We start from the raw sequence: 451,274 nt of genomic DNA, 5'->3' as shown, positions 1-451,274 counted from the left end.
GGTAACTGACGAACCTGGGGAACCAGCATACGGTTCGGTGCTGAAGCGCCAGGGTCGTGCTGCGGCACGGTGGCTTGGGCGCATTCCGCAATCCGAGTTCTCGTCGAGCACGTAGTCGTTCTCTGAATGGAACACCGTGCGTTGCGCAGCCGAGCCGTTGGCCGGTGCGACCGCGACCTGCCCGCCAGGTTGCGCCGAGAGCCGGAATCCGCTGCCATACGCGTCGCCAGCCGCCGTTTTCCCATGCATACGCGGTTAGCAGGTTGTCGTCGCCGCATGCGATGTCGAAGCCGGCGCGCACGAACAGCATCGGGCGGGACGTGCCACCGCGTTCGACGTCGACGTCCGGATTGCGGCCGAACGCCGATTCGCCGTTTTTCGGCTGGACGGGCCGGCACGCCGAACGCCGCCGCGAGCGTGCGCTTCAGTGCGGCCGGATCGACCTGCTCGTCGCTGCACGCGAGCCACGCATCGATCGTGCCGACGAGCGCCTGCTTGTACGCACGCAGCGCAGCGATTTCTGCATCGAACGGAGTCCCCAGGCGTAGCGAGGGGATTCAGTCTTTTGAGGCGGGGGTATTTCTCACCGGAAACGACAGCTTCTTCAGTCTTTTGTCGAGCAGCGAATAGAGCGTGTTCGAATCCGGGTCGAAGTACCGACCTTGATAGGCGATTCTGTCGTCATGCTGTTTCCAGGTCATGCCTGCGTCGGTGCTGCTGAACATCAGTGGGACCGGCGGATCATCGATTGCCTGCTGGGGATCGGTCGCATATACGAGCAACAGGCCGTCGCGTCCCACATCGAGATCACGCTGGATGAGCTTCTTGTCAAATGTCGTCAATTGCCGGACGTGCTCAGGTCGCGTGTTCGTCCACGTTGAAAGCACGCCGGTCCGGTGTGTGTGATCCGGTGTAGCGTCGTTGCCGCTCTCGCTGTCGAGCAGAGACAGCGCGTAAAGCGCATAGCCGCCTGCCGTGGCCGGCGTCGACGCGAGTCGGGTGACGGTCTGGATCGGCAGGACAGCATCCGGGACGAACGTCTGCTGATCCGGCGCGAGCCGGTAGACCACGCTGCGGGCGGGGGCCGTCGCAGACCGGTCGACATGGTAAGCCACGCGCAGAATGCCGTCGGGGCCAAGACTCACCGCGTTGAACTTGCGCTGAGGGGCACCGGGGACGACTGCATCCGGCGGTAGTGCAATCCGCTGCCAGGACTCGCCGCCGTCGGACGTCCGCCGGACGGCAGGGCCCCAGCCGATCGCGTAGCCTTGCTGCGCATCGATGAAGAGGAGCTGATGGATATCTTCGGGTTCGGGCCATGGGAGTGGCGACCAATGGCGGCCGCCGTCGAGCGATTTCCAGACACGGGTTTGCTGCGAGACGAGGTCGTCTGCGGAGCCCGGCGACGTGTAGCTCATCTGGCCGACACTGATCAAGTGCACATGACCGTCTCGCGAATGCCACCATGCGGTGTGCTGACCGGGTACTTGCAAGAAGCGCTGCAGTCCCCGATCGAGCGTGCCCCGGAAGAAATTCGCGGTGCGCCGATTCAGGGTTTCTCTCGCACTGTTCATCCATGCTTCGGTGGGTTCGGCGACCATCGGGTCTTTCCACTCGCTGACGGGCTTCAGCGTCACCACGGGATCGGCGATCGTGAACGACATGATCTCGTTGCCGGTGACGTAGAAATCCCCGACGCCTGACGACCCGTCGGGCCCCGTAATCCGCGACGAAACGGTTTCCCATCGAGGGCCGGTGCTTTCGTACAGCAGAATCAATGCGACGCTGCCGATCGCGATCGCGGCCAGTCGCTCCAGTCGAGATCGATTTCGCATAGGGCTGGCTGACGTCGGCGGAGGGATCATGAGGCGCGTCATGCGCGGGCGTCGTCCGATTCTGCGGACGCGGCCCGCGGCGAGCGTGTCAGGCGGCAATCAGAATTGCCGTTTGCGCAGCGTATAGGCGAAAACCGAATAGAGCGTATTCGTTTCCGGGTCGAAGTAGCCGCCCTGTGAAGCCTTGTCGGCGGCATGCCGCCAGGTCTTGCCGCCGTCGGTGCTGCTGATCGTCTGGTCAATCGGCGAGCCGCCGCCGTTTGCGGTGTTCGGATCGGTCGCGTGGACCAGCACGACACCGTTGCGACCCACGCTCAGTCCATTGAGCGTCAGCGGGTTGTCGAACGCGTGCAGTTCCTGGATGTGGTCGGGGTGCTCGCTGGTCCAGGTCGAAATGACGCCCGCGCCACGGCCGCTGCCAGATGCGCTGCTGGTGCGTGACAACGCATACAGCGCGTAATCCCGGACGGGTGCCGGTGGCGATTCGAGACCGACGACTTGTCCGGGCAGTACCGCTTCCTGGGCGAAGTCATGCTGGCTCCACCCGAGCCGCCAGACGATGGTTGCCGGTTGCGGATGCTCGGCGTCCTCGACCTGATAGGCAATGCGCAAAACACCGTCGGGGCCGAGATTGATGCTGTCGAAAGTCCGCCTCGGCTTGCCTTGCACGGCGGCACCGGGCGGCTCCTTGATTTCCTGCCACGATTGCCCGCCGTCTGCCGTGCGCCACACGCGTGGTCCCCAGCCGATGGCGTAGCCCCGTTGCGTATCGATGAACAGCAGCCGGTTGACGTTGCGGTTCGCCGGCCATTCGAGTTGGGACCAGTGCTGGCCGCCGTCGCTCGATTTCCAGAGTCTGGTTGTCTGAGGGGCCGCTCCGTCGTCGGGGCGCGGCGCCTTGTAATCCATCCAGCCGGTGCTGACGTACAGGACCTGCCAGTCAGGCGAATACCACCAAGACGCGGTCTGGCCCGGTTGTTGGAAGTGGCGTGCGACGCCGCCGCCCAGCGTGCCGCGCAGAAAGCTGACGGTCGACCGGTTCAGCCGCTCGTTCGAATCGTCCATCCAGGGCTCGGCGAACTCCGCGACGTCAGGGTTCTTCTGCTCGCTTTCCGGCTTGAACCTGAGTTCCGGTCTGGCAATCTTCAATGAGATGAAGTCGTTGCGATGCACTCGAAATGCGCCCGCACCGTACGGCTTGTCGTTGCGCATGAATTCCGTTGATACCGTGTCCCACCCTGAAGTCATTTCCGTGTATCCGTAAATAGCGATCGGCAGAACAAGAACGCATCCCGCGACCCAAAGCCATCGTGTGCCTTTTCGCATGTCACTTCACCAGCAGTCTTCCGAGCGCCTTGCCGACCGGATCGTCGACGTCCCAGTCCTCGGCCTTTTTCCGTGCAACGGGGATGGCCGAATCTCGAGCCTGTCCCCATGTCTTTCCGTCGCCCCATTCCTGGATGTTCGGACGCATCCCGATCTTGACGAGATCCATGATCGGCAGGTCCGCCAATCCCCCGTCGAGGTAGGCCATCGGGTGCGTCTTGAACGCGAACTCCTTGAATTTCTCGTTGTTCATTTCCAGTTCGAACTGTGGCCAGGTCATATCGACACCGCCGTTTCCCGGTGTCGGGCTGGCCATCTGGATCGTGTCGCCCATCATGTTCTGGTTCAGGCCGTCTTCCATGTTGGCCTGCAGCAGCTTCCGTGCCTTGTTCAACCACGCTTTCCCTTGCGCGGACAGTCGCGGGAGGAGGTTGGCGCCGTAGTCAGAGCAATAGTAGTAGCCGTAGCTGATGTAGTAGTCGGGTGGCTTATGTCCGCATCCGATATGACGCATCATGAAGTTGCCATGACGCGACCAGTCGGAATTCGAGCTTTCTGGCTTGATCAGTTCCTCGCGCCGGTGGAGGAGTTTGTGCGCCGCGTCCGAGTCTGTCCACGGATCCCACGAAAGCGCGAAACCCTTGATGGTCGACCAGATGCTCGACATGCTGACCTTTTCGACAGTCTCCAGATAAGCGCCATGCAGCGGCCGATAGTAGAACGGACAGGTGCCGACAATCCATTTCGGCGCCGGCGTCACATGCTTGTCGCAGATGTTGATCTGCACCTTGGGCCGATCCTTGTAATCCGTCGGGGTCAGCATTGCCGCGCCGGTGCCGAGCACCTTGTCCTGTTGTCCGTCAGCCATTCGATTTCCCTAAAAACTTGACGACGACGTCATGCGGCACGTGGCTCTGCGTGAGCCCCGTCTCGCCTGCCGCGTTGGTGACGCCTTCCGAGATCAGCGTGCCGTTCGAGAACATCTGGTATCGCGTGTTCGCGACCGGAATGTCGGTGCCGGCCCAGTGTGCGATGAACGCCTGGTCGTAGTTGCCGCTCGAGTTCGGCAGTGTCGGCATGGTTTGCGACAGGTGAGTGGGGCCGCTGAACGCATGCTGCGCGCCCTTGATGTCGATCTTGCCGGGCGCGTGCACTTCGATGTTGCCGTTCGCGATGCGGATATAGGCGCCGCCGGACGTCAGCAGGATTTCCTTCGCCGCGGCACCTTCGATCGATTGCGTGACGGCGATCAGCTTCAGCGCCTTCTGCGCGGTCAGCTCGATATTGTCTGCCTGCGCCTGCACTTCGACCTTGCCCTTGCCGGCGAACAGCTTGATCCCCGCGTTCTGCGCGAACAGGCTGATCCGGTCGAGGACACTCGCGATCAGCGATTTCCCGGCCGCGACGTGCGTGCTCTGTCCGCTGACGAGGTTGACGTGCTGGTCCGCGGCGAACTGCACCGATTGCTGTGTCGACAGTGCGATGCCGGCCGGGCTGCCGAACAGCATCACGGGTTCCTTGAATGCATTGGCGCTGCCGGCTCCGCCGCCGCCGGTTCGCCCGCCCGACGCGCTGCCGCTCACGCTGTTCTGCGTCGCATCGGTGAACTGCTTCAGCGCCGCGTGGCCGGGGTCGAGCGACTCGCCCTGATGCTGCGCGCTGACCCCCGACATCGCTTCCATCAGGCCTTCCGCCGTGACGAGCTGCTGTTGCGTCTCCTTGACGTCGAGCGGCTGGCTCGCCGGTTGTTTCGGATGCGTGGTGACGTACAGGCCGCGGTTCGCGCGAACCGCGCCGAAGGCGTCGGAGCGCAGGTCGAACCCGCTGCCGAGGTAGCGGCCGCGGTTGTTGCCCGTGTGGTCGATCAGGTAGCCGAGGTGCAGGTGCGTGTTGGCCTGGCTGCTGTACAGGTGCACACGGTTCTGCGCGGTCGCGTCGTCGAGCACCAGCTGGTTGTAACCGGCGCCCGCGTATTCCTTCGATCGGTACCCGGACAGGATGCCGTTGCTGTGCCATTGCGGGCTCGTCGCCCCGTTGTACAGCTTCCCGACGACGATCGGGCGGTCGCAGTCGCCGCCGAGGAAATCGACGAGCACTTCCTCGCCGCTGCGATGGGGGTGCACGGCGCCATAGCCGTTGCCCGAATCCGATGCGGCGGCGCGCAACCAGCACGAGGCCTTCTCGTCGCCGTCGTTGAGGCGATCCCAGTGGAAGCGGACCTTGATTCGATTGAGTTCGTCGGTGTGGACTTCCTCGCCTTGCGGCGCGACGACGATCGCCGACTGCAGATGCATCGGCGGCTTGGGGTGGTCGAACGGGCTGCGGAACGGCACCGTGGTGCGCTGCGCTTCGATGCTGACCTGGAAAATGCCCGCGCTGCCGTCCGGATGCAGGACATGCGGCAGGTCGGTGCCGCCGGCCTGCACGAGGTCGTCGATTTCGGCCTGCAGGCTGTGCGGGAACCCGGCCTGTCGATCGGCGACGGGCAGGTTGTTGGCGATCAGCCACGTCGTTTCGATCACGGCGAAGCGGCGCTGGCCGGCATCGTCCTTGTCGTGTTCGGGGTGATCCGCCAGCTCGAACGTGCGTCCCGCGTCCATGCGCCGGACGCCGCCGATACCGTGAAAGCGCTTCGCGAGCGACTCCTGTTCCTCCATCCAGATCTTCGACAGATGGTCGCCGCGAGACTGTTCGGGGTACGTGTAGGCCCCGGTGTATTCGTAGACTTCGAGTTGCTGCGGCAGGTCGCCCTGGTTCGCGATCGTCGGCAGGTGAGTCGCCTTCGGATTCGATGCGGTGGGCGGCTGCTTGTAGTCGAACGTGCGCGTCGTGCGCGCGACGCTGCGCAGTGTGCGCGTGCCGGAGAACTGGACGAGCGTGTCGGCCTCGTCGTGTGCGCCGGCGTGATGAAAGCGCAGGGTCTGTGGCGCTAGGGCGGGCAGTGCGTCGATCCGGTCGACGATGACGAGCTTGTGCGACTTGCCGTCCTGCGCCTGCTCCCAGAAGCCGTACAGGCCTTCCGATTCCATCAGGCGGTGCACGAAGTTCCAGTCGTCCTCGTATTGCATGCAGAACGAACGGGACGGCAGCGGCTGGTAGAGCCTGAAGTCGAAACAGCCCTTGGCCTGCGGATGCTGGTTCAGGACGTCGGTGATGATCTCGTCGGCGGACTTGTCCTGCCAGATGCGCTGGTCGCGGCGGAACCTCAGGAAGTGCAGGAACGAGGCGAAGACGATCTGGTAGTGCGTGAGGCCGCTGTCCGACCCGAGCCGGCGGGCAGCGTGCACGTACCCGTGGTGCGGCGCGTACGACTTGTCGGCCTGCTGGATCCGCAGTGTCACCGGCTGCGCGATCAGCTTCTTGAGTTCGATGTCATCGGACACCGACACGGCGTCGACCGCAAACTCGAAATGCCGTCCGAGCCGGGATCGCCCCTTGACGCGATGGGGCAGCAGGACGTCAGGGCCGAGCGGCGTCTCCAGTTTGACGAGTCGCTCGTCCTGGATCGGCCCGGCCAGCAGTGCGCTTCTCAATGCTTGCGAATTCATTACCCGTGCTCGCTTTTTTTGTGCTGGGTCGCACGCTCTCTCGTGCGGAATCCCGTAATTGTATGAGATAAGCGACGGATATCTCGAATTTGCCCTTCAACGGCATTTCAAATCTGGTCGGATCGTCGGCCTGGCGGGCAACGCGCGCACGTCATCCGGCCGGGCAAGGGCTGGCCGTCAGCGGTTCCGGCCGGATCGACCGCCGCAGGGCCACTCAACCCGCCGGTTCCTCCGCCTTCCAGTCCCCCGACTTCCCGCCGCGCTTCTCGCGCACGCTCACATCGGTGATCACCATCCCGCGGTCGACGGCCTTGCACATGTCGTAGACGGTCAGCAGCCCGACCTGCACGGCGGTCAGCGCTTCCATCTCGACGCCGGTGCGCCCGAACGTCTCGACCTGCACGACGCAGTGGACGCCCGGCAGCGCGTCGTCGAGGTCGAACTCGACGGCCACGCGCGTCAGCGCGAGCGGATGGCACAGCGGGATCAGGTCGGCCGTGCGCTTGGCGCCCTGGATGGCCGCGATGCGCGCGACGCCGAGCACGTCGCCTTTCTTGGCCTTGCCGTCGCGGATCAGCGCGAACGTGGCCGGCAGCATCCGGATCGTGCCGCGCGCGATCGCGATGCGTTGGGTTTCCTGCTTGCCGCCGACGTCGACCATGTGCGCATGGCCGGCGGCGTCGAAATGGGTGAGTCCTGACATGTCTTCCTCTAGTGGAACGGCGTGCGCGAGCGCGTCCCGCGATCGCGCATCGCGATTGGCCGGGGCATCGCATCCTGTCTCTGCGCCCCGCTCCGATCCAGCGGTTCAACGGGCGCCTATCATAGCAGTGGCATGCGCGGCGCCGGGGACGCAGATGGCGTCCATGCCGAACGGGACAGTCACGCTGCCGCCGGTACAATGACCCGAATATTCAGACCAAACGCCGCGATGCGCGCCGGGCGCGCGGGACGGCGTCGCTTTCATCCTGCCATGCGTGTCAAACAGTTGCTTGCCGTGTCGCTGTCGGTGGCGCTCGCATGGCCGCCGAGCGGCCGTGCGCAGAGCGCGTCCGCGCCGCCGCTCGAATCGGCGGCCGACGGCGCGCGGTCGATTTCCACCGTGCCGTCCGGCATCGCGGCCGGCGTGTTCGGCACGTACGGCGGCGCGGAGAGCCGGTTTTCGGACGCGGGCGGCGCGTCGGCGCCGGCCGCGAGCCTGCGCGCGCCGCTTCGCGCGCTGGAGCTGCCCGACCTGGGCGACGGCTCCGGCGGTTCGCTGACGCCGCAGGCCGAGCGCCGGCTCGGCGAGCGCGTGATGCGCGAAGTGCGGCGCGACCCCGACTATCTCGACGACTGGCTCGCGCGCGACTACCTGAACGCGATGGCGGCACGGCTCGCGGCCGCGGCTGCCGCGCGCTTCATCGGCGGCTATATGCCGGACTTCGACCTGTTCCCGGTGCGCGATCCGCAGATCAACGCGTTCTCGATGCCGGGCGGCTTCATCGGGATCAACAGCGGGCTCGTCGTCACGACACAGACGGAGTCGGAACTCGCATCGGTGGTCGGCCACGAGATGGGGCACGTGCTGCAGCGGCACATCGCGCGGATGATCGGTGCGAACGAGAAGACCGGCTATACGGCGCTCGCGACGATGCTGCTCGGCGTGCTGGCCGGCGTGCTCGCGAGAAGCGGCGACCTCGGCAGTGCGATCGCGGTGGGCGGGCAGGCGTATGCGGTGGACAACCAGCTGCGCTTCTCGCGGTCGGCCGAGCGCGAGGCCGATCGCGTCGGTTTCCAGCTGCTCGCGGGCGCGGGCTATGACCCGTACGGGATGCCGGGCTTCTTCGAGCGGCTCGACCGCGCGTCGATGGGCGATGCGGGCGTGCCGGCCTACGCGCGTACGCACCCGCTGACCGGCGAGCGGATCGCCGACATGGAGGATCGCGCGCGCCGCGCGCCGTACCGGCAGCCGCGCCAGTCGCCCGAATACGGGTTCGTGCGTGCGCGGCTGCGCGTCCTGCAGAACCGTGCGCCGACCGACATCGCGGCCGAGGCGCGGCGGATGCAGTTCGAGATCGACGATCGCACCGCGCCGAACGTCGCGGCGAACTGGTACGGCATCGCACTCGCGGATGCGCTGCTCGGCGAGTACGACGCAGCCGGCAAGGCGCTCGCGTCGGCACGCAGTGCGTTCGACGCCCGCGAGCGGCGCGAGGACGATCCGGCGACGAGCTCGCCGAGCCTCGACGTCCTGGCCGCCGACATCGCGCGCCGCGCGGGGCGGGCCGACGACGCGGTGCGGCTCGCGGCGCTCGCGCAGCGCCGCTGGCCGGCGTCGCACGCGGCGATCGTCGCGCATCTTCAGGCGCTGATCGCGGCGCGCCGTTTCGCGGACGCGCAGGCGCAGGCACGCGCGCAGGCGAAGGCCGACCCCGAGCAGCCGGACTGGTGGGACTATCTCGCGAAGGCGAGCGACGGCAAGGGTGACCTGCTGGCGCGGCGCCGTGCGCTCGCGGAGAAGCTCGCGCTCGACGGCGCGTGGCCGTCGGCGATTCGCCAGCTGAAGGAGGCGCGCGACGCGAAGGACGTGTCGTTCTACGAGCAGTCGATGATCGGCGCTCGGCTGCTGGAATTCGAAGCGCGCTACAAGGAAGAGCGCGAAGACGAGAAGAACGGCCGCGGGTAGCGGCCGGCGCGCGGCAAGCGCGGGCGAGACCGCTGTGGGTCAGTTGCCGCTGTCAGCCGTGTCGCGTGCCTGTTGCGCCGGGCTTGCGACATAGCCGAATCGCGCAGGCACGTCCGCGCAGACGATGCTGCCGAGCGGCAGCGTGTGGCCGTCGCGCCAGCGCAGCACCGGTGGCGCGGCATCGAAATCCACGTGATCGGCGAACAGCCCGAGGTCATGGTCATGCAGCGCCGCGATGCGCGGCGCTGCGCCCGCCGCGCGAAACAGCACGCCCCCCGCGTCGTCGAGCCAGGCTTCGTCCGGTTCGAACGGCGTGCCGGTCTGGTCGGTGAGCGTGAGCTGTCCGTCGCGCTCGGCGAGCCGGACGACCCACGGCGTATAGGCGAGCTCGACGTACACGCGCTGCGGCCCGTTCTGGAAGAACCACTGGCCCTGCGCGTCGCATTCGTAGTTGCGGCCGATGAACGCGTTCAGCGCCGCATGCCGGATCGGCGAGCCGAGTTCGCCGGCCGCCTGCGCCGCGTCGTCGCGCAGCCGCCATTCGCCGCGCCGGTCGAGCAGCAGCCAGCCGGTACAGTGCGGCACGTTCGGCCACTTGGCGAGGGCCTGCCTGACGATGTCATCCATGGTCGACGAATTTGGAGCAATAGCCGAACACCCGCGCCGACAGCCAGTCGAGACGGCCGGGGAACGGCCCGGTCATGAATCCCGCGTGCCCGCCGGCCGCGGGCTGGTCGAGCTCGACGGCCGGCGATACGTCGGCCGGACCCGGCAGCGCCGATTCAGGCAGGAACGGGTCGTTGCGGGCGTTGAGGATCAGCGTCGGCACGTCGATTGCGGGGAGCAGCGGCCGTGTCGTTGCTTTGGTCCAGTAATCGTCCGCGTTCGCGAAACCGTGCAGCGGCGCGGTCACGATCTCGTCGAAGTCGCGCATCGTCACGGCCTGCAGCATGGCTTCACGGTCGAACAGCCCCGGGTACTGGTCGAGTTTCGCGAGCGCCTTGCGCTTGAGCGTTTTCAGGAAGCTGCGCGTGTAGACCATCGCAAAGCCTTGCGACAGCGCGCGCCCGCCGGCGTGCACGTCGATCGGCGTCGAGATCGCGGCGGCCGCCCGCAGGATCGACGTGTCGCTGCGATGCTCGCCGAGCCAGCGCAGCAGCACGTTGCCGCCGAGCGACACACCGGCCGCGACGAGCGGCCCGCGATGCTGCGCGGCGAGCCGGCGCAGGATCCAGTCGACTTCGGCGCTGTCGGCGAGATGGTAGAAGCGCGGCTGGCGGTTGATCTCGCCGCTGCAACTGCGGAAGTGCGGCACGACGGCGTGCCAGCCCTTCGCGCGCGCGGCGGCCATCATCGCGAGCGCGTAGTGTGACCCGGAGCTGCCTTCGAGGCCGTGGAACAGCACGAACAGCGGCGCATCGGGCCGCGGCGCCGCGCTGTCGAGATGCGCGACCCAGTCGAGATCGATGAAGTCGTGGTCGGGGGTTTCCCATCGCTCTCGTCGGTAAGCGACGACGGGACGCCGCGCGAACAGCGCGGGCACGATGGTTTGCGCATGGCTGTTGGGCAGCCAGCGTGGTGCGCGATAGCGCAGTATGTCGTCGTCGGGGGCCGGAGCCCCGGTCAGCGGCGAGGTGGGCGGAGAAGCCGTACTCATGATCGCCCCGCGTATGCGTTGCTTCGTCTTTTCGTCAGTGCAGCGGACCCTGCCCGTGACGGATCTTCGCGGCGAATTGTCCGGCCGCTTGTTCGGGAATCGGGCTCGCGTGAATGTGCGCGATGCGCCACTCGCCACGTTCGTGAATCATCACGTACGTCGCGAAAACCATGTCGGGTTCGGCCGTCAGGTCGGCCTGCTGATGCGCTTCGGCGATCGTATAGACGACCGTGCCGAGGCTGTCGTACACGCGGATGTCGAGCGGCTCGATCGTCACGGGGCGCGTGGCGAGCCGGTTGGCGAGCCCGCTGCGGATCTGGTCGAGGCCGTGCAGATGCTCGCCGTCCGCCCATACGCAGCTGGCGAAATCCTCGTCGATCCACAGTCCCAGCAGCGCGTCGAGATTGGCATCGGCGACGGCCTGGTAGTAGGCGTTCAGCGTATCGGCGGCGGCTTCGAAGAGGCGGGCAAAACGTGGCATCGGGGTTATCTCTCGCGCGCGTCGCGCGCCGTATTCAGCACGGCGGCCCGGATGGAGCCGCCGTACACCGGTGAATCGGATTGCCCGGCGCGCCGTGCGACGCTGCCGGCCAGGGTCAGCGCTGCCCGACGAGCATGCCGCGCAAATCGCCGAATACCTGCTCGGGACCGAGTTCGCGCAGGCACTTCAGGTGGCCGAGCGGGCACTCGCGTTCGAAGCAGGGACTGCATTCGAGATGAAGCCATTGTACCTTCGCCAGGTCCGACAGCGGAGGGGTGTGGCGCGGATCGGTCGATCCGTACAGCGCGACGAGCGGCCGGCGTAGCGCGGCGGCAACGTGCATCAGCCCCGAATCGTTGGTGACCACCGCGTTCGCGCGCGCGATCAGCGCGCACGCCTCCGACAGCGACGTCTGTCCGCACAGGTTGCGCACGTTCGGCGCGTGGTCGGCGATTGCCTGCGCGGCCGCGGCGTCCTTCTGCGAGCCGAGCGCGACGATCTGCGTGTACGGGAACGACTGGTGGACGATGGTGGCGAGCGACGCGAAGTGCTCGGGCGGCCAGCGCTTGGCCGGGCCGTATTCCGCGCCCGGGCAGAACACGACGAGCGGCTTGCGCGTATCGAGATTGAAACGGGCGGACACGCGCGCCGTCTCGTTGAGATCGGCGTCGAGGCGCGGCGCGGGCAGCGTCTTCATCGACTCGGGCAGCTTCGCGCCCGGTGCGTACGCGAGCGCCGCGTAGTGGGTTGTCATCGGCGGCCGCTCGCCCGATTTGTCCGGGTTCGCGTGCCGCACGTTCAGCAGCCCGTAGCGGTGCTCGCCCGTGTAGCCGACCCGCAGCGGGATGTTCGCGAGCCACGGGATCACCGCGGATTTCAGCGAATTCGGCAGCACGTACGCCGCGTCGTAGCCGACGTCGCGCAGGTCGCTCGCGAGCTGCCAGCGGCGCAGCAACTGCAGCTTGCCGTGCGCGAGATCGGTCGCGTAGACATCGTGGATCTCGGGCATCCGCTCGAGCACGGGCGCGACCCACGAGGGCGCGACGGCATCGATCGCGATGCGGGGATGGTTTTTCTTCAGCAGCGCAAAAAGCGGCTGCGCCATCAATGCGTCACCGATCCAGTTCGGTGCGATAACCAGCGCTCGACGCATCAGGTCGACTTCCGATGTCGTAATGAAGCACGGCGCCCAGGCGCCGCGTTCGGGTTGCCAGAATGGAGAACGGCGGCGCGCCGGCAATCCGGCTGCGCCGCCTGGGCGATCGGCGGGCCTGCATCAGCCTGCAGGCCCGGCCGCCGGGGCTCAGTGGCCCTTGACGACCTCGCCGTCACGCAGCTTGTAGCGCGTGCCGCAGTACGGGCAGCGTGCCTCGCCGTGCGAGACGTCGATGAAGACGCGCGGGTGGGCGCTCCAGCGCGCCATGGCCGGGTTCGGGCAGTACGCGGGAAGATCCTTGGCCGTCAGCTCGACCAGCGGCATTTCCTTGATTTCACTCATGAGACTTTCTCTTATCACTCTTTTGTGGGGCGGTCGGTGGCGCAGCGCGCTCAGACCTTCGTCAGCCAGTTCGCGTACTTCGCGTTCTTGCCCGACACGATATCGAAAAACGCCGACTGGAGCTTTTCCGTGACGGGGCCGCGCGCGCCGCTGCCGATCGTGCGGTTGTCGAGCTCGCGGATCGGCGTGACTTCAGCGGCCGTGCCGGTGAAGAACGCCTCGTCGGCCGTGTAGACCTCGTCGCGCGTGATGCGCTTCTCGATCACCTCGATGCCGGCGTCCTTCGCGAGCGTGATGACGGTATCGCGCGTGATGCCGTCGAGGCACGACGACAGGTCGGGCGTGTACAGCTTGCCGTTGTTCACCAGGAAGAAGTTCTCGCCGGAGCCTTCCGACACGTAGCCGTCGACGTCGAGCAGCAGCGCTTCGTCGTAGCCGTCGGCGGTGGCTTCCTGGTTCGCGAGGATCGAGTTCACGTACCAGCCCGACGCCTTCGCGCGCACCATCGACACGTTCACGTGGTGGCGCGTGAACGACGACGTCTTCACGCGGATGCCCTTCGCGAGGCCTTCCTCGCCGAGGTACGCGCCCCACGGCCATGCGGCGATCGCGACGTGGATCGTGTTGCCCTTCGCGGCCACGCCGAGCTTTTCCGAGCCGACCCAGATGATCGGGCGCAGGTAGCACGACTCGAGCTGGTTCTCGCGCACGACTTCGAGCTGCGCGGCTTCGAGCGTTTCCCGGTCGAACGGCACGTCCATCTGGAAGATCTTCGCCGAATTCAGCAGACGTTTCGTGTGCTCGTACAGGCGGAAGATCGCGGTGCTGCCGTCGGCCGACTTGTACGCGCGCACGCCCTCGAAGACGCCCATGCCGTAGTGCAGCGTGTGGGTCAGGACGTGGATCTTGGCGTCGCGCCAGTCGATCAGCTTGCCGTCCATCCAGATCTTGCCGTCGCGGTCGGCCATTGACATAGATTTCTCCTGGGATGCGGTTGTATGCAGCGTTGAGCCGGAAAGACGCATATTTTAGCGTCATTTGAAGGCGATCCGGTCGGTCGGCGCGGGGCCGGCGCTATAATCGCCCGGTACCGATTCCAATAACGACGGGTCGACCCGGCAGGAGGCGCCGGCGCCCCGACGAACCGCCCGCTGCGGCCCGCTTCCCATGCTCGCTCGATTGTCCGCCACCGACCGCTTCGCGCTGATCCAGGGCGCGCGCGACTATTCCCCGACGCTGATGGCGATTTTCTCGTGGGGGCTCGTCACCGGCATCGCGATGAGCAAGTCGGTCATGACACTCTGGCAGGCGAGCGCGATGTCGCTGCTGGTCTACGCGGGCTCGTCGCAGCTCGCGGTGCTGCCGCTCCTCGCGGCGAAGCTGCCGATCTGGACCATCCTGCTCACGGCCGCGATGGTCAACACGCGCTTCGTGATCTTCAGCGCCGGGCTTGCTCCCCATTTTTCCTACCTGCCGCTGTGGCGGCGCCTCGCGATCGGCTATTTCAACGGCGACGTGATCTACCTGCTGTTCCAGAAACAGGGCTTCGCGTACGGCCACGTGCCCGGCAAGGAAGCGTACTTCTGGGGGATGGCGCTCGCGAGCTGGCTGTCGTGGCAGGTGTCGTCGCTCGCCGGCATCCTGCTCGCGAGCTTCTTTCCCGCGAGCTGGGGGCTGGAACTGGCCGGCACGCTCGCGCTGATCCCCATCATGGTGTCGGCGGTCGCGAACCGCTCGACGCTCGCGGCCGTCGCGGTCGCCGGTATCGTGTCGCTCATCGCGTTCGACCTGCCGTACCGGCTCGCGCTGCCGCTCGCGGTGCTCGCCGCGCTCGCGGCCGGCTGCACGGCCGATTTCTTCGTCGAGCGGGCCGACTGGCGGCGCATCCGCACCGAAACCGTGCCCGAAAAGGAAATCGAATGAGCGCGACGGAAATCTGGATCGTCATCATCGGGATGACGATCGTCACGGCCGTCACGCGCGCGCTGTTCCTGATCGGCGGCGAACGCACCGTGCTGCCCGAGCGCGCGCAGCGCGCGATGCGCTACGCGCCGGCGGCGGCCCTGGTCGCCGTCGTGCTGCCCGACGTGCTCGAAACGCCGGCCGGGCTGTCGTTCGCGCTGTCCAACCATCCGTTCTACGCGGCGCTCGCCGGCCTCGGCTGGTTCCTGTGGCGGCGCAGCATGCTCGGCACGATCGTCGTCGGGATGCTCGTCTTCACCGCGCTGCGCCTGGTCTTCTGATGGGCCGCCGCTCAGGCCCGCCGGGCGCCGGCCGCCTGCGCGCGTGCATTACTGCGTTGCAGCAATGGGTCCGTTTCCGCGCGCGATCCCAAATAGGCGGAATTCGCCGCCCGCGGGTCAGTCTGCCGGATGGATCGGCTAGAATGCCCGTTCGAGATTTTTTACCCGTGCGCGTCATGCGAACCGCCAGCCACGGCCGCATCCGGCGCCCTTTCGCGGCAGCCCGCGCACGTCCAGCGTGAACCCCCTTTCCCCATCCACTACTTCAATTTGTTCAACATGAGCCAAGTCAAGCGTCTTACCGACCTGATCGCCGCCGGCCAGCTCGCCGGCAAGCGGGTATTCATCCGTGCCGACCTGAACGTTCCGCAGGACGACCAGGGCAACATCACCGAAGACACGCGCGTGCGCGCGTCCGTGCCGGCCATCCAGGCCGCGCTCGACGCCGGCGCGGCCGTAATGGTCACGTCGCACCTCGGCCGTCCGACCGAGGGCGAATTCAAGCCGGAAGATTCGCTCGCGCCGGTCGCGAAGCGCCTCGCCGAGCTGCTCGGCCGTGACGTGCCGCTCGTGTCGAACTGGGTCGAGAACGGCGTGAACGTCGCGCCGGGCCAGGTCGTGCTGCTCGAGAACTGCCGCGTGAACAAGGGCGAGAAGAAGAATTCGGACGAGCTCGCGCAGAAGATGGCGAAGCTCTGCGACGTGTACGTGAACGACGCGTTCGGTACCGCGCACCGCGCGGAAGCGACCACCCACGGGATCGCGAAGTACGCGCCGGTCGCGTGCGCTGGCCCGCTGCTGGCCGCCGAACTCGACGCGCTCGGCAAGGCGCTCGGCAACCCGGCCCGCCCGCTGGTGGCGATCGTCGCCGGCTCGAAGGTGTCGACCAAGCTCACGATCCTGAAGTCGCTCGCCGGCAAGGTCGACCAGCTGATCGTCGGCGGCGGCATCGCGAACACGTTCATGCTCGCGGCCGGCCTGTCGATCGGCAAGTCGCTCGCGGAAGCCGACCTCGTCAACGAGGCGAAGGCGATCATCGACGAAGCGCGCGAGCGCGGCGCGTCGGTGCCGATCCCGACCGACGTCGTGACGGCCAAGGAATTCTCGCCGACGGCCGCGGCCACGGTGAAGCAGGTCGCCGACATCGAAGCGGACGACATGATCCTCGACATCGGCCCGGATACCGCCAAGGCGCTCGCGAGCCAGCTCGAGAAGGCCGGCACGATCGTGTGGAACGGCCCGGTCGGCGTGTTCGAGTTCGACCAGTTCGGCAACGGCACCAAGACGCTCGCGGAAGCGATCGCCAAATCGTCCGCGTTCTCGATCGCGGGCGGCGGCGACACGCTCGCGGCCATCGCGAAGTACGGCATCCATGACCAGGTCAGCTACATCTCGACGGGCGGCGGCGCTTTCCTCGAGTTCCTCGAGGGGAAGAAGCTGCCGGCGGTGGAAGTGCTGGAAACGCGGGCGGCCTGAGCGTGGCGGCGCGCGCAGGGGTGACGAAGGCCGTGCGCTCCGCGAAAGCGGAGCAGCCGGCCGGCGCGGGCAAGCGCAAACGCGCGCCCGCGCGGGCGAACACCGCCCCGCGCGCACCGGCGGCCGCCGGCGACGCGGCCGAGCAGCACCACGAGATTCAGAACAAAGCGATGCCGGGCGCAAGCACCGGCACGCCCCCCGGAGCGGCGGCCGCTGGGCCTGCCGCTTCCGGCTCTCGCAGCGTTTCACCCAGCGCATCCACCTTGATCCAGATGAGGAGTTTCATGCAGCGCGCCACCAAGATAGTCGCCACGATCGGCCCGGCTTCCAGTTCGCCGGAGATTCTGCTGCAGATGATGCAGGCGGGCCTCGACGTCGTGCGGCTCAATTTTTCGCACGGCACGGCCGACGATCACCGCCAGCGCGCCGAGATGGTGCGCGAGGCCGCCCGCAAGGTCGGCCGCGAGATCGCGATCATGGCCGACCTCCAGGGCCCGAAGATCCGCGTCGGCAAGTTCGAGAACGGCAAGACGACGCTCGAGCCGGGCCAGGCCTTCATCCTCGACGCGGGCTGCGAGCTGGGCAACGACGAGCGCGTCGGGCTCGACTACAAGGAACTGCCGCGTGACCTGCGCACGGGCGACCTGCTGCTGCTGAACGACGGCCTGATCGTGCTGACCGTCGAGCGCGTGCTCGGCGACGAGATCCACACGATCGTCAAGGTGGGCGGCGAGCTGTCGAACAACAAGGGCATCAACCGCCAGGGCGGCGGCCTGTCGGCGCCCGCGCTGACCGCGAAGGACATGGAAGACATCCGCACCGCGATGTCGCTCGGCGCGGACCTGGTGGCGGTGTCGTTCCCGAAGAACGCGACCGACATGGAAATGGCGCGCCAGCTCGCGAACATCGCGGGCGCGCCGTACGGCATCAAGCCGAAGATGATCGCGAAGATCGAGCGCGCGGAAGCGATTCCGGCGCTGCAAAGCATTCTCGACGCGTCCGACGGCATCATGGTCGCGCGCGGCGACCTCGCGGTGGAAGTGGGCAACGCGGCCGTGCCGGCGCTGCAGAAGCGGATGATCCGGATGGCGCGCGAGTCGAACAAGCTCGTGATCACCGCGACGCAGATGATGGAATCGATGATCCACGCGCCGGTGCCGACGCGCGCGGAAGTGTCGGACGTCGCGAACGCGGTGCTCGACGGCACCGACGCGGTGATGCTGTCCGCCGAGACGGCTGCCGGCAAGTACCCGGTCGTCACGATCGAAACGATGGCGGCCGTGTGCGTCGAGGCGGAAAAGTCGGAAGAAGTCGAGCTGGACAAGGATTTCCTCGACCGCACGTTCACGCGGATCGACCAGTCGATCGCGATGGGCGCGCTGTTCACCGCGTACCACCTGGGTGCGAAGGCGATCATCGCGCTGACCGAATCGGGCGCGACCGCGCTGTGGATGTCGCGTCACTACACGCACGTGCCGATCTTCGCGCTGACGCCGCGTGTCGGCAGCGAGCGCACGATGGCGCTGTACCGCAACGTGACGCCGCTGCACGTCGACTTCAACAGCGACCGCGACTCGGCGCTGCAGGCGGCGCTCGAGATCGTCGTCAAGCAGGGCTACGTGCAGCATGGCGACATGGTCGTGCTGACCGTCGGCGAGCCGATGGGGCAGGCGGGCGGCACCAACACGCTGAAGATCGTGCGGGTCGGCGAGCACTATTGAGCGCCCGCTGAAGCTCGGGTCGGCTGAAAAATCGATCCGGCACCGTTTTTCGCGCGAAAGCCGCGTGGGGTCGAAGCCCCGCGCGGCTTTTTTTCTCATTTTTGCCCGCATTGTGCCGTGCGAACGTAACAAATTGCGAGTCGGCGCCACCGGGCGGTCGGAATCGGAGGCGCTTCGCGATAAAATGCGGCTATTCGACGCTCAGCCGCGCCGCGCCACCCCGGGTTCGACCGGGAGCGAGCGCCGCGCCGGCGTCAGGGCGCACCGGTTTTCATTCCATGGAGTTCCACAATGCCTCTCGTATCAATGCGTCAATTGCTGGACCACGCGGCAGAGCACGGTTACGGCCTGCCGGCCTTCAACGTGAACAACCTGGAACAGGTCCAGGCGATCATGGCGGCGGCGGACCAGGTCGGCGCGCCCGTGATCATGCAGGCATCGGCCGGCGCGCGTAAGTACGCGGGCGAGCCGTTCCTGCGCCACCTGATCGAAGCAGCAGTCGAGTCGTACCCGCACATCCCGGTCGTGATGCACCAGGATCACGGCCAGTCGCCGGCAGTCTGCATGGCCGCGATCCGCAGCGGCTTCACCAGCGTGATGATGGACGGTTCGCTGGAAGCCGACGGCAAGACGGTCGCATCGTACGAGTACAACGTCGACGTGTCGCGCAAGGTCGTCGAGATGGCGCACTCGATCGGCGTGACGGTCGAAGCCGAACTCGGCGTGCTCGGCTCGCTCGAGACGATGAAGGGCGACAAGGAAGACGGCCACGGCGCGGAAGGCACGATGACCCGCGAGCAGCTGCTGACCGATCCGGAGCAGGCCGCCGACTTCGTGAAGCTCACGCAGTGCGATGCGCTCGCGATCGCGATCGGCACGTCGCACGGCGCGTACAAGTTCTCGAAGAAGCCGACGGGTGACATCCTGTCGATCCAGCGCATCAAGGAAATCCACGCGCGCATCCCGAACACCCACCTGGTGATGCACGGTTCGTCGTCGGTGCCGCAGGAACTGCTGGCCGAGATCCGCGAATTCGGCGGCGACATGAAGGAAACCTACGGCGTGCCGGTCGAGGAAATCCAGGAAGGCATCAAGCACGGCGTGCGCAAGATCAACATCGACACCGACCTGCGTCTGGCGATCACCGGTGCGATCCGCCGCTACCTGTTCGAGAACCCGGGCAAGTTCGATCCGCGCGACTACCTGAAGCCGGCGCGCGAAGCGGCGAAGCAGGTCTGCGTCGACCGTTACCTCGCGTTCGGCTGCGAAGGCCAGGCCGGCAAGATCAAGCGGGTAGCGCTCGACAAGATCGCCGAGCAGTACAAGTCCGGCGCGCTCGCACAGGTCGTGCGCTGAGACTGTAGTACGATTGCCGCGCCCGATGTGGGCAACGGCAAGGCTGTCCGGCCGGATCTGATCCGGCCCCGCAGCCGCTCCGTCCGGCCGAACGAGGGCCGGCCGGCAACCGCCCGGGCGCCGTCGCCCGGCGGTTCGCCGACGTATTGCAAGACCGCCGTTCCCGCCTGCCGCGGGGAACGGCGTTTCCCTTTTTGTTTGGCTCCTTATCTGCGAAAAGACGATGTCTACCCTCTACGAATCCACGCTCCGCTCGCTGCCGCTCCTCGGTCGCGGCAAGGTCCGCGATAACTACGCGGTCGGCAACGACAAGCTCCTGATCGTCACGACCGATCGCCTGTCGGCATTCGACGTGGTGATGGGCGAGCCGATTCCGAACAAGGGCCGCGTGCTGAACCAGATGGCGAACTTCTGGTTCGACAAGCTCGCGCACATCGTGCCGAACCACCTGACGGGCGACGCGCCGGAAGCGGTTGTCGCGGCCGACGAGGTCGAGCAGGTGAAGGGCCGCGGCGTGGTCGTCAAGCGCCTCGAGCCGATCATGATCGAAGCGGTCGTGCGCGGCTACCTGGCCGGCAGCGGCTGGAAGGAATACCAGGCGTCGGGCGCCGTGTGCGGCGTGCAACTGCCGGAAGGCCTGCAGAACGCGCAGAAGCTGCCCGAGCCGATCTTCACGCCGGCCGCGAAGGCCGAGATGGGCGAGCACGACGAGAACATCACGTTCGAGGAAACCGAGCGCCGCATCGGCACCGAGCTGGCCGCGACGATCCGCGACATCTCGATCAAGCTGTACAAGGAAGCGGCCGACTACGCGGCCACGCGCGGCATCATCATCGCCGACACGAAGTTCGAATTCGGCCTCGACAACCACGGCCAGCTGTACCTGATGGACGAAGTGCTGACCGCCGATTCGTCGCGCTTCTGGCCGGCCGACCAGTACGAAGTCGGCACGAACCCGCCGTCGTTCGACAAGCAGTTCGTGCGCGACTGGCTCGAGGCGCAGCCGTGGGGCAAGACGGCGCCGGCACCGGCACTGCCGGCCGACGTCGTCGAGAAGACGGCCGCGAAGTACCAGGAAGCGCTCGAGCGCATCACGGGCCAGTCGCTGGCCTGACAAGAAGGAACGCACGAAATGAGTGAAGTCCAGACCGCCCACACGCACAGCGCGCCGCTCGTCGGCGTGCTGATGGGTTCGAGTTCCGACTGGGACGTGATGAAGCATGCGGTCGCCATCCTGCAGGAATTCGGCGTGCCGTACGAAGCGAAGGTCGTGTCCGCGCACCGGATGCCCGACGAGATGTTCGACTATGCGGAGAAGGCGCGCGAGCGCGGGCTGCGCGCGATCATCGCGGGCGCCGGCGGCGCCGCGCACCTGCCCGGCATGCTGGCCGCGAAAACGACGGTGCCGGTGCTCGGGGTGCCGGTCGCGAGCAAGTACCTGAAGGGTGTCGATTCGCTGCACTCGATCGTGCAGATGCCGAAGGGCGTGCCCGTCGCGACGTTCGCGATCGGCGAGGCCGGCGCTGCGAACGCCGCGCTGTTCGCGGTGTCGATCCTGTCCGGCAACTCGGTCGACTATGCGAACCGGCTCGCCGCGTTCCGCGTGCGCCAGAACGAAGCCGCGCACGCGATGGTGCTGCCGCCGCTGGAATGACGGCGCACCGGCGGCCGCCCTGCCATTCGAGCGGCTGCCTGACCTTCCCACTGCGGCGGGCAGCGCCCGCCGCGACCGACCACTGACATGACCGCAACTCCTGATTCCGTTTCCCCGATCCTGCCCGGCGCGTGGCTTGGCATGGTCGGCGGTGGCCAGCTCGGCCGCATGTTCTGCTTTGCCGCCCAGTCGATGGGCTATCGCGTCGCCGTGCTCGATCCCGATCCGACGAGCCCCGCCGGCGCGGTCGCCGACCGCCACCTGCGCGCAGCCTACGACGACGAAGCCGCGCTCGCCGAACTGGCCGACCTGTGCGACGCGGTGTCGACGGAGTTCGAGAACGTGCCGGCCGCGAGCCTCGATTTCCTCGCGCGCACGACGTTCGTCGCGCCCGCCGGCCGCTGCGTCGCGGTCGCGCAGGACCGGATCGCGGAGAAGCGCTTCATCGAAGCGTCGGGCGTGCCCGTCGCGCCGCACGTCGTGATCGAATCGTCGGCGGCGCTCGCCGCGCTCGACGATGCCGCGCTCGACGCGGTGCTGCCGGGCATCCTGAAGACGGCGCGCCTCGGCTACGACGGCAAGGGCCAGGTGCGGGTGAGCACCGCGCAGGAAGTGCGCGACGCGCATGCGGCGCTGAACGGCGTGCCGTGCGTGCTCGAAAAGCGCCTGCCGCTGAAATACGAGGTGTCGGCGCTGATCGCGCGTGGCGCGGACGGCCGCTCGGCTGCGTTCCCGCTCGCGCAGAACGTGCACCACAACGGCATCCTCGCGCTGACCGTTGTGCCCGCGCCGGCCGCCGATGCCGCGCGTGTCGAAGCGGCGCAGCAGGCCGCCGTGCGGATCGCCGATACGCTCGGCTACGTCGGCGTGCTGTGCGTCGAATTCTTCGTGCTGGAAGACGGTTCGTTCGTCGCGAACGAGATGGCGCCGCGCCCGCACAATTCAGGCCACTACACGGTCGATGCGTGCGCAACGAGCCAGTTCGAGCAGCAGGTGCGTGCCATGACGCGGATGCCGCTCGGCAACCCGCGCCAGCATTCGCCGGCCGCGATGCTGAACATCCTCGGCGACGTGTGGTTCCCGAACGGTGCGGCCGGCGTAGGTGCGGCGGCCGATGCCGTCACGCCGCCGTGGGACACGGTCGCGGCGATGCCGACCGCGCACCTGCACCTGTACGGCAAGGAGGACGCGCGCATCGGCCGCAAGATGGGCCACGTGAACTTCACGGCCGAAACGCGCGACGAAGCCGTTGCCGCGGCCACCGCGTGCGCGCAGCTGCTGCGCGTGCCGCTCGACTGAGACGCCAGCCGATGTCCATCGACCTCCCGAACGCCGTGACGGCCGCGCAGATCGACGCGGCCGCCGCGTTGCTCGACGCGGGCCAGCTCGTCGCCTTTCCGACCGAAACCGTCTACGGGCTCGGCGGCGACGCGGCGAATCCCGAGGCCGTCGCGCGCATCTACGCGGCGAAGGGGCGGCCCGCGAACCATCCGGTGATCGTGCACCTGCCGCCGGGCGGCGATCCCGGCTACTGGGCCGACGATCTGCCGGCCGACGCGCAGGCGTTGATCGATGCGTTCTGGCCGGGCCCGCTGACGCTGATCCTGAAGCGCCACGCGCGCATCCCGGACGCCGTGAGCGGCGGCCAGGATTCGGTCGGGCTGCGCTGCCCGTCGCATCCGGTCGCACAGGCGCTGCTGGCCGCATTCAGCGCGCGGCGCGGCGGGCATGGCGGCGTGGCTGCGCCGTCCGCGAACCGGTTCGGCCATGTAAGCCCGACCACCGCGCAGCATGTGCGCGACGAATTTGGCGACACCGTGCACGTGCTCGACGGCGGCGCATCGGAAGTCGGTATCGAATCGACGATTCTGGACCTGTCGCGCGGTTTCCCGGCGCTGCTGCGCCCGGGGCACGTGACGCCGCAGCAGATCGCCGCCGTGCTCGGTCGCGCACCGCAACTGCCGGACGGCAGCGACGCGACCGCGCCGCGCGCGTCGGGCACGCTGAAGGCGCACTACGCGCCGCGCACGCCGCTCGCGCTGCTGCCGTTCGACGCGCTCGAGCCACTGCTCGCGGCCGCGCAGACCGACGGCGAGCGTGTCGCGCTCGTCGCACGCGCATCGCGCGCGGGACGCTGGGCGCAGGCTGACGGCGTGCATTTCGTCGCGGCGCCGGAGGATCCGCAGGCGTATGCGCGCGACCTGTACGGGATGCTGCGTGCGCTCGACCGCGCGCAGGTGGCGCGGATTCTCGTCGAGAAGCTGCCCGAGACCGTCGAATGGATCGCGGTCAACGATCGCCTCGGCCGCGCGGCCGCCGCGTTCGAAGCGCGCGACTGATACCCGTCGCGGTTCACGAATGAAAAACGCCCGACCGGTAAACCGGTCGGGCGTTTTCGTTTGGGCGCGTGGCCGGCGGCTTACTTGCCGACGCCCGAGGCCGCGATCTTCGACTGCGCGAACTGCGCGAACAGCGCATGCAGGCGCGTCGTCGGGTGGACCGTGTCGGCGAACATGTAGGTTTGATCCGCGTTCGCGACCGTGTAGGTCTGCGGCGAGCAGAACAGCGACGAGCCGAATGCGGTTGCGTTCGCGACGCCATACTGCGTGGCGGCCTGGACCATCGCCTTCAGGTTACAGGCGGTGTCGGTGTTCGACACGGCGAAGCCGTTCGCCTTGTAGTTCGCGAGGATGCCGTCCTGCCACGTGAACGTGTCGAGCAGCACGTACTTGGTCGTGTCGACCTTGAGTGCCTGCAGCGTCGCGGCGAGCGTGCCGTTGAACAGCATCGACAGTTGCGTGAGGGTCGTCTGCGAGCCGCTCTGGAGCGCGAGCGGCGTGCCGCCGATATCCGGCACGTTCGACACGAACACGTGCGTCGCGCCGGCGGCGACGATCTGCTGCACGATGCCCGCGAGCTGTTGCGCGGCGGCGCCGATGTTCTGCTGCAGCTGCGTCGGCGTGATCGCGCCGGCCTGCAGCGCCGCGACCTGGTAGAAGATGTCGTTCGCGCCGCCGTTCAGCAGCACGATCTGGCCGGCGTTGAAGCTGCCGTGCTGCGACACGTATTGCTTGACCTGGTCGGCGATCGGCGTCGTGGTCGCTTGTGCGTAATCGGGGTTCGGCACGCTGGCGTCCGCGTGGCCGATGCCCGGCTGCTGCGTCACGCGCGAGCCGCCCTGAGCGTAGCCGAGGCCGCCGGTGGCCTGCAGCGGAATGCCGAAACCGCCCTGGTTCGCGGGCTGCAGCGTGTCGCCGTAGTACTGCGCGACGTTCTGCGTCCACACCTGGCCCGGGTTGGTCGTGAAGCGGCCGCCGCCGAAGCCGAGCTTGATCTGCGAGTAGGTGCCCGCGTCGGACAGGCTGTCGCCGAACGACACGACCTGCATTTTCACGCCCGACGGCGGCGTGTTCGATGCGCTGTTGTTGTCGTCACCGCCGCCGCCGCACGCGGCGAGCAGCGCGAGCGCGGCGCCGGCGATCGCGAGTTGCGCGGTGCGCAGCATGCGCTGACGGGTGCGGGCGGGTGCGTGTTGTTGTGTCTGCATCGTTCGATCTCCTCGTAGATATGGCCTGATGTGTTTCTCATCTGCCGCGTGCCTGCTCGGTTCCGGGCTGCGCGGCGGCCGTTGGCTGAAACGGTTTATTGGTCTCGCGCGGCCGCGAGCGGCACGGTGCGCGGATCGGGGTTCGCGGCCTCGGCAATCTGCGCATGATAAGCGCTCGCCCATTCGGGCGGGCCGAAAATCGCGCGCAGCTTGTTGCGCCAGCCGCCGACGCGCAACGCGTCGCCGGCCATCGACATCCACTCGTGGAACGTCGCGACGAGCGGGTTGTTCGAGCCTAGCCGCTCGACGATTCCGTACTGCGGCGGATCGTCGGGCGTTTCCTCGACATAGCTGCCGAACAGGCGATCCCAGATCACCAGGACGCCTGCGTAATTGCGGTCGATGTAGCGCGGGTTGCGCGCATGGTGCGCGCGGTGGATCGACGGCGTGTTCAGCACGTATTCGAGCCAGCCGAGCTTGCCGATCGCCTGCGTATGCACGAAGAACTGGAACGCGAGGTTGATCAGCACGATGCCGACGACCTGTTGCGGCGGAAAACCGGCGAACGCGAGCGGCAGCCAGAACACCCACATCCCCGCGACCGGGTACATCAGGCTCTGGCGGAACGCTGTCGAGAAATTCATCCGCTCGGACGAGTGGTGCACGACGTGCGCGGCCCACAGCCAGCGCACGCGATGGCTCGCGCGATGAAAGACGTAGTAGAGGAAATCCTGCGCGACGAACAGCACCGCGAACGACAGCCAGCCGTCATGCCATGTGAACAGGCGATAGTGCTGATAGCAGTACGCATAGACGGGGATCACGAACAGCCATGCGACCTTGTCGGCGCCCTGGTGCATCAGCGCGAGCGCCGCGTTGCACAGCGTGTCGCGCCACGCATAGACAGCGTCCTGCGCACGGGTGCGGGCGAGGTGCCAGGCCTCCCACGCGATGCAGAGCAGGAAGACGGGCGCCAGCGCGAGCAGAAGCAATTCGACGTCGAATCGCATGGGCGTGTCTCCTTCTTTCCCCTGCAAGCCTTGAGGCCGGGCGTATGGCCCGTTGTAGATATCGGTCAGGCCAACAGCCTACGCAATCGCCAAGCGCTAGGCGAGGGGGCAGCGTAGAGGGTTCCCTCTGAGGACAGGGTTTTTACGGAAGCCGCGCGGCACGGGGGCGGGCGGTGTGGCCCTGTTTTGCGGTCGTGGGTGGCGCGCGGTGTGTCGCGCGCCGGTGGCGGCCGGCGTTTCAAACCGGAGAGGGCGGGATTCGGTGTGCGCAGGCGCCGGCAGGCGGCCCCGGCGGCGCGTCAGGGCGACCCGCTGCGCGGTGCCGCCCGATGCCGAGGCGGGCCGACGCGCGCCGGCAGCAGGCCGCCGGCGTGCCTTATGTCGCGGCGCGCGGCGACGTCAGTGCGCGCCGGCGTAGATCCACTCGAGCAGCGAGTCGTGCGCGGCGCGCGCGGCTTCCGCGTGGTCGTTGTTGATGAAGCTCACGACGATGTAGCTCTGGCCGTCCGCACCGGCGACGTAGCCGGCGATCGCGCGCACGTCGCGCAGCGTGCCGGTCTTGATGTGCGCGTTGCCGAGCACGCTTGCGTTGGTGAGGCGGTTCTTCATCGTGCCGTCGATGCCGGCGATCGGCAGCGAATCGACGAACGCCTGCGCGACCGGGCTCGCGTTCGCGGCCTGCAGCAGCGCGGCGAGCGACAGCGCGCTCACATGTTCTTCGCGCGACAGGCCCGAGCCGTTCTCGAGCACGAGGTCGGGCATCGCGATGCCGTTCTTCTGCAGGAACGCCTGGATCACGCGGCTCGACTGCTCGGGCGTCGCGGGCGGCTTGCCGCTGACCGCGCCGATCGTCAGGAACAGGTTGCGCGCCATCACGTTGTTGCTGAACTTGTTGATGTCGTAGACGATGCTGCCGAGCACCGGGCTGTGATGCACGGCGAGGGGCCGCGCGGCGGTCGGCACCTTGCCCTCGCTCACGGGCCCGGCGATCGTGCCGCCGTCCTGCTGCCACAGCGCGAGGAAGCCGCGCGCGAAGAACGTCGTGTGATCGAGGATCGCGAGGTTGGTCGTGTGCGCGCCGCAGCGCAGCGGGTAGTCGCCCGCGAACGAGGCGGTCATGATCCCGCCGCCGGCCGTCAGCGTCGGGCGCGCGGCCGCGGCGGCCGCGCTGCACGAGCCCGTGCCTTCGACCAGCTGGTTGTCGATCGACAGGTCCGCGAGCGGCGGCAGCACGTCGACGGCCACCTTGCCGTCGTCGCCCGGCGTGACCGTGAACGACACGGCCTTGAATGCGTACAGCAGCGGATCGGGGCCGACGTTGTACGGCGCGCTCGCGTCGTCGTCGAACGAAGGGAGGTCGCGCGTCGAGGTCGCGAAGTAGCTCTTGTCGAGTACGAGTCCGCCTGCCACGCGCTTGACGCCGGCCTTGCGGAGCTTGTCGACGAGATCGATCAGCTCTTCGGGCACGAGCTTCGGATCGCCGGTGCCCTTGATGTACAGGTTGCCCTGCAGCGTGCCGTCCGGGTCGACGGTGCCGTCCGTGTAGGCGGTGGTGCGCCAGCGGTAGTCGGGGCCGAGGATCGACAGGCCCGAGAAGGTCGTCACGAGCTTCATCGTCGAGGCCGGCATCATCGGCCGGCTCGCATTCCACGCGATCAGCGGCTCCGGATCGCCGACGCGCTCGACGACGACGCTCATCGCCGACGCCGGCACCTTCGCGCGCTGCAGCGCGACGAGCACCGACGCCGGCAGGCCGGCCGCGCGCGCGGCCGGCGACACGACGGCCGTCTTGCGTGCTTCCTTGTGGGATTTCTTGCGGGCCTGCGCGGGCGGCGCGAAGGCGAGGGCCGTGCAGGTGGCGACGATGGCGGCCGCCTTCAGGCAGACGCGGGCGCGGGGGGCGAACCGGGTGGAAAGATCGGAAATCGGCATGAGCGAATACGGGGGAAGCACGACGTTCGGGCAGGGCGCGCGCGGCGCCAAAGCGCACATTGTAGAGACAAGTCCGGACAGCCCCCTTGCAATCCGCCTTTCTGTTGCATTGCACGGTGCCGCGCGCCCGGTTCGCGGCGCTACAATGGTCGGCGTGTTTGACTCGCCCCATGGATGCCTGTCCCGATGCGGATTCTGCTTGTCGAAGATGATCGAATGATTGCCGAAGGCGTGCGCAAGGCGCTGCGCTCGGACGGCTTCGCGGTCGACTGGGTGCAGGACGGCGACGCCGCGCTGACGGCGCTCGGCGGCGAGACGTACGACCTGCTGCTGCTTGATCTCGGCCTGCCGAAGCGCGACGGCATCGACGTGCTGCGCACGCTGCGCGCACGCGGGCTGGCGCTGCCGGTGCTGATCGTCACCGCGCGCGACGCGGTGGCCGACCGCGTGAAGGGGCTCGACGCGGGCGCCGACGACTACCTCGTCAAGCCGTTCGACCTCGACGAACTGGGCGCGCGGATGCGCGCGCTGATCCGTCGCCAGGCCGGGCGCAGCGAATCGCTGATCCGCCACGGCGCGCTGACGCTCGATCCCGCTTCGCACCAGGTGACGCTCGACGGCGCGCCCGTCGCGCTGTCCGCGCGCGAGTTCGCGCTGCTCGAGGCGCTGCTCGCGCGGCCCGGCGCGGTGCTGTCGAAGAGCCAGCTCGAGGAGAAGATGTACGGCTGGGGCGAGGAGATCGGCAGCAACACGGTCGAGGTCTACATCCACGCGCTGCGCAAGAAGCTCGGCTCGGACCTGATCCGCAACGTGCGCGGGCTCGGCTACATGGTCGTCAAGGAAAGCTGACGCGTGAGGTCGATTCGTCATCAATTGCTGATCTGGCTGCTCGCGATCGTCGTCGCGGGCGTGGGCCTCGCGGGCTGGCTCATCTACCGGCAGGCGCTCGCCGAAGCGAACGAACTGTTCGACTACCAGTTGCAGGAAATCGCCGCGGCCTTGCCGTCCGAGCCGTTCTCGCAGGTGTTCGGTTCGCGCACCAACGGCGACGAAGGTATCGTGATCCAGATCTGGAACCGCAACGGCGTGCTGATGTACTTCTCGCATCCGCGTGCGCCGATCGCGCCGCGCGCGGAGCTCGGCTTCTCGACCGAACGCACCGATCGCGGCGAATGGCGCGTGTACGGCGCGATCGTCGGCGACAACGTCGTGCAGCTCGCGCAGCCGTTGTCGGTGCGCAACCGGCTCGCGGCGAACGTCGCGCTGCGCACGCTGTGGCCGCTGATCGTGCTGTTGCCGTTCCTCGGCGCGGCCGTGTGGGTGATCGTCGGACGCGGGCTCGCGCCGCTCGGCCGCGTGACGCGCGCGGTCGAGGCGCGCCGGCCGGAAGCGCTCGATCCGCTGCCCGATGGGCGCCTGCCGCTCGAGGTGCAGCCGCTCGTCCGCGCGCTGAACGGGCTGCTCGCCCGGCTGGCGGCCGCGCTTGACACGCAGAAGGCCTTCGTGGCCGATGCCGCGCACGAACTGCGCACGCCGCTCGCGGCCGTGCAGATCCAGGCACAGCTCGTCGCCCGTGCGAAGGACGACGCGTCGCGCCGCGAGGCGATCGCCGATCTCCAGGATGGCGTGTCGCGTGCGACGCGCCTCACCGAGCAACTGCTCGCGCTCGCCCGCGCCGAACCAGATGGCGCGACGATGCGCGAGCCGGTCGACCTGCAGGCGCTGCTCGCCGAATGCGTGGCCGCGCTTGCGCCGCTCGCGCAACGGCGCGACATCGATCTCGGCTTCGAGGAGACGCGCGCGGCGAGCGTCGTCGCGGACGTCGGCGCGCTGCGCGTGATGTTCGGCAACCTGCTCGACAACGCAGTGAAGTACACGCCGGACGGCGGCCGCATCGACGTATCGCTGACCCGCGACGCGGCCGGCCGCGCGTGCGTGCAGATCGGCGACAGCGGGCCCGGCATTCCGGCCGACGAGCGCGAACGCGTGTTCGACCGCTTCTACCGCGACAGCTCCGCGCGGGCGCGCACCGACGTGTCGGGCAGCGGGCTCGGGCTCGCGATCGTCAAGCGCGTGGCCGCGCAGCAGGGCGCGACGGTGTCGCTCGGCGACGCGGCCGCGGGCGGCCTGCTCGTCAGCGTCGTGTTTCGCGATGCCGAGATGCCGGCCGAGGCGCCGCAGCCGTCCGAATCCGTGTGAAGCACGACCCCGCGCAGGCGCCGGCGGCCGCTTAAGCCCCGCTTAAGGCTGATTAAGCCTCCTTTAAGTCAGGGTCGTTACGCTGCGTCCTAACAAAGAGGAGGTCCTACGATGAATACCCGATTCCTTGCGCGCGGCGCCGTCGCGGTCGCCGTGGCGGCCGCCCTGTCCGCCGGTTATGTCGCCGGCACCCACCGCGCCGATCCGCAGATCATCACGCCCGCGCAGGCCGCCGCACTGATGCCGGCCGAAGCGGCCGCGAAGACCGGCATCCCCGATTTCTCCGGGCTCGTCGAGACCTACGGCCCGGCGGTCGTGAACATCAGCGCGAAGCACGTCGTGAAGCAGGTGTCGCGGCGCGTGCCGCAGCCGCAGCTGCCGATCGATCCGAGCGACCCGTTCTACCAGTTCTTCAAGCACTTCTACGGCCAGGTGCCGGGCATGGGCGGCGACGCGCAGCCGGACGACCAGCCGAGCGCGAGCCTCGGTTCGGGGTTCGTCATCAGCTCCGACGGGTACATCCTCACCAATGCGCACGTGATCGACGGCGCGAACGTCGTCACGGTCAAGCTGACCGACAAGCGCGAATACAAGGCGAAGGTCGTCGGCTCCGACAAGCAGTCGGACGTCGCGGTGCTGAAGATCGACGCGAGCGGCCTGCCGACCGTGAAGATCGGCGACCCGGCGCAGAGCAAGGTCGGCCAGTGGGTCGTCGCGATCGGTTCGCCGTACGGCTTCGACAACACGGTCACGTCGGGCATCATCAGCGCGAAGTCGCGCGCGCTGCCGGACGAGAACTACACGCCGTTCATCCAGACCGACGTGCCGGTGAACCCCGGCAACTCGGGCGGCCCGCTGTTCAACCTGCAGGGCGAGGTGATCGGCATCAACTCGATGATCTACTCGCAGACGGGCGGCTTCCAGGGCCTGTCGTTCGCGATCCCGATCAACGAGGCGATCAAGGTGAAGGATGAGCTCGTGAAGACCGGCCACGTGAGCCGCGGCCGCCTCGGCGTCGCCGTGCAGGGGCTGAACCAGACGCTCGCGAGCTCGTTCGGACTGCAGAAGCCGGACGGCGCGCTCGTCAGCTCGGTCGACGCCAACGGTCCGGCCGCGAAGGCCGGCCTGCAGCCGGGCGACGTGATCCTGTCGGTCAACGGCTCGCCGGTCGCCGATTCGACGTCGCTGCCCGCGCAGATCGCGAACCTGAAGCCGGGTTCGAAGGCCGACCTGCAGATCTGGCGCGACAAGTCGAAGAAGTCGATCAGCGTGACGCTCGGCGCGATGGCCGACGCGAAGCTCGCGTCGAACGACGGCGGTCCGGTCGAGCAGGGACGCCTGGGCGTTGCGGTGCGTCCGCTGTCGCCGCAGGAGCGCAGTGCTGCCAACCTGTCGCATGGCCTGATCGTGCAGCAGGCCGGCGGGCCGGCCGCCAACGCGGGCATCCAGCCCGGCGACGTGATCCTCGCGGTCAACGGCCGCCCGGTCACGAGCCCCGAGCAGTTGCGCGACGCGGTCAAGGGGGCGGGCAACAGTCTTGCTCTACTGATCCAGCGCGATAATGCACAGATCTTCGTGCCGGTCGACCTGAGCTGACCGGCGACGGCCGATGGCCGGCCAGGCCGGCCGCGGCGGGCGCCGCCGCCGTACTGAAGGTGTGATGCGGCGCCCTGTATGTGTTCCGACCCCAAGGAGAGAGCCATGCAATATCTACGCAACGTGTCCCGATTTGCCGTCGCCGCGGCGCTGGCCGCCGGCCTCGCAGCCGGAGCGACCGGCGCGTACGCGCAGTCGGACGGCTTGCCCGCCGCGCGCCAGCAGGGCGACGTCACCTTCGTGTCCGGCGGCGTCGGGCTGGACGAATCGACGGCGTTCCAGCGCAACGAGCCGAGTTGGCCGCTGGCGCTGCGGTTCACCGGCAAGGGCGGTGAGTTCCTGGCCGACGTCCATGTGCGGATCGTCGACGGCAAGGGTACCGAAGTGCTGAAGACCGACGCGCGCGGGCCGTACATGCTCGTGAAGGTGCCTCCGGGCCGCTATACGGTGCAGGCGTCGTACCAGGGCAACGAGGAATCCCACGCCGTCACGGTCGGCGCGAAGGGTGGCGCGAAAACCGCCTTCCAGTGGAGCGCACAGTAGCCCGCCGCGCGCGGCCCCGGCCGGGGTTGCGCATTCGGCTGCGGTTTCGCCCATAATGAAAGCCACGGCACTCGTGCCGTGGCTTTTTCGTTTCCTGAGTCCGGCCTGGCCGGGCCGCCCCAAGGAGAAACGATGTCCGACGCAGCCGACCCTCGTCTCGAAATCGTGCCGAACCGCCATCGCGTGCGCGTGATCCATCGCGGCATTACGTACGCCGATTCGCACGGCGCGTTGACCGTGCGCGAAACGGGCCTGCCGGACATCCACTACCTGCCGCGCAGCGACGTCAACATGCGCCGGCTCGTGAAGTCGGGGGTTACGTCGGCCTGCCCGTTCAGGGGCGAGGCCGTGCACTTCGACTTGCAGACCGAAGACGGCGTGATCGAGAACGCCGCGTGGAGTTACGAGGCACCGAAGGCGGCTGCGTTGGCGCTCGCGCACTACGTTGCCTTCGACGCCGCACGGATCGACAGTCTCGTCGAGACGTCCTGATGCGGCGCGTGTTCATCGGGGAGGCGTCATGGAACTGAACGACACGTTACGCATACCGCTCGCCCCGCCCGTCGTGCGGGAGGCATTCGAGGATCTCGCGTTGCTGCGCGCGAGCTTCGACCATTGCGAATCCTTCGTGAAGCTTGCGCATGGCGAGTTTGCGCTGACGATCACGGTGCCGCTCGGCCCGCTGCGCGCCCGCTACGACGTGCGCGCGCATGCGGCCGCGGAGCAGGGCGACGCGGAAGGGCAGCCGCGCCGCGTGCTCAACTTCAAGGCGCGGGCCGACGGGCTTGGCGCGCTGCGCGGCCAGGTCGAACTCGTGCTGATGCCGGATGACGATGCGAACGCCACGCGCATCGAGTACGTCGTCTGGGCGACGGCAAGCGGCCCGCTCACCGAGTTGCCGGGGCGGCAGATCGAAAACACGCTGCGCGAATGGACCGACGATTTCTTCCGTGAATTCTGCACGGTCGTGCAGGCGAAGCACGGTCTTGCACCGAATCGCGCGCGCTCGGCCGTGCCACGGCGCCAGCACGTGTTCCTGCGGCCGGCGTCGCTGGTGGCCGCGACGAAGCGTGCGCTGCCGCCGCACCTTGGCGGTGCGCTGAGCGGGCGTGCCGCCAGCGCGCTCCCGCATCGCGGCGCCGGCACCGTGCCCGTGTGGGCGTGGGCCGCGATGATCGTCTTCGTCGCGCTGCTGCTGTACGCGGCGCGCTGGATCAACGGCGGCTGAGCGGCCGGACGGTTCCGCTGCGAGGCTGCTCGCCGCGCGCGTTACCGCACGACCTCGGCGCCGGCTCCGGCGCCGCGAAATTCCCTTCGATATGCCGACGGCGACGTGCCGAGCGCGCCCGCGAAATGCTGGCGCAGCGACACGCTCGACCCGTAGCCGGCCGCCTGCGCGATCGCATCGATCGATTGCCCGGTGGTTTCCAGCAGATGCTGCGCGCGCGCGAGCCGCTCGGCCTGCAGCCACGCGGTGACGGTCGTGCCGGTCGCCTGGCGGAAGTGGCGCGTGAACGTGCGCCGGCTCATCAGCACGCGTTCGGCGAGCGAATCGACGCTGTGTGCGGCGTCGAGGTGGGCGCGCACCCAGTCGAGCAGGCCCGCGAGCCGCGCATCGCGCGGGTGCGCGGCCACCGGCTGCGGCACGTACTGCGCCTGCCCGCCCTGCCGGTGCGGCGGGATCACGAGGCGGCGCGCGATCTGGTTCGCGGCGTCCGAGCCGAAGCGCAGCCGGACGACGTGCAGGCAGCAGTCGAGCCCGGCGGCCGTGCCGGCCGACGTCATCAGGTTGCCGTCGTCCACGTACAGCACGTCCGGATCGAGCTTCACGCGCGGAAAGCGTTGTGCGAAGTCGTCGGCCCACGCCCAGTGCGTGGTGGCCGGGCGGCCGTCGAGCAGGCCGGCCGCAGCGAGCACGTACGCGCCGAGGCACAGCCCGACGAGCTGCGCGCCACGCGCGGCGGCCGCGCGGACAGCGTCGAGCAGCACGTCGGGCGGCGCTTCGTCCGGGTCGCGCCATGCCGGCACGATGACGATGTCCGCCTCGTCGAGCCCGTCGAGCCCGTACGGCGCGGTGATCGTGAAGCCGCCCGTCGTCGACAGCGGGCCACGTTCGGCCGAGCAGACGCGGAACTCGAACGCGGGCGAGGCGGCCGCGTCGCGTTCCTTGCCGAATACGACCGACGGCACCGACAGGTGGAACGGGCTGATGCCGTCGTACGCGATCACGGCGACGACGGTCGGAGCAGGCTGGGCGGTCCGGGTGGACGAGGCGGCGGCGGTCATGGCGGGATCCGGAATGGCGATGGCCCGATTCTATCGAAGAATGGCTATCGGGCCACTGTCCCGGTGAGCGATGCGCGCCGACAATGCATCGCATCGCGCCGCTGGCCGTCCCGTTCCGGGGCGGGGCCGCGCCACCGCACCAGGAGCCCGTCATGTCGAACGCCGTCCCGCATTCCGCTTCCCAAACCGTTCCCCGTCGTGCACTGATCGTGATCGACGTCCAGAACGAATACGTGACGGGCAACCTGCCGATCGACTATCCGCCGCTCGACGTGTCGCTCGCGAACATCGGCCGCGCGATCGACGCCGCGCATGCGGCCGGCGTGCCGGTGATCGTCGTCCAGCACGTCGCACCGGCCGGCGCGCCGATCTTCGCGCCCGGCTCCGACGGCGTCGCGCTGCACGCGGTCGTTGCCGGCCGGCCGTATGCGCACCTGATCGAGAAGCAGCAGGCAAGCTCGTTCGCCGGGACCGACCTCGCTGCGTGGCTCGACGCGCACGGGATCGACACGCTCACGGTGGCCGGCTACATGACGCACAACTGCAATGCGTCGACGGTCTATCACGCGGCGCACGCGGGGCTGAATGTCGAGTACCTGAACGACGCGACGGGTGCGCTGCCGTACGAGAACGAAGCTGGCGCGGTGAGCGCCGAGGAGATTCACCGCACGTACGCGGTCGTGTTCCAGTCGAACTTCGCGGCCGTGATGTCGACCGACGCGTGGATCGCGGGGCTGGCCGGTGCGCCGATGCCGAAGCGCGATTCGGTCGCCGCGTCGAACCGGCGGGCCCGCGCGCAGCGCGCGACGGTGGCCTGAAACGGGAGGGAGAGGGGGGAGGGCGCGGGCGGCGCGCCGCCCGATGAAACAAACAACCCCGCAAGCGCGCGCTCGACGCGCGGTCAGTCGCCGTCCTTCAGCATCGCCGGGCTGAAGCGCAGCATGTCGAAACAGCCGTCGACGAGCTTTTCCGCATGCTGCTCGGCGTCGACCTCGTCGGGCAGCATCAGCATGTCGCGCACGAAACCGCTGACGAGCGTGTGCAGCATCAGCGTCGCGCGCCACGTATCGAGCCGCTCGGGCAGCAGCTTGAGCCGCACGGCCCCCGCGAGATCGGCATCGATCGCGTGCAGCGCCTCGCTCATGCCCGCACGGTTGCGCTGGAGCAGCGGCTCCAGATCCGCGACGTACTCGCACTTCATGAACAGGATGCTGAACACGCGGCGCAACTGCGCGTCGCGCTGCACGCCGAGCAGGCACCAGATCAGGATCTGCCGGATCTTATCGAGCGGATTGCCGCCCGGCGCGTCGAGCGGCATCCGCTTCAGCTCGTCGATCGGCAGAAACACGCGGTCGAACATCGCGTCGAACAGTTCGCTCTTGTTCGCGAAATGCCAGTAGATCGCACCGCGCGTCACGCCGGCGTGCTGGGCGATGTCCGCGAGCGACGTGTGCGACACGCCCTTCTCGAAGAACACGTGTTCGGCGGCGTCGAGAATGCGGTTACGCGTCTCGAGCGCCTCCTCCTTGGTACGTCTGACCATGTGCAGGCCTGATTGGAATGAGCGTAGGTGAATTTAGGGTCTGCAACCCTCTGCGCAGTCATATAGACTGGCTATGCTTGCGATTGGTAACAATCCGTAAGACTGGACGGCAGGCGGGGCATAAACGGGCTTTTTACATACATTCATGAATGTATATACAATACCACCCTACGATCGAATGACCCAAGTGGCAATCAGTTAATATCCCACTCTGCTGATTCCCGCCAAAGTTCCAGTCCGCAGTGCGGGGCAACCTGTCGGCACGGAGGTTTCGTGCCGCTTGCTGTATCTAGCAGTCCAGTATTTCAGGTGTTCGATCTGCGCCGTGAGGCGCATCCGTGTCGCGCTCCCTCCGGTGGGGTGCGGCACTTATTCCATTGGTTATACACAGAGGTCGCTCCATGCGCGTCGAACGGGTTCCATACCGCTTAATCACTGTCGCGACGGCCGCCGTTTTCCTGGCCGCGTGCGGGAAAAAAGAATCGGCACCGCCGCCGCAAACGCCGGAAGTCGGCGTCGTCACCGTCCAACCGCAAGCCGTACCGGTCTTCAGCGAACTGCCGGGCCGCACCAGCGCATTCCTCGTCGCGCAGGTGCGCGCACGAGTCGACGGCATCGTGCTGCGTCGTGAATTCACCGAAGGCACCGACGTCAAGGCCGGCCAGCGTCTGTACAAGATCGATCCGGCGCCGTACGTCGCCGCACTGAACAGCGCGAAGGCAACGCTCGCGAAGGCTCAGGCGAACCTCGTCACGCAGAACGCACTGGTCGCGCGCTACAAGGTGCTGGTGGCCGCGAACGCGGTCAGCAAGCAGGACTACGACAACGCAGTGGCCACGCAAGGCCAGGCCGCGGCGGACGTCGCGGCCGGCAAGGCAGCGGTCGATACCGCGCAGATCAACCTCGGCTACACCGACGTCGTGTCGCCGATCACCGGCCGTGTCGGCATCTCGCAGGTGACGCCGGGCGCGTACGTGCAGGCGAGCCAGGCGACGCTGATGTCGACGGTGCAGCAGCTCGATCCGGTGTATGTCGACCTCACGCAGTCGAGCCTCGAAGGCCTGAAGCTGCGCCAGGACGTGCAGAGCGGCCGCCTGAAGACGAGCGGCCCGGGCGCCGCGAAGGTGTCGCTGATCCTGGAAGACGGCAAGACCTACTCGGAAGCCGGCAAGCTGCAGTTCTCGGACGTGACGGTCGACCAGGCCACCGGCTCGGTGACGATCCGCGCGGTGTTCCCGAACCCGGGCCGCGTGCTGCTGCCGGGCATGTTCGTGCGCGCACGGATCGAGGAAGGCGTGAACGAGAACGCGTTCCTGGTGCCGCAGATCGGCGTCACGCACGACCAGAAGGGCCAGGCGATCGCGATGGTGGTGAACGCCAGCAACAAGGTCGAGCCGCGTCCGCTGAAGACCACCGGCATGCAGGGCCCGAACTGGATCGTCGAAGGCGGTCTGCAAGCGGGCGACCACGTGATCGTGCAGGGCGGCGAGAAGGTGCGCCCGGGTGCGACCGTGAAGTCGGTACCGGCACAGCTCGCACCGGCGGCTGCCGCCGCATCGGGCGTCGCCGCCACCGCCGCGCCGGCTGCCGCCGGTTCCGGCGCCGCTGCCGCTTCCGGTGCTGCCGCATCGGGCGCCGCGCCGGCGAGTGCTGCCGCTGCTTCGAGCGCGCAATAACAGGGAGCCTGTTTCATGGCAAAGTTTTTTATCGATCGCCCGATCTTCGCGTGGGTGATCGCCATCATCCTGATGCTGGCCGGGGTTGCGGCGATCTTCACGCTGCCGATCTCGCAGTATCCGACGATCGCGCCGCCCTCGATCCAGATCACCGCGAACTACCCGGGCGCTTCCGCGAAGACGGTGGAAGACACGGTGACGCAGGTGATCGAGCAGCAGATGAGCGGTCTCGACAACTTCCTGTACATGTCGTCGACCAGTGACGACTCGGGCAACGCGACGATCACGCTGACCTTCGCGCCGGGTACCAACGCCGACATCGCACAGGTTCAGGTGCAGAACAAGCTGTCGCTCGCGACGCCGATTCTGCCGCAGGTCGTGCAGCAGCTCGGCCTCTCGGTGACGAAGTCGAGCAGCAGCTTCCTGCTGGTGCTCGCCTTCAACTCCGAAGACGGCAGCATGAACAAGTACGACCTCGCGAACTTCGTGGCGTCGCACGTGAAGGACCCGATCAGCCGGTTGAACGGCGTCGGTACCGTCACGCTGTTCGGCTCGCAGTACGCGATGCGGGTCTGGCTCGATGCGACCCGGCTGACGAACTACGGCCTCACGCCGGTCGACGTGTCGACCGCGATCTCCGCACAGAACGTGCAGATCGCAGGCGGCCAGATCGGTGGCACGCCGTCCACGCCGGGCACGATGCTGCAGGCGACGATCACCGAGTCGACGCTGCTGCAGACGCCCGAGCAGTTCGGCAACATCTTGCTGAAGGTCAACCAGGACGGCTCGCAGGTTCGCCTGAAGGATGTCGCGAAGCTCGAGCTCGGCGGTGAAAACTACAACTTCGACACGAAGTACAACGGTCAGCCGACCGCGGCACTCGGTATCCAGCTCGCGACCAACGCGAACGCCCTCGCCACCGCGAAGGCCGTGCGCGCGAAGATCGACGAACTGGCGCCGTTCTTCCCGCACGGCCTCGTCGTGAAGTACCCGTACGACACGACGCCGTTCGTGAAGCTGTCGATCGAGGAAGTGGTCAAGACGCTGCTCGAAGGTATCGTGCTGGTGTTCCTCGTGATGTATCTGTTCCTGCAGAACCTGCGGGCGACGATCATCCCGACGATCGCGGTGCCGGTCGTGCTGCTCGGCACGTTCGCGATCATGTCGATGGTGGGCTTCTCGATCAACACGCTGTCGATGTTCGGCCTCGTACTCGCGATCGGCCTGCTGGTGGACGATGCGATCGTGGTGGTGGAGAACGTCGAGCGGGTGATGGCGGAAGAGGGCTTGTCACCGAAGGAGGCGACCCGCAAGGCGATGGGCCAGATCACCGGCGCACTCGTCGGCGTGGCGCTCGTGCTGTCGGCGGTGTTCGTGCCGGTGGCGTTCTCTGGCGGCTCGGTCGGCGCGATCTATCGTCAGTTCTCGCTGACGATCGTGTCGGCGATGGTGCTGTCGGTGCTGGTCGCGTTGATTCTGACGCCGGCCCTGTGCGCGACGATCCTCAAGCCGATCCCGCAAGGGCATCACGAAGAGAAGAAGGGCTTCTTCGGCTGGTTCAACCGCACGTTCAACAACAGCCGCGACAAGTACCACGTCGGCGTGCACCACGTGATCAAGCGCTCGGGCCGCTGGCTCATCATCTATCTGGTCGTGATCGTCGCGGTCGGCCTGCTGTTCGTGCGCCTGCCGAAGTCGTTCCTGCCGGATGAAGACCAGGGCCTGATGTTCGTGATCGTGCAGACGCCGTCGGGCTCGACGCAGGAAACGACCGCGAAGACGCTCGCGAACATTTCCGACTACCTGCTGAAGGACGAGAAGGAAATCGTCGAATCGGCGTTCACGGTCAACGGCTTCAGCTTCGCCGGCCGCGGCCAGAACTCCGGTCTCGTGTTCGTTCGCCTGAAGGACTACTCGCAGCGTCAGCATGCGAACCAGAAGGTGCAGGCGCTGATCGGCCGGATGTTCGGGCGCTACGCGGGCTACAAGGACGCGATCGTGATCCCGTTCAACCCGCCGTCGATTCCAGAACTCGGCACCGCTGCCGGCTTCGACTTCGAGCTGACGGACAACGCAGGTCTCGGCCACGATGCGCTGATGGCCGCGCGTAACCAGCTGCTCGGGATGGCCTCGAAGGATCCGACGCTGCAGGGTGTGCGTCCGAACGGCCTGAACGATACGCCGCAGTACAAGGTCGACATCGATCGCGAGAAGGCGAACGCGCTCGGCGTGACGGCGGATGCGATCGACCAGACGTTCTCGATCGCCTGGGCGTCGAAGTACGTGAACAACTTCCTCGATACCGACGGCCGGATCAAGAAGGTCTACGTGCAGGCGGACGCACCGTTCCGGATGACGCCGGAAGACCTGAACATCTGGTACGTGCGCAACGGGTCGGGCGGGATGGTGCCGTTCAGTTCGTTCGCGACCGGTCACTGGACGTACGGTTCGCCGAAGCTCGAGCGCTACAACGGTGTGTCGGCCATGGAAATCCAGGGTCAGGCCGCACCGGGCAAGTCGACGGGTCAGGCGATGGCTGCGATGGAACAGATCGCGAAGAAGCTGCCGGTCGGTATCGGCTATTCGTGGACGGGCCTGTCGTTCCAGGAAATCCAGTCCGGTTCGCAGGCGCCGATCCTGTACGCGATCTCGATCCTCGTCGTGTTCCTGTGTCTCGCGGCGCTGTATGAAAGCTGGTCGATCCCGTTCTCGGTGATCATGGTGGTGCCGCTCGGCGTGATCGGTGCACTGCTCGCGGCAACGATGCGCGGCCTCGAGAACGACGTGTTCTTCCAGGTCGGCCTGCTGACGACCGTGGGCTTGTCCGCGAAGAACGCGATTCTGATCGTGGAGTTCGCGCGCGAACTGCAGATGACGGAGAAGATGGGGCCGATCGAGGCCGCGCTGGAAGCGGCGCGCCTGCGGCTGCGTCCGATCCTGATGACGTCGCTCGCGTTCATTCTCGGTGTGATGCCGCTCGCGATCAGCAACGGCGCGGGTTCGGCGAGCCAGCACGCAATCGGTACGGGCGTGATCGGCGGGATGATCACGGCGACGTTCCTCGCGATCTTCATGATCCCGATGTTCTTCGTGAAGATCCGCGCGATCTTCAGCGGCGAGAAGGAAGACGTCGACGAGGCGCTGCGCCTGGCTCAGGAGCACTCGCACCACGAAGAGAAGCCGGGCAACGGCGACGAAGGCAACAAGGGACAGTGATGATGCAAAAACACGCTTTGACTGCAATCGCGGTCGCGCTCTTCGCCACGGGCTGCACGATGGCGCCGCATTACAAGCGGCCCGATGCACCCGTCGCGCAGGCGTACCCGGCCGGCGGCGTCTATGCGACGCAGCCGGGTGCGGCCGGCGCGCGCAGCGCGAACGGGCAAGCTGCAACCGCCATCGGCTGGCGCGAGTTCTTCGTGGATCCGCGCCTGCAGCGGCTGATCGAGATCGCGCTGAAGAACAACCGCGACCTGCGCGTATCGGTGCTGAACATCGAGGCGGCGCGCGCGCAGTACCAGATCACGCGCGCGGGCCTGTTCCCGACGATCGATGCGACGGGTACCGGTAATCGTCAGCGCCTGCCGAATGCGCTGTCGGTGGCGCCGGGCCGGAACATCACGACGACCTACAACGTCGGGCTGTCGGCGTCGTGGGAACTCGACCTGTTCGGCCGCGTGCAGAGCCTGAAGGACCAGGCGCTCGCGCAGTACCTGTCGACCGCGTATGCGCGGCAGGCGTCGGAGATCTCGCTGGTGTCGCAGGTGGCGGATCAATACCTGACGCTGCTGTCGACCGACGATCTGCTGAAGGTCACGGAGAACACGCTGAAGACGGCGCAGGACTCGTACAACCTGACGAAGCTGCAGTTCGACAACGGCACGGGCTCCGAGCTCGAGCTGCGTCAGGCGCAGACGGTGGTCGAGCAGGCGCTGTCGAACCAGCAGGCGCAAGCACGGGCACGCGCGCAGGCGTTGAACGCGCTGGTGCTGCTGATCGGCGAGCCGCTGCCGGACGATTTGCCGGCGGGCATGCCGCTCGACGCGCAGAACCTGCTGACGGACGTGCCGGCCGGCCTGCCGTCCGACCTGCTGACGCGTCGCCCCGACGTGATGCAGGCCGAGCAGTCGCTGCTGGCGGCGAACGCGAACATCGGTGCGGCACGTGCGGCGTTCTTCCCGAAGATCTCGCTGACGGCCGCGTTCGGCACCGCGAGCCCGACGCTCGGCGGCCTGTTCAAGGCCGGCACGGCGGCATGGTCGTTCGCGCCGAGCATCGCGTTGCCGATCTTCGAAGGCGGCTCGAACATCGCGAACCTCGATCTTGCGCACGTGCAGAAGCGCATCGAGATCGCGAACTACGAGAAGGCGATCCAGTCGGCGTTCCGCGACGTGGCGGACGGGTTGGCCGCACGCGGCACGTACGACCAGCAGATCGCGGCGCTGGAGCGCAACGAGCACGCGCAGCAGCGTCGCTTCGACCTGTCGGACCTGCGTTACAAGAACGGTGTCGACAGCTACCTGTCGGTGCTGACCGCGCAGACGGACCTGTATTCGGCGCAGCAGTCGCTGATCAATGCGCGTCTGGCACGCTGGACCAACCTGGTCAACCTGTACCGTTCGCTGGGCGGCGGGTGGATCGAGCGGGCCGGCGAAACGCCGCGCGCGCCGGATGCACCGGTCGACTACGACAAGGCGGCCGCTCCGGCGCCTGCGTCGGCAACGGTGACGAACGGGTAAGCGCAAGGAGGGGCAGGCGCGGTTTCGATCGTGCTTGTCCTTCGAACCGGCTGGTTGCGGAATCGAAAACGCCACGGACGAAAGTCCGTGGCGTTTTCTTTTGCGTAGTCGATTCGTGCGGCGCGAAAACGGTTGGGGTGACGATGCGCGTGTCGGATTCTGGTGCCGCTTATAGCGTCGGACCAGCCATCCTGCTTGGCGACTCGGCATCATCGCGCCGCGCCCGCGGGCGACCCGCTTTCACGCGCCACCGCCTGTTCCGCCGTTCGACCGTCCAGCTGTCCGCCTGTCCGAACGCCCAGCTGTCCGACCGATCACCGCGCAGCTTCCCGCACCCGCAGAAACAAAACGCCACGGCATGCCGTGGCGTTTTTCGTTACCGCTTCTCCGCGCCGTCGTCCGGCGCGAGGCGATCAGTGGTGCACGTCGGCGGGACGCCCATCGAAGTCGTGTCCGGCGCGACGGATGTCGCAGCGTGCGTCCTTCTCGCCTTTCACGCCGTTGAACACGATGTTCAGGATCACGGCCGTCGCCGAGGCGAGCAGGATGCCGCTGTGCAGGATCGGCGCGAGCGCGGGCGGCAGCTTCGAGAAGAAGTGCGGCGACACGACCGGCACGAGACCCATGCCGACGCTCACGGCGACGATGAACAGGTTGTGCGAGTTGTTCACGAAGTCGACCTTCGACAGCACCTTGATGCCGTTCGCCGCCACCATCCCGAACATCACGATGCCCGCACCGCCGAGCACGAACGGCGGCACCGAGGCGACGACCTGCGCCATCTTCGGGAACAGGCCGAGCAGCACGAGGATCACGCCGCCGGTGGCGCACACGAAACGGCTCTTCACGCCCGTCACGCCGATCAGGCCGACGTTCTGCGAGAACGACGTATGCGGGAACGAGTTGAAGATGCCGCCGATCAGCGTGCCGAGACCGTCGACACGCAAGCCGCGCACGAGGCGCTCCTGGTTGACCGGGCGATCGACCATGTCGCCGACCGCGAGGAACATGCCGGTCGATTCGATGAACGTGACGAACATCACCGTGACCATCGTCACGATCGACAGCGGGTCGAAGTGCGGCAGGCCGAAGTGGAACGGCATCACGAAGCCGACCCACGGTGCGTGCGCGACGCCATCGGTATTCACGCGGCCGATCGCGAAGGCGATCGCGAAGCCGGCGACGATGCCGAGCAGCACCGAGATGTTCGCGACGAAGCCGCGGCCGTACTTGTTGATCAGCAGGATCAGCGTGAGCACGAGCAGCGACAGGCCGAGATAGACGGGGCTGCCGTATTCGGGGTTGCCGACGCCGCCGGCCGCCCAGTTGATGCCCACTTCCATCAGCGACAGCCCGATCACCGCGATCACGGTGCCGACGACGACGGGCGGGAAGAACCGCAACAGCTTGCCGATCATCGGCGCGAGCACGATGCCGATGATGCCGGCCGCGATGGTCGAGCCGAAGATGTCGAGGATGCCGAGGCCGGGGTTGGTGCCGATCGCGATCATCGGGCCGACTGCCGCGAACGTGCAGCCCATGATGACGGGCAGGCGGATCCCGAAGATCCACAGGCCGAGCGTCTGGATCAGCGTCGCGATGCCGCACGAAAACAGATCGGCGCTGATCAGGAACGCGATCTGGTCTTTCGGCAGCTTGAGCGCGGCGCCGACGATAAGCGGCACGGCGACAGCGCCGGCGTACATGACGAGGACGTGCTGCAGGCCAAGCGTTACCAGCTTGCCGGTCGGCAGCACCTCATCGCACGGATGGACCGTGTTCGATTGCATCTGTCTCACTCCATGATCTTGTTTTCGGGGTGATACGAAATTATTCGGAATGAATCCATGCAACAAGAGTGCTGGGTTCTATTCCGTTCTTTGCTGGTTCGATATGCCATTTCGGCATGGAACAGGGTGTCGATCATCGGGAAACGGCCGTAGGAGTGAGGTTCCCTGGTTTTATAGCCCTTCAAAATAGCGCTGGCCCCCGTGCCAAATATCGGCCGCTTTATGGTGTGTATCGGGCGGGCGGCATAGTGGCAAAAAGTGCCTGGGAAAAATCGTGCCGGGTTAACCCGCGAACGGCCGCTTTTGCCCGCAAGGTGCAGCCGGGTGGAACCCGGCCGGCGACCGCGTTTTTCGGCCCTCCGCGGTAGCGGCAAAAAACGGGGCGCGCATCACGATCCCGTTATCATCGACATCCGTTCATTCGAATTCGCCCTCACGTCATGCGCCTGCTCGGAATTGACCTCGGCACCGGCTCCGTCAAACTCGTCACGCTCGATGCCGACGGCGTCGAGCGGGCGGTCGCGAGCGAACCTTATGCGCTGTCGTCGCCGCAGCCCGGCTGGGCCGAGATCGCGCCCGATACGTGGTGGCAGGCGCTCGTGCGCGCGGCCGTGCGGCTGCCGGCCGACGAGCGTGCGCAGGTGGCCGCGATCGGATTCTCGGGGCAGATGCATGGTGTCGTGCTGATCGATGCGGCAGGGCAGCCGGTGCGTCCCGCGCTGCTGTGGCCCGACACGCGCGCGGTGCGCGAAGCGGAGGCGGCCGATCGGCGCACCGCCGGCCTGCCCGTCGCACCGAACCCCGTCGCGCCGGGCATGGCCGGCCCGCTGTTGCGCTGGCTGGCCACACATGAACCCGAAGCGCTGCGCGCCGCGCGCTGGGCCGTGCAGCCGAAGGACTGGCTGCGCATCGCGCTGGGCGGCGCCGTCGCGGCCGATCCGAGCGACGCGTGCGCGACCGCGCTCGCGACACCCGACGGTGCATGGGATCTCGCGTTGATCGACGCGCTCGGCCTGCCTGCCGACCGGTTCGCACCGGTCCTTCCGTCGAGCGCGCGCTGCGGCACGCTCGGCGCGCAGGCTGCCGCAGCGCTTGGCCTGCCGGCCGGTGTGCCGCTGGCGACGGGTGCGGCCGACACCGCATGCGCGGCGCTCGGCAGCGGGCTTGCCGCCGCCGGCGACGCGCTGCTGACGACCGGCAGCGGCGGCCAGATCGTCGTGCTCGCGGATGCGCTGCCGCCCGCGCGACGCGGGCTGCATCGCTATCGTGCGGCGGCCGGCGGCTATTACACGATGGCCGCGATGCAGAACGTCGGGCTCGCGCTCGAAGCCGTGCGCGGCTGGCTCGGCTACGCGCAGTGGGCCGATGCGTATGACGACGCGTTCGCCCACGCGGCGTCGGAACGCCTGTGCTTCCTGCCGTACCTGACGGGCGAGCGTTCGCCGTGGATGAACCCCGATGCGCGCGGCGGCTGGCTCGGCCTCGGGCTCGGCGACACGCGCGGCGCGATGATGCGCGCCGCGTTCGAAGGCGTCGCGTTCGCGTTGCGCGCCGGGCTCGATGCGATCCGCGACGCCGAGCGCGGCGATCCGGTCGCGATGCTGCGTCTCGCGGGCGGCGGCTCGGTCGATCCGCGCTGGCGCCAGTTGCTGGCCGATGCGCTCGGCGCGTCGCTCCACGCGATCGACTGCCCGAACGCCGCGACGCGCGGCGCCGCGCTGCTCGCGGGCGTCGCGATCGGGCACTGGCGGGAGGACGCGCTGCACGCGCTGGCGCCGTCCGCGTCGCCGGTTGCCGCGCCGCGCGGCGATCGCGCGCTGGCCGCGCGCCACGCACGCTTCGTCGATCTGTATGCGCGAACGGATGCATGGTTCACGACGGGCGTTTAAACTCGAACACTTGTTCTTTTGCGCCAGCGATGACGCATCGTGGCAAGCCGGCGACCGTTTCCCGCACGCGATGCGCGGCCGGACCCGCCATCATGGCGAGCACGAGATTCTTTTGCCGTGCCGTGCGCGATGCCGCGCGGCACGGCTTCGACCGCTTTGCCTGGAACCCGGTGAAGCATGGAACCGGCGCCGGTGCTCATGCACCCACGCCGGCCGACATGAGCGCTGATGCGCCGACCCGGGCCGACCTCACACACAGACAGGAGTCACACGATGAAGACGAAAGCAGCGATTGCATGGAAGGCGGGCGCGCCGCTGACGATCGAGGAAGTCGATCTGGAAGGGCCGCGCGCCGGCGAAGTGCTGATCGAGGTGAAGGCGACGGGCATCTGTCACACCGACTACTACACGCTGTCGGGCGCCGATCCGGAAGGGATCTTCCCGGCGATCCTCGGCCATGAAGGCGCGGGTGTCGTGGTCGACGTCGGCCCCGGCGTCGGCACCCTGCGCAAGGGCGACCACGTGATCCCGCTCTACACGCCGGAATGCCGCGAGTGCAAGTTCTGCCTGTCGCGCAAGACCAACCTGTGCCAGAAGATCCGCGCGACGCAGGGCAAGGGGCTGATGCCCGACGCGACGTCGCGCTTCTCGCTCGACGGCAAGCCGCTGTTCCACTACATGGGCACGTCCACGTTCTCGAACTACATCGTCGTGCCGGAGATCGCGGTGGCGAAGGTGCGCGAGGACGCGCCGTTCGACAAGATCTGCTACATCGGCTGCGGCGTGACGACGGGCGTCGGCGCGGTCGTGTACTCGGCGAAGGTCGAGGCGGGTGCGAACGTCGTCGTGTTCGGCCTCGGCGGCATCGGCCTGAACGTGATCCAGGGCGCGAAGATGGTCGGCGCGGACAAGATCATCGGCGTCGACATCAACCCGAAGCGCGTCGAGCTCGCGAAGAAGTTCGGGATGACGCACTTCATCAACCCGAACGAAGTCGAGAACGTGGTCGACCACATCGTGCAGCTGACCGACGGCGGCGCGGACTACTCGTTCGAATGCGTGGGCAACGTGAAGCTGATGCGCCAGGCGCTCGAGTGCACGCACAAGGGCTGGGGCCAGTCGTTCATCATCGGCGTGGCGGCAGCCGGCGAGGAAATCAGCACGCGTCCGTTCCAGCTCGTGACCGGCCGCGAGTGGAAGGGTTCGGCGTTCGGCGGCGCGCGCGGCCGCACCGATGTGCCGAAGATCGTCGACTGGTACATGGAAGGCAAGATCAACATCGACGACCTGATCACCCACACGCTGCCGCTCGAGCGGATCAACGAAGGCTTCGACCTGATGAAGGCCGGCGAGTCGATCCGCTCGGTCGTGCTGTACTGACCGGGAGCGCACCGCGATGCTCGAACTCGTTTCCTCGCACGCATGCCACGGCGGCGAGCAGCGTTTCTACCGTCACGATTCGGCGGCCATCGGCCTGCCGATGAAGTTCTCGGTGTACCTGCCGCCGCAGGCCGCGCACGGCCGCGTGCCGGCGCTGTTCTATCTCGCGGGGCTCACGTGCACCGACGAGACGTTCGCGATCAAGGCCGGCGCGCAGCAATACGCGGCGCAGCACGGCCTCGCGCTCGTGATGCCCGACACGAGCCCGCGCGGCGCGGGCGTGCCGGGCGAGACCGATGCGTGGGACTTCGGCGTCGGCGCGGGCTTCTACGTCGATGCGACCGAGGCGCCGTGGTCCGCGCATTACCGGATGGAGTCGTACGTGACCGGCGAGCTGCGCGAGCTCGTCGCGGCCGAGCTGCCGATCGACGGCGCGCGGTTGGGGATCTTCGGCCACTCGATGGGCGGGCACGGTGCGCTGACGCTCGCGTTGCGCCATCCGGGCCTGTACCGGTCGGTGTCGGCGTTCGCGCCGATCGCCGCGCCGACGCGCTGCCCGTGGGGCGAGAAGGCGTTCTCGGGTTATCTGGGCGCCGATCGTGAAGCATGGAAGGCACACGACGCGAGCGAACTCGTCGCGCGCGCCGACGCGCCGAAGTTCGCGGACGGCATCCTCGTCGATCAGGGCCTCGCCGACCAGTTCCTCGCGAACCAGCTGAACCCCGACGTGTTCGAAGCCGCGTGCGCGAAGGCCGGCCAGCCGCTGACGCTGCGCCGCCATCCGGGCTACGACCACGGCTACTACTTCATCTCGACGTTCATCGCCGACCACCTCGCGCATCACGCGCGCGTGCTCGCACGATGAGCGGGAAGGGGAGCCGCTAACGCACACCGCGGCACACGCCGCACCGCGCGATCGCGGGCGCATGAAAAAAACGCCGGCGCTGCCCTCGGGCACGCCGGCGTTTTTTATTTCCTTCGGGCGGCGATCCGCCAGGCGGTGCTCAGTGGCGCCGCAACAGGCTCGCGCCGTACACGAGCGCCGACAGCGCGGTGATCCAGAAGCTCGTCGGCCAGTCGGTGTGATACGCGAGCACGATGCCGAGCCACGCTTCGAACAGCGCGAACAGCGCGGCGAGCAGCACGCCGGTCGACAGCCGCGTCGTCACGTTCTGCGCGGCGGCAGCCGGCCCGACCAGCAGCGTGAACACCAGCAGCACGCCGACGATCTGCGTCGCCGCGGCCACCGCGAGCGCGCACACCGCGAGGAACAGCATCGACACCGTGCGCAGCGACACGCCCTTGGCTTCGGCCAGTTCGGGCTGCAGCGACGCGAACAGCAGCGGCCGTGCGATCAGCGCGAGCGCGAGCAGGCTCACCGCGCCGATGCCGGCGAGCACCGCGAGCGTGTCGTGGCTCACCGCGAGCACGTTGCCGAACAGCAGCGCGGTGACCTGCGTCGCGAACGACGTATAGAAATGCAGGAACAGCAGGCCGAAGCCGAGTGCGCCGGACAGGATCACGCCGATCGCGACGTCGCGGCCCGCGAGCTTCTCGCCGAGCGCGCCCATCCCGATCCCGGCTGCAAGCGTGAAGCCGACCATCCCCCAGATCGGCGAGATGCCGAGCAGCACCGCGCCCGTCGCGCCGGTGAAGCCGACGTGCGACAGCGCATGGCCGGCGAAGGTCTGCCCGCGCAGCACCAGGAAATAGCCGACGATGCCCGCGAGCACCGCGACGATTCCCGACGCCGCGAAGGCGTTGATCATGAAGTCGTATTCAAACATCGTGCGAATGCCCGGGATGAGCGTGTCCGTGGTGGTGATGGCCGTGGCCGCCGCCACCGCCGTGCGAGTGACCGTCGTCGTCCTCGTGTTCGTGATCGTGCTTCTCGATCTCGACGTCGCCCGACATCACGAAGATCTTGCCGTTCACGCGCATCACGTCGATCGGCGAACCGTAGAGCCGTGACAGCACAGGCTTCGTGATCACCTCGTCGACGGTGCCGAGCGCGGCCACGCCGTTGCCGAGATACAGCACGCGGTCGAGTGCGTTCAGCAGCGGATTCAGTTCGTGCGCGGAGAACAGCACGGTGATGCCGAGCTCGCGCTGCACGTTGCGCACGAGTTCGACGACGCCGCGCTGGTGGTTCGGGTCGAGGCTGATCAGCGGCTCGTCGAGCAGCAGCAGCTTCGGGTTGCCGAGCAGGCATTGCGCGAGCAGCAGGCGCTGCCGCTCGCCGCCGGACAGTTCCGACAGCGGCCGGCGCGCGAGCGTCGGGCCGCCGACGAGGTCGAGCACGCGGTCGACGTCGCGGCGCGTCGCCGCGTTCGTGTGCGGCAGCCCCCAGCGGTGGCCGTCGGCGGCCATCGCGACGAAGTCGTAGCCGCGCATCCGGCGGTTCGCGAGGCCGCTTCGGATCTGCGGCATGTAGCCGATCGACGCGTTGCCGCGCACGACCGGCACGCCGCCGACGGACAGCGTGCCGGCCGACACGGGCACGAGGCCGAGCACCGCGCGCATCAGCGTCGTCTTGCCCGCGCCGTTCGGCCCGAGCACGCCGACGAATTCGCCGGGTTCGATCGAGAAGCTGACGTCGCGCAGGATCGTGCGTCCGCCCAGCTCGAGCGTGACGCGATCGACGGCGAGTGCGTGAGGAGTGACGGTCATGTCGTTACGGAGTGTTTATTTCTTGCCGGCGGCCAGCGCGGTCGAGAGCGCATCGAGCTGGCCGGCCATCCATTGCTGGAAGGTCTTGCCGGCCGGCTGCGTCTCGGTGACGCTGACGGTCGGCACGCCGCCGTCGCGCGCGATCTTCAGCATGCGCTTGGTCATCGGTTCTTCGGCCTGGCTGTTGTAGATCAGCACGCGCACCTGCTTCTTGCGCAGGTCGTTCTCGAACGCGGCGACGTCCTGTGCGCTCGCCTCGGTGTCGTTCATCGTCGCGAGCTGGAAGCGCTGGTTGCGCATGTCGAGGCCGATCGCGTCGGACATATAGCCGAACACGGGCTCGGTGGCCGTCACCGGCACGCCCTTGTACTGCGCGCGCAGCGCGGCGACCTTGTCGTCGACGGGCTTCAGCGACGCGACGAACTTCTGCAGGTTCGCGTCGTATTCGGCCTTGTTCGCCGGGTCGGCACGGCCGAGCTCGGCCGCGATCGCGCGCGCGGCGGCCGGCATCGTCGCCGGGTCGTACCACAGGTGCGGGTTGTCGCCGGCCTTCTTGCCGACCAGATCGGCGACGACGATCGTCGCGCGCTTCGCCTGCTTCGACGCGCCGAGCAGCTTGCTCATCCACGGATCGTAGTTGGCGCCGTTGTAGATCACCACCTGCGCGTGCTGGAGCGCGCGGGCGGTCTTCGGGCTCGCTTCGAACAGGTGCGGATCCTGGTCCGGATTGCTGAGGATGCTCGTCACCGCGACGTGGCTGCCGCCGATTTGCGACGCGACGTCGCCGTAGAAATTCTCGGCGGCCACGACGTTGACGGTCGCGGCCTGCGCGAACACGGGCGCCGCGAGCGACAGCGCGGCGACGGCGAGCCAGCGGACAGGCGACAGGGCGCGCCGCGGCGCGCGCTTCAGGGCAATGGACATGGAACTCCTCGTTGGAAGGGGCGGCGCGTGCGCCGCGCGAGATGCGTCAGCGTTGCACGGGCTTGTGCTTGCAGTGTCCGCACAGGCCGCTCAGCTCGACGACCTGGTGGTGGACTTCGAAACCGTGCGCGGGCTCGCTCGCGGACAATTGCTTCGCGAGGTCGCCGCCGGGAATCTCGACGGTGTCGCCGCACGAGTCGCAGATCAGGAACTGGCCTTCGTGCGGGACGCCGATCTCGCAGCACGCGAAGAACGCGTTCTTCGATTCGATCCGGTGGATGAAGCCGTGCTCGACGAGGAAATCCAGTGCGCGGTAGACGGTCGTGGGCGGCACGCGGCCGCGCTGCGGCTCGAGCTCGGCGAGCAGGTCGTACGCGCCGATCGGGCGCTGCGCGGCCAGCACGCGTTCGTAGACCTGGCGGCGCAGCGGCGTCCACGCGAGCCCGTGCTCGGCGGCGAATGCGTCGGCCCGGGACAGCCGGGCGTCAATGGACGATGAGGTAGCCATGGCGTGAAGCAGCGCGATGAAACAAAGTACGGCGATGATATAACGTATCGCCGCGCCGTGCAGCGCGAAATCCCGTTTCCGTCCTCGCTCCGTCCCCTTCATCGCCGATCCGGCTGCGCCGCACCGTGCGCGCTAGCCCTTGCCGGGCGTGCGCGGCGGGTCCCCGCGGTGCGCCGTTGTGCCGCAGCGCGTCATAGAAAGCCGTCACGTCGCCTTGACAGCGCGAATCGCGTATCCGATCATTCGATCACTAACAGAGCAATTGATCGGTTCGCGAGCGTTCGCTCACCTCGCAGCCGTCGACACGCAGAACGAACCGGAGACAGCCAGTGAGACTGGAAGACAAGGTCGCGATCCTGACGGGCGCCGCAAGCGGCATCGGCGAGGCGGTCGCGCAACGCTATCTGGACGAGGGCGCACGCTGCGTGCTCGTCGACCTGAAGCCGGCAGGCGGCTCGCTCGCGCGGCTCATCGAGGCGAACCCCGGCCGCGCGGTGGCCGTCACCGCGGACGTCACGCGCCGCGACGACATCGAGCGGATCGTCACCACGGCGGTCGAGCGCTTCGGCGGCGTCGACATCCTGTTCAACAACGCGGCGCTGTTCGACATGCGGCCGATCCTCGACGAATCGTGGGACGTGTTCGACCGGCTGTTCTCGGTCAACGTGAAAGGGCTGTTCTTCCTGATGCAGGCCGTCGCGCAGCGGATGGTCGAGCAGGGCCGTGGCGGCAAGATCGTCAACATGTCGTCGCAGGCCGGGCGTCGTGGCGAGGCGCTCGTTTCGCACTACTGCGCGACCAAGGCCGCGGTGATCAGCTACACGCAGTCGGCCGCGCTTGCGCTCGCGCCGCACCGGATCAACGTGAACGGCATCGCGCCGGGCGTCGTCGACACGCCGATGTGGGAGCAGGTCGATGCGCTGTTCGCGCGCTACGAGAACCGGCCGCTCGGCGAGAAGAAGCGGCTGGTCGGCGAAGCCGTGCCGCTCGGCCGCATGGGCGTGCCGGGCGACCTGACGGGCGCCGCGCTGTTTCTCGCGTCGTCCGACGCCGATTACATCACCGCCCAGACGCTGAACGTCGACGGCGGCAACTGGATGAGCTGAAGTGATGTCGCTCGCACGCGCCACCCGCCGGCCGGCCTGCGATGAGGCGGCCGCCCCGAACGTCGCGGCCGCCGTCGAACGAGGAGGGTTAGCCTGATGGCCGAGATCGTCGTCGCCGGCGAACTGCTCGCCGAATTCGTCGCCGCCGAGCGCGGCCAGGGTTTCGATACGCCGGGCCTGTTCGAAGGGCCGTTCCCGAGCGGCGCGCCGGCGATCTTCGCCGACCAGGCCGCGCGGCTCGGTGCACGTGTTGCGTACGCGGGCTGCGTCGGCCGCGATGCATTCGGCGACGCGATCGTCGCGCGGCTCGAACGCGATGGTGTCGACGTCGCGCGCATCCGCCGCGTCGCGCGCCCGACCGGCACCGCGTTCGTCGCGTATCGCGACGACGGCTCGCGCAGCTTCGTGTTCACGTTGTCCACCAGTGCGGCTGCGTGTGTCGACGATTCCGATGTCGATACCGCGATGTTCGACGGCTGCCGCTATTTCCACGTGATGGGCTCGTCGCTGACGAGCGAATCGGCGATCGCGGCGGTGCAGCGCGGCGTGATCGAGGCGGCGCGCGCCGGCGCGAAGGTGTCGTTCGATCCGAACGTGCGGCCGGAAATGCTGAGTTTTCGCCCGATGCGCGCGGCGCTCGACGCGATGCTCGCCGCGTGCCACCTGTTCCTGCCGAGCGAAGCCGACCTGCCGTTCTTCTGCGGGCCGCAGCCGGCCGAGCGCGCGATCGCGGGCCTGCTCGCGACGCATCCGCTGCTCGAGCGGGTCGTGCTCAAACGCGGTGCGCAAGGCAGCGTCGCGTTCGATCGCGCGCACCGGGCGGAAGCGCCGGCGTTCCAGGTCGACGAAGTCGATCCGACCGGCGCCGGCGACTGCTTCGGCGGCACGCTGGTCGCGAGCCTCGTCGCCGGCGTGCCGATCGAGGTTGCGCTGCGTCGCGCGAACGCGGCCGGGGCGATCGCGGTCACGCGGCGCGGCCCGATGGAGGGCAACAGCAGCGCGGCCGAAATCGACCGTTTCCTGACCGAACGAGGTATCGCATGTCCGGCCTGACGACCTTCGCCGAGCGTTTGCGCACCGCGCACGCGGACGCCGTGCTGCGGATGATCTTCGACGCAAACCGCGCTAACGCGCAGCGCGGCATCTATTCGATCTGCAGCGCGCACCGGCTCGTGCTGGAGGCCGCGTGCGAAGCGGCGCGCGCGGACGGCTCGCCGTTGCTGATCGAGGCGACCTGCAACCAGGTGAACCATCTCGGCGGCTATACGGGCATGACGCCTGCCGATTTCCGCCGCGACGTGGACGCGATCGCGCAGCGTTGCGGGCTGCCGCCGTCGGCGCTCGTGCTCGGCGGCGACCATCTCGGCCCGAACCCGTGGCGGCATCGCCGCGCGGCCGATGCGATGCGCGAAGCGGGCGCGATGGTCGCCGCGTACGTCGAAGCCGGCTTCGAAAAGATCCACCTCGATGCGAGCATGGCGTGCGCGGACGATCCGGCGCGGCTCGACGATCGCACGATCGCCGCGCGCGCGGCCGAACTGTGCCGCGCGGCGGAAGACGCGGCAGCGCGCGCCGGCCTCGCGCCTGTCTACGTGATCGGCACCGAGGTGCCGACGCCGGGCGGCGAAGTCAGCGGCAGCGGTGACGACGGTGACAACGGCGACGCCGCGATCGCGCAGATCGCGGTCACGCGCAGCGACAGCATCGCGGCGACGCTCGACGCGCACCGCCACGCGTTCGCGGCAGCCGGGCTCGACGATGCGTGGACGCGCGTCGTCGCGATCGTCGCGCAGCCGGGGGTCGACTTCGACGATCGCCACGTGCTCGACTACGACAGTGCCAAGGCCGCGTCGCTCGGCGCGAGTATCCTGCAGACGCCGGGCCTCGTGTTCGAGGCGCATTCGACCGACTACCAGACCGAGGGGGCGCTCGCCGCGCTCGTGCGCGACCACTTCGCGGTGCTGAAGGTCGGCCCCGCGCTGACGTTCGCGCTGCGCGAGGCGCTGTTCGCGCTGACCTTCATCGAGGACGCATTGATCGACGACGTCGCGCAGCGCTCGCGGTTGCGCGACGTCGTCGACGCCGCGATGCGCGCGCAGCCCGAGCACTGGGCACCGTACTACCGTGGCGACGAAACCGCGCAGCGGCTCGCGCGCCAGTTCAGCTACAGCGACCGGATCCGCTACTACTGGCTGCAGCCGGCCGTCGCGGCCGCGGTCGAGCAACTGTTCGACAACCTCGCGCGGCAGCCGGTGCCGGAAACGCTCGTCGCGCAGTGGTTGCCGGACGTGTACGCGGCCTGCCGCGCGGGCGGCCTCGCGAAAGAGCCGCGCGCGTGGGTGCGCCACCGGATACGCGACGTGATCGCGCACTATGCGCGCGCGTGCGGAATGCAGCGGCCGGCGTGACGGGCCGAGAAGGAAACGCAGTACCGACGACACTTCGAACAAACACAGGAGACATGCCATGCAACGAAAGATGCTCGACGCCGCCGCACGCTGCTTCGCCGGAGCCGCGCTCGCGACGGCGGCCTGCGCCGCGTCCGCCGGCACGCTGACGATCGCGACGCTGAACAATCCCGACATGATCGAGCTGAAGAAGCTGTCGCCGGCCTTCGAGAAGGCGAACCCGGACATCAAGCTGAACTGGGTGATCCTCGAGGAGAACGTGCTGCGCCAGCGCGCGACGACCGACATCACGACCGGCAGCGGCCAGTTCGACGTGATGGCGATCGGCACCTACGAGACGCCGCAGTGGGGCAAGCGCGGCTGGCTCGCGCCGATGACGGGCCTGCCCGCCGACTACGACCTGAACGACATCGTGAAGACCGCGCGCGACAGCCTGTCGTACAACGGCCAGCTGTACGCGCTGCCGTTCTACGTCGAGAGCTCGATGACGTTCTACCGCAAGGACCTGTTCGCGGCGAAGGGGCTGAAGATGCCCGACCAGCCGACCTACGACCAGATCGCGGAATTCGCGGACAAGCTCGCCGACAAGGCGAAGGGCACCTACGGGATCTGCCTGCGCGGCAAGGCGGGCTGGGGCGAGAACATGGCGTACGTGTCGACGGTCGTGAACACGTACGGCGGCCGCTGGTTCGACGAGAACTGGAACGCGCAGCTGACGTCGCCCGAGTGGAAGAAGGCGATCAATTTCTACGTGAACCTGCTGAAGAAGAACGGCCCGCCGGGCGCGAGCTCGAACGGCTTCAACGAGAACCTGACCCTCACCGCATCGGGCAAGTGCGCGATGTGGATCGATGCGACGGTCGCGGCCGGCATGCTCTATAACAAACAGCAGTCGCAGGTGGCCGACAAGATCGGCTTCGCGGCCGCGCCGGTCGCCGCTACGCCGAAGGGTTCGCACTGGCTGTGGGCGTGGGCGCTGGCCGTGCCGAAGACGTCGAAGCAGCAGGACGCCGCGCGCAAGTTCATCGCGTGGGCGACGTCGAAGCAGTACATCGAGATGGTCGGCAAGGACGAAGGCTGGGCGTCGGTGCCGCCGGGCACGCGCACGTCGACCTATCAGCGCCCCGAGTACAAGGCCGCCGCGCCGTTCTCGGACTTCGTGCTGAAGGCGATCGAGACGGCCGACCCGAACGATCCGTCGCTGAAGAAGGTGCCGTACACGGGCGTGCAGTACGTCGGGATTCCTGAATTCCAGTCGTTCGGCACGGTGGTCGGCCAGTCGATCGCGGGTGCGGTCGCGGGCCAGATGTCGGTCGACCAGGCGCTCGCCGCCGGGCAGGCCGCCGCCGACCGCGCGGTGCGGCAGGCCGGCTACAAGAAGTAACGCGGCCCGCACCGTGCGCGGTGGCGCACGGTGCGCGTCGTCGAAGCTGACAGGCGGGCAGGCCTTCGCGCCCGCGCATCAACCGGAGGGACTCCGATCATGCGTCACCTGCGTCTTCCCCTGAGCCACGCTCACGCGCCGTCGGTCGGCGACGCGTCGTCGCCGCCCGGCGCGCCGCGCCGCGCGCGCGGCGGCGCGAGCTGGCTCGTCTCGCCGTCCGTCGCGGTGCTGCTGCTGTGGATGTCGATTCCGCTCGCGATGACGATCTGGTATTCGTTCTCGCGCTACAACCTGCTGAACCCGGACGTGAAGGGCTTCGCCGGGCTCGACAACTACCGCTTCCTCGCGACCGATCCGTCGTTCCTGCCCGCGATCTGGCACACGCTCGTGCTGATCGGCGCGGTGCTCGCGATCACGGTGATCGGCGGCGTGCTGATGTCGGTGCTGTTCGACCGCAAGTTCTACGGGCAGGGCGTCGCGCGCCTGCTCGCGATCGCGCCGTTCTTCGTGATGCCGACGGTGTCCGCGCTGATCTGGAAGAACATGATCCTGCACCCGGTGTACGGGCTCGTTGCGAACGCGATGCGCGCGCTCGGCATGACGCCGATCGACTGGTTCGCCGATTACCCGCTCACCGCCGTGATCATCATCGTCGCGTGGCAGTGGCTGCCGTTCGCGTTCCTGATCCTGTTCACCGCGATCCAGTCGCTCGACCAGGAGCAGAAGGAAGCGGCGCGCATCGACGGCGCGGGCCCGATCGCGATGTTCTTCTACATCACGCTGCCGCACCTGAAGCGGGCGATCGCCGTGGTCGTGATGATGGAGACGATCTTCCTGCTGTCGATCTTCGCGGAGATCTACACGACGACCGGCGGCGGCCCCGGCAATGCGACGACCAACCTGTCCTACCTGATCTACGCGCTCGGCCTGCAGCAGTTCGACGTCGGCCTCGCGTCCGCGGGCGGCATCATCGCCGTGGTGGTTGCGAACGTCGTGTCGTTCTTCCTCGTGCGGATGCTCGCGCGCAACCTGAAGGGGGAATACGAGAAATGAGCGACCTGACTTTGGAAAGCCGGCGCGTGCCGGCCGTGTTCGACCTCGTGCGGCGCGCGCTGCCCGGCACGCTCGCGTGGCTGATCGCGCTGCTGCTGTTCTTCCCGATCTTCTGGATGGCGATCACCGCGTTCAAGACCGAGCAGCAGGCGTATGCGTCGTCGCTGTTCTTCATCCCGACGCTCGACAGCTTCCGCGAGGTGTTCGCGCGCAGCAACTACTTCGCGTTCGCGTGGAACTCGGTGCTGATCTCGGCGGGCGTCACGGTGATCTCGCTGCTGTTCGCGGTGCCGGCCGCGTACGCGATGGCGTTCTTCCCGAACCACCGCACGCAGAAGGTGCTGCTGTGGATGCTGTCGACCAAGATGATGCCGTCGGTCGGCGTGCTCGTGCCGATCTACCTGCTGTGGAAGAACGCGGGGCTGCTCGATACCGTGTCGGGCCTCGTGATCGTCTACACGCTGATCAACCTGCCGATCGCGGTGTGGATGACCTTCACGTACTTCAACGAGATCCCGAAGGACATCCTCGAGGCCGGGCGCATCGACGGCGCGTCGACGTGGCAGGAGATCGTCTACCTGCTGATGCCGATGGCGCTGCCGGGGCTCGCGTCCACCGCGCTGCTGCTCGTGATCCTGTCGTGGAACGAGGCATTCTGGAGCATCAACCTGTCGAGCTCGAATGCGGCGCCGCTGACCGTGTTCATCGCGTCGTACTCGAGCCCCGAGGGGCTGTTCTGGGCGAAGCTGTCCGCGGCGTCGCTGCTCGCGGTCGCGCCGATCCTGATCGTCGGCTGGCTGTCGCAGAAGCAGCTCGTGCGCGGGCTCACGTTCGGAGCCGTCAAATGACCGCGATGAACGTCCTGATCTGCGATTGCGACGGTGTGCTGATCGACAGCGAGGCGGTGGCGGCCGACGTGCTCGTGCGCGAACTCGATGCCCGCTGGCCGGGCGCGGATGCGCGGCCGGCCGTGATGCCGCTGCTCGGGCTGCGCATCGAGCGCGTGCTGGCCGGCGCATGCGACGCGCTCGGCCGCACGCTGTCGAACGACGACGTCGTCGAAATCCGCGCCGCGGTCGAGGCGGCGGCCGTCAACGCGCCGATGGTCGACGGCATCGATGCGGCGCTGGCCGCGATCGAACTGACGACGGCCTGCGCGAGCAACAGCTACCGTGCGTACGTCGAGGCGGCGCTGACCCGCACGGGCCTCGCACGCTTCTTCGGCGACCGGCTGTTCTGCGCGGACGCCGTCGCGCGGCCGAAGCCGGCGCCCGACGTGTATCTCGCGGCGGCGCGCACGCTCGGCGTCGCGCCGGCCCGGTGCCTCGTGGTCGAGGACAGCGTGACCGGCATCACCGCGGCCGCCGCGGCCGGCATGACCGTGCTCGGCTTCGTCGGCGGCGGGCATGCGTCGGCCGCGCAGATCGACGCGCTGCGCGGCATCGGCGCGCGTCACGTCTTCGACGACATGCACGAGCTGCCCGGCTACGTCGCGCGCTGGCAGGCGACCGGCGCGGTGCTGCCGAACTAGCCACCCCGAATGATTGCGCGCCGCGTTCGACGCGGCGCATCACGAACGAACGGAGACAGATCATGGCAAGCGTGCTCCTGCGCAACATCGCGAAGCGCTACGACGACACCGAAGTGCTGCGCAACGTGAACCTCGACATCGCCGACGGCGAATTCGTCGTGTTCGTCGGCCCGAGCGGCTGCGGCAAATCCACGCTGATGCGGATGATCGCCGGCCTCGAGGATATTTCGAGCGGCGACCTGCTGATCGACGGCGCGAAGGTCAACGACGTGCCGAGCGCGAAGCGCGGCATCGCGATGGTGTTCCAGTCGTATGCGCTGTACCCGCACATGACGCTGTACGACAACATGGCGTTCGGCCTGAAGCTCGCGGGCGCGAAGAAGCCGGAGATCGACCAGGCGGTGAAGCAGGCCGCGAAGATCCTGCACATCGACCATCTGCTCGACCGCAAGCCGAAGCAGCTGTCGGGCGGCCAGCGGCAGCGCGTCGCGATCGGCCGCGCGATCACGCGCAAGCCGAAGGTGTTCCTGTTCGACGAGCCGCTGTCGAACCTCGACGCGGCGCTGCGCGTGAAGATGCGGCTGGAGTTCGCGCGGCTGCACGACGAGCTGAAGACGACGATGATCTACGTGACGCACGACCAGGTCGAGGCGATGACGCTCGCCGACAAGATCGTCGTGCTGTCGGGCGGCGCGGTGCAGCAGGTCGGCACACCGAACGAGCTGTACCACGCGCCGGCGAACCAGTTCGTCGCGGGCTTCATCGGCTCGCCGAAGATGAACTTCCTGAAGGGCACCGTCGAAGCGGTCGATGCGGGCGGCGTGCTCGTGCGTTTCGACAGCGGCGAGACGCAGCGCGTCGCGGTCGAAGCAGCGGGCTTGCAGCGCGGCGCGGCGGTGACGGTCGGCGTGCGGCCCGAGCATCTGAAAGTCGAAGCTTCGGCGACCGGCGTTGCTGCCAGGGTGATGGCCGTCGAGTCGCTCGGCGATGCCGCGTATCTGTACGCGGAGTCGGCCGTCGCGCCGGACGGGCTGATCGCGCGGATTCCGCCGCTCGACACGTACCGCACCGGCGAGGCGCTGCATGTGCAAGCGGAAGCCGAGCACTGCCACCTGTTCGACGAGCACGGGCGGGCGTTCCGGCGGTTGAGCGTGCACGCGAAGGCCGCATGACGGCCGGCGCCTGCGCCGGTCAGACGCGCAGGGGTTCGGCCATCTAGTCTATGAACGCGCGCGGCCTGGGGGGCGGATGCCGGCCCCACGATCACGGTGTGGGGGGCGGCGCGTGGCGTGCGCGCCGGCATGCGTTTCCGGCGCCGCACGCGGCTTGAGCGTTCGACACAGCCGCGCGCGGTGCGCGGCTTCTGCGTCAGGTCGCTTTCGCGGCGAGCGCGGCGCGCGCGCACGCTTCGTCGGTGACGAGCCCCGACAGCCAGCCGCCGCGCAGCGCGGCAATCACCGCGTCGTGTTTCTTCGGGCCGCCGGCGAACGCGATCGTCGGCAGCTTCGGCGGCGTGGCGAGCGCGACGCTCGTTACGCGCGCGCTCGTCGATACGGCGATCTGCGTGCCCTGCGCGTCGATCGGCACGCCGAGCAGTTCGGCCACCGCGCCGAGCGCGGTCATCTCGTCGCGCTCCTGTTCGGTGATGAAGCCGTCTTCATAGAGCGGGCAGTGTGGGCCGATGTTGCCGATCCCGACGAACGCAACGTCGGCCTTGCCCGACAGCGCCTCGACGATCCGGTACAGCCGGTGATTGCACCACTGCGCGCGCTCGGCGTCGCTGTCGGCGAACAGCGGCGCGGGCAGCAGGAAGTGCTTGCTGCCGGTTTTCTCGGAGATGTACTGCGCGACGTCGTAGCGGTTCGACGAGCCGTCGGCGGCGATCGCGCCGACCATCGACACGAGCCGGTGCTGCGGGCGGTCGATCTGCGCGATCTGCGCGACCGCGGCCTTCAGCGTCCGGCCGCTGCTGACCGCGATCACCATCGGCCGGGTTTCGTTCAGGTAGCGCTCCATCACCTGCGCGCCGGCGACCGCGAGCTTGCGGTCGATCGCGTCGGGCGCATCGGCATCGACGGGCACGACTTCGCACATCGCGAGGCCGTAGCGCTTCGACAGCTGCGCGCCGAGGTCGAGACAGTCGGCGAGCTGGTGGTCGACGCGCACGCGGATCAGGTTCTTCTCGACTGCGAACGCGACGAGGCGCTGCGCGACCGGGCGCGATACCTGCAGCTTTTCCGCGATTTCGTTCTGCGTGTCGCCCGCGACGTAGTAGAGCCACGCGGCACGCGTGGCGAGATCGAGTTTTTCTGAGGACTTGGACACGATAGCGATTCGGTTCGGATCGGGGGGGCGCCCCGCGGGCCGGCCGGCGGGCCGCATGGCGGCATCCACTGTACCGCATGTCGCGCGTACGGCCGACGGCCGGCACGCGCGGCGTGCGGCGCTTACGCGAGCCGTGCGCGCGACGGTTCGTACAGCGGCTGCACGTGACGGTACAGCGCGCGGAATGCATCGAGGCGTTCGCGCAGCAGCGCATGGCGGGCCGCATCCGGCGCGTATTCGGCGCGCACCGGCGGCTTGGTCAGCACCGCATGCGGATCGCCGCCGACGGCCAGCCAGCCGAGCCGTGCCGCGCCGAGTGCCGCGCCGGTTTCGCCGCCGCCGTGCTGGCGCGTGCGCACGTTCAGCGCATCGGCGATCAGCCGTGCCCAGAACGCGCTGCGCGCGCCGCCGCCGATCAGCGACAGCTGGTCGGTTTCGACGCCGGCCGCATGCAGCGCGTCGAGACCGTCGGCGAGGCCGAGCGTCACGCCTTCGAGTACCGCATAGCCGAGGTGCGCGCGTTCGGTCGCATGCGTCATCCCGAAGAACACGCCTTGCGCGTACGGGTCGTTGTGCGGGGTGCGCTCGCCGGACAGGTAGGGCAGGAAAAGCGGGGCCGTTGCGAGCGCGTCGGCGTCGAGCGTTTCGATTTCCGCGAGCAGCGCGGGCTCGTCGGTGCCGGTCAGCTTGCAGACCCAGCGCAGGCAGCTCGCGGCCGACAGCACCACGCTCATCAATTGCCAGCGATCGGGAATCGCATGGCAGAACGCATGCACGGCCGATGCGGGGTTCGGCATGAAGCGATCGCCGACCACGCTCAGCACGCCGGACGTGCCGAGCGAGACGAAGCCGTCGCCCGCATGGATCGCGCCGATGCCGAGCGCACTCGTCGCGTTGTCGCCGCCGCCGCCGGCCACCACGACGGCCTCCGACAGCCCGAGTTCGCGTGCGATGTCGGCGCGCAGCGTGCCGGACGGCGCGTTGCCTTCGACGATGCGCGGCATCTGCTCACGCGTCATCCCGCACGCGGCGAGCAGCGCGTCCGACCAGTCGCGGCGCGCGACGTCGAGCCACAGTGTGCCGGCGGCGTCCGATGGATCGGACACCTTCGCGCCGGTCAGCCGGAACCGCAGGTAGTCCTTCGGCATCAGTACGCAGGCGGTCGCCGCGAACACGTCGGGTTCGTGCTTCGCGACCCACAGCAGTTTCGGCGCGGTGAAGCCCGGCATCGCGAGGTTGCCGGCCAGTGCGTGGAGATCGGGCGCGCGTTCGGTGAGCAGCGCGCATTCGTCGGCGCTGCGCATGTCGTTCCACAGGATCGCGGGGCGCAGCACGCGATCGTCGCGGCCGAGCAGCACGGCGCCGTGCATCTGGCCCGACAGGCCGATGCCGCGCACGGCCGCGAACGCGTCGCGGTGCCGTTCGCGCAGCGCCGCGAGCGCGGCGAGCGTGCCTTGCCACCAGTCGTCCGGATGCTGTTCGGCCCAGCGCGGATGCGGCCGCGACACGGTGAACGGCGAGCCGGCGGTGCCGACGACCGTGCCGTCCGGGGCGAGCAGCAGCACCTTCACTTCCGAGGTGCCGAGGTCGATGCCGAGATACATGAGCGATCCGTTCCGTCAGTGGGGAGTCGCTACTTTAGCCGCGCGGCCGCGCCCGTGCCAAGGCAGGTTCGCCCGGATGCACGTCAGCGTGCCGCGAGCCATGCGTCGACACGCCGGAGTCCGCCGCGCAGGGCCTCGAACAGCGCGGCGTTGCCGGCGAGCGAGCCCCACAGCTGCCGGTTCGCGCCCAGCGCGACGACGGGGTCGTCGGCCTGGACGATCGCGCGCGCGGCGCTTTCGTCCATCACGCCGTCCTGGTACGCGTACGGCAGCGCGCCGCGCGCCCAGCGTTCGAGAAAGCGCAGGAACAGCGCGGGCAGCACGGCGGTGGCGACCGGCGCCGCGCCGCGTGCGAACGATTCGGCGAGCGTCGGCGCGATGAAGCCGGGAATCTTCGAGAAACCGTCGGCCGCGACGCGCTGGTTCGTGTCGAGCACGTACGGGTTGCCGAAGCGTTCGAGCACGACGTCGCGGTAGCGCGCGAGATCGAGCGGGCTCGGCGTGAGGCACGGGATCACGTCCTGCGTCACGTAGTCGTGCGCGAAGCGGCGGATCGCCGCGTCGTGCGTGCCTTCGTGGATATACGTATGGCCCGCGAGCGTGCCGGCCCACGCGATGCAGCTGTGCGTCGCGTTGAGGATGCGGATCTTCGCTTCCTCGTACGGGTGCACGTCGTCGACGAGTTCGGCGCCGGCCACTTCCCACTTCGGCCGGCCGGCCGCGAAGCGATCCTCGATCACCCATTGGATGAACGATTCGCCCATCACCGGGCAGGCGTCGTCGAAGCTGGTGGCCGCCAGCACGCGCTCGCGCACGTCGGCGGTCGGGCGCGGCGTGATGCGGTCGACCATCGCGCTCGGTGTCGCGACGTTCGTATCGAACCATGCGAGCAGGTCGGCCTGGCCGCGCCGCTCGAGGAATTCGCGCATCCCCGCGCGAAAGCGCGCGCCGTTGTTGCGCAGGTTGTCGCAGCTCTGCAGCGTGAGCGGGCCCGCGCCGCGCTTCACGCGTTCGGCGAGCAGCGCCGCGAGCGCGCCGTACAGCGTCGTGCGCGCGCCCTGCAGGTCGGCTGCGAGATCGGGGTTCGCGAGGTCGAGGCGGTTGTGTTCGTCGAGGTAGTAGCCGCCTTCGGTGACGGTGAACGACACGATCCGGCAGGCCGGATCGGCGCCGGCGTCGATCAGTGCGGCGAGGTCGATCGACCACGGCAGCACGCGCGTGATCGCGCGGATCGTCTCGTACGCGCGCTCGCCTTGCGGCGTGACGGTTTCGAGCGTGTAGGCGCCGTGCTGCGCGGCGAGCGCGTCCATCGTCGCGCGCATGTCGTCGCGGATGTTGCCGACGGTCAGCGACCAGCACTCGTCGGCCGGGACGGCCGCGTTCACGCGATGCAGATACCACGCCTGGTGCGCGCGGTGAAACGAGCCCGCGCCGATGTGCAGCAGCACGGGCGTGCGGGCGGAGGGCGATGCGCTCATCCGGTGTGTCTCCTGTTCGTGCCTGACAGTCCTGTCGAATACGATCATTTGCTCTTTGTGTGAGCGAATGATCGTATTCGGGCGAGCGAAAGTCAAGGCGGGGAAACGGCATTTCGATGGTGCGCTGCGGCGGTGGCGTGCGGGTGGGGCGGGAGGGCGCGAACGGGTGGCCGGTGCGGAAAGCGCCGTCAGCGACCTTCGCGCGTCAACGCGACGAGTTCCTCGAGCAGCTTGCCCGCTGGCCCCGGCAGGATGCCGTGGCGGCGCCGGAACGCGGTGAGCGTGCGCACCGCGACGACTTCGCGCACGGGCAACGTGTCGATCGTGCCGGCGCGCTGCTCGGCGCCGTACATCGGCTCGGCCATCCAGCTCAGGAAGCCCGCATGCGCGACGAGGCTCTTCAATGTAGTAACCGAGCGCGTCTCGACCGCGATGTCGGGCAGCGCGAGCCCGTGTGCGTCGAAGGTCGCGCGCATGTGGTCGAACGGCGCGGTGCCGCGCGGCGGAATCGCCCAGCGCGCGTGCAGCGTGTCGACGAGCGTCGGCGCGCGGCCGAGCGTGCGCAGCGGATGGTGCGGCGCCGCAACGATGTGGCTGCGATCCTCCCAGCGGCACTCGGGAATCGCGACGATCTCGTCGGTATCGGGCCCGTGCGCGGACAGCGCGAGATCGATCTCGTGCTTGTTCAGCCCTTCCGCGAGCCGGTCCCACACGCCTTCGATGATCTCGACGCGCAGGTTCGGCCAGCGGTCGAGCACACGGCCGACCGCAACCGGTAGCACGAGGCTCGCGATGCTGCCCACCGTGCCGACCTTGATCGTGCCCTTCGCAAACCCGCGCATCGCGTCGAGCTCCTCGCGTGCGTGCTCGGCCTCGTGCTGCAGCAGCGTCGCGTGCGGCAGCAGCGCCTCGCCGAACGCGGTGAGCTGCACGCCCTTCGAATGGCGCTCGAACAGGGGCGCGCCGACCTGGTCCTCGAGCCGCTTCAGGATCCGGCTCAGCGCCGGCTGCGTCACGTGCAGTGCGTCGGCCGCGCGGCCAAGGCTCCCGCACGCGACGATCGTCGTGAAGGCGCGCAATTGTCGGAGATCGAAACTCATGTCGAAACGGTATGGCTTATCGCAAAAAATACAGTATCCGAGAATGACTCGCGCTTCGATACTGTGGAAACCGCCAAGCCATCGAGGAGACGCCCGAGCATGTCCGGCCCTACGCCCCCTTCCGCCGCACCGATCACCGTTCGCGATGCGGTGATCGACCTGCTTCGCCAGTTCGGGATCGACCGCGTGTTCGGCAATCCCGGCTCGACCGAGCTGCCGATGTTCCGCGACTTCCCCGACGATTTCCGCTACGTGCTCGGCTTGCATGAAGCCGTCGTGGTCGGGATGGCCGACGGCCACGCGCAGGCCACCGGCAATGCGGCGGTCGTCAACCTGCATTCGGCGGCGGGCGTCGGCAACGCGATGGGCAATCTCTTCACCGCCTTCAAGAACCGCACGCCGCTGATCGTCACCGCGGGCCAGCAGGCACGCGCGATCCTGCCGTTCGACCCGTTCCTCGGCGCGACGCAGGCCGCCGAGCTGCCGAAGCCGTACGTGAAGTGGAGCATCGAGCCCGCGCGCGCGCAGGACGTGCCGGCCGCGATCGCGCGTGCGTACCGTATCGCGATGCAGGAACCGCGCGGCCCCGTGTTCGTGTCGATCCCGGTCGACGACTGGGATCAGCCGGCCGAGCTGCTGCCGCGCCGCGACGTCAGCAACGTCGTGCGGCCCGACCCGGACGCGCTCGCGCGGCTCGGCGATGCGCTCGACGCGGCGCGGCGTCCCGCGTTCGTGGTCGGGGCGGCCGTCGATCGCGCCGGCGCGTGGGACGACGTCGTGCGGCTCGCCGAGCGGCACCGTGCGCGCGTGTACGTCGCGCCGATGTCGGGGCGCTGCAGTTTCCCCGAGGACCATCCGCTGTTCGCCGGCTTCCTGCCCGCGATTCGCGAGAAGATCGTCGCGCGGCTCGACGGGCACGACCTCGTGTTCGCGTTCGGCGCGCCCGCGTTCACCTATCACATCGAGGGCTTCGGCCCGCACGTGCCGCCGGGCGCGACGCTCGTGCAGCTCGTCGACGATCCGGGCATTGCCGCATGGACGCCGTCGGGCGATGCGGTCGTCGGCAACCTGCGGCTCGCCGCGCGCGACCTGCTCGCGCGCCCGGCGCCGCCCGAGCGGCCGATGCCCGCGCCGCGGCCGCCGCGTGCGCGCGTCGAACCGCCGGCCGCCGGCGAGCGCATGTCGGTCGCGTTCGCGCTGCAGACGCTCGCGGACGTGCGCGACACGCACGACATCGTCGTCGAGGAAGCGCCGAGCGCGCGGCCCGTGATGCAGGAACACCTGCCGTTCACGCACAGCGGCACGTTCTACACGATGGACAGCGGCGGGCTCGGCTACGGGATGCCGGCCGCCGTCGGCGTCGCGCTCGCGCAGCCGGGCCGGCGCGTGATCGGGCTGATCGGCGACGGGTCGAGCCTGTATTCGATCCAGGCCCTGTGGAGCGCCGCGCAGCTGAAGCTGCCGGTCACGTTCGTGATCCTCAATAACCGGCGCTACGCGGCGCTGCAGGATTTCGCGCCGGTGTTCGGCTTCGGCCCGGACGATCCCGTGCAGGGCACCGATCTGCCGAACCTGGATTTCGTCGCGCTCGCGCAAGGAATGGGCTGCCGGGGCGTGCGCGTGTCCGATGCGGCGCACCTGCGTGACGCGCTGACCGACGCGCTGCGTGCGGCGACGCCGGTCGTCGTCGAAGTCGAGATTGTCTGAATGACGTGATGCGCAGTGCGCGTCCTGCCGGAGATTCCATGCAAACCGTATCGATGCTGATCGGCGGCGAACGCCGTCACTCATCCAGCGGCGCGACCTTCGCGCGCCGCAACCCGCTTGATGGCGAAGTCGCGTCCGAAGCGCCCGCGTGCACCGTCGACGATGCGCGCGCGGCGGCCGACGCGGCCGCCCGCGCGTTTCCCGCATGGGCCGCGCTCGGCCCCGGCGCCCGCCGCGCATTGCTGCTGAAGGCGGCCGCCGCGCTCGAAGCGAAGCACGAGCAGTTCGTCGCCGCGATGGCGGCGGAGACGGGCGCGTCCGCGCTGTGGGCCGGCTTCAATGTGCATCTTGCCGCGAGCGGGCTCGTCGAGGCCGCGTCGCTGACCACGCAGGTCGGCGGCGAGCTGATCCCGTCCGACGTGCCCGGTTCGCTCGCGATGGGCGTGCGGCAGCCGGCCGGCGTCGTGCTCGGCATCGCACCGTGGAATGCGCCGGTGATCCTCGCGACGCGCGCGCTCGCGCTGCCGCTCGCGTGCGGCAACACCGTCGTGCTGAAGGGCTCGGAGCTGTGCCCCGTCACGCACGGGCTGATCGTCGAGGCGCTGCAGGAAGCCGGGCTGCCGCCGGGCGTCGTCAATTTCGTGACGAACGCGCCCGAGGATGCGGGCACCATCGTCGATGCATTGATCGCGCATCCAGCGGTGCGCCGCGTGAATTTCACGGGCTCGACGCGCGTCGGCAGGATCGTCGCCGAAGCCTGTGCGCGCCACCTGAAGCCGTCGGTGCTGGAGCTCGGCGGCAAGGCGCCGTTCGTCGTGCTCGACGATGCCGATCTGGATGCGGCGGTCGCCGCGGCCGCGTTCGGCGCGTTCGCGAATTCCGGGCAGATCTGCATGTCGACCGAACGCATCGTCGTCGACGCGTCGATCGCCGATGCGTTCGTCGCGAAGCTCGCCGACAAGGCCGCGTCGCTGCCGCTCGGCGACCCGCGCCAGGGGCCCGTCGTGCTCGGTTCGCTGATCGACATGAAGGCCGTCGAGCGCTGCAACGCGCTGATCGACGATGCGCTCGCGCACGGCGCGACGCTCGTGTGCGGCGGCAAGGCCGACAGCACGCTGTTCCCGGCCACGCTGCTCGACCATGTGACGCCGGCGATGCGCATCTATGCCGAGGAGTCGTTCGGGCCGGTGAAGGGCATCGTGCGCGTCGACGGCGAGGACGCCGCGATCCGCTGCGCGAACGACAACGCGTTCGGGCTGTCGTCGGCCGTGTTCAGCCGCGATATCGCGCGTGCGATGCGCGTCGCGGCCCGCATCGAATCGGGCATCTGCCACGTGAACGGTCCGACCGTGCACGACGAGGCGCAGATGCCGTTCGGCGGCGTGAAGGACAGCGGCTTCGGCCACTTCGGCGGCAAGGCCGGCATCGCGGCGTTCACGGACCTGCGCTGGATCACGGTGCAGACCGCACCGCGCCACTATCCGTTCTGACGAGGCCGACGACGATGAGGATTGCGATTCTGGGCGCCGGCGCGATGGGCTCGCTGTTCGGCGGGCGGCTGGCCGAAAGCGGCGAGGCCGTCACGCTGATCGACGTGAACGATGCGCATCTCGATGCGATTCGCCGCGACGGATTGCGTATCGACGACGATCGGGGAGACCGACGCATCCGTACGTTGCAGGCCGTACGGCCGGAAGTGGCGAATGCGGCTGCGGCCGCATCGCCCGATGCATCGTTCGACATGCTGATCGTTTTCACGAAGTCGCTGCATACGCGCGCCGCGCTCGACGGCGTTCGCGCGCTGCTCGAGCAGGACACGCACGTGCTGACGCTGCAGAACGGGCTCGGCAACGTCGAGACGCTGAATGCGTTCGTCCCGCTCGAACGCATCCTGGTCGGCGTGACGACGTGGCCGGCCGACGCGGCGGGGCCGGCGCACGTGCGCTCGCACGGCGCGGGCGCGATCCACATGATGACGGCCGATGGCGCGGCACGCCCGTTCGCGGCGACGGTGGCCGATGCGCTGTCGCGCGCCGGGCTCGCTTGCACGCTCGACGCCGACGTATGGGCCGCGATCTGGGAAAAGGTCGCGTTCAACGCGGCGCTCAACACGCTGTGTGCGGCGACCAACTGCACGGTCGACCAGCTCGGCAACCATCACGACGGGCCGCGGCTCGCGCTCGCGATTGCAGCCGAGGTGGCCGCCGTCGCCCGCGCGAAGGGCATCGCGGTCGACGGCGAGCGCATCGCGCACAACGTCGAGCATGCGATCCACGCGCATCGCGGCCATCGCCCGTCGATGCTGCAGGACGTGCTCGCGGGCCGCCGCACGGAAATCGACGCGATCAGCGGCAAGGTCGTCGCGGCCGCGCGCGAAGCGGGCGTCGCGGTGCCGCATGCGGAAACGCTGCTCACGCTGGTCCGGCTGATCGACGCGCGGGTGAACTGAGCATCAGGCGGGCGGCGCGGCTTGCGCCGCACGACGAGACGAGCGCGTCGCGCGCAGGCGACGGCGCCGGATCGGGACAGGTTGGACGAGACACCGGAGGCGGCGCCGATGCGTCGACGCCGGCCGCCTGCGCAGCACGAGATCCGGGCACGCGCCACCGCGCCAGCCCGGGCAACCGGAGACGCCATGAACGCCATCGAATGCCGTTGTCTTGCCGCGCGCCGCTTGCGCATGTTGCCGCCAGCGCGCGGCGCACGGGAGGTCGCATGAGCACGCGCGACGGATTGCAACCGCCGTCCGTCGACATCGGCGCGACGCTCGACGACGGGCCGTTCACGACGATGCAGCGCTGCGTGGTGCTGCTCGCCGCGCTCGCGATCGTGCTCGACGGCTTCGACGGCCAGTTGATCGGCTTCGCGATCCCGGTGCTGATCCGCGAATGGGGCATCACGCGTGGCGCGTTCGCGCCGGCGGTGGCGGCCGGGCTGGTCGGGATGGGCATCGGCAGTGCGTGCGCGGGGATCGTCGCGGACCGCTTCGGCCGCCGCCAGGCCGTGATCGGCAGCGTGTTCCTGTTCGGCATCGCGACCTGCGCGATCGGCTTCGCGCCGGACGTCACGGCGATCGCGGTGCTGCGCTTCGTCGCAGGCCTCGGGATCGGCGGCGCCTTGCCGACGGCCACGACGATGACGGCCGAATACACGCCCGCGCGGCGTCGCACGATGATGGTGACCGCGACGATCGTCTGCGTGCCGCTCGGCGGGATGCTGGCCGGCCTGTTCGCGCACGAGGTGCTGCCGCGCTACGGCTGGCGCGGGCTGTTCCTCGCGGGCGGCGCGTTGCCGCTCGTGCTCGGCTTCGTGCTCGTGCGTGCGTTGCCCGAATCGCCGCGCTACCTCGCGCGGCGCCCCGCGCGCTGGCCGGAACTCGGCGCGCTGCTCGCGCGGATGGCGCGGCCCGTCGCGCCGGGCACCGCCTTCACCGACCTGCGGGACGCACGCGCGGCGGGCGGCCGCGGCGGCTTCGGCGCGCTGTTCGCGAGCGGCCAGGCGCGCGACACGATCGCGCTGTGGTGTGCGTTCTTCATGTGCCTGCTCGCCGTGTATGCGGCGTTCAGCTGGCTGCCGACGATGCTGGCGGCGAGCGGGCTGAGCGTGTCGGTGGCGGGGACGGGGCTCACCGCGTACAACCTCGGCGGCGTGATCGGTGCGCTGTTGTGCGCGTGGACGATCGCGCATGCCGGGTCGCGCTGGCCGCTCGTGCTGTGCAGTATCGGCGGCGCGGCGAGCGCGGTGTGGCTGATGGGCGTCGATGCGAGCCGCCACACGGGCTGGCTGATCGTCGGGCTCGGCCTGCACGGGTTGTTCGTCAACGCGGTGCAGTCGACGATGTATGCGCTCTGCGCGTACATCTACCCGACGGCCGTGCGCGCGACCGGCACCGCCAGCGCGCTCGCGTTCGGCCGGCTCGGTGCGATCCTCAGCGCGTTCGCGGGCGCGGTCGTGATCACCACGGGCGGCGCCACGGCCTATCTGACGATGCTGGCGATTGCGATGGGCGTGGTCTGCGTCGCGCTGCTCGTCGTGCGACGGCATATTCCGCGACTGTCGCGCGCGGGCGTGCAGCCGCGCGAAGGGGAGGCGCTGGCCCGCACGTCGTCGTGACGGCGGGCGGGCCTGGGGGCGCGTCGCGCGTTACAGCGTGGTGCGCACGTGCCAGAGCTCGGGGAACAGCACGACGTCGAGCATCTTGCGCAGGTACGGCGCGCCGCTGGTGCCGCCCGTGCCCTGCTTGAAGCCGATGATGCGCTCGACGGTCGTCACGTGACGGAAGCGCCACTGGCGGAACGCATCCTCGAGATCGACGAGTTCCTCGGCCATCTCGTAGAGCTCCCAGTGCTGCTGCGGATGACGGTACACCTCGAGCCACGCGGCTTCGACCGTCTCGTCGTGCCGGGTCGGCTGCGTCCAGTCGCGCTCGAGCCGCTCCGCCGCGATCGGGAAGCCGCGCCGCGCGAGCAGGCGCACGACTTCGTCGTAGAACGACGGCGCCTCGAGCGTCGCACGCACCTGTTCGAGGATGTCTGGCCGGTGCGCATGCGGCTGCAGCATCTGCACGTTCTTGTTGCCGAGCAGGAATTCGAGCTGCCGATACTGATAAGACTGGAAACCCGACGACTGCCCGAGATACGGCCGCATCGCCGAATACTCGGACGGCGTCATCGTCGACAGCACGTTCCACGCCTGCACCAGTTGCTCGAGAATCCGCGACACGCGCGCGAGCATCTTGAACGCGGGCGGCAGCGCGTCGGTGCGCACCGCGTCGAGGGCGCCGCGCAGCTCGAACAGCGCGAGCTTCATCCACAGCTCGCTCGTCTGATGCTGGATGATGAACAGCATCTCGTTGTGATCGGGCGACAGCGGATGCTGCGCGTCGAGGATCGAATTCAGCGACAGGTAGTCGCCGTAGCTCATCGACTTCGAGAAATCGAGCTGCGCGTTGTGCCAGCCGGCATCGCCGGGCACGTGCGACGCTTCGTGCGCGGCCGGGGCTGCTTGGGCCGAATGCGCGGCGCGCGCGCCCGAGAACGGGCAGCCCGCCGGCGCGTCGCCGCCGGGTGGCTGCATATGACCAGAATTCACGACTTTCTCCAGATTTGAATGACGGGGCGCGGCGCGCGGCTCGCGCGCGCCGGGCAAGGCCGATCAGGTCACCGCGCCGCGTTCGGCGAACTCGGGCGCCTTCCACGCGTCGGTGGCGAGGATGTCGCGCAGCGTCTCGACGGCATCCCACACGTCGGCGAAGCGCGTATAGAGCGGCGTGAAGCCGAAGCGCAGCACGTACGGCTCGCGATAGTCGCCGATCACGCCGCGCGCGATCAGCGCCTGCATCACTTCGTAGCCGTGCGGATGCTCGAAGCTCGCCTGCGAGCCGCGCTGGTGATGCGCGCGCGGCGTGACGAGCTTCAGCGACAGGCCCGCGCAGCGTGCCTCGACGAGCGCGATGAACGCATCGGTCAGTGCGAGCGACTTGCGGCGGATCGCGTGCATGTCGGTCTGCAGGAACACGTCGAGCCCGCATTCGACCATCGACATCGACACGATCGGCTGCGTGCCGCACAGGAAGCGCGCGATGCCCGGATCGGGCGCGAAGCCCGGCTGCATCGCGAACGGTGCGCGGTGGCCCCACCAGCCGGACAGCGGCTGCGAGAAGTGCGCGTGATGACGCTGCGGCACCCATACGAAGGCGGGCGAACCGGGGCCGCCGTTCAGGTACTTGTACGTGCAGCCGACCGCGCCGTCCGCGCGCGCGCCGTTCAGGTCGACCGGCACCGCGCCGGCCGAGTGCGCGAGATCCCACAGCATCAGCCCGCCGGCGTCGTGCACGAGCTGCGTGACGGCCGGCATGTCGTGCATGTAGCCGGTGCGGTAGTTCACGTGCGTGATCATCGCGACGGCCGTGTCCGCGCCGAGCGCGCCGGGCAGGTCGGCCGGGTCGTCGATCAGGCGCAGTTCGTAGTCGCCGCCGAGCTGCTCGATCAGCCCCTGCGCGATATACAGGTCGGTCGGGAAGTTCGAGCGTTCCGACACGATCACGCGGCGCTCGGGCGCGCGCTCGGCCTGATGGCGCACCATCGCCGACAGCAGCTTGAACAGGTTGATCGAGATCGTGTCGGTCACGACCGTCTCGCCGGGCGCGCCGCCGATCAGCGTCGCGAGCTTGTCGCCGAGACGGCGCGGCAGCGCGAACCAGCCGGCCGTGTTCCAGCTGCGGATCAGGCCTTCGCCCCATTCGGCGCCGATCACCTGCTGCGCACGGGCGGCCGATGCGCGCGGCTGCGCGCCGAGCGAGTTGCCGTCGAGGTAGATCACGCCGTCGGGCAGGGAGAACTGGTCGCGCAGCGGGGCGAGCGGATCGTCGCGGTCGAGCGCGAGCGCGTCTTCACGGGTCTTGATCATGATGTGGGGTCGTCAGTCGGGGTAATCAGGAAGCACGCGCGGGCAGCGCGCGCAGCACCGCGCGCACGGGGCTCGCGTCGAGCGTCGCGAATTTCAGCGGCAGTGCGATCAGTTCATAGTCGCCGGGCGGCACGTCGTCGAGCACGATGCCTTCGAGGATCGCCATCCGGTGCGCGCGCACGCGGTGATGCGCATCCATCGTCTTCGATTCCTGCGGGTCGAGCGACGGCGTGTCGATGCCGATCAGCTTCACGCCATGCGCGGCGAGCAGATCGACGGTCTCGGGCGCGACCGCGCAGAAGTGGCTGTCCCACTCATCGACGCTGGCGCGCGCACAGGTGCGCAGCAGTACGCGCGGCGGCACGCCGCCGAGCGCGGCCGCGACATCGGCCGGCTGCACGACCGGCGATGCGCCGATGCAATGGATCACGCGGCACGGGCCGAGGTAGGTGTCGAGCGGCACGGCGCCGATCGGCGCGCCGTCGGCGTCGTAGTGCAGCGGCGCGTCGCAGTGCGCGCCCGTGTGCGGCGACAGCGTCAGGCGCGCGACGTTGACCGGCGAGCCGGCCTCCATCCGCCACACGCGTTCGACGGAAACCGGCGTATCGCCCGGCCACACGGGGGTGGCGGGGCTGACAGGCGGCGAGATGTCCCAGAGGGTGTCCATGGCATGACGATTCGGTGAGTCGATCCTTCGAATGATAGGTGGACGCTCGCAGAAAGTGCTTGCGAAATAAACATGGACAATCCGCCGGATTGGCAGATAATTCGACTCAGAGGGAAAACGGGGACCAAAAATGCACGCGATCACGCTCGATGCCACCGACTGCCGGATTCTGGCGGTACTGCAGGAAGAGGGCAGAATCAGCAATCTCGACCTGGCGGAACGGATTTCGCTCTCGCCTTCCGCCTGTCTGCGCCGCATGCGCCTGCTCGAGGAGCAGGGCGTGATCGAGCACTATCGCGCGTGCCTGAGCCGCGAGAAGCTCGGCTTCGAGCTCGAGGCGTTCGTGCAGGTGTCGATGCGCAACGAAGAGAATCAATGGCACGAGCGCTTCGCGGAAGCGCTGCGCGAATGGCCGGAGGTGGTCGGCGCGTTCGTCGTGACGGGCGAGAGCCACTATCTGCTGCGCGTGCTCGCGCACAACCTCAAGCACTATTCGGATTTCGTGCTGAACCGGCTCTACAAGGCGCCGGGCGTGATGGACATCCGTTCGAACATCGTGCTGCAGACGCTGAAGGATGAAGCCGGCGCGCCGGTCGGGCTGGCGCGCACGGGGGCGATCAAAGCGGTGTAAGGCCGTGGAAGCCGCCGCCGTGGAACACGAGCGGCGGGGCCGTGTCCGATTCCGCGCGCACGCCGCAGCGCTCCACTTCACCGACGAAGATCACGTGGTCGCCTTCATCGTAGCGGCTGCGGTTGTGGCATTCGAACCACGCGAGCGCGCCGTCGAGCACGGGCATCCCCGAGTTGCCGGCCGCATGCGCGATCCCTTCGAAGCGGTCGCCCTTGTAGGTCGAGAAGCGCTTGCACAGGTCGAGCTGCGAGGCCGCGAGTACGTTCACCACGTAATGGCTGTTGCCGCGGAACACGGCCGTCGACGCCGATTTGTGCGCAAGGCTCCACAGCACGAGCGGCGGATCGAGCGAGACCGAGTTGAACGAGCTGGCGGTGATGCCGATCAGCTGGCCGGACGGCGCGCGTGTCGTGATCACCGTCACGCCCGTGGCGAACTGCCCGAGGGCTTGCCGGAAGGCGGCCGAGTCGAAATCCGGAGGATTGGCGTGGCTCATCGCGCGGCCATCCGGATCGAGACGGGCAGGCGCGGCGCGACGCGGGTGGGGCGGGCACGGCGGACGAAAGGCGACAAGGCGGTCGAGAGGGAAGGGGTGCGCATGGCCCGATTTTAGCGGAATCGGGGCCGCCGGGCCCGGCCAGGCGGCGCATTGCGGGGGCAGGGTGACGTAGCGAACACTGCGGCGCGCGGCCGGATGCGCAAGGGCACGCTGCCGGCACGGCCGTTCAGTCGCGTTTTTTGTGCGGGTCCGCCGCGCCGCCCGGCACCCGCGCTCGACATCGGTCGCAGCTTCCCCCGCACTATCGCGCCGCCGCGAGCCCGAGCGACAACGCGCCCGTCACGATCAGGCTCGACGCCCACACCGCGTCGAGATTGAACCAGCTTCGCGATACGAACTTCAGCCCGAGATAGCGGTACACGAGCCACGCGAGCCCGCCGCCGGCGCCGATCATCGCGATGGCATGCACGGCCGCGACGACGAGCGCCATCCCGAGATGCGCATCGACGAGCGTGGCCGCCGCACGATGGCCGGCGTCCCGGTCGAGCCCGCACAGCCCGAGGTAGATCGGTACCAGCATCAGCCCGGCACCATGCGCGATCGCGACCGCGAACGACCACAGGCCGAGCCGCGCGGGCGGAATCCGCGCGAGCGCCCGCGGATGCCGGCGCCGGATCAGCAGCACGGCGCCGAAGCCGATCACGAGCGCGCTCGCACCGATCCGGATCGCCGTTTGCCACGCGAGCAGCGCGGCGAGCAGCCCGAACGGCAGCATCACCGCGAACACGGCGAGCGCATGGCCGAGCGCGAGATAGCCGAGCGCCGCGATGAGCGCGCCGCCGCGGCGCGTCATCAGCGCGTTCGACACCGCGAGCGGCCAGCCCATCGCGGGGTTGAGCCCGTGATACACCCCGCTCGCGAGCACGGCCGCCCACAGTGCGAACGGGGCGTGAAAGCCGGCGTTCAACGCTTGACCGACGGATAGCAGAACGAGTCGGTCGAGCAGTCGCCGCCTTCGAGCCGGATCTGGTGCGCGCGATAGCCGTCGGGGAACTCGACCCAGTAATCGTCGGCGAGCGTCAGCCCGCCTTCCGGCCCCACGTGCGCGAGCACCTGCGCGCCCGGCACGCCGTCCGGATAGAACTGGTCGTCCCACGTCGAATAGAGCGAGTTGGTCCAGTACACGCGTTTTCCGTCGCGGCTGATCTCGACCATCTGCGGGCCGCCCGCGAACGTGCGGCCGTTCGAGTGCGGCGCACGGCGCGCGATGCCGCCGATCCGGACCGACCCCGCGAGCACCGGGTTGTGCGGGTCCGACACGTCGTACTGGCGCATTTCGCCGGTGCCCCAGCACGACACGTAGAGGAAGCGGTCGTCGAGCGACAGGTCGATGTCGGTCACGAGCGGCGGCACCGCGCCGAATCCCTTGAGCAGCGGCGGCAGTTCATCGGCCGCGGCCGGCTCGGCCGGGATCGTCGCGGTTTTCTTCACATGGAACTTGCCGCCTTCGCGCCACCAGGTCCAGATCGAGCCTTCGAGATTGGTCGTGTCGACCACGACGCCGACGAACCCGTATTCGCGCGCCGGGTCGTGCGCGGGCCGCACTTCGAGCGCCATCTGGTGCTGCGCGCCGAGATCGATCGTCTGCACGTTGCGCCGCGCGCGCAGGTCCCAGAAATGCAGCCGGTGCCCGTATTTGTTCGCGAGCAGGTCCTCGGGCACGATCCCGTTCTCGAATTGCGGCGGCAGCGCCCATTCGCTCGACACCATGTAGTCGCGCGGCAGGTTCCACCAGAAATCGTAATGCTTGTCCTGCGGGCCGCGATCGATCTCCCAGCGGCCGAGCACGTCGAAGGTTTCGCAATCCATGATGAAGATGCCGGGCGCGCCGTCGGTGCCGTCCTTGCCCGCGCCGCCGAGCGTGCTCACGTAGATGCCCTCGGGCCCGCAATGAACGGTGTGCGGCCGTGAATAACCGGTCTTCGAGAAGATCTCGTCGGGCTCGATGATCTTGTGGATGCGCGCCTGCGTCGGATGCGGTTTCGTGTCGATCACGTAGATGCGCGACGAGCGCAGGCCGGGGATGATCAGGAAGCGGCGCTCGAGGAATGCATGCCCGGTCAGCGGCGACAGCGACGACGAACACGCATTCCAGCCGAAGTGGTGAAACTCGTCGCCGGTGTTCGGCATCGTCACCGTGTGCACGATTTTTCCGTAGGTCGACGAGCCAGGCTTCACGTCGATCACGGCGAGCGCGTCGGGTCTGGAAAAATCGGGGCTCAGCAACAACGTATAGGCAAACTCCTCTGCCGGTGCCTGCATCGCAAGCTCGGGTGAAGCGTGAAACGTCGGGTCAGGCCGCATGCTCATGGTGATGCCCTCTCGATGGTGTCGGATCGGGGTCGCACGGCCGTTCGTTGCGGGCGTGCGAGTCGGGGTTGCCGCACGGCACGCATCACGCCGGCGGGGGCGATCGGCAGGCGGACGCACGCGTCGATGAGCGTGCGACGCCGTGCATCAGATCGTGAAAGCGGATAAAGGCGATGAGCCGGATCGCCGCGCGCGGAGCGAGACGGATGCATGGCAAGGAGGTGATGCAATCGAAGCCGCGGCCCGCGACGCGGCGACGGCCGGACGCGTGACGCGGGCGAGGTCTGTTAAGGCATGCATAGCGAAGTTCCGGCAGATGATGTTTGCATCAGGGTCGGGCATGCATCGGGCACGTTGCGCGAGCCAGCGGGTTTGCCGCCGCGCTCGCGCGTGCCTAAGTGTAGTCGAGAAAACGGGCGGCCGGTCGCGCGCGACACCCGTGCAATCTGTCAGGTTCGCGCGCGAGTGAGATACTTGCCGACGTGCCGTTGCGACCCGCACGCGGGTGGGCAGCGGCGAGACGGAACGGTGGCGCCGGCGCATGCGTGCCGGCTGCCGACATCAACGAGGGACTGATTTCATGGTGAACGAGATGCTTGAAACCGCGACATTGGGCGGTGGGTGTTTCTGGTGCACGGAGGCGGTGTTTCTCGACGTCGACGGCGTGACGGCCGTCCAGTCGGGCTACGCGGGCGGCCATACGCGCAATCCCGGCTATCGCGACATCTGCGAAGGCGATACGGGCCACGCGGAAGTCGTCAACGTGACGTTCGATCCGGCGCGCATCGGCTATCGCGAGATCCTCGAGATCTTCTTTGCAACGCACGATCCGACCCAGTTGAACCGGCAGGGCAACGACGTCGGTACGCAGTACCGTTCGGTCGTGTTCACCCATTCGGACGCGCAGCGCGACACGGCGCTCGACGTGATCCGCGAGCTGGAGCGCGAGCAGGTGTTCGGGCAGCCGATCGTCACGCAGGTCGTGCCGCTCGACGGCAACTACTGGCCGGCCGAGGATTATCACCAGAACTATTACGCGCGCAACCCGGGGCAGGGCTACTGCTCGGTCGTGATCGGGCCGAAGCTCGCGAAATTCCGGCAGAAGTTCTCGCACCGGCTGAAGTCGCTGCGCGGCGCGTAAGCGTCGTGACCGCGGCCGGCGCAAGCCGGTATCAAGTCGCTATCAAGCGGGTATCAAGCCGCCTCGTTGCGCCACTGCGCGCACGCGGCGGCGATCTCGCGCGCAAGCGCGATGCACGACAGCGGCGCGGAGCCTTCCGCCTTGTTGTTGATCGTGATGATCACCGGCTGCCCGGCCAGCGCATAGCGCGCGGCCAGCTCGGCGAGCGCCGAGCGCGTGGCCGGATCCTCGTCGACGAGCTTGTCGAACGGCTCGTACTTCGCTTTCGCCTGTTCATACTTGAAGCCGCCGTGCAGGCTCCAGCGCACGATCAGCGGGCCCGGTGCGTCGCCGTCGAGCAGCGCGAGCGCGGCTGCCTGGCGCAGCGGGTCGGGCATCCGCGCGTGCAGGCCGACGCAGTAGCGCACGCCGAGCGCGGCGAGCGCGCGGATGAAGCGCGGCGTGAGCAGGCTCGCGTCGCGAATCTCGATCGCGTAGCGGGTGCCGTCGGCGTCCTCCGGCAGCGGCGGCAGCGCCGCGAAGAACGCGGCCAGCCGGTCGATCAGTTCGGCCGGCCGGGCAAGCAGCGTGTCGGGCAACGGCGAGAACTGGAACACGAGCACGCCGGCTTTCCGGCCGAGCCCTTCGACGCACGGCTGCACGAATTCGCGGGTCGCGAGATCCGCGTCGAGGAAGGTCGGGTTCGGTCCCGACGGTTCGCCGCGCCCGCCCCGGATCACCGCGTCGGTCACGGAGGCCGGCGCCTTCACGACGAAGCGGAAATCGTCGGGCACCTGCTGCGCGTAGCGCAGGTAGTCGGCTACCGACAGCGGGCCGTAGAACGACCGGTCGAGGCTCACGCTCTTCAGAAGCGGATGCGCGCCATACGCTTCGAGCCCTTCGCGCGAGAGTTTCGTCTGAGCAAAATCGCCGTCGTAGACGATGCCGTCCCAGCCCGGGAAGGTCCACGACGATGTGCCGAGCCGGACGTTCGGCGGCAGGCCGGCCGCTGCGTCGGCCACATCCGGTGCGATCGGCGCGGGCAGCACGCCGCGCCGGCGCCGGCCCTTCTTCGGCGGCTCGGCTGGCAGGGACGGTTCGTCCCACAGCAGGCCGGAAGCGGCGGGCGGCGTTTCGTCTGACGAACGGGGAGGAGTGCGAAGGCGCGGTGCCGGCTGCGCGTCGTCAGGCGCGCCCGGGTTCACATGTTCGTCGGCGTCGGCAGGCGGGCCATCGTTCCCGGGCGACGCGCGTGCAGCATCGACCGGCACGCCGAACAGGTCGAATTGCCCGTCGGCGTGCGGCGCGTTCGCGTCGTCGTGCTGCTGTCGTTCCGGCGGCGCCTTGCGCCGCGTCCTGCCGTCACCCATGCATGCCCAGCGTGAAGCGCCGCCTAGCGCGGCAGCGTGTGTTCGTACATATAGCGCCGCGACCACGGCAGCGTCTTCGCGCTCTGCCCGGCCTTGCGGCACACGATCTGGAAGATCGACACGTCGTCGTGCTCGAACGCATACGCGCAGCCGGCGAGATACACGCGCCAGATGCGGAATTTTTCGTCGTCGACGAGTTGTCGCGCGGCGTCGGCCTTCGCCTCGAAGTTTTCCGTCCAGATATCGAGCGTGCGGGCATAGTGCCGGCGCAGGCTTTCGACGTCAATCGCTTCGAGCCCGCCGCGCTGCGCGGCTTCCAGCGCGAGGCTGATGTGCGGCAGCTCGCCGTCCGGGAACACGTAGCGATCGATGAACTCGCCGCCGCCGAGCGCCGTCTCGCCGCTTTCCGCGTCGGTCGACGTGATCCCGTGGTTCATCGCGATGCCGTCGTCGGCGAGCAGGTCGTGGATCCGCGAGAAATAGAGCGGCAGGTTCTTGCGCCCGACGTGCTCGAACATCCCGACGCTCGTGATGCGGTCGAATTGCCCGTCGATCTCGCGGTAGTCCTGTAGCCGGATCTCGATTTTGTCTTCCAGCCCGGCGGCTTTCACGCGCGCGGTCGCGAGGTCGAACTGGTTCTGCGACAGCGTGACGCCGAGGCACTGCGCGCCGAACTTCTGCGCGGCGCGCAGCACGAGCGCCCCCCAGCCGCAGCCGATGTCGAGCAGGCGCTGGCCGGGCTGGAGCCGGATCTTCGTCAGGATGTGGTCGATCTTCTTGATCTGCGCGGTGGCGAGATCTTCGTCGCCGTTCTCGAAGTACGCGCACGAGTACACCATGTTCTCGTCGAGCCACAGTTTGTAGAACTCGTTCGAGACGTCGTAGTGATACTGGATCGCCTTCTTATCGGTGCTCTTCGAGTGATTGAAGTAGCGCTTCACGCGCGCCAGCTTGCTCGCGCTCGTCACCGTGCTGCGCGCGAGCGAGTAGCCGATGTTGATGATGTCCGACAGCTTGCCTTCGATGTCGATCTTGCCCTTTACATACGCCTCGCCGAGATTGTCGAGGCTCGGTTCGAGCAGCAGCGGCAACGCCGACGCACTGTTGACCTTCAGCGTGACCTGCGGCGCGCTGAAGGTGCCGAAATCGAGTTGATCGCCGTTCCACAGCACGAGGCGCGCCGGTATGTTCGCTTTCGCCCGTACTTCGTCCGCCCACTGTGCCAGCTTCTTTTCCCAGAACATTTGGATTCTCCGTTTGTTCGTTGAATCGAATACAGCCAAGTATCTTGACCGGCGCCCGCCGCTTGCGAGGCGGGCGCCCGAATGCAACACGAGACACGACCGGCATGCGCCGGCGCCGGGCTTAAGGCGACAGGCGCGAAATCGACCAGCCCGTCGACGTGCCGGCGTCGCGCATATAGAGCAGGCGGTCGTGCAGCCGCGACGGGCGGCCCTGCCAGAACTCGATCGAGTCGGGCACGAGGCGGTAGCCGCCCCAGTGCGGCGGGCGCGGCGGGTTGTCGCCGTAGCGTTCGCTGACGGCCTTTTCCTGCGCTTCGAGCGTCGCGCGGCTGTCGATCACCGCGCTCTGTTCCGACGCCCATGCGCCGATGCGCGAGCCGAGCGGGCGCGACGCGAAATAGCGGTCGCTTTCTTCTGCGCTGGTTTTCTCGATCCGGCCTTCGATGCGCACCTGGCGCTCCAGCTCGATCCAGTAGAACAGCAGCGCGGCCTGCGGGTGCGCGGCAAGATCGCGCCCCTTGCGGCTTTCGTAATTGGTGAAGAAGACGAACCCGCGTTCGTCGACGCCCTTGATGAGCACGATGCGTGCCGACGGCCGCCCGTCGGCGCCGACGGTCGCGAGCGTCATCGTGTTCGGCTCGGGCAGCTTGGCGGCGAGCGCCTCCTTGAACCAGCGGTCGAACTGGGCGAACGGGTCGTGGGCGACGTCGGCCTCGTCGAGCGAAGCACGTGAGTAATTGATGCGGAGATCGGCGAGAGTCGTCATGTTATGCAAACGCTTCAATCTGGAACCATTGTAGCCAACGCGCAAGAAACGTGCGTGCACAGTGGCGCGTGCGAGCGGGGAGTTCAGGCAAAATAGAGGGCTGCACGACTTACGTTTTCCTTGCTGCCATGTCCGTCGCCGACGCTGCCCCGCCCAGTTCCTCTGATCTTACCCCGACCCCGGAAATCCAGCTTGACGTGGATCGCGCGCGGCGTTTCGGCGGCGTGGCGCGCCTGTACGGCGCGCCGGCCGCCGCCGCGTTCGAGCGCGCGCACGTCGCGGTGATCGGGATCGGCGGCGTCGGCTCGTGGGTGGCCGAGGCGCTCGCGCGCAACGCGGTCGGCACGCTGACGCTGATCGATCTCGATAACGTCGCCGAAAGCAATACGAACCGGCAGATCCATGCGCTCGACGGCAATTACGGCAAGCCGAAGGTCGACGCGATGGCCGAGCGGATCGCGCTGATCGATCCTGCATGCCGCGTGAACCGGATCGAGGATTTCGTCGAGCCCGACAACTTCGACGCGCTGCTCGGCGGCGGCTTCGACTACGTGATCGACGCGATCGACAGCGTGCGCACGAAGGTCGCGCTGATCGCATGGTGCGTCGCGAAGCGTCAGCCGCTCGTCGTGGTCGGCGGCGCGGGCGGCCAGCTCGACCCGACGCGCATCCGGATCGACGATCTCGCGCTGACGATCCAGGATCCGCTGCTGTCGAAAGTGCGCGCGCAATTGCGCAAGCAGCACGGCTTTCCGCGCGGGCCGAAGGCGCGTTTCAAGGTCAGCGCCGTGTATTCGGACGAGCCGCTGATCTATCCGGAAGCTGCCGCCTGCGACCTCGAGGACGGCACGGAGCCGTCCGCGGCCGCGCACGTCGCGGGGCTCAACTGCGCGGGGTTCGGTTCGAGCGTGTGCGTGACCGCGAGCTTCGGCTTCGCAGCCGCCGCGCATGCGCTGCGCGCGATCGCGGCGCAGGCTGCCGGCTGAGCCGCTGCGAATCGCGGTCGTTGTGCAATGCGGCGGCGCGTGACACGCGCCGTGCTTGACGTGGTGATCCGGCAGTCGGGCCGTTGCAGCCCGGCCGGTTCCACGTCAGTTCAGTTGAGCGCCATGCTCAGCCTGCGCCGCCACCCGGCGACGAGATCCGGGCGATCGCCGGCCAGCTCGAACACCGAGATCAGCGTGCGGCGGCCGAGATCGTCGCCGTACGCGCGGTCGCGCGTGACGATTTCCAGCAACTGCTCCACCGCGCCTTCGTACGCGCGCCGCGCGATCAGGCTCTGCGCGAGGTCGAAGCGCGCGTCGAGGTCGGCCGGGTTCGCCGCGATGCGCGCTTCGAGCGCGTCGGTCGGCGGCAGGTCGGCCGTCGCGTCGAGCGCGTCGAAACGGGTCTTGATCGCCTGGTAGCGCGGATCGCCGTTCTGCACGGTCTGCGGCGACAGGCGCTCGGTCTCGGCGCGCGCGGCGTCGACCTGGTTGTTCGCGAGCAGCAGTTCGATCAGATCGAGGCGGGCGTCGTCGAAGCCCGGGTTCAGCGCGAGCGCCGCTTCGAGGTGCGTGAGCGCGTCGTCGTAGCGCGACTCGGCCATCGCATCCTGTGCGGCACGCCGTTCGGCTTCCTCCGGCGCCGGCAGCAGCCGGTCGAGGAAGGCGCGCAGCTGGCCTTCGGGCAGCACGCCGACGAACTGGTCGACGGGGCGCCCGTCGGCGAACGCGATCACGTGCGGGATGCTGCGCGTCTGGAAGTGCGCGGCGAGTTCCTGGTTCTCGTCGACGTTGACCTTCACGAGCTTCCAGCGGCCTTCATAGGCGCCTTCGAGCTTTTCCAGCAGCGGGCCGAGCGTCTTGCAGGGGCCGCACCACGGCGCCCAGAAGTCCACCAGCACGGGTGCGTCCAGCGACGCCTCGATGACGTCTTTCTCGAATGTGGCAAGCGTGGTGTCCATGTCGTTCTCTTCCGTTCGAATGTCGTCAGGATGGGGGCGGCGCGCCCCTTTTTCAACGCGGCTTCGACTCGGGCAGCGGAATCCATTCCGTCTCGCCCGGCACCTTGCCCATTTCCTGGCGCGTCCAGGCGTCTTTCGCGCGCTCGATCGCCTCGCGGCTGCTGGCGACGAAATTCCATTCGATGAAGCGCTCGCCGTCGATCTTGTCGCCGCCGAGCAGCATCGCACGTGCGCCGCTGCCGCTCGTCAGCGTGACCGCGGCGCCGGGCGTGAGCACGGCCATCTGCTCGGCCGGCACCGGCGTGCCGTCGATCGCGAGCTCGCCGTCGACCACGTAGACCGCGCGCTCCTCGTGCGACGCGTCGAGTTCGAGGCGGCCGCCGGCTGCGAATTCAGCCGCGACGTACAGCGTGCGCGAGAACGTCGTGACCGGCGAGCGCAGCCCGAACGCATCGCCGGCGATCACCGTCAGCGCGACGCCGTCCTCATTGCGCTTCGGCAACGTGTCGGCCGCATGGTGCTCGAACGACGGCTCGGTCGTCTCGTGCGCGCGCGGCAGCGCGACCCAGGTCTGGATCCCGTGCACGGTGTGGCCGCTTTCGCGCTGCGCGTCGGGCGTGCGCTCGGAGTGGACGATCCCGCGGCCGGCCGTCATCCAGTTGACGTCGCCCGGCACGATCTCCTGCAGCGAGCCGAGGCTGTCGCGGTGCAGGATCGCGCCGTCGAACAGGTAGGTGACGGTGGCGAGGCCGATGTGCGGGTGCGGGCGCACGTCGAGCCCCGTGCCGGGCGGCAGCGCGGCGGGCCCCATGTGATCGAAGAAGATGAACGGGCCGACAAGGCGGGCGGCGAGTGCGGGCAGCGTGCGGCGCACCTGCAGGTTGCCGATGTCGCGCACGTGCGGCTTCAGCAGGGCTTTGATCGGAGCGGTCATGGCGGATCCTGTGGGGCGGCGGGGGATGCCGGTCATTGTACTGGCCGTCCGCCGCCGATTCCATGTGCGCCGCGCGGGTATCGGGCCGGGGGCTGAAACCCGGTAGACTGACCGGCTTCCCAGAGGAAAACACCGGGCCGCCGCGGGTTTTCCGCCTCGAAGGCAGTCCTCTCGGGGCGCCCGGCGCAACGCGAGAGGGCCTGAGCGCACTTTGCACGACCATTCGACAATCGAGGAGACGCCGATGATGGCCCCGAAGGACTTGCTGCTTGCGCTGGTCGTGATCCTGGCGTGGGGCGTGAACTTCGTCGTGATCAAGGTCGGCCTGCACGGCATGCCGCCGATGCTGCTCGGCGCGCTGCGCTTCACGCTCGCGGCCGTCCCCGCGGTGTTCTTCGTGCGCCGGCCGCAGATTCCATGGCGCCTGCTGGTGCTGTACGGCGCGACGATTCAGCTCGGCCAGTTCGTGTTCCTGTTCACCGGCATGTACGTCGGCATGCCGGCCGGCCTCGCGTCGCTCGTGCTGCAGTCGCAGGCGTTCTTCACGCTCGTGTTCGCGATGCTGTTCCTCGGCGAGCGGCTGCGCGTGCAGAACCTGCTGGGGCTCGCGATCGCCGCGGGCGGGCTCGTCGTGATCGCGGCGCAGGGCGGGCGCGCGATGACGCTCGCGGGCTTCCTGCTGACGATCTGCTCGGCCGCGATGTGGGCGTTCGGCAACATCGTCACGAAGAAGGTCGGCCGTGCGAACCTCGTGTCGCTCGTCGTGTGGGCCAGCCTCGTGCCGCCCGTGCCGTTCTTCCTGCTGTCGCTGTGGTTCGAAGGGCCGCAGCGGATCGCGACCGCGCTTGCCGGGCTGAACGGCGCGTCGATCTTCGCGGTCGTGTATCTCGCGTTCGTCGCGACGCTGCTCGGCTACGGGCTGTGGAGCCGCCTGCTGTCGCGCTATCCGGCCGCGCAGGTCGCGCAGTTCTCGCTGCTGGTGCCGATCGTGGGCCTCGCGTCGTCGGCGCTGCTGCTCGACGAGCATCTGACGCGCACGCAGCTGATCGGCACGGCGCTCGTGATGGGCGGGCTCGCGGTGAACGTGTTCGGCGGGAAACTGATGCGCCGCTTCGCGGCGTCGTGACGCGCCGGCACGCACTGCGTGCCGGCGGCGGGGCGGGGTGGCCGGGTACGGCCGTCAGGCCATCCGGCTCTTCGCGAGCGGCGGATTCGCGGCGAAATAGCGCTTGATGCCGCGGAAGATCGCGTCGGCCATCTGGTCGCGATAGCCGTCGTCGTTCAGCCGGCTCTCTTCTTCGGGGTTGCTGATGAAGGCCGTCTCGACGAGGATCGACGGAATGTCGGGCGCCTTCAGCACCGCGAACCCGGCCTGCTCGACCGAGCCCTTGTGCAGCTTGTTGATGCCGCCGACTTCCTTCAGCACGTAGTTGCCGTAGCGCAGCGAATCGCGGATCTGCGCGGTCGTCGACATGTCGAACAACGCGCGGTTCACGGCCGCGTCCGCCGTCTTGATGTTGATGCCGCCGATCAGGTCGGACGAGTTCTCCTTGTTCGCCATCCAGCGCGCCGCGGCGCTCGTCGCGCCGTGGTCGGACAGCGCGAACACCGACGAGCCGCGCGCGGACGGCGTCGTGAATGCATCGGCGTGGATCGACACGAACAGGTCGGCGCCCACGCGGCGCGCTTTCTGCACGCGCACGTTCAGCGGCACGAAGAAGTCGGCGTCGCGCGTCATCATCGCGCGCATGTTCGGCGCGCCGTCGATCTTCGCGCGCAGCTTCTTCGCGATGTCGAGCGCGATGTGCTTCTCGTACGTGCCGCCGCCGCCGATCGCGCCCGGATCCTCGCCGCCATGGCCCGGATCGATCGCCACCGTCAGCAGGCGGACGGTGCTGCCCTTGCCGGATTTCGGCGCGGTGAACTTGTAGGTGTCGCCATCGTCGTCGCTGTCGTCGCGGCGTGCGATGACGGGCGGCGGCTTGACGGCCGGCTTAGCGGGCGTCGAAGGGGTGGCGGGCGACGTGTGCGGCGTGGCCGGCGTGTTCTGCGCGAAGCGCTGGAAGAATGCGTCGCTGTTGTCGCCCGCGGCGGGCGGCGGGGTACCGGGGCCGGCCAGCGTGGTCGGCGGCTGCATCTGCTGCGCACGTGCCGTGTCGTTGAGCGCCTGCTCCTTGCGTTCCGTCTGCGCGATCAGGTCGGACAGCGGATCGGGCGCGACGGCCGGATACAGGTCGAACACGAGCCGGTACTTGTAGGTGCCGACCGGCGGCAGCGTGAACACCTGCGGCTTCACCGAACCTTTCAGGTCGAACACCATCCGCACGACGTGCGGCTGATACTGGCCGACACGCACCGACTGGATCTGCGGATCGTTCGGCGCGATCTTCGACACGAGGTCGCGCAGCGCCTGGTCGAGGTCGAGGCCGGTCAGGTCGACGACGAGACGGTCGGGACCCTGCAGCAGCTGTTGGCTATTCTGCAGCGGCTGGTCGGATTCGATCGTGACGCGCGTGTAATCGCGTGCGGGCCACACGCGCACGCCGAGCACCGACGACGCGCGCGCGAGCCGCGGTGCGACGAGACCGAGCACCAGCGTCGACGCGCCCGCGCACAGGATCTGGCGGCGCCGCCAGTTGTGCGTCGCGGTGGCCGCCGATTCGATCGAGCGGAACGGTTTGATCAACATCTTTCGAGACATGCCTTTCCTGAAGCGCTGTACGCCCGGACGGTGAGGGCGCGGCCGTCGCCATCCACGTCGAGCGAGAAAACCAGATCGGGTACGCCGAGCAGCGTGCCTGCCTGTTGTGGCCATTCGACGAGGCAGATCGCGCTGGAATTGAAATATTCGCGAAAGCCTGCGTCGGACCATTCGGCCGGATCGTTGAAACGATACAGATCGAAGTGATACACCTCGAGTTCCCCATCGTCGCGTTCGAGCGCGTACGGCTCGACGAGCGTATAGGTCGGGCTGCGCACGCGCCCCGTGTGGCCGAGGCCACGCAGGATCGCGCGCACGAGGGACGTCTTGCCCGCGCCGAGATCGCCGACCAGCTGGATCTGCAGCCCGTCGAACGCATGCGCGCGGGCGAGTTCGGTGCGCGCCGCGTCGAGCGCGTGCGCGAAGCGGGTGCCGAAGGCCTCGGTCGCCGCTTCTTCGGCGAGCGCGATCACGCGCTCCGCGAGCGGGGCGGGCAGCATGGCGTCGTGAGGCGGATGGCTGGGCGTGGCTGGCATTCTCGTAAAATAGTGCGATGAACCGATTACCGGAACTCGCCGCATCCGACAGACCTTCGACTCGTGCCGAAGGTGCGGCACCGTGCGCGCTCGACGATGCGGCGTTGACTGCGCTCGCCGCGCGCATCAGGGCGTGGGGGCGCGAATTGGGTTTCGGGGCGATCGGCATCAGCGATACCGATCTCTCGGATGCCGAAGCAGGCCTCGCCGCCTGGCTGGAAGCCGGATACCACGGCGAAATGGATTATATGGCGAAACATGGGATGAAACGCGCGCGTCCGGCCGAACTTGTGGCCGGTACGCGACGTGTGATTTCCGTGCGGCTCGCCTATCTGCCGGCCGAAACGCTCGCCGCCGCCGCGCCTGAAAGCGAGCCGGGCGCGCTCGCACTGCACGACTGGCGCGCACGCGAACGGGCCCGGCTCGACGATCCGCAGGCGGCCGTCGTGTCGATCTATGCGCGCGGCCGCGACTATCACAAGGTGTTGCGCAACCGCCTGCAGACGCTCGCCGAGCGCATCGAGCAGGAGATCGGCGCGTTCGGCTACCGCGTGTTCACCGATTCGGCGCCCGTGCTCGAGGTCGAGCTCGCGCAGAAGGCCGGCGTCGGCTGGCGCGGCAAGCACACGCTGCTGCTGCAGCGCGATGCGGGCTCGCTGTTCTTCCTCGGCGAGATCTACGTCGACGTTCCGCTGCCGACCGATGCGCACACGTCCCCCGACACCGCGCCCGAGACGCCCGGCGCGCACTGCGGCAGCTGCACGCGCTGCATCGACGCCTGCCCGACCGGCGCGATCGTCGAGCCGTACCGCGTCGACGCGCGCCGCTGCATCTCGTACCTGACGATCGAACTGAAAGGCAGCATCCCCGAGCCGCTGCGGCCGATGATCGGCAATCGCGTGTATGGCTGCGACGACTGCCAGCTCGTGTGCCCGTGGAACAAGTTCGCGCAGGCCGCGCCCGTCGCCGATTTCGACGTGCGGCACGGCCTCGATCGCGCGACGCTCGTCGAGCTGTTTGCGTGGGACGCGGACGCATTCGATACGCGGATGCAGGGCAGTGCGATCCGGCGCATCGGCTACGAAAGCTGGCTGCGCAATCTGGCGGTCGGGCTCGGCAATGCGCTGCGCGCGGACGCGGGACGGCTCACGCCGCAGGCGCGCGACGCGATCGTCGCCGCGTTGCGCGCGCGGGCCGACGATCCGTCGCCGGTCGTGCGCGAGCATGTCGAATGGGCGCTGCGTGCTGCGTGAAGGCGGCGTAAAGTGTCGTCGGCGCGCGGAGGGGCCGCGCGCATCCATCGGTCAGGAGAGGGCCATGTTCAATGCAGTCATCGACGCGCCGTTCGGCAAGGTCGGCATCCGCACGGATGCCGCGGTGGTGCGCGAGATCGTCTATCTGCCCGAATCGGTGAAGTCGGTCGATCCGGATTCGCCGCTCGCGCAGCGTGCGGTCGAGCAGATCGAACGTTATTTCGAGCGCGCGTCGGCGCGCTTCGACCTGCCGCTCGCCGAAGTCGGCAGCGCGTTCCAGCACCGCGTGTGGGACGTGATCAGCGATATTCCGCCCGGCACGGTGCTGACCTATGGACAGGTCGCGAAACGGATCGGCAGCGCGCCGCGCGCGGTGGGCCAGGCATGCGGCGCGAACTACTTCCCGCTCGTGATTCCGTGTCATCGCGTCGTCGCGGCGGGCGGGCTCGGCGGCTTCGCGAACCATGACGACAACGGTTATTACCAGAAAGTGAAGCGCTGGCTGCTGGCGCACGAAGGCGTGCCGTACTGATGACTGAATCGCTGATGTCCCCCGAAGTCGACGGCGATGCCGTCGACGTGTCGCCCGCGCTGCTCGCGAGCCGCGCGTCGATCGACGTGTTTTGCGATGCGCTGTGGCTCGAGCACGGGCTTGCGCGCAACACGCTCGATGCGTACCGGCGCGATCTGGTGCTGTTTTCACAATGGCTGGCCGAGACGCACGACGCATCGCTCGATTCCGCCGACGAAGCGATGGTGACGGGCTACATCGCCGCGCGCAGCGACGGCAAGGCAACGTCGTCGAACCGGCGGCTGTCCGTGTTCCGGCGCTATTACGGCTGGGCCGTGCGCGAGCATCGCGCGAGCGCCGACCCGACGCTGCGGATCACGTCCGCGAAACAGGCGGCCCGGTTTCCGTCGACGTTGTCGGAAGCGCAGGTCGAGGCGCTGCTCGGTGCGCCCGACATCGGCACGCCGCTCGGCCTGCGCGATCGTACGATGCTCGAGCTGATGTATGCGAGCGGGCTGCGCGTGAGCGAGCTCGTGACGCTGAAGACCGTCGAGGTCGGGCTCAACGAGGGCGTCGTGCGCGTGATGGGCAAGGGCTCGAAAGAGCGGCTCGTGCCGTTCGGCGAAGTCGCGCAAGGGTGGATCGAGCGCTACCTGCGCGACGCGCGGCCGGCGCTGCTCGGTGCGCGCGCGGCCGACGCGCTATTCGTGACCGCGCGTGGCGACGGGATGACGCGCCAGCAGTTCTGGAACATCATCAAGCGCCACGCGCAGCACGCGGACGTGCGCGCGCACCTGTCGCCGCATACGCTGCGGCACGCGTTCGCGACGCACCTGCTGAACCATGGCGCCGACCTGCGCGTCGTGCAGCTGCTGCTCGGTCACAGCGACATCTCGACCACGCAGATCTATACGCACGTTGCGCGCGAGCGGTTGAAGTCGCTGCACGCGCAACACCATCCGCGCGGTTAGCGCATCCGGCGCGGCGCGGGCCGTGTCACGTGCAACGGCCGGCCCGAGTCAGACCAACTCGCGCAACTTGTGCTTCAGCACCTTGCCCGTCGATGCGGCCGGCAGCGCGTCGAGTACGCGGATGTGTGCGGGGCGTTTGTAAGGCGCGAGCCGCTCCGCACACCACGCGTGCAACGCCGCTTCGTCGGCCGTCGCGCCGGGCACCAGCTCGACGAACGCGAGCACTTCCTCGTTGCCTTCGACCGCGCGGCCGATCACGGCCGCCTGCACGACGTCCGGATGCGCGTTCAGCACCTGCTCGACTTCGACCGGATAGACGTTGAAGCCCGACCGGATGATCAGCTCCTTGCTGCGGCCCGCGATCGTTACCGCACCGTCCGCCTCCTGCCGCGCGAGATCGCCGGTGCTCAGCCAGCCGTCCGGCGACACGGCCGCGTGCGTGGCGTCCGCGTTGCGGTAGTAGCCGAGCATCACGTTCGGCCCGCGCACGCGGATCTCGCCGACTTCGCCCGGCGGCACGTCGGTGCCGTCCGGCGCGACGATCCGCATCTCCACGCCGGGAATCGGCACACCGACCGAGCTGTCGGTGCGCGGCGCATCGAGCGGCGTCTGCGTGATCGTCGGGCTGCTTTCGGTCATCCCGTAGCCGTTGTGCAGCGGCACGCCGTACAGGCGCTCGACGCGCGCCTTCAGGTTCGCGTCGAGCGGCGAGCCGCCCGAATACGCGAAGCGCAGGCGCGGCGCACGCCACGCGTGGCCGTGCGTGTGCAGGTGTTCGAGCAGCTTCGCGTGCATCGCGGGCACGCCCTGGAAGATCGTGACGCCTTCGTCGGCGAGCGCGACGCGCACGGCTTCGGGCGAGAAGCGCGGCGCGAGCCGCAGCGTCGCGCCCGCATACAGGCTGCCGAGGCAGACCGACGCGAGCCCATACACGTGCGACACGGGCAGCACCGTGTAGACGACATCGTCGGGCGACACGCGGCGCAGCGTGCTCGACGTCGCCGCGATGAACAGCAGGTTGCGATGCGACAGCATCACGCCTTTCGGCGTGCCGGTCGTGCCGGTCGTGTAGATCAGCGCCGCGCATTGCGCGGCGCCGTCGGCGGCGACCGGTTCGCCCGGCGCGCTCGCGTCGACGTGGTATGACCATGCACCGATGTCGACCGGCAGCGTGCCGGCGGGTGTCGCACCGTGCCGTTCGGCATGCGTGCGCGCGTCGGGCGAGGCGTCGGTGGTGAACGCGATCAGTTTCGGCCGTGCGTGCGCGGCGATCGCGTCGAGCTCGCTGGCGGACAACCGCGCGTTCGACACGAGCGCCCACGCGTCGAGGCGGGCGGCCGCGAACAGCAGCACGATCTGCGCGATGCAGTTTTCGGCGACGATCATCACGCGGTCGCCGCCGTGCACGCCGAGGTCGGCGAGCTGCGCGGCGGCTGCATCGACGGCCTGCGACAGGTCGCCATACGACAGGCGGCGCGCGTCCTCGATCAGCGCCGGATGCGCGGGCGCCTGCGCGGCCCAGCGTGCGGGCACGTCGGCGATGCGGCGAGGCAGCGCGGCGAGCAGTGCGTCGACGTCGAGCGGCTCGGATGAACGGAGGGACGAGGACATGGCGTCTCCAGAAGAAGGGCGGCGGCTGACGAGGTTGGCGAACGATCGTGCCATGACGGCGCGCGCGCCACAATCGGCCATTCGGGCAATAGCGCTTCGCGATGTCCGCAATGATGATGGACGGAATCGTTGCGGCGACGCAGCAGGCCGCCCGGCGAAAAACGGGCCGCGAGTATACCGCCGGTGCGGGCGCACGATTGCGCGCGCGCCGGTCGTTCACCCTTAAAATGCCGCCATGAGCAAATCCAGGCATGTGTCCGAAACCCCCGCGACCCAGTTGCTGCGCCGCCACGGCGTTGCGTTCGGCGAGCATCCGTACGACTACGTCGAGCACGGCGGCACCGGCGAATCGGCGCGCCAGCTCGGCGTCGTCGAGCACTGCGTCGTGAAGACGCTCGTGATGGAAGATGAACACGCGAAGCCGCTGATCGTGCTGATGCACGGCGACCGCACCGTGTCGACGAAGAACCTCGCGCGGCAGATCGGCGCGAAGCGCGTCGAGCCGTGCAAGCCCGAGGTCGCGAACCGCCATTCGGGCTATCTCGTCGGCGGCACGTCGCCGTTCGGCACGCGCAAGACGATGCCCGTCTACGTCGAGGCGACGATCCTCGAACTGCCGACGATCTACCTGAACGGCGGGCGTCGCGGCTACCTCGTCAGCCTCGCGCCGGCCGTGCTCACGTCGCTGCTCGGCGCGCAGCCCGTGCAGTGCGCCAGTGTCGACTGAGGGTTTCACCTTCGTGGCAGGCGGCGCGCGTTCGGTAGAATGGGCGCCGTTTCGGCGTGCCGCGCGCAGCCGTCCCTTTACCGATACGTTGAAAGAAGAGTCCTCCGCATGCAGATCCTGCTCGCCGCCCTCGTTGCCTACCTGATCGGTTCGGTGTCGTTCGCCGTCGTCGTCAGCGGCGCGATGGGCCTGGCCGACCCGCGTTCGTACGGGTCGAAGAATCCCGGCGCGACCAACGTGCTGCGCAGCGGCAACAAGAAGGCCGCGATCCTGACGCTCGTCGGCGATGCATTCAAGGGCTGGATTGCGGTCTGGCTCGCCCGGCGCTTCGGCCTGCCGGACGTCGCGGTCGCATGGGTCGCGATCGCCGTGTTCCTTGGCCACCTGTATCCGGTGTTCTTCCGCTTCCAGGGCGGCAAGGGCGTCGCGACCGCGGCCGGCGTGCTGCTCGCGGTGCACCCGGTGCTCGGGCTCGCGACCGCGCTGACCTGGCTGATCGTCGCGTTCTTCTTCCGCTATTCGTCGCTCGCGGCGCTGGTGGCGGCCGTGTTCGCGCCGGTGTTCGACGTGTTCCTGTTCGGCACGGGCCACAACCCGGTCGCATGGGCCGTGCTCGCGATGAGCGTGCTGCTCGTATGGCGCCACCGCGGCAATATTTCGAAGCTGCTGGCGGGGCAAGAAAGCCGGATCGGCGACAAGAAGAAGGCGGCCGCGGACGGAGGCGCGCAGGACGGCGGGAAAGCCTGAGAAAGTGCGGCGCCTGGCCGCAGCCGGGCGCGCCACGTGTGCGGGGCCCGGCGGGATGACGTGACGGATCGTCCGGCGATCAGTCGCGGAAGTTGTTGAAGTCGAGCGGCGTGTCGGTCACGTCCTTGCGCAGCATCGCGATCACGCTCTGCAGATCATCGCGCTTCGTGCCGTTCACGCGCACGGCATCGCCCTGGATGCTCGCCTGCACCTTGATCTTGCTGTCCTTCACGAGGCGCACGATCTTCTTCGCGAGATCGCCGGTCACGCCTTTCTTCACGGTGACGATCTGCTTGACCTTGTCGCCGCCGATCTTCTCGACCTTGCCGTAGTCGAGGAAGCGCACGTCGACGTTGCGCTTGGCCAGCTTGCCGATCAGCACGTCCTTGACCTGGCCGAGCTTGAAATCGTCATCGGCGAACAGCGTCAGCTCGCGTTCCTTCTGCTCGACGCGCGCGTCGGAGCCCTTGAAGTCGAAGCGCGTCGAAATTTCCTTGTTCGACTGCTCGATGGCGTTCTTCACTTCGATCATGTTCGCTTCGGAAACGACGTCGAACGATGGCATGGCATTCCTCCCTTGAGATGCGGGACCCGGCTCGCGCGCGGGCACTCGCTATAATTGCGGACTGTTTGCCATTTTACCGATGCCCCTCCGTTTGCCCAAGGCCGGCCATGCGCCGCCCGGGCGGACGTGACCGCGAATGCCGATGCCTCCTGACGATTCCGCCCTGTCGCTGCTTCCCGACCATCCGCTCGCCGCGCACAACACGTTCGGCATCGCCGCGACCGCGCGCTTTGCCGCGCGCATCACGCATGCGTCGCAGTTCGAGGCGCTCCATCGCGACCCGCGCGTCGCGAACCTGCCGCAGCTCGTGCTCGGCGGCGGCAGCAACGTCGTGTTCACGCGCGATTTCGACGGCGTCGTGCTGCTCGACGAGATCGCGGGCCGCCGCGTCGTGCGCGAGGACGACGACGCGTGGTATGTCGAGGCCGGCGGCGGCGAGAACTGGCACGCATTCGTCGCATGGACGCTCGAGCACGGGATGGCGGGCCTCGAGAACCTCGCGCTGATTCCGGGCACGGTCGGCGCCGCGCCGATCCAGAACATCGGCGCTTACGGCCTCGAGATGAAGGCATATTTCGACTCGCTGGTCGCGGTGGAGCTGGCGACGGGGCGCAGCGAGCGTTTCGACGCCGCGCGGTGCGCGTTCGGCTATCGCGACAGCTTCTTCAAGCGGGAAGGGCGCGGCCGGTTCGCGATCGTGTCGGTGACGTTCCGGTTGCCGAAGCAGTGGGCGCCGCGGCTCGGCTACGCGGACGTCACGCGCGAACTCGACGCACGCGGCATGGCAGCCGACGCGGCCACGGCGCGCGACGTGTTCGACGCGGTCGTCGCGATCCGCCGCGCAAAGCTGCCCGATCCGCTCGTCCTCGGCAACGCGGGCAGTTTCTTCAAGAATCCGGTGATCGATGCCGCGCAGTTCGATGCGCTGCGCGCCCGCGCGCCGGAAGTCGTGTCATATCCGCAGCCGGACGGGCAGGTCAAGCTCGCGGCCGGCTGGCTGATCGACCGCTGCGGCTGGAAGGGGCGCGCGCTGGGCGCGGCGGCCGTGCACGACCGCCAGGCGCTCGTGCTCGTCAATCGTGGCGGCGCGACGGGGGCCGACGTGCTCGCGCTGGCACAGGCGATCCAGGCCGACGTGCGCGAACGTTTCGGCGTCGAACTCGAGCCCGAACCGGTCTGCCTGTAACGCGGGCTCGGCACCGCTTTTCCCGCGCCCAAACAAAAAGCGCCGATCGTCGATCGGCGCTTTTTTCATGGATGGCCAGTTGCCGGCGCGTCAGTGCTTGAGGCGGCCGAGCAGCAGGAATTCCATCAGCGCCTTCTGCACGTGCAGGCGGTTTTCCGCTTCGTCCCACACGACGCTCTGCGGGCCGTCGATCACGCCGGCCGTCACTTCCTCGCCGCGGTGCGCGGGCAGGCAGTGCATGAAGAGGGCGTCCGGGTTCGCGTGCCCCATCATTTCCTCGTCGACGCACCAGTCGGCGAACGCCTGCTTGCGGGCCTCGTTCTCGGCCTCGAAGCCCATGCTCGTCCACACGTCGGTGGTGACGAGGTCGGCGCCCTTGCATGCTTCGTTCGGATCGTCGAACACCTCGTAGAACGGTGCGCTGTCGGGTGACACGAGCTTCATGTCGAGCGCGTAGCCGGGCGGCGTGGACAGGCGCAGCTTGAAGCCGAGGATCTGCGCGGCTTCGATCCACGTGTAGAGCATGTTGTTCGCATCGCCGACCCAGGCAACGGTCTTGCCGGCGATCGGGCCGCGGTGCTCGTAGTACGTGAAGATATCGGCGAGCACCTGGCACGGGTGGTACTCGTTCGTCAGGCCGTTGATCACCGGCACGCGGGAATTGTCCGCGAAGCGCTTGATGACCTCCTGTTCGAACGTGCGGATCATGATGATGTCGACCATGCGCGAGATGACCTGCGCGGAATCCTCGACGGGTTCGCCGCGGCCGAGCTGCGTGTCGCGCGTGCTCATGAAGACGGCGTGGCCGCCGAGCTGGAAGATCCCGGCTTCGAACGACAGGCGCGTGCGCGTCGAGCTCTTCTCGAAGATCATCGCGAGCGTGCGGTCGTGCAGCGGGTGATAGGTCTCGTAGTTCTTGAACTTGCGCTTCAGGATACCCGTGCGCTCGAGCACGTACTCGTAGTCTTCCAGCGAGAAATCCTTGAACTGCAGGTAGTGAGGAATGGTTTTGGCGGTCATGAAGCAAAATACGGCGGGTTGCACCCGGCAGCAAGGCCGGACGGCGCCGCCGTCGGGTGTGGATAACTCAAAGCAGCATAAAGGATTTTCTGTGCTTTGACGAGCCGCCGAGAGAAGCGGGGCACGATCGCCGCGCGCGTCAAGCGACGCAAGGAGGCGGGGTGTCGGGACGGCGCGCGATGGCGCGCTGCGGTATAATTCAAAAGTTTTCTCCAGCCCGGCAGGCAAGCCTCTTCGCGCTCTGCCGGACACAAGCCGTGCGCTGCACAAATCCGGTGCAGTCCGCCGGTGGCGCGCACCGACGTCCCGTTTTCGGGATATCGGAATGCTTGTGCCGCCGTCCGTTTCAGCTTTGTGTTCGCGTATCCAGGCGCCGTTGCCTGGACATCGCCGGGCCGTCACTTGGGTAACCACATGGCTGAAACCCCTCCGACCGAATTCTTCATCCAGGGCATCACGAAAGACGGGAAAAAGTTTCGCCCGAGCGACTGGTCGGAACGTCTGGCCGGTGTGATGGCCTGCTTCGGGCCGGGGGCGAGCGGGCCGAACGCGCGCCTCAAGTATTCGCTCTACGTGCGTCCGACGATGCTCGGCGACCTGAAATGCGTGATCCTCGATTCCCGGCTGCGCGACGTCGAGCCGATGGCGTTCGATTTCGTGCTGAATTTCGCGAAGGACAACAACCTCGTCGTGACCGAGGCGTGCGAACTGCCGGACTACGACGCGAAGAAGTGATGCCGTCGCGGGCGAGGGCGCTTGCCGCGCCCGCCCTCGTGGCAACTGTCACCGGCACGCAGGATGCGCCGGCGACAGGCAACAAAAAAGCCCGCCTAGGCGGGCTTTTTTGCGATCGCAGGAAACAGGAACGCCCGCGTGAGCGGGCGCACCGGATTTACGCTGCTGCCTGCAGACCCTTGACGGCTGCGGCCAGGCGGCTCTTGCTGCGAGCGGCCTTGTTCTTGTGAACGATCTTCTTGTCGGCGATCGTGTCGATCGTCTTGACGGCAGACTTGAACAGCTCTGCAGCCTTTGCTTGATCGCCGGCGTCGACAGCCTTGCGAACAGCCTTGATCGCGGTACGGAATTTCGAGCGCAGCGCCGAGTTGTGCGAATTTGCCTTCGCGGCCTGGCGGGCGCGCTTGCGTGCTTGTGCGGAGTTAGCCATGACGGTTCCTTATCCTGTCCTGTTTCCAGAGCTTGGAGCCTAGACGGCCAAGCGCTGCTTTTCGATCCGTCCCCTGAGAGCGATTGCCCAGGGGCGCATAAAAAACGGTGATTTTAACCGAGGCAGGGACATGAAAACGGCAGTTGCCGTGCATGTACGAGCCTAGAAACCGGCGATTATAGCAACGAAATCAAGCGCGTGGCAAGTTCAACGTGACACCCGCCAAGGACGGCGCCCGAACGCGTGCGCGCTTTTCGGCATCGGCCGCTGGCCGGGCCACGCAACGTCCGTATAATAAGCGCCCCATGAATCTATTCCGAGCCCTGCTGACGGTCAGCGGCTTCACGCTGCTGTCGCGCGTGACCGGACTGGCCCGCGAGACACTGATCGCCCGTGCGTTCGGTGCCAGTCAATACACCGACGCGTTCTACGTCGCCTTCCGTATCCCGAACCTGCTGCGCCGCCTGTCCGCCGAAGGCGCGTTCTCGCAGGCGTTCGTGCCGATCCTTGCCGAGTTCAAGAACCAGCAAGGGCACGATGCAACGAAAGCGCTCGTCGACGCGATGTCGACCGTGCTCGCGTGGGCGCTTGCCGTGCTGTCGGTGGTCGGGATCGCCGGCGCATCGTGGGTCGTGTTCGCCGTCGCGTCCGGCCTGCACACCGACGGGCAGGCGTTCCCGCTCGCGGTCACGATGACGCAGATCATGTTCCCGTACATCGTGTTCATCTCGCTGACGACGCTCGCCTCCGGCGTGCTGAACACGTACAAGAGCTTCTCGCTGCCCGCGTTCGCGCCGGTGCTGCTCAACGTCGCGTTCATCGCCGCGGCCGTGTTCGTCGCGCCGCACCTGAAGGTGCCGGTGTTCGCGCTCGCGTGGGCCGTCATCGTCGGCGGCGTGCTGCAGTTCCTCGTGCAGCTGCCGGGCCTGAAGAAGATCGACATGGTGCCGCTGATCGGACTCAACCCGCTGCGCGCGCTGCGCCACCCGGGCGTGAAGCGCGTGCTCGCGAAGATGGTGCCCGCGACGTTCGCGGTGTCGGTCGCGCAACTGTCGCTGATCATCAACACCAACATCGCATCGCGGCTCGGGCAGGGCGCCGTGTCGTGGATCAACTACGCCGACCGCCTGATGGAATTCCCGACGGCGCTGCTCGGCGTCGCGCTCGGCACGATCCTGCTGCCGAGCCTGTCGAAGGCGCACGTCGATGCCGATTCGCACGAGTATTCGGCGCTGCTCGACTGGGGCCTGCGCGTCACGTTCCTGCTCGCGGCACCGAGCGCGCTCGCGCTGTTCTTCTTCGCGACGCCGCTCACCGCGACCCTGTTCAACTACGGCAAGTTCGACGCGCACACCGTCACGATGGTCGCGCGCGCGCTGGCGACCTACGGGATCGGTCTCGTCGGCATCATCCTGATCAAGATCCTCGCGCCGGGCTTCTATGCGAAGCAGGACATCAAGACGCCCGTGAAGATCGCGATCGGCGTGCTGATCGTCACGCAGATCTCGAACTACGTGTTCGTGCCGCTGATCGGCCACGCGGGCCTGACGCTGAGCATCGGCGTCGGCGCGTGCCTGAACTCGCTGCTGCTGTTCATCGGGCTGCGCAAGCGCGGCATCTACCAGCCGTCGCCGGGCTGGCTGCGCTTCTTCGTGCAGCTGATCGGCGCGGCGCTCGTGCTCGCCGGCCTGATGCACTGGCTGTCGATCAGCTTCGACTGGACCGGGATGCGTACGCAGCCGCTCGATCGCATCGCGCTGATGGCCGCGTGCCTCGTGCTGTTCGCTGCACTATATTTCGGTATGTTGTGGGTGATGGGCTTCAAATACGCTTATTTCAGAAGGCGCGCCAAGTGACGACCGCAATGACCCGCGTCCTCGACTACTTCAGCACGCTCGTGGCAGACGACGACAGTCTGCCCGTCACGGAAGCGGCGCTGTCGCTGGCGCAGGACGCGTATCCCGACCTCGACCTGCAGGGCACGCTGGCCGAACTCGACATGCTGGCGGCGCGGCTGCGCCGGCGGCTCACGGACGATGCGGACCTGAAGGGCCGCGTCGCCGCACTGAACGATTTCTTCTTCCGCGAGCTCGGCTTCGCGTGCAATCACAACGACTACTACGACCCCGATAACAGCCACCTGAATGCCGTGCTGAAGCGGCGGCGCGGGATCCCGATCTCGCTGTCGGTGCTGTACCTGGAGCTCGCCGAGCAGATCGGCGTGCCGGCGCGCGGCGTGTCGTTCCCCGGCCATTTCCTGCTGCGCGTCACGCTGCCGGACGGCGACCTGATCATCGATCCGGCCAACGGGCATTCGCTGTCCGAAGCCGAGATGGTCGAGATGCTCGAGCCGTACGTGGCGCGCGCGGCCGGCGCGGTCGACAGCGCATTGCGCGCGCTGCTGCAGCCGGCGACGAGCCGCGAGATCATCGCGCGGATGCTGCGCAACCTGAAGACGATCTATCTTCAGACGGAACGCTGGCAGCGGCTGCTCGCGGTGCAGCAGCGGCTCGTGATCCTGTTGCCCGAGCACCTCGACGAAGTCCGCGACCGCGGGTTCGCGTATGCGCGGCTCGATTACCTGCGGCCCGCGCTCGAGGATCTCGAACTGTATCTCGGCGAGCGGCCGGACGCGGACGACGCCACCGTCGTCGAGTCGCAGGTGACCGAATTGCGGCAGCGGATGCAGCGCGACGGCGAGGACTGAGCCGCCGCCACGCTGCCGGAACCCTGAATGAAACGACGCCCGCATCGCGGGCGTTTTTTTGTGCCTATTTCGGCTGCATCCGGATCGCGCCGTCGAGGCGGATCACTTCGCCGTTGAGCATCGGATTCTCGACGATCTGGCGCACCAGCAGCGCGTATTCGGCCGGTTTGCCGAGCCGCGGCGGGAACGGCACCATCGCGCCGAGCGCGTCCTGTACGTCCTGCGGCATGCCGAGCAGCATCGGCGTCTCGAACAGGCCGGGCGCGATCGTCATCACGCGGATGCCGCTGCGCGACAGGTCGCGCGCGATCGGCAGCGTCATGCCCGCGACGCCGGCTTTCGACGCCGCGTACGCGGCCTGGCCGATCTGCCCGTCGAACGCGGCGACCGACGCGGTGCTGATGATCACGCCGCGCTCGCCGTCCGCGGTCGGCGCGGTGGCCGCCATCGCGGCGGCCGCGAGCCGGATCATGTTGAACGTGCCCACGAGGTTCACGTTGATCGTCTTCGCGAACACGCCGAGCGGATGCGCGCCGTCCTTGCCGACGGTCTTCGCGGCGGGCGCGATGCCCGCGCAGTTCACGAGGCCGCGCAGCGTGCCGGCTTGCGTTGCCGCGCTGACGGCCGCCTGCGCGTCGACTTCGCTCGACACGTCGCAGTGCACGAAGCGGCCGCCCAGTTCGGTCGCGAGCGCGGTGCCCGCCGCGTCGTTCAGGTCGGCGAGCACGACCGTGCCGCCTACCTGCGCGAGCATCCGCGCGGTGCCGGCGCCGAGGCCCGATGCACCGCCCGTGATCAGAAACACGTTGCCGCGAATTTCCATGGTTGTCTCCGTTGTTGAGCGCCTCTGGCGCGACAGCGCTCAGGGCGCGGCCGTCCAAGGTGGTCACCGCTATCGGCGCTTCGGCGCGGGTTGCGGTTCCGCGCAAAGCGGTTGCCTGGCTCAATGCCGCGCGATGGGCTGAAATGCCGGCGCCCGGGTCACGCGAGCGCCCGCACCCGACCGATTGTACGGGGCGCGCTCGCGCGACGGCGGGACCAGAACGGTCGTGCCAATTCCGCCCGGGCAAAAAAAAGCCGCCCGGAAAGGGCGGCTTGCGGGTGCGCGGTGCGCTGCTTACTTCAGTGCGCCAAACGCGCGCTCGCGGATTTCCTCGACGCTGCCGAGGCCCGAGATCTTGCGGTACTGCGGTGCCTTCAGGCCGTTTTCCTCGCCGCGCTGCGCCCAGTCGCCGTAGTACGTGATCAGCGGCTTGGTCTGCGCTTCGTACACTTCGAGGCGCTTCTTGACGGTTTCTTCCTTGTCGTCGTCACGCTGGATCAGCGGCTCGCCCGTCACGTCGTCATGGCCTTCGACCTTCGGCGGGTTGAACTTGACGTGGTACGTGCGGCCCGATGCCGGGTGCGTGCGGCGGCCGCTCATGCGCTCGATGATTTCCGAGAACGGCACGTCGATCTCGAGCACGTAGTCGATCGCGACGCCGGCTTCCTTCATCGCGTCAGCCTGCGCGATCGTGCGCGGGAAACCGTCGAACAGATAGCCGTTCGCGCAGTCGGATTCCTTCAGGCGCTCCTTGACGAGGCCGATGATCAGCGCGTCCGGCACGAGCTTGCCGGCGTCCATGTAGCCCTTCGCCTCGACGCCGAGCGGCGTGCCGGCCTTCACGGCCGCGCGCAGCATGTCGCCCGTCGAGATTTGCGGGATGCCGAATTTTTCCTTGATGAAGTTTGCCTGGGTGCCCTTTCCCGCGCCGGGCGCGCCCAACAGGATCAAACGCATGGTGATATCTCCAGTATGTAGATTCGTGTGGCGAGACGAAAAAAGCGCCGGCGACGGTGTGCGCGGGGCTTGCCTGGCGCGTGGCGGACCGGTCTGATGCGGCGCGTCGGGTTGGGCGACGCGCGGCTGCCGGCAGGGCCGCGGGCGGGGTCAAGCGAGGACGCGCTGGTCGCGGACGGCTCGCACAATCGCCTGATTATGCCACGGGTTATTTTGATGACGGCTGAAAAAGGGCCTGCACGCGTGCGAGATCGGCCGGCGTGTCGATGCCGGCTTCCGGCGCGGACTCGGTGATCAGCACTGCGATGCGCTCGCCGTGCCAGAGCGCGCGCAGCTGTTCGAGCTGCTCGGCCTGTTCGATCGGCGCCTGCGCCAACGTCGGATAGGTGCGCAGGAAACGCGCGCGATATGCATAGAGGCCGATGTGCCGGTAGACCGGGAAGGCCGGTGCAGGCATGGCCGCGACGTCGGGCCAGTGCGGCTGGTACGCGTCCCGGCTCCATGGAATCGGCGCGCGCGAGAAGTACAGCGCGACGCTCTGCGCGTCGAGCGCGACCTTCACCACGTTCGGGTTGAACACGTCGGCCGCGTCGTGGATCGGGTGGGCGGACGTCGCAATCGCGCAGGCCGGATGCGCGGCGAGGTGCGACGCTACGTCGCGCACGAGCACGGGGTCGATCAGCGGCTCGTCGCCCTGTACGTTGACGACGACGGTGTCGTCGCGCCACCCGAACGTCGCCGCGACTTCCGCGAGCCGGTCGGTGCCGGACGGATGGTCGGCGCGTGTCAGCACCGCTTCGAAGCCGTGATCGCGGGCCGCATCGAGCACGCTTTGCGCTTCGGACGCGACCAGCACCTGCTGCGCGCCCGCTTCGCGCGCGCGTTCGGCGACGCGCACGACCATCGGCTTGCCGCCGAGATCGGCGAGCGGCTTGTTCGGGAGCCGCGTCGACGCGAGCCGGGCGGGAATGACGGCGATGAAGGGTTGAGTCATCGGGGAGGACGGTGAGGAAAGCGGAGCGGGCGGCGTGTCGGGGGCGGGCCGCCCGGCGGGTCCGGCGCCCTCGCAGCGGACACGCCGCGGCGAGGGCCGGGTCGGGCGGCTTAGCGGCCGGCCGGGTCGACCGGCGTGCCTTCGACGGTCTGGCGCGCCTCGTCGACCAGCATCACGGGGATGCCGTCGCGGATCGGGTAGGCGAGCTTGTCCGCGTTGCAGATCAGTTCCTGCGCGGCACGGTCATAGTGGAGCGGGCCTTTGCAGATAGGGCACACAAGGATTTCAAGCAGGCGAGCGTCCACGGAGTTTCTCCACAACGAGGGCAATGAGGCGAGGGTCGAGCGCGGCTTCGACGGGGACAACCCACAGTCGGGCGTCGCGCCAGGAAGCGCCCAATTTTACTGCATCCTTCTCGGTGATCAGGATCGCATCGACGGCGTCGTCGACGAACGGATTGTCGGCGAACGCGTAGTGGTCGGGCAGCGCGCGCGTCGCGGGCGCGAGACCGGCCGCGCGCAGCGTCGCGAAGAAGCGTTCCGGCGCGCCGATGCCGGCCGCGGCGAGCACGCGCTCGTTCGCGAATTGCGACAGCGGGCGGCGCAGCGCGGGCTGGTCGAGGTGCCACGCGGCGCCGGGCGTGAGCGCGAGCGAATAGGTGTCGGGCCACGGCGGCAGCGCGCCGCTGTACGGATCGTTGACGAGTGTGGCGTCGCGGTGCCGCGACAGCGGCTCGCGCAACGGTCCGGCCGGCAGCAGGAAGCCGTTGCCGCCGAGCCGGTGGTCGAACACGACGAGTTCGACCGTGCGCGCGAGGCGGTAGTGCTGCAGGCCGTCGTCGCTGACGATCACGTCGACGTCCGGATGCGCGGCGCGCAGCGCCTGCGCGGCCGCGACGCGATCGGGGCAGACCCAGACGGGCGCGCCGGTGCGGCGTGCGATCAGGAGCGGTTCGTCGCCGCCCGTGCTGGCGCGCGATGCGAGCGTGACGGCGGTCGGCGCCTTCACGTTCGCGCCGTAGCCGCGCGATACGATGCCGGGCGTGAAGCCGGCCGCGCGCAACGCGTCGACGAGTGCGATCACGGTCGGCGTCTTGCCGGTGCCGCCGACGGTCACGTTGCCGACCACGACGACGGGCACGCCGACGTCGACCGGCTTCTTCCAGCCCTGCGCGTAGGCGGTGCGCCGCAGCGCCGCGCACAGGCCGAACACGCAGGCGAACGGCGTGAGCGCCCACGCGAGCGCGCCGCGGCGCTGCCATTCGCGCGTCAGGCGGGCTTCGAGCCGGGCGAGCGGGCCGTCGGGCGCGCTCATCGGGCCGGGCGCGGCATCTCGTGCGCCGCGGCGTGGGACGGATTCGTCAAGGCGGATTCTCCGTTGGGCGGCGCATGCCGCGGGGTCTGCGGAAGGCGGCACTCTAGCGCGCCGCGGGCGGGCGCGGCAAGCGCGACCGGCCGCCGCGACTCGCGGGGCCGGATCGCGGCGGCTTGTGGATAACTCTGTGAAGAACTCCCTGCTCGATGGCGTCAAACGCCCGCCGGGTGGGCTTCGAATCGGATGAGAATCATTCAGAAAGATTTAAAAATATATAAAAATCAAGGTGTTAGAGAGAATTGTCTGGATTTTTCAGCGGTTTTCGCGCGTTTTAGGCCGATGATTGCCAAAGTGTGGACACCTTCCGAACGTCACGGTACATGCGCCCGGCGCTGGACGTCGCGTGCGTGTCGGACTATCGTGTCGCCGCCAGCATTCATTCGACCGTCCATGCCTTCCGACTCCCCATTTGCCGCACCGGGCGCGACCCGCGGCGGCGACGAAGTGATTCCCGTTTCGGCGCTCAATCGCGCGATTTCGACGATGCTCGAGCGCTCGTTTCCGCTGCTGTGGATTTCGGGCGAAGTGTCGAATTTCACGCGCGCCGCGAGCGGCCACTGGTATTTCTCGATCAAGGACCAGCAGGCGCAGATGCGCTGCGTGATGTTCCGCGGCCGCGCGCAGTACGCGGAGTTCACGCCGCGCGAAGGTGACCGGATCGAGGTGCGCGCGGTCGTCACGATGTACGAGCCGCGCGGGGAAGTGCAGCTCAACGTCGAGGCCGTGCGGCGCACCGGGCAGGGGCGCCTGTACGAGGCGTTCCTGCGGCTGAAGGCGCAGCTCGAGAGCGAGGGGCTGTTCGCGCCCGAGCGCAAGCGGCCGCTGCCGGCCCATCCGCGCGCGATCGGTATCGTCACGTCGCTGCAGGCGGCGGCGCTGCGCGACGTGCTGACCACGCTCGCGCGCCGCGCGCCGCACATTCCGGTGATCGTCTATCCGGCGCCCGTGCAGGGCGCGGGTTCCGCCGAAAAGCTCGTCGCGGCCGTCGAGACCGCGAATGCGCGCCGCGAGGTCGACGTGCTGCTGGTCTGTCGCGGCGGCGGCTCGATCGAGGATCTGTGGTCGTTCAACGACGAGGCGCTGGCACGCGCGATCGCGGCGAGCGAACTGCCGGTCGTCAGCGGCGTCGGGCACGAAACCGATTTCACGATCGCGGACTTCGCGGCCGACGTGCGTGCGCCGACGCCGACCGGCGCGGCCGAACTCGCGAGCCCGCAGCGCGCACTGCTGCTGCGCGAGGTCGGCGAGCGCCAGCGGGCGCTCGCGCGCGGCATGGAGCGCCGGCTCGAACTGCGCGCGCAGCAGCTCGACTGGCTCGCGCGCCGGCTGGTGAGCCCGGCCGAGCGGCTGCAGCGGCAGCGCACGCACGTCGAGCAGCTCGCGGTGCGGCTGGCGTCGGCGGCGTCGCGGCCGGTACGCGACGCGCGCGCGCGGTTCGCGCTCGCGCAGCTGCGCTGGCAGCGCGCACGGCCTGATCCTTCGCAGACGCGCCAGGCGCTCGCGGGGCTGTCGCAGCGTCTTGCGCTGGCCTTGCAGCGCCGTCATGAACGCGACACGGCTCGCGTGTCAGCCTGTGCGGCACGGCTCGAGGTGCTGAGCCCGCAGCGCACGCTCGAGCGCGGCTATGCGGCGCTGATCGATGCGCAGACGGGCCGCGCGGTGCGCACGCCGAACGCGCTGAAGCCGCAGCGCCGCCTGACCGTGCATCTCGCGGAAGGCTCGGCCGACGTGTCGATCGCCGACGTGCAGCCGCGGCTAACCGATACGATCTGACGTAACGGGTGCGAGCGGCGCGAAGGTTGTCGCAACGGACGCATCGTGCACGGGAACGGATGCTGCTCATCGTCGGGTTCGTCCTGCCGGACGTTGCGCAAACATCGCTTTTCCGCATACCGCGGATAAATGGCCCGTGAGTTTGCGGGGTTATTCGTCCTCGCCTACAATCGGACGCTCGGCAGCATCCAACACAGCCTCCCTACATACTCAACGAAGGAATCGCCATGGCTCATACGCTCCCGCCGCTCCCGTACGCTGAAGACGCACTCGCGCCGACCATCTCGCTCGAGACGATCCAGTACCACTACGGCAAGCACCATCAGGCTTATGTGACGAACCTGAACAATCTGATCCCGGGCACGGAATTCGAAAACCTGTCGCTGGAAGAGATCGTGAAGAAGTCGTCGGGCGGCATCTTCAACAACGCCGCGCAAATCTGGAACCACACGTTCTTCTGGAACAGCCTGTCGCCGAACGGCGGCGGCGCACCGACGGGCGCGCTGGGCGACGCGATCAACGCGAAGTGGGGTTCGTACGACGCATTCAAGGAAGCGTTCACGAAGGCTGCAGTCGGCACGTTCGGCTCGGGCTGGGCATGGCTCGTGAAGAAGGCTGACGGTTCGCTCGACATCGTGTCGACGAGCAACGCAGCAACGCCGCTGACGACCGCCGACAAGGCACTGCTGACGATCGACGTGTGGGAACACGCGTACTACATCGACTACCGCAACGCACGTCCGAAGTTCGTCGAAGCGTTCTGGAACATCGTGAACTGGGACTTCGCAGCGAAGAACTTCGCGTAAAGTCCGGCACCTGCGCGCCGCTACGGCGCGCGGCACCCAGCAAGAAAAGCCCTCGAAACGAGGGCTTTTTTTGTTTTTGACGCGCTGGAACGTGCCGCGCGTACCGGGTCAGGCCAGGAGGCCGAGCCCCCAGCCGAGCGCGGCGCTCGCGATCACGATGGCCCACGGCGGCACGCGCCAGAACACCAGCGCGACGAACGCGACGAGCGCGGCGGCCAGATCGCGCGGCGCCGCGATCGTGTCGGTCCAGACCGGGTGATAGAGCGCGGCGAGCAGCAGCCCGACGACGGCCGCGTTCACGCCGGCGAGCGCGGCCTGCATGCGCGTGCTGCGGCGCAGGCGTTCCCAGAACGGCGCGGTGCCGGCCACCAGCAGGAACGACGGCGCGAAGATCGACACCAGCGCGATCGTGCCGCCGAGCCAGCCGTTCGGCGCGTTGCGCAGCGACGCGCCGAGGAACGCCGAGAACGTGAACAGCGGCCCCGGCACGGCCTGCGCGACGCCATATCCGGCCAGGAACGCCGCATCGCCGACCCAGCCGGGCGCGACCACGGCCGCCTGCAGCAGCGGCAGCACCACGTGACCGCCGCCGAACACGAGCGCGCCGGTGCGGAAGAACGCATCGACGACGGCGAGCGTATCGGCGCGCAGCGTACGGGCCGCGAACGGCAGGACGACGAGCAGCGCCGCGAACAGCGCGAGCCACAGCACGCCCGCGCGAGGCGACACGTGCAGCGGCAGTGGATCATGCGCGCCACGCGGCGGCTGCGGCAGCAGCACGAGGCCGGCCAACCCGGCCGCGACGATCACCGCAACCTGGGTCCACGCGGCCGGTGCGAGCAACGCGACGCAGGCGGCCGCGGCCATCAGCGTGACGCGGCGCGCATCCGGGCACAGCGTGCGCGCCATGCCCCACACGGCTTGCGCGATCACGGCGACCGACACGATGCGCAGCCCGTGCAGCGCACCGGCTTCGATCGGCGCGCCCGTTGCATGCACGCCGAGCGCGAACAGCATCATCAGCAACGCCGACGGCAGCGTGAAGCCGAGCCACGCGGCGAACATGCCCGCGTAGCCGGCGCGCGCGAGGCCGATCGCCATTCCGACCTGGCTGCTCGCGGGCCCTGGCAGGAACTGGCACAGCCCGACGAGATCCGCGTACGTGCGCTCGGTGAGCCAGCCGCGCCGCGTGACGAATTCGGTGCGGAAGTAGCCGAGATGCGCGACCGGGCCGCCGAACGACGTGAGGCCGAGCCGCAGGAACGCGATGAACACAGGCCACGGATGGCGCGAGGGGGCGGAGGCGGTCGATGTGCTCAAGGCGAGGCGGGCGGATGAACGGACGAGCCGCCACGATAGCGCAACGCGGTCACGGCGGGGAGGTCGCGTGGCGGTGGTGCCGAACCTCAGCGCATGCCGTCGGGCAACCCGCTCGCGCGCCGCAGCGCATCGACGTCGACGAGCTCGATCTCGCCGACGTGCAGCCGCACGACGCCGTCGGCCTGCAGCGCCTTCAGCAACTGGTTGGTGGTCTGCCGCGTCAGCGACAGCATCGCCGCGAGCTTTTCCTGCGACAGCCGGATGCGGGTGCGGCCGGCGCTGATCCCGCCGTAGCCGTCGGCGATCATCAGCAGCCGGGCGGCGAGCCGCTGCGCGGCCGGCATCACGCTCATCGATTCGACGGTCAGGAAGCTCAGACGCAGTTTCTGCGCCATCAGCAGCGCGAATTGCCGCCAGTATTGCGGCGTCGCATCGAGGATCGCAAGCAGCGCGGCCTGCGGGACGTGCAGCAGCAGCGCGTCGTCGAGTGCGATCGCGTCGTGGGTGCGAGGCTGGCCGTCGAACAGCGCGATTTCGCCGAACCAGGTGACGGGCTCGGCCACCGTCAGCAGCGCTTCCTTGCCCTGCGGGTCGACCGCACCTATCGTGAGTGAACCGGCCAGTACCGCGTACAGCCCGCACGGCGGGTCGCCGCGCCGGAACAGCGCATGGCCGGCCGGCAGCCGGCGCAGCGCCGCGCGGGCGAGCAGGTCCGCGCGCAACGCGGGCGGCAGCGCGGCGAACCACGGGTTCGCTTCGATCTGCGGCAGGTACGGGGCGAGCGAAGCGGGCATGGGCACGCGATGTCGGGTAGCTGACAGAGGTTCTCGGGCGTGACGCGCATCATAGCGCTCAACCATGGATCAGGAGACGCGATGAAGACGCTCGAAGACCATCTTGCCCAGTATGCGGCCTACCACCGCGACGCGCGCAACATCGCGACGCATCTGGTCGGCATTCCGATGATCGTGTTCGCGGTCGAGGTGCTGCTGTCGCGGCCGGCGCTCGGGATGCTGGCCGGCATCGCGCTGTCGCCGGCGCTGCTGCTGGCCGTCGCGTTCGCGGTGTTCTACCTGCGCCTCGACCTGCGGTTCGGGATCGTGATGACCGCGTTGTTCGCGCTCGGACTGTGGGCCGCGCAGGCGCTCGCATCGCTGCCGACCGCGCAATGGCTCGCGATCGGCATCGGCGCGTTCGTCGTCGGCTGGATCGTGCAGTTCGTCGGGCACTGGTTCGAGGGGCGCAAACCCGCATTCGTCGACGACCTGGTCGGCCTGATGGTCGGGCCGCTGTTCGTCGTCGCCGAGGTCGCGTTCTTCGCGGGGCTGCGCGGCGACGTGCGCCGCGAAGTCGAGCGTCGGGCCGGCCCCGTGCACGGCGGCGCGCATTCGCATGTCTGACACACCGATTTGCGTGTTCGGCGCGGGCGCGGTCGGCTGCTATCTCGGTGGACGGCTGGCGGCGGCCGGCGCGAATGTGACGCTCGTCGGCCGCGCGCGGATCGGTGACGCGATTCATCGGCAAGGGTTGACGCTGACCGACCGGCGCGGCTATCGCGCGACGCTCGCGCCGGCCGACGTCGTGTTCGAGACCGATCCGGCGGCTGCGGCCGCCGCGCGGCTCGTGCTCGTGGCGGTGAAATCGGCCGCGACGCGCGAGGCCGCGGCGCAGCTTGCCGGCGTGCTGCGGCCCGGCACGGTCGTGGTCAGTTTCCAGAACGGCCTGCACAACGCCGACGTGCTGCGCGAAGCGCTACCGCAAGCCACCGTGCTGGCCGGCATGGTGCCGTTCAACGTGATCGAGCGCACGCCCGGTGCGTTTCACCAGGGTTCGGCCGGCGCGCTGGCGGCCGAAGCCTCCCCCGCGTTGACGCCGTTCGCCAGCGCATTCGCGCGTGCCGGGCTGCCGCTCGCGCTGCATCGCGACATGCGGGCCGTGCAATGGGCGAAGCTGCTGCTCAACCTGAACAACTCGGTCAACGCGCTCGCGAACCTGCCGCTGCGAGACGAACTCGCGCAACGTGCGTACCGGCGCTGCGTCGCGCTTGCGCAGCGCGAAGCGCTGCACTGGCTGGCGCGGGCCGCGATCCGGCCCGCGCGGCTGACGCCGTTGCCGGCCGGATGGCTCCCGGCCGTGCTCGATTTGCCCGATCCGGCGTTTCGCGTGCTCGGCGGCCGGATGCTCGCGATCGACCCGCTCGCGCGTTCGTCGATGTCCGACGATCTTGCGGCGGGGCGGGCGACGGAAGTCGAGTGGATCAACGGCGAGGTCGTGCGGCTGGCCGCGCGCTTCGGCGGGCAGGCGCCCGTCAATGCGCGACTGTGCGCGCTCGTGCACGACGCGGAACGTGCGGCGGCGCGCCCGGCCTGGCTCGGCGATGCGCTGTGGGCCGAGCTGAGCGCGCAAGCGCCGCACGCGGGCGACGTGCGGGCTGCGTAGGGGCTGCACGACTCGCGGCATGGGCGTGCGTGATGCCGCACGGAGCGTGCAACGGCTAAGATGCGGGGTGCGTCATACGACGCCTATGCGGAGCCGTCACCATGGTGGATCGTCCGACTCTCGATGCCTACGACGCCCATGCCGCGCAATACGCGCAGGACTGGCTCGACCAGGCTGCGCCCGACGACATGTACACGCTGCTGGAGCAGCATTTCTCGCCGGGGCCGACCGCGGACGTCGGCTGCGGGGCCGGGCGCGATACGGCCTGGCTTGCGTCGCGCGGCTTCGACGTGCGCGGCTACGACGCGAGCGCCGCGCTGCTCGACGAGGCGCGGCGCCGCCATCCGGATCTCACCTTCGAGCTGGCCGCGCTGCCGGCGCTGGCCGGCGTGCCGTCCGGCGCGTTTCGCAACGTGCTGTGCGAAACGGTCGTCATGCATCTCGAACAGGCGGAGGCGGCCGCTGCCGCCGCGCGACTGGCCGAGCTGCTGATGCCGGGCGGCACGTTGTACATGAGCTGGCGGGTGGCCGGAAACGGCGCGTTGCGCGACGAGCGCGGCCGCCTCTACACCCCGCTCGATTCGGCGCGGATGCGGGCGGCGCTCGGTGCCGGTACGCAAGTGATCGACGAGCACGAGGTCGTCAGCGCATCGTCCGGCAAGCGCGTGCACCGGCTGATCGTACGAAAGGCTGCCGCGGCCTAGGTAGGGCGGCGCGCTCATTCGCGGTTGAGTGCCGCTTCCCAGTTGATGTCGACGCAGAGCACCTGCATGCCGGTCGCGACCGGCGCGGCGATCGACGCGGTCACGCACAGGTGCGCCTCGTTGATCGACAGGTAGGGTGCCGTCAGGTGCACACGGCCCGGCGCGCGCATCGCGTCGATGAAGTACGGGCGGCGTTCCCAGCTTGCCCCTTCGGAATGCAGCAGCGGCCGGAAACGCTTCGCGCGCTGCGAGACGCTGCCGCGTGCGAGCACGTTGTCGCCGATCTGGCGCCCCGAGGCGTCGAGCAGGAAGCAGCGTGCGGTCTCGGGCAGCCCGAGCACGGCTGCGGCCGCGTCGGTCAGCGATTCCCCCGCGACGAGCTTCTGGCTCGCTTCCTCGAGCGCTGCGACGTACGGCGCGAGCCGTTCCGCCTGCGTGCGCTCGCGTTTCGCCACGCGCAGCCGCAACGCGGCCGACAGCGTATCCATGCAGCCCGCGGCGGCCTGCGGCTGCACCGGTTCGACGCTCGGCCCCGCGAAGTACTGGCCCTGCACGAAATCGACGTCGCACTCCAGTGCGATCAGTGCGTCGCGTTCGGTCGCGAGCCCGCCCATCAGCACGAGCTGACCGGATTCGTGCAGCAGCGACACCAGCCCCGGCAGCACGCGTTCGAGATGTGAGTGCTCGCTCGCCTGCGCGAGGATGCCGCGGTCGAGCGTGACGATGTCGGGATGCAGGTGCCACACGCGGTCGATGTTCGAATGCTTCGCGCCGAACCCGACCAGCGCGATCAGGAAGCCGGCCTTGCGCAGCCCGTCGACGATCGCCGCGTAGCGCGGCGTCTCGCCGCCCGCCTGTTCGGGCACCTCGAGCACGACGCGATGCGGCGGCAGCCCGAGCGCCTTCAGGTTCGCGAGCAGTGCGTCGCTGTAGACGGTGTCCATCAGCGCGGCCGGATGCAGGCTCAGGAAGAGCCATTCGTCGTGGCTGTCGAAGGCGTGGAAGTTGCCGAGATGCAGCGATTCGGCGAGCCGGCCGAGCTCGAGCAGGTCACCGCGCCGCGCCGCCTGCGTGAATACCTCGTGCGACGCCACCTGGCGGCTTTCCTCGTCGTGCGCACGCAGCGACGCGTGATAGCCGATCGCGCGGCGGTGCGACACCGAGAAAACGGGCTGGAACACGCTGAACACGGTGTAGCCGCCGTACAGCACGGTGCGCCGGTTCCCGTCGTCGCCGGCGACGGGGCGGGGCGGCTGAAAGCCGGGGGGATCGATTTCGATCATGCTCATGATGTCGGCCGAAGGAGGACTGCCAGTTTACCTAGAGAATAGGCGAGCAAGAAGCGTGCACGGCATCGTACCCCGTGCGGCGGCGCGTCGCGGCCGAGCCCCGCGGGGCATGGCCGGTGTTTCAGATGCGCCTCGCAGGGCCGCGCTGCACCGTGATGGTGCGCGCCGACCCGGTTCGGCGCGCGCCACGCATCACGCGCGCTCGGACGGGTCGGTCTTGCGCGCGGTGCTGCGGATCTCGGGCGCGAGCTGCGCGAAGATCCACGCGGAAGCCGCCGTGATGATGCCGACACAGATGAACGTCGCATGGAACGCCGGCAGCGTGTTGCTCGGCGTCACGGTGCGCAGCATGCCCGTGAACGTCGCGAGGAGCGCCCCCGCGACCGTGACGCCGAGGCTCATCGACAGCATCTGCACGAGCGAGAACAGGCTGTTGCCGCTGCTCGCGCCGCCCGTGCCGAGATCCTTCAGCGTCAGCGTGTTCATCGCGGTGAACTGCATCGAGTTGAAGCCGCCGAACAGCGCGAGATGCACGACCTTCACCCAGACGGGCACCGTGTCGCGCATCAGCGCGAAGCTCGCCATCATCACGCCGACCATGATCGTGTTCGCGAGCAGCACCTTGCGGTAGCCGTGCCGCTCGATCAGGCGCGTGATGATCCGCTTCGAGAACATCCCGGCTGCGGCCACCGGCAGCATCATCAGCCCGGCCTCGAACGCCGAGTAGCCGAGGCTCACCTGCAGCAGCAGCGGGATCAGGTACGGCATCGCGCCGCTGCCGATTCGCGCGAACAGGTTGCCGAGCAGCCCGACGCTGAAGGTATGGATCCGGAACAGCTCCAATGAAAAGATCGGTTGCGGCGCGCGCACCGCATACAGGCCGTACGCGACGAAGCACGCGAGGCTCAGGATCAGCAGCACGAGCACGGCCGCGTGCTGCATCCCGAGATCGGCGAGCCCGTCGAGCGACAGCGAGATCGCGACCATGCCGATCGTCAGCAGCAGATAGCCCTTCAGGTCGAAGCGGCCGACGGCCGGGTTGCGTGAATCGGGCATCGAATAGAAGGTCGCGATGCAGCCCGCGACGCCGACCGGCACGTTGATCAGGAAGATCCAGTGCCACGACGCGATCTTCACGAGCCAGCCGCCGAGCGTCGGCCCGATCAGCGGGCCGATCAGGCCGGGAATCGCGACGAACGACAGCGCGGCCAGGTAGCGCTCGGCCGGAAAGGTACGCAGCACCGCGAGCCGTCCGACCGGCAGCAGCATCGCGCCGCCGACCCCCTGCACGACGCGGAACGCGACAAGTTGCGTGAGCGTATGCGCATTCGCGCACAGCAGCGAGCCGAGCGAGAACACCAGGATCGCGCTGAAGAACACACGCCGCGTGCCGAAGGTGTCGGCGAGCCAGCCCGAGACCGGGATCATCACCGCCATCGTCAGCGAGTACGCGATCACGACCGACTGCATCCGCAGCGGCGATTCGCCGAGGCTCGCGGCCATCGACGGCAGCGCCGTGTTCACGATGGTCGCATCGAGCGTCTGCATGAAGAAGCCCGTTGCGACGAGCCAGAGCATCACGGTGAGATTCTTTTCGCCGGGGGCGGCGGCAGGCGGACGCTGGAACATGGGGGCGGGAGGGTGGCGCGGGACAGCCGACATTGTAGGGAAAGCCGTCCCGTCGTGCCGGTTCGGCGCAAGGAAGGCGCGAAGTCCGCCGACAGGCGCCTCCCGTCCCTGTCGATCGACCAGTACAGTTCGGCCAAAAGTGTCTGCAGCCGTATCTGTCCGTGTGCTGCCACTGTCCGAAATACTGATGCCATCGGATCCGTGCGACCAGGAGGCTGCCATGCGCGAACTGCGACTTTATGTGATCGATGGCGACGAGCCGGCCGGTCGGTGGCGGATCGTCGATCGCACCTCGCTGGAGGTGGCCGACGGCGAGGTCTGGGTGACGATCGAGGGCTTGCCCGACGATCACTGGCTTGGCGCCGGGGCTGCGCTGATGCTGACGCCCGGCATGCGCGTATGGGTCAGCGCGGGGTCGCAGGGCGCGACGTTCGCGTTCGGTCCGCTCGAGGTGCCGGCGAGGCGCGCCGCGCAGGCGTGGTGGAGGCCGCTCGTCGCGTGGCGAGACGGCCGGCGCCATGCGCCCGCGTCGTTGCCGACGTAGCGCGCCCGGGGCGGGATCGGCGCTCCGTGCGTGCCGTGTTCGAGCGCATGTGTGATCCAGCCGGCCGTGTGGTCATGCGGCGATCTAAGTGATCTGCGGGTCTGGCTTCGGTACGTCCCGGTCGAGCGAACGTTCGACGCTGGCGCGCGAGCGTTTCGCGTCGGCACGGCAGCGTGCCGACAGCCGCATTCGATTCGCGTGATGGTAGCGGTACCCGGTTGCGCGATCCGGTAGTAAGCGCAGCAGGTCGCGGTTCACACGTGCAGCGGGCACGCCGGTATCGAGGGTACCGGCAGGTTTCCAGCGCACTGAAAGGCGTGGGTCGGCCGTTTCTGCCGGAACGCAGGGAATACGACCGTATGTGCTGTGCGGATTCGTGCAATCAGGATTGCTCGCGACTGCCGCCGATCCTAGACTCGATGTTGTCTTTCTCACCGCCCATTCCGCCATGACACCCGAACTTGCTTTGGCGCATCTGTGGCGGCTCGCACACGGCGACCCCGGCGCGCTGGCCCGTGCGACCGTAACGGGGCAGGACCCGACGTTGCCTTCGACCTTCCGGGTCGGCACGCTGGCCGCGGCGACAATCGCGGCAGCCGGGCTCGCGGCGGCCGAATGCCACCGGCTTCGCACGGGTGTTGCGCAATCCGTCGACGTGTCGGTGCGCGACGCGCTCGTCGCATTCCGCAGCGAACGCTACCTGCGCGTGGACGATGGTCCGCCGCCGGAGTTGCGTCATCCGGTGACGGGCTTCTTCGAGACGGGCGACGGCCGCTGGATCCAGCTGCACGCGAACTTCCCGCATCACCTGAGCGGCATTCTCGACGTGCTTGGCTGTAGCGCGCAGCGGGACGATGTCGCCGCGGCGATCCGCACGTGGGACGGCGCGGCACTCGATACCGCGCTGGCCGACGCCGGGCTGTGTGCCGCATTGATCAGAACACCTGACGAGTGGGCGTCGCTCGAGCAAGCGCGCGCGATCGCGTCGCTGCCGCTGTTCGAGATCGAGCGGATCGGCGATGCACCGGTCGAGCCGATCGGTCGAGGCGAAGCCGGCCAGCCGCTCACGGGTGTGCGTGTGCTCGATCTCACGCGCATCATCGCGGGGCCGGTCGCGGGCCGCACGCTGGCGTCACATGGCGCGCAGACGCTGCTCGTCAACGGCCCGCACCTGCCGAACATCGCGCCGCTCGTGATCGACAACGGGCGCGGCAAGCGTTCGACGTGGATCGACCTGCGTGATGCCGCGGGCATCGATACGCTGCACGCGCTCGTACACGACGCGGATGTGTTCCTGCAGTCGTACCGGCCCGGCGCGCTCGCGGCGCGCGGCTTCGCGCCGCACGCACTGGCGATGCGGCGGCCCGGCATCGTGTACGTGTCGATATCCGCGTACGGGCATGCGGGGCCGTGGGCGCAGCGGCGCGGCTTCGACAGCCTCGTGCAGTCGGCGAGCGGGATCGCATGGCAGGAGCAGCAGGCCGCGCACGCGGACGCGCCGCGCCACCTGCCGTGCCAGGCGCTCGATCACGCGACGGGGTATCTCGCGGCGTTCGGCGCGATGATCGCGCTCGCGCGGCGGGCGAGCGAAGGCGGAAGCTGGCACGTGCGGATGTCGCTCGCGCAGACGGGACGCTGGCTGCAGTCGTTCGGCAACGTGCCGGACGGCCTGGGTGCGCCCGATCTCGCGGCCGCCGACGTGCGCGACCGGTTCGATCGCATCGCATCGCCGTTCGGCATGCTCGATAGCGTGCGGCCGGCCGAGCGCCTGTCGGCCACGCCGCCGGCGTTCGAACGGCCGCCCGTGCCGCCCGGCACCGACGTCGCGCGCTGGCTGTAAGCGGAAAGCGGCGGCCGCGCGGCCGGCGTTACTTGCGCAGCTCGACGACGAAGTCGTAGTAATCGTTGCGGCAGTAGGTATCGGTCAGTTCGATCGCGCGCTGGTCCGACGTATAGCCGATCCGCGTGATCAGCAGCAGCGCGTCGTGCGGCGCGATGCCCATCTGCTCGGCGATCTCGTCGGTCGCGTTGACCGCGCGGAAATGCTGCAGCGCGCGCACGATCGGCGTGCCGCGCGCTTCGAGATAGCTGTACAGCGAGCCGCCGATCGCCTGCGGATCGGGAATCAGCGTCGCGGGGAACGTCGAGTTCTCGACGGCCATCACGATGCCGTCGGCGAGGCGCAGGCGTTTCAGGCGTGTAACGGATGCGGCCGGCGACAGCCCGAGCTGGATCACTTCGTCGCGGTTCGCCGGCTGGATCTCGCGCGCGAGCCATTGCGAGCTCGGCTTGAAGCCGCGCCGTTCGAGCATTTCGCTGAAGCTCGACAGTCGCGACAGCGGATCCTCGTAGCGCGGCTGGATGAAATTGCCCGCGCCCTGCGTGCGACGGATCAAACCCTGCTCGACGAGCAGCGCGATCGCCTTGCGTGCGGTGATGCGCGACACGCCGAGCGCATCGGACAGCACGCGCTCGGAGGGCAATGCCTCGCCGGCTGTCCAGCGGTTGTCGTGGATCGCGTCGCCGAGCTTGCGGGCGAGCTGCAGGTACAGCGGCGTGTCGTTGTCCGGGTCGGGGCGCAGGTCCTGCCACCGGTCGTCCGTGGGTGCCTTCATGGAATGGGTATCGATCAGGTTGCGGCCATTCTAAGTCATCATGCGGTGCCGTTATAGCCGGTTTTTGCCGTGCAATAGGCCGTCAGCGTGCCGATTGACTACACTGACACGTCGTATTCCATGCTTTGGCCGCGCTGCGCGGCCACGAACCCGCAACGAGGAACGCATGACAGACACGATCGCCACGGTCGTCCTGCCGGACGGCGAGACGATTCCGAAGCTCGGTCAGGGCACCTGGGAAATGGGTGAGCGGCCCGCCCGCCGAGCGGACGAGATCGCCGCGCTGCGCGAAGGCATCGAACTCGGGATGACGCTGGTCGATACGGCTGAGATGTACGGCGACGGCGCGACCGAGGAACTGGTCGGAGAAGCACTCGCGGGCCTGCGCGACGACGTGTTCCTCGTCAGCAAGGTCTATCCGCACCATGCGAGCCGGCGCGGCGTCGTTGCCGCGTGCGACGCGAGCCTCAAGCGCTTGCGCACCGATCGTCTCGATCTGTACCTGCTGCACTGGCGCGGCTCGGTGCCGCTCGAGGAAACGGTCGAGGGCTTCGAGGCGCTGCAGCGCGCGGGCAAGATTCGTCGTTGGGGCGTGAGCAACTTCGATACGGCCGATATGGAGGAACTCGTCGAAGACGCGGGCGGCGGTGCCTGCGCGACCAACCAGATCCTCTACAACATCGCGCGGCGCGGCCCGGAATTCGACCTGCTGCCCTGGCTCGCCGATCACCGGATGCCGGCGATGGCGTACAGCCCGGTCGACCATGGGCGGTTACCGAAGCGTTCGCCGCTCGACGAGATCGCGCGGCTGCGCGGCGTGTCGGTGATGCGCGTCGCGCTGGCATGGGTGCTCGCGCAGCCGGGCGTATTCGCGATCCCGAAGGCATCGAGGATCGAGCACGTGCGCGACAATCGCGCCGCGCTCGATTTCGAATTGAGCGATGACGAGCGCGCGCAGCTTGACGCGTATTTCCGTCCGCCGCGCAGCAAGCGCGCGCTCGAGATGCTCTGACGGCACCCGGTCAGGCAACGTGTCCGGTCAGTGATTGCCGCCGGACGAGCCGCCGTTGCCGTGACCGCCGCCATTGCCGTTGCCGGTGCCGTGGCCATTGCCGACACCGTTGGGCCCGCCATTGCCGGCGCCACCACTGCCGTTGCCATTGCCGTTGCCGCCGCCATTGCCGTGGCCACCGTTGCCGTTGCCTTCACCGTTGCCCGAGCCGCCGTTGCCGTTGCCACCGCCATTGCCATTGCCGTGACCACCGTTGCCGTGGCCGCCACCGTCGCCACGGCCACCGCCATTGCCATGGCCACCGCCGTCGCCACCGCCGTCGCCACCGCCGTCGCCACCGCCGTTGCCACCGCCGTTGCCGTGACCGCCGCCGTCGCCATGGCCACCGCCGTTGCCGTGGCCGCCACTGTCGCCGTTGCCACCGCCGTTGCCGTGACCGCCGCCGTCGCCATGGCCACCGCCGTTGCCGTGGCCGCCACCGTCGCCATGGCCACCGCCATTGCCATGGCCACCGCCGTCGCCGTTGCCACCGCCGTTGCCGTGACCGCCGCCGTCGCCGTTGCCACCGCCGTTGCCGTGACCGCCGCCGTCGCCATGGCCACCGCCGTTGCCGTGACCGCCGCCGTCGCCATGGCCACCGCCGTTGCCGTGACCGCCGCCGTCGCCATGGCCACCGCCGTTGCCGTGACCGCCGCCGTCGCCGTGGCCACCGCCGTTGCCGTGGCCACCGCCGTCGCCATGGCCACCGCCGTCGCCATGGCCACCACCATTGCCATGGCCGCCACCGTCGCCGTGGCTACCGCCGTCGCCATGGCCGCCACCGTCGCCGTGGCCACCGCCGTCGCCGTGGCCACCGCCATCGCCGTGACCACCGCCATCGCCGTGACCACCGCCGTCACCATGGCCGCCACCGTCGCCGTGGCCACCGCCATCGCCATGGCCGCCACCGTCGCCGTGGCCACCGCCATCGCCGTGACCACCTCCGTCACCATCGCCACCGCCTCCGTGTCCGCCATGGCCTCCGCCACCGGAAGTACCGCCACCGGAAGTACCACCACCGGAAGTACCACCGCCGGAAGTACCGCCACCGGAAGTACCGCCTCCCGACGTACCGCCTCCCGACGTACCACCACCAGAAGTGCCACCGCCGGAAGTACCGCCACCGGAAGTACCGCCACCGGAAGTACCGCCACCGGAAGTACCGCCACCGGAAGTGCCACCACCGGAAGTGCCCCCACCGGAAGTGCCCCCACCGGAAGTGCCGCCACCGGAAGTGCCGCCACCGGAAGTGCCGCCACCGGAAGTGCCCCCACCGGAAGTGCCGCCACCGGAAGTACCACCACCGGAAGTACCACCACCGGAAGTACCACCACCGGAAGTGCCACCACCGGAAGTACCGCCACCACCGGAACTACCGTTACCACCGTTGCCGGACGAGTTGCCTCCGCGACCCGTGCCGCTCGTCCCGCCGGACGTTCCGCCTGTCGTTCCACCGACACCGGCAGGTCCGACGGCACCGTTGCCGTTATTTCCCCCGCTACCGTTGCCGCTGCCACTACCGTTGGCCGGCCCAGGGCTGCCGCTACCACTGCCGCTCGGGCCGGCCCCGTTCCCGCCGATACCATGACCGGCATAGACCTGCACCGCACACCCAGCCGGATTGGCTGCGCATGACGTAGCGTCCGCGACCAGCGTCATGATGGTGTCCGAGCCGGCGTTCGCGCCGGGCGCGGAATCAGGCGTGGTGGTTTGTGCGACGGCATACGAGCAGCAGCACGCAAACGCGGCCGCGGCCAGCAAGGTTGCACGAGGGCGCCGTCCCGCCGGGCGGGACGGTTGTTTCGTCTTATGCATCATGGCCTCCCCATGCGCGCGACGCCTCGTTGCCGCGCGGCTAGCTACGTGTAGTGCAGGGAGCCATAAAAGATTCGTTATCCTATCGGTGGCCGATTGCCTTAGGGCCGGCGCTTGACGCCAGCCGCGAACGCGAATCGGCACGCGGGCCCGCCGTGCGAATCCCTATGTGCGAGATTCGTGCCATCGGCCGCTTGTGCCCGTCGCGCAAGGCGCGTGCGGACACGCGACGCACGCACGCGGCATCGTCGGGGGGATTTTGTTTCCGGAATGAAACGTCCGACCGTTCGCGCGTCGCTCAGCGCGCAGGCGCATCGGCCGCACGCTGCCAGCGGTGGAACAGGATCGACGCGATCCAGCACACGAGGAACAGCGCGACGATGCCGTAGCCGATCGAGCCGAAGCGTTCGCCGAGCGCATCGAGCGTGTCGCGCACGGGGCCCGTCAGCGCCAGCTTGTTGGCCAGCAGGCCGGCTGCCTCGATCCCGCCGATCGCCAGTGCGACGGCCGCCGACACGAACGTGATGCTCGCGTTGTAGAGCAGCTTGCGCTGCGGATCGTCCATCGCCCAGCCGTACGCATGAATCATCAGCACGTTGTCGGTCGAGTCGATCAGCGTCATGCCGGCGGTGAACAGCGCGGGAAACAGCATGACCGTATAGACCGGCAGCCCCTGGCTCGCCTGCGCGGCGGCGATCGCGAGCAGGCCGATTTCGGTTGCAGTATCGAAACCGAGCCCGAACAGCACGCCGACCGGATACATGTGCCAGCTCTTCGACACGAACCGGAACAGCGGACGCAGCAGCCGGGACACGAGTCCGGCAGGGCGATGCACATGCGCGGCGCCGTGCGCATGCCCGTGCGTGCCGCGATAGCGTCGCCACACGTCGCGCAGGATCACCAGGTTCACGCACGCGAGCACGAGCAGGAAGGTGGCCGACACCGCCGTGCCGATCGTGCCGCCGATCTCGCGGAATGCATCGAACCGGTCGCGCAGCGCGAACGCCGTCAGCGCGATGCCGAGCGTCGCGACGATCACGATCGTCGAATGGCCGAGCGAGAAGAACAGCCCGACGCTCACCGGACGCTGGCCTTCCTGCATCAGCTTGCGCGTCGCAACGTCGATCGCGGCGATGTGATCGGCGTCGACCGCATGACGCAGCCCGAGTCCGTATGCGATCGCCGCGGTGCCGAGCAGCAGCGGATGATCGCGCAACACGGCGAGCGCCCACAGCCACACGGCGACATTCGCGGCGATCAGGCCGGCATAGAGGATCAGCAGGCGGCGCAGGGCAGGGGTGGGCGGCATCGGGATGGTTCCATCTGATGAATCGCGATGCATTGTGGCACGCGAAAAAAAACCGGGTCGTGCCGATCAAAAAGGGCGGCGTGCACGGTGTGCACGAATGAAAAAAAGCCCGTCCGGAACCGGACGGGCCTTGCCTGCAAGCAGCCGCGCGCGAGCGCGCCGCGCTTACTTCACTTTCGCGTTGATCACGCCTTCCGATACGTTGGCCGGCGTTTCCGCGTACTGCTTGAACTCCATCGTGTAGGTCGCGCGGCCCTGCGTGGCCGAACGCAGCGACGTCGAGTAGCCGAACATTTCCGCGAGCGGCACTTCGGCGCGCACGAGCTTGCCGCCGCCACCCGCGATGTCTTCCATCCCCTGCACGATGCCGCGACGGCTCGACAGGTCGCCCATTACGTTGCCCATGAATTCCTCGGGCGTCTCGACCTCGACGGCCATCATCGGCTCGAGCAGCACGGGCTTCGCGCGGCGCATCGCTTCCTTGAATGCCATCGAGCCGGCCATCCGGAACGCGTTTTCGTTCGAGTCGACGTCGTGGTACGAGCCGAACGTCAGGTGCACCTTCACGTCGACGACCGGGTAGCCCGCGAGCACGCCGCTCTTCAGCGTCTCGGTGATGCCCTTGTCGACGGCCGGGATGAATTCGCGCGGAATCACGCCGCCCTTGATCTCGTCGAGGAACTCATAGCCCTTGCCGGGGTTCGGCTCGAGCGTGATCACCGCGTGGCCGTACTGGCCGCGACCACCCGACTGCTTGACGAACTTGCCCTCGACGTCGGACGCCGTCGTGCGCACCGTCTCGCGATACGCGACCTGCGGCTTGCCGACCGTCGCCTCGACGCCGAATTCGCGCTTCATCCGGTCGACCAGGATTTCGAGGTGAAGCTCGCCCATCCCCGAAATGATCGTCTGGCCGGATTCTTCATCGGTCTGCACGCGGAACGACGGATCTTCCTGCGCGAGGCGGTTCAGCGCCAGGCCCATCTTTTCCTGGTCGGCCTTCGTCTTCGGCTCGACGGCCTGCGAGATCACCGGTTCCGGGAATTCCATCTTCTCGAGGATGATCGGCTTCGCCGGATCGCACAGCGTGTCGCCGGTGGTCGCTTCCTTCAGGCCGACGGCCGCCGCGATGTCGCCCGCGCGCACTTCCTTGATTTCCTTGCGCTCGTTCGCGTGCATTTGCAGGATCCGGCCGAGCCGTTCCTTCTTGTCCTTGGTCGCGTTGAGCACCGTGTCGCCCGATTCGACGACGCCCGAATACACGCGGAAGAAGATCAGCTGGCCGACGAACGGGTCGGTCATGATCTTGAACGCGAGCGACGAGAACGGTTCGTCATCGCTCGGATGGCGTTCCGCCGGTTTTTCCGGATCGGCGAAGTCGTGGCCGAGGATGGCCGGCACGTCGACCGGCGACGGCAGGTAGTCGATCACCGCGTCGAGCATCGCCTGCACACCCTTGTTCTTGAACGCGCTGCCGCACAGCATCGGCACGATCTCGTTCGCGATCGTGCGCTTGCGCAGCGCCGCCTTGATCTCGTCCTCGGTCAGCGATTCATGGTCGTGCAGATACTTCTCGAGCAGTTCCTCGCTCGCTTCCGCCGCGGCCTCGACCATCTTTTCGCGCCATTCGTGCGCGAGCTCGACGAGGTTTGCCGGGATGTCCTCGTACGAGAACTTCACGCCCTGGCTCTCGTCATCCCACACGATCGCCTTCATCTTCACGAGATCGACGACGCCCTGGAAATGATCTTCCGCGCCGATCGGAATCTGGATCGGCACGGCGACGCCTTTCAGGCGCTCGCCGATCTGCTTCTGCACGCGGAAGAAATCGGCGCCGATGCGGTCCATCTTGTTGACGAACGCGATGCGCGGCACCTTGTACTTGTTGGCCTGGCGCCAGACGGTCTCGGACTGCGGCTGCACGCCGCCGACCGAGTCGTAGACCATGCACGCGCCGTCGAGCACGCGCATCGAGCGCTCGACTTCAATGGTGAAGTCGACGTGCCCGGGCGTGTCGATGATGTTGATCCGGTGCTCGGGATAGTTGCCGGCCATGCCCTTCCAGAACGCCGTGGTCGCGGCCGACGTGATCGTGATGCCGCGTTCCTGCTCCTGCTCCATCCAGTCCATCGTGGCCGCGCCGTCGTGCACTTCACCGATCTTGTGGCTCACGCCGGTGTAAAACAGGATGCGCTCGGTCGTCGTGGTTTTGCCGGCATCGATGTGAGCGCTGATCCCGATATTGCGATAGCGCTCGATGGGGGTTTTGCGGGGCACGTGAACCTCCTTAGGTTCGGATGTAAGCGGGCCGACGGTGGCGGCCCGGACTGGACAAGCGAGACTTAAAGCATAGCGCTTGCGCGTGGCTTTTGCAGATGCGGCCGGCGGCGGCGGAATCAAGCCGGGCGCCCCCGCCGGCGGGCGAAAAAAAAGCCGGCGCGCAACGGGCGGCCGGCTTCGGTCGGTGCGCGGCACGGTGCCGCGGCAATGGCCGTTACTGGGCCTTCGGCAGGCCTTCGAGCTTCATGCCGGGCTTGATGCCCTTCGCCGCGAACCAGCCCTTGCTCATTTCGAGCGCATAGACGCCGTTGTTGCGCGGGCAGTGGTTGTCGGTCGTCTCGGCCTTCATCTCGTCGATGTCGGTGATCGTGCCGTCCGCGCGGATGAACGCGATCGACAGCGGAATCAGCGTGTTCTTCATCCAGAAGCAATGCACCGCGTTCTCGTTGAACACGAACAGCATGCCTTCGTTCGGCGCGAGCTGCGAACGGTACATCAGCCCCTGTTCGCGGTCGGGGTCGTTCGCGGCGACGGCCGCGTCGATCACGTACATGCCGGCGCGCAGCTTCACGCGCGGGAATTCGCTCGGCTGCTTGGCGCCGGGCGGCACTTGCGCGCCGGCGGCCTGCATGCCGAACGCCATGACGGCGAGCGCGGCGGGAAACACGGCGGCGCGCGCAAGGCGGCCGAGCGACGAACGCAGGGAGAATTGCACAGCAAGGCTCCTATCTGGAAAACGAGACCCGCATGGTACGCGATGCGTGTCGTCGGGCACAAAAAGAAAAAGGCAGATCGCCTTGCGGTGATCTGCCTTTCAACGCCGTAAGAACGGCAAGACTGCGTGTTCTTGACTGCGTTATTTATTACAGCAGGCTTACTTAGTTCGAAGCAGCTGCCGGTGCTGCTGCGTCGCTCGCTGCAGCCTTCTTCGATGCCTTGTGGTGCTTCTTGGCTGCGTGGTGCTTCTTGGCAGCGTGCTTAGCCGGTGCCGAAGCAGCTTCAGCAGCAGCCGGAGCAGCTTCCGGAGCCGATGCTTGTGCGAAAGCAGCCGTTGCGAAGAGACCAGCGACCAGAGCAGCGATCAGTTTGTTCATGTTGTGTTCCTCAGCTTTAGTTAATTAACCAAATGACCCGGCAATAGGAGTCATGTCGTCTAACGGTGCCATCCACCTTTCGGTTGACAGACGCTTCGAGAAATTTCTCATTGCGCTGCGGGCGCCGAATCGTATTCGATAAAAACGTCGCTTTCGTGACGCAAACACGGGTTCGGCTGCCAATGCCGGATAGCTAAGGTTGGCATCTGCGTGATTTAACGCGCGATCTTCGCAGCCGGTTGACGAAAAAGATGACGAAAAATTCGCCCATCCCGAATTCGTCATCCGGCGGGCGCGAAACCCTCCCACGGCGCGCGTGGCGACAGCGCGATTGTTTCTCCCGGTGCAATGCCGAGCGCGAATATATCCAGTGCGCCGATGCCGACACGCACCAGGCGCAACGTCGGGAAGCCGACGGCCGCCGTCATCCGGCGCACCTGCCGGTTCTTGCCCTCGGTGATCGCGAGCTCGATCCACGTCGTCGGGATCGCGGCGCGGTAGCGGATCGGAGGATTGCGCGGCCACAGCGTGTCGGGCGGTTCGATGAACTCGGCGCGGCACGGACGCGTCACGTAGTCGCCGAGGTCGACGCCGCGCGCGAGCGCCTTCAGGTCGGCGGGGCCGGGCGCGCCCTCGACCTGCGCCCAGTAGCGCTTGACGAGCTTGTGGCGCGGCTCGGCGATGCGCGCCTGCAGCGCGCCGTCGTCGGTGAGCAGCAGCAGCCCCTCGCTGTCCGCGTCCAGCCGGCCGGCCGCGTAGACGCCGGGCGTTTTGACCCAGTCGCCGAGCGACGGGCGCGTCTCGTGCGCGGAAAACTGGCAAATCGTGCCGAACGGCTTGTTGAGGGCGATCAGGTTCATGGCGGGGCGTCCGCCCGGCGGGCCGCGGGAAGCGGGGGCGGGCGGTCTATGGCAAATGGCGGAATCTTAATGCATAATACGGAACGGCAAGTCCTCTGTCTTATATAAGACATAAGTGGGGTCTTGATACGCAGTGCCGCGCTTCATGCCGAAGTGCCCGGTTGGGGCGCTAGAATAGCGGCTCGCTGTTGCCGTCACGGGGTGGCCATGCCGCGCCCCCGCCGCGCGCGCAGCTTCGACCAGCATCACCTGCTCAGCCACGTCACTGGAGTCGATCATGCCGTATCAGCACATCAAGGTTCCGGAAGGCGGTGACAAGATCACCGTCAACAAGGACTTCTCGCTCAACGTTTCCGATCAGCCGATCATTCCCTATATCGAAGGCGACGGTACGGGCTTCGATATCACGCCGGTCATGATCAAGGTCGTCGACGCGGCGGTCGCGCATGCGTACAAGGGCAAGCGCAAGATCCACTGGATGGAGATTTTCGCGGGCGAGAAGGCGACGAAGGTGTACGGTCCGGACGTGTGGCTCCCGGACGAAACGCTGCAGGTGCTGAAGGAATACGTGGTGTCGATCAAGGGGCCGCTCACGACCCCGGTCGGCGGCGGCATCCGTTCGTTGAACGTCGCGCTGCGCCAGGAACTCGACCTGTACGTGTGCCTGCGCCCGGTGCAGTACTTCAAGGGCGTGCCGTCGCCGGTGCGCGAGCCGCAAAAGATCGACATGGTGATCTTCCGCGAGAACTCGGAAGACATCTACGCAGGCATCGAATGGGCCGCGGGCTCCGAGCAGGCGAAGAAGGTGATCAAGTTCCTGCAGGACGAGATGGGCGTGAAGAAGATCCGCTTCCCGGAAACCTCGGGGATCGGCGTCAAGCCCGTGTCGACCGAAGGCACCGAGCGTCTCGTGCGCAAGGCGATCCAGTATGCGATCGACAACGATCGCAAGTCGGTCACGCTGGTGCACAAGGGCAACATCATGAAGTTCACGGAAGGCCTGTTCCGTGACGCCGGCTACGCGCTCGCGCAGAAGGAATTCGGCGGCGAGCTGATCGACGGCGGCCCGTGGATGCGCGTGAAGAACCCGAAGACGGGCAACGAGATCGTGATCAAGGATTCGATCGCCGATGCGTTCCTGCAGCAGATCCTGCTGCGCCCGGCCGAATACGACGTGATCGCCACGCTGAACCTGAACGGCGACTACATCTCCGACGCGCTGGCCGCGCAGGTCGGCGGCATCGGGATCGCGCCGGGTGCGAACCTGTCGGATTCGGTCGCGATGTTCGAAGCGACGCACGGCACCGCGCCGAAGTACGCAGGCAAGGATTACGTGAACCCCGGTTCCGAGATCCTGTCCGCGGAAATGATGCTGCGCCACCTCGGCTGGACGGAAGCCGCCGACACGATCATCGCCGCGATGGAGAAGTCGATCCTGCAGAAGCGCGTCACGTACGACTTCGCGCGCCTGATGGAAGGTGCGACGCAGGTGTCGTGCTCGGGCTTCGGTGAAGTGCTGATCGAGAACATGTAAGACCCCTTCCGGGGTGGGCCGGCAGGTTGCCGGCCGCCCCGGCGCCTACTGCCGGCGCCGGAGCGTTTCGTGGATGGCAGGTTTGTTGGCAGGGCGGTCCGGCATGCGGGCCGCGGCGCCGCGATGCGGCCCGGAGCCCCTGCAAGGTAGAACATGACGGCCCTCGCAACACCACCGCCCGGCTGAGCCGGCGCGCCCCTTTCGCGACCGACCCGGTCGCTCCCCGCCGGTTACCCGCCGGCGCTCCCTGTTCAACAATCACGTAGCAATGCTTTGACCACCATGTCCACTTCGCCCAAGATCATCTACACCCTCACCGACGAAGCGCCCGCGCTCGCGACCTATTCGCTGCTGCCGATCGTCAAGGCCTTCACGCGCTCGTCCGGCGTCGCCGTCGAAACGCGCGACATCTCGCTCGCCGGCCGCATCATCGCCGCATTCGCGGACGTTCTGCCGCCCGAGCAGAAGGGTTCCGACGATCTGGCCGAACTGGGCCAGCTCACGCTGAAGCCGGAAGCGAACATCATCAAGCTGCCGAACATCAGCGCATCGGTGCCGCAGCTGAAGGCCGCGATCGCCGAACTGCAGGCGCAGGGCTACAAGCTGCCGGCCTACCCGGAAGATCCGTCGACGGACGAAGAAAAGTCGGTCAAGGCGCGCTACGACAAGATCAAGGGCAGCGCGGTGAACCCGGTGCTGCGCGAAGGCAACTCCGACCGTCGCGCGCCGCTGTCGGTCAAGAACTACGCACGCAAGCATCCGCACAAGATGGGTGCGTGGAAGGCCACGTCGAAGGCCCACGTCGCGCACATGACCGAAGGCGACTTCTACGGCAGCGAGAAGTCGGCGCTGATCGCCGATGCCGGCAGCGTGAAGATCGAACTCACGACGACCGACGGCGCGAAGAAGGTGCTGAAGGAAAAGACGGCCGTGAAGGCCGGTGAAGTCATCGACGCTTCGGTGATGAGCCGCAATGCGCTGCGCAGCTTCATCGAAGCGCAGATCGCCGACGCCAAGGCGCAGGACGTGCTGTTCTCGGTGCACCTGAAAGCGACCATGATGAAGGTCTCGGACCCGATCCTGTTCGGTCACTTCGTGTCGGTGTTCTACCGCGACGCGCTCGCGAAGCACGCAGACGTGCTGGCGCAGGTCGGCTTCAACCCGAACAACGGGATCGGCGACCTGTACGCGCGCCTGAAGGACCTGCCGGCCGACACGCGCGAAGCGATCGAAGCCGATGTCAAGGCCGAATACGCAGTGCGTCCGCGCCTGGCGATGGTCAACTCGGACAAGGGCATCACGAACCTGCACGTGCCGAGCGACGTGATCGTCGACGCATCGATGCCGGCGATGATCCGCGATTCGGGCGGCATGTGGGGCCCGGACGGCCAGCTGTACGACGCGAAGGCCGTGATTCCGGACCGCTGCTACGCAGGTGTCTACCAGGCTGTGATCGAGGATTGCAAGCAGCATGGCGCGTTCGATCCGGTCACGATGGGCAGCGTGCCGAACGTCGGCCTGATGGCGCAGGCGGCTGAAGAATACGGTTCGCACGACAAGACGTTCCAGATCCCGGCGGACGGCGTCGTGCGCGTCACCGACGAAGCGGGCAACGTGCTGCTCGAGCATGCGGTGGAAGCGGGCGACATCTGGCGCATGTGCCAGACGAAGGACGCACCGGTGCAGGACTGGGTCAAGCTCGCTGTCAACCGCGCGCGCGCGACCGGCGCACCGGCCGTGTTCTGGCTCGATCCGGCGCGTGCACACGACGCGCAGATCATCGCGAAGGTCGAGCGTTACCTGAAGGATCACGACACGAACGGCCTCGATATCCGCGTGATGACGCCGGTCGAAGCCACGCGTTTCTCGCTCGAGCGCATCCGGGCGGGCAAGGACACGATCTCGGTCACCGGCAACGTGCTGCGCGACTACCTGACCGACCTGTTCCCGATCATGGAACTCGGCACCAGCGCGAAGATGCTGTCGATCGTGCCGTTGATGGCCGGCGGCGGGATGTTCGAAACGGGTGCGGGCGGCTCCGCGCCGAAGCACGTGCAGCAGTTCGTCGAGGAAGGCTTCCTGCGCTGGGATTCGCTCGGTGAATTCCTCGCGCTGGCCGCGTCGCTCGAACACCTCGGCAACGCGTACCAGAACCCCAAGGCGGTCGTGCTCGCGAAGACGCTCGACCAGGCGACCGGCAAGTTCCTGGACGAGAACAAGTCGCCGGCGCGCAAGGTCGGCGGCCTCGACAACCGCGGCAGCCACTTCTACCTGTGCCTGTACTGGGCGCAGGCGCTGGCCGAGCAGACCGAGGACGCGGCGCTGAAGGCGCAGTTCGAAGGCGTGGCGAAGGCGCTGTCCGACAACGAGGCGCGCATCCTGGAAGAGCTGGCGGCCGCGCAGGGCAAGGCGCAAGCCATCGGCGGCTACTACCGTCCGAACGTCGACCTGACGAGCCAGGCCATGCGCCCGAGCGTGACGCTGAACGGCATCGTCGACGCGGTCGCCTGACGCAGGCCGCGCGATCGCGCGGGCCGATGCGTGTGCCGGCGCGGCGGGCATTGCTGCCTGCCACCGGCAACAAAAGAAAAACGCCCCGGACGCCCGGGGCGTTTTTCGTTGCGGGTTTGTCATTCAGACGTGAACGATTTCCCATTCGGCGATTTCGTGCGGCACTTCGAGCGTTGCCGTGTCCAGTTCGGACAGTTGCTCGCAGTCGCCGCGGGAGATGTGGTCGGCTGCCACTTCGGGGCACGAGAATGCGCCGAGCAGGGCGTTGCCGAACGTCGCTTCCCAGCCGCCGTTACCCGGCAGGATGTAGAACGACCCGAGCGCTGAACCAAAGCGAAATCCCTTCATTTCCGTTCTCCCTTTCTGATCACAAGCGATTCTGGTGTGCCGCCCGCCGACTTGGCCGGCTGTGGCCCGACTGGCTGCTTGCGCCCGGTTCCGTATCGAACGTCGTGGCGAAGCGTCAGTGCATGGAACAAAGTCTACGTCCGCGGCCCGCTCGGATGGTGCATGTAGAACGCCTTCACTAAACAAAATTTCCCTTTTAAAAACAAATAATTATTTTCATCATTTTGTATTGCGGAACGTTTTTCGGCATCGCGAAACGGGGATTTTGTGCCCTGCACCACGAATTTTTATAACGCAGAGACTTGTTCCGCATCGTGAAATATTGACGGGTTTGCGGATCGGTGAAGTGGCCCGCGTCGTGGTGGGGCCGAACGGCAGGCGCGAGGCGACTGCCTGGGAACTGCCAGGGGCAGGGTTGAAGGGCGCTTCGGCCGTGAGCGAAGCGCCGTGCATCGCCGATCGACGATGCGGGCCGATGCGTGCCATTCGGGTGCGGCGTGGTCGAACCCTGCGGCGTATCGCCGCCCGGCCGGCCGCGGCGCGTCTCGATTTGGCCCTGCGGTTATGATGACGCGGGCATCAGGATTTGCGTCGCGCACCGGCGCTTCGGCCGGCCGGCGCGGGCGTCGCGGCGGCCGCGCGACCCAGCATGGATAACGAGGAACGATTGATGATACGGAGAACCTTCCTGTCGCGCGCCATCGGTGTCGCGGCTGCGTCGCTGTTCGCGCGCGCCGCGTGGGCGCAGCATGCAGGTCACGCCGGCATGGCCGGCATGGACTCGATGGACGACATGCCCGGCATGTCAGGGATGGCGGGTCACGGGCAGCACGGCAAGTCCGCACCGGCCGCGCTCGCGGCCGCCGACGCGTTGCCGGCCGGCGCGCCGCTCGCGGCGCTGCGCACGCTCGCGAACGAAAGCCGCGAGCCCGGCATGTTTCGGGCCACGCTGGTGGCGCAGCCCGTGGCGCGCCCGATGCTGCACGGTGCACGGCCCACCACGTTCTGGCAGTTCGGTGCGGGCACGCAGGGCCCCGTCGTCGGTCCGCTGATCGACGTGCGCGAGGGCGACACGGTCGAGATCAAGTTCGTGAACAAGCTGCCGCAGCCGTCGACCATCCACTGGCACGGCCTGCCGGTGCCGCCCGACCAGGACGGCAATCCTTCCGATCCGGTCGCGCCCGGCGCGTCGCGCGTGTACCGCTTCACGTTGCCGAAGGGGAGTGCCGGCACCTACTGGTACCACCCGCATCCGCACATGATGACGGCCGAACAGGTCTTCCGCGGGCTCGCCGGTCCGTTCGTCGTGCGCGCCGTGGACGATCCGCTGACGGGCTGGCCCGAGCGCAACCTGTTCGTGTCGGACCTGAAGCTTGCGCGCGACGGCACGGTTGCACCGAACGACATGATGGACTGGATGAACGGTCGCGAGGGCCAGTTCGTGCTGGTCAACGGCGCCCGCCGGCCGCGGATCGATGTCGCGGGCGACGAGCGCTGGCGCGTGTGGAACGTGTGCAGCGCGCGCTATTTGCGCGTCGCGTTCGACGACGGCCGCGCGTTCGAGCATGCGGGCACCGACGGCGGCCTGTTCGACGCGCCGCGCCGCGTCACGTCGCTGTTGATCGCGCCGGGCGAACGGGCGGAACTGCTGGTCCGCGCCGGCGACCGGGCGTCGCGCGCCGTGCTGCAGGCGGCCGAATACGACCGCCGCAAGATGTCGATGTCGCACGATGACGGACACGGCAGCCTGCCGCCCGATCCGGCGCTGGCACTGGCCGACGTCGCATTCGCGCCGGCCGCCGCACGTGCGCTGCCGGCGACCCTGCGTACGGTGCCGTCGCTGGGCGAACCGGTCGCGCACAAGACGGTCGCGTTCGGCGAGGAGATGGACATGGACGCGATGATGAAGGGGGCCGCGCACGGCCGTCCGGCGGGCATGCGCTTCACGATCAACGGCGACACCTACGCGCCGCATCGCGCGACGCTGACGAGCCGCCGTGGCGACGTCGAGCGCTGGACGATCCGCAACGGCACCGACATGGATCACCCGTTCCACCTGCATGGCACGCAGTTCCAGGTGATCGAGCGCGAGTCGGGCGGTGCGCGCACGAGCGAACCGTTCCGTGCATGGCGCGATACGGTGAACGTGCGCAGCGGCGAAACCGTGACGATTCTCGTCACGCAAGACATGCCTGGAGAGCGCATGTTTCATTGCCACATTCTCGAACACGAGGATCTCGGCATGATGGGCACGCTGAAGGTCGTGTAACGAGGTGATGATTATGTTTCACGCGCGGGATGAGTATCCGATCTGCGCGCGTGACAAGACAATGTGTGTTCAATTATCGGGATTGAACGAAAAGGTCGGCCAATCGATTATCGATTGGCCGGCCTCAAATAAAGAAACCCGGCGCAAACCATGCGCCGGGTTTCTTCGTCTGATATCCGGTGCCTTATGCGGCCTGGATGTTCGACGCTTGCTTGCCCTTCGGTCCTTGAACGACGTCAAAGCTCACCTTCTGGCCTTCCTTCAGCGTCTTGAAGCCATTCATGGTGATAGCCGAGAAGTGCGCAAACAGATCCTCACCGCCCTCGTCGGGAGTGATGAAACCGAAGCCCTTCGCGTCGTTGAACCACTTAACGATACCAGTTGCCATTTCCTACTTCCCCTGTCACACAGTCGCTGCTACTTACCACGAGCACGCTCGAAAAGCTAAACGACCGGAAAACACAGCCGTTCCCCCCTCACAAGCTCACCTTCGGCCTCTTTCATTTTGCCAACCGGCAAATTGAAAAAAGTGCCAGCTTGATTGTTGGCGCTCTTTATTGGAGTGTCAAGTGGAATTTTTAGACGTTTAGAGGGACGTTGTAAAGAACCCATTTTCAGGGTTTTTCCGGCTTTGCTTGGCAGCACGCGGCCAAGCGCGCGGTCTTGAAAAGCCGCATAATCGGCTCATATACCAGGCTCGAGTGACACGCGTTCGAGTCGTCCCGGCTTGTGGGATACTGGATGCGGACACGACGTTCCGGTGCGGTTCCCCCTGACGGTTCGTGTTCCGCGCCACGCGTGAAAGCCGGCACCGCAGCCGGCTTTCGTATGGCACGAAGAAGATCGCGTGTTCCGGGATTCCGGGGAGGGCGCCGGCCGGTCGGTCGGGTAATGGCAGGATTGCGGGCCTGTCCGAGTTGTTTAGAATGGGTGTATGGCGATTATCCCGGACAAGCAGGACAGCACCGTCCTGGAACGCAAGCAGCAGAAGCTCAAGCCGCCTTCGATGTACAAGGTGGTGCTGCTGAACGACGACTTCACGCCGATGGAATTCGTCGTGATGGTGGTCCAGGAGTATTTCAAGAAGGATCGCGAGACGGCCACTCAGATCATGCTGAAGGTCCATCGTGAAGGGCGAGGGGTTTGTGGGGTCTATACGCGGGACATCGCGTCGACCAAGGTTGAGCAAGTCGTTACCCATGCGCGGCAGGCCGGGCATCCGCTGCAGTGCGTGATGGAGGAAGCATGATTGCCCAGGAATTGGAAGTCAGCCTGCACATGGCGTTCATGGAAGCACGCCAGGCGCGCCATGAGTTCATCACGGTCGAGCATTTGCTGCTGGCCCTGCTGGATAATCCGACGGCGGCCGAGGTGTTGCGCGCGTGCGCGGCAAACATCGAGGACTTGCGTCAGAACCTGCGCAATTTCATCCACGACAACACACCTACCGTCCCGGGTACCGACGATGTCGATACCCAGCCGACGCTCGGTTTCCAGCGCGTGATCCAGCGCGCGATCATGCACGTCCAGTCGACGTCGAACGGCAAGAAGGAAGTAACCGGCGCGAACGTGCTGGTCGCGATCTTCGGCGAGAAGGATTCGCATGCCGTGTACTACCTGCAGCAGCAGGGTGTCACGCGCCTCGACGTCGTGAACTTCATTTCGCACGGCATCGCGAAGACGAACAGCGGCGAAGCCGCGAAGTCGTCCGACGCGAATGCGGAAAGCGAAGACGCGAATGCGCAGAAGGAAACGCCGCTCGCGCAATTCACGCAGAACCTGAACCAGATGGCGAAGGACGGCCGCATCGATCCGCTGATCGGCCGCGAGCCCGAGGTCGAGCGCGTGGTCCAGGTGCTGTGCCGCCGCCGCAAGAACAATCCGCTGCTCGTCGGCGAGGCCGGCGTCGGCAAGACCGCGATCGCGGAAGGGCTCGCCTATCGCATCACGCGCGGCGAAGTGCCGGACATCCTCGCGAACGCGCAGGTCTACTCGCTCGACATGGGCGCGTTGCTCGCGGGCACCAAGTACCGCGGCGACTTCGAGCAACGGCTGAAGACGGTGCTGAAGGAGCTGAAGGAGCGTCCGCACGCGATCCTGTTCATCGACGAAATCCACACGCTGATTGGCGCGGGCGCCGCGTCGGGCGGCACGCTCGATGCGTCGAACCTGCTGAAGCCGGCGCTGTCGTCGGGCGTGCTCAAGTGCATCGGCGCGACCACGTTCACCGAGTATCGCGGCATCTTCGAGAAGGATGCGGCGCTGTCGCGGCGCTTCCAGAAGGTCGACGTGACGGAGCCGAGCGTCGAGCAGACGGTCGCGATCCTGCGCGGGCTGAAGTCGCGCTTCGAGGAGCATCACGGCGTCAAGTATTCGTCGGGTGCGCTGTCGGCCGCGGCCGAACTGTCGGCGCGCTTCATCACCGACCGTCATCTGCCGGACAAGGCGATCGACGTGATCGACGAAGCGGGCGCGGCCCAGCGCATCCTGCCGAAGTCGAAGCAGAAGAAGACGATCGGCAAGAGCGAGATCGAGGAAATCATCTCGAAGATCGCGCGCGTGCCGCCGCAGAGCGTGTCGCAGGACGATCGCAGCAAGCTGCAGACGCTCGACCGCGACCTGAAGAGCGTCGTGTTCGGCCAGGATCCGGCGATCGACGCACTGGCTGCCTCGATCAAGATGGCGCGCGCGGGTCTCGGCAAGATGGACAAGCCGATCGGCGCGTTCCTGTTCTCCGGCCCGACGGGCGTCGGCAAGACCGAAGTGGCGCGCCAGCTCGCGTTCACGCTCGGCATCGAGCTGATCCGCTTCGACATGTCGGAATACATGGAGCGTCACGCGGTGAGCCGCCTGATCGGCGCGCCGCCGGGCTACGTCGGGTTCGACCAGGGCGGCCTGCTGACCGAAGCCGTCACGAAGAAGCCGCACTGCGTGCTGCTGCTCGACGAAATCGAGAAGGCGCATCCGGACATCTTCAACGTGCTGCTGCAGGTGATGGACCACGGCACGCTGACGGACAACAACGGCCGCAAGGCGGATTTCCGCAACGTCATCATCATCATGACGACGAACGCGGGCGCCGAGTCGATGCAGAAGGCGACCATCGGGTTCACGACGCGCCGTGAAACGGGCGACGAGATGACCGACATCAAGCGCCTGTTCACGCCGGAGTTCCGCAACCGCCTGGATTCGATCATCAGCTTCCGCTCGCTCGATGAGGAAATCATCATGCGCGTGGTCGACAAGTTCCTGATCCAGCTCGAGGAACAGCTGCACGAGAAGAAGGTCGACGCGCTCTTCACCGACGCGTTGCGCAAGCATCTCGCGAAGCACGGCTTCGATCCGCTGATGGGCGCGCGACCGATGCAGCGGCTGATCCAGGACACGATCCGCCGTGCGTTGGCCGACGAACTGCTGTTCGGCAAGCTGCTGAACGGCGGTCACGTGACGGTCGACGTCGACGAAGGCGACAAGGTGCAGTTGTCGTTCGACAAGCTCGGGAACCCGCCGCACAAGCCGAACGAAGAGGCGGTCGAAGTCGAGTAGGCGATAATCGGGTAGTTCATGCGAACGGCGCGGGATGTTTTCCGCGCCGTTTCGTTTTATCTGGCGCCGGCGGCGCGGTGGTGGTGCAGGGGAGTGGCAACGCAGTGACACAACAACAACGGACGTTCGACGACATCGTCGCGCGCGAACAGGGTTTGCGCCATGCGCTGACGTCTGGGCAGATGGCGATGATCGCGATCGGCGGCGCGATCGGCACGGGGCTGTTTCTCGGCAGCGGGTTCGCGATCGGGCTCGCCGGCCCGAGCGTGCTGGTCTCGTATGCGATCGGCGCACTGATCGCGCTGCTGCTGATGGGCGCGCTCGCGGAAATGACGGTCGCCCATCCGACGGCCGGCTCGTTCGGCGCGTATGCCGAGCACTATGTCGGCCCGCTGGCGGGTTTCCTGGTGCGCTATGCGTACTGGTTCGCGGTCGTGTTCGCGATCGGCACCGAGATCAGCGCGATCGCGGTGTTCATGAAGTACTGGTTCCCGGCGGTGCCCGGCTGGTACTGGGTGATCGGCTTCTCCGCGCTGCTGATCGCCGTGAACCTCGCGAGCGTCACGCTGTACGGCACGGTCGAATACGCGTTCTCGCTGCTGAAGATCGCGGCGATCGTCGTGTTCATCGTGCTCGGCGCCTATCTCGTGTGGTCGGCGCCGGCCGCATCGGGCGTCGGGTTCGCGAACTACACCGCGCACGGCGGCTTCATGCCGAAGGGGCCGTGGGGCACCTGGGTCGCGGTGATCGTCGCGATCTTCAGCTACATGAGCATCGAAGCGGTCGCGATCGCGGCCGGCGAGGCGCGTGATCCGCAGCACGCGGTCACGCGCGCGTTCCGCTCGACCGTGTTCCGGCTCGTGCTGTTCTACCTGCTGACGCTGTCGCTGATGCTCGCGATCGTGCCGTGGACGCAGGCCGGCACCGACGAAAGCCCGTTCGTGAAGGTGATGGCCGCGACTCATGTGCCGTATGCGGCAGGCGTGATCAACTTCGTGCTGTTGATCGCGGCGCTGTCGGCGATGAACAGCCAGCTTTACGTGACGACGCGGATGATGTTCAGCCTGTCGCGCGCGCGGCTCGCGCCCGCGGTGTTCGGCCGGCTCGGCACGAACGGCGTGCCGCGCGCGGCGCTGTGGATCTCGACGAGCGGCGTCGCGGTGGCGGCCGTGCTGGTTGCGCTGGCGCCCGACACCGCGTTCACCGTGATGATGGCGATCGCGATGTTCGGCGCCCTGTTCACGTGGCTGATGATCTTCGTCACGCACCTGCGCTTCCGTTCGCAGTATCGCGGCCCCGCGCTCGCGTTCCGGATGTGGGGGCACCCGTTCGGCAGCCTGCTCGGCGCGGGGCTCGTCGCGGCGATCCTGTTCACGACCGCGTTCACGCGCGAATTCCGGATGACGATGGTGGTCGGCGTCGTGTTCGTCGTGCTGCTCACGCTTGCGTACGCGCTGCATTACCGCCACCAGCACGCGCGTTGAGGGGCGCGGCGCGGCCCGCACGCGCCGATTTCCCGTTCGCTAAGGTTGCGTTAAGCCCGCGGCGATTAAATTCGATCCTGTCTGCAAGGCCGGCCGGCATGCGCCGGCTTGCCGCTTTCCTGCAAAAGGGGTTCGAATGAACAAACTTCCCGAAATTACGCTCGCGTTCTGGATCATGAAGATCTGCGCGACGACGCTCGGCGAAACTGGCGGCGACCTGCTGTCGATGACGCTGAACGTCGGCTACGCGGTGAGCTCCATCCTGCTGTTCGGCTTCTTTCTCGTGACGCTGGGCGCGCAGCTCAGGACGACCCGCTATCGCCCGGCGATCTACTGGGCCGTGATCGTCGCGACGAGCACGGCCGGTACGACGATGTCCGACTTCATGGACCGCACGCTCGGCCTCGGCTATGCGGCCGGCTCGTCGATTCTCGTCGCGATCCTGCTGGCGATCTTCGCCGTGTGGCGCCTCAGCGGCGAATCGCTGTCGGTCGACCTGATCCGCACGCGCAAGGTCGAACTGCTGTACTGGATCGCGATCCTGTTCTCGAACACGCTCGGCACTGCGCTCGGTGACTTTCTCGCGGACAGCTCGGGGCTCGGCTTCGGTGGCGGCGCGCTGCTGATCGGCGGGCTGCTCGCGGTGATCGTGCTGGCGCACTATTTCACGCGGATCTCCGGCGTGCTGCTGTTCTGGGCCGCGTTCGTGCTCACGCGCCCGTTCGGCGCGACGGTCGGCGACCTGTTGACGAAGCCGGTGGCGAAGGGCGGCCTCGCGCTCGGCACGATCGGCTCGTCGGCCGTGCTGCTCGGCGTGCTGGTCGCGATGGTGATCTACGCGATCGTGGCTCATTCGCGGCAGCGCGACCTGACGCCCGCGCGGATTGCACAACCCGTCGAGGAATGACGGCGAAGGATTGAAAAAAAGGGGCCGCGGCCCCTTTTTTCGTTGCGTCGTTCAGTGACGGCCGGTGCTGCCGAAGCCGCCCTCGCCACGATCGCTTTCGGCGAAGTCGTCGACGATGTTGAACTGCGCCTGCACGACCGGCACGATCACGAGCTGGGCGAGCCGCTCGAACGGATTCAGCACGAACTCGGTCTGGCCGCGGTTCCACGTCGAGACCATCAGCTGGCCCTGGTAGTCGGAATCGATCAGGCCGACGAGGTTGCCGAGCACGATGCCGTGCTTGTGGCCGAGGCCCGAGCGCGGCAGGATCAGCGCCGCGTAGCCGGGATCGGCGAGATGGATCGCGAGGCCGGTCGGCACGAGCGTCGTCTCGCCCGGCTGCAGCGTGACCGGTGCATCGAGGCACGCACGCAGGTCGAGGCCCGCGCTGCCGGTGGTCGCGTAGGCGGGCAGGTAGTCGCGCATGCGCGCGTCGAGGATCTTCAGGTCGAGTTTCATGCGGTCGTCGGATGAGTCGGGAAGGGCGCGGCGGCAACGGCCGCCGCGCGGGAGATCAGATCAGGCGGTTGTCGGGCAGGCGCTTCGCGATTTCCGCGACGAGCGTGTGCGCGAGTTCGTCCTTCGGTGCGCGCGGCAGGCGCGTGAGGCCGGCGGCCTCGAACAGCACGACTTCGTTGTCGTCGCGGCCGAACGTCAGCGGGCCGAGGTTGCCGACCAGCAGCGGCACGTTCTTGCGCTTGCGCTTCTCGTCGCCGTGCACGTCGAGGTCGCCGCTTTCGGCCGCGAAGCCGACGCAGAACGGCGGATCGGGCAGCGCCGCGACCGATGCGAGGATGTCGGGGTTCTCGACGAACGCGAGCTCGGGCATCTTGCGGTCGGCCGTCTTCTTCATCTTGTGCTCGGCCGGCTGGGCGACGCGCCAGTCGGCGACTGCAGCCACCGCGATGAAGATGTCGGCATCGGCGACCGCATGCATGACCGCGTCGTACATCTGCTGCGCAGTCTGCACGTCCTGGCGGTAGACGCCCCACGGCGTGTCGAGCGCCACCGGCCCCGCGACGAGATGCACGTCGGCGCCGGCCTGCTGCGCGGCGCGCGCGAGCGCGAAGCCCATCTTGCCGCTCGAGCGGTTCGTGAGGCCGCGCACCGGGTCGAGCGGTTCGAACGTCGGGCCGGCCGTGATCAGCACGCGCCGGTGCGCGAGCACCTTCGGCGCGAAGTGCGCGACGATCGCTTCGTAGATCGCCTCGGGCTCGAGCATGCGGCCGTCGCCGACTTCGCCGCACGCCTGCGCGCCCGAATCCGGGCCGAGTACCGACACGCCGTCCGCGCGCAGTTGCGCTGCGTTGCGCTGCGTGGCCGGGTTCTGCCACATCTGGCGGTTCATCGCGGGAACGACGAGCAGCGGGCAGTCGCGCGCGACGCACAGCGTCGACAGCAGATCGTCCGCGAACCCGTGCGCGAGCTTCGCGAGGAAATCCGTCGACGCGGGCGCGATCACGATCGCATCGGCTTCGCGCGACAGGTCGATGTGCGCCATGTTGTTGCCGACGCGCGCGTCCCACTGGCTCGTGTAGACGGGCCGGCCCGACAGCGCCTGCATCGTGACGGGCGTGATGAACTGGGTGGCGGCTTCGGTCATCGCGACCTGCACGGTCGCGCCGGCCTTCACGAGCAGCCGCGTGAGCTCGGCGATCTTGTAGCAGGCGATGCCGCCGGTCAGGCCGAGAACGAGGTGTTTTCCTGCGAGTTCTGCGTGTGCCAACTCAGGCCTCCAAGGGTCAAACGGAACGGCCGGCGCGAAGCCGGCCGTCGACGCCGAGTATGCGCGCTTAGCGCGAGCCGCGCACGCGACGCAGTTCGTCGTAGATCAGCAGCACCGCGCCGACCGTGATCGCGGAATCGGCGAGGTTGAACGCCGGGAAGTGCCAGGCGCCGAGATGGAAATCGAGGAAGTCGATCACATGGCCGTAGACGAGCCGGTCGATCACGTTGCCGAGTGCACCGCCGAGGATCATCGCGAGCGACAGGCTGAACAACCGCTGCTGGCCGTGACGCTTCAGCAGGAAGCAGATCACGAGCGTCGCGGCGATGCCGAGCGCGGTGAACGCCCAGCGCTGCCAGCCGCCCGCGGTCGACAGGAAGCCGAACGCGGCGCCGCGGTTGTACACCAGCACGAGGTTGAAGAACGACGTCAGCTCGTGCTGCGCGCCGTACGCGAACGTCTTCAGGATCGCAATCTTCGACAGCTGGTCGAACAGGATCACGATCAGCGAAATGCCGAGCCAGGGCGCAAGCGCGCCGCTGGCCGGTTTCGACAGGGTCTTCGCCATGGTTAAGCAGCGCTCCGGATTTCGCCGTTTTCGAACAGGTTGGAGAAGCAGCGGCCGCACAGCGTCGGATGATCGGCATGCGCGCCGACATCTTCACGGTAGTGCCAGCAGCGCTCGCATTTCTGGTACGTCGACGCAGCCACGTCGACGCTTTCCTGTGCTTCGTCATCGACCCTGACGACCGTCGCGGCCGACGTGATCAGCACGAACTTCAGATCGTCGCCGAGGCTCGTGAGCGCGTCGTAGCGTGCGCCGCTCGCGTGCACCGCGACTTCGGCCTGCAGCGACGAACCGATGCGGTTCGCGGTGCGTGCTTCCTCGAGCGCCTTCGTCACGTTGCCGCGCACCTCGCGCAGCAGCGCCCACTTCTCGATCAGCGCGGCCGAGCCGTCGACTTCCGGATACGCGTAGTAGGTTTCCGTGAAGATCGTGTCGCTGGCCGGCTGGAACACCTTCCACGCTTCTTCCGCCGTGAACGACAGGAACGGTGCGAGCACGCGCAGCAGGCCGTGCGTCAGGTGGTACAGCGCCGTCTGCGCGGAACGGCGTGCGCGCGAATCGGCCGCGCTCGTGTACAGGCGGTCCTTCAGCACGTCGAGGTAGAAGCCGCCGAGATCTTCCGAGCAGTACGTCTGCAGCTTCGCGACGACCGGGTGGAATTCGTACTTCTCGTAGTGGCCGAGCAGCTCAGTCTGAAGCTGCTGCGAGAACGCGACCGCATAGCGATCGATCTCGAGCCATTCGTCGACCGGCACGGCATGCTGCGCGAAGTCGAAGTCCGACAGGTTCGCGAGCAGGAAGCGCAGCGTGTTGCGGATGCGGCGGTAGCCTTCGGTCACGCGCTTCAGGATCTCCTCGGAGATCGCGAGCTCGCCCGAGTAGTCGGTCGACGCGATCCACAGGCGGATGATTTCCGCGCCGAGACGGTTCGCGACTTCATGCGGGTCGATGCCGTTGCCGAGCGACTTGCTCATTTTGCGGCCTTCGCCGTCGACCGTGAAGCCGTGCGTCAGCAGGCCCTTGTACGGCGCGCGGCCGTCGATCATCGACGCCGTGAGCAGCGACGAGTGGAACCAGCCGCGGTGCTGGTCCGAGCCCTCGAGGTAGAGGTCGGCCGGGAACTGCAACTGATCCTTGTGCGAGCCGCGCAGCACGTGCCAGTGCGTCGTGCCCGAATCGAACCACACGTCGAGCGTGTCGCGGTTCTTTTCGTACAGGTTCGCGTCGTCGCCGATCAGCTCGCGCGGGTCGAGCGTCTGCCACGCCTCGATGCCCGACTGCTCGACGCGCTTCGCGACTTCCTCGAGCAGCTCGAGCGTGCGCGGATGCAGCTCGCCGGTTTCCTTGTGCACGAAGAACGCCATCGGCACGCCCCACTGGCGCTGGCGCGACAGCGTCCAGTCGGGACGGTTCGCGATCATGCTGAACAGGCGCTGCTTGCCCCACGACGGGTAGAACGCGGTCGCGTCGATGCCTTCCAGCGCGGTTTCGCGCAGCGTCTTGCCGCCGTCGCGCGGCGTCACGTCCATGCCGGCGAACCACTGCGACGTCGCGCGGTAGATGATCGCCGTCTTGTGGCGCCAGCAGTGCATGTAGCTGTGCTTGTAGTGCTCGCTGCGCAGCAGCGAGCCAGCCGCGTTCAGCGCGTCGACGACCTTCGGGTTCGCGTCCCAGATCGACAGGCCGCCGAACAGCGGCAGCGATTCGATGTAGCGGCCGTCGCCCATCACCGGGTTGATGATGTCCGAGTCGGTCATCCCGTGTGCCTTGCAGGACACGAAGTCCTCGATACCGTATGCGGGCGACGAGTGCACGACGCCGGTACCCGTGTCGGTCGTCACGTAATCGCCGAGGTACACGGGTGCGGTGCGCTTGTAGCCGGGGTGAGCCGACGCGAGCGGGTGGTGGAAGCGCAGGCCCGCGAGCTTCACGCCCGGCGCGGTCGCCACGACGCGGCCCGTCAGCTTGAAGTCGGTCATGCAGGCTTCGACGCGTTCTTCCGCGATGATCAGCAGCCCGCGCTCGGTGTCGACCAGCGCGTAGACGATTTCCGGATGGAGGTTCAGCGCCTGGTTCGCGGGGATCGTCCACGGCGTGGTGGTCCAGATCACGATGCCGCCTTCGGCGCGCGGCAGCGCCGGCAGGCCGAACGCCTGCGCGGTCTTTTCCGGTTCCGCGAACGCGAACATCACGTCGATCGTCGGATCGGTGCGGTCCTTGTACTCGACTTCCGCTTCCGCGAGCGCCGAGCCGCAGTCGAAGCACCAGTTCACCGGCTTCAGCCCGCGATACACGTAGCCCTTCTCGATGATCTTGCCGAGCGCGCGGAGCTCTTCCGCCTCGTTCACGAAGTTCATCGTCTTGTACGGGTTGGCCCAGTCGCCGAGCACGCCCAGGCGCTTGAAGCCGACCTTCTGCTTCTCGATCTGCTCGGTCGCGTACGTGCGCGCCTTGCTCATCACTTCGGCCGCCGGCAGCGACTTGCCGAACTGCTTCTCGATCTGGATTTCGATCGGCATCCCGTGGCAATCCCAGCCCGGCACGTACGGCGCGTCGAAGCCGGCCATGTTGCGCGACTTGACGACGATGTCCTTCAGGATCTTGTTGACGGCGTGGCCGAGGTGGATGTCGCCGTTCGCATACGGCGGGCCGTCGTGCAGGATGAACTTCGGCCGGCCGGCGCTGGCCGCGCGGATCTTCTCGTAGATGCCGCGCTCTTCCCATTCCTTGACCCACTGCGGCTCGCGCTTGGGCAGGTCGCCGCGCATCGGGAACGGCGTGTCGAGCAGGTTGACCGGATACTTGGCCTGCGGTTTCGAATCGGCTTTCTTGTTGCTCATGATGGAATCGCTATCTCAATCTCGGGGGACGCGCGAGCGTCGTGAATCGGGTATGCGCGCGACTGGGCGGCGCGAGGGTGCGGCGCGGGGCGCCGCCGTCCGGATCAGCTAATTCGGTCGGTGGCCGACGTCGCGAAGCCCGTGGCGCGGCTGCCCGGCGCACGGTCGCGCTCGATGAAGTACGCACGCGCATTCGCGACGTCCAGCGCGATCGCGCGCGACAGCGTCTCGAGATCGTCGAATTTCGCCTCGTCGCGCAGCTTCTTCAGGAATTCGACGCGGATGAGCTTGCCATAGGCATCGCCGTGCCAGTCGAGCAGGTGGACTTCGAGCAGCACGCGGCCCGAATCGTCGACGGTCGGGCGCAGGCCGAGGCTCGCGACGCCCGGCAGCGGGGCGGGGCCGAGGCCGTGCACCTGCACGACGAAGATGCCCGCGAGCGCCGGCCGCTTGTGTGCGATCGGCAGGTTCAGCGTCGGGAAGCCGAGGTCGCGGCCGAGCTTCAGCCCGTGCGCGACGTGGCCGCTGATCGCATAGCCATGGCCGAGCGCCTGCGCGGCCGCATCGAGATCGCCGGCCGTGAGCGCGGCGCGCACGCCCGAGCTCGAGATGCGCGTGCCGTCGCTGCCGGCCACCGTACCCATCTGCTCGACCTCGAAGCCGTATTGCGCGCCGGCTGCCTGCAGCGTGTCGAAGGTGCCCGCGCGTTTCGCGCCGTAGCAGAAATCGTCGCCGACCATCATCCAGCGCGTGTGCAGCCCGTTCACCAGCGTGCGTTCGACGAACGCCTGCGGCGACTGGCTCGCGAACGTGTGGTTGAAATGCTCGACGACCACGCGGTCGACGCCGTGATCGCGCAGCGCCTCGAGCTTGTCGCGCAGCATCGCGATGCGCGGCGGCGCGCCGGCCGGGTTGAAGAATTCGCGCGGGTGCGGTTCGAACGTCATCACGCACACGGGCAGGCCGCGCGCGTCCGCTGCCGCGCGCACGCGCGCGAGCAGGGCCTGGTGGCCGCGATGGACACCGTCGAAGTTGCCGATCGTCAGCGCGCACGGGGCGCGGCTCTCGGCGTTGGGCAGGCCGCGGAAGACTTTCACGATAGCGGATGCAGCGTCGGGGGAATGGGCGGTGGGATGCCGCAAAGCAGAAGATTATAAACGTTCGGGCGGGCCGGCGGCCGAGAAGGGGGGAAACGCGGGGGCGAATGGTAAAATTCGCGGATGAAAAAACTCGTGATCCTGATTTCCGGTCGCGGCAGCAACATGGAGGCCATCGTCCGCGCGTGCGCGCAGGAACGCTGGCCGGCCGAGGTTGCGGCCGTGATCGCCAACCGGCCCGACGCGGCCGGCCTGGCATTTGCCGCGTCGCACGGGGTGGCGACGGCGGTGGTCGACCACCGGTCGTTCGACGGCCGCGACAGCTTCGACGCGGCGCTCGCCGCCGAGATCGACCGATTCGCGCCCGATCTCGTGGTCCTCGCCGGCTTCATGCGCATTCTCACGCCCGCATTCGTCAGACGATATGAAGGCCGGCTGCTGAACATCCATCCGTCGCTGCTGCCGAGCTTCAAGGGCATCCACACGCACCAGCAGGCGCTCGACGCAGGGGTCGCGCTACATGGCGCGAGCGTGCATTTCGTCATTCCCGAACTCGACAGCGGCGCGATCGTCGCGCAGGGCGCGGTGCCCGTGCGCGCGGGCGACGACGCGGCCGCGCTCGCGCAGCGTGTGCTGACGGTCGAGCATGTGCTGTATCCGCGCGCGGTGCGCTGGTTCATCGAGGGGCGTCTGCGCCTCGAGAACGGCCGTGCAGTGGTGGCGCCGGAAGAGGCGCGCTGGATTTTCGCGGATCAACCGCATACCGAAACGAGTGAGGGCGTATGAAACTGCACGGATTCCTGATCGGCCAGACCGAGACTTTGTTGGCCGAGGTGCTGAAGTTCGCCGGCCCCGCCGATGCGACGACGAGCCGGTTCTTCCGCGCGCATCCGAAGCTCGGGCATGCCGAGCGCGGCGTGATCGCCGAGGCCGTGTTCGCGGTGCTGCGCCGCAAGATGGAGTTTTCGCATCTCGCCGAGAGCGGCACGGGCACGCCCGCGCGGCGCCTCACGCTGCTCGGCCTGATGCAGACGGCTGGCCGCAATGCGCTGAAGCCGTTCCTGTCCGACACCGAGTCCGCATGGCTCGAGCACGTGTCGAAGATCGATCCGGCGAGCCTGCCGGTGCGCATCCGCACGAACCTGCCCGACTGGATCCACCAGGCCTTGTCGGCCCGTTTCGACGCCGACGAGCTCGCGCAGCTCGCGGCCGCGCTGAACTACCCGGCGCCGCTCGACCTGCGCGCCAACGTGCAGAAGGCCAGCCGTGACCAGGTCATCGACGGACTGCGCGCGGAAGGCATCGATGCGGGCGCGACGCCGTTTTCACCGTTCGGCGTGCGCGTGGTCGGCAAGCCGGCGCTGACGCGCCTGAGGCTGTTCGAGGAAGGCGCGATCGAGGTGCAGGACGAAGGCAGCCAGCTGCTGTGTTCGCTGGTCGCGCCGCGCCGCGGCGAGATGGTCGTCGATTTCTGCGCGGGGGCGGGCGGCAAGACGCTCGCGCTGGGCGCGATGATGCGCTCGACCGGGCGCCTCTACGCGTTCGACGTGTCGGAGAAGCGCTTGGCGAAGCTGAAGCCGCGCCTCGCGCGCAGCGGCCTGTCGAACGTGAACCCCGTGCTGATCGACAGCGAACACGACGCGAAGATCAAGCGGCTCGCCGGCAAGATCGACCGCGTGCTGGTCGATGCGCCGTGCAGCGGGCTCGGCACGCTGCGCCGCAACCCGGACCTGAAGTGGCGCCAGACGCGCACCGCGATCGACGAGCTGACGCCGAAGCAGGCGTCGATTCTCGCGAGCGCCGCCCGCCTGGTGAAGAAGGGCGGCCGGCTCGTCTACGCGACCTGCAGCGTGCTCGACGCCGAGAACGAACGCATCGTCGAACAGTTCCTGGCCGACCATCCCGACTTCGTGCTGGTGCCGGCGCAGAAGGTGCTGGACGACCAGCGCATCGAGCTCGAGACGGGCGACTACCTGTCGCTGTGGCCGCATCGCCACGCGACCGACGGCTTCTTCGCCGCGGTGCTCGAACGGCGCGCTGCGCAGTAACGGCGGGCTGGACGGACGATGGAGAATCTGCAGAGCCGCCTGCTGTCGCACCGGCTGGCATTGGTCATCCGCGATTTCCACCAGCCGGTGATGATCTGGCAGGCGGCGATCCTCATCGGCGCGCTGTGCTTCGCATGGGTGGCCGCGCGCTTCGTGCACGGCCGGATCGACGCGCGCCGCCGGGCGGCCGGACGTGCGCCCGGCGCGGGCGCGCAAAGCCTGAAGCGCGCGTTGTTCCCGCTGTTCGGCGGCCTGTTCGTGGGCGGCGCGCAGCTCGCGTTCGACCCGTTCATGTCGACGTCGCTGCTGTCGCTCGCGCTCGTGCCGCTGTTCGGCATCGGGCTGATCTACGTGCTGTTCTTCTTTGCGCGGCGCGTGTTCGCGCGCGACGGCCACACGCATGCATGGCTGTCGATCGTCGAGAAGATCGTGTCGACCGTCGTGTGGGCCGCGATGGTGCTGACCGTGCTCGGCATCCAGCGTGACGTGCTCGGCTGGCTCGACAGCGTGCAGTTCCGTGTCGCCAATGCTCATCTCACGCTGCTGTCGGTAATTTCCGGCGCGCTGTGGGTGTGCGTGACGCTGATGGTCGCGATGTGGCTCGGCTCGGTGCTCGAGGATCGCCTCACACGTGCGAGTACGCTCGACGCGAACCTGAAGGTCGTGCTGTCGCGGGTCGGCCGCGCGCTGCTCGTGTTCGCGGCAATCCTGATCGGGTTGTCGCTGGTCGGCATCGACGTGACGGTGCTCGGCGTGTTCGGCGGCGCGGTGGGTGTCGGCCTCGGTTTCGGGCTGCAGAAGATCGCCAGCAACTACGTGTCGGGCTTCATCATCCTGCTCGACCGCTCGCTGCGGCTCGGCGACGCGATCAGCGTCGGCGGTTTGCAGGGCGTGGTCACGCAGATCCGCACGCGCTACACGGTCGTGCGCGGCCTCGACGGCAACGAGACGCTGATCCCGAACGAAAAGCTGATCACCGACGTCGTGCAGAACCAGTCGTCGTACCTGACGCGCGGCTACGCGAAGGTCGCCGTGCAGGTCGCGTATACGAGCGACGTCGAGCACGCGCTCACGCTGCTCGCCGATGCGGCCAAGGGCGTGCCGCGCGTGCTGGCGGAGCCTGCTCCGACCCCGTATCTGGTGAGTTTCGGGGCGGACGGGATCGACCTGGAGCTCGGTTTCTGGATCGAGGATTCGGCGAAAGGCACGTCCGGCGTGCGTTCGAGCGTGAACCGGAACATCTGGCGCCTGTTCAGCGAGCACGGGATTTCGATTCCGTTCCCGCAGCGCGAGGTGCGCGTCGTCGGGTTGCCCGACGCCTTTCCCGCCACGGGTGTGACGGCCGGCAACGGCGCCGCGGACGGGCACACACCGGCGGCATGACGCGCGCTGGTCGTCAATCGTATCGACCCCGCGGCCGGAACCGGATCGCGGGCCTTTCCCAGTCCGCCCATGGACTGGGTTTGTTGCGTCAGGGCAAGAAAATGTTCATTTTTTACAAAGACTTGGAACGGTTGAAGTAAAATTCTGGTCTACACGCGGTATGCTTTCATTTTTCTGACGCTCGGCGCGTGCCGGCGTCGCTCTCATCACAGGTAACTGCCTTGTTGAATTCCCTGCTCGATTTTCTTTCCCACGGGCTCCTGCATTTCTCGTGGTGGCAGGTCGCGTTGTTCGCGCTCGCCGTCACGCACGTCACGATCATCGGCGTGACGGTCTACCTGCACCGCTGCCAGGCGCACCGCGCGCTTGAGCTGCATCCGATCGCGAGCCACTTCTTCCGCCTCTGGCTGTGGATGACGACCGGCATGCTGACCGGCCAGTGGGCCGCGATTCACCGCAAGCACCACGCGAAGTGCGAGACCGAGGAAGATCCGCACAGCCCGCAAACGCGCGGCATCTGGAAGGTGTTCCTCGAAGGCGCCGAGCTGTATCGCGCGGAAGCGAAGAACGAAGAGACGATGCGCAAGTTCGGACACGGCACGCCGAGCGACTGGGTGGAGCGCAATGTCTATTCGAAATACCCGATTCTCGGCATCAGCCTGATGATGGTGATCGACGTCGCGCTGTTCGGCGTGATCGGCCTGACCGTGTGGGCCGTGCAGATGGTCTGGATTCCGTTCTGGGCGGCTGGCGTCGTCAACGGCTTCGGTCACTTCTGGGGCTATCGCAACTTCAACTCGGCCGACGCGAGCACGAACCTGTTCCCGTGGGGCATCGTGATCGGCGGCGAAGAGCTGCACAACAACCACCACACGTTCGCGACGTCGGCGAAGCTGTCGAACAAGTGGTACGAGTTCGACATCGGCTGGATGTACATCCGCATCATGTCGGCGTTCGGTCTCGCGAAGGTGAAGAAGGTCGCGCCGACGCCGCGCCTGAACAAGCCGAAGACGGTGCTCGACCAGGAAACGCTGCAGGCCGTGCTGTCGAACCGCTACGAAGTGATGGCGCGCTACGGCAAGGCCGTGAAGCGTGCGTACCGCCAGGAGCTTGCGCACCTGAAGGAAATCGGCGGCGAGAAGTACCAGATGATGCGCGGCGCGCGCAAGTGGTTCCACAAGGACGCCGACGGCCTCGACGAGCCGCAGAAGAAGCTGCTGCCGGAAATCTTCGCGAACAGCCAGAAGCTGCAAACCTACTTCCAGCTGCGCCAGGATCTCGCCGCGATCTGGGATCGTTCGACCGCATCGCGCGAACAGCTTCTCGCGCAATTGCAGGATTGGTGCCATCGCGCAGAACAAAGCGGTATCAAGGCGCTGCAGGAATTTGCGACGCGCCTGCGCCGCTACGCCTGATTCGAAATCGATTAGAATCTAAGGACGTCAAAAACCCCGCGTTGGCGGGGTTTTTTATTTGGTCCGCCGGTTTTTGAATGGTGATCGGCAGGGCCGGATTGGTATGAGGCTTGGGGCAACGTGGAAGTGTTGCTCCGGGGCGAACGCAGGGGATGGGATCGGAGTGGGCGCTAACGCGCTAACTCGGGTCGACCGCGAAGCATGGGATCGGAGTAAGCGCTAAAGCGCTAACGCTGATCGACCGCGAAGCATGGGACCAGCGTAAGCGCTAAAGCGCTAACGCTGGTCGACAGGAGATATGGAGATGCAATCGACGATCAAACCCGTCGAGTACGACCGGCCCGTTGCAGCAGGGACCGTGTGCGGCGTGGGGCAGGCCTGGGCCAAGGTGCCCGATGCACCGTCCGCCGAAGAGCGGGCCGCGCTGAAAGCGCGCATCAAGGCATTGCTCGTGCGCGAAAAGGCCGTGCTGGTCGCGCACTACTACGTCGACGCCGAGTTGCAGGAACTCGCCGACGAAACCGGCGGCTGTGTCGCCGATTCGCTCGAAATGGCCCGCTTCGGCCGTGACCACGACGCCCAGACGCTGGTTGTCGCCGGCGTGCGCTTCATGGGCGAAACCGCGAAGATCCTGAGCCCGAACAAACGCATCCTGATGCCCGATCTCGACGCGACCTGCTCGCTCGACCTCGGTTGCCCCGTCGACGAATTCTCGGCGTTCTGCGATGCGCATCCCGACCGTACCGTCGTCGTCTACGCGAATACCAGCGCCGCCGTGAAGGCGCGCGCGGACTGGATGGTCACGTCGTCGATCGGCCTCGAGATCGTGGCCGACCTGCACGCGCGCGGCGAGAAGATCATCTGGGCGCCGGATCGCCATCTCGGCAGCTACATCCAGAAGAAAACCGGCGCGGACATGCTGCTGTGGCAAGGCTCGTGCCTCGTTCACGACGAATTCAAGGGTATCGAGCTCGACCTGCTGCGCGCCGAGTATCCGGACGCGAAGGTGCTCGTCCACCCGGAATCGCCGGAAAACGTCGTCGCGCAGGCCGATGTGGTCGGCTCGACCACGCAGCTGATCGATGCGGCGGTCAAGCTCGACGCGACGCACTTCATCGTCGCGACCGATCTCGGCATCCTGCACAAGATGCAGCTTGCGGCGCCCGGCAAGACCTTCGTCGCCGCGCCGACGGCCGGCAACAGCGCCACCTGCAAGAGCTGCGCGCACTGCCCGTGGATGGCGATGAACGGCCTCGCGAACCTCGCCGACGTGCTCGAACGCGGTCACAACGAGATCTTCGTCGATCCCGCGATCGGCGAGCGCGCACGCCTGCCGATCGACCGGATGCTCGATTTCGCGGCCGCGCACAAGAAGCGCGTGCAGGCGAGCGGCGATCTGCAGCGTGACCAGCAACTGTTCGCGAACGTGGGGGCTGCGTAATGAATAGCTCCCACGCTCACATTCGTTCGCTGGCCCCCGAGGGGGCGGCCCCCCCCCTTGGGGGCGGCCCGGCGGAAGGCGGCGCGAGCGCCGCAGTATCCCCGCTCTTCAACATCGTCCGCGAGCAGTACGGCGCGGCATTCGACGATGCGATCGCGCGCAACGTGGCCGATGCGATCGCGGAAGACGTTGGCACCGGCGACCGGACCGGGCGGCTCGTACCGGGCGGCGGACGTCGCCGTGCACGCATCATCGTGCGCGAGGAGGCCGTGTTGTGCGGCGTGCCGTGGTTCGAGGCCGTGATTGCCCGGATCGATCCGGCGATCGTCGTGCAGTGGCGCTATCGCGAAGGCGATCGTATGTCGCCCGATTCGACCGTCTGCGAACTCGAAGGGCCGGCGCGCGCGCTGCTGACGGCCGAGCGCAACGGATTGAACTTCTTGCAGCTGCTGTCGGGCGTCGCGACCGCGACGCGTCGTTATGTCGATCGCGTCGAAGGCACGCGCGCGAAGATCCTCGATACGCGCAAGACGCTGCCGGGCCTGCGGCTCGCGCAAAAGTATGCGGTGCGCGTCGGCGGCGGTGAGAACCAGCGCCTCGCGCTGTATGACGGCATCCTGATCAAGGAAAACCACATCGCGGCGGCAGGCGGTGTCGGCGAGGCACTCGACGCGGCGTTTGCGCTGGACTCGGGCGTGCCCGTGCAGGTCGAAGTCGAGACGCTTGCACAACTCGATACGGCGCTCGCACATCACGCGCAGTCGGTGCTGCTCGACAACTTCACGCTCGACATGATGCGTGAAGCGGTGCGCGTGGCGAACGGCAAGGCCGTGCTCGAAGTGTCGGGCGGCGTCAATTTCGATACGGTGCGTGCGTTCGCGGAAACGGGGGTCGATCGCATCTCGATCGGCGCGCTGACGAAGGACGTGCGCGCGACGGACTATTCGATGCGGATCGTCGACTGACCGAACGCGCTCGATCAGACAAAAAAGCCGTTGGCGCGCAAACGCCAACGGCTTTTTTCCTGTGCGGCCGCAACCGGGAAGGGTGTGCCGCTCAACGACGCGCGCGCGGCGTGAGCACGCTCGGCAGCGCCTTCGGCAGCGAGTTCGGCCAGTCGCGGCTGTAGTGCAGCCCGCGGCTTTCGCGGCGCGAGTGCGCGCTCTTCACGATCAGCGTCGCCACGTCGACGAGGTTGCGCAGTTCGAGCAGGTCGCGCGTCACGCGGAAGTTCGCGTAGTACTCCTGGATCTCGTCGCGCAGCAGCGACAGCCGGTGCTTCGCGCGTTCGAGGCGCTTGTCGGTGCGCACGATGCCGACGTAGTTCCACATCAGGCGGCGCAGCTCGTCCCAGTTGTGCGCAACGACGACTTCCTCGTCCGCATCCGACACACGGCTTTCGTCCCACGCGGGCAGCGTGGCCGGCGTTTCGGCATCGAAGCCGGCCGCTTCGATCGCCTCGGCCGCCGCGCGGCCGATCACGAGGCATTCGAGCAGCGAGTTGCTCGCGAGCCGGTTCGCGCCGTGGAGCCCCGTATACGACGTTTCGCCGACCGCATACAGGCCCGCGAGATCGGTGCGCCCGGCGAGGTCGGTGACGACGCCGCCGCACGTGTAGTGTGCGGCCGGCACGACGGGAATCGGCTCTTTCGCGATGTCGATGCCGAATTCGAGGCAGCGCGCGTGGATCGTCGGGAAGTGTTCGCGCAGGAACGCTTCCGGCTGGTGGCTGATGTCGAGATACACGCAGTCGATCCCGCGCTTCTTGATCTCGAAGTCGATCGCGCGCGCGACGATGTCACGCGGCGCGAGTTCGGCGCGCGGATCGTGCGCGGGCATGAAGCGCGTGCCGTCGGGCAGCTTCAGCAGGCCGCCTTCGCCGCGCACGGCTTCGGAAATCAGGAACGACTTCGCATACGGATGGAACAGGCAGGTCGGGTGGAACTGGATGAATTCCATGTTCGACACGCGGCAACCTGCGCGCCACGCCATCGCGATGCCGTCGCCGGTCGCGGTGTCGGGGTTCGTCGTGTACAGGTAGACCTTGCCGGCGCCGCCCGTGGCGAGCACCGTATGCGGCGCCTCGATCGTGATCGTGCGGTCGTTGTCGACGTCGAGCGCGTACAGGCCGTGACAGCGGCGGCCGGGCAGGCCGAGCCGGTCCGACGTGATCAGGTCGATCGCGTGGTGGTTTTCGAAGAACGTGATGTTCGGATGCTGGCGTGCACGCGCCGACAGCGTGGCGAGCACCGCATGGCCGGTCGCGTCGGCCGCGTGGATGATCCGGCGGTGGCTGTGGCCGCCTTCGCGCGTGAGGTGGAAGCCGAGCTCGGCCGCGTCGTCCTTCGTGAACGGCACACCCTGCGAGATCAGCCATTCGATCGCTTCGCGGCCGTGCTCGACGATATAGCGCGTCGCGCCTTCGTCGCACAAGCCGCCACCGGCGACCAGCGTGTCGTCGACGTGGTTCTCGATGCTGTCCGCCGAATCGAGGACTGCCGCGATGCCGCCTTGCGCGTTATCGCTCGCGCCCTCCATCATCGACCGTTTCGCGATCAGCGCGACACGTCGCGTGCTGGCCAGGTTGAGTGCGACCGACAGCCCTGCCAGGCCGCTGCCGACGATCGCCACGTCGAATTTCATGCTGCATCTCCATCGTTACGCTTTTGATCTTGTGCGTTCCGGCAGCCGTGGCCGCGGAAAGGGAAGAGCATACCGCGTCGCGCCGGAGCGTGCGCGCAAAACAAAAAGCCCCGCATGTGCGGGGCTTTTCGGTCGCCGTCAGGCTGGCAGAAACCGGAGATTACTTGATCTTGGTTTCTTTGTATTCCACATGCTTGCGGACGACGGGATCGAACTTCTTGATCGCCATCTTTTCCGGCATGTTGCGCTTGTTCTTCGTGGTCGTGTAGAAGTGACCCGTACCAGCGGTCGACTCAAGCTTGATCTTGTCGCGTGCGCCTTTTGCCATGATTGTGCTCCTTGGGCTTAGGCTTCGCCGCGTGCGCGCAGGTCAGCGAGCACGGAATCGATGCCGTTCTTGTCGATCAGGCGCAGGCCGGCGTTCGAGACGCGCAGGCGCACCCAGCGGTTTTCGCTCTCAACCCAGAACCGGCGGTTTTGCAGGTTCGGCAGGAAGCGACGCTTGGTCTTGTTGTTGGCGTGGGAAACGTTGTTGCCGCTCATCGGCGCTTTCCCAGTTACTTGGCATACGCGTGCCATGAGAGCACTCCTAATACGCTAAATTCGGGGTTCGATCGCCGATGAAGGTTCCATCGTACCGCCACGTGATCCATGGCTGCACTCAGAACGCCGAAGCCCTTACAGACAAGGCCCTTCGATGGCTAGAACTGGTTGGAAAAAAGACAGACGGCGATTCTAGCAGAAAAAGTTCAGAAAAATCAAACCTAATTTCGCATCGCCGTTGCGGCGCCGTTGGGCGGGCCGCAACCGCACAGTCTACATCCAACCGGCCCGTGCGAACGAAAAAGTATCACTGGTGCCGATCACGACGTGATCGAGCAGCCTGACATCGACGAGCGCGAGCGCGTCGTGCAGCACGCGGGTCAGGCGGCGATCCTCCGCGCTCGGCTGCACCGCGCCCGACGGATGGTTGTGGGCAACGATCAGTGCCGCTGCGTTGTATGCGATCGCGCGTCGCACGATCTCGCGCGGGTAGACGGCCATGCGCGTCAGCGAGCCGCGCGTGATTTCCTCCATGTCGATCAGGCCGTGGCGCGCGTCGAGGTAGACCGCGGCGAACACTTCGTACGGACGCGCGCCGATCTTCAGCCGCAGGTAGTCCTCGACCGCGCCGGGCGAATCGATCGGCTTCTTCTCGTGCGCTTTCTCCTTCAGCATGCGACGCGCGATCTCGATGACGGCGACCAGTCGCGCGGCGCGCGCGGGGCCGATGCCGGGGTGTGCCTCGAAATCGCCGGTGGTCGCCTCGAGCAATCCGTGCAACGACTTGAACTGCTTGACCAGTGCGCGGGCGGTGGTGAATACGTCGTGCCCGGGCTTGCCCGTGCCGAGCAGCAGGGCGACCAGTTCGTCGTCGGTCAGCGCCGCCGGCCCGCGCTCCAGCAGTCGCTCGCGTGGCCGCTCGGGCCGCCAGCCGCGCAGGCGGCGCTTGCGCCGGTGGATCGGGATGACGCGGCCGGGCGGATCGGCCGGCAGATCGGTGCTGTCGCGGCATTCGACGGGCGGCAAGGCTGGGCAGGGTGACAGCATGCTTGAAACTCCATTGGCGGCGGGCGGTGTGCGCGACGTCGTCGCACTTTCCGCCTTGCGCGCTCAGGTGACTTACAATATTGGTTTTGCGCCGGGCCTTTCGGCCGTATCGGGCGCCGACTGAACGAGTAATTCATGAGCCTCATCGATCTATCCGAAGTGAAGCCCGGTTCCCACGTCACATTGCATTACCGGCTGGCACTCGCCGACGGCGCCGATATCGTCAACACCTTCACCGACAAGCCGGCCACGTTGCTGCTCGGCGCGGGGCAACTGGCGCCGTCGCTGGAACAGATTCTGATCGGCCTCAGGGTCGGCGACCATTCGACTTTTCAGCTAGCCCCCGACCAGGGGTTCGGTCCCCGGAATCCCGACATGCTCCAGCGCGTGACGCTGTCGACGCTGCGCGAGAACGGGATGGTCGGCGACGATTTCACGCCGGGCGAACTGATCGAGTTCAACGCGCCGGACGGCGGCCGATACGCGGGGGTGCTGAAGGAAGTCAGCGAAACCTCGGCACTGTTCGACTTCAATCATCCGCTCGCGGGCCAAGCGCTCACGTTCGAAGTGAAAATCATCGGAATCCTGTAATCATGAGCACCACCGATACGCTGTCCGGGCAGACCGTCGCCGCCGATGCCGAAATCCTGCTGGCCCAGCCGCGCGGTTTCTGCGCGGGCGTCGATCGCGCGATCGAGATCGTCGAGCGCGCCATCGCGATGCACGGTGCGCCGATCTACGTCCGTCACGAGATCGTCCACAACAAGTACGTGGTCGAGGATCTGAAGAAGAAAGGCGCGATCTTCGTCGAGGAACTCGAGGAAGTGCCGGCCGGCAATACCGTGATCTTCAGCGCGCATGGCGTGTCGAAGGCCGTGCGCGACGAGGCCGACGTGCGCGGGTTGCGCATTTACGACGCAACCTGCCCGCTCGTCACGAAGGTGCACGTCGAAGTGGCGAAGATGCGCCAGGACGGCGTCGACATCGTCATGATCGGGCACAAGGGCCATCCGGAAGTCGAAGGCACGATGGGGCAGGTCGAGCGCGGCATGCATCTCGTCGAGAGCGTCGAGGACGTGCAGAAGCTCGAGCTCGCCGATCCCGAACGCATCGCGCTCGTCACGCAGACGACGCTGTCCGTCGACGACGCGGCCGAGATCATCGGCGCGTTGAAGGCCAAGTATCCGAAGATCCGCGAGCCGAAGAAGCAGGACATCTGCTACGCGACGCAGAACCGCCAGGACGCCGTGAAGTTCATGGCGCCGCAGTGCGATGTCGTGATCGTCGTCGGCAGCCCGAACAGCTCGAATTCGAGCCGCCTGCGCGAAGTGGCCGAGAAGCGCGGCGTGGACGCGTACATGGTCGATGCACCCGACCAGATCGATCCGGCATGGGTCGCAGGCAAGCGTCGCATCGGCGTGACGGCCGGCGCGTCGGCCCCCGAAGTGCTCGCCCAGGCCGTGATCGCACGGCTGCGCGAACTCGGTGTGCGCAATGTGCGCGCGCTCGACGGCATCGAGGAAAACGTGTCGTTTCCGCTGCCGCGCGGGTTGAACCTGCCACCCGCCGCCTGATTGCCGCATCGCACCCGCGGAACACCGAAGCGCGCCTGACGGCGCGCTTTTTTTTGCCTGTCGAATTCGCAATCGCAACCATTATTCGGATCAATGGTGCAACCGGGTTGCTCTGCGCGCTTCCAAGCGCCTGTCAAAATTGGTTGCAATGCAGGAAAACCCCATCGAATCAGGATTATTGGCGTCCTATAAATGGAGTTACAATGCGCCCGTTTTCAGGCCTGAATGGCTTTGAAATCGGGATTTTGGCAAGGCGCGGGAGACCACTCAATGCATGTGAAGTTGGCTTACGCCATGTCCGTCGCCGCACCGGTTGCAATGCTTGCCGGCTGCAGCAAAAAGAGCGACGACGAGGCGGGGAGGGAGGCTGCGGTGTTCGCGGCACCGCCGGCCAGCGGCGTGCGCGTCGCCGGAACCGGTCGTGCGGCACCCTTTGCGTGCCGCATCGCGCAATGGGGCAAGGACAAGGTAAACGGGGCACGTTTGGCGATCGAGGAAATCAACGCGGTTGGCCTGGCGAACGGCCAGGCAGCGGGCACGCAGGTTGCAGCACAGCAGGCCGCCGGTCGTGGCGTGACAGCGACCGTGCGCGCCGATCGACGCAGGCCGGCACGGGTGCCCGGCGATGCGGGCAGCGTGCCGATGTCGCCGGTCCCCTTTCATTTCGATTCGACGAAACAGCGCGTTGCCGCGAGCAATGACGTCGCGGCGCGCGGTCTGGTTCGTACGAAGGATTCCGACGTAGTCCTGACGAATGTCGGGCGCGGCGTTCGCGGTGCCTCGCGAGGCAGCGCGGCACGGAATCCGATCCGCCCGAGTGCGGGGCTCGCCTCGCCCCGGACGGGAAAAGGCACGGATGCCGGGCAACCGGACGATGGCCGTCTCGGCATGCTGCCCTACGACTTCAAGGAGGCCACGAACACCGTCCTCGATGTCGTGACGATTTAGCGACGGGACTCATGACGGCACCGGAACAGTGCGGTGCCGTTTTTGTATCCGCTCCGGCGGCAGGTCCGGCCGTACAGGCCGGGCGGCGCGCGCCGGGACGATCCACCCTTACCGGTATCGACTAGTACCCGCAGTGTCGCCGAGAAGGCGCGATTCCTCGCTTACCCGCGGGGCGCAACGTCCTCCGGCAGCACGGGCCAAGGAGCTTTAAATGGATATTTTCGTCCAGCAGGTTCTCAACGGGCTGGTGCTCGGCAGTGTCTACGCCATCATCGCGTTGGGTTACACGATGGTGTACGGCATTCTCGGCATCATCAACTTCGCGCATGGCGACGTGCTGATGATCGGCGCGATGGTCGCCCTGTCGGCCATCACCGTGCTGCAGAACCATTTCCCCGGACTCGGCAACGTCGCGACGCTGACGATCGGCCTGGGTATCGCCGCAGTCGTCTGTGCATTCGTCGGCTTCACGATCGAACGGGTCGCCTACCGGCCGCTGCGTCGCGCTCCGCGCCTTGCCCCGCTGATCACCGCGATCGGCGTGTCGATCCTGCTGCAGACCGCCGCGATGATCATCTGGTCGCGCAACCCGCTGCCGTTCCCGCAATTGCTGCCGACCGATCCGATCAACGTGATCAAGGCCACCGACACGACGCCCGGCGCCGTGATCTCGGTGACTGAAATCGTGATCATCGCGGTGGCGTTCATCGTGATGGGCGGCCTGCTGCTGCTCGTGCACAAGACCAAGCTCGGCCGCGCGATGCGCGCGATCGCCGAAAGCCCGAACACCGCGAGCCTGATGGGCGTGAACCCGAACTTCGTGATCTCGGCGACGTTCATGATCGGCTCCGCGCTCGCCGCGCTGGCCGGCGTGATGATCGCATCCGAATACGGCAACGTGCACTTCTACATGGGCTTCATCCCCGGCATGAAGGCATTCACGGCCGCGGTGCTGGGCGGGATCGGCAACCTTGGCGGTGCGATGGTCGGCGGCGTGCTGCTCGGCCTGATCGAGCAGCTCGGGGCCGGCTACATCGGCAACCTCACGGGCGGCGTATTCGGCAGTAACTACCAGGACGTGTTCGCCTTCATCGTGCTGATCATCGTGCTGGTGTTCCGTCCGTCCGGCCTGCTGGGCGAACGTGTCGCGGATCGCGCGTAACGGAAGGGAGCAAACAACATGACATCCATTCAACCGATCGAATCCTCGACGTCGCTCGTCGAAGAGCGCAACACCACCAAGACGGTCATCATCGGCCTCCTGACCGCGGTCTTCGTGATCGCGGCGCCGATCATCATCGGCTCGGCCGGCGGCAACTACTGGGTCCGCGTGCTCGACTTCGCGATGCTGTACGTGATGCTCGCGCTGGGCCTGAACGTGGTGGTCGGCTTCGCCGGCCTGCTCGACCTGGGTTACATCGCGTTCTACGCGGTGGGTGCGTACACGGCGGCATTGTTGAGCTCGCCGCACCTGAGCTCGCAATTCGAGTGGATCGCGGCGCTCGCGCCGAACGGGCTGCACATCCCGTTCCTGATCATCGTGCCGATCGCGATGGCGCTGGCGGCGACGTTCGGGATCCTGCTCGGCGCGCCGACGCTGCGCCTGCGCGGCGACTACCTGGCGATCGTGACGCTCGGCTTCGGTGAAATCGTCCGGATCTTCATGAACAACCTCGACCGCCCGGTGAACATCACCAACGGCCCGAAGGGGATCACGGGCATCGATCCGGTGCACATCGGCGACTTCAGCCTCGCGCAGACGCACTCGCTGTTCGGGATCCAGCTGCCGTCGGTCTACATGTACTACTACCTGTTCGTGCTCTGCTCGCTGCTGGTGATCTGGGTGTGTACGCGCCTGCAGCACTCGCGTATCGGCCGCGCATGGGCGGCGATCCGCGAAGACGAGATCGCGGCGAAGGCGATGGGCATCAACACCCGCAACGTGAAGCTGCTCGCGTTCGCGATGGGTGCGTCGTTCGGCGGCCTGTCGGGGGCGATGTTCGGTTCGTTCCAGGGCTTCGTGTCGCCGGAATCGTTCACGTTCTGGGAATCGATCGTCGTGCTGGCCTGCGTGGTGCTCGGCGGCATGGGCCACATCCCGGGCGTGATCCTGGGCGCGGTGCTGCTCGCGATCTTCCCGGAATTCCTGCGCTCGACGATGAGCCCGCTGCAGCACGCGCTGTTCGGTCATGACATCGTCGATACGGAAGTGATCCGTCAGGCGCTGTACGGCCTCGCGATGGTCGTCATCATGCTGTATCGCTCGGAAGGCCTGTGGCCCGCGCCGAAGCATGAGGACAAGATCGCGAAACTGGCGAAGCGCGCCAGCAAGAAGCCGGTGCGCGCTTAATCGACGGACAAGGGGATACACACATGAGCGACAAACAAATCCGACTGTCCGTGCAGGGCGTGAACAAACGCTTCGGCGGCCTGCAGGCGCTGTCCGATGTCGGTCTGCAGATCAGGGAAGGCGAGATCTACGGCCTGATCGGCCCGAACGGCGCCGGCAAGACGACGTTCTTCAACGTGATCACGGGCCTCTACACGCCGGACTCCGGCGAGTTCAAGCTCGACGGCACGGAATACAAGCCGACCGCGGTGCATCAGGTCGCGAAGACGGGCATCGCGCGCACGTTCCAGAACATCCGCCTGTTCGGCGGGATGACGGCCCTCGAGAACGTGATGGTGGGCCGCCACGTGCGCACCAAGCACGGGCTGCTCGGCGCGGTGTTCCAGACGCCGGCCGAACGCCAGGAGGAGCGCGAGATCAAGGAACGCGCGATCGAGCTGCTCGAATACGTCGGCGTGCTGCAGTACGCGGACTACACGTCGCGCAACCTGTCGTACGGCCACCAGCGCCGTCTCGAGATCGCGCGCGCGCTTGCCACCGACCCGAAGCTGCTCGCGCTCGACGAGCCGGCGGCCGGGATGAACGCGACCGAGAAGGTCGAACTCACGCGCCTGCTCGACAAGATCCGCTCGGATGGCCGCACGATTCTCCTGATCGAGCACGACGTGAAGCTCGTGATGGGGCTGTGCAACCGGATGACGGTGCTCGATTACGGCAAGGTGATCGCCGAGGGTCTGCCGCAGGACGTGCAGAAGAATCCGAAGGTGATTGAGGCATATCTCGGCGCAGGGGTGCACTGATGGCAGCGGCAATGTTGAAAATCAAGGGCTTGCAGGTCAACTACGGCGGCATCCAGGCCGTCAAGGGCGTTGACATGGAAGTCCGTCAGGGCGAGCTCGTGACGCTGATCGGCGCGAACGGCGCGGGCAAGACCACGACGATGAAGGCGATCACGGGGCTGAAGGCGTATTCGGCCGGCGACATCGAGTACGAGGGCAAGTCGATCAAGGGCATCCCGACGCACGAGCTGCTCAAGCGCGGCCTCGCGATGGTGCCGGAAGGCCGCGGGATCTTCGCGCGGATGTCGATCGTCGAGAACATGCAGATGGGCGCGTACCTGCGCAACGACGGCGAGCAGATCAAGAAGGACGTCGACCGCATGTTCGGCTTCTTCCCGCGCCTGAAGGAGCGTGCGACGCAGCTCGCGGGCACGCTGTCGGGCGGCGAGCAGCAGATGCTGGCGATGTCGCGCGCGATCCTGTCGAAGCCGAAGCTGCTGCTGCTCGACGAGCCGTCGATGGGCCTGTCGCCGATCATGGTCGAGAAGATCTTCGAAGTGGTGCGTGAAATCTCGAAGGAGGGCATCACGGTGCTGCTGGTCGAGCAGAACGCGCGCCTCGCGCTGCAGGCGGCCGACCGTGGTTACGTGATGGATTCGGGCACGGTCACGATGGAAGGCGATGCGAAGCAGATGCTCGACGATCCGAAGGTGCGGGCTGCGTACCTGGGTGAATGAGTGAGTGAATGAGCGGGCCCGGTGGCGCGCGACGGCAGATGCCGGCCGCGTCGCACACGGGCTTTCGAAAGGCTGTCACGGGATGCCGTGACAGCCTTTTTTTTCGTGTCATGCGATTCCGGTCGAACTTGTGTGGGCGGCCGCGACTCCATTCGACTGTTGCGCCGCGCACGCGGCGCGGGAACGATGGGGGCGGCCGCTCGTTGCCGGTCGCCTGCAAACCGACACATGGGCCGTGTAACATCGGCGGCCCATCGGGACACGGAGAGCGCGCATGAGTCTGGACTACGGTTTCGTGAAGGCGAAGGTGACATCGGTGGCGAAGCTGAAGGGCTCGCCGCATGGCAGCGAGATCCAGTACCACATCCACCTGACGCTGGCGTTGCCCGGCGGCGACTGGGACGTCGCGATCAACGTCGGCACCAACGACGCGGACGACCTGCTGAACTACAAGCTCGTCTACGATTTCCACCACCCGATCACGCAGACGCTCGCGGCCGCGGCCGAGGGCTACACGGACCTGACGGGGCAGGCGGCATTGCCCGCGCTCGACTACCTGCGCAGCGACATCCTGAACGAAACGGGCGCATGGCGCCCGAGCGCCGTGATGGACGGCACGGAGAATCAGGAGCCGATCCCGTCGCTGCTGCGGCTGGTGAACACCGCGCAGTCGCAGGGGCTCGACGTCGTCGTGTTCGGCCGCTCGTATTCGGAAGGCAACGGCATCCACGACACCCACATGAACCAGGGGTCGACCGGCGCGAACTATCTGCACCGCGCGGGCGACGACCACAACGATCACAACGACATCTGGCAGGACGGCGCGCTGATCGTGCGCGTGAGCGATACGCAGTGGGCCGCGTATTTCGCCGCGTTCGAGCAGCAGGCCGTGCCGACCGACGCGCTCGGCAATCCGCTGCCGGGCGCGGGGCCGATCACGCGCTGACGTGGCGGGCGGCCGGCCTCTGCTTCACGCGGCCGGCAGCGTCTTGCCGAACGAGATGCGTTCCTCGACGCGATAGCCGAGCGCCGCGTAGAAGCGGCACGCATCGTCGTTGCCGGGCAGCACCTGCAGATTGATCTTCAGGCAGCCGCGCGCGGCGAGCGCGCGTTCCGCATGCGCGATCAGCGCGCGGCCGATGCCGAGCCGGCGTGCGTCGTTCGATACGCCGAACGAGTAGAGCCAGCCGCGATGCCCGTCGAAACCCGCCATCAGCGTGCCGACCACGCGCGCGCCGCTGGTCGCGACGAAGAACAGTTCCGGCTGCGTCGCGAGCTTCAGCTCGATCGATCGGAGCGGATCGCGGTGCGGCGGCGCATCCGCGTCTTCGTACTGCGGGAATGCGTCGCGCCATACCGCGAGCACGGCATCGGTGTCGGCGCGTTCGAACGGGCGGATTACAACGGCATCGGCGGCGGCATCCATCGCGGCGGTCTCCTTAGAGCGTGTCGAGCACCGACCGCAGCATCGCCATCATCTGGTCGATTTCCTCGGTCGTCACGTTCAGTGCGGGCATGAAGCGCAGCAGGTTCGGCCGCGCGGCGTTCAGCAGCAGGCCGTCGGGCTGCATGTCGCGGGCCTTCTCGACGATCTGCGGGCCGATGTCCTTGCCGAGCAGCAGCGCGCGCAGCAGGCCTTCGCCGCGTTCGCCTTCGAAGCCGCGCTCTTCCGACAGCTCGAGCAGCTTGCGCTTCAGGTATTCGCTGCGCGCACGCACGCCTTCGAGGAAGCCCGGTGCGACGAGCTGTGAGATCACCGAATAGCCGACCGCCGTCATCAGCGGGTTACCGTTGTACGTGCCGCCCTGGTCGCCGGCCTCGAACACCGCGAACTCGGCCTTCGACAGCAGCGCGCCGAGCGGGGCGCCGCCGCCGATGCCTTTCGCGAGCGTCATGACGTCCGGCTCGATGCCGGACAGCTCGTACGCGAACAGCGTGCCCGCGCGGCCGCAGCCGCTTTGCACTTCGTCGACGATCAGCAGCAGGTCGTGCTGCTTCGTCAGCGCGCGCAGCGCCTGCATGAATTCACGCGTGGCCGGAATCACGCCGCCTTCGCCCTGGATCGGCTCGAGCATCACCGCGACGGTCTTGTCGGTGATCAGCTTCTCGACCGAGTTGATGTCGTTCAGCTCGGCCTTCGGGAAGCCCGGAACCTGCGGTGCGTAGATCGTGTCCCAGCCCGGCTTGCCGCTGGCCGACATCGTCGCGAGCGTGCGGCCGTGGAAGCTGTGGTCGAACGTGATGATCTCGTACGCGCCGTTCTTGAACTTGCGGCCCCACTTGCGCGCGAGCTTGATCGCGCCTTCGTTCGCTTCCGCGCCGCTGTTCGTGAAGAACACCTTGTCGAACACGCTGTGCTGCGTGAGCAGGCCCGCGAGCTTCGCCATCGGTTCGTTGTAGAACGCGGGCGACGGGTTCAGCAGCTTTTCCGCCTGCGTCTTCAGCGCGTCGACGATGCCTTCGTTGCAATGGCCGAGGCTGTTGACGGCCCAGCCCTGGATGAAGTCCAGATAGCGCTTGCCCGTGTGATCGTAGAGCCACGAACCCTTGCCGTGCGTAAACACGATGTCGGGGCGGTTCGTGATGTACATCAGCGAGTCGATCGGATAATCGTTCAGGGGCATGGCAGCAGACTCCAGCGGACGTTGAAAGGGAAACAGGCAATAAAAAAGCCACGGAAGGCCGTGGCTGGTGGGTCGAACAGCTTGTGCGTAACCGGTGAAGCGGTGTGGGTTACGCGCGAGTCCGTGACGAGCCTGCGGCATCCGGGCGGAGCGGCGAGCGGCGACGTCGAAGGGCGGACAGGAAGCAGTTCATGTGCGCAAGCATAAGGCATCCCGCGCGTCACTGTAAACCGCCGCGATGCCACGGATGTGACATCGCGGCGCGCAGTGCCGCACGCGGGTGCGCGGGCCTCAGACCGGATGCGCGAGATCGGCGGCGCTCGTGAACGAGTCCGCGTAGAACTCGTCGGCCGGCAGCGCGTGGTGCTGCGTGAAGTCGCGCTGCGCGGATTCGACCATCACCGGCGCGCCGCACGCGTACACCTGGTGGCCCGACAGGTCGGGCAGATCCTCGATCACCGCGCGATGGACGAAGCCGGTGCGGCCCGTCCACTGATCGCCGGCGTCCGGCTCGGAGAGCACCGGCACGTACTTGAAGTTCGGGATCTCGCGTGCCCACTGCTCAGCCAGTTCGCCGAGGTAGATGTCCTTCTTGCGGCGTGCGCCCCAGTAGAGCGTCATCGGGCGCGTGATGCCCGTGTGCTTCACGTGCTCGATGATCGCCTTGATCGGCGCGAAGCCGGTGCCCGATGCGAGCAGCACGATCGGCTTGTCGGAATCCTCGCGCAGGAAGAACGTGCCGAGCGGGCCTTCGAAGCGCAGGATGTCGCGCTCCTTCATCGCGCCGAACACGTGGTCGGTGAACTTGCCGCCCGGCATGTGGCGGATGTGGAGCTCGACCGGGCCTTCCTCGTGCGGCGCGCTCGCCATCGAGTAGCTGCGGCGCGAGCCGTCCTTCAGGATGAACTCGACGTACTGGCCCGCGAGATACTGCAGGCGTTCGTTGGCGGGGAGCTGCAGCTTCACGACCATCACGTCGTCGGCCTTGCGCTCGAGCGCGGCGATCCGGCACGGCAGCTTCTTGACCTGCACGCCGTCGACGCCGGCGATTTCACGCACGTCGATTTCGAGATCGCACTGTGCCTTCGAGCAGCACAGCAGCGCGAGGCCGCGGGTGCGCTCGTCGTTGGACAGCGCCGACGCGGCGTGCGGGCCCTGTTCGATCTGGCCCGACACGATCTGGCCCTTGCACGAGCCGCACGCGCCGTTCTTGCAGCCGTACGGCAGATGGACGTTCTGGCGCAGCGCGGCCGCCAGCACGGTTTCATCCGACTCGACCTGGAATTGCCGGCCGCTTTGCTTGAGAGTGACGTTGAATGCCATAGAACCAAACTAGAACAAAATGGGGGGACCGTGCATGTCGGGCACGGCAGCTACAATGCAAACCCGTTGCGCGTCGCGCAACGGTGGCTACTGATTTCGCAACCAACATGATCGCGACTCGAATCCTGCGCCGGCCGCGCGCACTGATCGTCGGCTGCGGCGACGTCGGCATGCGCTGCGTCGCGCAATGGCGCGACGCGCGCCGCAACCTGCGGATCTTCGCGCTGACGAGCCATCCGGCCCGTCGCGACGAACTGCGCGCCGCGGGTGCAACGCCGATCGTCGGCAACCTCGATCGCCGGGCGACGCTTGGCCGCCTCGCGGGCCTGGCCCGCACGATCCTGCATCTCGCACCGCCGCAGTCCGATGGCCGCGACGACCGGCGCACGCGTGCGCTGATCGCCGCAACGACCGTGCCTGCGCGACGGCCACCGGTGCCGCCGGCCTCGGCGGTCGGCCGGCTCCGAACGCTGCGCACCGCTACCCGACAGGCCGGCGCGCCCGTTCGGGCAGCGCGTATTGTACCCGACGGCCTTCGTGCGCCGAGGCTCGTCTACGCCAGTACGACGGGCGTTTACGGCGATTGCGGCGGCGCGCGCATCGACGAGACGCAGCCGCTGCGCCCCGCGAATCCGCGCGCGTTCCGGCGCGTGTCGGCCGAGCGGCAACTGCGTGCGGCGACGGTGCGCGGCGTGCTGTCCGCGCGCATCGTGCGGATTCCCGGGATCTACGCGGCGAACCGTCTGCCGGTCGCACGGCTCGAGCGCGGCACGCCGGCGCTCGAACCGGCCGACGACGTCTACACGAACCACATCCACGCGGACGATCTCGCGGCGATCCTGCGCCGCGCGGCCGAACGCGGCAAGCCGGCGCGCGCCGTGCACGCGTCGGACGACAGCGAACTGCGGATGGGGGAGTATTTCGACCGGGTCGCGCAGGTGCTCGGCCTGCCGAGGCCGCCGCGCGTCAGCCGCGCGGACGCCGAGCGTCAGCTCGAACCGACACTGCTGTCGTTCATGCGCGAGTCGCGGCGCCTGTCCAACGCACGGCTCAAGGCCGAATTGTGCGTGACGTTGCGCTATCCGACCGTAGATGATTTCCTTCAAACGCTCGCGCCGGGCAGCGCGTCAGGTGAGCGCCGGTAACGCCTCGATCAGCAGGAAGCACAGCAACGCGCCGATCAGCGCGCCAATCAGGTTCGGATGATATTTGTGCTTCCGGTGCATCGTGGCCAGCAGGCCGCCGATCACGATGACCCCGACGACCGCGAACGCGATCATCACGTACGACAGTTCAAAAGTATGGTTGCTCATGATGTCTCCCCTGCATCGCTGCTCGTACAGCTTGTGATTTCAGTATAGCGGGGGAACATGCGGCCGAGATGCGGTCGAACGTCGAACGGTCGTGCGGATTTTCCCTTACAGGGTTTTGACGGTATTGCGCAGCGCCGAAAGGTCGGCGTCATCGAGCCAGCGCCACGCGCCGGGCGCGAGATCGTCCGGCAGCGTGAAGCCGCCGATGCTTTCGCGATGCAGCGCTTCGACGCGATTGCTCGCCGCCGCGACCATGCGCTTGACCTGGTGATACTTGCCTTCGAGGACGGTCAGCGCGAGTGCGTGCGGGTCGCGCGCGTCGGCGGCGACCGCCGCGATCGGCTTCGGCTCGCCGTGCAACTGCACGCCGGTGCGCAGCGTGTTCAGCTGCGTGTCGTCGAGCGGGTGGCGCACGGTTGCCACGTAGGTCTTCGGCACCTTGCGCTTCGGCGACGTGTACGCGTGCACGAACTGGCCGTCGTCGGACAGCAGCAGCAGGCCCGTCGTGTCCTGGTCGAGACGCCCGACGCACTGCACGCCGCGCGCGACGAGCGGCGCAGGCAGCAGGCTGAACACGCTTGCGTGGTGTTGCGGGTCGCGTGAGCACTCGTAGCCGGCCGGCTTGTTGAGCGCGAGATAGGCGCGTGCGTGGAACGGCCACGCCGTATCGTCGACCGAGAACACGAGGCCGTCGGTATCGAACGCGGCGTCGGGGTCGGTCGCGCGGGCGCCCGCCACGCTGACGCGGCCGGCTTCGATCAGGCCGCGGCACTGGCGGCGCGAGCCGAAGCCCTGGGTGTAGAGAATGCTTTCGAGATCCATAGCGCGCGCATTCTATCAAGCGATGGCGCGCGACCGGCATGAACGTGCATGCGCTGGTAAGCTGCCGGTACGCCGCGCGGGGCGCGGCGCCCGTTCATTCTTCACGGAAAGCACATGCCTTTTGCTTCGTTCCCGTTCGGCCGCCACGCCGCTGCCGTCATCGTTGCCGCGACCGTCTCGTCGGCCGTGTTCGCGCACGCGCACCTGGCGAAGAGCGATCCGGCGGCGGGCGCGTCGGTGGCTGCCGCACCGGCCGCCGTCACGATCGACTTCACCGAGCCGCTGGAGCCGGCGTTCAGCTCGATCGTCGTCGTCGACGGCGACGGCAAGACGGTGTCGGACGGCCGTGCGCGCATCGACGCGTCGAATCGCAAGCGGATGTCGGTGCCGCTCACGGCGGCCGGTACCGGCGCCTATACGGTGAAATGGGTGGCCGTCGCGGCCGACGGGCACCGCACGCAGGGCGCGTACGGCTTCAGCGTGAAGTGACGCAACGGCGACGGCAGGCCCGTGCCAGGGCTGCCGTCGCCCCTATCCGACAGGGAGTCCCGCATGAATCCGACGACGCTCGACGCACTCGCCGATTTCCCCCGTCAGCTCGAAGCGCATTTCGCGGCCGTCCCCGACGGCTACGCGCGCTGGACGCCCGATGACTGGGCCGGGATTCCAAGCGAGCATTTTTCGCCGCTCGGGCAGCTCTGCCATGTGCGCGACATCGAGATCGACGGCTATCACGTGCGGCTGCGGCGGATGCTCGACGAAGACCGGCCGCTGCTCGTGTCGATCGACGGCGACGCACTCGCGATCGAACGCCGCTACAACGATGCGTATGCGTCCGACGTGCTGGCGGCGATCCGCGAAGCGCGGCGCGAGACGCTGGACCTCGTGTCGCGTCTCACGCCCGAACAGCTCGCACGCACCGGGGAATTCCACGGCTACGGTTCGCTGACCGTGCGCGGGCTCGTCCACTACCTGTGCAGCCACGACCAGCAGCACCTGGCCGGCATGCAGTGGCTGCTCGGCAAGATCGACGCGACGCTGTATGCGCGCTGAGCGGGCGCCGGGATAGGCGTCAATCGATCGAGGGCAGATTCCGGCGCGGTTGTCGGTGCGGCAGGCTGCACACCCGCGCTTCGATTGGATCGTTTTTCTGGATAATCCATCCAGCGTTGCCCGGCTGACCGGCGCGTCGCGCGTGCCTACACTCCAAGCTTCGTTCAACGAGAAAAGGAGTCAACCGTGGCAACTCATACGCTCGCAGACAAGGTCGTCCTGATCGCAGGCGGCGCAAAGAATCTCGGCGGCCTGATCGCGCGGGATCTGGCGAGCCACGGTGCGAAGGCCGTGGCGATTCACTACAACAGCGCGGCGTCGCAGGCGCAAGCCGAGGAGACGGCCGCCGCGGTGCGTGCGGCCGGCGCGGAAGCGGCCACGTTCCAGGGCGACCTGACGACGGCCGCCGCGGTCGAGAAGCTGTTCGACGACGCGAAGCAGCGCTTCGGCAAGATCGACATCGCGATCAACACGGTCGGCAAGGTGCTGAAGAAGCCGTTCACCGAGATCAGCGAGGCCGAGTACGACGAGATGTTCGCGGTCAACAGCAAGTCGGCGTTCTTCTTCATCAAGGAAGCGGGGCGGCACCTCGAGGATCACGGCAAGCTCGTTACGCTCGTGACGTCGCTGCTCGGCGCGTTCACGCCGTTCTATGCGGCGTACGAAGGGTCGAAGGCGCCGGTCGAGCATTTCACGCGCGCGGCGTCGAAGGAGTACGGCGCGCGCGGGATTTCGGTGACGGCCGTCGGGCCGGGCCCGATGGACACGCCGTTCTTCTACCCGGCCGAGGGCGCCGATGCGGTCGCGTACCACAAGACGGCGGCCGCGCTGTCGCCGTTCAGCAAGACGGGCCTGACCGACATCGAGGACGTCGTGCCGTTCATCCGCCATCTCGTCACCGACGGCTGGTGGATCACGGGCCAGACGATCCTGATCAACGGCGGCTACACGACCAAGTAACCGGCCCGGCAACGGGCCGCGCGGCGCACCGCAATGGCGCGTTTGCGTGGACAATGGACGGGCGCGCGGCTTCGCGGCTGCGTGCCCGTTTTCTCTGTGCCGCCGACCCTGGCCGCGACGCGCGACGGCTGGCGGCGGCGTTCGTCCGAACCTACGTTCCCCGCCGATGGACAAGCTGGATCAGGTCAGAATCTTCCTGCAGGTTGCCGAGATGGGCAGCTTCATCAAGGCCGCGCATGCGCTCGACGTGCCGCGCGCGACCGTGTCGGCGGCCGTCCAGCAACTGGAGACGGGGCTCGGCACGCGCCTCTTGCACCGCACGACACGCCAGGTGCAGCTGACCGCCGACGGCGCGCTGCTGCTCGAACGCGGCCGGCGCCTGCTCGCGGAGGCCGACGAACTCGACCGCCTGTTCCGCCGCCGCGACCGCGACGTGATCGGCCGGCTGAACGTCGACGTGCCGAGCCGGATCGCGCGCCGCATGGTGGCGCCCGCGCTGCCGTCGCTGTTTCACCGTTATCCGAAGCTGCAACTGTCGCTCGGCTCGACCGATCGTTCGATCGACCTGGTGCAGGAGGGCGTCGACTGCGCGATCCGCGTCGGGCGGCTTGCCGACAGCAGCCTCGTCGTTCGGCCGCTCGGACAGTTCACGCTGATCAATTGCGCGAGCCCCGACTACCTGCGCGAATGCGGCGTGCCCGAGCATCCGGATGCGCTCGCGCACGGACACTGGGCGATCGGCTATGCGTCGCCGACGACCGGGCGCGAACTCGACTGGGAATACTGCACGGACGGCCAGCGGCACACGCTCATGCTGCCGAGCCGGGTGATCGTCAACAATGCCGAAACCTATATCGCCAGCTGCATCGCCGGGATGGGGCTGATCCAGATTCCGCGCTTCGACGTCCAGCATCTGCTCGACAGCGGCGCACTCGTCGACGTGATGCCCGGCCACCGCGCCGCACCGATGGACGTGTCGGCCGTGTACCCGCACCGGCGCCATCGTTCGCGCCGGCTCAATGCCTTCATCGAATGGTTCGGGGAACTGATGGCGAGCGCGCTGACGCATGGCAGGGAGGGGGCGGAGGGCGACTGACCGGCACGGCCGGATCGCGTCAGGTGCCGTCGTGCCTGTTTCAGCCGGGCAGCGCCGCGAACTGCCGGCTGCGGCCGGTTTCCCGCACCGCATCGATCAACGCCGCGCCGGCGCCGTCCGGTTTCGCCGCGAACGCATAGAAGCGCGCGGCCGGCAGCACCGGCAGGCCGTCCTGCAGGCCGCATTCGCGCAGGCCGTCGCGCAACTGGCTGCGCGCCAGCGCGGTGACCGCGAAGCCCGCGAGCGCGGCCGACACGCAGCCGGCCATGCTGCTGCTCTCGAACAGCACGCGGAACGGCCGCAGCGCAGCGGCGAGTGCCGCGACGGCGGCTTCGCGATAGACGCATGGCTGCGGAAACAGCGCGAGCGGCACGTCGCCGCCGGCGTCGAGCGCGCGATCCGACGCGAACGCCCACACGAGCGGTTCTTCCCACAGCAGTTCGCCCGGCGTGTCGACCTGCCGGCACTGCTTGCCGAACACGACGTCGAGCCGGCCGAGCGTCAGCTCGCGCAGCAGCGACGCGGTGATCCCCACCTTCAGCTCGATCGACGTGCGCGGGTGGCGGTCGCGGAACGTGCGCAGCACGTGCGGCAGCCACGCGCCCGCGAAATCCTCCGATGCGCCGACCCGCAGCGGTCCGTGCGCCGGCGCGCCGCGCAGCCTTGCGCGCACTTCGCGCTCCATGTCGACGATGTTGCGTGCGTACGCGTACAGCGTGTCGCCGGCCGGCGTGAGCGCGATGCGACGGGTGGTGCGCGCGAGCAGCACCGTGCCGGCCGCCTGTTCGAGCCGCTTGATGTGGCCGCTGACGGCGGACGGCGTCAGCGCGAGCCGTTCCGCGGCCGGCGCGAATCCGCGGCTGTCGACGACTTCGAGGAAGGTGCGCAGCAGCGTGATGTCGAGCGAGGTCGACGCGGGATCGGTCAGCGGTTTCATGGATCAATTCAACGCGATACTCGAAGAATGAACCATGATACTCCGTGAATCGTGATGAAAGGCCGGCCTACCATCGTGCACTCGGATCCACCCAACGGAGTGCACGATGACGACCTATGCGCATGCGACGACCGCGTCGCTCGACCTTGCCTATCTCGAATGGAACCCGCGCGGCGAGCGCGTGGCCGTGCTGCTGCACGGCTGGCCGGACAGCCCGGTCGGCTGGGACGCGGTCGCGGCTTTGCTCGCCGCGCACGGCTACCGCGTGCTCGCGCCCGCGCTGCGCGGTTTTGCGCCGACCCGCTTTCGCGATGCATCCGTGCCGCGCAGCGGCCAGCTCGCGGCGCTCGGGCGCGACCTGCTCGACTTCGTCGATGCGCTCGGCATCGAGCGGCCCGTGCTGGTCGGGCACGACTGGGGCGCGCGGGCGGCCGCGAACGCGTGCGGGCTGCGCGAAGGCGCCGCATCGCATCTCGTGATGCTGTCGGTCGGGTACGGCACCAACGATCCGGGGCAGCCGCTGTCGCTGCAACAGGCGCGCAACTACTGGTATCACTGGTTCATGGCGACACCGCGCGGCGAGCAGGCGTTGCGCGACGATCGCCGCGCGTTTGCCCGCCTGATGTGGGACACGTGGTCGCCGCCGGGCTGGTATCGCGACAGCGATTTCGACGCGGCCGCCGCCGCGTTCGACGGGCCCGACTGGATCGACGTCGTGCTGCATTCGTACCGGCATCGATGGGGATTCGCACCGGGCACGCCGGCCTATGCCGACGACGATGCGCGGCTGAATCCCGCGCCGGTGCTGGCGTTGCCGACGCTCGTGCTGCACGGCGGCGCGGACACCTGCAATCATCCGGACAGCTCGGCCGGGCGCGAGCGGTTCTTTGCGGGGCGCTACGCGCGGCAGGTGCTGGACGGCGTCGGCCACTTTCCGCAGCGCGAGGCGCCGGCGGCAATCGCCGACGCGATCCTCGGGTTCTGCGAGCCAGGCTGAGGCGCACCGGCGTGGCCGGCGCACGGTGGATCAGCCGCCGACGCGGGCCGCGAGCAGGTCGGCGAGGCCGAGGTTCCTGAACATCTCGCGGCGAATCCGGTCGCCGACGCGGAACACTTCCTCCGCGCCGTCCTGCGACGGATCGACGAACACGCGGTACGGGCGCTTGCCGGCCGGGGCGGCGACGATGCCGGCAATGGCTGTCGCGACGGTGCCGGCATCGGCGTCCGCCGGTTCGAGCGCGGCGAGGCCTTGAAGCGCCTGTTCGGCGACACCCGCATAGGGGCCGTCGACGTAGGCGGCCTGAATGGCCGCATCGGCCGGCTTGCCTGCGTGGGCGAAGTGATTCGTGCCCTGGGTGAAGGCGCCCGGCACGACGATCGACGTCTCGATCCCCCAGCGGGCCAGTTCGGCCGCATAGGACACCGCGAGCGAATCCATCGCGGCTTTCGCGGCGAAGTAGGGTGCGAGGAACGGCGGCGTACCGCCGCGCGCGGACGACGACGACACCCAGACGAGCAGCCCGCGCCCCTGGCGGCGCAAGTGCGGCAGCGCCGCGCGGTTGACGCGCTGGGTCGACACGACGTTGATGTCGTAGAGCTCGCCGATCTGCTCGGGCGTGAACGCTTCGGCCGGGCCGAACACCATGTGGCCGGCGTTGTGGACGATGACGTCGAGGCGGCCGGTGTCCGCGATCACGCGATCGATGGCGGCGCCAACGGACGCGTCGTCGCCGACGTCGAGCTCGACGGTGCGCAGGTCGACGCCGTGTTCCTGCGCGTAGGCGGCGATGGCGGTGACGCGCGGCGCGTTGCGGCCGGTGCTGTCGCGCATCGATGCGTAGACGGTATGGCCGGCGCGGGCGAGCGCCTGGGCCGTCAAAAGGCCGAAGCCGCTGGACGCGCCCGTGACGAGAATGACTTCCTTCATGATCGATCTCCGGTAAGCGGTGGGCGTGGCAGGCGGCCGGTCAGCACATGCCGCCGTTGGCGCGCAGGACCTGGCCGTTGACCCACGCGCCGTCGGGGCCGGCGAGGAACGCGACGACGCTGGCGATGTCGGCGGGCTGGCCGAGCCGCTCCAGCGGATTCAGCTTCGCGAGCCGATCGACGAGTTCGGGGCTCTTGCCCTGCAGGAACAACTCTGTCGCGACCGGCCCCGGCGCGACGGCGTTCACGCTGATGCCGCGGCCGCGCATCTCCTGCGCGAGCACCTGCGTCAGGCTTTCGACCGCCGCCTTGCTGGCGACGTACACACCGTAAGTCGGCATGCGCATGCCGATCACGCTGGTCGACAGGTTGATGATGCGTCCGCCGTCGCGCACCCGCCTGGCCGCTTCGCGGCAGACGTTGAACGTGCCTTTCACGTTGATGGTGATCGTTTCGTCGAAGAGCGCATCGTCGCAGTCGGCGATGGTCGCCAGCTTCATCACGCCCGCGGAGTTGACCACCACATCCAGACCGCCGAATGCTTGTTTTGCGGCGTCGAACAGCGCGACCACGGCCGCCGGATCGGCGACGTTCGCCTGCACCGCGATAGCATGGCCGCCGTCGGCGACGATCGCGTCGACCACGTCCTGCGCGGGGCCGGCGCCGCCGGCATAGTTCACGACGACGCTGAAACCGTCGCGGGCGAGACGGCGGGCGATTTCCGCACCGATGCCGCGCGACGAGCCCGTGACGAGGGCGACCTGTTCCGATGTGCTCATGTCCTGCTCCTTGGTTCGTGAGTGCCGTGCGTTCCGGCGACAGGACTAATGTAGGCTCCCTCGATCAATAAAAATAATGAATAATGATCAGATCAAGAATGACTGAAAGTATGTCTTATGGCATTCGACAGCAGGCTTTTGAGCGGGATCGGCGTGCTCTCGGCGGTGATCGAGGCCGGCACCTTCGCGCGCGCCGGCGAGGCGATGGGGTTGACGCAGCCCGCGGTGAGCCGTGCCGTCGCCCGGCTGGAGGAGCGCGTCGGCATCCGGATCTTCAACCGCACGGCCCGTGCGATCACGCTGACCGACGAAGGGCGGCGTTTCTATGAAGCGGTCGCGCCGCTGCTGGCCGGCATCGAGGACGCGGCGATCGACGCCGGCCAGTCGAAGGCGCGTGTCAGGGGGCGGCTGCGCGTCAACGTCGACGCGACTTTCGGCCACTACGTGCTGGCGCCGAAGATGGCGGAGTTTCTCGACCGCTTTCCCGACCTGTCCGTCGAGATCAGCGTGCGCGACCGGATGGGCGACCTCGTCGCCGACGGGTTCGACGTGGCGGTGAGGTTCGGCATTCCGGAACCGTCGTCATACCGTGCGCGGCTGCTGCTGGAAACGCGCGTGCTGACCTGCGCGTCGGCGGCCTATGTCGCGCGCCATGGCGAACCGCGGCACCCGCGGGATCTCGCGAGCGGGCATCGCTGCGTGCTGATCCGCGATCCGGTGACGGGGCGGCCGTTCGAATGGGAATTCCATCGCGGCAAGGAGGTGATGCCGTTCGATGCCGCCGGCCGGCTGATGGTCAACGATACGGGCATGCTGCTCGGCGCGTGCCTCGGCGGCGCGGGGATTGCCCAGCTGCTGGAACTCTATGCGCGCGACATCCTTGCCGACGGGCGGCTGGAGCTGCTGCTGCCGGAATGGGCGGACGAGACGTTTCCGCTCTACGCGTATCACCACGCGTCCAACCTCGTTTCCGCGAAGGTGCGCGTGTTTCTCGACTTCGTGCGGGCGTTGATGGCCTGAGCCCGAGCCTGAACTCGGCTCGGCGTGCCGACGGCGGCTTTCCCGTCCATTCATTCGGTGCGATGCGGAATGCTGTCCGGGAACGGGTAGGGCGCGTGCGGGCCCGGCCAGTCGGGCACCGGCGGCGCGGTCAGAATGTCGCAGCCGGTCAGCATGAGCGACAGCGCCACGGCGAGCGCGCGGCGGCAGAGCGGAGTTGAAATCGGGCGCATGGACATGGCGTGCCTCCGTGCCGCGCATCCTCATGACGCTTGGACTGTTGCGCGGGGCACGCGTTGCGGCGCGGGCGGCAAAAACAAAAAACCCGCGAAGCGGCGAGCTTGCGCGGGTGTCGGCAGGCGCAGCGCTTCACGCTGCGAGAATGCTGGTGCCCAGGGCCGGACTCTAGGAATCGAACCGTGGACCTCAAAGCCTTATCCGGCGAGCGTGTTGCTGCGGCGGGTTTAACGAGTTACCACAGAGATTACCACGAGCGCGCGCTATACATCCCCTTGAGTGCGGGCTGACCACTGAGATAGAGTGAGCTAAAGAAACATAACACTTCGACAATCGGGGAAATAATGAAGCGCCTCTTCGCGCCAGTACTAGTTTCGATGGTTCTCGTTGGCACCGCACACTCGGCAAACTGGCAGGAGCTTACAAGAGGGGATCACGTTCGATTGCTGGTTGATCTGGGCTCAATGAAGTTCGATAGCGCTGGTTTTGTCCGTGCATGGGTAAAGTGGGAATACGATAGCCCGCAGACTTGGACAGAAAACATCCGGTACAAGACCAAGGTTGTTCAATACAACATCGACTGTAGGGGAGGCCGGTTCGATAATCCGGCTGGATATATCTACCGAAGTGACGGCACCGTAGCCACAAGCTGGGACCTGCCTTCTCCGATGAAGTCAATTGTTCCCGATAGCGTCGCGGACGTTGTCACCACCGGGCTATGCGCGGGCAGCCGGTAACGTGAAATGTTTGCCGGGAAAATCTCAGAGGGTATCTGATAAAGTCCCGCCGCGAAATTCCCCCCCGGTGGCCCTCCCGATTCACGGGCGCGCATCGCCACGCGCAGCCCCTTTGACGCGCATCCGGTAACACGCGCGATACCCTGACGCAGGCGCGCGCATCTTTCCAGCCCACGGACTACCTGAGCCGGCCATTGAAGAGCGGGGGCGGTAAGCACACGCCTGGACGAGTGACGTATATGGATGGCTATTGATGGGGTACTAAACCGCTCCCTTTCGGACATGGGCTGCGAAGGGTGTACGAAAGTGCGCTTGTAAACTATTCGGACATGGCATATGATTCGTACATCTCTTTCGTACAGGTGCCTGTTATGTCCCGTGTCTTCGCTTACTGCCGCGTGTCCACCCATGACCAATCCACTGAGAATCAGCGCCTGGAGATTGAGCGGGCTGGGTTCGCTATCGACAAGCGGCGCATCGTGGAGGAATCCATAAGCGGCTCTGTTGCTGCCTCTGAGCGTCCCGGCTTCACCCGCTTGATGGACCGCATGGAATCAGGAGATGTCTTGGTTGTTACCAAGCTGGACCGGCTGGGCCGCAACGCGATGGACGTGCGGGCTACCGTGGAGGCGCTGGCAGGTCTGGGAGTGAAGGTGCATTGCCTTGCCCTGGGCGGGGTGGACCTGACCAGCGCAGCAGGGAAGATGACGATGCAGGTACTAAACGCCGTAGCTGAGTTTGAACGGGACCTGCTGATTGAGCGGACCAACGCAGGCATCCAGCGCGCCCGGGTTGAGGGGAAACAGTTCGGCAGGCCTTCAGCACTAACCAGAGAGCAGCAAGCGGAAGTAGCTGAGCGGCTGGCCAAGGGGGAGGCTGTAGCGGCCCTGGCGCGGGACTTTAAGACCAGCCGTCAGACCATCATGCGGCTTCGGGAGAAGGTGATTACGTCGGAGGTGAACTGAGCATGGAGCAGCAATTTTCCAAAGAGGGATTCTTCGACCTGACCGCGCCGGACCTGTTCACGCTCGCGTGCGGTCAATACGGGAGCTTTTATCGCGACCAGTCCCCAGTCAACGCCTATCTGGTGTCGGTTACGCTGTTTCATCTGCTGGACTGGCTTGTTAAAGACGGAACAACACGCAAAGCGAAACTCGCAATAGAGGCTAAAGAAATAGGCGACCGGACATCGGAAGAGGTGACCGTGCTGGCTATTCATGAGTTGCCAGAGTTTCGCGCAGTAGTGAGCGCAGCAAACAACGCAAAGCACCGTGAGCTTGACGGTTACCGGCCTGCCTATGCAAAGAAGCGGAGGGTGGGGGCGTTCGCAGGTGTGACCAGGGCGGGGGATTCGCTAGGCGATGAGTACCTCATCCTAGACATCGGAGATGAGGAAGTATGGCTGCGCGACGCGTTCGGCACGGTGCTTGAGCGGTATCGCGAATATTTCGACAGCCAGAAGCAGTGATGTAGCGTGACACCGGTTTACCCCGGCGCGTAAACTTTCGGTTCCACATCACGAACCGGAGAAATGCCATGACGGCAATCACGCAACCGACCCCCGCTGAGGTCCGAAAGCTCTTAGACGAATCCGGACTGAGCCGCGAACAATTCGCGGAGCTTGTCCACGTTTCCAAGCTGACCATCCACAAATGGGTTCTACCGGAAGACAACCAGAATCATCGCGGGATTCCGCTGGCAGCCTGGGAGCTGCTACTACTGAAGCTGGGCAAACATCCTGCCAAGAAACTGGTTGACGCGTAACCCAATGGGTTATTAGAATCGATTCCCGTGTGGCAAGCAATTTAGCAAGCCCCGTTACCTGACAAGGTCTAAACATGTTCCAGTTCACCATCAGCACCCGCCGTTTCTCCCTCAGCATCGACCAGGGCACCGCGTCCCTCCGCATCGGCTCCCGTGAATTCCTGCTGCTCCGTGACTACGTTGAGCGCAGCCGTAAGCCCCGCCTGTTGGAAACCTTCCGAGACACTGAAGCCCGCAGCTGGGAGGCGCTGGTGATGCGCCGCTGGTTGGTTTCCAGCTCCCCAGCCTGAGCACCCTGAGCACGGCTGATAGGTTAGCCAGCAGCACCCATAAGCGCCCTCCGGTAACGGTCGGCGCTTTTTTGTTTCCAATCGGCCAGATGCCAAGCTGGGAAAGGGTTACAGGCTGGTTCCCGTGCCTATACACCGACTCTCGCTCTACAAGACGCTCTGACCCATACCGGGCGGGGCATCGCAAGGATATGCGCGGTTAAACCCGCACGCTAAAAACTCACTCTCGCCCTACGTGTTGGAGGGGCGGGACGACTAGCGCCGGCTAAACCGCCACTCTCGCAAGTAGCCCCGCCCGAATGTTCAAGCGCGTGGCTGAGCACACCTATTTTTTGAATCCCCATCCCTCTCGCTTCCATGCCCACCGGGCAGGGCTGGTCGCGTCCATCCTCCGCCCACCTCAAGGACCCCTCTATGACTCCCTCAACACCTCCATCCGGTTGGCCCCCGGTTTCCCCTTCCGGCCGCATCACGTACCGCCCAGCGACTCCCGAAGACGCCACCGAGCTGGCCCCTAAGCTGCGCCAGTCGGACACCGCTGAGATGGCTCTGACCTGGGCCGGTTCGCCCGAAGCGCGCCTTGCGGAATCCATCCGCGTATCGGCTGATTCCTGGTCGCTGCTGATCGATGGCGAGATTGAGGCTCTGTTTGGGCTCGTCCGTTACCCGATGGTCAATGTCCCCTGGATGCGCTGTTCCGCTGCGGTTGCGAGTCATGCCCGTGAGCTGTTGGCGCATGCGCGCGTGTGGCTCGATAGCGTCCGCGTTACTGACGCGCCGCTGGCCAACACCGTTGCTTCAGGCAATACGGAGGCTCACAAGCTTCTGGAGCGCCTGGGTTTTGTCATTGGCGATGCAGCGCCAAACCAGGGGCCTCCGGGCAGCTTCCGATTCTTCTATGAGGCACCGCGCCATGTGTGAACCGGCGACCATCAGCGGCCTTACCACCCTCACGATGGCCAGCATGGCAGCAAGCGCGGCTACTGCGATTGCCGGTTATGTGGGGCAGAGCCAAGCAGCGAAGCGCCAGGGTGACGCCGCCCAGGCTGCTTACGACTCGCAGGTAACGCAGACAAAAAACGAGATGACCCAGCAGGGCCAAGCAGCGGCCGAGCAGATGTCTGAGCGAGCTCGCCAAGCGATGATCGAAACGGGACACCTCCAGGCCCTTGCGGCTGACTCTGGGACCAACGGCGGGGGCAGCAATGACCGCGTGACGAACGAAGCCAACTTCAACGCTGGACAGGACATCGCAGCCATGCAGGCCAACGCGTCTTCGCAGCAGCGTCAGATGGTCAGCCAGCTCAATGGCAGCTATGCGCAAGCGGTCTCGCGAACGGCCAGCATCCAACAGCCGAGCCTCATCGGAACTGGTCTCCAGATTGCCGGCGGCGCACTCAACGCATACACCCCCCAGGAATCCATCAAGAACCGCGTTACAGGCGGCGTCCCAGGCTCCAACGCTTACGGTTTCAAGATGCCTGGGTCATCGACCTAACAACCTCATCCCACCATGCCGCAATCACCAACCTCCCCTCTGTCCATCACCAGCCGCCCTGAGGCTCCCGTTACGGGCCGTCAGGTCTTCTCTCAGCCTCAAGAGCGGCCTGTCGATACCTACGCAGCACCGCAGCAGGACTCAACCCTTCACGGGCTCCTTACGGGGCTCCAGACCTTCAATCCCGCACTCCAGGAGTACGTCAACCTGGAGAACCAGAAGGACGCCACTCAGGCCTTCAAGGCAGGCACCTCAGCGGGCCAGCTCAGTGACGCTGGGCTCATCGACGCGCAGACCGGTGGCATCAAGGTGCCGCCCCCATCCGCAGACTCCCGCGTGGACCCCGCGTTCAACGATACGTTCGCTCAGGGCTATCGCAACGCGGTCGGCCTGAAGATTGGTAACCAGGTACAAACGGACATCCTGAGCGCCTACCAAGAGGCGAAGAACCAGGATGGGTTCGATCCGGAGAAGTTCCTCCACGAGCAGGTAGCGCAGCATACGGCTGGCCTCACGGACCCGGCGATTGTCGATCAGGTCTCCAAGAGCGTCGCTACGACGGCTGATAGTGTCCGCAAGGATTACGCTCAGGTCCAGTTCCAGCGCCTGAAGGAAACCGCATTCGGCAACTTCTCCGCTGTCGCTGATGGTGTCCTGGACCCTACCAAGAGCCTCCAGCAGATGTGGGACGGCGTTCAGCAGACGCTGGAACCGATGCGCGGTCAGATGGGTATGATGACCCGCCCTGAGATGGCTGACATGCTGCTGGACAAGATTAACAATCTTTCCTCGCAAGCTGGCGGGCGTCCTGAGCTGTTCGACCTGTTCACTCAGTTCAAGGACCCGCACACGGGCCTGACGCTCCAGCAGATGAACCCGAAGATTCAATCAGAGGCCACGCGGCTCCAGCATCGGGCTCTCGAAGAGCAGAACCAACGCATCGAGCAGGCGCAGCAAACGGACTTCTTCAAGAGGACCGTAGCGGATGAAGAGGCAGCGAGCCAAGGCAAGCAGCCGGACATCAATGACTTCGTGAACCGCATCGGCCCGCTGAACCAGTTCAAGAGCGCAAGCGCAGCCCTGGGTGAGTATCGCCGACTCCAGGGCCTCGCTGATGCAGCTCAGCAGAACGTACAGGCCATGTACGCAGTGAGTAGCGGGACAGCCTGGGCACTCGGTAAGAAGGAGGCACAGACGGCGCTTGACGCCATTCAAGAGCCAGCAGTGCAGGCAATGCTTGGAGCCGCCAGCGGCATGCAGTCCGGGGACTACTCGCGGCACCCAACAGTGCAGCAGGCTGTAGCTGCGATTGTCCAATCAACGGCTCAGTCCGGACGTAGCGACCTTGCCAATACGAAGTTGAAGGGGCTGATTGATGGGGCTGTAAACGCCGTGCCAGCTAAGGACGGGCAGCCTTCCAGCCAGTTCCGTCTTGCAGCTATGTTGTACAAGAACCTTCCTGATCAAATCCAGGCGCTCTACTTCGATGAAAAATCTAGCGACCTGTTTAGGTCGTACACGAAGCAGCTAGACACTGGTATCTCGGACGGAATCGCGTATGAGACCGCGTATCGGGCCATCTCCCCTGAGGCGCAAAAGCTGGCGCAAAAGCTCACCAGTGATCCCGAGTGGCAGGCAAAAGTGACCAAGGAAGTCTCCGGGCTCACCACAAACTGGTATCAGCGGATTCCTGTAGTCGGCCGGATGTTTGGCGGCTCTCCGCAGAATGAAGGCGCTACCAGCACATGGGCACAGCTTGAGCTTCGGGACTATTACTTGCGCAATCCGAATGCTACGCCCGACCAAGCGAAGGCATGGATTCAGCAGCAGGTGCAGTCCAACTTCGTGTATGACCCGGTGAACAAGATTGACGTACAGGTCCCGCCGAACAGGGCAAGTGAGCAAACCCAGGAGGCAATCCAGAACTACTTGGAGAAGGCGCGCGCGAAGTATGGCGAAGAGGTTAGCCCCGGTCTCGCCTACAGCAAGAATGGTCAATACTTACTAACCGCGTTCATCAATGGGAACCCGGTTCACGGATTGGAGCACGTGACGTTTGACCAGATCATGCAGGAAACCGCCGCAACCAAGCTGCTGTCCCGAGAAGAACAGGCCGCGATGGCGACGCTCTACACAAAGCTTGTGCGGGACCACACGGCCACCACTCAGGACCTTATCGATAATGCGGGAGTACTTGCCAAGGCGCACAACCTCAACCAGATCAATGACCTTATGCGGGGGCAAATTGCGAAGGTCCGCGAAGGCGCATTCAACGGAGCCCTGAACAACGTCTTCAACTTCCCCATGATGCCTACCTCCTTCGCTGGCCTCTCCGGTTCCCGCTTGACGGGCCAAGGTTCTAAGCTTCAGGTGGCCCAAGCCGAGGACTTTATCAGTGGCGTCAACTCCGTCAATGCCATCAACCCCTTCGACTCCACCGGCTTGGCCGCCTCGCTCACCGCGATGGGCGAAGGTCTCGTGCTCAAGGCAACGCCCGACCCTAACCCGAAGGCTGGGAACAACATCGGCTATGGCTACAACCTGAACGCCAACGCTGGGACCATCGCAGAGGACTTCCGCCGCGCTGGTATCCCCGCTACGTCCATCGACGGTATCAAGAACGGCTCCGTGCAGATCACTCCCGAGCAAGCCGCACGGCTCCTTGAGGTGACCCTCCCGCGCTACACCGAACGAGCCAAGCAAGCCGTGGAAGCTGTCAATCCTGGGCTCTGGATGATGATCAACCAGGCTCAGAAGGCAGCCCTCACGGACGTGGCGTATCAGGTCGGGGACGTTGGCCAGTTCCACAAGGCCATCGGCGCGCTCGCCCGGAAGGACATCGCAGGCTTCAACGATGCACTGAAGGTGACCTACCTGGACAAGGATGGGAACCGTAGGGAGGACGTTCGCCGTAACAACCTCCGCTCTCTCATGATCAACGGTGTCTCCGCTTGGAAGCAGGGACTAGCAGAGGCAAAGCGAACCGCGAAGTAGCGATGCTCATCCGGTCTACCCCATGCCGCCCCGCCAGTGATGGTGAGGGCGGCTTTTCTTTTTCTACCTCAGGAAACCTATGAACCAACGTAACGAAACCCTCATGGCTCTCGATGGAGCCCTAGCCCCGCTGCTGGCAGTAGTGACTATGACCAAGGGCGGGGCCGCAGTATTCCACGATGACGGCACAGCCATCCAGGCTCAGAGCCCCTTCGAGCTCGCATCAATCATCCGCAGTAACCCACCCGTGGCCATCGCGAAATGTGAAGGCGCGGCGCGGTGGGCGTGGGGTTTCCCAGGCTGGGAGAAGCACTGGGATGAGCTTCAGGTGGCCGGGTTCGGAGAACAGGCGGGTATCTCGGATGAGTTCCTAGCGCTGGCAGGCTTTGACCGGCAGGAGCTGGCCAAGGAACTGGCGGTGCTGGAGGGACTGGGACACGTGGCCTTCATCGAGCACTGCGGCGAAGCAAAGGAGGGCGCGTGAGTAACGCAGGGCTGCTTCCGTGGGAGGGGGATGATGAACTGGCGGAGGCGAAGGCTCACGCCCTGGCCGCTCAGCAGGCTTGCTTAGCGAACGGCGGCAGGCCTGTAGAGGCCGAGGTGCAGCCTATGGCCTCCGCGAAGACGCCCGCATGCGATGCCGATGCGCCCAGCGACACCACACCACCAGACCTCCCGGAAATTAGCGCGTTCGTCCGCAGCCTGGGCGGACTCAACAGCGTGGCCATCTTCAAGGACCTTCTAGCCGCTGACCTGCTGACCCACAGAGTCGGCCATTATCAACAGCGTTCCCGGAGGTCTGGAGATGCGGAGTGGTTCCGTAGCGTCAAGGTGGACCGGAGCCATGTGCTGTATGTCACGCCAGCGGGTCAGGAGCTAATCAAGCAGCTCAAGAAAGACGGGAGGCTGACCAAGGCATTGACCAAACAGCCCCTTACGCCTCAGCAAAAGAGAGCTCGGGAAAGAGCGCGCAAGGTAGCGAAGGATAAGCGGGAGGCGGAGAGGGCAGCGCTGGCTGCAAGTCAGCCGGCCGTCCTGGCCAAGCTCGACCAGACCATCGAAGAATGTATTCAGCGACGTGGAGCGCTTCGTGAACGTCGGTCGCTGCGTAGCCTGCCGGTAGCAGGCTAGTCAAGATTCGGCCGAAGTTCAAGGAAAGATGCGCGCGCAACGAATGGCATGGAGGTATGTATTGGATGATGTATTGGCGGCTTCGCAGAAGCCAAAACAATCAGGGAAGCTGGGAGGTCCGCTAGGGCTGACCCATGCTCTCCTGATGGCCCCCCATCGGGTTCCGCTTGGCAGCCTGAAAGTGGATGAAGGGCGGTTTCAGGTGCGGGACCACAACAGCAACAAGTATGTCCACGGCATCCTCAAGAAGCAGGAATCAGCAGCGGTCAGCGCCTCATTGAAGGAGGTTGTGGAGCGGGGAGACCCACTAGACCCCGTGGTCTACTGGCAGGACCCAGCGGAGCCGGATGGCCCCTTGTGGGTAATTGACGGTCACCATCGTATGGAGGCATATGAGGCGGCTGAGGTGAGCCTCAAGGCGCTGGTGTGGGGGCAGCGCTTCACGGGAATGACCGAGGCAGAGGCGCGCGCATTCGCCCTGCACATCAATTCCCGCGAGCACCTGAACATGACTCAAGCGGAGCGCCATCAGGCATTCTGGCTGATGCTGCTGGCGGGTGAGGTATCCGGCAGCGCTCGGGAGCTGGAGCAGCGATTCAACGTCCCTAAGTCCACCGTGAGCCGCATGAGTCAACAGGTGTCCGCCGTCCGGGAGCGGTTGCGGCTCATGGCTGCTACTGAAGGGGCGGAGCTGGACGTGGGGTATATCCGCGAGAGTGCGCCGCAGTGGCGCAAGCTGTCCGAATGGAAGGCCAACGATACGGAGGTGGAAAAGATGGCCGCTGAAGCCCTGGAGCAGAAAGCTATTGATGGAGTGGTTAGGGGGATGGCCGTCAAGTTCGGAAAGGTGGTGCAGGCTCAGCCGGACATCGTGCTGAAGGCGTTCGAACAGTTCTTTCATGAGGCCACCGGGCAGGCGCTGGATGTTCGTCGGCTGAGTCCTGAAGAGGCCACGGAGCGGGATGTGTTCGAGTTCTAGCGGAGCCCCGTGGGATGGGCTTCAGGTGTCCCATATATGAGCACGGTTTGGGACAGCGGAAACTGTCCCAATGGGACACCTTACCCCAGCCGTCCCAGCAGGCTCTTAGGGTCCAGGTGCGTGTAACGGTTGAGCATCTGAAGCGTCTTGTGCCCGCTGATGGTTTGGGCTTCCACCATGTTGAATCCCCTCTCAAATAGACGAGAGACGGCCTCATGCCGGAAGTCGTGGAATGTGAAGTCCTCCATGTTGCACGCTATGCGGGCCTTCTTGAAGCGCCTCGCTATGCTCCCCTTGAGGATGTCGAAAACGTATCGGTCTGGATTCATTGGGAGCGTTCGAAGAGCCGCAACTGCCGCCCTGGATAGGGGGACCGTGCGGGGCTCCCCGTTCTTTGTGTCAGGTAGATACGCAAGCTGGCCATCAAGGTCTAGGTTCTGCCACGTAAGCGTGGATATTTCCCCGCGCCTCATCGCAGTTTCTACCGCAACGATTACAGCGGCCTTGAGCCAATGGTCTCCGGTCCGTTCGCACCAATCCATGATCTTGTCGAACTCTCCCGGTCGGAGGCGGCGGTCTCTAACGTTTCCCTGCTTCATCCGCCGCATGGCTTTCCTGGGGTTCACGGCGTCTTCATAGCCCCAATCAGCACGGGCTACTTCGTACAGGTGGGAGATCAGCGCAATCTCAGTGCGGATGGTGGCAATGGCTCGACCTTGTGCCAATCGCTGATTCATATACGCGGTCAAGTCCGCACCTCGGATGCTGTAAAAGAGGCGGTCCGCTAGGGGATGCTTGAGCCATTTCCTGATTACGTGCGTCTCGGTGTGCGCGCTTTTCTTGTAGGGCGTCACCTCTTGGGCATACCGCTCAATGGCTTCCCGTAAGGTTAGGTCACGGCGTGGCGCTGGTGGCGGGATGAATTTGACATCACCCTTTGACTTTTGCCTACGAGCGCCACGCGCTGTATGCCCGCTCTTGGCCGGAAGGTGGAGCTTAAGCCACTGCTCAGCCTCATCATAGGTGTCACGGGTCCGAGTCTTGACCTTGCCGCTCTGGTAGTAAATTCCGGCCTGGAATCGTCCGCTAGGGAGTTTGATGATGTGCTCCATTGCTGCCCCTGTGGTGGATGGTCATGGGGCGCACGGTAGCAACTGGATGAGGGCTTGCGTAAGCCCCCGGGGTATAGTGGATAAGCAGCCGTAGTCCACTCGTTCTCCACTAGGGGATGGTATTTCCTAGAGAATCAGTTAGAGCAGGGGGCCGGTTCTCGCGTGTGGCCTGGACGGCAGTTAGGGGGACTCCCAGCCGACCAGCCCCTGTATTGCCAAGATGGGTTTTCTGGGTGGTTCTTCGCCATCGGCCAACTTAACCCACGTGTTTTGGATTTCTTCCGGCTCGACAGCGCCGGTAGTGAACGCGTTCGTATGGACAAGACCAGTGTGCTCATCCACAAAGCCGCTTAGCTGCTTGATACCTACTTGGCCGAAGTACCGCACGCGCTCGACAAGTATCGAAGCTGTCAATTGAACATCGATAAGATCATCGTAGCCATTCGAGACTTGAACGGTTGCGTGTTCATAGAGGGGGAGGTCATGATGCTCGCCCGGGGCCACCGGAAACTCCCCAGCATTCCACTTTTCAATGGCCATTTGGAATGCGGTTGGTAGCTCATCCCCTTGGGGGCTCAGCACTCGCATATTGCCGGGATGCTCACCTATACGGAAGGGCTTCGCTGCGATAGATGAAATCGAGATGCTGATGCCAGCGCTGAAGAAATCACACACGGCGGGAAGAGCAATGACTGAGCGCCATTTGTGGTCTCCGGTGTCCAAGGGGCGGTACAGGGCTATCCGGAGACTCTTCGCGCGCTTCTTCGCCGTCGCGGTGAAACCTGCGGGGCAGACTAGCACCCCCTTGTTGACGCCGATATCGTCTACGAGCCCGCTGAATTCTTCGACTCCCTTCACATCCACCGGGGTCTTGTAGTCGTTGCAGTCGATGGCGACCCGCATCGTGTACTGGCCAATGTTCTGAGTTAGCAATACATCCACCTGACGACGCTCACCAGTCACCTCTCCCACAAGCATTACGTCGTGCTCCACCTTCGCATCCGGCGCTAGGTCTTGCTGAATCCGGGCCACTAGCTGTTCGAATTCTCGCCATTCCTTTTTAGCCATGTGTAGTCCCCGAATCTGAACTGTTTGGAGCTATCGTCTTGCCTAGCCACTCACGCTTGATGGGAAGGCTATACCCCTTACCGTACCCCGCAGCTTCGCCCTTGGTTGCCCATCCGCCAATCGAATGGCGAACCTCCGTAGGGCAGCCAACGTCGCGTAGCCGGTCAGCCATCGTATGTCGGAATTCGTGTGCCGTGTGCTCCCACCTGTTGGCTCGCAGCCAGCCAGCAACAGTGGCTGATGCGCTGTCAGCGTTGCAGCCTTTGGCATCGGAGGTGTAGCGCGGGAAGGCGAACTTCTGCCCCGGCTTCGCGGATGCCTTCACCCGCTTGGCTGCCCAAAGAGAATGACCAAGGAGGGGCACCTCTCGCTCACTCGGCCCCCCAGCGCCACCCTTTATGGTCCTCCAAGGCTGCTCCTTGATGACGATATGCGGTACCGGACCATCCAGCACAATCTCACCTAGCGTGAGCCCAGTGACCTCCGCGATGCGCGCGCCTGTGTCTGACAGCAGAGCCACCAACCAGCGGATGTCATCGTCCATCTCCACGCACTTGGTTTGTACAGCGGTGAGCTCGCCGGGAGTGAAGGGCACTCTACCTTTCGTGTCCTTGCCTTCACCAGCAATCTGAATGGACTCAAATGGGTTCGTCCGCATCAGTTCTTTTTCGCGGATGTAGGAGGCGAAGACCGCGCTGATGGTGCTGATGCGGCGGCGCACCGTTCCAGTCTTAAGGCCGGTGCTCAGCTGATGGTCAACGTACCTGCGAGCGTCTTCCCGTGCGGTCTTGGCAATCGGCTTATCGCCAATTACATCAGTCAAGGTCTTGAAGGCAGCCCGAGAGAATCCCGTGAACTTCTCATCGTCCCGTTTCTTGTGGTGGCTGATGTACAGCTCCAGGGCATCACTGAGGGAATCCTCTAGGGTCCCGGCCACCATCTGCGCAGCCGTTGCCTCCACTGCCGTGAGGTATTCCGTCCCACTGGCTTCGCGATACACCTGTTCATCGCCCGCAGCATGGGCGGTGCGTTTCTTCTCAAGGTGGTCGTGGAAGAGCTGTACGGCCATCTCCGTGGTCTCGTCCCGCTCCGCGCTTGGAACGATACCCCAGGAGGCTAAGAACGCCTCAGCGTGCTTCCTGGTGGCTTTCAGGGACGATTCCGGATCAGCCCGCAGCATCCGCCACTCTTCCTCGTACCGTTTGTTGAGGGCGTCAATCATGTGCGCCGCTTGGCCAACGTCGGAGGTCTTGAGGTTGATCTTTACGGTTTTCTTGCCGTAGTGGTGCTGTAGGTCGCGGGGGATGGGGCGCTGGAAATAGTAGATGTCCCCGCGCAGATAGCTGTTCTTCAAGGTGAAGGTGAGCGCGCCTAGGCGTAGCTTCATAGGATGGTAACCACAGAAGTTACCACAGAAACACGCCCTAAACTGCCGGGATGCCTTGCTGGATAAGGCTTTGAAGGAATTCGATGGTGCCCAGGGCCGGAATCGAACCGGCACGCCTTGCGGCGGGGGATTTTGAGTCCCCTGCGTCTACCAATTTCACCACCTGGGCTTGATCCTGGCCGCGCATGCGATGGTGCGCGGCGAAACGCGGATTATGTCCGAAATCCCGCTGCCGGGCAAGCTGCCCGGTTGCGGGCCGTGCACGTCACTGACTGAGGTAGACGAATCGGCCCTGCTTGACGATCCCCATCACGCTTGCGCGCTGGTCGAGTCCCACATGATCCTTGTCGCTCGTGTTGACGACACCGTTCGGCACGACGAGCTCGTGCGCGCGTTCCAGCTCGCGCCGCAGCGCCGCGCGAAACGCGGGCGTGCCGGGCTGCGCGGCCTTCAGCGCGCGGCCGACCGCGTCGGCGAGGCGCGGGTAGACGCCCGCCGCGTCGCCCGCGAACTGCGTGACCGTGCCGGCGCCGTACTTCGCTTCGTACGCGTCGACGAACGCGAGCGCGGCCTTGCGGGCCGGATGATCGGCCGGCAGCGTGCGCGCGACGACCACCGGCTGGGTCGGGAACAGCGTCCCGTCGACATCCTTGCCGCCGAGCTTGATGAATTCCGGTGTCGCGATCCCGTGCGTCTGGTAGACCGGGCCCTTGTAGCCGCGCTCGATCAGCGTGCGCTGCGGCAGCACGGCCGGCGTGCCCGAGCCCGCGATCAGGATCGCGTCGGGTTTCGCTGCGATCAGCTTCAGCGCCTGGCCCGTGACGCTCGCGTCGGTGCGGTTGAAGCGCTCGGTCGCGACCACGCGGATCTTGCGCAGGTCCGCGAAGCGCGTGAACTCGTTCAGCCAGCTGTCGCCGTAGCTGTCCGCGAAGCCGATGAAGCCGACCGTCTTCACGCCGTGGTTCGCCATATGGCGCGTCATCACGTCGGCCATCGCGCGGTCGCTCTGCGCCATCTTGAACGCCCAGGTCCGCGCGCCTTCCTGCGGCTCGACGATCGCGCCCGAGCCGACCAGCGTGATCATCGGCGTCTGCCCGGCGGCCACCGCGTCGAGCGCCGCGAGCGCGGCCGGCGTGATGTTCGGCCCGACCACGACGTCGACATGATCCTCGTCGACCAGCTTGCGGATGTTGCGCACCGCGGTGCCCGGGTCGGATGCGTCGTCGAGCACCGTTACCTGCACGGGCTGCCCGGCGATCGTCTTCGGCCACATCAGGATCGCGTTCTTGCTCGTGATGCCGATCGCGGCGGCCGGGCCGGTCGACGACAGGTCGACGCCGACCTTCAGGTCGGCATGCGCGGCGGCGCAGGCCAGCACGAGGGCGCCGGCAGTGGCGCGGCGCAACAGGGCGGGAAGCGTCATGCGGAATTCTCCGTCGGACAGCAAAAAGGGGCGCGATGTGCGCCCCCGTGTTTATACACGCCGCTCAGAGTTCGTACGATTCGGATTCGCCCTTGAGCGCCTGCTCGATCAGCTTGCGGTTCAGCGTCGGCGACAGCAGTTCGACCAGCGTATACACATAGCTGCGCAGGTAGGCGCCCTGCTTGAGCGCGACGCGCGTCACGTTGCTGCCGAACAGGTGGCCGACCGGGATCAGCCGCAGGCCGCGGTCGCGCTCGGGGTTGAACGCGATGTCGGCCATGATGCCGACGCCGAGGCCGAGCTCGACGTAGGTCTTGATCACGTCGGCGTCGATCGCCTCGAGCACGATGTCCGGCGACAGCCCGCGCAGCGCGAACGCATGGTTGATCTTCTTGCGGCCCGCGAACGCATCGTCGTACGTGATCAGCGGGTACTGCGCGAGATCGTCGAGCGTGACCGGCTTGCGTTCGAGCAGCGGATGGTCGGCCGGCACGACGGCCGCGTGGTGCCACTGGAAGCAGGGCAGCGACACGAGTTCCTTGTAATCGGAGATCGCCTCGGTCGCGATCGCGAGATCGGCCTGGTCGTGGATCACCATCTCGGCCACCTGCGTCGGGCTGCCCTGCAGGATCGACAGGTGGACCTTCGGGAAGCGCTTCTTGAACTCGGCGATCGCGGCCGGCAGCGAGTAGCGGGCCTGCGTGTGGGTCGCGGCGATGGTCAGGTTGCCCTGATCCTGCGCGGCATAATCCTTCCCGACCCTTTTAAGGCTTTCAACCTCCTGGAGAATCCGCTCGACCGACGCGAGGATGATCCGGCCCGGCTCGGTGAGCGAGCGCACGCGCTTGCCGTGCCGCGTGAAGATCTCCACGCCCAGCTCGTCCTCGAGCTCGATGATCGCCTTCGATACCCCCGGTTGCGACGTGTAGAGCGCCTTGGCGGCCTCGGTGAGGTTGAAATTCTGCCGGACGGCCTCGCGCACGAAGCGAAATTGGTGCAGGTTCATTTATAACCCTTCCGCATATCAACAGAATTTTTTAGTCGTTTGAAATATAAGGCGAGTTTATTACGATTCACCGGAGTTTTTCAAATATGGATATCTGTTTTCGTCATTAGCAATCCAGCCGGGCAGCGGAAGGCCGGCGATAGCGGCGGAACGGAGATTCGGGCGCGACGTGGCTAGGACGTCGCGCGGTCACCACGAAAACCCTGGGGTCCCCGAATGTATCAGTACGACCAATACGACCAGACGATCGTCGACGAGCGTGTCGCGCAGTACCGCGATCAGGTGCGCCGCCGGCTGTCGGGCGAGTTGAGCGAAGACGAGTTCCGTCCGCTGCGCCTGCAGAACGGCCTCTACATGCAGCGCCACGCGTACATGCACCGCATCGCGATTCCGTACGGCAACCTGCGCAGCGACCAGCTCCGGATGCTGGCGCGCATTGCCCGCGAACACGACCGCGGCTACGGTCACTTCTCGACCCGCTCGAACATCCAGTTCAACTGGATCAAGCTGGAAGAAACGCCCGAGATCCTCGCGAAGCTCGCGTCGGTGCAGATGCACGGCATCCAGACGTCGGGCAACTGCATCCGCAACATCACGGCCGACCAGTTCGCCGGCGTCGCGCAGGACGAAGAGATCGATCCGCGTCCGTGGTCGGAAATCCTGCGCCAGTGGTCGACGTTCCATCCCGAATTCGCCTGGCTGCCGCGCAAGTTCAAGATCGCGGTGTCGGGCTCGAAGGACGACCGCGCGGCCGTGCAGATCCACGACCTCGGCGTGTACCTGAAGAAGAACGCGCAGGGCGAAGTGGTCGCGAGCATCCTCGCGGGCGGCGGCCTCGGCCGGACGCCGATCATCGGCGCGGTGATCAAGGAAGACCTGCCGTGGCAGCACCTGCTTACCTACTGCGAAGCCGTGCTGCGCGTGTACAACCGTTACGGCCGCCGCGACAACCTGTACAAGGCGCGCATCAAGATCCTCGTGAAGGCGCTGTCGCCCGCGAAGTTCGCGCAGCAGGTCGAGGAAGAGTGGCAGCACCTGAAGGACGGCCCGTCGACGCTCACGCAGGCGGAAGTCGACCGCGTGTCGCAGTACTTCCAGCCGCCCGTCTACGAGAAGCTGGCCGACACCGACGCATCGTTCGAACAGCACCTGCTCGAGAACAAGGCGTTCGCGCGCTGGGTCGAGCGTAACGTCGCCCCGCACAAGGTGTCAGGCTATGCCGCCGTCACGCTGTCGCTGAAGGATCACCGTATCGCGCCGGGCGACGCGACCGACCAGCAGATGGATCTGGTGGCCGACTGGGCCGACGCTTACTCGTTCGGCGAGCTGCGCGTGTCGCACGAGCAGAACCTGATTCTCGCGAACGTGAAGAAGCGCGACCTGTTCGCGGTGTGGGAAAAGGCGAAGGCAGCCGGTTTCGCGACGCCGAACATCGGCCTGCTGACCGACATCATCGCGTGCCCGGGCGGCGACTTCTGCTCGCTCGCGAACGCGAAGTCGATCCCGATCGCGCTGGCGATCCAGCAGCGTTTCGACGATCTCGACTATGTGTACGACCTCGGCGACCTGTCGTTGAACATTTCCGGTTGCATGAACTCGTGCGGTCACCACCACGTCGGCAACATCGGCATCCTCGGCGTCGACAAGGACGGCGCCGAGTGGTACCAGGTGTCGCTCGGCGGCGAGCAGGGCACGGGCCGGAACGGCGCGCGCCTCGGCCGCGTGATCGGGCCGTCGTTCTCGGCGGAGGAAGTGCCCGACGTGATCGCGAAGCTGATCGACACGTTCGTCGAATCGCGCGTCGACGGCGAGCGCTTCGTCGACACGTACGACCGCATCGGCATCGCGCCGTTCAAGGAGCGCGTGTATGCGGCGCGCCAGGCAGTGAACGCGTAACCAACCGGGTAGAAGGAATAAGCAGATGGCTTCGATTATCAAGAACCGCGCAGTGATCGACGATGCATGGCAGGTCGTGCGCGCGGCGGAAGACGGCGCACTGCCCGCGGTCGACGCGTTGCCGGCCGGCAAGGTGCTGGTGCCGTTCGCATTGTGGCAGGCCGAGCGCGCGGCGCTCGTCGCCGCGAAGACGAAGGACGAGCTCGGCGTATGGCTCGCACCGGACAGCGAGCCGGCCGATCTCGTGGCCGATTTCGGCGCGATTTCGCTGATCGCCGTCGAGTTCCCGCGCTTCGCGGACGGCCGCGGCTACAGCATCGCGCGCCTGCTGCGCGAGCGCCACGGCTGGACGGGCGAACTGCGCGCGATCGGCGATGTGCTGCGCGACCAGTTGCTGTACATGTCGCGTTGCGGCTTCGACGCATACGCGGTGCGCGCCGACAAGGACATCCACGACGCGCTGAATGCGTTCACGGAATTCACGCAGCGTTACCAGGGCGCGTTCGACCAGCCCGAACCGCTGTTCCGCCGCCGCGGCGCGACGCCCGACGCGAAGGTGAGCGCATGAGCACCGCGACCGCTACCGCGCTGACGCCGGAACTCGCCGCGAAGGTCGAGCGCCTCGACGCGCTGCTCGCGCAGATCGGTGCCCGTCACGAGAAGGTGAAGTTCGCGAGCAGCCTCGCGGCGGAAGACATGCTGCTGACGCATGCGATCCTGTCGAAGGGCGTGCGGATCGGCATCTTCTCGCTGAACACGGGCCGCCTGCACGCGGAAACGCTCGGCATGATCGACCGCGTGCGCGAGCGCTACGGCTACGAGATCGAGCAGTTCCATCCGCAGCAGGACGCGGTCGACCAGTACGTCGCCGAGCACGGCCTGAACGCGTTCTACGAGAGCGTCGAGCTGCGCAAGTCGTGCTGCCACATCCGCAAGGTCGAGCCGCTGAATCGCGCGCTCGCGGACGTCGGCGCATGGATCACGGGCCAGCGCCGCGAGCAGTCGGTCACGCGTGCCGAGCTGCACGAGGAAGAGCAGGACGAAGCGCGCGGGATCGCGAAGTACAACCCGCTCGCCGACTGGACGGAAAGCGACGTGTGGGCGTACCTCGAGGCGTTTGACGTGCCGGTGAATCCGCTGCATGCGCGCGGCTACCCGAGCATCGGCTGCGAGCCGTGTACGCGGGCGATCCGTCCCGGCGAGGACAGCCGCGCGGGCCGCTGGTGGTGGGAGTCGCGCGATACGAAGGAATGCGGCTTGCACATCACGACGATCACGCCGATTCCCGCGGACGCCGCTGCCGGCGCCACGCACTGAAAGCCTGACAAGAAACTGAATATTGCGCCGCCTGCGACAGCGGGCGGCACGAACCCAGAAGAGAAGGACTGAAATCATGAGCACGACGCTCGAGCAATCCGCCTTTGCCCCGCCCGCCGGTGCCGACAACCGCATGGGCCACCTCGACTGGCTCGAAGCCGAGTCGATCCACATCCTGCGCGAACTGGTCGCCGAATGCAGCAAGCCGGCGCTGTTGTTCTCGGGCGGCAAGGATTCGGTCGTCGTGCTGCATCTGGCGCTGAAGGCATTCGGCCTCGGCGCGAACCGCAAGACGACGCTGCCGTTCCCGCTCGTGCACATCGATACGGGCCACAACTACGAAGAAGTGATCGACTTCCGCGATCGCCGCGCGCAAGAACTCGGCGCCGAACTGGTCGTCGGCCACGTCGAGGATTCGATCAAGCGCGGCACGGTCGTGCTGCGCCGCGAAACCGATTCGCGCAATGCCGCGCAGGCCGTCACGTTGCTCGAGACGATCGAGCAGCATGGCTACACGGCGCTGATCGGCGGCGCGCGCCGCGACGAAGAGAAGGCGCGTGCGAAGGAACGCATCTTCTCGTTCCGCGACGAATTCGGCCAGTGGGATCCGAAGGCGCAGCGCCCGGAACTGTGGAGCCTGTACAACGCCCGCCTGCACAAGGGCGAACACCTGCGCGTGTTCCCGATCTCGAACTGGACCGAGCTCGACGTGTGGCAGTACATCGCGCGCGAAAACCTCGAACTGCCGTCGATCTATTACGCGCACCAGCGCGAGATCGTGCGCCGCAACGGGCTGCTCGTGCCCGTCACGCCGCTCACGCCGATGCGTGACGGCGAGACGAGCGAGCTCGCGCAGGTGCGCTTCCGCACGGTCGGCGACATTTCCTGCACGTGCCCGGTCGAGAGCGACGCGGACGACGTCGAGAAGATCATCGCCGAGACGGCGGTGACCGAGATCACCGAGCGCGGCGCGACCCGGATGGACGACCAGGCCTCCGAAGCCGCGATGGAACAGCGCAAGAAGCAAGGTTATTTCTGAAGCACACGAGGACATTCACATCATGAGCATCATCGAGAACACCGAAGACCTCGGCGTGCTGCGCTTCATTACCGCAGGCAGCGTCGACGACGGCAAGAGCACGCTGATCGGCCGCCTGCTGTACGACAGCAAGGCCGTGCTGTCCGACCAGTTGTCCGCGCTGTCGCGTGCGAAGAACAAGCGCACGGTCGGCGACGAGCTCGACCTCGCGCTGCTGACCGACGGCCTCGAAGCCGAGCGCGAGCAGGGCATCACGATCGACGTCGCGTACCGCTACTTCGCGACCGCGAAGCGCAAGTTCATCATCGCCGATACGCCGGGCCACGAGCAGTACACGCGCAACATGGTGACGGGCGCATCGACCGCGCACGCGGCGATCGTGTTGATCGACGCGACGCGCATCACGGTCGAAAACGGTGTCGTGCAACTCCTGCCGCAGACCAAGCGCCACAGCGCGATCGTCAAGCTGCTCGGGCTGCAGCACGTGATCGTCGCGATCAACAAGATGGACCTCGTCGACTACAGCGAAGCGCGCTTCAACGAGATCCGCGACGCATACGTCACGCTCGCGAAGCAGCTTGGCCTGAGCGACGTGCGCTTCGTGCCGGTATCGGCGCTGAAGGGCGACAACATCGTCGGCGCGAGCGAGCGCATGCCGTGGTACGCGGGCGAACCGCTGCTCGACGTGCTCGAATCGCTGCCGGTCGAGACGCAGGCGCATGACGCGCTGCGCTTCCCGGTGCAATGGGTCGCGCGCCAGGACGGCAGCTCGGCGGACGATTTCCGCGGCTACATGGGCCGGATCGAGTCGGGCGAAGTGAAGGTCGGCGACGAGATCGTCGTGCTGCCGTCGAACCGCACGGCGACGATCGCGGAGATCGTCGCGCCGGTGCCGGGCGGCACCGCGTCCGTGCCGCACGCATTCGCGGGCCAGACCGTGACGATCCGCCTCGCGGAAGACGTCGACGTGTCGCGCGGCGACATGTTCGTCACGTCCGGCGAGCCGGTCGAGCCGGCGAAGAAGCTCGAAGCCGATCTGTGCTGGTTCGACGAGACGCCGCTGTCGCCGCAGCGCAAATACCTGCTGAAGCAGACCACCAGCACGGTGTTCGCGAAGATCGGCGGCGTCAGGCAGGTGCTCGACGTGCACACGCTGTCGCACGCGACCGACCGTCACGATCTGAAGATGAACGACATCGGCCGCGTCGCGCTGACGCTGCAGAAGCCGATCGTGTGCGACACGTACGACGCGCATCCGGGTACCGGTGCGTTCGTGCTGATCGACGAGGCGACGCATCACACGGTCGCCGCAGGGATGATCCGGGCGTTCTCGGCATGACCGGGCAACCGCGCCGCTTCGCGGCGGCGCGGGCCGGAGCCGACGCCCGCTGGAAGGCGAAGCGACAAACATGGGCAAGGTGTATCTGATCGGAGCAGGGCCGGGCGCGGCCGACCTCATCACGGTGCGCGGCGCGCGGCTGCTCGAGCAGGCGGACGTCGTGCTGCACGACGCGCTCGTCGAGCCCGCGATGCTCGACTACGCGCCGAATGCGCGCCGGATCGCCGTCGGCAAGCGCTGCGGGCAGCGCTCGACCGCGCAGCACTTCATCAACAAGCAGATCGTCGATGCGGCACGCGAGCACGCGTGCGTCGTGCGGCTGAAGGGCGGCGACCCGATGCTGTTCGGTCGCGCCGAAGAGGAGATGCGCGCGCTGGAAGCGGCCGGCATCGACTACGAGGTCGTGCCGGGCATCACCGCGGCGCTGGCCGGCGCGGCGACGCTGAAGCGTTCGCTGACGTTGCGCGGCGTGTCGCGCAGCGTCGCGTTCGCGACGCACAGCCGCGCGCCGGGCAGCGACGAGATTCGCGAAGCCGCGCGCGCCGATTCGATCGTCTATTACATGGGCCGCGACAGCGCGCCCGGCATCGCGCAGGAACTGATCGACGCGGGCCGTGCGCCGGCGACGCCGGTGGCGATCGTCGAGGCGTGCAGCACCGCGCGCGAACGCACGCTGACGCTGACGCTCGGGCAGATGGCGGCGGGCGACGCGCAGGCGTGGCTCGATCCTGCGGAACCGAGCCTGCTGATGATCGGCGATGCGTTCGCCGAGCGCGCCGGGCAGGCGAAAGCGGGCGATGCGCTGCGAAATGCGGCCTGAGCGGAATCCGGCTGGAGTCCCAAATGAAAAAAGCGCTGGCGGAGGCCGGCGCTTTTTCTTTGTGGGCCGTGACGGCGTGATTTACGCGTCGTCGCCGATCTGGCCGATGCAGTAGCGCGCGATCGCGTCGAGCACGCCGTCGTCTTCGCCGACGGCCGTCGCGCAGCGGATCTCGACACCCGGATGCACGGCGCGGCACGCGTCGACGAGCTGCGGCAGGTCGCGGCGGACATGGCCGCCCTGGCCGAAGAACACGGGCACCACGGTGATGTGCGTGCAGCCGGCCGCGACCTGCTCGGCGACCGCGTCACCGAGCGACGGCGTCATCAGTTCGAGAAACGCGAGCGACACATGTGCGGCGGGGGAGGGGGCGCCGCGCAGCCGCGCGGCGAGCCGTTCGAACGGCTCGGCCCAGCGCGGGTCACGCGCGCCGTGGCCGAACAGGATGATGCCGTGCGAACTCATGTCGAACCCTCCGTCGTGACGCGGCGCTCAGTGCCGGTCGACCCACTTGAGCGCGAACAGGCCGAGCGCGAGATAGATCAGGCCCGGCGTCGCCGCGGTGAGCGGCGCGGGCCACGTGTTCAGCGTGCCGATGTGCGAGAACAGCGTGTTGAGGAGCTGGAAGCTCATGCCGAGCATGATGCCGCCGAACACCTTCACGCCGACCACGCCCGCACGCGTGTGCAGGTACGCGAACGGCAGCGACAGCACGAGCATCACGAACACCGCGAACGGATACAGCAGCTTGCGCCACAGCGCGATGTCGTAGCGCTGCGTGTCCTGCTGGTTCTCGCGCAAATGCTGGATGTAGCGGAACAGGTTGATGATCGACATGCGATCCGGCGACACGAGCAGCACCGACAGGATCTGCGGCGTCAGGTCCGAGCGCAACCGGTATTCGGGCAGCGATACCTGCTGCGACCGGTACACGGGGTTCAGCGCGTCGGCCGGCTGGCCGGCGATCGGCTTGATCGGCGTCAGCTCGGTTTCGTTGACGCCCTTCAGCAGCCAGTGGCCGGGCGGCTCGTAACGGCCCGTCTGCGCGATCCGCACGTTGCGCAGCTGGAATTTCGAATCGAATTCGTAGATGCGAACGTTGCTGATCGTCGAGTCGGGCGACAGGCTGCCGACGTTGACGAAGCGCGTGACCTGCTCGCCGTTTTCACGGGCCGCGAGCGTGTCCTTCACCCACACGCCCGACTGGAAGTTCGACGACACCGATGCACCGAGCGCCTGCAGCCGCACGCGTTCGGACAGCTGGTCGGCGTACGGGCCGACGAATTCGCCGATCAGGTAGGTGACGATCACGAGCGGCACGCCGATCTTCAGCAGCGAGCGCAGCGCCTGGTTGGTCGCGAGGCCCGACACGCGGAAGATCGTGAATTCCGAGTTCGCGGCCATCTGCGCGAACACGTAGATCGCGCTGATCAGCGCGGCGACCGGGATGATTTCGTAGAAGCGCGACGGGGTCTGCAGCGCGACGCGCAGCACCGCGTAGCCGAACTTGTAGTTGCCGTGCCCGACCGAGTTCAGTTCGCTGATCAGGTCGAAGAAGAAGAACAGGCCCGAGAACGCGAACAGGATGAAGACGAACGTGACGTAGATCTGTCGCGCGAAGTACTTTTCATAGAGCCGCATCGATCATGCTCCCGAGCGGCCGAACAGCGCGCGTGTAAACAGCGGACGATTGCGCACGCGCAACCAGAAGATGAACGCGACGATCGCCGCGACGACCAGATGCAGGCCGACGAGACCGACGCCGAACGACATCTTGCCCTGCTCGATCTGCGACTGCACCACGTTCAGCAGGTTCGAGTACGTGAGGTAGATCAGCACGGCCATCACGAGGTTGATCGTGCGGCTGCGGCGCGGGTTCTGGTACGACAGCGGGATGCCGAGCACCATCAGGTTGATCGCGATCAGCGGCAGCCCCGCGCGCCACGCGAATTCCGCGAGGTTGTCGTTCGTCGGGTTGCGCAGCAGATCCGGCGTCGGCGTGCTGTTGGTGGTCTGCACGTTGGTGACCGGGGTGCTCGTGATCTTCACGCCGTAGCGCTCGAACTCCATGATCTTGAAATTCGGCTGGCCGGGCGTGCCGTCGTAGCGGCGGCCGTTCTCCAGGACGACGAAGCGGCTGCCGTCGCGCGTTTCCGTGTGCCCCGTCTGCGACACGACCACGTTGACCTTGCCGTTCTCGGTCGAGGTCACGAACACGTTCTGCACCTTGCTCTGGTCGGGCGTCATCTTCTCGATGAAGAACACGCGGTGGTTCGAGGCCGATTCGCGGAACTGGCCCGGCGCGAGCAGCGAGATCTCGTCGCGCTGCTGGAAGCGCGCCTTGATCATCTTGCTTTGCTGGTTCGACCACGGCCAGCCGACGAACGCGAAGAAGGCGATCAGCAGGATGATCGGCGTGGCGAACACGCCGATCGGCTTGATGAGGCGCGTGAGGCTCACGCCGGACGCGAGCCACACGACCATTTCGGAGTCCCGGTACCACCGGGTCAGCACGAACAGGATCGACACGAACAGCGTGACGACGAGCATCACGGCGAGGTAGCCGATCACGGTGAGGCCGATCAGCACGAGGACGTCCCGCGGATCGATTTCACCGGACGCGGCGTAGCCGACGATGCGGATCATCATCGTCGTGAGCATGATCGTGAGCAGCACCATGAACACGGCGCCAGCCGTATACGCAAGCTCGCGCTGGAGGGAGCGTTCGAAGATCATTCTTGATGAGAAGAGGGCGGGAGGCTGCGCACGCGTGGTGGAGCGCTCGCGCCGCCACGGGAAAAATAGCGGATAATTGCGGCTTTCATCCTTAGCCCAGATTTTATCCGAGGACAAGCGCGATGGACTTTAGCATAAAAGGCTGTGATTGGAGCAAAGGCGAGGCGAAGGGGTTCCTGACCGGGAAGTCCGACTGCATCGTGCTCGGCATCTTCGAGGCGCAGACCCTGTCGGGCGCGGCGCTCGATATCGACACGGCCACCAAGGGGCTGATTTCGCGCGTGATCAAGGCCGGCGACATGGACGGCAAGCGCGGCAAGACGCTGTTCCTGCACGAAGTGTCGGGCATCGGCGCGTCGCGCGTGCTGCTCGTCGGCCTCGGCAAGCAGGATGCTTTCAATCAGAAAGCCTATAACGACGCCGTGGCGGCCGCATGGCGCGCGCTGCTGGCGACCAAGGTCGTCCAGGTCACGTTCACGCTCGCGCAACTGCCGGTCGACGAGCGCAGCTCCGACTGGGGCGTGCGCGCGGCAATCCTCGCGCTGCGCAACGAGACCTACCGCTTCACGCAGATGAAGAGCAAGCCGGAGCCGGCGTCGCACACGCTCAAGCGTGTCGTGTTCAGCGTCGATCCGTCCGACGAAAAAGCCGCGAAGGTCGCGGTCAAGCAGGCCGTCGCGCTCGCGAACGGGATGGATCTCACCCGCGACCTCGGCAACCTGCCGGGCAACGTCTGCACGCCGACCTACCTCGGCAACACCGCGAAGAAGATCGCGAAGGATTGGGGCCTGAAGGCGGAAGTGCTCGGGCTCAAGCAGATCCAGGCGCTGAAGATGGGCTCGTTCCTGTCGGTCGCGCGCGCGTCGGTCGAGCCGCCGCAGTTCATCGTGCTGCACTACCAGGGCGCCGCGGCGAAGGCCGCGCCGGTCGTGCTGGTCGGCAAGGGCATCACGTTCGACACGGGCGGCATCTCGCTGAAGCCGGGCGAGGGCATGGACGAGATGAAGTACGACATGTGCGGCGCGGGTTCCGTGCTGGGCACGATGCGTGCGGTCGCCGAGATGGGCCTGAAGATCAACGTCGTCGCGATCGTGCCGACCTGCGAGAACATGCCGGGCGGCAACGCGACGAAGCCGGGCGACATCGTCACCAGCATGAAGGGCCTGACGATCGAGGTGCTGAACACCGACGCCGAAGGCCGCCTGATCCTGTGCGACGCGCTCACGTATGCCGAGCGCTTCAAGCCGGCTGCGGTGATCGACGTTGCCACGCTGACGGGCGCGTGCGTGATCGCGCTGGGCGGCCACAACAGCGGCCTGTTCTCGACGAACGATGCGCTCGCGGGCGAACTGCTCGACGCATCGCGCGAAGCGAACGATCCGGCATGGCGCATGCCGCTCGACGACGAGTACCAGGATCAGCTGAAGTCGAACTTCGCGGATCTCGCGAACATCGGCGGGCGCCCGGCCGGCGCCGTGACGGCCGCGTGCTTCCTGTCGCGCTTCACCGAGAGCTATCCGTGGGCCCACCTCGACATCGCGGGCACCGCATGGAAGGGTGGTGCGGCGAAGGGCGCGACGGGCCGTCCGGTGCCGCTGCTCGCGCAGTTCCTGATCGACCGCGCCGGCCAGTGATGGCGGTGTTGACGACGCTGCGGGTACGCGGGCAATGACGCGGATCGATTTCCACTCGAACGTCGGCGATTCGCTCGCGTACGCGTGCCGGCTGCTGCGCAAGGCCTACCTGGCCGGGCAGCCGGTCGTCGTGCTCGCCGAGCCCGCGCGCCTGCGCGCGCTCGACGAGCGGCTCTGGACGTTCTCGCCGCTCGATTTCATCCCGCATTGCGGTGTCGACAGCGAGCACGCCGCCGGCACGCCGATCGTGCTGGCCGCGGATCTCGACCGCGCGCCGCATCATCACGTGCTGCTGAATCTCGGCGCAGCCGTGCCCGCGCAGTTCGCCCGCTTCGAGCGCCTGCTCGAAGTGGTCGGCAATGCGCCGGACGAGCTGGCCGCGGGCCGCGATCGCTACCGGTTCTACCGCGACCGCGGTTACGCGCTGAACAACTACAAGCAGGGCAGCTAGCCGCAACCGTCAACGGAGTGTTCCCGTGACCGAAGCCGATTCATCCTCGATCCCGACGCTGACCGACGTGCTGGTGCCGGGCAAGCCGGTGCCAGCGCGCTCGCCCGCGCCAGACGTACCGCAGCGGGCGGCCAACGCGGCGATTCCGGTGCTCACCGACGTGGTCGTGCCGCACGCCGCAGATGCGGCGCCGGCCGATTCCATCCAAAGTGAACGCGACCCCGATTCCGTCGTGGTCGAATGCGTGCCGACGCCGCACGTGCCGGCGGTCGAACTGCCGGGCGACGTGGCGACGGCTGCCGCGGCAGCGATGGGCGAGACCGACGCGCCGGCCGAACCCGGCGCCGCGGAGCACGTGGTCGCCGAAGATTCGGCGGCAATGCGCGCGCCGCTGCAATCGTCGCTGGCCGACGCCGATGTGCCGCTACCCGCGTTCGCAGCGGTGGCGCACGAGGCGGTGGGGCACGCGCGTGAAGTGCACCTGCCGGAGGCCGTCGTACCAGTCGCTGCGCTGCAGCCGGAAGCGCAGGCTGCAGCCGGGCTGACACCGGAAGATGCACAGCACATCGCCGAGCGCCTGCGCAATCGCCTGACGAACTATCTGACCGGGGAAGGGCGCGACGCGATCGAAGCCCGCTGTCGCGATGCGCTGCATGAGCACTCGGCCTGGCTGGTCGGCCAGATCACGCGCGAAGTGGCGCTGGCGCTGGAAACCGAGGTGATGGACTGGGTCCGCGACGCGGTCGACGAAGAGATCGCACGACGCCGCGCCGGTCATTCCGGCTAAGCAACGGGCGTTTCGCTGAAAAGCGGGGTGCGATTCCAGTAAAGGCCGGTGAAGCTACCGGCGGGGTACTGCACGGGTGAGTCGGATATGCCCGCCAGTCGCCGGAATCCGGCAGGTTGGCTATTCGGCCCGGGCGTTCGGATCAGCGCACCGACAGCACCCATTGCGCGAGCGTGTGGGCTTCGCTGTTCGTCAGTTGCGTATTGGCGGGCATCGGCACGCCGCCCCATACGCCGACGCTGCCTTTCACGATCGACTGGGCAAGGTAATCGACGGCGTCGCCGCGCGGCGCATACTTGCCGGCGATGTCGTGGAACGACGGGCCCATCAGCGGCTTGCCGATCGCGTGGCAGGCCATGCAGTTCTTGCGCTGGGCCAGCGCGAGCCCGTCGGCCTGGTCGGCGCGCGCCGCTGCCCCGCTGCCGATCAGCAAGGTGGCGAGCAGGACGCGCAATATCGAGTGTTTCATGCGGTTCTCCGCCGGCGGGGACGGCCGGCTACATGGTCCGCGCATTATAGAAGCAAAGGGAAAGCGCGTTTTGCGCGTTCCCCGGCGGCCATGTTTATCGGGGTCGCATGGCTTGACGTGCCCGGATCAACCCGTAACGGCGCCCTGGTTCGCCGGGCGGGCGAGCGCCGCGAATTTCGCGAGCACGCCGCGCGTGTAGCGTGGCGCCGGCTGTTGCCATGCGGCGCGGCGGCGCGCGAGTTCCGCATCGTCGACGTTCAGTTGCAGCAGCAGCCGATGCGCGTCGATCGTGATGGAGTCACCCTCTTGCACGAGCGCGATCGTGCCGCCGACGAACGCCTCGGGCGCGACGTGGCCGACCACCATCCCCCAGGTGCCGCCCGAGAAGCGGCCGTCCGTGATGAAGCCGACCGATTCGCCGAGCCCCTTGCCGATGATCGCCGACGTCGGCGCGAGCATTTCCGGCATGCCGGGGCCGCCCTTCGGGCCGAGGTAGCGCAGCACGAGGATGTCGCCGGCGCGGATCCGGTCGCCGAGAATCGCATCCATCGCGCTTTGCTCGTCGTCGAACACGCGTGCCGGGCCCGTGATCACCGGGTTCTTCAGGCCGGTGATCTTCGCGACCGCGCCGTCTTCCGCGAGATTGCCCTTCAGGATGGCGAGGTGGCCTTCCTTGTACAGCGCGCGGTCGATCGGGAAGATCACGTCCTGGTCCGCGCGCGGCACGCTCGGCACGTCCTTCAGCTCGTCGGCGAGCGTGCGGCCGGTGATCGTCATGCAGTCGCCGTGCAGCAGCCCCGCGTCGAGCAGGAGCTTCAGCACCTGCGGAATCCCGCCGGCCCGGTGCAGGTCGGTCGCGACGTACTTCCCCGACGGCTTCAGGTCGCAGATCACGGGCACGCGCTTGCGGATGCGCTCGAAGTCCTCGATCGTCCAGTCGACCTCGGCCGCGTGCGCGATCGCGAGGTAGTGCAGCACCGCATTGGTCGAGCCGCCCGTCGCCATGATCACCGACACCGCGTTCTCGATCGACGCCTTCGTGATGATGTCGCGCGGCTTCAGGTCGCGCTTCACGGCTTCGACGAGCACGCGCGCCGATTCGGCAGCCGAATCGACCTTCTCCTGGTCGGGGTTCGCCATCGTCGACGAGTACAGCAGCGACATCCCGAGCGCCTCGAACGACGAGCTCATCGTGTTCGCGGTGTACATGCCGCCGCACGACCCCGACGTCGGGCAGGCGTTCTGCTCGACGCCTTCGAAATCCTCCTGCGACATCCGGCCCGCGGTGAACTCGCCGACCGCCTCGAACGACGACACGATCGTCAGGTCCCGGCCTTTCCAGTTGCCGGGGCGGATCGTGCCGCCATACACGTAGATGCCCGGCACGTTCAGGCGCGCGAGCGCGATCATCCCGCCCGGCATGTTCTTGTCGCAGCCGCCGACCACCACCACGCCGTCCATCCATTGCCCCTGCACGCAGGTCTCGATGCAGTCGGCGATCACCTCGCGCGACACGAGCGAGTACTTCATGCCTTCGGTGCCCATCGACATGCCGTCCGAAATCGTCGGCGTGCCGAAGATCTGCGGGTTCGCATCGGCCGCCTTCACGGCCGCGACGGCGGCGTCCGACAGGCGCTGCAGGCCGGAATTGCACGGCGTGATCGTCGAATGGCCGTTCGCGATGCCGATCATCGGCTTGTCGAAATCGTCCTTCTGGTAGCCGAGTGCGTAATACATCGAGCGGTTCGGCGAGCGGGCCACGCCTTGCGTGATGTGCTTCGAGCGACGGTTGTAAGCCATGGGGGACTCCATCGTTGTCTGGGCAACGCCGTCGAGCGGCGAGCCGGTTCGGATCAGTCAAGCATGGAGTGTCCGGATTGGGATGTCCAATATATTATTTGTCGCTTATTAAGTCGTTCTTCGAATGAGAGAGCCATGGCCGATCCGACTCCCGACCTGCGCCAGTGGCGCTATTTCGTGACCGTCGCCGACGAGCGCCATTTCGGCCGCGCGGCCGAACGCCTGTCGATGACGCAGCCGCCGCTGTCGCAGGCGATCCGTGCGCTCGAGGATGCGCTCGGCGTCGCGCTGTTCGCGCGCACCAAGCGCTCGGTGGCGCTGACGGCGGTCGGGGCGGCGCTGCTGCCGGACGTGCGCCGGCTGCTTGCAGCGGCCGATGCGTTGCCGCCGCTGGCGCGACGGCTCGCGCGCGGCGAGGCCGGCTCGCTGTCGCTCGCGTTCGTGTCGACCGCCGATTACGGGCTGCTGCCCGCGCTGCTGCGGGCGTTCGGTGCGCGCTATCCGCAGGTGCGGCTGCAACTCGCGGAGGCGACGAGCGACGTGCAGATCGACGAGCTCGTCGCGGGGCGCATCGACGCGGGGCTCGTCATTCCGCCCGTGCCGCCGCGCCACGCGGCCGGGCTGTCGTACCTGCCCGTCATGCGCGAGCCGCTGGTGGTGGCGATGCCGGCGGCGGCGAGCGATGCGCCGGAAGACGAGCCCGTCCGTCTCGCCGAGGTTGCCGCGTTGCCGCTCGTGATCTTTCCGCGTCGTCTGGCACCCGGCTTTTATGACATCATTACGGGCTGCTACGGCGCGGCGGGGGCAACGCCGCACATCGGCCAGGAGGCGATCCAGATGCAGACGATCGTCAGCCTGGTGTCGGCCGGCATGGGCGTCGCACTGGTGCCGCAATCGCTGCGTAACCTGCGGCGCACCGGCGTGGTCTACCGGCCGCTTGCCGATCACGCGCCGGTCGTCGAGACAGGCCTCGTGTGGCGCACCGGTGACGTGAGCCCCGTGCTGGCCGGCTTCATCGATGTCGTGCGCGCGCAGGGCCTCGCCACGTGACGTGAACGATGACGCGCCGGTGCCGTCCAACGCGCGGTGCGGCGCGTTTGCGACGGCCGTACCGCATTCGAAAACTTCTTCGCTAACCCATGATCATTCACCCGAATTTCGACCCCGTTGCGATCCATCTCGGGCCGCTGGCCGTGCGCTGGTACGGGCTCATGTATCTCGTCGGCTTCATCGCGGCGATCGTCGTCGGCCGGATCCGGCTGAAGCTGCCGCACGTCGCGGCGCAGGGCTGGACCGCGAAGGACATCGACGACATGATGTTCTACGGCGTGCTCGGCACCGTGCTCGGCGGCCGGCTCGGCTATGTGCTGTTCTACAAGGCCGATTTCTACTTCTCGCATCCGCTCGACGTATTCAAGGTGTGGGAAGGCGGCATGTCGTTTCACGGTGGCTTCCTCGGCGTGACGCTCGCGATGATGTTGTTCGCGTGGCAGCGCAAGCGCCACTGGCTGCAGGTCACCGACTTCGTCGCGCCGATGGTGCCGACGGGGCTCGCGGCCGGCCGGCTCGGCAACTTCATCAACGGTGAGCTGTGGGGCCGCGTGACCGACCCTTCGGCACCGTGGGCGATGCTGTTCCCGGGCGCGATGCGCGACGATGCGGCATGGTTGCCGAAGCATCCGGAGCTCGTCGAGAAGTGGCATCTTGCCGACGTGTTCATGCAATACCAGATGCTGCCGCGCCATCCTTCGCAGCTCTATGAAATCGCGCTCGAAGGCATCGCGCTGTTCTTCGCGCTGTTCTTCTTCGCGCGCAAGTCGCGGCCGATGGGCGCCGTGTCCGCGCTGTTCCTGATCGGCTACGGCCTCGCACGTTTCACGGTCGAGTTCGCGCGCGAGCCCGACGACTTCCTCGGCCTGCTCGCGCTGGGCCTGTCGATGGGGCAGTGGCTGTCGCTGCCGATGATCCTCGCGGGCGTCGCGCTGATGGTCTGGGCGTATCGCCGCCGCGCGGCGCATGCCGCTGCGTGACGCGATGTCGATGCACGTGCGATCGGCGCGTGCATCGGCACCCTGCAGGTCAACGCAAAACGCCGGCCCTCGGGCCGGCGTTTTTCATTTCGGACTGCCGTGCGCTGCGCGTTACTTCATCTGCACGGAGCCGTTGACGGTGACCGACACGGTGGCCTTGCCGCCTTCGACCGCGATCGGCGCGCTCATCTTCGCGCTGTCCATCGGCGCCGCGGCCATCGCCATCATGCGCGGGTACGGCTGTACGTTGCGGCCGCCGCCGACGTTCACGTCGCGGATCGTGTAGCTGCCGTAACCGAATGCCTTCGCGGCTTCGTCGGCGCGGGCGCGGAACGACTTGATCGCTTCGGTCGTCAGCTTTTGCTCGGCCGCGCGCTGCGCTTCGGGCGACAGCGAGAACTCGACGTTCGCGACCTGCATCAGGTTCGACAACTGGCCCGCAAGCTTCGACGCGGCAGCGAAATCGCGCGATTCGAGCGCCACTTCAGTACGACCGCGCCATGCGGAGATCTTGCCGTCACGATCGGTGCTCGGGTACACGGAGAATGCGCCCGTGTGTGCAGTGACGCCCGATACGCCCTTCGCCTGCGACAGCGCTGCATCGGCGCGCTGGTTCAATTGCGCGGTGAGGCTGCCTGGATCCTTGGCCTGCTGCTCGTAGAACAGCGTGATGTGGATGATGTCCTGCGGCACGTCCGCGCTGGCCTGCGACGACAGCGACAGCACGCCTGCCGGCTCCGGAAAGTGCGGGTTCGCGGTTTGCGCGTGCGCGGCGGTCGACGCGAGCGTCAGCGCGGCGGGAACGGCGGCGGCAAGGGCGAGCGACAGCGCGAGTGCGGATTTCTTGGTCATTGTTGGACTCCTGGTGCGAGGGCGTGCACGCGGATTGCGCGTGCACGACGCGGGCGTACCGCGCGACGAAAAAAACGACAGCCGGCCCGATCGGCCGACAGCGGTTGCTTAGGCCGCGCGAACGTGCCGCGAGTTCCGTTGCGGCAGTGCATCCTGACCAGATTTGACCTTTGGCGTGCGCCTACTTCATCAGCTTTTCGGTGATGAAGCGCCATTCGGCGCGCGTGACCGGCGTGATCGACAGCCGGTTGCCGCGCGCGAGCACGCGCATGTCGGCGAGTTCGTCGTGTTCGCGCAGCGCCGCAAGCGGCACGAGCGGCGTCTTTTTCACGTAGCGCACGTCGACGAGCAGCCAGCGCGGTGCTTCCTGCGTCGACTTCGGGTCGTAATAGGGGCTTGTCGGATCGAACTGCGTGGGGTCGGGGTAGGGCGTCGACGACACTTCGGCGAGGCCCGCGATGCCCGGCTCGGGGCAGCTCGAGTGATAGAACAGCACGCCGTCGCCGATCTTCATCGTGTCGCGCATGAAATTGCGCGCCTGATAGTTGCGCACGCCGGTCCACGGCAGCGAGCGCTGCGGTGCGTTGGCGAGATCGTCGATGCTTGCTTCGTCCGGTTCGGACTTCATCAGCCAGTATTGCATGGATCGTGATCGACGCAGAAAGAGGCTGCTACAAAAGAAAACGGCACCGGGCTTCGCCCGATGCCGTTGGATAGGCCCCCGCCTTGGCCGCTAGGCCGGCATCCTGAACCTGAGGTTCAGAATTGGTCGCAGTTAGCAGCACTTCGGGTACATCAGACAGAGTGACGCGCGCGCCCGTGCTACAAATTTCCGCAACCGTGCACATGGCATTGGTTCAAGGAATATATGACCTTGGCGAACCAGGCAGGGAAGCTGACTGAACTGTGATTCGATGCGCCAATTTGACCACCGTTGATCGCCGAGATCAAGGGGAATCGACGCATCGATTGAAACGTTACTGCGTCTCGTGCTGTGCGAGCACCGCGCCGAGTTGTTCGTTCATCTGGTGCATTGTACGACGGATTTCCTCCGCGGGAAATGCTTCACCGTGCCGCACGCTCGTTTGCAGCCGCAGCAATTCGGACGCGAGCGACAGCGCCGCCATCACGGCGATGCGATCGGTGCCGCGTACCGAGCTGTTCGAGCGGATTTTCGACATTTCGGCGTCCACGCGCGCGACCGCTTCGAGCAGTGCCGCTTCGGTCTCGGCCGAGCAGGCGAGCCGATAGGCCTGACCGAGAATCGAGACTTCGATCTGCTTGGTGCTCATGCATGTTCTCCATGGCTGGCCGCGTCATCGCCATCCGTACGCGCCTGCGCATCCAGCAGGTCGAGCTGGTTGTCGGCTTGCTCCGCATTTTTCGAGCGCGGCAGCTTTTCGAGAATCGCGTTCAGTTTCACCTGGGCGTCGTCGATCTTTGCCGACAGCGTGTCACGCTCGGCCGCAAGTGCATTGCGTTCATCGCGCAGTTGCGCGAGTTCCGCGCGGACAGCGTCCGCATCCGCGCGCAATTGCGCGACCTGCTCCTCGAGCGCGAGCCGTTCCGAGTGATAGCGCTTGTTTAGCGAAATCAGACGGCCAATATTTTGAGATAGGGTTTCGAGTTCGTTGAGCATTTGCTGCGTCCTCTAAAGACCCAGCATTTTAGCGCGGAATAACGCGCAATCCGACATCTGTAACGTTTCCAGTCGTAACACCCCTGCTTCTTGCCGCGAATCAGCGCGTCCCGTGCGTGTCCGGACGCTTCCTTGACGCTCGCGCGACCCGCTCCTAAACTGGCGCCGCCTCGGTGCTCGCGCGTGGAACGCGCGGTTAAACGGGAAGCAGGGCGCGGGCGCCGGAAGCCTGCCAACCTGCGCTGCCCCCGCAACGGTAAGCGGCCGCGTCTCGTGACGCAGGCCGGCTCGGGCGCGTTTCGCGTGCAGCTCCTGCATGCGGACGCGGGCCACTGCGCGTCATCGCGCGGGAAGGCGAGCCGGACCGCCGCCAGCCCGGATACCGGCCGAGACGGGGAGCCCGCACGGGCTTCGTGACGCGCGGCCTGCGGGGAGGCGGGGCGCGCAATGCTTCACGGAACCTTCTTCGATGCTGACCCCAATCGTCCGCGCGGCGCTCACGTCACGACCGGCCCGCTGCCGCAAGCGGGGGCGCGGTACGTCGTGTGCGGCGCCGTGCGCGGCATGAGCGCCGCGCGCGCCACCGCGATCTGGGCCGCGCTGGCGGCGGCGGTCGCGCTGCTGTTCGTCGCGTCGCTGTCGATCGGCAGCGTGCCGATGTCGCCATGGCAGGCGCTCGCGTCGCTCGTGCCGCATGGCGGCGACGCGCTGTTCGCCGATATCGTTCGCACGCTGCGCCTGCCGCGCGCGCTCGCCGGCTTCGCATGCGGCGCGCTGCTCGCGCTGGCCGGCGCACTGCTGCAGGTACTGTTGCGCAATCCGCTCGCGGAGCCGTACGTACTCGGCGTGTCGGGTGGCGCGGCCGGCTTCGCGCTCGTCGCGATGATCGCGGGCGGCGCGTGGTGGCTCGTCGATGCGTCGGCGTTCGCCGGCTCGATCGTGTCGGTCGCACTCGTGCTCGGTCTCGCGCGCCGCGAGCTGGGGCGCGGCGATTCGCGCGACGCATCGCCGCGTTTGCTGCTCACGGGCGTCGTGATCGCGGCGGGGTGGGGCGCGATCGTCACGCTGCTGCTGTCGCTCGCGCCCGATGCACGGTTGCGCGGAATCATCTTTTGGCTGACCGGCGACCTGAACGGCGTGACCGCGCCGTGGTTCGCGTGGGGTGCGTTGTTGCTGGCCGCCTGCGTCGCGCTGCCGGCCGCGCCGCAACTGAACGTGCTGCTGCGCGGCGACGCGACCGCGCTCGCGCTCGGCGTGCCCGTTGCGCGCCTGCGCGTGCGGATCTATCTCGTCGCGTCGCTGGCCGCCGCGGCCGCGGTGACGACGGCCGGCACGATCGGCTTCGTCGGCCTCGTCGTGCCGCATGCGCTGCGGCTCGCCTTCGGCAACGACCAGCGCATGCTGCTGCCGGCCGCGATGCTCGCGGGCGGCGGCGGCGTGATGGCGGCCGACCTGCTCGCACGCACCGTGATTGCGCCCGCGCAACTGCCGGTCGGCGTGATGACCGCGCTGATCGGCGTGCCGGTGTTCCTGTGGATGTTGTTGAGGAGGCCGATGCGATGACGGGGGCCGCACTGCACGCCACGGCCGGCGACATGAACTACGCGGCCGTCGGCATGACGCTGAAGGCCGGCGCGCGTACGCTGCTCGACGGCTTCACCCAGGTGTTTCGGCCCGGCGAGATCTGGTGCGTTGCCGGGCCGAACGGCGCGGGCAAGACGACGCTGCTCGCGACCCTCGCGGGGCTGCAGCCGCCGGCCGGCGGACACGTCGAGATCGACGGCCGGCCGCTTGCCGCATGGCCACCCGAGCAGCTCGCGCAGCGCCGCGCGCTGATGCCGCAGCAACTGCACGACGCATTCAGCGCGACCGTGTTCGACACGGTGCTGCTCAACCGCTTTCCGTATCTCGGCGGCTGGGGCTGGGAGCGCGATGGCGACCACGCGGCCGCGCGCGACGCGCTGGCGACATTCGACCTGACCGCGCTCGCGTCGCGCGACGTGCTGTCGCTGTCGGGCGGCGAGCGGCAGCGCGTCGCGCTGGCCGCGACGCTGTGCCAGGACGCGCCGTCGATGCTGCTCGACGAGCCGCTCGCGCATCTCGACCTGCATCACCAGATCGATTGCCTGACCGCGCTGGCCGCATGGGTCGACGCGGGCCCGCGCACGGTGCTGTTCTCGTGCCATGATCTCAATCTCGCGCGGCGTTTCGCGACGCATGCGCTGTTGCTCGACGGCCGCAGCCACGCATGGGCCGGCCCCGTGCACGACGTGCTGACGCCCGAGCGCGCGAGCGACGCGTTCGGCTATCCGCTCGTGCTGATCCGCGAGAACGGCCGCGATGCGCTGCTGCCGGCGTGGCCCGAGCGACAATGACCTTTTCCTTTCCGATGCGCGGCGCACACCGCGCCAACGACACGGCTTTTCGATGACGACCCCGACCCCCTTCCCGCCCGCGATCGCGCCGCTCGACGAGGTGCTGCGCAAGCGCCTGCAGCACGTGATCGACCACAAGACCAAGCCGCCCGGCAGCCTCGGTCAGCTCGAGGCGGTCGCGTTGCAGATCGGCCTGATCCAGCATACCGAGCGGCCGGTCCTGCAGCGTCCCGTGATGATCGTGTTTGCTGGCGATCACGGGATTGCCGCCGAGGGCGTGAGTCCTTATCCGCAAGCGGTGACCGCGCAGATGGTCGCGAACTTCCTCGCCGGCGGCGCGGCGATCAACGCGTTTTCGGGCGTGGCGCAAAGCACGCTCGAGATCGTCGATGCGGGGGTTGCGTCGCCGCTGCCGCTGTCCGACCGGCTCGTGTCGCTGCCGGTCGCACGCGGGACGCGCAACTTCGCCGCAGAGCCGGCGATGACGCGCGACGAGGCAATGACGGCGCTCGCCGCCGGCGCGGCGCGCGTGCGCCTGCATGCGTCGCTCGGCACGAACGTGATCGGCTTCGGCGAGATGGGAATCGCGAACACGTCGTCGGCCGCGTGCCTGATGAGCCGCCTGCTCGGCGTGCCGATCGACGCGTGCGTCGGGCGCGGCACGGGCCTCGACGACCAGGGTCTCGCGCACAAGCGCGCGGTGCTCGGCCGTGCGCTCGTCAAGCACTCGCACGCGATCGCGCCGCTCGATGTGCTCGCGACGTTCGGCGGCTTCGAGATCGCGATGATGACGGGCGCGTATCTCGCGGCCGCGAGCGAGCGGATGACGATCCTCGTCGACGGCTTCATCGCGACGGCAGCGCTGCTGGTTGCCGAGCGCATTGCGCCCGGCGTGCGCGACTACTGCGTGTTCTCGCATACGTCGCACGAGGCCGGGCACCGGCGCATGCTCGAGCATTTCGGCGCGAAGCCGCTGCTCGCGCTGGACCTGCGGCTGGGCGAAGGCACCGGTGCCGCGCTCGCGCTGCCGCTCGTGCGGGCGGCCGCCGCCTTCCTCACGGAGATGGCGAGCTTCGAGTCCGCCGGCGTCGACAATCGTGACGCCTGATCGCGCGCGCGGCGTGCGGGCCGAACTGCGCTACTTCTTCGTCGCGCTCGGCTATTTCACGCGCGTGCCCGTGCCGCGCGCGATCGGCTACGCGGCCGGCGATCTCGACCAGGCCGCGCGCTATTTCCCGCTCGTCGGCGCATGCGTGGGCGTGTGGGGCGCGCTCGTGTATCTCGCTGCGCTGCGCGCGCTGCCGCCGTCGATCGCGGTCGGGTTGTCGATGGCAGCGACGCTGCTCGCCACGGGCGCCTTCCACGAGGACGGCCTGGCCGACAGCTGCGATGCGTTCGGCGGCGGCTATACGCGCGACGACGTGCTGCGCATCATGCACGACTCGCGGATCGGCACGTTCGGCGCGGTCGCGCTCGTGATCTCGCTCGGCGTGAAATGGCAGGCGCTTGCGTCCATGTTGCCGTTGCGCGCCGCGTGGACGATGATCGCCGCGCACGCGGCGAGCCGCGCGGCGGCGGTGAGCCTGCTGATGACGCTCGACTACGTGCGGCCCGAAGGCAAGGCGAAGCCGGTCGCGCAACGGATGGGTGCACGCGCGGCATGTGTCGCGGCGCTGTTCGGATTGCCCTGGCTGTTCTGGCCCGACTGGCGCATGGGTGTCGCCGCATGCGTTGCGCTCGTGCTCGTGCGCGCGTGGGCCGCCCGCTATTTCGTGAAGCGGATCGGCGGCTATACGGGCGACTGTCTTGGCTTCACGCAGCAACTGTGCGAACTGGCGATCTATCTCGTGGTGCTCGGATGGACGTCGTCCTGATTCGTCATCCGGCCGTCGGCATCGAGCCGGGCATCTGCTACGGACGCAGCGACGTGCCGCTCGCCACGCCGGCCGAGGCCGGGGCGAAGGCGGTGCGTACGCATCTGTCTGCTATCGGCGCGCCGCTTCCCGAACAGGTCTGGACGAGCCCGCTGACGCGCTGCGCGTCGGTGGCCGAACGGCTCGCGCAGGCATGCGACGTGCCGTTGCGGCGCGACGCGGACTGGCAGGAAATGGATTTCGGCGCGTGGGAAATGCGGCGCTGGGACGATATCGATCGCGCGGCGCTCGATGCGTGGGCGGCCGACCTGATGCATGCGTGCGCGCATGGCGGCGAAAGCGTTGCGCGGTTTGCCGCGCGGGTTGCGCGGCGAGCCGACGCAGTGGCGCAGTTCGACCGGCCGCAGTGGGTCGTCACGCATGCGGGCGTGATCCGCGCGTTTGCATCGCATGTGTTGCGCGTGCCGCTCGATACATTGCTGTCGCGATCCGTACCGACAGGGGGTGTCGTCTGGCTGCGCGCGGATGCTGCCGCGCGAACGTGGGACGTGATGCACTGGGACGAATAGGCGCGCTGGCCACTGCGTGTGAACGACGGAGCGCGCGGTCAATTCGTCTCGGGCATCTGGCACGCGATGACCGCGCAAGTCACCGGAAATCAGCGCACCGCCCGCCGCGCACGCGCGGCATCGAGAGCCTCACACAGCGCGGCCGCGCCCTGCGCGATCCGCGGCGCCGGCCGTGTCAGCAGATCGCCGTCGATCGCGAACAGGTTGTGGCGTGCCACGGCCGTCAGTGCGGGCCACGTGCGCCAGCGCGCCAGGCTCGGCAGTGGTTCGTCGGCGCGCGTCGTACCCGCACTCGTCGTCACGATCGCCTCCGGATTCGCCGCGAGCACGGCCTCGTCGGTGACGGTCGGCACGAGCGGCTTGAGCGATGCGAACACGTTGCGGCCGCCGCACAGCTCGATCACGTCGTTGATCAGGTGCGCACCGTTGAGCGTCATCAGCGGCCGATCCCAGACCTGGAAGAACATCGTGACAGGCGCTCGCGCAGCGTAACGCGTGCGTAGCGTCGCGATGTCGCGCGCATAGGCGGCCGCGGCCGCATCGGCAACCGGTTGCGTGCCGAGCAGTGTGCCGAGCCGGCGCAGCGACGACGCGACGTCGTCGAGATGCTTCGGTTCGCTGAAGAACAGCGGGATGTGCAGCGCGCGCAGCGCATCGGTCTGCCGCTCGGCATTGCCGTGCCGCCAGACGACGATCAGGTCGGGCTTCAGCGCGGCGATCCGCTCGAGATCGAGCGCCTTGTTGTCGCCGACGCGCGGTATCGCTTGCGCCGCGGGCGGATAGTCGCTGTACGTGACGGTGCCGACGAGCTTCGCGCCGCCGCCGGCCGCGTAGACGAGTTCGGTCGCGTGCGGCGCGAGACTGATCACGCGTTGCGCGGGCGCCGGCAGCGTGACGGTATTGCCGGCGTCGTCGCGTGTCGTGACATCGGCGTGGGCGCGTGGCGCGTAAGCGAACGCAGCCAATAGCGCGATTGGCGCGAGCCGCTGAAACGTGCATGAATTCATGCGGAGTCCCGTTGCAGCGTCGGCACGCAGTGCGCGAGCGCATCGCCGAGGCGCTGCCATTCCGTTTCGCTGCCCGGCAAGCCGACGCGTACGCTCGACGGGGTCGGGAAGTGCCGCGTCCAGACCCCGCGTGTCGCGAGTGCCGCATGCAGTGCCGCGGCGCGCGGGTCGTCGGTCCAGCTGAAGAGCGGCGTCGCGCGAACCGCGAAGCCGTGCGCGCGCAGCAAGGCGGCCAGCCGTTCGCCGTCGGCCGCGAGCCGTTCGCGGGCGGCGGCCTGCCATGCGCGGTCGGCGAACGCCGCGGCGACTGCATGGCGGGCAGGGCCGCCGACCGTCCAGGCGCCGAGCATGTCGCGCAGCGCGACGATCCGGTCAGGACAGGCGAGCACGAAGCCTGCGCGGATGCCGGCGAGCCCGAAGAACTTGCCGACCGAACGCAGCACGATGAGCCCGGGGCGATCGACGTGTGGCGCGAGCGACCGCGTCGCGCCCGTATCGGCGAATGCCTCGTCGACGATCAGCGTGCCGCCGCGCGCGGCCAGTTGCGCGTGCCAATCGAGCAGGCGCTCGGCCGACACGAACTCGGCGGTCGGATTATTCGGATTCCCGACGATGACGTGACGCAACGTCGCTGGCAGCGTATCCGTGTCGATGTCGAGCGCGACGACGCGATGGCCGTGGCGCGCGAAGGCGGGCGCGTATTCGCCGTATGCGAGCGCCGCGACGCCGGCGTCGCCGGTCGGCAGCAACGCGGGCAATGCGCGGATCGCGGCCTGGCTGCCGGCGACCGGCAGCACGTGTGCGGGATCGGGCGCGTGGTAGTACTGCGCGGCGCAGGCCGCGAGGCCGTCGCCGTCGTCGGGCAGCCGGCGCCACGCGTCGGCCGGGACGGGCGGCACCGGATAGCCGACCGGATTGATGCCGGTCGACAGGTCGAGCCACGCGTCGTACGGAATGCCGTGGCGGCGTGCAGCCTCATGCAGGTTGCCGCCGTGTGCGATGCGGGTGTCAGACATGATGGGTGGCCATGGCGAGTGCGCCGCTCGCGACCAGCAGCGCGAGCCACAGGGCGAGCGTGCGCGTGACGAGCGACAGCGCGGCGACGATGTGGACGGCGGTCGCCGTGGCGCCGGTGCCGAGCGCGGGACGATCCTCGATCTCGCCGTGATAGACGGCCGGGCCGCCGAGCTGCACGTTCAGGCTGCCGGCACCGGCGGCCATCACCGGGCCCGCGTTCGGGCTGTCCCAGTGGCGCGCCTGCGTGCGCCAGCAGCGCCACGCGGCGGCCGTGTCGCCGAGCAGCGCGTAGCTCGCGGCCGTGAGGCGCGCGGGAATCCAGTTCAGCGCGTCGTCGAGGCGCGCGGCGGCCCAGCCGAAGGTCAGGAAGCGCGGCGTGCGGTAGCCCCACATCGCGTCGAGCGTGTTCGCGAGCCGGAACAGCAGCGCGCCGGGGCCGCCTGCGACGACGAACCAGAACAGCGCGCCGAAGATCGCGTCGTTGCCGTTCTCGAGCGCGGATTCGACGGCCGCGCGCGACAGCGCGCCCTCGTCCGCGTCGCTCGTGTCGCGCGACACGATGCGCGCGGTCAGCGCGCGGGCGGCGCCGAGGTCATGCCGCAGCAACGCGGCAGCGATCGGCGCGACGTGGTCGGTGAGGCTTTTCGCGCCGAGCGCGAACCACAGCAGCGCGATATGCAGCGCGGCCGCGAGCGGCCACGGCAGCACGGTCGTGAGCCATGCCGCGATGGCGACCGGCGGCACGACCGCCGCGACCCATGCGGCGACGCCGATCACGCGGCCGCGCCGGCCCGTGTTCAGCGCGCCTTCGATGCGCGCGGCGAGGCGGCCGAACGCGACGAGCGGGTGCCAGCCGGCCGGTTCGCCGAGCGCGCGGTCGACGATCGCGGCCGCAACCGCGAACATCGCGACGACGGGCAGCGACAGCATCAGCATGACGGCGCTCCCGTCTTGAGGTCGAGCGGCAGCCCGGCGACGAGCAGCGTCACGCGTGTCGCGAGCGCGGCGACGCGCTGGTTCAGGCGCCCGAGTTCGTCGACGTAGCGGCGCGTGACCGATCCGAGCGGCACGACGCCGAGCCCGATTTCGTTACTGACGACGATCACCTTCGCGCGCGCGCCGCGCAACGCGTGCTCGAGCCGCTCGACCTGCGCCGCGTACTGCGCATCATCGAGCGGTTCACCTTCGGCGGGACACAGCAGGTTCGTGAGCCACAGCGTCAGGCAGTCGACGAGCAGGCACGCGTGCGGATCGTCGAGCCGTGCGAGCGTGCCGGCGAGATCGACGGGCGCGTCGGCGAAACCCCAGTCGGCCGGCCGGCGCGCGCGATGGTGCGCGATGCGCTCCGCGAACTCGGCATCGGCGGCGGTCGCGGTCGCGATGTAGGTGACGGGGAGGCCGCTGTCGGCGGCGAGCCGCTCGGCATGCGCGCTCTTGCCCGAGCGCGCGCCGCCGAGGACGAAGGTGAGGTCGTGCGGAATCATCGCGTGATTGTAACGGCGCGGGCAGGGCGGCGCGGGGGATAATGCGGCCTTTGCTTCGCGACGACCTTTACACGATGAATGCACCCGAGCCGCGGCCGCGCGGCACGCTGATGATCCAGGGCACGACGTCCGACGCGGGCAAGAGCACGCTGGTTGCCGGCCTGTGCCGGCTCGCCCGCCGCGCCGGCGCGCGCGTTGCGCCGTTCAAGCCGCAGAACATGGCGCTCAACAGCGCGGTGACGGCCGACGGCGGCGAGATCGGCCGCGCGCAGGCGCTGCAGGCGCTGGCCGCGGGCGTCGCGCCGCATACGGATTTCAACCCCGTGCTGCTGAAGCCGACGAGCGATCGCGGCGCCCAGGTGATCATTCACGGCAAGGCGCGCATGAACCTCAATGCGCGTGCGTATCACGACTACAAGCCGGTCGCGTTCGATGCGGTGCTCGAGTCGTACGCGCGCCTGCGCGCCGGCTACGACACGGTGATCGTCGAAGGCGCCGGCAGCCCGGCCGAGATCAACCTGCGCGACGGCGACATCGCGAACATGGGTTTTGCCGAACGCGTCGACTGCCCGGTCGTGCTGGTCGCCGACATCGACCGCGGCGGCGTGTTCGCGCATCTGGTCGGCACGCTCGCGTGCCTGTCGGACAGCGAGCGCGCGCGCGTGCGCGGCTTCGTGATCAATCGCTTCCGCGGCGATTTCAAGTTGCTCGAACCGGGGCTCGACTGGCTGCGCGCGCAAACGGGCAAGCCGGTGTTCGGCGTGCTGCCGTACCTGCACGGCCTGCTGCTCGACGCCGAGGACATGCTGCCCGCCCAGGCGCGCAGCGCCGCCGCACGGGGCGACGCCGGCGTGCTGCGCGTCGTCGTGCCGGCGCTGCCCCGCATCAGCAACCACACCGATTTCGATCCGCTGCGTGCGCATCCGCAGGTCGAATTCACGTACTGGAAGAGCGGCCCCGTGCCGGACGCCGACCTGTTGATCCTGCCCGGTTCGAAGAGCGTGCAGCGCGATCTCGCGTGGCTGCGCGACGCGGGCTGGGACACGCTGATCCGTCGCCACCTGCGCTACGGCGGCAAGGTGATCGGCATCTGCGGCGGGATGCAGATGCTCGGCCGCACGCTCGACGATCCGCTCGGCCTCGAAGGCGCGCCCGGCAGCGTGCCGGGGCTCGGGCTGCTCGATTTCGACACGACGCTGCAGCCCGACAAGACGCTGAAGAACGTGACGGGGCAGCTCGCGCTGCCGGGCGGGGCCCCGGTGCGCGGCTACGAGATCCACATGGGCGATACGCACGGGCCCGCGCTCGCGTCGCCCGCGCTGGCGCTGGCCGCCGACACCGCGCGGGACGGCACACGCCCCGACGGCGCGGTGTCCGACGACGGCCAGATCCTCGCGACCTACGTGCACGGGCTGTTCGACTCGCCCGACGCCTGCACGGCGCTGCTCGCGTGGGCCGGGCTCGACGGCGCGGAGCGCATCGACTATCCGGCGCTGCGCGAGGCATCGCTCGAACGGCTGGCCGACACGTTCGCGAACTATCTCGACCTCGACGCGCTGTACGCCGAGTTTCGTTGACGCGACGCCGGCCCGTGCTCGCTTTTTCCGCCGGATCGCGTACAACACAGAAGGGCGGAGGTCCGCCTGGAGGAGTGCGACGATGAAGGCTCGATGGTGGTGGAGCGTGCTGCTCGCGGCGCTGCTGGGCGCGTCGGCGGTTGCGCACGCGTGCGATTCGTCCGCACCGGGCGGCAGCCAGTCCGGTTCCGGCGACGCCACACAAGGCAAGAGCGGTTACTGAAGCAGGCTGCGGGGCATGATCGGTCATGCCCCTTTTTACGTCTCTATTAACTCCTTATGGGAATCAGTTAAAGCGAATTGGCGTGTTTATCGGTCGAATTGATTCGAATAGAGTGCGATCCATTCACACCACTCCCGAAGGAATTCGCCATGAACCCCAATCGCCTCAACGATTTCGCCGCGACCCTGCTGCGCGTCGCGCTCGGCGTGCTGTACCTCGCGCACGTCGCGCAGAAGGTGTTCGTCTTCACGCTGCCGGGCACCGCGCAGTTCTTTGCGTCGATCGGCCTGCCGGGTTGGCTCGCGTACCTGACGACGTTCGTCGAACTGGCCGGCGGCCTGGCGCTGCTCGCGGGCTTCCGCGTGCGCGTCGCCGCGCTCGTGCTGCTGCCGTTCATGCTCGGCGCGGTTGCCGCGCATCTGCCGAACGGCTGGAGCTTCGCGTCACCGCACGGCGGCTGGGAATATCCGGCGTTCTGGGCCGTCACGCTCGCCGTGCAGGCGCTGCTGGGCGGCGGCGCGTTCGCGCTCGGCGCACGGGAGGCCGCGGTTCAGCGTGCGTAACGGGGAAGTAACCCACACGGCGCGGCGCAACCCGTTCCGGTGACACCCCGTTTGCCGATATCATCGCTCCCTGTATCCGCAATCGAGCGGCGCTTGCCAGGCGGTGGGCGCCGCGCGGCTTTTTCGGGGGAATTCATGACGGTGATCGTGGTGGCGAATCCGAAGGGCGGCGTGGGGAAGAGCACGCTGTCCACCAATCTTGCCGGCTATTTCGCGGCGCAGGGCGCGTGGGTCGCGCTCGCCGACCTGGACCGGCAGCAGTCCGCGCATGCGTGGCTCGACCTGCGGCCGGCCGGATTGCCGCCGATCGAGGCGTGGGATCTCGACCCGGACGCGCCGACGAAGCCGCCGCGCGGCCTCGAGTACGCGGTGATCGATACGCCGGCCGGCCTGCACGGCAACCGGCTCAACGTCGCGCTGCAACTGGCCGACAAGGTGATCGTGCCGCTGCAGCCGTCGATGTTCGATATCCTGGCCACACAGCAGTTTCTGGAGCGCCTCGCCGACGAGAAGGCCGTGCGCAAGGGCAACGTCGAGGTCGGGATCGTCGGGATGCGGGTCGATGCGCGCACGCGCTCGTCCGACCAGCTTCATCGCTTCGTCGAAGGGCTCGGCCTGCCGGTGCTCGGCTACGTGCGCGACACGCAGAACTACGTGCAGATCGCCGCGCACGGGCTGACGCTGTGGGACGTCGCGAAGAGCCGCGTCGAGAAGGATCTCGAGCAGTGGCGGCCGATCGTCGAATGGGCCGAACGCCGGGCGCCGAAGGCAGGGAAGACGGAGAGGGCTGCCAAGGCGTCCTGATCGCGCGGCCGCTGCCGGGCGGCGCGCGATGAAATGAGAAAGGGCCGGATGCCGTCGAGTACGGCATCCGGCCCTTCGACCACAAGCGGGCCCGCCGCGCCCGCGCGCCATGGCACGCGGGCAGGTGGCCGGGTCAGGTCCAGTTCTGCGTCGGCACGTGATCGCGGTGGCCCTTGATCTTGTTGCCGTCGTCCATGAACACGAGCTTCGGCTTCCAGCCGGCCTGCAGCTCGGCTTCGTCGACCATCGCGAAGGCCGCGATGATCACGAGGTCGCCGAGTTGCGCGCGACGCGCGGCCGAGCCGTTCAGCGAGATCATCCCGCTGCCGCGCTCACCCTTGATCGCGTACGTCGAGAAGCGCTCGCCGTTGTTGATGTTCCAGATGTCGATCCGTTCGTTCTCGATGATGCCCGAGGCTTCGAGCAGGTCTTCGTCGATCGCGCACGAGCCTTCGTAGTGCAGCTCGCAGTGCGTGACGGCCGCACGGTGGATCTTCGATTTGAGCATGTGGCGCTGCATGGTGTCTCCGTGATGCGTGAGAGGCGAGGGCGGGGCGGCCCGTCAGATTTCCAGGTTGTCGATGAGGCGCGTCGCGCCGAGCTTCGCGGCGGCGACGACGACGAGCGGTTCGCCGGCTTCGAGCTGGGCCGCGTCCGGCGCGATCAGGTTCGCTCGGCGGCGGATCGAGATGTAGTCGGGCGCCCAGCCGCGGCCGGCCAAATGCGTGCGGGCCAGTTCCTCGAGCTTGCCGAGGTCGCGCTCGCCGCCGAGCACGCTTTCGCGGATGCGCTGCAGCGTCTTCGCGAGTTCGGGCGCCTCGCCGCGCTCGTCGGCCGACAGGTAGCGATTGCGCGACGACAGAGCGAGGCCGTCCTCGTCGCGCACGGTTTCGGCGGCGATGATGTCGACCGGCAGCGCGAGCTGCTGGCACATGCGGCGCACGATCATCAGCTGCTGGTAGTCCTTCTTGCCGAACACGGCGACGCGCGGCTGCACGCAGGCCATCAGCTTCGCCACGACCGTGCACACGCCGGTGAAGAAGCCGGGCCGGAATTCCCCTTCGAGGATCCCGCCGAGATCGTCCGGCGGCAGCACGCGGTATTCCTGCGGTTCCGGGTACATGTCGCGCTCGGTCGGCGCGAACAGCACGTAGACGTTTTCCTTCTGCAGCTTCTCGATATCGTCCTGCAGCGTGCGCGGATACTTGTCGAAATCCTCGTTCGGGCCGAATTGCAGCCGGTTGACGAAGATGCTCGCCACGACCGGATCGCCGTGCTGGCGCGCGAGGCGCATCAGCGACAGGTGCCCTTCGTGCAGGTTGCCCATCGTCGGCACGAACGCCGTGCGGTTCTGTCCGCGCAGCTGGTCGCGCAGTTCATGGATCGAGCTGATGACTTTCATGATCGGGTAGCGGGTTCCTCGCGCTGGCGCGCGTTGGCGCCGCAGCAGCGGCGTCGGGGTCGAAGCGGAGAACGCCGGCGCGCGGGCGGCGCATCGGGCGTCGGCGGATTGTAGAGGATTTGGCCGCCAAACGCATCGAAAAAAGAACGGTCGTTCACTTTTTAATCGGGCGTGCCGGCAACCCCGCGCGCGGCCGCGCTGGACTGCGGCGTAGCGGCGAGCGTGCCGGGATGAAGCGGGAGAGCGGGAAGGGCGGGCGCGGGTGTTACGCGGGCAGGTACGCGAGACGCACGTAGATCGGCGCGAACGGCTCGGCCTGCGTGATTTCGAGGAGCGACTCGCGCGCGAGTTCGAGCATCGCGATGAAATTCACGACGACGACCGGCACGCCGCGCGACGTGTCGAACAGCTCGGCGAACTCCATGAAGCGCGCGTTCTGCAGCCGGCGCAGGATCAGACTCATGTGCTCGCGCACCGACAGCTCCTCGCGCGAGATCTTGTGGTGCTGGACGAGCTTCGCGCGCTTGAGCACGTCGGCCCATGCGGCGCGCAGGTCGTCCGAATTCACGTCGGGGAAGCGCGGCGTGACGCTCTGCTCGATGTAGACCTCGGCGCGCAGGAAGTCGCGGCCGAGCTGCGGCAGCTGGTCGAGCCGCTGCGCGGCGAGCTTCATCTGCTCGTATTCGAGCAGGCGGCGCACGAGTTCGGCGCGCGGATCCTCGGCTTCCTCGCCGGTGTCGGCCTTCTTGACCGGCAGCAGCATCCGCGACTTGATCTCGATCAGCATCGCGGCCATCAGCAGGTACTCGGCCGCCAGCTCGAGGTTCGACGTGCGGATCTGGTCGACGTAGCCCAGGTATTGCGCGGTGACCTGCGCCATCGGGATGTCGAGCACGTTGAAGTTCTGCTTGCGGATCAGGTAGAGCAGCAGGTCGAGAGGGCCTTCGAAGGTCTCGAGGAAGACCTCGAGCGCATCGGGCGGGATGTAGAGATCCTGCGGCAGCTTGAAGAGCGGCTCGCCGTACAGGCGAGCGAATGCCGCGACACCGTCGACCGTGTCGGGCGTCGAATCGGCGCCCGCGGGCGCGGCGATCGCGTCGTCCTGCCGGGCGGCGCTGGCCTCGTCGGCGGCGCTCACGTCGTCAGAAGTTCTGGTAGTAGACGTACGACGTTTGCTTCACGCGCGATTCCTGCTGCTCGGCGCGCTCTTCGAGGTCGATCGGCTGCTTGTCCCACAGCAGGGAACGGCCCTTGCGCTGCTCGTCCTCGAGCGTCGGCTTCTGCTGCTTGAGCTGGTTCAGGAACTGCGTGACATCGGACTGGTACGGCATGGCTGGATTTTCCGTTTCGGGCGGCGCACGATGCGCCGGATTCACGATGGCGGGATTTTACCGCATCGCGGGAACGGCCGGCGTCAATCGCGCGTCGAATCCGCGGGCCGGCAGATGGCGGGCGCCCGGAAGCGCACCGTCACGCAGGGCGCTGCGGTCCAGGCGGTTTACAAACATTAAGCTTTGGTGCCGGCACCCTGTGGTCAAATACAGGGTTTTCCACAAAACCGTGATAACCGAGGGCGAGGTCATATTTGGCGGGGCAGTCGAACCAGCAAGCACACACGGCACATGACGCGGTCCCGCGCGTGGAACGCAATCGCGCCCGCGCCGCGCGGGTGGCCCTTGCGGGTTGCCTTGCCGCATGCTTCGCGCTGCCGGCCCACGCGAAGTACGACGTCGACATCGACGCGCCGCGCTCGGTTCGCAAACTGCTCAAGTCGCATCTCGACATCGCGCGCTTCGCGAAGCGCGACGACATCAGCGACGACCAGTTCGACTTCCTCGTGACCGCCACGCCGCAGCAGGTGCGCGACCTGACCGCGACGGCCGGCTATTTCTCGCCGGTCGTGCGCACCGACGTGCGCACGCGCGACGGCAAGCGCGACGTGCGCATCGCGGTCGATCCCGGGAAGCAGACGATCGTGTCGAGCGTCGAGCTGACGTTCAAGGGGCCCATCGACACCGAGGATCCGAAGCAGGAAGCCGCGACCCGCTTCGCGTTCTCGCTGAAGCCGGGCGATCCGTTCACTCAGTCCGACTGGGACGGCGCGAAGGGCGCGGCGCTCAGGCAACTGCAGTCGCACCGCTATCTCGGCGGGAAGATCGCGTCGTCCGAAGCGCGCATCGACCCGCGCACGCAGCGCGCGATGCTCGCGGTCACGTTCGACAGCGGCCCGACGTTCACGATAGGCAAGGTCGACGTCGACGGCGTGCGGCGCTATCCGGAAAAGATCGTCACGAACGTCAATCCGCTGTCGGAAGGCGAGATCTACGACGTGCAGCGGATCACCGAACTGCAGCGGCAGTTGCAGAACACGCCGTATTACGCGAGTGTCGCAATCGATGTCGGCGACGATACGGCGAAGCCCGAGCGTACGCCCGTGCACGTGAAGGTCAGCGAGTTTCCGTACAACAACATCCGCGGCGGCGTCGGTTTTGCCACCGATACCGGGCCGCACGTGCAGGGTTCCTACACGTATCTCGACACGTTCGGCGCCGCGTGGCCGCTGACCGTGTCGGGCCGGCTCGACCAGATCCAGCAATACGGGCAGGTCCAGCTGTCGATGCCGCCGGGCGAGAAGGGCTGGACCAACAGCGTGCTCGCGTCGTACACGAACACCAACGTGTCGGACACGCGCATCTACAGCGCGCGGGTCGGCGCGCAGCGCACGCGCACCGGCCAGTTCATCGACTATTCGTATTCGCTGATGTACTACCAGGACCGGCTCGACCAGAACGGCGCCGGGCCGACCACGAGCCGCGCGCTCGTGCCGCAATGGGCGTGGACGCGCCGCAACGTCGACGATCCGCTGTTTCCGCGTTCGGGCAACCTGATCCACGCGGAGGCCGGCTTCGCGGTCAAGGGCGTGCTGACCGACCAGTCCTTCATCCGCGGCTACGCGCGCGGCCAGCAGTACCTGCCGATCGGCAAGCGCGACCTGTTCGTGTTCCGTGCGGAGCTCGGCGGCGTGTTCACGAGCGGCAGCTCGACCGGCGTGCCGGCGTCGCTGCTGTTCCGCGCGGGCGGCTCGAACTCGGTGCGCGGCTACGGCTACCAGAGCATCGGTAACAGCGTCGACGGTTCCGTGCTGCCGACCAAGTACCTGATGACGGGCACCGCCGAATACCAGCACTGGTTCAACCGCGACTGGGGCGCCGCGACGTTCTTCGACATCGGCACCGCCACCGATGCGTGGGGCGAGCGCGTGTTCTACCCGGGTGTCGGCATCGGCGCGCGCTGGCGCAGCCCCGTCGGCCCGATCAACGTCGACGTCGCGTACGGGTTGCGCAACCATAGCGTGCGCCCGTACCTGACGCTCGGCATCGCTTTCTGACCGTACCGCTTCACCGACGACGAACCGCATGACGAAGGACCCGAACGACACGCCGCCGCCTCACGATCCGGACTCGCCCGACGGCGCGCCCGACGCGCCGCCGCGCGCGCCGCGCCGCGGGCCTGTCGCGCGGATCGGGCGGTTCGTCGCGTGGACGCTTGTCACGGTCGTGCTGCTCGTCGTGCTGGCGGTCGGCCTCGTGCTGGCCGCGGCGACGACCGAGCACGGCACGCGGCTCGCGTGGCAGGTGGCTGGCCGCGTGCTCGGCGCGCGGCTCGCGGGCACGCTCGACGGCGGCTCGCTTGCGACCGGCGTGCGGTTGCGCGGCTTCGCGTGGACGAGCCCCGACGGCACCGGCACCGAAATCCGCATCGACCGGCTCGACGGCCGCTGGGCCCTGACCCGCGCGCCGTGGCGGCTGTCCATCGCGTACCTTCGCGCCGGCACGATCGACGTGCGGATCGCGCCGGGGCCGTCGACGCCGAGTACGACGCCGCAGGACCTCAGCCTGCCGCTGCAGTTGCGGATCGACGATCTGCGCGTCGATCATCTCGCGATCCACGACGGCGGCTCGACGACGCAGCTCGACCATATCGCGCTGAACGGCCGCAGCGACGGCCGTCACCATGAACTCGTGCTCGCGGGCATCGATACGCCGTACGGCGCGCTGACCGCGCGCGCGAAGCTCGACGGCGTGAAGCCGTTCGCGCTGACGGGTGACGCCACCTATGCGGGCAAGCTGTCCGACGAGCCGGTCGACGCGCGTGCGCGCGTGTCGGGCTCGCTCGAGGCGCTCATCGCCGAAGTCGACGCAAGCGGGATGAAGCTGAACGGGCGCGCGCACGTCGAGGCCGCGCCGTTCGGGGCGGTGCCGCTCACGCGCGCATCGCTCGCGTTCGATCACGTGAACCCGCAGGCGCTCGCGCCCGGCGCGCCGGCCGCCGATCTCGCGGTGCGCGCGGAACTCGCGCCGGTGACCGCGCCGGCCGGGGCCGAGCCCGCGAAGGGTTTCGCGGTGACCGGCCCGGTGTCGATCGTCAACGCGAAGCCCGGTACGCTCGGCGAGCATTTGCTGCCGGTGATCGACGCGCACGCGAACGTGCATCTCGACGCGCACGCGCAGCGGATCGACGATCTTGCGCTGAAGCTGATTCGCGACGGCAGCGTGACAGGCAACGGCACGCTGACGGGCGGCAAGGGCCGCTTCGACCTGAAGGTCGCGAACCTCGACCTGAATGCGTTCGTCGCCGAGCTGCGGCCGATGCGCCTCGCCGGCCCGCTCGGCGTGACGCTCGCGGGCGATGTCACGACCGTCGACTTCAACCTGAACGATCCGAAGCTCGCGCTCGGCGCCCGCGCGAAGGTTGCGCTGACGCCGCAGCAGACCGTGCTGACCGACGCGCGCGTGACGGCGGGCAAGGGCCGGATCGACCTGACGGGTGTGTTCCGCCACGATGTGCATTCGAGCTATGACGCGAAGGCGACGCTGACCGCATTCGACCCGCTGCTGCTCGCCGCGATGAGCGCGCCGAAGGCGGGGGGCGGCAAGGCGCCCGCCAAGGCCACGAAAGCGCCTGCCCCGCGCGGCGAGACGCGCGTGTCGGGCACGCTGACGGCGTCGGGCGCATTCGCGCCGCAGGTATCGACGAAGGCGACCTTCAAGCTCGGCGACAGCCTGTACGACGGCGTGCCGCTGACCGGCGCGGGCGTCGTGCAGCTGGCCGGCTCGCGCATCTTGCCGAGCAACGCGAACCTGTCGATCGCGGGCAACCACGTCGACCTGCGCGGCAGCTTCGGCGCGCCCGGCGACCGGCTGCGCTTCGTCGTCGACGCGCCGCAGCTCGACCGGCTCGGCTTCGGCGTGCAAGGGCTCGTGCAGGCGCAGGGCGACCTGACCGGCAGCTTCGCGCACCCGAACGTGACGGCCACCTACAAGGCCGAGCACGTCGTCGTCGGCTCGAACCGGATCGGTGCCGCGCAGGGCCGCGCGGACATCCGCGACGGCGCGCACGGCGCGCTCGTATTCACGGCCGATGCGTCCGACCTCGCGCTCGGCTCGCTGAAGCTGAAATCGCTGCGCGCGAACCTCGACGGCACGCGCGCGAAGCACACGCTCGACGCGTCGGCGCTCGGGGCGGCTGGCGGCCGCGTGATCGACGTGACGCTCGCGGCGAATGGCGGCGTGGTCGAGAACCGCGACGGGATGCGCTGGGACGGCACCGTCACGCGTCTTGCCAACCGCGGCACACCGGCCATCGCGCTGCAGTCGCCGCTGACCGTGTCGGCCGGCGCCGGCCGTGTGACGCTCGGCGCGACGCGGCTCACGCTCGAAGGCGCGGCGATCGACCTGAAGTCGTTCGTGTTCGATCACGGCCAGATGCGCTCGGCGGGCTCGGTGACCGGTGCGTCGGTCGCGCGTTTCCTCGAGGTCCGCCAGGAACTGACGGGCCAGCGGCCGCCGGTGCGCACCGACGTCGTGCTCGATGCCGACTGGGATTTCTCGCTCGGCGCGAACGCGACAGGCTACGTTCAGGTGAAGCGCCGCGGCGGCGACGTGACGATCGAAAGCGGGCGCGGCATCGCCTCGCTGGGGCTGACCGACCTGTCCGCGCGCGCGAGCTTCACGCCCGGCAACCGGCTCAACGTGACGGCGCTCGCGAAGGCGAGCCGGATCGGCACGCTCGACGCGAACGTCACCGTGCCGTTCGCGCTGCGCGACGGGATGTTCGGCGTGGTCGACGACGGCCCGCTGTCGGGTCGCATCGACGCCGACATCCCGGCGCTGAAGACGACCGGCAACCTGTTCGGGCCGAGCTACCTGCTCGGTGGGCGCGCGGCGCTGAAGCTGACGGTCGCCGGCACGCCGGTGAAGCCGAACCTGTCGGGGATGCTGACGGGTGACGACCTGTCCGCGACGCTCATCGACCAGGGCGTGCAGTTGAAGGACGGCATCGTGCGCGTCAAGCTGTCGGAAAACCTCGTCGAATTCCAGCAGGTCGAGTTCCACGGCGGCGACGGTACGCTGCGCATGCTCGGCCGCGTGCGCCTCGACGGCGAGGCGCCCGACCTGACCGCGAGCATCGTCGCGGACAAGCTCGAGCTGTTCGCGGCGCCGGACCGCAAGCTGTCGCTGTCGGGCAAGGCGACGGTCGCGAACGACGGACCGCGCGGCGCGCTGTCGATCGACGGCAAGTTCGTCGTCGACCGCGCATTGTTCGACCTGCCCGAGGAATCGGCCCCGCACCTGTCGGACGATGTCGTGATCGTGCAGCCGGGCGGCACGGTGCGCGGCGAGACGCCGACCGGCACCGCGGTCGCGAAGCCAAAGCCGGCCGAGGACAAGCCGGCGCCGTCGCTCGCGCCGCGCGCGAATGTCGACATCGGCCTTGGCAACAACTTCCGCTTCAAGGGCCACGGAGCGGATCTCGGGCTACGCGGCACGATCACCGTGATGAGCGCGCCGGGCGTGCCGCTGCGCGCGGTCGGCAACGTGCGCGTGACCGAAGGATCGACGTACACGTCGTTCGGCCGCAAGCTCGCGATCGAGAATGGCTTCTTCACGTTCAACGGCCCCGTGTCGAACCCGGGCGTCAACATCCTTGCGATGCGGCGCAACCAGGAAGTCGAGGCCGGCGTGCAGGTCACGGGCACGATCCAGTCGCTGACGGTCAAGCTCGTGTCGGAGCCGAACGTCACGGACAACGAAAAGCTGTCGTGGCTGCTGTTCGGCCACGGCACCGACCAGGGCAACAACGTCGGCCAGCAGGGGGCGATGACGGCGGCGCTCGGGCTGCTCGGCAGCGTGACCGGCAAGCGCGTCGCGCAGACCTTCGGTCTCGACGAGGTCTCGGTCGGCCGCAGTGAAGTCGGCCTGACCGATCCGCAGGTCGTGCTGGTGTCGAAGGCGATCAACGAGCGCTTCGTGCTCGGCTTCGAGCAGGGGCTGCAATCGGCGGCGAACGCGTTCAAGGCGACGATCAACCTGACGCGTTTCTGGTCGGTATCCGCGTACGGCGGCACGTTCCAGGGCGTCGACCTGAACTACACGCGGCGTTTTGATCGCTGGTTCAGCAGCGACGGCGCGCGCGGGCGGCGCGCCGAGCAGCCATGAAAAAAGCCCCGCACATCGTGCGGGGCTTCGTTTTTGCGCAAGCGGCAGCGCGTTCGGCTTACTTCACGCGCATGCCGGGCTTCGCGCCGCTGTGCGGCTCGAGGATGTAGAGGCCCGGCTCGGCCTTCTCGTCGGTGGCCGACGCGGCGAGTACCATCCCTTCGGACAGGCCGAACTTCATCTTGCGCGGCGCGAGGTTCGCGACCATCACGGTCAGCTTGCCGACGAGTTGCTCGGGCTGATACGCGGACTTGATGCCCGAGAACACGTTGCGGGTCTTTTCCTCGCCGACGTCGAGCGTGAGCTGCAGCAGCTTGTCCGAGCCTTCGACGGCCTGGCACGCGACGATCTTCGCGATGCGCAGGTCGATCTTCGCGAAATCGTCGATCGAGATCGGTGCGTCGTCCGCGCCGTTCACGACAGCCTGCTTCGCGTTCGCCTTCGCGTTGTTCTTCGCATCCTTCGCGGCGTTCGCGCTCGCGACGGCCGCGCCGGTGGCTTCGGCCTGCAGCGAATCGCGGTTCGCGGCCAGCAGCGCCTCGATCTGCTTCGGGTCGACGCGCGTCATCAGGTGCTGGTACGCCTTGATCGGCTGCTCCGACGACAGCGGCTTCGCGGCATCGGCCCAGGCGAGCGGCGCGATCCCGAAGAACGACTCGACGGCTTCGGCCACGCGCGGCATCACCGGCTTCAGCGCGAGCGACAGCAGGCGGAACGACTCGAGGCTCACGCTGCAGGTTTCGTGCAGCGCGACCGCGTTGGCCGGATCCTTTGCGAGATCCCACGGCTTCGCGCCGTCGACGTACGCATTCACTTCGTCCGCGAGCTCCATCGTGTGGCGCAGCGCGCGGCCGTACTCGCGTGCTTCGTAGTGCGCGGCGATCTGCGGGATCGCCTCGCGCAGCTTCGCGACGAGCGGATGGTTCATCGCGCTGTCCTGCACGCGGCCGTCGAAGCGCTTGATCAGGAAGCCTGCCGCGCGGCTCGCGATGTTCACGTACTTGCCGACGAGGTCGCTGTTCACGCGCGCCTGGAAGTCGTCGAGATTCAGGTCGATGTCTTCCATCGTCGCGTTCAGCTTCGCGGCGAAGTAGTAGCGCAGCCATTCGGGGTTCAGGCCCGTGTCGATGTAGCTCTGCGCGGTGATGAACGTGCCGCGCGACTTCGACATCTTCGCGCCGTCGACCGTCAGGAACCCGTGCGCGAACACGTTGGTCGGCGTGCGGTGGCCCGAGAACTCGAGCATCGCGGGCCAGAACAGCGTGTGGAAGTACAGGATGTCCTTGCCGATGAAGTGGTACTGCTCGGTGGTCGAGCCCGGGCGGACCCACGCATCGAAGTCGATGCCGTTGCGCTCGCACAGGTTCTTGAAGCTCGCGTAGTAGCCGACCGGCGCGTCGAGCCACACGTAGAAATACTTGCCGGGTGCGCCCGGGATCTCGAAGCCGAAGTACGGCGCGTCACGCGAGATGTCCCAGTCGGCGAGCTTGGCTTCGCCGGCGTCGCCGAGCCATTCGCGCATCTTGTTGGTCGCTTCGGGCTGCGCGAGGCCGCTCACCCATTCGCGCAGGAACGATTCGCAGCGCGGATCGGACAGGCGGAAGAAGTAGTGCTTCGACGTCTTGCGCACCGGCGTCGCGCCCGACACGACCGAATACGGGTTCAGCAGTTCGGTCGGCAGGTACGTCGAGCCGCACACTTCACAGCTGTCGCCGTACTGGTCCTTCGCGTGGCACTTCGGGCACTCGCCCTTGATGAAGCGATCCGGCAGGAACATTTCCTTGACGGGATCGTACGCCTGCTCGATCTCGCGCTCGGCGATGAAGCCGGCGTCCTGCAGCGCGACGTAGATCTTCTCGCTCAGCACGCGGTTCTCGTCCGAATCGGTCGAGTAGAAGTTGTCGAACGACACGCCGAAGCTGTCGAAGTCGCGCTTGTGTTCGGTCCACACGCGATCGATCAGCTGCTTCGGGGTCAGGCCTTCCTTCTCCGCGCGCAGCATGATCGGCGTGCCGTGCGTGTCGTCGGCGCCGATGTAGTAGACCTCATGGCCATGCATTCGCAGCGTCCGCACCCAGATGTCGGTCTGGATGTACTCGACCAGGTGGCCGATGTGGATCTGCCCGTTGGCATAGGGCAGTGCGGACGTAACGAGGATCTGGCGGCCACCTTGCGGCGCCGCAGCCTGCACGGAAGTGAGGTCGGATGCGGACATAGGGTCTGTAGAGGAACAGCGGAAAAACGACGGGAAACTGCGATTCTAGCAGGGGTGCGCAACAGCGACGCGGGCGGGCGCCCTAGGACCGGGCGCCGAAACGGGCGGGGCCGCGAATGCGGCGTGCCCGACGGTGCGATGCTGCGATGCAGCACGAATTCTGCGGGCAAAAAAAACCGGGGCGGATACGGCCCCGGAGCAACAACGACAAGAGGAGAATGGTGACGCGCCGGCAACACCAGCCGCGTACCGTAAATACTGACCACGGCCTGCGACAGAAGTTCGAAAATTTTTTCGATTTGTTACCGGCTCCGCCGGAAGCCTTGTCCGGCGGGGCTGCGCGGGCGGCGGGCCCGCGCGTTCCCCTCGTCGCGCGCTTACTGCGCCTGCGCTGCGCGCAGGTAGATTTCGACGCGGCGGTTCTGTGCGCGGCCGGCTTCGGTCGCGTTGTCCGCGATCGGGTTCGATGCGCCCATGCCTTGCGCCGACAGGCGGCCGCCGTTCACGCCGCGCTGCGCCAGTGCGTTCACGACGCTTTGCGCGCGGTTCTGCGACAGCGTCTGGTTCAGCTGGGCCGAGCCCGTGCTGTCCGTGTAGCCGACGATCGAAGCCGTCACTTGCGGGTTCTGGTTCAGCGTCGTCGCCAGGTCGTTCAGCAGCGGCGTGAAGGCCGGCGTGATCGCGTACTGGTTCGTCGCGAACGTCACCGAGCTCGGCACGTTCAGCTTCAGCGAGCCGTCCGGCTGCTCGGTCACTTGCGTACCCGTTTGCGCTGCCGACGGTGCGAGCTTGTTCTTGATCGCCTGCCAGTTGTAACCCGTCACGCCGCCGACCAGTGCGCCGACGCCAGCGCCGATCGCCGCGCCCTTGCCGCCGCCCGCCAGTGCGCCGATACCTGCGCCCAGTGCCGCACCCGTGCCGGTACCGACGGCCGCGTTGTTGCCTTGCTGCGTGGCGCAGCCTGCCAGCAATGCGCCGGCCAATGCGAAGACGGACAAGCGGGTCGCGATTTTCATGTTCATCTTGGATTCCTCTCTTGGTTGAACGAGTCGACAACGACGACAAACAACAGTTACGGCTCCCTGCGCGGACCGTCCGAAAAGGAAGGCCGGCCTGCGCTCGCGGCAGCCGCCGAGGCGGTCGCATGCCCTGTCCGTCAGCGTGGCTGTTCAGGCAGGGCGACGCGTCAGCCTCTACAATATAGGCGGTGAGTGGCCGATTTGGCCCTATAGCATGCCGCACGCGAAGAGTGCGCCGGGTCGCGCGTTCGCGCAATGGCATGCAACAGATTCTTTCACTTTTCCCGATTTTCGCGCGGTAATTTGATATTTTTTGACGTTTGCGCGCGAGAAAAACGTTTTCACGGAGTTTCGATGAGCATTGACCGGGCACAAGTCGACGCCGCTTTGGCGGCTGTCGTCGACCCCAATACCGGCCGTCCGTATGCGGCGAACAAGGGCGTGCGCAACGTCGCGATAGACGGCGACGTCGTGGCGCTCGACGTGGTGCTCGGTTATCCCGCGCGCAGCCAGCACGACGACGTGCGCGCCCGCATCGCCGCGGCGCTCCAGGCCGTGGCCGGCGTGCGCGACGCGCGCGTCGCGGTCTCGCAGGAGATCGTCGCGCACACGGTGCAGCGCGGCGTGAAATTGCTGCCGAACGTGAAGAACATCGTCGCGGTCGCGTCGGGCAAGGGCGGTGTCGGCAAGAGCACGACGGCCGTCAACCTCGCGCTCGCGCTTGCCGCGGAGGGCGCGTCGGTCGGCATCCTCGACGCCGACATCTACGGTCCGTCGCTGCCGACGATGCTCGGCATCCATGGCCAGCGTCCCGAGTCGCCCGACAACCAGTCGATGAACCCGCTCGTCGGCCACGGGCTGCAGGCGAACTCGATCGGCTTCCTGATCGAGGAAGACAACCCGATGGTGTGGCGCGGCCCGATGGCGACTTCCGCGCTCGAGCAGCTGCTGCGCCAGACCAACTGGCGCGAGCTCGACTATCTGATCGTCGACATGCCGCCCGGCACGGGCGACATCCAGCTGACGCTCGCGCAGCGCGTGCCCGTCACGGGCGCGGTGATCGTCACGACGCCGCAGGACATCGCGCTGCTCGACGCGAAGAAGGGCCTGAAGATGTTCGAGAAGGTCGGGATTCCGATCCTCGGCATCGTCGAGAACATGAGCATCCACACCTGCTCGAACTGCGGCCACGAGGAGCACATCTTCGGCGCCGGCGGGGCCGAGCGGATGGCGAAGGAGTACGGCGTGAACGTGCTCGGCAGCCTGCCGCTCGACATCGCGATCCGCGAGCGCGCCGACAGCGGCACGCCGACGGTCGTGGCCGATGCCGACGGCGCGCTGGCGCGTCGCTATCGCGAAATCGCGCGCGGGGTTGCGCTGGCGATTGCCGAGCGATCGCGCGACATGACGTCGAAGTTCCCGTCGATCGTTGTTCAAAATACGTAAAACCCTTGCGGGGCGGGGCCTCACGCTGTTTACGGCGCCGCGAGGCGCGGTATCATGGCGACTTTTCCCGGGTCCCTTTACCCGCCCGGCGCGGCCGTCGTGTCAAACGGCCGTCAGCCGGCATGAGGATCGAATGAAACAACGACATCACGGCGTGTATGCCGGCCGCGTGCGGTGCGCGCTGCTGGCCGCCGCCGCGCTGGGCCTGCTGGCCGGCTGCACCTCCTTTTCCTCGTCGCACGAAAAACGGGCCGACGCACAGCTGCAGCCGACGGTCGGCTCGCAGGCGCGCGGCGCGGTGACGTTCGTCGAGCGTCCGGACGGCGTGCAGGTTACCTACAACCTGGCCGGGCTGCCGCCGAACAGCGATCACGCCTTGCAGGTACACGAACGCGGCGATTGCAACGCGGGCGACGGCTCGAGCGCCGGCCAGGTGTTCGCGCCGGCGGCCGACCGGCTGCGCGCGGGTGCCCGCGTCGCCGGCGATCTCGGCAACATCCACGCGGACGCGAACGGCGTCGCGGCCGGCTTCATCGTCGCGCCCGATCTGGCCCTCGATGGCGTGCGTTCGGCGATGAACCGCGCGGCGCTGGTGCACCGCGAACCGAGCGATCCCGCGTTTCCGCAGCATGGCGCGGGGCCCGCGCTCGCCTGTGGCGTGATCCGTTGACGGCCGCCGCGTGCGTGCGCCGATGATCGCGTAAAATGTCGGCCTTTCCCTGGCCGCCGTCCTGAATGGCGGCCTTCGTTTCCCGTCACGCAGCGTTTCCAGGCGCCCCGATATGAGCATCAAGTCCGACAAATGGATTCGGCGCATGGCCGAAGAGCACAAGATGATCGAGCCGTTCGTGCCCGATCAGGTCCGCGCGTCCGAGGACGGCCGCCGGATCGTCAGCTACGGCACGTCGAGCTACGGCTACGACATCCGCTGCGCGGACGAATTCAAGATCTTCACGAACATCAACTCGACGATCGTCGACCCGAAGAACTTCGACGAGGGTTCGTTTGTCGATTTCAAGGGCGACGTGTGCATCATCCCGCCGAACTCGTTCGCGCTGGCCCGCACCGTCGAATATTTCCGCATCCCGCGCACCGTGCTGACGGTCTGCCTCGGCAAGTCGACCTATGCGCGCTGCGGGATCATCGTCAACGTGACGCCGTTCGAACCCGAGTGGGAAGGCTACGTCACGCTGGAATTCTCGAACACCACGCCGCTGCCCGCGAAGATCTACGCGAACGAAGGCGTCGCCCAGGTGCTCTTCTTCGAGAGCGACGAAGTGTGCGACGTGTCGTACGCGGATCGCGGCGGCAAGTATCAGGGGCAGCGTGGTGTCACGCTGCCGAAAACCTGATCTGGTTGCATAACGTCTCACCAGTTTCCGGGTGACCGCTGCGCGTGACGCGCCGCGGTCGTTCTTTTTGGAGAATCGCCCATGAAGTTTCGTTTCCCCGTCGTCATCATCGACGAAGATTTCCGCTCCGAGAACATCTCGGGCTCCGGCATCCGGGCGTTGGCCGAAGCGATCGAGAAGGAGGGCGTCGAAGTCCTCGGTCTCACGAGCTACGGTGATCTGACGTCGTTCGCGCAGCAGTCGAGCCGCGCGTCGTGCTTCATCCTGTCGATCGACGACGACGAACTCATGCTCGGCGAGACCGGCCAGGACGGCGAGCTGCCCGAGCTCGCGACCGCGATCATCGAGCTGCGCGCGTTCGTCACCGAAGTGCGCCGCCGCAACGCGGACATCCCGATCTTCCTGTACGGCGAGACGCGCACGTCGCGCCACCTGCCGAACGACATCCTGCGCGAGCTGCACGGCTTCATCCACATGTTCGAGGACACGCCGGAGTTCGTCGCGCGCCACATCATCCGCGAGGCGAAGGTCTATCTCGACTCGCTCGCGCCGCCGTTCTTCAAGGAACTCGTGAAGTACGCGGACGAAGGCTCGTACTCGTGGCACTGCCCGGGCCACTCGGGCGGCGTCGCGTTCCTGAAGAACCCGCTCGGCCAGATGTTCCACCAGTTCTTCGGCGAGAACATGCTGCGCGCGGACGTCTGCAACGCCGTGGACGAACTCGGCCAGCTGCTCGACCACACGGGCCCCGTCGCGGCGTCCGAGCGCAACGCGGCGCGCATCTTCAGCGCGGACCACCTGTTCTTCGTGACCAACGGCACGTCGACGTCGAACAAGATCGTCTGGCACGCGACGGTCGCCCCGGGCGACATCGTGCTGGTCGACCGCAACTGCCACAAGTCGATCCTGCACGCGATCACGATGACGGGCGCGATTCCCGTGTTCCTCACGCCTACGCGCAACCATTTCGGCATCATCGGGCCGATCCCGCGCGACGAATTCAAGCCGGAGAACATCCGCAAGAAGATCGAGGCGAACCCGTTCGCGCGCGAAGCGATGCGCGAGAACCCGGACATGAAGCCGCGCATCCTGACGATCACGCAGAGCACGTACGACGGCGTCGTCTACAACGTCGAGATGATCAAGGACCTGCTCGGCGACCTGCTCGACACGCTGCACTTCGACGAAGCGTGGCTGCCGCACGCAACCTTCCACGATTTCTACCGCGACATGCACGCGATCGGCGACGGCCGTCCGCGCACCGGCGCGCTCGTGTTCGCGACGCACTCGACGCACAAGCTGCTCGCAGGCATCTCGCAGGCCTCGCAGATCGTCGTGCAGGATTCGGAGAACCGCACGTTCGACAAGCACCGCTTCAACGAGGCGTACCTGATGCATACGTCGACGAGCCCGCAGTACGCGATCATCGCGTCGTGCGACGTCGCGGCCGCGATGATGGAGCCGCCGGGCGGCACCGCGCTCGTCGAGGAATCGATCGCCGAGGCGATCGACTTCCGCCGCGCGATGCGCAAGGTCGACGCCGAATACGGCGACGACTGGTTCTTCAGCGTGTGGGGCCCGGACAACCTGTCGGAAGAGGGCATCGGTTCGCGCGAGGACTGGATGCTGAAGCCGAACGACCACTGGCACGGCTTCGGCCCGCTGGCGGAAGGCTTCAACATGCTCGACCCGATCAAGGCGACGATCATCACGCCGGGGCTCGACGTCGACGGCGAGTTCGGCGAAACCGGCATTCCGGCCGCGATCGTCACGAAGTACCTGGCCGAGCACGGGATCATCGTCGAGAAGACCGGCCTGTACTCGTTCTTCATCATGTTCACGATCGGCATCACGAAGGGCCGCTGGAACTCGATGGTGACCGAGCTGCAGCAGTTCAAGGACGACTACGACAACAACCAGCCGCTGTGGCGCGTGCTGCCGGAATTCGTCGCGCAGCATCCGCGCTACGAGCGTGTCGGCCTGCGCGACCTGTGCACGCAGATCCACGACGTGTACCGCGCGAACGACATCGCCCGCCTGACGACGGAGATGTACCTGTCGGACATGGAGCCGGCGATGAAGCCGTCGGACGCGTTCGCGAAGCTCGCGCACCGCAAGATCGACCGCGTGCCGCTCGACGAGCTCGAAGGCCGCGTGACGAGCATCCTGCTCACGCCGTACCCGCCGGGCATTCCGCTGCTGATCCCGGGCGAGCGCTTCAACAAGACGATCGTGAACTACCTGCGGTTCGCGCGCGACTTCAACGAACGCTTCCCGGGCTTCCACACCGACATCCACGGCCTCGTCGCGGAAGAGGTGAACGGCCGCGTCGAGTACTTCGTCGACTGCGTGCGCGACTGATGGCGGCGCACGGACGAATCCAGGCGATGCGTGCGGCGCTGGCCGCGCTCGTCGTCTGGGCGGCAGGGCCGGCAGGGCTGGCGGGAGTCGGGGTCGCGCACGCTGAAGTCGCGGCGGCCGACCCGATCGACGTCGCGATGCGGCAATGCCTCGCGCGGCGCGACCGGTCGTCGCCGGCCGGCCAGATCCAGTGCATGGGCGAGGCGCAGCAGCAGTGGCAGGCCGTGATGGACGGCGCGTACCAGCGCCTGTTGAAGGACGCGCCGGCCGATGCGAAGCGCGGCTGGCAGGACAGCCAGCGCCATTGGCTCACGTGGCGCAAGGACGAAGTGCTTCTGCTGAAGGCCGTGTACGACACCACGCGCGGGACGTCGTACGCGATGTCGAGTGCCGACCTGCAGCTGCAGCCGGTGCGCGACCGTGCACTGGCGCTGCGCGGTGCGGCCGATCGCTATGCGCCGCCGCCCGCCGCCGTGCCGGTCGCGGCCACGAGCGGCGCGCAGGGCGGCGCGGGTGATGCCCCGGGCGCGGCCCAGGGCGGGGCCAAACCGAACGCCAAGCCGGCGAACGCGCCGCGCGATCCGGCCGTGCGCCGCGTGCGGCCGTGCGAACAGGACGCCGCGTGCGAGCATGCGCTGTTCGACCTGAACCGCTATTACCAGAAGCTGCGCCGCAAGATGCCCGCGCATTCGGCCGCGACGCTCGTCCGCGCGCAGCGCGCGTGGGTCGGGTTCCGCGATGCGACGGCACCGCTCGTCGGCGAGGACGGCCGCGTCGACCTGATCGGCGCGCGCATCGCGACGATGAAGCGGCTGTCGGAGACGGCCGGCAACAAGTAAGCGCAATGGCGACGCCGGTGATCCGGCGAGACGGCAAAAAGCAAAACGGGCACCCGAGAAGGTGCCCGTTTTTCATTTGGCGGCCGCGATTCAGGCGGGCCGTTGCGTATCGAGCTTGCCGAACCACGACGGCACGAGCGCGACCGCATCGTCGAGCGACGCGAGCACGTGCAGGCTCAGCGCGACGATTTCGGGCGTCGGCGCCTTCAGGTCGGGCACGGTGATGACCGATGCACCCGCGCCGGCGGCCGATTGCGCGCCGAAGTCGCTGTCCTCGAACGCGACGCAGGCGTGGGCCGGCACGCCGAGGCGTTCGGCCGCGAGCCGGTAGACGGCCGGGTCGGGCTTGCCGCGCGCGACTTCGTCGCCGCCCGCGATCGCGCGGAAGAACGGCAGCACGCCGACTGCGTCGAGTCGCGCGCGGATGACCTCGCACGCGGACGACGACGCGACCGCACACGGAATGCCGGCTTGCGCGAGCGCGTCGAGCAGCGCGAACGCGCCGGGCTTCAGCGGAAACTTCGGATGCGGTTCGGGCGCCGCGAGCTGCTCGCGCACGCGGATGCGCACCGCGTCGAACGTATCGGGGTTGCCGATCAGCCGTGCCAGGATGACCTGGCCTTCGGCGAACGAGCGGCCGACGATCTGCAGGTAGTCGGTGGCGGTCAGCGTGACGCCGTGCGCATTCGACACGTCGATCCACGTGTTCATGATGGTCCGCTCGGAATCGACGAGCAGGCCGTCCATGTCGAAGAGCGCGGCGGAAAAGGTCATCGGCGGCATTCGGGAAGCAGGGAAGGCGATGGGCGGCGCGACGGCCGCCCGAATGAAAAACGGACGCCGAGGGCGTCCGTCCGGAACAGCAGGCTTACTGGCCGAGCGCGGCGCGCGCGGCCTTGACCGCTGCACGCACCTGGTCGGGCGCGGTGCCGCCGGGGTGGTTGCGGCTCGCGACCGAGCCCTCGAGCGTCAGGTAGCCGAACACGTCTTCACCGATCAGGTGCGCGACGTTCGGCAGTTCCTGCTTCATCTCGTCGAGCGTCAGGTCGGCCAGGTCGATGCCGCGGTCGTCGCAGATCTTCACGGCGTGCGCGACGGCTTCGTGCGCATCGCGGAACGGCAGGCCGCGCTTCACGAGGTAGTCGGCGAGGTCGGTGGCGGTCGAGAAGCCCTGCAGCGCGGCCGCGCGCATCGCGTCCGGCTTCACGGTGATGCCGGCCACCATCTCGGCGAAGATCCGCAGCGTGTCGGCGACGGTGTCGACCGTGTCGAACAGCGGTTCCTTGTCTTCCTGGTTGTCCTTGTTGTACGCGAGCGGCTGGCCCTTCATCAGCGTCAGCAGCGCCATCAGGTGGCCGTTCACGCGGCCCGTCTTGCCGCGCGCGAGCTCGGGCACGTCCGGGTTCTTCTTCTGCGGCATGATCGAGCTGCCGGTGCAGAAGCGGTCGGCGATGTCGATGAAGCCGACGCGCGGGCTCATCCACAGCACGAGTTCTTCGGAGAAGCGCGACACGTGCGTCATCACGAGCGCGGAAGCCGCCGTGAATTCGATCGCGAAGTCGCGATCCGACACCGCGTCGAGCGAGTTCGCGCAGATGCCGTCGAAGCCGAGCGTCTTCGCCACCGCGTGACGATCGATCGGATAGCTCGTACCGGCGAGCGCGGCCGCGCCGAGCGGCAGGCGGTTCACGCGGGTGCGGCAGTCGCGCATGCGCTCCGCGTCGCGCGAGAACATCTCGACGTATGCGAGCAGGTGGTGGCCGAACGTGACGGGCTGGGCGACCTGCAGGTGCGTGAAGCCCGGCATGATCGTGTCGGCGTTCTGTTCCGCGAGGTCGAGCAGCGCGCCGCGCAGGTCGTTCAGCAGGCCGCCGATGCGGTCGATCTCGCCGCGCAGCCACAGGCGGATGTCGGTCGCGACCTGGTCGTTACGCGAGCGGCCCGTGTGCAGGCGCTTGCCGGCGTCGCCGATCAGCGCGGTCAGGCGCGCCTCGATGTTCAGGTGGACGTCTTCCAGGTCGAGCTGCCATTCGAATTCGCCGCGCTCGATTTCACCCTTGATCTGCGTCATCCCGCGTTCGATCGCGGCCAGGTCGTCGGCGCTGATGATCTTCTGCGCGGCGAGCATGTTCGCGTGCGCGAGCGAGCCGGCGATGTCGACGAGCGCGAGGCGCTTGTCGAAAAATACCGACGACGTGTAGCGCTTGACCAGCTCGGACATCGGTTCCGAGAAGCGGGCCGACCAGGCCTCGCCCTTTTTGTGCAGTTGGGACGTCATGGCGATTCTTCGAAGGGAGATTGAGCGGCGTGCGCCGCCGAGGAATCCCGCGATTCTAACATTCGCGGGCCTGCCCGCCGCGGTGCGCGGCCGTTCGCGGCGGCCTGCCGACCGTGGCCGGCGCGGGCCGGCCCGTTCAGTCGCGCACCAGCACGACCAGCTTCAGGTCCTCGCGGTGCGCGGGCTTCAGCGTGATCTGCTGGTACACGAGGCGGCCGTCGGCCGGATGGTCGAATTCGCGCAGGCCGCCTTCGCGTTCGAATACGTCCTGCGATGCCCAGTACTGCGCGAAAGCGTCGCTGCCGGCGGTCAACGCGTCGATCAGTGCGCGCGTGGGCGCATCGGTCAGGTGACGGATCGAATCGGCGCGGAATTCGGCCGCGAGCCGCCGCGCGCGGGTTTCCCAGTCGACGATCAGCGTGCGCGCGGCCGGCGACATGAACGTGAAGCGCAGCAGGTTGCGGTCGTGCTCGCCGTCGAGCCAGCCGGAAAAGAGCGTGGCGGCCGGCGCATTCCAGGCGAGGGCGTTCCATTGCCGGTCGAGCACGTACGCGGGCGTCGCGATGGCCGTGACGGTCGCGGCGAGCGTCGGCGGCAGGTCGCCGGCCGCGACGTCGGGCTCGGCCGGGTCGCGCTGCGCGGCCAGCTCGAACAGGTAGGCGCGTTCGGCCTTCGACAGTTGCAGCGCGACGGCGATCCGCGCGAGCGCGTCGGCCGACGCCGACACCGGGCGGCCCTGTTCGATCCACGTGTACCAGGTCGGGCTGACGCCGCACAGTTGCGCGACTTCCTCGCGCCGCAGCCCCGGCGTGCGGCGGCGCGGGCCGGGCGGCAGGCCGACGGCCTGCGGCGACAGCCGCTCGCGGTGGGCGCGGATGAATTCGCCGAGTGCGCGGGCGGGCGAGGCGTCGAGCGGCGGGACGGGATCGGAGGACGGGTGGTTCATGCGGAAACGGCGAAATGGAAACGGGGGCGCGGCAACGGTCAGGCAGGTGTATCGAATACCAGAATAACTGCTTAACTTGTACTGGTACAAACGCAGGCCTATTGTAGCGGCTCGTGCGCTGGCAGGGCAGCGCGCGTCCCACAAAACGCGTTGCATGGGGCCGGAGCAGGTGCTGAGGCGCCTGTCGCACCGGCAACAGTACAAAGGAGCGAACGATGAAACACCACGACCAGGTCGCCGACGCATTCGGCACGACGGCCGCCGCCTATCTGACGAGCACGGTCCACGCGACGGGCGCCGACCTGCAGACGCTCGCGGACACGGTGCGCGCAACGCCCGATGCCGCGGTGCTCGATCTCGGCTGCGGCGCCGGCCATGCCAGCTTCGCCGTCGCGCCGCACGTGCGCGACGTGGTCGCCTACGATCTCGCCGCGCAGATGCTCGCGACCGTCGACGCCGCCGCGCGCGAACGCGGGCTCGCGAACATCCGTACGCAGCAGGGGCCGGCCGAGCGACTGCCGTTCGACACGGCGACGTTCGACTGGGTTGTGAGCCGGATGAGCGCGCACCACTGGCACGACATGCGCGCGGCGCTTGCCGAGGTGCGCCGCGTGCTGAAGCCGGGCGGCCGCGTGTTGATGATCGATATCGCCGGCAACGACCATCCGCTTCTCGATACGTACCTGCAGGCCGCGGAAGTGCTGCGCGATGCGTCGCACGTGCGCGACTACCGGGCGGACGAATGGCTCGTGATGTTCCGCGAAGCCGGCTTCGACGCGCACGTGCACAGCCGCTGGCGGCTGCCGATCGATTTCGATACGTGGGTCGCGCGCATCCGCACGCCGGCCGACAGCGTCACCGGCATTCGCGCGCTGTGGGCGCATGCACCGGACGAGGTGCGCGGCTACTACGCGGTGCAGCCAGACGGGTCGTTCGAACACGACGCGTTGCTGCTCGACGCGCACTGAGCGCGAGGTGCACCGGCAGGGTTTCGCCCGCGCATGAAAAAGCCGCGATACGCATCATCGCGTATCGCGGCTTTCAAGACGTCAGTCGGTGCGGAATTATGCCGCGCCGCAGGCGGATCAGCCCGTGTTGCGCAGGCCGGCCGCGATCCCGTTGATCGTCAGGTGAATCCCGCGGCGCAGCCGCGCGTTCGTGTCGCCCGCGCGGTGGCGCTTGATCAGCTCGACCTGCAGGTGGTTCAGCGGATCGAGATACGGGAAGCGGTTCTTGATCGAGCGCGCGAGCAGCGGGTTGGTCGCGAGGCGGCCTTCGTGCCCGGTGATCTCCGCCAGCGCCTGCGACGTGCGCTCCCATTCCGCGACGATCCGCTCGAACACGTGCTTGCGCAGCTTGCGGTCGGAAACGAGCTGCGCGTAGCGCGACGCGACCGCGAGGTCGGTCTTCGCGAGCACCATGTCCATGTTCGACAGCAGGTTCGAGAAGAACGGCCAGGTCTTGTTCATCTTCTTCAGCAGCGCGACGCGCTTCGTGCGCTCGGCGTCGTCCTGCGCGCCGTCGAGATACGCGCTCACCGCGCTGCCGAAGCCGTACCAGCCCGTCAGCAGCAGCCGGCACTGGCCCCACGAGAAGCCCCACGGAATCGCGCGCAGGTCCTCGATCTTGCGCTGCTTCGGATCCTGCAGCTTGCGCGACGCCGGGCGGCTGCCGATGTTCAGCTCGGCGATCTCGGTGATCGGCGTCGACGAGAAGAAGTAGTCGGTGAAGCCCGGGGTTTCATAGACGAGCGCGCGGTACGCGGCCATCGCCGAATCGGACAGCGTCTGCATCGCGGCCTCGAACGCCGGCAACTGCGCGGGCGCGTTGTTCTGCGGCAGGAGCGTCGCTTCGAGCGTCGCGGCGACGACCGTCTCGAGGTTGCGGCGGCCGATCTCCGGGTTCGCGAACTTGCTCGCGATCACCTCGCCCTGTTCGGTGAGGCGAATCTGGCCGTTCACGGTGCCCGGCGGCTGCGACAGGATCGCCTGGTAGGTCGGGCCGCCGCCGCGGCCGACCGTGCCGCCGCGGCCGTGGAACAGCCGCAGCGTGATCTTGCGGTCGCGGAACAGGTCGACGAGCGCGAGCTCCGCGCGATACAGCTCCCAGTTCGACGTGAGGAAGCCGCCGTCCTTGTTGCTGTCCGAATAGCCGAGCATCACTTCCTGCTCGGCGCCCTGGTGGGCGATCAGCGCGTCGATGCCCGGCAGTGCGAAGTACTCGCGCATGATCCGCGCGGCGTCGCGCAGGTCGGGAATCGTCTCGAACAGCGGGATCACCATCAGGCTGTTCTTCGCATCGCCGCCCGAGACGCCGAGCGCGCCTTCGAGCAGGCCCGTCTCTTTTTGCAGCAGCAGCACTTCGACGAGGTCGCTGACGGTTTCCGTATGCGAAATGATGTAGTTGCGTACCGCGCGTGCGCCGAATTGCGCGCGGACTTCGCGCGCCTTCTCGAACACGCCGAGCTCGCTTTGCGCGAGCGCCGAGTATTCGAAATACGGCGAGCGCAGCGGACGCGGATCGGCGAGCGCCGCGAGCAGCACGCGCAGCTTGTCTTCCTCGGCGAGCGCCGCGTAGTCGGCCTCGACGCCCGCGCGGGCGAACAGTTCGGCGACCACGGCTTCGTGGATGTCGGAGCTCTGGCGCAGGTCGATGCTCGCGAGATGGAAGCCGAACACTTCGGCCGCGCGCACGAGCGGCGCGAGGCGCGGCGCGGCGAGCGACGTGCCGTGGTGTTCGTCGAGCGATGCGGTCAGCACCTTCAGGTCGGCGACGAACGCTTCGGAATCCGCGTACGGGACCGCGCGCACGGGCGGCGCGCCGCGGCCCGCGCTGCGCACCGGCACCGTGCCTTCGCCGAGACGCACGCGCGCGCTGGCGGCAAGGCGCGTGTAGATGCCGATCAACGCGCGGCGATACGGTTCGTCGACGCGGTGCGGCGACTGGTCGGGCGAAGCTGCCGCGAGCGCCTTCACGGCGTCGTTCGCGCCGACGAGCAGGTTCGACACCGACAGCTCGGCGCCGAGCTTGTGCACCTGTTCCAGATAGTGCTCGAGGATCACCGCGGCCTGGCGGTTGATCGCTTCGTCGAGCGTCGGCGCGGTCACGTTCGGGTTGCCGTCGCGGTCGCCGCCGATCCAGCTGCCCATCTGGAAGAACGCGGGTACGCGCGCGGACAGGCCGTGCTCGGCGAGCGCGGCCTCGATGTCGCCGTACAGCGCGGGCAGTTCGTCGAGGAACGTCGCGCGGTAGTACGACAGCGCGTTCTCGATCTCGTCGCCGACCGTCAGGCGCGAGTCGCGCAGCATGCGGGTCTGCCACAGCGCGGTGACGCGCGCGCGCAGCATCGCTTCGTTGTGCTGGCGCTCGCGGCTCGTCAGTTCCTGGTCGCGTTCGGCGAGCAGGCGCGCGATGTCGTGCTGGGCGTCGAGGATGCTCTTGCGCTGCACCTCGGTCGGGTGCGCGGTCAGCACCGGCACGATCAGCGCATCGTCGAAGAAGCGCTGGAGCAGGCGCTTCGACGCGTTGCCGGTCGTCTTCAGTTGTTCGAGCGCGTACGCGACGGTGCCGGGCTGCGACGCGGAGCCGGCGAGCGCATGGATGCGGCGGCGGCGGTTGTGGTGGCGGTCTTCCGCGATGTTCGCGAGGTGCGAGAAATAGCTGAACGCGCGCACGACGCTCACCGTCTGCTCCGGCGTCAGCTTGCGCAGCTTCTTCTCGAGCGTCTGCGCGGCTTCGCTGTCGTCCTCGCGGCGGAACTTGACCGCGGTCTGGCGGATCGTCTCGACGACGTCGAACACGGTGTCGCCTTCCTGCTCGCGCACGACGTCGCCGAGCAGGCGGCCGAGGAAGCGGATGTCTTCGAACAGCGGGCCGTCCTTGTCGTCGCGCGTGCGCGTGCCGGACTTCGGCGCGGCGGCCGTGCGGGCCGCGGTGCGGGCAGCCGGGCCGGCGGCTTTCGTCGCGCGTTTTGTCTGACGTATCGGGTCTTTCGGTTTCGTTGCCGTTTTCGCACGGCCGTTCGCGGCGGTGGCGACGGTGTCCGTCGAGGCGTCGGAGGAGGACAGGGCAGCATTGCGGCGCGCCGTACGCGCCGATCCGGAAGACTTCACGATGGGTTTCCTTGGGAAAGCTCGAGTCAAAAGGAACTGCGGAAACTGCGAAACTGCGGTCAAGCAACCAGCTACGTGCGGCACATCCGCGCATCGGCGCCGCGACCCGCTCGGCGGCAGGCCGGGCGCAGGCTCCAGGCCCGGGCGGGCAAGGGCGTGCGTGCTACCATTGTTCGATCTTCAATCCCGTCCTTCGATGTTCCAGCAATGAATTCCGAGACCCCCGCGGCCGGGCCGCAACAGGCACAGTCGCCCGCGACGTTGACGATTGCTTCGCGCGAAAGCCGCCTGGCGATGTGGCAAGCCGAACATGTGCGTGATGCGCTGCGCAAATTATATCCAGCTTGTGACGTGAAAATCCTCGGGATGACGACGCGCGGCGACCAGATTCTCGATCGCACGCTGTCGAAAGTCGGCGGCAAGGGTCTGTTCGTGAAGGAACTGGAGGCCGCGCTGGCCGACGGCCGCGCCGATCTCGCCGTGCATTCGCTGAAGGACGTGCCGATGGCGCTGCCCGACGGCTTCTCGCTCGCCGCGATCATGGAACGCGAGGACCCGCGCGATGCATTCGTGTCGAACGACTACGCGTCGCTCGACGCGCTGCCGGCCGGCGCCGTGGTCGGTACGTCGAGCCTGCGCCGCGAGGCGATGCTGCGCTCGCGCTACCCGCACCTGGACGTGCTGCCGCTGCGCGGCAACCTCGACACGCGCCTCGCGAAGCTCGATCGCGGCGACTACGCGGCGATCATCCTCGCGGCCGCCGGCCTGAAGCGCCTCGGCCTCGAAGCGCGGATCCGCGCGCTGCTCGACGTCGAGGCGAGCCCGCCCGCCGCGGGCCAGGGCGCGCTCGGCATCGAGATCGCATCGCACCGCGACGACGTCGCCGCATGGCTCGCACCGCTGCACGACCCGCAGACCGCGCTCGCGGTCGAGGCCGAGCGGATGGTGTCGCGCGCGCTCGGCGGCAGCTGCGAGGTGCCGCTCGCCGCGCACGCGGTGTGGCGCGCGGGCGAACTGTACCTGACGGGCCGTGTGTCGACGACCGACGGCAAGCGCGTGCTGACGGCCGAGGAGTGCGGGGCAGTCATGACCGTCGCCGATGCGCTCGCGCTCGGCCGCGCCGTGTCCGACGAGCTCGAGGCGCAAGGCGCGCTCGACATCGTCCGGGCGCTGCTCGCGGGCTCGCCGGCCGCCGGCAAGGGCGACGCCTGATGGCGGGCGGCGCGCGCGCGTTCACCGCTGTCCTGACGCGCCCGGACGGCCAGTCCGGCGCGCTGGCGTCGCAACTGGCCGAGGCCGGCTGCGACGTGCTCGAATTCCCGTTGATCGACATCGCGCCGGTCGACGATCCCGCGCCGCTCGACGCGGCATTCGCGGCGCTCGCCGACTACGCGCTGGTGATTTTCGTCTCGCCGAACGCGATCGACCGCGCGCTCGCGCAGTACGGCGCGATCTGGCCGAACGCGCTGCCGGTCGGCGTGGTCGGGCCCGGCAGCGTCGCGGCGCTCGAGCGTCACGGCATCGCGGCGCCCGCGCATCGCGTGATCGCGCCGCAGGCGCCGGCCGACGGCGGCGTACCCCATTACGATTCGGAAAGCCTGTTCGCGTGCATCGAGGCCGCGTTCGGCGGCGCGCAGGCGCTGGCGGGCAAGCGCGTGCTGATCGTGCGCGGCGACGGCGGTCGCGAATGGCTCGCCGAACGATTGCGCGAGGCCGGCGCGGACGTCACGCTCGTCGCCGCCTACCGGCGCGTCGTGCCCGAGCCGCGCGTCGGCGCGTGGGAGCGCGTGCATGCGCTGCTCCACGGCGAACCGCATGCATGGCTCGTCACGAGCTCGGAAGGCGTGCGCAACCTGCACGAACTCGCGCGGGCGCACCTGAACGATGCCGAGATCGACGCGCTGAAGCACGCGCCGCTCGTGACGCCGCATCCGCGGATCGAGCAGACCGCGCGTTCATTGGGTTTTGATAGGATTACGCTGACCGGCGCGGGCGATGAGCGCATCGTCCGCGCGTTTCGAACGATGGCCGAGGAGGCCGTCCAACCGGCGACAGCCGCACCGGTGACTAAACGCATGACAGATACCAACGATTCCAAAAGCGTCGCTTCCCAGCCGGCCGCTGCATCCGCACCGCCGTCCCGCCCCGCCTACATGGGCGCCGAACCGCCCGCGCGCCGTGGCGGCAGCGCGGTGCTGTGGTTCGTCGTCGTCGTGCTCGGCTGCGCGGCGGGCGTCGGCGGCTACGCGCTGAACCGCAAGATCGACCGGCTCGACGGCACGTTCGTCACGCGCCAGAAGGCGCTCGACGCGCAGACGGCCGAGACGCGCATGAAGACCGAGCAGGCGCTCGCGAGCACGCACCAGGTCGACACGCAGCTTGCGCAGCTCGACGGCAAGCTCGCCGACGCGCAGAGCGCGCAGCAGGCGCTGCAGCAGCAATACCAGGACCTGTCGCGCAACCGCGACGCGTGGATGCTCGAGGAGGTCGACCAGATGCTGTCGAGCGCGAGCCAGCAGCTTCAGCTGACCGGCAACACGCAGCTCGCGCTGATCGCGCTGCAGAACGCCGACGCGCGCCTCGCCACGTCGCAGAGCGCGCAGGCCGTCACGGTCCGCAAGGCGCTCGCGCTGGACATCGAGAAGCTGAAGGCCGCGCCGGCGGCCGACCTCACGGGTCTGGCGATCAAGCTCGACGATGCGATCGCGAAGATCGACGCGCTGCCGCTGTCCGGCGAGGCGATCGTCCCCCACGAGGCGCCGAAGGCCGCGCCGGCCGACACCGCGTCGTCGGCCGTGGCCGGCGAGCCGCGCTGGAAGGTGTGGTGGCACGACTTCTCGGCCGGCCTCGGCCAGCAGTTGAAGGGGCTCGTGCAGGTGCGCCGCATCGACAACGCGGACGCGATGCTCGCGTCGCCCGACCAGGGCTACTTCGTGCGCGAGAATGTGAAGCTGCGCCTGCTGACCGCCCGCCTGTCGCTGCTCGCGCGCAACGACGGCGCGATGAAGGCCGACCTGCACGCCGCACAGGCGTCGCTCGGGAAGTATTTCGACCAGGCATCGAAGGACACGCAGACCGTCGAGGATCTGCTCAAGCAGGTTGACGGCGCATCGCTGACGGTTGCGGTGCCGAACCTGAACACGAGCCTGAACGCCGTTCAGCAGTTCAAGAGCCGGGGGTAACGATGACGCTTCGAGGAATCGTCTGGCTCGCGGTCCTGTTCGCGATCGCCGCGGCGCTCGCCACCGTCGGCCGTTTTGACGCGGGGCAGGTACTGCTCGTCTATCCGCCGTACCGGATCGACGTGTCGCTGAACCTGTTCGTGATCGCCATCGTCGTGCTGTTCATCGTCGTGTATGCGCTGCTGCGCATCGTGCGCAACATCTGGCGCATGCCGCAGCGGGTCGCCGCGTATCGGGCGCGCTCGCGCAACGAGAAGGCACAGGCATCGCTGCGCGACGCGATCGCGAACCTGTATGCGGGCCGCTTCTCGCGCGCGGAGAAGGCCGCGCGTGAAGCGCTGTCGGTCGATGCGAACCTGGGCGCCGCGAGTCTCGTCGGGGCCACGGCCGCGCACCGGATGCACGAGTACACGCGCCGCGACGACTGGCTGTCGAAGGTCGACGCGCCGGAATGGCAGGACGCACGGCTGCTCGCCGCGGCCGACATGCGCGCGGATGCACGTGATGCCGACGGCGCGCTTGCCGCGCTGGCCGACCTGCAGGCGGGCGGCAAGCGCATCCATGCGCAACAGGTCGCGCTGCGCGCGCAGCAGCAGTTGAAGAACTGGGCCGAGGTGCTGAAGCTCGCGAAAGCGCTCGAGAAGCGCGAGGCGCTGCATCCGGCGGCGGCCGTGCGGCTGCGCCAGCAGGCCGCGGAAAACCTGCTGCGCGAACGCCGGCACGACCCGGACGCGCTGCTCGAGGTGTGGCAGTCGCTGTCGCCGGCCGAGCGCCAGTCGCCGCGTCTTGCCGATCTCGCCGCCGATCTGCTCGTCCCGCTCGAGCGCCGCAACGAAGCGCGCCGCATCGTCGAGGACGCGCTCGCGCACAACTGGGATGCGCGCCTGCTGCGCCGTTACCCGGATACGGCCGGCGCCGATGCGCTGCCGCTGATCCAGAAGGCGGAAGGGTGGAAGAAGGATCACCCGGAGGATGCCGACCTGCTGTTCGCGCTCGGTCGCCTGTGCCAGCAGCAGCAGCTGTGGGGCAAGGCGCAGTCGTTCCTGGAATCGGCACTGAAGCTGGCCGACAACGAGGCGCTGAAGGTGCGTGCGCATCGCGCGCTCGCGCGGCTGTTCGAGCATCTCGGCGAAACCGACAAGGCTGCGAAGCATTACCGCGAAAGCGCGCTGGCGATTACCGTGGTCTGATGCCGGCCACTCGGGCCGCCTGCTGCAGGCGGCTCGTACACCCCGCGCAAAAAGCCCCGAAGGCCTTTCCGGCATTCGGGGCTTTTTTTCGTCCGGGGTGGGCCCGGACGACACGTCACGCGCCGAGCTTGCGCAGCAGGTCGTCCTCGCGGGCGACGAACCACACCGATTGCCCGCGATTGGACTCGCGTACGAGCGCGCGAAGCGCTTCGCTGCGCGCGAGCCAGTGGTCGATATCGCCGACCACGCCGAGCCGGACGCCGTAGTTGACGAGTTTCTGCAGCACGGCGCCTGCCAGCCCGCTGTCGAGCCGGTAGAAGTCGTCGTGCAGCGCGTTGGCGGGCACCGCGATCCAGTCGGCTTCGTGCTCGTGCGCGAGGGCGACGAGGTCGAGCGCATCGCTTTCGCGCTGAACCGGGCCAGCGGCGGGATCGCGGACCAGCACACGGTGGCCGGCCGCCTGGACGATTCGGTGGTGCATGCGGGTGGGCTCCCTGCGTTACTTGTCGACCAGCCGCTTCGGCACCGACAGCGCCAGCAGCCCGCCGAGCACGAGGAACCCGGCGAGCATGTACATGCCCGAATCGTTGGCGCCCGTTGCCTGCTTGAGCCAGCCCATCATGTACGGGCTGAGGAAGCCGGCGAGGTTGCCGATCGAGTTGATCATCGCGATGCCGGCCGCGGCCGCCGTGCCGCCGAGGAACGCGGTCGGCAGGCTCCAGAACAGCGGCAGCGTCGTCAGGATGCCGATCGTCGCGAGCGTGAGGCCGAGCATCGCGAGCGCGGTCTGGTGCGCCCAGATCACCGACAGCACGAGCCCGAGCGCGCCGATCGCGGCCGGAATCGCGACGTGCCAGCGGCGCTCGCGGTGCCGGTCCGCGCTGCGTGCGATCAGGATCATCGCGACCACGGCAGCCGCATACGGAATCGCCGACAGCAGGCCGATCATGAACGTGTCGGTCACGCCCGTCGCCTTGATGATGGTCGGCAGCCAGAAGCCGACGCCGTAGAGCCCCATCACGAACGAGAAGTAGATCGACGCCATCAGCCACACGCGCGGGCTCGCCATCACGGCCCCGAGCGGCGGGTCTTCCTTGGTGGCCTCTTCAGCAGCGACGTTGCGCGTGAGCAGCACCTTTTCGTCGTCGGTCAGCCAGTTCGCCTTCTCGATCCGCTCGTCCAGCTTGAGGAACACGATCACGCCGACCAGCACCGACGGGATACCCTCGAGCAGGAACAGCCATTGCCAGCCGTGCCACCCGCTGATGCCGTCGAACGCCTTCAGGATGAAGCCCGAGAGCGGCCCGCCGATCACGCCGGACAGCGCGACGGCGGTCATGAAGAACGTCGTCATCCGGCCGCGCCGGTGTGCGGGATACCAGTAGGTGAGGTAGAGGATCACGCCGGGGAAGAAGCCGGCCTCGGCGACGCCGAGCAGGAAGCGCATCACATAGAACATCGTGGGCGTCGTGACGAACATCGTCAGGATCGAGATGACGCCCCACGTCGCCATGATCCGCGCGATCCACACGCGCGCGCCGACCCTGTGCAGGATGATGTTGCTCGGCACTTCGAAGAGGAAGTAGCCGAAGAAGAAGATCCCGGCGCCGAGCCCGTAGACGGTGTCGCTGAGGTTCAGGTCGCTCGCCATCTGCAGCTTCGCGAACCCGACGTTCACGCGGTCGAGATACGCGACCACGTAGCACAGCAGCAGGAGCGGCACGAGCCGCCACGACACCTTGCGGTAGGTTGCTTCCTCGAATGCGCCGGACGAGCCCGGCAGCGACTGCGTCGATGTTGCCATGTTGTCTCCTGTCCTTATGGTTTCGTGCGAGGCAATGCGTGGATGCCGTGCCGGCCGGCGAAACCCGGCGCGGTGCGCGAACAGCCCGGTACGGCTAGATGCAGCGTCCGCCGTCGACTTCGAGACAAACGCCCGTGATGAATTCAGCTTCGTCGGAGGCAAGGTAAAGCGCGGCGTTCGCGATGTCCTGCGGCGTCGAGAAGCGGCCGAGCGGGATCGTCGCGAGGAACCGGCTGCGGTTCTCGGGGGTATCCTCGCAGCCCATGAATTCGGTCATCAACGCCGTTTCGCCGAGCACGGGGTTGATGCAGTTCACGCGGATGCGGTCGGCGCCGAGTTCGGCCGCGAGCGACTTGCTTGCGGTGATCATCGCGCCCTTCGTGCTGTTGTACCAGACGAGGCCGGGCCGCGGCCGCACGCCGGCCGTCGACGCGACGTTCACGAACACGCCGCCGCCCTGTTCGCGAAAGTACGGCACGAAGGTCTGCACGCACCAGAACAGGCTCTTCATGTTGACCGCGTACACGCGGTCGAATTCGGCTTCCGTCACGTCGAGCACCGGCTTGTTGCGGTGCGTGGTGCCGGCGTTGTTCACGACGATCTGCACCGCATGGAAATCGTCGAGCGAGGCTTGCAGCAGCGCGTGCCAGTCGTCCTGCCTCGACACGTCGCCGGCCACCGCGATGGCTTTGCCGCCCGCGAGCGCGATCTCGCTCGCGACGCGCTCGGCTGCCGCGCCATTCAGGTCGTTGACGACGACGTTCGCGCCTTCGCGCGCATAGGTCTTCGCGATGCCTTCGCCGAATCCCGAGCCGCCGCCCGTGACGATTGCCGTCTTGCCGCTCAACCGCATGGTGTGTCTCCTGTGCTGGATATGAGTGTCGTCGTGCTTCGGCACGCGGCCGGGTGCTGCCGGCCGCGTGCCAGGTGCTGCATGCGGCGCGGTCAGCCGTGCCGGATCGCGATCGTCTTCAGCGTGGTGAAGCCGTACAGTGCCTCGAAGCCTTTCTCGCGGCCATGCCCCGAGTGGCCGACGCCGCCGAACGGCAGCTCGACGCCGCCGCCCGCGCCGTAGTTGTTGATGAACACCTGTCCCGCGCGCAGGCGCCGCGCAAGACGCATCTGGCGCGCGCCGTCGCGCGTCCAGATGCCCGCGACGAGGCCGTACGGCGTGCCGTTCGCCAGTGCGACGGCTTCGTCCTCGTCGACGAAGCGCATCGCGGCGAGCACGGGGCCGAACACCTCCTCCTGTGCGAGCCGGTGCGACGGCGGCACGTCGCGCAGCAGCGCGGGCGCCTGGTAGAAGCCGCTTTCGGGCGCGTCGGCGACGACCTGCCCGTGCGCGGCCATCGGAATGCCGTCGTGCTGCGCGTCGGACAGGAAATCCCACACGCGCTGCTGCTGTTTCGCGTTGATCAGCGGGCCGCAGTCGAGGTCGGCGCGGCTCGGGCCGACGCGCAGCCCGTTGAACGCGGTGGCGAGCCGCTCGACGAGCGGCTCGTACACTGCGCGCTCGATCAGCACGCGGCTGCCGGCCGAGCAGGTCTGCCCGCCGTTCTGCACGATCGCGGACACGAGCACGGGCAGCGCCGCTTCGAGATCGGCGTCGGCGAACACGATCTGCGGCGACTTGCCGCCGAGTTCGAGCGTGACGGGTACGTGGTTCTCGGCCGCCATCTGCGTGACCAGCTTGCCGGTGGCCGGCGATCCCGTGAACGAGATGTGGTCGATGCCGGGATGGCGTGCGAGCGCGGCGCCGGCTTCATGGCCGTAGCCGGTGACGATGTTGAGCGCACCGGCCGGCAACCCGGCCTCGATGGCCAGCTCGGCGACGCGCAGCAACGACAGGCACGCATCCTCGGCCGGCTTGACGACACAGGCGTTGCCGGCCGCGAGCGCGGCGCCGACGCTGCGCCCGAAAATCTGCATCGGGTAGTTCCACGGCACGATGTGGCCCGTGACGCCGTGCGGCTCGCGCACCGTCAGCACCGTGTAGCCGGCTTGATAGGGGAGGGTTTCGCCGTGCAGCTTGTCGGCGGCGCCTGCGTAGAACTCGAAGTAGCGCGCGAGCGCGGCTGCGTCGGCGCGTGCCTGTTTCAGCGGCTTGCCGGTGTCGCGCGCTTCGATCGCGGCGAGTTCCTCGATCGAGGCGGCGACACGCGCTGACAGGCGCATCAGCACGCGGCCGCGCTCGGCGGCGCTGGCGGCGCCCCACGGGCCCGCGAATGCGTCGCGGGCCGCGGCGACCGCGCGCTCGATGTCGGGCGCCGTGCCGCGGGCGATCGACGCGAACGGCTGGCCGTCGGAGGGATCGACGACCGCGATGGTTTCCAGTTGCGCGGGCAACGTCCATTCGCCCGCGATGAAGTGCTTCGCCTCTTCCATGCCAGCTCCTGTCGACCCGAGTTGGCGCTTCAGCGCTTACTCGGGTCCCATGCTTCGCGGTCGACCCGGGTTGGCGCTTCAGCGCTTACTCGGGTCCCATGCTTCGCGGTCGACCCGAGTTGGCGCTTCAGCGCTCACCCGAGCCCCATGCTTCGCGGTCGACCCGAGTTGGCGCTTCAGCGCTTACCCGAGCCCCATGCTTCGGGGTCGCCCCGAGTTAGCACTTCAGCGCCCACCCGAGCCCCATGCCTCGCGGTCGGCCGGCGACAGCGCTTCCACCACCGACACCGATTCCACGTACCACGGCCAATGATTCAACGGCCGTGCATCCGGAACGATTATCGGCCGATCGTCATCCGGACGCCACCGGTCGATTGGCTATAATGGCGCATTCCCTTGCGGGGCGCCTGCGGCGATGCATCGGCCGCGGCGCCCTGTCCCGAATTCCCATCGACCTACAGAGAGTGCTCATGAGCTTCAATCATGTTCCGGCCGGCAAGGACCTGCCGCAAGATTTCAACGTGATCATCGAGATTCCCGCGCAAAGCGATCCGGTGAAGTACGAGGCGGACAAGGAACTGGGCCTTCTCGTCGTCGACCGCTTCATCGGCACGGGCATGCGCTATCCGGTGAACTACGGCTACATCCCGCAGACGCTGTCGGGCGACGGCGATCCGGTCGACGTGCTCGTGATCACGCCGTTCCCGCTGCTGGCAGGCTCGATCGTGCGCTCGCGCGTGCTCGGCATGCTGCAGATGACCGACGAGTCGGGCGTCGACGCGAAGCTGGTCGCCGTGCCGCACGACAAGGTCTGCCCGATGACGGCCAACCTGAAGTCGATCGACGACGTGCCCGAGTACCTGAAGGACCAGATCAAGCACTTCTTCGAGCAATACAAGGCGCTCGAGAAGGGCAAGTGGGTGAAGGTCGAAGGCTGGGCCGGCATCGAAGCCGCGCACAAGGAAATCACCGACGGCGCAGCGAACTACAAGAAGTAAGCGGCGTACCGGCCGACGGCCGGTTCGTGCGAAACGCCAACCGCGCGTGTCTCCTCAGGAGGCCGCGCGGTTTTGTTTTGTGCGTTGGGGCCGCTTGCGTACGGCGGCGGGTACGGCCGCCGGCGACGGGGCGGTGGACGGCGCTTCCTTCGTGCGCTTCGCGCGGCGAGGGACAACGGGAGCCGCTGGCGCATCGGCGGCTTCGGTAGCCGCCAGGCGGCGGCGACCCGAGGCGGGCGCGGCATCTTCGCGTCCGTTCGTGACGAGTTTGCCGCTGGCTGCAGGCGCCTTTGCTTTCGACGAAGCGCGTGCGGCCGGCTTGTCCTTTTTTACCGGTGTGTCGCGCGACGAAGTCTTTTTTGCGACCCCATCGCTTTCGGGCTTCTTGCGCTTTGCGACCGGGGCGGCTTTTGTCGCCGTGGGAGGCTTGGGGGCTTTGGCTGCTGCAGGCTTGTCGACCTTTTCGGCTTTCCCGGCTTTCCCGGCTTTTCCGGGCTTCTTCGGGCTTTTGCCCGTCTCGACCGTCTGTTCCGCACGGTCGACGTTCTTCGCCTTCTTCCGCCCGCGCGCACCGGCCTTCAACCCGGCCGCGTCACCGCTCGTATCGACGGCCACGACGGCCGGCAGCACCGACTCCAGCGTCCGCAACCCGGCCGCCAGTTCCCGCTTCTGCACCGCCGTGAGCTGCTTCACCCAGTACTCGGCGCGCGACGCGCTCGACCGGTCGGGCAGTGGAAACGACGCGAGCACCGCACGCGGCTTGCGCGAGCGCGTATAGCGCGCGCCCTTGCCGGATGCGTGCTCGTCGAAGCGCGCGGCAACGTCGGTCGTGATGCCCGTATAGACGCTGTCGTCGGCGCATTCGATCAGATACAGAAACCAGGACATGGCAGGGCGGCAGGATACGAAGCCGCCAGTGTCTCAGAAAAAGCGCTCGTCAACGCCACCGCTCGCCGTGCCCGTCGCGAAAGCGGCTCGGCGCCGCGCCGAGTTCGCGCGTGAAGAAGCGCGTGAACGCGCTCGTCGAGCGGAAGCCGACTCGCGCGCCGATCTCGCCGATCGGCAGTTGCGTATTCAGCAGCAGGTCGCGCGCTTCCCCGAGCCGTGCCTGCGCGACGAGCGCGTGAAACCCGACCGCTTCGCGATGCAGCCGCCGGCGCAGTGTCCAGCGCGACATCGCGAAGCGCGCGCAGACGTGCTCCATCAGCGTGTCGGACGGCACGTCGGCGTCGTCGGACGTGCGCAGCCAGTCGCGCACGCATTGCTCGACCGACGCGCCGAACGTCGAGCGGGCGCGCACGCGCTCGCGCGCGGCGTCGGCCGCATGACGCTGGATGTCCGCGAGCGGCGCGTTGTAGCACTCGAACGGCGTGTCGAAGCGCGCGGAGCGCAGCACGACGCGGTTGCATGCGGCATCGAACGACACCGCCGCGCCGAGGAGATCGCGCAACGCGGCCGTCGGCGCGAACGCGCGCCCCGCGAACGCGGCTTCGTCGACCCGCACGTGCGGATCGTACAGACGCGCGAGCGCGACGAGGATCGCGAAATTCGCGAACGCGCTGCTGGCGGGGCGGCCGTCACCCTCGTTCACGTACTCGAGCGCGAGCGCGTCGCCCGTCTCATGCGCGAAAAGCCAGTCGACGTTGCCGATCAGTTCGCGGTAGCGCAGGTAGCCGTGCAGCGCGTCGCGCAGCGTCGCGGCGTTGCAGGTGATGCCCGCGAGCTCGGGGAACGGCGCGAGCCACGGCACGACCTGCGGCGGCGGCCGATGCCAGGACAACGGCCAGTCGCTCATCAGCCGCATCGCGGCGACGTGCCGATCGCCGGGGATCCGCTGCGCGTCGTCGGCGAGATCGGCCGCGCCGATGCCGAGCGTCGCATACAGCGGCGCGACGTCGAAGCCGTTGCGGCGCATGTCGTCGAGCGCCTGTCGGTAGACCCGGACGGATACCGATTTCTGTCGTAACTCCATGTCTCTCTCCATGACCTTCGGGTTGCCCCCGCTGCGAGAGGTCAGGTACGGCTCCTACCGGTCAAGCATGGTGACCGGTCGATTTTTTTGAACTGGGACGCTGGAGTGGGATGACAAGTACAACAGATCGATTCGGGCGGATCAACGAAAACTTCGCTGTTCCGGGGTTCGACGATTGCGTCGCGTGGGCGCCCGTGGCTTCGTCGCATGCCGGGGCCCTTGATGACGTTACGTGCCGCCGCGCCGGAACGGATCGTGTTCGCGCAGTTCGTCGACGTACGCGTGGATATGCTCGGTCTCGCGTTCGAGAAAGCGTGCGACCGCGTCCGAGAACGCCGGATGCGCGAGCCAGTGCGCGGAGTGCGTGACGGTCGGCAGGAAGCCGCGCGCGAGCTTGTGTTCGCCCTGTGCGCCGCCTTCGAACGTATCGAGTCCGGCCTCGATGCAGAATTCGAGCAACTGGTAGTAGGCCGTTTCGAAATGCAGGCAGGGCACGTGTTCGAGCGCGCCCCAATAGCGGCCGTACAGCGTGCCGCCGCCGTTTTCGCCGCGCCGGTAGACGGCGAGCGCACTCGCGATCGGCTGCCCGCCGGCTTCCGCGATCACGAGCAGCAGGTTCTCCGGCATCGTCGCGCCGATCGTGCGGAAGAAGTCGAGATTCAGGTACGGGCTGGAATAGTGTTCGCGATAGGTCTGCCGGTAGCAGCGCGAGAAGAAACGCCAGTCGGCGTCGGTGATCTGGTCGCCGGTGAGCCGCCGGAACGTCACGCCCGCGTCGTGCACCTTGCGCCGTTCGGCACGGATGTTCTTGCGCTTCTTCTGCTCGAGCGTGCCGAGGAAATCGTCGAAGTGGCGGTAGCCGCCGTTGATCCAGTGGAACTGCACGCCTTCGCGCAGCATCATCCCCATCGATTCGAGAAGCGCCGCTTCGTCGCCGGTCGGAAACAGCACGTGCAGCGACGACACGTCGCTCTGCTCGGCGAACGCGAGCAGCGTGGCCGCGAGCCGGCGGCGCGCGTCGTCGTCGGCCGCGAGCAGGCGCGTGCCCTGCACGGGCGTGAACGGCACCGCGCACAGCAGCTTCGGGTAGTAGGGCAGGTCGTTGCGCTGGTACGCGTCGGCCCACGCCCAGTCGAACACGTATTCGCCGTACGAATGCTGCTTCGCGTACACCGGCGCGGCGGCCGCGAGGCGGCCGGTGCGCTCGTCGGTCAGCGTGACGAAGTGCGGCGACCAGCCGGTATCGTCGACCGCGCAGCGCGCGACCTGCAGCGCGTCGAGGAATTCGTGGCGCAGGAAGGGCGTCGGCTGCGCGTCGCGCGCGAGCAGCGCGTTCCATTCTTCGGCCGGCACCTCCGCGGGGGACGACAGGATGCCCGTGCGATAATCGATGCGTTCGTGTTTCAAGCGTGAATCCGTACCGTTCTGTGTCGCCGGATGCGCGGGCCTGCACGGCCCGCACCGGGACGATTTCGTCAGCCGTTCAGGGCGCGCCGCCGGGCTGCGCCGATCCCGCCATGAAGACCCGACTCGCTCTCGCCCAGATCAACGTCACCGTCGGCGACTTCGCCGGCAACGTCGCGCGAATCGTCGCGGCCGCCCGCGCCGCGCACAACGATGGTGCGCAGCTGATGGTCGCGCCGGAACTCGCGCTGTCCGGCTATCCGCCGGAAGATCTGCTGCTGCGGCCCGCGTTCTACGCGGCGGCGGCCTCGGCACTCGACGCGCTCGCCGACGCGCTGAAGGCATTCGACGGGCTCGCGGTGCTGGTCGGCCATCCGCTGCGCGGCATGGGCGAAGGCGCGCACGCGCCAGCCGTCGATGGTAATGCAAACCGCCCGATCGAGCGCGGCGTGCCGCCCACCGATACCTATAACGCGGTTTCCCTGATCGTCGGCGGCGAGATCGTCGGCACCTACCGCAAGCAGGATCTGCCGAACGCCGAGGTGTTCGACGAGAAGCGCTACTTCGCGACCGACGCCGAGCCGCTCGTGTTCGAGCTGAACGGCGTGAAATACGGCGTGATCATCTGCGAGGATGCGTGGCACGCGTCGGCCGCGCAGATCGCAAAGGCGGCCGGCGCGCAGGTGCTGCTGATCCCGAACGGCTCGCCGTACCACATGAACAAGGAAGCGGTGCGCATCGACATCCTGCGCGCGCGGATCCGCGAAACCGGGCTGCCGATGGTGTACGTGAATCTCGTCGGCGGCCAGGACGAGCTCGTGTTCGACGGCGGCTCGTTCGTGCTCGACGCGCAGGGCGCGCTCGTCGCGAAGATGCCGCAGTTCGTCGAGGGGCACGCGATCGTCGAATTCGACGGCGCGCGGCCGCTGCCGGGCGCGATCGCGCCCGAGCTGTCGACGCACGCGCAGGTGTACCGCGCGCTCGTGACCGGCGTGCGCGACTACATCGGCAAGAACGGGTTTCCGGGCGTGCTGATCGGGCTGTCGGGCGGCGTCGATTCGGCGCTGGTGCTGGCCGTCGCCTGCGATGCGCTCGGGCCGGAGCGCGTGCGCGCGGTGATGATGCCGTCGCGCTTCACGGCCGACATCTCGACCACCGATGCGGCGGAGATGGCGCGGCGCGTCGGCGTGCGCTACGACGAGATCGCGATCGCGCCGATGTTCGATGCGTTCCGCGCATCGCTCGCGGGCGAGTTCGCGGGCCGCGCGGAAGACGCGACGGAGGAGAACATCCAGGCGCGCATTCGCGGCACGCTGCTGATGGCGCTGTCGAACAAGTTCGGCTCGATCGTGCTGACGACCGGCAACAAGAGCGAGATGGCGGTCGGCTACTGCACGCTGTACGGCGACATGGCCGGCGGGTTCGCGGTGATCAAGGACATCGCGAAGACGCTCGTGTACCGGTTGTGCCGCTATCGCAACGAAACGGCCGACTACCCGCTGCGCGACGTGATCCCGGAGCGGATCCTCACGCGCGCGCCGTCGGCCGAGCTGCGCGAGAACCAGACCGACCAGGACAGCCTGCCGCCGTACGACGTGCTCGACGCGATCATGCGCATGTACATGGAAGAGGACCGGCCGCTCGCCGAGATCGTCGCGGCCGGTTACGCGCAGGCCGACGTCGAACGCGTGACGCGGCTCATCAAGATCAACGAATACAAGCGCCGCCAGGCGCCGATCGGCATTCGCGTCACGCATCGCGCGTTCGGGCGCGACTGGCGCTACCCGATCACGTCACGGTTTACCGAACGTCTCGATTGAGCGGTGCTGGGCCGCGTGCGGCTCGCAGGCTTACAATCGGGGTCGCGATTTTGCATCCAAACGAGCATTGGGGGACAACCACCATGAAACGCATCACTGCCATCATCAAGCCGTTCAAGCTGGACGAAGTCCGCGAAGCGCTCGCCGAAGTGGGTCTCACGGGCCTGACCGTGACGGAAGTGAAGGGCTTCGGCCGCCAGAAGGGCCATACCGAGCTGTATCGCGGCGCCGAATACGTCGTCGACTTCCTGCCGAAGATGAAGATCGAGGTGGTCGTCGCGGAAGCGCAGGTCGACCAGGTGATCGACGCGGTGATCGGCGCGGCCCGCACCGGCAAGATCGGCGACGGCAAGATCTTCGTGTCGGACGTCGAGCGCGTGATCCGCATCCGCACCGGCGAAGAGAACGAAGCGGCCGTCTGAGCGCCGCGTCCGCGCCATTTGATCGCTTCCCGGCCGCTTCGGCCGATCGGGCCACGGGTCGCAAGAACCCGTCGCCCAAGAAAAAACGGTGCGGATACCCGGTTGGGTACCGCACCGATACGCGCCTCTCGCAGCAGCGTGGAAAACGTCGTTGAATCGATTCTTTGAGAACGGCGCCTGATCAGAACAGGTGCTGGATACCGGCGTAGACGCCGGTCTGGCTGCCGCCCGGATGCGGGTTGCCGGTCGACACGGCGGTGCCTGCACCGTTCGCGTTCAGACCGAAGTTGGCCGACGAGCTGTTGCGCACCGTCGCAGCCTGCAGGTCGAACAGCGTGCGCTTCGAGATGTTGTACGAACCGCCGATCGTGTAGATGTTCGCGTTGCCGCCGCCGTGGTTCGCGTTCACGTGATACACGGCCGCGATCAGCGCCGCTGCCGGCGTTGCCTGCCACGTCACGCCGCCCCAGACCTGCTGGGTGCCCGTCACGCCGGCGTTCACTGCCGGGCCGCCGCTGCCGTCCGCGCGCGATGCCTGGTAGGCCGCTTGCACCTTGAACTGACCGAGGAACACGTTCACGCCCGCGAAGTATTCACGCGAGTAGTTGAACACGTCCGAGAAGCGGCCGTTGCTGTCGCGCGTTTCGTCGTAGATGCCGCGCAACTGGAACAGCGAGTTCGTGTAGGTGACCTGACCGCCCATTGCACGGCCCGGTTGGCCGGCCGTCGTGTTGCCGTTGAAGCTGGTCGAGTTCGAGAACGAGAACTGGCCGTAGAAGTCGAGGCCGTAGAGCGACGGCGACTGGTACGACACGTTGTTGCTGGTCTTGTTCCAGTTGCGGCCGCGCACCAGCGAGGCCGTCGACCAGGCCGACTGGCCGAACGGGTCGAAGTCCCACACGCCGTTGGCGATCGCGAGCTCGCGACCCAACAGCAGCGTACCGTAGCGGTCGTTGGAGATACCGACGGTCGCGAAACGATCCCAGATCGAGCCGCTGAAGCCGCCCGTCATCGTGTTGAACGCGCCTTCGAGGTGGAACAGGATCTTGTTGCCGCCGCCGATGTCCTCGGTGCCCTTCAAGCCCCAGAGGCTGGTGCCCCAGTCGCCGCTTTCCGCGCGCACTTGGTGGCCGTTTTGCAGGCCGTTCAGGTACTCGATGCCGGCATCCAGGCGGCCATACAGCGTGACGCTGCTCTGCGCGTGCGCCGTCACCACCCCAGCAGCCATCAGCGCGGCCGCGACCAAAGCTTTCTTCATCATCTCCTCCATACCCTGTCAAAAAGTCAACCCAGACTGCACGAGATGCCCGGAGCGCGAGCGCCGGGCAAAAGCGGGATAACCAGGGAGACCTCGTGCAGGGCCGGTAAGCGCAGCACGCGGGCAAGCGGACGGAAAACCGTTGAGCGTTCCCGCGCAGCCGGGTCGGCCTGCGGGGTCTCCTTGTAGTGTCGTGAAGCTAAACTACATTTCACGAACTTCGTTTTGCTACTTTGGTTACTAATTTAGCAAAAATACAATTTTGTGGCGATGGAAATCGTTGTTTGACTAACACGTGTCGCCAAATTGCCATGCAACACGGTGGGCAACCGGGGTGCCAAGGGTTTGCAATTAACGGAAAACCCTTGTCCCGCAAGGGAGACACGAGTTTTGCAAACGGGGGTCAAGGATTGCCACTATTGACGCTGCGGGGGGCACAGGCGTAAGCGTCGGATGCGAGAAATTGGTAAGTATTTCGTAATGAACGGACGGCTGCCGGAGAGGGACGGCGGTTGCCTGAAACGCTTGTCCGGCAACGCGCAGTGCGGTGTACCGACAGACATTGGTCAGGCAGCGGCCGGCCTTGCGTCGAGCAACTGCGCGCGAATCCAGCGATGTGCATCGGTGCGCGCATGCTTCGCGTGCGAGTAGACCTTCACGGTGTAGCGCGGAATCTCGAACGGCGCCGGAAAGAGGCGGATCGGCGCCGCGTGCCGCAACGCCTGCGCGGCGCGGTTCGGCACGGTCATCAGCAGCGCGGATTCCGCGATCACGAACGGCGCGGCCAGCACCGTCGGCAACTGCACGGCGACCTGCCGCGCGAGGCCGAGCCGGTCGAGCACATGGTCGACGACACCGCGCGACTCGTTCCACGGCGTGACGACCACGTGGCGTGCCGCCAGGTACTGGTCGAGCGTCAGCCGCCGGCGAATCTCCGGATGCGTGGCGCTCGCGATCACGACGTAGTCGTCGGAGAACCAGTCGAAGTCCTCGATGCCCGGCGCGTCGGCCGCCGATTCCTCGTGGTAGCCGAGCGCGAAATCGATGCGGCCGGCCGCGAGCTCGTCGACGGAGATCTTCCGGTCGGAGTGCACGACGCGGATCCGCAATTGCGGCGCGACATGCTGGATGCGGGCAAGAAACGCCGGCAGCACGGCGAATGCCGTGTAGTCGGTCGCCGCGAACACGAACGTGCGGTCGCTTTGCGCGGGATCGAAGCGGCGTGCGCGGGCGAGCCCCTTCGACATCGTGTCGAGCGCGTCGCCGGCCCAGGTGGCGATGTCGTCGGCGCGCACGGTCGGCTGCATCTCGTTGCCGAGGCGCACGAACAGCGCGTCGCCGATCGCGTCGCGCAGCCGCGCGAGCGCGTGGCTCAGCGCGGACGGGCTCAACGCGAGCTCGTGCGCGGCCGCGGCGACGGACCGGTGGCGGTACAGCGCATCGAACACGAGCAGCAGGTTCAGGTCGAGGCGGCGCAGATCGGGATGCATCATGTTCAGGTACGAATGAAGAAACTGCACTTCCTGCAGGGGCTGCATGAACGTAGCATGATGCTCTGATGGGTGCCAGCGCGGCTGCGCGGCATCGTTTCCCGTTACCAGCCAGGGCCGGAGGAGGGCTCAACCCGTGCAAATCGACATCCGTTCCGCCACCGTCGCCGACGTGCCGCAAATCCTGCGTTTCATCACCGAGCTGGCCATCTACGAGAAGGCGGAACACGAAGTGATCGCGACGCCCGCGTCGCTCGAGCGCAGCCTGTTCGGCGAGGGATCGCCGGCACGCGCGCTGATGTGCGAGGTCGACGGCGAGCCGGCCGGCTTCGCCGTGTATTTCTTCTCGTATTCGACGTGGCTGGCCCGGCAGGGGCTGTATCTCGAGGATCTGTACGTGTCGCCACGCTTTCGCGGCGCGGGCGCCGGGCTGCGGCTCCTGAAGGCGCTCGCGCGGATCGCGGTCGAGTCGGGCTGCGGGCGTTTCGAGTGGAGCGTGCTCGACTGGAACGAGCCGGCGATCCGCTTCTACGAGAGCGTCGGCGCGGCGCCGCAGAGCGAATGGGTGCGCTACCGGCTCGCGGGCGACGAACTGCGTGCGTTCGCCGACGCCGCGCCGGTCGACGCCGCCTAACGCCGCGTCAATGCAAAACGGGCGCCGCGCGGCGAACCGCGGGGCGCCCGTTCACGCGTCGCGACGCGTGCGATGTTACTTGAGGCTGCCCGACAGGAACCCGCGCAGGCGTTCGCTCTTCGGGTTGGCGAACACCTCGGACGGCACGCCTTCTTCCTCGACGCGGCCCTGGTGCAGGAACATCACGTGGTTCGACACGTTGCGCGCGAACCCCATCTCGTGCGTGACGACGATCATCGTGCGGCCTTCCTCGGCCAGCTTCTGCATCACCTTCAGCACTTCACCGACGAGTTCCGGGTCGAGCGCCGAGGTCGGCTCGTCGAACAGCATCACGTCCGGATGCATCGCCAGCGCGCGTGCAATCGCCACGCGCTGCTGCTGGCCGCCCGACAGGTGCGACGGATACTGCTTCTCGACGCGCGGCGCGAGGCCGACCTTCTCGAGATACGTGCGCGCACGTTCCTCGGCTTCCTTCTTCGGGATGCCGAGCACGTTCACCGGCGCTTCCATCACGTTCTCGATCACGTTCATGTGCGACCAGAGGTTGAAGTGCTGGAACACCATCGACAGCTTGGTGCGCACGCGCTGCAGCTGTTTCGTATCGGCCGCGCGCAGCGCGCCCGTCTTGTCGAGCGCGGTGCGCACTTCCTCGCCGTCGACGAAGATGCGGCCCGCGTTCGGCTGCTCGAGGAAGTTGATGCAGCGAAGCATCGTGCTCTTGCCGGAGCCGGACGAGCCGATCACGCTGATCACGTCGCCCGAGTTCGCCTTCAGCGACACGCCCTTGAGCACCTCGTTGTCGCCGTACCGCTTGTGCAGATCGTCGACGAAAAGCTTCTGAGTCTGGGAATTCATCATAGTCCTGCGAAAACTTACTTGCCTTGCGGGCGCAGATACGCGAGCCAGCGCCGCTCGGCCTGGCGGAACAGCCACACGAGCGTGAACGAGATCGCGAGATAGAGCAGGGCGGCGATGCCGAACGCATGGAACGACATGTAGGTCGCCGAGTTGACGTCGCGGGCGATCTTCAGGATGTCCGGCACGGTCGCGGTGAACGCGACGGTGGTCGCGTGCAGCATCAGGATCACTTCGTTGCTGTACAGCGGCAGCGCGCGGCGCAGCGCCGACGGCAGGATCACGCGGCGGTACATCGTGAACGGCGACATCCCGTACGCACGCGCGGCTTCGATCTCGCCGTACGAGGTCGCCTTGATCGCGCCCGCGAAGATCTCGGTGGTGTACGCGCAGGTGTTCAGCGTGAACGCGAGCAGCGTGCAGTGCATCCCGTCGCGGAAGAACGCGTCGAGCATCGGCGTGCCGCGCACGGCCTGCAGGCTGTAGAGGCCCGTGTAGCAGAGCAGCAGCTGCACGTAGAGCGGCGTGCCGCGGAAGACGTACGTGTAGAGCCACACGGCGCCCGACAGCCACTTCTTCTTCGACACGCGCGCGACCGCGAGCGGTATCGACAGGCAGAAGCCGAGGCCGATCGACACGACCAGCAGCCACAACGTAATCGCGACACCGGTGATGCGATAGCCGTCGGTGTAGAGATAGTTGCGCCAGTATTCTTGGATGAGTTCGATCATAGGTCAGCCTTGCGGACGCCGGTCGAGTAGCGCTTTTCGAGCCACATCAGCACGAAGTTCGAGATCGTCGTGATCGCGAGGTAGACGGCACCCGCGATCAGCGTGAAGAAGAAGAACCGCAGCGTGCCCTTGCCGGCGTCCTGCGACGCCTTCACGACGTCGGCCAGGCCGATGATCGACACGAGCGCGGTCGACTTCACGAGCACCTGCCAGTTGTTGCCGATGCCGGGCAGTGCGAAGCGCATCATCTGCGGGAACATGATTCGCGTGAACACCTGCCAGTTCGTCATCCCGTACGCGCTGCCGGCCTCGAGCTGGCCGCGCGGCACCGACAGGAACGCGCCGCGGAACGTCTCGGTGAAGTACGCGCCGTAGATGAAGCCGAGCACGAGCACGCCGGCGAGGAATGGATCGATGTCGATCTGGTCCCAGCCGAGCGCGTCGGTCGCCATGTTCAGCCAGATCTGCAGGCTGTAGAACAGCAGCAGCATCAGCACGAGGTCGGGCACGCCGCGGATCAGCGTCGTGTAGACGGTGCCGACGCCGTTCGTGAAGCGGTTGCGCGACAGCTTCGCGCCCGCGCCGAGCAGGCCCAGCAGGAACGACAGCGCAAGCGAAAGCACCGCCAGTTTGACGGTTTGCCAGGTGCCTGCGAGGATCAGCGGGCCGTAACCTTGTAGAAACATTGAGTGGTCCCTGGTGTGGTCCCTTAGGGCGCACGCGGTGCGCCGCGAAAGACGCGTTCCGCCCAAGCTGCGCGGAACGCCCCGTGCGTATCGTGACCGTCCGCCCCGGCATCGGTGCCGGGCCCGCCCGTCGCGCGAGCGGCGGGCAGGGGGCGGGCGGCGCGTGGTTGACTGCCTGTACTGCCCGGGTGCGGGGCCGCCCCCGCATCCGTCGTCTCTTCTTTTCGTTGCTCAGCGGGCCGAAGCCGAATAGACGCTGAACGCGAAATACTTGTGCGACAGCCGGTCGTACGTGCCGTCCTTGTGCATGTCGGCCAGCGCCTGGTTGATCTTGAGCTTCAGGTCCGTATCTTCCTTGCGCAGGCCGATCGCGGTGCCGTCGCCGATCGTCTTCGGATCCTTCACTTCCGGCCCGGCAAACGCGAAGCCCTTGCCGCGCGGCGTGCGCAGGAAGCCGTAGTCGGCCTGCAGTTCATCCTGCAGCGTCGCGTCGAGACGGCCCGAGCCGAGATCGGCATAGACCTGGTCCTGGTTCTGGTAAGGAATGATCGTCACGCCCTGCGGCTCCCAGTACGCCTTCGCGTAGGTTTCCTGCGTCGAGCCCTGCTCGACGCCCACGCGCTTGCCCTTCAGCGACGCCACCGTCGGCAGCAGCGGCGAGCCGGTCTTCGCGATCATCCGCGCCGGCGCGTCATAGACCTTGTCGGAGAAGTCGATCTGTTCGCGGCGCTTGTCCGTGACGGTCAGCGACGACACGATGACGTCGTACTTCTTCGCCTTCAGCGCCGGGATGATCCCGTCGAGATCCTGCGCCACCCACACGCATTTCACGTTGATTCGCTTGCAGATTTCCTTGGTGAGATCGACGTCGAAACCGACGATCTCGCCGCTTGGCGCGGTCGACTCGAACGGCGGGTAGCTGGCGTCGACGCCGATCCGCACGGTCTTCCACTCCTTCGCGAAGGCGCTGCCCGCCATGAGGGCGAGGGCGGCGCACAGGGCGGCCTTCTTCATTTCCATCCTTCTGTTGCTGACTTTCCGGGAGCGCTCGCGGCCGGTTGAACCGGGCGCCGCGGCGTATTCTAGACGGCCAAAAATCGCCGATCGGCGCGCTGGCAATGGCGGCCGCCGGAACGGCGAACGCCAAAAGGCCGGTATTTTACCCGAACGCGATACGCGGAAACCGGCAATCCGGGCCGACCGATCGATTCTTCGATGCATTGATCCGGCTGTTGCGATAATCGACGCATTCTCAATGGGCATTGCATCGATTGCATCCGCAGGTGCAACGATGCGGTGCGCAGGCGGCGGATTGTGGCGCGATTGGCACACTCATACAGTGATGGGATGGCAGAACCCTGCATCCCACGGAGTGTCCGTTCCATGTTCCAGATCCGCCGCGCCGCCGATCGCGATCAGCGCAGCCATGGCTGGCACGAATTCCTTCACAGCTTTCCTGGGGCGTCCGGCCGGAGCGGGCCGCCGGCGTTCGGCGCGTTGCGCGAACTGAACGAGGAATGCATCGCGCCGACCCGCGGCTACGGGATGCGGCCGTACCGCGACGCGGAAATCGTCACCTACGTGCTCGACGGCGCGCTCGCGCATCGCGACAGCCTCGGCAACGGGGCGATCGTCCGTGCGGGCGGCGTGCAGCGCATGAGCGCCGGCACCGGCGTCATGCTGAGCGAAACCAACGCGTCGCGTGACGAGCCGCTGCGCCTGCTGCGGATCTGGCTCGCGCCGGCCGGGGCAGGCGGCCGGCCCGGCTACGTGCAGACGCGCTTTGCCGATGACGAGAAACGCGGCCGGCTGAGGCTCGTCGCGGCACCGGACGGTGGCGACGGTGCGCTGCCGCTCGGGGCGGACGCCCGCATCTTCGCGGGGCTGATCGACGGCGACGAGGCGGCGGCGTTCGACGTGCCGGCCGGGCGCCGCGCGTACGTGCACGTGGTGCGCGGCGACGTCGCGGTGAACGGCTACGCGCTGTCCGCGGGCGACGGCGCGCGGATCGGTGCCGTGGATGCGGTGGCGTTCGCGCGCGGCCGGGCGGCCGAGGTGCTGCTGTTCGACGTCGCCTGATATGCAAAAAGGGGACGCGGGCCGGTGCCCGCGTCCCCTTCGATGCCGCTTCGCGGAGCGGCCCGCCGGCTTACTGCGCCGGCGCCGACGCGGCCTTGGCCGCGCGATGCTGCTCCCAACGCTCCTTCATCTTCTCGTGGCGCTGTTCCATCTTCGCGAACTGCTGCTTGAGCGCGGTGCTGACCATCGTCTTCTGCTGGTCGTTCAGCCCGTTGTAGAACGTGAGCCATGCGGCGGACGTCTGCTCGCGCAGTTGCGCGTTCTGCGCCTCGGCCTGCTGGCGTGCCGAGTGCATCGCGCTCAGGTCGAGGATCGGCTGGTTCTGCTGCGCCTTGAACTGGTCGCGCATCTGCTCGTGGCTCTTGCGCATCGCGTCACGGTTCTGCTTCATCGTGTTGACGGCCGCCTGCCATTGCTGTTCCTGCGACGCATTGAGCTTCAGCTGGTCATGCAGTTTCATGATCGCGCCGAACGGGCCGCCTTCGTGCCCGCCGTGCATCTGGTGCATGCCGGGGCCGCCCGGAGGCGGCATGTCGTTGGGCTGCGCGGCATGCGCGGTGCCGAATGCGAGAGCGAGCACGGTGGCGGCCGCGATGGCCACGCGGGAAGTCTTCTTATACATTTCAGAAACTCCTTGTATCCAAAGGGTCCGGCGATGCGGGTCCGGGAAAACCGGGTGCCGCATCCGGTAAGACGCAGGTTAGCGATGCAGGCTGCGGCCGGTGTTACGTGGGGCGGTGGCCGGGTTACCGCGCATTACAGTTCCCTTGCGCGGTAACCCGCAGTAACCCTTTCGTCCCTTTGTTTCGTTCTTCGACTCCGCCCTCGCGCGGTAAACTTCGAGCCATGACTACCCAGATCCTCATCGTCGACGACGACCAAGAACTCCGAGACCTGCTGCGCGACTACCTCGTGCGCCAGGGGATGGAAGTGTCCGTGCTGCACGACGCGGCGACGCTCGAGAAGCGCCTCGAGCGCGAGCGGCCCGACCTGATCGTGCTGGACCTGATGATGCCGGGCGTCGACGGCCTGACCGCGCTGCGTCAGCTGCGCGCGGCCGGCGACGACATCCCCGTGATCATGCTGACCGCGCGTGCGGACGACGTCGACCGCATCGTCGGGCTCGAGCTCGGCGCGGACGACTACCTCGGCAAGCCGTTCAACCCGCGCGAGCTGCTCGCGCGCGTGCAGGCCGTGCTGCGCCGCCGCCGCGCGACGCCGTCGGCCGCGGCGCCCGAACAGCGTGAGCCGTTCGCGTTCGGCCGCTTCGTGCTCGACTTCCAGGCGCGCACGCTGTCGGTCGATGGCAAGCCGGCCACGCTGTCGAGCAGTGAATTCGCGCTGCTGAAGATCTTCGTGAACCATGCGCTGCGCACGCTCACGCGCGAGCGGCTGCTCGAGCTGCTGCACGGGCCCGAGTACGACGGCACCGACCGCGGCATCGACGTCCAGGTGTGGCGCCTGCGCCGCATCCTCGAAACGGATCCGTCGACGCCGCGCTTCATCCAGACGGTGCGCGGGCGCGGCTACGTGTTCGTGCCCGACGGCGAGGCCCATGCGCAAACCCATTGATTCACTGTTCGGGCGGCTGGCGCTGCTCGTCGTCGGTGTCCTGCTCCTGTCGCATTTCGCGTGGTTCTTCGCGATGCGGCTCGAGCGCAGCCAGATGCAGACGCGTTACGCGGTCGAAGAGGCCGCGTTCCTGGTCGACGCGGTGCGCCAGCACGTCGAACGCACGCCCGACCAGCCGTTGCCGTCCCGTGTGCGGCTCGTGACGCCGGACAGCGCCGACGTGCCGAATGGCGACCCGTCGAGCCTGCCGGCGCCGCTCAAGCGGTTCCGCGACGACGTGAGCGAGCGGATGCCGCCCGGCACGCGCGTCGAGATCGGCGCGCCCGGCCATCCGCCGGTGCTGTGGGTGAAGGAGCCGACCGACCGCAACTGGATCGTGGTGCCGGTTCAGCCGCTGCGGCCGCCGCGCTCGCTCGACCGGATGCTGTTGTGGCTCGGCACGATCTTCTCGGCCGGCGTGATCGCCGCGCTGTTCGCGGCCTGGCAACTGCAGCAGCCGCTGCGTTCGCTGGCACGCGCGGTCGCGCGCTTCGGCCGCGGCCAGCCGGTGCCGCCGCTGCGTGAGCGCGGCCCGCGCGAGCTGCGCCAGCTCACGCATGGCTTCAACCAGATGGTGGAACAGGTGTCGCAGGCCGAGAGTGACCGCGCGGTGATGCTCGCGGGCGTGGCGCACGACCTGCGCACGCCGCTCGCGCGGATGCGGCTGCGGGCTGAAATGATGGACGACGCCCGGTTGCGTGACGGCGTCGTGCGCGACGTCGATTCGATGTCGCACATCGTCGATCAATTCCTGGTGTTCGCGCACGGCGGGTCCGATCGCAGCGAGCCGGTGCCGGTCGACCAGGCGTGCGAGCGGATCGCGCGCAGCTATCGCGCGGTCGCGCCGAACGCGCCGACGGTCCAGACCCGGCTCGACGCCGATCCGGGCTTCCGGCTGCCGACGGCGACGCTCGACCGCATCCTGTCGAACCTCCTGGACAACGCGCATGCGTATGGTGCGCCGCCCGTGCTCGTCGAGACGGCGCGCACGCCGGCCGGCTACGTGTTGTCGGTGAGCGACAGCGGCGGCGGGATCGCGCCGCGCGACCTCGCGGCGGCCACGCGGCCGTTCGTGCGGCTCGACCCGGCGCGCGGCGGCAACGGCCACAGCGGGCTCGGGCTCGCGATCGTCGAGCGGCTCGTACTCAGGCTGGGCGGGACGTGCGACATCGGCAACCGCCCCGAAGGCGGCCTGCGTGTCGCGATGACGTTCCCGTTCGAGGTCGTGCCGAAGGACGAACCCCACGCACAGGCCGCCTGAGCCGCTGCGGCGCCAGCCCGTCCGGGCTGGCGCCGCGTGCCATCATTCGCCGAACAGCGTGCCGAGCGTCTCGGCCGCGTTGCTGTCGATGGTGTTGTAGGTCACGGTGGTGGCCTCGAAGATGTAGACGGTCGTGTACCGGCCGAGGCGCTCCAGGATTTCCTCCTGCAGCGATTCAGGCACGACGTTCATGTTCAGGTACCACGCCGTCGACGACAGCCGCGTCTGGAACGACCCGTACTCCTGCATCAGTTCGTAGAACGCGTCGGCATCCTGATCGCGGCAGACGATCACCAAGTTTCCTGCCATTCCCTTTCCTCCCGCTCGTCGGTCGATCCCCAGCGCCTGTTGACATCGGGCACGCGTATGCGTTGCCGTCGAACCATCCGCAACAGACCCCGAGGGCCAGCCCTGATCATACCCGCATAGTCGTATCCGGCTGGTGACGCCCGACATGGTTTGCGCGCACGTGCGGCTGGCGGGTTCCCGGGCGGGCCGGATCACGGCATAATTCGGGCCTGCATGCCGGCCGAAAGACTGCGGCCGGGGCTGCTCGACTCGCGCACCCGGCATCCGCCCGCGCGCCAGGCACGATCCGTGCGCCGCCTGCGCCGTTCCCGGACGGTTGTACCTGAAATACAGGTTGGTGTAGTGTCGTGCCGTCGCGGGCCGGCTCGTCCGGAGCGCGGCAGCGCACGCACGGCGCACCGCGCTCGCGCGCGATCGTCAGTCAATCGAATTACCGCACCCGTGCGCTTTGCCATGAATCAACATCGACTGCCGGCTTCGTTCGGCCTTACCGGGGAGGGCGCCTGATGGACGTCGGATTCTTCAATCCGAACCGGACCGCCAACGCGTCCGCGTGGCGCGTCCTGCCGAACCGGTGGGATTTCATCGCGTTTCCGCTGATCATCTGCCTGATCGCGATGGCGGTCGTCGGTTTCCACGAAACGATGGCGCCGATCGGCACCCTGCAGACGCAGAAGATCTCGCTCGACCCGTCGAACCTGCCCGAATACGCGTTGCGCACCACGCTGCGGATGCTTGCCGCGATGATCGCGTCGCTTGCGTTCACGCTGATCTATGGCACGCTCGCCGCGAAAAGCCGGCGTGCCGGCATGGTGCTGATCCCGATCCTCGACATCCTGCAGTCGGTGCCGGTGCTCGGCTTCATCTCGTTCACCGTCACGTTCTTCCTCGCGCTGTTCCCGAGCCGCGTGCTCGGCGCCGAGCTTGCGGCGATCTTCGCGATCTTCACGAGCCAGGCGTGGAACATGACGTTCAGCTTTTACCAGTCGCTGCGTACGGTGCCGCGCGACCTGGACGAAGTGTCGCGGGGTTTCCACCTGACGTCGTGGCAGCGCTTCTGGAAGCTCGAAGTGCCGTTCTCGATGCCGGGCCTGATCTGGAACATGATGATGTCGATGTCGGGCGGCTGGTTCTTCGTCGTCGCGTCGGAGGCCATCACCGTCGGCAACCAGACCATCACGCTGCCGGGCGTCGGCGCGTATCTCGCGCAGGCGATCTCGGACAAGAACCTCGGTGCGATCGGCTGGGTGATCCTCACGATGACGGTCGTGATCGTCGCGTACGACCAACTGCTGTTCCGCCCGCTCATCGCGTGGGCCGACAAGTTCCGGATGGAAAACACCGCGTCGGGCGATGCGCCGCAATCGTGGCTGCTCGACCTCGTGCGCCGCACGCGCCTGATTCATCAGCTGCTCGTGCCGGCCGGCTGGTTCTTCGCGAAGGCCGCGCGGATTCCGCTGCGGCTGCCGCTGTCGGGGGCGATGCGCTTCTCGCTGCCGAAAGTCGAGAAGAAGGCGTCACGCACGGTCGACATCGCGTGGGCGACCCTCGTGCTGCTCGGCACGGGCTATATCGTGTGGCGCGTCATCAGCTTCGTGTCGACCGGCGTGACGATGGCCGAGGTCGGCCACGTGCTGGTGCTGGGGCTCATCACGCTGCTGCGCGTGGTCGTGCTGATCTCCATCGCGTCAGTGATCTGGGTGCCGATCGGCGTGTGGGTCGGGCTGCGCCCGAAGCTGGCCGAGAAACTGCAGCCGCTCGCGCAGTTCCTCGCCGCGTTTCCGGCCAACCTGTTGTTCCCGGTGTTCGTGATCGTGATCGCGCGCTTCCACCTGAACGCCGATATCTGGCTGTCACCGCTGATCGTGCTCGGCACGCAGTGGTATATCCTGTTCAACGTGATTGCCGGCGCGACGTCCTACCCGAACGACTATCGCGAAGCCGCGACGAACTTCCGCATCCGTGGCTGGCAGTGGTGGCGGCAGGCGATCCTGCCCGGCATCTTCCCGTACTACGTGACCGGCGCGATCACCGCATCGGGCGGCGCATGGAACGCGAGCATCGTGTCGGAAGCCGTGCAGTGGGGCAATACCAAGATCGAGGCGCACGGCCTCGGTGCCTATATCGCGCAGACCACCGCCGCCGGCGATTTTCCGAAGATCATCCTGGGCATCGCCGTGATGTCCCTGTTCGTTACCCTGTTCAACCGCCTGCTGTGGCGTCCGCTGTATGCCTTCGCCGAAGCGAAGCTGCGGCTCGACTGAGACCGATTGAGAGCGAAACGCGATGCACAATCCGAATGCTGTAAACGCCCCCGTCCAGACGAACCAGCCGCCGCGCCTCGGCGAGGAAATCCTGCGTGTCGATCACGTCTGTCGCGGCTTCAACAAGACGCAGGGCGAACTGCTCGTGCTCGACGATGCGAACCTGTCGCTGCGCGAAGGCGAGATCGTCGGGCTGCTCGGCCGTTCCGGCTCGGGCAAGTCGACGCTGCTGCGCATCATCGCCGGGCTGATCGAGCCGACCGGCGGCGAGGTGACCTATCTCGGCCAGCCGCTGCGCGGCCCGGCCGAAGGCGTTGCGATGGTGTTCCAGACCTTCGCGCTGTTCCCGTGGCTCACGGTGCTGCAGAACGTGGAAGCCGGCCTCGAGGCGCTCGGCGTCGGCGCACGCGAGCGGCGCGAGCGCGCGCTGGCCGCGATCGACCTGATCGGTCTCGACGGCTTCGAGAACGCATACCCGCGCGAGCTGTCGGGCGGCATGCGCCAGCGCGTGGGCTTTGCGCGCGCGCTCGTCGTCGATCCGACGATCCTGCTGATGGACGAGCCGTTCTCCGCGCTCGACGTGCTGACGGCCGAGACGCTGCGTACCGACCTGCTCGATCTGTGGACCCAGGGCCGCATGCCGATCAAGTCGGTGCTGATCGTCACGCACAACATCGAGGAAGCGGTGTTCATGTGCGACCGGATCCTCGTGCTGTCGTCGAACCCGGGCCGCGTGATCGCCGAGATCAAGGTGCCGTTCAAGCATCCGCGCAACCGGCTCGACCCGGCGTTCCGCAAGCTCGTCGACGACATCTACGCGAAGATGACGGCCCGCCAGACCGGCGAGGCGACGAAGAAGGGGCTCGAACTCGGCAGCTGGCTGCCGCAGGTGTCGACCAACCTGATGGCCGGCCTGATCGAAACGCTTGCGATGGCGCCGTACCACGGTCGCGCGGACATGCCGGAAATCGCGCGCACGTTGCATCTGGAAGTCGACGACCTGTTCCCGATCGCCGAAGTGCTGCAGTACCTCGGCTTTGCCGACGTGCGGGAAGGGGACGTGTTCCTGACGCCGCCGGGGCGCGTGTTCGCGGAATTCGGCACGCAGGAGCGCAAGCTGATGTTCGCGGATCACCTGCTGAAGCACGTGCCGCTCGCCGCGCGGATCAAGAAAGTGCTGAACGAGCGTCCGGGCCATCGTGCGCCGCGGGTGCGCTTCGAGCAGGAGCTGGAGGATTTCCTGTCGGACGGCGCCGCCGAGGAGACGCTCGACGCGGTGATCGACTGGGGCCGTTACGGCGAGATCTTCTCGTACAACGACCAGACCGAGATTTTCAGTCTCGAGGACGTCGAGTCCTGATCGACGTGCCGGGCCGCGTGGCCCGGCATGCGTGTGCGCCGCGCGTCACGCGCGGCGTATCGCACGCTTACTGCAGATTCCCCCACCGGTCGACCGCCGGTTCCGCCGACGCCCACTTCCAGTGCGTGCCTTGCTGGCAGGCATTCGCGAAATACCAGTCGGCCTTGTCGCCGTCCTTCACCGAGAACGCGAATTCCTTGCAGATCGCGAGCGCCGACGCGTACGCGCGCGTGACGCGCACTTCGCCTTCGCCGTTTTCGAGCGGCAGCGTGTTCTTCACCTTCCACGGCTTCACTTCGCCGACGGCCAGGCTGCCGGCCGTCTTCGCGATCGCGTCCTGCTGGTTCTGATGGAGCTGCTTCATCGTGCGGTTGACGGCTTCGTCGGTCGCGGCCTGCACGGCAATTCCGACGCCGACGCCGACCGCCGGGTTCGCGGTGACGAGGCCCGTCGCCGCGCCGGCGAGGGCGCCGCTCGCCGCGCCGACCGACCCGCAGCCCGACAGCGTGGCCGTCGCCGCGCACAGCGCGCCGATGGCCGCGATACGGAGCGCAACGCTCATTGCAATGCACCCCAGCGTTCGGTCGCCGGCTCGGCCGATGCCCATTTCCACACGGGGCCGTCGCGGCAGATCGTGGCGACGTAGAAGGCCGATTGCGCGGCTTTGTCGGGTTTCGCGGGCGTATCGACCGCGAACACGATTTCCTTGCAGTCGAGCGGGCCGATGCTGATCATCCGGCTGACTGTCACGCGACCCTGCTCGTCGTCCTCGATCGGGAACGAGTGGTGCGTCGACCACGGCGCCACGCCGCCCACGTCGAGCGGGCCCGCAGCCTTCGCGATCTGTTCCTGGGTGTAACGGTGTGCGACCCGCTGCGAGTACTGGACGCCCGCCCGCGCCCCGGCGACGGCGCCGAGGCCGATGCCCGTCGCAACGGCGGCGTTGTTGGTGACCTTGGAGGCGATCGCGGCGCCCGCGATACCGGCGCCGGCAGTTGCGCCTTCGCTGTACAGCGAGTTGCAGCCCGATAGCAGCGCGGCCGTGGCGATGATGGCCAGCACGACGCGCGCCGGCGTGGCCCGGCGCGGCGATTCGAAACGAATGTTCATCCCTGAGTGCAAGTCCTGTCTGGGTGAGCGGCGACGCGTGCACGCCCTGATGCCGCGTCATTGTTTCGCAATTGTCATAGGAAAACTGCAAAGCTTTGACAAATCGCCGTGCGGCGGGCCGCGTGCGCGCGAGCGGCGTTATTGTCGGATAGATGCTTGCGGAGGGGTCGAAACGTTACAAATTGAAGGTAATTGTTACCTTCGGATGCGATCAGGCGACCTAGACTGTTGTGCTATGGAATGTTTCTACGACGGCCTCGGGCCGCGCCGCATATGAGACACCCAGCTATGCGCCGTTCGAAACGGCTATCACCTCGGCCGCCTGACGGGGCGGCCGTGCGTCCGGAAGACCGCCCGCGTCCGCGGACCGACGCGCCATCGGCGCCGCCGCCGGGCGCGCCCGACGACACGCCGTCGGACGGCGATCACAACCAGGGCGGCGCCCGCCCGGAAGGGCTCGACTATCAACGTGACCTCGGTCAGGAGCAGGACGCGTGATTCCGTCGTAGCCGCATTCCACCACCGTATTTCATTGCAATTCTCGGAACTGAGTCGCCGCACGGCCGCCTTCGGGCCGCCGTGTCCGCTTTGGCGCGCGCCGCGCGCCAGCCAATCGAATCGAGGAGGGGAAGTCGCATGAGCAGATTGATCGTGGTATCGAACCGTGTCGCCGCCGGCGAGGACACGCGCCCGAGCGCGGGTGGCCTGGCGGTCGGCGTGATGGACGCGCTGAAGGAAACGGGCGGCGTCTGGTTCGGCTGGAACGGCGAGATCGTCGACGCACCCGACACCGCGCCCGCAATTCAGCGGGACGGCAACGTCACCTACGCGACGGTCGGGCTGACCCGGCGCGACTACGACCAGTACTACCGCGGTTTCTCGAACGCGACGCTGTGGCCTGTGTTCCATTACCGCGGCGATCTCGCGCGCTTCGACCGCCAGGAGTACGCGGGCTATCTGCGCGTGAACGCGATGCTCGCGAAGCAGCTCGCCGCCTTGTTGCGCCCCGACGACCTGATTTGGGTGCACGACTATCACCTGTTGCCGTTCGCGCATTACCTGCGCGAGCTCGGCGTGAAGAACCCGATCGGCTTCTTCCTGCACATTCCGTTTCCGTCGCCCGACATGCTGCGGCTCGTGCCGCCGCACGAGGAACTCGTGAAGTTCATGTGCGCGTACGACGTCGCGGGTTTCCAGACCGAGGCCGACAAGCAGGCGTTGACCGACTACATCGAGCGGCGCGGGATCGGCGCGGCAAGCGACGACGGGATGCTGCACGCGCATGGCCGCGTCGTGAAGGTCGCCGCCTATCCGATCGGCGTGCATCCCGACGCGATCGCGCAGGCGGCCGTCCAGTACGGCACGCGCAAGCCGGTGAAGATGCTGCGCGAGGCGCTCGACGGCCGTAAGCTGGTGATGAGCGTCGACCGCCTCGATTATTCGAAGGGGCTCGTCGAGCGCTTCCAGTCGTTCGAGCGGATGCTCGCGAACGCGCCAGGCTGGCAGGGGCGTGTGTCGCTCCTGCAGATCGCACCGCCGACGCGTTCCGACGTGAAGACCTATCAGGACATCCGCGAAACGCTCGAGGGCGAGGCCGGCCGCATCAACGGCCGCTTCTCGCAGCTCGACTGGACGCCGATCCAGTACCTGAACCGCAAGTACGAGCGCAACCTGCTGATGGCGTTCTTCCGGATGTCGCAGGTGGGCTACGTGACGCCGCTGCGCGACGGGATGAATCTTGTCGCGAAGGAGTACGTCGCGTCGCAGGATCCGGCCGATCCGGGCGTGCTCGTGCTGTCGGAGTTCGCGGGCGCGGCAGCCGAGTTGACCGGCGCGCTCCTCGTCAATCCGTACGACCTGTCGCAGATGGCGGAGGCGCTCGAGCGCGCGCTGTCGATGCCGCTCGCGGAGCGGCAGGCGCGCCACGAGGAGAACCTCGCGCGGCTGCGCGCGAACGACCTGTCGGTCTGGCGCGATACGTTCGTTGCCGACTTGCGCAGCGTCGCGGCGGCCGCGTCGGTCACGCGGCGCGCGGGCCGGCGGGTTGCGCATGCGTGAGGTCGTGCAGGCGCCCGGCGCCGCCGCCGATGCGGGCGAGGAAGCCACACGCCGCTTCTTTATCGTCACCGGTGGCCCGGGCTCGGGCAAGAGCACATTGCTCGACGCGCTCGAACGCGCCGGTTTCTCGCGCTCGCAGGAAGCCGGTCGCGGCGTGATCCGCGACCAGATGGCGATCGACGGCCAGGCGTTGCCGTGGCGTGATCCGGCGGCGTTCGCCGAGCTGATGCTGAGCTGGGAGATGCGCTCGTACGATCTCGCGCGCCACGCGCGCGGGCCCGTATTCTTCGATCGCGGCGTGCCGGACGTGGTCGGCTATCTACGGCTGACAGGGCTCGCGGTGCCCGCGCATGCGGAAGCCGCGGCCCGCCGTTTCCGCTACCACCGGCGCGTGTTCATCGCGCCGCCGTGGCCGGACATCTATGCGCAGGACACCGAGCGCCGGCAGGATTTCGCGGAAGCCGTGCGCACCTACGACGCGATGGTCGAGTGCTACACGTCATATGGCTACCGGCTGATCGAACTGCCGCGCGACAGCGTGCAGGCGCGCGTGCGCTTCGTGACGGACGCGCTCGACGCGGCATGACGGGCGGGACCGAGGACGGTGAGCGATGTGTCAGGTCGCCGTGTCCGGCCGCGGCGACGTGATGCGCAGCATGCTGACGACCGCGGCCACCGCCGCGAATGCCGCGGCGACATAGAGCGCGATCGTCGGCCCGCGGTCCGGCACGAGCCCGAAAATCAACGCGACGAGCGCGGCGCCGAGCGTCTGCCCGGTCAGCCGCGCGGTGCTCAGCATGCCGCCCGCGCCACCGCTGCGTTCGCGCGGCGCCGACGACAGCATCGCGCGGTTGTTCGGCGACTGGAACAACCCGAAGCCCGCACCGCACAGCGCCATCCGCCACACGATGTCGACGGTGCCCGGGTGCGCGCCGATCGTCGCGAGCGACAAGAGCCCGGCCGCGAACAGCGCGAGCCCGATCCCGCCGAGAATGCCGGCTGAATAGCGATCCGACAGCACGCCCGCGAGCGGCGCGGCGAATACGATCACGAGCGGCCACGGCGTCATGTACAGGCCCGTCTCGACCTGCGAGAAGCCGAGCGAATTCTGCAGCCAGAACGGCAGCGCGACGAACGCGAGCATCTGCGACGTGAACGACGCCGTCGACGTATAGACCGACAGCGCGAACATCGGGATGCGCATCAGGTCGACCGGCAGCAGCGGCGCCGGCTGCGACAGCTGGCGCTTCACGAAGAAGTAGCCGACGACGAACGCGACGGCCAGCTCGGCCGCGACGTACGCATGGCTTTCGCCATGGCCGAGCCCGTCCACGGCCGTGATCAGCAGCCCGAACACGCACGCGTTCATCAGCGCGCTCGCGAAATCGTACGGCGCATCGTGCAGCGGGTTGGCCGGCAGCGCGCGCAGGCTGCCGAATACCGCGGCGATGCCGATCGGCACGTTGACCGCGAACAGCCATGGCCACGATGCGAACGACAGGATCGCGGATGCGACCGTCGGCCCGATCGCCGACGACAGCGCCACCACCATCGCGTTGATCGACAGCCCGCGCCCGAGCATCGACGACGGGTAGATCATCCGCACGAGCGCGGCGTTGACGCTCATGATGCCGGCCGCGCCGAAGCCCTGGATCACGCGCATCACGGCCAGCATCGGCAACGAGCCGGCGAGCGCGCAGCCGAGCGACGCCGCGGTGAACAGCGCGAGCCCTGCGATGTAGATGCGGCGATAGCCGATGCGCTCGCCGAGCGACGCGAGCGGCAGCAGCGTGATCGTGACCGCGAGCTGGTACGCGTTGACGATCCAGATCGAGGCGGCGTCGGATGCGTGCAGGTCGCGCGCGATCGTCGGCAGCGCGACGTTCGCGATGGCGCCGTCGAGCACGGCGAGCGTGATGCCCAGTGCGACGCAGACGATCGCCCAGTAGCGTTGCGGAAGCGGCAGGCCGGTATCGGCGTTCATGGCGGGAGCAGAGGCGTGGTTGTCCGCGCGCCCGGTTGCCGGTTGCGTGCGCAACCATGCGCAAGGGTGGAGGCGGCGATGAGCGGCCCGGCCGGCGCAACGGCACCGGAGCGGGGCCGGTCGAGTGTATCACCGGGCCGCATCGCGCGACGCCGGCGCTCAGCCTTCGAAGTCGAGGCCGCCGAGCCGCACGAGCGGGTCGGCCTGCGTGCGCGACAGGAGATCGATGTCGCGCGCGCTCTGCCATGCCCCCAGCTTTTTCGGCAGCGCGGCGAGGTAGTGCTCGAAGCGTTGCGGGCCGTCCGGCTCCATCAGCCGCTCGATTTCGTCGGTGTCCCAGGTCAGTTCGAGGTTCAGCGGATGGTCGAAGCCGCTGACGTGCTCGTGCGGCGCGCTGCGGATCTGCACGCGCGTCGGGTGCCCGTGGCCGCCATACGGGACGACGTTGGTCAACACGTGTTCGGCGAAGAAGGCGGCGATCGCCTGTGCGATGCGCGGGGCGAATTCGGTATCGAAACGGCGGGCGGTTTCCGGCTGCATGACGGCGTCTCCTGTATGCCGAAAATCGTAGCACGGCGACGGCGCATTTCGATGGGCGTGATACCGGTAATCGCGCGTTACCACTTGCTGCATCTATTACGGCCGCAAGCCGCCACAATGCATCGCATCCCGTACCACTTCGCGTGGGAGTCCATCATGAAAAAAATTGCCGCAGTGTGTGTCCTCGCCGGTTCGCTTGCCGTGGCAGGCCCGGCGTCCGCGCATGGCCGCGACGGTGGCGCCGTCATCGGCGCGTTGATCGGCGGCGCGGTGCTCGGCGCGATCGTGACGTCCGCGATGAATCCGCCCGTCGCGTATCAGGCGCCCGCGTACCAGGCGCCGGCCTATCAGCCGCCGACGTACTACCAGGCGCCCGCGTACCAGCAGCCTGCGTATCCGACCTACCAGCAGGCGCAGTACCAGGACGACGGCCCGAACTATTGCTACGACCGCTACCAGCGCGCGTATGTGTGCGGCGCGCCCGTCTCGGGTGGCTACGCGCAGCCGGCCGGCTGGTGAGCAGGCTGACGCGCGAAGCGTGAGCAGGCGGCGGTGGCGCCGTTCGCTTCACCGCACCGAACGACAAAAAGGCCCTCGCTTCGTGCGAGGGCCTTCGTCTTTTGCGCGGCCGTCCGTTGGTCTGCGTGACGCGTCGGCCATCGTGGCGCGCGGCACGCGGATACAAACGGTTGCAAATGCGCGTCAGTGGCGATGGCCGCCGCCTCCGCCGCCATCGTTCCAGTCGCCACCGCGGTGTCCGCCGCCGCGCCCCCAGCCGTTGCCGCGGTTGCCGCGATCGCCGTCCCAGCGATGGTAGTCGCGCCGGCCGCGATCCCAGTCGCGTCCGCCGCCACCGCCCCAGATATTGACCGTGCCGTACACGGGCGACGGGGCGTACGCGTAGCCGGGATCGGAATAGTAGGGCTGCCCGTAGCCATAGCCGTATCCGGCGTCCGGGGCGACGACGCAGCCGGCCAGCAGTGTGGCGACGCCGGCGGCAGCAATGAGCTTCAGCATGATGTTCTCCGGTGGTTCCCGTATAAGTACCGCGCAAGGGGATTGCCAGCTGTTTGCAATTGTGTCGTCAAATTACAGCCGCGTAAGGTCGTGTGACGGAAGTGTTAGCATCCGGGGCTCATTTTGTTTTTCAGGAGTACATCGATGAAATTCGCGATCCGGGCCGCACTGGCCGCCTTCTGCGTGACGACAGCCGCCGCCTGTGTGGCGGGGCCCGCTTCGGCGCCCGCCGTGACGGCCGAGTCGATCAAGATGTTTCCGCAGGCAGCGTCCGGCCAGCAGCGCGTCGTGATCGCGCTGCCCGCGCTCGAGAACGAAGGCGATGCGCGCGTCGAGCTGATGATCGGCAAGACGCTGCAGACCGACTGCAACCAGCAGTGGTTCGGCGGCGAGCTGACCGCCGAGGACGTGAAGGGCTGGGGCTATACGTACTACCAGCTCACCGACGTGAAGGGGCCGGCCTCGACGCTGATGGCATGCCCGGGCCAGGCGCCGCAGCAACGGTTCGTGCAGGTGCGCGGTGACGGCCAGCTGCTGCGCTACAACAGCCGCCTGCCGCTCGTCGTCTATGTGCCGGACGGCTTCGAGGTGCGCTATCGCGTGTGGCATGCGTCGAAGGACGTGCAACACGCGGCAAAGCAGTAACGTTACGGCGCGGCCGCGGCGTCCTGCCGCTACGCGTCGCCTCTACCGACGAGCGCTGGCCATGCGGCCAGCGCGGCTTGCGCGACGGCCTCCAGATCGCGACGGTTCGCACCGTCGCGCGCCTGGATCGACATCCCCTGCTGGACCGTCACGTAGTACCGCGCGATTGCATCGAGGTTCGCTTGTGCGGCGATCTCGCCGGTCTCGACCCCTTGCCTGAGACGTTCGCGCAGGTTCTCGACCGTGCGTTCGCGCATCGCGATCAGCGTTTGCCGGACCGTATCGGAACGTTCGGCCGGATGCAGTGCCGACAGCACGATCAGGCAGCCGGCCGGCTTCGAGCGCCGCGTGAACACGCGTGCGGTATCCATCAGGTAGTTCCGTACGGCGTCGTGCGCGCTGCCGGCCTGTTCGACGCCCCCCCAGATTTCCCGTCCCTCCGTTGCGCTGTAATGCTCGAGCGCCAGCCGGAACAACGCTTCCTTGCTGCCGAACGCCGCATACAGGCTCGGCGACGCGATGCCCATCGCGGCCGTCAGGTCGGCCATCGACGCGCCTTCGTAGCCGAGGCGCCAGAACACCTCCATCGCGCGATCCAGCGCCGCTTCCTTGTCGAAGCTTCTCGGTCGGCCCCGTTCAGCCATTGCGTCCGTTCCTTCATCGATTTCTGTATCGATCGATAAATTAAATCAATTGACTGTGTCGCGCAACTTGCCACATTCTGTGTCGGTCGTTACATAAATGAGGAAAGGAACCGACATGAACCGACTTCAGGGCAAGCGTGCACTCATCACGGGCGGCAGCCGCGGCATCGGGGCGGCGATCGCGAAACGGCTGGCGGCCGAGGGCGCGGACGTCGCGATCACCTATGAGAAATCGGCGGAGCGGGCGCAGGCCGTCGTCGCCGGCATCGAGGCGCTGGGCCGCCGCGCCGTTGCGATCCAGGCCGACGGCGCCGATCCGGTGGCCGTGCGCGACGCGGTCGATCGTGCGGCGGAGGCGTTCGGCGGTCTCGACATTCTCGTCAACAACGCGGGGATTTTCCGGGCCGGCGCGCTGGACGACCTCACGCTCGACGATATCGACGCGACGCTGAACGTGAACGTGCGCGCGGTGATCGTCGCGTCGCAGGCGGCGGCGCGGCATCTCGGGGAGGGCGGGCGCATCGTGTCGACCGGCAGTTGCCTCGCCACGCGCGTGCCCGATGCGGGGATGAGCCTCTATGCGGCGAGCAAGGCCGCGCTGATCGGCTGGACGCAGGGGCTCGCGCGCGATCTCGGTTCGCGCGGCATCACGGTCAACATCGTGCATCCGGGGTCGACGGATACCGACATGAACCCGGCCGGCGGTGAGCATGCCGATGCGCAGCGCTCGCGGATGGCGATCCCGCAGTACGGCAAGGCCGACGACGTCGCGGCGCTCGTCGCGTTCGTGGTCGGGCCGGAAGGGCGGTCGATCAATGGCACCGGGTTGACGATCGATGGCGGTGCGAACGCGTGAGTGCGTGAATGCCGACGCCCGGCGTGATTGTTCGACCGGGCGGCGTTGCGTTCGTTATCGGCAGCCGAGCCGGTGATGCTCGGTTTCGAGATCGGCGCGCTTGTCGTAAGCGCGCAGCTCGTTGCGCGGCTTGCCGTCCGGGCCCATTCCGCGCACGACCTTCTGGCCGCGGTCGGGGGCGTGCGTAACGGCGTCGATCCCGGCGGCCAGTTCGCGGCAGCGTGCGTCGGGGGAGGGGTTTTCCGCGTGCGGGGCTGCGGCGTTCGTGATGTTGGCGATGCCGGGGCTGACGTAGCGCGGCTTCGCGGGTGCGGTAAGGGTGTCGGCGGCGTTTGCCGTGCCGGCCATCGCTGAAAGCGCGGCGAGTACCGCGATCGCTCGAATCATTGCGGGAGTCCGGATGCTGAAGAAGGTTTGGAATTCTACGCAATGTGGGGCGCAGGGCCGTGGCGATCCGGTGAGATGCGATCGTGTGTCGCAGGGGACGTCGGCGGCTGAATGCTCCTCGACCCGTATGTGATGCTGGCAGGCCTTGAGCACGCAGCAGTGCATGCGGAAAGCAAAAAGCCCGCTTGCTTTCGCAGAGCGGGCTTCGGTATTGGTTGCGGGGGTAGGATTTGAACCTACGACCTTCGGGTTATGAGCCCGACGAGCTGCCAGACTGCTCCACCCCGCGGCGCGAAGTGTACTAGGGCTGATGTTGAGAGTCAATCGATAGGTGAATTACGTCGAATGGAATCGGCGGCTCACCTTCAACAAGCGCGACGATCTGGGGTGCAGGTGGCCTGCCGATGCTTCCCGATCTGCTTCGACGTCAGACGCTTTTCGTCGCCGTCGTTGCGGTACTTGGTCGTGGGAAAGTGGCCATGAGGATGGCTGGTCCAGTTTGCGTACTTCACTGGGTTATGGTGCCAGCCTGCAGCCAGGGAGATTGTATTGATGACCGATGGGGCCAAACACTGATTTTGATCGGCCGGACGTGTAGAAGAGTTGGAGGTGGCGGGCAGCGACCGCCGGTCGGATGCGCATCGCCTCTACGGGAATGGCCTCGCGGGAGATGGACAGGGTCTCGCAAGAAGCTGTGTCTATGGAAGGGGGCGTATCACTCTGCCTACAGTTCCATCCACGGCGCGTCCTCAGCCCACATCGACGGGTGCTCGCTACGCTGCTTGTGTATCAGACGCACTGAGCGCTTCCGGACTTCCGATGAGAACTTGATTGGCTTCTTGTTCAAGGCTCGATTCTCTCAAGAGTTCGAGCCTCCACAATATTCGGTGCGGTTCAGTCCTCGGACAGGGGAAATTTCCCAGCCACTTGGTGGGCTCTAGTATCATGCTGACAAACATTTTGGGCTTGGCGTTAACTACCCGTTGTAGGTTTGGTGCGTCAACAAAGTATAAGTATCAAGGACCATTGGATGGATGAGGACCTTAGCCTGCATAGGCTGACCGAGGATTGGGGAACCCGGGAGTCGGTCGAGCTTTACCTGGACAGATGCCAGGTCGACACGCCCGCTCGAATCGTCAGCGCGGTTTGGGCGCATATTCGTGAGCGTCGCGCGGCCGTCGGCAAAGTCATTGACTTCGGCGCTGGCGACGGACGTTTTGCGCGAGGTGGGCAATATGAATCGTATATTGGCTACGAGATTGACGAGACCCGATGCAGGGCAGCCTCATTACCCCCGAAAGCAAGGTTAATTTCGCAGTGTGCATTTTCTGTTCGTACAGACGACGCAGATATATGCATAGGCAATCCACCCTATGTCCGCAATCAAGATCTTCCGAAAGGATGGAGATTGCAGGCGGCGTCGGAGTTAATTGCTCGGACAGGGGTATCTATTTCGGGGTTGGCGAATGCGTGGCAATATTTCTTCTTGCTCGGACTCGCAAGTACTCGACCAGATGGATTGGTGGCAATCGTAATTCCTTATGAGTGGGTGTCGCGACCATCCGCAGAAGCGCTGCGTGAATTTATCCGAAATAAGGGATGGGATGTGCATGTTTACCGTTTGGTGGACGATACGTTTGGTCGGGTTTTAACGACGGCGTCGATTACGATTGTCGATAAACGATCTAATGCTGGAAGTTGGAAATTCTTCGAAGAGGCGCCGGACGGAAGTTTTCGGTCGCTGCCTACCGAGTCTGGCGGTGCCCGAGGTGTTGTCAAATATGCATCGCGTAGGGGAACTCGCGAGGAAAAGGTGTACGCAAAACGAGGACTCAGCCCGGGTACTCAGGAGGTATTGACGCTGACAGAGGGGGAGCGAGTTCGATCTGGATTGTTAATTGATTCAGACGTTGTTCCCTGCGTCACGTCGTTGCGTGGCTTGGATGCTGCGTATGTGACGTTGGATGAAAGGGTATTTAAAGAACATTTTCGGTCAACTGGCGCGAAGTGCTGGTTGATACGTACTGATAGACGGCCGTCTCATCGGTTGCAGGCATATCTGGATTCAATACCGGCGGAGAAATATCAAACATCTACTTGCCTCAAGCGTGATTGCTGGTGGGCATTCAAGATGCCGGATGTCCCCGGGTTACTTGTTGCGACTGGGTTTAGAGGTGAATTTCCAAAAATCGTGACGAATAAAATTGAAGCTGTCGCGGTTGGCGGGGTTAGCGGGGTGTATGGATTGCCTCAAAGAGGGCGCAGGAAATTTGCAGCTAATTTGAGGTCAATTAATCTCGCAAACTCGATTGTGCCACATTCGAATGGTTTGAAGAAGCTTGAGATTAATCAATTAAATACACTGCTTAAATTGATTGCTTCAAATGGGGCGAAAACCAAATGAATGATCTAAGCGTGCCGGAATTGCTTGGAAAAGGAACGCTCAGTTTCTCAATTGAGAGCCGAATTCTTCGGGAGCTTGGCGAGCGACTGGTGAAGCAGCCGGAAATTGCATTGCTTGAACTGGTCAAGAATTCGTATGATGCTGATGCCCCAACGTGCGAAATTCTTCAAGAAGACGGCCAAATTATTGTTTCTGATACCGGTCATGGGATGACTCTGGCCGCGTTTAAAAATGGATGGATGCGTGTCGGAACTAGTTCGAAGGAAGCTTCAGCATTAAGTGGTACATACGGTCGAATTATTACTGGCGAAAAGGGTATCGGTAGGTTTGCTGTACGTTTCCTGGGCAAAAATTTGCACCTGGAATCTATTGCTTTTGATGTGGAGAGGAACGAAAAAACCAAGCTTATTGCGGATTTCGACTGGGCGGACTTTGATCGGCATGAGGATCTAGGGAAAATCAAAGTTCCCTATCGACTGGAGCGAGTTGATGGTGATGAGCCTACGGGCACAGTCCTGCAGATAGGTAATCTTCGCTCAAATGTATCGTCGATTGATTTATACGCAGTAAGAACGGCTGCAATTGGTGTTGTGACGCCTTATCAATCTTTGTTGAGGCCGGTGTCTTCGAGGTCAAAAAAGACTCTTCAAGATTACCAGCAGGATCCTGGTTTTTCGCTGAAAATTAAAAATGTTGAAGATGATGGCGAAGATGATGAGGATGGTGATGTCGCGGCAACAGTATTAGATAATTTTGTTTTGCGCGCCGTCGCGGAGCTTCGAGGGGATCGATTGAGGCTTGCAGTGTATCGTAAAAATCAATCTAATGCTGTTTTTGAAATAAATGACCTATATCCCAACACAATTGGAGGGGTGTATGCCGACATCAGATTTTTCCCGCGGCGCAAGGGGACGTTTACTGATTTGTCGGTGGATGGGAGAAGGGCGTTTAGTTGGATAAAGGCCCATTCCGGAGTTGCGGTATTCGATAGAACTTTTCGAGTACATCCTTATGGCTTCGAATCGGACGATTGGCTCCTTTTGTCGGCAGATACTGCAAAGCGCTCGAGAGAGCCCAGGTCGACAATCGCACAAAAGCATTTTCCGATGGACGAGCCTACGCAGTCGTCAACGCAACTGAATTACATGCTGCGACTGCCCTACCCACAGCAATTGGTCGGTATTGTCCAGGTGACCGGAAGGCGCACGAAAGATAGTAAAAATGCAGACGAAGGTTTGATTGCGACTGCGGACCGTGAGGGATTTGTTGGCAATGCAGCGTTCAATAGTCTAAGGGACGTTATCCGAGGGGCTGTCGAAGCTATTGCGTCTGCGGATCGGGAGCTTCAACAAGAGCTTGAGCGTTCTGAGCGCGAAGAACTACTGCAGACATTACGAAGCGAGACTCAGCAGGCAATCCGTGAAATTGAAGCGAATCCACGGATCGCGAAAGAGGAGCGGGTCCGCATAGTGAAGCGGTTGGCTCAAACTCAAGCGATTGCGGAGCAACATGAAGAGCGATCTCGGCAACGAGAGTCTACGCTGGAAATTATGAGTTTGCTCGGTGTCGTTGCCGGGTTTATGACGCATGAGTTTGGGACTGCATTGTCGGAATTGGAGCGAGCTCAGCAACAATTATTGAAGTTGGCGAAGCGCGACAGTAGCTTTAAATCGGCTGCTACTGAAATATCCGAACATATGGAGAATTTGCGTGAATTCGTCACCTATTCTCAGGGGTATATTCACGGGGCATCATCGCGGCCGGTGAGGCCTTATCCAGCAAGGCCGCGCATTCAACAGGCAGTTCGAGTTTTTGGGAAATACGCCACGGATCGCGATATTTCAATTGACATCGATGCTGATGGTGATGTTATGGCGCCTCTGGTCCCAGTGTCTTTATATAATGGTTTGATTTTAAATTTATATACAAATGCATTGAAAGCGGTGACGGCTCAGTCTGGTGACGGTGAACGTCGAATTGCATTTCGAGTTTGGAATGAGCAAAATTGGCATTTCCTTGAGGTTTCGGATACTGGGATTGGGATACCGTCCGCGCTCCGGGGGCGGGTATTTGATCCGTTGTTTACGACTACGGCGTCAAATCGAGATCCCTTGGGCTCGGGGATGGGATTAGGGTTATCCCTTGTTAAGCGCGGTGTTGAGGGGTACGGGGGACGTGCTGAAGTAGTCGATCCGGCCGCCGGATTTACTACAAGCGTTCGTATTAAGCTTCCACTAGTGGAGCAAGAATAATATGTTTTCTTTATTGCTGATTGATGACACAACCAAGTTCCTTGATGAGCTTGCTTCGGATCTCGGGAAATTATTTAACGAAGACGAAGTTGAAATTCGAACTTGGGAGCCTACAAAGGACGAGGCGAATTCTTTGGATGTTTTCGATCGTCTGGTAGATGATAATACCATCTTGGTTGTCACTGACTATGATTTGACTTCCAAGGGGCGAACTGGATTGTTTGGTTCTAGTATCGTCGGGTGGTGTCAGGCACGCGCGATTCCGGTCGGCGATTACTCGCGGGGTAATAATAATTCTCTGCCGAAGGAGCCAAATCTTTTTGAGCTGAGGGTTCCTACAGACCCAGAAGAATCCGCGAAATATATTGCGAGCGTTTATCGAGGATTCAAGTGGATAAGGGAGCGTCTCGCTGCGAATCCGATAATCCTTGAGAAGGGAAGTCCCTCAGCTGTTCTTGCGGAACTACTGGATGTTCCTGATCTGGAGGATCAGTTTGGGCTTTACGGCGGTCGCTTTGGGACCGCAAATGGAGCGTTGCTCGACAGGATTATGAGAACGGCTCCAGATGATATTGAGCCAAGTGACGAAGAAAGAAAATCGTTGCTTGGATATATCGTCGGTCATTTGCTATTGAATTCTGTGCTCCGCTTCTCTGGTCCGATTTTGTCGTCAAATGCATTGGCTGCATACGTCGCGTCGAGTGATTCTGAAATTGGCGAGTTGCGCAAGGTGTTTTCGGAGGCGGCTTACTCGGGGCCTTTTTCTGAACTCGATCATTTCTTTTGGCTTTGGAAGGTCGATGAGCTGCTAGAGGGGTTTGCGTCCGGCCTTGCTGCTGATTTTAGTGCGGATACTCACGGCGAACTCAATAGAGCCGCGGTCGAGGTGAAGTTGGGGCGTCCATTAGCACTGCACGGCTGCAGTAGATGCAGCGGGAAGAATGGGGGATTCTGGTGCCCTTTCACTCGCCGGGTAGTGTGTCAAAAGGGCGAGTGTTCTGTTGGGTCAAATAGTTGGATCCCAAGGGGTGCGCGTTTGTGCCGCGTAGAACGTGATTTTTACGATGAATGGGCACCAATTCTTGGTATATAAATGAATCCGAAAGCAAGTATTGTTCGCCGGCGCCTCATTGCTCAGTGGGGGGAGGTCGTTGCAGCATTGAATAAATTTAATGCTGCGGCCGAAGTGAGGCCGGAAAACGGGGATAGTGTTTTCTCAGAAGACCCGGATGCGGGAGATGGAATTATTGCATTTGATCTCAAGCCTGTGGTGTTTAATTTGCCCGAGCGGGCAGATAATTATTCGACAGACTTGTTTATCGTGGTAGGTGGTCGATTAAGCGTCCGGCAGGACTCGGTTGATAAGGATGTAGCATTGTTGACGCATGATTTTTCAACGCGAGCGGCTTATTTTAGGCGAACAAAAAAAGCGTTGATTCATGTGTACGGGGCGCATTACGATTTCGCTCTAAATGAGTTGGGGCACCCTACATTCCATATGCAGTTGCGTAGCTTTGCTGACCTTGCAAGTTTGGTGAGAGAGCGGTATGTTGTGCCTGATGATTTTCAGGATAATGTCGATGGCATGCTTAGGAATGTTCGGCTACCTTGTGCGCAAATGGATTTTTTCTCCTTTTTTTCGCAGTTGTGTGCAGACCATCTCATTTTTAAAGATTCTGAAAAGGAGGTGCGCGCTGCGTTCAATCAACTGATCACCAAAAGTTCGTTTCTCCGAGGTGCGGGGGCACGATCAGAGCGGCTTGTCGACGAAGCTGCACATGGTTGTTACAGATCGAGTCATTGGTATCCGTTGGTTGCATAGATGAATTGAGGACGATTGCTCTGGAGAGGCAGCTGCCCGCGGGGAGCTGCTGTTGGACGGATAAGGCTTAGGGACTACTGCATCATCAGCGTGTGTTGGGTGGGCGGGTCGCGGCTCGGTCAGTGAGGCAAAGGCGGGGCGTTGCGAACCAGTTTGAGTTTATCTAGATGATCGGCCCAGTGTTGCATCATCCTGCGTCGTTCGGGCAAGTACTCGGCGTGAACGTACGCAGCAGTAACCTGGTTGCGTTCCGCGTGCGCCAACTGGCGGTCTACAACGTCTCGGCTGAATCCAAGCTCACGCAACATAGTGGCTGCGAGCCCGCGGAAGCCATGTCCGGTCATTCGCGACTTGTAGCCCATGCGATAAAGCGCGAACAACAGAGTGTTGTTCGAGATCGGTGCACGACCATGTACGCTATAGAAAACGTTTGGCCGATCGCCGTTGATCTGCCGGAGTTGTTTCAATACTGCCAGCGCTTGTCGTGACAGCGGGACAATGTGTGAGTCCCGCATCTTCATTCTGTCTGGTGGGATGCGCCACTCTGTAGCGGTCTCGTCAAACTCAGACCATTGTGCGCAAATCATTTCCTTCGTCCGGACGAAGGAGAGGGCCATCAATTCTAGCGCAAGCCGAGTAACGGGTTCTCCTGGGTAGGCCGCGATATCGCGCATGAGCTGCGGAATCTCCCCAGGCTTCACCCTGGCCATGTGCTGTACTGCCAGCCCCTTTTTTAAGATCGTTTCCGCATCGATGTCGGCGGATGGGGCAGCGGCCAGTCATGATGGCGTACTGGAATACGGCTCGCGAACGCTGCAGTAGTCGCTTGGCAGTTTCCCGGACGCCTCGTGCTTCGATTGCGCGGATGATCTCCAGCATATCTGGCGCTTCGATGCTGGCGATGGGCCGTGAGCCGATCTTCGGGTATGCATCGATCTCGAGCGAGTGGATGACTTTCTCAGCGTAGGTCTCGCTCCATCCTGCGCGCTGATTGTCGAACAACTCGCGCGCAACCGCCTCGAACGAACTAGCGGCTGCGATGCCCGCCGTTCGTTTGACTTCTCTCTTTGCTTCATTGGGATCGATACCCGCCGCAAGCTTTTCCCGTGCCTCGTCACGCTTTTTGCGTGCGACTGCTAGTGAAATTTCCGGGTACACGCCGAGTGCCAGCAACTTTTCCTTGCCGTTGACGCGATATTGAGTCGCCAGTAGCGCTGACCAGCCGGGGTAACGAGCAGGAACATTCCGCCGCCATCGAACAACTTCCCAGGCTTGTCGCCCTCTTTCGCGTTCTTGACGGCTTTGTCGGTCAAGGGCATGGGGGTATCTCTTGGGGTATCTTGGATACCCCAAGAGATACCCCCAAATACCCCCCGCTGTCGCAGTACGTCCCGGGACGTGTACGGAATTGAAAAAAACCGCGAAGTCTTATGCTATGACGGGTTGCCGGAATTCTGGGGATTGCGCGAGATGGAAGACTGGTCCCCCCGACAGGAATCGAACCTGTATCTAGCGCTTAGGAGGCGCTTGTTCTATCCATTGAACTACGGGGAGCGCCATGTCCGGGGAAACGCAGAAAAACGCGAACCGGACGGCAGTGTGGACAGCGCGCAGAGTATAGCAAACGCGCGGCGCGTCGGCGGGGCGGAATGCATGCCGACGCGCGTGATCGCGTCATCACCCGCGATCGGAAATCAGCGTGTCAGCGAATCAGAAATCGACGACGACGAAATCTTCCTTGCCCACATCGCACAGCGGGCAGCGCCAATCGGCGGGAATGTCGGCGAAACGGGTGCCAGCCGGAATGCCTTCGTCGGGCAGCCCTTCCGCTTCGTTGTAGACCCACCCGCAAATCAGGCAGACCCAGCTCTGGTATTCGGTTACTTCGCTCATGTAGCGCTCGGGAAAATGGAAATCCGGTGATGCCGTCCGCAGCTTGGCCGGCGGACGAAAGGCGCAATGGTACCGGAATTTCGTCGAACGGCTCCACAACGTCGTTTTAAACGTACGCATCGCGAACAACGCAACCGAGACACGCCTGCCGTGCGTGCGGTGTATGCTTCCGAGGCTGTCCAATCATAAGGAGAATGCGATGCTGAACAGAAAGTGGATCGCAGGTGCGGTATGCGTGGCGGCGATGGCCGTGTCGACGATGGCGCGGGCCGAGGCGCGCGTGTATTTCGAAGCACCGAGCGAGGGAGCGACGGTGTCGAACCCGGTGCATGTGAAGTTCGGGCTCGAAGGAATGGAGCTTCGACCGGCCGGCGACATGACGCCGAATACCGGCCATCATCACCTGCTGATCGACGGCCGGCCGATTCCGAAGGGCGACGTGATCCCCGCGAGCGAGCGTTCGCTGCACTTCGGCAAGGCGCAGACCGAGACCGAAATCAAGTTGCCGCCCGGCCAGCACACGCTGACGCTGCAGTTCGGCGACGGCATGCACCGCTCGTACGGCCCCGAATTGAGCTCGACGATCACGGTCAACGTGAAGTAATCGCATGTGCCGCGTACGGACGCCCGAGGCGTCCGGCGCGGAATGGTCGATCGGCCGGCCGCAGGCGTCCGGTCGACGCAGGCGTTTTGCCCGGAACGCATGCCCGGCGTCCGCGACCGGAAGCCGGGCACACCCGGCGTGCCATCGAAGCGCATTGTGTCGATGCGCGTCGAGCGACGCCCCGCCTGCCGGCCGCCAAAAGCACGTTCCAACCCGCCTCCCCACCCGTTTGCCGGCCTTATCCGTCCGGCCATGCCGGTAACGCCGCCCGCGACCGGTACAATGGGCGCTTCCGATTCCTCTCTTCGCCGTCTCCCCATGTCGCTCTATTCCATTTCCGGCGCGCAGCTCGCGTTCGGTCACGTCGCGTTGCTCGATCACGCGGATTTCTCGCTGGAAGCCGGCGAGCGCGTCGGCCTGATCGGCCGCAACGGCGCGGGCAAGTCGTCCCTGCTGAAGATCGTCGCCGGGCTCGCGAAGCCCGACGACGGGCTGGTCACGCGCCAGCAGGAACTCGTGACCGTCTACGTGCCGCAGGAGCCCGAATTCGAGCCGGGCGCGACGGTGTTCGAGGCAGTCGCATCGGGGCTCGCGCACACACGCGAACTGCTCGAGGAATACGATTCGATCGCGCACCGTCTCGCGGATATCCCCGAAGGCGCCGAGCACGATGCGCTGCTCGCGCGGATGAACGCGCTGCAGTCGTCGCTCGATGCGCACGACGCGTGGAGCTGGCGCACGCGCGTGTCGATGACGCTCGCGCAGATCGGCCTGGCGGACGTCGATGCCCCCGTCGATGCGTTGTCGGGCGGGATGCAGAAGCGCGTCGCGCTGGCGCGCGCACTGGTGCTGCAGCCCGACGTGCTGCTGCTCGACGAACCGACCAACCACCTCGACTTCGACGGCATCCGCTGGCTGGAAGAACTGCTCGTCGCGCAGCGCGCGGGCCTGTTGTTCATCACGCACGATCGCGCGTTCCTCGACCGTGTCGCGACACGCATCGTCGATCTCGACCGCGGCCGGCTGCTGTCATACCCGGGCAATTTCTCCGCGTACCAGACGCGCAAGGCACAGCAGCTCGAAATCGAGCGCGTGGAAAACGAGAAGTTCGACAAGCTGCTCGCGCAGGAAGAAGTGTGGATCCGCAAGGGCGTCGAAGCGCGCCGCACCCGCAGCGTCGGCCGCATCGCGCGGCTCGTGCAGATGCGCAACGAGCGCGCGGAGCGCCGCAACACGCTGGGCAACGTGAAGCTGGATGTCGCGCAGGGCGAGAAGTCCGGCAAGATCGTCGCGGAGCTGACCGACGTGACGAAGCGCTACGGCGGCCGCGCGGTCGTCGATCGCTTCTCGACGACGGTGATGCGCGGCGACAAGATCGGCTTCATCGGCCCGAACGGCGCCGGCAAGACGACGCTGCTCAAGCTGATTCTCGGCGAACTGAAGCCCGACGAAGGCACGGTGCGCATCGGCACCAACCTGCAGGTCGCCTATTTCGACCAGATGCGCGCGCAGCTCGACCAGGAGAAGAGCCTGGCGGATACGATCAGCCCCGGCAGCGAATGGGTCGAGATCGGCGGCGTGCGCAAGCACGTGATGAGCTATCTCGGCGATTTCCTGTTCGCGCCGGAACGCGCGCGTTCGCCGGTGAAGTCGCTGTCGGGCGGCGAGCGCAACCGGCTGCTGCTCGCGCGCCTGTTCGCGCGTCCGGCCAACGTGCTGGTGCTCGACGAACCGACCAACGACCTCGACATCCAGACGCTCGAGCTGCTCGAGGAACTGCTGGCCGACTATGACGGCACGGTGCTGCTCGTCAGCCACGATCGCGCGTTCCTCGACAACGTCGTGACGTCGGTGATCGCGGCCGAGGGCGACGGCAAGTGGCGCGAATACGTGGGCGGTTTCAGCGACTGGCAGATCCAGAGCGCGCGCGCGGATCAGCTCGCGCAGCAGGAAGCCGCGAAGCGTGCGGTCAAGGAAGCCGCGCCCGTCAAGGAAGAGGCGGCGAAAAGCGCCGCGGGCCGCAACACGCAACGCACGGTGAAGCTGTCGTTCAACGAGCAGCGTGAGCTTGATGCGCTGCCGGAGAAGATCGCGGCACTGGAAGAGGAGCAAAAGACGATCAATGCGCGGCTCGAGGACGGCTCGATTTTCGCGAAGGATCCGCAGGAAGGCACGCGCCTGACCGAGCGATTCGCGGCGATCGACGACGAATTGCTCGAAGCGCTCGAACGGTGGGAAACGCTCGAAGCGAAGCGCAAGCCCGCGTAAAACGCAGGCGCGTCGCGCGGCCGGCGGGCCGCTGCGCGCGATTCCGCGATTGGCGTGCCACGCGGAACCAGTAAAATACCGCGCGTCCCGGGCAGCGCAGCGCACGCCGCGCGCCCGCTTTCGGAGCAGTCCAAGCACACCGTTGTTTCGATTCGCTTTTTTACGGAACTCAACGTTTTGTCCACGACGTTATCCACACGAGGTGTGGACAACGTCCCGATGAATGACGAAATTCAGCGCCTATGTCAACGAAGAAACCCAGCGCGGCCTATAGCGAAGCATCGATCAAGGTGCTCAAGGGTCTCGAGCCGGTCAAGCAGCGGCCCGGCATGTACACCCGTACCGAGAATCCGCTGCACATCATCCAGGAAGTCATCGACAACGCGTCCGACGAGGCGCTTGGCGGCTACGGCAAGCAGATCACGGTCACGCTGCACGCCGACCAGTCGGTATCGGTCGAGGACGACGGCCGCGGCATCCCGTTCGGCATGCACCCTGAAGAGGGCGTGCCGGTCGTCGAGATCGTATTCACGCGCCTGCACGCGGGCGGCAAGTTCGACAAGGCCGCGGGCGGCGCCTACACGTTTTCGGGCGGCCTGCACGGCGTCGGCGTGTCGGTGACGAACGCGCTGGCCACGCGCCTCGACGTGACGGTCTGGCGCGACGGCAAGATCGCGGAACTCGGCTTCGCCGAAGGCGACGTGGTGAAACCGCTCGCGACGCAGGGCGCGGGCCGCGGCGAGAAGAAATCCGGCACGCGCGTGCAGGTGTGGCCGAATCCGAAGTATTTCGATTCGCCGAACCTGCCGCTTGGCGAACTGCAGCGCCTGCTGCGCTCGAAGGCCGTGCTGCTGCCGGGCGTCGAGGTCGTGCTCGTCAACGAGAAGTCGGGCGAGCGCCAGACGTGGAAGTATGAAGACGGCCTGCGCGGCTACCTGCTCGACGAAATGAACGGCAGCGAGCTGCTGATCCCGCTGTTCGAAGGCGAGCGCTTTGCCGATTCGCGTTCGGGCGACGACACCTTCGCCGAAGGCGAGGGCGCGTCGTGGGTCGTCGCCTGGAGCGAGGAAGGCTCGCTCGTGCGCGAGTCGTACGTGAACCTGATCCCGACGCCGGCCGGCGGCACGCACGAATCCGGCCTGCGCGACGGTCTCTACCAGGCAGTGAAAAGCTTCGTCGAACTGCACAACCTGCAGCCGAAGGGCGTGAAGCTGCTCGCGGAAGACGTGTTCGCGCGCGTGTCGTTCGTGCTGTCCGCGAAGGTGCTCGATCCGCAGTTCCAGGGGCAGATCAAGGAACGCCTGAACAGCCGCGACGCGGTGAAGCTCGTGTCGTCGTTCTCGCGCCCGGCGCTGGAGCTGTGGCTGAACCAGCACGTCGAGCACGGCAAGAAACTCGCCGAACTCGTGATCAAGCAGGCGCAGGCGCGTACGCGCGCGGGCCAGAAGGTCGAGAAGCGCAAGAGCTCGGGCGTCGCGGTGCTGCCCGGCAAGCTGACCGATTGCGAGACGGAAGATATCGCGCGCAACGAGCTGTTCCTGGTCGAGGGCGACTCGGCAGGCGGCTCCGCGAAGATGGGCCGCGACAAGGAATACCAGGCGATCCTGCCGCTGCGCGGCAAGGTGCTGAACACGTGGGAAACCGAGCGCGACCGCCTGTTCGCGAACAACGAGGTGCACGACATCTCGGTCGCGATCGGCGTCGATCCGCACAGCCCGGATGAAAGCGTCGACCTGTCGAACCTGCGCTACGGCAAGATCTGCATCCTGTCGGATGCGGACGTCGACGGTTCGCACATCCAGGTGTTGCTGCTCACGCTGTTCTTCAAGCATTTCCCGCAACTGATCGAGCGCGGCCATGTGTGCGTCGCGCGCCCGCCGCTGTTCCGCGTCGACGCACCCGCGCGCGGCAAGAAGGCCGCGCAGAAGCTTTATGCACTCGACGAAGGCGAACTCGAGGCGATCCTCGACAAGCTGCGCAAGGACGGCGTGCGCGAGACGCAATGGAGCATCAGCCGCTTCAAGGGTCTCGGCGAAATGAGCGCCGAGCAGCTGTGGGATACGACGATGAACCCCGATACGCGCCGCCTGATGCCGGTGAAGCTCGGCGAGCTCGACTACGAGGCGACCGTCGCACGCATGACGATGCTGATGGGCAAGGGCGAGGCAGCCGCGCGGCGCGGCTGGCTCGAGGAAAAGGGCAACGACGTCGAAGCCGACATCTAAGCCGAACACCTGCGCGGCCGGGATTGACGCCCGGCCCGGCCTCACGCCACTTACGAATACGGAATTCAGATGGACGACAACACTTCCGATCTCTTCGCCAGCTCCGATGCACCGGACGCCGACGCGCTGACGCTCGGCAACTACGCGGAGCAGGCGTATCTCAGCTACGCGGTCAGCGTCGTGAAGAGCCGCGCGCTGCCCGACGTGTGCGACGGCCAGAAGCCGGTGCAGCGCCGGATTCTCTACGCGATGAACGAAATGGGCCTCGGCCCGGACGCGAAGCCGGTGAAGTCGGCGCGCGTGGTCGGCGACGTGCTCGGTAAATACCACCCGCACGGCGACCAGTCGGCGTACGACGCACTGGTGCGTCTCGCGCAGGATTTCTCGCTGCGCTACCCGCTGATCGACGGGCAGGGCAACTTCGGCTCGCGTGACGGCGACGGCGCGGCGGCCATGCGATACACCGAAGCCCGCCTCACGCCGATCGCAAAGCTGCTGCTCGACGAGATCGACCAGGGTACGGTCGACTTCATGCCGAACTACGACGGCTCGTTCGAGGAGCCGAAGACGCTGCCGAGCCGCATGCCGTTCGTGCTGCTGAACGGCGCGTCGGGCATCGCGGTCGGCCTCGCGACCGAAATCCCGTCGCACAACCTGCGCGAAGTCGCGGGCGCGGCGGTCGCGCTGATCCGCAATCCGAAGCTCTCGCACGCGGAGCTGATGAACCTGATTCCCGGCCCGGATTTCCCGGGCGGCGGGCAAATCATCTCGAGCGACACCGAAATCGCGGCGGCCTATGAAACCGGCCGCGGCAGCCTGAAGGTGCGTGCGCGCTGGAAGATCGAGGATCTCGCACGCGGCCAGTGGCAGCTCGTCGTGACCGAGCTGCCGCCGAGCACGTCGGGCCAGAAGGTGCTCGAGGAAATCGAGGAGCTGACGAACCCGAAGCTCAAGCTCGGCAAGAAGACGCTGACGCCCGAGCAGCTCAACACGAAGAAGGCGATGCTCGACCTGCTCGACGCGGTGCGCGACGAGTCGGGCAAGGAAGCGGCGGTGCGGCTCGTGTTCGAGCCGAAGTCGCGCACGATCGACCAGACGGAATTCGTGAACACGCTGCTCGCGTACACGAGCCTCGAGTCGAACGCGACGCTGAACCTCGTGATGATCGGCGCCGACGGCCGGCCGGGCCAGAAGGGCCTGCTGACGATCCTCGACGAGTGGGTGAAGTTCCGCCAGCTGACGATGACGCGCCGGTGCCGCCATCGTCTCGCGAAGGTCGACGACCGCATCCACATCCTCGAAGGGCGGATGATCGTCTTCCTGAACATCGACGAGGTGATCCGCATCATCCGCGAGTCGGACGAGCCGAAGGCCGCGCTGATGAGCGCGTTCGGGCTCAGCGAACGGCAGGCGGAAGATATTCTCGAAATCCGGCTGCGCCAGCTCGCGCGGCTCGAGAAGATCAAGATCGAGAAGGAACTCGAAGCGCTGCGCGACGAAAAGGCGAAGCTCGAGGAACTGCTCGCGAACGAAAGCGCGATGAAGCGGCTGATGATCAAGGAGATCGAGGCCGACGCGAAGCAGTACGGCGACGATCGCCGCACGCTGATCCAGCAGGAAAAGCGCGCGACCTTCGAGGCGAAGGTGGTCGACGAGCCGGTCACGGTGGTCGTGTCCCAGAAGGGCTGGGTGCGTGCGCTGAAGGGCCACGGGCTCGACCCGGCCAGCTTCTCGTTCAAGGCCGGCGACCATCTGTACGCGGCGTTCCAGTGCCGCACGCCGGATCGCCTGATCGCATGGGGCAGCAGCGGCCGCGTGTACTCGGTGGACGTGTCGATCCTGCCGGGCGGGCGCGGCGACGGCGTGCCCGTCACGTCGCTGATCGAGCTCGAATCGGGCTCGCACCTGATGCACTACTACGCGGCGCCGGCCGACCAGCAACTGCTGCTCGCGTCGAGCAACGGCTTCGGCTTCCTCGCGAAGGTCGGCGACATGGTGAGCCGCGTGAAGGCCGGCAAGGCGTTCATGACGATCGATGCGGGCGCGGTGCCGCTCGCGCCGATGCCGGTGCTGCCGAACGCGACGCAGGTCGCGTGCCTGTCGAGCGGCGGCCGCCTGCTCGTGTTCGGGATGGACGAGATGAAGACGCTGTCCGGCGGCGGTCGCGGCGTGATCCTGATGGCGCTCGACGACAAGGAAACGCTCGTGCAGGCGCTCGCGATCGATCCGGCCGGCGTCGTGCTGATCGGCACCGGCCGCGGCGGCAAGGCGATGGACGAGACGCTGTCGTATGCAGGGCTGGCGCCGCACGTCGGCAAGCGCGCCCGCAAGGGCCGCGCGCCGGACACGAAGCTCAAGGTCGTCAGCGAACTGCGTCCGCTGCTCGGCTGACGCTGCGCACGTTCGGTCGCCCGGTTCAGCCGCGATCGAAGGCCGCACCTCCGCTTCGGCGGACGTGCGGCCTTTTCTTTTGGAGGGGGATTCGGGTAAGCAAGCGTGGCGCTGTCACGCGGAACTTGCAAAATAATGTGAAATCGCGCCTGGGGTCTGAACCGCTCGGCGACAATCCGGTCGAACGTCGCTCGATGCCGCGTGCGACGCGGCCGTTCGCCGCACCCCACTCCTCACAGGATTGCCGTCATGTCCCATGCTGTCTCCGTCGCGCTGTTTCTTCATCTGCTGGCCGTCGCCGTGTGGGTGGGCGGGATGGTCTTCGCCAACTTCTGCCTGCGTCCGGCGCTGTCCGACCTGTCGCCGCAGCTTCGGTTGCCGCTGATCGAAGGCGTGTTCGGCCGCTTCTTCAACTGGGTCTCGGGTTCCGTGATCGTGATCCTGCTGACGGGCGGCGTCCTGCTCGTGCAATTCGGCGGCGCGCATGCGACGTGGTCGCTGCACGCGATGGCCGGGCTCGGCGTCGTGATGATGCTGATCTTCGGGCATATCCGGTTCGCGCTGTTCCCGCGCATCCGCCGTGCGGTGCAGGCGCAGAAGTGGCCGGACGGCGCGCGCGCGGTGAATACGGTGCGCCTGCTCGTGCTCGTGAACCTCGTGCTCGGCGTCGTCACGATCGGCGCGGCGGTGTTGTCGCGCGGTTTCTGATTGACCGCAGCCGGCCGGCCCGCGCGCAGCCGCGGGTGCGCCGGCAAGCGCCGCTACGCGGCCAGCATCGCATCGAGCAGCCATGAGCCGACCGGGCCGAGCGGCCGGTTGCGCGACCAGACCGCATCGACCCGTACACGGCGCGGCCAGCCGCGCGCACGCAGTTCGCACAGGCGATCGCGCGCGAAGTGGTCGACCATCCAGCGCGGCAGTTCGGCCCAGCCGAACCCCAGCACGGCCATCTCCAGCAGCATCAGGTAGCTCGGCGCCAGCCAGTGCTGCGTGCCGACGACGATCCGGTCGTCGGCGCCGCGGCCTTCCGTTTTCACATAGGTATTGAGGCGCAGTTCGCGCACGTCGCGCAGCGCGGCGTGCGGCACGTCGGCGTCGCCGTATTCGGCGAGCGCGTGCGTGCGGCCGACGAACAGCCCGATTTCCGATTCCTCCGCAATCGTCGCCGCGCCGATATCGGCCGGGTAGGCCGCGCGCGCGGCCATCAGCCCGAGCTGCGCGCGCCCCTGCTGGATCAGGTCGAGCACGTCTTCGTGCTCGGCGATCTGGCATTCGAGCTCGAGCGCCGGGAAGCGCCGTTCGAGCGCCATCAACGTTTCCTCGTAGCGCTTCGACTGGTACGTATCGGACACGACGAGCGTCAGCCGCGCTTCCTCGCCACGCGCGAGCCGCGCGGCCGTGCGGTCGATCGCCGCGTCGGCTTCGAGCGCGCGCTGGACTTGCGGCAGCAGCGCGCGCCCGGCATCGGTCAGGGTCGGCGCCCGCGTCGAGCGGTCGAACAATTGCACGCCGAGATCGATCTCGAGGTTCGCGATCGCCTCCGACACGGTCGACTGGCGCTTGCCGAGCTTGCGCGCGGCGGCCGTGAACGAGCCGAGCAACGCGGCTTCGGCGAAGGCGAGCAGGGCTTCGGGGGCGTGGCGCATGCGGTGCTCCTGGTGGCGATATATCGGTGAAACCGATGATATCAAACTGGAATCATACGGTTACGCCGATCAAAATGGCGGCCATGAACGAAGTAGACGAATCGGAGGGAATCATGAAACAGGTCAACAAAACGGTAACGGAACGGCTGCTGCATGCACTGACGTTCGAGCTGGTCGCGATCGCGCTGTGCGCGCCGATCGGCGCGTGGCTGCTCGACATGCCGGTGTCGCACGTCGGCGTGCTGACGGTGATGGTGTCGCTGATCGCGATGGCGTGGAACATGGCGTTCAATACGCTGTTCGACCGCTTCGAGCGGCGCGCGGGGCTGACCCGCACGCTCGGCATGCGGATCGCGCATGCGGTCACGTTCGAGCTCGGCCTCGTCGCGATGGTGGTGCCGGTCGCCGCGTGGTGGCTGAACGTGAGCCTCGTCGAGGCGCTGTTGCTCGACCTCGGCATCGTGCTGTTCTTCCTGCCTTACACGTTCTGCTTCAACCTCGCTTACGACGCGCTGCGCGCCCGCTGGATGGCACGCCGGGTCGCGGTGCAGGCAGGTTGAGGACGGGCTGGACGGGCGAATGCCGGTAGAACCCGGCGGGGCGGTGGTCGCCGCCCGTCAGCGCGCGGCGGCCAGCAGCCACACGCCGCAAGCCACTGCGACCGTGCCGTACACGGCATAGACGGGCACCTTGAAGCGCGCGAAGCACAGCGTCGCGAAGGCGCCCGTCAGCCAGTAAACGGGGTCGACGGGTTCGCGGTACAGGATCCTCACGACGGCGACGACGAGAAAACCCGTGGTCGCCGCACGCAGCAGGCGCATTCCGTGCTCGAAGCGCGAATGGCGCTTGAGCCGGGACAGGTGGTTCTGCGCAAACACGACGAGGCATCCCGACGGAATGAACAGCGCGGCCGTCGCGAGCAGCGCGCCGACCCAGCCGTCGGTCAGGTAGCCGAGAAACGGGACGACGTTCAGCAACGGCCCCGGCGCGACTGGGGACAGCGCGAACGCCAGCGTGAAGTCGTGATCGGAGATGCCCGTCGCGGGCGTGACGAACAGCGTCTTGAGCACGGGCAGCGCGGAAAAGCCGCCGCCGAACAGCGTCATGCCGGCACCGGCGAGACGCGGCCACAGCAACGTCGCCTGGTAATCGCCGGGCAGCGGCACCGCGAACAGCGTGACGAGCACGCCGAGCAGCACGAGCAGGTTGCGGTCGCGGGTCGACAACCTGAAATCGACCGCGTCGCGTTGCGGCGGCCCCGTGAGCCAGCCGGCCGCGAACGCGGCGAAGAGAATCCCGACGAAGGCGGCCGGATTATGTGCGAAACCGAGCAGAATCGTCGACAGCGCGGCGATCAGTTGCTCGCGCCGTGTGCGCGCGAGCGAGCGCAGCTGCTTGACCCACGTGACGCCGATCAGCGCGGCGAGCACCATCCCGAAGTGATTGATCAGCATCGGCGCGGCGAGCGAGCGCACGAGCGGCGTGCGATAGAAGATCGCGAACAGCGTCATCAGGATGGAAAACGGCAGCACGCTCGCGATGCCGGCGATCCACGCGCCGATGCGGCCGTGCAGGATCTGGCCGACCTGCACCGCCACGTTGCAGCCGACGGGGCCCGGCACCAGCCAGGCCAGCGCGACGAGGTCGCCGAATACGTTGGGCTCGATGCGCTTCAGCCGCTCCACGTAGTGGCGTTCGAGCTGCGCCATCATCGACAGCCCGCCCCACGAGACCGCCGAAATGCTGGCGACGACCTTGAACAGGTCCCACAGGGAAGCCTGCGCCTGTTCGATATCAGCGGTCGCTTCGATTTCGACGGTAGTCATGTTGGTGGTGTGAGCGCGGGGCCCGATCTCTCGCGTGCGGCCATGCCGGCGGCCCGCCGACACGTTGGCCCTCCCAATTGTCCGCCGCGCACCGTGACACTGCCATGCGCGAAAACGCTAGTTCATGAACTAAACAATTGGATCGGAAAACGAAACAGTGACGGCGCGTGCAACGCGCGCCGCGGTGCGCTTACGCGCCCGTGCTGCCGGTCGCGCGATGCGCGATCACGTTCGGCGCGTCGCCGCGCACGCCGAAGCGTGCGATCAGCGCGGGAATCGCGTCGGCCGGCACCGGTCGCGAGAACAGGAAGCCTTGCGCCTCGATCTCGCCGAGCGCGGCGAGCCACGTGATCTGCTCCTCGGTTTCCGTGCCTTCGACGACGACGGTCAGGCCGAGCGAGCGCGCGAGATGCACGATCGACGACACCATCACGCACACGCTGCGATCGTTCGGAATCGCCTGCACGAACGAGCGGTCGACCTTCAGCGTGTCGACGGAGAAGCGGTGCAGGTACGACAGCGACGAATAGCCGGTACCGAAATCGTCGAGCGCGATTCGGATGCCGAGCTTCTTCAGCGCGACGATCTTCTCGGACACGAGCTCCGGATATTCCATCATCGCGGTCTCGGTGATCTCGATCTCGAGCCGGTTCGCGTCGATGCCGGTGTCCTGTAGCGCCTGCGAGATCGTCTCGATCAGGTCGCCGCGCCAGAACTGCACCGGCGAGATGTTGACCGCGAGCGTCAGCGTGTCGTGGCCGTCGTCGCGCCAGCGCGCGATCTGCTCGCAGGCGGTGCGGATCACGAAGTCGCCGATCGGCACGATCAGGCCGGTCGATTCGGCGATCGAAATGAATTCGTTCGCGGAGATGACGCCGTGCTCCGGATGATCCCAGCGCGCGAGCGCCTCGAAACCGGTGATGTGGCGGTGCGTGAGGTCGATCTTCGGCTGGTACGCGAGGAACAACTGCCCCTCGGCGAGCGCGACGCGCAGTTGCTGCTCCCAGCGCATCAGGTGGTCGGCGCGGTGCGACAGGTGCGGCGCATAGAACTGGTAGCAGTTCTTGCCGGCGTCCTTCGCGCTGTACATCGCGAGATCGGCCTTCTTCAGCAGGTCGATCTCGCTCTCGTTCGCCACCGTGTGCAGCGCGATGCCGATGCTCGCATGCAGCACGAACGAGCTGCCGCGCACGTCGAACGGTTCGCCGAACATCCGGATGATCGCTTCCGCGAGTCGCACCGCGCGCCGCTCCACGTCGTCGCCCTTCATCACCACGACGAATTCGTCGCCGCCGATGCGCGCGAGCGAGCCTTCGTCGCCGACCGCATCGGACAGGCGCGACGCGGTCATCTGCAGCACGATGTCGCCGGCGTTGTGGCCGAGCGTGTCGTTGACGGTCTTGAAGTTGTCGAGATCGATGAACAGCAGCCCGAGCCGCGACAGGCTCGCCGGCATCGACACGTCGTTGCGCAACCCGCGCAGCGTCGCATAGCGGTTCGCGAGGCCGGTGAGCAGGTCGTACTCGGCGAGCTGCGTCATTTCGCGCTCACGGCCGAGCAGCTTGCCGATCAGGCCCGTCGCGACGCCGAAGAACGCGAGCATCGCGAGCGTGATGAAGCTCGTCATCAGCAGGTAGACGTTGCGCGTGTGGTAGTAGTCCGCGAATTCCTCGGTTTGCGACAGCCCGACCATCACCGCGAGCGGGTAGCCGTCGAGGTGGCGGTACGACACGATGCGCGTCACGCCGTCGATCGGGTCGATGATCGTGCCCGTCACGCGCTCGGCGATCGGGTAAACACCCGACGCGGAAAACGCGCCGGGCGCGTTGCTGACCGAGCCCGTGCGCCGCGCGAGCACCGTGCCGGTATCCGACACCACCGCGATCACGCCTTCCTTGCCGATCGCCGCGTTGTTGTAGAAGTCGTTGGTGAAGTAGCTCGGGTCTTCCGACACGACGACGATGCCCGCGAAGCTGCCGTCCGGGTTGTTCAGGCGCCGTGTCATCTGCAGCGTCCAGTGGCTCGACACGCGGCCGAGTACGGGCTTGCTGATGAACAGGCGGTCGTCGTTGTGCGCGAGGTGGACCTTGAAGTGCTCGCGGTCGGACAGGTTGATCGGCTGCGGATGCAGCTCGGCCGTGTTCGCGAACAGGATGCCCTTCGCGTTGACGAGCGACACCTGGATCAGCGTGTCGCTCGGCACGACGCCTTTCTCGACGGCGCTGGCGAGGTTGAAGCGGGCGGGCGACTTCTCGAATTCGAACTTGACGAAGCGGGTGATCTGGTCGACCTGGTGGATCGCCTTGACCGTATGCTGCTCGAGCGCGGAGGACAGGATCGCCGCGGAAGCCGCTGCTTCCTTGTACGCGCTGTCCTTTTCCACCGACAGACGCGCGATGATCACGGCCCACAGCAGCGCGAGCGCCAGCATCCCGAGCAGCGGGATCGCAAATAGCGCACGCCGGCGCGATTTGCGCGGCGCGCGTAGCGGCCGGGTCGGCGGCGTATGGTTGGACCGGGCGGAGCTCATCGAAGCGGGTGGCGTCCTGCTCGCGTGCGCCATCCGTCTGGATGGCTGATTATTGGTCGGGGTTGTCCCGACGTCTGTTCGTTCGCGGGACACGCAACCAGGGACAGACCTCCGAAACAACGGATTAGGCCCGATATTACTGGTTGGAACGTTTTTGCGATAGTTGGGCGAATCGTAGGGGGCGCCGGACGGGCCGGCGCCATCGCACATCGCGAAATGTCAGGCGGGTGACAGGAAAGTGCCGTCGACGACGGTGACGACCTGGCCGCCGATCCAGGTGGTGCCGTCTTCGTCATAGCTGACGAAGACGCGGCCGTCGCGGCCGATCGCCGTACCCTGGCGGGCCGTATACGACTGACCGGGGCGGCGTCCCTGCCGCGTCAGCAGCCCGGCGAGCGCGGCGTTCGCGCTGCCGGTGACGGGATCCTCGCCGAAGCCGAAATTGCCGCCCGTCATCAGGCAGCGGATTTCGAACGTCGCGGGGCCGCCTTCCGCGTGCGGCGCGTAGACGGCGACGCCGTCCGTGCCGTAGCGGTGCGTGAGCGCCGCCAGCGCGGCCGGATCGGGGGTCAGGCCGATGCAGGCATCGGCCGACTTCAGCCGCATGACCAGCCATGGCGCGCCGTTGTCGACCGCGCACGGCTCGGCATCCAGGTCGAGCGCGTCGCTGCGCAACGCGGCAGCCAGCGCCGCGTAGTCCGAGCGGTCGAGCGGCGTGACGCGTGCCGGCGGCGCGGCGAACGCCCAGCCGTCGGCCTGCTCGCGCAGCGCGACCCGGCCGACCCCGCACTGCTGGATCAGCCGGCCCGGCGTGCGCGGCCGCGCGCCGCTTTCCAGGAACGCATGCGCGGTGCCCAGCGTCGGGTGGCCGGCGAACGGCAGTTCGCCCTCCGTCGTGAAGATCCGGACGCGGTAGTCGGCTTCCGGATCGGTCGGCGTGCAGAGGAACGTCGTTTCCGACAGGTTCGTCCAGCGGGCGATCGCGAGCATGTGGTCGTCGCCGAGCGAATCGGCGTCGAACACCACGGCGAGCGCGTTGCCCTTGAACGGTACCGACGTGAACACGTCGACCTGCTTGAAACGGACGAGACGGCCGGGCATCGTGCTGCGTTCGTTACGCAACTTCGGCGATCAGCTCGATCTCGACGCACGCGCCGAGCGGGATCTGCGCGACGCCGAACGCCGAGCGCGCGTGCTTGCCGGCGTCGCCGAACACTTCGGCGATCAGTTCCGACGCGCCGTTCGTCACGACGTGCTGTTCGGTGAAGTCGAGCGTCGAGTTGACGAGGCTCATCAGCTTGACGATGCGCGTGACCTTGTTCAGGTCGCCGGTGTGCGCGTGCAGCGTCGCGAGCAGGTCGATCGCGATCGAGCGGGCGGCGGCCTTGCCGTCTTCCGTCTGCAGATCCGCGCCGAGCTTGCCGGCCCAGACCTTGCCGTCCTTCTTCGCGATGTGGCCCGACAGGAACACCGTGTTGCCGGTTTGCGCGCTCATCACGTAGGCGGCGGCCGGTGCGCCGGCGGTCGGGAGCTCGATGCCGAGCGACTTCAGCTTGTCGTAGACGTTAGCCATGGATTCGATTCCTCGTAGAGAGTCGTGACAGGAAAAAAGGGGATCAGAGACGTTCGCGCAGCAGCTTGCCGAGGCGCGCGACGCCTTCCTCGATCTTCTCGGGAGGCACCGTCACGAACGACAGCCGCAGCGTGTTCTGCTGCGCGTTGTCCGCGAAGAACGGCGCGCCCGGCACGAACGCGACGTGGTTGTCGACGGCCGTGGCGAGCAGCTTCATGCTGTCGATCTGCGCGGGCAGGTTCACCCAGATGAACATCCCGCCTTCCGGGCGGTTCCACGTGACGCCTTCCGGCATGTCGCGCTCGAGCGCGCCGAGCATCGCGTCGCACTGCGCGCTGTACAGCTCACGGATCGTCGGGATGTGCTCGTCGAGGAAACCGTCCTTGATCACTTCGTGCGCGATGCGCTGCGTGAGCGTCGGCGTGTGCAGGTCGGTGGCCTGCTTGGCCTGCACGAGCTTGAAGTGGAGTTCCTCGGGCGCAATGATGTAGCCGATCCGCAGGCCCGGTGCGAGCACCTTCGAGAACGTGCCGAGGTGCACGATGTGATCGGGCGCCATCGACAGCATCGTCGGCAGCGGCTCGCCGCGGTAGTTCAGCGCGCCGTACGGATCGTCTTCCAGCACCGGGAACGGGCTCGACTGCGCGAACGCGGCGAGCGCGCGGCGGCGTTCGACGGGCAGGCGGCGGCCGGTCGGGTTCTGGAAGTTCGGCTGCGCGTACAAGAGGCGCGCGCCTTGCGTGAGTTCGGGCGTGAGGCCGTCCGGCAGCAGGCCCTGCTCGTCGGTCGGCACCTGCACGTAGCGCGGCTCGTACAGCGAGAACGACTGCAGCGCGCCGAGGTAGGTCGGGGTTTCGACGAGGATCGGGCTGCCCGGATCGACGAGCGCCTTGCCGAGCAGGTCGAGCGCCTGCTGCGAGCCGGTCGTGATCAGCACCTGCGACACGCGCACGCTGTAGCGCTCGGCGATCCATTCGCGCAGCGGCAGGTAGCCTTCGGTCGCGCTGTACTGGAGCGCGGCGGCCGGCGCGTCGCGCAGCACGCGATCGGCCGCCGCGCGCATGCGCTCGGCCGGGAACGTGGCAGGGGCGGGCAGGCCGCCGGCGAACGAGATGACCTCGGGGCGTTCCGTGACCTTCAGGATTTCGCGGATGGCAGAGCTCGTCAGCTTGCGTGCGCGTTCGGAAAGCTGCCAGTGCGGCGGATGCAGGTCGCTCGGATTCATAGTCTCCTCGTTCGGATATCGTGGTCAGTCAAGAAAGGTCGTTCGGGCAAATCGCGTCGACGCCGCCGGGTGGGCAGGCACGAGCGCGATCGAGCCTTCGCGGCCGGGTGGGCAAACCGATCAGGCAAAACGTCCATTATGGCGCAGCTGTTCAGCCGGCGCGAGCCGGTTGCGCGGCGGTGGCGACCGCCGAGCGGCGCCCGAGCACCACGGTGGCGATCACCGCGGCCGCGAACAGCCACGTCGACGGCGTCACCGTTTCGCCGAACAGCAGCGCGGAAAAGGCAATCGTGAAGAAAATCTGCAGCAGTTGCACCTGGCCGACGCGCGCGATGCCGCCCATCGCGAGCCCCGCGTACCACGCGAAAAAGCCGATGAATTGCGAAAAGAGGGTCACGTAGCCGAACGCGAGCCACGTGCGCAGCGCGAGCGGGCCCGGATGCGCGGCATGCTGCGTCCACGCGAGCCAGCCGACCGGCAGCACGAGGAACGGCGCGGACACGACGAGCGCCCAGCAGATCACCTGCCAGCCGCCGATCTGGCGCGCGAGCCGCGCGCCTTCCGCATAACCGAGCGCACCGATGCCGACCGCGACGAGCATCAGCGCGTCGCCGGCCTGCACCGTGCCGCCGCCGTCGCGCAGCGCGAACGCGATCACGAGCGCGCTGCCGGCCACCGCGCTGGCCCAGAACGCCTTCGACGGCCGCTCGTGCGACAGCCAGGCCGCATACAGCGCGACGAACAGCGGCTGCAGGCCGTTGACCACCGCGCCGTGCGAAGCCGGTACGGTTTTCATCGCCCATGCGGAGAACACCGGGTACGCGATGATCACGCCGAGCGACGTGGTCGCGAGGCTTTTCAGCTGCGCGCGGGTCGGCAGCGGCTCGCGGCGCCACCACAGCAGCAGGCCGGCCGGCACCGCGGCGGCGAGCGCGCGGCCGAGCCCGTTGAGCAGCGGATGGAGTTCGGAGACGACGATCCGCGTCATCGGCAGCGTCAGGCTGAAGATCATCACGCCGATGAGGCCGAGCAGCATGCCCCGGGTTTCGCGCGAATTCATGAAGTGGGTGTCTCCGTGTTGCCGGTATTAGATGTAGTCGGGGGCGGCGTGGCGCTCAGCGCAGCGTGCGTGCGCCCTGCGGCGTGTCGAATTCGGCGACCAGCGCGGGCGGGCCGTCGATGGTTTCGAGGTCGAGCAGGTGGGCGGCGCCGAGCCAGTCGAGCTGTTCGCGGAGCGCGTCCGCGCGCGGGTGGGCGCCCTTGAGCGCCTTCAGCGCGATGCCGTCGCCCGGCAGCGATTCGGCCGGGTGGCGCGCGCTGTCCCACTGGATCAGCGAAGGCAGGAGGCCGTCGCCCGCGCCTTGCCATGCGGGGAACGCGCCGTCGTCGGGCACGGTGAGGCCCCAGCTCAGGTCGCCGCGCCGCATCGCGACGACCGGCGGGATGCGCGCCGGGTACTGGCTCTGCCACAGCGCGAGCTGGCGCGGACGATCGACCCGCGCGACCCAGTGCGCGAGAAACGGGCCTTGCGCAAGCCGCGCGTGCATGGCCGGATCGTCGAGCCCGAACAGCCGCGCGTGCGGCGGTTCGGCGCCGGCGTTCGGTGCAGGCGCATCGGGATCGATCGCGATCACTTCGAGGTAGAGCCCGCCCCACACGCCGAACAGCGCATTGTGGGTCCGCATCAGCGGGTGGCGGCCGCCGCCGGCAGGTTCGATGCCGAGCGCGTCGGCGACGTGGCGGACGCCTTCGTCGAGCGTGCGCGCGGCGATCACGAGATGGTCGAGTGTCAGGGAGCGGGCTGGCATGAACGTCGGTCGGGAAGCGAAAGTGTCATGGTGGGCAGGCGATGCGCCGGGCGGTGGCCGGACCGGCCGGCATACCGGCCGCGATGCGGGCCGGTAGGCGCGGTGCCAGGTGCGGCGGGGCCGGAACGGTGGCCGCACGGTCGCCATTCCGGTCAACTGTAATCGTCGCTACCGGCACAGTAACGGTACAATCGGCGCGATAGCCTTCGGTACAGTTGGAGCTGCCGCCCATGTCCACCGTCCCACTCGCCCAGATTCCCGTGCCGCACGACACGGCCACGCTCACGCTCGTCGACCAGCTTGTCCAGTGGGCGCGACGGCGCATCGACGAACGCGTGTTCCGGCCCGGCATGCGGATGCCGTCGATCCGCAAGCTCGCGCTCGACAAGAGCGTGTCGCGCTTCACCGTCGTCGAGGCGTACGAGCGTCTCGTCGCACAGGGTTACCTCGACTCGCGGCGCGGCTCGGGCTTCTACGTGCGCGAGCGCACGGCCGCCGGCCCGCAGCCGGCCGACGGCGTCGCACGCGTGGCCGAGGCCGCGCCGGTGCACAACACGATCGACGTCGTCTGGCTGCTGCGCAACATGCTGCATACCGTCAGCCCGGAAAAGGGGCCGGGTCTCGGCTATCTGCCGGGCCGCTGGCTCGACGGCGAACTGATCACCGGCGCGCTGCGCGCGCTCGGGCGGCAGTCCGGCGCGCAGATGCTCGGCTTCGGCACCGCGCAGGGCTTCCTGCCGCTGCGCCAGCAACTGCAGACGCGCCTCGCCGAAGTGGAGATCGGCGCGAAGCCCGAACAGATCGTGCTGGTGTCGGGGATCACGCAGGCGATCGACCTGATCGCGCGGATCTACGTGAAGCCCGGCGATGCGGTGATCGTCGGCGATCCGGCCTGGTTCCAGATGTTCGGGCGCTTCGCGGCGCAGGGCGCGCAGCTCGTCGGGATGCCGTACACGCCGGACGGCCCCGATCTCGACGCGCTCGAAACGCTCGTCCAGATGTGGCGGCCGAAGATGCTCGTGATCAATTCGGTGCTCCAGAACCCGACCGGCACGTCGCTGTCGGCCGCGCAGGCGTTCCGGATCCTGAAGCTCGCGGAGGCATACGACTTCCTCGTCGTCGAGGACGACGTGTACGGCGACCTGTGCCCGCCGAGCTATCCGGCCACGCGCCTCGCGAGCCTCGACCAGTTGAAGCGCGTGATCTACCTCGGCAGCTATTCGAAGACGCTCGCGGCGAACCTGCGGGTCGGCTATGTCGCGTGCGCGCCGGAGATCGCGAAGGCGCTCACCGACCAGAAGATGCTGGTGGGGATGACGACGCCCGAGCTCAACGAGCGCGTGCTGTACAAGATCCTGACCGAAGGGCATTACCGGCGCCACGTCGAGCGGCTGCGCGCGCGGCTCGACGGCGTGCGCGACAAGACCGCGCGGATGCTCGAGCGCACGGGGCTCGGCCTGTTCACGATGCCGGCGGCCGGGATGTTCCTGTGGGCCGACACGGGCGTCGATTCGGACGCGCTCGCGGCGGTCGCGCACGAGGCCGGTTTTTTGCTGACGCCGGGCAGCCTGTTCTCGCCGCAGCAATCACCGTCCACGTGGATGCGCTTCAACGTCGCGAACTGCGGCGATCCCGCGTTGCCGGCGCTGCTGTCACGCTATATCGATTCGGCCGTGCGCCGCGCATCGTGACGCGGCGCGGCACGCCCGCCCTTGAAATCGGGCGTGCCGCCTCCAGATACGCGCGCAAACCGCTAGCGCCGGGCGGTCGCCTTTCACGGGCCGGCCGGCATCGCGCGCCGGGCGCTCGCGGCACCCCATTCAAGTTCAAGTAAGAGGAAACAGCATCCATGGCACATGAAACGATGAGCTTTCAGGCAGAGGTCAAGCAACTCCTCCACCTGATGATCCATTCGCTCTACAGCAACAAGGAAATCTTCCTGCGCGAACTGGTGTCGAACGCGTCCGACGCGGCCGACAAGCTGCGTTTCGAAGGGCTCGCGGACAACGCGCTGTACGAGAACGATCCCAACCTGCGCATCCGCATCGGCTACGACAAGGCCGCGCGCACGATCACGATCGACGACAACGGCATCGGCATGAGCCGCGACGAAGCGATCGCGAACCTCGGCACGATCGCGCGTTCGGGCACCAAGGAGTTCTTCACGAAGCTGTCCGGCGACCAGCAGAAGGATGCGGCGCTGATCGGCCAGTTCGGCGTCGGTTTCTACTCGGGCTTCATCGTCGCCGACAAGATCACGGTTGAAACGCGCCGCGCGGGCCTGCCGGCGAGCGAAGCCGTGCGCTGGGAAAGCGCGGGCGAGGGCGATTTCACGATCGACGCGATCGAGCGCGCGCAGCGCGGCACGACGATCACGCTGCACCTGCGCGAAGGCGAGGACGACCTGCTGTCGTCGCACCGGCTGAAGTCGATCATCCAGAAGTATTCCGACCACATCGCGCTGCCGATCCTGATGCAGAAGGAAGAATGGGATCAGGAAAAGGGCGAGATGGTCCTGAAGGACGAGGACGAGACCGTCAACCAGGCGAGCGCGTTGTGGACGCGGTCGAAGAGCGACGTCACCGACGAGCAGTACACGCAGTTCTACCAGCACATCGCGCACGACCACCAGGATCCGCTCACGTGGACGCATAACCGCGTCGAGGGCCGCAGCGAGTACACGCAACTGCTGTTCGTGCCGTCGCACGCGCCGTTCGACCTGTGGAACCGCGATTACCGCGGCGGCCTGAAGCTGTACGTGAAGCGCGTGTTCATCATGGACGACGCCGAGCAGCTGCTGCCGCAGTACCTGCGCTTCGTGAAGGGCGTCGTCGACTCGGCCGACCTGCCGCTGAACGTGTCGCGTGAAATCCTGCAGGAAAGCCGCGACGTGAAGGCGATCCGCGAAGGCGTGACGAAGCGCGCGCTGTCGATGCTCGAAGAGCTCGCGAACGCGGAAGAGGATGCCGGCAAGGAGAAGTACAAGACGTTCTGGAGCGCGTTCGGCCAGGTGCTGAAGGAAGGCCTCGGCGAGGATCACGCGAACCGCGAGCGCATCGCGAAGCTGCTGCGCTTCGCGTCGACGCACGGCGACACCGACGCGCAGGACGTGTCGCTCGCCGACTACGTGTCGCGCATGAAGCCCGAGCAGAGCAAGATCTACTACGTGACCGCCGATACGTGGCAGGCCGCGAAGAATAGCCCGCATCTGGAAGTGTTCCGCAAGAAGGGCGTCGAGGTGCTGCTGCTGACCGACCGCGTCGACGAATGGATGCTGTCGTTCCTGCACGAATTCGACGGCAAGCCGCTCGCGAGCGTGGCCCGCGGCGATCTCGATCTCGGCGAGCTGAACGACGAGGAGAAGAAGGCGCAGGAGCAGGCGGGCGAGGCGATCAAGCCGGTCGTCGAGAAGATGAAGGAAGCGCTCGGCGACAAGGTGAAGGAAGTGCGCGTCACGTTCCGTCTGACCGATTCGCCGTCGTGCCTCGTCGCGGACGACAACGACATGAGCGGCTACCTGCAGCGCATGCTGAAGGCGGCCGGCCAGAACGCGCCGGCGATGCAGCCGATCCTCGAGATCAACCCGGAGCACGCGCTCGTGAAGCAGCTGAATGCCGACAGCGCCGATTTCGGCGACTGGTGCCATCTGCTGTTCGACCAGGCGCTGCTCGCCGAAGGCGGCATGCTCGACGATCCGGCAAGCTTCGTGAAGCGGACCAACGCGCTGCTGCTGTCGCGCGCCGCGTGAACGCGCGGATGCGATTCGACGGCGGTCAGGCCGGCTGGCGCGAGACGCCGCGGCCTGGCTGCACGCTCGATCAGCGTGACTGGTTGACGCGCGGCGGATCGCTGACCGCGCACCTCGCGCGGCTCGGCCGCGTGAACGTGCGCGTGACGCGCGAGGCCGTCGACTGCCCGTGGTTCGACGAGCCGGACGCGCTCGCCAGTGCGCCGCGCGCGCCGATGTGGGTGCGCGAGGTGATCCTGTCGGTCGACGGCATGCCGTTCGTCGCCGCGCACAGCATCGCGCCGCTCGCGGCCAGCAAGGGTGTGTGGCAGGCGATGCGGCGGCTGCGCACGCGGCCGCTGGCGGAGCTGCTGTACAGCGATCCGCAGGTCGAGCGTTCGGCGCTCGTCAGCCGGCGCGTGATCGCCGGCCATCCGTTGTATGCGCTGGCGAGCCACGCGCTTGGCGCGGCGCGTGCGCCGCATTCGTTCGCCGCGCGGCGCTCGGTGTTCCAGCGTCACGGCAAGCCGTTGATGGTCACCGAGTGCATGCTGCCGGCGCTGTGGCGCCATCTCGATGCGCACGGCGACGGGCCGCGCTCGGGCGGGCCAGGCGGAGGCGCGTGATGTTGCGCGGGTTTCCGCCGGTCGTCGCTGCGAATACGCACACGATGATCCTCGGCAGTTTTCCTGGCGAGGCGTCGCTCGATGCCGCGCAGTACTACGCGCATCCGCGCAACCAGTTCTGGCGGCTGCTCGGCACGGTGCTCGGCGAGCACGGGCTGCACGAGTTCGCGTACGACGCGCGGCTCGAGCGTGTGCTGTCGCACGGGATCGGGATCTGGGATGTCTTGGCCGCGTGCCATCGCGAGGGCAGCCTCGATTCGGCGATCCGGCATGCGAAGCCGAACGATTTCGCGTCGTTGCGCGAGCATGCGCCGTTGCTCAAGCGCGTGTGTTTCAACGGCAAGACGGCGGGGCGGTTTGCGGAGGTGATCGGCGCGGCGGGGTACGACACGCTCGTGCTGCCTTCGTCGAGCCCGGCGAATGCGATGCTGACGTTCGAGCAGAAGCTTGCGCAGTGGCACGGGATTCGTGCCTGACGAATGGACGGATCGTTGCTTATTCGTCCTTGCCCCAGCGCCATGTCGGCTTTTCGCCTTTCAGCCAGCACACGATCGTGAGCGCGGCCACCAGCCCCACGATGCATGCCGCGAACGCCAGCGGTGATTGGGCGGGCGACACGTGCGTCGCAACCGCCACGATCCCGATCATGAAGAGCAGCAGCACGCCCCAGCCTTGCCACGCGACCGGCAACCCCCATCCCCAGCCGTAGCGTTTCGCCGGAAACCAGATCGTCTTGTGGTGCGAGGCCATGTGGCTCCTCGTTGTCTGATGATTGTTACGCTGACTTTTTGTTAGCGAGCGTGTCGCTGGCGGGCACTCATCGTATCGAGCAGGCGTTCCAGCCGTGCGAGCGCGTCGGATGACGAAACGTACTCGACCGTGCGTCGCGCCTCGTCGCGCGATGCAATGCCGCGTGCGATGAACGCGCTTTGAAGCCGGCGATACGCGATGCCGTCGCGGATTGATTGCTCGACGAAGCTCGACAGCGTTTCGCCGCCACGCAGGACGCGTTCGGCAACGGCGAGCAGTTCGGGTTCGATGGGGATGGGCTGACAAACGGTGGTCTTCATCGGGCGACTTCCACAAACACGATTTCAATGCATTGTCGTCCACGCGCAGCGATTGTGCACGTGACAGGCCAACGGTACGCAGTGGTGGATCGTTTCCGACAGCGACTATCGTCCCGCCAATGCTATCCTCTCGTCCGCTAAAACCAGCTTCACCCAGCGAGATTCACACATGACCCGACTGATCAAGCGCGCGTCCGCCGAGGCGCGCGCGTCCAAGCGCAGCAAGCCGTCCGCGTACAACGGCTCCGAAAAACTCCAGCCGCCGCGATTGAAGCGCCGCCCGGACATCGACGAGCACGACGACGTGCCCGTGCTCGAAGCGCCGCGCAAGCCGCGCTTCGCGCCCGTCACGTTCTCGGAAGAGGGCGGCGTGCGCTTCCTGCACTTCGGTACCGAATGGGTGCAGGGCGCGATGCGGATCTCGAAGCCGCTGCATATCGAACTCGAATACGCGCAGCAGATGATGGCGTGGCTGCTGTTCCTCGAAACGCCCGAGCGGATCGTCCAGCTCGGGCTCGGCACCGGCGCGCTGACCAAGTTCTCGCACCGCTTCCTGTCGCACGCGAAGGTCGAGGCCGTCGAGCTGAACCCGGCCGTGATCGTCGCCGCACGCACGATGTTCGCGCTGCCGCCCGACGATGCGCGTCTCGCCGTGCACGAAGCCGACGCCTGGGATTTCGTCAACGACCCGGCCAACCGCGGCACGACGGGCGCGATCCAGATCGACCTGTACGACGCGACCGCGCGCGGCCCCGTGCTCGACAGCGTCGCGTTCTACCGCGCGGTGCGCGGCTGCCTCGCCGATGCGGGCATCGCGACGATCAACCTGTTCGGCGATCATCCGAGCTTCGTGCGCAACATGAAGCACCTGAACGCGGCGTTCGATCACCGCGTGATCGCGCTGCCGGAAGTGCACGACGGCAACCGGATCGCGATCGCGTTCTCGGGCCCCGCGCTCGACGTGTCGTTCGCGCAGCTCGACGAACGCGCGAAGCTGATCGAGGACACGCTGAAGCTGCCCGCGCGCAAGTGGGTGAAAGCCTTGAAAGAAACGACCGGCGCACGCGACTCCGCGTTCGCGATCTGACGCTTCATGCACCGGCGGCATGCCGGTGCAACCACGCGTCAAGGGGCGGATCACCTCGGGTTCGCCCCTGCTTGACCGCGTGCGAGCGGCTCCTATACTGGCGCGAAGCCAGGGGAGCCGCAGCCTACCCGTTTTGCGCTCCTCTCGGCGCCGTACCCGCTCAACAAGATCGATAACCGGGAAAGATGAGGAGACGTCATGGCTCACGATGCCGACGCCAACCGGGCCGCCAAGCGCTGGCTCTGGCTGCTGGTACTGCCGCTGATTGCGATGGTCTGGGTACCGTCGTACAGCAAGATCGAACCGCAATGGTTGGGTTTTCCGTTTTTCTACTGGTACCAGCTGCTTTGGGTCTTCATTAGCGCGGTGATCACCGCGTTCGTGTACTTCAAGACCAAGAACGCGTGGAAGGCGAGCGGCCCGCAGGGAGGTGCGCGATGAATCTCGGCGCAACCTTCGTCTTCGTGCTGCTGTTCATCGGCGTCACGATCATCGGTTTCCTGGCCGCGAACTGGCGGCGCGGCGATCTCGCCCATCTCGACGAATGGGGCCTCGGCGGCCGCCGCTTCGGCACGATCGTCACATGGTTCCTGCTCGGCGGCGACCTCTACACGGCCTACACGTTCGTCGCGGTGCCCGCGCTCGTGTTCGGCGCCGGCGCGATGGGCTTCTTCGCGCTGCCCTACACGATCCTGATCTATCCGTTCGCGTTCGTCGTGTTTCCTAAGCTGTGGAGCATCGCGAAGCGGCACGGCTACGTGACGTCCGCCGACTTCGTCAACGCGCGCTACGGCAGCCGGATGCTCGCGCTCGCGATCGCTGTGACGGGCATCGTCGCGACGATGCCGTACATCGCGCTGCAGCTCGTCGGCATCGAGGTGGTGATCGGCGCGCTCGGCTTCGACACGACCGGCTTCGTCGGCGACCTGCCGCTGATCATCGCGTTCGCGATCCTCGCCGCGTACACGTACACATCGGGCCTGCGCGCGCCCGCGATGATCGCGATCGTCAAGGACATCCTGATCTACATCACGATCGCCGCGGCGGTCATCGTGATCCCGGCGAAGCTCGGCGGCTTCGGGCACATCTTCGCGAGCGTGCCGCCCGCGAAGCTGCTGCTGAAGGCGCCCGACGCGATGAGCCTGAACGGCTACAGCGCGTACGCGACGCTCGCGATCGGCTCGGCGCTCGCGCTGTTCCTGTATCCGCACTCGGTGACGGCGATCCTGTCGTCGTCGTCCGGCAACTCGATCCGTCGCAACATGGCGATGCTGCCCGCGTATTCGTTCGTGCTCGGCCTGCTCGCGCTGCTCGGCTACATGGCGCTCGCATCGGGCGTGAAGGACATGCCGCAGTACGCGCCGTACTTCAAGGCGTTCGGCCCGAACTTCGCGGTGCCCGCGCTGTTCCTCCAGTATTTCCCGTCGTGGTTCGTCGGCGTCGCGTTCGCGGCGATCGGCATCGGCGCGCTGGTGCCGGCGGCCATCATGTCGATCGCGGCCGCGAACCTGTACACGCGCAACATTCACCGCGAGTTCGTGAACCGCAACATGTCGCACGAGCAGGAAACGCACGTCGCGAAGCTCGTGTCGCTGATCGTGAAGGTCGGCGCGGTGGCGTTCATCCTCGGGCTGCCGCTGACCTACGCGATCCAGCTGCAGCTGCTCGGCGGGATCTGGATCATCCAGACGCTGCCGGCGATCGTGCTCGGCCTGTACACGCGCGTGCTCGACCATCGCGGCCTGCTGGCCGGCTGGGCGGCCGGCATCGTATGCGGCACGTGGATGGCGATCTCGCTGAAGCTGGCCGGATCGATCTTCACGATCCACCTGTTCGGTCTCGCGATTCCCGGCTATGCAGCCGTGTGGTCGCTGATCGTGAACCTGGTGGTGGCGGTGGTGGTGAGCGTGCTGGTGCGCGTGATGGGCATGGCGCATGCGGAGGATCGCACGCGGCCGGAGGATTATCTCGACGTGGTGGAAGGCTGACGCCGCCTGCACGGCCACGCAATGAAAAAGCCCGCCACCGGCAAGGTGGCGGGCTTTGTTTTTCGCGTTATCCCTGCGCGCGCTCCGCGAGGTTCTCGCGCTGCGACAGGTCTTCGACGTTGACCATCCAGTGCACACCGAAACGATCCTTCGCCATCCCGAAGCCGAGCGCCCAGAACGTCTTGCCGAACGGCATCGTCACTTCGCCGCCGTCGGCGAGCGCATTGAACAGCTTCTGGCCTTCCTCGACCGTCGCCGGGTTCAGCGACAGCGAATAGCCGGCGTGCACGCCGCCGCCGGGCTGGCTGCAGTCGCCGTCCGAGCACATGATCATCGACTCGCCGATCGTGAAGCTCGCGTGCATCACCTTGTCGGCCATCTCCGGCGTCATCGGGTAGTCGGGATTCGGCGGTGCGTCCTTGAAGTGCATCTTGAACATCGTCTTCGCCCCGAGTGCCTTTTCGTAGAACTGAAGGGCTTCGTCGGCGCGACCGTAGAACGTCAGGTACGGTTGGACTTGCATCGTTGTCTCCTGTATTGAGGGGACCGGCCTGCGCTTCCGCGCGGGTTCGGCGTCGTACAAGACTGACTGGAAAGGGGGCCTCGGGAAGCGGCCGACGCACCCGTGACGTGGATTGTAGTGCGCGTGCTTGACGATGGAATGAAAATAAAAACGGCCGCGAACATGACGTTCGCGGCCGTGTGCGGCGTGCGTGCTGACGGCTGTTGCCAGTGTTGCTGACAGCCGCTGACGCTTGTCGTGGCTCAGCGGCTCAGCGGCTCAGCGCAGCGAGTCGATCAGCTTCTCGAGCTTCACCGCATCGGCGGCGAATACGCGGATGCCCTCGGCGAGCTTCTCGGTCGCCATCGCGTCGTCGTTCAGCTGGAAGCGGAACGCGGCCTCGTCGATCGCCACACGCGCGGCGGGCTTGTCCTGCAGCGCTTCCGGCGACAGCTTGCGCGTGACCGTTTCGTTGCTGTCCTGCAGCTTCTGCAGCAAATCGGGACTGATCGTCAGCAGGTCGCAGCCGGCGAGCTCGGTGATCTGGCTGGTCGTGCGGAAGCTCGCGCCCATCACTTCGGTCGTGTAGCCGAACGTCTTGTAGTACGTGTAGATGCGGCGCACCGACTGCACGCCCGGATCGTTCGCACCTCCGTCCTTCTCCTCATTCCACTCGGCGCCGGCCTGCTTCTTGTACCAGTCGTAGATGCGGCCGACGAACGGCGAGATCAGCTGCGCGCCGGCTTCCGCGCAGGCGGCGGCCTGCACGAGCGAGAAAAGCAGGGTCATGTTGCACTTGATCCCTTCCTTCTGCAGCACTTCGGCCGCGCGGATGCCTTCCCACGTCGACGCGAGCTTGATCAGGATGCGCTCGCGGCCGATGCCGGCTGCTTCGTACAGCTTGATGAGTTCGCGGCCCTTGTCGATCGAGCGCTGCGTGTCGAACGACAGGCGGGCGTCGACCTCGGTCGACACGCGGCCCGGGATCAGCTTCAGGATCTCGGTGCCGAATGCGATCAGCAGGCGGTCGATGATGAAATCGGTGCTTTCGTTGCGATGATCGCGGACGGTTTTCTCGAGGATCGGCTTGTACGCATCCTTCTGGACGGCCTTCAGGATCAGCGACGGGTTCGTGGTCGCGTCCTGCGGCTGGTATTGCGCAAGCTGCTGGAAATCGCCCGTGTCGGCGACGACGGTCGTGTACTGCTTCAGCTGGTCGAGTGCGGTAGTCATGGCGATTCGGAAGAAGGGCGCAAGGCGCCGGGTTCTCACGGGCCGCGCGAACGCGGCGGCGAAGCGAGGCGGCGCCGGGCACCGCCTCCGATCCGCTATTCTAGGCCCGATTCGTGTCGGGCACGTTCCGGCGTGTCCGATGGCCGCAGCGGCGGGCGCCGTGCCGCGTCACGCGGGGCGGCGCGCGTTCAGGATCACCTGCGTGACGATCCCCGCGACGAGCCCCCAGAATGCCGAGCCGATCGACAGCAGCGTGAGGCCCGACGCGGTGACCATGAACGTGACGAGCGCGGCTTCGCGCTGCTTCACCTCCTGCATCGCGTTCGCGAGGCCGCTGATGATCGAGCCGAACAGCGCGAGCGCGGCGACCGACACGACGAGCGCCTTCGGCAGCGCCGCGAATAGTGCGGCGATCGTCGCGCCGAAGATCCCCGCGACCAGGTAGAACGTGCCGCACCACACGGCGGCCGTGTAGCGTTTCGCACGATCCTCGTGCGCTTCCGGGCCGGTGCAGATCGCGGCCGTGATCGCCGCGAGGTTGACGCCGTGCGAGCCGAACGGCGCGAGCAGCAGCGACGCGAGGCCGGTGGTCGCGATCAGCGGCGACGACGGGGTCTGATAACCGTCCGCGCGCAGCACCGCGATGCCCGGCACGTTCTGCGACGCCATCGCGACGACGAACAGCGGAATGCCGATGCTGACGATCGACGCGATCGAGAACGCGGGCATCGTGAACACGGGCTTCGCGAACGCGATGTGAAAGCCGCTGAAGTCGAGCAGGCCGAGACCGCCGGCGACTACCGTGCCGACGATCAGCGTCGTGACGATCGCATAGCGCGGCGCGAACCGCTTGACGATCAGGTACGTGAAGAACATCGCGAGCACGAGCGCCGTCTGGAACTGCGCGGCACGGAAGATCTCGATGCCGATCTCGAACAGGATGCCCGCGAGCAGCGCGGCTGCGATGCCGGCCGGAATCTTGCGCATCAGCGTGTCGAACAGCCCGCTCACGCCGACGGCCGTCAGCAGCACCGCGCAGACGACGAATGCGCCGATTGCCTCGGGGTAGGGCACGCCGGGCAGCGAGGCGATCAGCAGCGCGGCGCCGGGCGTCGACCACGCGACGACGACGGGCGCGCGAAAGCGCAGCGACAGGCCGATCGTCGTCAGCGCCATGCCGATCGACAGCGCCCAGATCCACGACGAGATCTGCGCATCGGTGAGGTGGGCGGCGCGGCCGGCCTGGAACATCAGCACGAGCGAACTCGTATAGCCCGTCATCATCGCGACGAAGCCGGCGACGAGGGCCGAGACGGACGTATCGGCGAAAAAGCGGCGGCCGCCGGCGCGGCTGGCGCTCGCGGTGGGCGAGGGGTTCATGCTATCTCCGGGGGGAGGCCGCTCGGGCGCGGCCTTCGTGTCTGGGTGGGGGCGTTACTTGCTGAGTGCGCGCATCGCGGTTTCGAGGCCCGCGAGCGTGAGCGGATACATGCGATGGCCGAGCAGGTCGCGGATCACCGCGACCGACTGCCGGTATTCCCATAGCCGTTCGGGCTCGGGGTTCAGCCATGCATGATGGGGGAACTGGTCGGCGAGGCGGCGCAGCCACACGGCGCCGGCTTCCGGGTTGTTGTACTCGACCGAGCCGCCGGGCTGCAGCACTTCGTACGGGCTCATCGTTGCATCGCCGACGAAGATCAGCTTGTAGTCGGGCGTGAACTTGTGCAGCACGTCCCACGTCGCGGTGCGTTCCGAGTGGCGGCGGCGGTTGTTCTTCCACAGGTGGTCGTACACGCAGTTGTGGAAGTAGAAGAACTCGAGGTGCTTGAATTCGGCCTTCGCGGCGGAGAACAGCTCTTCGGTGCGCTTGATGTGATCGTCCATCGAGCCGCCGACGTCGAGCAGCATCAGCACCTTCACGTTGTTGTGGCGCTCGGGCACCATCCGCAGGTCGAGCCAGCCCGCGTTCGCGGCGGTGCTGCGGATCGTGCCGGGCAGGTCGAGCTCCTCGGCGGCGCCTTCGCGCGCGAAGCGGCGCAGCCGCCGCAGCGCGACCTTGATGTTGCGCGTGCCGATCTCGACGGAATCGTCGTAGTCGCGATACGCGCGTGCTTCCCACACCTTCACCGCGGTGCGGTTGCCGTTCGACGGGCCGCCGATGCGCACGCCTTCCGGGTTGTAGCCGCCGTGCCCGAACGGCGACGTGCCGCCGGTGCCGATCCACTTGTTGCCGCCTTCGTGGCGCTCCTTCTGCTCGTCGAGCAGTGCCTTCAGGCGCTCCATCAGCTTGTCGAGCCCGCCCATCGCCTCGATCTGCGCCTTTTCCTCGGGCGACAGCTCGCGCTCGAGGCGCTTCTCGAGCCAGTCGAGCGGAATGTCGAACGCTTCGGACGGCAGCGCGGACACGCCGTGGAAATACGCGCCGAACGCCTGGTCGAACTTGTCGAAGTACTGCTCGTCCTTGACGAGCGTCATCCGCGCGAGGAAGTAGAACGCGTCGATCGACGGCGAGATCAGCCCGGCCTTCAGCGATTCGAGCAGCGTCAGGTATTCCTTCACCGAGACGGGCAGCTTGGCTGCGCGCAGCGCGTAGAAGAAATTGAGCAGCATGGCCGGGCCTTCGCGGGTGAGAGAGGATTACCGGTTGTGCCGGTTCATGTAGGCGAGCCGTTCGAGCAGGCTCAGGTCCTGCTCGTTCTTCAGCAGCGCGCCCGCGAGCGGCGGCACGATCTGCTTCGCATCCACGCCGCGCAACTGGTCGGCCGGGATGTTCTCGGCGAGCAGCAGCTTCAGCCAGTCGAGCAACTCGGACGTCGACGGCTTCTTCTTCAGGCCCGACACGCCGCGCAATTCGAAGAAACTCTCGAGCGCCGCGCGCAGCAGCTCCTCGCGGATGTCCGGGAAATGGACCGCGACGATCTTCTGCATCGTCGCCGGGTCGGGAAACTGGATGTAGTGGAAGAAGCAGCGGCGCAGGAACGCGTCGGGCAGCTCCTTCTCGTTGTTCGACGTGATGATGACGAGCGGGCGGTGCTTCGCGCGGACCGTTTCCCGTGTTTCGTACACGTGGAACTCCATCCGGTCGAGCTCGCGCAGCAGGTCGTTCGGGAATTCGATGTCGGCCTTGTCGATCTCGTCGATCAGCAGCACGCTCGGGTGCTCGGCATCGAACGCCTGCCACAGCACGCCCTTGACGATGTAGTTCGAGATGTCCTTCACGCGCGCGTCGCCGAGCTGCGAATCGCGCAGCCGCGACACGGCGTCGTATTCGTACAGGCCCTGCTGCGCCTTCGTGGTCGACTTGATGTGCCACTGCAGCAGCGGCATGTCGAGCGCGGCGGCCACTTCCTCGGCGAGCATGGTCTTGCCGGTGCCGGGCTCGCCCTTGATCAGCAGCGGGCGTTGCAGCGTCAGCGCGGCATTGACCGCGAGCTTCAGATCGTCGGTGGCGACGTAGTGCGAGGACCCTTCGAAACGCATGGCGGCGCTCTTCTCAATCGGGGAAAAAAACCCAGTATAAGTCAGAAGGGCTGTCCGGTTGGGCCACGCCCGCGTATCGTTGCGGGGCTGTGGCGGGGCGAACCGGGGTGCCTTGTGGACGCGTTCCCCGCCGACGCGGTACAATCTGGCCGTTTTTTTTGGCCTGCGTGGCGACCTGATAAGCATAACGGCGCGGGCCGTTGCCGCTTCGGCGCCAGTTTCCCCTCAAGCTAGGTTACAAGAGCTATGAACAAATTCGTCGGCAAACACGTCGTTGTCGCAGCGCTCGTGGCGCTCGCGGGCAGCGCGCAGGCGGCCGGTGTGGTCGGCAACCCGAAGGACGGGGCGAGCAAGGCCGCCATGTGCATCGGTTGCCACGGCATCCAGGACTACCGCGCGGCGTACCCGGAGGTCTACCGGGTGCCTGTCCTCGGCGGCCAGAACCAGCAATACCTCGAGAACGCGCTGAAGGCCTATCGCAAGAAGGATCGTCACTTCCCGTCGATGAATGCGATCGCCGGTTCGCTGACGGACCAGGACATCGCGGATCTGGCGGCGTACTACGCCGTCCAGAAGGCCGACACGAAGGACAATCCCTACAAGTAAAGCGCGCGCCGCCGATCTGACCGGCGGGACAGGAGCATTCATGAACAACGCATTCAAGACGGCGGCGGTTGCACTGGCGGCCGGCCTCGCGATCGGTACCGCGCACGCGGCGGACACCACGAAGGGCAAGGAACTGGTCGAATCGCACAACTGCGCCGCCTGCCACGGCGCGCAGATGAACAAGCCGATCAACGCCGAATATCCGCGCCTCGCCGGCCAGCACGCCGACTACCTCGTGTGGGCGATGCGCCAGTACCAGATGGGCCTGACGAATCCGCTGCTCGGTCGCAACAACGCGATCATGCAGGCGCAGGTGCAGAGCCTGTCGGTCAGCGACATGAAGGACATCGCGGCCTACATCGAGTCGCTGAAAGAAACCGATCTCGTGTTCAAGAAGTAAGCGCGACGGGCCCGACGGGCTCGCGCAGCAAAAATACCCCGCCGAGGCGGGGTATTTTTTTGTCCGCGCGCCGGCGCCGCGGCGCTCAGTCGCGCGATGCGCGACGCAGGATGCGCTGCAGGTACGCGTCGGTGTCGGGCGGCGTGCCCGTGCGCTGGGCTTCCCAGATCGTCTCGCCGAGGCATTCCATGATCACGTGCTGCGCGTCGTGGGTCGAGTCGAGCTTGGCCGCGAGCTTGTCGTGCGCGGCGCGGATGCCGGGCGGCTGGTCGATCGACAGCTGCTCGCTGATCGCGAGATGCATCGACAGGTGCAGGAACGGGTTCGTGCGGCCTTCCTCGGGTGTGTACTCGCGCGCGGTCGCGCCATCGGCGTCGGCGAGTTCGTCGTGGTATTCGGGATGCTCGACGATCCAGTCGGCTGCCATCGCTTCCAGCGGCGTCAGGATCTCGCCGGCGCGCTGCTTGCGCCAGGTCTCGGTGAAAAAGCGACGCACTTCGTCGCGGCTTGGATTGAACATGGTGGGGAAACGTCGTGATTCGGACGGCGTGATGCCGCGTCGCGCATTGTACGCCGGGGCGGCGGACGGCGCTGGCGGCGGGCGGGAGCGGGCTGTGCGTTGGCCCGCCGGGCGAGCAGGTGCGCAGGCTCAGGGCGCCGGCCGGTCGCCTGCGCCCTGAGCCTGCGACCGGGAACGGGTAAGCGCGGGCTAGGCTCGCCGCCGCCGCGCCGTTACACTCCGACGATTTCCGTCGCCACGCCGCTCGCGCCCGTCTCGTCATGACCGCTACCGCCCACCCGTCGTCCGCCGCCCTGCAGGGCACGCTCTATGTCGCGCTGTCCGCCGCCGCATTCGGCGCGATGGCGATCTTCGGCCGCTACGCGTATGCGGCCGGTGTCGACGTGCTCGGGCTGCTGATCGTGCGTTTCGCGATCGGCGGCGCGGTGCTCGCCGCGATTGCACGGCATCGCCGCGTCGCGTGGCCGCGCGGGCGCGCGCTCGCGCCGCTCGTGGCGATGGGCGCGCTCGGCTACGTCGGGCAGTCGTTCTGCTATTTCAGCGCGCTGCAGCATGCGCAGGCGAGCCTCGTCGCGCTGCTGCTGTACCTGTATCCGGCGTTCGTCACGCTGCTGGCCGCGTGGTGGCTCGGCGAGCGCCTCACGCGCGCGAAGGCCGTCGCGCTCGTGCTGTGCGTCGCGGGTTCGGCGCTGATGGTCGGCGGCGGGCACGGCGAGCCGCTCGGGATCGCGCTCGCGCTGGCTGCCGCGGTGATCTATTCGCTGTACATCGTCGGCGGCACGAAGGCGACGCGCGGCGTCGATCCGCTCGCGACCACCGCGATCATCTGCCTGTCGGCCACCGCGACGCTCGTGGCGATCGCCGTCGTGCGGACCGCCGCGTTCGGCGCGCCGCCGCGCTGGCCCGCGACAGCCGGCGGCTGGGCGTCGATGCTCGCGATCGCACTCGTGTCGACGGTGGCGGCGATGCTCGCGTTCTTTGCCGGCCTCGAACGGCTCGGGGCCGCGCGCACGTCGATGCTGTCGACGCTCGAACCGGTCGTGACGGTCGCGCTTGCGGCGCTGCTGTTCGGCGAAGCGTTGTCGCCGCTGCAGTGGGCGGGTGGCGTCGCGATTCTGGCTGCCGTGCTGGCGCTAGTGCGCGCGGGCGGCGCGGCGGCAGACGACGCGACGGCGACGTCCAACGCATAGCCTGGACGGGGAAAGCGGGGGGGGTGCCCCTATGTCCTTCGTCAAGCGTTAGGGGCGGACTTGGGTTGGTAAATGGTGCCGTCGCGCAGCATGGCGAACAGGACGTCGCAGCGTCGCCGTGCCAGCGCGATGAGTGCTTGGTTGTGGCGCTTGCCCTGCTGGATCTTGCGCGCGTAGTAAGCCCGCGAGACAGGATCCCGCAATGCCGCGAAGGCGGATAGGAACAAGGCGCGCTTGAGCACCTTGTTGCCGCGTCTGGATGGGTGCTCACCACGGATGGATGAGCCTGAGCGCCGGGTGACCGGGGCAAGACCAGCGTAGGCCGCCAAGTGGGCGGCCGAAGCGAACGCTTTATGCGCGACCTCGGTCAGGAGTCTGGCGGCGGTCCTGACGCCGACTCCCGGCATGCTGGTCAGGACCGGCCAAAGAGGGTGAGCAAGCACCAGTCGCTCAACTTCGGCGGCGACCTCGTCACGTTGCTTACGCAAGGCCGCAAGCTGCTGGGCCAAGCGAGGCATGACGATGGTGGCGGCTTGCGTGCCGGGCACGGTCACGGCTTGTTCGCTGAGTGCCTGAACGATCTCGGTCGCCAAGCCTTTGCCCATGCGCGGTGCGAGTTTGGTCAGGCGGTTGGCGAGCGTCTTCTCGCTGGTGGCGGCAAGCGCGGCTGGCGACGGGTAGCGCTCAAGCAGATCGAGTACCGCTGGATGATCGAGGCGCGGTCCGAGAACGCGTTCGAGAGCGGGATGGATCTGGGTGAGCAAGCCGCGAATGCGGTTGCTGGTTTGAGTGACTTGGTCGGCGAGATCGTCGTCGAAGCCGCACAGCATGGTGAGTTCGGCGAGCTGCTCGTCGGCCAACCGAAGCGAGCGCAGTGTGTGCGGCATCGAGCGAGCGGCTTCGGCAATGATCGCGGCATCGCGGGCATCGGTCTTGGCTTCGCCTGCATGTAGGTCGGCGATGCGGCGCATAGCCAGTCCCGGCAGATAGGCGACGAGTACGCCTTCGGCGCGGGCGACGGCTACAGGAAGCGCGCCGATGGTGGATGGCTGATCGACGACGAATAGCAGTTGACCCTGAGTCTTGAGCTCGGCGATGAGGGCTCGCAGCTTGGCCTCGTCGTTGGGTAGCGCCTTGTTGTACAGGCGCTTGCCGTTCCGATCAAGCGCGACGGCATGATGCTGGCCTTTACCGACATCGACGCCGATGAAGACATCGACGGCGCCATGTTGTTGAGTGTCTTGCATCGAAGTATGAGCAGAGTGAACGGATTGGCCTGCAACAACGGTGGCAAGTCTCGGCATCCACGTTACGGACGGCGTCGGGATATCCCGGCCAAACCCCTATTAGCGATCACCAGCCACCCACCAGGCCCGGTGACAACACCCCCCGGATCATGACTGCGACTGGGGGCGAGAATCATGCCGGGCCTGGCTGGCCAAAGCCCCAATTATCGGGGCGTGAAGATAGTAACGGGGGCGATGGTGCGAGTGGCGACGCGCTATCGTGGTTGCGGTTGCGGTTGCGGCCGCGGCTGCGGTATGCCGGCCGATCAACGGCCTGCGCGGCGCGTATCGTGCGCCCGGCCGCCTGGCGCCGGGCGGCCTGCGGCCTGTCAGCCGCGGTGGCGCATCACTCGTTCGGCGGCGGCGTCTTCGGCCTGAATTCGCACAGCGGCTCGATCGCGCAATGCCAGCATTCGGGCTTGCGGGCCTTGCACACGTAGCGCCCGTGCAGGATCAGCCAGTGATGCGCGTCCTGCAGGAATTCCTTCGGCGTGAACTTCTCGAGCGCGGCCTCGACGGCGCGTACGTCCTTGCCCGGCGCGAGCCCGGTGCGGTTCGCGACGCGGAAGATATGCGTGTCGACCGCGATCGTCGGCTGGCCGAACGCGGTGTTCAGCACGACGTTCGCGGTTTTGCGGCCGACGCCCGGCAGCCCTTCGAGCGCTTCGCGATCGGCCGGCACCTCGCCGTCGTAGCGGTCCAGCAGGATCCGGCACGTCGCGACCACGTTCTTCGCCTTGGTCCGGTACAGGCCGATCGTCTTGATGTACTCGGTGACGCCTTCTTCGCCGAGTGCGACGATTTGTCGCGGGGTGTTCGCGACCGGAAACATCTTCCGCATTGCCTTGTTGACCGATACGTCGGTCGCCTGCGCGGACAGCATCACGGCGATCAGCAACTCGAACGGCGTCGAGTATTCGAGCTCGGTGGTCGGATGCGGATTGAGGCTCTGCAGCGTTTCGTAGATCGCGCGTCGTTTGCTGGCGTTCATGGAGCGTTCGGGTCGGGCGGTGCGGACGGGCCATCCGGGCCGTCGTTGCCTGCGTCGTTCTTTTCGTCGTTGCCGCTCGCGGCGGCCGCCTCGGCGTCGCGTTGGGCCTGCTGTTCGGCGAGCCGCTTGCGGCGCGCCTCGGCCGCGTCGATCTGCGCCTGGACGGCCGCGCTCACGCTTTCGGTGTTCTTCGGCCCGGCGCCTTGCCCGGACAGCTCTTCCTTCTTCTTGCGCGCGCGTTCGAGCGCGGCGGCGATGATCGCGCGCTTCTTCGCTTCGGCGTCGTCCGCGGGTGCGGCGGCCGGCGCGGCGGATGGCGTTTCCGCCTGTGCCGCAGCCGGTTTAGCGGCACTCGCCGCGCGGCGGGCGGCCGCGCGCGCTTCGGCGGCCTCGCGTTCGCGGCGCTGGCGCGCGAGCCGCAGGTCATGGTGCTCGCGTGCGGCGTCGGCCTGCTCCTGCGACCACGCGTCCCAGCCGGTGCGCTCGCCGGTCACCGGCAGCATCGCGATACAGTCGACCGGGCAGGGCGGCACGCACAGGTCGCAACCGGTGCACTGCGACTCGATGATCGTGTGCATCTGCTTCGGCGCGCCGACGATCGCGTCGACCGGGCACGCCTGCATGCACAGCGTGCAGCCGATGCACAGGCTCTCGTCGATGAAGGCGACCGCGCGCGGATGCTCGCTGCCGTTGACGGGGTTCAGCGGAATCACCGGTTTGCCGAGCAGGCTCGACAGGCGCACGATGCCTTCGGCGCCGCCGGGCGGGCACTGGTTGTAGTTCGCGTCGCCGGCGGCGATTGCCTCGGCGTACGGGCGGCAGCCGTTATAGCCGCACTTCGTGCATTGCGTCTGGGGAAGCAGATCTTCGATGCGATCTGCGAGTGTTTTGGAATCGGTCACGGTGACAACGGGCGCAGCGGCGCCGAATGGCTCTCGGCCGCGTCGGACGCGGCCGGAAAGGTTTGCCAAAGCTCGATTATCGCCGATTTCCCGCATTGCGCTGGACGCCGTCTGTGCGCATAATCGAACCGCTTTTTTGCAGGGGCTCAGCAGGAGGGCGGCCGTTCGCGGCGCGCCCGTTCCAGGGCGGCCGGCGCCAAGGCGGTGGGGGTGCCGGTCCGGATCAAGCGGCTCACATAGCAAAACGCCACCATGAATCAGCCAAAAATCAAAAGAGATCCTGAAGGTACGCGCCGCCGCATCCTGATGGCGGCAGCCGAAGAGTTCGCGAGTGGAGGGCTGTTCGGCGCGCGCGTCGACCAGATCGCGCGCCGGGCCGAAACCAACGAGCGCATGCTCTATTACTACTTCGGCAGCAAGGAACAGCTGTTCACGGCGGTGCTCGAACACGCGTTCTCCGCGCTGACCGAGGCCGAGCGCGAGCTCGATCTCGACGGCGTCGCGCCGGTCGAAGCCGTCACGCGGCTCGCGCATTTCGTTTGGGACTACTACCGCGACCATCCGGAACTGCTCAGGCTCATCAACAACGAGAACCTGCACGAAGCGCGCTACCTGCACAAGTCGACGCGGATCCGCGAGATGATGTCGCCGATCGTCGCGAAGCTCGGCAACGTGCTGACGCGCGGCCAGAAGGCCGGGCTGTTCCGCACCGACGTCGATCCGCTGCGCTTCTACGTGACGCTGTCGGGGCTCGGCTACTACATCGTGTCGAACCGCTTCACGCTCGCCGCGACGCTCGGCCGCGACTTCACCGATGCCGACGAGCGCGCGGAGATGGTCCGGATGAACACCGAAGTGCTGCTCGCCTATCTGCTGCGGCGCTGATGCGCTGACCGCGCCGAAGCGGGCGCCCGATGTAAAAACGCCGCCGTGCGCAGGCAACGGCGGCGTTTTTTCGTCGGAACGCGGTGCGTCAGGCGGCCTTGCGCGTGCGCACGGCTTTTGCGCGCGGGCTGACGGCGGCGGCGCGTTTCGCGGCCGGTGCGGCCTTGGCGGGGGCGGGGGCGGCGGCCTTCGCCGGCGCCTTCGCGCGCGTGCGCTTCGCCGTGGTGGCGCGCGTCGTTTCGGCCGGTGCGTCGCCGGCCGGCACGGCGGCGAGCGTCTTGGCGGCCGGCGTTTCCGGGACATCCTTCGTCGCACCGTGCTTCGGCTCCGGGGCATGCTCGCGGATGAAATCGCGCAGCTGCGGATAGATGATCGTGCGCCAGCGGCGGCCCGAGAAAATCCCGTAGTGACCGCACTTCTCGGCGGTCAGGCTGCGGCGCTGGTCCTGCGGGATGCCCGTGCACAGCTCGTGCGCGACGTGCGTCTGGCCGCTGCCCGAGATGTCGTCCAGTTCGCCCTCGATCGTCATCAGCGCGGTGTGCCGGATGTCCTGCGGACGCACGCGCTCGCCTTCGACGTCCCACGTGCCTTCGGCCAGGCGGAACTCCTGGAACACGACGCGGATCGTCTCGAGGTAATACTCGGCGGCCATGTCGAGCACCGCGTTGTATTCGTCATAGAAGCGGCGGTGCGCTTCGGCGTCGTCCTCGTCGCCGCGCAACAGGCTCTGGTAGAAATCCCAGTGCGATTGCGCGTGCCGCTCCGGGTTCATCGCGACGAAGCCCGTGTGCTGCAGGAAGCCCGGATACACCTGGCGGCCTTCGCCCGGATAGTTCGCCGGCACCGTGTGGATCACGTTGTTCTCGAACCATGCGGTCGAGTGCTGCGTGGCGAGCGAGTTCACCGACGTCGGGCTGCGGCGCGCATCGATCGGGCCGCCCATCATCGTCATCGTGAGCGGCGTGTCCTCGCCGCGGCTCGCCATCAGCGAGATCGCCGCGAGCACCGGCACCGTCGGCTGGCACACCGAGATCACGTGCAGGTTGCGCGCGCCGATGTGACGGATGAACTCCTGGATGTACGCGATGTAGTCGTGCAGGTGGAACGGGCCGGTCTCGACCGGCACCATCCGTGCGTCGATCCAGTCGGTGATGTAGACCTTGTGATCCTGCAGCAGCGTGCGCACGGTGTCGCGCAGCAGTGTCGAGTGGTGGCCCGACAGCGGCGCGCAGACCAGCACGACCGGTTCGTCCTTCAGTTGCGTGACGGCGTCGGCGTCGTCCGAATAGCGCTTGAAGCGCAGCAGCCGGCAGAACGGCTTCTCGACGATCGTCTGCTCGACGATCGGGATGTTGTGGCCGTCCTTGACGATCTGATGAATGTTGAATTCGGGCTTCTCGTAATCCTTGCCGAGCCGGTACATCAACTCGTACGCGGCGGCCATCCGCGTCGCGCCCGGCATCAGCGAGAACGGGCTGGACGGATTGGCGAATGATTTGGAAGCGGCCTGGGCCCAGGCCGTCAGCGGGCTCAGCATGGCGCGCTGGAATTCGTGCAGTTGGTAAAGCATGCAGACTACTCCCGCGTGGGGGACGGAGCGCAAGGGCGGCGTGGGGCGTCGCGGCGTGCCGTGTGGGTCAGCGACCGGCCATGTTGCATTGCAGCCGGACAATCGCGTCGATCATATCGGACAACGATGGGTGGTGCAATGCAACATTTCCCCGATTTTTCATCAAAGTTTTGCGATTTGACGTTATCTGACCAAGCCGCTCGCGCCCCCGTTCAGCGCCCCGTCGCCACGGCCGGCGCGGGCTGGCCGGCCGCGCGCGCCATCGCGTCCTCGTGGTGCATCAGGTTCATCGCGGTATGCACGAGCGCCACGTGCGAGAACGCCTGCGGGAAGTTGCCGACGAGCCGCCCGGCCACCGGGTCGTACTCCTCCGCGAGCAGCCCGAGGTCGTTCGACAGCGCGAGCAGCCGGCTGAACAGGCGGTGCGCGTCGTCGATCCGGCCCAGCAGCGCATAGTTGTCGACCAGCCAGAAGCTGCACGCGAGAAACGTGCCTTCGCCGGGCGGCAGGCCGTCGTCGTAGTCGGTCGTGCGGTAGCGCATCACGAGCCCGTCGTGCAGCAACTCCCGCTCGATTGCCTCGACCGTGCCGACGATGCGCGGATCTTCCGGCGGCAGGAAGCCGAGCAGCGGCATCAGCAGCACGCTGGCGTCGAGCTCGTCGCTGCCGTAGCTCTGCGCAAACGCCCGTTTGCTTTCGTGCCACGCGTTGGCGCACACGTCGGCATGGATCTGGTCGCGCAGCGCACGCCAGCGGTCGAGCGAGCCGGGCAGCCGGAACATCTCCGCCGACTTGATCGCGCGGTCGAACGCGACCCACGCCATCACCTTCGAGAACGTGAAATGGCGGCGGCCGCCGCGCGTTTCCCAGATGCCTTCGTCGGGCTCCTGCCAGATCTTCTCGAGATGGTCGAGCAGCGCGCACTGCACGGACCAGACCGTGTCGTCGGCCTGCAGGCCGCCCACCCGGGCGAGGTGCAGCGCGGCCATCACCTCGCCGAACACGTCGAGCTGGAGCTGGTTCGCGGCGCCGTTGCCGATGCGCACCGGCTTCGAGTCCTGGTAGCCGGGCAGCCAGTCGAGCTCCATTTCCGGCAGCCGGCGTTCGCCGGCGATCCCGTACATGATCTGGATCTGCTCGGGCGAGCCGGCCATCACGCGGCCGAGCCACGTGCGCCACGCGCGCGCCTCGTCGTAGTAGCCGCCGCGCATCAGCGCGAGCAGCGTGATCGTCGCGTCGCGCAGCCAGCAGTAGCGGTAGTCCCAGTTGCGGTTGCCGCCGATCTTCTCGGGCAGCGACGTGGTCGGCGCGGCGACGATGCCGCCGGTCGGCTCGTACGCGAGCGCCTTCAGCGTGATCAGCGAGCGGCGCACGGCCGCCGCGTAGCGGCCCTGCACCTGGCAGCGGCCCGACCATTCGAGCCAGTAGTTCTCGGTGCGCGCGAGCATCGACAGCGGATCGCGCGCGGGCGGCAGCCGCAGGTGCGACGCCGCATAACTGAGCGAGAACGGCACGCGCTCGTCCGCGCTCACCGTGAATTCCGCGAGCGTGTGGAGATTCTTGCCGGTGAGCGGCACCGGCGTGCGCAGCACGACGGTGTCGGGGCCCGCGATCGCCTTCATGCCGTCCTCGCGGGTCAGCTGCGTGACCCACGGGATCGAGAAGCCGTAGTCGAAGCGCAACACGAGCTCCATGCGCATCTTCATCGTGCCGTGGCGGCCGACGACGATCCGCACCAGTTCGGACCAGCCGTTGCCGGGCGGCATGAAGTCGACCACGGTGACGGCGCCGTCGGCGCTTTCGTAGTCGGTTTCGAGAATCAGCGTGTCGCCGCGATAGCGGCGCGTCGTGTGCGTGACCGCGGCGTCGGCGGCCGGCGCGAGCAGCCAGCGGCCGTGCTCGGGGGTGCCGAGAAGCGCCGCGAAGCAGGCGCCCGAATCGAAGCGGGGCCAGCACAGCCAGTCGACGGAGCCGTCTTTAGCGATCAGCGCGGCAGTGTGGCCGTCGCCGACGAGGGCGTAGTCTTCGATCAGGGCAGGCATGGGCAGGCGATCCTTGGGTATTCGAGTTCACAATGCGGACGGCGGCGGCCAAGGCTTCACGCGCTGGCACCGCGCCCCGTATACTCGGCCGGGCGGCGGAGCGCATGAACGGCCGGCGTTTCGTCCTATCTCAACACTTGAAGCGACTCGATGCAAGGAGGATTCAATGCCCAACCGTTTACGCGAGCGTGACGCACGCGCTTCGACACGAGGGTTCCCGCTTAGGCTCGCTCACTGGATGAAAGGTTTCGCGATCGTGCTCTCCCTTTCCGCGACCCACGCATTCGCGCAGCAATCGCCCGCCCCGGCCGACGGCGTCTACAACCTGCTCGTCGGCACCTATACGGGGGGCGGCAGCGACGGCATCTATGTTTACCGCTTCGATACGAAAACCGGCAGCGTCGCGCCCGTGTCGTCGGCGAAGACCGTGAATCCGTCGTATCTGTTGCCGAGCCGCGACGGTCGCACCGTCTACGCGGTCAACGAACTGCCCGGCGACGACGGGCCGGCGACCACGCGCGGCGGCGTCAGCGCATTCCGCTTCGACGCGAAGACGGGCGCGTTGAGTTTCATCGACCGCGTGTCGTCGGAAGGGAACGATCCCTGCTATCTCGCGCTGTCGCCCGACGGCAAGTACCTCGTGACCGCCAACTACTCGGTCGCGAAGGATCCGGGCGGCAGCTTCGCGGTGTTTCCGCTGCGCGACGACGGCGCGGTCGGCCAGGCCGCGCTGACCGTGCACCATGAAGGCACGGGGCCCGTGAAGGGCCGCCAGGACGGCGCGCACGTGCATTCGACGGTGTTTTCGCCGGACGGCCGTTACCTGTTCGTGCAGGATCTCGGCGCCGACAAGATCTACGGCTACCGCTACACGGTGGACGGCAGCCGCGGGCTGATCAGCCCGACCGACACGCGCTACACGCCGGTGAAGGCGGGCTCGGGCCCGCGCCACATGGTGTTCGGCGCCGACGGCCGGTATGCGTACGTGACGAGCGAGCTCAACGCGTCGGTCGAGGTGTTCGGCTACCACGACGGCAAGCTGACGCCGGTCGAGACCGTGTCGATGACCGCGCCGGGCTTCAAGGGCAAGGTCGGCGGCGGCGCGATCCACCTGTCGCCGGACGGCCGCTTCCTGTACGTGAGCAACCGCGGCGACGCGAACGACCTGGTGATCTACGCGGTGAACCAGGCCGACGGCCGGTTGAAGCAGGTCGGCCGCCAGTCGAGCCTCGGCAAGACGCCGCGCGAGTTCTTGATCGATCCGACCGGCAAGTGGCTGATTGTCGGCAACCAGGACAGCGATACGTTCTACGTGTTCAGCCGCAATGTCGAAACGGGGCAGCTCGGCCCGAATCCGCAGAAGGTGGCGGTCGGCAAGCCGGTCGACTTCAAGCTGGTGCCGGTGCTGTAAATGAAAAAGGGCGCTGCGATGCAGCGCCCTTCGTTTTTCGGGGCCGCCGGTTTCCCGGCGCGCCCGTATCGGTTGCCGGCGGCCGACCGGTTGCAGCGCTCAGTCGGCCGCGGCCGGCACGAGTACCTCGCGGCTGCCGTTGATGCCCATCGGCGACACGAGCCCGGCCGCCTCCATCTGCTCGACGAGGCGCGCGGCGCGGTTGTAGCCGATGCGCAACTGCCGCTGCACCGACGAGATCGACGCGCGCCGCGTGCGCACGACGAACGCGACGGCTTCGTCGTACAGCGGATCGGCTTCCGCGTCCGGCGCATCGCCGAACAGGTCCTGCGTCGCGCCGTCGGCGGCCGGGCCGTCGAGGATACCTTCCTCGTACTGCGGCTCGCCGAACTGCTTCAGGTACTCGACGACCCGGTGCACTTCTTCGTCCGCGACGAACGCGCCGTGCACGCGCTGCGGATAACCGGTGCCCGGCGGCAGGAACAGCATGTCGCCCATTCCGAGCAGCGATTCGGCGCCCATCTGGTCGAGGATCGTGCGCGAGTCGATCTTCGACGACACCTGGAACGCGACGCGCGTCGGGATGTTCGCCTTGATCAGGCCCGTGATCACGTCGACGGACGGACGCTGCGTTGCGAGGATCAGGTGGATGCCGGCCGCACGCGCCTTCTGCGCGAGGCGGGCGATCAGTTCCTCGATCTTCTTGCCGGCGACCATCATCAGGTCGGCCAGCTCGTCGATCACGACGACGATCAGCGGCAGCGTCGACAGCGGCTCCGGATCCTCGGGCGTCAGCGAGAACGGGTTGCCGATCTTCTTTTCCTTCGCTTCGGCATCGCGGATCTTCTGGTTGAAGCCCGCGAGGTTGCGCACGCCGACGGCCGACATCAGCCGGTAGCGTTTCTCCATCTCGCCGACGCACCAGTTCAGTGCGTTCGCCGCAAGCTTCATGTCGGTGACGACCGGCGCGAGCAGATGCGGGATGCCTTCGTAGACCGACAGCTCGAGCATCTTCGGGTCGATCATGATCAGTCGCACGTCCTCGGGTGTCGCCTTGTACAGCAGCGACAGGATCATCGCGTTGATCGCGACCGACTTGCCCGAGCCGGTCGTGCCCGCGACGAGCATGTGCGGCGCCTTCGCGAGATCGGTGACGACCGGGTGGCCGGTGATGTCCTTGCCCATCGCGATCGTCAATTGCGACGCCGAGTGCTGGTACGGGCGCGACTCGAGAATTTCCGACAGGCGGATCATCTGCCGCTTCGCGTTCGGCAGTTCGAGGCCCATGCAGGTCTTGCCGGGAATCGTCTCGACGACGCGGATCGACGTGAGGCCGAGGCCGCGCGACAGATCCTTCATCAGCCCGACGATCTGGCTGCCGCGCACGCCGAGCGCGGGTTCGATCTCGAAGCGCGTGATCACGGGGCCGGCGGACGCGCCGACCACCGTCACCGGCACCTTGAATTCCTGCAGCCGCTGTTCAATCACCTGCGCGGTTTGCGCGAGGTGTTCGTCGGTGATCGTTTCGATGTCGCCGGACGCGGACGCGGGCTCGAGCAGGTCGAGCGTCGGCAGTTCGACGCTGAACGACGCGGGTGCGTGGAATTCGAATGCGTTCGGGCGCGGCTGGCGCGCGGGGGTGTCGGGGGCGGGCGAGCCGGCTGCGGCAGGCGGGGCCGGTTCGGTTGCCGGGGTGGTTGCTTCGGCCGGCGGGGCAGTGGGGATCGCCGGTACGGACAGGCTCGCGCCGGGGATCGTTGCAGCGGGTTGCGGCGTTGCTACGGGCGATGCGGCTAACGGTGCCGCGGAGACGTTCGACACGGACCAGCTTGCCGGCGACGAGTTCGCGGCGGCCGGGGGGGCGAACGTCGTGGCTTCGACGGCTGCGGGTGCGGAACCGATCGACGGAGCCAGCGCCGCAGTGGTTGCGCCGAAGGACGTCAGCGAGCCGGCCGGAGCGACGGGCGAACTGGCGATTGGTTGCGCTGGGGTGGCCGCGGCGGTGGCGATCGGTGCGACTACGCCGGAGGACGTTGCCGTCGTGGCGGCAGGGGCCGGCGGCACGGGCAGGCCTGCGGCCGACTGCGATGCGATTGCGCCGGAGGGGGCGAAGGTGCCGAATGTCGTACCGGTCGACGAGGTCGATGGGGTGGCCGGATGCGTCGGGGCAGGCGCGGCGGAGGGAGCCGCGACCGAGCTGGACACGACATTCACGGGTGTCGTGGTAGCGATCGCCGGCGTGCTCGAACCGGATGCCGAGGCTGTCGGGCTGGCCGTCGACGGCGTCACGGCGGGCGCAACGGGCGATGCGGGTGTTGATGCGCGGGGGAACGAGCCGTAAGTCGTGCCCGCAACGGTCGATGCCGAAGCGGCTGGTTGCGAAAGCGAGGTCGACGCCATGCCGGTTACGCCCATCGCAGATGCCGGCGCGACGGGTGCAGTGTTCGATGCCGAAGCGGCCGGCTGAGAAAGCGAAGCCGACGCAGCGCCGGTCACGCCGACGGGGGATGCTGGCGCGACGGGAGCAGTGTTCGATGTCGAAGCGGCAGGCTGCGAAAGCGAGGTCGACGCAGCGCCGGTTACGCCGATCGCAGATGCCGACGGAACGGCTGCAACGGTCGACGTAGCCGGTTGAGCCGGCGAACCGGATGCCGTGTCGTTCACACCATCCGACGAAGCGGTAACGGCGACAGGCGCGATGCCTGAAGCGGATGCAGGCGCTTGTGCGGTCGAACCGTACGCGGTGCCGACGAGCGGCGACGCAGTGCTTGCCGAAGCCGTTTGCGCGGCGGCAAACGGTTGAGCGGCAACCGGCGATTTCGGCAATTCCGCGGTGACAGGCGTATTCGTCGGGGCCGGTTGCGCCGTCGCAGGTGTCCACGTCCATGCTGTCGCCCGTGCGGTGCCTTCAGCGGTTGCCGCCAGCGGCGCTGCAGGTTCCACCGTATCCGACTTGGCAGCTTCCAGTGCGGCACTCGATGCGGCCGGCGCCGCCGCCGCAAACGGCCTGGTTTCGGCATTCGCGCGCGGCGTCGTTTCGACGATCGGCGAAGCGGGGAGGGCCGCGAACGGCACGCTGTTCCCGGCGGGTTTCACGTCGGCGTGTGCATTGGCGATGCCCGGAGGCACGCTGGCCGATACGGTGCGATCGATTGCAGGAGCCGGATGCGCCGTGTACTTGTCGTCGGTATCGATGGATGCCGGGTTGCTCGCGGCGAGGTCGTGAACCGCCTCGGTCCCGGGTTGCGCGAAGGCGGCATGGGCCGGTTCCGGTTCCGTCGCATCGGTCGATGACTCGGCGACCGGGTTCCAGGCGGATGCGTCGAACGCGGAAACCGGTTGGCCGGCGAGGTCCTCCCACGGCGCGAGGTCGATGGGTGCGTCGAACGTCGGCGCGGGCGAGATTCCCGATGCCGGTACGGCAGCGGCAGCGACATCGTCGGCGTGCCGGATCTCGTCATTGGCGTGATGCGGGAACGCGGCATCGTCGCTGCCGGTATTCGACACCGCGTGCGGTGCGGCGCCGTCGACTGCCACGGCGCCCGCATCGGCGACGGGTGCTTGGACGGCGGGGGCTGCCGGATTGAACGCATCGAGCACGATCGGTGCGTTGTCGTCGTACGCCGGCGCCGGATCGTGGGCGAGCGGAGTACTGGCGTCACGGGCTGCGAGGCCGTGGGCCGCGGAAGCGATCCTGGCCGGCACGGCCGCGGCTGCCGGCGCTGCCATGCCGGCCGCCGTCGCGGCCACACCGGCCACGGTTGCCGCTGCCGCCGCCGCGTGCCCGGCATCGTCCTGCGCACCGCCCAGCGTCGCCCACTGCGCGGTGCTGGCTTCGATCGAGCGCAGCGTGTCGTGCACGCTCGGCGCCGGCGTGATCGGCGCGGCGGGTTTTTCCGTCCAGGCATAAAGCGGTGCACGCGCCGGCGTGGGCTGCGGCGGGCGACGTCGTGCCGCATCCTGCGTCAGGCCGGCCGAACCGACTGCAGCTGCGGGGCGTACGGGCGGGCGCGGCGGCTGCGCGATGGCCGGCCGCGGCGTGACCGTGGTACGCGGCGGGGCCGGCTTCAACGCGGCGGTAGCCGGCCGCGCGGCAGTCGGCCGCGGGCGGACAGGTTCGAATCCGGCAGGAAGCGGGGCTGGATCCGGGCGCGGGACTTGCGCGTTCGCGGCTGCGCGCGCGAGGCTGGCGGTGCTGCCGGTCGTCGGCGGCGGCATCGCGCTGGCCGGCGTGATCGGCGCGGGCGGTGTCGGCATGCTGCGCTGGGGCGCGGCCGGCTTCAACCAGCCCGACGGCGCAACAGGTTCCACGTGCGGGCGCGCAGGCGTGCTGCTGCGCGGCTTCGGCCGCGCCTGCGGGTCGGGTTTCCACAGCGTCGGGCGCGAATACCGGCCGTTCTGGCGGGGCGCCATCGAATTGACGGTATGCGCGGTGGTCGGCTGGACGATGTCGTCGTCGCGATGCAATGCGCTGCGCGGCAGGTCGGCGATGCCGCGTGCTTCGTCGTCACCGCCGTCCCGCGCCAGCTTGACGCCGAACGACGTATCGACCCACGCGGCGAACTGCCGCCAGCCGATGCCGGTCAGCCAGGGCAGCCCGGCGAAGAACAGCACGACCATCGCGACCGGCGTGCCGATCGGGCCGAGCACGTGGGCGAAGCCTGTCGAGAACGCATGGCCGAGCGCGTTCGTATCGGGGCCCGACAGCGGGCTCGTCAGCGTGCAGCTCGCCACGAACACCGCGGCGAAGCCGAGCCACAGACGGATCGAGCCGCGGCCGGCAAGCCCGACACCGCCAGGCAGCATCGCCTGCACGAGACGCCAGAAGAGAAGGAGGAACCAGACGGCGGAGATGCCGAACCAGCCGAAGACAACCGTGTGCATGCTTTGAAACAGGAGTGGGGAGGGGCGCGCGGGGCGCGACCCGCCGAGTTTAACCGGCCGGCGAACAAGACTCTAACGCGGCGTGCATCCGATTCACGCCGCGCGACGCGTGTGCGCGGCACACGCGCGTGGCGCGCCAGGCGAAGGCGGTCGGTCGGCCTTCGCGCGCGCCCTGCATCAGGGGCTCCGGTGCGTGAAGGTCAACGTCGCGCCGGACGTGGTCACGATCTGCAATTGCTGCGGCTCGCGCATCTGCACGCCGGTCTTGTCGACGTGGGCGAGTGCGTCGAGGTACGCGGTTTCGAGCTGGCCGCCGAGCGTATTCGGGCAGGCCATCCGCGTGCCGGCGAGCGGCCCGAAGCTCAACAGGCCGTTCTTGATCGCGTAGGTGCCCATGTAGCGGTTGCAGCCCGAGAACCCGCTGGCGCGCCGGATGCCCGAGTCGGTCGACAGCGCGAGCTTGATCGGCTCGCCGTTGTCGCCGTGCGGGATCGCGCGCTGCGTGCCGTCGGCATTCAGCCAGCTGGTGAGTTCCCAGCTCGTGTCGTCGAGCAGCTGGACGGCCGCCGGGTTGTACGGGTCGGGTGCGGGGGCGGCGGAATCGGGGTGGGTCGGCATCGCGCAGGCGGCGAGAAGCGTGGCAAGCGTCAACGCGCAGAGCGGCGCGCGCAGCGGGCGAAGCAGGCCGGTGCGGGCGCGTGCGGCGGCGGACAGGTGGGACATGAGCCTCGTTCCTCATCGGATTCTGATCAAGGCGTAAGAGTAACGCACCCGTGCCGCGGCAGGCGAGCCGACACTTCACGCGTGAAAACGTTCGCAGCCTGCTCGCGAGCGGCCCGCGGCCGGGCGCCGGCGCGGCGAAACGCGCAAAACCGGCGCCGTGGCGCGTGTTAACATCGGAGCCGTTTTCGTCCTCCACCAGAAGCGGGTAATCACATGCAGATCGGTCAGCGGCTCGGTACGCCGCTCTCACCCTCGGCCACGCGCGTCATGCTGCTCGGCGCCGGCGAGCTCGGCAAGGAAGTCATCATCGCGTTGCAGCGGCTCGGCGTCGAAGTCGTCGCGGTCGACCGCTATCCGGACGCACCGGGCCACCAGGTCGCGCATCGCGCGCACGTGATCGACATGACGGACGCCGCCGCGCTGCGCGCGATCGTCGAAGCCGAACGCCCGCACCTGATCGTGCCGGAGATCGAGGCGATCGCGACCGACGCGCTCGCGGCGATCGAGGCGGCCGGCCTCGCCGAAGTGATCCCGACCGCGCGCGCGACGCAGCTCACGATGAATCGCGAAGGGATCCGCCGGCTCGCGGCCGAGGAGCTCGGCCTGCCGACTTCGCCGTATGCGTTCGCGGATTCGTTCGAGGCGTTCAGCGCGGCGATCGCGAAGATCGGCATGCCGTGCGTCGTCAAGCCCGTGATGTCGTCGTCGGGCAAGGGGCAGTCGGTCGTGAAGACCGAGGCCGACGTGAAGCCGGCGTGGGACTACGCGATGGCGGGCGGGCGTGTGAACCACGGCCGCGTGATCGTCGAGGGCTTCGTCGATTTCGACTACGAGATCACGCAGCTCACCGTGCGCGCGATCGATCCGGCGACGAACGCCACGCGCACCTATTTCTGCGAGCCGGTCGGCCACGTGCAGGTCGCGGGCGACTACGTCGAATCGTGGCAGCCGCAGCCGATGAGCGCGGTGGCGCTCGAGAAGTCGCGCGAGATCGCGCACAAGGTCACCGAGGCGCTCGGCGGGCGCGGGATGTTCGGCGTCGAGCTGTTCGTGCGCGGCGACGACGTGTGGTTCTCCGAGGTGAGCCCGCGGCCGCACGATACGGGCCTCGTCACGCTCGCGTCGCAGCGCCAGTCGGAATTCGAGCTGCACGCGCGTGCGATTCTCGGGCTGCCGGTCGATCCGGCGCTCGGTACGCCTGCCGCGTCGGCCGTGATCTACGGTGGGCTCGACGAGCGCGGGATCGCGTTCGAGGGCGTGCGCGACGCGCTTGCCGTGCCGGGCGCCGACCTGCGCCTGTTCGGCAAGCCGGAAAGTTTCGCGAAGCGGCGCATGGGCGTCGCGCTGGCGACCGGCGCGACCGTCGACGAAGCCCGCGAACGCGCGAAGCGCGCCGCCGCGGCCGTCCGGCCGGTGTCGGCCCGCTGACGTAATCAGGAGAGGACGATGACGCCGAAGTGGCTGCGTATCGGAAAGCTGGCCGTCGCGCTGGCGCTTGCAGTGAACCTCGCGGGTTGCGGGCTCGCGGCCGCACCGTGCCGGGTGGCCTCGGCCGGGCTCAAGATCGTGCCGCTCGTCGGCCATGTCGCGGCCGCACCGACCGACGCGTGTGCCGACGTCATCGATCCCTGATCACGCTACCCGACCCGATCGCCAACAATAATCACGTGCCCTGCGAGGGCGCGTTTCCACCCGTCTCGTGAGAGGACCTGCATGATTCGCCAAACCCTCGCCGCGCTCGCGCTCGCCGGCACGGCCGTTTCCGTCGCGCATGCCGCACAGCTGACCGTCGAAGAGATCGACGCCGATTCGCGTCAGTTCACCGTCTACCAGTGCGCGAACCAGAAGCAGCCGGTGCGCGTGTCGTACTGGCTCGCGGGCAACGGCCAGAGCTTCGCGCTCGTGCCGGTCAACGGGAAGCAGATGCTGTTCGTCGACACCGTGTCGGCGTCGGGCGCGCGCTACCAGGCCGGCCGCTATACGTGGTGGACGAAGGGCAAGGAGGCGACGCTGCGCGACGAGATCGCCGACCAGAGCGCGCCGCCGCTGCTGGGCGACTGCGTACAGGTGGAGAAGAAAAAGAAGAAGGGCTGAGCGCCGGGCGGGAACGTGGATCGTGCTGCCGGTGCCGGCCGGCTCCCGGCTCCCGGCTCTCGGCTCTCGGTGCCTGACGGCCGGGGGAAGCGGCCTGGCCGCGGGCGATCGGGCTGGCGACTAGGGATCCGACCCCTGAAATCATCCCCTGGCCCATCGGGCTTCCGATCGGGTCATCCGTCTACCGCGCGGGCCACCCCGGGCCCGTCGCGCGAACCGCCGTTGTGGCCGTTCGCCGCGTTGTCACGGACAGATGGCCGCGCAGTGCTACAATACGGCCCTTTCCGCCGGCATTCGCGCCGAACGGAGTCCGCACGGCCTGGCGTCCAGCGTTCACATTGAACCGGTCCCAAGCGCCAGAGCGGCGCCGCGCGGCGCGCCGCGGCTCCGTCTATTTCCGAATTGTGATGAGCGCAGGCCCGGCTGGCCTGACGCACGATGTCCCCGCCGCGCCTTTTGAGCGAAACGCCACCATGTCCGATTCTGTCGCCAAGCCCGTCGACGCAACCTTCGATCAATTCGGCCTTGCCGCCGATATCCTGAAAGCCATTGCGGAGCAGGGCTATACGACGCCGACGCCGATCCAGGCGCAGGCCATTCCGGTCGTGCTCGCCGGCCGCGACGTCATGGGCGCCGCGCAAACGGGCACCGGCAAGACCGCGAGTTTCTCGCTGCCGATCATCCAGCGCCTGCTGCCGCAGGCCAACACGAGCGCGTCTCCGGCGCGCCACCCGGTGCGTGCGCTGATCCTCACGCCGACCCGCGAACTCGCCGACCAGGTCGCCGCGAACGTGCACGCGTATGCGAAGCACACGCCGCTGCGCAGCGCGGTCGTGTTCGGCGGCGTCGACATGAACCCGCAGATGGCCGAGCTGCGCCGCGGCGTCGAGGTCCTGATCGCGACGCCGGGCCGCCTGCTCGACCACGTGCAGCAGAAGACGGCGAATCTCGGCCAGGTGCAGATCCTCGTGCTCGACGAAGCCGACCGGATGCTCGACATGGGCTTCCTGCCCGACCTGCAGCGCATCCTGAACCTGCTGCCGAAGGAACGCCAGACGCTGCTGTTCTCGGCCACCTTCTCGGGCGAAATCAAGAAGCTCGCGTCGACCTACCTGCGCAACCCGCAGACGATCGAGGTCGCGCGCAGCAACTCGACGAACGCGAACGTCACGCAGATCGTCTACGACGTCGCCGAAGGCGACAAGCAGGCGGCCGTCGTGCAGTTGCTGCGCGATCGCGGCCTCAAGCAGGTGATCGTGTTCTGCAACAGCAAGATCGGCGCAAGCCGGCTTGCGCGCAATCTCGAGCGCGACGGCGTGGTCGCGTCGGCGATCCACGGCGACAAGACGCAGATTGAGCGGATGCAGGCGCTCGACGCGTTCAAGCGCGGCGAGATCGAGGCGCTGGTCGCGACCGACGTGGCCGCGCGCGGCCTCGACATCGCCGAACTGCCGGCCGTGATCAACTTCGACCTGCCGTTCAGCGCGGAAGACTACGTGCACCGGATCGGCCGTACCGGCCGTGCGGGTGCGACGGGCGATGCGCTGTCGCTGTGCAGCCCGAACGAGCGCAAGCAGCTCGCCGATATCGAGAAGCTGATCAAGCGTCCGCTCGAAGTGCAGACGCTCGCGCTCGACAAGCCGGCACGCCACCGTCACGACGAGCGCGGCAACGACCGCGGCGGCGATCGCAACAGCGAGCGCGGTGGCGAGCGGGGCGGTGAACGAGGCGGCCGTCGCGATCGCGACGAGCATCGCGGTGCATCGGGGCGCCGGCCGGGCGGTTCCGAGCGCGGTCATCACCGTCGCCACGAAGCGCCGGTCGACGATTTCTTCCTGAAGCCGTACGAGCCGTCGGCGCCGGCGAAGCAGCAGGACGACGCGCAGCCGGCGCAGCAGCCCGAGAAAAAGGGGCCGAAGCGTCAGGTCGCCGCACTGCTCGGCGGGTTCGGGATGCCGCGCAAGCCGTCGGCATAAGCCGGGCGAACGTGACGGCGCGGCGCGCGAGCGCTGCTGGAGAAGCGGGTGCATGCGATGAGCATGTGCCCGTTTTTCATTGGGGCTCCGATTTGACGGGGGAGGCGGGCGTGCGGCGTCGGGGGGGGGGATGCAGTCGGCATCCGGCTTGGGCCCGGTCGCCGCGACATCGGCGCGCTGCGTGCGTCAGCCGGCCTGCGGCCCGAAGCGCCTCGCCCATGCTGCCGTGGCGGCGGCGTAGAACGTATCGAGAGTCGCGCCTGCAAGCGTGCCGTCGGGCGCGAGGCCCAGGTGCGCGGCCGCGGCGTGCAGCGCCGGCAGCGGATCGTTGCGTTCGAGCGCGGTCGCGCCCGTCTGCTTGCTGAGCTTTTCGCCGTTCGCATCGACGACGACGGGCACATGCAGGTATTGCGGCGTCGGCACGCCGAGGCAGTGCTGCAGGTGAATCTGGCGTGCGGTCGAGTCGAGCAGGTCGGCGCCGCGCACGACGTGCGTGATGTGCGCGTCGGCATCGTCGACGACGACCGCGAGCTGGTAGGCCCATTGGCCGTCCGCGCGCTTCAGCACGAAATCGCCGACTTCGGTCGCGAGGTTCTGCGATTGCGTGTGCTGCCAGCGATCGTCGAACGTGACGAGTGCGTCGCTGCCGTCCGGCACGCGCAGCCGCCACGCGCGCGCGGGCTTGCCGTGCAGGCCGGTGCGGCAGGTGCCCGGGTACGCGAGCGTCGTATGGCGCTCGTGCGCGGCGCGCAGCGAATCGGCGATTTCCTTGCGCGTGCAGCCGCACGGATAGACGAGCCCGGCCGCGACGAGCCGTTCGAGCGCGGCCGTATAGGCGGCATCGCGCGTGCTTTGCCAGACGGGCGGCTCGTCGGGCGTCATGCCGAAATGCGCGAGCGTCGCGAGGATGTCGTCGGCGGCGCCCGGCACCGTGCGCGGGCCGTCGAGATCCTCGATGCGCACGAGCCATGCACCGCCGTGCGCGCGCGCGTCGAGCCAGCTCGCGAGCGCGCCGACCAGCGAGCCGAAATGCAGCGGGCCGGTGGGCGACGGCGCGAAGCGGCCGCGATAGCCGGTCATCGGAGCGCGGGGCAGTGCGCGCTTACGCGGCGCTGGCCGCCGGTGCGCAAGCCGGGCACGACTTGCCGGGCACGTAGCTCGACGACTGTTGCGCTTCCGGCGTGACGACCGCGCGGCACGCGAAGCACGTGACGTTCTCGGTGGGCTGGAGCTGCGGATTCAGCGCGGTGCGATAGTCGAACACGAAGCAGTCGCCGTGATAGTGCGCGCCGCCGACTTCCTCGAAGTACTTCAGGATCCCGCCTTCGAGCTGGTACACGTTCTCGATGCCGATTTCCTTCATGTGGATCGCGGCCTTCTCGCAGCGGATGCCGCCCGTGCAGAACGACACGACCGTCTTGCCTTCGAGGTCGGCGCGGTTCGCGTCGATCACTTCGGGGAATTCGCTGAACTTGTCGATCCGGTAGTCGAGCGCGTCGTCGAACGTGCCGACGTCGACTTCGAAGGCGTTACGCGTGTCGAGCATCACGACCGGGCGGCCCGTGTCGTCGTGGCCGCGATCGAGCCACGTCTTCAGCGTGCGCGCATCGACGAACGGCGCGCGGCCGAGTTCCGGCTTGATCGCCGGCTTCTTCATCGTGATGATTTCGCGCTTCAGGCGCACGAGCATGCGGCGGAACGGCTGCGAGTCGGACAGGCTCTCCTTGAACTGCAGCGACGCGAACTTGCCCTCGAACAGCGGATCGTGGCGGATGTAAGCGATGAACGCGTCGGCGGCTTCGCGCGTGCCGGCGATGAACAGGTTGATGCCTTCCGGCGCGAGCAGGATCGTGCCGCGCAGGCCGAGTTCGTTGCAGCGGGCGGTGACGAGCGGGCGCCATTGCTCGTTCGCGTCGAGCGACACGAAGTGGTAGGCGGCGAGGTTGACGATGGTCATGATGGTCCGACGGGAAAACGGCCGCACGGCGGCCCGCAAAAAAGGGTGCGAAGCCGGGGCGTGGATTCGAAAAACCGTATTATCCCGCAAACCGCGCCCGGGCCGGCACCCTGCCGCCTGGCCAGCCGCGCGACGTGCGGTCGCGCGCATCGGCCGAACGGCCAGCGCGGGGATTTTTTGGGCAGCCCGCGCGGCGAGGCGGCTACAATAGCGCCCATGTCAGATCCTCGCTTCGTCCATCTTCGCGTTCACTCCGAATTCTCGATTGCCGACGGCATCGTGCGCATTGACGACATCGTCAAGGCGGCGGCCGCGGACGGTCAGGGCGCGCTCGCGCTCACCGATCTCGGCAACGCATTCGGCCTCGTCCGTTTCTACCAGGAAGCCCGCGGCAAGGGCATCAAGCCGATCGCCGGCTGCGACGTCTGGATCGCCAATCCGGACGACCGCGACAAGCCGTCGCGGTTACTGCTGCTCGTCAAGGACAAGGTCGGCTACCTGAATCTGTGCGAGCTGCTGTCGAAGGCGTGGCTCACGAACCAGTACCGCGGCCGTGCGGAACTCGACGCGAGCTGGCTCGACGGCGAGCGCTCGCAAGGGCTGCTCGCGCTGTCGGGTGCGCAACAGGGCGATATCGGGCTCGCGCTTGCCGCAGGCAACGAAGAAGCCGCGCGCCGGCACGCCGAGCGCTGGGCGAAAGTGTTCCCGGGCGGCTTCTACGTCGAGCTGCAGCGTTACGGCCAGCCGGGCGCGGAGGCGTACATCCAGCAGGCCGCGACGCTCGCCGCCGCGCTGAAGCTGCCGGTCGTCGCGACGCACCCGACGCAGTTCATGACCGACGACGATTTCACCGCGCACGAGGCGCGCGTGTGTATCTCGGAAGGCGACATCCTCGCGAACCCGCGGCGCCAGAAGCGTTTCACGACCGACCAGTATTTCCGCACGCAGGACGACATGGTCGCGCTGTTCGCCGACCTGCCGTCGGCGATCGCGAATACGGTCGAAATCGCGAAGCGCTGCAACCTGAAGCTCGAGCTCGGCAAGCCGAAACTGCCGCTGTTCCCGACGCCGGACGGCATGTCGCTCGACGACTACCTGGTCCAGCTGTCGAAAGAAGGGCTCGAGACCCGTCTCGCGCAGCTGTATCCGGTCGAGGCCGAGCGCGACGCGCAGCGCGACACGTATTACAAGCGCCTCGAATTCGAGTGCGGGACCATCACGAAGATGGGCTTCCCGGGCTACTTCCTGATCGTCGCGGACTTCATCAACTGGGCGAAGAACAACGGCGTGCCGGTCGGCCCGGGCCGCGGCTCGGGCGCCGGTTCGCTGGTCGCGTACGCGCTCGGCATTACCGACCTCGACCCGCTGCGCTACAACCTGCTGTTCGAGCGCTTCCTGAACCCGGAACGCGTGTCGATGCCCGACTTCGACATCGACTTCTGCCAGCACGGCCGCGACCGCGTGATCCAGTACGTGAAGGAGAAGTACGGCGCGGACGCCGTGTCGCAGATCGCCACGTTCGGCACGATGGCCGCGAAGGCGGCCGTGCGCGACATCGGCCGCGTGCTCGACCTCGGCTACATGTTCACCGACGGCATCGCGAAGCTGATCCCGTTCAAGCCGGGCAAGCACGTGACGATCGCCGACGCGATGAAGGAAGAGCCGCAACTGCAGGAGCGCTACGACCACGAGGACGAAGTGCACCAGCTGCTCGATCTCGCGCAGCGCGTCGAGGGCCTCACGCGTAACGTCGGGATGCACGCGGGCGGCGTGCTGATCGCGCCCGGCAAGCTGACCGATTTCTGCCCGCTGTACACGCAGGGCGACGACGGCGGCGTGGTCAGCCAGTACGACAAGGACGACGTCGAAGCCGTCGGCCTCGTGAAGTTCGACTTTCTGGGCCTCACGACGCTGACGATCCTCGACTGGGCCGAGCGCTACATCCGCCGCCTCGATCCGTCGAAGGCCGACTGGTCGCTCGCGCAGGTGCCGCTCGACGATCCCGCGTCGTTCCAGATCCTCAAGAAGGCCAACACGGTCGCGGTGTTCCAGCTGGAAAGCCGCGGGATGCAGGGCATGCTGAAGGATGCGCAGCCCGACCGCTTCGAGGACATCATCGCGCTCGTGTCGTTGTACCGTCCGGGCCCGATGGACCTGATCCCGAGCTTCTGCGCACGGAAGCACGGCCGCGAGAAGGTCGAGTATCCGGATCCACGCGTCGAGCCCGTCCTGAAAGAGACCTACGGCATCATGGTCTATCAGGAGCAGGTGATGCAGATGGCGCAGATCATCGGCGGCTACTCGCTCGGCGGCGCGGACTTGCTGCGTCGCGCGATGGGCAAGAAGAAGCCCGAGGAGATGGCCAAGCACCGCGAGATCTTCGCCGAGGGCGCGGCGAAGAACGGCCTCACGCGCGAGAAGTCCGACGAGATCTTCGACTTGATGGAGAAGTTCGCGGGGTACGGCTTCAACAAGTCGCACGCGGCCGCCTATGCGCTGCTCGCGTACTACACCGCGTGGCTGAAGGCGCACCATCCGGCCGAATTCATGGCGGCCAACATGACGCTCGCGATGGACGACACCGACAAGGTGAAGATCCTGTTCGACGACTGCGTCGTGAACAACCTCGTCGTGCTGCCGCCGGACATCAACCAGTCGCATTACCGCTTCGAGCCGGTCGCCGAAGCCGACGGCAAGCGCTCGCGCACGATCCGCTACGGGCTCGGCGCGGTGAAGGGCAGCGGCCAGAATGCGATCGAGGAAATCCTGCGCGCCCGCGAGGAAAAGGCGTTCACCGACCTGTTCGACTTCTGCGAGCGGATCGACCGGCGTGTCGTCAACCGCCGCACGGTCGAGGCGCTGATCCGTGCCGGCGCGTTCGATTCGCTGAACACGAACCGTGCGCAGCTGATCGCGTCGGTGCCGCTGGCGATGGAAGCAGCCGACCAGGCCGAGGCGAACGCGATGCAGGCCGGCCTGTTCGACATGGGCGCCGAGTCGCCGCACGCGCATGCGCTCGTCGACGAGCCCGCGTGGGACGACAAGCGCCGCCTGCAGGAGGAAAAGGGCGCGCTCGGCTTCTACCTGTCCGGCCACCTGTTCGACGCGTATCGCGACGAGGTGCGCCGCTTCGTGCGGCAGAAGGTCGGCGACCTGAAGGAAGGGCGCGACAAGCTCGTGGCCGGCATCATCGCGTCGCTGCGCACGCAGATGACCCAGCGCGGCAAGATGCTGATCGCGCTGCTCGACGATGGCTCGGGCCAGTGCGAGATCACGATCTTCAACGAGCAGTTCGAGGCGAACAAGGCGCTGTTCAAGGAAGACGAGCTGCTGATCGTGCAGGGGCAGGCGCGCAACGATGCGTTCACGGGCGGCATCCGCTTCACGGCCGATACCGTGATGGATCTCGAGCGCGCGCGCAGCCGCTATGCGCAGGCCGTCCGGCTGACGATGAACGGCAACGCCGACGCGGCCGCATTGCGCCGCGTGCTCGAGCCGCACGTGTCGAAGGACGATCCGGCGGCGAACGTGGTCGAGGCGCCGGCGCCGCGCGGTGGCGGGCGCGATGGCGGTCGTCGCCCACAGGCGCCGCTGCCGAACGGGCTCGCGGTCCAGGTCCACTACAGCAACACACGGGCACAGGGTGAAATGCGCCTCGGCGACGCATGGCGCGTCAAGCCGAGCGACGTGCTGCTCGCGGAGCTGCGAGCGACGTTCGACGGCAGCGTCGTCGAAATCACGTACTGATCGCGCCTTTGCCGAACGGCTGTCGCGCCATGCGGCCCGTCGCATCGCCATCGTGCGGTGCGGCGGGCCGTTTTTGCAGGTTCACGCAAGCGGGTCTTGGGCTGGCCATCCGGACGCTATACAATCCGGCGCTAGCCGCACGAACGCGGCGCTGACCGCCGCTTGTCCGGCGGATCGCGCCGATATCGCGCACATAAGCGGGGGCGGATCCATGCGGCGAGCCGCGATAGGCGAGCAGGCCGTCCCGGAACCGGATGCCGTGAAACGGCTCGTCGCGACGACAAAAACTGACAGTCCCCACATGACCATGGCCAATGTGAACCCGACGCAGCGGATCCTCGTGATCCGGATCGATTTTCTGGGCGACATGCTGTGCACGACGGCGTTTCTCCGCGCGCTGAAGGAGCGCTGGCCCGGCGCGGAACTCCATGTGGTCGCGAACCGCTACAACGCGGCCGCGCTGGCCGGAAACCCGGACGTCGACGCGATCCACACCTACGTCTATAGCCGTCAATGCGAGCGCAACGACCGTCCCGGGCGGATGCGCGCGTTCTTCGACCGGCTGCGGCTGGTGCGTCGCCTGCGTCGCTTGCGGTTCGACCTCGTGGTCGTGCCGAACGGCGGCATGCATCGCAGCAGCATGCAGTTCGCGCGCCAGATCGGCGCAAAGGATTGCCGCTGGCACGATGCCGAGACGGAATTCGACGATCGCAAGCCCGAGCATGTCGCCGAGCGGCCGATGTGCCACGAGGCGTTGTCGGGTTTCCGGCTCGTACCCGAACTCGGCCGCGCCGACGTCGACCGCCTCGCGTTGTCGGTTCATCCCGACCGCGCGCTGCAGGACGCGTGGTACCGGCTGCTCGGCGCACGCACGAAGCCGCGCGTCGGGTTGTTCGTCACGAACAAGGCAGTCGAGCGCCGCTGGCCGGCCGATCGTTGGCGCGACCTCGCCGAGCGTCTCGCGCCGCATGCCGACGTGATCGTGTTCCGCGACCCGGCCGTCGGCCATGGTCCCGAGGACGACTCGTGGCGCGACGTGTGCGCGCGCCATGTTGCGCCGTCGTCGGTCGCCGACCTGGTGGCCGCGGCGAGCCTGCTCGATGCGATCGTCTCCGCCGACAGCGCCCCCGTGCACCTCGCGTCGGCGCTCGGCGTGCCCGTCGCCGCGCTGTTCGAGGATCGTCCCGAGAAATACCTGCGCTGGCATCCGCTCGGTGTGCCGCACGTGATCGTGCGCGCCGGCGCGACCGTCGACGCGATCGGCGTCGACGCGGTCGAGCGTGCGGTGAATCACCTGCTGCCGCAGGCCACCCAACGTGACGAACGGTTGACCGACGCAACACACACGCAGCCGGCGGCTGCCGCTGCGACGCCGGTGATCATGACCATCGCTTCGTAGCGCCACGGGTATCGCAGGCACCGCGTACGCCAGCGGCGCGCGGTGCGCCTGCCGCGCAGCACCTCGTGAACGGAGCCGCATCAGGCTGACCGGACGGCCGATTCGCCCTGTCGCGCCGGCTGCTGCAAAATCCTGTACATTGCCAGCCTTGTTCAGCCAGCCAGACACACCCGCCGTGGCCCTGTTTTCTTCCGCCCGCCCGCCCAGAACCATCCTCGTGGCCGCGCCGCGCCGTATCGGCGATGTGCTGCTGACGACGCCGCTCGTCCGTTCGCTGAAGGCCCGCTGGCCTGAAGCACAGATCGACATGCTGGTGTTTCGCGGCACCGAAGGCGTGCTCGAGCACAATCCGGACGTGCGGCGCGTGATCGTCGTCGCGCAACGCGCGGGCTTCCGCGAGCGGCTGCGCGACGCGCTGTCGATGTGGCGCCGCTACGATCTCGCGTGCGCGGCGCTGAGCTCCGACCGGCCGCGCTTCTACAGCTGGTTCGCGGGCCGCAAGCGGGTGGGCCTCGTCGATCCGAACCGCGTGACGTGGCTCACGCGGATGATGCTGAACGGGATCGCGATCAATCACCACGAATCCGCGCATACGGTCGTCAGCACGCTGGCGCTCGCCCCCGTGATCGGCATCGAGCCGGTGTCCGAGGTCGTCGCGCCCGGCATCGGCGACGATCCGGCGCGGCGCGCGCGCTTCGACGCGTGGCTGGCCGAATCGCCGGCGATCCGCGCCGGCAAGCCGCTGGTCGTGCTGCATCCGTATCCGATGTTCCGTTACAAGCAATGGCGGCTCGACGGCTGGGTCGAGATGATCGGCTGGCTGCGCGAGCAAGGCTTCGCGGTTGCGCTGTCGGGCGGTCCGGCCGACAGCGAGCGCGAGTATGCGGAGCAGGTCGCGGCCGAAGCGGGCGGCGACGTGCTGAACCTGGTCGGCCGCCTGACGTTCGGCGAAAGCGCCGAACTCGTGCGGCGCGCACGGCTTTTCATCGGGCCCGACACCGGCGCGACGCACGTCGCGGCCGCGACCGGCACCGACACGATTGCGCTGTTCGGCCCGTCCGACCCTGTGCGCTGGGGGCCGTGGCCGCAGCACTGGCCGGCGACCGAGAATCCGTGGCCGCTGCGCGGCTCGGGGCGGCACGGGAACGTGTGGCTGTTGCAGGGGGAGGGCGATTGCGTGCCGTGCCGGCACGAAGGCTGCGAGCGCAAGGTCGACAGCCGCAGCGACTGCCTCGTCAATCTCGTTGCGCAGCGCGTGAAAGCCGCGGCGGCCGAGATGCTCGGACTGAATCCGCCGGGCCCGGCCGAAACGGTCGTCGATACGTCGCGGCTGCACCGCACCGGATCCGACTGACGCGCGGGCGACGCGCGTTTCCTGGCAGTTGCCGGCGGCTTGTGTGGCGACGCGCCAGCCGCCCGGCCCGTTTCCGTCGGAGATCGATCGTGAAGTACGCCGCGTTGGCCGAAGCCGGCCGCCGGCGCAGCGCAGGCCGCTGCGCGTTACGCGCTGCGCCGGATCGCCGACGTTTCGCGCGGCAGCGCCTCGGCGCGCTCGCCGCAGCCGAGCAGGATGCCGGCCAGCAGCACGATCAGGTGTCCTTCGGCGAAATCGAGCAGCAGCGAATTCGCGAGACTGCCGATCGCGAAGATCGCGAGCCAGCCGAGCAGCAGGTGCCGCGAGCGCGGATCGAGCGTGCGGCTGCCGCGCGCGATCTGCACGATCAGGTTGACGAACAGCACCAGGCCGAGCGTGCCGAGCTGCACGGCCATCAGCAGGTATTCGTTGTGCGGGTTCGACGTGAGCTGGCCTTCGGCCGCCGTCTTGCCGGCCGTGAGCCGCTCGAATTCGGATTCGAGGCCGCCCGCGCCATAGCCGATCACCGGGCGCTGGCGATACAGTTCGAGCCCCTTCTTGTACCACTCGAGGCGCAGCCCGGTCGACGTGGCCGCATCGCTCTGCCGGTATTGCTGCACTTCCGTCACGACCTTCGTCAGCCGGCCGTTGTGAACCGTGCACGCGGCGATCACGAGCGCGATGCCGGCCAGCACGAACACGCCGGCGGCGAGCCCCGCGCGCAGCGCCGATTGCCGGCGCAGCAACAACACGAAACGCACGGCGACGACGAGGATCAGCAGCAGCGCGATGACCTGCCCGGTGCGACCCTGCAGCATCACGAACACGTTGACGAGCGACCACGCGGCAACGCCCGCATACGCGGCGCGCGACAGCGCCGTGCGGGCCGCCAGCGCGAGATCGGCCGCCTGGTAGAACAGCAGCGCGCCGAACATGCCGGCGGCGATGTGGTTCTTGAACACCCAGGCGCGTGACAGCGGCAGTTCGGTCGCGTGCGCGGGCCCGATCGCGGTCAGGCCGAGATAGTTGGTGGTCGACAGCAGCAGGATCACGCACAGCGTGCCGAACCAGCAACGCCGCACGATCGGCGCCCAGTTCGAATGGCGGAAGGCGAGCACGGCGAACGGCAGCAGCAGCAGCTTGTCGTACTTGGCGACCCAGTTCCACGCCTTGTTGTGCGGCGCGACCGTATAGGTGACGCTGGCGGCCAGCGCGGCCAGGATCAGCAGCGCCGCGAGCGAGGCCGGGTCGGTGACGAACGAGCGCAGGTCACGCCAGAATTCGGGGGAAATCACGAGCGCGGCGGCGAACAGTCCGCAGAACACGTTGGTCAGCGCGGTCGAGACGGGCACCATGCAGAGCGCGGCGACGGCGAATGCGCGGGCGGCGGTCAGGCGCCGCGAGGCGGGAGCGGAAAACGAAAGCATCGGAACCTGTCGAATGGACGAATGCGGCTTGCGTACGTCGTGCTGCGCGCCGCGCGCCCCGGTGGGAGATCCGGGACGAACGGCGCAGAGTATACGCGAAGCAGCGCGCGTTTCCGTGTCGTTTTCGGGGCGCGATCAGCTGAACGCGCGCTTGATCCGCGAGCGCAGCAGTGCGCGCTTCAGGCGGCCTTCCACGGCCGGCGTATCGAGCGCGACGCGCGTGCCGGCCGGCTCGCCGCGGTGCAGGTAGTGGCGATCGAACGTCGCCTGGGTCATGCCCCATTTGTTCAGAAACTGGCGCCGACCATCGTTCTTGACGATCTTGCCCGTGCTCTTTTGCTGGAAGTGGTAGACGAGGCTGTCGCCGACCCCGATGAAGATCCGGCAGCCGGCATCCCAGAATTTCATCGAGAAGTCGTTGTCGCTGCTCATGCCGGGCGACAGCTCGCTGCTGTAGCCGCCGATGCGGTTCCACCAGTCGCGGTGCACGAGCGTCGGCGGCCAGGTCGAGCCCAGCCAGTCGGCGCGCACGAGCTTCGGCGCCGCCGCGACGAGGCCTGCCGCGTCGAAATGTTCGGCATCGCGGCCGAAATTGCTGACCACGACGCACGGGTTGCGCGTGTCGACCGGCTCGACCATCGTGCCCGACAGCATGAAGAGGTCGGTCGGCATCTGTTCGATGCGGCGCACGAGCGCCGTGTCCCAGCCGGGGCAGCAGAACATGTCGTCGTTCATGTAGACGACGTAGTCGCGCGTGGCGTGCGCGGCGGCCCAGTTCACCGCGTGGCAGATGCCGATGTTGGTCGGCGATGCGGTGTGCTCGATCCCTTCGCCGCGCACCCAGTCGAGCGTGCCGTCCGAGCCGTCGTTGACGTGCACGATGATCTGGTGGTCGTACGCCGAGTGGCGGCGCAGGCTGTCGACGACGAGCTTGAGGTACGGCAGGTTGTTCCAGGTCGGAATGATGATGGAGAACATGGCGGTCGGATTCGGTAGTCGTCGTGGCGGGCGGCGCGTGGCGCCGCCGGTCGGGCGGGCGCGCGCGGCGCGGGCGGCCCGGCATTGTAACGCCGGGCCGGTTCCATGCCGGGCGGGCGCTCAGCTGGCCCGTTCGTGGCCGAGTTTCAGGAAGCGGTAGTACACGGTTTCCGCGTTGAACACGGCGATCATGAAGCCGGCGCGGCCATCGAGGAAGCCGCGGCGCAGCACGTAGGTGCGCACGAACGCCCAGGCGCCGCGCGCGAGCGCCTTGCCGAAGCCGCCGCGCTGGCCGGCCGCGCGGCGCTGGCGCGCGCCGGCCGTCGAATACGCGTCGAGCTTGCGCACCACGGTTTCGAAATCCTCGTACGAGTAGTGCATCAGCTTGCCGGACAGCCGCTGCGCGGCGCCGTCGAACACGAGGCGCTCGTGCACGAGATCGTCCGAGAAGCGCGCGGCGCCGCGTCGGAACAGGCGCGGGATCCAGTCCGGATACCAGCCGCTGTGATGGATCCACTGGCCGCAGAAGCTTGACAGGCGGTCGACCGCATAGACCTGCGCGGCCGGCGCGCGGAGCGTGTCGCGGATCGACTGCGCGAGTTCCGGGGTGACGACTTCGTCGGTATCGAGGGACAGGATCCAGTCGGTGTCGAGCGCGTCGAGCGCGCGGTTCTTCTGCGGGCCGAAGCCCGGCCAGTCGCGCTCGACGATCACGCGCGCGCCGTGCGCCTGCGCGATCGCGACGGTATCGTCGGTGCTGCCGCCGTCGATGACGACGACGTCGTCGGCGAACGACAGCGCGGCCAGGCACTGCGCGAGCCGCGCGGACGCGTTGAGGGCGATGAGGGCGACGCCGAGGGAGGGTTCAGCCATGAAATCGTCGGAAAAGGCGGAGAAAACGGTGAGCGGCAGTATACCCGCGGCCCGGCCGCCGCCCGCATCGGCCAGGACCGTGCCGGCCGGGGCGGTGCGGCTATAATGTTGAGCCCTTTTCGGCACCCGCCCGACAGGGCGACACCCCGGGCGGCCACGTCCGGGCGCCGCATCGCGGCTCAAGAAGGATTGCCTTGGAAACCCAGAACACTCTTCGCAAACCGATGGACGGCACGGGCACCTCGCCCGTGACGGTCCTCAAGCGCCTGTGGCCGTACATCCGGCCGCTGATCGGCATCGTGGTGCTCGCCGTGATGACGATGGGCGTCGTCGCGGCCACCGAGGCCGGGATCCCGGCGCTGCTCAAGCCGCTGCTCGATCACGGCTTCGGCTCGCACGGCAGCGACCGCGCGAAATGGTACGTGCCGATGGCCGTGATCGGGCTCGCGCTCGTGCGCGGCGTGTCGCAGTACGCGTCGAATTACCTGCTCAACTACGTGTCGAACCGCATCCTGCTGCAACTGCGGCTCGAGATGTTCCAGCGGATGCTGCACACGGGCGCGTCGTTCTTCCAGCGCGAGACGGCGAGCACGGTGATCAACGCGATCGTGTTCGAGGTCAACCAGATCCTGTCGGTGCTGACCGGCGTGATGGTCACGCTCGTGCGCGATTCGCTGACGGTGATCTTCCTGCTCGGCTACCTGTTCTACCTGAACTGGCGGCTCACGCTGATCGTCGCGGTGATCCTGCCGGGCATCGGCTGGCTCGTCAGCAAGATCAACCGCCGCCTGCGCCGCCTGAACCGCGAGCACCAGACGCTGACCAACGAGCTGTCGTACATCGTCGAGGAGACGGTCGGCGGCTACAAGGTCGTCAAGGTGCACAACGGCGAAGCGTACGAGATGGACCGCTTCACGCAGATGAGCAAGCGCCTGCGCGGCTATGCGATGCGCATGACGATCTCCGGCGGCCTCGCGCAGCCGCTCACGCAGTTCCTCGCGTCGATCGCGCTCGCGGTCGTGATCACGATCGCGGTCGTGCAGTCGTCGAACGACCAGACGACGGTCGGCGGTTTCGTCGCGTTCGTCACGTCGATGCTGCTGGTGATCTCGCCGCTCAAGCACCTGATCGACGTCAACCAGCCGCTGCAGCGCGGGATGACGGCCGCCGAACTGATCTTCGGGCTGATCGACGAACCGGCCGAGCCGCAGGGCGGCGGCCGGCCGCTCGCCCAGGCGCGTGGCGACATCGAGTTCCGCAACGTGACGTTCGACTACGGCGCGGCCGAGCGGCCGACGCTCGACCGCATCTCGTTCAAGGTCGCGCCCGGTGAAATGATCGCGCTCGCGGGCCCGTCGGGCAGCGGCAAGACGACGCTCGTGAACCTGCTGCCGCGCTTCTTCGACCCGACCGACGGGGCGATCCTGGTCGACGGCGTGCCGGTGGCCGACTACGACCTCCACGCGTTGCGCGGCCAGATGGCGATGGTCAGCCAGGACGTCGTGCTGTTCAACGACACGATCGCCGCGAACGTCGCGTACGGGCAGACGCCCGACCGCGCGCGCGTGCAGGCCGCGCTCGAGGCCGCGAACCTCGCCGATGCGGTCGCCGCGATGCCCGACGGGCTCGACACGCTCGTCGGCGGCAACGGGATGCGGTTGTCCGGCGGCCAGCGCCAGCGGCTCGCGATCGCGCGCGCGATCTACAAGGACGCGCCGATCCTGATCCTCGACGAAGCGACGTCGGCGCTCGACTCGGAATCGGAGCGCCACGTGCAGGCCGCGCTCGAACGGCTGATGGAAGGCCGCACGACGCTCGTGATCGCGCACCGGCTGTCGACGATCGAGCGCGCGGACCGCATCCTCGTGCTCGAGGCAGGCAAGATCGTGGAGGAGGGCAGCCATGATGAATTGCTGCGCCACGGCGGCCTCTACGCGCACCTGCACCGGATCCAGTACCAGCAGCAGGCTGCGTAACGCGCGGTCATATGCGCGGTCATGTGGCCCCGCGATACCGTGTGCTAGTCTTCATCGGGCAGTCCGAGTGGTTTCGTTCGACGTGACAACACGGAGGGAAGGCACGATGAAGAAGATGCACGGGATGATGCTGGCCGCGCTGATCGCGGCGGGTTTCGCCGCGCCGGCCGCGATGGCGCAGGACCACGACCACCACGACGACCAGGGCGGCCATGGCATGCAGCGCGGCCACGGCCCGAAACACATGCCGCCCGGCCAGATGCGCCATGAGGACGACGTGCCGCCGCGCTGGGCCGACCAGCCGCGCCGCGAATGGCACAAGGGCGACCGGCTTCCGCCCGAGTTCCGCGATCGCCAGTACGTGATCGACGACTGGCGCGGCTATCGCCTGAGCCCGCCGCCGCGCGGCTATCAATGGGTCGGCGTCGGCGGGGATCACCTGCTGGTGCAGATCGGTTCCGGCATCGTGCTGCGGATCGGTAACTGACCTGGCCGACGGCCCGGCACGGATCGCGCGATGCCGCGATGCGCGCCGGGCAACCGGATCAACGCGTCACTTCGCCGCCGCGTGGCGGAACCAGCGGCGCTCGATTTTCGACATCACCCAGCACACGCCCAGCGCACATACGGTACCGAGCGTCACCTCGCCGAGCCGCATCAGCGGAATGTCCCACAGCGGGCCGTTGCCCGGAAACAGCAGCACGATCGTCGCGGTCACGCCGCCGAGCCGTGCGGCGCTGCCGACGTTCAGGCACCAGCAGCAGACGATCACGACCGCGACGGTCATCGCATACGCGACGAGGCGGTCGCCGCCGAGCGCCGCGCCGGCGAAGCCGAGCACGCCGCCGACCATCGCGCCGACGAACTGGTCGCGCGACAGCGACATCGTGTCCGAGTAGTTGTGCTGCGTCACGGCGATCGCGGTGATCGCCGCCCACACGGCCTGCTCGGTGTGCAGCGCGCGGCCGATCACGTACGCGAGGCAGGCGCCGCACACGGCCTGCAGCGCCATCAGCCCGCCCTGGGCGAGCCGCTCGCTGAATGACAGCCCCTTGAACAGGTCGAAGATCGACTGCTGGATCTGCTGGCGGGCTTCGTTGAGTGTCCTGATCGTATCCATCATGCGTTGGCCAAGAAGCGGGTAACGGCGGCGCGCCGGTGTCAGCGCGCCTGTTCCGGCGATGCGGTGGCCGGTTCGTCGGCGGCCGCATCACCGTTCGCGACGCGCGTTTCGGGCATCACGAGCCAGACCAGCAGCACCGCGAGCGCACCGGCGCCCGCGAGCCCGAAGAAGCTCACGGCGTTGCCGAAGTGATCGGCGACGTAGCCGGCCGCGGCCGTGCTGAGCGTCGCGCCGATCCCGGCCGCGAGCCCGAAGAGCCCGATGCACAGGTTGTAGCGGCCCTTGCCGCCCGCGACGTCGGCCGCGATCAGCGGCAGCATCACGCCGAACACGGCCGCGCTGATGCCGTCGAGCATCTGCACCGGCACCAGCAGGTACGGGCTGCTCACGCCGGCGAACAGCAGCGCGCGCACCGGCAGCGCCGAGAAACCGAGCAGCAGGATCGGCCGGCGCCCCCAGCGTTGCGCGGAGCGGCCGACCCACGGCGACAGCATCGCGACGATCGCCTGCGGCACGATGATGCACGCGGCGATCACGAGCTGCACGTTCTCGCCCATCCCGGCCGTGACTTCGCCGGCCGCGAGGTTCAGCATCGCCGCGTTCGACAGGTGGAACAGCACGACGCACGCCGCGAAGATCAGCATCCGGCGGTCGCGCAGCAGTTCGAGCAGCGTTTCGCGTTCGCCGGCTTCGTCGCGATCGTCGGGCTTCGACGATTGCGGGATCACCTCGTGGGTCGGCTGGATCATCGCGAGCGCGAACAGCGCGGGCAGCGCGAGCACGGCGGTCAGCCAGAACACCGCGCGGGCGGAGAAATATTCGCCGGTGAGCCCCATCAGGCCCGCCGCGACCGCGCTGCCGATCGACGCCCAGCGCGCGTTGCGGCCGAGCCGGTCGCCGAGGTCGGCGCGGCCGACGAGCGAGAACGAGATCGCGGCCATGGCCGGCACGAGCATGCAGCTCGCGAAGCCGTGGAACACCTCGGCGGCGATCACCGGCACGATCGTCGGGCTCGACGCGAGCAGCACCGCGGACAGGATGATGGCCGCGATCGCCCACGCGGCCGCGCCTTTCTTGTTCTTCAGCGCATCGACGGCCGCGCCGCCCGGCACCTGGCTGACCATCGCGCTGATCGTGCCGATCGACAGCACCATGCCGATCTCGCCCTGCGTCCACTTGTGCGACGCGAGGTAGGACGCGATGAACGGACCGAACCCTGTTTGAACGTTTGCAACGAAGAAGTTGAGCCAGTCGAGGGACCGGAGACTGCGTGCGCTGACGGAATGCTTGATCGTCATCGGGTCGCGCTCGCAGACGAAGCCGGTGCCGGGGCAACGGGCGGGGGGAAAACCGCGACGATCGGCTTGTCGGCCGCGTAGGGCGGCGACGCCTTGATCTGTGCGTCGTTCAGGTCGAGCTGCGGATGGAGCGCCTTGTCGCGCGTGACGAAGCGCAGCGCGCCCCAGCTCGCGGCGATCGAACGGCGGTCGGTATTGACGAGGCCGCCGAGGTCGAGCACGACCGCCTGCGGCTGCGATGCGCGGTCGATCAGTACGTCGACGATCCGGCCGATCTTCGTGCCGTTCGGACGCTCGACGTCGCTGTCGAGCATCGGCAGCCGCGTCGCGGGCGAGGCGGCGGCCGACCCGGACAGCGGCACGGCCTTGGGCCGGGCGGCCGGCGGCAGGTCGCCCGACGGCACGTCGAGCACGATCGGCTCCTGTTTGCCGCCCGGCGTGAAGCGGAACACGTTCCACGGGAAGATGACCTTGCGGTCGCCCACGCCCATGAAGCCCTGCAGGTTCACGATCATCTCGCGCGGCTTGCCGCTCGCGTCGGTCACCATGTCGACCGCGCGGCCGATCACCTTGCCGTTGCGGCGCGCGACTTCGCTGTCGAGCAGCGCATGGATCTGGGTGCGGTCGAGCGGGCGCGTCGCGACGATCGGCGGCGGTGGAGGCGGCGGCGGTGTCGGCGATTCGGGGCGCTGCACGGGCTTCGGCCGCGCGACTTCGCGGTGCGGCTTCTTCGGCGCTTCCGGCTCCTCCGGGTGCGTCGGCGCGGGCACGGGCGGCATCGTCAGCGGTTCGCCGGCGGTTTCCTCGACGGGCTCGACGAGCGCCTCGCTGATCGGCGCGGGCGGATTCTGCACCGGCAGCAGCCCGCAGCCGGACAGCAGCGTGGCGGCGGCGAGGATCAGGAAAACCGTCGAGGACGGCAACGACTTGCTGCGGGATGCGGGAAACGGAAGTCCGCCGCTCATTGACACTCACTCCATGGTTCGGGGGCGGCCCGAGGGCGCGCGGCTGGCGATGGATGGCGGGTGCGGGCGGCGCACCACGCGAGGTGAGATTTTAACGTGTCTTGCTTTCAGGTCCGATGTCGATGGCTGGCTGGAGGCGGACTGTCGGGAAAAGGAAGGGATCGCGGGGTGGGGAAGGGGGTTGAATGCCGGCCAAGGCTAAGGCTAAGGCTAAGGCTAAGGCTAAGGCTAAGGCTAAGGCTAAGGCTAAGGCTAAGGCTAAGGCTAAGGCGCCCGATCGTCTGCGACGATGCGGGCGCCGTGCCGGCCTGCCGCTTACTTGACCAGCGCGCCGAGCGTCGTCGTCACGGGGGCGAGCACGCCGCCGCCCGTTTTCGAGAGCGCACCGGTGCCGCTGCCGCCCGTCAGCCCCGCGACGGGCGAGCCGCCGGCTGCGCCCGACACCGCTCCCGTCACGGTGCCGACCGCCGACGTGAGCGCACCTGCCGGGTTACTGCCACCCGTCGCGCCGCCGAGTGCGCCCGTCGACAAGAGCCCCGTGACCGGCGCGAGCGGGCTCGTCGCGGCGCCGCCACCGCCCAGCAGCGCCGTGCCGGCGGTGGCCACCGTGTTGCCGGTCGCGGTGACGACGTTGCCGACGCCGGTCGTTACCGGATTCCCGCCGGTTTTCGCGATCGTCGTGCCGGCGTTCGCGACGCCGTTGCCGACCGTCGTCACGAGGTTCGTGAGCGGTGCGCCGAGCGGCGTGCTCGACGCGACCGTCTGCGTGACCGACCCGACCTGCGTCGTGATCGGCGTGATCGCCGAGCTGGCGGCGCCCGTGACCTGCGCGACGGGGCCGGTCGACAACTGCGTGCCGAGCGTCGCGCCGCCGCCGGCGATCGTATTGCCGAGCATCGTGACCGCGCCGCCGACCGGCGACGTGACGGGCGCGAGCGGTGCCAGCGCCGAACCGCTGGCGCCGAGGCTCGACACGACGCCGCCGGTCGCGGCGACCGCGTCGCCGAGGTTCGTGACCACGCCGCCGGTGCTCGCGACCGTCGTGCCGACCGGGTTCGACGATGCGCCGAGCTGGCCGAGCCCCGAGCCGAGGCCGGTGCCGAGCGTCGTGACGGCCGCGCCGGCATCCTGCACGACCGTGCCGAGACCTTGCGTGGTCGACGCATTGGCGCCGGGCACCGACTGGCCCGCGATCGTCGTGCCGACGCTCGATACCGCGCCGCCCGCGGCCGTCACGATGTTGCTCGACGAGTCGATCGTCTGGCCGAGCGCATTGGCGGATGCACCGCTGCCCGCCGAGCCGGTGCCCGAGCCGCTGCCGCTGCCCGTGCTGCCGACGGTCGAGCCGCTGCCGGAACCGCTGCCCGAGCCGTTGCTCGTGCCGCCGGTCGTGGCCGTCGTGTCGCCCGAACCCGATCCGGTGCCGCCGGTGCCCTGGCTCAGCGAGCCGGAGCCGCCGCACGCGGACAGCGACACCAGCGCTGCGACGCCAGCCGCGATCATGATCATTCGGAGTCCTGCCTGATGGTTGGTCGGCGTATCCATGTCGTCCTCGTATTCGTTGGAGAGTGGGGTCAGGCGGCCTTCGCGTGCGTCAATGTGTCGCTGCGATGGGGAAGCGGCTGGCGCATCGTTGGTTGTCTCCCTGATTGACCTGTCGCCGTGTCGCTTTTTCGCCCGTACCGGAATCCGGAACATCGGTCGGGCGAGCGGTTTGCATTCTTTCGTCTTGCCTGCCGATCGCACCGGAAAACATCGGATTCCTGGCGATCAGAGTAGGTCTGCCGGCGCGAGCCGTCTTTTAAGCAACGTTAAATTGAAGTAAGCGTCCGATTCACTGCCGAAATCGGGGTAATCACCGTCGACGCGGCGGAAATCGTGTGAGTCGGTGCCGGTGGCGCGGGTATCGCGCGATGGCGGAAGGGGAGGCGGAGGCGAGGCGGAGGGAGCGGGGCGGCGCCGGCCTCACCCGCCGTGGCGGCGGGCAGGCGCGGGCGCTGCGCGAGGGGCGTGAAGCCGGAAACTCAGGCTTCCGGGTACCACGCGTCGGTGAATTCGCTGACCTTGACGTCGGACAGTTCCGGCCGTGCGGCCAGCCAGCCGCGCACGAGCTCGCGGTCGGCGTCGGTCGTCGTGCCGCGCGGCGCGCCGGAAATCACGTAAGCGCCGATGCCTTCGTCCGCCGACGCGACGGTCAGCAGCCCGTTCGCTTCGACGAAGTCGATGAACGCGTCGATCAGTTCGCCGCGCTCGAGATCGGTCATTTCGTTGCGGTAATGCGCGGTGGCGTTGAACGCGAGTTCCTGGAATTCGCCGATGTGGAGTTTCTTGCGCTGGCGGCGGTTGTGGCCTTGGCTCATGGTGTGTGGTGAATGCGAAAAGGGTAGGGTGAAAGGGCGGCGGCGGGTGCCGGCGCGACATGCGCGGGCGGCCCGGGCGCCGCATCGAAGCGCCGCGCGGCGATGCCGGCGGCGGATGGACGGAACGTTACATCAGCACGATATCGTACTGCTCCTGGCTCAGGTTCGATTCGACCTGCAGCGACACCGGCTTGCCGATGAAGTCGATCAGCATCGCGAGATGCTGCGACTCCTCGTCGAGGAACAGGTCGATCACCTGCTGCGCGGCGATCACGCGGAATTCGCGCGGGTTGAACTGCCGCGACTCGCGCAGGATCTCGCGCAGGATGTCGTAGCACACGGTGCGCGACGTCTTCACCTGGCCCTTGCCCTGGCAGGTCGGGCACGGCTCGCACAGCACGTGCGCGAGCGATTCGCGCGTGCGCTTGCGCGTCATCTCGACGAGCCCGAGCTGCGAGAACCCGTTGACCGTCACGCGCGTGCGGTCGCGCGACAGCGCCTTCTTCAACTCGGACAGCACCGCGTCGCGATGCTCGGCGTTCTCCATGTCGATGAAGTCGATGATGATGATCCCGCCGAGGTTGCGCAGCCGCAATTGCCGCGCGATCGTATGCGCGGCCTCGAGGTTGGTCTTGAAGATCGTGTCGTCGAAGTTGCGTGCGCCGACGTAGCCGCCCGTGTTCACGTCGATCGTCGTCATCGCCTCGGTCTGGTCGATCATCAGGTAACCGCCCGACTTCAGGTCGACGCGGCGCGACAGCGCGCGCTGGATCTCCGTCTCGATGTTGTACAGGTCGAACAGCGGACGCTCGCCCGTGTAGTGGTGCAGCTTCGGGCTCACGGCCGGCGTGAATTCGCCCGCGAATTCCGACAGGCGCTGGTACGTCTCGCGCGAATCGACCTGGATGCGCGTCGTGTCGTCGTTCGCGAAATCGCGCAGCACGCGCTGCGCGAGATCGAGATCCTGGTACAGCAGGCTCGTCGCCGGCAGCCGCTGTGCCTGGGCGACGATCGTCGCCCACGTCTTGCGCAGGTACGTGACGTCGCCGGCGAGCTCGTCGGAGGTGGCATCCTCGGCGATCGTGCGCACGATGTAGCCGCCCTTCTCGTCCGGCGGGATCACGGCCGTCAGGCGCGCGCGCACGGCCTCGCGTTCGGCCTCGCTCTCGATCTTCTGCGAGATGCCGATATGCGGTTCCTGAGGCAGGTAGACGAGCGTGCGGCCCGCGATGCTGACCTGCGTCGACAGCCGCGCGCCCTTCGTGCCGATCGGGTCCTTGATCACCTGGACCATCAGCGTCTGGCCTTCGAACACGATTTTCTCGATCGGCTGGTGCGGCGTGCCCGACTGCGGCTCGCCCGCGAGGCGCGGATGCCAGATGTCGGCGACATGCAGGAACGCCGCGCGTTCGAGGCCGATGTCGATGAACGCCGACTGCATGCCGGGCAGCACGCGCACGACCTTGCCGAGATAGATGTTGCCGACCCGCCCGCGCGACAGCGTGCGCTCGACGTGAAGCTCCTGCACCGCGCCTTGCTGGACGAGTGCGACCCGCGTTTCCTGCGGCGTGAGGTTGATCAGGATTTCTTCGTTCATGGTGGGTTCAGAAGGCGACGCGCGCGGTGCGGAGCAGCGCGGCAGTCTCAAAAAGGGGCAGACCCATGATACCTGAATGGGAACCGTCGATTCGCTCGATGAACTCGGCGGCGCGCCCCTGGATCGCATACGCGCCGGCCTTGCCGAACGGCTCGCCCGATGCGACGTAGCGCGCGTACGCGTCGCGCGACGCGGCCGCGAAACGCACCGACGAGCGCGACAGCGCGGGCGGCAGCAGTTCGCCGTCGGCATCGATCACGGCGACGGCGGTCAGCACCGCGTGCTCGCGGCCGGCGAGGCGCGTGAGCATCGCGAGCGCGTCGTCGGCGTCGGCCGGCTTGCCGAGGATCGCGCCGTCGATCGTGACGGTCGTATCGGCGACCAGCACCGGCGAGGCCGGCTTGCCGCTTGCGACGAGGCGCGCACGCGCAGCCTCGGCCTTGGCGATGGTCACGCGCCGCACGTACGCATCGGCGGCTTCGCCGGGCAGTTCGGCCTCGAGCGCCTCGGCATCCTCGTCGGGACGCGGCAGTAGCAACTCGAAGCGTACGCCGATCTGCTGCAGCAGCTCCTGGCGGCGCGGGCTTTGCGAAGCGAGGTAAAGGGTCGGGAAAAGCGCGGGGGGCGTGCTGGACGGCATGGTGTCGTTATCTCGGTGTGCGCGCGTGGCGCGCGTCTCGAGGACGACACGTCATGCGCGGTGGTAGGGGTGATTCTGCGTGATGCTCCACGCCCGGTAAAGCTGTTCGGCGAGCAGCACGCGCACCATCCCGTGCGGCAGCGTCATGCTCGAGATGCGCAGCAGCGTGTCGGCACGCGCTTTCAGTTCGGGGTCGAGCCCGTCGGCGCCGCCGATCACGAACGCGACGTCGCGGCCGTCCTGCTGCCAGCCGGGTAGCGCATGCGCGAGCTGCATCGTGGTCCAGTCGCGGCCGCGCTCGTCGAGCGCGACGAGGCGCGCGCCCTTCGGCAGCGCGGCCTCGATCTTCTGCCGCTCGGCCGCCATCACGCTCTCGGCGCTGCGGCCGCCCGAACGCAGTTCGGGCTTGATCTCGCGCAACTCGATGCGCAGCTCGGGCGGCATCCGCTTCGTGTATTCGTCGAAGCCGGATGCGATCCAGCCCGGCATCTTGTGGCCGACCGCAAGGATGAAAAGCTTCATCGGAAGACGCTTGACGACTGGGGGCTCAACGGCGGCGAGCGGCCGTCTTGCGCGCCGGGCGTGCGGGCGCGGCTTCCTCCTCTTCTTCGTCGTCGCCTTCGCTGGCCGTGGCGAAGCCGTTCCCCTTGCCGCCGCCGAGCTTCATCCGCACGGGCTTGTCGCCCCAGATTTCCTCGAGGTTGTAGTACTGGCGCAGGGCCGGTTGCAGGATGTGCACGACCGCGTCGCCGCAGTCGACGAGCACCCATTCGCCGGTGTCTTCGCCTTCGGAGCTGACGATGTCGCCGCCGGCTTCCTTGACCTTGTCACGCACGCTCGACGCGAGCGCCTTGGTCTGGCGGTTGGAGGTGCCCGAAGCGACGACCACGCGGTCGAACAGTTCGGTCAGGTGGCTGGTGTTGAACACCTTGATGTCTTGCGCCTTGACGTCTTCGAGGGCGTCGACGATCACGCGCTGCAGTTTGCGAATATCCATGGATTCAGGAATGGTAGAGGCGATGTTGAAGAATATAGGCCCATACGGCGGCCGGCACATGCTCGGCCGATGCGTCGGGCATTTGCGCATGGCGCGCGATGCATTCGCGCAGGTGGGCGCGGATGTCGGTCGCGGCAATGTCGAACGAAAGGGTCGTATCGATCAGCAGGTGGCCTGCCGGCGTGGCCTTGAGCACGCCGGCGCCGGCTTGCCGCGCGGTGATTTCCTGCGCGACGTCCGGCGGCGCCGCGCCGAGGTCGAACCCCGGGCGCGTCGACACGCAGATGTGCGCGTAGTCGAACAGCTTGCGCCAGTCGCGCCACGTGTCGAGGCGCACGAGCTGGTCGGCGCCGATCAGCAGCGACAGCGATGCGCCTGGGCCGATCCGCTCGCGCCAGCGCGCGAGCGTCTCGACCGTGTAGGTCGGGCCGGCGTGCTCGATCTCGTCGGTGGCGACGGTCACGGTCACGCCCGGCACGGACAGCGAGCCGGCGGCCGCGCGCGTCATCGCGAGCCGATGCTCGGCGGCCGACACGTCACGCTTCTGGTACGGCTGCCCGGCGGGCAGCAGCACGAGTTCGGTCAGGCCGAGCAGTTCGGCGAACCGACGCGCGAGGGCGAGATGGCCGTCGTGGATCGGGTCGAAAGTGCCGCCCAGCAAGCCGATACGACGCGGCAGCGGGGCGGGGCGGGCGGTGGTGTCCAGAAACGCGTCCTTTGCTTGAGGCAGGGGTCAGACCCAGTCGCGCGGCACGATGAAGTCGCTGTACAGGCGCGCTTCCGGCGAACCCGGCTCGGGCTGCCAGTTGTAGCGCCAGTTCGCGACCGGCGGCATCGACATCAGGATCGACTCGGTCCGGCCGCCGCTTTGCAGGCCGAACAACGTGCCGCGATCGAACACGAGGTTGAATTCGACGTAGCGGCCGCGGCGGTACGCCTGGAAGTCTCGCTCGCGCTCGCCGTACGGCAGCTCGGCGCGGCGCTCGACGATCGGCAGGTAGGCCTGCAGGAACGCGTCGCCGACGCTTTGCATCATGTCAAACGAGCGTTCGAAACCGGGCTCCGAGAAATCGTCGAAGAAGATCCCGCCGATGCCGCGCATCTCGTTGCGGTGCTTCAGGAAGAAATACTCGTCGCACCATTTCTTGAAGCGCGGGTAGAGCTCGACGCCGAACGGGTCGAGCGCGTCCTTGCAGGTCTGGTGGAAATGCCGGGCGTCGTCCTCGAAACCGTACACCGGTGTCAGATCCATGCCGCCGCCGAACCAGAACACGGGCTCTTCGCCCGGTTTCGTCGCGATCAGCATTCGCACGTTCATGTGTACGGTCGGGCAATACGGATTGCGCGGGTGCAGCACCAGCGACACGCCGAGTGCCTCGAAGCCGCGGCCCGCGAGCTGCGGGCGCGCCGCGCTCGCCGACGGCGGCAGCGCATCGCCCGCGACGTCGGAAAAGCCGATCCCCGCGCGTTCGAACACGCGGCCGCCTTCGAGAATCCGCGTGCAGCCGCCGCCGCGCAGGCGTTCGGCCGGCCCGCGTTGCCATGCGTCGGTCGCGAGCGGCGTACCGTCGAGCGCGCCGAGCGCGTCGGCGATGCGTGTCTGCAGGCCCTGGAGGTACGTGCGCACGCGCGCTACGTCGTAGGTCGAATCGGTCATGTCTGGGCTGGGTGCCCCCGCCCGAAGCGGGGGCCGTAAAAAAGGCTTCTGCCGGGCATTCTAACGAACCCCGGCAGAGGGGGGCCGCCGCCGCGCGCGGGCGGGGCGGCAATTGCAACGTCAGGCGCTCTTGCGGTTGAGCGCGCGGAAGCCGATGTCGCGGCGGTACTGCATGCCTTCGAAATTGATCTGGTTGATCGTCTCGTACGCATGCTGCTGCGCTTCGCGTACCGAATCGGCGAGGCCGACCACGCACAGCACGCGGCCGCCGGACGTCGTCAGCTTGTCGCCGTCGAGCGTCGTGCCTGCATGGAACGTGACGGCCTGTTCGGTCTCGGCCGGGATTCCGTTGATGCGGTCGCCCTTGCGCGGCGCGTCCGGATAACCGTGCGCGGCCAGCACGACGCCCAGCGCGGTGCGGCGGTCCCAGTCGAGCTCGACCGTGTCGAGCGTGCCCGCGATCGCCTGCTCGACGACCTTCGAGAAATCGCTCTTCAGGCGCGCCATGATCGGCTGCGTTTCCGGGTCGCCCATCCGGCAGTTGAACTCGAGCGTGCGCGGATTGCCTTCCTTGTCGATCATCAGGCCCGCATACAGGAAGCCCGTGAAGCGGATGCCGTCCTTCTCCATCCCGCGTACGGTCGGCATGATGATCTCGCGCATCACGCGTGCGTGCATCTGCGGCGTGACGATCGGCGCGGGCGAATATGCACCCATGCCGCCGGTGTTCGGGCCGCGGTCTTCATCCAGCAGGCGCTTGTGGTCCTGGCTGGACGCCAGCGCCAGCGCGTGCTTGCCGTCGACCATCACGATGAAGCTCGCTTCCTCGCCGTCGAGGAATTCCTCGATCACGACACGCGCGCCGGCGTCGCCGAGCTTGTTGCCCGACAGCATCATGTCGACCGCTTCGTGCGCTTCTTCGAGCGTCATCGCGACGACGACACCCTTGCCGGCCGCGAGGCCGTCGGCCTTCACGACGATCGGCGCACCCTTCGCGTCGATGTACGCGTGCGCGGCGGCCACGTCGGAGAACGTTTCGTACTCGGCGGTCGGGATGCCGTGGCGCTTCATGAACGCCTTCGCGAAATCCTTCGAGCTCTCGAGCTGCGCGGCTTCGCGGGTCGGGCCGAAGACCTTCAGGCCGCGCGCGCGGAACAGGTTGACGATGCCGGCCGCGAGCGGCGCTTCCGGCCCGACGAGCGTGAACGCGACGCCTTCGCGTTCCGCGAAATCGGCGAGTTCGTCGAGCGCCGTGATGTCGACGTTCTTCAGGCGCTCGTCCTGCGCCGTGCCGCCATTGCCGGGCGCGACGTAGACCATCTGGACGCGCGGCGACTGCGCGAGCTTCCACGCCAGCGCATGTTCGCGGCCGCCGGAACCGACGACGAGTAGTTTCATGGGATTCCCCGCAGACTAGAAAACAGGGCGGCCGGCACGCTCAGGCGCGCCGGCCGCGGATTCGGTCGGGCCGCCGCCGCGACAGGAACACGGCGGCCGGCACCTCATTCCTCGACGATGACGGCGTTCGTATACACGTCCTGCACGTCGTCGAGGTTCTCGAGCGCGTCGAGGAGCTTCTGCATCTTCGCCGCGTCGTCGCCGGTGAATTCGACTTCGTTCTGCGGCTTCATCGTCACTTCGGCGAGCTCGGCCTTGAAGCCGCCGGCTTCGAGCGCGTCCTTCACCGCCGAGAATGCCTGCCAGTCGCACAGCACTTCGATCGAACCGTCGTCGTTCGTGTTCACGTCGTTCGCGCCGGCTTCGAGCGCGGCTTCCATCAGCGCGTCTTCCGACGTGCCCGGTGCGAACAGGAACTGGCCGACGTGATCGAACATGAACGCGACCGAGCCGTCGGTGCCCATGTTGCCGCCGAACTTCGAGAACGCATGGCGGACTTCCGCGACCGTGCGGGTGCGGTTGTCGGTCAGCGTGTCGACGATGATCGCCGCGCCGCTGATGCCGTAGCCTTCGTAGCGGATTTCCTCGTAGTTCGCGCCATCCGCGCCGCCGACGCCGCGATCGATCGCGCGCTTGACGTTGTCCTTCGGCATGTTCGCGTCGGCCGCCTTGTCGACCGCCAGACGCAGGCGCGGGTTCGAGTTGACGTCACCGCCGCCGAGGCGCGCCGCGACCTGGATTTCCTTGATCAGGCGGGTCCAGATCTTGCCGCGCTTCGCGTCGGCCGCTGCCTTCTTATGCTTGATGTTGGCCCATTTCGAATGACCAGCCATACCTTTCTCCGTGCCCGGGCGCACAGCGCGGGCGATTGTTTCAATGTGTCGTTGAATCGGCGGCCGTTTCGGCGGGCATGAAGCCGCGGGGCCGCGCGTGTCGAGTGGATCGAGATTTTATCACGCGGCGACCGCCGGATCGGGGCCGCCGCGCATGGCCGGACGGCCAGGCGGGCCGTCGCGAGCCGGGCCGCGCGCCGCGCGGCCGTACAGGCGCTCAGTTCTTGGTGCCGAACAGGCGGTCGCCCGCGTCGCCGAGGCCCGGCACGATGTACGCATGCTCGTTCAGGTGCGAATCGAGCGACGCGACGAACAGCTTCACGTCCGGGTGCGCGTCCTGGAACACCTGCACGCCTTCGGGCGCCGCGACCAGCGCGACGAACATGATGTTCGCGGCCGGCACGTTGCGGCGCTTCAGCACGTCGACCGCGTGCACGGCCGAGTAGCCGGTCGCGACCATCGGGTCGCACAGGATGAAGATGCGGTCTTCCAGATCCGGCAGGCGCACCAGGTATTCGACCGGGCGATGGTCGTCGGCGCGATACACGCCGATGTGGCCGACGCGGGCGGACGGAACCAGGTCGAGCAGGCCGTCCGACATCCCGATGCCCGCGCGCAGCACGGGCACGATCGCCAGCTTCTTGCCCGCGATCACCGGCGCGTCGACCTCGACGAGCGGGGTTTCGACCCGCTTGGTCGTGATCGGCAGGTTGCGGGTGATCTCGTAACCCATCAGCAGCGTGATTTCGCGCAGCAGCTCGCGGAACGTGCGCGTGGACGTGTCCTTGTCGCGCATGTGCGTGAGCTTGTGCTGGATCAGCGGGTGATCGGTGATGAAGAGATTCGGGAAACGGCTGTCCTGTTTCATGACGGAGGCGCCTTGGCGGCAAAAGAGGATCGGGGGCGGCGGCGGGCGCAAGCCGGCCGCGCGCTTATGTCCGCAATTTTACCAAGGCGCGCCGCATGATCCGGATAATATCGACGTCTCACGACAATCCGCGCGCCCGCGCCCGCCCGATTGCCCGCCTGACCCGTCCGGGGTCCGTGCGCCGGCGTGATCGGGCCGAGCCGGCGCGTGTCGCCACCAAGGAATCGACGATGGATCTCGGCATCGAAGGAAAGACCGCGCTGGTGTGCGCGGCCAGCAAGGGTCTCGGTCGCGGCTGCGCGGAAGCGCTGGCCGCCGAGGGCGTGAACCTCGTGATCGTTGCGCGCACGCGCGCCACGCTGGAGGAAACCGCGGAGGAGATCCGCGCCGGCGCGAACGTGTCGGTGACCGCGGTCGCCTGCGACATCACGACGCCGGACGGGCGCGCGGCCGCGCTCGCCGCGTGCCCGCAGCCGGACATTCTCGTGACGAATGCCGGCGGCCCGCCGCCCGGCGACTTCCGCGACTTCTCGCACGACGACTGGATCCGCGCGCTCGAATCGAACATGCTGACGCCGATCGAGCTGATCCGCGCGACCGTCGACGGGATGATCGCGCGCGGCTTCGGCCGGATCGTCAACATCACGAGCTCGGCCGTGAAGGCGCCGATCGACGTGCTCGCGCTGTCGAATGGCGCGCGCTCGGGGCTGACCGGCTTCGTCGCGGGGCTGTCGCGCAAGGTCGCGGGGCAGGGCGTGACGATCAACAACCTGTTGCCGGGCCTGTTCGACACCGACCGGATCGCGACCACGCTCGCCGCGTCGGCGAAGGCGCAGGGCGTGAGCGTCGACGAGATGCGCGCGCGGCGCACGAAGGACATCCCGGCCGGCCGTCTCGGCACGCGTGCGGAATTCGGCGCGGCGTGCGCGTTCCTGTGCAGCGTGCACGCCGGCTACATCACCGGGCAGAACTGGCTGCTCGACGGCGGCTCGTATCCCGGCACGTTCTGACGCACGCGCCGCCTTTCACGACAACCACCTGAAACGAAGGATCTGGAGATGAGCAAACCCCGCATCGCATTGATTGCGCACGACGCGAAGAAGGACGAGATCGTCGCGCTCGCGGGCGAATTCCGCACGACGCTCGCGCAATGCCGGCTGGTGGCGACCGGCACGACGGGCGGCCGCATCGCGGACGCGCACGGGCTCGAGGTCGAGCGCAAGCTGTCGGGGCCGCTCGGCGGCGACCTGCAGATCGGTGCGGAACTGGCCGACGGCCGCATCGACATCGTCGTGTTCCTGCGCGATCCGATGACCGCGCAGCCGCACGACCCCGACATCACCGCGCTCGTGCGCGCCTGCGACGTGCACGACGTGCCGGTCGCGACCAACGTCGCCACCGCGCGGATGCTGCTCGACGATCTGGCGCGCAACATGCAGGACGTCTGCTGAGGGCGGCCCGCGCCCGATTGCCCCTGCTGGCGGCAGGGCCATGCACGGATGGCCGCGGCGCGCGAGAATCGTGCGTCGCGACGCGCGCCTGCCGCCCGGTACCCAGATGAGGCCGGCTCCGCGGATCGGCGACCCGGATTTTTCCCTGACCGAATCAGAAACGAGGAGCGAAACGATGCCGAAAGCAATCCGATACGACCAGCCGGGCGGCCCGGACGTGATGAAGTGGGTCGATGTCGAGGTCGGCGAACCGAAGGCAGGTGAAGTCCGCATCCGGCAGCACGCGGTCGGCCTCAACTACATCGACGTTTATTTCCGTACCGGCCTTTACCCGCAAGCGCTGCCCGGCGGTCTCGGGATGGAGGCGGCAGGCGAGGTGACGGCCGTCGGCGAAGGCGTGACCACGTTCAAGGCGGGCGACCGCGTCGCGTACGTCGGGCAGCCGCCGGGCGCCTACGCGCAGGAACGCGTGATGCCGGCCGAGCGGCTCGTGAAGCTGCCGGACGGCATCAGCTACGACGACGCGGCGTCGGTGATGCTGCAGGGCCTGACCGCGCACTACCTGCTGCGCCGCACGTATCCGGTGAAGGCCGGCGACACGATCCTGATCCACGCGGCGGCCGGCGGTGTCGGCCTTCTGGTGTGCCAGTGGGCGAAGGCGCTCGGCGCGACCGTGATCGGGACGGTCGGCTCCGACGAGAAGGCCACACTCGCGAAGGCGCACGGCTGCGACCATCCGATCGTCTACACGCGCGAGAACTTCACGCAGCGCGTGAAGGAGATCACGAACGGCGCCGGCGTGCCGGTCGTCTACGACTCGATCGGCAAGGACACCTACATCGGCTCGCTCGATAGCCTTGCGCCGCTCGGCTATTTCGTCAGCTTCGGCAACGCGTCGGGCCCGCTGCCGCCGATCGACTCGAAGGAATTCTCGTCGCGCGGGTCGCTGTTCTTTACGCGGCCTACGCTGTTCTCGTACATCGCGAAGCGCGCCGATCTCGAATCCGCTGCCGCCGAACTGTTCGACGTGCTGCTGTCGGGCAAGGTGAAGACGAGCATCAACCAGCGCTACCCGCTCGCTGAAGTCGGCCGCGCGCATGAAGATCTCGAAGCGCGCAAGACCACCGGCTCGACGATCCTCGTTCCCTGACCTGCCTCCCCGTGCCGGCGCCATGCCGGCCCGGGCGGGTCCGGGCGGGTCCGGGCGGCGCCACGGCGCCGTCCGTCCCGCCTCCCGCCTCCCGGTTCCCGTCGTCCTCCCCCGAATTCCGCGTTTACGCGTTTTTTATACGCGCCCCGATACCTTTGACCCGTCCTTTACGTGCGTTCCCATAAGGTTCTAGTCGTCTGATTTCGACGATGGAGAACAGAAAAATGGATGGGGTATTTATCGGCGCACTGGTGCTCTTCACCGCGCTGATCCTCGGTTTGATTGCCGGTTGCGACAAGCTCGTGCAATACGGTCGCGGGGGGCGAGCATGACCTGGATGCTTTGGCTGGCGGGCGCCTCGACGGCCCTGCTGTTCGCGTATCTCGTCTTTGCGCTGCTGCGCGCGGAGGACATCGAATGAACGCGAACAATCTCTTTCAGACGCTGCTCTTCATTGTCGTGCTGCTGGCGGCGGCCGTGCCTGTCGCGCGCTATCTGTCCGCGGTGATGGACGGCAGCGCGCGCGTCGTGCGCGTGTTCGGGCCGCTCGAGCGCGCGCTGTACCGCATCGCCGGCGTCGACGCCGGCAGCGAGATGAACTGGAAGCAGTACGCGATCGCGACGATCGCGTTCAACGCGCTCGGCGCGCTGTTCCTCTACGGCCTGCTGCGCCTGCAGGGCTTCCTGCCCGGCAACCCGCAGCAGTTCGGTGCGATGACGGTCGACGGCGCGTTCAACACGGCCGTCAGCTTCGTCACCAACACGAACTGGCAGGACTACACGCCCGAGCAGACCGTCAGCTACCTGACGCAGATGCTCGGCCTGACCGTGCAGAACTTCCTGTCGGCGGCAACCGGGATCGTCGTCGTGATCGCGCTGATCCGCGGCTTCGCGCGTCATACCGCGCAGACCATCGGCAACTTCTGGGTCGACCTCACGCGCGTGACGATGTACGTGCTCGTGCCGATGTCGATGATCATCGCCGCGCTGCTGATGAGCCAGGGCGTGATCCAGAACATGAAGTCGTACCAGGACGTGCCGGTGCTGCAGGCGAGCACCTACGCCGCGCCGAAGCTCGACGCACAGGGCAATCCGGTGAAGGACGACAAGGGCAACCCGGTCACGGTGCCGACCCCGCTCACGAAGCAGACGCTCGCGATGGGCCCGGTTGCGTCGCAGGAAGCGATCAAGATGCTCGGCACCAACGGTGGCGGCTTCTTCAACGCGAACTCCGCGCACCCGTACGAGAACCCGACGCCGTTCGCGAACTTCCTGCAGATCTTCGCGATCCTGATCATCCCGGCCGCGCTGTGTCTCGTGTTCGGCCGCATGATCGGCGACCGCCGGCAGGGCATCGCCGTGCTCGCGGCGATGACGGTCGCGTTCGTGCTCGCGATCGGCTTCGAGGTGAGCGCCGAGCAGGCCGGCAACCCGACGCTCGCCGCGCTGCACGTCGACCAGTCGGCGAGCGCGCTGCAGCCGGGCGGCAACATGGAGGGCAAGGAAACGCGCTTCGGCATCGCGCAGACCGGCATCTTCACGGTCGCGACCACGGCCGCGTCGTGCGGCGCCGTCGACACGATGCACGATTCGCTGACGCCGCTCGGCGGCCTCGTGCCGATGCTGCTGATGCAGCTGGGCGAAGTGATCTACGGCGGGGTCGGCTCGGGTCTCTACGGGATGCTCGTGTTCGCGCTGCTCGCGGTGTTCGTCGCCGGCCTGATGATCGGCCGCACGCCGGAATACGTCGGCAAGAAGATCGAGTCGTACGAGATGAAGATGGTGTCGATCGTCGTGCTGCTCACGCCGCTGCTGGTGCTGGTCGGCACGTCGATCGCCGTGCTCGCCGATGCGGGCAAGGCCGGCATCGCGAACCCGGGGCCGCACGGCTTCTCGGAAATCCTGTACGCGTTCAGCTCGGCCGCCAACAACAACGGCAGCGCGTTCGCGGGCCTGACGGTCGGCACGCCGTTCTACAACTGGACGACCGCGATCGCGATGTGGTTCGGCCGCTTCGGCACGATCGTGCCGGTGCTGGCGATCGCCGGCTCGCTCGCCGCGAAGAAGCGCATCGCGGCGACGAGCGGCACGCTGCCGACGCACGGTCCGCTGTTCGTCGTGCTGCTGCTCGGCACCGTGCTGCTGGTGGGCGCGCTGACCTACGTGCCGGCGCTCGCGCTCGGCCCGGGCGTCGAGCACCTGATGATGTGGCTGGGCGCGTGATACGCGCCCGCATGGCGACACCTTGAAAAGACTGAAGAGATTGAAGAGATCGCAATGACTCAACATTCCGCAACACGGTCCATGTTCGATCCGGCGCTGCTGCGCCCGGCGATCGTGGACTCGTTCAAGAAACTCACGCCGCGCACGCAGTTCCGCAATCCGGTGATGTTCTGCGTGTACGTCGGCAGCATCCTGACCACGATCCTGTGGATCGCGGCGCTCGCCGGCCAGGCCGAGGCGCCCGCGGGCTTCATCCTCGCGATCGCGCTGTGGCTGTGGTTCACCGTGCTGTTCGCGAACTTCGCCGAAGCGCTCGCCGAAGGGCGCTCGAAGGCGCAGGCCGCGTCGCTGCGCAGCGCGAAGAAGGACGTGATGGCGAAGAAGCTCAACGAGCCGCATCCGAAGTCGCCGATCCGCATCACGACCGCGAGCGAGCTGCGCCGTGGCGACGTCGTGCTGGTCGAAGCGGGCGATGTGATCCCCGCCGACGGCGAGGTGGTCGACGGCGTCGCGTCGGTCGACGAATCGGCGATCACCGGCGAATCCGCGCCGGTGATCCGCGAATCGGGCGGCGACTTCTCGTCGGTGACGGGCGGCACGCGCGTGCTGTCGGACTGGATCGTCGTCAAGGTCACCGCGAACCCGGGCGAGGCGTTCCTCGACCGGATGATCGCGATGGTCGAGGGCGCGAAGCGCAAGAAGACGCCGAACGAGATCGCGCTGACGATCCTGCTCGTCGCGCTGACGATCGTGATGCTGCTCGCGACCGCGACGCTGCTGCCGTTCTCGATGTTCTCGGTCGAAGCGATGAAGGCCGGCCACGTGGTGACGATCACCGCGCTCGTCGCGCTGCTCGTGTGCCTGATCCCGACGACGATCGGCGGCCTGTTGTCCGCGATCGGCGTGGCCGGGATGAGCCGGATGATGCAGGCCAACGTGATCGCGACGTCGGGCCGCGCGGTGGAAGCCGCCGGCGACGTCGACGTGCTGCTGCTCGACAAGACCGGCACGATCACGCTCGGCAACCGCCAGGCATCGACGTTCGTGCCGGCGCCGGGCGTGACCGAGGAGGCGCTGGCCGATGCCGCGCAACTGTCGTCGCTCGCCGACGAAACGCCGGAAGGCCGCAGCATCGTCGTGCTCGCGAAGGAGCGCTTCAACATTCGCCAGCGCGACATGGGGCAACTGCACGCGACGTTCATCGGCTTTTCCGCGCAGACGCGGATGAGCGGCGTCGATCTGCCCGGCCGCGAGATCCGCAAGGGTGCGGCCGACGCGATCCGCAACTACGTCGAGACGCATGGCAGCCGCTTCCCGGAAGAAGTGCGCCGCGCGGTCGATGAGGTCGCGCGCCGCGGCAGCACGCCGCTCGTCGTCGCCGACCTGCATGAAGGCGCGGCGCGCGTGCTCGGCGTGATCGAGCTGAAGGACATCGTGAAGGGCGGCATCAAGGAGCGCTTCGCGGAACTGCGCAAGATGGGCATCAAGACCGTGATGGTGACGGGCGACAACCGGCTGACGGCCGCGGCGATCGCGGCGGAAGCGGGCGTCGACGACTTCCTCGCGGAAGCGACGCCGGAAACCAAGCTCGCGACGATCCGAGAGCATCAGGCGGCGGGCCGTCTGGTTGCAATGACCGGCGACGGCACCAACGACGCGCCGGCGCTCGCGCAGGCCGACGTGGCCGTGGCGATGAACACCGGCACGCAGGCGGCGAAGGAAGCCGGCAACATGGTCGACCTCGACTCGAACCCGACGAAGCTGATCGAGATCGTCGAGATCGGCAAGCAGATGCTGATGACGCGCGGTTCGTTGACGACGTTCTCGATCGCGAACGATATCGCGAAGTACTTCGCGATCATCCCGGCCGCGTTCGTGACGACCTACCCGCAGCTGCGCGTGCTCGACATCATGCACCTGACGTCGCCGGCGTCGGCGATCCTGTCGGCGGTGATCTTCAATGCGCTGATCATCGTCGCGCTGATTCCGCTGGCGCTGAAGGGCGTCACGTACCGGCCGCTCGGCGCGGCGTCGCTCCTGCGCCGCAACCTGCTGGTGTACGGCCTCGGCGGCGTACTGCTGCCGTTCCCGTTCATCAAGCTGATCGACATGACGCTCGCTGCACTCGGCTGGGCCTGAGCCGGCCGTATTTGAAGGAAACATCATGAAAACGTTGATTCGTCCGCTCGTCGTGCTCTTTGTCGTCCTGACTGCCGTGACGGGGCTCGCCTACCCGGCCGTGATGACCGTGTTCGGCCAGGCCGTGTTCCCGTCGCAGGCGAACGGCAGCCTGATCGAGAAGGACGGCAAGGCGGTCGGCTCCGCACTGATCGGCCAGCCGTTCGATGCGCCGAAGTACTTCTGGGGCCGCCTGTCGGCCACGACGCCGATGCCGTACAACGCGACCGGCTCCGGCGGCTCGAACCTGGGCCCGCTGAACCCGTCGCTCGCCGACCAGGTGAAGGGGCGCATCGCCGCGCTGCGCGACGCGGGCACCGACATGTCGAAGCCGGTGCCGGTCGACCTCGTGACGGCGTCGGCCAGCGGCCTCGATCCGGAAATCACGCCGGCCGCCGCCGCGTACCAGGTCGAGCGCGTCGCGAAGGCGCGCAACCTGGCGCCCGACGCGGTCGCGCAGCTCGTCGCCGCGAACACGAAGGGCCGCCAGTTCGGCGTGTTCGGCGAACCGCGCGTGAACGTGCTGCAGCTGAACCTCGCGCTCGACGCGGCGCAGGCTGCGCACTGACCGCGCATCCGGGTTTCCGGCGGCAACCGGCGTCCGGCGCGGCCCGATCCGCGCCGGACGCGTCTTTTCCCGACGGCGCATGCGCCGTCTTTGCCTTTTGCGGCGATTTGGAACAACAATGCTCGTACTCGCGCGCATCCGGGCGCTCCGCCTTTCTGACGCATGAATCGTCCCGATCCAGACCAACTCCTCGACAAGCTGCAGCGTGACGAAGAAAAACAGCGGCGCGGCCAGCTCAAGATCTTCTTCGGCGCATCGGCCGGTGTCGGCAAGACCTACGCGATGCTGCAGGCCGCGCGCCAGCGCCTGCAGGAAGGCGTCGACGTCGTCGTCGGCATCGTCGAGACCCACGGGCGCAGCGAAACCGCCGCGCTGCTCGACGGCCTCGACGTGCTGCCGCTCGCGCGCATCGACTATCGCGGCCGCACGCTCGCCGAATTCGATCTCGACGGCGCGCTCGCGCGTGAGCCGCAACTGATCCTCGTCGACGAGCTCGCGCATTCGAACGTGCAGGGCGCGCGGCACCTGAAGCGCTGGCAGGATGTGTACGAGCTGCTCGACGCGGGCATCGACGTCTACACGACCGTCAACGTCCAGCACCTCGAAAGCCTGAACGACGTGGTCGGCGCGATCACCGGCATCCGCGTGTGGGAGACGGTGCCCGACCGCGTGTTCGACGCGGCCGACGAAGTCACGCTCGTCGACCTGCCGGCCGAGGAGCTGCTCGAGCGGATGCGCGACGGCAAGGTCTATCTCGCGCAGCAGGCCGAGCGCGCGGTGCGTAACTTCTTCCGCAAGGGCAACCTGATCGCGCTGCGCGAACTGGCGCTGCGGCGCACGGCCGATCGCGTCGACGCGCAGATGCGCGAGTATCGCGCCGATCGTTCGATCCAGCGCATCTGGCAGGCCCGCGAGCGGCTGCTCGTGTGCGTCGGTCCCGGCCCCGAGGCGCCGACGCTCGTGCGGGCGGCCGCACGGCTCGCCGCGAGCCTGAAGGCCGACTGGATCGCCGTCTATGTGGAGACGCCGCGCCTGCAGCGGCTGCCCGATGCGCGACGGCAGCGCACGCTCGATGCGCTGAAGCTCGCGGCCGAGCTCGGCGCGGAGACGGCCACGCTCGCCGGCGCCGACGCGGTTGCCGCGCTGATCGGCTATGCGAAGGTGCGCAACGTGTCGAAGATTGTCGCGGGCGGCTCGCCGAAGGTCGGGCTCGTGCGCCGCTTCGTGCGGCCGTTCGGCGAGAAGCTTGCCGAACGCGCGGGCGACGTCGACTTGATGCTGATCCGTGCGTCCGCGAGCGACGAGGCGCGCGCGGCACCGCTGGACGCACGTGCGCGCGACTGGCGTGACGCGTTCGCGCAGTTCGGCACGCACCGTTCGCCGCCGCGGCACTACGTGTATGCGGCCGCGATCTGCGCGGCGATCACGGTCGTCGCGAGCCTCGTGTCCGAGCGGCTCGACCTCACGAACCTCGTGATGCTGTACCTGCTCGGCGTCGTGTTCTCGGCCGTGCGGCTCGGGCGCGGCCCGGGCGTGCTGCAGTCGTTCCTGTCGGTGGCCGCGTTCGATTACTTCTTCGTGCCGCCGCGCATGTCGTTCTCGGTCAGCGACACGCAATACCTGCTGACCTTCTTCGGGATGCTGCTGACGTCGCTCGTGATCAGCCACCTGACGTCGACGCTGACGCGCCAGGCGAGCGTCGCGCAGCGCCGCGAGCGCCGCACCGGCGCGATCTATGCGATGGCGCGCGAGCTGGGCGCGGCGCTGACGACCGAGCAGATCGTCGAGATCGGCAGCCGTCACGTGGGCGAGGTGTTCCGCGCGCGCGTCGCGTTCCTGTTGCCCGACAGTGCGGACAAGGTGCGGCAGAAGATCGAGGAGCCCGATGCGGCCGTCACGCTGACGGGCGCCGATCTCGACAGCGACGTCGGCCAGTGGGTATACGACCAGCAGAAGCCGGCCGGCCGCGGCACCGATACGTTGCCCGCGACGGCCGCGCTGTACCTGCCGCTGAAGGCGCCGATGCGTACGCGCGGCGTGCTCGCGGTCGCGTCGCGCGAGCCGCGCGAACTCGAGGTGCCGGAGCAGCAGCGGATGCTCGACGCGTTCGCCGCGCAGATCGCGCTCGCGCTCGAACGCGTGCACTACGTCGAGATCGCGCGCGACGCGCTCGTCAACATGGAATCCGAGCGGCTACGCAACTCGCTGCTGTCGGCGATCTCGCACGACCTGCGCACGCCGCTCACGACGATCGTCGGCTTCTCGTCGATGCTCGCGAACGGGCGCGCGGCCGCGCAGGGGGGCGACGCCGCGGCGGCCGAACGCTTTGCGCAGCGCGAGGGCGAACTCGTCGACGCGATCCACGACGAGGCGCTGCGGATGACGGGCATCGTCACGAACCTGCTCGACATGGCGCGGCTGCAGGCCGGCAGCCTGCAGTTGAAGCGCCAGTGGTCGCTGCTCGAGGAAACCGTCGGCGCCGCGCTCGCCGCCTGCAAGCGCGTGCTTGCGCGCCATCCGGCGCGCGTCGTGCTGCCGGCCGACCTGCCGCTCCTGCAGATGGACGCGGTGCTGATGGAGCGCCTGTTCACCAACCTGTTCGAGAATGCGGCGAAGTACACGCCGGCCGATACGCCGCTCGACATCGGCGCCGAGCGCGTGAGCGACGACGGGCTGCCGTTCGTGCGCGTGCTCGTCGACGATTACGGTCCCGGCCTGCCGGCCGGGATGGAAACGCGGATTTTCGACAAGTTCACGCGCGGCGAGAAGGAATCGGCGACGCCGGGCATCGGCCTCGGCCTCGCGATCTGCCGCGCGATCGTCGAAGCGCACGGCGGTAAAATCGGCGCGTTCAACCGTACGGCACCCGACGGCCACGTGACGGGCGCGCGTTTCTGGTTCACGCTGCCGGTCGAGACACCGCCGGCCGCGCCTGCCGTACCCGACGACGAACCCGAAGTGCCGGGTGCGTCGTCCCCATCCGAATCATTGCCAGATCATGAGTGAACCCAGCCTGACCGTCGTCCTGATCGAGGACGAAAAGCAGATCCGCCGTTTCGTGCGCGCCGCGCTCGAGGAGGAGGACATCGCGGTGTTCGAGGCCGAGACGGGCAAGCAGGGGCTGATCGACGCGGCGACGCGCAAGCCCGATCTCGTGATCGTCGACCTCGGCCTGCCCGATACCGACGGCCTCGACGTGATCCGGGAATTGCGCGGCTGGTCCGAGGTGCCGGTGATCGTGCTGTCCGCGCGCACGCAGGAAGAAGAGAAGGTCGCGGCGCTCGATGCGGGCGCCGACGATTACCTGACCAAGCCGTTCGGCGTGTCCGAACTGCGCGCGCGGATTCGCGCGCAACTGCGCCGGCGCAACCAGGGCGGCGCGAACGAGTCGCCGAAGGTGACCTTCGGCACCGTGACCGTCGATCTCGCGCTGCGCCAGGTGTGGCGCGACAACGAGATCGTGCATCTGACGCCGCTCGAATACCGGCTGCTCGCGACGCTCGTGCGGCACGCGGGACGCGTGCTCACGCACCGCCAGCTGCTGCGCGACGTGTGGGGGCCGTCGCACGTCGAAAGCCACCACTATTTGCGCATCTACATGGCGCACCTGCGCCAGAAGCTCGAGCGCGACCCGGCGCAACCCGAGTACATCGTGACGGAGACGGGCGTCGGCTACCGGCTGGTCGGCGCCGCATGACGCACGTAGCCGGGGCGGCGCCCGTGCGCGTGACGTCGCGTGCCGGCAGGGTTGCGTCGGCGCGACAGTCTCGCGGCCGGCGCGCGCGTTGCACACCCGGCGCTCATTCCCCGTTATCCTGACCGTTCCGCGAACGAAAACGAGGAGCGTGCAATGTCCGTCCGTCTGGTCGTCATCTGTGCGCTGGCGCTTGCCGCGTCTGGCGCGTTCGCCCAACCGCTGCCGCCCGGGCAGCAACCGTCGTCGCAGCAGCAGGCGATGGCCAATCCCGCGTCGGTCAATTGCGCCAAGCTCGGCGGCCGCCACACGACCCGCAACCTGTCGAGCGGGCAGGTCGGCATGTGCGTGTTCAAGGATGGCCGCGTGTGCGAGGAGTGGGCGCTGTACCGCGACGACCGCTGCGTCGCCGCCGTCACGCCGAAGCGCGTGTCGAACTGACCGGCGCGGCGCGATCGCGCCCCTGATCGGCCGCGGCCACGCGCCGTGTCCGTAAGCATCTTGTTATACTCGGCGCCGCCCGGGGACGACCCCGGGTCATTCGCTTCAACGGGGACGGCCCCATCCGATACGGAGTACGTCGAGATGGCGTGGGTATTGTTGTTCATTGCCGGTTTGCTGGAAGTGGCCTGGGCGGCCGGCATGAAATCGTCGGACGGCTTCACGAAGCTCGGTCCGTCGGTGTTTACGATCGTGACGGCGCTGGCCAGCTTCGGGCTGCTCGCGGTTGCGATGCGCCAGTTGCCGCTCGGCACCGCGTACGCGGTATGGACCGGCATCGGCGCGGTCGGTGCGTTCGTGTTCGGCATCGTGATGATGGGCGAGGCGCTGACCGTCGCGCGCGTCGCGAGCGCCGTGCTGATCGTCGCGGGGCTGATCGGCCTGAAGCTGTCGTCGGCTGCGTGACGGCGGCACTCGGGCGCGCGCACCCGGTTGCCGCACCGCGGAATTGCGCCGGCCGCGCGCCTGGCCTGTCTATAATGGAACGCATTCGGGCCTGAATACCGTCGTGCTTCTCGCGGCACGCGGTGCCGGTCGCCACGCGCCGCGCGGCCGGTCTGTCCGACCCGATCCGATCAATCGGCAAAGCGCACGGAAAGTGCAAGGAGAGGGCCATGATCGAAGCCATTTCGCTCGGCGCGGGGCTCGCGTGGGCGAGCGGCCTGCGCCTATACCTGACCGTGCTGATCGCCGGCGTGCTGGCGCGGTTCGGCTGGCTCCACCTGCCCGACACGCTGGCCGTCCTGATGTCGCCGTGGGTCATCGGCGCCGCGGCCGTGCTCGCCGTCACCGAATTCCTTGCCGACAAGATCCCCGCGTTCGACTCGCTGTGGGATGCCGTGCACACCTTCATCCGCATTCCCGCCGGCGCCGTGCTCGCCGCCGGCGCGCTCGGCCATGCCGATCCGACCGTGCTCGCGGTCGCGGGGCTCGCCGGCGGCTCGCTGGCCGGTGCCGCGCACGTGGCGAAGGCCGGCACGCGCGCGATGATCAACCTGTCACCCGAACCGATTTCGAACTGGATCGCGTCGTCGACCGAGGACGGCCTCGTGGTCGGCGGGCTCGTGCTCGCGTTCTTCGTTCCGCTCGCGTTCCTCGTGCTGCTTGCCGCCTTCATCGCGGCGTCCGCGTGGGCGCTCCCGCGCCTGTGGCGCGGTGTCTCCGGCGGCTTTCGCGGGATGGCGAACCACATGGTGTCGCGGCTCAACTCGATCGGGGGGAAGCGCGATTGAAGGGGCGGCAACCCGCGGCGCAGCCGCCGGCCGGGCAATCCGGCCATGAGGTGAACGCGCATGCCGGCCGCTTCGGCCTGCGCGACCTGATCCGCCAGGCCGCCCGCATGACCGCGCGCGACTGGCGCGCGGGCGAGTTGACGCTGCTCGTCCTGGCACTGGTGCTCGCGGTCGCGGCGCTGACGAGCGTCGGCTTCCTCGCCGACCGGCTGCGCCAGGGGCTCGAGCGCGACGCGCGCCAGATGCTCGGCGCCGATTTCGTCGTGCGGGCCGATCGCCCCGTCGATCCGTCGTTCGACCAGCAGGCCCGCGCGCTCGGCCTGCGTACTGCGACGACCGCCATCTTCCCGAGCATGATCGCGTCCGCCACGGGCGGGCAGGCGACCGACGCGGCGCCGTCGCGCCTCGCGGCCGTGAAGGCCGTGTCGCCCGGCTATCCGTTGCGCGGCGCGGTCGAGATCCTGCCGGCCGGCGCGGCCACCGCGCAGAAGGCGGTCGCGATTCCCGCGCCCGGCACCGTATGGGCCGATCCGGCGCTGCTCGATGCGCTGCACCTGAAGGCGGGCGATACGGTGCGCGTCGGCCTGCGCACCTTCAAGGTCGCCGCGTCGATCTCCCGCGAGCTGGATCGCGGGTTTTCCTTCGTCAATTTCTCGCCGCGGCTGATGATGCGCGCGGACGAGCTGGCCGCGACGGGGCTCACGGGCTATGGCAGCCGTGTCACGTACCGGCTGCTGGTTGCCGGCGACCAGCAGTCCGTCGCGCGTTTCGAGGTGTATGCGCACGCACGTGTCGACGGCGGGAAGCTGCGCGGCGTCGGTCTCGAGTCGTTGCAGGAAGGCCAGCCGCAGGTGCGGCAGACGCTGGATCGCGCGCGCCACTTCCTGACGCTCGTCGCGCTGCTCACCGCGCTGCTCGCGGCGGTCGCGATCGCGATGGCCGCGCAGCGCTACATGCGGCGCCACCTCGACGGCTGCGCGACGATGCGCTGCCTCGGCGTGAGCCGCCGCACGCTCGGCGCGCTGTTCGCACTCGAATTCGTTGGCATCGGGATCGTGTCCGGCGCCGCAGGCGCGGTGCTCGGCTATGGCGGCCACTGGGCGTTGCTGGCCGCGCTCGGCGGCCTGATCGACGTGGTGCTGCCGCCTCCCACGCTGTGGCCGGCGCTGATCGGCATGGGCGCGGCGCTCGTGTTGCTGCTCGGTTTCGCGCTGCCGCCGCTCGTGCCGCTCACGCGCGTGCCGCCGGTACGCGTGCTGCGGCGCGAGTGGGGCGACGCGTCGCGCACGGCGTGGGCCGCGTATGCGGTCGGCGTCGTGCTGTTCGCGGGGCTGCTGATCGTGGCCGCCGGCAACCTGAAACTCGGGCTGATCGTCGCGGGCGGGTTCGCCGGCGCGCTGGTCGGTTTCGCGCTGATCGCGCGGCTCGTGCTGTTCGCCGCCGCGCGCGCGGTGCGCAACGCGCGCGTGGCCGCGGGCGTGGGCTGGCGTTACGCGCTGGCGTCGCTGCACCGGCGCGGCACGGCGAGCGCGCTGCAGATCACCGCGCTCGCGCTCGGCCTGATGTGCCTGCTGCTGATCGCGATCACGCGCAACGACCTCGTCGCGGGCTGGCAGCAGTCGACGCCGCCCGATGCGCCGAACCAGTTCCTGATCGACATCCAGCCCGACCAGCGCGCCGACGTCGCGGCTTATCTGGCCGCGCACGGCGTGCGCGACGCGGTGCCCGAGCCGATGGTGCGCGGCCGCCTCGTCGCGATCAACGGCAAGCCGGTGAATCCGGACGCCTACCCGTCCGAGGAGGCGCGCCGGCTCGTCGACCGCGAGTTCAACCTGTCCTATACGACCCAGTTGCCGTCCGACAACCGGATCGTCGAAGGCGACTGGTTCGGCACCGCGGCGACGCCGCAGATCTCGATCGAGGCCGGCCTCGCGAAGACGCTGAACGTGAAGCCGGGCGACGTGCTGCGCTTCGACGTGACGGGGCTGACGGTCGACGCGCCGATCACGAGCGTGCGCAAGCTCGACTGGGGTTCGTTCCGCGTCAATTTCTTCGTGCTGATGCCGCCGCCGGTGCTGAAGGATTTCCCGGCCGTGTACCTGACGAGCTTCCATTTGCCGGCATCGAATGCCGCGCTGCTCGATCCGCTGATCGCGCGCTATCCGAACCTGACCGCGATCGACGTCGCGCCGATCCTCGCGCAATTGCAACGGATGATGCTGCAGGTGGTCGGCGCGGTGCAGTTCCTGTTCATGTTCACGCTCGCGGCCGGCGTCCTCGTGCTGTACACGGCGCTCGCCGGCACGCGCGACGAGCGGGTGCGCGAGGCAGCGCTGCTGCGCGCGCTCGGCGCGTCGCGCGCGCAGGTCAACGCGGTGCAGCGCGCGGAGTTCGTCGTGGTTGGCGCACTGGCCGGTGCGCTGGCGTCGGCGGGCGCGATCGCGGTCGGCTGGGTGCTCGCGTCGCGCGTGTTCGATTTCCAGCTCGCCGTCGATCCGTGGCTCGTGCCGGCCGGCATCGCGGCCGGCGTCGCGTGCGCCGGTGCGGCCGGCTGGCTGAGCCTGCATAATGTGCTGCGGCGCCCCGCGCTGCAGTCGCTGCGCGACGCATGAGCGTCGCCGGCGGCCCCGAAGATCCCGTTTTTTCCGACTATCCGTATGACCGATGTGAATGACGATGCGCCGTCGCAACCGACGGCGTTCGAGCTCGTGGGCGGTGAAGCCCGCGTGCGCGAAATGGTGGACCGCTTTTACGACCTGATGGATCTCGAGCCCGAGTTCGCGCAGATTCGCGCGCTGCACCCGGATTCGCTCGACGGTTCGCGCGACAAGTTTTTCTGGTTCCTGTGCGGGTGGCTCGGCGGCCCCGACCACTACATCAGGCGGTTCGGCCATCCGCGGCTGCGCGCGCGGCACCTGCCGTTCCCGATCGCGTCGGTCGAGCGCGACCAGTGGTTGCGCTGCATGGCGTGGGCGATGGAGGACATCGGGCTGCCCGAGCCGCTGCGCGAGCGGCTCATGCATTCGTTCTACGACACGGCCGACTGGATGCGCAACCGGCCCGGCTGATCGACCGGTACGCCGCCGCCCGCGCGCGGGACGATCTGCGTCTGGGCGCGCGCGCCGCGCGGCGCGACACTGGCCGCTTCCCCCCATCGATACGAGGTTTGCCCGATGACGACACAAGCGCTGTTTCGCGAAAACGCGTACCTCACGCAATGCGACGCGGTCGTGCTGGCCGTCGGCGACGACGGTATCCGGCTCGACCGCACCGTGTTCTATCCGCTCGGCGGCGGCCAGGCCGGCGACACAGGCACGCTGACGCTCCCCGACGGCAGCACGATCGCGATTGCCGATACGCGCAAGGCCAAGTTCGACGGCGCGACGCCCGACGACGCCGTGCACGTGCCCGCACCGGGGCAGGAGGCGAGTGTCGCGGCGCTCGAGCCCGGCACGCGCGTGGTCGCGGAGATCGACTGGCTGCGCCGCTATCGCCACATGCGGCTGCATACCGCGGCGCACCTGATGTGCGCGGTGCTGCCGTACGCGGTCGACGGCTGCAGCGTGACGGCCGACTACGTGCGGCTGGATTTCGCGACGTCCGACGCGATCGACCGCGATGACGTCGAGCGGCGCCTCGCCGGCCTGGTGGGCGGCGCGCATCCGGTCACGACCGAATGGATCACCGACGACGAGATGGCCGCGCGGCCGGACCTCGTGCGCACGATGAGCGTGAAGCCGCCGATGGGCCTCGGCCGCGTGCGGCTGCTGCGCATCGAGCAGGTCGACCTGCAGCCGTGCGGCGGCACGCATGTGCGCAATACGTCCGAAATCGGCGAGCTGCGGGTCGCGAAACTGGAAAAGAAGAGCGCGCGCACCCGGCGCCTCGTACTGGAGTTTGCATGACGATTGACACCCCCCACGCGGGCGCGGCGGCGCTCGATCCGCAAGCGCGGGAGATTCTCGATTTCTGGTTCGGCGAGCCGGGCTCGGCCGAATTCGGGCAGAACCGCAAGGTCTGGTTCAACGGCGGCGCGGCATTCGACGACGTGCTGCGCACGCGCTACGGCGCGTTGCTCGACGCCGCGTGCGACGGCGCTTGCGATCACTGGGCAAGCTCGCCGTCGGGGGCACTGGCGTTGATCGTCGTGCTCGACCAGTTCTCGCGCAACATCCATCGCGGCACGCCGCGCGCGTTTGCCGCCGATCCGAAAGCGCTCGCGCTTGCGCGCCGCGTCGTCGCGGCCGACTGGGACGCGCAGTTGCCGAGCGGACATCACCGCGCGTTTGCGTATCTGCCGTTCGAGCACGACGAGTCGGTCGAGAGCCAGCGTGAGGCCGTGCGCCTGTGCGCAGGCATTCGCGACGAAGCAGGGTGCGAGAGCTATCACCGCTTCGCGTTGCTGCATGCGGCCGTCGTCGAGCGCTTCGGCCGCTTTCCGCACCGGAACGCGATTCTCGGTCGGGTATCGAGCGACGAGGAGACGGCGTTTCTTCGCGAGCCTGGTTCGTCGTTCTGACGATTCGGGCAGCGGCGTGACGCGGGAAGAGGGAAGGCCCGCGGAGTCACGCGGGCACGGTGGCGGCAGGGCACGCCGGGCGGCGGCGCGCATTTCCCGATGGCTGTTCGCTGCTCGGGCGGTGGTGCTCACCACGCCACGCCCGGTACGAGGGCAAGCACGGCGGCGCGTCCGCCGTCGCTCCCCCGCCTTACTCAACGTGCTGTTCGGGCGTGCGCACGTACACGCGCAGCAGTTCCTCGTTGTCGCCCGGGCGGGAGCCCGTCCAGAACAGTTTCCATTCGTCGCCGGGTGCCGGATCGACGGCCCGCACGCCCTGAACGATCATCCAGGTGCAGCGTGTCGTCTTCGCGTCGTCGATCGGCGTGTGCTGGATGCCGGAGAAGTAGTACAGCATCGGCGCTTCCGATTCGCCGAGCCCGTGCAGGCTCGCCATGCAGTCGCCGTCGTTCCATTCGAGTGCGAGATGCGCGTTCAGGTCGTCGAACACCGAGCGGTAGCTTTTCGCGACGTCGAGCCATGGCAGCAGCAGCGTGTAAATGAGCCCCCATGCGACGAGTGCGCCGGCGCCCCACGACAGCGCGCCGCGCCAGACGCCCGTCGCGCGCAGCTTCGGCAGCAGCGTCAGCCAGCCGACCGTCAGCACGAGCGCACCGATCACGAGCGCGGGTTCGATCGGCATCGTCCAGTCGAGCGGCAGCCAGCGGCCGAGCAGCGTCAGATCCTTGCGCGACGCCGCCGGATCGGCCATCACCGCCCAGATGGCCCAGGCGAGCGCGGCGGCCGTGCCGAACAGGATGCGGCTCAGGTAGTCCCACGCGAGATGCAGCTGGCGCGGCAGGCGGTCGATGGCCTGTGCGGCGACCAGCGCGAGCGGGGCGAAGAACGGCAGGATGTAGAGCTGGCGCGACGTCGCGGACACTTGCAGCACGACGAGCCCGACGAGCGTGAACATCACCGGCAGCGCGATGCGCGGCGTGCGCCAGTCGCGCCACGCACCGCGCGCGAGCGCGACGATCGCGAGCGGCGCGACCGGGAAGCCGACGAGCAGGAACGCACGCAGGATGAAGAACGGCTTGTCGTTTTCCGCGCCCAGTTCGGGGACGGAGAAACCGAAGAAGCGGCCGACGTTGTTGTCCCAGAACCACGTCATGAACAGCGTCTCGGAGCGCAGGAACAGTGCGGTCGGCCAGACGAGCGCGAACGGCGCGAACACCAGTGCGGCGACGCCGAGCGAGCGCGCGAACGCGCGGGTGCGGCAGGCCGGATAGAGCACCATCGCGCCGACGAGCGTGGCGGCAAACACGAGCGGCACGAACAGCCCCTTCGTCATCAGTGCGATGCCGACGCCCGCGCCGAAGATCGGCGCGGCCCAGCGGCCCGACGGCCGGACCGGTAGCCCGTGCCGCATCTGCTGCGCACGCGCGACGTGCTGCATCACGAGTTCGAGCAGTCCGCAGAACGCGATTGCCGTGCCGGCGAACAGCGCGACGTCGGTCATCATGTCGTGCACGTGCTTGATGACCACGAGCGTGCCGGCGCTCAGCACGACGGGACCGATCACGCGCAGGTCGAACCAGGCGTCCGCGCGGCTGGCGACGCGCGCCGCGCGCGCGATGAAGCCGAATGCCAGTGCGGCGAACAGCGCGCTCGCGAGCCGGGCCGCGTCGTGCAGCGGCATCACGCGCTGCAGCAGCCAGGCGAGGCTGGTCGCGACCCACGCGTAGAGCGGCGGCTTTTCCATGAACGGCAGGCCGGCATTGGTCGGCACGACGAAGTCGCCGGTCTCGAGCATGTGCTGGATGATGCCGAACGTGTAGGTTTCGTCCTGCTTCCACGGGTCGTGGCCGAGCACGCCCGGCAGCGTATACGCGCAGATCAGCGCGGCGACGAACAGCCACGCGCGCCAGCCGAGCAGGCGCGAGCGTTCGCGCGTCGTGCTGGTGACGGCGGTCGAGGCGGCGACGGGCGTGCCGGCGGCGTCGAGCGTTGCGGTGAGATCGGCGTCGGCGGTCGAATGGGTGTACTGGGCCGGAGCGGGCACAGACGTGCGTCGCCGGCTGGGCGCTGCGGTTCCAGGCATGGAAGGAATCTCGGGTCGAGTCGAGCGGATCCGGCGACGTGGGCAGGACCGATTGGGGCCATATCAAAGGCCAACGGACGGGTGTTTATGACACCTGTCTGAATGTCCGCTAGTAGACCACGGAATTGTTACGGTGGATTACCGTTCGTGTCACGAAATTGTGGAGATTTGTGGTGTCGTGACGACGGATCGCTTCGGACGGCGGTTTTGGATGCGCCGCAGTGCGGAATTACCGGCCGCCGCCGACGTCGAGCAGGGCGCCCGTCGTGTAGGACGCCGCGTCGCCCAGTAGCCAGACGATCGCTTCGGCGATCTCCCGCGCTTCGCCCGCGCGGCCGAGCGGTGTCGTGGCGCCGAGGCGGGCCGCACGGCCCGGCTGGCCGCCGCTCGCGTGAATGTCGGTCTCGATCAGGCCGGGTCGGACCGCGTTGACGCGTACGCCGTGCGGGCCGAGTTCCTTCGCGAGACCGATCGTCAGCGAGTCGACCGCGCCTTTCGACCCGGCATAGTCGACGTATTCGTTCGGCGAGCCGAGCCGGGAGGCGATCGACGAGACGTTGACGATCGCGCCGCCGCGGCCGCCGCGGTCGGTGGAGAGCCGGCGCGCGGCTTCGCGCGCACACAGATACGCGCCGAGCACGTTGGTGTCGAACATCCGCCGCAGCCGGTCGGCCGGCATGTCGGCGAGCGGCATCGACGGCGCGACGATGCCCGCGTTGTTGACGAGCGCGTCGACGCGGCCGAATGCGGCCGTGACGGTGTCGAACATCGCGACGACATCGGCTTCGTTCGCGACGTCGCCCGCGACGACGCACGCCCGGCCGCCCGCGTCGCGGACGGCCTGCGCGGTGAGTTCGGCCGCCGCCGCGTCGCGCGCGTAGTTGATGCCGACGTCCCAGCCGCGCTCGGCCGCGAGCACGGCGGTCGCGCGGCCGATGCCGCGGCTCGCGCCGGTGATGAGGACGGCCTTGCGCTCGGACGGAGCGGTCATCGCGTGCGGGTTCCGGTGACGGTTACTTGGCCGCGTCGGGCGCCCACTTGTCGCGGGCGGGCGGCTGGTAGCGGCGCAGTCGCTCGATCAGCTCGACGGGTTCCGATTCGACGCACAGTGCGTCGAAATAGGCCGGACGCATGAAGCCCTCGTCGACCGTATGGCGCAGCAGCGCGATCAGCGGATCGTAGAACGAATCGATGTTGTAGAGCGCGACGGGCTTGCGGTGATAGCCGAGCTGCGCCCACGTGTAAACCTCGAAGAGCTCCTCGAGCGTGCCGGCGCCGCCGGGCATCGCGACGAACGCATCGGACAGGTCGGCCATCATTTTCTTGCGGTGGTGCATGTCGGGCACGACGTGCAGTTCCGACAGCCCCGTATGGCCGACTTCCTTGTCGACGAGCAGTTCGGGGATCACGCCGACCGCACGGCCGCCGGCCGCCATCACTTCGTCGGCGATCACGCCCATCAGGCCGACCCGGCCGCCGCCGTAGACGAGCGTGAGGCCTGCGTCGACGAGCGCGCGGCCGAATGCGCGCGCGGCGTCGGTATAGACGGGCCGCACGCCGGACGACGAGCCGCAGTAAACACAAACAGCCTTCATTGCTTGGCATCCTTGGCGGGTGCCTGCCCGGTGACGACGGGGCTGTCGGCGGGGCGCGGCGAGCCGTCGCGCGGCGGCAGGTAGTCGGTGAACTGGCGCTTCGGCAGCTTGCCGGAGACCAGGTCGTCGAACAGCTGGCGCGAACGGCCGCGCAGGTACGGCGCCATCACGGAGATCACGTGCATGCTGACCTGGTGCAGTTCCTCGCGGATCGCGTCCTGGTCGTTGTATTTGCGCGGATGCATCACGTACTGATACGACAGCCAGTACGTCGAAATGACGGCCATGTTGGTGGCGATGACCTCGATCTCGGCGGGCGTCGCGACCATCTCGGCGTCGGACACGAGCAGCTCGCACATGTCGCGCGCGAAGCGCACCTTGTGGCTGATGATCTGCTTGAAGTGCGTCTCGAGCGTGCGGTTGCGGGCGAGCAGGTCGTTGAGGTCGCGATACAGGAACCGGTAGGTCCACATGAAATCGGCCATGTACTGCAGGTACGACCAGGTTTCGTCGATCGTCGGACGGTGATCTTCGGGAAAGCGCAGCCGCCGTTCGATCTGCTGCTCGAACTGCGCGAAGATGCTGTTGATGATGTCGTCCTTGTTGCGGAAATGGTAGTACAGGTTGCCTGGACTGATTTCCATTTCCTCGGCGATCGTCGTGGTCGTGACGTTCGGCTCGCCGATCTCGTTGAAGAGTTTCAACGACAACTCGAGAATCCGTTCGCGGGTGCGGCGGGGAGGTTTCGCTTCCATGTCGTCCGGCCCTGTGTGTGCCGGACTGGCGGGCGCTGCAATCGATGCTGCGTGATTCGTCCGGCGCGGGTTGCTGTTCTATGTCTAGCGGACGATTATAAACCGGGGTTTCGCCACATCGGGGCATTTCGTGATCGCCGCCCCGCGCAGCGCATGGTGCAGCGCCGCACGCGGGCGGTGCGCCAGGTACCCGCAGGGCAGCTCTCTAGAAGCCGAGCCAGCGTGCGACGACTGGGCCGAGCACGAAGCCCCACGTCGTCACGCACGCGAACAGCGCGACGGTCACGGCTGCGCTGCCGAGATCCTTCGCGCGCTTCGAGAGTTCGTGACGCTCGAGCGAGATGCGGTCGATCGCGGCCTCGACGCTCGAGTTCAGCAGCTCGACGATCAGCACGAGCAGCACCGACGCAATGAGCAGCGCACGCGATGCCGCCGGCACCGGTGCGAATGCGCCGACCGGGAGCATCAGCGCGGCGAGCGTGAGCTCCTGGCGAAACGCGCTCTCCTCGCGAATCGCCACGCGAAAGCCGTTCAGCGAATGCTTGAGGGCGTACCAGGCGCGCGTGATGCCGCGATGGCGCTTGTACGGGTTCGGCGGCAGCGGCGCGAGCCGATCGTCGGGGCCGAGCGGCTCGTGCGCGTGCACGTCCGCGTCGGCGTGCGGCTCTTCCTCGTCGAACGGGCGGTGCCGTTGCGGCGTTGCGTCGGGGGGCGGGATTTTGTCGTTCAGGTCTCGTTTCAAACGGCGGCACCTTCTGCTGGCGAGTACGCGGTCTTCGGCAGCGGCTTCAGATGCGACGCGAACTGCTCGGATGCCGCGCGCCACGAGAAGCGTTCGGCCCACGCGCGCGCAGTGGTGCGTTCGATCTTAAGCGCCTCGAGGCAGGCTTCCTGCAGGTCTTCGTGCATCGCGCCGGCGTCGCCTTCGCCGAGCACGTCGATCGGGCCCGTCACGGGATACGCGGCTACCGGCGTGCCGCAGGCGAGCGCCTCGAGCAGCACGAGGCCGAACGTGTCGGTGCGACTCGGGAACACGAACACGTCGGCCGCAGCATACACCTTGGCGAGCTCGGCCTGTGACAGCACGCCGAGATAGTTTGCTTCCGGATAGCGCGACTTCAGCTCAGCGAGCGCGGGGCCTTCGCCCGCGACCCATTTCGAGCCGGGCAGGTCGAGGCGCAGGAATGCCTCGACGTTCTTCTCGATCGCGACGCGGCCCACGTACAGGAAGATCGGCCGCGCGGTGTTGAGCACCTTCGATTCCATCGGCCGGAACACGTCGAGATCGACGCCGCGCGTCCACAGCACGACGTTCGTGAAGCCGAATTTCTCGAGGTCCTGCTTGACGACCGGCGTCGGCGCCATCACCGCGAGCGACGGGCCGTGGAACCAGTGCAGGAAGCGGTAGGTCGCGGCGAGCGGGATGCCGAAGCGCGCCTGCACGTATTCCGGAAAGCGCGTGTGGTACGCGGTCGTGTACGGCAGCTTGCGCGATCGCGCGTAGCGTCGCGCGGCGAGGCCGAGCGGGCCTTCGGTCGCGATGTGCAGCGCGTCGGGGGCGAACGCATCGATTCGCGCGCGCAGCTTGCGGTACGGCAGGATCGACAGGCGGATCTCCGGGTAGGTCGGGCAGGGCACCGTACGGAATTCCAGCGGCGTCAGCAGTTCGACGCGGTGGCCGAGCGCGGTGAGTTCGCGCGACGTGCTCTTCAGCGTGCGCACGACGCCGTTGACCTGCGGTTCCCACGCGTCGGTGACGATCATGATCTTCATCGCGGCTTTGTCCTGTAAGTAGGGGGGTGTCAGGCAGTGGCCTTGGCCTTGCGCGACGTGGTCTCCGTCGGTGCGGTGCGCATCACCGTCCAGTAGACGATCTTCAGTTCGCCTTCCATCGTTTCGACGAGTGCGGACAGGCTTTCGACCCAGTCGCCGTCGTTGCAGTACAGCACGCCGTCGATGTCGCGGATCTCCGCCTTGTGGATGTGGCCGCACACGACGCCGTCGCAGCCGCGACGGCGCGCCTCGTCGGTCATCACGGTCTCGAACTGGGAGATGAAGTTGACGGCGTTCTTGACCTGGTGCTTCAGGTACTGCGACAGCGACCAGTACTGGAAGCCGAGCCGGCTGCGGATCCGGTTGAACCAGCGGTTCAGCACGAGGATCAGCGTGTAGAGCGTGTCGCCGAGGTACGCGAGCCATTTCGCGTGCTGGATCACGCCGTCGAACAGGTCGCCGTGCACGATCCACAAACGTTTGCCCGCGAGCGTCGTGTGGAACGCCTCGCCGCGCACCTGGATGTCGCCGAATGCGAGATCGCAGAACTGCCGCGCGCCTTCGTCGTGGTTGCCGGGGATGTAGACGACCTGCGTCCCCTTGCGTGCCTTGCGCAGGATCTTCTGCACGACGTCGTTGTGCGCCTGCGGCCAGTACCAGCCCTTTTTCAGCTGCCAGCCGTCGATGATGTCGCCGACGAGGTACAGGTACTCCGAATCGTTGTGGCGCAGGAAGTCGAGCAGGTACGGCGCCTGGCAGCCGCTCGAGCCGAGGTGGATGTCGGACAGCCAGATGGTGCGGTAGCGGTGGGCCGACGAGTCGGGGTCGTCATGCTGCGCGGCGTGCCCGGCAGGCGGGTCTTGCGATACTAGCCCATCGGTTGCGGCAGAACCGGACAGGAATGCTGTGGCGGCGCGGGCGCCGATGGGGTGACGGAACAGGGAGGTCGCGGACGTTTTCTGGCCCATGCATGACTCGCGCCGGTTGACATTACCGGCATTCCGCCATGCGGGCGTGACTGTGCCATGACAGTCACGAGACGTTCTTATTACGACCGCTGCAGGGTGTTTAGCAGTGAATGACCGGGCGTTGCGTAATGTGCCGTACGGAACGGCTCGCCATTGTCGGGCAAGGCTGCCGGGCCGGGCGGAAGTCGCCTCGGCGAGGTGTTTTCATCAGGCGAATGCCGTGCATCAGCGCGGTATCGCGACGACGCGCGTGCGGGCGATCCGGTCGTGCGGAAACTGGCGCTCGGCATGCAGTCGCGCGGCGCCTGCCCATACGGCGATCCATGCGGCGGTGAGCGCGAGCGTGACGGGTACCGACAGGCCGAGGAGTGGATGCAGCGCGAGCGGCGGCAGGAACCACAGCCAGCCGAGCACATAGCGGACGAGCGCGTGGCCCGCGCTCAGCGGCCGGCCGCTCGACGATTCGAGCCGCAGCCGCCAGGTCTTCATCGGCAGCGTTTGGCCGCCGTGGGTCCAGAACCAGACGAAGTACGCGCCGACCACGAGCGCGATCCAGGCGGCGAGCAGATTGTGATGGACGAGGCCGTTGCGTTGCTGCGTCGCGAGGCTGAACGCGAGCCCGGCGAAGAACACCACGCCGAACAGCAGCACACCTTCGTAGAGCAGCGCGGCGAGACGCCGTCGCACGGACGGCGCGGCGGTCGGAGTTTCAGGTGCGTGGGCGTTCGCCACGGGCGCTCAGGAGCCCTTGAACAGCGAGGGCGCGTCGGCGGGCGACACCGGCGCCACGGCAGCCGGCGCGGATGCGGTGCCGGCCGTCGACGATGCGGGTACCGGCGGCGCGACGGCAGCCGAGACGGGCGCCGGTACGGTGGCCGGGCCGCTTGCTGGGTGTTCGTGCGAATTGACGAGGCGGCGCACGTCCCGGTCGGCGACGGTCGGCGGCGCACTGACGACGCTCGGCCGGCGGCGGCGCTCGGCGGCCGCGAGCCGTTCCTTCTGCTCTTCCGGGAGTTGCTGGTATGCCTTCCACGCCCGCTCGCGCGCCTGTGCGGAAAGCTCCTTCGCACTCTGGTAGTTCTCGCGCGCGACGCGGCGCTGCTCGGGCGTCATCTTGGCCCATTCGGTCATCCGGTCCTGCAGGCGCTTCTGGTCATCGGGCGTCAACTTCGCGAAACGCGATGCGATCTTCAGCCATTTACGCTTGCGGGCATCGCTGAAGCCGTCCCACTGGTCGGCGAACGGCGCGAGCGCCGCGTGCTGCGCCGGCGTGAGGCGCGCCCAAGACAACGGGCCGGTAGCGGCCGGCAGCGGCAGGGGTAGGGGCAGCGGGGGGAGTTCGGTGCTCAGCCCGGTCGCGGCCGATGCTGGCGCGGCAGGGCTGCTGACCGCGGCGGCGGTCGTCGCGGGGGCCGGGTGGAATCGTGGGTAAGTGGCGACGTAGGAAACGGCGATCGCGATTACGCATCCGAAAAATACGGCCAGGCCGCGCTTCTGACTCACCCGTGCGATCCCCTCGTTATTGTCTGTTAGTGAGCGCGCGACAGATACGCGTTGAACCCGTGATCGAGATACGCATTGAGCGGCAGGTCGTCGCTGAGCATCGCCGCGTCGATGTCGGCGAGTTCGGCGGTGCGCTGCATGTCTTCCCAGTAGGCGATGCCGACGAGCCCCGCGAGCAGCAGCGCCAGCGGCCACGCGCGCAGCAGGCGGCGCGCGAGCGACGCCTGCGGGCGGCTCGCGGGCGCCGTGCCGTACGCACCGGCCGCGCCGGCGAAGGCCGGCACGAACACCGGCACGGTCGCGGCTTCGGGCTTCTTGCGCGCGAGCGCGGCCCGGCGGGCGACGGCCAGACGGTCGGTGGTCGCGGCAGGCAGGTCGGCCGCGCACTCGTCCAGCGCGCGGCGCACCTTCAACGCGAATTCGTGTTCTCGATTTGCGGGAGCGGAGCTCATAGCGTGATTCCTTTGGCCTTGAGCGCATGCGCCAGCGTGTGGGTGGCCCGTGAGCAGTGCGTCTTCACGCTGCCCTCGGAGCACCCCATCGCGGCGGCAGTCTCGGCGACATCCATATCTTCCCAATAACGCATCAGGAACGCTTCCCGTTGACGCGCCGGAAGCTTCTGGATTTCTTCGTCGATCAGGGCCAGAACCTGCTCTCGTTCGAGGCGGTGCTCGCTGCTTTCGACGCCCGCGTTGTCGTCCGCGGATTCGAGTGTTTCGAGCGGGTCGAAGTCGTCGTCGTCGCCGCTGTTCAGCGACGAGAAGAGCGTGACCCACGTGTTGCGGACTTTCTGCCGACGGAACCAGTCGTGGATCGCGTTCTGCAGGATCCGCTGAAAAAGCAGCGGCAACTCGGCCGCCGGCCGGTCGCCGTACTTCTCCGCAAGCTTGATCATCGCGTCCTGCACGATGTCGAGCGACGCATCGTCGTCACGCACGGCGTACGCAGCCTGCTTGAACGCGCGCCTTTCGACGCCCGCCAGAAAGTCGGCGAGTTCCTTGTCTGATGCCATTCCGTGAAGGTATGCGCTGCGGGCCGCTGCGTGGTGTAAAAGGGCGAAAAATTTCGTAAAACCCGCGGATGCTATCAAATTTTCGCGCCGCTTGGCACCGGGTTGGCCGCCGCACGTTGCGCGCGAGCCGCGGCGGCGGGTGCCGGGCGGCGCCCATGATGCGCTGCGGGATATTTTGCTTGACGACCCCCTCGCGACCCGCTATCGTCAATGATTCGCAACATGAAGTGATGGTCTCATTTGAGGCTGGCCCAAGAAGCCTGCCCTTCAAACTGGACGCGCCGCTTGAACCCGAGCCACAAGCCCGGCAGAGAGCACCCGATCAATTTTTTGCCGAAAATTCGAAAGGTCAAAATGAACATGCCCAGCGCGGAATTCTCCACGTCGGAACCCCTTTCCCCTCCCGATAGCGACTCCATCGGCGGTACCGTGCTCATGAAGGCACTGGCCGATGAAAACGTCGAATTCATCTGGGGCTACCCCGGCGGCTCGGTACTTTACATCTACGACGAGCTTTACAAGCAGGACAAGATTCAGCACGTGCTGGTGCGCCACGAACAGGCGGCCGTGCACGCAGCCGATGCGTATGCGCGTTCCACCGGCAATGTCGGCGTCTGCCTCGTGACGTCGGGCCCCGGTGTCACCAACGCGGTGACCGGCATCGCCACGGCGTACATGGATTCGATCCCGATGGTCGTGATCAGCGGCCAGGTGCCCACGGCCGCGATCGGCCAGGATGCCTTCCAGGAGTGCGACACCGTCGGCATCACGCGTCCGTGCGTGAAGCACAACTTCCTCGTGAAGGACGTGCGCGACCTCGCGGAAACCGTCAAGAGGGCGTTCTATATCGCCCGCACCGGCCGTCCGGGCCCGGTGCTGATCGACATCCCGAAGGACATCTCGAAGACGCCGTGCGAATACGAGCCCGTCAAGAGCGTGTCGCTGCGTTCGTACAACCCGGTCACGAAGGGCCATTCGGGCCAGATCCGCAAGGCCGTGTCGCTGCTGCTGACGGCGAAGCGTCCGTACATCTACACGGGTGGCGGCATCATCCTCGCCGACGCGTCGCGCGAACTGAACCAGTTCGCGGATCTCCTCGGTTACCCGGTCACGAACACGCTGATGGGCCTGGGCGGCTATCGCGCGTCGGACAAGAAATTCCTCGGCATGCTCGGCATGCACGGCACCTACGAAGCGAACATGGCGATGCAGCACTGCGACGTGCTGATCGCGATCGGTGCCCGCTTCGACGACCGCGTGATCGGCGACCCGGCGCACTTCGCGTCGCGTCCGCGCAAGATCATCCACATCGACATCGACCCGTCGTCGATCTCGAAGCGTGTGAAGGTCGACATCCCGATCGTCGGCGACGTGAAGGAGGTGCTGAAGGAGCTGATCGAGCAGCTGCAGACGGCCGAGCATGGCCCCGACACCGAGGCGCTCGCGCAATGGTGGAAGGACATCGAAGGCTGGCGCTCGAAGGATTGCCTGAAGTATGACCGCGAGAGCGAGATCATCAAGCCGCAGTACGTGGTCGAGAAGGCGTGGGAGCTGACGGACGGCAATGCGTTCGTGTGCTCGGACGTCGGCCAGCACCAGATGTGGGCGGCGCAGTTCTACCGTTTCAACAAGCCGCGTCGCTGGATCAACTCCGGCGGCCTCGGCACGATGGGCTTCGGCCTGCCGGCAGCGATGGGCGTCAAGATGGCGCACCCGGACGACGACGTGCTGTGCATCACGGGCGAAGGCTCGATCCAGATGTGCATCCAGGAACTGTCGACCTGCCTGCAGTACGACACGCCCGTGAAGATCATTTCGCTGAACAACCGCTATCTCGGCATGGTTCGCCAGTGGCAGCAGATCGAATACAGCAAGCGCTATTCGCATTCGTACATGGATGCGCTGCCTGATTTCGTGAAGCTCGCCGAAGCGTACGGCCATGTCGGCTTGCGGATCGAAAAGACCTCGGATGTGGAGCCGGCGCTGAAGGAAGCGTTGCGCCTGAAGGACCGCACCGTGTTTCTCGACTTCCAGACCGATCCGACCGAAAACGTCTGGCCGATGGTACAGGCCGGCAAGGGCATCACCGAGATGCTGCTCGGATCGGAAGATCTGTAACGGCGCGACGCGCGCCTGAGCCCGATGCGGCCGCCTTCACGAAGGGCGGCGCGGCACGCGGCAGCGCGCGGCGCGAGAGAATCGACACGGACACATTCTGGAAGAAGCGAACATGAGACACATCATTTCCGTCCTGCTGGAGAACGAACCGGGCGCGCTGTCGCGCGTGGTCGGTCTGTTTTCCGCACGCGGCTACAACATCGAAACCTTGACGGTGGCGCCGACCGAAGACCAATCGCTGTCGCGGCTCACCATCGTTTCCATTGGCTCCGACGACGTGATCGAACAGATCACGAAGCATCTGAACCGCCTGATCGAGGTGGTGAAAGTGGTGGACCTGACCGACGGTGCACACATCGAACGCGAGCTGATGCTGATCAAGGTACGTGCAGTGGGCAAGGAGCGCGAAGAAATGAAGCGGATGGCGGACATTTTCCGCGGCCGCATCATCGACGTGACCGAAAAGACCTACACGATCGAATTGACGGGCGCGAGCGACAAGCTCGACGCATTCATCCAGGGGCTGGACGCGGGCGCGATCCTAGAGACCGTGCGCACCGGCAGCTCCGGCATCGGACGCGGCGAGCGCATCCTGAAGGTGTGATGCCAGACAGGCACGCCGGGTGCGCCGTCATGTCCCGGCCCGCAGTACTCCATCCGAACGAATTGTTGAATTTTTGAATTAGCGAAGGAACCATCATGAACGTTTTCTACGACAAAGACGCTGACCTCTCCCTCATCAAGGGCAAGCAAGTCACGATCATCGGCTACGGCTCGCAAGGCCATGCACACGCGCTGAACCTGAAGGACAGCGGCGTGAACGTGACGGTCGGCCTGCGCAAGGGCGGCGCGTCGTGGAGCAAGGCCGAAAACGCAGGCCTGTCGGTCAAGGAAGTCGCGGAAGCGGTGAAGAGCGCCGACGTCGTGATGATGCTGCTGCCGGACGAGCAGATCGCCGACGTGTACGCGAAGGAAGTCCACGCGAACATCAAGCAGGGCGCGGCGCTGGCATTCGCGCACGGCTTCAACGTCCACTACGGCGCGGTGATCCCGCGCGCCGACCTCGACGTGATCATGATCGCGCCGAAGGCACCGGGCCACACGGTTCGCGGCACGTACTCGCAAGGTGGCGGCGTGCCGCACCTGATCGCGGTTGCGCAGAACAAGTCGGGCGCGGCACGCGACATCGCGCTGTCGTACGCGGCAGCGAACGGCGGCGGCCGTGCGGGCATCATCGAAACCAACTTCCGTGAAGAAACCGAAACCGACCTGTTCGGCGAGCAGGCCGTGCTGTGCGGCGGTACCGTCGAGCTGATCAAGGCCGGCTTCGAGACGCTGGTCGAAGCAGGCTACGCGCCGGAAATGGCGTACTTCGAGTGCCTGCACGAACTGAAGCTGATCGTCGACCTGATCTACGAAGGCGGCATCGCGAACATGAACTACTCGATCTCGAACAACGCCGAGTACGGCGAGTACGTGACGGGCCCGCGCATCGTCACGGAAGAGACGAAGAAGGCGATGAAGCAGTGCCTGACCGACATCCAGACGGGCGAGTACGCGAAGAGCTTCATTCTCGAGAACAAGGCAGGCGCACCGACGCTGCAGTCGCGCCGCCGCCTGACGGCCGAGCACCAGATCGAGCAAGTCGGCTCGAAGCTGCGCGCGATGATGCCGTGGATCGCGAAGAACAAGCTCGTCGACCAGTCGAAGAACTAAGCACCGCGTGCTGTTCCGGCCCCTCGAATAGAGGGCCGGTACCAAAAAGCCGCCCGAAGGCAGCAGTGCCCCGGGCGGCTTTTGCTATCCTACGGGCTTTGCAATTCACCGAACACAGAACGAATCCATGAACTATCCTCATCCGATCATCGCGCGCGAAGGCTGGCCGTTCATCGCGATTGCAGCCGTCATCGCGCTGTTGATCCATGCTGTCGGGGGCTTCGGCTTCGCGTGGCCGTTCTGGCTGCTGCTCGTCTTCGTCGTCCAGTTCTTCCGCGACCCGCAGCGTCCGATCCCGGCGCAGCCGAACGCGGTGCTGTGCCCGGCGGACGGCCGCATCGTCGCGGTCGAGACCACGCAGGACCCGTACGCGAACCGCGAAGCGCTGAAGATCAGCGTGTTCATGAATGTCTTCAACGTCCATTCGCAGCGTTCGCCGGTCGATGGCGCGATCTCCAAGGTCGAATACTTCCCGGGCGCGTTCCTGAACGCGGCGATCGACAAGGCGTCGACCGAGAACGAGCGTAATGCGGTCGTGATCCAGACGGCGAGCGGCAAGACCGTGACCGCGGTGCAGATCGCCGGCCTCGTTGCGCGCCGGATCCTCTGCTACGTGCGCGCGGGCGAACCGCTGTCGCGCGGCCAGCGCTACGGTTTCATCCGCTTCGGTTCGCGCGTCGACGTGTACCTGCCGCTCGGCAGCCGCGCGAAGGTGTCGATCGGCGAGAAGGTCTACGCGTCGTCGACAATCCTCGCCGAACTCGAACAGTAAGCGGCGAGGCGCACGATGGCCGCATTCAAACCGCGTCGGCCGCGCAACGGCGCCGGCCAGACGCCACGCCCGTTCCGGCGCAACAAGGTGATGGCACAGGATCCGGTGCCCATCGAGAGCCGCCGCGCCGCGCGCCAGCGGTTCCTGAAGACGCGCGGCATCTACCTGCTGCCGAACGCGTTCACGACCGCCGCGCTGTTCTGCGGCTTCTTCGCGGTCGTGCAGGCGATGAACGTGCGCTTCGAGATCGCCGCGATCGCGATTTTCGTCGCGATGGTGCTCGACGGAATGGACGGACGCGTGGCGCGCATGACGCATACGCAGAGCGCGTTCGGCGAGCAGTTCGACAGCCTGTCGGACATGGTGTCGTTCGGCGTCGCGCCCGCGCTCGTGATGTACGAGTGGGTGCTGAAGGATCTCGGCCGCTGGGGCTGGCTCGCCGCGTTCGTGTACTGCTCGGGCGCCGCGCTGCGCCTCGCGCGCTTCAATACGAACATCGGCGTCGTCGACAAGCGTTTCTTCCAGGGGCTGCCGAGCCCGGCCGCGGCCGCGCTGATCGCGGGCTTCGTGTGGCTTGCCACCGACAACCGCGTGCCGATGAAGCTCGGCTGGCTGCCGTGGGTCGCGTTCGTGCTGACGATCTACGCGGGCGTGACGATGGTGTCGAACGCGCCGTTCTACAGCGGCAAGGCGCTCGACGTGCGGCACCGCGTGCCGTTCGCGGCGATCCTGCTGGTCGTCGTCGCGTTCGTGCTCGTGTCGTCCGATCCGCCGCTGATGCTGTTCTGCCTGTTCGTGCTGTACGGGCTGTCCGGCTACGTGTTCTGGGGCTACATGGCCATCCGCGGGCGCGCGAATCCGGCGCGCTCGTCGCAGCGCGATCACTGACGCACGCGCATGCTTTGCCCGGAAACGGCGGCCCCAGGGTCGCCGTTTTCATTTGTCCCTGGTTCGGCCCGTGCGGCCGGAAACCCCGGGTGCCGTCCGATTGCGCACCCAACGGAATGCCGCTATAGTCTTTGGCATGACTGCATTTTCCCGCCTCTCCCTCCTTCTAGCCGGTGCGCCGCTACGCGCGCTAGCTTCGGCGCGCCTGCCGCGCTGACCGTTCTCGCCCCCCGTCAAGCTTCGTCTGTTGTCGAGCGTCGCCAGCGGTGGCGCGATCTCGTTACGTTTGACTTCCGTATAAAGAGCCCTGGAGCCCCCCATGACAGACAAGCTGATCATTTTCGATACGACGTTGCGTGACGGCGAACAATCGCCCGGTGCGTCGATGACGAAGGAAGAGAAAATCCGCATCGCGAAGCACCTCGAGAGGATGAAGGTCGACGTGATCGAGGCCGGCTTCGCGGCCAGCTCGAACGGCGATTTCGACGCGATCCACACGATCGCCGGTCTCGTGAAGGACAGCACGATCTGCTCGCTGGCGCGCGCCAACGACAAGGACATCCAGCGCGCCGCTGATGCGCTGAAGCCGGCCAACAGCGCGCGGATCCACACGTTCATCGCGACGTCGCCGCTGCACATGGAGAAGAAGCTGCGGATGACGCCCGACCAGGTGTTCGAGCAGGCGCGTCTCGCGGTGCGTTTCGCGCGCAAGTTCACCGACAACGTCGAATTCTCGCCGGAAGACGGCAGCCGCTCGGATCTCGACTTCCTGTGCCGCGTGCTGGAAGCCGTGATCGCGGAAGGCGCGACGACGATCAACATTGCGGACACGGTCGGCTACGGCGTGCCGGAGCTGTACGGCAACCTCGTGAAGACGCTGCGGGAGCGCATTCCGAACTCGGACAAGGCGATCTTCTCGGTGCATTGCCACAACGATCTCGGGATGGCGGTGGCGAACTCGCTCGCCGGCGTGAAGATCGGCGGTGCGCGCCAGATCGAGTGCACGATCAACGGCCTCGGCGAGCGCGCGGGCAACACTTCGCTCGAAGAAATCGTGATGGCCGTGAAGACCCGCAAGGACTACTTCGGCCTCGACGTCGGCATCGACACGACGCAGATCGTACCGACGTCGAAGCTCGTGTCGCAGATCACCGGCTTCGTCGTGCAGCCGAACAAGGCGGTGGTCGGCGCGAACGCGTTCGCGCATGCGTCGGGCATTCACCAGGACGGCGTGCTGAAGGCGCGCGACACCTACGAGATCATGCGCGCGGAAGACGTGGGCTGGACCGCGAACAAGATCGTGCTCGGCAAGCTGTCGGGCCGCAACGCGTTCAAGCAGCGCCTGCAGGAGCTCGGTGTGGCGCTCGACAGCGAGAGCGAACTCAATGCCGCGTTCATGCGCTTCAAGGATCTGGCCGATCGCAAGGCCGAGATCTTCGACGAAGACATCATCGCGATCGTGTCCGAGGAGTCGGCGCTCGCGCACGAGCAGGAGCACTTCAAGTTCGTGTCGCTGTCGCAGCGTTCGGAGACGGGCGAGCAACCGCAGGCGAAAATCGTGTTCGCGGTCGAGGGCAAGGAAGTGACCGGTGAAGCGCGCGGCAATGGCCCGGTCGACGCGACGTTCAATGCGATCGAGAGCGAAGTCGGCAGCGGGTCCGAGCTGCTGCTGTATTCGGTGAACGCGATCACGACCGGCACGCAGGCGCAGGGCGAAGTGACCGTCCGGCTGTCGAAGAGCGGGCGGATCGTCAACGGCGTCGGCACCGATCCGGACATCGTCGCCGCATCCGCGAAGGCGTACATCTCCGCACTGAACAAGCTGCATTCGAAGGACGACAAGGTCAATCCGCAGCGCTCATAAGCGCAGCGCGCTGCGCGTCACCGAAACGCCCCGTGCGGCCCTGCGCCGCCGGGGCGTTTTTTCATTTACCCACTCATCCACTGCTCATTCGGCGGCCGGCGCGCGGAACAGCCAGCGGCGCGCGGCCGTGCGCGGCGCCGGGCTGCGCCGCCGGAACTCGACCGCGATGCCGCGTCGCGGTGCATCGGCGACGAACGCGTCGAGCAGTTCGAGCACGTCGTGATCGATATAGTCGGCACGCGTCGCGTCGATGATCACCGCGGCCCGGTCGGGAATGTGCCGCAGGTGATGCTTGACCTGCACCTTGCCGAGAAACGACACGTCCTTGCGGAACGACAGCAGGAAGTGGTCGTCGTGCTGCGCGAGCGTGACGGGGCTCTTCAGGTTCGCGACGGCGACCGCCAGCACGCTGCAGGCGAGGCCGAGCGCGATGCCGAACAGCAGGTCGACCGCGAGCACGCCGGCGATCGTCGCGGCGAACGGCACGAATGCGGCCGGCCCCTGTTTCATCACCGAGCGGAACAGCGCCGGTTTCGCGAGCTTGAAGCCGGTGTGGATCAGGATCGCGGCCAGGCTCGCGAGCGGGATCAGGTTGATCAGGCCGGTGAGCGCGAACACGCTCGCGAGCAGCAGCATCCCGTGCACGATCGCCGACATCCGGCTTTGCGCGCCCGCATTGACGTTCACCGAGCTGCGCACGATCACCGACGTGATCGGCAATCCGCCGACCGCGCCCGCGACGAGATTGCCGACGCCCTGGGCCTTGAGTTCGCGGTCAGGCTGGGTCGGCCGGCGCTTCGGGTCGATCTGCTCGACCGCTTCGAGGCTCAGCAGCGTCTCGAGGCTTGCGACGACCGCGAGCGTGATCGCAACCCGCCACACGTCAGGATTGACGAGCTGCGCGAAGTTCGGGCCGAGTTCCGCATGCTTGAGCGACGCCGCAAAGGCCGCGAACGATCCGAGTTCGGGCAGCGTCACGCGATGGGCGGCGCCCGGCGCAACGGACGGCGCGACGACGCTCAACACGAGCGTGGCGCCGATCCCCAGCACGACCACCGCAAGCGGGGCCGGCACCGCGCGCACCAGCGCGAAGCGGCGCAGCGCGGGCGTGTCCCACGCGACCAGCAGCGCGAGCGAGGCGAGCGCGGTGGCCGTCGCGGCCCACGCGACCGGCAGGCCCGGCCAGTTCGCAAACGATTGCGCCGCCGAGCCGCCGATACCGAAGGCGAACGGAATCTGCTTCACGATCAGCAGCAGGCCGATCGCGGCGAGCATGCCCTTGATGACGGGCGACGGCACATAGGCGGCGAAGCGGCCGGCGCGCAGCATGCCGAACCCGAATTGCAGCACGCCGGACAGCAGCACCGCGAGCAGGAACGCGGAGAAGCTGCCGAGTTGCGCGATGCCTTCGACGACGATCACGACGAGGCCGGCGGCCGGCCCGCTGACGGACAGCGACGAGCCGCTCAGCAGCGCGACGACGATGCCGCCGACGATCCCGGACACGAGCCCGGCGAACGGTTCGACGCCGGATGCATTGGCGATGCCGAGACACAGCGGCAGCGCGACGAGGAACACGACGACGCCGGCGACGATGTCGCGCGGCAGGGTGGACAGGCGCTCGTTCAGTTTCATGGTTGGGGCGATTTCATTGGCTTGGGGGCGGGGTAGGTCAGCCGAGCGCGCCGGCCGTCGCGGCCTGCACGGGTTCGACGTCGGCGGGCGGCGTGGTGTAGCCGGAATCGAGTTCCTGCAGGCGGCCGTCGGCGAGCGAAAAGATCCAGCCGTGCACGAGCGGCGGCCGCTCGCGGCCCTGCACGATCGGGGACGCGCGCAGCAGCCTCACCTGTTCGAGCACGTTGAGTTCGGCGAGGCGGTCGGCGGCGGCCGCGTCGTCGAGCCCGTCCAGTGTGTCGCGATTGCGCCGCGCGAGCGCGCAGAGCGGCGCGATGCGGCGCGCGACGTGCGGCAGGTCGGACGGCGGCGGCAGCAGCGACGCGCGGACGCCGCCGCATCCGTAGTGCCCGCACACGATCACGTGGTCGACCTGCAGCACGCGCACCGCGTACTCGAGGACGCTGGCGGAATTGTCGTCGTCGGGATGGAACAGGTTCGCGATGTTGCGATGGACGAACAGCTCGCCGGGCGCGCAGTGCGTGATGGTCTCGGCCGGCACGCGGCTGTCGGCGCAGCCGATCCACAGCACGCGCGGATTTTGGCCGCGCGCGAGTGCGTCGAAGAAGCCGGGCGTGTATTCACGCGTTTCGCGGGCCCAGGCGATGTTGGCAACCAGCATGCTCTTGGGGCGATTCATGAGGACTCCTTTGTGATAAAGGCAAACGAATATCGGCAAAAATGTCGCAATGGCATTCTTTCTAAATTGAAAGGTTGGTTTTCGACTGATATTAGGGGTATGCCCTAGCACTTCGGGGGTGCTGAAACAATTTGTTTCAAATTGATTTGGCGTAGTGCATGGCGTGCACCAATTCGCCGCATGACATGCGCTGCGCATGCCTGTTTCCGCGCAAAGGCCCGCATGACGGGGATGTCAGCGAGGTGCCATCGGAATGTCATCGATCGGAAAAGATTTCCGTCGCATTTTCCGAATTAATCGGGAAGCGGAAAAAAGGAAATGGCCATTCACGCAATGATTCGTGAATGGCCATGCTGAAAATTGCGCGTAAATGCGTAATCGGTCAGAACAGGTTGCGGCGGTCGGGGTCGTGCAGCGGGTCGGGCGTTTTCTGCGTGATGCGCAGGATGCCCTGCGGATCGAAGTAGAAGCTGTACATCATGTACCAGACGTTGTCCTCGAGATACCGGTAAGTCCACACCTCGCGCTTCATCAGCGGGAAGTAGGACGTCTCGACGGGGCGTCCGAAGTTCACGAGGACGTCGGTCTTCGTCCACTTGCCGATCTCCGCGCGATAAAACTCGTTCGGCTGCAGGACCTGGCGCACGTTGACGATCTTGTGGGCCGCGTCGACGTCGGCCGCGATGGTGATTTCGCCCATCGGCTGGGTCGGCCACATCAGGCGCTTGCCGCCGCCGGGCAGGTCGTAGATTTCGCGCGGCGGGCCCATGCGTGCGACGATCGCCGACTCGTCCTGGCCGGCCTGGTATTGCTGCCACGGTTGCGCGCAACCGGCCAGCAGCGCGGCGGCGCTGGCGACCAGCACCGGCAGGCGCGCGGAAATGCGAATGCGCATGGGGATTCTCCAGAACACGGAAACAAGTCCCGTTTTATCACGGACGGCGTGCGACGGCGCATCGCGCGGAAAAAATCGGTGCGGATCGCCGGGCGCGTCGCGCTTGCGGGCGGCGTGGGCGCCGGCCTATGATCCGCGCTTCTCGGGCAGATTGAAGGGCAGGTGGCCGATGCAGGGGTGGAAGCGTTGTGCGCTCGCGTTGAGCGCGGGATGGATGCTGGTGTCGTCGGCGTTTGCCGGCGGCGAGCCGGTGCGGATCGCGCTGATCGAAGGGATGTCGGGCCCGTTCGCGAATGCGGGTGCGGCGGTCGAACGCAACCTGCGCTTCGGCGTCGAGCAGGTCAACGCGGCGGGCGGCGTGAAGCTGCGCGACGGTGCGCATCCGCTCGAACTGGTGGTGCTCGACAGCAAAGGGAGCCCCGAGGAGGCGCTCGTGCAGTTGCGCGCGGCCGCGGACCGCCATATCGGGTTCGTCACGCAGGGCAACAGTTCGGCCGTCGCCGCCGCGCTCGTCGCGGCGCTCGACAAGCTGAACGCGCGCGATCCGGACAACCGGATGCTGTTCCTCAACTATTCGGCCGACGATCCGGCGCTGACCGGTGCGCGCTGCAGTTTCTGGCATTTCCGTTTCGATGCGCACGCGGGCATGCGGATGGCCGCGCTCGCGGACGTGATGGCGCGCGACCGCGCGCTCCGCAAAGTCTACCTGCTCAACCAGGACTACAGCTTCGGCCGCGACGTCAGCGCGCTCGCCCGACAGGCGCTGGCCACGCGGCGTCCGGAGGTGACGATCGCCGGCGACGAATTCCACCCGATCGGCCGGATCAAGGATTTCTCGCCGTACATCGCGAAGATCCGCGCGAGCGGCGCCGACGCCGTCGTGACCGGCAACTGGGGCAACGACCTCACGCTGCTCGTGAAGGCGGCACGCGAGCAGGGGTTGAATGCGAAGTTCTATACCTTCTACGGCAACAGCCTCGGCGCGCCGGCGGCGCTCGGCGATGCCGGTGTCGGACGAGTCGTGGCCGTGGCGGACTGGCACCCGAACGCGGGCGGCGCGAAATCGGATGCGTTCTACCGCGCGTTCCGGAGCCGTTTTCCGGCCGCCCAGGACGACTATCCGGTGCGACGGATGAGCCTGATGATCGAGATGCTGGCCGCCGCGATGAATCGCGCGGGGTCGGCCGACCCCGTCGCGGTCGCACGCGCGCTCGAGGGCCTGTCGTTCGACGACGGCTTCCACGCATCGAAGATGCGCGCGCAGGATCACCAGCTGATCCAGCCCCTTTACGTGATGGAGATGGATAAGGTCGGCACGCCGGGCGTGCGCTTCGACAACGAGGGCTCGGGCTACGGTTTCCGGACGGTGCTCGCGGTGCCGGCGCCGCGCACGGAGATGCCGTCCGCCTGTTCGATGACGCGCCCGTGACAGGAGGCGGTAAGAACGGCGCGGAGTTGTGCTACAATGCGCGCCGGTTGTAAGTCACGGCACGGCCATTCTTCCGTGTCCGCCTGTTCAGTTAGAAAGGAAATCACATGTCTGTTGCAGATATCAAGAAGTCGGAAGTTGTTGCTCAGTTCGCCCGCGGTACCAACGACACGGGCAGCCCCGAAGTCCAGGTCGCACTGCTGACCGCGCGTATCGTCGAACTGACGGGTCACTTCAAGACCCACGCGAAGGATCACCACAGCCGCCGCGGTCTGCTGCGCATGGTGAGCCGCCGCCGCAAGCTGCTCGACTACCTCAAGGGCAAGGATGCCGACCGTTACCGCGCACTGATCGAGAAGCTGGGTCTGCGTAAGTAATCGAGGCGATTGCCGCCAGCAAGATGCCTGTGTCAGTCCGCTGATACAGGCATTTTGTTTTTGCGCGGTGCGTAGCGTCACACGCACCGCAGGCTGTCCGGCACGGTTGTGCCGGGCTGCCGCAACGACTGATACCGGGGCAGGATTTGTGTCATTCCAGCGCGTCGCTGCATGAGCGCCGCGCTGGAATGGCATAAAAAACACACCTTGCTCCGGGTGATTCGGTCGGGACGCCGCCGCGCGGGATGGCCGGCGCGGCGAATGAAATGCATGAATTCAAAGGAGCAACCATGTCCATGTTCAACAAGGTCGTGAAGGAATTCCAGTGGGGCCAGCACAAGGTGCGCCTCGAAACCGGTGAAGTCGCTCGCCAGGCAAGCGGCGCCGTGATCGTCGACGTCGAAGACACCGTCGTGCTGGCAACCGTCGTCGGCGCGAAGTCGGCGAAGCCGGGTCAGGATTTCTTCCCGCTGACCGTCGACTACCTCGAGAAGACCTACTCGGCCGGCAAGATCCCGGGCGGCTTCTTCCGTCGCGAAGGCCGTCCGTCGGAGCACGAGACGCTGACGTCGCGCCTGATCGACCGTCCGCTGCGCCCGCTGTTCCCGGAAGGCTTCTACAACGAAGTCCAGGTCGTGATCCACGTGCTGTCCGTGAACCCGGAAATCCCGGCGGACATCCCCGCGCTGATCGGCGCATCGGCTGCGCTCGCCGTGTCGGGCCTGCCGTTCAACGGCCCGGTCGGCGCCGCACGCGTGGCCTACATCGACAACGCATACGTGCTGAACCCGACGCGTGACCAGATCAAGGCGTCGAGCCTCGACCTCGTCGTCGCAGGTACGGAGCGTGCCGTGCTGATGGTCGAATCGGAAGCCGATCAGCTGTCGGAAGAAGTGATGCTGGGCGCCGTGGTGTTCGGCCACGAGCAAATGCAGGTCGCGATCGACGCGATCCACGAACTGGTCCGCGAAGGCGGCAAGCCCGAATGGGACTGGCAGCCGGCGCCGAAGAACGAAGCGCTGATCGCACGCGTGACCGAGCTGGCACAGAACGACCTGCTCGCTGCTTACCAGCTCCGCGACAAGCAGGCACGCTCGACCAAGCTGAAGGAAGTCTACGCGGCAACCTCGGCGAAGCTCGAGGAAGATGCGCAGGCAGCCGGTACGGTCGCAGCCGACAAGGCAACGGTCGGCAATGTGCTGTTCGACATCGAAGCCAAGATCGTCCGTTCGCAGATCCTGAATGGCGAGCCGCGCATCGACGGCCGCGACACGCGCACCGTGCGCCCGATCGAAATCCGCACCGGCGTGCTGCCGCGTACCCACGGCTCGGCGCTGTTCACGCGCGGCGAGACGCAGGCGCTGGTCGTCGCGACGCTCGGCACGAAGGGTGACGAGCAGATCATCGACGCGCTCGAAGGCGAGTACCGCGAGCGCTTCATGCTCCACTACAACATGCCCCCGTTCGCGACCGGCGAAACGGGCCGCGTCGGCTCGCCGAAGCGCCGCGAAATCGGCCACGGCCGCCTCGCGAAGCGCGCACTGGTCAAGTGCCTGCCGAGCGCCGACGAATTCGGCTACTCGATCCGCGTCGTGTCGGAAATCACCGAATCGAACGGTTCGTCGTCGATGGCATCGGTGTGCGGCGGCTGCCTCGCGCTGATGGACGCCGGCGTGCCGATGAAGGCGCACGTCGCGGGTATCGCGATGGGCCTGATCCTCGAAGGCAACAAGTTCGCGGTGCTGACCGACATCCTCGGCGACGAAGATCACCTCGGCGACATGGACTTCAAGGTGGCCGGCACGGAACAAGGCGTGACGGCACTGCAGATGGACATCAAGATCCAGGGCATCACGAAGGAAATCATGCAGGTCGCGCTCGCGCAGGCGAAGGAAGGCCGCATGCACATCCTCGGCAAGATGACGTCGGCGGTTTCGGGTGCGAACACGCAATTGTCGGAATTCGCGCCGCGCATGATCACGATCAAGATCAACCCGGAAAAGATCCGCGACGTGATCGGCAAGGGCGGTTCGGTGATCCGCGCGCTGACGGAAGAAACCGGCACGACCATCGACATCTCCGACGACGGCGTCGTGACGATCGCGAGCACGAACAGCGACGGCATGGCCGAAGCGAAGAAGCGCATCGAGCAGATCACGGCCGAGATCGAAGTCGGTCAGGTGTACGAAGGCACGGTTCTGAAGCTGCTCGATTTCGGCGCGATCGTGAACCTGCTGCCGGGCAAGGATGGCCTGCTGCACATCTCGGAAATCGTCAACGAGCGTGTGAAGGACATCAACGACTACCTGAAGGAAGGTCAGCAAGTGAAGGTCAAGGTCATCCAGACGGACGAAAAGGGTCGCGTGCGTTTGTCGGCGAAGGCGCTGCTGAACGAAGCGGCGGCAGCGTCGCAGTCGGACACGCCGCCGCAGCAGTAAGCGGATAGGCGGATCAACGGCCGGCAGTGCGAAAGCGTGCCGGCCGTTTTTTCTGTAGCATCGTTGTGCGGCGCAGCAGCGCCGCAAGGCGCCCGTGCCGCGTGCGGGCGCGCCATCCGATTCCGATCCTGATCCTGGAGCGACCCTCACCATGAAAGCCATCGAAATCACCGAGTTCGGCGCCCCCGACGTGCTGAAGCTTGCGGAGCGTCCGCGCCCCGAACCGAAGCGCGGCGAAGTGCTGATCAAGGTGGCGGCTTCCGGCGTGAACCGGCCCGACGTGTTCCAGCGCAAGGGCGCCTATGCGCCGCCGCCGGGTGCGTCGGATCTGCCGGGCCTCGAGGTCGCGGGCGAGATCGTCGGCGGCGACCTGTCCGACGCCGCTCAGAACCCGTTCGGCCTGAAGCTCGGCGATCGCGTGTGTGCGCTGCTCGCGGGCGGCGGCTATGCGGAATATGCGGTCGCGCCGCTGCCGCAATGCCTGCCGGTGCCCGACGGGCTCACCGATATCGAGGCCGCGTCGCTGCCCGAAACGTTTTTCACGGTGTGGAGCAACGTATTCGACCGCGCGCAGCTCGGCGCGGGCGAGGGCGGCGAGCAGGAAACGCTGCTCGTGCAGGGCGGCTCGAGCGGCATCGGCGTGACGGCGATCCAGATCGCGCATGCGCTCGGCTTTCGCGTGTTTGCGACGGCCGGTACTGCCGACAAGTGCCGCGCGTGCGAGGCGCTCGGCGCGGAGCGTGCGATCAACTACAAGACGGAAGACTTCGTCGAGGTCGTGAAGTCGCTGACGCACGATCGCGGCGTCGACGTGATCCTCGACATGGTGGCGGGCTCGTACGTGCCGCGCGAACTGTCCGCGCTCGCGGATGGGGGGCGCCTCGTGCTGATCGCGCTGCTCGGCGGCGCGAAGGCCGACGTCAACCTGGGCGAGATCCTGCGTCGCCGGCTGACCATCACGGGTTCGACGCTGCGCCCGCGTCCGGTCGAATTCAAGGCGCAGATCGCTGCGCAATTGAAGGCGCGCGTGTGGCCGCTGCTCGCCGACGGCCGCATCAAGCCGGTGATCTATCGCGTATTGCCGGCGGCGGATGCCGCGCAGGCGCATGCGCTGATGGAAAGCAGCGAGCACACCGGCAAGATCGTGCTCGATTGGGGTACGAACGCCTGACGGCCCATGCGGCCGGGCTTGACATGCGCGGTTTGACCGGTTCAAGCCGCGCGCAGTAAAATCGCCGGTTTGCTTCGCCAGATCAAACCTGACGGCCGGTTTCCGGCGCGTTAATGACCAAGCGGTGACGAGACAGACACGATGTCGAAACAGAGAACTAAGCGTGTGATCGGCAACTGGAAGATGCACGGCCGGCTGGCCGGCAACCAGGGGTTGCTGAACGAAGTGGTGCAGGGCGCGGGCGCGGTGGCGGCCGAAACGTCGGTCGGCGTGTGCGTGCCGTTCCCGTATCTCGCGCAGGTTCAGGCGCAGCTCGACGGCGGCCGTGTTGCCTGGGGCGCGCAGGACGTGTCGGCGCACGAGCAGGGCGCGTTCACCGGTGAAGTCGCGGCTGCGATGGTCGCGGAGTTCGGCGCACGCTATGCGATCGTCGGTCACTCGGAGCGCCGCGCGTATCACGGCGAACGCAACGAGACGGTCGCGGCGAAGACGCAGCGCGCGCTCGCGGCGGGGCTCACGCCGGTCGTGTGCGTCGGCGAGACGCTCGACGAGCGTGAGTCGGGCGCGACCGAGCAGGTGGTCGGCGCGCAGCTCGACGCAGTGCTGGCCGTGCTGACGGCCGACGAGGCTGCGCGCATCGTCGTCGCGTACGAGCCGGTCTGGGCGATCGGCACGGGCAAGAGCGCGACGTCGGCGCAGGCGCAGGACGTGCACGCGTTCCTGCGTGCGCGTCTCGCGGCAAAGGGTGCGGCGGACGTGTCCGTGCTGTACGGCGGCAGCGTGAAGCCGGACAACGCGGAAGAGCTGTTTGCGCAACCGGACATCGACGGTGGCCTGATCGGCGGCGCGTCGCTGAAGGCGGAAGATTTCCTGGCGATCTGCCGGGCCGCGCGCTGAGCGGTCCGAGATCGAATTGAACCATGACGGCGGCCGGTCGGTCCGGTCGCCTGATCCATTCGGGTGGGTGTGATGCTGTTATTCAAGACGCTGATTATTGTGGTGCAGGTGCTGTCTGCACTGGGTGTGATTGGTCTCGTGCTGTTGCAGCACGGCAAGGGTGCCGACATGGGCGCTGCATTCGGCAGCGGCGCGTCGGGCAGCCTGTTTGGTGCAACGGGCTCGGCGAACTTCCTGTCGCGTACGACGGGCATTCTCGCGACGATCTTCTTCGTCGCGACGCTCGCGCTGACGTACCTCGGTTCGTACAAGTCGACGCCGTCGGCGGGCGTGCTGGGTGGGGTCGCGACCGCACCGGCATCGGCGCCTGCGGCATCGGCGCCGGCCGTCGCGGCATCCGCTGCCGCAGGTTCGGCTGCAAGCGCGCCGGGCCAGGACGTCCCGAAATAAAAAGTTAAATTTTTTGCGATTGTGCGTTGAACAAATCTCGAAGTCGGGTTAGAATTTAATTCTTGAAGCGATTCGCGGGAAACAAGTAGTTACAACCCCGGTTGCATGCAGTGCCGACGTGGTGAAATTGGTAGACACGCTATCTTGAGGGGGTAGTGGCGAAAGCTGTGCGAGTTCGAGTCTCGCCGTCGGCACCAAAGTTACTCAATGCCAGCCGCTTCTAGTGGCTGGCATTTTTCATTTCTGGGGTGTGCTTGCGGTTGTCTTGCGATCGCCTGCACTCCGAAATGATTCCTTCCGCCGGAAGTGGTATTCTCCGGACGCTCAGAACCAACCGATAGAGGATTGCCTTGAACCTCGCAGCCTATTACCCCGTCTTGTTGTTCCTCCTCGTGGGCACTGGTTTAGGTATAGCGCTGGTCAGCATCGGCAAGCTCCTTGGTCCCAACAAGCCGGACGTCGAGAAGAACGCACCGTACGAGTGCGGCTTCGAAGCCTTTGAAGACGCCCGGATGAAATTCGACGTCCGGTACTACCTCGTCGCCATCCTGTTCATCATCTTCGATCTCGAAACCGCATTCCTGTTTCCGTGGGGCGTCGCGCTCCGGGATATCGGCTGGCCGGGTTTCATCGCAATGATGATTTTTCTGCTCGAATTCCTGCTGGGCTTTGCCTATATCTGGAAGAAAGGCGGCCTCGACTGGGAGTGATGGGTTAATCGCCGGTTTGCATGGGCGGCCACGCTCGGTCGCTCGTCTGGAGTGGAAAGCAAATGAGTATCGAAGGGGTCTTGAAGGAAGGGTTTGTCACCACGACGGCTGACAAGCTGATCAACTGGACGCGTACCGGCTCGCTGTGGCCGATGACGTTCGGGCTCGCGTGTTGCGCCGTCGAAATGATGCATGCGGGCGCGGCCCGTTACGACCTGGACCGGTTCGGCGTCGTGTTCCGCCCGAGCCCGCGCCAGTCGGACGTGATGATCGTCGCCGGCACGCTCTGCAACAAGATGGCGCCCGCGCTGCGCCGCGTGTACGACCAGATGGCCGAGCCGCGCTGGGTGATCTCGATGGGGTCGTGCGCGAACGGCGGTGGCTACTACCACTACTCGTACTCGGTGGTCCGCGGCTGCGACCGGATCGTGCCGGTCGACGTCTACGTGCCGGGCTGTCCGCCCACGGCCGAGGCGCTGGTCTACGGCGTGATCCAGCTTCAGGCGAAGATCCGCCGCACCAATACCATCGCCCGTCAATAAAGCCCCGAGCGTCCCCTCAATATGGCAAGCAAAATCGAGACCCTCAAGGCAAACCTCGAAGCCGCGCTCGGCGCGCGCGTGGTGAGCCTCACCGAAGCGATCGGTGAACTGACGCTCGTCGTGAAGGCGAGCGATTACCTCGAAGTCGCAAAGATGCTGCGCGACGATCCGAAGCTCCGTTTCGAGCAACTGATCGACCTGTGCGGCGTCGACTACCAGACCTTCGGCGACGGCGCCTACGACGGCCCGCGTTTCGCGGCCGTGTCGCACCTGCTGTCGGTCACGAACAACTGGCGCCTGCGCCTGCGTGCATTCGCGCCGGACGACGACCTGCCGATCGTGGCATCGCTGGTCGACATCTGGACCTCCGCGAACTGGTACGAGCGCGAAGCGTTCGACCTGTACGGCATCGTGTTCGAAGGCCACCCCGACCTGCGCCGCATCCTCACCGACTACGGCTTCATCGGCCACCCGTTCCGCAAGGACTTCCCGGTGTCGGGCTATGTCGAAATGCGTTACGACCCGGAAGAGAAGCGGGTCGTGTACCAGCCGGTGACGATCGAGCCGCGCGAAATCACGCCGCGCGTGATCCGCGAGGATCGCTATGGCGGTCTGAAACATTAAGGGGGCGTCATGGCAGAAATCAAGAACTACACGCTCAACTTCGGCCCGCAGCACCCGGCAGCGCACGGCGTGCTGCGCCTCGTGCTCGAGCTCGACGGCGAAGTCATCCAGCGTGCCGATCCGCACATCGGCCTGCTGCACCGCGCGACGGAAAAGCTCGCGGAATCCAAAACGTTCATCCAGTCCGTGCCGTACATGGACCGTCTCGACTATGTGTCGATGATGGTCAATGAGCACGGCTACGTGCTCGCGATCGAAAAGCTGCTCGGCATCGAAGTGCCGGAGCGCGCGCAGTACATTCGCGTGCTGTTCGACGAAATCACGCGCGTGCTCAACCACCTGATGTGGATCGGCGCGCACGCGCTCGACGTTGGCGCGATGGCCGTGTTCCTGTACGCGTTCCGCGAGCGTGAAGACCTGATGGACGTGTACGAAGCGGTGTCCGGCGCCCGGATGCACGCGGCGTACTATCGTCCGGGCGGCGTCTATCGCGATCTGCCTGACGCAATGCCGCAATACAAGGCGTCGAAGATTCGCAACGAGAAGGCGCTCGCGAAGATGAACGAAGCGCGCAGCGGCTCGGTGCTCGACTTCATCGACGACTTCTTCACGCGCTTCCCGAAGTGCGTCGACGAATACGAAACGCTGCTCACCGACAACCGGATCTGGAAACAGCGTCTGGTCGGGATCGGCGTGGTCAGCCCGGAACGTGCGCTGCAGATGGGCCTGACGGGCCCGATGCTGCGCGGCTCGGGTATCGCCTGGGACCTGCGCAAGAAGCAGCCGTACGAAGTGTACGATCGCATGGATTTCGACGTGCCGGTCGGCGTAAACGGCGATTGCTACGACCGCTATCTGGTGCGCGTCGAAGAAATGCGCCAGTCGATCCGCATCGCGAAACAGTGTATTGAGTGGCTCCGCAAGAATCCGGGCCCCGTGATGACGGACAATCACAAGGTTGCACCGCCGTCGCGCGTCGGCATGAAGACCAACATGGAAGACTTGATTCACCACTTCAAGCTCTTCACCGAAGGTTTCCATGTGCCGGAAGGCGAAGCGTACGCGGCGGTCGAGCATCCGAAGGGTGAGTTCGGCATCTACCTCGTGTCGGATGGTGCCAACAAGCCGTATCGCCTCAAGATTCGCGCACCGGGTTTCGCGCACCTGGCGTCGCTCGACGAAATGGCGCGCGGTCACATGATCGCCGACGCCGTCACGATCATCGGTACGCAGGACATCGTGTTCGGCGAAATCGATCGCTAATGGTTAGCGCCGCCCGCGAGAGCGGGCGGCGAGCAGCAAGTCACACGCGATGCGCGCTGAACCGGCGCGGCTTCGCAAGCTGTCAACAGAGTGAGCGCCAGGTCTGCCGTCCATGCACCCCAGTGTGCGGCAGGTTGTTCGTTCGGTAGGAATTGAAAGAGTCGTGTCTGAAAATGATCTCAGCTGAAGGCCTGAAGGAAATCGATCGAGCGTTGACGAAGTATCCCGCCGATCAGAAACAGTCCGCCGTGATGTCGGCATTGGCCGTTGCTCAGGAAGAGCACGGCTGGCTGTCGCCCGAACTGATGCAGTTCGTCGCGGACTATCTCGGCATGCCGGCCGTTGCCGTGCAGGAAGTCGCGACGTTCTACACGATGTACGAGCTCAACCCGGTCGGCAAGCACAAGATCACGCTCTGCACGAACCTGCCGTGCCAGCTCGGCCCGGACGGTGGCGCGGAAGCGACTGCCGACTACCTGAAACAGAAGCTGGGCATCGGCTTCGGCGAGACCACGCCCGACGGCAAGTTCACGCTGAAGGAAGGCGAATGCATGGGCTCGTGCGGCGATGCGCCGGTGCTGCTGGTGAACAATCACAGAATGTGCAGCTTCATGAGCCGCGAGAAGATCGACCAGCTGCTTGAGGAGCTCTCGAAATGACGTCCCTCCACGACCGTCACATCAAACCGCTGATCCTCGCTGGTCTGAACGGCGAGAACTGGCATCTCGAAGATTACGTCGCGCGCGGCGGCTACAAGCAGCTGCGCCGCATTCTCGAAGAAAAGATTCCGCCCGAGCAGGTGATCGCCGACGTCAAGGCGTCGGGCCTGCGCGGCCGTGGCGGTGCGGGCTTCCCGACCGGCCTGAAGTGGAGCTTCATGCCGCGCCAGTTCCCGGGGCAGAAGTACCTCGTCTGCAACTCGGACGAAGGCGAGCCGGGCACGTTCAAGGATCGCGACATCCTGCGCTGGAACCCGCACGCGCTGATCGAAGGCATGGCCATCGGCGCGTACGCGATGGGCATCACCGTCGGGTACAACTACATCCACGGCGAAATCTTCGAAGTGTATCGACGCTTCGAAGCCGCGCTCGATGAAGCGCGCGCCGCGGGGTTCCTCGGCGACAACATCATGGGCTCGGAATTCTCATTCCAGCTGCACGCGCACCACGGTTACGGCGCGTACATCTGCGGCGAGGAAACGGCGCTGCTCGAGTCGCTCGAAGGCAAGAAGGGCCAGCCGCGCTTCAAGCCGCCGTTCCCGGCGAGCTTCGGCGTGTACGGCAAGCCCACCACGATCAACAACACCGAGACGTTCGCCGCGGTGCCGTTCCTGCTGTCCATCGGGCCGCAGAATTACCTCGAGATCGGCAAGCCGAACAACGGCGGCACGAAGATTTTCTCGGTGTCGGGCGACGTCGAGCGTCCTGGCAACTATGAAGTGCCGCTCGGCACGCCGTTCGCGACGCTGATGGAGCTCGCCGGCGGGATGCGCGGCGGCAAGAAGATCAAGGCCGTGATTCCAGGCGGTTCGTCGGCGCCGGTGATCCCGGGCGACATCATGATGCAGACGGATCTCGACTACGATTCGATCGCGAAGGCGGGCTCGATGCTCGGGTCCGGCGCGGTGATCGTGATGGACGAGACGCGCTGCATGGTGCGCTCGCTGCTGCGCCTGTCGTACTTCTACTACGAGGAATCGTGCGGCCAGTGCACGCCGTGCCGTGAAGGCACCGGCTGGCTGTATCGCGTCGTGAACCGTATCGAGCACGGCGAAGGCCGCCAGGAAGATCTGGACCTGCTGAACTCGGTGGCCGAGAACATCATGGGCCGCACGATCTGTGCGCTCGGCGATGCGGCGGCGATGCCGGTACGCGGGATGCTCAAGCACTACTGGGACGAATTCGCGTACCACGTCGAGCACAAGCACTGCATGGTCGGCGGCCACGCGCACGCGGCGGCAGCCTGAAGCGAACCCGGTTGCGGAATTTGAGCGCACGGTCGGGCGAAGGCGCGAACGGGCGGAAATAGGTTAAGGACCATTCACCATCATGGTTGAACTTGAAATAGACGGCAAGAAGGTCGAGGTGCCCGAAGGCAGCATGGTGATCCAGGCTGCGCACAAGGCGGACAAGTACATTCCTCACTTCTGCTATCACAAGAAACTGTCGGTTGCGGCCAACTGCCGGATGTGTCTCGTCGAAGTCGAGAAGATGCCGAAGGCCGTGCCTGCCTGCGCGACCCCCGTGTCGGCCGGCATGATCGTCCATACGCAATCCGACAAGGCCGTGAAGGCGCAGCAGTCGGTGATGGAATTCCTCCTCATCAACCACCCGCTCGACTGCCCGATCTGCGATCAGGGCGGCGAATGCCAGCTGCAGGATCTGGCGGTCGGTTACGGCAAGTCGTCGTCGCGTTACGCGGAAGAGAAGCGCGTGGTGTTCCACAAGAACGTGGGCCCGCTGATCTCGATGGAAGAAATGTCGCGCTGCATCCACTGCACGCGCTGCGTCCGCTTCGGCCAGGAAATCGCCGGCGTGATGGAGTTCGGCATGCTGGGCCGCGGCGAGCACTCGGAAATCACGACGTTCGTCGGCAAGACGGTCGATTCCGAAATGTCGGGCAACATGATCGACCTGTGCCCGGTCGGCGCGCTGACCAGCAAGCCGTTCCGCTACAGCGCCCGTACGTGGGAACTGTCGCGCCGCAAGTCGGTGAGCCCGCACGATTCCGTCGGCGCGAACCTCGTCGTTCAAGTGAAGAACAATCGCGTGATGCGCGTGCTGCCGTTCGAGAACGAAGCCATCAACGAATGCTGGATCTCGGACAAGGATCGCTTCTCGTATGAAGGCCTCAACAGCGAAGAGCGCCTGACGAAGCCGATGCTGAAGCAGGGCGGCCAGTGGATCGAGACCGACTGGCAGACCGCACTCGAATACGTCGCGAAGGGCCTGAAGGGCATCGCCGCGGATCACGGCGCGAACGCGCTGGCGATGCTCGCGAGCGCGCACAGCACGGCCGAAGAGCTGTTCCTCGTGAAGCAGCTCGCCAACGAACTGAAGACGCCGAACGTCGACTTCCGTCTGCGTCAGCAGGATTTCTCGGCGCCGGTTCAGGGCGCACCGTGGCTCGGGATGCCGATCGCCGACCTGTCGAACGTGGACGCCGCGTTCGTCGTCGGTTCGTTCCTGCGCCGCGACCACCCGCTGTTCGCCGCCCGCCTGCGTCAGGCCGCGAAGAACGGCGCGAAGCTGCATTTCCTGCACGCAACCGGTGACGACGCCCTGATCCCGACCGCGCAGCGCATCGTTGCCGCACCGTCGGCATGGCTCGACCAGCTGGCCGGCATCGCAGCGGCCGTCGCGCAACTGCGCGGCGTCGCACTGCCCGACACGCTCGCGGGCGTCACGGCATCGCCGGCCGCGCAGGCTGTCGCCCAGTCGCTCGCGAACGGCGAACGCCGCGCGGTGCTGTTCGGCAACGTCGCGGTCCGCCATCCGGAATTCGCGAAGCTGCACGCCGTTGCCAAGTGGATCGCCGACAACACCGGCGCCACGTTCGGCTTCCTGACGGAAGCGGCGAACACGGTCGGCGCGCACGTCGTCGGCGCACTGCCGGGCGAAGGCGGCCTGAACGCGCGCGAAGCGTTCGAGCAGCCGCGCAAGGGGTACGTGCTGCTGAACGTCGAGCCGGAATTCGACACCGCCGATCCGGCGCAGGCGCTTGCCGCGCTGAACCAGGCCGAGATGGTCGTCGTGATGTCGCCGTTCAAGCACGGCCTCGACTACGCCGACGTGCTGCTGCCGGTTGCGCCGTTCACGGAAACGGCCGGTACATACGTGAATGCGGAAGGCACCGTGCAGAGTTTCAACGGCGTCGTGCGCCCGCTCGGCGACACGCGTCCGGGCTGGAAGGTGCTGCGCGTGCTCGGCAGCCTGCTCGGCCTGCCGAACTTCGAATACGAGACCGCGGAAGAAGTGCGTCTCGCCGCGCTCGGCGACGCCGGCGTCGCGAGCCGCCTGTCGAACCAGACGTCGGTCGCGCCGGTGCGCGTCGCGGCGAATGCCGCGAACGGCGGCTTCGAGCGCCTGGCCGATGTGCCGATCTATCACGCCGACGCACTCGTGCGCCGCGCAGGGGCACTGCACCTGACGGCCGCCGCGAAGGCGGCGAATGCCGCAGCGCTGCCGGCCGCGCTGTTCGACAAGCTGGGCTTGAAGGAAGGCGACGCGGTGCGCGTGCGCCAGGGCGAGCGTGCGGTGCAGTTGCCGGCCGTGCGCGACGCGAATCTTGCGGAGACCGTCGTTCGCGTGTCGGCGGCGACGCCTGCCGGCGCAGCGCTCGGCAGCCTGTCCGGTGAACTGGTGGTGGAGAAGGCGTAAATGAGCTTGTTCGATACGATCAACGCGGGCGGGTCCCAGCTTCTCGGCTTCGCATGGCCGACGGTGTGGGCAATCGTGCGCATCCTCGTCGTCTCCGTCGTCATCCTGCTGTGCGTCGCGTACCTGATTCTGTGGGAACGCAAGCTGATCGGCTGGATGCACGTGCGTCTCGGCCCGAACCGCGTCGGCCCCGGCGGCTTGCTGCAGCCGATCGCCGACGTGCTGAAGCTGCTGCTGAAGGAAGTCATTCAGCCGAGCGCCGCCAGCCGCTGGCTGTACCTGATCGCGCCGGTGATGACCGTCGTGCCGGCGTTCGCCGTGTGGGCCGTGATCCCGTTCCAGGCCGAAGCGGTCCTCGCGAACGTGAACGCGGGCCTGCTGTACGCGATGGCGATCTCGTCGATCGGCGTGTACGCGGTGATTCTCGCCGGCTGGGCATCGAACTCGAAGTACGCGTTCCTCGGCGCGATGCGCGCCGCGGCACAGATGGTGTCGTACGAAATCTCGATGGGCTTCGCGCTGGTGCTGGTGCTGATGACGGCCGGCAGCCTGAACCTGTCGGAAATCGTCGGTTCGCAGCAGCACGGCTTCTTCGCGGGCCACGGCGTGAACTTCCTGTCGTGGAACTGGCTGCCGCTGCTGCCGGCGTTCGTCGTGTACTTCATCTCGGGCATCGCCGAAACGAACCGCCACCCGTTCGACGTGGTGGAAGGGGAGTCGGAAATCGTTGCCGGTCACATGATCGATTACTCGGGCATGGCGTTCGCGCTGTTCTTCCTCGCCGAGTACATCAACATGATCGTGATCTCGGCGCTGACCGCGACGCTGTTCCTCGGCGGCTGGGATGCACCGTTCGAATTCCTGTCGTTCATTCCGGGCATCTTCTGGCTGGTGCTGAAGATATTCGCGCTGCTGTCGGTGTTCATCTGGGTTCGCGCGACGTTCCCGCGTTTCCGTTACGACCAGATCATGCGCTTGGGCTGGAAGGTGTTCCTGCCCGTCACGGTGGTCTGGGTGGTCGTGGTCGGCTTCTGGATGATGTCGCCGCTCAACATCTGGGTGAAGTAATCGGACGAAATCATGAGCGCAATCCAACACTTCTTTAAGACCTTCTTCCTGACCGAGCTGCTGCAGGGGCTCGCGCTGACCGGCCGTTACACGTTCAAGCGCAAGGTCACCGTGCAGTTCCCGGAAGAAAAGACGCCGATTTCGCCGCGTTTCCGCGGACTGCACGCACTGCGCCGCTACGAAAACGGCGAAGAGCGCTGCATCGCGTGCAAGCTGTGCGAGGCCGTGTGCCCCGCGATGGCGATCACGATCGAATCGGAAACGCGCGCGGACAACACGCGCCGCACGACGCGCTACGACATCGACCTGACGAAGTGCATCTTCTGCGGTTTCTGCGAAGAGAGCTGCCCGGTCGATTCGATCGTCGAGACGCAGATTCTCGAGTACCACGGCGAAAAGCGCGGCGACCTGTATTTCACGAAGGAAATGCTGCTCGCGGTGGGCGATCGCTACGAGAAGGACATCGCCGCGGCGAAGGCTGCCGACGCGCCGTATCGTTGATTGTGTTTGCAGTGCCGGCCCGAAGCCAGGGCCGAGCCGCCGCGACGGGTGCGGCACGCGAGAGCGTCCCGCAAGCCGCGCCTGACTATGGCCTAACGATGAACCGGTAATCATGGAATTCACGACCGTACTGTTCTACATCTTCGCGCTGCTCCTGGTGGTATCAGGGCTGAAGGTGATCACTTCGCGCAACCCGGTGGCGTCTGCGCTTTTCCTTGTGCTGGCGTTCTTCAACGCCGCCGCGATCTGGATGCTGCTGGAAGCGGAGTTCCTCGCGATCCTGCTGGTGCTGGTCTACGTGGGCGCGGTGATGGTGCTGTTCCTGTTCGTCGTGATGATGCTGGACATCAACATCGACTACCTGCGCCGCGACTTCAAGCGCTTCGTCCCGATGGCGACCGTGGTCGGCGCGATCATCGTGATCGAAACCGCACTGATCCTGTGGCGCGGCTACGGCGACACGCAGACGGTGCATGCGATGGCGACGGGCGAGATGGCCAACTGGTCGAACACGCGCCTGATCGGCAAGGTGATCTACACCGACTACATCTTCGCGTTTGAAATCGCCGGCCTGGTGCTGCTGGTCGCGATCATTGCCGCGATCGGGCTGACCGAGCGCAAGGGCAAGGACAGCAAGCGCCAGCGCGTGTCGGATCAGGTCAAGGTACGCCGCAACGATCGCGTGCGCCTCGTGAAGATGGACGCGGAAAAGCCGCAGCCGGAAACGGCGCAGAGCGAAGCCGGTTCGGGCACCAACGGCTAAGCGGAGGAAAAGAAAACATGCTGACTCTTGCTCATTACCTCGTGCTCGGCGCGATCCTCTTTGCGATCGCGATCGTCGGGATTTTCCTGAACCGCCGCAACGTCATCATCATCCTGATGTCGATCGAACTGATGCTGCTGGCGGTGAACACCAACTTCGTCGCGTTTTCGCATTACCTCGGCGACGTGCACGGCCAGATCTTCGTGTTCTTCGTGCTGACCGTCGCCGCAGCGGAAGCCGCGATCGGCCTCGCGATTCTGGTGACCCTGTTCCGTAAGCTCGACACGATCAATGTCGAGGATCTCGATCAGCTCAAAGGTTAATTTCAGGCAACGCTGTTATGTCAACGACACTCAATGAAAACCTGCTGCTGGCGATTCCGCTCGCTCCGCTGGCCGGCTCGCTGATTGCGGGGCTGTTCGGGAACGCAGTCGGGCGCAAGGGCGCACACCGGATCACGATCCTCGGCGTAATGATCGCGTTCCTCCTGTCGGCGAAAGTCTTCTTCGACGTGATGGGCGGCGCAAGCTTCAACGCGACCGTCTACGAATGGATGAACGTCGGCTCGCTGAAGCTCGAAGTCGGCTTCCTCGTCGATTCGCTGACCGCGATGATGATGGTCGTCGTGACCTTCGTCTCGCTGATGGTGCACGTGTACACGATCGGCTACATGGCGGAAGAAGACGGCTACCAGCGCTTCTTCTCGTACATCTCGCTGTTCACGTTCTCGATGCTGATGCTCGTGATGAGCAACAACTTCCTGCAGCTGTTCTTCGGCTGGGAAGCGGTGGGTCTGGTGTCGTACCTGCTGATCGGCTTCTACTTCACGCGTGAGAGCGCGATCTACGCGAACATGAAGGCGTTCCTCGTGAACCGCGTGGGCGACTTCGGCTTCCTGCTCGGCATCGGCCTGCTGCTCGCATTCGCCGGCTCGATGAACTACGGCGAAGTGTTCGCGAAGCGCGCGGAACTCGCGAGCCTGCACTTCCCGGGCACCGACTGGGGTCTGCTGACCGTAGCCTGTATCTGCCTGTTCATCGGCGCGATGGGCAAGTCGGCACAGTTCCCGCTGCACGTGTGGCTGCCGGACTCGATGGAAGGCCCGACGCCGATCTCCGCGCTGATTCACGCGGCGACGATGGTGACCGCCGGCATCTTCATGGTGTCGCGCATGTCGCCGCTGTTCGAGCTGTCGGATACCGCGCTGTCGTTCATCACGGTGATCGGCGCGATCACGGCGCTCTTCATGGGCTTCCTCGGCATCGTCCAGAACGACATCAAGCGCGTGGTCGCGTACTCGACGCTGTCGCAGCTCGGCTACATGACCGTCGCGCTCGGCGTGTCCGCTTACCCGGTCGCCGTGTTCCACCTGATGACGCACGCGTTCTTCAAGGCGCTGCTGTTCCTCGGCGCAGGCTCGGTCATCATGGGCATGCACCACGACCAGGACATGCGCAACATGGGTGGCCTGCGCAAGTACATGCCGATCACGTGGATCACGTCGCTCGTCGGTTCGCTCGCGCTGATCGGCACGCCGTTCTTCTCGGGCTTCTACTCGAAGGACTCGATCATCGACGCGGTGAAGCTGTCGCACCTGCCGGGTTCGGGCTTCGCGTACTTCGCGGTCGTCGCGAGCGTGTTCGTCACGGCGCTGTACTCGTTCCGCATGTACTTCCTGGTGTTCCACGGCGAAGAGCGCTTCCGCAAGCCGAAGCATCCGGAATCGCCGATGGGCATGGCGGCTGCGCACGGCCACGACGACCACGGCCATGGCCACGGTCATGACGACCACGCGCACGAACCGCACGAGACCCCGTGGGTCGTGTGGGTGCCGCTGGTCCTGCTGGCGATCCCGTCGGTCATCATCGGCGCGTTCGCGATCAGCCCGATGCTGTTCGGCGACTTCTTCCAGCACGGCGTTGCATTCGACAAGGTGATCTTCATCGGCGAAAACCATCCGGCCCTGGCCGAGATGGCCGAGGAGTTCCACGGCTGGGTGGGCATGGGCCTGCACTCGGTGTCGGGCCTGCCGGTCTGGCTCGCGCTCGCCGGTGTCGTTGTCGCGTGGTTCCTGTACCTGAAGCGTCCGGAACTGCCGGCGTCGATCCGCCGCGCGTTCGGCCCGATCTACACGCTGCTGGACAACAAGTACTACATGGACAAGATCAACGAAGTGGTGTTCGCCCGTGGTTCGGTGGCGATCGGCCGCGGCCTGTGGAAGGAAGGTGACGTCGTGGTGATCGACGGCCTCGTCAACGGCAGCGCCCGGTTCATCGGCTGGTTCGCCGGCGTGATCCGCTTCCTCCAATCCGGTTACATCTATCACTACGCGTTCGCCATGATCATCGGCATGCTGGGGCTCCTGACCCTGTTTGTAACGCTCGGCGGCAAATAAGGCGGGGGACAACTTAATGCACGCTTTTCCGATTCTCAGTACCGCGATCTGGCTGCCGATCGTTTTCGGCCTCCTCGTGCTTGCGGTGGGTAACGACAAAAATCCGGGGACGGCCCGCTGGATCGCGCTGATCGGTTCGCTGCTCGGCCTGGCGGTCACGATCCCGCTGATCACGGGCTTCGACTCGAGCACGGCTGCGCTGCAGTTCGTCGAGAAGTCGACCTGGATCGAACGCTTCGACATCGCGTATCACCTCGGCGTCGACGGCATCTCGATGTGGTTCGTCGTGCTGACCGCGCTGATCACGGTGATCGTCGTGATCGCCGCATGGGAAGTGATCACCGAGAACGTCGCGCAGTATCTCGCGGCGTTCCTGATCCTGTCCGGGATCATGATCGGCGTCTTCTCGGCGGCCGATGGCCTGCTGTTCTACGTGTTCTTCGAAGCGACCCTGATCCCGATGTACATCATCATCGGCGTGTGGGGTGGCCCGAACCGCGTGTATGCGGCATTCAAGTTCTTCCTGTACACGCTGGCCGGCTCGCTGCTGATGCTGGTCGCGCTGATCTACCTGTACACGGAAACGCATTCGTTCGACCTCGCGACGTGGCAGAACGCCAAGATCGCGATGACGCCGCAGATACTGTTGTTCATTGCGTTCTTCCTCGCGTTCGCGGTGAAGGTGCCGATGTGGCCGGTCCACACCTGGCTGCCGGACGCGCACGTGGAAGCGCCGACGGGCGGCTCGGTCGTGCTGGCTGCGATCATGCTGAAGCTCGGCGCATACGGTTTCCTGCGTTTCTCGCTGCCGATCACGCCTGACGCGAGCCATTTCCTGGCACCCGTCGTGATCACGCTGTCGCTGATCGCGGTGATCTACATCGGCCTCGTCGCGATGGTGCAGGCCGACATGAAGAAGCTGGTCGCGTATTCGTCGATCGCACACATGGGCTTCGTCACGCTCGGCTTCTTCATCTTCAACCAGCTCGGCGTCGAAGGCGCGATCATCCAGATGATCTCGCACGGCTTCGTGTCGGGCGCGATGTTCCTCTGCATCGGCGTGCTGTACGACCGCGTGCACTCGCGCCAGATCGCCGACTACGGTGGCGTCGTCAACGTGATGCCGAAGTTCGCGGCCTTCGCGATGCTGTTCTCGATGGCCAACTGCGGCCTGCCGGGTACGTCGGGTTTCGTCGGCGAGTTCATGGTGATTCTCGCGGCCGTCCAGTACAACTTCTGGATCGCATTCGGCGCGGCATTCACGCTGATCCTCGGTGCTGCCTACACGCTGTGGATGTACAAGCGCGTGTACTTCGGCGCGGTGGCGAACGATCACGTTGCCAAGCTGAAGGACATCGGCCGTCGCGAATTCCTGATGCTGGCCGTGCTTGCCGCGTTCACGCTGCTGATGGGCCTGTATCCGAAGCCTTTCACCGACGTGATGCACGTTTCCGTGGAAAACCTCCTCTCCCACGTCGCGCAGTCGAAGCTGCCGCTGGCCCAGTAATCGCGAGCGGAGGAACTCAAGATCATGCAAAACGCCCCTATGAATGTCCTGTTGCCTGACGCGCTGGTGCTGGCCGCCATCGTCGTCGCATGGCTGAACGACACCTTTACCGGCGCCTCCGGCCGCCGCCTGACTTATCTGATCGCGGTCGTCTCGTCGGTCGTCGCCGGCGTGTGGTTCGCGGTGCAGGCACTCGACCCGCAGCAGTACTACTTCTTTTCGAAGATGGTCGTCGTCGACTCGTTCGCGAGCATGATGAAGGCTGTCGTGTCGTTCGGTTTCGCGGTCTCGCTCGTCTATTCGCGCAAGTACCTCGAAGATCGCGACATGTTCCGCGGCGACGTGTTCCTGCTCGGCATGTTCTCGCTGCTCGGTCAGCTGGTCATGGTGTCGGGCAACAACTTCCTGACGCTGTACCTCGGTCTCGAACTGATGTCGCTGTCGCTTTACGCCGTCATCGCGTTGCGCCGCGATGCCGCGCAGTCGAGCGAAGCCGCGATGAAGTACTACGTGCTGGGCGCGCTCGCATCGGGCTTCGTGCTGTACGGCATCTCGATGCTGTACGGCGCGACCGGCTCGCTCGAGCTGGGCGAGGTGTACAAGGCGGTCGGCGGCAACACCGACGCAGCCGTGCTGATGTTCGGCGTGGTCTTCATCGTCGCCGGTATCGCGTTCAAGCTCGGCGCCGTGCCGTTCCACATGTGGGTGCCGGACGTCTACCAGGGTGCGCCGACCGCGATGACGCTGTTCGTCGGCGGCGGCCCGAAGGTTGCCGCGTTCGCGTGGGGCCTGCGCTTCCTGGTGATGGGTCTGCTGCCGCTCGCACAGAACTGGCAGACCGCGCTCGTGATCCTGGCCGCGTTGTCGCTGATCGTCGGCAACATCACGGGTATCGTCCAGCGCAACATCAAGCGGATGCTTGCGTACTCGGCGATCTCGAACATGGGCTTCGTGCTGCTCGGCCTGCTCGCGGGCATCGTGAAGGGCGACGCGACGGCACCGGCGAATGCATACAGCTCGGCGATGTTCTACGCGATCGTCTACCTGATCACGACGCTCGGCTCGTTCGGCGTGGTGATGCTGCTCGCACGCCGCGATTTCGAAGCCGAAACGATCGACGACTTCAAGGGCCTCAACAAGCGCAGCCCGGTGTTCGCGTTCGTGATGATGGTCATGATGTTCTCGCTGGCCGGTATTCCGCCGACCGTCGGCTTCTACGCGAAGCTCGCCGTGCTCGAGGCGACCGTCAACGCGGGCCTCACGTGGCTGGCCGTGCTGGCCGTGATCACGTCGCTGTTCGGCGCGTTCTACTACCTGCGCATCGTGAAGCTGATGTACTTCGATGCACCGCAGGATACGACGCCGATTTCGGGCGATTTCTGCAAGCGCACGATCCTCGTGCTGAACGGCCTCGCGGTCGTCGCGCTCGGCCTGATCCCGAGCCCGCTGCTGACGGCCTGCCTGCAGGCAATTCGTCACACGCTGCCGCTGTAATGTCGGCAGCCGGCTGGTTTATCGTGCTGTTGGCGCTCGTCTGCGCCAACCTGCCGTTCCTGAACCAACGCCTCTTCGCCGTCGTGCCGTTCGGCACGGCGAAGAAGAGCGGGTGGGTGCGGATCGGCGAGCTGATCGTGCTGTACTTCATCGTTGGCGCGCTCGGCTTCTGGCTCGAGTCGCGCGCCGGCAACCGCTTCGAACAGGGCTGGCAGTTCTACGCGATCACGTTCAGTCTCTTCATCGTGTTCGCGTTTCCCGGCTTCACGTTCCAGTATCTCGTCAAACGACGCTGACGGCTCCGGCCGTCCGTCGCGCTCAATTTTGGAGCCGCCGATGGCCGAACTACCCAATCACGACGCCGCACTGACCGAAACCTGCCTCGAAAGCGAGGCGATCTTCGACGGCGCGTTCCTCAAGCTCAAGCGCGATACCGTCCGTCTGCCGGATGGCAAGAAAGCCACGCGCGAATACGTCCAGCATCCGGGCGCGGTGATGGTGATCCCGCTGTTCGACGACGGCCGCGTGCTGATGGAAAGCCAGTATCGCTACCCGATCGGCAAGGTGATGGCCGAATTCCCGGCCGGCAAGCTCGATCCGAACGAAGGCGCGCTCGCATGCGCGGTGCGCGAACTGCGCGAGGAAACCGGCTACACGGCACGCGAGTACGTATTCCTGGCCCGGATTCATCCGATCATTTCCTATTCGACCGAATTCATCGACCTGTACCTGGCGCGCGGGCTGACGGCCGGCGAACGCAAGCTCGATGAAGGCGAATTCCTCGAGACCTTCATTGCGACGCAGGCCGACCTTCAGGAATGGGTGCGCACGGGCCAGATCTCCGACGTGAAGACGATCATCGGCACGATGTGGCTCGACAAGGTGCTGTCCGGGACGTGGCCGCTCGGGCCGGTCCTGACGCCCTGAGCGCAGCGTCAGCGGCGGGTGGGGCGCCGCGTTACAATCCGGTGACGCGGCGCCACGCCGTCGCGCGATCGATATTTAGCACGACCGTTCACAAAACCGCTTTTTGCGCTACACTCGCCACACGCCCTGATTCAGCATGAAGGTCCTCGATTTACAGTGCCCGCACGGTCATCGGTTCGAAGGCTGGTTCGCTTCCGCCGATGAATTCGAAGCGCAGTTGTCCCGCAAGCTGGTCGAATGTCCGGTGTGCGGAACGACCGAGGTCAACCGTCTGCCGTCGGCGCCGCGCCTGAACCTGTCGGGCGCGACGCAGGCCCAGCCGGTCGATTCGCGTGCACTGCAGGCGCAGGTAATGCGTGCGCTGCGCGAGGTGCTGGAGAAAACCGAGAATGTGGGCGAGCGCTTCGCCGAGGAAGCGCGGCGCATCCATTACAACGAGGCGCCGGCACGCAGCATTCGTGGCGTCACGACGCCTGAAGATGCGCAATCCTTGGCCGAAGAAGGCATCGACGTGATGCCGCTGCCGATTCCTGCCGCGCTCAAAGAACCGCTGCAATGACATTGCAGTGAGTCCTTGCCGGGCCGGACGGCTGCGGACAGCCTTGCATGGGACCGGACTAACCGCTGAAGCGCTAACTCCGGTCGACAGGAGACACTGCGCATGGATCTGGATTATTCCCCCTCGGACGACGCGTTCCGCGTCGACGTTCGCGCCTGGCTCGAGGCCAACCTGCCTCACGCACTGCGCGCCAAAGTACTCGATCACAAACGACTCGATCGCGAGGATTTCGCGAGCTGGCACCGGATTCTCGGTCAGCGAGGCTGGTCTGCGCCCGCGTGGCCGGTCGAATATGGCGGCCCGGGCTGGAACGCGACGCAACGACACATCTGGGAAGAGGAGTGCGCGCGGATCGGTGCGCCGACCGTGCTGCCGTTCGGCGTATCGATGGTCGCGCCGGTGCTGATGAAATACGGCAGCGAAGCGCAGAAGCGTCATTATCTGCCGCGCATTCTCGATGGCACCGACTGGTGGTGCCAGGGCTACTCGGAGCCGGGTTCGGGGTCCGATCTCGCCTCGTTGCGCACGCGCGCGGAGCGCCAGGGCGACCACTACGTCGTCAATGGACAGAAGACCTGGACGACGCTCGGCCAGTACGCCGACATGATGTTCTGCCTCGTGCGCACCGATCCGGCCGCGAAGAAACAGGAGGGCATCTCGTTCCTGCTGATCGACATGAAGACGCCCGGCATCACGGTGCGCCCAATCGTCATGCTCGACGAGGACCACGAGGTCAACGAGGTGTTCTTCGAGGACGTGAAGGTACCGGTCGAGAATCTCGTCGGCGACGAGAACCGCGGCTGGACCTACGCGAAATACCTGCTTGGCCATGAGCGCACCGGCATCGCGCGCGTCGGCGGGTCGAAGCGCGAGCTCGCGTTCCTGAAGCGTGTGGCGTCGAACCAGCGCAAGAACGGCAAGCCGTTGCTCGCCGATCCCGTGTTCGCCGCGAAGGTCGCGGCGCTCGAGGTCGAGCTGATGGCGCTGGAGGTGACGGTGCTGCGCGTCGTCAGCCGCGAGACGAGCGGCAAGGGGCCCGGCCCCGAGGCGTCGATGCTGAAAATCAAGGGCACGGAAGTGCAGCAGGCGCTCACCGAGCTGATGGTCGACGCGATCGGCCCGCTCGCCGCGCCGTTCGACGTACCGTTCCTCGACGGCCAGCGCGAGCACAGCATCGCGGGCGACGACGATGCGGCACCGCTTGCCGCGTACTACTTCAATTATCGGAAGACGTCGATCTACGGCGGCTCGAACGAGATCCAGAAGAACATCATCGCGCAGATGATTCTGGGGCTGTGATCAGGGAACGGAGACAACCATGGATTTCAGCTTTACCGATGAGCAGCAGCAGTTCGCCGACGCGCTGCGCCGTTATCTCGGCGAGCAATACGGCTTCGAAGCGCGCCAGGCAATCGTGCGCAGCGATGCGGGTGTGTCGGACGCGCAATGGAGCGCGTTCGCCGAACTGGGGTTGACCGCGCTGCCCGTGCCGGACGCGCAGGGTGGCTTCGGCGGCGGCCCGGTCGACATGCTGGTCGTGATGCAGGAACTCGGCCGTGCGCTCGTGATCGAGCCGTACTGGGCAACGGCGGTGGGCATCGAGGCCTTGCGCATTGCCGGCTCCGGCGCGGGTGAGGATGCGGCGCTGCTGGAAGCCGTCGCGCAGGGGCAGAAGCGTGTGGCAGTCGCGTTCCACGAACCGCATGCGCGCTACGACCTGTTCGAACTCGACACGCATGCGCGCGAGCAGGGCGGCACGTACCGGCTGACCGGCACGAAGTCGGTCGTTCAGCATGGCGCACAGGCGGATGCGTGGATCGTGCCCGCACGCGTCGACGGTGGCGGCGTCGGCCTCTTCGTCGTCGAACGGGATGCCGCGAACGCGAAGGTGGTCGACTACCGGACGATCGACGGCCAGCGTGCCGCGACGATCGGGTTCAATGAAACGCCGGCGCGACTGCTGACGGGCGGTGCGCGCGACGCGGCGGCCCTCGAGCAGGTGGCCGATTACGCGACGTTCCTGCTGTGCGCGGAAGCGGTCGGCGTGCTCGACGAACTGAATCGCGCGACGGTCGAATACACGAAGACGCGCGAACAGTTCGGCGTGCCGATCGCGCGTTTCCAGGCGTTGCAGCACCGGATGGTCGACATGCTGATCCATGCCGAGCAGGCGCGTTCGCTGACCTACCTGGCAGCCGTACGCTACGCGAGCGGCGATGCCGATGCGCGGCGCAAGGCCGTGTCGGCCGCGAAAGCGCGTGTCGGCGCCGCCGCGCGCTTCGTCGGCCAGCAGGCCATCCAGCTGCACGGCGGCATGGGCGTGACCAACGAGGTCGCCGCCGCGCACTTGTTCAAGCGGCTGACGATCATCGAGACGACGCTCGGCGACACCGATCATCATCTTGCCCGCATCGCGGCGCTGCCCGATTTCGCGCAGACCGACGCAGCATGACGGCGACGCGCGAGCGCACCAGACAAGGAGACACCGAGTGGGCATCAGTTATGAAGACCTGGTGGTCGGCAGTACCACCGAAGTGGGCCGTTACACGTTCGAAGCGGACGACATCAAGGCGTTCGCACAACGCTATGACCCGCAGCCGTTCCACCTCGACGAAGAAGCCGGAAAAGCATCGCATTTCGGCGGGCTCGTCGCGAGCGGCTGGCATACGTGTTCGGTGTTCATGAGCCTGCTCATCAAGAAGCTCGGGTCGGACTCGACGAGCATGGGCTCGCCGGGCATCGATTCGATCCGCTGGCTCAAGCCGGTGCGCGCCGGCGACACGATCACGATGTATCAGAAGGTCCACGACAAACGCGTGTCGGAGAGCAAGCCCGATCGCGGCATCGTGTCGACGGAATGGGTCGGCGTGAACGGCGCCGGCGAGACGGTGATCACCGTGCATACCAAGGTGATCTTCGGGCTGCGCCATCCGGGAGGCACGCAGGCATGACCGACGTGACCTTGCCGCTGATCGCATCGGCGCAGGCGCTGCAGGCGCGAGTCGGCGCGGAGCCGCTCGCGAGCGGCTGGATCGCGATCGACCAGCGTCGTGTCGATGGCTTTGCCGATGCGACCGGCGATCATCAATGGATTCACGTCGATCCCGAACGCGCGCGGCGCGAGTCGCCATTCGGCGGCCCGATCGCGCACGGGTTCCTGACGCTGTCGCTGATTCCGGCGTTGATGGCCGATGCGATGCGTTTCGAGCAGAAGATGGGGGTGAACTACGGACTGAACCGCGTGCGGTTCCTGAAGCCGGTGCCGGTCGGTGCGCGTGTGCGTGCGCTGTTTGCGGTAAAGGAAACCGCCGAGGCTGCGCGGGACGGTGTGCAGGTGACGTGGTCGGTGACGATGCAGGTCGAGCGTCCCGATGTGCCGCTGCCCGTCTGCGCGGCGGAATTCATCACGCTGCATTACTTCTGAAGCGGTGAGCGGCATGCACGGATGCCGCTCCGCCCGTCACATGCGTGTCAGTGCTTCGCGTATTGCGTCGCACCGAACAGCACCTCGCGTGCCTTGTCGTCCTGCAGCGCCTTGCGCATCGACGCGAGCACTTCGACACCGCGTTGCACGGCCGGTCGCGCGGCGATCGCGTCGTGCCAGCGTTTCACGTTCGGCAATTCGTCGAGCACGATGCCCTGGTTCTGCCACGAGCGCGTCCACGGGAACGTCGCAATGTCTGCGATCGTATACGCGTCGCCCGCGAGATATTCGGATTCGCCGAGGCGCTTGTCCATCACGTTGTACAGGCGCTTTGCCTCGTTCGTGTAGCGGTTGACCGCATACTCGATCTTCTCCGGCGCATACAGGCGGAAGTGGTGCGCCTGTCCGAGCATCGGGCCGACGCCGCCCATCTGGAACATCAGCCATTCGAGCGTCGCGTAGCGTGCGGCCGGATCGGTCGGCAGGAACTTGCCGGTCTTCTCCGCGAGGTAGATCAGGATCGCACCCGATTCGAACAGCGAGATCGGCTGGCCGCCGGGGCCGTCCGGATCGACGATCGCGGGGATCTTGTTGTTCGGGCTGATCTTCAGAAACTCCGGCTTGAACTGGTCGCCCGCGCCGATATCGACCGGATGGGCACGATAAGCGAGGCCCGTTTCCTCGAGCATGATGTGCACCTTGTGGCCGTTCGGGGTCGCCCAGCTATAGACGTCGATCATCGTGAACTCCTATGTTGCATGCGCGAAAACGGCGCCGGCAGCGCCGCGACAGGCGGTCATTAGAGCATGGATCGATGCGGGCTGCTGGCGACGGGAACGTGCGTGCCGATGCGTGTGCTTGCGTGTTGCACTACATGGCGCCGGGGCGATTGCGTATCGTCCCGAGTCGTCGAGATGGCGGCGTCGCCGTGCCGCATCGGGTCGATGCGGTGGCGACAGGTCAGTTCGAAAGCGGGCGCGACCGCTCAGCGCTTGTAGCGGGGCGGCCGTTTCTCGAGAAATGCGGTGATGCCTTCGAGCCCGTCCGCATGATGCAGCGATGCGACGAAATGATCGCGCTCCGTGGCGAGATGCGCGTCGAGCGGTTGCGCCGTCGCGTCGTCGAGCAGCGACTTGATGCGCGTGAGTGCGTTCGGCGAGATGCCGGCGAGCGCGTCGGCCCATGCCACGGCATCGGTCAGTGCCGCGCCGGGCACGGCGAGCCGGTTGACGACGCCGAGCGCGTGCAGACGTTCGGCCGCAACAGGCTTGCCTTCGAACAGGATCTCGGCCGCGATCGCACGCGGCAGCGCGCGGGCGATGAACCACGAACCGCCTCCATCGGGCGTCAGGCCGACGCGCGCGTACGACATCACGAACTTCGCATCGTGCGCGGCGACGACCAGGTCGCACGCGAGCGCGAGCGAGAAGCCCGCGCCGGCCGCGGCGCCTTCCACCGCTGCGATCACCGGCTTCGTCGAAGCGTGGATCGCCGTTACCCATGCGGCGAGCTGATCGATGCTGTCGGCCTGGTAGGACGGATCCTTCGAGCGGTTGTCGAGCAGCCGGTTCAGATTGCCGCCCGCGCAGAAGAAGCGATCGGCGCCGGTGAGCACGACCGCGCGAATCCCGGGATCCCGTTCGGCGGTGGCGAGCGCTTCGATGCCGGCCGCGTACATGTCGGGATGCAGCGCATTGCGCGCGCCGGGGTTGGATAGCGTGAGGACGAGCGTCGATTCGCTCTCGGGCGGACGCGAGGCCAGCAGTTCAGCACTCATGCGAGCGTGTCTCCATCGGATGGCAGGGCTGCGGCAGCGGACACATAGCGCGTGCTGATGCGGGCGATGTCGCAGCAGAGGTATTGTTGTCGTGACGGACGCGAAACTTGCTTTAGACTAGCACGAACGTGCTTTTCAGCACGATGAATCCCGATGCGGCCGACACCGATGCGGCCGCGCTTCAGCAAGGAAGGAGACTCCGATGCTACAGCTGTGCGGTATTCCGTTGTCCAACTATTACAACAAGGTGAAGTTCGTCCTGCTCGAGCACGACATTCCGTTCGAGGAGTCGGTTTGCGGATTGCCGGTCAGCGATCCGGCACAGCTCGCCGATTCGCCGCTCGGCAAGATTCCCTTTCTGAAGACCGAAGAAGGCGCGCTGTTCGAGTCGCAGGTGATCATCGAGTACCTGGCGGCGCGCTATCCCGAAAAAGGCATTTTCCCGGCGAGCCCGTTCGCGGCCGCGAAGCTGCGCGAACTCATCGAGACGCTCGAACTGTATCTCGAATGGATGGCGCGCGAGGTCTACACCGAAGCGTTTTTCGGCGGCAAGGTTAGCGACGGGATGAAGGCACACGTCGAGAAGCGCCTGCCGCGCGCGATTGATGCATTCAAGCAGATGACGCGGTTTTCGCCGTATGTGCTCGGCGAGTCGTTCGGCCTCGCGGACATCGCCGCGTGGGTCCATCTGCCGGTCATCGGCATGGCGACGAAAGCCGTATTCGGGCGCGATTTCCTGCTCGATGCGGGCATCGACTGGAAGGCGCATGCTAAGAAGGTGGGCGAGCGCCCTGCCGCGCAGCGCGTGGCGGCCGAGCGCAAGGCGTATATCGACGCGACGAGCGCCGCGCGTTCGTAAGCGCGGTTCCCGCAGGGCGGCGTGCGACCGCCCGTGCGGGCCTTACAGGCGGGCGAGCCGTTCGAGCGCGGACGCGAGCGTGCTTTCCTGCTTCGCGAAGCAGAATCGGACGACGCCCGATTCGTGCGACTCGTGATAGAACGCCGACACCGGAATGGCGGCCACGCCGATCTCCGACGTGAGCCACTTCGAGAATTCCGCTTCCGGCAGGTCGCTGATCGCCGAATAATCGACGCACTGGAAGTACGTGCCCGTGCAGGGCAGCAACTTGAAGCGGGTGCGCTCGAGGCCGGCCCGGAAGAAGTCGCGCTTCTTCTGGTAGAAGTCGGCAAGCGTCAGGTACGGCGCCGGGTCGCGCAGGTAGTCGGCGAGCCCGATCTGCATCGGCGTGTTCACCGTGAACACGTTGAACTGGTGGACCTTGCGGAATTCCGCGGTCAGCGCGGCAGGCGCCGCGACATAGCCGACCTTCCAGCCCGTCACGTGATAGGTCTTGCCGAAGCTCGACACGATGAAGCTGCGCGCGGCGAGTTCCGGATAGCGCGCGACGCTCTCGTGGCGCGCGCCGTCGTAGACCATGTGCTCGTAGACCTCGTCGGACAGGATCAGCACGTTGGTGCCGCGCACGATCTCCTCGAGCTTGCGCATGTCCGACTCGCGCCACACGGTACCCGTCGGGTTATGTGGCGTGTTGATCAGGATCATGCGCGTTTTCGGCGTGATCGCGGCCGCCAGACGGTCGAACGGGATCGTGTAGTCGGGCGCCTCCAGCGTGACGAACACGGGCTTGCCGCCCGCGAGTTCGATCGACGGCAGGTAGCTGTCGTAGGTCGGTTCGACGACGATCACTTCATCACCCGGATGCACCGTGCACATGATCGCGGTCAGCAACGCCTGCGTCGCGCCGGCCGTCACGGTGATTTCGGTCGCCGGATCGTAACGCCGGCCGTAGACCTGTGCGATCTTGTCCGCGATCGCGTCGCGTAGCGGCGCGACACCGGCCATCGGCGGATACTGGTTGTGCCCGTTGCGCATCGCGGCGGCAACCGCATCGACGATGCGCGGATCGCAGTCGAAATCCGGAAAGCCCTGGCCGAGGTTCACCGCGCCTTTTTCTGCGGCAAGCGCGCTCATGACCGTGAAGATCGTCGTGCCGACGTTCGGCAGGCGCGAGGGGAAAACGGGAGTCGTTGGCATGTCTGAAGGAGCGTTCATCGATACGGTCGAAATCGGGTGGTGCGGCGTAGGTCAGGCCGGCGTGGTCGTCGTGTCCGGCGCGGCGTCGAGCGAGCAGGCCTCGGTAAATGGCGCGGGCTGCGCGATCCGGAAGCCGAAGTCGCGTGCGGTGCGCTTCGCGAGCTTCAGCAGCGCGCGGTCTTTCGACACGAGCCACTCGGCCTGGGCGGCGCGGGCGAGTTCGAGAAACTTCTGGTCATCGCGGTCCTTGCACTTCGGCAGCGGCGGCGCGTCGGCGTCGACGGGCGGCGGCTCGACGAGGCTCGCGAGCCGTGCGACGGTCGCGAGTGCGGCCGCCTTGTCGATGGCGCGAGACCGAAACTGCGGATAGTCGAGCACGTATTCGAGCTCGGTCAGGCAGCGGCCGTCGATCACGGCGGCAAGCGCGCCGCGTTCCAGCGCGGCCCGGATCGGGCGCGTAGCGGGGTCGTCGAATACGAGGATGTCGATCCAGACGTTCGAGTCGAGCACGACGCGATGCGCGGCGTGCGGGGCGAGAGAGCGGGTCATTCGTTACAATCGGTGGTTTTCGTCTGACCGCAAGGCACGGCGTGCCAGCGAGCCTCTATGATAATCGTTCTCTCTCCAGCCAAATCCCTCGACTACGATACGCCCGCGCACGTCCAGTCTTACACGAAGCCTGCATTCGTCGACGACGCGTCCGAGCTGATCGACGGCCTGCGCAAGCTGTCGCCGCAGGACATCGCAACGCTGATGGATATCTCCGATCCGCTCGCGCGCCTGAATTTCCAGCGCTATGCCGACTGGTCGTCGACCTTTACGCCGGCCAACGCGAAGCAGGCCGTGCTCGCGTTCAACGGCGACGTCTATGAAGGTTTCGACGCGAAATCGCTGTCGTCCGCCGATCTCGACTATGCGCAGCAGCACGTGCGCGTGCTGTCGGGCCTGTACGGGCTGCTCCGTCCGCTCGACCTGCTGCAGCCATACCGGCTCGAGATGGGCACGCGCTTCGCGAACGCGCGCGGCAAGGATCTGTACGCGTTCTGGGGCGACCGCATCACGCGGGCGCTGAACGAACAGCTCGAAACGCGCAGCGGCACGGCGCGCGTGCTGGTCAACTGCGCGTCGACCGAATACTTCAAGTCGGTCAAGCCGAAACTGCTGGCCGCACCGGTCATCACGCCGGTGTTCGAGGACTGGAAGGGCGGCCGCTACAAGATCATCAGCTTCCATGCGAAGCGTGCGCGCGGCCTGATGGCGCGTTTTATCGTCGAGAACCGTATCACCGACCCGAAGGCGTTGAAGGATTTCGCGACGGAAGGCTATGCGTTCGATGCGGCCGCGTCGAACGATTCGACTTACGTATATCGCCGGCGAGTCGGCGAGTGACCCTGCCGGCCGTTCACGAGACGGCCGGCGCATGCATGAGGCCGGGCAAGCGCTACACCGCCTGTTCCGGTCGCCCCAGGAGAGACAGATGGCCCTTTCGATCACCAGCAATTTCGACGCAGGCGCAATCGACGTCGTGTCGTGCGACAGTCCCGATGCGATTCGGCTGCGCGTGCGCGGCGACACCCGCTCGGAATTCGCGCAATGGTTTTACTACCGCTTGACGGGCGCGCGCGGCGAGCGCTGCGTGATGACGTTCGAGAATGCTGCCGAATGCGCGTATCCGTCGGGCTGGCGCAATTACAGCGCGGTGGCGAGCTATGACCGGGTCGACTGGTTCCGCGTGCCGACGACGTTCGACGGCAAGACGATGACCATCGACCATACGCCGGAATTCGACAGCATCTACTACGCGTATTTCGAGCCATACTCGGAAGAGCGTCACGCGGCGTTTCTCGGCGCGGTCCAGCAGTTGCCGCAGGCGAGCGTCGTCGAACTCGGCCGCACGGTTGAAGGTCGCCCGATGTCGCTGCTGACGCTCGGTACGCCGGAATCCGGCGGCGCCCCGAAGAAGAAGGTATGGATCATCGCGCGCCAGCATCCCGGCGAGTCGATGGCCGAATGGTTCGTCGAAGGTCTCGTCAAGCGGCTGGCCGGATGGGGCGACTGGGCCGGCGATCCGGTCGCGCGCAAGCTGTACGATCGTGCGACGTTCTATATCGTCCCGAACATGAACCCGGACGGCAGCGTGCATGGCAACCTGCGCACCAATGCCGCAGGCGCGAACCTGAACCGCGAGTGGATGGCGCCCGATGCCGAGCGCAGTCCCGAGGTGCTGGCTGTGCGCGATGCAATCCATGCGATTGGCTGCGACATGTTCTTCGACATCCACGGCGACGAGGATCTGCCGTATGTGTTCGTTGCCGGGTCCGAGATGCTGCCGAGCTTTACCGAGCAGCAGGGCAAGGAGCAGACCGCGTTCATCGAAGCGTTCAAGGTCGCGAGCCCGGACTTCCAGACTGAACACGGCTATGCCGCGAGCAAGTACAAGGAGGACGCGCTCAAGCTCGCATCGAAGTACATCGGCCATCAGTTCGGCTGTCTGTCGCTGACGCTCGAGATGCCGTTCAAGGACAACGCGAACCTGCCCGACGAACGCGTCGGCTGGAACGGCGAGCGAAGCGCGGCGCTCGGCGCGGCGATGCTGGCGGCGATCCTGGTGCACGTCGACACGTTCGCGTAAGCGTAGCGTCGCCGTATGAAAAAGCCGGGGCATCTCAGGGTGCCCCGGCTTTTTTACTTCTGTGGATGTCGTTTCGGCGGATCAGGACTTCTTCGCGGTCTTCTTCACGACTTTTTTCTGGCCGCTCGACTTTTTCGTTGCGACGGCCTTCTTGCTGCCGGTACGGCCTGATGCCTTTGCCTTGCCCTTGCCTCGGTGCGACTTGCCCTTGAATTTCTTCGTCGAGGATGAGGAGCGCTCGACGCGCGGCTTAAGCGGCGGAACCGGGTCGTTCCAGCTGAACGCGAGCATTTGCTGACCGACATAGCCGCATCGGAATTTCAGCGGCGTCGGGTCGCTGCCGTCGCTGTGGATGCCGAGGCCGTCGACCGTGACGATATTGTCGACCTTCACGCGCTGCTTGCCCTGGTCGAACGAGTCGTTCCATGGCGTGATCGTCGCGTTGCCGCTGTCGAATGCGTTCGGCGCGAAGTCCACGCGGTCGAAGGCCGACGACGTGCTGGCGATGAAGCTGCCGTGCGCTGCACAATCGGCGGCGAGCGGATCGGCATGCATTTCGTTGACGAATTTGTTGATCAGTTCGGAGCGCTGGTCGAGCAGATCGGCGAATGCCGGTGTCGGAAGCGCAAGCGACAGGCCCGCAATGCAGGCTGCCAGCTTGCCGAGCGCCCGGAAAATCCGGAGCGACGCAGGAGAGCTGTCCATCTGGTTATTGGTGAGGAGCGAATGAGACATCGGGCACGTATAGATGCCCGATGAAGAACCGGAGTTCAATCTTAGCGTAAAAAAGTTGTGCGGCAGTAGATGTCGCATTCTGCCGTACTGAGCGAGGGAGTGCCGGCGCGTGATGACGGCGCCGCCGCCGGAGGACAATTCAGGCGCGCGGGCCGCCGAGACGATAGCGCCGGACGTCGAAGGTCGTGACCCACGTGGGACGATAGACAGCGATGAGTGCGGTCGCCATGCCGGTGAACCACGCTTCGCCGAGTGCGAGCAGCGCGGTGTTCAGCAGATAGCCGGCAGGAATCACGACGGGAACGCCATCCGCGAGCGCGAGCTGAACCCCGGCAGCGGCAGCGGCGACCGCGATGATCGCGATGGCGGGCGACAGGAATCCCTGGCCGGTAATGAACGACGCGAGATTGTGCGGCAACCATGCGAGTGCGGCGCGCTGCAGCAATGCCGACACGGCGACCGGCAGCGCGCCGTAGATCAGATAGGTCAGGCCAATGCCCTGCCAGGGCGCATCGAAGATGATCGCGGCGACCGCCGTGACGGCGCCCATCGCGATCAGTGCGAGTGTCCAGTCGAACAGCGTGACGAGCAGCGTCGCGCCAAGCAGATGCATGACGATGCCATCGTCGAGCCACGCATTCGAGGCCCAGAGGACCGCAATGGCGGTGACGAGCGCGAGCCATACGTGCTGGAGCGTGGCGTCCTGCAGGCGCACGAAGGGACGATTCCAGATCGCGAGCGCGAGCAGAGCCGCGGCGGCGATCCAGCCACCGACGCCAACCCAGAGCGGAAGCGGTGTGAAAAGAAAACCCATGCGTCCATATTACTCGTTGAGCATCAAAGGTGGGAATCCGCACACACCGACCGTCGCAATATCGAGACTGTTTGGCTAGCGTTCGCGCCGGAACCGCGCCGGCGGCTCGGCGGCGATCGGCAGGTCCTGCGCGCTATCGATCGAGGCCGGCAACGGGTACGGGCGTTCACTCCGTTGCGTACGCAGCGGAACTGGGCCCTGTTCGCCGATGGGCGGCTTGCGCGCACGACTGCGGTTCGCCAACAGCACCTCGAGGTGGGGCGACAGCCACCCGTTGTAGATTGCGACCGCGGCGGCCCGGTTGGCGGCACCAAGCTGCTGGAAGATGCTGGCGAGGTGGATCTTGACGGTGCCTTCGCTGATGCCGAGTGTGCGAGCGATCATCTTGTTGGTGCTGCCCATGTGGACGAAGCGCATGATCTGCGCTTGCCGCGGCGACAGGAGGCCGCTCGGCGGCCGCCGGGGAAGCGACCCGGCGAGCGTCTGGAAATGGGCATCGTAGCGCGCCGCAGCAGTGGAAGGCAGCAGGCGGAGCGCGATCGGCGGAATGTAGTGTCCGCCCAGCAGCACGATCTCGAGCGCACGCACGATCAGGTGTGGCCGCGTGGAATGTGGGATCACGCCGGCGACACCGTAGTTGAAGAAGCGCTGGATGGCCTCCGGCGATGTTTCGTCGACGAGGACGGCGACAGGTGTCGGCGAGCACGCGCTGCAGAGCGCCTGAAGCTCGCTGAGCCGGCCGACGTCGAGCCAGTCGATCGCGACCAGGTCGAAACGCTGGTTGCGCAGCAGCCTGCGCGCCTGAAAACTGTCGGGCACATCGTTGATGCCGGCGTGACGGTCGATCTGTCGCAACAGGGCCTTCAGTCCGTCACGCCGCTCGGCGTCTGAATTGAGCATCAGGAACCGCATATTCAACCTCCGTAATGTGAGCCATTGATCTGCCGTCTGGCATGCCTTGGGTCTGATGATGACAAAGACCTTACACGATGTCTGCTTGGCTGAAAGGCTTAGGAAAAGTATGAAATTTCGGGCGGCGGGAGGACAGACAAGTAAAAAGCCGCTCCGGCGGGAACCGTGAGCGGCTTCAGGTGGGCAGGCCGTTGGGCCTGTTGTGCTGCGGATTAGTGGAAGTGCGGCTGGGCGGGGGACGCGTCTTCCGGCATTTCGGCGTGGACGATTTCACCGAGCGGATCTGCGTAGAGCGGCACGCCGCAGTCATCGCAATATTCGGGTTCGAAGCGGCCCGCGTGCCGCCGGACGTCGGTTACGCCGCATTCCTTCAGCAGACTTACGATTTCCTCGACCGGGCCTTCGATCGGCGCTTCGCCTTCGAGCGTCGCACTGTCGATCGACATATCGCCGTTTTCACGGCCGTAGAGCGGCCATACGACGCCGTAGATTACGTCGTTGTTCGCACGCCGCGTGAAGCCGACACGGTACTCGTCGATACGGCGTTCGCCGAAGCCGGCGACCACCGCGCGCAGCTCTTGCGGTGCCGCACCAAGTGTGTCGAATAGATAACGAATGGCCGTTCGGACCGTATGTGGACGGATACGTTCGTCCGCATCCCGGCAGGCCGAATAGTACGCGTCCGGAAGTAGGCATTCGAATTCGCAGCCGGGCAGCGCGATCGACAGGTTCGGGCCGCCTTGGGCCGTCCATTGCTCGAGGCACTGGCCGCGTTCGATCCGGCTGCCGTTTTCTTCTTCCTGCCAGCGGAACAGCGGTGCGCCGGCGGGGGCCGCGACGACGGCGAGCAGGAAGCGCGGGTCGGCCAGGATCGGCGAGGTTTCCGGCAGGTCGCCGAAGCTGAGCTTGGGCGTGTGCTGGCTGATCGCCCCATGTGCGAGCTGCTGGGCGAGCCGGTAGGTCTCGACGTGGTGCCGCGGCAACTGGTCGATACTGTAGAGGAACGGGGCAAGCCCGACGAGGGTACCGTTCGCAAGGACGTGCGCCTGCAGGTGCGTTCGAAGTGCGTCGGCAACGTCGCCCTTGAGCGGGCCCGATGGAATCATGTAGCGCGTCCATGCGAGAACCGGGACGGCGACCAGCAGCGCATCGAACGGTTGGCCGTCGTGCTCGATCACCATCGACTCGCTGTGCGTCTCGGCCATGTCGGCGAGCGCGCCGTAGGCGTCGGGATGATTCTGCTGCAGATGGTCGAGCGCTGCGTCGAGCGTGGTCTGGTTGCCGTTGCGGACAATCTTGGAGAGCAGCGCATCGAGCTTCGCTTCCCAGAAGCGGTCCTCGATGCGGCTGCCCGAGGCGAAGAGCGCAAGCGACAGGCCGACCAGTTTGTCGGCATCGGGGGGGAGGCGTTTGGCGATTCGCTGGCGCATATTAAAGACGTATATAGAAAGAGGCGAAGAGCCTCACATTCTAGTCCGTTCTTTGCACCATAAGCGGTCTCGTGCCGACACATGGCCGGCTGGCCAAATCGCAGCGTTTGTAAAAAAGTTGCTTCAAACCCCTTGCGCGAATGTCGCGAGCTACCTACAATCACGCCTCTTTCGCGCTAACGGAAACGCGGCGCGGGAGAAGGGAAGCAGGGTTGGCGGTGTGCTGGAGTCTGGAGCGCGCAGCTGGCCTGGAAGTTGAGCCCCGCAGTCGCAACGATGCAGTGTAAAAAGTTGTTGACGAGCTGCGAAACACGGTTCATAATCTCGCTTCTCTGCTGCTGAAAACGCAGCGCTGCTGAGAAACACGAAGTTCCTCGCAGAATGCTCTTTAAAAATTAACAGCCGATAAGTGTGGGCGCTTGATGAAAGCGAGCTGAT

At 67.0% G+C, this 451,274-nt stretch carries 421 protein-coding genes, 4 tRNA genes, 1 other RNA gene, 2 pseudogenes and 1 riboswitch (1 of these 429 running past the window's edge); of the genes and pseudogenes, 229 read left to right on the top strand and 199 right to left on the bottom strand.

The features are described from left to right. On the top strand, positions 1–9 hold the end of the coding sequence (locus tag CFB43_RS14680; protein ID WP_089495560.1) for a TonB family protein. The gene continues 342 nt to the left of window position 1, outside the view; 9 of the gene's 351 nt are visible here — the last part of the coding sequence; the start codon falls outside the window, past its left edge; its stop codon occupies positions 7–9. An 84-nt stretch (positions 10–93) separates the two neighbouring features. Here the strand turns inward: CFB43_RS14680 and CFB43_RS38835 are convergent. From CFB43_RS38835 to moaC, 6 genes and pseudogenes are all read right to left on the bottom strand, one after another. Beyond that, a pseudogene (locus CFB43_RS38835) lies at positions 94–512 on the bottom strand (hypothetical protein); the annotation flags it as partial. Positions 513–557: 45 nt separating this feature from the next. Then, complete coding sequence (locus CFB43_RS14670) at positions 558–1,877, bottom strand: WD40/YVTN/BNR-like repeat-containing protein (RefSeq protein ID WP_256989993.1); 1,320 nt, start codon at positions 1,875–1,877, stop codon at positions 558–560. Between the two features lie 57 nt (positions 1,878–1,934). Continuing rightward, complete coding sequence (locus tag CFB43_RS14665; protein ID WP_089495558.1) at positions 1,935–3,083, bottom strand: WD40/YVTN/BNR-like repeat-containing protein; 1,149 nt, start codon at positions 3,081–3,083, stop codon at positions 1,935–1,937. Positions 3,084–3,162: 79 nt separating this feature from the next. Further along, entirely contained in the window at positions 3,163–4,029 is an 867-nt protein-coding gene (locus CFB43_RS14660; RefSeq protein ID WP_089495557.1) for a hypothetical protein, read from the bottom strand. Then, a complete protein-coding gene (locus CFB43_RS14655) occupies positions 4,022–6,709 on the bottom strand; it encodes a type VI secretion system Vgr family protein (protein ID WP_089495556.1) in 2,688 nt (895 codons plus the stop codon). Before CFB43_RS14655 ends, CFB43_RS14660 begins: the two co-directional genes overlap by 8 nt. A 214-nt stretch (positions 6,710–6,923) precedes the next feature. Beyond that, on the bottom strand, positions 6,924–7,412 hold the full coding sequence (gene moaC, locus CFB43_RS14650) for a cyclic pyranopterin monophosphate synthase MoaC (RefSeq protein ID WP_089495555.1): 489 nt from the start codon (positions 7,410–7,412) through the stop codon (positions 6,924–6,926). 270 nt (positions 7,413–7,682) lie between these two features. On the opposite strand from moaC, the gene CFB43_RS14645 reads away from it, so the two are divergent. Continuing rightward, positions 7,683–9,377 carry a M48 family metalloprotease gene (locus CFB43_RS14645; protein ID WP_089495554.1) on the top strand — a complete coding sequence of 565 codons (1,695 nt, stop codon included), beginning with the start codon at positions 7,683–7,685 and terminating at the stop codon, positions 9,375–9,377. Between the two features lie 39 nt (positions 9,378–9,416). Here the strand turns inward: CFB43_RS14645 and CFB43_RS14640 are convergent, their stop codons facing one another. The 6 genes from CFB43_RS14640 to CFB43_RS14615 form a co-directional block, all read right to left on the bottom strand. Further along, positions 9,417–10,004: a DUF2946 family protein gene (locus CFB43_RS14640; RefSeq protein ID WP_089495553.1), complete on the bottom strand. Its 588-nt coding sequence runs from the start codon at positions 10,002–10,004 to the stop codon at positions 9,417–9,419. Then, positions 9,997–11,034, bottom strand: a complete 1,038-nt coding sequence (locus tag CFB43_RS14635; protein ID WP_089495552.1) for a hydrolase — start codon at positions 11,032–11,034, stop codon at positions 9,997–9,999. Before CFB43_RS14635 ends, CFB43_RS14640 begins: the two co-directional genes overlap by 8 nt. 34 nt (positions 11,035–11,068) lie before the next feature. Further along, complete coding sequence (locus tag CFB43_RS14630) at positions 11,069–11,515, bottom strand: nuclear transport factor 2 family protein (protein WP_006749968.1); 447 nt, start codon at positions 11,513–11,515, stop codon at positions 11,069–11,071. Positions 11,516–11,630: 115 nt separating this feature from the next. Next, positions 11,631–12,668, bottom strand: coding sequence for a lipopolysaccharide heptosyltransferase II (gene waaF, locus CFB43_RS14625; RefSeq protein WP_041492938.1), 1,038 nt, complete (start codon positions 12,666–12,668; stop codon positions 11,631–11,633). Between the two features lie 150 nt (positions 12,669–12,818). Next, complete coding sequence (locus CFB43_RS14620; protein WP_006749970.1) at positions 12,819–13,013, bottom strand: zinc-finger domain-containing protein; 195 nt, start codon at positions 13,011–13,013, stop codon at positions 12,819–12,821. Positions 13,014–13,063: 50 nt separating this feature from the next. Beyond that, the gene (locus CFB43_RS14615; RefSeq protein WP_089473488.1) at positions 13,064–13,987 is read right to left on the bottom strand and encodes a branched-chain amino acid transaminase; all 924 of its coding nucleotides are present in this window, start codon (positions 13,985–13,987) and stop codon (positions 13,064–13,066) included. Between the two features lie 193 nt (positions 13,988–14,180). Here CFB43_RS14615 and CFB43_RS14610 point away from each other — a divergent pair, with 193 nt between their 5' ends. The 3 genes from CFB43_RS14610 (at position 14,181) to CFB43_RS14600 (ending at position 16,732) form a co-directional block, all read left to right on the top strand. Beyond that, entirely contained in the window at positions 14,181–14,936 is a 756-nt protein-coding gene (locus CFB43_RS14610) for an AzlC family ABC transporter permease (protein ID WP_089495551.1), read from the top strand. Beyond that, positions 14,933–15,256, top strand: coding sequence for an AzlD domain-containing protein (locus CFB43_RS14605; RefSeq protein ID WP_069248754.1), 324 nt, complete (start codon positions 14,933–14,935; stop codon positions 15,254–15,256). Before CFB43_RS14610 ends, CFB43_RS14605 begins: the two co-directional genes overlap by 4 nt. Before the next feature lie 279 nt (positions 15,257–15,535). Beyond that, positions 15,536–16,732, top strand: coding sequence for a phosphoglycerate kinase (locus CFB43_RS14600; RefSeq protein ID WP_069257480.1), 1,197 nt, complete (start codon positions 15,536–15,538; stop codon positions 16,730–16,732). Between the two features lie 157 nt (positions 16,733–16,889). Here the strand turns inward: CFB43_RS14600 and CFB43_RS38830 are convergent, their stop codons facing one another. Further along, positions 16,890–17,018 (bottom strand): hypothetical protein, encoded by a 129-nt coding sequence (locus CFB43_RS38830; RefSeq protein WP_256093618.1) that lies wholly within the window; start codon positions 17,016–17,018, stop codon positions 16,890–16,892. On the opposite strand from CFB43_RS38830, the gene pyk reads away from it, so the two are divergent. The 6 genes from pyk (at position 17,017) to CFB43_RS14570 (ending at position 23,802) form a co-directional block, all read left to right on the top strand. Continuing rightward, positions 17,017–18,453 carry a pyruvate kinase gene (pyk, locus tag CFB43_RS14595; protein WP_039360687.1) on the top strand — a complete coding sequence of 479 codons (1,437 nt, stop codon included), beginning with the start codon at positions 17,017–17,019 and terminating at the stop codon, positions 18,451–18,453. The genes CFB43_RS38830 and pyk overlap by 2 nt on opposite strands. A 291-nt stretch (positions 18,454–18,744) precedes the next feature. Next, positions 18,745–19,809: a class II fructose-bisphosphate aldolase gene (gene fba, locus CFB43_RS14590; RefSeq protein WP_089495550.1), complete on the top strand. Its 1,065-nt coding sequence runs from the start codon at positions 18,745–18,747 to the stop codon at positions 19,807–19,809. Positions 19,810–20,032: 223 nt separating this feature from the next. Then, complete coding sequence (locus tag CFB43_RS14585; protein WP_089495549.1) at positions 20,033–20,923, top strand: phosphoribosylaminoimidazolesuccinocarboxamide synthase; 891 nt, start codon at positions 20,033–20,035, stop codon at positions 20,921–20,923. Positions 20,924–20,941: 18 nt separating this feature from the next. Beyond that, positions 20,942–21,463 carry a 5-(carboxyamino)imidazole ribonucleotide mutase gene (gene purE / locus CFB43_RS14580; protein WP_039360624.1) on the top strand — a complete coding sequence of 174 codons (522 nt, stop codon included), beginning with the start codon at positions 20,942–20,944 and terminating at the stop codon, positions 21,461–21,463. Between the two features lie 87 nt (positions 21,464–21,550). Then, complete coding sequence (locus CFB43_RS14575) at positions 21,551–22,762, top strand: 5-(carboxyamino)imidazole ribonucleotide synthase (protein WP_089495548.1); 1,212 nt, start codon at positions 21,551–21,553, stop codon at positions 22,760–22,762. An 11-nt stretch (positions 22,763–22,773) separates the two neighbouring features. Beyond that, positions 22,774–23,802 carry an L-threonylcarbamoyladenylate synthase gene (locus CFB43_RS14570; RefSeq protein WP_089426234.1) on the top strand — a complete coding sequence of 343 codons (1,029 nt, stop codon included), beginning with the start codon at positions 22,774–22,776 and terminating at the stop codon, positions 23,800–23,802. Between the two features lie 80 nt (positions 23,803–23,882). Here the strand turns inward: CFB43_RS14570 and CFB43_RS14565 are convergent, their stop codons facing one another. The 3 genes from CFB43_RS14565 to dacB form a co-directional block, all read right to left on the bottom strand. Continuing rightward, positions 23,883–25,010, bottom strand: coding sequence for an SGNH/GDSL hydrolase family protein (locus tag CFB43_RS14565; RefSeq protein WP_089495547.1), 1,128 nt, complete (start codon positions 25,008–25,010; stop codon positions 23,883–23,885). A 95-nt stretch (positions 25,011–25,105) separates the two neighbouring features. Next, positions 25,106–26,020 carry a sterol desaturase family protein gene (locus tag CFB43_RS14560; protein WP_089495546.1) on the bottom strand — a complete coding sequence of 305 codons (915 nt, stop codon included), beginning with the start codon at positions 26,018–26,020 and terminating at the stop codon, positions 25,106–25,108. 399 nt (positions 26,021–26,419) lie between these two features. Continuing rightward, positions 26,420–27,952: a D-alanyl-D-alanine carboxypeptidase/D-alanyl-D-alanine endopeptidase gene (gene dacB, locus CFB43_RS14555; protein ID WP_089495545.1), complete on the bottom strand. Its 1,533-nt coding sequence runs from the start codon at positions 27,950–27,952 to the stop codon at positions 26,420–26,422. Between the two features lie 186 nt (positions 27,953–28,138). Here dacB and CFB43_RS14550 point away from each other — a divergent pair, with 186 nt between their 5' ends. From CFB43_RS14550 to CFB43_RS14525, 6 genes are all read left to right on the top strand, one after another. Further along, complete coding sequence (locus CFB43_RS14550) at positions 28,139–28,801, top strand: response regulator (RefSeq protein WP_021164091.1); 663 nt, start codon at positions 28,139–28,141, stop codon at positions 28,799–28,801. 3 nt (positions 28,802–28,804) lie between these two features. Next, positions 28,805–30,151: an ATP-binding protein gene (locus CFB43_RS14545; protein ID WP_089495544.1), complete on the top strand. Its 1,347-nt coding sequence runs from the start codon at positions 28,805–28,807 to the stop codon at positions 30,149–30,151. Positions 30,152–30,262: 111 nt separating this feature from the next. Further along, positions 30,263–31,747, top strand: coding sequence for a DegQ family serine endoprotease (locus CFB43_RS14540; protein ID WP_089440919.1), 1,485 nt, complete (start codon positions 30,263–30,265; stop codon positions 31,745–31,747). Between the two features lie 105 nt (positions 31,748–31,852). Further along, positions 31,853–32,290 (top strand): carboxypeptidase regulatory-like domain-containing protein, encoded by a 438-nt coding sequence (locus tag CFB43_RS14535; RefSeq protein WP_089495543.1) that lies wholly within the window; start codon positions 31,853–31,855, stop codon positions 32,288–32,290. A gap of 132 nt (positions 32,291–32,422) precedes the next feature. After that, a complete protein-coding gene (locus CFB43_RS14530) occupies positions 32,423–32,782 on the top strand; it encodes a DUF427 domain-containing protein (RefSeq protein WP_089495542.1) in 360 nt (119 codons plus the stop codon). A gap of 28 nt (positions 32,783–32,810) precedes the next feature. Further along, positions 32,811–33,518 (top strand): CoxG family protein, encoded by a 708-nt coding sequence (locus CFB43_RS14525; RefSeq protein ID WP_089456843.1) that lies wholly within the window; start codon positions 32,811–32,813, stop codon positions 33,516–33,518. A gap of 41 nt (positions 33,519–33,559) precedes the next feature. Here the strand turns inward: CFB43_RS14525 and CFB43_RS14520 are convergent, their stop codons facing one another. Continuing rightward, a complete protein-coding gene (locus CFB43_RS14520) occupies positions 33,560–34,576 on the bottom strand; it encodes a helix-turn-helix domain-containing protein (protein ID WP_089495541.1) in 1,017 nt (338 codons plus the stop codon). A gap of 152 nt (positions 34,577–34,728) precedes the next feature. Here CFB43_RS14520 and CFB43_RS14515 point away from each other — a divergent pair, with 152 nt between their 5' ends. Further along, on the top strand, positions 34,729–35,394 hold the full coding sequence (locus CFB43_RS14515; RefSeq protein WP_089495540.1) for a cysteine hydrolase family protein: 666 nt from the start codon (positions 34,729–34,731) through the stop codon (positions 35,392–35,394). Positions 35,395–35,477: 83 nt separating this feature from the next. Here CFB43_RS14515 and CFB43_RS14510 read toward each other — a convergent pair whose 3' ends face one another. Further along, a complete protein-coding gene (locus CFB43_RS14510; RefSeq protein WP_089495539.1) occupies positions 35,478–36,119 on the bottom strand; it encodes a TetR family transcriptional regulator in 642 nt (213 codons plus the stop codon). 401 nt (positions 36,120–36,520) lie between these two features. On the opposite strand from CFB43_RS14510, the gene CFB43_RS14505 reads away from it, so the two are divergent. Genes CFB43_RS14505 through CFB43_RS14495 form a run of 3 tightly spaced genes read left to right on the top strand, consistent with a single transcriptional unit; the run spans position 36,521 to position 42,534 of the window. Continuing rightward, positions 36,521–37,795 (top strand): efflux RND transporter periplasmic adaptor subunit, encoded by a 1,275-nt coding sequence (locus CFB43_RS14505; RefSeq protein WP_089495538.1) that lies wholly within the window; start codon positions 36,521–36,523, stop codon positions 37,793–37,795. A gap of 15 nt (positions 37,796–37,810) precedes the next feature. Beyond that, entirely contained in the window at positions 37,811–41,011 is a 3,201-nt protein-coding gene (gene bpeB, locus CFB43_RS14500) for an efflux RND transporter permease BpeB (protein ID WP_039368427.1), read from the top strand. After that, entirely contained in the window at positions 41,011–42,534 is a 1,524-nt protein-coding gene (locus CFB43_RS14495) for an efflux transporter outer membrane subunit (protein ID WP_089495537.1), read from the top strand. Before bpeB ends, CFB43_RS14495 begins: the two co-directional genes overlap by 1 nt. Before the next feature lie 413 nt (positions 42,535–42,947). Here CFB43_RS14495 and CFB43_RS14490 read toward each other — a convergent pair whose 3' ends face one another. Beyond that, positions 42,948–44,324: a nucleobase:cation symporter-2 family protein gene (locus CFB43_RS14490; protein ID WP_179254836.1), complete on the bottom strand. Its 1,377-nt coding sequence runs from the start codon at positions 44,322–44,324 to the stop codon at positions 42,948–42,950. Positions 44,325–44,764: 440 nt separating this feature from the next. Here CFB43_RS14490 and CFB43_RS14485 point away from each other — a divergent pair, with 440 nt between their 5' ends. The 3 genes from CFB43_RS14485 to fghA all read left to right on the top strand — a co-directional run bounded on the left by CFB43_RS14485 (position 44,765) and on the right by fghA (position 48,458). Then, on the top strand, positions 44,765–46,213 hold the full coding sequence (locus CFB43_RS14485) for a xylulokinase (protein ID WP_089495535.1): 1,449 nt from the start codon (positions 44,765–44,767) through the stop codon (positions 46,211–46,213). 273 nt (positions 46,214–46,486) lie between these two features. Further along, positions 46,487–47,593 carry an S-(hydroxymethyl)glutathione dehydrogenase/class III alcohol dehydrogenase gene (locus CFB43_RS14480; RefSeq protein ID WP_011353045.1) on the top strand — a complete coding sequence of 369 codons (1,107 nt, stop codon included), beginning with the start codon at positions 46,487–46,489 and terminating at the stop codon, positions 47,591–47,593. A 16-nt stretch (positions 47,594–47,609) separates the two neighbouring features. Then, positions 47,610–48,458 carry an S-formylglutathione hydrolase gene (gene fghA, locus CFB43_RS14475; protein WP_089495534.1) on the top strand — a complete coding sequence of 283 codons (849 nt, stop codon included), beginning with the start codon at positions 47,610–47,612 and terminating at the stop codon, positions 48,456–48,458. A 139-nt stretch (positions 48,459–48,597) separates the two neighbouring features. Here the strand turns inward: fghA and CFB43_RS14470 are convergent, their stop codons facing one another. The 4 genes from CFB43_RS14470 to CFB43_RS14455 are packed head-to-tail and all read right to left on the bottom strand — an operon-like array spanning position 48,598 to position 51,695. Further along, a complete protein-coding gene (locus CFB43_RS14470) occupies positions 48,598–49,380 on the bottom strand; it encodes a metal ABC transporter permease (RefSeq protein WP_027789245.1) in 783 nt (260 codons plus the stop codon). Continuing rightward, a complete protein-coding gene (locus CFB43_RS14465) occupies positions 49,373–50,263 on the bottom strand; it encodes an ABC transporter ATP-binding protein (protein ID WP_089426213.1) in 891 nt (296 codons plus the stop codon). Before CFB43_RS14465 ends, CFB43_RS14470 begins: the two co-directional genes overlap by 8 nt. Before the next feature lie 15 nt (positions 50,264–50,278). Beyond that, entirely contained in the window at positions 50,279–51,187 is a 909-nt protein-coding gene (locus tag CFB43_RS14460) for a metal ABC transporter solute-binding protein, Zn/Mn family (protein WP_089495533.1), read from the bottom strand. Positions 51,188–51,233: 46 nt separating this feature from the next. Further along, positions 51,234–51,695: a Fur family transcriptional regulator gene (locus CFB43_RS14455; protein ID WP_011353040.1), complete on the bottom strand. Its 462-nt coding sequence runs from the start codon at positions 51,693–51,695 to the stop codon at positions 51,234–51,236. Between the two features lie 329 nt (positions 51,696–52,024). On the opposite strand from CFB43_RS14455, the gene CFB43_RS14450 reads away from it, so the two are divergent. The 8 genes from CFB43_RS14450 (at position 52,025) to CFB43_RS14415 (ending at position 60,349) form a co-directional block, all read left to right on the top strand. Further along, positions 52,025–52,801 carry an L-iditol 2-dehydrogenase gene (locus tag CFB43_RS14450; RefSeq protein WP_089426211.1) on the top strand — a complete coding sequence of 259 codons (777 nt, stop codon included), beginning with the start codon at positions 52,025–52,027 and terminating at the stop codon, positions 52,799–52,801. A 96-nt stretch (positions 52,802–52,897) separates the two neighbouring features. Continuing rightward, the gene (locus CFB43_RS14445) at positions 52,898–53,854 is read left to right on the top strand and encodes a sugar kinase (protein WP_089495532.1); all 957 of its coding nucleotides are present in this window, start codon (positions 52,898–52,900) and stop codon (positions 53,852–53,854) included. Beyond that, positions 53,842–55,209, top strand: coding sequence for a D-tagatose-bisphosphate aldolase, class II, non-catalytic subunit (locus CFB43_RS14440; RefSeq protein WP_089495531.1), 1,368 nt, complete (start codon positions 53,842–53,844; stop codon positions 55,207–55,209). The genes CFB43_RS14445 and CFB43_RS14440 overlap by 13 nt, the downstream gene beginning before the upstream one ends. 58 nt (positions 55,210–55,267) lie before the next feature. Continuing rightward, positions 55,268–56,593, top strand: a complete 1,326-nt coding sequence (locus CFB43_RS14435) for an ABC transporter substrate-binding protein (protein ID WP_089495530.1) — start codon at positions 55,268–55,270, stop codon at positions 56,591–56,593. Between the two features lie 99 nt (positions 56,594–56,692). Then, positions 56,693–57,646, top strand: coding sequence for a carbohydrate ABC transporter permease (locus CFB43_RS14430; RefSeq protein ID WP_046544533.1), 954 nt, complete (start codon positions 56,693–56,695; stop codon positions 57,644–57,646). Further along, entirely contained in the window at positions 57,643–58,494 is an 852-nt protein-coding gene (locus tag CFB43_RS14425; protein ID WP_089495529.1) for a carbohydrate ABC transporter permease, read from the top strand. The genes CFB43_RS14430 and CFB43_RS14425 overlap by 4 nt, the downstream gene beginning before the upstream one ends. Continuing rightward, entirely contained in the window at positions 58,491–59,177 is a 687-nt protein-coding gene (locus tag CFB43_RS14420) for an HAD family hydrolase (RefSeq protein WP_089495528.1), read from the top strand. Before CFB43_RS14425 ends, CFB43_RS14420 begins: the two co-directional genes overlap by 4 nt. Before the next feature lie 62 nt (positions 59,178–59,239). Beyond that, complete coding sequence (locus tag CFB43_RS14415) at positions 59,240–60,349, top strand: ABC transporter ATP-binding protein (protein WP_089495527.1); 1,110 nt, start codon at positions 59,240–59,242, stop codon at positions 60,347–60,349. A 196-nt stretch (positions 60,350–60,545) separates the two neighbouring features. Here CFB43_RS14415 and CFB43_RS14410 read toward each other — a convergent pair whose 3' ends face one another. The 4 genes from CFB43_RS14410 to CFB43_RS14395 all read right to left on the bottom strand — a co-directional run bounded on the left by CFB43_RS14410 (position 60,546) and on the right by CFB43_RS14395 (position 65,684). Then, positions 60,546–61,559 carry a sugar-binding transcriptional regulator gene (locus tag CFB43_RS14410; protein WP_089495526.1) on the bottom strand — a complete coding sequence of 338 codons (1,014 nt, stop codon included), beginning with the start codon at positions 61,557–61,559 and terminating at the stop codon, positions 60,546–60,548. 65 nt (positions 61,560–61,624) lie between these two features. Further along, on the bottom strand, positions 61,625–63,106 hold the full coding sequence (gene xylB / locus CFB43_RS14405) for a xylulokinase (RefSeq protein ID WP_089495525.1): 1,482 nt from the start codon (positions 63,104–63,106) through the stop codon (positions 61,625–61,627). An 83-nt stretch (positions 63,107–63,189) separates the two neighbouring features. Beyond that, complete coding sequence (gene dalD / locus CFB43_RS14400; RefSeq protein ID WP_089495524.1) at positions 63,190–64,584, bottom strand: D-arabinitol 4-dehydrogenase; 1,395 nt, start codon at positions 64,582–64,584, stop codon at positions 63,190–63,192. A 188-nt stretch (positions 64,585–64,772) separates the two neighbouring features. Continuing rightward, a complete protein-coding gene (locus CFB43_RS14395; protein ID WP_179254835.1) occupies positions 64,773–65,684 on the bottom strand; it encodes a LysR family transcriptional regulator in 912 nt (303 codons plus the stop codon). Positions 65,685–65,783: 99 nt separating this feature from the next. Between CFB43_RS14395 and mdlC the strand changes: the two genes are divergently transcribed. The 4 genes from mdlC to CFB43_RS14375 all read left to right on the top strand — a co-directional run bounded on the left by mdlC (position 65,784) and on the right by CFB43_RS14375 (position 71,504). Next, positions 65,784–67,391 carry a benzoylformate decarboxylase gene (mdlC, locus tag CFB43_RS14390; RefSeq protein ID WP_089495892.1) on the top strand — a complete coding sequence of 536 codons (1,608 nt, stop codon included), beginning with the start codon at positions 65,784–65,786 and terminating at the stop codon, positions 67,389–67,391. 38 nt (positions 67,392–67,429) lie between these two features. Further along, positions 67,430–68,881: an aldehyde dehydrogenase gene (locus CFB43_RS14385; RefSeq protein WP_089495523.1), complete on the top strand. Its 1,452-nt coding sequence runs from the start codon at positions 67,430–67,432 to the stop codon at positions 68,879–68,881. A 14-nt stretch (positions 68,882–68,895) separates the two neighbouring features. Further along, positions 68,896–69,840 carry a ketopantoate reductase family protein gene (locus CFB43_RS14380; RefSeq protein ID WP_089495522.1) on the top strand — a complete coding sequence of 315 codons (945 nt, stop codon included), beginning with the start codon at positions 68,896–68,898 and terminating at the stop codon, positions 69,838–69,840. 266 nt (positions 69,841–70,106) lie between these two features. After that, positions 70,107–71,504: an MFS transporter gene (locus CFB43_RS14375; protein WP_089495521.1), complete on the top strand. Its 1,398-nt coding sequence runs from the start codon at positions 70,107–70,109 to the stop codon at positions 71,502–71,504. 30 nt (positions 71,505–71,534) lie between these two features. Here the strand turns inward: CFB43_RS14375 and kynA are convergent, their stop codons facing one another. The 3 genes from kynA to kynB all read right to left on the bottom strand — a co-directional run bounded on the left by kynA (position 71,535) and on the right by kynB (position 74,466). Beyond that, positions 71,535–72,467, bottom strand: coding sequence for a tryptophan 2,3-dioxygenase (gene kynA, locus CFB43_RS14370; RefSeq protein ID WP_039368343.1), 933 nt, complete (start codon positions 72,465–72,467; stop codon positions 71,535–71,537). Positions 72,468–72,545: 78 nt separating this feature from the next. Further along, positions 72,546–73,799, bottom strand: coding sequence for a kynureninase (kynU, locus tag CFB43_RS14365; protein WP_241022843.1), 1,254 nt, complete (start codon positions 73,797–73,799; stop codon positions 72,546–72,548). 25 nt (positions 73,800–73,824) lie between these two features. After that, on the bottom strand, positions 73,825–74,466 hold the full coding sequence (gene kynB, locus CFB43_RS14360; RefSeq protein ID WP_089495520.1) for an arylformamidase: 642 nt from the start codon (positions 74,464–74,466) through the stop codon (positions 73,825–73,827). 130 nt (positions 74,467–74,596) lie between these two features. Between kynB and CFB43_RS14355 the strand changes: the two genes are divergently transcribed. Further along, a complete protein-coding gene (locus tag CFB43_RS14355) occupies positions 74,597–75,097 on the top strand; it encodes an Lrp/AsnC family transcriptional regulator (protein ID WP_006477992.1) in 501 nt (166 codons plus the stop codon). Here CFB43_RS14355 and CFB43_RS14350 read toward each other — a convergent pair. The 3 genes from CFB43_RS14350 to CFB43_RS14340 all read right to left on the bottom strand — a co-directional run bounded on the left by CFB43_RS14350 (position 75,084) and on the right by CFB43_RS14340 (position 77,966). Then, the gene (locus tag CFB43_RS14350; protein WP_089440886.1) at positions 75,084–75,593 is read right to left on the bottom strand and encodes a flavin reductase family protein; all 510 of its coding nucleotides are present in this window, start codon (positions 75,591–75,593) and stop codon (positions 75,084–75,086) included. The genes CFB43_RS14355 and CFB43_RS14350 overlap by 14 nt on opposite strands. A 304-nt stretch (positions 75,594–75,897) precedes the next feature. Then, positions 75,898–76,563: a hypothetical protein gene (locus CFB43_RS14345; RefSeq protein WP_089495519.1), complete on the bottom strand. Its 666-nt coding sequence runs from the start codon at positions 76,561–76,563 to the stop codon at positions 75,898–75,900. Beyond that, positions 76,560–77,966: a selenium-binding protein SBP56-related protein gene (locus CFB43_RS14340; protein ID WP_089426189.1), complete on the bottom strand. Its 1,407-nt coding sequence runs from the start codon at positions 77,964–77,966 to the stop codon at positions 76,560–76,562. The genes CFB43_RS14345 and CFB43_RS14340 overlap by 4 nt, the downstream gene beginning before the upstream one ends. A 580-nt stretch (positions 77,967–78,546) precedes the next feature. Between CFB43_RS14340 and msrA the strand changes: the two genes are divergently transcribed. After that, the gene (gene msrA, locus CFB43_RS14330) at positions 78,547–79,107 is read left to right on the top strand and encodes a peptide-methionine (S)-S-oxide reductase MsrA (protein ID WP_041492935.1); all 561 of its coding nucleotides are present in this window, start codon (positions 78,547–78,549) and stop codon (positions 79,105–79,107) included. Between the two features lie 53 nt (positions 79,108–79,160). Here msrA and CFB43_RS14325 read toward each other — a convergent pair whose 3' ends face one another. The 3 genes from CFB43_RS14325 to pdxH form a co-directional block, all read right to left on the bottom strand. Beyond that, entirely contained in the window at positions 79,161–80,456 is a 1,296-nt protein-coding gene (locus CFB43_RS14325; RefSeq protein WP_089495518.1) for a DUF72 domain-containing protein, read from the bottom strand. 23 nt (positions 80,457–80,479) lie between these two features. Next, a complete protein-coding gene (locus CFB43_RS14320) occupies positions 80,480–81,700 on the bottom strand; it encodes an SAM-dependent methyltransferase (protein WP_089495517.1) in 1,221 nt (406 codons plus the stop codon). 121 nt (positions 81,701–81,821) lie between these two features. Continuing rightward, positions 81,822–82,466: a pyridoxamine 5'-phosphate oxidase gene (gene pdxH, locus CFB43_RS14315; RefSeq protein ID WP_089495516.1), complete on the bottom strand. Its 645-nt coding sequence runs from the start codon at positions 82,464–82,466 to the stop codon at positions 81,822–81,824. A 128-nt stretch (positions 82,467–82,594) separates the two neighbouring features. On the opposite strand from pdxH, the gene CFB43_RS14310 reads away from it, so the two are divergent. Beyond that, complete coding sequence (locus CFB43_RS14310) at positions 82,595–83,452, top strand: tRNA threonylcarbamoyladenosine dehydratase (protein WP_069248702.1); 858 nt, start codon at positions 82,595–82,597, stop codon at positions 83,450–83,452. Positions 83,453–83,562: 110 nt separating this feature from the next. On the opposite strand, the gene trxA is transcribed toward CFB43_RS14310, so the two are convergent. Beyond that, the gene (gene trxA, locus CFB43_RS14305) at positions 83,563–84,411 is read right to left on the bottom strand and encodes a thioredoxin (RefSeq protein ID WP_089495515.1); all 849 of its coding nucleotides are present in this window, start codon (positions 84,409–84,411) and stop codon (positions 83,563–83,565) included. A 52-nt stretch (positions 84,412–84,463) separates the two neighbouring features. Next, positions 84,464–85,345 carry a pirin family protein gene (locus CFB43_RS14300; RefSeq protein ID WP_089495514.1) on the bottom strand — a complete coding sequence of 294 codons (882 nt, stop codon included), beginning with the start codon at positions 85,343–85,345 and terminating at the stop codon, positions 84,464–84,466. A gap of 247 nt (positions 85,346–85,592) precedes the next feature. On the opposite strand from CFB43_RS14300, the gene CFB43_RS14295 reads away from it, so the two are divergent. After that, entirely contained in the window at positions 85,593–86,471 is an 879-nt protein-coding gene (locus tag CFB43_RS14295) for an EamA family transporter (protein WP_179254846.1), read from the top strand. A gap of 54 nt (positions 86,472–86,525) precedes the next feature. On the opposite strand, the gene CFB43_RS14290 is transcribed toward CFB43_RS14295, so the two are convergent. Beyond that, positions 86,526–88,046 carry an N-acetylmuramoyl-L-alanine amidase gene (locus CFB43_RS14290; RefSeq protein WP_089495513.1) on the bottom strand — a complete coding sequence of 507 codons (1,521 nt, stop codon included), beginning with the start codon at positions 88,044–88,046 and terminating at the stop codon, positions 86,526–86,528. Then, positions 88,028–88,582, bottom strand: coding sequence for a tRNA (adenosine(37)-N6)-threonylcarbamoyltransferase complex ATPase subunit type 1 TsaE (tsaE, locus tag CFB43_RS14285; RefSeq protein ID WP_089495512.1), 555 nt, complete (start codon positions 88,580–88,582; stop codon positions 88,028–88,030). The genes CFB43_RS14290 and tsaE overlap by 19 nt, the downstream gene beginning before the upstream one ends. 17 nt (positions 88,583–88,599) lie before the next feature. Here tsaE and queG point away from each other — a divergent pair, with 17 nt between their 5' ends. The 3 genes from queG (at position 88,600) to xerD (ending at position 91,317) form a co-directional block, all read left to right on the top strand. After that, positions 88,600–89,835: a tRNA epoxyqueuosine(34) reductase QueG gene (queG, locus tag CFB43_RS14280; protein ID WP_089495511.1), complete on the top strand. Its 1,236-nt coding sequence runs from the start codon at positions 88,600–88,602 to the stop codon at positions 89,833–89,835. 64 nt (positions 89,836–89,899) lie between these two features. Beyond that, positions 89,900–90,367, top strand: a complete 468-nt coding sequence (locus CFB43_RS14275) for a methylated-DNA--[protein]-cysteine S-methyltransferase (protein WP_089495510.1) — start codon at positions 89,900–89,902, stop codon at positions 90,365–90,367. Next, the gene (gene xerD / locus CFB43_RS14270; RefSeq protein ID WP_089495509.1) at positions 90,367–91,317 is read left to right on the top strand and encodes a site-specific tyrosine recombinase XerD; all 951 of its coding nucleotides are present in this window, start codon (positions 90,367–90,369) and stop codon (positions 91,315–91,317) included. The genes CFB43_RS14275 and xerD overlap by 1 nt, the downstream gene beginning before the upstream one ends. A gap of 48 nt (positions 91,318–91,365) precedes the next feature. On the opposite strand, the gene CFB43_RS14265 is transcribed toward xerD, so the two are convergent. Then, entirely contained in the window at positions 91,366–92,928 is a 1,563-nt protein-coding gene (locus CFB43_RS14265; protein ID WP_089495508.1) for a class I adenylate-forming enzyme family protein, read from the bottom strand. 235 nt (positions 92,929–93,163) lie between these two features. Between CFB43_RS14265 and CFB43_RS14260 the strand changes: the two genes are divergently transcribed. Both CFB43_RS14260 and plsY read left to right on the top strand, forming a co-directional pair. After that, positions 93,164–93,655, top strand: a complete 492-nt coding sequence (locus tag CFB43_RS14260) for an aminoacyl-tRNA deacylase (protein WP_089495507.1) — start codon at positions 93,164–93,166, stop codon at positions 93,653–93,655. Positions 93,656–93,763: 108 nt separating this feature from the next. Further along, on the top strand, positions 93,764–94,402 hold the full coding sequence (plsY, locus tag CFB43_RS14255; RefSeq protein ID WP_027789279.1) for a glycerol-3-phosphate 1-O-acyltransferase PlsY: 639 nt from the start codon (positions 93,764–93,766) through the stop codon (positions 94,400–94,402). 79 nt (positions 94,403–94,481) lie between these two features. Here the strand turns inward: plsY and CFB43_RS14250 are convergent, their stop codons facing one another. Continuing rightward, the gene (locus tag CFB43_RS14250; protein WP_039368282.1) at positions 94,482–94,967 is read right to left on the bottom strand and encodes a YajQ family cyclic di-GMP-binding protein; all 486 of its coding nucleotides are present in this window, start codon (positions 94,965–94,967) and stop codon (positions 94,482–94,484) included. A gap of 136 nt (positions 94,968–95,103) precedes the next feature. On the opposite strand from CFB43_RS14250, the gene murB reads away from it, so the two are divergent. Then, positions 95,104–96,153: a UDP-N-acetylmuramate dehydrogenase gene (murB, locus tag CFB43_RS14245; RefSeq protein WP_089495506.1), complete on the top strand. Its 1,050-nt coding sequence runs from the start codon at positions 95,104–95,106 to the stop codon at positions 96,151–96,153. 90 nt (positions 96,154–96,243) lie between these two features. Here murB and argF read toward each other — a convergent pair whose 3' ends face one another. Continuing rightward, the gene (argF, locus tag CFB43_RS14240; RefSeq protein WP_089495505.1) at positions 96,244–97,173 is read right to left on the bottom strand and encodes an ornithine carbamoyltransferase; all 930 of its coding nucleotides are present in this window, start codon (positions 97,171–97,173) and stop codon (positions 96,244–96,246) included. 414 nt (positions 97,174–97,587) lie between these two features. Here argF and CFB43_RS14235 point away from each other — a divergent pair, with 414 nt between their 5' ends. Continuing rightward, a complete protein-coding gene (locus tag CFB43_RS14235) occupies positions 97,588–97,908 on the top strand; it encodes a DUF3579 domain-containing protein (RefSeq protein ID WP_021162567.1) in 321 nt (106 codons plus the stop codon). 157 nt (positions 97,909–98,065) lie between these two features. Here CFB43_RS14235 and rpsT read toward each other — a convergent pair whose 3' ends face one another. Next, the gene (rpsT, locus tag CFB43_RS14230; RefSeq protein WP_039368270.1) at positions 98,066–98,338 is read right to left on the bottom strand and encodes a 30S ribosomal protein S20; all 273 of its coding nucleotides are present in this window, start codon (positions 98,336–98,338) and stop codon (positions 98,066–98,068) included. Positions 98,339–98,643: 305 nt separating this feature from the next. On the opposite strand from rpsT, the gene murJ reads away from it, so the two are divergent. Then, positions 98,644–100,194, top strand: a complete 1,551-nt coding sequence (gene murJ, locus CFB43_RS14225) for a murein biosynthesis integral membrane protein MurJ (protein ID WP_046544567.1) — start codon at positions 98,644–98,646, stop codon at positions 100,192–100,194. An 8-nt stretch (positions 100,195–100,202) separates the two neighbouring features. After that, positions 100,203–101,045 (top strand): SirB1 family protein, encoded by an 843-nt coding sequence (locus CFB43_RS14220; RefSeq protein WP_089426643.1) that lies wholly within the window; start codon positions 100,203–100,205, stop codon positions 101,043–101,045. Positions 101,046–101,109: 64 nt separating this feature from the next. Here CFB43_RS14220 and CFB43_RS14215 read toward each other — a convergent pair whose 3' ends face one another. From CFB43_RS14215 to lpxK, 5 genes are all read right to left on the bottom strand, one after another. After that, positions 101,110–101,868 carry an SDR family NAD(P)-dependent oxidoreductase gene (locus tag CFB43_RS14215; protein ID WP_089495504.1) on the bottom strand — a complete coding sequence of 253 codons (759 nt, stop codon included), beginning with the start codon at positions 101,866–101,868 and terminating at the stop codon, positions 101,110–101,112. Between the two features lie 294 nt (positions 101,869–102,162). After that, complete coding sequence (gene adk / locus CFB43_RS14210) at positions 102,163–102,825, bottom strand: adenylate kinase (protein WP_011352990.1); 663 nt, start codon at positions 102,823–102,825, stop codon at positions 102,163–102,165. A 208-nt stretch (positions 102,826–103,033) separates the two neighbouring features. Beyond that, positions 103,034–103,819 carry a 3-deoxy-manno-octulosonate cytidylyltransferase gene (kdsB, locus tag CFB43_RS14205; protein ID WP_089495503.1) on the bottom strand — a complete coding sequence of 262 codons (786 nt, stop codon included), beginning with the start codon at positions 103,817–103,819 and terminating at the stop codon, positions 103,034–103,036. A 110-nt stretch (positions 103,820–103,929) separates the two neighbouring features. Then, positions 103,930–104,124 (bottom strand): Trm112 family protein, encoded by a 195-nt coding sequence (locus tag CFB43_RS14200; protein ID WP_010090898.1) that lies wholly within the window; start codon positions 104,122–104,124, stop codon positions 103,930–103,932. Further along, complete coding sequence (lpxK, locus tag CFB43_RS14195) at positions 104,105–105,133, bottom strand: tetraacyldisaccharide 4'-kinase (protein ID WP_089495502.1); 1,029 nt, start codon at positions 105,131–105,133, stop codon at positions 104,105–104,107. The genes CFB43_RS14200 and lpxK overlap by 20 nt, the downstream gene beginning before the upstream one ends. Before the next feature lie 450 nt (positions 105,134–105,583). On the opposite strand from lpxK, the gene xseA reads away from it, so the two are divergent. Then, positions 105,584–106,966, top strand: coding sequence for an exodeoxyribonuclease VII large subunit (gene xseA / locus CFB43_RS14190; protein ID WP_089495501.1), 1,383 nt, complete (start codon positions 105,584–105,586; stop codon positions 106,964–106,966). Positions 106,967–107,193: 227 nt separating this feature from the next. Further along, positions 107,194–107,772: a superoxide dismutase [Fe] gene (gene sodB / locus CFB43_RS14185; RefSeq protein ID WP_011352986.1), complete on the top strand. Its 579-nt coding sequence runs from the start codon at positions 107,194–107,196 to the stop codon at positions 107,770–107,772. A gap of 108 nt (positions 107,773–107,880) precedes the next feature. Here the strand turns inward: sodB and chrA are convergent, their stop codons facing one another. Together chrA and CFB43_RS14175 are read right to left on the bottom strand one after the other, a co-directional pair. After that, on the bottom strand, positions 107,881–109,092 hold the full coding sequence (gene chrA, locus CFB43_RS14180) for a chromate efflux transporter (RefSeq protein ID WP_089495500.1): 1,212 nt from the start codon (positions 109,090–109,092) through the stop codon (positions 107,881–107,883). An 86-nt stretch (positions 109,093–109,178) separates the two neighbouring features. Next, positions 109,179–109,886, bottom strand: a complete 708-nt coding sequence (locus tag CFB43_RS14175) for a Crp/Fnr family transcriptional regulator (protein ID WP_089495499.1) — start codon at positions 109,884–109,886, stop codon at positions 109,179–109,181. A gap of 81 nt (positions 109,887–109,967) precedes the next feature. On the opposite strand from CFB43_RS14175, the gene CFB43_RS14170 reads away from it, so the two are divergent. The 3 genes from CFB43_RS14170 (at position 109,968) to CFB43_RS14160 (ending at position 112,235) form a co-directional block, all read left to right on the top strand. Continuing rightward, on the top strand, positions 109,968–110,492 hold the full coding sequence (locus CFB43_RS14170) for an Mpo1 family 2-hydroxy fatty acid dioxygenase (RefSeq protein WP_089495498.1): 525 nt from the start codon (positions 109,968–109,970) through the stop codon (positions 110,490–110,492). Further along, entirely contained in the window at positions 110,485–111,531 is a 1,047-nt protein-coding gene (locus CFB43_RS14165) for a 2-dehydropantoate 2-reductase (protein WP_089495497.1), read from the top strand. Before CFB43_RS14170 ends, CFB43_RS14165 begins: the two co-directional genes overlap by 8 nt. A gap of 101 nt (positions 111,532–111,632) precedes the next feature. After that, positions 111,633–112,235: a class I SAM-dependent methyltransferase gene (locus CFB43_RS14160; RefSeq protein ID WP_089495496.1), complete on the top strand. Its 603-nt coding sequence runs from the start codon at positions 111,633–111,635 to the stop codon at positions 112,233–112,235. A 14-nt stretch (positions 112,236–112,249) separates the two neighbouring features. On the opposite strand, the gene CFB43_RS14155 is transcribed toward CFB43_RS14160, so the two are convergent. After that, the gene (locus CFB43_RS14155; RefSeq protein WP_089473436.1) at positions 112,250–113,524 is read right to left on the bottom strand and encodes an EAL domain-containing protein; all 1,275 of its coding nucleotides are present in this window, start codon (positions 113,522–113,524) and stop codon (positions 112,250–112,252) included. Positions 113,525–113,716: 192 nt separating this feature from the next. After that, the gene (gene mdtD, locus CFB43_RS14150) at positions 113,717–115,153 is read right to left on the bottom strand and encodes a multidrug transporter subunit MdtD (RefSeq protein ID WP_089495495.1); all 1,437 of its coding nucleotides are present in this window, start codon (positions 115,151–115,153) and stop codon (positions 113,717–113,719) included. Positions 115,154–115,373: 220 nt separating this feature from the next. Between mdtD and CFB43_RS14145 the strand changes: the two genes are divergently transcribed. Together CFB43_RS14145 and CFB43_RS14140 are read left to right on the top strand one after the other, a co-directional pair. Next, positions 115,374–115,697 carry a DUF2917 domain-containing protein gene (locus tag CFB43_RS14145; protein WP_089495494.1) on the top strand — a complete coding sequence of 108 codons (324 nt, stop codon included), beginning with the start codon at positions 115,374–115,376 and terminating at the stop codon, positions 115,695–115,697. Positions 115,698–116,145: 448 nt separating this feature from the next. After that, positions 116,146–117,537 carry a CoA transferase gene (locus CFB43_RS14140; RefSeq protein ID WP_089495493.1) on the top strand — a complete coding sequence of 464 codons (1,392 nt, stop codon included), beginning with the start codon at positions 116,146–116,148 and terminating at the stop codon, positions 117,535–117,537. Between the two features lie 28 nt (positions 117,538–117,565). Here CFB43_RS14140 and CFB43_RS14135 read toward each other — a convergent pair whose 3' ends face one another. Continuing rightward, entirely contained in the window at positions 117,566–118,312 is a 747-nt protein-coding gene (locus CFB43_RS14135) for a GntR family transcriptional regulator (RefSeq protein WP_089440857.1), read from the bottom strand. Positions 118,313–118,478: 166 nt separating this feature from the next. On the opposite strand from CFB43_RS14135, the gene CFB43_RS14130 reads away from it, so the two are divergent. Then, positions 118,479–119,324 carry an aldo/keto reductase gene (locus tag CFB43_RS14130; RefSeq protein ID WP_089495492.1) on the top strand — a complete coding sequence of 282 codons (846 nt, stop codon included), beginning with the start codon at positions 118,479–118,481 and terminating at the stop codon, positions 119,322–119,324. Positions 119,325–119,384: 60 nt separating this feature from the next. After that, positions 119,385–120,998, top strand: coding sequence for a hypothetical protein (locus CFB43_RS39195; protein WP_179254834.1), 1,614 nt, complete (start codon positions 119,385–119,387; stop codon positions 120,996–120,998). 478 nt (positions 120,999–121,476) lie between these two features. On the opposite strand, the gene CFB43_RS14110 is transcribed toward CFB43_RS39195, so the two are convergent. The 5 genes from CFB43_RS14110 to CFB43_RS14090 all read right to left on the bottom strand — a co-directional run bounded on the left by CFB43_RS14110 (position 121,477) and on the right by CFB43_RS14090 (position 126,721). After that, the gene (locus CFB43_RS14110; RefSeq protein WP_179254833.1) at positions 121,477–122,487 is read right to left on the bottom strand and encodes a HoxN/HupN/NixA family nickel/cobalt transporter; all 1,011 of its coding nucleotides are present in this window, start codon (positions 122,485–122,487) and stop codon (positions 121,477–121,479) included. A 165-nt stretch (positions 122,488–122,652) separates the two neighbouring features. Then, positions 122,653–124,764, bottom strand: a complete 2,112-nt coding sequence (gene fusA, locus CFB43_RS14105) for an elongation factor G (RefSeq protein ID WP_089495490.1) — start codon at positions 124,762–124,764, stop codon at positions 122,653–122,655. Between the two features lie 217 nt (positions 124,765–124,981). Continuing rightward, a complete protein-coding gene (locus CFB43_RS14100; protein WP_089473431.1) occupies positions 124,982–125,482 on the bottom strand; it encodes a DUF192 domain-containing protein in 501 nt (166 codons plus the stop codon). Positions 125,483–125,645: 163 nt separating this feature from the next. Further along, positions 125,646–125,861, bottom strand: a complete 216-nt coding sequence (locus tag CFB43_RS14095) for a hypothetical protein (protein WP_011352970.1) — start codon at positions 125,859–125,861, stop codon at positions 125,646–125,648. Positions 125,862–126,142: 281 nt separating this feature from the next. Further along, positions 126,143–126,721: a pseudouridine synthase gene (locus tag CFB43_RS14090; RefSeq protein WP_089495489.1), complete on the bottom strand. Its 579-nt coding sequence runs from the start codon at positions 126,719–126,721 to the stop codon at positions 126,143–126,145. A 277-nt stretch (positions 126,722–126,998) separates the two neighbouring features. On the opposite strand from CFB43_RS14090, the gene icd reads away from it, so the two are divergent. Both icd and CFB43_RS14075 read left to right on the top strand, forming a co-directional pair. Beyond that, positions 126,999–128,255, top strand: coding sequence for an NADP-dependent isocitrate dehydrogenase (gene icd / locus CFB43_RS14080; RefSeq protein WP_006478026.1), 1,257 nt, complete (start codon positions 126,999–127,001; stop codon positions 128,253–128,255). Positions 128,256–128,537: 282 nt separating this feature from the next. After that, positions 128,538–130,766: an NADP-dependent isocitrate dehydrogenase gene (locus CFB43_RS14075; RefSeq protein WP_089495488.1), complete on the top strand. Its 2,229-nt coding sequence runs from the start codon at positions 128,538–128,540 to the stop codon at positions 130,764–130,766. Between the two features lie 123 nt (positions 130,767–130,889). Here the strand turns inward: CFB43_RS14075 and CFB43_RS14070 are convergent, their stop codons facing one another. Further along, positions 130,890–131,114: a hypothetical protein gene (locus CFB43_RS14070; protein ID WP_006490888.1), complete on the bottom strand. Its 225-nt coding sequence runs from the start codon at positions 131,112–131,114 to the stop codon at positions 130,890–130,892. A 670-nt stretch (positions 131,115–131,784) separates the two neighbouring features. On the opposite strand from CFB43_RS14070, the gene CFB43_RS14065 reads away from it, so the two are divergent. Beyond that, positions 131,785–133,383 (top strand): multicopper oxidase family protein, encoded by a 1,599-nt coding sequence (locus tag CFB43_RS14065; protein ID WP_089495487.1) that lies wholly within the window; start codon positions 131,785–131,787, stop codon positions 133,381–133,383. 184 nt (positions 133,384–133,567) lie between these two features. Here the strand turns inward: CFB43_RS14065 and CFB43_RS14060 are convergent, their stop codons facing one another. Then, the gene (locus CFB43_RS14060) at positions 133,568–133,771 is read right to left on the bottom strand and encodes a cold-shock protein (protein ID WP_006478030.1); all 204 of its coding nucleotides are present in this window, start codon (positions 133,769–133,771) and stop codon (positions 133,568–133,570) included. Positions 133,772–134,317: 546 nt separating this feature from the next. On the opposite strand from CFB43_RS14060, the gene clpS reads away from it, so the two are divergent. The 4 genes from clpS to CFB43_RS14035 all read left to right on the top strand — a co-directional run bounded on the left by clpS (position 134,318) and on the right by CFB43_RS14035 (position 139,320). Beyond that, on the top strand, positions 134,318–134,632 hold the full coding sequence (gene clpS, locus CFB43_RS14050) for an ATP-dependent Clp protease adapter ClpS (protein WP_006398529.1): 315 nt from the start codon (positions 134,318–134,320) through the stop codon (positions 134,630–134,632). Next, the gene (gene clpA / locus CFB43_RS14045; protein WP_089495486.1) at positions 134,629–136,929 is read left to right on the top strand and encodes an ATP-dependent Clp protease ATP-binding subunit ClpA; all 2,301 of its coding nucleotides are present in this window, start codon (positions 134,629–134,631) and stop codon (positions 136,927–136,929) included. Before clpS ends, clpA begins: the two co-directional genes overlap by 4 nt. 104 nt (positions 136,930–137,033) lie before the next feature. Beyond that, positions 137,034–138,413, top strand: coding sequence for an amino acid permease (locus tag CFB43_RS14040; protein WP_089495485.1), 1,380 nt, complete (start codon positions 137,034–137,036; stop codon positions 138,411–138,413). 136 nt (positions 138,414–138,549) lie between these two features. Further along, a complete protein-coding gene (locus tag CFB43_RS14035; protein ID WP_089495484.1) occupies positions 138,550–139,320 on the top strand; it encodes a COG4705 family protein in 771 nt (256 codons plus the stop codon). Positions 139,321–139,371: 51 nt separating this feature from the next. Here the strand turns inward: CFB43_RS14035 and dut are convergent, their stop codons facing one another. The 5 genes from dut to CFB43_RS14010 all read right to left on the bottom strand — a co-directional run bounded on the left by dut (position 139,372) and on the right by CFB43_RS14010 (position 145,590). Beyond that, on the bottom strand, positions 139,372–139,818 hold the full coding sequence (dut, locus tag CFB43_RS14030; RefSeq protein WP_021160741.1) for a dUTP diphosphatase: 447 nt from the start codon (positions 139,816–139,818) through the stop codon (positions 139,372–139,374). A gap of 55 nt (positions 139,819–139,873) precedes the next feature. After that, positions 139,874–141,085, bottom strand: coding sequence for a bifunctional phosphopantothenoylcysteine decarboxylase/phosphopantothenate--cysteine ligase CoaBC (gene coaBC, locus CFB43_RS14025; protein ID WP_089495483.1), 1,212 nt, complete (start codon positions 141,083–141,085; stop codon positions 139,874–139,876). A 67-nt stretch (positions 141,086–141,152) separates the two neighbouring features. Then, positions 141,153–141,653 carry a signal peptidase II gene (lspA, locus tag CFB43_RS14020; protein ID WP_069248662.1) on the bottom strand — a complete coding sequence of 167 codons (501 nt, stop codon included), beginning with the start codon at positions 141,651–141,653 and terminating at the stop codon, positions 141,153–141,155. 2 nt (positions 141,654–141,655) lie between these two features. Further along, positions 141,656–144,493 carry an isoleucine--tRNA ligase gene (gene ileS, locus CFB43_RS14015; protein ID WP_089495482.1) on the bottom strand — a complete coding sequence of 946 codons (2,838 nt, stop codon included), beginning with the start codon at positions 144,491–144,493 and terminating at the stop codon, positions 141,656–141,658. A 104-nt stretch (positions 144,494–144,597) separates the two neighbouring features. Continuing rightward, a complete protein-coding gene (locus CFB43_RS14010) occupies positions 144,598–145,590 on the bottom strand; it encodes a bifunctional riboflavin kinase/FAD synthetase (RefSeq protein ID WP_089440845.1) in 993 nt (330 codons plus the stop codon). A gap of 123 nt (positions 145,591–145,713) precedes the next feature. Between CFB43_RS14010 and purN the strand changes: the two genes are divergently transcribed. From purN to nadC, 6 genes are all read left to right on the top strand, one after another. Then, on the top strand, positions 145,714–146,376 hold the full coding sequence (purN, locus tag CFB43_RS14005; RefSeq protein ID WP_039368183.1) for a phosphoribosylglycinamide formyltransferase: 663 nt from the start codon (positions 145,714–145,716) through the stop codon (positions 146,374–146,376). Continuing rightward, positions 146,373–147,638, top strand: coding sequence for an RsmB/NOP family class I SAM-dependent RNA methyltransferase (locus CFB43_RS14000; RefSeq protein WP_089495481.1), 1,266 nt, complete (start codon positions 146,373–146,375; stop codon positions 147,636–147,638). Before purN ends, CFB43_RS14000 begins: the two co-directional genes overlap by 4 nt. 18 nt (positions 147,639–147,656) lie before the next feature. Next, the gene (locus CFB43_RS13995) at positions 147,657–149,021 is read left to right on the top strand and encodes a mechanosensitive ion channel family protein (protein ID WP_089495480.1); all 1,365 of its coding nucleotides are present in this window, start codon (positions 147,657–147,659) and stop codon (positions 149,019–149,021) included. 221 nt (positions 149,022–149,242) lie between these two features. Continuing rightward, complete coding sequence (locus CFB43_RS13990; RefSeq protein WP_089426146.1) at positions 149,243–150,436, top strand: DesA family fatty acid desaturase; 1,194 nt, start codon at positions 149,243–149,245, stop codon at positions 150,434–150,436. Between the two features lie 304 nt (positions 150,437–150,740). Beyond that, a complete protein-coding gene (gene nadA / locus CFB43_RS13985; RefSeq protein WP_089495889.1) occupies positions 150,741–151,877 on the top strand; it encodes a quinolinate synthase NadA in 1,137 nt (378 codons plus the stop codon). Continuing rightward, entirely contained in the window at positions 151,877–152,842 is a 966-nt protein-coding gene (nadC, locus tag CFB43_RS13980; protein ID WP_256989989.1) for a carboxylating nicotinate-nucleotide diphosphorylase, read from the top strand. The genes nadA and nadC overlap by 1 nt, the downstream gene beginning before the upstream one ends. Before the next feature lie 91 nt (positions 152,843–152,933). Here nadC and nadB read toward each other — a convergent pair whose 3' ends face one another. The 4 genes from nadB to radC all read right to left on the bottom strand — a co-directional run bounded on the left by nadB (position 152,934) and on the right by radC (position 156,110). Then, positions 152,934–154,520 carry an L-aspartate oxidase gene (nadB, locus tag CFB43_RS13975; RefSeq protein ID WP_046544591.1) on the bottom strand — a complete coding sequence of 529 codons (1,587 nt, stop codon included), beginning with the start codon at positions 154,518–154,520 and terminating at the stop codon, positions 152,934–152,936. A gap of 160 nt (positions 154,521–154,680) precedes the next feature. Continuing rightward, positions 154,681–154,848, bottom strand: a complete 168-nt coding sequence (rpmG, locus tag CFB43_RS13970) for a 50S ribosomal protein L33 (RefSeq protein ID WP_006478046.1) — start codon at positions 154,846–154,848, stop codon at positions 154,681–154,683. A gap of 17 nt (positions 154,849–154,865) precedes the next feature. Next, positions 154,866–155,099 carry a 50S ribosomal protein L28 gene (gene rpmB, locus CFB43_RS13965; RefSeq protein ID WP_004186391.1) on the bottom strand — a complete coding sequence of 78 codons (234 nt, stop codon included), beginning with the start codon at positions 155,097–155,099 and terminating at the stop codon, positions 154,866–154,868. Positions 155,100–155,336: 237 nt separating this feature from the next. Further along, positions 155,337–156,110 carry a RadC family protein gene (radC, locus tag CFB43_RS13960; RefSeq protein WP_089495479.1) on the bottom strand — a complete coding sequence of 258 codons (774 nt, stop codon included), beginning with the start codon at positions 156,108–156,110 and terminating at the stop codon, positions 155,337–155,339. Here radC and CFB43_RS38820 point away from each other — a divergent pair. The 9 genes from CFB43_RS38820 to CFB43_RS13920 all read left to right on the top strand — a co-directional run bounded on the left by CFB43_RS38820 (position 156,109) and on the right by CFB43_RS13920 (position 163,444). After that, entirely contained in the window at positions 156,109–156,234 is a 126-nt protein-coding gene (locus CFB43_RS38820) for a hypothetical protein (RefSeq protein WP_256989988.1), read from the top strand. The genes radC and CFB43_RS38820 overlap by 2 nt on opposite strands. Before the next feature lie 11 nt (positions 156,235–156,245). After that, a complete protein-coding gene (locus CFB43_RS13955) occupies positions 156,246–156,701 on the top strand; it encodes an FKBP-type peptidyl-prolyl cis-trans isomerase (protein ID WP_089495478.1) in 456 nt (151 codons plus the stop codon). A gap of 2 nt (positions 156,702–156,703) precedes the next feature. After that, on the top strand, positions 156,704–157,684 hold the full coding sequence (gene ispH / locus CFB43_RS13950; RefSeq protein WP_011352949.1) for a 4-hydroxy-3-methylbut-2-enyl diphosphate reductase: 981 nt from the start codon (positions 156,704–156,706) through the stop codon (positions 157,682–157,684). A 270-nt stretch (positions 157,685–157,954) separates the two neighbouring features. Next, positions 157,955–158,632, top strand: coding sequence for an amino acid-binding protein (locus CFB43_RS13945; protein WP_089495477.1), 678 nt, complete (start codon positions 157,955–157,957; stop codon positions 158,630–158,632). A 211-nt stretch (positions 158,633–158,843) separates the two neighbouring features. Beyond that, complete coding sequence (locus CFB43_RS13940; RefSeq protein WP_006488946.1) at positions 158,844–159,794, top strand: branched-chain amino acid ABC transporter permease; 951 nt, start codon at positions 158,844–158,846, stop codon at positions 159,792–159,794. An 18-nt stretch (positions 159,795–159,812) separates the two neighbouring features. Continuing rightward, entirely contained in the window at positions 159,813–160,982 is a 1,170-nt protein-coding gene (locus CFB43_RS13935) for an ABC transporter permease subunit (protein ID WP_047852538.1), read from the top strand. 23 nt (positions 160,983–161,005) lie between these two features. Continuing rightward, on the top strand, positions 161,006–161,782 hold the full coding sequence (locus tag CFB43_RS13930; protein ID WP_069248652.1) for an ABC transporter ATP-binding protein: 777 nt from the start codon (positions 161,006–161,008) through the stop codon (positions 161,780–161,782). Then, positions 161,782–162,498 (top strand): ABC transporter ATP-binding protein, encoded by a 717-nt coding sequence (locus tag CFB43_RS13925; protein ID WP_089426143.1) that lies wholly within the window; start codon positions 161,782–161,784, stop codon positions 162,496–162,498. Before CFB43_RS13930 ends, CFB43_RS13925 begins: the two co-directional genes overlap by 1 nt. Before the next feature lie 274 nt (positions 162,499–162,772). Beyond that, complete coding sequence (locus CFB43_RS13920; RefSeq protein WP_089495476.1) at positions 162,773–163,444, top strand: DUF2278 family protein; 672 nt, start codon at positions 162,773–162,775, stop codon at positions 163,442–163,444. Positions 163,445–163,468: 24 nt separating this feature from the next. Here CFB43_RS13920 and CFB43_RS13915 read toward each other — a convergent pair whose 3' ends face one another. From CFB43_RS13915 to CFB43_RS13905, 3 genes are all read right to left on the bottom strand, one after another. Further along, entirely contained in the window at positions 163,469–163,924 is a 456-nt protein-coding gene (locus tag CFB43_RS13915; RefSeq protein ID WP_089495475.1) for a GNAT family acetyltransferase, read from the bottom strand. 13 nt (positions 163,925–163,937) lie between these two features. After that, a complete protein-coding gene (locus CFB43_RS13910; protein ID WP_069248649.1) occupies positions 163,938–165,122 on the bottom strand; it encodes an acetylornithine transaminase in 1,185 nt (394 codons plus the stop codon). Between the two features lie 291 nt (positions 165,123–165,413). Continuing rightward, positions 165,414–166,445 carry a CDP-6-deoxy-delta-3,4-glucoseen reductase gene (locus CFB43_RS13905; RefSeq protein WP_089495474.1) on the bottom strand — a complete coding sequence of 344 codons (1,032 nt, stop codon included), beginning with the start codon at positions 166,443–166,445 and terminating at the stop codon, positions 165,414–165,416. Positions 166,446–166,552: 107 nt separating this feature from the next. Here CFB43_RS13905 and CFB43_RS13900 point away from each other — a divergent pair, with 107 nt between their 5' ends. Continuing rightward, a complete protein-coding gene (locus CFB43_RS13900) occupies positions 166,553–167,590 on the top strand; it encodes an NAD-dependent epimerase/dehydratase family protein (RefSeq protein ID WP_089495473.1) in 1,038 nt (345 codons plus the stop codon). On the opposite strand, the gene CFB43_RS13895 is transcribed toward CFB43_RS13900, so the two are convergent. Both CFB43_RS13895 and CFB43_RS13890 read right to left on the bottom strand, forming a co-directional pair. Continuing rightward, positions 167,573–167,761: a hypothetical protein gene (locus CFB43_RS13895; protein WP_089495472.1), complete on the bottom strand. Its 189-nt coding sequence runs from the start codon at positions 167,759–167,761 to the stop codon at positions 167,573–167,575. The genes CFB43_RS13900 and CFB43_RS13895 overlap by 18 nt on opposite strands. 102 nt (positions 167,762–167,863) lie before the next feature. Further along, entirely contained in the window at positions 167,864–168,580 is a 717-nt protein-coding gene (locus tag CFB43_RS13890) for a pseudouridine synthase (RefSeq protein ID WP_089495471.1), read from the bottom strand. A 114-nt stretch (positions 168,581–168,694) separates the two neighbouring features. On the opposite strand from CFB43_RS13890, the gene copC reads away from it, so the two are divergent. The 4 genes from copC (at position 168,695) to CFB43_RS13870 (ending at position 171,689) form a co-directional block, all read left to right on the top strand. Continuing rightward, a complete protein-coding gene (gene copC, locus CFB43_RS13885) occupies positions 168,695–169,069 on the top strand; it encodes a copper homeostasis periplasmic binding protein CopC (RefSeq protein ID WP_089495470.1) in 375 nt (124 codons plus the stop codon). A 63-nt stretch (positions 169,070–169,132) separates the two neighbouring features. After that, complete coding sequence (locus CFB43_RS13880; protein ID WP_089495469.1) at positions 169,133–169,633, top strand: DinB family protein; 501 nt, start codon at positions 169,133–169,135, stop codon at positions 169,631–169,633. A gap of 186 nt (positions 169,634–169,819) precedes the next feature. Then, entirely contained in the window at positions 169,820–170,593 is a 774-nt protein-coding gene (locus CFB43_RS13875) for an SDR family oxidoreductase (RefSeq protein ID WP_039368119.1), read from the top strand. Positions 170,594–170,759: 166 nt separating this feature from the next. Then, complete coding sequence (locus tag CFB43_RS13870; protein ID WP_089495468.1) at positions 170,760–171,689, top strand: LysR family transcriptional regulator; 930 nt, start codon at positions 170,760–170,762, stop codon at positions 171,687–171,689. Between the two features lie 40 nt (positions 171,690–171,729). On the opposite strand, the gene CFB43_RS13865 is transcribed toward CFB43_RS13870, so the two are convergent. Beyond that, positions 171,730–172,626 (bottom strand): LysR family transcriptional regulator, encoded by an 897-nt coding sequence (locus CFB43_RS13865; protein WP_089495467.1) that lies wholly within the window; start codon positions 172,624–172,626, stop codon positions 171,730–171,732. Between the two features lie 106 nt (positions 172,627–172,732). On the opposite strand from CFB43_RS13865, the gene CFB43_RS13860 reads away from it, so the two are divergent. Further along, the gene (locus CFB43_RS13860) at positions 172,733–173,623 is read left to right on the top strand and encodes an alpha/beta fold hydrolase (protein ID WP_089495466.1); all 891 of its coding nucleotides are present in this window, start codon (positions 172,733–172,735) and stop codon (positions 173,621–173,623) included. Positions 173,624–173,653: 30 nt separating this feature from the next. Here the strand turns inward: CFB43_RS13860 and CFB43_RS13855 are convergent, their stop codons facing one another. Continuing rightward, positions 173,654–174,553, bottom strand: coding sequence for an SDR family oxidoreductase (locus CFB43_RS13855; RefSeq protein ID WP_089495465.1), 900 nt, complete (start codon positions 174,551–174,553; stop codon positions 173,654–173,656). Between the two features lie 40 nt (positions 174,554–174,593). Then, complete coding sequence (locus CFB43_RS13850) at positions 174,594–175,331, bottom strand: SDR family oxidoreductase (protein ID WP_089495464.1); 738 nt, start codon at positions 175,329–175,331, stop codon at positions 174,594–174,596. Between the two features lie 117 nt (positions 175,332–175,448). Between CFB43_RS13850 and CFB43_RS13845 the strand changes: the two genes are divergently transcribed. Further along, a complete protein-coding gene (locus tag CFB43_RS13845) occupies positions 175,449–176,351 on the top strand; it encodes a LysR family transcriptional regulator (protein WP_089495463.1) in 903 nt (300 codons plus the stop codon). 50 nt (positions 176,352–176,401) lie between these two features. On the opposite strand, the gene CFB43_RS38390 is transcribed toward CFB43_RS13845, so the two are convergent. Then, positions 176,402–176,569, bottom strand: a complete 168-nt coding sequence (locus CFB43_RS38390) for a hypothetical protein (protein ID WP_179254832.1) — start codon at positions 176,567–176,569, stop codon at positions 176,402–176,404. 342 nt (positions 176,570–176,911) lie between these two features. Between CFB43_RS38390 and CFB43_RS39190 the strand changes: the two genes are divergently transcribed. The 11 genes from CFB43_RS39190 (at position 176,912) to CFB43_RS13795 (ending at position 185,960) form a co-directional block, all read left to right on the top strand. Next, on the top strand, positions 176,912–177,304 hold the full coding sequence (locus CFB43_RS39190) for a surface-adhesin E family protein (protein ID WP_373452545.1): 393 nt from the start codon (positions 176,912–176,914) through the stop codon (positions 177,302–177,304). A 371-nt stretch (positions 177,305–177,675) separates the two neighbouring features. Next, on the top strand, positions 177,676–178,269 hold the full coding sequence (locus CFB43_RS13840) for a recombinase family protein (protein WP_089495888.1): 594 nt from the start codon (positions 177,676–177,678) through the stop codon (positions 178,267–178,269). Between the two features lie 2 nt (positions 178,270–178,271). Continuing rightward, entirely contained in the window at positions 178,272–178,772 is a 501-nt protein-coding gene (locus CFB43_RS13835; RefSeq protein ID WP_089495462.1) for a hypothetical protein, read from the top strand. A 68-nt stretch (positions 178,773–178,840) separates the two neighbouring features. Next, positions 178,841–179,068, top strand: coding sequence for a helix-turn-helix domain-containing protein (locus CFB43_RS13830; RefSeq protein ID WP_089495461.1), 228 nt, complete (start codon positions 178,841–178,843; stop codon positions 179,066–179,068). A 74-nt stretch (positions 179,069–179,142) separates the two neighbouring features. Next, positions 179,143–179,358, top strand: coding sequence for a hypothetical protein (locus CFB43_RS13825; RefSeq protein WP_089495460.1), 216 nt, complete (start codon positions 179,143–179,145; stop codon positions 179,356–179,358). Positions 179,359–179,901: 543 nt separating this feature from the next. Continuing rightward, a complete protein-coding gene (locus CFB43_RS13820) occupies positions 179,902–180,279 on the top strand; it encodes a hypothetical protein (RefSeq protein ID WP_089495459.1) in 378 nt (125 codons plus the stop codon). Positions 180,280–180,322: 43 nt separating this feature from the next. Then, a complete protein-coding gene (locus tag CFB43_RS13815) occupies positions 180,323–180,856 on the top strand; it encodes a virion core protein, T7 gp14 family (RefSeq protein ID WP_144023061.1) in 534 nt (177 codons plus the stop codon). Positions 180,857–180,871: 15 nt separating this feature from the next. After that, a complete protein-coding gene (locus CFB43_RS13810) occupies positions 180,872–183,850 on the top strand; it encodes a glycoside hydrolase family protein (RefSeq protein ID WP_089495457.1) in 2,979 nt (992 codons plus the stop codon). Between the two features lie 79 nt (positions 183,851–183,929). Next, positions 183,930–184,334 (top strand): hypothetical protein, encoded by a 405-nt coding sequence (locus tag CFB43_RS13805; RefSeq protein ID WP_144023060.1) that lies wholly within the window; start codon positions 183,930–183,932, stop codon positions 184,332–184,334. Beyond that, positions 184,331–184,981, top strand: coding sequence for a hypothetical protein (locus CFB43_RS13800; RefSeq protein WP_089495455.1), 651 nt, complete (start codon positions 184,331–184,333; stop codon positions 184,979–184,981). Before CFB43_RS13805 ends, CFB43_RS13800 begins: the two co-directional genes overlap by 4 nt. 61 nt (positions 184,982–185,042) lie before the next feature. Beyond that, complete coding sequence (locus CFB43_RS13795; protein ID WP_144023058.1) at positions 185,043–185,960, top strand: hypothetical protein; 918 nt, start codon at positions 185,043–185,045, stop codon at positions 185,958–185,960. 80 nt (positions 185,961–186,040) lie between these two features. On the opposite strand, the gene CFB43_RS13790 is transcribed toward CFB43_RS13795, so the two are convergent. The 6 genes from CFB43_RS13790 to CFB43_RS13765 form a co-directional block, all read right to left on the bottom strand. Continuing rightward, the gene (locus CFB43_RS13790; protein ID WP_089495453.1) at positions 186,041–187,072 is read right to left on the bottom strand and encodes an integrase; all 1,032 of its coding nucleotides are present in this window, start codon (positions 187,070–187,072) and stop codon (positions 186,041–186,043) included. Between the two features lie 180 nt (positions 187,073–187,252). Then, positions 187,253–188,140: a restriction endonuclease gene (locus CFB43_RS13785; RefSeq protein ID WP_089495452.1), complete on the bottom strand. Its 888-nt coding sequence runs from the start codon at positions 188,138–188,140 to the stop codon at positions 187,253–187,255. Beyond that, on the bottom strand, positions 188,133–189,527 hold the full coding sequence (locus tag CFB43_RS13780) for a DUF6538 domain-containing protein (protein ID WP_089495451.1): 1,395 nt from the start codon (positions 189,525–189,527) through the stop codon (positions 188,133–188,135). Before CFB43_RS13780 ends, CFB43_RS13785 begins: the two co-directional genes overlap by 8 nt. 84 nt (positions 189,528–189,611) lie before the next feature. Then, a tRNA-Leu gene (locus CFB43_RS13775) sits at positions 189,612–189,696 on the bottom strand. Positions 189,697–189,792: 96 nt separating this feature from the next. Continuing rightward, positions 189,793–190,950 (bottom strand): ABC transporter substrate-binding protein, encoded by a 1,158-nt coding sequence (locus tag CFB43_RS13770; RefSeq protein ID WP_089440826.1) that lies wholly within the window; start codon positions 190,948–190,950, stop codon positions 189,793–189,795. Positions 190,951–191,014: 64 nt separating this feature from the next. Beyond that, the gene (locus tag CFB43_RS13765) at positions 191,015–191,956 is read right to left on the bottom strand and encodes a CysB family HTH-type transcriptional regulator (protein WP_027785173.1); all 942 of its coding nucleotides are present in this window, start codon (positions 191,954–191,956) and stop codon (positions 191,015–191,017) included. Between the two features lie 216 nt (positions 191,957–192,172). On the opposite strand from CFB43_RS13765, the gene CFB43_RS13760 reads away from it, so the two are divergent. The 6 genes from CFB43_RS13760 (at position 192,173) to cobA (ending at position 198,367) form a co-directional block, all read left to right on the top strand. After that, positions 192,173–193,852 (top strand): nitrite/sulfite reductase, encoded by a 1,680-nt coding sequence (locus tag CFB43_RS13760; RefSeq protein WP_089495450.1) that lies wholly within the window; start codon positions 192,173–192,175, stop codon positions 193,850–193,852. Positions 193,853–193,877: 25 nt separating this feature from the next. Further along, positions 193,878–194,420: a DUF934 domain-containing protein gene (locus CFB43_RS13755; RefSeq protein ID WP_089495449.1), complete on the top strand. Its 543-nt coding sequence runs from the start codon at positions 193,878–193,880 to the stop codon at positions 194,418–194,420. Next, on the top strand, positions 194,417–195,169 hold the full coding sequence (locus CFB43_RS13750; protein ID WP_089495448.1) for a phosphoadenylyl-sulfate reductase: 753 nt from the start codon (positions 194,417–194,419) through the stop codon (positions 195,167–195,169). Before CFB43_RS13755 ends, CFB43_RS13750 begins: the two co-directional genes overlap by 4 nt. Before the next feature lie 76 nt (positions 195,170–195,245). Beyond that, on the top strand, positions 195,246–196,208 hold the full coding sequence (gene cysD / locus CFB43_RS13745; protein WP_034192618.1) for a sulfate adenylyltransferase subunit CysD: 963 nt from the start codon (positions 195,246–195,248) through the stop codon (positions 196,206–196,208). A gap of 22 nt (positions 196,209–196,230) precedes the next feature. Next, on the top strand, positions 196,231–197,547 hold the full coding sequence (locus tag CFB43_RS13740) for a sulfate adenylyltransferase subunit 1 (protein ID WP_089495447.1): 1,317 nt from the start codon (positions 196,231–196,233) through the stop codon (positions 197,545–197,547). A 70-nt stretch (positions 197,548–197,617) separates the two neighbouring features. After that, on the top strand, positions 197,618–198,367 hold the full coding sequence (cobA, locus tag CFB43_RS13735) for a uroporphyrinogen-III C-methyltransferase (RefSeq protein ID WP_089440821.1): 750 nt from the start codon (positions 197,618–197,620) through the stop codon (positions 198,365–198,367). 81 nt (positions 198,368–198,448) lie between these two features. Here cobA and CFB43_RS13730 read toward each other — a convergent pair whose 3' ends face one another. Genes CFB43_RS13730 through lptF form a run of 3 tightly spaced genes read right to left on the bottom strand, consistent with a single transcriptional unit; the run spans position 198,449 to position 201,103 of the window. Beyond that, positions 198,449–198,832 (bottom strand): sirohydrochlorin chelatase, encoded by a 384-nt coding sequence (locus tag CFB43_RS13730; protein WP_089440820.1) that lies wholly within the window; start codon positions 198,830–198,832, stop codon positions 198,449–198,451. Positions 198,833–198,859: 27 nt separating this feature from the next. Further along, positions 198,860–200,008, bottom strand: coding sequence for an LPS export ABC transporter permease LptG (lptG, locus tag CFB43_RS13725; RefSeq protein ID WP_089440819.1), 1,149 nt, complete (start codon positions 200,006–200,008; stop codon positions 198,860–198,862). A 3-nt stretch (positions 200,009–200,011) separates the two neighbouring features. Next, on the bottom strand, positions 200,012–201,103 hold the full coding sequence (gene lptF, locus CFB43_RS13720) for an LPS export ABC transporter permease LptF (RefSeq protein ID WP_089495446.1): 1,092 nt from the start codon (positions 201,101–201,103) through the stop codon (positions 200,012–200,014). Positions 201,104–201,225: 122 nt separating this feature from the next. Between lptF and CFB43_RS13715 the strand changes: the two genes are divergently transcribed. The 3 genes from CFB43_RS13715 to CFB43_RS13705 are packed head-to-tail and all read left to right on the top strand — an operon-like array spanning position 201,226 to position 203,975. Next, positions 201,226–202,737 (top strand): leucyl aminopeptidase, encoded by a 1,512-nt coding sequence (locus CFB43_RS13715; RefSeq protein ID WP_089495445.1) that lies wholly within the window; start codon positions 201,226–201,228, stop codon positions 202,735–202,737. A 34-nt stretch (positions 202,738–202,771) separates the two neighbouring features. Next, entirely contained in the window at positions 202,772–203,188 is a 417-nt protein-coding gene (locus CFB43_RS13710; protein WP_039368072.1) for a DNA polymerase III subunit chi, read from the top strand. 25 nt (positions 203,189–203,213) lie between these two features. Further along, positions 203,214–203,975 carry a DUF2486 family protein gene (locus CFB43_RS13705; protein ID WP_089495444.1) on the top strand — a complete coding sequence of 254 codons (762 nt, stop codon included), beginning with the start codon at positions 203,214–203,216 and terminating at the stop codon, positions 203,973–203,975. 142 nt (positions 203,976–204,117) lie between these two features. Here the strand turns inward: CFB43_RS13705 and CFB43_RS13700 are convergent, their stop codons facing one another. Beyond that, positions 204,118–204,444, bottom strand: a complete 327-nt coding sequence (locus tag CFB43_RS13700; RefSeq protein WP_089426118.1) for a c-type cytochrome — start codon at positions 204,442–204,444, stop codon at positions 204,118–204,120. 126 nt (positions 204,445–204,570) lie between these two features. Beyond that, entirely contained in the window at positions 204,571–206,244 is a 1,674-nt protein-coding gene (gene ilvD, locus CFB43_RS13695; protein WP_089495443.1) for a dihydroxy-acid dehydratase, read from the bottom strand. Positions 206,245–206,379: 135 nt separating this feature from the next. Here ilvD and CFB43_RS13690 point away from each other — a divergent pair, with 135 nt between their 5' ends. Then, on the top strand, positions 206,380–207,294 hold the full coding sequence (locus CFB43_RS13690) for a LysR substrate-binding domain-containing protein (RefSeq protein WP_089495442.1): 915 nt from the start codon (positions 206,380–206,382) through the stop codon (positions 207,292–207,294). Positions 207,295–207,383: 89 nt separating this feature from the next. Further along, complete coding sequence (gene lgt, locus CFB43_RS13685) at positions 207,384–208,274, top strand: prolipoprotein diacylglyceryl transferase (protein WP_069248621.1); 891 nt, start codon at positions 207,384–207,386, stop codon at positions 208,272–208,274. Positions 208,275–208,385: 111 nt separating this feature from the next. On the opposite strand, the gene CFB43_RS13680 is transcribed toward lgt, so the two are convergent. The 5 genes from CFB43_RS13680 to CFB43_RS13660 all read right to left on the bottom strand — a co-directional run bounded on the left by CFB43_RS13680 (position 208,386) and on the right by CFB43_RS13660 (position 210,765). Next, positions 208,386–209,126 carry an SIMPL domain-containing protein gene (locus CFB43_RS13680; RefSeq protein WP_089426114.1) on the bottom strand — a complete coding sequence of 247 codons (741 nt, stop codon included), beginning with the start codon at positions 209,124–209,126 and terminating at the stop codon, positions 208,386–208,388. Between the two features lie 181 nt (positions 209,127–209,307). Beyond that, complete coding sequence (locus CFB43_RS13675) at positions 209,308–209,769, bottom strand: EVE domain-containing protein (RefSeq protein ID WP_089495441.1); 462 nt, start codon at positions 209,767–209,769, stop codon at positions 209,308–209,310. Between the two features lie 71 nt (positions 209,770–209,840). Continuing rightward, positions 209,841–210,022: non-coding RNA, 6S RNA (gene ssrS, locus CFB43_RS13670), on the bottom strand. An 81-nt stretch (positions 210,023–210,103) separates the two neighbouring features. Further along, positions 210,104–210,418: a cell division protein ZapA gene (locus tag CFB43_RS13665; RefSeq protein WP_011352906.1), complete on the bottom strand. Its 315-nt coding sequence runs from the start codon at positions 210,416–210,418 to the stop codon at positions 210,104–210,106. Further along, positions 210,415–210,765 carry an ATPase gene (locus CFB43_RS13660; protein WP_089440812.1) on the bottom strand — a complete coding sequence of 117 codons (351 nt, stop codon included), beginning with the start codon at positions 210,763–210,765 and terminating at the stop codon, positions 210,415–210,417. The genes CFB43_RS13665 and CFB43_RS13660 overlap by 4 nt, the downstream gene beginning before the upstream one ends. A gap of 154 nt (positions 210,766–210,919) precedes the next feature. After that, positions 210,920–211,170, top strand: a riboswitch (cobalamin riboswitch). Positions 211,171–211,212: 42 nt separating this feature from the next. On the opposite strand from CFB43_RS13660, the gene CFB43_RS13655 reads away from it, so the two are divergent. From CFB43_RS13655 to cobC, 5 genes are read left to right on the top strand one after another with little or no spacing between them, the layout of a single operon-like run. Then, positions 211,213–212,328 carry a FecCD family ABC transporter permease gene (locus CFB43_RS13655; protein WP_089495440.1) on the top strand — a complete coding sequence of 372 codons (1,116 nt, stop codon included), beginning with the start codon at positions 211,213–211,215 and terminating at the stop codon, positions 212,326–212,328. Then, positions 212,325–213,140, top strand: a complete 816-nt coding sequence (locus CFB43_RS13650; protein ID WP_089495439.1) for an ABC transporter ATP-binding protein — start codon at positions 212,325–212,327, stop codon at positions 213,138–213,140. Before CFB43_RS13655 ends, CFB43_RS13650 begins: the two co-directional genes overlap by 4 nt. A 52-nt stretch (positions 213,141–213,192) precedes the next feature. Beyond that, complete coding sequence (gene cobT, locus CFB43_RS13645; protein ID WP_089495438.1) at positions 213,193–214,248, top strand: nicotinate-nucleotide--dimethylbenzimidazole phosphoribosyltransferase; 1,056 nt, start codon at positions 213,193–213,195, stop codon at positions 214,246–214,248. Next, a complete protein-coding gene (locus CFB43_RS13640; protein ID WP_089495437.1) occupies positions 214,238–215,014 on the top strand; it encodes an adenosylcobinamide-GDP ribazoletransferase in 777 nt (258 codons plus the stop codon). Before cobT ends, CFB43_RS13640 begins: the two co-directional genes overlap by 11 nt. Next, a complete protein-coding gene (gene cobC, locus CFB43_RS13635) occupies positions 214,999–215,583 on the top strand; it encodes an alpha-ribazole phosphatase (RefSeq protein WP_089495436.1) in 585 nt (194 codons plus the stop codon). The genes CFB43_RS13640 and cobC overlap by 16 nt, the downstream gene beginning before the upstream one ends. 89 nt (positions 215,584–215,672) lie before the next feature. On the opposite strand, the gene CFB43_RS13630 is transcribed toward cobC, so the two are convergent. From CFB43_RS13630 to cobU, 4 genes are read right to left on the bottom strand one after another with little or no spacing between them, the layout of a single operon-like run. Continuing rightward, positions 215,673–216,590, bottom strand: coding sequence for a cobalamin-binding protein (locus CFB43_RS13630; protein ID WP_089495435.1), 918 nt, complete (start codon positions 216,588–216,590; stop codon positions 215,673–215,675). Next, entirely contained in the window at positions 216,587–217,606 is a 1,020-nt protein-coding gene (gene cobD, locus CFB43_RS13625) for a threonine-phosphate decarboxylase CobD (RefSeq protein ID WP_089495434.1), read from the bottom strand. The genes CFB43_RS13630 and cobD overlap by 4 nt, the downstream gene beginning before the upstream one ends. Beyond that, on the bottom strand, positions 217,599–218,543 hold the full coding sequence (gene cbiB, locus CFB43_RS13620) for an adenosylcobinamide-phosphate synthase CbiB (protein WP_089495433.1): 945 nt from the start codon (positions 218,541–218,543) through the stop codon (positions 217,599–217,601). The genes cobD and cbiB overlap by 8 nt, the downstream gene beginning before the upstream one ends. After that, a complete protein-coding gene (gene cobU, locus CFB43_RS13615) occupies positions 218,537–219,091 on the bottom strand; it encodes a bifunctional adenosylcobinamide kinase/adenosylcobinamide-phosphate guanylyltransferase (protein WP_089495432.1) in 555 nt (184 codons plus the stop codon). Before cobU ends, cbiB begins: the two co-directional genes overlap by 7 nt. 74 nt (positions 219,092–219,165) lie before the next feature. On the opposite strand from cobU, the gene CFB43_RS13610 reads away from it, so the two are divergent. The 4 genes from CFB43_RS13610 (at position 219,166) to CFB43_RS13600 (ending at position 222,258) form a co-directional block, all read left to right on the top strand. Then, positions 219,166–220,668, top strand: a complete 1,503-nt coding sequence (locus CFB43_RS13610) for a cobyric acid synthase (protein WP_089495887.1) — start codon at positions 219,166–219,168, stop codon at positions 220,666–220,668. An 82-nt stretch (positions 220,669–220,750) separates the two neighbouring features. After that, positions 220,751–220,891, top strand: a complete 141-nt coding sequence (locus tag CFB43_RS38385; protein ID WP_174975942.1) for a hypothetical protein — start codon at positions 220,751–220,753, stop codon at positions 220,889–220,891. A 149-nt stretch (positions 220,892–221,040) separates the two neighbouring features. Then, a complete protein-coding gene (locus CFB43_RS13605) occupies positions 221,041–221,454 on the top strand; it encodes a DoxX family protein (RefSeq protein WP_089495431.1) in 414 nt (137 codons plus the stop codon). Positions 221,455–221,589: 135 nt separating this feature from the next. Then, positions 221,590–222,258, top strand: coding sequence for a ParA family protein (locus CFB43_RS13600; RefSeq protein WP_089495430.1), 669 nt, complete (start codon positions 221,590–221,592; stop codon positions 222,256–222,258). 133 nt (positions 222,259–222,391) lie between these two features. Here the strand turns inward: CFB43_RS13600 and panD are convergent, their stop codons facing one another. The 4 genes from panD to CFB43_RS13580 form a co-directional block, all read right to left on the bottom strand. After that, positions 222,392–222,778, bottom strand: coding sequence for an aspartate 1-decarboxylase (gene panD, locus CFB43_RS13595; protein WP_011352892.1), 387 nt, complete (start codon positions 222,776–222,778; stop codon positions 222,392–222,394). Positions 222,779–222,820: 42 nt separating this feature from the next. Beyond that, positions 222,821–223,660, bottom strand: a complete 840-nt coding sequence (gene panC, locus CFB43_RS13590; RefSeq protein ID WP_089431572.1) for a pantoate--beta-alanine ligase — start codon at positions 223,658–223,660, stop codon at positions 222,821–222,823. A 265-nt stretch (positions 223,661–223,925) separates the two neighbouring features. Continuing rightward, the gene (locus CFB43_RS13585; protein WP_021164248.1) at positions 223,926–224,798 is read right to left on the bottom strand and encodes a segregation and condensation protein A; all 873 of its coding nucleotides are present in this window, start codon (positions 224,796–224,798) and stop codon (positions 223,926–223,928) included. Between the two features lie 4 nt (positions 224,799–224,802). Then, on the bottom strand, positions 224,803–224,991 hold the full coding sequence (locus CFB43_RS13580; protein ID WP_011352889.1) for a DUF3460 family protein: 189 nt from the start codon (positions 224,989–224,991) through the stop codon (positions 224,803–224,805). Positions 224,992–225,245: 254 nt separating this feature from the next. Here CFB43_RS13580 and CFB43_RS13575 point away from each other — a divergent pair, with 254 nt between their 5' ends. Then, positions 225,246–227,048 carry an autotransporter assembly complex protein TamA gene (locus CFB43_RS13575; RefSeq protein ID WP_089495429.1) on the top strand — a complete coding sequence of 601 codons (1,803 nt, stop codon included), beginning with the start codon at positions 225,246–225,248 and terminating at the stop codon, positions 227,046–227,048. 28 nt (positions 227,049–227,076) lie between these two features. Then, positions 227,077–231,159, top strand: a complete 4,083-nt coding sequence (locus CFB43_RS13570) for a translocation/assembly module TamB domain-containing protein (RefSeq protein ID WP_089495428.1) — start codon at positions 227,077–227,079, stop codon at positions 231,157–231,159. 58 nt (positions 231,160–231,217) lie between these two features. Here the strand turns inward: CFB43_RS13570 and metG are convergent, their stop codons facing one another. Together metG and CFB43_RS13555 are read right to left on the bottom strand one after the other, a co-directional pair. Next, entirely contained in the window at positions 231,218–233,374 is a 2,157-nt protein-coding gene (metG, locus tag CFB43_RS13565; protein ID WP_089495427.1) for a methionine--tRNA ligase, read from the bottom strand. 377 nt (positions 233,375–233,751) lie between these two features. Further along, positions 233,752–234,396, bottom strand: coding sequence for an OmpA family protein (locus tag CFB43_RS13555; RefSeq protein WP_043189806.1), 645 nt, complete (start codon positions 234,394–234,396; stop codon positions 233,752–233,754). A gap of 351 nt (positions 234,397–234,747) precedes the next feature. On the opposite strand from CFB43_RS13555, the gene apbC reads away from it, so the two are divergent. From apbC to CFB43_RS13530, 5 genes are all read left to right on the top strand, one after another. Continuing rightward, positions 234,748–235,839, top strand: a complete 1,092-nt coding sequence (apbC, locus tag CFB43_RS13550; protein ID WP_089495426.1) for an iron-sulfur cluster carrier protein ApbC — start codon at positions 234,748–234,750, stop codon at positions 235,837–235,839. A 133-nt stretch (positions 235,840–235,972) separates the two neighbouring features. Continuing rightward, positions 235,973–236,509: a superoxide dismutase [Cu-Zn] gene (sodC, locus tag CFB43_RS13545; RefSeq protein WP_089495425.1), complete on the top strand. Its 537-nt coding sequence runs from the start codon at positions 235,973–235,975 to the stop codon at positions 236,507–236,509. A gap of 112 nt (positions 236,510–236,621) precedes the next feature. Then, on the top strand, positions 236,622–237,191 hold the full coding sequence (gene dcd / locus CFB43_RS13540; protein WP_006398615.1) for a dCTP deaminase: 570 nt from the start codon (positions 236,622–236,624) through the stop codon (positions 237,189–237,191). Between the two features lie 81 nt (positions 237,192–237,272). Continuing rightward, positions 237,273–239,552 carry an arginine/lysine/ornithine decarboxylase gene (locus tag CFB43_RS13535; RefSeq protein ID WP_089440792.1) on the top strand — a complete coding sequence of 760 codons (2,280 nt, stop codon included), beginning with the start codon at positions 237,273–237,275 and terminating at the stop codon, positions 239,550–239,552. Between the two features lie 26 nt (positions 239,553–239,578). Continuing rightward, complete coding sequence (locus CFB43_RS13530; RefSeq protein WP_373452544.1) at positions 239,579–240,391, top strand: lysozyme inhibitor LprI family protein; 813 nt, start codon at positions 239,579–239,581, stop codon at positions 240,389–240,391. A 90-nt stretch (positions 240,392–240,481) separates the two neighbouring features. Here the strand turns inward: CFB43_RS13530 and CFB43_RS13525 are convergent, their stop codons facing one another. From CFB43_RS13525 to CFB43_RS13515, 3 genes are all read right to left on the bottom strand, one after another. Continuing rightward, on the bottom strand, positions 240,482–241,165 hold the full coding sequence (locus CFB43_RS13525) for an HAD family hydrolase (RefSeq protein WP_089495423.1): 684 nt from the start codon (positions 241,163–241,165) through the stop codon (positions 240,482–240,484). A gap of 94 nt (positions 241,166–241,259) precedes the next feature. Continuing rightward, positions 241,260–242,669 (bottom strand): argininosuccinate lyase, encoded by a 1,410-nt coding sequence (gene argH, locus CFB43_RS13520; RefSeq protein ID WP_089431567.1) that lies wholly within the window; start codon positions 242,667–242,669, stop codon positions 241,260–241,262. A gap of 136 nt (positions 242,670–242,805) precedes the next feature. Next, a complete protein-coding gene (locus CFB43_RS13515; RefSeq protein ID WP_089495422.1) occupies positions 242,806–243,615 on the bottom strand; it encodes a helix-turn-helix transcriptional regulator in 810 nt (269 codons plus the stop codon). 215 nt (positions 243,616–243,830) lie between these two features. On the opposite strand from CFB43_RS13515, the gene CFB43_RS13510 reads away from it, so the two are divergent. Then, positions 243,831–244,583 carry a class I SAM-dependent methyltransferase gene (locus CFB43_RS13510; RefSeq protein WP_089495421.1) on the top strand — a complete coding sequence of 251 codons (753 nt, stop codon included), beginning with the start codon at positions 243,831–243,833 and terminating at the stop codon, positions 244,581–244,583. A gap of 117 nt (positions 244,584–244,700) precedes the next feature. Here CFB43_RS13510 and ppc read toward each other — a convergent pair whose 3' ends face one another. Beyond that, entirely contained in the window at positions 244,701–247,727 is a 3,027-nt protein-coding gene (gene ppc, locus CFB43_RS13505; protein WP_089495420.1) for a phosphoenolpyruvate carboxylase, read from the bottom strand. Positions 247,728–247,934: 207 nt separating this feature from the next. Between ppc and hemC the strand changes: the two genes are divergently transcribed. The 3 genes from hemC to CFB43_RS13490 are packed head-to-tail and all read left to right on the top strand — an operon-like array spanning position 247,935 to position 252,099. After that, a complete protein-coding gene (gene hemC, locus CFB43_RS13500) occupies positions 247,935–248,939 on the top strand; it encodes a hydroxymethylbilane synthase (RefSeq protein ID WP_089495419.1) in 1,005 nt (334 codons plus the stop codon). Continuing rightward, positions 248,939–250,909 (top strand): fused uroporphyrinogen-III synthase HemD/membrane protein HemX, encoded by a 1,971-nt coding sequence (gene hemDX, locus CFB43_RS13495; RefSeq protein ID WP_089495418.1) that lies wholly within the window; start codon positions 248,939–248,941, stop codon positions 250,907–250,909. Before hemC ends, hemDX begins: the two co-directional genes overlap by 1 nt. Before the next feature lie 2 nt (positions 250,910–250,911). Then, positions 250,912–252,099: a heme biosynthesis protein HemY gene (locus tag CFB43_RS13490; RefSeq protein WP_089426083.1), complete on the top strand. Its 1,188-nt coding sequence runs from the start codon at positions 250,912–250,914 to the stop codon at positions 252,097–252,099. Positions 252,100–252,214: 115 nt separating this feature from the next. Here the strand turns inward: CFB43_RS13490 and CFB43_RS13485 are convergent, their stop codons facing one another. The 4 genes from CFB43_RS13485 to CFB43_RS13470 all read right to left on the bottom strand — a co-directional run bounded on the left by CFB43_RS13485 (position 252,215) and on the right by CFB43_RS13470 (position 256,288). Continuing rightward, a complete protein-coding gene (locus CFB43_RS13485; protein WP_089495417.1) occupies positions 252,215–252,580 on the bottom strand; it encodes a DUF4180 domain-containing protein in 366 nt (121 codons plus the stop codon). An 18-nt stretch (positions 252,581–252,598) separates the two neighbouring features. Then, positions 252,599–253,903, bottom strand: coding sequence for an MFS transporter (locus tag CFB43_RS13480; RefSeq protein ID WP_089495416.1), 1,305 nt, complete (start codon positions 253,901–253,903; stop codon positions 252,599–252,601). A 94-nt stretch (positions 253,904–253,997) separates the two neighbouring features. Next, entirely contained in the window at positions 253,998–254,756 is a 759-nt protein-coding gene (locus CFB43_RS13475) for an SDR family oxidoreductase (protein WP_089431563.1), read from the bottom strand. 92 nt (positions 254,757–254,848) lie between these two features. Beyond that, positions 254,849–256,288, bottom strand: a complete 1,440-nt coding sequence (locus tag CFB43_RS13470) for an aldehyde dehydrogenase family protein (RefSeq protein ID WP_089426079.1) — start codon at positions 256,286–256,288, stop codon at positions 254,849–254,851. Between the two features lie 470 nt (positions 256,289–256,758). Here CFB43_RS13470 and ppa point away from each other — a divergent pair, with 470 nt between their 5' ends. Further along, positions 256,759–257,286 carry an inorganic diphosphatase gene (ppa, locus tag CFB43_RS13465; RefSeq protein ID WP_011352863.1) on the top strand — a complete coding sequence of 176 codons (528 nt, stop codon included), beginning with the start codon at positions 256,759–256,761 and terminating at the stop codon, positions 257,284–257,286. A gap of 54 nt (positions 257,287–257,340) precedes the next feature. On the opposite strand, the gene CFB43_RS13460 is transcribed toward ppa, so the two are convergent. The 3 genes from CFB43_RS13460 to CFB43_RS13450 form a co-directional block, all read right to left on the bottom strand. Beyond that, complete coding sequence (locus tag CFB43_RS13460) at positions 257,341–258,174, bottom strand: GIY-YIG nuclease family protein (RefSeq protein ID WP_089495415.1); 834 nt, start codon at positions 258,172–258,174, stop codon at positions 257,341–257,343. A 49-nt stretch (positions 258,175–258,223) separates the two neighbouring features. Continuing rightward, positions 258,224–259,258 carry a helix-turn-helix transcriptional regulator gene (locus CFB43_RS13455; RefSeq protein ID WP_089495414.1) on the bottom strand — a complete coding sequence of 345 codons (1,035 nt, stop codon included), beginning with the start codon at positions 259,256–259,258 and terminating at the stop codon, positions 258,224–258,226. 228 nt (positions 259,259–259,486) lie between these two features. Then, positions 259,487–260,665: a GNAT family N-acetyltransferase gene (locus CFB43_RS13450; protein ID WP_089495413.1), complete on the bottom strand. Its 1,179-nt coding sequence runs from the start codon at positions 260,663–260,665 to the stop codon at positions 259,487–259,489. Between the two features lie 110 nt (positions 260,666–260,775). Here CFB43_RS13450 and CFB43_RS13445 point away from each other — a divergent pair, with 110 nt between their 5' ends. Beyond that, positions 260,776–262,482 carry an NAD+ synthase gene (locus CFB43_RS13445; RefSeq protein WP_089495412.1) on the top strand — a complete coding sequence of 569 codons (1,707 nt, stop codon included), beginning with the start codon at positions 260,776–260,778 and terminating at the stop codon, positions 262,480–262,482. An 83-nt stretch (positions 262,483–262,565) separates the two neighbouring features. After that, complete coding sequence (locus CFB43_RS13440) at positions 262,566–262,904, top strand: P-II family nitrogen regulator (protein WP_006398637.1); 339 nt, start codon at positions 262,566–262,568, stop codon at positions 262,902–262,904. A gap of 181 nt (positions 262,905–263,085) precedes the next feature. Here CFB43_RS13440 and CFB43_RS13435 read toward each other — a convergent pair whose 3' ends face one another. Further along, positions 263,086–264,165, bottom strand: a complete 1,080-nt coding sequence (locus tag CFB43_RS13435) for a porin (RefSeq protein ID WP_089495411.1) — start codon at positions 264,163–264,165, stop codon at positions 263,086–263,088. A gap of 563 nt (positions 264,166–264,728) precedes the next feature. Beyond that, complete coding sequence (locus CFB43_RS13430; RefSeq protein WP_373452543.1) at positions 264,729–265,700, bottom strand: LysR family transcriptional regulator; 972 nt, start codon at positions 265,698–265,700, stop codon at positions 264,729–264,731. 88 nt (positions 265,701–265,788) lie between these two features. Between CFB43_RS13430 and CFB43_RS13425 the strand changes: the two genes are divergently transcribed. Further along, positions 265,789–266,286 carry a GNAT family N-acetyltransferase gene (locus tag CFB43_RS13425; RefSeq protein WP_089426075.1) on the top strand — a complete coding sequence of 166 codons (498 nt, stop codon included), beginning with the start codon at positions 265,789–265,791 and terminating at the stop codon, positions 266,284–266,286. Between the two features lie 75 nt (positions 266,287–266,361). On the opposite strand, the gene CFB43_RS13420 is transcribed toward CFB43_RS13425, so the two are convergent. The 4 genes from CFB43_RS13420 to CFB43_RS13405 all read right to left on the bottom strand — a co-directional run bounded on the left by CFB43_RS13420 (position 266,362) and on the right by CFB43_RS13405 (position 269,572). Beyond that, positions 266,362–267,141: an ABC transporter ATP-binding protein gene (locus CFB43_RS13420; RefSeq protein WP_089473787.1), complete on the bottom strand. Its 780-nt coding sequence runs from the start codon at positions 267,139–267,141 to the stop codon at positions 266,362–266,364. Positions 267,142–267,158: 17 nt separating this feature from the next. Then, a complete protein-coding gene (locus CFB43_RS13415; protein WP_089495410.1) occupies positions 267,159–267,872 on the bottom strand; it encodes an ABC transporter permease in 714 nt (237 codons plus the stop codon). Then, positions 267,869–268,558, bottom strand: coding sequence for an ABC transporter permease (locus CFB43_RS13410; protein ID WP_021158491.1), 690 nt, complete (start codon positions 268,556–268,558; stop codon positions 267,869–267,871). The genes CFB43_RS13415 and CFB43_RS13410 overlap by 4 nt, the downstream gene beginning before the upstream one ends. A gap of 231 nt (positions 268,559–268,789) precedes the next feature. After that, positions 268,790–269,572, bottom strand: coding sequence for an ABC transporter substrate-binding protein (locus CFB43_RS13405; RefSeq protein ID WP_143329843.1), 783 nt, complete (start codon positions 269,570–269,572; stop codon positions 268,790–268,792). Positions 269,573–269,941: 369 nt separating this feature from the next. Here CFB43_RS13405 and CFB43_RS13400 point away from each other — a divergent pair, with 369 nt between their 5' ends. Further along, positions 269,942–270,637 carry a pirin family protein gene (locus CFB43_RS13400; protein ID WP_089495409.1) on the top strand — a complete coding sequence of 232 codons (696 nt, stop codon included), beginning with the start codon at positions 269,942–269,944 and terminating at the stop codon, positions 270,635–270,637. A 70-nt stretch (positions 270,638–270,707) separates the two neighbouring features. Here the strand turns inward: CFB43_RS13400 and CFB43_RS13395 are convergent, their stop codons facing one another. After that, positions 270,708–271,259, bottom strand: a complete 552-nt coding sequence (locus CFB43_RS13395; protein ID WP_089426072.1) for a periplasmic heavy metal sensor — start codon at positions 271,257–271,259, stop codon at positions 270,708–270,710. Between the two features lie 224 nt (positions 271,260–271,483). Between CFB43_RS13395 and CFB43_RS13390 the strand changes: the two genes are divergently transcribed. Together CFB43_RS13390 and CFB43_RS13385 are read left to right on the top strand one after the other, a co-directional pair. After that, on the top strand, positions 271,484–272,209 hold the full coding sequence (locus tag CFB43_RS13390; protein ID WP_009693256.1) for a response regulator: 726 nt from the start codon (positions 271,484–271,486) through the stop codon (positions 272,207–272,209). Further along, positions 272,193–273,509: an ATP-binding protein gene (locus CFB43_RS13385; protein WP_089495408.1), complete on the top strand. Its 1,317-nt coding sequence runs from the start codon at positions 272,193–272,195 to the stop codon at positions 273,507–273,509. Before CFB43_RS13390 ends, CFB43_RS13385 begins: the two co-directional genes overlap by 17 nt. A 42-nt stretch (positions 273,510–273,551) precedes the next feature. Here CFB43_RS13385 and CFB43_RS13380 read toward each other — a convergent pair whose 3' ends face one another. Further along, positions 273,552–273,818 carry a double-stranded DNA-specific endonuclease gene (locus CFB43_RS13380; protein WP_011545926.1) on the bottom strand — a complete coding sequence of 89 codons (267 nt, stop codon included), beginning with the start codon at positions 273,816–273,818 and terminating at the stop codon, positions 273,552–273,554. A 506-nt stretch (positions 273,819–274,324) separates the two neighbouring features. Between CFB43_RS13380 and CFB43_RS13375 the strand changes: the two genes are divergently transcribed. Both CFB43_RS13375 and CFB43_RS13370 read left to right on the top strand, forming a co-directional pair. Further along, a complete protein-coding gene (locus CFB43_RS13375) occupies positions 274,325–276,082 on the top strand; it encodes an ABC transporter permease (protein WP_089495407.1) in 1,758 nt (585 codons plus the stop codon). A 22-nt stretch (positions 276,083–276,104) separates the two neighbouring features. Then, the gene (locus tag CFB43_RS13370) at positions 276,105–277,442 is read left to right on the top strand and encodes an ABC transporter ATP-binding protein (RefSeq protein ID WP_011352844.1); all 1,338 of its coding nucleotides are present in this window, start codon (positions 276,105–276,107) and stop codon (positions 277,440–277,442) included. A gap of 67 nt (positions 277,443–277,509) precedes the next feature. Here the strand turns inward: CFB43_RS13370 and CFB43_RS13365 are convergent, their stop codons facing one another. Further along, positions 277,510–278,004: a hypothetical protein gene (locus CFB43_RS13365; RefSeq protein ID WP_089495406.1), complete on the bottom strand. Its 495-nt coding sequence runs from the start codon at positions 278,002–278,004 to the stop codon at positions 277,510–277,512. Beyond that, positions 278,001–278,552: a hypothetical protein gene (locus tag CFB43_RS13360; protein WP_089495405.1), complete on the bottom strand. Its 552-nt coding sequence runs from the start codon at positions 278,550–278,552 to the stop codon at positions 278,001–278,003. Before CFB43_RS13360 ends, CFB43_RS13365 begins: the two co-directional genes overlap by 4 nt. A gap of 288 nt (positions 278,553–278,840) precedes the next feature. On the opposite strand from CFB43_RS13360, the gene CFB43_RS38815 reads away from it, so the two are divergent. The 3 genes from CFB43_RS38815 (at position 278,841) to CFB43_RS13345 (ending at position 281,196) form a co-directional block, all read left to right on the top strand. Further along, positions 278,841–279,050, top strand: a complete 210-nt coding sequence (locus tag CFB43_RS38815) for a hypothetical protein (protein ID WP_089495404.1) — start codon at positions 278,841–278,843, stop codon at positions 279,048–279,050. A 138-nt stretch (positions 279,051–279,188) separates the two neighbouring features. Next, positions 279,189–280,610 carry an alpha,alpha-trehalose-phosphate synthase (UDP-forming) gene (otsA, locus tag CFB43_RS13350; RefSeq protein WP_089495403.1) on the top strand — a complete coding sequence of 474 codons (1,422 nt, stop codon included), beginning with the start codon at positions 279,189–279,191 and terminating at the stop codon, positions 280,608–280,610. Further along, complete coding sequence (locus CFB43_RS13345; RefSeq protein WP_089495402.1) at positions 280,603–281,196, top strand: AAA family ATPase; 594 nt, start codon at positions 280,603–280,605, stop codon at positions 281,194–281,196. The genes otsA and CFB43_RS13345 overlap by 8 nt, the downstream gene beginning before the upstream one ends. Before the next feature lie 30 nt (positions 281,197–281,226). Here the strand turns inward: CFB43_RS13345 and CFB43_RS13340 are convergent, their stop codons facing one another. Continuing rightward, positions 281,227–282,594: an MFS transporter gene (locus CFB43_RS13340; RefSeq protein WP_089495401.1), complete on the bottom strand. Its 1,368-nt coding sequence runs from the start codon at positions 282,592–282,594 to the stop codon at positions 281,227–281,229. Between the two features lie 159 nt (positions 282,595–282,753). Further along, a complete protein-coding gene (locus CFB43_RS13335; protein ID WP_089495400.1) occupies positions 282,754–283,134 on the bottom strand; it encodes a DUF5594 family protein in 381 nt (126 codons plus the stop codon). 117 nt (positions 283,135–283,251) lie between these two features. Here CFB43_RS13335 and CFB43_RS38380 point away from each other — a divergent pair, with 117 nt between their 5' ends. Beyond that, positions 283,252–283,653 (top strand): hypothetical protein, encoded by a 402-nt coding sequence (locus CFB43_RS38380; protein ID WP_179254831.1) that lies wholly within the window; start codon positions 283,252–283,254, stop codon positions 283,651–283,653. Between the two features lie 183 nt (positions 283,654–283,836). On the opposite strand, the gene CFB43_RS13325 is transcribed toward CFB43_RS38380, so the two are convergent. Further along, on the bottom strand, positions 283,837–284,151 hold the full coding sequence (locus CFB43_RS13325; RefSeq protein WP_039368492.1) for a hypothetical protein: 315 nt from the start codon (positions 284,149–284,151) through the stop codon (positions 283,837–283,839). A 144-nt stretch (positions 284,152–284,295) separates the two neighbouring features. Between CFB43_RS13325 and eco the strand changes: the two genes are divergently transcribed. Then, on the top strand, positions 284,296–284,796 hold the full coding sequence (gene eco / locus CFB43_RS13320) for a serine protease inhibitor ecotin (RefSeq protein WP_089495399.1): 501 nt from the start codon (positions 284,296–284,298) through the stop codon (positions 284,794–284,796). A 29-nt stretch (positions 284,797–284,825) separates the two neighbouring features. On the opposite strand, the gene CFB43_RS13315 is transcribed toward eco, so the two are convergent. Then, positions 284,826–285,440, bottom strand: a complete 615-nt coding sequence (locus CFB43_RS13315; RefSeq protein ID WP_089495398.1) for a TetR/AcrR family transcriptional regulator — start codon at positions 285,438–285,440, stop codon at positions 284,826–284,828. A 115-nt stretch (positions 285,441–285,555) separates the two neighbouring features. Between CFB43_RS13315 and CFB43_RS13310 the strand changes: the two genes are divergently transcribed. After that, positions 285,556–286,296, top strand: a complete 741-nt coding sequence (locus tag CFB43_RS13310) for an SDR family NAD(P)-dependent oxidoreductase (RefSeq protein ID WP_089495397.1) — start codon at positions 285,556–285,558, stop codon at positions 286,294–286,296. A 54-nt stretch (positions 286,297–286,350) separates the two neighbouring features. Here CFB43_RS13310 and CFB43_RS13305 read toward each other — a convergent pair whose 3' ends face one another. Both CFB43_RS13305 and CFB43_RS13300 read right to left on the bottom strand, forming a co-directional pair. Further along, complete coding sequence (locus CFB43_RS13305; RefSeq protein WP_144023056.1) at positions 286,351–286,683, bottom strand: hypothetical protein; 333 nt, start codon at positions 286,681–286,683, stop codon at positions 286,351–286,353. Between the two features lie 212 nt (positions 286,684–286,895). After that, positions 286,896–286,972: transfer RNA gene (locus CFB43_RS13300), tRNA-Met, on the bottom strand. Between the two features lie 741 nt (positions 286,973–287,713). Between CFB43_RS13300 and CFB43_RS37690 the strand changes: the two genes are divergently transcribed. The 4 genes from CFB43_RS37690 to CFB43_RS37680 are packed head-to-tail and all read left to right on the top strand — an operon-like array spanning position 287,714 to position 293,161. After that, a complete protein-coding gene (locus CFB43_RS37690; RefSeq protein WP_144023055.1) occupies positions 287,714–289,087 on the top strand; it encodes an Eco57I restriction-modification methylase domain-containing protein in 1,374 nt (457 codons plus the stop codon). Next, a complete protein-coding gene (locus CFB43_RS13295) occupies positions 289,084–291,339 on the top strand; it encodes a sensor histidine kinase (RefSeq protein ID WP_089495395.1) in 2,256 nt (751 codons plus the stop codon). The genes CFB43_RS37690 and CFB43_RS13295 overlap by 4 nt, the downstream gene beginning before the upstream one ends. Position 291,340: 1 nt before the next feature. Beyond that, positions 291,341–292,432: a hypothetical protein gene (locus tag CFB43_RS37685; RefSeq protein ID WP_144023054.1), complete on the top strand. Its 1,092-nt coding sequence runs from the start codon at positions 291,341–291,343 to the stop codon at positions 292,430–292,432. Then, positions 292,433–293,161: a hypothetical protein gene (locus CFB43_RS37680; RefSeq protein ID WP_144023053.1), complete on the top strand. Its 729-nt coding sequence runs from the start codon at positions 292,433–292,435 to the stop codon at positions 293,159–293,161. Positions 293,162–293,280: 119 nt separating this feature from the next. Here the strand turns inward: CFB43_RS37680 and CFB43_RS13290 are convergent. The 3 genes and pseudogenes from CFB43_RS13290 to CFB43_RS13280 all read right to left on the bottom strand — a co-directional run bounded on the left by CFB43_RS13290 (position 293,281) and on the right by CFB43_RS13280 (position 295,054). Next, a pseudogene (locus tag CFB43_RS13290) lies at positions 293,281–294,480 on the bottom strand (tyrosine-type recombinase/integrase). A 160-nt stretch (positions 294,481–294,640) separates the two neighbouring features. Then, positions 294,641–294,715: transfer RNA gene (locus CFB43_RS13285), tRNA-Arg, on the bottom strand. Between the two features lie 156 nt (positions 294,716–294,871). Then, positions 294,872–295,054: a rubredoxin gene (locus CFB43_RS13280; protein ID WP_006478164.1), complete on the bottom strand. Its 183-nt coding sequence runs from the start codon at positions 295,052–295,054 to the stop codon at positions 294,872–294,874. A 199-nt stretch (positions 295,055–295,253) separates the two neighbouring features. On the opposite strand from CFB43_RS13280, the gene CFB43_RS13275 reads away from it, so the two are divergent. From CFB43_RS13275 to CFB43_RS13255, 5 genes are all read left to right on the top strand, one after another. Next, entirely contained in the window at positions 295,254–295,658 is a 405-nt protein-coding gene (locus CFB43_RS13275; protein WP_089495394.1) for a DUF4399 domain-containing protein, read from the top strand. Between the two features lie 318 nt (positions 295,659–295,976). Beyond that, entirely contained in the window at positions 295,977–297,926 is a 1,950-nt protein-coding gene (locus CFB43_RS13270) for an ATP-binding cassette domain-containing protein (protein WP_089495393.1), read from the top strand. Between the two features lie 242 nt (positions 297,927–298,168). Beyond that, complete coding sequence (gene parE / locus CFB43_RS13265) at positions 298,169–300,151, top strand: DNA topoisomerase IV subunit B (RefSeq protein WP_089426056.1); 1,983 nt, start codon at positions 298,169–298,171, stop codon at positions 300,149–300,151. A gap of 69 nt (positions 300,152–300,220) precedes the next feature. Beyond that, a complete protein-coding gene (parC, locus tag CFB43_RS13260; RefSeq protein ID WP_089495392.1) occupies positions 300,221–302,542 on the top strand; it encodes a DNA topoisomerase IV subunit A in 2,322 nt (773 codons plus the stop codon). Positions 302,543–302,791: 249 nt separating this feature from the next. Beyond that, entirely contained in the window at positions 302,792–303,250 is a 459-nt protein-coding gene (locus tag CFB43_RS13255) for a CopD family protein (protein ID WP_089495391.1), read from the top strand. 53 nt (positions 303,251–303,303) lie between these two features. On the opposite strand, the gene CFB43_RS13250 is transcribed toward CFB43_RS13255, so the two are convergent. Next, entirely contained in the window at positions 303,304–304,188 is an 885-nt protein-coding gene (locus tag CFB43_RS13250) for a LysR family transcriptional regulator (RefSeq protein WP_089495390.1), read from the bottom strand. Between the two features lie 113 nt (positions 304,189–304,301). Between CFB43_RS13250 and CFB43_RS13245 the strand changes: the two genes are divergently transcribed. Next, complete coding sequence (locus CFB43_RS13245) at positions 304,302–304,748, top strand: multidrug/biocide efflux PACE transporter (RefSeq protein WP_071334964.1); 447 nt, start codon at positions 304,302–304,304, stop codon at positions 304,746–304,748. A 57-nt stretch (positions 304,749–304,805) separates the two neighbouring features. Here the strand turns inward: CFB43_RS13245 and CFB43_RS13240 are convergent, their stop codons facing one another. The 7 genes from CFB43_RS13240 to CFB43_RS13205 form a co-directional block, all read right to left on the bottom strand. Next, complete coding sequence (locus CFB43_RS13240; protein WP_089495389.1) at positions 304,806–306,014, bottom strand: chromate transporter; 1,209 nt, start codon at positions 306,012–306,014, stop codon at positions 304,806–304,808. A gap of 190 nt (positions 306,015–306,204) precedes the next feature. Further along, positions 306,205–308,544 carry a bifunctional diguanylate cyclase/phosphodiesterase gene (locus CFB43_RS13235; RefSeq protein ID WP_089495388.1) on the bottom strand — a complete coding sequence of 780 codons (2,340 nt, stop codon included), beginning with the start codon at positions 308,542–308,544 and terminating at the stop codon, positions 306,205–306,207. Between the two features lie 219 nt (positions 308,545–308,763). Continuing rightward, entirely contained in the window at positions 308,764–309,645 is an 882-nt protein-coding gene (locus CFB43_RS13225) for a PhzF family phenazine biosynthesis protein (protein ID WP_089495387.1), read from the bottom strand. A 13-nt stretch (positions 309,646–309,658) separates the two neighbouring features. Continuing rightward, on the bottom strand, positions 309,659–310,117 hold the full coding sequence (locus tag CFB43_RS13220; protein ID WP_011352811.1) for a RidA family protein: 459 nt from the start codon (positions 310,115–310,117) through the stop codon (positions 309,659–309,661). Between the two features lie 43 nt (positions 310,118–310,160). Beyond that, the gene (locus CFB43_RS13215) at positions 310,161–311,342 is read right to left on the bottom strand and encodes an aminotransferase-like domain-containing protein (RefSeq protein WP_089495386.1); all 1,182 of its coding nucleotides are present in this window, start codon (positions 311,340–311,342) and stop codon (positions 310,161–310,163) included. A 151-nt stretch (positions 311,343–311,493) separates the two neighbouring features. Beyond that, complete coding sequence (locus CFB43_RS13210; protein ID WP_089495385.1) at positions 311,494–312,402, bottom strand: DMT family transporter; 909 nt, start codon at positions 312,400–312,402, stop codon at positions 311,494–311,496. Positions 312,403–312,457: 55 nt separating this feature from the next. Further along, on the bottom strand, positions 312,458–313,150 hold the full coding sequence (locus CFB43_RS13205) for a VOC family protein (protein ID WP_089495384.1): 693 nt from the start codon (positions 313,148–313,150) through the stop codon (positions 312,458–312,460). A 230-nt stretch (positions 313,151–313,380) separates the two neighbouring features. Here CFB43_RS13205 and CFB43_RS13200 point away from each other — a divergent pair, with 230 nt between their 5' ends. From CFB43_RS13200 to CFB43_RS13185, 4 genes are all read left to right on the top strand, one after another. Next, the gene (locus CFB43_RS13200; RefSeq protein WP_089495383.1) at positions 313,381–314,841 is read left to right on the top strand and encodes an aminotransferase-like domain-containing protein; all 1,461 of its coding nucleotides are present in this window, start codon (positions 313,381–313,383) and stop codon (positions 314,839–314,841) included. A 158-nt stretch (positions 314,842–314,999) separates the two neighbouring features. Next, a complete protein-coding gene (htpG, locus tag CFB43_RS13195; protein WP_089495382.1) occupies positions 315,000–316,898 on the top strand; it encodes a molecular chaperone HtpG in 1,899 nt (632 codons plus the stop codon). 8 nt (positions 316,899–316,906) lie between these two features. Continuing rightward, positions 316,907–317,503 (top strand): chorismate--pyruvate lyase family protein, encoded by a 597-nt coding sequence (locus CFB43_RS13190; RefSeq protein ID WP_089495886.1) that lies wholly within the window; start codon positions 316,907–316,909, stop codon positions 317,501–317,503. Further along, complete coding sequence (locus CFB43_RS13185; protein WP_089431546.1) at positions 317,503–317,979, top strand: DNA-deoxyinosine glycosylase; 477 nt, start codon at positions 317,503–317,505, stop codon at positions 317,977–317,979. The genes CFB43_RS13190 and CFB43_RS13185 overlap by 1 nt, the downstream gene beginning before the upstream one ends. 19 nt (positions 317,980–317,998) lie before the next feature. Here CFB43_RS13185 and CFB43_RS13180 read toward each other — a convergent pair whose 3' ends face one another. Further along, entirely contained in the window at positions 317,999–318,253 is a 255-nt protein-coding gene (locus tag CFB43_RS13180) for a hypothetical protein (RefSeq protein ID WP_089495381.1), read from the bottom strand. A 41-nt stretch (positions 318,254–318,294) separates the two neighbouring features. After that, positions 318,295–318,573, bottom strand: coding sequence for a YlcI/YnfO family protein (locus tag CFB43_RS13175; protein ID WP_089495380.1), 279 nt, complete (start codon positions 318,571–318,573; stop codon positions 318,295–318,297). A 169-nt stretch (positions 318,574–318,742) separates the two neighbouring features. Here CFB43_RS13175 and CFB43_RS13170 point away from each other — a divergent pair, with 169 nt between their 5' ends. The 3 genes from CFB43_RS13170 to mctP all read left to right on the top strand — a co-directional run bounded on the left by CFB43_RS13170 (position 318,743) and on the right by mctP (position 321,648). Then, positions 318,743–319,660, top strand: coding sequence for a spermidine synthase (locus tag CFB43_RS13170; protein ID WP_089495379.1), 918 nt, complete (start codon positions 318,743–318,745; stop codon positions 319,658–319,660). A 198-nt stretch (positions 319,661–319,858) separates the two neighbouring features. Next, the gene (locus tag CFB43_RS13165; RefSeq protein ID WP_011352801.1) at positions 319,859–320,101 is read left to right on the top strand and encodes a DUF3311 domain-containing protein; all 243 of its coding nucleotides are present in this window, start codon (positions 319,859–319,861) and stop codon (positions 320,099–320,101) included. Further along, entirely contained in the window at positions 320,098–321,648 is a 1,551-nt protein-coding gene (gene mctP / locus CFB43_RS13160) for a monocarboxylate uptake permease MctP (protein WP_089426038.1), read from the top strand. The genes CFB43_RS13165 and mctP overlap by 4 nt, the downstream gene beginning before the upstream one ends. Before the next feature lie 67 nt (positions 321,649–321,715). Here the strand turns inward: mctP and CFB43_RS13155 are convergent, their stop codons facing one another. The 5 genes from CFB43_RS13155 to CFB43_RS13135 all read right to left on the bottom strand — a co-directional run bounded on the left by CFB43_RS13155 (position 321,716) and on the right by CFB43_RS13135 (position 326,863). Next, complete coding sequence (locus CFB43_RS13155) at positions 321,716–322,171, bottom strand: VOC family protein (RefSeq protein ID WP_089426037.1); 456 nt, start codon at positions 322,169–322,171, stop codon at positions 321,716–321,718. A gap of 258 nt (positions 322,172–322,429) precedes the next feature. Continuing rightward, a complete protein-coding gene (gene tal, locus CFB43_RS13150; protein WP_089473329.1) occupies positions 322,430–323,383 on the bottom strand; it encodes a transaldolase in 954 nt (317 codons plus the stop codon). Positions 323,384–323,551: 168 nt separating this feature from the next. Then, positions 323,552–324,763, bottom strand: coding sequence for a benzoate/H(+) symporter BenE family transporter (locus tag CFB43_RS13145; protein WP_089495378.1), 1,212 nt, complete (start codon positions 324,761–324,763; stop codon positions 323,552–323,554). Between the two features lie 54 nt (positions 324,764–324,817). Next, positions 324,818–325,993, bottom strand: coding sequence for a vWA domain-containing protein (locus CFB43_RS13140; protein WP_034190734.1), 1,176 nt, complete (start codon positions 325,991–325,993; stop codon positions 324,818–324,820). A 27-nt stretch (positions 325,994–326,020) separates the two neighbouring features. Continuing rightward, positions 326,021–326,863 (bottom strand): AAA family ATPase, encoded by an 843-nt coding sequence (locus CFB43_RS13135; RefSeq protein WP_089495377.1) that lies wholly within the window; start codon positions 326,861–326,863, stop codon positions 326,021–326,023. Between the two features lie 246 nt (positions 326,864–327,109). Here CFB43_RS13135 and CFB43_RS13130 point away from each other — a divergent pair, with 246 nt between their 5' ends. Together CFB43_RS13130 and CFB43_RS13125 are read left to right on the top strand one after the other, a co-directional pair. Then, positions 327,110–327,469 (top strand): c-type cytochrome, encoded by a 360-nt coding sequence (locus tag CFB43_RS13130; protein WP_011352793.1) that lies wholly within the window; start codon positions 327,110–327,112, stop codon positions 327,467–327,469. Positions 327,470–327,509: 40 nt separating this feature from the next. Beyond that, positions 327,510–327,869, top strand: coding sequence for a c-type cytochrome (locus CFB43_RS13125; protein ID WP_011352792.1), 360 nt, complete (start codon positions 327,510–327,512; stop codon positions 327,867–327,869). An 85-nt stretch (positions 327,870–327,954) separates the two neighbouring features. On the opposite strand, the gene CFB43_RS13120 is transcribed toward CFB43_RS13125, so the two are convergent. Then, positions 327,955–328,389 (bottom strand): DUF1841 family protein, encoded by a 435-nt coding sequence (locus CFB43_RS13120; protein ID WP_089495376.1) that lies wholly within the window; start codon positions 328,387–328,389, stop codon positions 327,955–327,957. A 260-nt stretch (positions 328,390–328,649) separates the two neighbouring features. Here CFB43_RS13120 and CFB43_RS13115 point away from each other — a divergent pair, with 260 nt between their 5' ends. Beyond that, the gene (locus CFB43_RS13115; RefSeq protein WP_089495375.1) at positions 328,650–329,579 is read left to right on the top strand and encodes a DMT family transporter; all 930 of its coding nucleotides are present in this window, start codon (positions 328,650–328,652) and stop codon (positions 329,577–329,579) included. Between the two features lie 41 nt (positions 329,580–329,620). Here CFB43_RS13115 and CFB43_RS13110 read toward each other — a convergent pair whose 3' ends face one another. The 3 genes from CFB43_RS13110 to rsxB form a co-directional block, all read right to left on the bottom strand. Continuing rightward, entirely contained in the window at positions 329,621–330,826 is a 1,206-nt protein-coding gene (locus tag CFB43_RS13110; RefSeq protein WP_179254787.1) for an IS110 family transposase, read from the bottom strand. A gap of 385 nt (positions 330,827–331,211) precedes the next feature. Next, positions 331,212–331,856, bottom strand: a complete 645-nt coding sequence (gene nth / locus CFB43_RS13105) for an endonuclease III (RefSeq protein ID WP_042976184.1) — start codon at positions 331,854–331,856, stop codon at positions 331,212–331,214. Beyond that, positions 331,853–332,854 carry an electron transport complex subunit RsxB gene (gene rsxB / locus CFB43_RS13100; RefSeq protein WP_089495374.1) on the bottom strand — a complete coding sequence of 334 codons (1,002 nt, stop codon included), beginning with the start codon at positions 332,852–332,854 and terminating at the stop codon, positions 331,853–331,855. Before rsxB ends, nth begins: the two co-directional genes overlap by 4 nt. Before the next feature lie 156 nt (positions 332,855–333,010). Between rsxB and CFB43_RS13095 the strand changes: the two genes are divergently transcribed. Continuing rightward, on the top strand, positions 333,011–333,643 hold the full coding sequence (locus tag CFB43_RS13095) for a TetR family transcriptional regulator (protein WP_039370405.1): 633 nt from the start codon (positions 333,011–333,013) through the stop codon (positions 333,641–333,643). 88 nt (positions 333,644–333,731) lie between these two features. Here the strand turns inward: CFB43_RS13095 and CFB43_RS13090 are convergent, their stop codons facing one another. Both CFB43_RS13090 and CFB43_RS13080 read right to left on the bottom strand, forming a co-directional pair. Further along, positions 333,732–335,213, bottom strand: a complete 1,482-nt coding sequence (locus tag CFB43_RS13090) for a polyhydroxyalkanoate depolymerase (RefSeq protein WP_089495373.1) — start codon at positions 335,211–335,213, stop codon at positions 333,732–333,734. 212 nt (positions 335,214–335,425) lie between these two features. Further along, positions 335,426–337,255, bottom strand: a complete 1,830-nt coding sequence (locus tag CFB43_RS13080; protein WP_089495372.1) for a glycoside hydrolase family 15 protein — start codon at positions 337,253–337,255, stop codon at positions 335,426–335,428. 166 nt (positions 337,256–337,421) lie between these two features. Here CFB43_RS13080 and CFB43_RS13070 point away from each other — a divergent pair, with 166 nt between their 5' ends. Continuing rightward, positions 337,422–338,666: a lactonase family protein gene (locus CFB43_RS13070; protein ID WP_089495371.1), complete on the top strand. Its 1,245-nt coding sequence runs from the start codon at positions 337,422–337,424 to the stop codon at positions 338,664–338,666. A 99-nt stretch (positions 338,667–338,765) separates the two neighbouring features. Here the strand turns inward: CFB43_RS13070 and CFB43_RS13065 are convergent, their stop codons facing one another. Together CFB43_RS13065 and CFB43_RS13060 are read right to left on the bottom strand one after the other, a co-directional pair. After that, positions 338,766–343,550, bottom strand: a complete 4,785-nt coding sequence (locus CFB43_RS13065; RefSeq protein WP_089495370.1) for a DNA translocase FtsK — start codon at positions 343,548–343,550, stop codon at positions 338,766–338,768. Positions 343,551–343,727: 177 nt separating this feature from the next. Then, the gene (locus CFB43_RS13060; RefSeq protein WP_089440712.1) at positions 343,728–344,273 is read right to left on the bottom strand and encodes an META domain-containing protein; all 546 of its coding nucleotides are present in this window, start codon (positions 344,271–344,273) and stop codon (positions 343,728–343,730) included. 213 nt (positions 344,274–344,486) lie between these two features. Between CFB43_RS13060 and purT the strand changes: the two genes are divergently transcribed. The 4 genes from purT (at position 344,487) to CFB43_RS13035 (ending at position 348,343) form a co-directional block, all read left to right on the top strand. Continuing rightward, positions 344,487–345,701: a formate-dependent phosphoribosylglycinamide formyltransferase gene (gene purT / locus CFB43_RS13055; RefSeq protein WP_043189007.1), complete on the top strand. Its 1,215-nt coding sequence runs from the start codon at positions 344,487–344,489 to the stop codon at positions 345,699–345,701. 18 nt (positions 345,702–345,719) lie between these two features. After that, the gene (locus CFB43_RS13050) at positions 345,720–345,905 is read left to right on the top strand and encodes a DUF6726 family protein (RefSeq protein WP_089426022.1); all 186 of its coding nucleotides are present in this window, start codon (positions 345,720–345,722) and stop codon (positions 345,903–345,905) included. A gap of 81 nt (positions 345,906–345,986) precedes the next feature. After that, positions 345,987–346,367, top strand: a complete 381-nt coding sequence (locus tag CFB43_RS13045; RefSeq protein ID WP_089440710.1) for an MliC family protein — start codon at positions 345,987–345,989, stop codon at positions 346,365–346,367. Positions 346,368–346,774: 407 nt separating this feature from the next. Next, positions 346,775–348,343 (top strand): DEAD/DEAH box helicase, encoded by a 1,569-nt coding sequence (locus CFB43_RS13035; RefSeq protein WP_089495369.1) that lies wholly within the window; start codon positions 346,775–346,777, stop codon positions 348,341–348,343. Between the two features lie 186 nt (positions 348,344–348,529). Here CFB43_RS13035 and gluQRS read toward each other — a convergent pair whose 3' ends face one another. Beyond that, positions 348,530–349,423 (bottom strand): tRNA glutamyl-Q(34) synthetase GluQRS, encoded by an 894-nt coding sequence (gene gluQRS, locus CFB43_RS13030; RefSeq protein WP_089495368.1) that lies wholly within the window; start codon positions 349,421–349,423, stop codon positions 348,530–348,532. 22 nt (positions 349,424–349,445) lie between these two features. Then, a complete protein-coding gene (locus CFB43_RS13025) occupies positions 349,446–350,300 on the bottom strand; it encodes a sulfurtransferase (RefSeq protein ID WP_089495367.1) in 855 nt (284 codons plus the stop codon). 216 nt (positions 350,301–350,516) lie between these two features. Between CFB43_RS13025 and dnaE the strand changes: the two genes are divergently transcribed. From dnaE to CFB43_RS13010, 3 genes are all read left to right on the top strand, one after another. Next, entirely contained in the window at positions 350,517–354,047 is a 3,531-nt protein-coding gene (dnaE, locus tag CFB43_RS13020; protein ID WP_089495366.1) for a DNA polymerase III subunit alpha, read from the top strand. 307 nt (positions 354,048–354,354) lie between these two features. Beyond that, positions 354,355–355,446 (top strand): glycosyltransferase family 9 protein, encoded by a 1,092-nt coding sequence (locus CFB43_RS13015; RefSeq protein WP_089495365.1) that lies wholly within the window; start codon positions 354,355–354,357, stop codon positions 355,444–355,446. A gap of 175 nt (positions 355,447–355,621) precedes the next feature. After that, positions 355,622–356,800: a glycosyltransferase family 9 protein gene (locus CFB43_RS13010; RefSeq protein ID WP_089495364.1), complete on the top strand. Its 1,179-nt coding sequence runs from the start codon at positions 355,622–355,624 to the stop codon at positions 356,798–356,800. Between the two features lie 146 nt (positions 356,801–356,946). Here CFB43_RS13010 and CFB43_RS13005 read toward each other — a convergent pair whose 3' ends face one another. The 3 genes from CFB43_RS13005 to CFB43_RS12995 all read right to left on the bottom strand — a co-directional run bounded on the left by CFB43_RS13005 (position 356,947) and on the right by CFB43_RS12995 (position 360,078). Then, positions 356,947–358,227 carry an O-antigen ligase family protein gene (locus CFB43_RS13005; protein WP_089495363.1) on the bottom strand — a complete coding sequence of 427 codons (1,281 nt, stop codon included), beginning with the start codon at positions 358,225–358,227 and terminating at the stop codon, positions 356,947–356,949. 135 nt (positions 358,228–358,362) lie between these two features. Continuing rightward, on the bottom strand, positions 358,363–359,205 hold the full coding sequence (locus tag CFB43_RS13000; protein ID WP_089495362.1) for a glycosyltransferase family 2 protein: 843 nt from the start codon (positions 359,203–359,205) through the stop codon (positions 358,363–358,365). Positions 359,206–359,325: 120 nt separating this feature from the next. Beyond that, on the bottom strand, positions 359,326–360,078 hold the full coding sequence (locus CFB43_RS12995; RefSeq protein WP_089495361.1) for a glycosyltransferase family 2 protein: 753 nt from the start codon (positions 360,076–360,078) through the stop codon (positions 359,326–359,328). A gap of 224 nt (positions 360,079–360,302) precedes the next feature. Here CFB43_RS12995 and msbA point away from each other — a divergent pair, with 224 nt between their 5' ends. Beyond that, positions 360,303–362,054, top strand: coding sequence for a lipid A export permease/ATP-binding protein MsbA (gene msbA / locus CFB43_RS12990; protein WP_069248513.1), 1,752 nt, complete (start codon positions 360,303–360,305; stop codon positions 362,052–362,054). 106 nt (positions 362,055–362,160) lie between these two features. Beyond that, positions 362,161–362,541 carry an RcnB family protein gene (locus tag CFB43_RS12985; RefSeq protein WP_089473314.1) on the top strand — a complete coding sequence of 127 codons (381 nt, stop codon included), beginning with the start codon at positions 362,161–362,163 and terminating at the stop codon, positions 362,539–362,541. Positions 362,542–362,607: 66 nt separating this feature from the next. On the opposite strand, the gene CFB43_RS12980 is transcribed toward CFB43_RS12985, so the two are convergent. The 14 genes from CFB43_RS12980 to upp form a co-directional block, all read right to left on the bottom strand. Continuing rightward, positions 362,608–363,174: an FUSC family protein gene (locus CFB43_RS12980; protein WP_089426010.1), complete on the bottom strand. Its 567-nt coding sequence runs from the start codon at positions 363,172–363,174 to the stop codon at positions 362,608–362,610. A gap of 41 nt (positions 363,175–363,215) precedes the next feature. Next, positions 363,216–364,475 (bottom strand): MFS transporter, encoded by a 1,260-nt coding sequence (locus CFB43_RS12975; RefSeq protein WP_089495360.1) that lies wholly within the window; start codon positions 364,473–364,475, stop codon positions 363,216–363,218. Next, positions 364,472–365,440, bottom strand: coding sequence for a PRC-barrel domain-containing protein (locus tag CFB43_RS12970; RefSeq protein WP_089495359.1), 969 nt, complete (start codon positions 365,438–365,440; stop codon positions 364,472–364,474). Before CFB43_RS12970 ends, CFB43_RS12975 begins: the two co-directional genes overlap by 4 nt. A 315-nt stretch (positions 365,441–365,755) precedes the next feature. After that, positions 365,756–366,985 carry a collagen-like triple helix repeat-containing protein gene (locus CFB43_RS12965; protein WP_089495358.1) on the bottom strand — a complete coding sequence of 410 codons (1,230 nt, stop codon included), beginning with the start codon at positions 366,983–366,985 and terminating at the stop codon, positions 365,756–365,758. 479 nt (positions 366,986–367,464) lie between these two features. Continuing rightward, positions 367,465–367,800: a YggL family protein gene (locus CFB43_RS12960; protein ID WP_039370464.1), complete on the bottom strand. Its 336-nt coding sequence runs from the start codon at positions 367,798–367,800 to the stop codon at positions 367,465–367,467. A gap of 127 nt (positions 367,801–367,927) precedes the next feature. Further along, the gene (gene rng / locus CFB43_RS12955) at positions 367,928–369,397 is read right to left on the bottom strand and encodes a ribonuclease G (protein ID WP_069248507.1); all 1,470 of its coding nucleotides are present in this window, start codon (positions 369,395–369,397) and stop codon (positions 367,928–367,930) included. Positions 369,398–369,404: 7 nt separating this feature from the next. Continuing rightward, a complete protein-coding gene (locus CFB43_RS12950) occupies positions 369,405–370,037 on the bottom strand; it encodes a Maf family protein (protein ID WP_089495357.1) in 633 nt (210 codons plus the stop codon). A 51-nt stretch (positions 370,038–370,088) separates the two neighbouring features. After that, positions 370,089–370,559 carry a 23S rRNA (pseudouridine(1915)-N(3))-methyltransferase RlmH gene (gene rlmH / locus CFB43_RS12945; protein ID WP_089495356.1) on the bottom strand — a complete coding sequence of 157 codons (471 nt, stop codon included), beginning with the start codon at positions 370,557–370,559 and terminating at the stop codon, positions 370,089–370,091. Positions 370,560–370,584: 25 nt separating this feature from the next. Further along, the gene (rsfS, locus tag CFB43_RS12940) at positions 370,585–371,034 is read right to left on the bottom strand and encodes a ribosome silencing factor (protein WP_089495355.1); all 450 of its coding nucleotides are present in this window, start codon (positions 371,032–371,034) and stop codon (positions 370,585–370,587) included. Positions 371,035–371,038: 4 nt separating this feature from the next. After that, positions 371,039–371,764 carry a nicotinate-nucleotide adenylyltransferase gene (locus CFB43_RS12935; RefSeq protein WP_226207185.1) on the bottom strand — a complete coding sequence of 242 codons (726 nt, stop codon included), beginning with the start codon at positions 371,762–371,764 and terminating at the stop codon, positions 371,039–371,041. Positions 371,765–371,767: 3 nt separating this feature from the next. Next, positions 371,768–372,691 carry an oxygen-dependent coproporphyrinogen oxidase gene (gene hemF, locus CFB43_RS12930; RefSeq protein ID WP_039370475.1) on the bottom strand — a complete coding sequence of 308 codons (924 nt, stop codon included), beginning with the start codon at positions 372,689–372,691 and terminating at the stop codon, positions 371,768–371,770. A 120-nt stretch (positions 372,692–372,811) separates the two neighbouring features. Next, complete coding sequence (gene purD, locus CFB43_RS12925; RefSeq protein WP_039370477.1) at positions 372,812–374,089, bottom strand: phosphoribosylamine--glycine ligase; 1,278 nt, start codon at positions 374,087–374,089, stop codon at positions 372,812–372,814. 104 nt (positions 374,090–374,193) lie between these two features. Further along, the gene (locus CFB43_RS12920; protein WP_011352741.1) at positions 374,194–374,922 is read right to left on the bottom strand and encodes a YebC/PmpR family DNA-binding transcriptional regulator; all 729 of its coding nucleotides are present in this window, start codon (positions 374,920–374,922) and stop codon (positions 374,194–374,196) included. A 217-nt stretch (positions 374,923–375,139) separates the two neighbouring features. After that, positions 375,140–375,790, bottom strand: a complete 651-nt coding sequence (gene upp / locus CFB43_RS12915) for a uracil phosphoribosyltransferase (protein WP_011352740.1) — start codon at positions 375,788–375,790, stop codon at positions 375,140–375,142. Positions 375,791–376,020: 230 nt separating this feature from the next. Between upp and CFB43_RS12910 the strand changes: the two genes are divergently transcribed. The 17 genes from CFB43_RS12910 (at position 376,021) to CFB43_RS12830 (ending at position 393,306) form a co-directional block, all read left to right on the top strand. Continuing rightward, positions 376,021–376,800, top strand: coding sequence for an SDR family oxidoreductase (locus tag CFB43_RS12910; RefSeq protein ID WP_089495353.1), 780 nt, complete (start codon positions 376,021–376,023; stop codon positions 376,798–376,800). A gap of 48 nt (positions 376,801–376,848) precedes the next feature. After that, positions 376,849–377,241 carry a methylglyoxal synthase gene (locus tag CFB43_RS12905; RefSeq protein WP_043188929.1) on the top strand — a complete coding sequence of 131 codons (393 nt, stop codon included), beginning with the start codon at positions 376,849–376,851 and terminating at the stop codon, positions 377,239–377,241. 175 nt (positions 377,242–377,416) lie between these two features. Then, positions 377,417–378,391 (top strand): quinone oxidoreductase family protein, encoded by a 975-nt coding sequence (locus CFB43_RS12900; RefSeq protein ID WP_089495352.1) that lies wholly within the window; start codon positions 377,417–377,419, stop codon positions 378,389–378,391. A 209-nt stretch (positions 378,392–378,600) separates the two neighbouring features. Continuing rightward, the gene (locus CFB43_RS38810; protein WP_256093628.1) at positions 378,601–378,723 is read left to right on the top strand and encodes a hypothetical protein; all 123 of its coding nucleotides are present in this window, start codon (positions 378,601–378,603) and stop codon (positions 378,721–378,723) included. Next, on the top strand, positions 378,720–378,812 hold the full coding sequence (kdpF, locus tag CFB43_RS12895) for a K(+)-transporting ATPase subunit F (RefSeq protein WP_006752209.1): 93 nt from the start codon (positions 378,720–378,722) through the stop codon (positions 378,810–378,812). The genes CFB43_RS38810 and kdpF overlap by 4 nt, the downstream gene beginning before the upstream one ends. Then, positions 378,809–380,614 carry a potassium-transporting ATPase subunit KdpA gene (gene kdpA, locus CFB43_RS12890; protein WP_089495351.1) on the top strand — a complete coding sequence of 602 codons (1,806 nt, stop codon included), beginning with the start codon at positions 378,809–378,811 and terminating at the stop codon, positions 380,612–380,614. The genes kdpF and kdpA overlap by 4 nt, the downstream gene beginning before the upstream one ends. Positions 380,615–380,668: 54 nt before the next feature. Continuing rightward, a complete protein-coding gene (kdpB, locus tag CFB43_RS12885; RefSeq protein WP_089495350.1) occupies positions 380,669–382,753 on the top strand; it encodes a potassium-transporting ATPase subunit KdpB in 2,085 nt (694 codons plus the stop codon). Positions 382,754–382,778: 25 nt separating this feature from the next. After that, positions 382,779–383,360, top strand: a complete 582-nt coding sequence (kdpC, locus tag CFB43_RS12880; protein WP_089495349.1) for a potassium-transporting ATPase subunit KdpC — start codon at positions 382,779–382,781, stop codon at positions 383,358–383,360. A 162-nt stretch (positions 383,361–383,522) separates the two neighbouring features. Beyond that, positions 383,523–386,366 (top strand): DUF4118 domain-containing protein, encoded by a 2,844-nt coding sequence (locus CFB43_RS12875; protein WP_089495348.1) that lies wholly within the window; start codon positions 383,523–383,525, stop codon positions 386,364–386,366. Then, on the top strand, positions 386,359–387,057 hold the full coding sequence (kdpE, locus tag CFB43_RS12870) for a two-component system response regulator KdpE (RefSeq protein WP_039370506.1): 699 nt from the start codon (positions 386,359–386,361) through the stop codon (positions 387,055–387,057). Before CFB43_RS12875 ends, kdpE begins: the two co-directional genes overlap by 8 nt. Positions 387,058–387,210: 153 nt before the next feature. After that, positions 387,211–387,495 carry a putative hemolysin gene (locus tag CFB43_RS12865; protein WP_089440683.1) on the top strand — a complete coding sequence of 95 codons (285 nt, stop codon included), beginning with the start codon at positions 387,211–387,213 and terminating at the stop codon, positions 387,493–387,495. Positions 387,496–387,639: 144 nt separating this feature from the next. Further along, positions 387,640–387,960 carry a quaternary ammonium compound efflux SMR transporter SugE gene (gene sugE / locus CFB43_RS12860; RefSeq protein WP_089425993.1) on the top strand — a complete coding sequence of 107 codons (321 nt, stop codon included), beginning with the start codon at positions 387,640–387,642 and terminating at the stop codon, positions 387,958–387,960. A 209-nt stretch (positions 387,961–388,169) separates the two neighbouring features. After that, positions 388,170–388,787, top strand: coding sequence for a DUF4126 domain-containing protein (locus CFB43_RS12855; RefSeq protein ID WP_089495347.1), 618 nt, complete (start codon positions 388,170–388,172; stop codon positions 388,785–388,787). Further along, positions 388,784–391,399, top strand: coding sequence for an ABC transporter permease (locus CFB43_RS12850; protein ID WP_179254830.1), 2,616 nt, complete (start codon positions 388,784–388,786; stop codon positions 391,397–391,399). The genes CFB43_RS12855 and CFB43_RS12850 overlap by 4 nt, the downstream gene beginning before the upstream one ends. Before the next feature lie 45 nt (positions 391,400–391,444). Then, positions 391,445–391,855, top strand: a complete 411-nt coding sequence (locus CFB43_RS12845; protein ID WP_089495346.1) for a group II truncated hemoglobin — start codon at positions 391,445–391,447, stop codon at positions 391,853–391,855. 105 nt (positions 391,856–391,960) lie between these two features. Then, complete coding sequence (locus tag CFB43_RS12835; RefSeq protein ID WP_089495344.1) at positions 391,961–392,692, top strand: alanyl-tRNA editing protein; 732 nt, start codon at positions 391,961–391,963, stop codon at positions 392,690–392,692. After that, positions 392,689–393,306, top strand: a complete 618-nt coding sequence (locus CFB43_RS12830; protein ID WP_089495343.1) for a DUF924 family protein — start codon at positions 392,689–392,691, stop codon at positions 393,304–393,306. The genes CFB43_RS12835 and CFB43_RS12830 overlap by 4 nt, the downstream gene beginning before the upstream one ends. A gap of 190 nt (positions 393,307–393,496) precedes the next feature. Here CFB43_RS12830 and CFB43_RS12825 read toward each other — a convergent pair whose 3' ends face one another. The 11 genes from CFB43_RS12825 to CFB43_RS12775 all read right to left on the bottom strand — a co-directional run bounded on the left by CFB43_RS12825 (position 393,497) and on the right by CFB43_RS12775 (position 402,995). Further along, positions 393,497–395,389 (bottom strand): ArnT family glycosyltransferase, encoded by a 1,893-nt coding sequence (locus CFB43_RS12825; RefSeq protein ID WP_089495342.1) that lies wholly within the window; start codon positions 395,387–395,389, stop codon positions 393,497–393,499. A gap of 229 nt (positions 395,390–395,618) precedes the next feature. Further along, positions 395,619–396,380 carry an SDR family oxidoreductase gene (locus CFB43_RS12820; RefSeq protein WP_089495341.1) on the bottom strand — a complete coding sequence of 254 codons (762 nt, stop codon included), beginning with the start codon at positions 396,378–396,380 and terminating at the stop codon, positions 395,619–395,621. Between the two features lie 22 nt (positions 396,381–396,402). Then, positions 396,403–396,984: a TIGR00730 family Rossman fold protein gene (locus tag CFB43_RS12815; protein WP_089495340.1), complete on the bottom strand. Its 582-nt coding sequence runs from the start codon at positions 396,982–396,984 to the stop codon at positions 396,403–396,405. Continuing rightward, positions 396,981–397,739, bottom strand: coding sequence for a TetR/AcrR family transcriptional regulator (locus tag CFB43_RS12810; protein ID WP_089495339.1), 759 nt, complete (start codon positions 397,737–397,739; stop codon positions 396,981–396,983). The genes CFB43_RS12815 and CFB43_RS12810 overlap by 4 nt, the downstream gene beginning before the upstream one ends. 205 nt (positions 397,740–397,944) lie before the next feature. Then, a complete protein-coding gene (locus CFB43_RS12805; RefSeq protein ID WP_069248483.1) occupies positions 397,945–398,481 on the bottom strand; it encodes a diacylglycerol kinase in 537 nt (178 codons plus the stop codon). Beyond that, on the bottom strand, positions 398,478–399,512 hold the full coding sequence (locus CFB43_RS12800; protein ID WP_059531147.1) for a glycosyltransferase family 4 protein: 1,035 nt from the start codon (positions 399,510–399,512) through the stop codon (positions 398,478–398,480). Before CFB43_RS12800 ends, CFB43_RS12805 begins: the two co-directional genes overlap by 4 nt. Positions 399,513–399,541: 29 nt before the next feature. Further along, the gene (locus CFB43_RS12795; RefSeq protein WP_041492905.1) at positions 399,542–400,480 is read right to left on the bottom strand and encodes a UDP-2,3-diacylglucosamine diphosphatase; all 939 of its coding nucleotides are present in this window, start codon (positions 400,478–400,480) and stop codon (positions 399,542–399,544) included. Between the two features lie 225 nt (positions 400,481–400,705). Next, the gene (locus CFB43_RS12790) at positions 400,706–401,212 is read right to left on the bottom strand and encodes an RDD family protein (RefSeq protein ID WP_089495338.1); all 507 of its coding nucleotides are present in this window, start codon (positions 401,210–401,212) and stop codon (positions 400,706–400,708) included. Positions 401,213–401,218: 6 nt separating this feature from the next. Next, positions 401,219–401,983 carry a DUF3106 domain-containing protein gene (locus CFB43_RS12785; protein WP_089495337.1) on the bottom strand — a complete coding sequence of 255 codons (765 nt, stop codon included), beginning with the start codon at positions 401,981–401,983 and terminating at the stop codon, positions 401,219–401,221. 26 nt (positions 401,984–402,009) lie between these two features. Further along, complete coding sequence (locus tag CFB43_RS12780) at positions 402,010–402,435, bottom strand: DUF3619 family protein (RefSeq protein ID WP_089495336.1); 426 nt, start codon at positions 402,433–402,435, stop codon at positions 402,010–402,012. Continuing rightward, on the bottom strand, positions 402,432–402,995 hold the full coding sequence (locus CFB43_RS12775; protein WP_089495335.1) for an RNA polymerase sigma factor: 564 nt from the start codon (positions 402,993–402,995) through the stop codon (positions 402,432–402,434). The genes CFB43_RS12780 and CFB43_RS12775 overlap by 4 nt, the downstream gene beginning before the upstream one ends. A gap of 354 nt (positions 402,996–403,349) precedes the next feature. Here CFB43_RS12775 and CFB43_RS12770 point away from each other — a divergent pair, with 354 nt between their 5' ends. From CFB43_RS12770 to CFB43_RS12740, 6 genes are all read left to right on the top strand, one after another. Next, the gene (locus CFB43_RS12770) at positions 403,350–405,113 is read left to right on the top strand and encodes an acetolactate synthase 3 catalytic subunit (RefSeq protein WP_089495334.1); all 1,764 of its coding nucleotides are present in this window, start codon (positions 403,350–403,352) and stop codon (positions 405,111–405,113) included. A 112-nt stretch (positions 405,114–405,225) separates the two neighbouring features. Next, the gene (ilvN, locus tag CFB43_RS12765) at positions 405,226–405,717 is read left to right on the top strand and encodes an acetolactate synthase small subunit (RefSeq protein WP_011352712.1); all 492 of its coding nucleotides are present in this window, start codon (positions 405,226–405,228) and stop codon (positions 405,715–405,717) included. Between the two features lie 95 nt (positions 405,718–405,812). Beyond that, entirely contained in the window at positions 405,813–406,829 is a 1,017-nt protein-coding gene (ilvC, locus tag CFB43_RS12760; RefSeq protein WP_039370562.1) for a ketol-acid reductoisomerase, read from the top strand. 127 nt (positions 406,830–406,956) lie between these two features. Beyond that, positions 406,957–407,601, top strand: a complete 645-nt coding sequence (locus tag CFB43_RS12755) for a phosphatidylserine decarboxylase (RefSeq protein WP_039370565.1) — start codon at positions 406,957–406,959, stop codon at positions 407,599–407,601. A gap of 15 nt (positions 407,602–407,616) precedes the next feature. After that, positions 407,617–408,489: a CDP-diacylglycerol--serine O-phosphatidyltransferase gene (gene pssA, locus CFB43_RS12750; RefSeq protein ID WP_069248477.1), complete on the top strand. Its 873-nt coding sequence runs from the start codon at positions 407,617–407,619 to the stop codon at positions 408,487–408,489. A gap of 319 nt (positions 408,490–408,808) precedes the next feature. Next, a complete protein-coding gene (locus CFB43_RS12740; protein WP_089431493.1) occupies positions 408,809–410,353 on the top strand; it encodes a 2-isopropylmalate synthase in 1,545 nt (514 codons plus the stop codon). A gap of 84 nt (positions 410,354–410,437) precedes the next feature. Here CFB43_RS12740 and CFB43_RS12735 read toward each other — a convergent pair whose 3' ends face one another. The 3 genes from CFB43_RS12735 to CFB43_RS12725 all read right to left on the bottom strand — a co-directional run bounded on the left by CFB43_RS12735 (position 410,438) and on the right by CFB43_RS12725 (position 413,562). Further along, positions 410,438–411,988, bottom strand: a complete 1,551-nt coding sequence (locus CFB43_RS12735) for a SulP family inorganic anion transporter (protein ID WP_089495333.1) — start codon at positions 411,986–411,988, stop codon at positions 410,438–410,440. Between the two features lie 37 nt (positions 411,989–412,025). Beyond that, complete coding sequence (locus CFB43_RS12730) at positions 412,026–412,667, bottom strand: carbonic anhydrase (RefSeq protein ID WP_089495332.1); 642 nt, start codon at positions 412,665–412,667, stop codon at positions 412,026–412,028. 382 nt (positions 412,668–413,049) lie between these two features. Beyond that, the gene (locus CFB43_RS12725) at positions 413,050–413,562 is read right to left on the bottom strand and encodes a hypothetical protein (protein WP_069248473.1); all 513 of its coding nucleotides are present in this window, start codon (positions 413,560–413,562) and stop codon (positions 413,050–413,052) included. Positions 413,563–413,731: 169 nt separating this feature from the next. Between CFB43_RS12725 and CFB43_RS12720 the strand changes: the two genes are divergently transcribed. The 28 genes from CFB43_RS12720 to CFB43_RS12580 all read left to right on the top strand — a co-directional run bounded on the left by CFB43_RS12720 (position 413,732) and on the right by CFB43_RS12580 (position 440,480). After that, complete coding sequence (locus CFB43_RS12720) at positions 413,732–414,991, top strand: branched-chain amino acid ABC transporter substrate-binding protein (protein ID WP_089495331.1); 1,260 nt, start codon at positions 413,732–413,734, stop codon at positions 414,989–414,991. A gap of 107 nt (positions 414,992–415,098) precedes the next feature. Beyond that, entirely contained in the window at positions 415,099–415,368 is a 270-nt protein-coding gene (rpsO, locus tag CFB43_RS12715) for a 30S ribosomal protein S15 (protein WP_006398792.1), read from the top strand. Positions 415,369–415,658: 290 nt separating this feature from the next. Continuing rightward, positions 415,659–417,806, top strand: a complete 2,148-nt coding sequence (gene pnp, locus CFB43_RS12705) for a polyribonucleotide nucleotidyltransferase (RefSeq protein WP_089440667.1) — start codon at positions 415,659–415,661, stop codon at positions 417,804–417,806. Positions 417,807–417,957: 151 nt separating this feature from the next. Further along, the gene (locus CFB43_RS12700; protein WP_089495330.1) at positions 417,958–418,977 is read left to right on the top strand and encodes an NAD(P)H-quinone oxidoreductase; all 1,020 of its coding nucleotides are present in this window, start codon (positions 417,958–417,960) and stop codon (positions 418,975–418,977) included. Positions 418,978–419,118: 141 nt separating this feature from the next. Then, positions 419,119–419,874 (top strand): triose-phosphate isomerase, encoded by a 756-nt coding sequence (gene tpiA, locus CFB43_RS12695; RefSeq protein ID WP_089495329.1) that lies wholly within the window; start codon positions 419,119–419,121, stop codon positions 419,872–419,874. A gap of 72 nt (positions 419,875–419,946) precedes the next feature. After that, positions 419,947–420,324, top strand: a complete 378-nt coding sequence (gene secG / locus CFB43_RS12690; protein WP_011352700.1) for a preprotein translocase subunit SecG — start codon at positions 419,947–419,949, stop codon at positions 420,322–420,324. Positions 420,325–420,436: 112 nt separating this feature from the next. Continuing rightward, positions 420,437–420,521, top strand: a tRNA-Leu gene (locus CFB43_RS12685). Positions 420,522–420,674: 153 nt separating this feature from the next. After that, the gene (locus CFB43_RS12680) at positions 420,675–421,034 is read left to right on the top strand and encodes an NADH-quinone oxidoreductase subunit A (RefSeq protein ID WP_006398798.1); all 360 of its coding nucleotides are present in this window, start codon (positions 420,675–420,677) and stop codon (positions 421,032–421,034) included. 62 nt (positions 421,035–421,096) lie between these two features. Then, positions 421,097–421,576, top strand: coding sequence for a NuoB/complex I 20 kDa subunit family protein (locus tag CFB43_RS12675; protein ID WP_006398799.1), 480 nt, complete (start codon positions 421,097–421,099; stop codon positions 421,574–421,576). 21 nt (positions 421,577–421,597) lie between these two features. Further along, a complete protein-coding gene (locus tag CFB43_RS12670) occupies positions 421,598–422,200 on the top strand; it encodes an NADH-quinone oxidoreductase subunit C (RefSeq protein WP_043188849.1) in 603 nt (200 codons plus the stop codon). A 9-nt stretch (positions 422,201–422,209) separates the two neighbouring features. Further along, entirely contained in the window at positions 422,210–423,463 is a 1,254-nt protein-coding gene (locus CFB43_RS12665; RefSeq protein ID WP_006478265.1) for an NADH-quinone oxidoreductase subunit D, read from the top strand. A gap of 173 nt (positions 423,464–423,636) precedes the next feature. Beyond that, positions 423,637–424,122: an NADH-quinone oxidoreductase subunit NuoE gene (gene nuoE / locus CFB43_RS12660; protein ID WP_006750460.1), complete on the top strand. Its 486-nt coding sequence runs from the start codon at positions 423,637–423,639 to the stop codon at positions 424,120–424,122. Next, on the top strand, positions 424,119–425,429 hold the full coding sequence (gene nuoF, locus CFB43_RS12655; protein ID WP_006478267.1) for an NADH-quinone oxidoreductase subunit NuoF: 1,311 nt from the start codon (positions 424,119–424,121) through the stop codon (positions 425,427–425,429). The genes nuoE and nuoF overlap by 4 nt, the downstream gene beginning before the upstream one ends. Positions 425,430–425,511: 82 nt before the next feature. Next, entirely contained in the window at positions 425,512–427,842 is a 2,331-nt protein-coding gene (nuoG, locus tag CFB43_RS12650) for an NADH-quinone oxidoreductase subunit NuoG (protein ID WP_089495328.1), read from the top strand. Beyond that, positions 427,843–428,910: an NADH-quinone oxidoreductase subunit NuoH gene (gene nuoH / locus CFB43_RS12645; protein WP_011352696.1), complete on the top strand. Its 1,068-nt coding sequence runs from the start codon at positions 427,843–427,845 to the stop codon at positions 428,908–428,910. Positions 428,911–428,922: 12 nt separating this feature from the next. After that, complete coding sequence (nuoI, locus tag CFB43_RS12640; RefSeq protein ID WP_011352695.1) at positions 428,923–429,411, top strand: NADH-quinone oxidoreductase subunit NuoI; 489 nt, start codon at positions 428,923–428,925, stop codon at positions 429,409–429,411. Between the two features lie 112 nt (positions 429,412–429,523). Beyond that, complete coding sequence (locus CFB43_RS12635; RefSeq protein WP_089425978.1) at positions 429,524–430,174, top strand: NADH-quinone oxidoreductase subunit J; 651 nt, start codon at positions 429,524–429,526, stop codon at positions 430,172–430,174. A gap of 17 nt (positions 430,175–430,191) precedes the next feature. Continuing rightward, entirely contained in the window at positions 430,192–430,497 is a 306-nt protein-coding gene (gene nuoK / locus CFB43_RS12630) for an NADH-quinone oxidoreductase subunit NuoK (protein WP_006478272.1), read from the top strand. A gap of 17 nt (positions 430,498–430,514) precedes the next feature. Next, positions 430,515–432,569: an NADH-quinone oxidoreductase subunit L gene (gene nuoL, locus CFB43_RS12625; protein WP_011352693.1), complete on the top strand. Its 2,055-nt coding sequence runs from the start codon at positions 430,515–430,517 to the stop codon at positions 432,567–432,569. Between the two features lie 16 nt (positions 432,570–432,585). Further along, positions 432,586–434,076: an NADH-quinone oxidoreductase subunit M gene (locus tag CFB43_RS12620; RefSeq protein WP_021162817.1), complete on the top strand. Its 1,491-nt coding sequence runs from the start codon at positions 432,586–432,588 to the stop codon at positions 434,074–434,076. Between the two features lie 39 nt (positions 434,077–434,115). Next, entirely contained in the window at positions 434,116–435,570 is a 1,455-nt protein-coding gene (nuoN, locus tag CFB43_RS12615) for an NADH-quinone oxidoreductase subunit NuoN (protein ID WP_039370611.1), read from the top strand. Next, a complete protein-coding gene (locus CFB43_RS12610; RefSeq protein WP_011352690.1) occupies positions 435,570–435,866 on the top strand; it encodes a DUF2818 family protein in 297 nt (98 codons plus the stop codon). Before nuoN ends, CFB43_RS12610 begins: the two co-directional genes overlap by 1 nt. Positions 435,867–435,906: 40 nt before the next feature. After that, positions 435,907–436,497, top strand: coding sequence for an NUDIX domain-containing protein (locus tag CFB43_RS12605; protein WP_089495327.1), 591 nt, complete (start codon positions 435,907–435,909; stop codon positions 436,495–436,497). A 136-nt stretch (positions 436,498–436,633) separates the two neighbouring features. Continuing rightward, positions 436,634–437,056: a DUF1178 family protein gene (locus CFB43_RS12600; protein ID WP_046544753.1), complete on the top strand. Its 423-nt coding sequence runs from the start codon at positions 436,634–436,636 to the stop codon at positions 437,054–437,056. Positions 437,057–437,158: 102 nt separating this feature from the next. Then, complete coding sequence (locus CFB43_RS12595; protein WP_089495326.1) at positions 437,159–438,355, top strand: acyl-CoA dehydrogenase family protein; 1,197 nt, start codon at positions 437,159–437,161, stop codon at positions 438,353–438,355. A 19-nt stretch (positions 438,356–438,374) separates the two neighbouring features. After that, entirely contained in the window at positions 438,375–439,508 is a 1,134-nt protein-coding gene (locus CFB43_RS12590; RefSeq protein WP_089495325.1) for an acyl-CoA dehydrogenase family protein, read from the top strand. Between the two features lie 37 nt (positions 439,509–439,545). Next, positions 439,546–440,007, top strand: coding sequence for a MaoC family dehydratase (locus CFB43_RS12585; RefSeq protein WP_089440660.1), 462 nt, complete (start codon positions 439,546–439,548; stop codon positions 440,005–440,007). Next, positions 440,004–440,480: a MaoC family dehydratase gene (locus tag CFB43_RS12580; RefSeq protein ID WP_039370625.1), complete on the top strand. Its 477-nt coding sequence runs from the start codon at positions 440,004–440,006 to the stop codon at positions 440,478–440,480. Before CFB43_RS12585 ends, CFB43_RS12580 begins: the two co-directional genes overlap by 4 nt. 47 nt (positions 440,481–440,527) lie before the next feature. Here the strand turns inward: CFB43_RS12580 and CFB43_RS12575 are convergent, their stop codons facing one another. Together CFB43_RS12575 and CFB43_RS12570 are read right to left on the bottom strand one after the other, a co-directional pair. Further along, positions 440,528–441,220 carry a glutathione binding-like protein gene (locus tag CFB43_RS12575; RefSeq protein WP_089495324.1) on the bottom strand — a complete coding sequence of 231 codons (693 nt, stop codon included), beginning with the start codon at positions 441,218–441,220 and terminating at the stop codon, positions 440,528–440,530. A 245-nt stretch (positions 441,221–441,465) separates the two neighbouring features. Then, a complete protein-coding gene (locus CFB43_RS12570) occupies positions 441,466–442,257 on the bottom strand; it encodes an oxepin-CoA hydrolase, alternative type (RefSeq protein WP_089495323.1) in 792 nt (263 codons plus the stop codon). A 202-nt stretch (positions 442,258–442,459) separates the two neighbouring features. On the opposite strand from CFB43_RS12570, the gene CFB43_RS12565 reads away from it, so the two are divergent. Beyond that, positions 442,460–443,116, top strand: a complete 657-nt coding sequence (locus tag CFB43_RS12565; protein WP_089495322.1) for a glutathione S-transferase family protein — start codon at positions 442,460–442,462, stop codon at positions 443,114–443,116. A gap of 42 nt (positions 443,117–443,158) precedes the next feature. Here the strand turns inward: CFB43_RS12565 and CFB43_RS12560 are convergent, their stop codons facing one another. Together CFB43_RS12560 and CFB43_RS12555 are read right to left on the bottom strand one after the other, a co-directional pair. Next, positions 443,159–444,331: a pyridoxal phosphate-dependent aminotransferase gene (locus CFB43_RS12560; protein ID WP_089495321.1), complete on the bottom strand. Its 1,173-nt coding sequence runs from the start codon at positions 444,329–444,331 to the stop codon at positions 443,159–443,161. A gap of 33 nt (positions 444,332–444,364) precedes the next feature. After that, entirely contained in the window at positions 444,365–444,862 is a 498-nt protein-coding gene (locus tag CFB43_RS12555) for a putative toxin-antitoxin system toxin component, PIN family (protein ID WP_089495320.1), read from the bottom strand. 57 nt (positions 444,863–444,919) lie between these two features. On the opposite strand from CFB43_RS12555, the gene yaaA reads away from it, so the two are divergent. Both yaaA and CFB43_RS12545 read left to right on the top strand, forming a co-directional pair. After that, the gene (yaaA, locus tag CFB43_RS12550) at positions 444,920–445,702 is read left to right on the top strand and encodes a peroxide stress protein YaaA (protein WP_089495319.1); all 783 of its coding nucleotides are present in this window, start codon (positions 444,920–444,922) and stop codon (positions 445,700–445,702) included. An 88-nt stretch (positions 445,703–445,790) separates the two neighbouring features. After that, the gene (locus CFB43_RS12545; protein WP_089495318.1) at positions 445,791–446,945 is read left to right on the top strand and encodes a M14 family metallopeptidase; all 1,155 of its coding nucleotides are present in this window, start codon (positions 445,791–445,793) and stop codon (positions 446,943–446,945) included. Between the two features lie 81 nt (positions 446,946–447,026). Here CFB43_RS12545 and CFB43_RS12540 read toward each other — a convergent pair whose 3' ends face one another. From CFB43_RS12540 to CFB43_RS12525, 4 genes are all read right to left on the bottom strand, one after another. Further along, on the bottom strand, positions 447,027–447,680 hold the full coding sequence (locus tag CFB43_RS12540; RefSeq protein WP_041492904.1) for a BspC domain-containing protein: 654 nt from the start codon (positions 447,678–447,680) through the stop codon (positions 447,027–447,029). A gap of 139 nt (positions 447,681–447,819) precedes the next feature. Then, complete coding sequence (locus tag CFB43_RS12535) at positions 447,820–448,494, bottom strand: energy-coupling factor ABC transporter permease (RefSeq protein ID WP_089495317.1); 675 nt, start codon at positions 448,492–448,494, stop codon at positions 447,820–447,822. Between the two features lie 75 nt (positions 448,495–448,569). Further along, complete coding sequence (locus CFB43_RS12530; RefSeq protein ID WP_089495316.1) at positions 448,570–449,406, bottom strand: response regulator transcription factor; 837 nt, start codon at positions 449,404–449,406, stop codon at positions 448,570–448,572. Positions 449,407–449,618: 212 nt separating this feature from the next. Further along, positions 449,619–450,836, bottom strand: a complete 1,218-nt coding sequence (locus CFB43_RS12525) for a DUF2863 family protein (RefSeq protein ID WP_089495315.1) — start codon at positions 450,834–450,836, stop codon at positions 449,619–449,621. Between the last annotated feature and the right edge of the window lie 438 nt (positions 450,837–451,274).

Origin of the sequence: Burkholderia sp. AU15512, assembly GCF_002223325.1 — a bacterium.
Taxonomy (GTDB): domain Bacteria; phylum Pseudomonadota; class Gammaproteobacteria; order Burkholderiales; family Burkholderiaceae; genus Burkholderia.
The sequence above is the reverse complement of the archived record's forward strand: the minus strand, read 5'-3'. Positions and strand labels throughout refer to the sequence as shown.

Excerpts from the sequence above, each read along its gene's own strand:
- CFB43_RS14670 (WP_256989993.1), bottom strand. The coding sequence starts at position 1,877 with ATGACGCGCCTCATGATCCCTCCGCCGACGTCAGCCAGCCCTATGCGA.
- CFB43_RS14665 (WP_089495558.1), bottom strand. The coding sequence starts at position 3,083 with ATGACTTCAGGGTGGGACACGGTATCAACGGAATTCATGCGCAACGAC.
- CFB43_RS14660 (WP_089495557.1), bottom strand. The coding sequence starts at position 4,029 with ATGGCTGACGGACAACAGGACAAGGTGCTCGGCACCGGCGCGGCAATG.
- CFB43_RS14655 (WP_089495556.1), bottom strand. The coding sequence starts at position 6,709 with ATGAATTCGCAAGCATTGAGAAGCGCACTGCTGGCCGGGCCGATCCAG.
- moaC (WP_089495555.1), bottom strand. The coding sequence starts at position 7,412 with ATGTCAGGACTCACCCATTTCGACGCCGCCGGCCATGCGCACATGGTC.
- CFB43_RS14645 (WP_089495554.1), top strand. The coding sequence starts at position 7,683 with ATGCGTGTCAAACAGTTGCTTGCCGTGTCGCTGTCGGTGGCGCTCGCA.
- CFB43_RS14640 (WP_089495553.1), bottom strand. The coding sequence starts at position 10,004 with ATGGATGACATCGTCAGGCAGGCCCTCGCCAAGTGGCCGAACGTGCCG.
- CFB43_RS14635 (WP_089495552.1), bottom strand. The coding sequence starts at position 11,034 with ATGAGTACGGCTTCTCCGCCCACCTCGCCGCTGACCGGGGCTCCGGCC.
- CFB43_RS14630 (WP_006749968.1), bottom strand. The coding sequence starts at position 11,515 with ATGCCACGTTTTGCCCGCCTCTTCGAAGCCGCCGCCGATACGCTGAAC.
- waaF (WP_041492938.1), bottom strand. The coding sequence starts at position 12,668 with ATGCGTCGAGCGCTGGTTATCGCACCGAACTGGATCGGTGACGCATTG.
- CFB43_RS14620 (WP_006749970.1), bottom strand. The coding sequence starts at position 13,013 with ATGAGTGAAATCAAGGAAATGCCGCTGGTCGAGCTGACGGCCAAGGAT.
- CFB43_RS14615 (WP_089473488.1), bottom strand. The coding sequence starts at position 13,987 with ATGTCAATGGCCGACCGCGACGGCAAGATCTGGATGGACGGCAAGCTG.
- CFB43_RS14610 (WP_089495551.1), top strand. The coding sequence starts at position 14,181 with ATGCTCGCTCGATTGTCCGCCACCGACCGCTTCGCGCTGATCCAGGGC.
- CFB43_RS14605 (WP_069248754.1), top strand. The coding sequence starts at position 14,933 with ATGAGCGCGACGGAAATCTGGATCGTCATCATCGGGATGACGATCGTC.
- CFB43_RS14600 (WP_069257480.1), top strand. The coding sequence starts at position 15,536 with ATGAGCCAAGTCAAGCGTCTTACCGACCTGATCGCCGCCGGCCAGCTC.
- pyk (WP_039360687.1), top strand. The coding sequence starts at position 17,017 with ATGCAGCGCGCCACCAAGATAGTCGCCACGATCGGCCCGGCTTCCAGT.
- CFB43_RS38830 (WP_256093618.1), bottom strand. The coding sequence starts at position 17,018 with ATGAAACTCCTCATCTGGATCAAGGTGGATGCGCTGGGTGAAACGCTG.
- fba (WP_089495550.1), top strand. The coding sequence starts at position 18,745 with ATGCCTCTCGTATCAATGCGTCAATTGCTGGACCACGCGGCAGAGCAC.
- CFB43_RS14585 (WP_089495549.1), top strand. The coding sequence starts at position 20,033 with ATGTCTACCCTCTACGAATCCACGCTCCGCTCGCTGCCGCTCCTCGGT.
- purE (WP_039360624.1), top strand. The coding sequence starts at position 20,942 with ATGAGTGAAGTCCAGACCGCCCACACGCACAGCGCGCCGCTCGTCGGC.
- CFB43_RS14575 (WP_089495548.1), top strand. The coding sequence starts at position 21,551 with ATGACCGCAACTCCTGATTCCGTTTCCCCGATCCTGCCCGGCGCGTGG.
- CFB43_RS14570 (WP_089426234.1), top strand. The coding sequence starts at position 22,774 with ATGTCCATCGACCTCCCGAACGCCGTGACGGCCGCGCAGATCGACGCG.
- CFB43_RS14565 (WP_089495547.1), bottom strand. The coding sequence starts at position 25,010 with ATGCAGACACAACAACACGCACCCGCCCGCACCCGTCAGCGCATGCTG.
- CFB43_RS14560 (WP_089495546.1), bottom strand. The coding sequence starts at position 26,020 with ATGCGATTCGACGTCGAATTGCTTCTGCTCGCGCTGGCGCCCGTCTTC.
- dacB (WP_089495545.1), bottom strand. The coding sequence starts at position 27,952 with ATGCCGATTTCCGATCTTTCCACCCGGTTCGCCCCCCGCGCCCGCGTC.
- CFB43_RS14550 (WP_021164091.1), top strand. The coding sequence starts at position 28,139 with ATGCGGATTCTGCTTGTCGAAGATGATCGAATGATTGCCGAAGGCGTG.
- CFB43_RS14540 (WP_089440919.1), top strand. The coding sequence starts at position 30,263 with ATGAATACCCGATTCCTTGCGCGCGGCGCCGTCGCGGTCGCCGTGGCG.
- CFB43_RS14535 (WP_089495543.1), top strand. The coding sequence starts at position 31,853 with ATGCAATATCTACGCAACGTGTCCCGATTTGCCGTCGCCGCGGCGCTG.
- CFB43_RS14530 (WP_089495542.1), top strand. The coding sequence starts at position 32,423 with ATGTCCGACGCAGCCGACCCTCGTCTCGAAATCGTGCCGAACCGCCAT.
- CFB43_RS14525 (WP_089456843.1), top strand. The coding sequence starts at position 32,811 with ATGGAACTGAACGACACGTTACGCATACCGCTCGCCCCGCCCGTCGTG.
- CFB43_RS14520 (WP_089495541.1), bottom strand. The coding sequence starts at position 34,576 with ATGACCGCCGCCGCCTCGTCCACCCGGACCGCCCAGCCTGCTCCGACC.
- CFB43_RS14515 (WP_089495540.1), top strand. The coding sequence starts at position 34,729 with ATGTCGAACGCCGTCCCGCATTCCGCTTCCCAAACCGTTCCCCGTCGT.
- CFB43_RS14510 (WP_089495539.1), bottom strand. The coding sequence starts at position 36,119 with ATGGTCAGACGTACCAAGGAGGAGGCGCTCGAGACGCGTAACCGCATT.
- CFB43_RS14505 (WP_089495538.1), top strand. The coding sequence starts at position 36,521 with ATGCGCGTCGAACGGGTTCCATACCGCTTAATCACTGTCGCGACGGCC.
- bpeB (WP_039368427.1), top strand. The coding sequence starts at position 37,811 with ATGGCAAAGTTTTTTATCGATCGCCCGATCTTCGCGTGGGTGATCGCC.
- CFB43_RS14495 (WP_089495537.1), top strand. The coding sequence starts at position 41,011 with ATGATGCAAAAACACGCTTTGACTGCAATCGCGGTCGCGCTCTTCGCC.
- CFB43_RS14490 (WP_179254836.1), bottom strand. The coding sequence starts at position 44,324 with ATGCAATCGAACACGGTCCATCCGTGCGATGAGGTGCTGCCGACCGGC.
- CFB43_RS14485 (WP_089495535.1), top strand. The coding sequence starts at position 44,765 with ATGCGCCTGCTCGGAATTGACCTCGGCACCGGCTCCGTCAAACTCGTC.
- CFB43_RS14480 (WP_011353045.1), top strand. The coding sequence starts at position 46,487 with ATGAAGACGAAAGCAGCGATTGCATGGAAGGCGGGCGCGCCGCTGACG.
- fghA (WP_089495534.1), top strand. The coding sequence starts at position 47,610 with ATGCTCGAACTCGTTTCCTCGCACGCATGCCACGGCGGCGAGCAGCGT.
- CFB43_RS14470 (WP_027789245.1), bottom strand. The coding sequence starts at position 49,380 with ATGTTTGAATACGACTTCATGATCAACGCCTTCGCGGCGTCGGGAATC.
- CFB43_RS14465 (WP_089426213.1), bottom strand. The coding sequence starts at position 50,263 with ATGACCGTCACTCCTCACGCACTCGCCGTCGATCGCGTCACGCTCGAG.
- CFB43_RS14460 (WP_089495533.1), bottom strand. The coding sequence starts at position 51,187 with ATGTCCATTGCCCTGAAGCGCGCGCCGCGGCGCGCCCTGTCGCCTGTC.
- CFB43_RS14455 (WP_011353040.1), bottom strand. The coding sequence starts at position 51,695 with ATGGCTACCTCATCGTCCATTGACGCCCGGCTGTCCCGGGCCGACGCA.
- CFB43_RS14445 (WP_089495532.1), top strand. The coding sequence starts at position 52,898 with ATGGCCGAGATCGTCGTCGCCGGCGAACTGCTCGCCGAATTCGTCGCC.
- CFB43_RS14440 (WP_089495531.1), top strand. The coding sequence starts at position 53,842 with ATGTCCGGCCTGACGACCTTCGCCGAGCGTTTGCGCACCGCGCACGCG.
- CFB43_RS14435 (WP_089495530.1), top strand. The coding sequence starts at position 55,268 with ATGCAACGAAAGATGCTCGACGCCGCCGCACGCTGCTTCGCCGGAGCC.
- CFB43_RS14430 (WP_046544533.1), top strand. The coding sequence starts at position 56,693 with ATGCGTCACCTGCGTCTTCCCCTGAGCCACGCTCACGCGCCGTCGGTC.
- CFB43_RS14425 (WP_089495529.1), top strand. The coding sequence starts at position 57,643 with ATGAGCGACCTGACTTTGGAAAGCCGGCGCGTGCCGGCCGTGTTCGAC.
- CFB43_RS14420 (WP_089495528.1), top strand. The coding sequence starts at position 58,491 with ATGACCGCGATGAACGTCCTGATCTGCGATTGCGACGGTGTGCTGATC.
- CFB43_RS14415 (WP_089495527.1), top strand. The coding sequence starts at position 59,240 with ATGGCAAGCGTGCTCCTGCGCAACATCGCGAAGCGCTACGACGACACC.
- CFB43_RS14410 (WP_089495526.1), bottom strand. The coding sequence starts at position 61,559 with ATGCGGCCCGCCGGCCGGCCCGCGGGGCGCCCCCCCGATCCGAACCGA.
- xylB (WP_089495525.1), bottom strand. The coding sequence starts at position 63,106 with ATGTATCTCGGCATCGACCTCGGCACCTCGGAAGTGAAGGTGCTGCTG.
- dalD (WP_089495524.1), bottom strand. The coding sequence starts at position 64,584 with ATGAGCGCATCGCCCTCCGCCCGCACGCCCGTGCTGCTGCACATCGGC.
- CFB43_RS14395 (WP_179254835.1), bottom strand. The coding sequence starts at position 65,684 with ATGAGTTTCGATCTCCGACAATTGCGCGCCTTCACGACGATCGTCGCG.
- mdlC (WP_089495892.1), top strand. The coding sequence starts at position 65,784 with ATGTCCGGCCCTACGCCCCCTTCCGCCGCACCGATCACCGTTCGCGAT.
- CFB43_RS14385 (WP_089495523.1), top strand. The coding sequence starts at position 67,430 with ATGCAAACCGTATCGATGCTGATCGGCGGCGAACGCCGTCACTCATCC.
- CFB43_RS14380 (WP_089495522.1), top strand. The coding sequence starts at position 68,896 with ATGAGGATTGCGATTCTGGGCGCCGGCGCGATGGGCTCGCTGTTCGGC.
- CFB43_RS14375 (WP_089495521.1), top strand. The coding sequence starts at position 70,107 with ATGAGCACGCGCGACGGATTGCAACCGCCGTCCGTCGACATCGGCGCG.
- kynA (WP_039368343.1), bottom strand. The coding sequence starts at position 72,467 with ATGCAGCCACCCGGCGGCGACGCGCCGGCGGGCTGCCCGTTCTCGGGC.
- kynU (WP_241022843.1), bottom strand. The coding sequence starts at position 73,799 with ATGATCAAGACCCGTGAAGACGCGCTCGCGCTCGACCGCGACGATCCG.
- kynB (WP_089495520.1), bottom strand. The coding sequence starts at position 74,466 with ATGGACACCCTCTGGGACATCTCGCCGCCTGTCAGCCCCGCCACCCCC.
- CFB43_RS14355 (WP_006477992.1), top strand. The coding sequence starts at position 74,597 with ATGCACGCGATCACGCTCGATGCCACCGACTGCCGGATTCTGGCGGTA.
- CFB43_RS14350 (WP_089440886.1), bottom strand. The coding sequence starts at position 75,593 with ATGAGCCACGCCAATCCTCCGGATTTCGACTCGGCCGCCTTCCGGCAA.
- CFB43_RS14340 (WP_089426189.1), bottom strand. The coding sequence starts at position 77,966 with ATGAGCATGCGGCCTGACCCGACGTTTCACGCTTCACCCGAGCTTGCG.
- msrA (WP_041492935.1), top strand. The coding sequence starts at position 78,547 with ATGGTGAACGAGATGCTTGAAACCGCGACATTGGGCGGTGGGTGTTTC.
- CFB43_RS14325 (WP_089495518.1), bottom strand. The coding sequence starts at position 80,456 with ATGGGTGACGGCAGGACGCGGCGCAAGGCGCCGCCGGAACGACAGCAG.
- CFB43_RS14320 (WP_089495517.1), bottom strand. The coding sequence starts at position 81,700 with ATGTTCTGGGAAAAGAAGCTGGCACAGTGGGCGGACGAAGTACGGGCG.
- pdxH (WP_089495516.1), bottom strand. The coding sequence starts at position 82,466 with ATGACGACTCTCGCCGATCTCCGCATCAATTACTCACGTGCTTCGCTC.
- CFB43_RS14310 (WP_069248702.1), top strand. The coding sequence starts at position 82,595 with ATGTCCGTCGCCGACGCTGCCCCGCCCAGTTCCTCTGATCTTACCCCG.
- trxA (WP_089495515.1), bottom strand. The coding sequence starts at position 84,411 with ATGGACACCACGCTTGCCACATTCGAGAAAGACGTCATCGAGGCGTCG.
- CFB43_RS14300 (WP_089495514.1), bottom strand. The coding sequence starts at position 85,345 with ATGACCGCTCCGATCAAAGCCCTGCTGAAGCCGCACGTGCGCGACATC.
- CFB43_RS14295 (WP_179254846.1), top strand. The coding sequence starts at position 85,593 with ATGGCCCCGAAGGACTTGCTGCTTGCGCTGGTCGTGATCCTGGCGTGG.
- CFB43_RS14290 (WP_089495513.1), bottom strand. The coding sequence starts at position 88,046 with ATGTCTCGAAAGATGTTGATCAAACCGTTCCGCTCGATCGAATCGGCG.
- tsaE (WP_089495512.1), bottom strand. The coding sequence starts at position 88,582 with ATGCCAGCCACGCCCAGCCATCCGCCTCACGACGCCATGCTGCCCGCC.
- queG (WP_089495511.1), top strand. The coding sequence starts at position 88,600 with ATGAACCGATTACCGGAACTCGCCGCATCCGACAGACCTTCGACTCGT.
- CFB43_RS14275 (WP_089495510.1), top strand. The coding sequence starts at position 89,900 with ATGTTCAATGCAGTCATCGACGCGCCGTTCGGCAAGGTCGGCATCCGC.
- xerD (WP_089495509.1), top strand. The coding sequence starts at position 90,367 with ATGACTGAATCGCTGATGTCCCCCGAAGTCGACGGCGATGCCGTCGAC.
- CFB43_RS14265 (WP_089495508.1), bottom strand. The coding sequence starts at position 92,928 with ATGTCCTCGTCCCTCCGTTCATCCGAGCCGCTCGACGTCGACGCACTG.
- CFB43_RS14260 (WP_089495507.1), top strand. The coding sequence starts at position 93,164 with ATGAGCAAATCCAGGCATGTGTCCGAAACCCCCGCGACCCAGTTGCTG.
- plsY (WP_027789279.1), top strand. The coding sequence starts at position 93,764 with ATGCAGATCCTGCTCGCCGCCCTCGTTGCCTACCTGATCGGTTCGGTG.
- CFB43_RS14250 (WP_039368282.1), bottom strand. The coding sequence starts at position 94,967 with ATGCCATCGTTCGACGTCGTTTCCGAAGCGAACATGATCGAAGTGAAG.
- murB (WP_089495506.1), top strand. The coding sequence starts at position 95,104 with ATGCCGATGCCTCCTGACGATTCCGCCCTGTCGCTGCTTCCCGACCAT.
- argF (WP_089495505.1), bottom strand. The coding sequence starts at position 97,173 with ATGACCGCCAAAACCATTCCTCACTACCTGCAGTTCAAGGATTTCTCG.
- CFB43_RS14235 (WP_021162567.1), top strand. The coding sequence starts at position 97,588 with ATGGCTGAAACCCCTCCGACCGAATTCTTCATCCAGGGCATCACGAAA.
- rpsT (WP_039368270.1), bottom strand. The coding sequence starts at position 98,338 with ATGGCTAACTCCGCACAAGCACGCAAGCGCGCCCGCCAGGCCGCGAAG.
- murJ (WP_046544567.1), top strand. The coding sequence starts at position 98,644 with ATGAATCTATTCCGAGCCCTGCTGACGGTCAGCGGCTTCACGCTGCTG.
- CFB43_RS14220 (WP_089426643.1), top strand. The coding sequence starts at position 100,203 with ATGACCCGCGTCCTCGACTACTTCAGCACGCTCGTGGCAGACGACGAC.
- CFB43_RS14215 (WP_089495504.1), bottom strand. The coding sequence starts at position 101,868 with ATGGAAATTCGCGGCAACGTGTTTCTGATCACGGGCGGTGCATCGGGC.
- adk (WP_011352990.1), bottom strand. The coding sequence starts at position 102,825 with ATGCGTTTGATCCTGTTGGGCGCGCCCGGCGCGGGAAAGGGCACCCAG.
- kdsB (WP_089495503.1), bottom strand. The coding sequence starts at position 103,819 with ATGACTCAACCCTTCATCGCCGTCATTCCCGCCCGGCTCGCGTCGACG.
- lpxK (WP_089495502.1), bottom strand. The coding sequence starts at position 105,133 with ATGAGCGCGCCCGACGGCCCGCTCGCCCGGCTCGAAGCCCGCCTGACG.
- xseA (WP_089495501.1), top strand. The coding sequence starts at position 105,584 with ATGCCTTCCGACTCCCCATTTGCCGCACCGGGCGCGACCCGCGGCGGC.
- sodB (WP_011352986.1), top strand. The coding sequence starts at position 107,194 with ATGGCTCATACGCTCCCGCCGCTCCCGTACGCTGAAGACGCACTCGCG.
- CFB43_RS14175 (WP_089495499.1), bottom strand. The coding sequence starts at position 109,886 with ATGCCCGCTTCGCTCGCCCCGTACCTGCCGCAGATCGAAGCGAACCCG.
- CFB43_RS14170 (WP_089495498.1), top strand. The coding sequence starts at position 109,968 with ATGAAGACGCTCGAAGACCATCTTGCCCAGTATGCGGCCTACCACCGC.
- CFB43_RS14165 (WP_089495497.1), top strand. The coding sequence starts at position 110,485 with ATGTCTGACACACCGATTTGCGTGTTCGGCGCGGGCGCGGTCGGCTGC.
- CFB43_RS14160 (WP_089495496.1), top strand. The coding sequence starts at position 111,633 with ATGGTGGATCGTCCGACTCTCGATGCCTACGACGCCCATGCCGCGCAA.
- CFB43_RS14155 (WP_089473436.1), bottom strand. The coding sequence starts at position 113,524 with ATGAGCATGATCGAAATCGATCCCCCCGGCTTTCAGCCGCCCCGCCCC.
- mdtD (WP_089495495.1), bottom strand. The coding sequence starts at position 115,153 with ATGTTCCAGCGTCCGCCTGCCGCCGCCCCCGGCGAAAAGAATCTCACC.
- CFB43_RS14145 (WP_089495494.1), top strand. The coding sequence starts at position 115,374 with ATGCGCGAACTGCGACTTTATGTGATCGATGGCGACGAGCCGGCCGGT.
- CFB43_RS14140 (WP_089495493.1), top strand. The coding sequence starts at position 116,146 with ATGACACCCGAACTTGCTTTGGCGCATCTGTGGCGGCTCGCACACGGC.
- CFB43_RS14135 (WP_089440857.1), bottom strand. The coding sequence starts at position 118,312 with ATGAAGGCACCCACGGACGACCGGTGGCAGGACCTGCGCCCCGACCCG.
- CFB43_RS14130 (WP_089495492.1), top strand. The coding sequence starts at position 118,479 with ATGACAGACACGATCGCCACGGTCGTCCTGCCGGACGGCGAGACGATT.
- CFB43_RS14110 (WP_179254833.1), bottom strand. The coding sequence starts at position 122,487 with ATGCCGCCCACCCCTGCCCTGCGCCGCCTGCTGATCCTCTATGCCGGC.
- CFB43_RS14095 (WP_011352970.1), bottom strand. The coding sequence starts at position 125,861 with ATGAACAAACTGATCGCTGCTCTGGTCGCTGGTCTCTTCGCAACGGCT.
- CFB43_RS14090 (WP_089495489.1), bottom strand. The coding sequence starts at position 126,721 with ATGAACCTGATCGCCCTCAACAAGCCGTTCGGCACGATTTGCCAGTTT.
- icd (WP_006478026.1), top strand. The coding sequence starts at position 126,999 with ATGCCGTATCAGCACATCAAGGTTCCGGAAGGCGGTGACAAGATCACC.
- CFB43_RS14075 (WP_089495488.1), top strand. The coding sequence starts at position 128,538 with ATGTCCACTTCGCCCAAGATCATCTACACCCTCACCGACGAAGCGCCC.
- CFB43_RS14070 (WP_006490888.1), bottom strand. The coding sequence starts at position 131,114 with ATGAAGGGATTTCGCTTTGGTTCAGCGCTCGGGTCGTTCTACATCCTG.
- CFB43_RS14065 (WP_089495487.1), top strand. The coding sequence starts at position 131,785 with ATGATACGGAGAACCTTCCTGTCGCGCGCCATCGGTGTCGCGGCTGCG.
- CFB43_RS14060 (WP_006478030.1), bottom strand. The coding sequence starts at position 133,771 with ATGGCAACTGGTATCGTTAAGTGGTTCAACGACGCGAAGGGCTTCGGT.
- clpS (WP_006398529.1), top strand. The coding sequence starts at position 134,318 with ATGGCGATTATCCCGGACAAGCAGGACAGCACCGTCCTGGAACGCAAG.
- clpA (WP_089495486.1), top strand. The coding sequence starts at position 134,629 with ATGATTGCCCAGGAATTGGAAGTCAGCCTGCACATGGCGTTCATGGAA.
- CFB43_RS14035 (WP_089495484.1), top strand. The coding sequence starts at position 138,550 with ATGAACAAACTTCCCGAAATTACGCTCGCGTTCTGGATCATGAAGATC.
- dut (WP_021160741.1), bottom strand. The coding sequence starts at position 139,818 with ATGAAACTCGACCTGAAGATCCTCGACGCGCGCATGCGCGACTACCTG.
- lspA (WP_069248662.1), bottom strand. The coding sequence starts at position 141,653 with ATGGCGAAGACCCTGTCGAAACCGGCCAGCGGCGCGCTTGCGCCCTGG.
- ileS (WP_089495482.1), bottom strand. The coding sequence starts at position 144,493 with ATGAGCAACAAGAAAGCCGATTCGAAACCGCAGGCCAAGTATCCGGTC.
- purN (WP_039368183.1), top strand. The coding sequence starts at position 145,714 with ATGAAAAAACTCGTGATCCTGATTTCCGGTCGCGGCAGCAACATGGAG.
- CFB43_RS14000 (WP_089495481.1), top strand. The coding sequence starts at position 146,373 with ATGAAACTGCACGGATTCCTGATCGGCCAGACCGAGACTTTGTTGGCC.
- CFB43_RS13995 (WP_089495480.1), top strand. The coding sequence starts at position 147,657 with ATGGAGAATCTGCAGAGCCGCCTGCTGTCGCACCGGCTGGCATTGGTC.
- nadA (WP_089495889.1), top strand. The coding sequence starts at position 150,741 with ATGCAATCGACGATCAAACCCGTCGAGTACGACCGGCCCGTTGCAGCA.
- nadC (WP_256989989.1), top strand. The coding sequence starts at position 151,877 with ATGAATAGCTCCCACGCTCACATTCGTTCGCTGGCCCCCGAGGGGGCG.
- nadB (WP_046544591.1), bottom strand. The coding sequence starts at position 154,520 with ATGAAATTCGACGTGGCGATCGTCGGCAGCGGCCTGGCAGGGCTGTCG.
- rpmG (WP_006478046.1), bottom strand. The coding sequence starts at position 154,848 with ATGGCAAAAGGCGCACGCGACAAGATCAAGCTTGAGTCGACCGCTGGT.
- rpmB (WP_004186391.1), bottom strand. The coding sequence starts at position 155,099 with ATGGCACGCGTATGCCAAGTAACTGGGAAAGCGCCGATGAGCGGCAAC.
- CFB43_RS38820 (WP_256989988.1), top strand. The coding sequence starts at position 156,109 with ATGCTTGAAACTCCATTGGCGGCGGGCGGTGTGCGCGACGTCGTCGCA.
- radC (WP_089495479.1), bottom strand. The coding sequence starts at position 156,110 with ATGCTGTCACCCTGCCCAGCCTTGCCGCCCGTCGAATGCCGCGACAGC.
- CFB43_RS13955 (WP_089495478.1), top strand. The coding sequence starts at position 156,246 with ATGAGCCTCATCGATCTATCCGAAGTGAAGCCCGGTTCCCACGTCACA.
- ispH (WP_011352949.1), top strand. The coding sequence starts at position 156,704 with ATGAGCACCACCGATACGCTGTCCGGGCAGACCGTCGCCGCCGATGCC.
- CFB43_RS13945 (WP_089495477.1), top strand. The coding sequence starts at position 157,955 with ATGCATGTGAAGTTGGCTTACGCCATGTCCGTCGCCGCACCGGTTGCA.
- CFB43_RS13940 (WP_006488946.1), top strand. The coding sequence starts at position 158,844 with ATGGATATTTTCGTCCAGCAGGTTCTCAACGGGCTGGTGCTCGGCAGT.
- CFB43_RS13935 (WP_047852538.1), top strand. The coding sequence starts at position 159,813 with ATGACATCCATTCAACCGATCGAATCCTCGACGTCGCTCGTCGAAGAG.
- CFB43_RS13930 (WP_069248652.1), top strand. The coding sequence starts at position 161,006 with ATGAGCGACAAACAAATCCGACTGTCCGTGCAGGGCGTGAACAAACGC.
- CFB43_RS13925 (WP_089426143.1), top strand. The coding sequence starts at position 161,782 with ATGGCAGCGGCAATGTTGAAAATCAAGGGCTTGCAGGTCAACTACGGC.
- CFB43_RS13920 (WP_089495476.1), top strand. The coding sequence starts at position 162,773 with ATGAGTCTGGACTACGGTTTCGTGAAGGCGAAGGTGACATCGGTGGCG.
- CFB43_RS13915 (WP_089495475.1), bottom strand. The coding sequence starts at position 163,924 with ATGGATGCCGCCGCCGATGCCGTTGTAATCCGCCCGTTCGAACGCGCC.
- CFB43_RS13910 (WP_069248649.1), bottom strand. The coding sequence starts at position 165,122 with ATGCCCCTGAACGATTATCCGATCGACTCGCTGATGTACATCACGAAC.
- CFB43_RS13905 (WP_089495474.1), bottom strand. The coding sequence starts at position 166,445 with ATGGCATTCAACGTCACTCTCAAGCAAAGCGGCCGGCAATTCCAGGTC.
- CFB43_RS13900 (WP_089495473.1), top strand. The coding sequence starts at position 166,553 with ATGATCGCGACTCGAATCCTGCGCCGGCCGCGCGCACTGATCGTCGGC.
- CFB43_RS13890 (WP_089495471.1), bottom strand. The coding sequence starts at position 168,580 with ATGGATCTCGAAAGCATTCTCTACACCCAGGGCTTCGGCTCGCGCCGC.
- copC (WP_089495470.1), top strand. The coding sequence starts at position 168,695 with ATGCCTTTTGCTTCGTTCCCGTTCGGCCGCCACGCCGCTGCCGTCATC.
- CFB43_RS13880 (WP_089495469.1), top strand. The coding sequence starts at position 169,133 with ATGAATCCGACGACGCTCGACGCACTCGCCGATTTCCCCCGTCAGCTC.
- CFB43_RS13870 (WP_089495468.1), top strand. The coding sequence starts at position 170,760 with ATGGACAAGCTGGATCAGGTCAGAATCTTCCTGCAGGTTGCCGAGATG.
- CFB43_RS13865 (WP_089495467.1), bottom strand. The coding sequence starts at position 172,626 with ATGAAACCGCTGACCGATCCCGCGTCGACCTCGCTCGACATCACGCTG.
- CFB43_RS13860 (WP_089495466.1), top strand. The coding sequence starts at position 172,733 with ATGACGACCTATGCGCATGCGACGACCGCGTCGCTCGACCTTGCCTAT.
- CFB43_RS13855 (WP_089495465.1), bottom strand. The coding sequence starts at position 174,553 with ATGAAGGAAGTCATTCTCGTCACGGGCGCGTCCAGCGGCTTCGGCCTT.
- CFB43_RS13850 (WP_089495464.1), bottom strand. The coding sequence starts at position 175,331 with ATGAGCACATCGGAACAGGTCGCCCTCGTCACGGGCTCGTCGCGCGGC.
- CFB43_RS13845 (WP_089495463.1), top strand. The coding sequence starts at position 175,449 with ATGGCATTCGACAGCAGGCTTTTGAGCGGGATCGGCGTGCTCTCGGCG.
- CFB43_RS38390 (WP_179254832.1), bottom strand. The coding sequence starts at position 176,569 with ATGTCCATGCGCCCGATTTCAACTCCGCTCTGCCGCCGCGCGCTCGCC.
- CFB43_RS39190 (WP_373452545.1), top strand. The coding sequence starts at position 176,912 with ATGAAGCGCCTCTTCGCGCCAGTACTAGTTTCGATGGTTCTCGTTGGC.
- CFB43_RS13840 (WP_089495888.1), top strand. The coding sequence starts at position 177,676 with ATGTCCCGTGTCTTCGCTTACTGCCGCGTGTCCACCCATGACCAATCC.
- CFB43_RS13835 (WP_089495462.1), top strand. The coding sequence starts at position 178,272 with ATGGAGCAGCAATTTTCCAAAGAGGGATTCTTCGACCTGACCGCGCCG.
- CFB43_RS13830 (WP_089495461.1), top strand. The coding sequence starts at position 178,841 with ATGACGGCAATCACGCAACCGACCCCCGCTGAGGTCCGAAAGCTCTTA.
- CFB43_RS13825 (WP_089495460.1), top strand. The coding sequence starts at position 179,143 with ATGTTCCAGTTCACCATCAGCACCCGCCGTTTCTCCCTCAGCATCGAC.
- CFB43_RS13820 (WP_089495459.1), top strand. The coding sequence starts at position 179,902 with ATGGCTCTGACCTGGGCCGGTTCGCCCGAAGCGCGCCTTGCGGAATCC.
- CFB43_RS13815 (WP_144023061.1), top strand. The coding sequence starts at position 180,323 with ATGGCAGCAAGCGCGGCTACTGCGATTGCCGGTTATGTGGGGCAGAGC.
- CFB43_RS13810 (WP_089495457.1), top strand. The coding sequence starts at position 180,872 with ATGCCGCAATCACCAACCTCCCCTCTGTCCATCACCAGCCGCCCTGAG.
- CFB43_RS13805 (WP_144023060.1), top strand. The coding sequence starts at position 183,930 with ATGAACCAACGTAACGAAACCCTCATGGCTCTCGATGGAGCCCTAGCC.
- CFB43_RS13790 (WP_089495453.1), bottom strand. The coding sequence starts at position 187,072 with ATGGAGCACATCATCAAACTCCCTAGCGGACGATTCCAGGCCGGAATT.
- CFB43_RS13785 (WP_089495452.1), bottom strand. The coding sequence starts at position 188,140 with ATGGCTAAAAAGGAATGGCGAGAATTCGAACAGCTAGTGGCCCGGATT.
- CFB43_RS13780 (WP_089495451.1), bottom strand. The coding sequence starts at position 189,527 with ATGAAGCTACGCCTAGGCGCGCTCACCTTCACCTTGAAGAACAGCTAT.
- CFB43_RS13770 (WP_089440826.1), bottom strand. The coding sequence starts at position 190,950 with ATGACGCTTCCCGCCCTGTTGCGCCGCGCCACTGCCGGCGCCCTCGTG.
- CFB43_RS13765 (WP_027785173.1), bottom strand. The coding sequence starts at position 191,956 with ATGAACCTGCACCAATTTCGCTTCGTGCGCGAGGCCGTCCGGCAGAAT.
- CFB43_RS13760 (WP_089495450.1), top strand. The coding sequence starts at position 192,173 with ATGTATCAGTACGACCAATACGACCAGACGATCGTCGACGAGCGTGTC.
- CFB43_RS13755 (WP_089495449.1), top strand. The coding sequence starts at position 193,878 with ATGGCTTCGATTATCAAGAACCGCGCAGTGATCGACGATGCATGGCAG.
- CFB43_RS13750 (WP_089495448.1), top strand. The coding sequence starts at position 194,417 with ATGAGCACCGCGACCGCTACCGCGCTGACGCCGGAACTCGCCGCGAAG.
- cysD (WP_034192618.1), top strand. The coding sequence starts at position 195,246 with ATGAGCACGACGCTCGAGCAATCCGCCTTTGCCCCGCCCGCCGGTGCC.
- CFB43_RS13740 (WP_089495447.1), top strand. The coding sequence starts at position 196,231 with ATGAGCATCATCGAGAACACCGAAGACCTCGGCGTGCTGCGCTTCATT.
- cobA (WP_089440821.1), top strand. The coding sequence starts at position 197,618 with ATGGGCAAGGTGTATCTGATCGGAGCAGGGCCGGGCGCGGCCGACCTC.
- CFB43_RS13730 (WP_089440820.1), bottom strand. The coding sequence starts at position 198,832 with ATGAGTTCGCACGGCATCATCCTGTTCGGCCACGGCGCGCGTGACCCG.
- lptG (WP_089440819.1), bottom strand. The coding sequence starts at position 200,008 with ATGCGGCTCTATGAAAAGTACTTCGCGCGACAGATCTACGTCACGTTC.
- lptF (WP_089495446.1), bottom strand. The coding sequence starts at position 201,103 with ATGATCTTCGAACGCTCCCTCCAGCGCGAGCTTGCGTATACGGCTGGC.
- CFB43_RS13715 (WP_089495445.1), top strand. The coding sequence starts at position 201,226 with ATGGACTTTAGCATAAAAGGCTGTGATTGGAGCAAAGGCGAGGCGAAG.
- CFB43_RS13710 (WP_039368072.1), top strand. The coding sequence starts at position 202,772 with ATGACGCGGATCGATTTCCACTCGAACGTCGGCGATTCGCTCGCGTAC.
- CFB43_RS13700 (WP_089426118.1), bottom strand. The coding sequence starts at position 204,444 with ATGAAACACTCGATATTGCGCGTCCTGCTCGCCACCTTGCTGATCGGC.
- ilvD (WP_089495443.1), bottom strand. The coding sequence starts at position 206,244 with ATGGCTTACAACCGTCGCTCGAAGCACATCACGCAAGGCGTGGCCCGC.
- CFB43_RS13690 (WP_089495442.1), top strand. The coding sequence starts at position 206,380 with ATGGCCGATCCGACTCCCGACCTGCGCCAGTGGCGCTATTTCGTGACC.
- lgt (WP_069248621.1), top strand. The coding sequence starts at position 207,384 with ATGATCATTCACCCGAATTTCGACCCCGTTGCGATCCATCTCGGGCCG.
- CFB43_RS13680 (WP_089426114.1), bottom strand. The coding sequence starts at position 209,126 with ATGACCAAGAAATCCGCACTCGCGCTGTCGCTCGCCCTTGCCGCCGCC.
- CFB43_RS13675 (WP_089495441.1), bottom strand. The coding sequence starts at position 209,769 with ATGCAATACTGGCTGATGAAGTCCGAACCGGACGAAGCAAGCATCGAC.
- CFB43_RS13665 (WP_011352906.1), bottom strand. The coding sequence starts at position 210,418 with ATGAGCACCAAGCAGATCGAAGTCTCGATTCTCGGTCAGGCCTATCGG.
- CFB43_RS13660 (WP_089440812.1), bottom strand. The coding sequence starts at position 210,765 with ATGCTCAACGAACTCGAAACCCTATCTCAAAATATTGGCCGTCTGATT.
- CFB43_RS13655 (WP_089495440.1), top strand. The coding sequence starts at position 211,213 with ATGCTTCACGGAACCTTCTTCGATGCTGACCCCAATCGTCCGCGCGGC.
- CFB43_RS13650 (WP_089495439.1), top strand. The coding sequence starts at position 212,325 with ATGACGGGGGCCGCACTGCACGCCACGGCCGGCGACATGAACTACGCG.
- cobT (WP_089495438.1), top strand. The coding sequence starts at position 213,193 with ATGACGACCCCGACCCCCTTCCCGCCCGCGATCGCGCCGCTCGACGAG.
- cobC (WP_089495436.1), top strand. The coding sequence starts at position 214,999 with ATGGACGTCGTCCTGATTCGTCATCCGGCCGTCGGCATCGAGCCGGGC.
- CFB43_RS13630 (WP_089495435.1), bottom strand. The coding sequence starts at position 216,590 with ATGAATTCATGCACGTTTCAGCGGCTCGCGCCAATCGCGCTATTGGCT.
- cobD (WP_089495434.1), bottom strand. The coding sequence starts at position 217,606 with ATGTCTGACACCCGCATCGCACACGGCGGCAACCTGCATGAGGCTGCA.
- cbiB (WP_089495433.1), bottom strand. The coding sequence starts at position 218,543 with ATGCTGATGCTGTCGCTGCCCGTCGTCGCGATGTTCGCGGTTGCGGCC.
- cobU (WP_089495432.1), bottom strand. The coding sequence starts at position 219,091 with ATGATTCCGCACGACCTCACCTTCGTCCTCGGCGGCGCGCGCTCGGGC.
- CFB43_RS13610 (WP_089495887.1), top strand. The coding sequence starts at position 219,166 with ATGAATGCACCCGAGCCGCGGCCGCGCGGCACGCTGATGATCCAGGGC.
- CFB43_RS38385 (WP_174975942.1), top strand. The coding sequence starts at position 220,751 with ATGAAGGCTCGATGGTGGTGGAGCGTGCTGCTCGCGGCGCTGCTGGGC.
- CFB43_RS13605 (WP_089495431.1), top strand. The coding sequence starts at position 221,041 with ATGAACCCCAATCGCCTCAACGATTTCGCCGCGACCCTGCTGCGCGTC.
- CFB43_RS13600 (WP_089495430.1), top strand. The coding sequence starts at position 221,590 with ATGACGGTGATCGTGGTGGCGAATCCGAAGGGCGGCGTGGGGAAGAGC.
- panD (WP_011352892.1), bottom strand. The coding sequence starts at position 222,778 with ATGCAGCGCCACATGCTCAAATCGAAGATCCACCGTGCGGCCGTCACG.
- panC (WP_089431572.1), bottom strand. The coding sequence starts at position 223,660 with ATGAAAGTCATCAGCTCGATCCATGAACTGCGCGACCAGCTGCGCGGA.
- CFB43_RS13580 (WP_011352889.1), bottom strand. The coding sequence starts at position 224,991 with ATGCCGTACCAGTCCGATGTCACGCAGTTCCTGAACCAGCTCAAGCAG.
- CFB43_RS13570 (WP_089495428.1), top strand. The coding sequence starts at position 227,077 with ATGACGAAGGACCCGAACGACACGCCGCCGCCTCACGATCCGGACTCG.
- metG (WP_089495427.1), bottom strand. The coding sequence starts at position 233,374 with ATGTCCGCATCCGACCTCACTTCCGTGCAGGCTGCGGCGCCGCAAGGT.
- CFB43_RS13555 (WP_043189806.1), bottom strand. The coding sequence starts at position 234,396 with ATGAACATGAAAATCGCGACCCGCTTGTCCGTCTTCGCATTGGCCGGC.
- apbC (WP_089495426.1), top strand. The coding sequence starts at position 234,748 with ATGAGCATTGACCGGGCACAAGTCGACGCCGCTTTGGCGGCTGTCGTC.
- sodC (WP_089495425.1), top strand. The coding sequence starts at position 235,973 with ATGAAACAACGACATCACGGCGTGTATGCCGGCCGCGTGCGGTGCGCG.
- dcd (WP_006398615.1), top strand. The coding sequence starts at position 236,622 with ATGAGCATCAAGTCCGACAAATGGATTCGGCGCATGGCCGAAGAGCAC.
- CFB43_RS13535 (WP_089440792.1), top strand. The coding sequence starts at position 237,273 with ATGAAGTTTCGTTTCCCCGTCGTCATCATCGACGAAGATTTCCGCTCC.
- CFB43_RS13530 (WP_373452544.1), top strand. The coding sequence starts at position 239,579 with ATGCGTGCGGCGCTGGCCGCGCTCGTCGTCTGGGCGGCAGGGCCGGCA.
- CFB43_RS13525 (WP_089495423.1), bottom strand. The coding sequence starts at position 241,165 with ATGACCTTTTCCGCCGCGCTCTTCGACATGGACGGCCTGCTCGTCGAT.
- argH (WP_089431567.1), bottom strand. The coding sequence starts at position 242,669 with ATGACGTCCCAACTGCACAAAAAGGGCGAGGCCTGGTCGGCCCGCTTC.
- CFB43_RS13515 (WP_089495422.1), bottom strand. The coding sequence starts at position 243,615 with ATGAACCACCCGTCCTCCGATCCCGTCCCGCCGCTCGACGCCTCGCCC.
- CFB43_RS13510 (WP_089495421.1), top strand. The coding sequence starts at position 243,831 with ATGAAACACCACGACCAGGTCGCCGACGCATTCGGCACGACGGCCGCC.
- hemC (WP_089495419.1), top strand. The coding sequence starts at position 247,935 with ATGAATTCCGAGACCCCCGCGGCCGGGCCGCAACAGGCACAGTCGCCC.
- hemDX (WP_089495418.1), top strand. The coding sequence starts at position 248,939 with ATGGCGGGCGGCGCGCGCGCGTTCACCGCTGTCCTGACGCGCCCGGAC.
- CFB43_RS13490 (WP_089426083.1), top strand. The coding sequence starts at position 250,912 with ATGACGCTTCGAGGAATCGTCTGGCTCGCGGTCCTGTTCGCGATCGCC.
- CFB43_RS13485 (WP_089495417.1), bottom strand. The coding sequence starts at position 252,580 with ATGCACCACCGAATCGTCCAGGCGGCCGGCCACCGTGTGCTGGTCCGC.
- CFB43_RS13480 (WP_089495416.1), bottom strand. The coding sequence starts at position 253,903 with ATGGCAACATCGACGCAGTCGCTGCCGGGCTCGTCCGGCGCATTCGAG.
- CFB43_RS13475 (WP_089431563.1), bottom strand. The coding sequence starts at position 254,756 with ATGCGGTTGAGCGGCAAGACGGCAATCGTCACGGGCGGCGGCTCGGGA.
- CFB43_RS13470 (WP_089426079.1), bottom strand. The coding sequence starts at position 256,288 with ATGGAAGAGGCGAAGCACTTCATCGCGGGCGAATGGACGTTGCCCGCG.
- ppa (WP_011352863.1), top strand. The coding sequence starts at position 256,759 with ATGAGCTTCAATCATGTTCCGGCCGGCAAGGACCTGCCGCAAGATTTC.
- CFB43_RS13460 (WP_089495415.1), bottom strand. The coding sequence starts at position 258,174 with ATGTCCTGGTTTCTGTATCTGATCGAATGCGCCGACGACAGCGTCTAT.
- CFB43_RS13455 (WP_089495414.1), bottom strand. The coding sequence starts at position 259,258 with ATGGAGTTACGACAGAAATCGGTATCCGTCCGGGTCTACCGACAGGCG.
- CFB43_RS13445 (WP_089495412.1), top strand. The coding sequence starts at position 260,776 with ATGAAGACCCGACTCGCTCTCGCCCAGATCAACGTCACCGTCGGCGAC.
- CFB43_RS13440 (WP_006398637.1), top strand. The coding sequence starts at position 262,566 with ATGAAACGCATCACTGCCATCATCAAGCCGTTCAAGCTGGACGAAGTC.
- CFB43_RS13435 (WP_089495411.1), bottom strand. The coding sequence starts at position 264,165 with ATGATGAAGAAAGCTTTGGTCGCGGCCGCGCTGATGGCTGCTGGGGTG.
- CFB43_RS13430 (WP_373452543.1), bottom strand. The coding sequence starts at position 265,700 with ATGCAGCCCCTGCAGGAAGTGCAGTTTCTTCATTCGTACCTGAACATG.
- CFB43_RS13420 (WP_089473787.1), bottom strand. The coding sequence starts at position 267,141 with ATGAATTCCCAGACTCAGAAGCTTTTCGTCGACGATCTGCACAAGCGG.
- CFB43_RS13415 (WP_089495410.1), bottom strand. The coding sequence starts at position 267,872 with ATGATCGAACTCATCCAAGAATACTGGCGCAACTATCTCTACACCGAC.
- CFB43_RS13410 (WP_021158491.1), bottom strand. The coding sequence starts at position 268,558 with ATGTTTCTACAAGGTTACGGCCCGCTGATCCTCGCAGGCACCTGGCAA.
- CFB43_RS13405 (WP_143329843.1), bottom strand. The coding sequence starts at position 269,572 with ATGAAGAAGGCCGCCCTGTGCGCCGCCCTCGCCCTCATGGCGGGCAGC.
- CFB43_RS13400 (WP_089495409.1), top strand. The coding sequence starts at position 269,942 with ATGTTCCAGATCCGCCGCGCCGCCGATCGCGATCAGCGCAGCCATGGC.
- CFB43_RS13395 (WP_089426072.1), bottom strand. The coding sequence starts at position 271,259 with ATGTATAAGAAGACTTCCCGCGTGGCCATCGCGGCCGCCACCGTGCTC.
- CFB43_RS13390 (WP_009693256.1), top strand. The coding sequence starts at position 271,484 with ATGACTACCCAGATCCTCATCGTCGACGACGACCAAGAACTCCGAGAC.
- CFB43_RS13385 (WP_089495408.1), top strand. The coding sequence starts at position 272,193 with ATGCGCAAACCCATTGATTCACTGTTCGGGCGGCTGGCGCTGCTCGTC.
- CFB43_RS13380 (WP_011545926.1), bottom strand. The coding sequence starts at position 273,818 with ATGGCAGGAAACTTGGTGATCGTCTGCCGCGATCAGGATGCCGACGCG.
- CFB43_RS13375 (WP_089495407.1), top strand. The coding sequence starts at position 274,325 with ATGGACGTCGGATTCTTCAATCCGAACCGGACCGCCAACGCGTCCGCG.
- CFB43_RS13370 (WP_011352844.1), top strand. The coding sequence starts at position 276,105 with ATGCACAATCCGAATGCTGTAAACGCCCCCGTCCAGACGAACCAGCCG.
- CFB43_RS13365 (WP_089495406.1), bottom strand. The coding sequence starts at position 278,004 with ATGAGCGTTGCGCTCCGTATCGCGGCCATCGGCGCGCTGTGCGCGGCG.
- CFB43_RS13360 (WP_089495405.1), bottom strand. The coding sequence starts at position 278,552 with ATGAACATTCGTTTCGAATCGCCGCGCCGGGCCACGCCGGCGCGCGTC.
- CFB43_RS38815 (WP_089495404.1), top strand. The coding sequence starts at position 278,841 with ATGCGCCGTTCGAAACGGCTATCACCTCGGCCGCCTGACGGGGCGGCC.
- otsA (WP_089495403.1), top strand. The coding sequence starts at position 279,189 with ATGAGCAGATTGATCGTGGTATCGAACCGTGTCGCCGCCGGCGAGGAC.
- CFB43_RS13345 (WP_089495402.1), top strand. The coding sequence starts at position 280,603 with ATGCGTGAGGTCGTGCAGGCGCCCGGCGCCGCCGCCGATGCGGGCGAG.
- CFB43_RS13340 (WP_089495401.1), bottom strand. The coding sequence starts at position 282,594 with ATGAACGCCGATACCGGCCTGCCGCTTCCGCAACGCTACTGGGCGATC.
- CFB43_RS13335 (WP_089495400.1), bottom strand. The coding sequence starts at position 283,134 with ATGCAGCCGGAAACCGCCCGCCGTTTCGATACCGAATTCGCCCCGCGC.
- CFB43_RS38380 (WP_179254831.1), top strand. The coding sequence starts at position 283,252 with ATGCATCGCATCCCGTACCACTTCGCGTGGGAGTCCATCATGAAAAAA.
- CFB43_RS13325 (WP_039368492.1), bottom strand. The coding sequence starts at position 284,151 with ATGCTGAAGCTCATTGCTGCCGCCGGCGTCGCCACACTGCTGGCCGGC.
- eco (WP_089495399.1), top strand. The coding sequence starts at position 284,296 with ATGAAATTCGCGATCCGGGCCGCACTGGCCGCCTTCTGCGTGACGACA.
- CFB43_RS13315 (WP_089495398.1), bottom strand. The coding sequence starts at position 285,440 with ATGGCTGAACGGGGCCGACCGAGAAGCTTCGACAAGGAAGCGGCGCTG.
- CFB43_RS13310 (WP_089495397.1), top strand. The coding sequence starts at position 285,556 with ATGAACCGACTTCAGGGCAAGCGTGCACTCATCACGGGCGGCAGCCGC.
- CFB43_RS13305 (WP_144023056.1), bottom strand. The coding sequence starts at position 286,683 with ATGATTCGAGCGATCGCGGTACTCGCCGCGCTTTCAGCGATGGCCGGC.
- CFB43_RS37690 (WP_144023055.1), top strand. The coding sequence starts at position 287,714 with ATGGATGAGGACCTTAGCCTGCATAGGCTGACCGAGGATTGGGGAACC.
- CFB43_RS13295 (WP_089495395.1), top strand. The coding sequence starts at position 289,084 with ATGAATGATCTAAGCGTGCCGGAATTGCTTGGAAAAGGAACGCTCAGT.
- CFB43_RS37685 (WP_144023054.1), top strand. The coding sequence starts at position 291,341 with ATGTTTTCTTTATTGCTGATTGATGACACAACCAAGTTCCTTGATGAG.
- CFB43_RS37680 (WP_144023053.1), top strand. The coding sequence starts at position 292,433 with ATGAATCCGAAAGCAAGTATTGTTCGCCGGCGCCTCATTGCTCAGTGG.
- CFB43_RS13280 (WP_006478164.1), bottom strand. The coding sequence starts at position 295,054 with ATGAGCGAAGTAACCGAATACCAGAGCTGGGTCTGCCTGATTTGCGGG.
- CFB43_RS13275 (WP_089495394.1), top strand. The coding sequence starts at position 295,254 with ATGCTGAACAGAAAGTGGATCGCAGGTGCGGTATGCGTGGCGGCGATG.
- CFB43_RS13270 (WP_089495393.1), top strand. The coding sequence starts at position 295,977 with ATGTCGCTCTATTCCATTTCCGGCGCGCAGCTCGCGTTCGGTCACGTC.
- parE (WP_089426056.1), top strand. The coding sequence starts at position 298,169 with ATGTCAACGAAGAAACCCAGCGCGGCCTATAGCGAAGCATCGATCAAG.
- parC (WP_089495392.1), top strand. The coding sequence starts at position 300,221 with ATGGACGACAACACTTCCGATCTCTTCGCCAGCTCCGATGCACCGGAC.
- CFB43_RS13255 (WP_089495391.1), top strand. The coding sequence starts at position 302,792 with ATGTCCCATGCTGTCTCCGTCGCGCTGTTTCTTCATCTGCTGGCCGTC.
- CFB43_RS13250 (WP_089495390.1), bottom strand. The coding sequence starts at position 304,188 with ATGCGCCACGCCCCCGAAGCCCTGCTCGCCTTCGCCGAAGCCGCGTTG.
- CFB43_RS13245 (WP_071334964.1), top strand. The coding sequence starts at position 304,302 with ATGAAACAGGTCAACAAAACGGTAACGGAACGGCTGCTGCATGCACTG.
- CFB43_RS13240 (WP_089495389.1), bottom strand. The coding sequence starts at position 306,014 with ATGACTACCGTCGAAATCGAAGCGACCGCTGATATCGAACAGGCGCAG.
- CFB43_RS13235 (WP_089495388.1), bottom strand. The coding sequence starts at position 308,544 with ATGAGCTCCGCCCGGTCCAACCATACGCCGCCGACCCGGCCGCTACGC.
- CFB43_RS13225 (WP_089495387.1), bottom strand. The coding sequence starts at position 309,645 with ATGCCCGGCCGTCTCGTCCGTTTCAAGCAGGTCGACGTGTTCACGTCG.
- CFB43_RS13220 (WP_011352811.1), bottom strand. The coding sequence starts at position 310,117 with ATGGCTAACGTCTACGACAAGCTGAAGTCGCTCGGCATCGAGCTCCCG.
- CFB43_RS13215 (WP_089495386.1), bottom strand. The coding sequence starts at position 311,342 with ATGAATCCGAGCGACCTGCATCCGCCGCACTGGCAGCTTTCCGAACGC.
- CFB43_RS13210 (WP_089495385.1), bottom strand. The coding sequence starts at position 312,402 with ATGAATTCGCGCGAAACCCGGGGCATGCTGCTCGGCCTCATCGGCGTG.
- CFB43_RS13205 (WP_089495384.1), bottom strand. The coding sequence starts at position 313,150 with ATGCCAGCCCGCTCCCTGACACTCGACCATCTCGTGATCGCCGCGCGC.
- CFB43_RS13200 (WP_089495383.1), top strand. The coding sequence starts at position 313,381 with ATGTCCACCGTCCCACTCGCCCAGATTCCCGTGCCGCACGACACGGCC.
- htpG (WP_089495382.1), top strand. The coding sequence starts at position 315,000 with ATGGCACATGAAACGATGAGCTTTCAGGCAGAGGTCAAGCAACTCCTC.
- CFB43_RS13190 (WP_089495886.1), top strand. The coding sequence starts at position 316,907 with ATGCGATTCGACGGCGGTCAGGCCGGCTGGCGCGAGACGCCGCGGCCT.
- CFB43_RS13185 (WP_089431546.1), top strand. The coding sequence starts at position 317,503 with ATGTTGCGCGGGTTTCCGCCGGTCGTCGCTGCGAATACGCACACGATG.
- CFB43_RS13180 (WP_089495381.1), bottom strand. The coding sequence starts at position 318,253 with ATGGCCTCGCACCACAAGACGATCTGGTTTCCGGCGAAACGCTACGGC.
- CFB43_RS13175 (WP_089495380.1), bottom strand. The coding sequence starts at position 318,573 with ATGAAGACCACCGTTTGTCAGCCCATCCCCATCGAACCCGAACTGCTC.
- CFB43_RS13170 (WP_089495379.1), top strand. The coding sequence starts at position 318,743 with ATGACCCGACTGATCAAGCGCGCGTCCGCCGAGGCGCGCGCGTCCAAG.
- CFB43_RS13165 (WP_011352801.1), top strand. The coding sequence starts at position 319,859 with ATGGCTCACGATGCCGACGCCAACCGGGCCGCCAAGCGCTGGCTCTGG.
- mctP (WP_089426038.1), top strand. The coding sequence starts at position 320,098 with ATGAATCTCGGCGCAACCTTCGTCTTCGTGCTGCTGTTCATCGGCGTC.
- CFB43_RS13155 (WP_089426037.1), bottom strand. The coding sequence starts at position 322,171 with ATGCAAGTCCAACCGTACCTGACGTTCTACGGTCGCGCCGACGAAGCC.
- tal (WP_089473329.1), bottom strand. The coding sequence starts at position 323,383 with ATGACTACCGCACTCGACCAGCTGAAGCAGTACACGACCGTCGTCGCC.
- CFB43_RS13145 (WP_089495378.1), bottom strand. The coding sequence starts at position 324,763 with ATGAACCCCTCGCCCACCGCGAGCGCCAGCCGCGCCGGCGGCCGCCGC.
- CFB43_RS13140 (WP_034190734.1), bottom strand. The coding sequence starts at position 325,993 with ATGCTGCTCAATTTCTTCTACGCGCTGCGCGCAGCCAAGCTGCCCGTC.
- CFB43_RS13135 (WP_089495377.1), bottom strand. The coding sequence starts at position 326,863 with ATGCGTTTCGAAGGGTCCTCGCACTACGTCGCCACCGACGATCTGAAG.
- CFB43_RS13130 (WP_011352793.1), top strand. The coding sequence starts at position 327,110 with ATGAACAAATTCGTCGGCAAACACGTCGTTGTCGCAGCGCTCGTGGCG.
- CFB43_RS13125 (WP_011352792.1), top strand. The coding sequence starts at position 327,510 with ATGAACAACGCATTCAAGACGGCGGCGGTTGCACTGGCGGCCGGCCTC.
- CFB43_RS13120 (WP_089495376.1), bottom strand. The coding sequence starts at position 328,389 with ATGTTCAATCCAAGCCGCGACGAAGTGCGTCGCTTTTTCACCGAGACC.
- CFB43_RS13115 (WP_089495375.1), top strand. The coding sequence starts at position 328,650 with ATGACCGCTACCGCCCACCCGTCGTCCGCCGCCCTGCAGGGCACGCTC.
- CFB43_RS13110 (WP_179254787.1), bottom strand. The coding sequence starts at position 330,826 with ATGCAAGACACTCAACAACATGGCGCCGTCGATGTCTTCATCGGCGTC.
- nth (WP_042976184.1), bottom strand. The coding sequence starts at position 331,856 with ATGAACGCCAGCAAACGACGCGCGATCTACGAAACGCTGCAGAGCCTC.
- rsxB (WP_089495374.1), bottom strand. The coding sequence starts at position 332,854 with ATGCGGGAAATCGGCGATAATCGAGCTTTGGCAAACCTTTCCGGCCGC.
- CFB43_RS13095 (WP_039370405.1), top strand. The coding sequence starts at position 333,011 with ATGAATCAGCCAAAAATCAAAAGAGATCCTGAAGGTACGCGCCGCCGC.
- CFB43_RS13090 (WP_089495373.1), bottom strand. The coding sequence starts at position 335,213 with ATGCTTTACCAACTGCACGAATTCCAGCGCGCCATGCTGAGCCCGCTG.
- CFB43_RS13080 (WP_089495372.1), bottom strand. The coding sequence starts at position 337,255 with ATGCCTGCCCTGATCGAAGACTACGCCCTCGTCGGCGACGGCCACACT.
- CFB43_RS13070 (WP_089495371.1), top strand. The coding sequence starts at position 337,422 with ATGCCCAACCGTTTACGCGAGCGTGACGCACGCGCTTCGACACGAGGG.
- CFB43_RS13065 (WP_089495370.1), bottom strand. The coding sequence starts at position 343,550 with ATGCACACGGTTGTCTTCGGCTGGTTCGGCATCTCCGCCGTCTGGTTC.
- CFB43_RS13060 (WP_089440712.1), bottom strand. The coding sequence starts at position 344,273 with ATGTCCCACCTGTCCGCCGCCGCACGCGCCCGCACCGGCCTGCTTCGC.
- purT (WP_043189007.1), top strand. The coding sequence starts at position 344,487 with ATGCAGATCGGTCAGCGGCTCGGTACGCCGCTCTCACCCTCGGCCACG.
- CFB43_RS13050 (WP_089426022.1), top strand. The coding sequence starts at position 345,720 with ATGACGCCGAAGTGGCTGCGTATCGGAAAGCTGGCCGTCGCGCTGGCG.
- CFB43_RS13045 (WP_089440710.1), top strand. The coding sequence starts at position 345,987 with ATGATTCGCCAAACCCTCGCCGCGCTCGCGCTCGCCGGCACGGCCGTT.
- CFB43_RS13035 (WP_089495369.1), top strand. The coding sequence starts at position 346,775 with ATGAGCGCAGGCCCGGCTGGCCTGACGCACGATGTCCCCGCCGCGCCT.
- gluQRS (WP_089495368.1), bottom strand. The coding sequence starts at position 349,423 with ATGACCGGCTATCGCGGCCGCTTCGCGCCGTCGCCCACCGGCCCGCTG.
- CFB43_RS13025 (WP_089495367.1), bottom strand. The coding sequence starts at position 350,300 with ATGACCATCGTCAACCTCGCCGCCTACCACTTCGTGTCGCTCGACGCG.
- dnaE (WP_089495366.1), top strand. The coding sequence starts at position 350,517 with ATGTCAGATCCTCGCTTCGTCCATCTTCGCGTTCACTCCGAATTCTCG.
- CFB43_RS13015 (WP_089495365.1), top strand. The coding sequence starts at position 354,355 with ATGGCCAATGTGAACCCGACGCAGCGGATCCTCGTGATCCGGATCGAT.
- CFB43_RS13005 (WP_089495363.1), bottom strand. The coding sequence starts at position 358,227 with ATGCTTTCGTTTTCCGCTCCCGCCTCGCGGCGCCTGACCGCCGCCCGC.
- CFB43_RS13000 (WP_089495362.1), bottom strand. The coding sequence starts at position 359,205 with ATGTTCTCCATCATCATTCCGACCTGGAACAACCTGCCGTACCTCAAG.
- CFB43_RS12995 (WP_089495361.1), bottom strand. The coding sequence starts at position 360,078 with ATGGCTGAACCCTCCCTCGGCGTCGCCCTCATCGCCCTCAACGCGTCC.
- msbA (WP_069248513.1), top strand. The coding sequence starts at position 360,303 with ATGGACGGCACGGGCACCTCGCCCGTGACGGTCCTCAAGCGCCTGTGG.
- CFB43_RS12985 (WP_089473314.1), top strand. The coding sequence starts at position 362,161 with ATGAAGAAGATGCACGGGATGATGCTGGCCGCGCTGATCGCGGCGGGT.
- CFB43_RS12980 (WP_089426010.1), bottom strand. The coding sequence starts at position 363,174 with ATGGATACGATCAGGACACTCAACGAAGCCCGCCAGCAGATCCAGCAG.
- CFB43_RS12975 (WP_089495360.1), bottom strand. The coding sequence starts at position 364,475 with ATGACGATCAAGCATTCCGTCAGCGCACGCAGTCTCCGGTCCCTCGAC.
- CFB43_RS12970 (WP_089495359.1), bottom strand. The coding sequence starts at position 365,440 with ATGAGCGGCGGACTTCCGTTTCCCGCATCCCGCAGCAAGTCGTTGCCG.
- CFB43_RS12965 (WP_089495358.1), bottom strand. The coding sequence starts at position 366,985 with ATGGATACGCCGACCAACCATCAGGCAGGACTCCGAATGATCATGATC.
- CFB43_RS12960 (WP_039370464.1), bottom strand. The coding sequence starts at position 367,800 with ATGAGCCAAGGCCACAACCGCCGCCAGCGCAAGAAACTCCACATCGGC.
- rng (WP_069248507.1), bottom strand. The coding sequence starts at position 369,397 with ATGAACGAAGAAATCCTGATCAACCTCACGCCGCAGGAAACGCGGGTC.
- CFB43_RS12950 (WP_089495357.1), bottom strand. The coding sequence starts at position 370,037 with ATGCCGTCCAGCACGCCCCCCGCGCTTTTCCCGACCCTTTACCTCGCT.
- rlmH (WP_089495356.1), bottom strand. The coding sequence starts at position 370,559 with ATGAAGCTTTTCATCCTTGCGGTCGGCCACAAGATGCCGGGCTGGATC.
- rsfS (WP_089495355.1), bottom strand. The coding sequence starts at position 371,034 with ATGGATATTCGCAAACTGCAGCGCGTGATCGTCGACGCCCTCGAAGAC.
- hemF (WP_039370475.1), bottom strand. The coding sequence starts at position 372,691 with ATGACCGATTCGACCTACGACGTAGCGCGCGTGCGCACGTACCTCCAG.
- purD (WP_039370477.1), bottom strand. The coding sequence starts at position 374,089 with ATGAAACTACTCGTCGTCGGTTCCGGCGGCCGCGAACATGCGCTGGCG.
- CFB43_RS12920 (WP_011352741.1), bottom strand. The coding sequence starts at position 374,922 with ATGGCTGGTCATTCGAAATGGGCCAACATCAAGCATAAGAAGGCAGCG.
- upp (WP_011352740.1), bottom strand. The coding sequence starts at position 375,790 with ATGAAACAGGACAGCCGTTTCCCGAATCTCTTCATCACCGATCACCCG.
- CFB43_RS12910 (WP_089495353.1), top strand. The coding sequence starts at position 376,021 with ATGGATCTCGGCATCGAAGGAAAGACCGCGCTGGTGTGCGCGGCCAGC.
- CFB43_RS12905 (WP_043188929.1), top strand. The coding sequence starts at position 376,849 with ATGAGCAAACCCCGCATCGCATTGATTGCGCACGACGCGAAGAAGGAC.
- CFB43_RS12900 (WP_089495352.1), top strand. The coding sequence starts at position 377,417 with ATGCCGAAAGCAATCCGATACGACCAGCCGGGCGGCCCGGACGTGATG.
- CFB43_RS38810 (WP_256093628.1), top strand. The coding sequence starts at position 378,601 with ATGGAGAACAGAAAAATGGATGGGGTATTTATCGGCGCACTGGTGCTC.
- kdpF (WP_006752209.1), top strand. The coding sequence starts at position 378,720 with ATGACCTGGATGCTTTGGCTGGCGGGCGCCTCGACGGCCCTGCTGTTC.
- kdpA (WP_089495351.1), top strand. The coding sequence starts at position 378,809 with ATGAACGCGAACAATCTCTTTCAGACGCTGCTCTTCATTGTCGTGCTG.
- kdpB (WP_089495350.1), top strand. The coding sequence starts at position 380,669 with ATGACTCAACATTCCGCAACACGGTCCATGTTCGATCCGGCGCTGCTG.
- kdpC (WP_089495349.1), top strand. The coding sequence starts at position 382,779 with ATGAAAACGTTGATTCGTCCGCTCGTCGTGCTCTTTGTCGTCCTGACT.
- CFB43_RS12875 (WP_089495348.1), top strand. The coding sequence starts at position 383,523 with ATGAATCGTCCCGATCCAGACCAACTCCTCGACAAGCTGCAGCGTGAC.
- kdpE (WP_039370506.1), top strand. The coding sequence starts at position 386,359 with ATGAGTGAACCCAGCCTGACCGTCGTCCTGATCGAGGACGAAAAGCAG.
- CFB43_RS12865 (WP_089440683.1), top strand. The coding sequence starts at position 387,211 with ATGTCCGTCCGTCTGGTCGTCATCTGTGCGCTGGCGCTTGCCGCGTCT.
- sugE (WP_089425993.1), top strand. The coding sequence starts at position 387,640 with ATGGCGTGGGTATTGTTGTTCATTGCCGGTTTGCTGGAAGTGGCCTGG.
- CFB43_RS12855 (WP_089495347.1), top strand. The coding sequence starts at position 388,170 with ATGATCGAAGCCATTTCGCTCGGCGCGGGGCTCGCGTGGGCGAGCGGC.
- CFB43_RS12845 (WP_089495346.1), top strand. The coding sequence starts at position 391,445 with ATGACCGATGTGAATGACGATGCGCCGTCGCAACCGACGGCGTTCGAG.
- CFB43_RS12835 (WP_089495344.1), top strand. The coding sequence starts at position 391,961 with ATGACGACACAAGCGCTGTTTCGCGAAAACGCGTACCTCACGCAATGC.
- CFB43_RS12830 (WP_089495343.1), top strand. The coding sequence starts at position 392,689 with ATGACGATTGACACCCCCCACGCGGGCGCGGCGGCGCTCGATCCGCAA.
- CFB43_RS12825 (WP_089495342.1), bottom strand. The coding sequence starts at position 395,389 with ATGCCTGGAACCGCAGCGCCCAGCCGGCGACGCACGTCTGTGCCCGCT.
- CFB43_RS12820 (WP_089495341.1), bottom strand. The coding sequence starts at position 396,380 with ATGACCGCTCCGTCCGAGCGCAAGGCCGTCCTCATCACCGGCGCGAGC.
- CFB43_RS12815 (WP_089495340.1), bottom strand. The coding sequence starts at position 396,984 with ATGAAGGCTGTTTGTGTTTACTGCGGCTCGTCGTCCGGCGTGCGGCCC.
- CFB43_RS12810 (WP_089495339.1), bottom strand. The coding sequence starts at position 397,739 with ATGGAAGCGAAACCTCCCCGCCGCACCCGCGAACGGATTCTCGAGTTG.
- CFB43_RS12800 (WP_059531147.1), bottom strand. The coding sequence starts at position 399,512 with ATGAAGATCATGATCGTCACCGACGCGTGGGAACCGCAGGTCAACGGC.
- CFB43_RS12795 (WP_041492905.1), bottom strand. The coding sequence starts at position 400,480 with ATGGGCCAGAAAACGTCCGCGACCTCCCTGTTCCGTCACCCCATCGGC.
- CFB43_RS12780 (WP_089495336.1), bottom strand. The coding sequence starts at position 402,435 with ATGAGCTCCGCTCCCGCAAATCGAGAACACGAATTCGCGTTGAAGGTG.
- CFB43_RS12775 (WP_089495335.1), bottom strand. The coding sequence starts at position 402,995 with ATGGCATCAGACAAGGAACTCGCCGACTTTCTGGCGGGCGTCGAAAGG.
- CFB43_RS12770 (WP_089495334.1), top strand. The coding sequence starts at position 403,350 with ATGAACATGCCCAGCGCGGAATTCTCCACGTCGGAACCCCTTTCCCCT.
- ilvN (WP_011352712.1), top strand. The coding sequence starts at position 405,226 with ATGAGACACATCATTTCCGTCCTGCTGGAGAACGAACCGGGCGCGCTG.
- ilvC (WP_039370562.1), top strand. The coding sequence starts at position 405,813 with ATGAACGTTTTCTACGACAAAGACGCTGACCTCTCCCTCATCAAGGGC.
- CFB43_RS12755 (WP_039370565.1), top strand. The coding sequence starts at position 406,957 with ATGAACTATCCTCATCCGATCATCGCGCGCGAAGGCTGGCCGTTCATC.
- pssA (WP_069248477.1), top strand. The coding sequence starts at position 407,617 with ATGGCCGCATTCAAACCGCGTCGGCCGCGCAACGGCGCCGGCCAGACG.
- CFB43_RS12740 (WP_089431493.1), top strand. The coding sequence starts at position 408,809 with ATGACAGACAAGCTGATCATTTTCGATACGACGTTGCGTGACGGCGAA.
- CFB43_RS12735 (WP_089495333.1), bottom strand. The coding sequence starts at position 411,988 with ATGAAACTGAACGAGCGCCTGTCCACCCTGCCGCGCGACATCGTCGCC.
- CFB43_RS12730 (WP_089495332.1), bottom strand. The coding sequence starts at position 412,667 with ATGAATCGCCCCAAGAGCATGCTGGTTGCCAACATCGCCTGGGCCCGC.
- CFB43_RS12725 (WP_069248473.1), bottom strand. The coding sequence starts at position 413,562 with ATGCGCATTCGCATTTCCGCGCGCCTGCCGGTGCTGGTCGCCAGCGCC.
- CFB43_RS12720 (WP_089495331.1), top strand. The coding sequence starts at position 413,732 with ATGCAGGGGTGGAAGCGTTGTGCGCTCGCGTTGAGCGCGGGATGGATG.
- rpsO (WP_006398792.1), top strand. The coding sequence starts at position 415,099 with ATGTCTGTTGCAGATATCAAGAAGTCGGAAGTTGTTGCTCAGTTCGCC.
- pnp (WP_089440667.1), top strand. The coding sequence starts at position 415,659 with ATGTCCATGTTCAACAAGGTCGTGAAGGAATTCCAGTGGGGCCAGCAC.
- CFB43_RS12700 (WP_089495330.1), top strand. The coding sequence starts at position 417,958 with ATGAAAGCCATCGAAATCACCGAGTTCGGCGCCCCCGACGTGCTGAAG.
- tpiA (WP_089495329.1), top strand. The coding sequence starts at position 419,119 with ATGTCGAAACAGAGAACTAAGCGTGTGATCGGCAACTGGAAGATGCAC.
- secG (WP_011352700.1), top strand. The coding sequence starts at position 419,947 with ATGCTGTTATTCAAGACGCTGATTATTGTGGTGCAGGTGCTGTCTGCA.
- CFB43_RS12675 (WP_006398799.1), top strand. The coding sequence starts at position 421,097 with ATGAGTATCGAAGGGGTCTTGAAGGAAGGGTTTGTCACCACGACGGCT.
- CFB43_RS12670 (WP_043188849.1), top strand. The coding sequence starts at position 421,598 with ATGGCAAGCAAAATCGAGACCCTCAAGGCAAACCTCGAAGCCGCGCTC.
- CFB43_RS12665 (WP_006478265.1), top strand. The coding sequence starts at position 422,210 with ATGGCAGAAATCAAGAACTACACGCTCAACTTCGGCCCGCAGCACCCG.
- nuoE (WP_006750460.1), top strand. The coding sequence starts at position 423,637 with ATGATCTCAGCTGAAGGCCTGAAGGAAATCGATCGAGCGTTGACGAAG.
- nuoF (WP_006478267.1), top strand. The coding sequence starts at position 424,119 with ATGACGTCCCTCCACGACCGTCACATCAAACCGCTGATCCTCGCTGGT.
- nuoG (WP_089495328.1), top strand. The coding sequence starts at position 425,512 with ATGGTTGAACTTGAAATAGACGGCAAGAAGGTCGAGGTGCCCGAAGGC.
- nuoH (WP_011352696.1), top strand. The coding sequence starts at position 427,843 with ATGAGCTTGTTCGATACGATCAACGCGGGCGGGTCCCAGCTTCTCGGC.
- nuoI (WP_011352695.1), top strand. The coding sequence starts at position 428,923 with ATGAGCGCAATCCAACACTTCTTTAAGACCTTCTTCCTGACCGAGCTG.
- CFB43_RS12635 (WP_089425978.1), top strand. The coding sequence starts at position 429,524 with ATGGAATTCACGACCGTACTGTTCTACATCTTCGCGCTGCTCCTGGTG.
- nuoK (WP_006478272.1), top strand. The coding sequence starts at position 430,192 with ATGCTGACTCTTGCTCATTACCTCGTGCTCGGCGCGATCCTCTTTGCG.
- nuoL (WP_011352693.1), top strand. The coding sequence starts at position 430,515 with ATGTCAACGACACTCAATGAAAACCTGCTGCTGGCGATTCCGCTCGCT.
- CFB43_RS12620 (WP_021162817.1), top strand. The coding sequence starts at position 432,586 with ATGCACGCTTTTCCGATTCTCAGTACCGCGATCTGGCTGCCGATCGTT.
- nuoN (WP_039370611.1), top strand. The coding sequence starts at position 434,116 with ATGAATGTCCTGTTGCCTGACGCGCTGGTGCTGGCCGCCATCGTCGTC.
- CFB43_RS12610 (WP_011352690.1), top strand. The coding sequence starts at position 435,570 with ATGTCGGCAGCCGGCTGGTTTATCGTGCTGTTGGCGCTCGTCTGCGCC.
- CFB43_RS12605 (WP_089495327.1), top strand. The coding sequence starts at position 435,907 with ATGGCCGAACTACCCAATCACGACGCCGCACTGACCGAAACCTGCCTC.
- CFB43_RS12600 (WP_046544753.1), top strand. The coding sequence starts at position 436,634 with ATGAAGGTCCTCGATTTACAGTGCCCGCACGGTCATCGGTTCGAAGGC.
- CFB43_RS12595 (WP_089495326.1), top strand. The coding sequence starts at position 437,159 with ATGGATCTGGATTATTCCCCCTCGGACGACGCGTTCCGCGTCGACGTT.
- CFB43_RS12590 (WP_089495325.1), top strand. The coding sequence starts at position 438,375 with ATGGATTTCAGCTTTACCGATGAGCAGCAGCAGTTCGCCGACGCGCTG.
- CFB43_RS12580 (WP_039370625.1), top strand. The coding sequence starts at position 440,004 with ATGACCGACGTGACCTTGCCGCTGATCGCATCGGCGCAGGCGCTGCAG.
- CFB43_RS12575 (WP_089495324.1), bottom strand. The coding sequence starts at position 441,220 with ATGATCGACGTCTATAGCTGGGCGACCCCGAACGGCCACAAGGTGCAC.
- CFB43_RS12570 (WP_089495323.1), bottom strand. The coding sequence starts at position 442,257 with ATGAGTGCTGAACTGCTGGCCTCGCGTCCGCCCGAGAGCGAATCGACG.
- CFB43_RS12565 (WP_089495322.1), top strand. The coding sequence starts at position 442,460 with ATGCTACAGCTGTGCGGTATTCCGTTGTCCAACTATTACAACAAGGTG.
- CFB43_RS12560 (WP_089495321.1), bottom strand. The coding sequence starts at position 444,331 with ATGAACGCTCCTTCAGACATGCCAACGACTCCCGTTTTCCCCTCGCGC.
- CFB43_RS12555 (WP_089495320.1), bottom strand. The coding sequence starts at position 444,862 with ATGACCCGCTCTCTCGCCCCGCACGCCGCGCATCGCGTCGTGCTCGAC.
- yaaA (WP_089495319.1), top strand. The coding sequence starts at position 444,920 with ATGATAATCGTTCTCTCTCCAGCCAAATCCCTCGACTACGATACGCCC.
- CFB43_RS12545 (WP_089495318.1), top strand. The coding sequence starts at position 445,791 with ATGGCCCTTTCGATCACCAGCAATTTCGACGCAGGCGCAATCGACGTC.
- CFB43_RS12540 (WP_041492904.1), bottom strand. The coding sequence starts at position 447,680 with ATGTCTCATTCGCTCCTCACCAATAACCAGATGGACAGCTCTCCTGCG.
- CFB43_RS12535 (WP_089495317.1), bottom strand. The coding sequence starts at position 448,494 with ATGGGTTTTCTTTTCACACCGCTTCCGCTCTGGGTTGGCGTCGGTGGC.
- CFB43_RS12530 (WP_089495316.1), bottom strand. The coding sequence starts at position 449,406 with ATGCGGTTCCTGATGCTCAATTCAGACGCCGAGCGGCGTGACGGACTG.
- CFB43_RS12525 (WP_089495315.1), bottom strand. The coding sequence starts at position 450,836 with ATGCGCCAGCGAATCGCCAAACGCCTCCCCCCCGATGCCGACAAACTG.